A 461373-nucleotide genomic window follows, 5' to 3' on the forward strand; every position below is an offset into this window, starting at 1 on the left:
CATGACCCCTGCCAGGCACCATGGATCAGAATGACGGGATCGAAGTCAGACATGTAAGCCGGCAAAGCAGAAAAGCGCGGATAAGTGTTGAAGTTTCAACCGTAGGTCCGCCGATACATTTCCTTTAGATGGCCCTCGACTGTCGTAGGTGGATATTTCGGCGCTTCGCCGCTCGCCAAACAAGAAGGCAGACATTCCACCACCTGGTCCGGATTGCCGGAAAAGAAAAACGGTACGGAATAGCGCTCGCGGCCGGAGGCATTGACGACCCGGTGCACGGTCGAGCGGAAGCGATCATTGGTCCAGCGCGCGATCAAGTCGCCGAGGTTGACGACGAAGGCGCCTGGGATCGGGGTTGCATGAATCCAATCGCCCTCGGTCTTGCCTTGAACCTGGAGGCCGCCGACCTCATCCTGCAAGAGCAGCGTAATGCCCCCGAAATCGCTATGCGCGCCGGCGCCCTTCTCGCCGGGGGCGGCATTTGCCGGCTGCGGGGGATAATGCAGGAGTCGCAGCGTGGCATGCGCCTTGGTGCAATAGGGCACGAAATATTCCTCATCAAGGTGCAGTGCCAACGCCAATCCCCGCATCAACGTCCGGCTCAGATCAAGCATGGTGCCAAAGTAGGCCTCGGTCACCGGCCGGAAGCTTTCCATGCCAACCGGCCAAAGGTTTGGGCCGTGATTGAAACGTCGCGCCACGACCCGGGGGTCGTCGAGCGAAAGCTCCGGCCCAATATAAAAGCTCTCCTTGAGATCGGGCGGCGCGCCGGCCTCCAACCTCTGCGCGCGCATCGGTTCGAACCCGCGTTGACAAAACGATAGGCTTTTGTCGACGGCGCTCTTTACCGCGACAGGGCTATCGAAGAAGCGCCTGGTCTCATCGAACAGAGCCGCGACCAGCCGCTCCGGCACGCCGTGATTGACGACGTAGAAGAACCCATTATCGAGGCAGGCCTCCCGAAGGCGCTCGGCGACAGCTTTCCGTTCGGCTACCGATGGGGATGAAAGGCCGCCGATATCGATGATCGGCAGCGCGGAACTCGATACATGGATGGCTTCAAGTGTGGATGCCATGGCGGCCTCCAACAAAACGTATGTTTTCCAATCCCGACTGCCGACCTACCGCTTGATGTGCCGGCGTCTCGCTCCTCGATACGCCGGCACAGAAATCTCGCTTCTAGCGGTAGGCTTAGATACGGCTCATTTGGGAACGCTACCTTCGATGCCATCGACATACCAATTGAGCGAGCTGAAGGTGGCGTCCGGCATCACGCTACCTGCGGCAACCATTTCCTTACCCGTATTGTCCTTGATCGGTCCGGCGAAGGGGTTCAGCGTGCCGGCGATCAGCTTGGCCTTGGCGTCTTCGAACACCTTGACGGCGGCCGGCGGAATATCCGGATTGAGCGGCGCCATCACCACCAGTCCCTCCTTGAGACCCCAGCGCGTGTGCCGGTTTCCGGTCCATGTGCCGTCCAGCACCTTCTTGGTTTCGGCGATATAATAGCCGCTCCAGTCTTCCGTCGTGCCCGAGAGCTGCGCCTTCTTGCCGAAGCTCGACATATCCGCATCGATCGAGAATGCGTAGGTGCCCTTTTCCTGCGCCGCCTGAATCGACGCCGGCGAGTCCGTGTTCTGCGCGACGTTATCGGCGCCTTGCGCGATCAGTGTATCAGCGGCCTGACGCTCCTTGCCCGGGTCATACCAGGTGTTCACCCAGATCGCCTTGGTCTTGACCTTGGGATTTACCGCCTGCGCGCCAAGCGTCATGGAATCGATATTGCGAACGACGCTGGGGATCGGGAAAGACCCGATGAAGCCAAGCGTGTTGGACTTTGTCATCTGGCCGGCGATGGTGCCGATCAGATAAAAGCCTTCCTCAAAGCGCGGTTCGTAGACGGAGATGTTGGCCGCGGTCTTGAAGCCGTTGACGTGCTCGAATTTCACGTCCGGGAACAGCTTGGAGACCTTCTGCAGCGGCTCCATGTAGCCAAACGAGGTTGCGAAGATCAGCTTGTTGCCATCGGCGGCAAGCTGACGAAAGACGCGTTCGGAATCGGCGGTCTCGGGGACGTTTTCCACGAACGTGGTCTTGATCGCGGAGCCGAGCGCCGCTTCCAGCTTCAGGCGGGCTACATCGTGCTGTTGCGTCCAGCCGCCGTCGCCGCGCGGGCCCAAATATACAAAGGCGACCTTTAGCGGCTCGGCCGCAAAGGCCGCCGTCGTTGCTGTCACCATCAAGCCGGTTGCAATGCATAGAGGTAAAGATTTCAAAGTTTTGCTTAGCTGCATGACGCTTACCTTTTGGTTAGAGCTACTTGTGATGCGACTTAGACCGCGAAGCCCTCACGCGGCCGAATGGAAGCTGTGGCCGAGAGAGGCCGGTTGGTTGAGCAGGATCGTCTTCGGATCACGACAGATGATGACCAGGACGATGATCGTCGCCGCGTAAGGCAGCATCGACAGAAACTCGGTCGGGATCGGCAGACCGAAGCCTTGCGCGAACAGCTGAAACTGCGTGACGCCGCCAAACAGATAGGCGCCGACGACGACACGCGTCGGCTTCCACGTACCGAACACGACAAGCGCGAGCGCAATCCAGCCTTTGCCGGCTGACATGCCTTCGACCCACATCGGGGTCTGCACCAGCGAGAGATATGCGCCGGCAATGCCGGCGGTCGCGCCACCAAACATCACGGCGAGGTAACGGGTGGTCAGGACCGGCTTTCCGATGGCGTGGGCGACTCCAGGCGATTCGCCGATCGCCCGCAGCGTCAGGCCTGCGCGGGACTTTGTCAGGAACCATTGCACGCCGATGAATAGCGCGACCGAAAGATAGACCATGATGTCGTAGTGAAATAGCAGCTCGCCCAGAACGGGGATGGCGGTCAGCCCGGGAATGGTGATCGGCGCCAGCCGGTTGACCGGCAGACCGGCGAGATTGTAGCCGACGAAGGCCGACAGGCCGATCCCGAACAAGGTCAGCGCGAGACCGGTCGCTACCTGATTGGTTTGCAGGTTGAGCGTGAGAAAGCCAAACACCAAAGACAGCGCGATGCCGGCGAACGCCGCCGCGACAAACCCGAGGATGTCGCTTCCAGTTGCAAGCGTCGCGGCAAAGCCGGACACCGCGCCGATCAACATCATCCCCTCAATACCGAGGTTGAGGACGCCGGACCGTTCGACAATGGTTTCGCCAAGCGCCGCGTAGATCAACGGCGTGGCGGCTACCACGGTAGAGGCAATCATCGGAACGAGCGGATTCATGCGGCGTTCTCCAACGTGGTCACAGCCTTCGGTGCAGGGTTTTCGGCAACGCTCACTCGCTTCAGCCGGAACGCGATGAACAGATCGGCGGCCAAGAGATAGAACAGTAACAGCCCCTGGAACATTCCGGTGATCGCCGACGGCAAACCCATCCCCATCTGCGCCGCCTCACCGCCGAGATAAAGCAGTGACATCAACAATGCGCCGAACACGACACCGATCGGATGCAATCGCCCGATCCAGGCGACGATGATCGCCGCAAAACCATAGCCCGGCGAAATCTGCTGCTGTAGCCGGCCGATTGGCCCTGCGACTTCGCAGATCCCGGCAAGGCCGGCGGTCGCTCCGCACAGCATCAGCGCGATCCAGATGTTTCGCTTTTCCGAAAAGCCCGCATAGGCCGCAGCGGCGGGTGCAAGCCCCGCCACCTGCATCCGGAAACCCGCGAAGGTCTTCTGGGAGAATACCCAGGCGACCACCGCCAGCACGAGGGCGTAGACGATGCCCCAGGTCACGCGGGTTCCGTTGATCAGAACCGACATGGTTTCGGCGTCACCGAAACCCTGGGATTGCGGGTAGTTCTGTCCCTGCGGATCGCGCCAGGGGCCATGCACCAGCCAGGACAACACCAGCTGGGATATGTACACCAGCATCAGCGTCACAAGAATTTCGTTGGTGTTGAATCGGGTACGCAGGAAGGCCGGGATCGCGGCCCAGGCCATGCCGCCGAGCACGCCGGCGACCAGCATCAGCGGCATCGCGAGGCTGGAATCGCTGTCGCCGAACCACAGCGCAACGCCGCCGCCGGCGATCGCGCCCATCGTGAGCTGCCCTTCCGCGCCGATATTCCAGACATTGGCGCGAAAACCGAGCGCCAGGCCGAGTCCACAGAGCAACAGCGGCGTCGTCTTGAGCAGCAATTCGCCGATGCCATAGGCGCTCGACAATGGTTTGACAAAGAACAGATAGAACGCTTCCATCGGATCCTTGCCCAGCGCGCTGAACAGCAAGAATCCGGTCACAAGCATGCCAAGCGCCGCCAGCACCGGCGAGGCAATGCGCATCGTCGAAGATGGCGTGGCGCGCCGCTCAAGCCTGAGCATCAGCCGTCTCCAAATCCGAATTTGCGGGTACAACGCGGTCGGGCGCCTTGTCGCCGAATTTGCCGCTCATCCATGTCCCGATTTGCTCGATCGACGTCTCGGCGGGTCGAACCGACGGCGACAGCCGCCCCTCCGCCAGCACCGCAATCCGATCGCTGATCGTGAAGAGCTCATCGAGCTCTTCTGAAATCACCAACAGCGCCACGCCCTGGTCGCGCAGATCGATCAGGGCCTGCCGGATCAGCTGCGCCGCGCCGACATCCACACCCCAGGTCGGCTGGGCCACGATCATCATTTTGGGCTGCAGCATGGTCTCTCGACCAACGATGTATTTCTGCAGATTGCCGCCCGAGAGGCTCGAGGCAACCGATTGCTCGTCGCCGCATTTGACCTTGAAGCGCTCGATCACGGACTTGGAAAAGGTCCGCATCACGGCAGGATGGATCAGGCCCTTCAGCACCATGCCCTTTCGCGCTCCGGTCAAAAGGGCGTTGGAAGCAAGGCTCATCGGCGGCACCGCCCCTCGCCCCAGCCGCTCTTCCGGAACGAAGGTCAGCCCGATCGCACGGCGCTTCGCCGGGTTGAGATCGCCGACCGGCTGCCCCAACAGCTTGATCATCGAGCCCGGACTGCTCAAACGCTCGCCCGAGAGCGCCGTCATCAATTCCTTCTGGCCGTTTCCGGAAACGCCGGCGATCCCCAAAATCTCGCCGCTGCGCACCGTCAGGCTGATGTCCTTCAGCGAAGTGCCGAACGGATCAGGCGAGGCCAGCTTGAGGTGCTCGACCTCGAGCCGTACTTCCTGGGGTTCGCGCGGGGTCAGATGGCACTCTGCCAGCTCGCCGCCGATCATCATGCGAGCCAGGCTCTCATTGGTTTCGTTCTTGGGGATCGCTGTGCCGCTGACCCTCCCGCCGCGCAGCACCGTTGCGGTGTCGCAGAGCGCGCGGATTTCGTCGAGCTTGTGGCTGATGTAGAGGATGCTGCACCCTTCGGACGCCAGGCGCCGAAGGGTCTTGAACAATACCAGGACAGCTTGCGGCGTCAGCACGGATGTCGGCTCGTCCATGATCAGAAGCTTGGGCTCCTGCAGCAGACAACGCACGATCTCGACGCGCTGCCGCTCGCCCACGGACATGCTGTGAACGAGACGGTAGGGATCGATCGGAAGCCCGTATTTTTCCGACACCTCGGTAATCTGCGCCGCCAGTTGCGCGGTCGGGACGTGCTCGTCCAACGCCAACGCGATGTTTTCCCAGACGGTCAGCGTCTCGAACAACGAAAAATGCTGGAACACCATGCCGATGCCCATGCGCCGCGCCTGCGCGGGGGTGACGATGGTCTCATACTGATCGTTCCACAGGATAGTGCCGGCATCCGGTTTGGTGACGCCGTAGATGATCTTCATCAGGGTGCTTTTGCCGGCACCATTCTCGCCCAGCACTGCGTGAATTTCCCCCGGGCGGACGCTCAAGGAGACGCCATCGTTGGCCACCACGCTTGGGTAACGCTTGGTAATGCCGGTAAGCACCAACCGCGGCTTCTGATGTTCAAATCCCAATTGATCCATGGTTTCAATCAGTCCCGGCCGCCAGGCAGCGGCCTCCATCGCTTGCAAAGCACAAGCAATCTGCGCGCCAAGTCGGCAAAGCCGACCTTCGGAGCAGCAAAAATCAGCATTTTCGTTCGATTTTTCCGCGCCTCTGCGGTCATGACGGATGGAGCAAAGACCGACTTTACCGTCCGCGGCTGGCACGCCGGCCGACGGTCAATCGGTCGGCAGTCGCCGGCCTCGCGGTCCATCGGTGCAACTTGAGGCAGCGCGACCGACGGATGCACACCGGATATCAAAAACCGAACGAGCGCTTCCAAGCATCACGGGTCCGCCGCAGGAGAGCGCCCGGCGCAATTTGTTGCGGAAGCCGAAGATGCCAACTAGCATCCTGTCACGCAGATGAAATTCCTCTGGGCTTACGGAGGCCGAATGCCTTTTATCCAAGCGCCTGACCGCACCAAGCTTTATTATGAAGAGGTCGGGACTGGAAGCGCTATGGTTTTCGTGCACGAGTATGCCGGCGATTACCGCACCTGGGAACCGCAGCTCAGACATTTCGCTCGTTCGCATCGATGCATCACTTTTAGTCAGCGCGGCTATCCGCCATCGGAGGTGCCCGAAGATCCTGCGCGCTACAGCCAGGAGATTGCGCGCGACGATGTAATCGCACTCCTTGATGCGTTGGGGATCGATAAAGCGCATATCGTCGGCCACTCGATGGGCGGCTACACCGCGCTGCATGTCGGCATCCGTGTGCCGCAGCGCTGTATTTCGGTGGTGGCCGCCGGTTGCGGCTTCGGTTCATTGCCGGATGCCCAGCGCGTCGCGGCCATGAAGCAGCAGGTGGCCGAGACCGGCAAGATGTTTGCCGAAGAAGGCATCAAATCCGCGGCGGCGAAATACGCCGACGCGCCGATGCGTCAGGCGCACAAGAACAAGGATCCCCGCGGCTGGTCGGAGTTCGCGCACATGCTCAGCGAGCATTCGGCGCTGGGTCATGCGAACACCATGTTCGGCGTGCAGCTCAAGCGTCCGACGCTTTACGAAATGGAAGCCGATCTCAAGCGCTTCACCCCGCCGCTGCTCGTGATCGTCGGAGATGAAGATGAACCGTGTCTTGAAGGTAGTTTCTTTCTGAAGCGCGCGGCGCCGACCGCCGCTCTCCTGGTCATTCCTCGCACCGGTCATAACGTCACCAGCGAAGAGCCGGCCGCGTTCAATGCAGCGCTGGCCGACTTGTTTTTTGCAGCCGAGTCGGGCCGCTGGGTCGCACATAAGAAGGCGACCTGAGCGGGATCGATGAAAACCTGGATTCGCGATCCGATCGCAATGCTGGCCGATGGAGGCCCGCGCGGGCTTGTGGTGGAAGGGGGCAGGATCATCGAACTTGTCGGCCAGCAAGGGCCGACGACACCTTGTGACGAGGTGTTCGACGCCAGGCGGCACGTCATCATCCCAGGCCTCGTCAACGCACATCACCATTTCTTCCAGACGCTCACGCGCGCCCATCCGCAAGCCATCAACAAGCCGCTGTTTCCGTGGCTCAAGCAGCTTTATCCGATCTGGGGTGCGCATCTCGATCGCGATCGCTTTCGTCTCGCCGTGCGCGTCGCGCTCACCGAACTCCTGATCTCGGGCTGCACCACGGCGTCGGACCACCTGTTTGTCTTTCCCGACGATATGGCCGACGCCGTCGACATCGAAGCGGAAGAAGCCACAAAATTGGGAATGCGCATGACGCTGACACGCGGCGCCATCAATCTCGGCTTTTCCGATGGCGGTCTCGCCGACGAACGATTGATGCAGGACTATGACGCGATCATCCGGGATTGCGAACGGGTGCTGAAAAAATATCACAATTCCAGCGAGGGCTCTTTCCTGCGCGTCGCGCTGGCCCCGTGCGCCCCTTTCAACGTCACCAAGCAGCTGATGATCGATACGGCCGATCTCGCCGCAAAGCACGATTGCCTGCTTCACACGCACCTGGGAGAAACCCGCGATGAGGACGACTACTGTCTGCATCACTATGGTTGTCGACCGCTCGACTATCTGGAAGAGGTAGGTTGGCTGAACGAACGTGTTTGGCTCGCTCATGGCATTCACTTCAACGATGCGGAGGTAAAGCGGCTCGGCAAGCATGGCATGGGGATTTGCCACTGCCCGACATCGAACATGATGCTGTCCTCAGGCGTCTGCCGAACCAAGGATCTGGAAGCCGCGGGCGTGACGGTGGGACTAGGCGTCGATGGCTCCGCCTCAAACGACAGCTCGAATTTGATGGAGTCGGTCCGCCACGCTTTCCTACTGGGACGCCTCGCCTACGACGCGTCGGAGGTCACCCATCTGGACGCGTTCCGCTGGGCGACCGAAGGGTCCGCCAAGTGTCTCGGGCGAAGAGATATCGGCAAGATCGAAGTCGGACGCCAAGCGGACCTTGCGTGCTTCACCTTGGACGAATTGCGGTTTTCCGGCGCCGGCGATCCGATTGCAGCCCTCGTGCTCTGCGGGGCGCATCGGGCGGACCGGGTGATGATCGGCGGCGAATGGCGCGTTACCGAGGGCGTGCCGGTCGGAATGGACCTTGCGCGGCTGCGTCACGAGCACGGCGTCGCGGCGGCGGCATTCATGACGAGCGCCTAAGGCCAGTCGCGGAATCTCCGCGCCTCAGCCGCCATGGTATGCAATTGCCCAATTTTCGAGTGTCTTTGCTTAATCGTTGATCACGTCGGCCGATCCGGGCACAAAAACCCCTTCCGGCGGCGGTTTTGGTGCTCAATCGATCAGCTTGACCGGAAATCTTCGCCAACCCTAGTCTTGCACACAATTCCGGCTGCAATGGGTAAGTGCCTGGCGTCGGATTCCGGCACGCTTTGCGGAGTCCTCCATGGCCAGAGACGGAAACAGCTATCTTGCAAGCCTGCGCGACGGCCGTTCGATCTATATCGACGGCCGCAAAGTCACCGATGTCACCACGGACCCCTGCTTTCGCGGCGTAGTCGCCACCGCCGCCGGCCTCTATGATTTCCAGGCCGCGCCGGAAAATCTCGAACAAATGACGTTCCCGTCGCCGACCAGCGGCGAGCGCGTCAATCTGGCGTGGCTGCTGCCAAAGACCTATGGCGATCTCGTCAGGCGCCGTCAGGCCATCGAACGATGGTCGGAGCTTTCGTGCGGCATGATCGGCAGGTCACCGGATCATGTTGCCTCGACGCTGGCAGGCTTCCGGATGGGGCTCGCGGCGTTTCGCGATTACGACCGGGCCCGCGCCGCCGCTTTGGAATCCTATTTTCAGTACGCCCGGGACAACGACCTTTTCCTGTCCTACGTCATCATCAATCCACAATCGGACAAGGCGAGATCAGCAGGCAACCAACCCGATCCGCATCTGGTGGCTTCCGTCGTCGACGAGGACAGCGAGGGTATCACCATTCGCGGTGCAAAAATGCTGGCCACCAGCGGCGTCATGGCGAACGAGCTTTTGGTTTCGGGCTTTCAGGCATTGCAGGCCGGCGACGAAGCCTACGCTTTCACCGCCGTGGTCCCACTCAGCGCCAAGGGTCTGACCCTGATGTCGCGCCGCAGCTACGAGCAAAACGCGACATCCGTATTCGATTATCCGCTTTCGTCCAGATTCGACGAGAACGACGCCGTCGTCCACTTCAACGACGTCAAGATCCCCTGGGATCGCGTCTTCGTCTGCAAGGACCTGAAGATGGCGCAGGCCCAGTGGCACGACACCAGAGCCCACGTCTTACAGAACTATCAGTGCATCGTCCGGTTGATGGTAAAGTTGAAGTTCATGCTCGGACTGGCGCGCAAGATCGCCGAAACCAACAACATCATCAACTATCCCCAGGTGCGCGAAACCCTGGGCTTAATGGCCGCGAAGGTCTCAAACATCGAAGCGCTTGTGATCGCGATGGAGCTCAAGGGCGAGAATTTTGGCGAATTCTACGTTCCCGATCGAGCGATGCTTTGCGCGGCCCAGGTCATCGCGCAGACCACTTATCCCGAGATCGCGGAAGCCATTCGCTCGCTTTCCGGCGGCGGCATGATCATGGTTCCTTCGTCCTACGCCGATTTTGCGACGGCGGAAACCAACGCCATCATTCATAAGACGCAGCGGTCGACGGTTGCGACATCGGAAGAGCGCGTCAAGTTGATGAAGCTTGCATGGGACGCCGTCGGCTCCGAATTCGGCTCGCGTCATCTGCAATATGAAATGTTTTATTCAGGCGCTCCCTTCGTGACGCGCGGAAATTCCTTCCGATTCTTCGATTGGGACGGCGCCAAGGGAGCCGTCGAGCAATTCATGAGCTCCTATGGTTTGCCCGAAACCAATCTGAAGCTCCCAAATGCGGCGGAGTGATTTCGATCATGTACAGTCCCGATGAAATTAAGCGTCTCGCCTTTGTCGAGCACGGCCGGCGATCGCTAAGGCTGGTGCAGGACGGACCGCTCGCAGACCTGTCATTTGCGGCAAAAGACCTGATTGATATCGCCGGGTACAAGTCGGCCTGGGGCAACCCGGATCGGCTGCGCGAAGCCGATCCGGCCACAGCCACCGCGCCTGCCGCGCTAGTGCCGCTGATGGCAGGTGCCTATTTGGTCGGAAAGACCCAGACCGATGAGGTCGCTTGCGGGATGTTTGGAATGAATCCGCATTTCGACACGCCGATCAATCCGAAGGCTCCGAGCCGCGTTCCCGGCGGATCTTCGAGCGGCTCTGCCTCAGCGGTAGCGGCAAATTTTTGCGATTTTGCGCTCGGCACCGATACCGGCGGATCGATCCGCGTTCCCGCGAGCTTTTGCGGCCTTTATGGTTTGCGCACGACGTTCGGCCGCTTGTCGGTTGCAGGGATCATGGCGATGGCGCCAAGCTTCGACACCGTCGGCTGGCTCGCGCGCGACGCTCGTACGCTCAAGCGCGTAGGCGAACTCTACTTTGGCCCGATTGAAAATTATAAGCCGGCACGGCTGTTACTGGCACGTGACGCGTTCGATATCCCCCCGCGCCACATCGCGGAGACCCTGTTACCGGCGGCGAAATCGCTGGGACACATGACCGAGGTGACGTTGTTTGCGGAAGGCATCGAATATTGGCTGGAGACCTTCAGGCCACTGCAGCTCAGTGATCTCTGGTCGACGCTCGGCGCCTGGGGCAAGAAGCCCGGGCGAACCCTCAGCCCTGCGGTAGCGGAACGTATCGATCTGGCCTCACGCGTCGATCCGGCAAAATTCGCTGCCGCGGTTGTCCAGCGCGAATCCCTGACCGACCGGTTGGTGGCGCTGCTTGGCAACGACGGCGTGTTGGTCCTGCCGACGGCGCACGATCTTCCGCCGTTCCGCGACGCGCCGGTGTCGGCGCAGGTCGAATTCCGGGAAAAGACGCTCGCCCTCACCTGCATTGCCAGCCTTTGTAGATTGCCGCAGATCAACATCCCGGCCGTGACCGTCGATGATTGCCCCGTCGGCCTGTCCTTCATCGCCGGCCCGCGCGGAGACCAACTGCTGCTGGACCTTGCCGAGAAGATCGGAAACGCCTTGCCTGCGGCTGCGGTCGAAAAATGAAGACCAATAACGAGCGGGATTTCATCGGCTACGGCAGCAGCCCGCCGGATTCACGCTGGCCGAACGGCGCTCGCCTCGCGCTCGTTGTCGTTCTCAATGTCGAAGAGGGTGCGGAACCCTCGATCCCCGACGGCGACGATGCCACGGAGACTGCGCTGACCGACGGCATTCCGGAGGAAGTGCCCGCAGGCACTCGCGATTTCGTCGCTGAGTCACTTTTTGAATATGGTTCGCGCGTGGGCTTTTGGCGGATCGTCAACTTGATGAGGGAGCGCAACCTGCCGGTCACGGTCAACGCGTGTGCCCAGGCGTTTTCACGCAATCCTCAGATCGCGGATGCGATCAAGGAGTTCGGTCTCGACCTTTGTTGTCATGGCGACCGTTTCGTCAGGCATTTCTTGCTGACCGAAGAGCAGGAACGAGAAATCATCGCGCGCTCGGTTGCCGGCATCGAACGGGCGATCGGCCGTCGTCCGCTGGGCTGGCAAAGCCGCTACTCGCCTAGTCAAAACACCCGCGCGCTCCTCGTCGAGCACGGTAGCTTTCTCTACGATTCGGATAGCTATGCTGATGACTGGCCCTATTGGGTAAAAGTCGGCGAGAAGGCGCACCTCATTATTCCGCACAGCTTTACCAACAATGACAACCGGCTGGCGACCGCCAAACTCGGCACCGCAAACGATTTCTTCGATCATCTCTCCTCGGCGTTGCGCGTACTCTATGCGGAGGGCGTGACTCACCCGCGGATGATGACGGTCAGTCTTCACAGCCGAATTTCGGGCCAGCCCGCCCGGTTCGAGGCCGTCATGAGGTTTCTCGATCTCGCGGCGAAGCATGACGGAATCTGGTTCGCCAGCCGCGCCGACATCGCCCGGCATTGGATGCATATCCACCCTGCGGAGCGGTTTTGATGAAGGCCCGCGAAAGCCTCCTCTTCACCGGAGGGCTTGTCCTCGATTCAGAATTAGGCACGGCCGATCGCAAGGACCTTTTGATCGAGGATGGAAAGATCGCCGCGGTCGGCGCGCCCGGCACGTTGGCGGCCACAACCACCGCAAAGCGCGACGCAAGTGATCGCCTGATCATTCCCGGTCTCGTCAATGCCCACACCCATGGCCACGCCAATCTCATGAAGGGCGTGGCCGAAGCGTGGACGCTCGAGGCCTCCCTGACCAACGGACCCTGGCTCGCCGGGACGCGTGATCCCGAAATGATTTACCTGTCCACGCTGCTCGGCGCCATCGATATGCTGTCGAAGGGCTGCACGGCCTGTTTTGATCTTTTCTACGAATTTCCTCGGCCGACCAGAGAGGGTTTTGCGGCCGCTGCAAAAGCCTATGCCGACGCCGGCATGCGCGCGGTGCTTGCGCCGATGGTCGCCGATCAGAGTCTGTTTCAGTCAATTCCGGGATTGGTCGACGCATTGCCGCAGGATCTGCGCGATACGGTCGGCAATTTCGCCCTTGCAAGCGGAGACCGGATTATTGCGGCCGTCGAAGCGATCGCAGCGGCGCGAATGGAAATGCCTGACACCGTCACGCTCGCCATCGCCCCCACGATCCCGCATCACTGCTCCGAACGCTTTTTGCGGGACTGCCTGGATATCGCGGACCGTCATGAGCTTCCAATCCACATGCACATCGCGGAGTCCCGGCTGCAGGCTGTCGTCGCGCGAAAGATCTATCAACGTTCCGCGGTCCGTTATCTTGCCGACCTTGGAATGCTCCGGCCGAACTTCACCGCCGCACACTGCGTCTGGCTCGACAAGGACGATCTCGATCTGCTTGCCGAACATGGCTGCTCCGTCGCTCACATTCCGGCCAGCAATTTCAGACTTGGATCCGGCGTTGCCCATGTCAGGCCGATGCTGGAGCGCGGCATCAATGTCGGTTTGGCAACCGACGGCGCCAATTCCTCGGATTCACTGAGCATGTTGCAGGCGATGCGGCTCGCATCCTTTGGCGCACGGATGTTTACCGGCCCGCGCGAGGACTGGCTGCATGCTCACGAAGTCGCCAGGCTCGCGACGCTCGGCGGCGCAAAACTTCTGGGGCTCAAATCATGCGGCCGAATTGAGCGGGGGGCTTGTGCCGACCTCGCCCTGTTCGATCTTAACCACGTCGATTTCATCCCCGGCAATGATTCGATCAACCAACTGGTGAACTGCGCCGATTCTGCAGCGGTGACTGACGTGATGGTAGGCGGCACGTTCACGGTCCTCGATCGGAAGATCGTTTCAGTCGACACAATCGACCTGCGCAGCCGCGTCGCCGATTGCGTCGCCAGACTTACCGCAGCCACGAGCCAGGCGCGGACCCTGGCCGGTCGGCTCGAACCGCACGTCGTTGCCTTTGCCCAATCGATGTCGCACGAGCCGCTCTCGATCGAGCGACGGATCAGGCCGGAGCCGAGGTGATCTGATGATTGCGACGAAAGCGACAAATCCCGGCCTCGCCGAGCTTGAGCAGCGCGTTCGTTTCGAGCTCGACTGTCTCGGATACCCGACACGGCAATGGATGGTCCCTCGCCGCCGCAACGGCACGCTTGTGCATGATGTCGTCATTGTCGGCGGCGGCCAGAGCGGAATATCGATTGCCTTCCGGCTGATGCGCGAGCGAATAACCAATCTGCGCGTGCTCGACCGGAATCCGGAAGGTTTTGAGGGACCATGGCTGACCTTCGCCCGCATGCGTCAGCTGCGGACGCCCAAGATCGTGACAGGGCCCGATCTCGGCATCCCCGGCCTCTCGGCGCGCGCCTGGTGGCAGGCGCAGTTCGGCGAACGCTCCTGGGAAGGATTGGACAAGATCCCGCGCGAGTTGTGGCAGGCCTATCTTTTGTGGGTCCGCAAGACCGTCGGCATTGAAGTCAGCAACGAAACCGAGGTCACCGACATCGAGCCGCTGGATGACCTGCTCGTCGTCCACGCAAGACGAGGCAGCGAAACGGAGAGGCTCCTTGCACGCAAAGTCGTGCTTGCGACAGGAATGGAAGGGTCCGGGCGTTGGGTGGTGCCAGCGGCAATCGCCGAGGCGTTGCCCCGAGACCGCTATGCCCACACCTCGGATCAAATCAATTTTGCTTCGCTTGCGGGAAAGTCGGTCGCGGTGATAGGCGCCGGCGCTTCTGCGTTCGACAACGCCGCGATGGCACTCGAGAATGGCGCGGCGTCGGTCGAGCTATTTGTCCGCCGCAAGCAGCTTCCAACCGTCAATCCGAACCGATGGATGGAGTTTGCCGGCTTCCTTCGCCATTTCGGCGATCTGGACGATGCGCGAAAATGGCGGTTCATGAAACTCATTTTCGACATGAACCAGCCTCCTCCGCAAGAAACCTTTGTCAGATGCACTCGCTTCAAGAACTTCTCCATACGTCTCGGCTGTCCAATTGAACGCATCCGTTTCGACGGGGACAAGATTGCGCTCACGGCTTCGCAGGGGACGAAGGCCTTCGATTTCCTGATCGCCGGCACCGGCTTCGCCGTCGATCTCGCGGCGCGCCCTGAATTGGCGCGTTTCCATGACAAGATCGCTTGCTGGTCCGATCGCTATCATCCGCCCGACGGCGAGGAGCATCCGCTGCTTGGTGCCTACCCTTATCTCTCTCCCAATTTTCAATTCACTGAAAAGACTGAGGGAGCAGCGCCATATCTCGCCAATATTTTCAGCTACACATTCGCGGCGATGCCGAGCCTTGCCTGCTCTGCAGGCATTTCCGCGCTCAAATTCGGACTGGACCGGATCGCGACCGGAATGAGCCGCCGGCTGTTCATCGAGGACGCCGACGCTCATCTGCAATCGCTTCGCGACTATGATGAGCAGGAGCTTGACATCACCGCCGGTAGCGAGCCACAGAAATTTTCGCGGAATAATCAAACATGGTGAGCGTTGAAGATCGACCCAGGCGGCTGCTCGAATCGGCGCTCAAGATAGAGAAGCCGTTTCGGCTCGATGAGACCTTGTGCCTTTATTCCCCCCAGGACAATGTCGATTCCTTAAAACACCCGCGGATCGCCGAGTGGCTGGAGTTCATTCAAAAAGAATACGAACCCGAGCTTCCCGACGCAGAACGTCGCGTGCTGTTGTTCATGCCTTGCACCAAAACAAAACCCTATCCTTTTTCCTCCGAGCATATGGCGATCAATCAGCGGCTGTTGGACGAAGGATACCGGCCGACCCGCCGGTCCTATCTCCCCCAAGGGCTCCTGGCGCGGCTTGAACCGTGTTTTTCGCCTGATGTTTTGAACTTGTCGCCGCTCCTCGACAACAACGGGACGGTCGTGCACCGCATGGTCATTTCGGAACCCATGGCGGTCGTTCCCTACGAGCATATCGCCGAATTTCGCGGCAAGGCTTCTCCCGCGGTCGCCTATGATGATCCCGGACTGTTCGAGAACAGGGGCAATGCGGTATCGCCATGGCGACGGGACTCGACTGCGACGCGCGTGTCGGCGACGCAATGGAAATGGGGCGATGAGGAGCGCCGGCAATACGTCGTCATGCATAATGAGATGGCGCGAATATTGGCTAACGTCGTCGCGCGGATCGGACGAAGCTATGCCGACGTGATTTCCTGGGTCGCCCCAGGGCTCACCCATCGAAGCTTTGTGCTGGCGCGCGGCGAGCGCGCCCTACACCACGTGCCGGCGTCGCGAAAAGTCGGCGCCAAGCGGATCGAGCTCGTGGGCGCCAACGACCACCTCCCGGCAGAACTTCGGATCGCCTGCCTTCCTCTCCCCGACGACTGCAAGAACGCGATCGCGCGTTTGTCCCGTCGCCTCAAGGTCGACCTTCCGCGCGCAACGGCGATCTACGCACGCGGCGGCGTCAACGCGACCCCGCTCGCGCTGCCGGAGCTTCTGGATGTTCTGGTGAAGCGGCTCGTCTACAACACTCTCAGCGTCGAAGGAAAGCGAAGTCATGGCCGCGTTGTCACTGAAAATAGGCGTTAGCGACTCCGATCGGACCAGGCCGATCGCCAGTGGCGAGGTTGCGATCGAAGGCGTCGCCGCCGAGGTGACGCTGATGGGTGTACAGGCGCTGTTCAACCAGCAGCTGACCGAGCACACTTTTGACTGTTGCGAATTCCCTCTCTCCTCCTACCTGCGATCGCTGGAACGCCCGGAGCGACCATATGTGGCAGTACCGGTATTCCCCTCGCGCCACTTCCGGTTCTCGAGCGTCTTCGTCAATACCGCAAAAGGAATACAAAAGCCTGCCGACCTTGCCGGCAAGCGCATCGGAGTTCCCGTGTTCGACATGGCCGCCGCGGTCTGGCTGCGCGGCATCTTTCAAGATCATTTTGGACTATCACGCACCTCGCCGATTTATGTTGCCGGGGGGCTGGAGGCCGCGCGCACCGGCGACGAGCATCCGCAATTCTATCCCGGTCACTTCAAGCACGAGCAGAGAAACGACAAGAGCCTCGCCGTGCTGCTGGCCGAGGGCGAAATCGATGCGTTGTATACGGCGCGCGCACCCAGCACCTGGCCGTCGGCTTCGGTGACCCGTTTATTCGCGGACCCGATGCAGGTGGAGCTCGATTATTTTTCGAAGACCGGCATCTTTCCGCCCATGCACGTCGTTGCGGTCAAGCGGAAGCTTGCCGAGGCCAATCCCGGTCTGACGTTGGCCATCTTCAATGCTTTCGCGCAGGCCCAGAAAATTGCCCGAGAAAGACTGTTCGACTCGGCCGCCTTGTGCACGATGCTGCCTTGGCAGCTCGAAAGCCTTCTTCTTACCGAGCAGCGGCTTGGCAAGGATTACTGGCCGGTGGGCTTGGCGAAAAACCGCGCAACGCTTCAAGTCATTATTCGCTACATGACCGAGGATGGTCTGATCGCGAAGGTAGCTTCACCCGAGGAGTTGTTTTCTGGCGCGGACATCTTGGAGACGTAGAGAGCAGTTTCGTCGCGGGGTGCGTCTTCCCAAAAGAAATGCAGGCAGCCCGTGATGGCGAGCGAAGCCACCGTCGCGACGACCGCCGCGCCGATATTGGCTTCCACGAGTTCAAACAGGTGTTCGATCGTTCGGCGCACGGTAAATGCCTCCAGTTTTGCAAAGCTTGAGGCACAAATATTGCTTTTGGTTTAATGAGCGCCTGAGGAGAAAGACGTGAGCACCATTCCCGTGATTGACATCGCCCCGCTAGTGAAGGGCTCGCCGGAGCAGGCCCACGCCATCGCAATGGACTTGGGCCGTGCATGCCGCGAGGTCGGTTTCTTCTATATTACGGGACATGGGGTCCCAAAGGCATTGATGGATGCCGTTTTTGATAGCTCGGCCGCGTTCTTTACCGGTCCGGCTACGATCCGGGAGGCTGCAACTTTCACCGGCCCCGGCGGCAACCGTGGTTACATACGGCTCGGAGGCGAGGCGCTCGATCCGGGCAAACCCGCCGACGTCAAGGAGGCCTTCAATATCGGCCTCGAGCTTCCGCCCGACGATCCGGAACTTTTGGCGAGCGCTCCCTTTCGGGCCGCCAATTTGTGGCCGGATATGCCGGGGTTTCGCGACACCATGCTCGATTATTTTAATCGGGTCTGGCGACTGGGACGAGACCTGCATTGCGGATTTGCGCTCGACCTCGGGTTAGAGCCGGATTTCTTCGAGACCAAGCTCGACAGGCCGATCGCCACGCTACGCCTGCTTCACTATCCTCCGGTCACGAAGCCTCTTTCCGAGGGACAACTCGGCGCGGGAGTGCATACGGACTACGGCAATGTCACGTTGCTGGCGACGGACGCGGTTGGCGGCTTGATGGTGCGGGACCGCTCTGGCCGCTGGCTCGACGCGCCCGTCGTGCCCGGCGCCTTCGTCTGCAACATCGGGGATTGTCTGATGCGATGGTCGAATGATGTCTACGTTTCGACGCCGCACAAAGTGGTCAGTCCGCCGGGCAAGGATCGCTATTCGGTGGCGTTCTTCCTCGATCCCAATCCGGACGCCGTCGTTGCGTGTTTGCCGACCTGCATAACTCCCGACCGGCCGGCGAAATACTCCCCGATCACCGGGGCGGAATTCCTTCGCTCGCGGCTCGAACCAACCTATTCTTCCAAACCGACCTGACCGGGTACCAGGTCCATTTCTATAACGCTTTCGACCAATCGAGACCGCGCAGCATTCACGGTCTCAACGAATGAAGCCGCAACAGCGCGAATCGATTTTCGCGGCTGGTAGCGCAATTGTGCTCCGAACGGCCGGATTTTTCACTTATGTTCGTCGGTTCAGATTCGATTTTGGTGAGACTGTTATGACAGGGACAGCCTATCTGGCAGGGCCCGACGTGTTTCTTCCCAATGCGGTCGCGCACGCCGCAAAGAAGGTCGAGATATGCCGGCGATTAGGTTTGCGCGGTTTGCCTCCGCTCAACGAGGATGCCGGGGCAGCCCCTACGGAGCTGGAGGTCTGGCAGGCGATTTATGAAAAGGACGTCGCCATCATGGAGAAGAGCGACATTATCATTGCCAACCTCACGCCGTTCGCAGGCGCATCCGCCGATGCGGGCACGTTAATCGAGGTCGGCTGGTTTCTCGGAAAAGGCAAGCCGATCTTTGGTTATTCGAACACGCCCGAAAACTTCGAATCCCGCATGCGGAGACAGCTTGGCGCAAGGCACGCGGACCTCGGCATCGAGGGGTTCCACCTGCCCGACAATCTTATGATTGTCGGAGCGGTCCATAGCGGCGGATACCCGATCTTTCTTCCAACCGACGGCAAAGCACGCGGCCTCGATGCGCTCGACGTGTTCGAGACCTGCGTCGAGGCGGCGGCACGATATTTTGCCAAGCAGCCATGAACGCTTCAACATGGGTCCGCTAGCCGAGGTTCCGCACACGGGTCCGATGGCGAAACCATCGATGACGTACGACGACAACCCCTGATGCACACTGGATTCCCGGATCACGAATGACCGCTTTGCGCCACTAGCCGTCTTTGGTCGAACGGATGTTGCCGACACCGCTGAAGTGGACCGCATTAACGGCTCATGGAGTCATGCCAATACTGGCCCAAAACCAAAACCTCACATTGTCGCGCTCGACGATACCGGCATCGCGCTGTTTGAGTGGCAACGAGGAATTCGTCTCAAAAAGCACCGATAATGCTATCGGTCAGAAACTTCGGGACTCTACGTCACCTTTTCTTTTGGCTCTTACGCAGAACTCCGCGGGTACGCTTCAGCTTGATCGATATGTCGCGCGCCAGTTGACCGCCGAATCGCTCTCGGTTGAAAGGCACGGCGCCGGTGCCGGGGACAATTTCGATGTCCTCGAGCTGCAATGGCTTTCCCCGCGCTGACAGGGGGGGCGGAATTTCGATTTGCTGCCCGCTGGTGCGGTCCTTGAAAACCACCTGCGGCCCTGCGGGCTCCGCAAGCCAGTCATCGCCCCATTTTTTGAGTGCCAGGTAAGTCGGAAAGAAATCACGGCCCTTTTTGGTCAATACATATTCATGGCGCCCGCTGTGCTCCGGGAGGGGCGTGCGTGTCATCATGCCGAGATCAACAAATTTCTTCAAACGCGCGCTGAGAATGTTCGGTGCGACGCCAAGATAATATTGAAACTCATCGAACCGCCTGGTGCCATAATAGGCTTCCCGAAGCAGCAGGATGGACCAACGGTCGCCGACCACGTCCATGGCGCGGGCGATCGAGCATTGCTGGTTGGAAGAACGGGAACGCTTCAAATTACGTCTCGCAGCCAAATTGCCCTCGGTGATTCCAGATCGCTTATAGCAGCAGACCAACGTTCCTCGTCTACCCTTTTCGATCGCGAGATCGCTTCACCAAGAAGGCATGCGGTGAGTGGCATCGCAGTCAAGCCGCCTGGCCTTCAGCCCCCTGTGGTTTGACCTCGGTCCCGGGCTCAAGCGCACGGCGGTGGGAGACCAACACGCCGGTCTCGGAGAGCCGCTGCAGTTCCGCCTCGCTCACGCCGAGTTCGCCAAACACTTCTCTGTTGTGTTCTCCCTGAAAAGCCGGTGTGCCGATCGGCGACAGTTCGTCCCTGGAAAAGTGCCATGGGCGACCCGGCAACTTGTACTCGCCACCACTGCGATCCGGAACAAGCTGGACCGCACCCCAATAGCTGCTCCAATCTGACTTCGTCAGCTCCTTGATCGAGCGGATTTCGCCCATCGCGATCTTGGCCTCGTCGAACTGGGCGTCCAGCGTTGCCATATCGGGGAAAGTCAAAATCCAGGACTGGATGATCTGATGCAGCGCGCCGAAATTCAATCGACGCGTCGCGGCGCTCGAAAACCTGGGATCGTCCAACAAATCGACGCGTCGCATCGCGCGCAACCAGGACGGAAACGTCCGGCTGCCGACAATGCTCGTGGCCACCGTAAAATGCTTGCCCTGCGGCCCCGTGAAGAAGGAGCAATCGGTGGCGCCGAGCACCGCGGGCTCCGCGCCGAGATCGTGGTCAGTGAGATCGACGTGAGCGCGTTCGTTGACCGCCAACAACGTTGCAGCCATCGCGACGTCGATATACTGGCCCTGCCCAGTCGTCTGCCGGCTGTGGAGTGCCGCGAGGATCGCAATCACCGCCTGCAATCCGGTGTAGACATCGGCATGCGAGAGACTGTCTGTGCGCGGCTCCGTCAAGGCGTCGCCATAGTGGCGGACACTGTTTTCGGTAAAGCCGGCTTCCGCCTGCACCGTCGGCGCATAGGCCATGCGGCTGCGCCACGGACCGCCCTGGCCGTATCCGGTGATCGATGCGTAGATCAGTCGCGGATTGCGTTTTGACAACGTCTCGTAATCGAGGCCGAAGAAGCCGAGCGTGCCCGCGCGAAAATTCTCGACCACGATATCCGCAATATCGCAGAGTTTTAGCGCGAGCTCATAGGCGCCGGGAATGTTCAGATTGATGCTGACGTTACGCTTGCCCGCATTCTGCTGGGCATAATAGCCCGACATGCCGTCGGTCGAGGGAAACGCAAAGCGCGAGACATCCGGGCTTGGTGGCTCGACCTTGATGACCTCGGCGCCGAGATCCAGCAAGGTCCGCGCGCACAGGGGACCCGCTAGCACGCGGGAAAAGTCGACGATACGAATTCCGCTGAGTGGGCCAGCCATGATCAGCGCCCCGCGAATTTCGCAAGACCAGGGCCGTTCTTGCGGAACGAGGCAAGGCCGATTTTCAGATCTTCCGACGCCCAGATCGGCGCCTGCACCCTTGCCATCGCCTCGTCGGCGGCGGCGACACCGTCATTGACGGCAATGTGCGCGAGCTCCTTGGTCGCGGCGTGCGCGACCGTCGGACCTTGTGCGAATTCCTCGGCGATCGCCATGGTGGCCTTTTCCAGCTGCTCTTCCGGAACCGTCAGATTGATCAGTCCCCATTTTTCCAGGGTCGGCGCATCGTAGCGGCGCGCCAGCATCGACATTTCCTTGGCGCGCAATGCGCCGATGCGCTGCACCTGGCGCTGGATGCCGCCTAGCAATGGATGCAGCCCAAGCGTTGCCTCCACCGAGCCGATTTTGGCCGACGACGCCGCGATGATGTAGTCGCAGGACAGCGCCAATTCGAGCCCGCCGCCAAGGCAGACGCCGTGCACGCTCGCGATCAGCGGGATCGGCAACAATTCCATGAAACGCAAAAATTCGACGCCGTTCAGGCGGCGGTTTTCATTGCTTTGATCGCCACTGCCCTGCGCCACGCGCTTGTCGAAAATGTCGAGATCGGCGCCGGCCGAGAAATGCCGCAGCCCGCTGCGCAGCACGATGGCGCGGCTAGAGGCGTCGCGCGCCGCCTCGATATTTTCCACAATGGCATTGATGAGCTTCGGACCCAGCAAATTGTAGGGCCGGTACACCATGGTCAGCACAGAGATATTGCCGCGCTGCTCGCGCGTAATGAGTGCATCCTCGGACACGACGGACCTCCATGTCTCGACGCGACGCTGCGCCCGGCTTGTTTATTGCAGCCAGCCTACAACATGGCTTGCAATTTGCAAGTCAAGTTTCCGTATTAAATGATAATCGTCATTTTACCCAACGTCGCTAGAGACTTGCGACCAGCCGCAGGCCCGAACCCGAAGCGTGCGAAAGCGCTATTTCCGGAAATGCGTCAGGCGCCAGCGGACCAGATCATCGGCACCCGGGCCTTCCTGCGGCAGCAGATCCTGCGCCTTGACGCGCTGCCCGGTCTCCCGGTCGACCATGGCAAGTTTCACGATGTGTCCGGTTTTGTGGTCGACAAATCTGAGCGGCGGCCCGGCATCTCCGGAAACCGCCCATTTATCTCCGACCTGCGCCAGCGCGTGGAGCACAAGAATGATGTCCCTGCCTTTTGGGGTCAGAACATATTCGTATCGCTCGGGATTGGTCTGATAGAGGCGCCGCTCGATCAACTCATTGTCTTCAAGATGTTTTAGCCGATCGGACAAGGTCGCATTGGTCACGCCGGTTGAGCGGCGCAAATCCTCGTACCTGGCGAGCCCGAGCGACAGGTCGCGCAGGATCAGCACCGCCCAGCGGTCACCGATCGCCTCGAGCACGCCGGCGATCGAGCACGCCATCCCTTCAAAACTTTTTGACCGCATAAACGCTTGCCTCCTGGTAACTCTTATCATTAGAGTGACAAATCGTCCAGTGTCGTCGCTGCTGGAACATCTCGTGGAATGGGAAAATCAGCATGAGCGAGCTTCGTGACCTCGTGATCTCTGCACATGGTGGCATCGAGCGCTGGAATAAAGTGAATGCCATCGAGGGCGACATGTCCATCACCGGCGCACTCTGGGCACGAAAAGGCTGGCCTGATGTGCTCAAGGACATTCAGGTCACTGCCGACGCCAAAAACCAATGGATCAGCTACCAGCCCTTTATCAGTGGGAGCCTGCGCAGTTCATGCCTGCCCGACCACAGCGTGATCGAAACGCACGACGGAGAGCCGATCAAGGATCGAAAGAATCCCCGCAACTCGTTTGACGGCCACACCCTCGAAACCCCGTGGGACGATTTGAATCTCGCCTATTTCAGCGGCTACGCGATGTGGAATTACCTGACGACGCCTTTCATCTTTGCGCTGCCGGGATTCAAGACGGAAGAGATCGAGCCATGGCCCGAGGACGGCGTAAGGCGCCGGCGACTGAAGGTCGTCTTTCCCGATCACATTGCAACCCACTGCGCCGAGCAGATCTTTCACATCAATGACCAAGGCCTGATCTGCCGTATGGACTACAGCGCGATTGTCGCCGGCGGCGCACCGACCGCGCACTATTTGTACGACCACAGGGATTTTTCCGGAATCAAGATTGCCACGAAGCGGCGGGCGCTGCGCAGGAAGCCTGACGGCAGCGCCGTTCTGGATCCAGTGTTCGTGGCGATTGATATCGCTGACATCCGCTTCTCATAAGCGGAGTTTGGACATCCCGTCTCGCGCAGCCACGCTATCGGAGGAATCAATGATCGATACCGAACAAAAGCATCACGTCGTGACCATCAACGTCAATGGCGTCCGGCGGGACGCTTCGGTCGAAGCACGGAAACTGTTGGTACATTTGTTGCGGGACGATTTCGGCCTCACCGGAACCCATGTTGGCTGCGACACCTCGCAATGCGGCGCCTGCACCGTCGATATCGACGGCGAGGCCGTCAAATCCTGCACGGTTCTCGCGGTCATGGCGGATGGATCCTCGATCACGACGATCGAAGGCCTCGCGCCGGGCGATGGTGCGTTGCATCCGATTCAGGCGGCTTTCCACGAACATCACGCTCTGCAATGCGGCTTCTGCACAGCGGGGATGATCATGAGCGTGCGCCAGTTGCTCAAGAAAAACCCGAACCCGACGGAGAGTGAAATCCGTCATAACCTCACCGGCAACATTTGCCGCTGCACGGGCTACCACAACATCGTGCGCGCCGTTGAATCCTTGGCGTCGGAGGCGCATCGTCATGACTGAGATAACCGCCATCAAATATCTCGGCCAGCCGCTGCGGCGGCGCGAAGATTTCAAGTTCGTCACCGGCAAGGGACGTTATACCGACGACTTGAAGGCGCCGGGCATGCTGCATTTGGCGGTGCTGCGATCGCCGCATGCGCACGCCATCGTCAGGCAGGTCGATCTTGCCGCGGCAAAGGCAGCGCCGGGCGTTCGATTGGCTTTGTCCGGCGAAGACCTCGCCGGCAAGATCGGCTCGATCGTTCCGAACTGGATCATGCCGGGCACAAAAGTGCCGGACCGGCCGGTCGTCGCCGTCGACCGGGTTCGTTTCGTCGGCGAATGCGTCGCGCTCGTGGTCGCCGAGACGCAGGCCATGGCGCACGACGCGGTGGGACTTATCGATGTCGATTATGAAATACTTCCCGCAGTTGTCGACGAGGAAGCCGCGATCCGCGAGGACGCGCCGCAACTACACGACAACGTGCCGAACAATATCACCACGATCTACAAGGTCGGTGGCGGCGACTACAGCAAAGCCGCGCAGGAGGCCGATCATGTCATCAGTCTTCGCGTCGCCAACAATCGCCTGATCCCGACATGCATGGAAACGCGCGCCATTCTGGCTCAGCCTGACGTCGACGGCACCCTGACTGTTTACATGCAGAGCCAGGTTCCGCACATGCATCGCCGCTGGATCGCCGACACGGTCGGCATTTCAGAACATCAGTTGCGGATCGTGGCGCCGGACATTGGCGGCGGTTTCGGCGCGAAGATGCATCTCTACCCGGAGGAACTGCTCTGCCCGTATCTGGCGCGCCGGCTCGGCGTGCCCATAAAATGGTGGGAATCGCGCTCCGAAAGCCATCAGTCGACAAACCATGGCCGGGCGCATACGGAAACAATCGAAATTGCGTTCCGCAACGACGGCAAGATTCTTGGCCTCAAGGTCGAGACGCTGGGCAATGTCGGCGCTTATTTGTCGAACATGGCAACTGGCGGTCCAACCGCGAATACGATCAATTTTGGCACCGGCACCTACAAAATCGAAAACTACGAGGCGCGGTCCCGGGTGGTCGTGACCAACACGGTGCCGGTCGACGCCTATCGCGGTTACGGCCGGCCCGAGGGCGGATACATCGCCGAACGCGCGATCGACGCGGTCGCGCGTCACCTCAACCTCGATCAGGTTCATGTGCGGCAGAAAAATTTCATTCAGCGCGCTGATTTTCCCTACAAGCCATATAACGGCTCCTCCGTGATTTACGATAGCGGCAACTATGAAGGCTGCCTGGCGAAGGCGATGGATGCCTTCGATTATGCGGCGCGCAGCAGCGAACGCGACCAGATGCGGGCAAAAGGCCGTTATCGCGGCATCGGTGTTGCGGCCTATACCCATATGTGCGGCATGGCGCCGTCACGGCGGCTGGCGCTGCTGGGCTTTAACCGCGGCGGCTGGGAAAGCGCGCGCGTGAGCGTCGACTCGAGCGGTCGGGTGACGATTTTTTCCGGCTCCATGAGTCAGGGCCATGGCCACGTCACCTCGCTGGCGCAAATCGCCGCCGATGTCCTGCAAATTCCGATCGAGCATATCGACGTGGTGCAGGGTGACACGAGACAGGTCCAGGCCGGCCACGGCACGTTCAACTCCCGCTCGATGTCGGTGGGCGGCTCCAGCGTTCACGTCTCCTCCCACCGCGTCGTCGCAAAGGCCAAGAAGATTGCCGCAGGCATGCTCGAAGTGGACGAAGGGGATGTTTCCTACCGGGCCGGACAATTCAGCGTTCCCGGCACCGATATCGCGCCTCTGGCGTTCGGCACAGTGGCCCGCATGGCCTATGTCGGCCACAAGCTCCCGGACGACCTGGAGCCGGGTCTCGACGAGACGGTGTTTTACACTCCGAAGGGAATGGGGTCGCCTTCGGGCATACACATGGCCTATGTCGATGTCGATCCCGAGACCGGGATTGTCGATATTCTCGATTATGTCGCCGTGGACGACGCCGGCACCATCATCAATCCGCTGCTCGCCGCCGGACAGATTCATGGCGGCGTGGTGCAGGGCATCGCGCAGGCTCTCTATGAAGAGGTCAGCTACGACGGCGATACCGGACAATTAATGACCGGCTCGCTGCTCGACTATGCGGTGCCCCGCGCCGAACATGTTCCAAACATACGATCGCTGTTTCAGGAGACGCCCTCGCCGACCAACCCGATCGGCGTAAAAGGAATCGGCGAAAACGGGTCGATCGCGGCGCCGCCATGCATGGTTCACGCCGTGCTCGATGCGCTATCGCCGTTGGGGATCAAACATCTCGACATGCCGATGACACCGCCGCGCATCTGGTCGGCGATCCAGAACGCACGCAAGGGAGCAGGCCGATGATTCCGGCGTCATTCGATTACGTTCGCGCAACCTCGCTCGCGCACGCCATCGGCCTGCTACGAGAGGATCCCGACGGTACAAAACTCGTTGCCGGTGGCCACACGCTGATCCCGACTTTGAAATTGCGCCTCGCATCGCCAGCGCTGTTGATCGACATCGGCGATATCGAGGAATTGAAGGGAATTGAGATCGCCGACAGCATCAGGATCGGCGCGCTGACAACGCATGCCGAGTTGCTCGCGTCCGAACCGCTGCGCAAGCTGCTGCCGATCTTCCATCAAACCGGCGACCTGATTGCCGACCCGCAGGTGCGCAATCGCGGCACCATCGGCGGCTCGCTGGCCAATGCGGATCCCGCGGCGGACTGGCCGGCAGTGGTCGTCGCGCTGCGCGCGGAACTGGAGCTTGCTGGTCCGAACGGCCGCAAGCGCGTTGCCGCAAAGGACTTCTTCGTCGACATCATGACCACCGCGCTTAAGCCCGAAGAGGTGCTGGTGGCCATCCACGTTCCGCGGCCGGCAGCCGGTGCCCACTTCCGCTATCGCAAGATCCGCCATCCCGCGAGCGGCTATGCCGTGGTCGGAGTCGCGATCGCGCTGTGCCTGCAAGACAATATTGTTTCGGAAGCCGCCATCGGCATCACCGGCGCAACCGGCAGGGCCTTCGCGGCGGACGCCGCGAGTGCGCGCCTGATCGGCAAATCACTATCGAGCGAAAACATCGAAGCGGCCGCATCGCTTGCCAGCGAGCAGGCCGAATGCCTTTCAGACCATTACGCGTCCGCGGATTATCGCAAACATCTCGTCAAGACCGAGGTTTTCAGGGCGCTGGCGTCGCTGAGCGCCGTCTAGCCATGCGGTTTGCGGACGGACGTCAGCTTTGCGCCATGTCACGCGAGAACTTTGGCGTACACGTCATCTGGTCGCCGCAGATCAGCCGCCGCCAAACTTGGATGGATCATCGTAGGCAGGAGGGTCGTCGTGGTCGGTCCGCAGACCACCCGGAACGGAGTCGTCGCGATAGATCCGCACACCACCCGGAGTGGCGTAGCTTGGGATCACGGCCTGGCTGGGACGAACGATGACATATCGCGATTTGGCATGATGCCCTCTTGCGGCGGCGTTCGCAGAAGCACAGAGAGCGATCAAAAGGCATAATGCCAAGCCAGAACGCATTGCATTTTCTCCAATTAATTAGCCGCGTTCTTACGTGGTGCGCGGCCGCACCGTCGTAACCGGTAACGGCCTCTAGATTGCTAACATCGGGATGATCGTGGGGCTGCCGTGCACGATTCCGAACCTATAGCTTCACACAGGGCGCCGCGCGCGGCGTCACGCTGGGCTGAACTCCTGGGTCATCTTTTACGCCCCTGGAAGCCGCGAGTTCGAGATTCGCCAGCTATGGCTACAAGCCTGAGCGAGGGCAGGCCGCTACAGAATCCACCCGAACCAATTCTCTACCCGACATAGCAGTTCAACACGATAATCCGAATAGCCTCCATTTCTAACTCATGCTTATCGACCACGAGATGCTGTTGGGCATGAACGGCCGCTTCGCGCCAAAAGCGGCCGACTATAGAAACAAGCTTCACGCAGAGCGGCTGACGCCTATCTGGCGTACGACATCGCAGAGCGGGGACTTAAATCGTAGAAGAAGCGCTAAACGATCCTGATCGACATGTCGGGCAAACCCTGAAGTTTGCACAAGAGCACGTCACCCTTCACGACCGCGCCGACATTTTCCGGCGTGCCGGAATAGATGATGTCGCCGGCCTTAAGCTCGAACGCTTCCGACAGTTTTGCGATCTGCTCGGCGACGCTCCAGATCATCTTGTCGAGATCCGAATTCTGCCGCACCACGCCATTGACGGCGAGCGAGATCGCGCCTTTGCCGAGATGGCCGACTTTGCCGACCGGATGGAGCGGGCCGAGGACTGCGGCATGATCAAAGCTTTTGCCGATTTCCCACGGCTTCTTTTCCGCCGCCATGCCGTTCTGCAGGTCGCGCCGCGTCATGTCGAGGCCGAGCGCATAGCCGTAGACGTGATCGAGCGCCTGTTCCGGCGGGATATTGGTGCCGCCCGATTTCAGCGCCGCCACCAGCTCGACCTCGTGATGATAGTTCTTGGTCAGCAACGGATAGGGATGATCCGCGACTTCGCCGATCGCAACATTCTGGATCGCATCGGTCGGCTTCTGGAAGAAGAACGGCGGCTCCCGGTTCGGATCGGAGCCGCGCTCGATCGCATGGGCTGCGTAATTGCGGCCGATGCAATAGATGCGGCGGACCTGAAACACATCGGTCTCGCCGACGATCGGGATTGTCGTTGCCGGCACCGGGAAGATCGGTTTGGGCCCGGCTTGGGCTGTGGCCGGGCTGGCGTCGGTGATCGCGACCGCAGCGGTGGCGCCCGCGGCTGCCGCGAGCAGATCGCGCCGGGAGGTTTTTCTCATGATGTTTCTCCTGAAAGGCGCTCCGCACGCGTCCGGCGTGCGGAGCCGAATAGAATTGCAGAGATCAGTGGGCCAAGGGGTCGGGACGCATCTGCACCTTGAACACCTTGGGATACGCATCCTTGCCGCCCTCACTGTGGAAGTTCGCGCGGGTGCCTGAGGTGGTCCAGATACCGCGACCTTTCCAGCCGGTCGAGGGGTCGTCGATCCGGCCGTCGACATTCTTGGTAAAGAAGCCGAGCGGATAAGGCATCCGCAACGTGACGAATTCGCCGTTGACCAAAGCGAGCAGCGACTCGCCGCCGTTGGCGCAGGCGATCGGCACGTTGGCGCCGAGGCCGAGGATGTTGTAGCGGTCGACCCAGACGTAATAGGCATGGTTGGCGCTGCCCTTGGGATCGAGCCCCTTGAATTGCGGTCCGGGCAATCGATAGAGCTTCCAGCCCTCGGGGCACTGCTTGCCTTCCGCCGTGGTCGGCCCGTTGAGCGGTCCCTTGCACAGCTTGCGGTCGAAGCTCGCCAGGTGACCGCTGGAGAGCACCGTCCAGACCACGCCGTCCAGTCCGAGATCGATGCCGCGCGGACCAAAGGCGCCTTCCGGCGGCTGATACACTTCAGCGAGCGCCGTATTGGCCGGATCGGCGCCGGGCATCACGTGGACGATATAGCCGGGCTGATCGATCCGCGAGAAGCCGCGGTCCATCGCCTGGCCCCAGATGGAATCATCGACCGGGCTTGGCATGATGCCGTAGAAAGATGCTGCGATCCGCTTGTCCTTTGTCGGGTCGAGCGGATCTTTCGCTTCGACATAGGCATCGCGCTTGCCGTTGCCGTTGGTGTCGATGATCAGCGGCGTCCAGCCCTGCAACGCCACGCCGTCATGCGTTTCGCGGAACTGTTTCGTGTTCAGCCAGCCGACAATGCCGCCGCCAAGCCCGGGCCCGCCCGCGCTCATCCACAGCGTATCGTTGGGGTCGTGTCCGAAGTAAAGATGATGGGTGCTGAAGCAGGTGTTGATCAGATCCCATTTTCCGCTTCCCGGGTCGAAGCGCGACAATTGCCGCAGTGAGGTCGCCTGCGGCGCAACCTTCGCGGACGGATGGCTCGAGCCCTGCTTGCAGTAATCCGGATTTTCCGGCGGGCGCAGCCGCGCGGTGAACCAGACCTTGCCCTCCTCATCCATCATGAGATTGTGAATGCTGGTATGGCCATCCCAGATCGCCTCGTCTCCCCAATAGGCCGAAGGTCCCCGCGGCGCATCTTCCGACGATGGGGTTTTCGGATCCAGATAAGGCTCCTTGATCGTTGACGCGATATTCTTGACCGGGTCGAGGGTCGGAATGAGATCGGTACTTTCCTCGGGCGAGCCGTAGATCAGGCCGTTGGCGTTCAGCGTCGGGTTACGCTTGTCGGTCGAGATCGCGTCGTGCTGGTAATGCTTGGGCGAGGCCCAATCCCACATCGTGTAGACGACGTTGCGCTCGATGCCCTTCGGCCGCTCCGGCTTGTCGAACGGCAATTCGCCTTCCGCGATTCGGTCGGTCCACTTCGAGAACAGCGTATAGACTTTTTCCGGCCCCATGCTGCCGAGCGCCACCGCCATATATTCCATGGCCTGCCCGGCCTGCGTGCGCAGCGCCCATGCCGTGTGCGAGTCGTTCCCGTCCATGAACGCCTTCGGCACTTCGCGGATGCCGCGCGACCCCAGCGCATGGCACGACTGGCACATGTTCTTGACCGTATCCACCCATTGCGCCTGGCTCTTCATGGTGTCCGGCATCTTGTTGCCCTTGTCGCCGGTCCCGGGAAATTCCTCAGGCGCCGGGATATCGAGCATGGAATACCAGTACATGCCGGGATAGAGCTGAGCCGCCGCCGCGGCCGAAGCCGCGGGCGCGGCCTTGAAGTCGAGCAATTTTCCGGGGCGAGCGTCGATCTGCGCGGTGTCCTGCAGCCCATAGCCGCGAACCCAGACCTTGTAATTGGCATCCGGAAGATCGGGAATGACGAAGCGGCCCTGATCGTCGGTTACCACGACCTTGGCATATTTGGTCGGAAGCTCCTTGGTTTCGGCGATCACCCACACACCCGCTTCGGGGCCTTTGTCACCGGTCACCTGCCCGCCGATGTCGTGCGCTGATACGTCAATGCTTGCCGCAGTGGATGCGCTGGCGTGCAGCATGGCAAAAGCCCCGAGGCAGCCGGCAATGATCTGCTTCAATTTCATGTTTCCCCTTTTTATGATACGGCGTGGCTTGCACCATCTTACGCCGCTATCTTGTCAAGCAATCCAGCGCAATCGTCGATATTCGTGCTCAACCTGTCTTAAGTCCGGGATCAGGTCGTGTACAGCGCGCGCAGGGCACGCACATCGTCTACCCGTTCCAGATTGTTGATCTGATCGACCAGCTTTTTCGTCTTTTCCGCGCCAAGCACGGGCGCCATCAGGTCCGATGCCTTTGCGCCGACGGCCTCCGTGTCGAGCGGATTTTCCTTCGTCCCCGGCGGAAACTTGGTGAAATGGTCGACTTTCTTACCGTCGGTCATGGTTACCTCGACAATCGCGCCGCGCGGCGCGGCCGGATCCATCAGCGCCTCGTCCCCCGTCAAGCTGACCTTCGCGGTTTGCTCCAGGATCTTCGGATCATGCATTAGCGCGACGTCATGACTGTCGGCAAAGGAGACCGCGCCCTTGACCAGCGCAACCGCCACCAGATGCTGGCAATTGACGTCGGGCATCGCGCTCTCGCCGACAATGCCCATGGCATCGGTCGGAAGTTTTACAAGGATGCTGCGGACGTTGTCGGGGGTTAGTCCATGCTGCTTGCGCAGGGTCAGCAAAGCGTCCAGGGGCGACTGGATCGGATAACCGACGGAGAAGGTCTTGATTGCGGTCTCGGTGACGTAAAACCGGCTTCCGAGACCTTCCAGCATCGCTTCGGGATTCGGCTTGGTGGACAGCGCGATGAGGAGATTGTGGGTTCCGTCGAGCACATCGTCGACGCCGGTCAGGCCAGCCTGCACCATGCCGACCGCCGTAACTCCGTTGCGCGCGCCCATCCCTGCGAAATCGAACGCCTTTTCGATATGGTCCTTGTCCTTGACCCAGCTCCACAGCCCGGAGACCTGCTGCGCGGAATAGGAAATCGCAAAACGCATGCCCCTCTCATCGAGCCGCGCCAGCGAGGCGGCGGCACCAAGCGCGCCGAACGTCGAGGACGTACCCTCCGCGCTGCGGTGGGTGCCGCGCACCAAATCGGGCCCCAGCGCCGTCAGCAGGCGGCAGCAGAGGTCGTATCCGAGCGCCACCGCGCGAATGAATTCCTGGCCGCTGCGGCCTTCCTTCTCGGCCACCGCCAGCGCGGCCGGAACCACCGAGCAGCCGGGATGCGCTTTTGTCACCGGCTCGAAATCGTCGGTCTCGTCGGCATGCGCGCACATCGCGTTCGCGAGCGCGGCGTTGACGGTGGTGGTGCGGAAGTCCGAGCCAATCACCGAGGCTTGTTGCTCGCCGCCAAGCGAGCGAACATATTTCAGCGCCATGATGCCCGGATTCATGCGCGAGCCCGAAACCATCGCACCGAAGGTGTCGAGAATGCGGTGCTTGCATTCCACCAACACTGCGTCCGGCAACGCCTGATCCCGCGCCGCGACCATGTACCGCGCAAGCCGCGCCGTCACGCCGGCATCCGCCGCCGCGACCATGCGGGTCGGGAGTGCCGCCAGCGCGGTGACGGCGCCCGCGCATTGCAGCAAGCGGCGACGCGACGGCATTTGACGCTGAGACATGCGGCCTTTCTCGACGATGCTCAAGCCGAGACCGACATTTTCGCGATCTCGGCCGCACTCGGCAGGCTTTCGACGTTCCAGCAGGCATCCATCACCCGGCGGATCGCCGGCGCCGGGATGATGCCTTCCGCGAGGTCGGAGAACTTCGTCTCCAGCTGCTGGTCGGTCATCGGCATCTCCACGCTGCCGATGGCGTGCTCGATAGTGCGATGCAATTGACGTCCATCCTTCAGCACGATCGTCAGGTCGACCTGCGCCGGATCGATCCCGGGCGTGATCACCGGAATGACCTTGCCGCGCAACGCGACAATGGTCGGGTCGTTCACGGCGCGGTCGCTGAACTGCTTTTCGCCACCCGCACCCTCGACCAGCGCGACAGCTACAGCATGATAGATGCTGAACTTGCCCTCGAGACCCTCGCGCGGCGTCTTCTTGCCGGTGAGTTCGAGCACCAGCGGATGTACCTTGAGATCGACGCGCTCGATCTGGTCGGCGGTCAACTTGTTCTCGTTGCGCAATTGAATGGCGGCATCGATCGCCGGGTGCATCACGATCCCGCAGGCGAACGGCTTGTAGGTGTTGAGCGCGGCCTCGTAGCGTTTGCCGAGATCGCCGAGAATCTCGTTGTAATCCTGCTTGGTGCTGATGGTGTTGGCCCAGCCGCGTTTGGCTTCGATCATGCTGTCGGAGGAGGTGAAATTCTTCGATGCCAGCATCGCCGCGAAGATGCCGCTGGAGGCCGCGCGGCCCGGATTGAAACTCTTGTTCATCGAGCCAAAGGACTCGCGCAATCCCACCGGCTGCGACGCGGCAAGCCCGAGCGCCCATACCATTTGCTGCTCGTTGAGCTTCAACAGCTTGCCGATGGCGGCCGCCGACCCGAACACGCCGGCGGTACCGGTGATATGCCAGCCGACATCGTAGTGGTCAGGATAAACCGCATTTCCGATCCGGCACTCCGTCTCGACCCCGAGCACGAGCGCGTTGAGGAACTCCTTGCCCGAAACCGGCTGCATTTCCGAGAGCGCGAGGATAGCCGACGCCACGGGACCGGCGGGATGAATGATGGTCTTCAGATGGGTGTCGTCGTAATCGAAGATGTGGCTCGACACCCCGTTGATGAAAGCCGCGTTCATGATGTCGAATCGCTCGCGCCGCCCGAACAGCGAGGCTTGCGCCGGACCGGAAAACGGCGACAGCGCCGCGACCGCGATATCGACGGTTTGATGATGCGATCCGCCGATCGCAACGCCGACCCAGTTCAACAGCGTCCGCACGCCCTCCTTGCGCACATTGGATGGCAGGTCGTCATAGCTCGCGGTGACGAGATAATGCGCGAGCGTGCGCGTCACGTCCTTGGCCGGACCAGGTTTTGCGGGGGCAGCCGAGGCGCCCGGGGTCTCGGCCAAAGCCATTTTCGTGGCGGCCGCCGTGAGTGGAAGTGCGGCTGCGGTCTGAAGCAAGGTCCGGCGATCCGTGATTGGCATATGATTTTCTTCTGCGTTTGAGATCGATTTACATTGGACCAGCGGCGCCTTGGGCGCTAATGCCGTATCGTCATGAATTGAGGACAAAACGTTATCATGGACCTGATTTGGCTGGAGGATTTCCTCGCGATCGCCGAAGAAGGTGGCTTCTCGCGCGCCGCCGACCGCCGCCATGTCACCCAGCCGGCGCTGAGCCGCCGCATCCGGGCACTTGAAGAATGGCTGGGCACCGCCCTGTTCGAGCGACGCACGCATACGCTCACGCTGACGCCGGCGGGCGAGACTTTCCGCCCCGTGGCGCAGGACGTCCTGCGCCGCGTTCTTGTCGGGCGGGAGGAAGCGCTTGAGGTCACTCGACTGAAGGCCGAAACCATCGCTTTTGCTGCGACCCACGCGCTGTCGCAGACCTTCTTTCCCGACTGGATAAGAAGGGCGGAGAGCGCGCTGGCGGGCGCGGCGGTTCAACTGGTTGCCGCCAATCTTGCCGGTTCCGAAAAGCTCTTGCTCGATGCACAGGTCCACTTCCTGCTGGCGCATCACCATCCGTCGCTGGTGAGCCGACTGGATTCGGATCGCTTTCAGCGGATCGAATTGGACACCGACGTGCTGGTTCCGATCAGCGCGCCCGGCGCGGCGCCGGCCGTCCGGGGACGGCGCCGAAACCACGCCGAACCGCGCTATGCCCTGCCCGGCTCCGCCGACGCGCCACTGCCATATCTCGCCTATCACCCAGGCTCGGGCGTCGGCCGTATCGTCACTTCGTTCCTTGCCGCCAAGGATCCGGCCGCCTGGCTGATGCCGAGCTTCTCCGCACCGGTCATGCTGCTCACGGATATGGCGCGCGAGGGACGCGGCATCACCTGGGCGCCGCGCAGCCTGGTCCAGGATGATCTGGCCAGCGGACGTCTTTTACGTGCCGGCGCCGAGGACTGGGATATCGGGATCGGCATCTGCCTGTTTCGCTCGCGCGGACGCATGACGAATGCGGCGGAAACGTTTTGGAGCGCCGTGCAGAAGCGGAAATGGGGGAAGAAATCTCCATCATCGGGGTCGCGCTTGAGATGAAGGCGGGAGCTGTCGTCAACCTTTCCGTGCCTGTGCGGTGAGCGGATCGTGGAGCGGCACGCCGGCCCGCGAGCACGGCTTACGACGTGACGAGCGGAGCTCGCGCCGTCTCGGCTTCACGCCGGCCGGATCGGGTCGAGGCGTTCGCCAGCGGCAATTCGGTCGTCGATTTGATCTGTTCCATGGTGAACATCGACGACACGTCATGAAGATCGATCTTGGCGATCAATCGCTGGTAGAGATCATCATAGGCACGAATGTCGGAAACCACGGCGCGGATCAGATAATCGACATCTCCGCTGAGGCGATAAAAATCCACGACTTCTGGAAAACTGACCACAATCTTCCTAAAGCGCTGAACCCAATCCGCGTTGTGCTGGTTGGTCTTGACCGCGATGAAAACGCTGACGCCAAGGTTGAGCTTCTCGGCGTCCAGTAGCGCAACCCGGCGCTTGATGTAGCCGGAGGCTTCGAGCTTCTGAATTCGCCGCCAGCACGGCGTTGAGCTCAGCCCGACGCGGTCTGCCACCTCCTGCATGGAAAGGCTGCTGTCCACCTGCAGCGTTGCCAGGATCTTGCGGTCGAACTCGTCGAGCATCGTGGCCCCCAAATCAAGCTGGATGGAGAAAATTTCCGCCATCTGGCCCATCATTGCGCAATGCTATTGCGAGATGCAGGGTATCACGAGCACAAATAACTAGCCAGGACTGCGCAAATTCTCGGCAGACGCCGCCTGCAGGGGGCAAAAAACCAAACGGCCGGTCACCGCGGGGCGTAACCTTTTTGCGATTGGCTTGGCTGGTGAAAGGCGAGGGTTAGAGCCGTTGGCCGCCGCTGGCGTCGATCTGTTGCCCGGTGACCCATCCGCCGTCGTCGGAAACCAGGAATGCCACAACGTTGGCAATATCGGTCGGCTGACCGACGCGGCCGAGCGCGATCGTGTCGGCGACAGCGCGACTGGCGACGGGATCGCGCGCTACCTCATTCATGTCGGTCGCGGTGGCACCCGGCGCCACCGAATTCACGGTGATCTCGCGGTTGCCGAGATGGACGGCGAGCAGCCGGGTCAAGGCTTCCAGTCCCGCTTTTGTCGGCGCGTAGGCCGCCATCGCCGGATAGGCCGCGCGGGTCCCCATCGACGAAATATTCACGATCCGCCCGCCGGCGCGCAAATGCGGCAGCAACGCCTTGATCAGAAAAAACGGCGATTTCAAATTGGTCTGCAGCAGCAGTTCGAAGTCGTCCTCGGTAATATCCTCGATGGTGGCGCGCTTGCTGAGACCGGCATTGTTGACAAGAATATCGAAACCCGGAGCGGCATATCGCTCGGTCAATTCCGCGGTGAAGAGTTTTGCGAGCAACGTTGCTCCGCCGGGTACCGACAGATCGGCCTGGATCGCAAAGGCGGCGCCGCCGGCGGCCACGATTTCGGCGACGGTAGCGTTCGCTGCGTCCGCCTGCGAATGATAGTGCACGGCGACGATGGCCTCATCGCGTGCGAGCCGCCGTGCGATGGCCCGGCCGATGCCGCGGCTCGCGCCGGTCACGAGCGCAATTTTGCCGGACAGCGCGCTCATGACGACCAGCCCTGGGCCGCTTCCAGGCTGCGGGCACGATCGATCAGCGCCTTGCGATCGATCTTGTTGGTGCCGGCCCACGGCAATTCATTGACGAACTCGATGCGCCGCGGATGCTGGTAGGCCGGACCGTTGGCGATGGTGAATTTGCGGATTTCCTCGACGCTCGGCTTGGCGTCTGCGCGGGTCACGATGAAGGCTACCGGCACCTGGCTGCGTTCCTCGTCCGGCAGCGGCACCACCACCGCCTGCTGAATCTGCGGATGGCGCTCCAATAGCTTCTCCACTTCGCCTGGATAGATGTTCTCGCCGGAGCAGACGAACATGTCGTCGGCGCGGCCGACGAAATAGAAAAATCCGTTCTCGTCGCGTCTCATCACGTCGCCGCTATAGTACCAGCCATCCTTGATCGCCTTGGCGGTTTGTTGCGGCAGGTTATGGTAATGATCCATCAACGCGGGGTTGCGCATCAAGAGCACGCCTTCGTTCGCGGTGCCATTGACCAGCTTGATGTCGTCGAAGCTGATCGGATAGCCAAGCGCCAATGGCGGCGTCGGGATGCCCTTCGGGTGCGGTCCGAACACCGCCGGGCCGGCTTCGGTGGTGCCGTAGCCGATCGACATCGTGACGTTCGGCAGCGCCTGCTTGATCTTGTCCCACAGGCCCATGGTCATCGGCGCCGAGCCCAGCATCAGACGCCGAATCGAGGTGATGTCGTGTTGCTTGAGAAACTCGGTCTCTTTGACCACGCGCGCCCACATGGTCGGCACCGCCGTGGCTGCCGTCACCTTGTATCTGGCGATCGCCTCGATATAGCTGCGGGTTTCGAACGCAGGCAGCAGCACCACCGAAGCGTTGGTGGCGAAGATGGTCTTGGTCGCAAACAGCCCGTTCATGTGGAACAGCGGCTGCGCGATGATGTAGCGTTCATCTTCGTGGAGCGCGCCGCTGGTGCGGGTGGAGAGCGCCCAGAGCTGGCCATCATGCGACAGCGGCACCCCTTTCGGCCGCCCGGTCGATCCCGACGTGTAGAGCATTTGGCCGACCTCGTCGGGCGTGGCCTTAACGCTGGTGAAATCGCCGGGCACAATAGTCCGGGCAAAGCCGCCGGGCCCCGAATCGTCGAAATCGATCAGCGCAATGTCGTCCCGTACCAGGGGACGGTTCGCCGCATCGACGAAGGCGAGCGCGATTCCGGCATCGTCCATGACATAATCGATGGTGTCGCGGGGCAATTTGACATTGACCGGCACGGCGACGCAGCCGGCGCGCATGATGCCGAAATAGGTGATGATGTATTCGGCGCGGTTGAGCGAGACGATGGCGATATGAGTGCCGCGCGCGAAGCCTTTGTCCGTGAGATATTTCGCAACCCCGTCGGCAAGCCGGTCGATCTCGCGATGGGTATAAACGCGCGGGCTGGCGGCATCGACCAGATCGACGATCGCTTCCTTGTCGAGGTTACGGTCGCGATCGATGAGATCGCCAAGATTATGCCAACGCATGTGCAAGACTCCCTGTTTGTCGGGTCAACTGGCGACGCTCATTGCAGGTGGCAATGCTGCGGGCTGTTCGAGAAGGTCGTAGTGGCAGGCGACCATTCGTCCGCCCGCCACACTTCGCAGCACCGGCCGCTCCTGCCGGCAGCGCTCCCGGGCCATCGGGCAGCGGGTGTTGAAGCTGCAGCCCGGCGGAGGATTCAATGGGCTTGGCAATTCGCCCTGCAGCAGGCTCCTCGTCCTCCCGCGCAGCCGCGGGTCGGCGACCGGCGCCGCAGCTAACAGCGCGTGGGTATAGGGATGAGCCGGCTGCTGCCAGATTTCCTCGCTGCGGCCACTTTCGACGATACGGCCGAGATACATCACGATCAGCCGGTCGGAGATGTGCTCGACCACCGACAAATCGTGGGAAATGAACAGGTAGGACACGCCGGTCGCCTGCTGCAGGTCCTCGAGCAGGTTGATGACCTGCGCGCGGACCGAAACGTCGAGCGCCGACACCGGCTCGTCGCAGATGATGACTTTGGGACCAAGCGCGAGCGCACGCGCAATACCGATACGCTGGCGCTGGCCGCCGGAGAATTCGTGCGGATAGCGCCGCGCCGCCTCCGCCGGTAGGCCCACCTGCCCCAGCAGCTCAGCGACGCGGTCGCGAATGTCGCGGCGCGACCAGCCGGCGACGCTGAGAGGCTGACCGACGATGGTGCCGACATCGTGGCGCGGATTGAGCGAGCTGTAAGGATCCTGAAAGATCATTTGAATCTTCCTGCGGGCCGCCTTGAGCGCGCGGTCCGGCATCTCCGTCAGATTCTGGCCGTCGAGGATGGCGAGTCCGTCACAACTCGGCACCAGCCGCATGATGGCCTTGCCCAAGGTCGACTTTCCGCAGCCGGATTCGCCGACCAGCCCGAGCGTTTCGCCGGCGTCGAGGTCGAAACTCACGTCATCGACCGCGCGCACGGTGCCCCGCGCGCTCTGGTACTCGACGCAAAGGCTAAGTACCGACAGCAGCGACATGACGCGACGACTCCTCTTCGGCAGCGAAACAGGCGGCGGACTGGTGCGGCAACAATCGCGCAAGGACCGGACGCTCGGCGCGGCAACGATCGAAAACCTCCGCACAGCGGTTCTGGAACGCGCAGCCGACCGGCAGATCGGAGAGCGCCGGCACGCTGCCTGCGATATCAGCCAGGCGTCCGCCACGGCGGCGCACGGCGGACGGCGTGGCGCCGAGCAGGCCGCGCGTATAGGGATGCAGGGGACGTTCGAACAGCGCTTCGACGGGCGCCTCCTCGACCTTGCGCCCGGCATACATCACGACGACGCGGTCGGCGGTCTGGGCGACGACGCCGAGATCGTGCGTTATGATGATCAGCCCCATTCCCGCGCCGGTCTGCAACTCCTTCAGCAAATCCAGGATCTGCGCCTGGACCGTGACGTCGAGCGCAGTGGTCGGCTCGTCGGCGATCAAAAGCTTTGGCCCGCAGGCGATCGCCATCGCGATCATCCCGCGCTGGCTCATGCCGCCGGACATTTGATGCGGGTAGTCGTCGAGCCGGCGCTCGGCGTCGGGAATGCGGACCTGCCGCAACAGCTCCATTGCGCGGTCGCCGGCTTCCCGGCGCGAGACGTCGGTATGATGCAGGATCGCCTCGATCAGCTGATCGCCGACGGTTACTACCGGATTGAGCGAGGTCATCGGATCCTGGAAGATCATCGAGATGTCCTTGCCGCGGACCCGCTGCATCTCGCGCTCGGACAGCGCGGCGAGATCGCGGCCCATGAACCGAACCGCACCGCCGACGATCTTGGCCGGCGGCTCGGGCAGCAGGCGCATGACCGCCAGGGCCGCGAGCGACTTGCCGCATCCGGATTCGCCGACGATGGCCACGGTCTCGCCGCGCGCAACCGTCAGCGACAATCCGTCGACCGCGGGCAGCACACCGCGCCGGGTGAACAGCGAGACCTTGAGGTTATCCAGCGCCAGGATTGGCGGTTGTTCTAGAGCGTCTGCGGCCATGTCAGCGATCCCGCAGTTTCGGATTGAGCGCGTCGTTGAGGCCGTCGCCGACCAGATTGAGCGCAAGAACGGTGAGCATGATGGCGACCCCCGGCACCGCGCAGATGTACCAGGAGCTGCGGATCAGGGTGCGGCCGTCGCCGATCAGCCGTCCCCAGCTCGACACGTTGGGATCGCCGAGGCCGAGAAACGACACCGCGGACTCGAACAGCACGGCGCCGGCGATCACCAGCGAGGACAGCACGATGACCGGCGGCAGCGCGTTGGGCAGGATCTCGCCGAACATGATGCGCAGGTTCCCCATGCCCATGGAGCGGCAGGCCTGGACAAACTCGCGGTCGCGCAGCGACATGAATTCGGCGCGCGTCAATCGCGCAATCGGCGTCCAGGTCACGATGCCGACGGCAATGGTGACGTATTCGATTTTCTGCCCGAGAATCGAGACAATGGTCAGCACGAAGATCAGGTTCGGGATAGTCTGAAACAATTCGGTCATTCGCATCAAGAACTCGTCGACCCAGCCGCCGAAATAGGCCGCGATGGCGCCGACGCTGATGCCGATAAGGGTCGCGGTCAGGCTGGCGCAAAGCCCGATCAGCAGGGTTGTGCGCGCGCCATGGGCGATCATCGCGGCGATGTCGCGGCCGAGCGAGTCGGTGCCCAGCGGGTAGCGCATCGTCGTGAAAGGCCAGATCTCCGGCCGGCCGACGATCCGCAACGGGTTGCGCGGAAACATCCAGGGTGCAGCGAGCGCAATGCCGATTACCACGACCACCAGCGCGAAGCCCACCAGCGCCGCACGGTTGCGGGCAAAGCGGCGGACAAAGTCGATGGCGAGGGCGAGCATGCGTTACCTCGCCCGAATGCGCGGATCGAGCCGCATATAAAGCAGGTCAACCGTTGCGTTGCAGACCGCCACCAGCAGCGAGCCGAGCACAAGAACTCCGAGCACCATCGGGAAATTGCGGCTCATCACGCTGTCAAACAACAGGCTTCCGATGCCGGGCCAGCTGAACACGGCTTCGATGACGACGCTGCCGCCGAGCATGGTGCCGAGTTGCAGGCCGAGCAGCGTGACGATCGGCAACAGCGCGTTGCGCATCACATGGGCGAGCACGACGCGACCGCGCGACAGGCCCTTGGCGCGCGCGGTGCGAACGAAATCGAGCCGGAACACCTCCAGCATCGACGCGCGCATCACCCGCGCATAGGTGGCCGCGTAGAACAGGCCGAGCGCGGTAGCCGGGAGCACCAGATGGTCCATCACGTCGAGTGCACCCGCTAACGCGCCATGGTCGGCGCCGATCGTGCGCATGCCACCGACCGGAAACCAGCCGAGTTTTACGGCGAACAGCACCGTCATCATGATGCCGAGCCAGAAACTTGGCGCTGCGAAGAAGAACACCGCGCCAAGCGAGATCAGATTGTCCCAGAGCGTGTTGACCTTGACCGAGGCTAGTACGCCGGCGGTGACACCGACCAGAAGCGCGATGGCCGTCGCTGACAGCATCAGGATCAAGGTGGCCGGCAGTTGCTGCATAATGACGTCGAGCACCGGCGCATTCTGCCGATAGGAGAACCCAAGGTCGAGCCGCATCACCGACCAGATATACTTCGCAAGCTGCACCCAGGTCGGCTGGTCGACGCCGTAGGTATGACGCAACTGGTCCAGCATCTTGGGGTCGGTGATTTGCTGCTCCGAGGTCATGACGTCGAACAGGCTGCCCGGCGCGAGATGAATCAGAACGAAGTTGAGCACGATCACCGCGAAGATCAGCGGGATGATCTGGGCGAGGCGGCGGACGACGATGCGACGCAATTTTGTCCTCCGCTCAGCGGTCGAGCCAGATTTCGGCCCAGCTCTCGCCCATGAAGTCCGCGGTCGTGGAGTGATTGCGGACATCGGCACGCGCGATGGTCACTGGCTCGAGATCGACCATCGGCAGGATCGGCGCCTCGATGCTGGCAAGCCGATCGAAATCCTTTGCCAGCGCGACGCGTTTCGGCTCATCGGTCTCGATCGTCATCCTGGCGACGATCTCGTCGAGCTTCGGATTGGAATAGCCGGTGGCGTTGCGGAACGCGGCGCCTTTGACGATGCCGTCGGTCGTATAATACTGCGTCGTGCCCGGGATCAGCTCGATGCCGCTCGAATTATTGGAAATCGCGACATCATAGTCGTAATCGGTATAGATGCGCTTAAGTGACGTGGCCCGATCGGGCACCGAGAGGTCGACGGCAATGTCGAGATCCTCGAACGCCTGCTTGACGTATTGGCCCATCTTCACGTTCTCCTCGAACCAGCCGGCCGACACCAGGCTCAGTTTGAACCGAGCGCCGTCCTTCACCGGGTAACCCGCAGCATCGAGCATGGCGGAGGCCTTCTTGACGTCGAACGGATAGTCCTGGACGTCCTTGCTGAAGAAAATCGTGTTGGAGGTGTGAATGACGCCGATCGAGGGATGGGCCCGCCCGAAGAAGATCGTTTCCGCGATAAATTGCCGGTCGATCGCATGCATCAAGGCCCGGCGCACCTCACGCTTGTTGAAGATCTCGCGGCGCTGGTTGAACTCGACGGTCGCGACCCAGGCCGAGTTGGAATAGCCCTTGGTTTCGGCGACAAACTTGCCATCCTTGGTGAGGCGCGCAATGTCTGGGATCGGGATCGGATTGAACGTCCCGATATCGAGTTGGCCTGCCTCGAAGGCCGCCGAACGCGATGCCGGATCGCGCCACCAGCGGATCACCAGGCGATCGAGATAAGGCAGCCCGGGATTCCAGTAATTGTCGTTACGCAGATATTCCACGTGACTGCCGCGTACCCATTCCTTGACCTTGAACGGGCCGGTGCCGATTGGCGTATTGTTGATCGGATTGGTGATGATATTGCTCCCCGCATAGATATGCTTGGGGATCACCAGGCCCGCCTTGCCGGCAAGTACCGACTTGAGAAAGAACTCAGGCACCGGCGCCTTGAACTTCAGCACCGCGGTCAGCGGATCTGCCGCTTGGGCGCTTTCCAGCGCGTCCAGCGATACCCCCGCCGAGATCGGCTTCCAGTATTCCATCGCGCAGAAGGCAACGTCGTCGGCCGTGAAGGGCTTGCCGTCGTGCCAGGTGACCTTGTCGCGCAGCTTGATGGTATAGCTACGGAAGTCGGCCGCTGGCTTGATCTCCAGCGCGAGCACCGGCTCAAATTCGAGATCGACCGTCAGCCGCAGCAGGCGCTCGTGCACTCGGGTGGACGTAAAATACGGGCTCGATCCGCCGCCAGCGGGAACGAACAGCGATTGCGGTTCGAAGCCGCCCCAGGTGGCGGTCAGCGTGCCGCCGCGTTTTGGGGTCGTCGCCGCCGCCGCGGAGCCGGCAAGCCGCGTTGCCAGCGCTGCGCCCGCAGTCGTTATCAGAAAGTCACGTCTCGAAAACCTGCTCATCGCGTTTCCTTCGTTGCGAATGCATCGAACCGGTCCTCGTCGCCGCGTTTTCGTCCCTGCGATCTGTTATTTTGCATCCAGTGTCGAATAGGTGCCGCGCCCGACCGCAAGCAGCGCACCTTTTTCATCGAACACATCGACATCGGCGATACCGACGCTCTTGCCCGCACGGCGCACCCGCGACACCGCGATCAGGGCGGTGTCGACCGCGGGCCTCAGATAATCGACACGAAAGTTCACGGTCGGCAGGCCGCGACCGACCATCATGCCGACCGCAAAGTCGCCGGCGGTGTCGATCACCGAGGCGATGACGCCGCCGTGCCATTGCTTCGAACCCGGCCGCCGCTCGAATTCCGAGCGCATCGGCGACCGCATGGTGATTTCCTGCTTGACCGGATCGGCGGTCACCACGGTGAGGCCCAGAAACAGATTGAACGGCGAAACGTCCAGCATCTTTTGAATTTCAGCCGCGGTCAGCGGCGTGACGATGCCCTCGCTCATGGCGTTACCACGACTTTGCCGAACACGGCGCGATCCTCGATGATGCGCACGGCCTCACTTGCCTGCTCGAGCGGGTAGGTCTTGTCGATCAAGACCTGGAGCTTGCCGGCCTCGACGAGGTCGAACAATTTGACGATGTCGTCGCGCTCCCAGCCGTTGGAGCCGAGTATTTGCAGTTCGAACGTCCAGATAAAGCGCAGATCCTCGGTGGGTGCGTAGCCCGCGGTGGCGCCGCAGGTTAAAATCCGGCCGCCGAGCTTCAGGCAGCGCAGCGATTTCACCCAGGTGTCGCCACCGGTAAAATTGACGACGACATCGACGCCGCCGCCTTCGACAAAGCGCCGGCGATGCGGCTTGCCGTGACGCTCGTAGACGGTCTTCATGAAGTCGTTCTGGGTGTAGAGGATGATCTCGTCGGCGCCGAGTTCGGTGAGACGCTTTCCCTTCGCCTCGCTGCCGGCGCAGGCAATGACGTAGGCGCCGGCAAGCTTGGCCAGTTGCACGCAGCACACGCCGACGCCACCGCTGGCGCCGAGGATCAGCACTTTCTCGCCGGCCTTGATCTTGCCGATCGAATTCATCATGCGGATCGCGGTGCCATAGGCCACCGGCAGCGCTGCAGCCTGTTCGAAACTAACCGCGTCGGGGATCCTGACCAGCTGATGCGCCTTGGCACGACAGAATTCGGCAAGACCGCCGTCCTGGGTCTCGCCCATCAGGCCGCCCTCGACGCGGTTGACCGGGTCGATCAGAACGCGGTCGCCAATCGTCCAGCCCGAAACGCCGGCGCCGATCTCGGCGATCTCGCCAACGACATCTAATCCAATGATAACAGGCAGAGGCACCTTGATGCCGGGCATGCCGCGGCGGGTGAACACGTCGTGATAGTTGATTGACGAGGCTTTGACCCGAACGACGACATCGCCCTCGCCGGCCTTCGGCGTTGGATAATCCACGACGTATCGAAGTTTATCGTTGTCGCCATGTTCGTGAAGGACCACTGCTCGCATGTTCGTTTCGCTCCCTGGTTAAGCCCGAGCCCCGAGGGACCGGTTACTTTGGGTTAAGTCTTTCATCATGACGAGGTAAATCCAAGCGCGACATTGGCAGCGTCCGGATGCGACACAACGATGCCGCCGGCGTAAGGCCGGTATGCGATGCCGACCGCGTCGAACAGCGCGCGCGGCGTCGCGAGCGAAGCGACCTTGAACGTCAGCGCGACCATGCGATCCGAACCGTCCTCGCTGACGGGTGCGGCGCCGGCGTAGCGGTCGGCGACCACGGCCGGCTCCAGCACCAGCACGGTTGCCGCACCGGCCCGAAACGAAACGCCGCCCTGGACCGGCACCAGCAGGTCCGGGCCGAACATCTCATCGTACACCGCAGCAGTGCGGGCCGGCTCGTACGAGGCGATGACGAATTCGACGATGTCGGTGACGCCGTTCGGATGGGCCTGCCAATCCGGGCGGTACACCAGCTCGGGCGTATCGTGGTGGCAGAAGAAGGTACGACCGTTCCGCACCATGTCGGCGCCGACGCGGATCACCTTGAAACGGGCATCCTGGGCCCCCGTGGGCAGCGCCACGGGCCGCGCGAAACTCATCGGCTCCATCACCGGAACGCCGCGGCTTTTCAATGTCGCATAAACCAGGTCGGCGTCGACCGACTTGAACACCAGGCCCGTCAGCCCGGCGGGATGCGCCCACAGATCGGCGCGCATCGTCTCGCGCCCCGGCAGGTAACCAAGAAGCTCCAGATAATTCGTCCCGAAGATCGCGAGATTGTTACTTGAACCCAGGGTGTGGTGGCCGCGCTCCGTCAGCGCAAAGCCGAGGCGGGAATATTGTGCGGCGGCCTCGTCGAGCTTCCCCATCACGTTGATGACGACGTGATCGAGCACCGGTTGGATGGCAGCATCACTCATACGTCTAAGTCCTTATCGCTGCACGAGAAATAACGTTGCAAGATCGATGCCATTTCATGACGGTTTCAGGCGGCGCGTGGACGCGGCGTCGGTTTCAGCATCGAGAATTCAAGTGCAGCATCAGCATGGAGCAATGTCGAGTCGAACACCGGAAGATCGATGTGTTCGGGACCGACCAGCAAGCAGATCTCGGTGCAGCCGAGGATCACGCTGTCGGCACCTCGCGCCTTGCCGCGCGCGATCGCGTCGAGATAGAGCTGTCGCGACTCGGCGCGCACGATACCCTGGCAGAGCTCGTCGAAGATGATGTCATGGATGACGGTACGGTCGTCGGCATCGGGGATCACCGGGTCGAGCCCAAATCGCTCGCGCAGCCGCGCCACGTAAAAATCCTGTTCCATCGTGTAACGCGTCGCCAGCAGCAGCGGACGCTTCAGGCTTTCATCCCTGATGGCGGTAGCGGTGACATCGGCGATATGCAGCAGCGGGATCGAGACCGCCTGTTGAATCTCGTCGGCGAGCTTGTGCATGGTGTTGGTGCAGATCAGCACACAGCCTGCACCCCCTTGCTCCAGACCACGCGCGATATCCACCAGAATCCGACTCGCCTGGTCCCAAAGTCCCTGCTTCTGGAGGCTGACGATCGCATCGAAATCGACCGATCGCATCAGGATATCAGCGGAGTGAAGGCCGCCCAGCCGCTCGCGGGCCTGCTCATTCAATCGGCGGTAATACACGGCAGTGCTTTCCCAGCTCATTCCGCCAATCAAACCAATCGTCTGCATTGCTGCTGCCTGCTTTTCCCGACATTTCTGCCTTGGATGCAACATAGCAGCGAAATCGCGCAATCCGATTGCGGATCGGCATCAGGATAGACGGTTTGGCCGGGAATAAACTCCATAGTCGGGGCGATGCGCGGAATAGGATTTCAATATCGAACTGGCGCCGAGTTTGGCATGCTCTTCCGGGATATCGGCGCGTGGGGAGCCCTACCCGGCTCACGCGCCGCTTGCCCTCAGGGGCGTCAAACGCAAACTATCAGGTCGCAGCTACAGCGATCTCGGTCTCGATATGCGGCACGGCCTCAACCAGCTCGCGCGTGTAATCGGTTTGTGGGTTGTCGAACAGGGCCCGGCTTTCGCCCTGCTCGACGATGCGGCCGTTTCGGAGCACGATGGTGCGGTCGCACATCATGCGAACGACGTTGAGGTCGTGGCTGACGAACAGGAAGGCAAGGTCATCCTCGCGCCGCAACCGGTCGAGCAGCTGCAGCACCACCGCCTGCACCGAGACGTCGAGCGCCGCCGTCGGCTCATCCAGCACCAAGAGGCGCGGCCGGCAGGCAATGGCGCGGGCGATGCCGACGCGGGCCTTCTGCCCGCCGGAGAGCTGGTGCGGAAAGCGCGGCAGCAATTCGGCCGGAAGGCCTACCCGCTCCGCGCACTCCTCGACCCGCTGCCGCAGCGCGTCGCCCGCGCGCATGCCGCCAAGCCGCAGCAGCGGATGGGCGATACAGTCAAATGCGGTGAAGCGCGGGTTTAGGCTGTCGTTCGGATCCTGAAAGACGATCTGGATATCCTTGCGGAACGGCGAGCGGTGAAAGTCGCGCGCCGGGATATGGCCGATCGATTGTCCCTCGAACGAGATGTCCCCCTCGCTCGGGTCGATCAGCCGGCAGATCATGCGCGAGGTCGTGCTCTTGCCGGAACCGGATTCGCCGACCAGACCGACGGCCTCGCCGGCGTTGATCAGCATCGAAAAGTCCGCGACCGCGGCGGAGCCCTGATCGAAGCGTTTTGCGAGTTTTTGCACCTCGAGCAACGGCGGCGTACCCGACGCGGGCGGCGGTCTCTGCGCAATCTTGATCGCTGCGTACCGGCCCCGCTCCTCTTCCGTCACCAGATCGGCGATGCGCGAACTCGCCGTGGGCGAGGCGGCAACAAGACGTCTGGTGTAGGGATGGCGCGGGGCGCGGAACAGAACCTTCGGCTCGGCCTCCTCGACCAGGCGGCCCTGCTCCATCACCACAACGCGGCGGCAGTAACGGGCGGCCAGGCCTAGGTCATGGGTGATCAGGATGGTCGCCATGCCGCGCGCGGCCGCGATACCCGTCAAGAGATCCATCACGACCTTTTGCGTCGTGACGTCAAGCCCGGTGGTCGGCTCGTCGGCGATCAGAAGCGCCGGGTTGCAGGAAATCGCCATCGCGATCATCACCCGCTGGCACATGCCGCCGGAGAGTTCGTGCGGATAAGCCGACAAGCGTTTTTCAGGATCGCGAATTTGCACGGCGCGCAGCAGCTCGAGCGCCTGCGCGCGCGCTTCACCTCGCGAGAGGCGTTTATGGGCCGAGATGGCATCGGCGATCTGGTCGCCGACGGCGCGGATCGGATTGAGCGCCGCGCGCGGATTCTGGAAAATCATCGCAATCGCGGCGCCGTGCAGGCTCCGGAAATCGCTTCCCGATGTCTTGGTGATGTCCTGCCCGCGAAACCGTATATCGCCTGCCGTGATGCGGCCGGCCGCGTCGAGCTGCCGCGTAATTGCAAAACCGGTGACGGATTTGCCCGAGCCGCTCTCGCCAACGAGGCCGAGCATCTCGCCCTCGTCAAGCGACAGCGTGACGCCGCGCACCGCCTCGACCAGGCCGCGCCGTGTCGAGAACGTGACGTGCAGGTCGCTTAATGCCAGCAGCGCCTTGGTCATGTTCGCATGCGGGGGTCGAGAATATCGCGGACCCCGTCGCCGAGCAGGTTGAAGCACAGCACCGCCAGCATCAGCGCCAGGCCCGGAAAGGCGACCAGCCACCACTTGCCGGTCGAAATGAAGCGCGCCCCCTCCGCAACCATGATGCCCCATTCCGGCGTTGGCGGCTTGACGCCAAGGCCGATAAAGGAAAGTCCGGCGGCATTGAGGATCGCCCAGCCCAGATTGAGTGACATTTGCACCGCCATCGCCGGCAGCACGTTCGGCAGCAGGAACCGCAGCACGACCGAGATGTGGCTGTCGCCGCAGGCGCGCGCAGCTTCGACCCAGCCGAGATTGCGGCGGATATTCACCTCCGCCCGCGCAAAACGGATGTAGAACGGCAGATTGATGATGGCGGTTGCGATGACGATGTTCTCGACGCGATTACCGAGCGCCGCCACCATTGCCATCGCCAATACGAAAAGCGGAAAGGCCATCAGCACGTCGACGAAGCGGCCGACGCCGCGATCGAGCCGGCCACCGGCATAGCCGCAGATCGCGCCAATCACGGCGCCGAGCGCAAAGGAAATTCCGACCGCCGAGACGGCGATGACGAGATCGAGCCGCGCCGCGACGATCAAGCGGCTGAATACGTCGCGGCCAAGCTGATCGGTGCCGGCGATATGTGCCACGCTTGGCGGCATCAGCGCCTGCGGCACATCCGAGACGACCGGATCGTATGGCACGATCCAGGGCCCGAGGATCGCGATGAGCGTCAGCAGCAAGACCCCGGCAGCGGCAACCGCGGTCAGCGGGTTGCCGCGCAGGATCCAGCCGGCATGGCGAAGCGTCGCGCTGGTCATCCGATTGTTACCCGCGGATCGGCGATGCCATAGAGCACGTCCACCACAAGATTGACGATCACAAACACGCTCGCCATCAAAAGCACAAAACCCTGCACCGGCGCATAATCGGAGGAGAGCAGCGCGTCGAGCGCATATGAGGCGACGCCCGGCCAGGAGAACACCTTCTCCACCAGCACATTGGCGCCGAGCATGGTCGAGAACACGATGCCGGCGATGGTGATGACCGGCAGGATGGCGTTGCGCAAGGCATAAGTAATGACCACCCGCCACCAGGGCAGGCCGACGGAACGGGCGGTGCGCACGAAATCGCTGCCAAGCGAAACCAGCATCGAGGCGCGGGTGATGCGCGCCAGCGGCGCTATCACGAACAGCGCCATGCTCACCGCCGGCAGGATCAGTTGTCTGAAAGCGGCCCACCATCCCTCGAAATCGCCGGCGAGCAGGAAGTCGATCAACAAGAAACCGGTCCGCGATGGCGGCAGCGAGGCGAATATATCGACCCGGCCGGTCGGGTCAGGCGCAAGGCCGAGCAGGTAATAGAAGACATAGATCAGCAGCAGACCCGAAACGAAGGTCGGCACGCAGACGCCGAGCGCGCAGAATAACCGTACGCCATGATCAATGACCGAGCCCGGCTTTAATGCCGCCAGCACCCCGAGCGGCACCGCCGACACCAGCGCGATCAGGAGTGCCGTGAAGGTCAGTTCCAGCGAGGCCGGTAACCGCTCGCGCAGATCGGTCGTGACCAGCTGCCCGGTCATCATTGATCGGCCGAGGTTGCCGCGGCCGACATCATAGAGATAGAGCATCAACTGATCCGGGACCGGCTTGTTGAGGCCCATCTGCTTGCGGATCGCCTCGATCTCCTCCTTGCCCGCATTCGGCCCGGAGGCGAAAAACACCGCCGGATCGCCCGGCAGCACCCGCATCAATAGGAAGGTGAAGACGAGCACGCCAAACAACGCCGGAAGCGACGACAGGAAACGCCGGCCTGCCCGTATCATGGTTGCGCCAAAGGCCGCCATCCCGCTGGCCTGTTACTTACGGCTTAGATCGCGATAATCGACCTGGCGATGAAACTGATAGGTATAGCCTTCGATCGACGGCGCCATCACCGCGTCCTGGTTCGGCTGCCAGAGCGGAATCTGCGGCATTTCGCTGAAATGGATGGCGTTGAGCTTCTTGCCGTCTTCCTCGTATTTGACCTTGTCGGGCTCGAAACGGGCTTCCTGCGCGATCGCTACCAGTTCGGGGTCGTCGATCGATGAGTAGTTCCAGCGCTGATTGCCGGTGTAGAAATTACGGTAGAAATAGTCGGTCGACGGCAGCCAGGCGACGATGCCCTCGGTGAAGAAGGGCAGCTTCTTCTCGTTGATCTGCGTCGACATCTGCGCATCCGGCATCTTCTGGATATCGACCTTGATGCCGATCTTGGCGAGCGATTCCTTGACCAGCGCAGCCATCGGCTCGGCGGTCGAAGCCTGCCCGACATTGAAGCTGAACGTGGTCGAGAAGCCGTCGGGCAGACCGGCCGCCTTCAGATAGTCCTTGGCCTTGTCGAGGTCGAGCTTCACCGGCTGCGGGATCGGATAAGCGCCACTCGATGGCTTGCCGTCCGCCCAGGTCGCACCGAACAAAGGCGCTCCGCGGCCGAACAGCGCCGCCTTGAACATGTCGTCATAAGGCAGCGCATAGGCGACGGCGCGACGCACGTTGATGTTGTCGAAGGGCGGGATCTTGGTGTTCATCGAAACGAAGGTGACGGCGTTGTATTGCGGCGTCGAGATCACCTTGAGCTTGCCTTTGGCCTCGAGCGACTGCACGTCGCTTGCCTGCAGATCGACGACGATGTCGGCGTCGCCGCGCTCAACGAGATTGGCGCGTGTCGCCGGCTCTGGCACCGACTGGATGATGACCTTCTTGAAGAACGCGGGCTTGTCGGCGGAGCCACGATTCCAGGCCTCGTTGCGCGCGATGATCACCTGCTCGCCCGGCTTGAACGTTTCGATCTGATAGGCGCCGCTGCCGGCCGCGTGCTCCTTCAGCCACGACATAGCCCAGGGGTCGTCTGCCGTCGCGTGCTCCTTGGCGAGTTTGGAGTTGATGATGATCGGATAGACGGTGGCGAGATTTGGCAGCGCAAGCTTGTCCGGTTTCGGCAGCGTGACCTCGAAGGTCAAGGGATCGATCACCTTGAACTGGTCGGCCGATGTCATCGAGCCAGTGAGTAGTTGCGCCTTGCCGAGCACCGGCGCCGTGACGGCCCGGTCCAGCGACCATTTAACGTCTTCCGCGGTGACCGGCGTGCCGTCCTGGAACTTGGCGTCCTTGCGCAGGTGAAAGATGATCTTCAGCCCGTCGGAACTGACGTCATAGGATTCCGCGAGCTCTCCGGTGATCTTGTCGAGATCAAATACCCATTTGCCGTTGAGCTGCTTGCGGCCGAACGAAACCAGCCGGTCATAAGTGCTGAGACTCACCGCAAAGGATTCGCGGGTGGAACCGGGTATATTCGGGTCGAGCGTATTGACGGAGGCTCCGGTGACGTAGCGCAGCGTTTCGGCGCGCGTTTGCGCCTGCACCGATCCGGCGGCCAGTGAAAACGCGATAAAGGCAACCACCGAAAGCAGACGCCTGGATCCTGTAAAACTCATTGATCCCGTTCCTATTTTCCCAGGTTTATTTTCTGCGTGAGAACACCAAATTGAAGCAAGGGATATGCCAACCGACAAGCCGGCGATGACTAGCCGAGCAGGTATGCGCCTCCTTAAAGCATAATTCATCACGCCTCGCCCGGCGTTTGCGGTCTGACGACCGCCTGAGGCACGTCATACGCCCGAAACGACGCCCAATGCCGTTCGATATCCGCACGAAACAGGCCACGTGTCAGCCCATGTACGAGCTTCGGCACCGCTGTGGTCATCGCGTTGATCGATGAGCCGGAAGGACCGAAGCTCATCGTGGAGGCGATCGCGAAGACATGGATGTCGGCGATCCACGGCGTTGCTCCAGCGACGCGCTCCGTCAGCGCGTAGTCGTCGGCAAGATAGGGAAAGCGGCCGAGGCGCGGGCTGCGCTCGTCGATCGGGGGCTGATAGCGGTCGGCCCAGACGGCGATGTTGGCGGCACAGTTTCGCAACTCGCGCCGGCCTGCAAAATTCATGTCGATGCCGGTGCCGCAAATCACGAAATCGGCTGAGAACACGCCCCGCGGCGTCTGCAATTCGACGCCACGGGTTGTTTCGCTGGCGGCTTCGATCGGCGCGCCGTCATGCAGGTGAAAATTCTTGTGGCGCGCACAGCGATCGTAGGTCGCTTGCGGAAAACCTTCGCGCATCTCGAGAATGGCGCGCATGAAGCGCCAGCGCCAGGCATCATCCAAATCGCAGAAATGGCGAAGGAAGCCGCGGAAGGTGAGCCAGCGATAGGGCTGGATCACCTGGATCTCCGCCCTCCGGCAAAACAGATGCACCTCCGCCACCCCCGCCTCCAGTGCCGCGGCCGCATTGTCGAAGGCCGAGGCGCCGGCGCCGATCACCGCCACCTGCTTGCCGCGCAAGTCGGCGAAGTCGATCGGCTGCGCCGAATGCACGCAAAGCGACGGCGGCAGATGGCGCAGCGGCTCCGGGATGATCCAATCCCCCATCCCCTCTTGCCCCGTCGCCAGCACGATCTTGCGCGCATAAAGAATTTCGACGCCATTATCGCTCTGCACCCGAGCTGCAAGCAGTCCGCCGGCTGCGGGTGCGATCTCAACGACCTCGCAGCGATTACGCACGGGAATGCCAACGACACCCCTCAACCAGAGCAAATACTCCGCCCAAAGCTCGCGCGGAATAAGGTCGAGATTTTGCCAATGCGCCTCCCCGAATTTTGCCTCGTGCCACGACTGGTAAGTCAGGCTCGGAACATCAAGATCGGGACCCGTGTAATCCTTCGGGCTGCGCAGCGTATGCATGCGGGCATAAGTGAGCCATGGCCCTTCCCGCCCCTCCTCGGATTTGTCCAACACCAGGATGTTGCTCACCTGCGAGCGCATCAGCCCAAAAGCTGTCGCGATGCCCGATTGCCCGGCGCCTACCACAAGCACGTCGAGTGCCGGCCTGCCGTCCGGCCCGGGCTTGGACGCGAGCCAGGCAGCATGCGGATGCGCGGTCTTGGTGAGATCGGCACGAATTTGGGCTTCGAGAGCGATAAGGGGGCCGTTCATGCCGCGAGCCAGCCCCCATCCACCACCATCACTGTACCCGTGGTAAAGGAAGATGCATCGCTGGCGAGATGGAGCGCGGCCTCGGCCACTTCCTCCGCTTTGCCAAACCGCTTCATCGCGTGACGGTTGCGGGATGCTTCGCACACCGGCTCCGGGTCGGCGTGACGGGCAAAACTGCGCCGCAGCATCGGCGTGTCGACGGCGCCCGGCGCGATCGCATTGACGCGGATGCCATCGGTCGCAAAATCCAGCGCCATGGTCCGGGTCAGGCTGATGATCGCGCCTTTGGCGGCGATATAGGCGCTGTTGTTCCTGCCGCCGGCGATCGCGAGTTGCGAGGCGAGCGTGATGATCGACCCGGAGCCCTGCCGCTGCATCTCGGGCACCGCGGCGCGGACCCAAAGCCAGGTGCCGCCGACATTGGTGCGGAACACCGCGTCCCAATCGGCGGGCTCGGTCGTCACCACCGTGCCGCCGCAGGAAAAGCCGGCCGCGGTCATCAGTACATCGAGCCGGCCGCGCCGCGCCATGACATCGTCCACGGCCGTTCGCGCGAAATCGGCCAGGCTCACGTCGCCGACATGGAGGGATGCTTCACCCTTCGCGCCCTCGATCGCCGAAAGCGTTTCCTGCAAGCCCGCTTCATCGCGATCGACCAGCGCTACAAATGCGCCCTCTTTCGCGAACAAAAGCGCGCTGGCCCGGCCGATGCCGGACGCTGCTCCGGTGACGATCGCTGTCCGCCCCATCAATCTCATGTCAGGCCCTCTCGATGCCGCATCCACCAGGCGCTCAGGTCGGCCGCCGAATCGGCGCAGCCGAATCGCGCGCACCAGCCGAACTCTTGCGTCAGACGCGAGACCGACAGCGGCGCGCGATCGGCTGCACTATGCAGGTCGACCGTCGGCGCTTCATCAGGTTTGGCCAACCGGCAAACGAAGCCGGAATGCAGAGCGGCCAGCTCCTGGCCCCATTGCAGCGCCGGCCATTCCACGCCGGTCGAGATGTTATAAAGACAGTGCTTCGGCTTCGGGGCCTCGATCAGGGACGTCACGGCTTCCGCGACATCCGGCGCATAGATCCAGTCCCTGACGCCCGGACGCTCCAGAAGCGCATCGCGGCCCGCTCGCATGGCGGCAACAATCTGTGCCTGCGGGCTCAGCGTGTCACGCACTCCCGTGGCCCGCTCCCAGGGCCCGAACACGGCGCTTAGCCGCACGCTGATGATCTCGGATTGCCAGAGCGCGGCGAGCCGGGCCGCAACTTTCTCGGATGCGAATTTGGTGATGGCGTAAAGCGAAACCGGATCGCAGTTCGTCTCTTCATCGAGCGGCTCATTCCGGAAGGCGCTCGCGCCATAAGCTGCCGCGGACGACAGGTTGATGATGCGTCCGACGCCGCTAGCCCGCGCCGCGGTCAGGATCGGCAGCTGAGCCAGCAAATTCACCCGCAAAATGGTCTCAGGATCAGCCGCATCGCGCTCCGCACCCGCGGTAACCGCGGCTCCGAGAACAATCGCCTGATAACCCGCGGCCATCACCGCCTCAACGGCCTGCCGATCGGTGACGTCGCCCTGAATCGCCGTCACCCGATCCGCGTATTGGGCAAACTCTTTCTTCGCGGCGGACGGCAAGCCGGCGCGGTCGAATAGCGTCACCGCATGATCGCGCGCCAACAGGGCCGTAGCGATATTGAGCCCGACGAACCCGGTGCCACCGAAGATAAGGACCCTCATTTCTCAATCCGAACATATCGCGCCGGACAGCTCACAGCAGCCTCGCCCCGAAATTCTGCTCGGGATCCATATCCGGCATCAGACGTCCGGTTGGTTTCGCCGCCTCGCCTCCGTTGCGCGCCAGAAAGCGGCCGGAGCCGGCTTCGACCGACCGCTTGCCATCCGCGACGATGACGCGCCCGCGCGATAGCACGGCGACCGGCCAGCCGCGCAGCTTGCGACCGGCGTAAGGCGTGTATCCGGCGAGGTCGTGCATCATCTCATCGCTCAGCGTGACCTCGCGCTGCGGATCCCAGATCGCGATATCGGCATCGGCGCCGACGGCGATCGAGCCCTTGCGCGGATGCAAATTGTAGATCTTTGCCGGAGCGGTCGCGGTCAGCTCGACGAATTTTTCCAGCCCCAAGCGGCCCTTCGAAACCATGGCGTCGAACAACAGCGGCAAGCGGACTTCGAGACCCGGCAGGCCGTTCGCCACTTGCTTGAAATTGGGATTGGGGCCGGCGCGCAGCTTGCCCGTTTCGTCGAACCGATAGGGCGCGTGATCGGATGAGACGGTCTGGAGATCGCCGAGCGCGAGCGCCTGCCACAGCGCCTCCTGGTCGGCGGCGCGGCGCGGCGGCGGGCTGCACATCCATTTAGCGCCTTCGACGCCCGGTCTGTCGAGATCATCTGCAGTGAGAAACAGATATTGCGGGCAGGTCTCCGCGAACACTTTCAGGCCCTGTCCGCGCGCATCGCGGATCACCTTGGCGCCTTCCGCCGTCGACACATGAAAGATCATGATCGGCTGATCGAGCAGCGCGGCCATGCCGATCAGCCGGTTGAAGGCCTCCGCTTCCGACACCCGCGCATGGCTGATGGCGTGATATTTCGGATCGGTATAGCCGCGCGCGATCAGTCTTTTCACCATCCAGGAGATGATCCCGTGGTTCTCGGCATGGGCACATAGCATCGCCCCGCCATCGCGCGCCGCCAGCAGGATATCGAGAAGCGGCTCGTCCTCGATTTTCAGGAGATCATAGGTCATGAATATCTTGATCGAGCCATGGCCCTGCTTGATCAGCGCCGGCAGATCCGTTTCCAATGTCTCTTTGGTCGGATCGGCGATGATCATGTGAAAGGCATAGTCGATGACCGCGCCCTTCCGGGCGAGCGCATGATAATCCTCGAGCACCCGGGGCAGCTTCATGCCGACGTGCTGGGCCGCGAACGGGATCACGGTGGTGGTGCCGCCGAAGGCCGCCGAGACGGTGGCGCTCTCGAACGTATCGGCATTCACAATGCCTGCGGCCGAAAGCTGCTCGATATGGGCGTGGCTGTCGACGCCGCCCGGCAGAACCAGTTTGCCCCGCGCGTCGATCTCACGCCGCGCGCCCGGCAACCCACGGCCGATGGCGGCAATGGTCTCGCCGGAAATGGCGACATCGGCCTCGAACACATCGCTCACGGTTGCGACGCGTCCACCGCGAATGAGGAGGTCGTAGGCGGGTTCGGTCATGGCAAACTCCCATGTTCTTGACTATCTGGATGAAAGCACAGATCGTGCCGTCACACTTCATCCCGCAGGATAACACCATGTCGCGGCCACGTATTCTCGTCATAAATCCCAATTCCAACCACCTGGTAACGCAAGGGCTGGAAGAGGCCCTGAAGCCGCTTGGCTTTGCGGCCGGGCCGGAGATCGTCTGCGAGACGCTGACTGAGGGTCCCTACGGGATCGAGAGCCAGGCCGATGTCGACAGCGTCGCGATGCCGCTGCGCCGCCGCGTCGAAAGCGACAATTCTTCGGCCGCCTTCGTCATCGCCTGCTACAGCGATCCGGGCCTGCATGTCTGCCGGGAAGCTACCGACCGGCCGGTGTTCGGCATCGCTGAATGCGGCGTGCTGACCGCGCTCGCGCGCGCCGAAACTTTTGGTGTCATCGCGATCGCCCAGCGCTCGATCCGCCGCCACATCCGATATCTCAGGCAGATGGGATTGATGGATCGACTGACGAGGGAGCGGCCGCTCAACATGAGCGTGGCAGAGACCGCGTCGGGCGAAGGAACACTCGCGAAGATGATCGAGGTCGGACGCGCGCTCAAAGAGGAGGATGGCGCCGGCGCCATCGTGATGGGCTGTGCCGGTATGGCGCGTCACCGTAGACCATTGGAACAGGCCCTCGGGATTCCCGTGATCGACCCGACCCAGGCGGCCGTAACGATGGCGCTGGGCACCGTGCAGTTCTCCCATCACTGACTTTCGTTGGACGGTTCGCCGGCGCCGTTGCCGGCCTTGATGCGTGCGAGCCATTGCGCGTGGCTTTCGCGCGTCAACGCGAAGGTATCGCGCTGCGCGGCGTAGAGATTGCCGAACAAGCGCCCGATCGGCCGGTAGATTTCGAGATCGACATGCATCCTTGCTTGGTCGATCAGGCCGTCGCGGGCGTGCAGGCGCAGCACCTCACCGACCAGCAGTTCGCGCCCGGGCCCGAAGGCGAGCGCGACATGTTGCCGGCACTCGAGCGCGAACGGCGCAGCCGCGAGCCGCGGCACGGCGACATCGACCGACGGCAGCGTCGCGAGCCCCGTCGCCTCCACCTCGCTATTGCCGGAGGGAAAGTCGATCGCGCAGTCGTTCATGGCTGCCGCCAGCGCCTCGTCCACCATATGGATCACGAACTGCCCGCTGCGGTGGATGTTGCGCGTGGTGTCCTTGGGACTGAGATCGGGCTTGTGTTGCAGGCCGAGCACCACCAGCGGCGGATCCTCCGAGAAGACGTTGAAGAAGCTGAACGGCGCTGCGTTGACTTTACCGTTGTCGTCGAGCGTCGTGACCAAAGCGATCGGCCGTGGCACGACCACCCCACATAACAACTTGTACCGGTCGTGCGGATCAAGTTCGCGGAAAGAGATACCGGACATCTATATTTCCGGCGGCGGCACCGAGCCGGTACGGCTGGTGATCAGGCCATAATGCTCGATGCGGCGATGGCGGGCGAAATCGAAGATGGTTTTCTTGCCGAACACGGTAGCGTCGAGATCGCAGGGGTGAAGCAGCAGCTCGTCCTCTTCGGTCTTGGCCTCGACCACGATCTCGCCGTTGGGATCGACGATCAGGCTGCCGCCGATCAGCGGAAAGCCGTCCTCGACGCCGGCCTTGGCCACGGCAACCACCCAGGTCGAATTTTGGTAGGCGCCGGCCTGCACCGACAGGCGATTGTGGAACAACCGCTTCTCGGGCCCTTCCTTGCTGTTCTGGGAATTGACCGAGGGCGTGTTGTAGCCGATCAGCACCATCTCGACGCCTTGCAGACCCATCACGCGATAGGTCTCCGGCCAGCGCCGGTCGTTGCAGACCGCCATGCCAAAGATACCGCCGAGCGCGCGCCAGACGTTGAAACCGAGATCCCCCGGCTCGAAATAGCGCTTCTCCAGATGCTGGAAGGCGCGCTCGGTATCGAACTCCGAATGGCCGGGCAGATGAACCTTGCGGTACTTTCCGACAATCCCAGCGGATTTGTCGGTGAGGATGCAGGTATTGAAATGATGTCCGTCCGGCGTCAGTTCGGCATAGCCAAAGTTCATCGCCATCTGGTATCGGGCGGCGCGCTCGAACAGCGGCTTCGTCGCCGCGTTCGGCAACTCGCGCTCAAACCAGCCATCGACCTCTGCCTGATCCTCCATGTACCAACGCGGAAAGAATGTCGTGAGAGCCAGCTCCGGATAGACGATCAGGTCGGCGTTACCGGCCTTGGCTTCATCCATCAGCGCAAGCATGCGCTTGACGACGGCTTCGCGGCTGTCGGCTTTCTGGATCGGGCCCATCTGGGCGGCGGCGACATTGATGACGCGCATGAACAACTTTCCTGGGTTCTACTATTGAGGCCGCGCTGCATAAATATAGAGCATTAGCGGATTTTGCGTCCATTCCGCCCTAATCAGCAGTTAGAGTCTTGGCGCACTCGAAGTCAATTCCAGAGAAGGTCCGGGGCGACGCACGTCTGTTCTGCATTTCGAGCGGGCTGGTCATCCGCCACTTTCATTGTGGGCGATGATCGTCGACCCGATATAGGCGACAGATCGTGATGCGCGCCCGCACGCGTGAGCACTCGATGTCAGGGCTCGCCTTCGGCCGCGAAGGCGGTCCATCTCATGTTCGCGACCGCAGCATCCGTGCTGAAAAAGGTTAACAGTCTAGGAAGCCCAACAGTGGTAGGATTCGAATCGCCGTTGTGTTTGGTCGCGATTTGATTATAATCCCCGGCTCGGCTGCGGCCGCGCTATTAATTTCATGGTTGGTGATCAGGCCCGTCTGCTTAGGCGGGCCGTCGCCATTTCAGGGGTCCACTACGATGACTCGCTCCAATCGGGTTGATCATATTCGTATTACCTCGCACCCGGCGCCGGGTGCCAAGCTCAACTTCCCGATCCGCTGGGGCGCCGCCAGCGCGCGCGAACGCGGACCGGTGATCGGCACGGTGTCGCGCCCGCAGGACCGCAATGTCATCGGTAGCCATGGCGGCTCCTATTCGGTTTATCGCGCGCTTGCGGTGTCGTCGGGCGCGCTCGATCCGATCCGCCGTCCGGATCTCACCAACACCCATCCCGCCGCGACGATCGGACCGTTTCCGCAATGGACCGATCCGCAGCGGATCGTTTCTCTCGATCCCTGGGGACATCTCGTCGCGGAAAACTTCGCCGCCGAGATCGCTGAGGGGATCGATATCCGTCCGAGTATCGCCATCACCCGCGCGCGGCTCGACTTGCCCGAATTGCAGGCGGCGATCGAAGCCGGGCGGCTCAAGCAGGACGGCGAGGTCGTGCACAAGAATGGCAGCATCTCCGTGGTCAAGATCGCGATCGACCCGGTGTGGTATCTGCCCGGCCTGGCGCAGCGTTTTGCGACCACCGAGAACAATCTGCGCCGGCAGCTGTTCGAGCAAACGGCGGGCATGTTTCCGGAGCTGGTGACCCGGCCAGATCTGCAGGTCTTTCTGCCGCCGATCGGCGGCACGACGGCCTATCTGTTCGGCGACGTCACCAAACTGCCGGACCACCGCACCAAGATCACCTGCCGCGTGCATGACGAATGCAACGGCTCCGATGTGTTTGGCTCGGACATCTGCACCTGCCGTCCATACTTGCTGCACGGCATCGAGGAATGCGCGCGCGCCGGACAAACCGGCGGGCTCGGCATCATCATCTACAATCGCAAGGAAGGCCGTGCGCTCGGCGAGGTGACAAAGTTTCTGGTCTACAATGCGCGCAAGCGCCAGGAAGGCGGCGACGCCGCGGCGCAGTATTTCGAGCGCACCGAATGTGTCGCCGGCGTGCAGGATGCCCGTTTCCAGCAACTGATGCCGGATGTCGTGCACTGGCTCGGCTTGAAGCGCATCGACCGCTTCGTGTCCATGAGCGACATGAAGCACGATGCGCTGACCGGCCAGGGCATCGACATCGTCGAACGCGTGCCCATCCCCGACGATCTTGTGCCAGCCGACGCGCATGTGGAAATTGCGGCAAAAAAGGCTGCCGGTTACTACACCCCCGAGCCGCAGCCAGACCCGATCAAACCGGTCGGCCGCCCGCTCGAGAAATATTGAGAGGGGCATCAGTGTCCCTCGCAAATCCGGAGACGAGAGCCGCATTGTCTTTGTTGAATGCCGCCGCGGTGCGCGAGCGTGCGCATCGGATGCTCGCGATCGGCCTTGAAGACAGGCTTCCAAATTTCCGCCTCCACCTCGATCGCATGGGCTCTACCATCGACCTGGTGCTGGAGACGACGCGCAAGTCCTATCCCTCCTTCGACGTGCCATTTCATTCGCGCTGGCGGCATTTTGTTGCGAATGGCGACAATCGGTGGGCGACCATCGCCGACCAGACCGCGTGGCCCGACCGCGCAGCGCGCGCGCGGGCCGAATTCGATCTCGCCATGGTCTCGGTCTTCCTCGACGCCGGCGCCGGCCCATCGTGGCGCTACCGCGATCCGATCACGGGATCAGCGGTCGGACGTTCGGAGGGATTGGGACTGGCCAGCCTCGCCATGTTCACAGGCGGCGCATTCTCGGCTGATCCGCGCGAGCCTTTGCGGGTCGATGGCGATGTCCTTGCAAATATCGGCGTTGCCGACCTCGAGCGCGGCCTGCAGGTCACCGAGGCCAATCCACTGATCGGCATTGAAGGCCGCGCTGACCTGTTGCGCCGCCTGGGGTCGCTGGTGACATCGAGGCCCGATGTATTCGCCGGTCACGATAAACCCCGACCGGGCGGGTTGTTCGATCGGCTTGCGATGCTGGCGGAAAGCTCGGAGCTTCCGGCCCAAGCGATCCTGACGGAGCTATTGCACGAGCTCGGGCCGATCTGGCCATCGCGGCTGACGCTCGGCGGGATCGCGCTGGGCGACTGTTGGAAGCATCCAATGTTGATAACGGCGGATGCGACCAGCGGTCTGGTGCCGCTGCACAAGCTCTCGCAATGGCTGGCCTATTCGTTGATCGAACCGCTGCAAACCGCCGGCGTGCGCGTGACCGATATCGACGGCCTCACAGGGTTGGCCGAATATCGCAACGGCGGGCTGTTTATCGATAATGGCGTGCTCGCGTTTCGCGATGTGGACGCTGCGCAGCACGCGCACGAGGTGGCGTCATCGCTCGTCGTGGAATGGCGCGCGCTGACGGTGGCGCTGCTCGACCGCGTCGCCGATGGCGTGCGGCACCGGCTCGGGCTCGATGCCAATTCGCTGCCGCTCGCGAAAATCCTCGAGGGCGGAACCTGGGCCGCAGGCCGGGTGCTGGCGCGCGAGCGCCGCACCGATGCTTCGCCTCCGGTAAAAGTCATCAGCGACGGCACGGTATTTTAGAGCATGATCCGGAAAAGTGGGAACCGGTCTTCCGATGAGATCATACTCAACAAAAGATGAGATCAGCAACCATGGACGGCGTCACGATCGTTAATCACCCCTTGGTGCAGCACAAGCTGACACTATTGCGCAAGAAGGATATTTCGACCAAATCGTTTCGCGAGCTGCTCAAGGAGATTGGGATGCTCTTGTGTTACGAGGTCACCCGTGACCTGCCGCTCGCCGATGTCGATATCGAAACACCGCTGGCGCAGATGAAATCACCGAAGATCGCGGGCAAGAAGCTGGTGTTCGCCCCCGTCCTGCGGGCCGGCGTGACCTTTGCCGACGGCATGCTCGATCTGGTGCCGACCGCCCGGATCGCGCATATCGGCCTTTACCGCGAACCGGAAACCTTCGTGGCCGTGGAATATTTCTTCAAGGCGCCGAGCGATCTGCACGAGCGATTGGTGATCGTGATCTCGCCGGTGTTGGCAACGGCGAACTCCGCTGTCGCCGCGGTCGACCGGTTGAAGGAGCGCGGCGCGAACGACATTCGGCTGGTAAGCCTGATCGGCGCGCCGGAAGGTGTCGAGCGCATGCGCGGCGTTCACCCGGACGTTCCGATCTGGCTCGCAGCGATCGACCAGGGGTTGGACGAAAACGCCTACATTCTGCCGGGTCTCGGCGATGCCGGCGACCGGGCCTATGGCACCAAATAGGGAGGCTTCTAAAACTCCAGAGGCAATTTGAATTTTGGCCGGCAGTCGCCTTGCGCCTCCAGCGCGCCGTTTGCTTCGAACGAGACAATTGCAAGCGGAGCATAGTGGTGCTGGACGCCGTGGGGTTCGACGGCCTTGGGCTTGCCATGTTCGTGCGGCCACAAGACGCCGCCGGTGGCGACACGTGCGGGGATCAGCCAGTAATCGCCGGTGCGATATTTGTTCGCCGGCGTCGACTTATGGAATTGAATCCGCAGGCCATGCTCCAGCGACAGCCATCCATTGTTGCCCTCGCCTTCCCTAAGGATCGCGGCGCCGTCGCGCAACTCGAGCCCGCCTCTCTTGGGGTCGCCCACTTTGTGATCCCAGCGGCGCAAGAAAAACGGTCGGCGCGATCGATCGTCGTGCGCCGGCGTGCCGCTAAGTGTCACCTGGCGGAGATTGGAGTCGGCTTTCTGCACCTGGAACAACGGTCCGGCGACGCCGCCGCCGATATGGCCCTCGCAGAGTTCGACCCAATCGCCGGCCTGCAGACCAAATCGCGCGTCCCTGCCCATCGAGACCAGGTTAACAATGTTGTTGTCGAAGGAAGCCACCCTAAACAAAACCGAGCCGTTCTCGCGCGACACCTTGAACGTAGGTCCCCGGTCCCCGCTGCCGGCCACGCCCTCGTGATGAATTTCGACGCGATAAAGCTGGTTTTGCGGGCCTCGATAGCCTCTTCCGACAGCATGCTCGTGCTCGTGACTTGCGCCATCGGCCGCCTCCGACGTCTGGGCGCGCAAGCGCCCGCGATGTTCGGCCTGCCAAGCGTGGGTGATCGTCGTCCAATGCCTGCTTACCTTGCTGCAATCGCCATAGGCGTTTTTGTCGGGCAGTTCCCAAACCCGGACCCGCCACATCACTTTGGTGCGAATGCTGGTGTCGATCCCGTTCAGCGCGGGCTCGTAAATCTGGTCGTCTTCGAGATACGAGACGGGTCGCTCCCAGACATCAAGGTAGACCAGATACGATGCGTTTTTCTTGTGGGTTAGCGGCGTCTCCCAGGGATCTATATGGGTGGAATAAGCCAGGTACCTGGTGTTTTCGCAGAGGATGCCGTTGACGTAATAGCGCCCGGGACTGATGAGAAATTCGCCGGGCTCCTTAAGCATGCTGCGCAAATATTCCTTCTCCTTTGCCGATCGACCCTCGCTGACATCCTCCTGGTTCTTCTCGGAGACCATCCCCGCATCGATGACCTCGAATCCGCAATTGTGGCGCGGCCCACCAAATGGTCCGATCAAATCGGTCGCCAGCGTTCGCCAGTAGCGCCAGAAGATGGCGATCTGCTCGTTCAGATCGGCGTCAAGTTGCGGGCGTCCTTGCTGCATGAGAACCCGAGTGAAATTCTTCGTCGGGTCGAAGCTGTCGCGAGTGAAATCTCCGGTCATGACTACCTCTCATCAGCTGGCGAAGATGATTCCCGCATCGGTCCCCGCCGGCACATATTCGGCGAGGCGATTGCGCAGATTGGCTATACGTTGCGGCTCGTAGAGATCGTGAAACACGCCAAGCTCGGATCGGTCCTCGGCGCCGTGCGTGATCTCGTCGGCACATCCGAGCGCGAGCCGGCAATAGGCCGGCTCGCCGTAGCGTTTCGTGATGAACTGCGGTTCGACCCGCAACCATTCGACATGCCGTAACGCGCGCAACTCGGATCTCGGCAGCTGTTCAAGTTTTACCGCTTCGTCCAGCGCCTGGCCGACGAGATCAGGCTGGCAGCAATATCGCGAAGGCGTGCGCGAACCGGGCGGCACGTAACAATATCTCATGCAGCCGTGTTGGCGGCGCGCCACCCTGACATGACCGGCGAGAATGGAATTCTCGGCAAGCTCGACAGTGTGGGTATGAACACGGCCGAGAATGGTCGATCGCATCACGGTGAGTGCGATCGACGCCGCCCCGTCGTCAGGCGCGCCGATCGCGACCAGATCATTGCTGGTGGCATCCACGATGCTTTGACTGATCCGCAAGTCGAGCGGATCGGCCAGAATGTCCTCCTGCGTGGCGTGGATCGCGCCGATGATGCAGCGATCGATCCGGACGCGCGCCGATGCGTCCGTGAAAGAAAGGCTGGGTTCGGCCGGGCGATGCGGCCTGGCATCCTGATGCAGCGACCAGTCCGGCACCAAAGTGCAGTGCCGGATGATAAATGCGTCAAAAGTGCCCCGGATGTCGATACCGCGTCCGGTGACGAGGATGCCATCCAATGTCATGCGGCTTCCGACAGCACCCGTAATCGTGAGCGCGTCAGGACGACTGGCACGCCAGTCGAGGAGATCGATCACGGGGCGCACGCCGTTGACCGCGCGGATTTCGAGGCTCTGTCCCTCTCTCAGTTCGATCTGGAACGGCTCGTTATAAACGCGGTTCTCGGTCAATTCGATCACGGCGCTGGTCGGGTTGTCGCTCGCCCAGCGCTCGCAGGCCGCCCGAACCGTTGGAATATCCGTGCTGCCATTCACCCGGTAGGTCGAAATCGCCGCGTTCACCACGTGGCTGCGCTGATATTCGCCGCCGCCGATATCCATGCCGAACGCGTAATGATAGGAGACCAGAATATCGTTCTCAGGCAGTTCCGAGGGCGGAAAGGCGATGCGGCCAAGTTCCGGATCGACCGCGACATGTCCGTGTGGTGGCCGGTATCGCCATTCACTCAAATCGGCGGGAATGATCTCGTTCGCGGGGATCAATGTCCTGCCCTCGCCGCCGTCCGATCTCCAGATCGCCAGGCTGCGGCCTTCTCCGTAATATTTGTCCGAAGCCTGGCGCTGTTCAACGTCGTCGGCGAACGCCTTTCGGCGTATGGGAACAGGAAGGCTCAATTCCCCAATGGCGTCTTCCGGCGCCGGATTGGCAATCGGCAAATTGTATAGCGGCGTGTCGTTGCCGAGAATGCTGAAGGTGTAGCAGTGATCGCCCACCTCCTCGAGGCAATAAGCCGGCGTGCAGGTGGCCGAGTAAACCGGCAGCCGCCATAAATAGAGTGCGATGTTCTGGATGTTGTAGGCGCCCGGCGAGCGATCCGATTCAACGCTCCGCACATCGAGCGCATGCGCGACGGTGTCGAACGGCGTTCCGACGCGATCGAGCGCGTCGGCTGACCGCAGATCGGCGGTCCCTCCGCGCCGCGTGTGCAGATGATCGATCGACTGGGTTACCCCCACCTGACGCCCGAGTTCGACGACGCGCGAAGGCCAACCGGTCACCGCTTCCGCCAGCTGCTCCAGCAGCCGGATCGAGCCTTTTTGTCTTCGGAACCGGACGGCATTCGCTACCTCCCGGCGCGCCGACAACGTCTTGTTGATGGGCAACACGGTGGGATCGGACGGCACACCGGCGTCAGGCGGCCGATAGCCGATCAGGTCGCCGATGTAGGGCACCGCCCAATCGTCGCACGTCTCGATGAACCAGTTCTCGTAGAGCTGCGCGATGTCGCTTTCGACCACGTCCACCTGCTCGGCAATGACGCCGAGCAATCCCAGCAGCGGCCCGCCGACCTCCAGATCCCGCTGCCGGTACACCGCGGGAAGAAGATCATAGAGACGGTTACTGATGTTCGATGAACGGTTGTCCGCTATCATGTGGCGATCCTCGTGAGTATCAGCGTGTCAGGAAGATCCGCGCTCAGAAAAGCGATCTGCGCCGATCGTACAGTCAGCTCGACCGGATCGATGCTGGCTCCCTTGACCTTGATGAGCGGCGCCGGGCCGGCGTCAGAGCTGATCGCCGCCAGCTTGGCCTTCAGCGAATCGTCGAATTTGGTATCCGACGTGCTGATCGAGTCGAACGTCGTCACATCGACATAGGCGACGCCGGCGACGAGCTGGATCGCGCCGATGACTTCGCTGAGCGCGATATCCTGCCCGAGATCGCGTCGATCGTATCCAAACGCGCCGAGCAGAGCGGATCGAATGTCCGCCTCGACCTCCGCCCATTGCCGATCCCCAGTCAACCCCACGTTCGCGGCGATGATCAGCAGCACGAGCTCGCACGCGTCGACCTGCACCGGCAGACCCGGGTCGCCCGCGTCGAGAAGCGCCTGCTGAAGATTCTGGTATTGGTCGGAGTTGCCCTGGTTTGGATCCGCGGGGGCCACCGTTACATGCACCAGCTCGCGGTGCCCGTCGGACAGCAACGCCGCAATCGCCTTGGCCACTCCACCGAACGTGCGGGCGAAATCAGCATAGTCTTGCACACTGACAAGCCGGTCCATGGTGGCGGCGAGCAGCGACACGTTCGCCTTTCCCTGATCGCGGCCGTCGCGATCGACGCCGCCGGTCGCTGGCAACGGACTTTGGACAGCCTTGACACCGAACGGGCGCGTCGCCAGCTGACTGATAGCACCGGTCGGCACATTCCCGGCAGAACCCAGTCCCGTGCGATAGATGGCTTTGACGTTTTCCTTGCCCGTGGGAACGCACATGCCATTGACGCCGTCACCAAAGATGATGGTCGTCTTGTCCGCATCGTCGGTCCGCGTCACGTAACAACGATCGAACGGCCCTTCCTTGGTCAGCGCGGCAACCTCGGTCCAGGGAATGTCGTTGACGCGCACCTCCAGCGTGCTTTGCGTACCGCTGGGGTTAGCGGCCTTCACATGCGTGAGCGGCCCCTGCCGCAGCGTGAATTGCTGCATGGGCTGACCGTTCCCGCTGCCGAGAATCTCGATCCTGGTCTCGCCATGGGTGGCCGAGACGACATTGCCGTAAACGGTGACAGTATCGCGCTTGTAGGAGTAGCTGAGCGGAGCAGCGAGTTCGAGAAACGTATGCAGGCGTTCGCCTTGGCGCTTGCCCACGTTCGGGGGATCGGCAAGCTGGGTCTTCTGCTCGACGGCGGCGAGCAGGACGAGTTCTGCTCCATTTACACCGGTCGTATTGGGAATGTCGGTGCGCTCTCCCCCGACAATCAGCCAGCGGCCCGACGGCAGATCGCCATAGAGATCGCCAAGCTCGATCTCGCTGCCGCCAATTGCACTGTCGATCGGCTCCTCGGCCAGGTCGAGTAGTTCGCTTTGCGCCAGGATCGTCGCGGGCCGAACCGCCGACAGCATGAGATCGGTGGCGGCCAGCCAGTTGTCCTCCAGGGTCAGCCGCGTCACACGGCCCGACATGCCATAGTTGGTGACCGAGACCTTCTGAACATCTCTGACTCGTGTGATGAGCCGCGGCGGCTGCGGCGCGTTCGCGAAATCGATCACGACCCAACTCTGGGGAACAATTTGATCGTAGACCGAGTCGAGATCGACCACGTTGAGCGGATCAGGGGCGATCGCAGCCTCGTGCTCGATCGCAATGCCGTTGGCAGTGGATATCCGCAGCCGGCGGCCGGTCGAAGACGAAGACGACGTCGCGGTACGGCCAACGGGAACCTTGATATCATCGCCGCCGCCCGACACTTCGATCAGTGAATTTCCTCTCTCGAAAGTAATTGTGCACGACCATCCGAGATCGGTGAAATTCAGCGTGATCACCTTGGGGGACCCGGCGAACGATGCATCGACGTGCCACCTGCCAATGGCCGGAGGCGTTTGACCATCGATCAGGAACGACTGGCTCGCCTTTTCCGATCCCTGCTCGATCTGGACAAAAGCCAGCGGATGGGCGTAGTCACTGAACAACGCCTCGATGTGCGCCAGCGCAGGGTCATCTCGATCCCTCCAGCTTTCCGAGGGCGCCGACAAAACGATTTTGATCGATGTCCCGCCGACCAGCGGCCATTCCTCGGTATCGATCACGACGCCCTTTTCGTCGGTGACGGGTTTTAGCGGAGCGTTATGGCCGAACGGCGCGGCCTTGACCCGAAACGCGTGGACTCCGCTCGACACCGGCGGTGTCACCGCTTCGTTCTTCAAGGCGGTAAAAAACCCTGCGCGCATCGCGGGATTGAGCGTCCTCAGCGCGGCTGGCACGACCGCCGAATGTTGATCGAAGGTACGCGACATGTTGCGCGCCAGCTCGACGGCATTGGCCGGAAAACCGGCCGGGGCCTTGGTCAGCGGTTTGATCAGATCGACGAGACTAGTGGTCAGGGCGGCTGGTGCCACAGGCGCCGCCACCGGCGTTGGCACGGTCTGCTGGATGTCGACCTTGGTGCGGCCTTGCGGCGTCTGCACCTCGACCGCCGCGACCCTTTGCAACGCCGGCGGACTGGCGACGAACAGCAAGGGATCGTTGGGCTTGAGGTTTGCCGTCAAACCCGCGACATAAACGGTTGAAGTGTTTGGCGTTAGGATTTGCGGTCGGGTCAGGCGGGGCGCCAAATTGCTCCATGCTCCCCGAGCGGGCAGATCGTCGGAAATCTCGAACGATTGCGGCAGTTGATCCTGAGCCGGCAAGCTCTGGACGCGGCTCCCCACCGGGATGGTTGCGACGCTGTTCTGCTCCAGCGTATAGGCGATGTTGACCGATGCCGACACGCCGGGACGCAACGATGATCCGACGAGGTTCGCAAGTTCCAGCACCGAGCGGCGCTCGACGGCGGTTCGCAGATATCCTTCGTTGGCAATCCGCTCCTGATAAAAGGTCAGCACATCGGCGACGATCGCCCAGGCATCGAGCAACGCGATCGCCGGATCACTCGTCTCGCGGGTTCTCAGGCCGGCCAGACTGGACTGGGACAACTGACCCTTCATCATATCAAAGAAGGTCGCATAATTGCCGACGCGATAGGACAGCGTACTCAGCCCCGGACGATTGGTCATCGAAAGCGGGCTCGCGGATTGCTCCGCCGCGCAGGAGGAGCAGGGGGCGGTCATTGCCCACCTCGCAACGTCAGCACCAGCCTGCCGTTCTCCGGATATGCCGGATCGTTGTCGAGCCTCGCGACTTCGAGCGGGCCGATTGGCAGGACGCCCTTTTCAATCTCGCGATCCGGCCCCGCAAACCGGCGTTGCAGCCGGGTGACGGCGGCGCTCTCGACACCGGCAACGGACTGCGCGGCAGCGATCAGCTTGCTGACGTAGATGTTGTCGCCGAAGCTCAGATTGTCGGGATGAAACATGCCGCGCCGGCCGCCTGGCAACGCGCGATTGCTGAAATTATCGAATAGCGCGGCTTCGACATGAGAACGGACGTACCCCTGCCGCACTTTCACGATGATCGCAATGTCCAGCGGCACATAGTTAGGCGGAACGACGATCACATCGTGGCCGATGCGCCGATATCGAAGCAGATCGGTCTCGATCCGACGCAATAGCGCCGGATCTGCTTGCTCGGTCCCCAGCGGATCGATGGCCACATGGGCTTCATAGCGGACGCCGGTCCATCGCAGCTCGGCCGCTGCCCGCTGCACCCTGGGATCGCGCTCAGCGATCGCAGCATAATCCTCGGCACTCACCGCACGCATCAGTTCGCCCTGAAATGCCTTGGGCGCGACAAGCCTGATTTTGTCGATCGGCTCAGGATCGGTGCCCCCGACCGCAGCGAACGGATTGCGCACACTCTGCACAGCATCGTTCGGCGCGCCTGGCGCAACGACGATCTGGTTGATGGTCTCCGCGCCCACGTTCCCCGATCCACCGATCCCGGTACGATACATCGCGGCGAATACCTCTCCCGCTTCCGGCGCCCGCCCCAACTGACCGTCGCCGAAACGCAAATGCGCGCGGCCGTCGTCGTCCATTTCGGCGACAAAATGAAAATCCCCAGGACCGCTTGAAATGAGATCGCGCTGCGGACTCCATTTCCGCAAGAGCGGCTCTAATCCATCCACCAACACCTTGGTGACAGCACTCGTACCGCTTGAGGCAGCTTTCAGTTTGCCGATGATGTCTTTGCCGTTGGAAGGCAGATAGCTGCGAAGGACGCGCCAGGCGAAATCATCCGAGCTGGACAATTTGTTCGCAAACGACAGCGGGTCCTGAAGATCGGTAAATGTAAACAGCGGTTTCGATCCATCGAGCGTCGGGGGAATGCTGAATAGCTGGATTTGCGGCGCGGCGGATCGTGGATTCTGAACCAGCGCTCCGGCCGCAGCCCCTGTGCTCGTTGCCGGCTCGCAGAAAGTCAGCGGGCTCTGCTTGAGCACCGGGCGATACTTCTTCCCGGGAATCTGGTCCGGCAACACTTCGCATTGCGTCCAGTCGTTCGGGGCGGTCGTGTTCCAGCCGCCGTGATCCGCGAGAATGATGTTGCCCCGGGCGACGCTGATATCCTTGCCGTCCGCGTCACTTTCGACCCCCGGCAGATACAGTTCGAACGGCAGTGCGTCCTCCACTCCCCATTTGATTGTCAACACGGGCTGGTCGAACAGCGGATCGTAGTCGGGTTCTACGCCGGTGAGCCGCACCACGTGCCGACGCGCCGGATCCGCATCCGCCGGCAAAAGGGTGACAGGCCCGAGAACCTCCTCAAACAGGACAATGTCACCGGGCCGAAGCTGCAGTTTGCGATCTCTCGATGCCAAGGCGTCATGCACATCGGGAGGCGGCGGACTCTTCACGGTCGCCGCGCGGCTGGCGGCAGATTTGGTCGGGCGTTTGCGTCGAGGGCGGCTCTCCTCGGGCTGGTCCACCGGGGGCGGCGCGCTTGGCGCAGGCACCTGCCAGCCGTCAAACAGCGTTGCCGATGTCGCGCCTGCCTCCAGGCTGCAGCGGCGGTCGCCCCAGGTGTAGAAACTGATCCTGTTGTGGGCCTCATACAGCTGGATCGGCCCGCGCGTGATCGGCTGGAATATGTCGGCTCGAGCACCCGCCCCGACCACGAGGCCAGAGCCCGTATCCGACGCGGTCTTCCCGGCGAGAAACTGGATTTTGCTTGGATCGTCGAACGTCGTGTCCTTCGAGTCGATGAAGATCCACGCCCGCGCGCTGCAGCCCTCATGCATCGCATAGTCGATCAGGCGCACGTGCCGGCGCACCGAAATCCGCTGCCGCGCCGTATTGAGATAGGCTTCGGTCGCAACCGCGTCCTGATAGTAGCTGAGGTAGTCACCGGCATAGGCCAGGATCTCGACCAGCGCGATGCCGATGTCCGGGACATGCCGTTCCTGCCAATCCGGCATCGTCACGGCGAGCCGATCCAGAATCAGTTGCCGGAAGGATTCATAGTCCTTCGCCAGGTAATTGATTTCCGGCGCCGGCAACTCGGGCGGGGAGTAGCGGCCTGTTGGTTTGCAATCGAACTCAACCGCGCTACCGATGTTGAAACTGAAGTCGGCCTGAGCGTGGCGCGGATCGAATCCGGCCAGTGGCCGGTCGGTCGGCTGGTCGTTCTCATCCAATTCGACCAGGGATAGCGTGTATGTCGCGAGGTCACCCGGTCGGTCAATCGCCACCTCCAGGCAATTGTCGTTCTCGGAATAGTCGAGATCGCGGAGTTGAACGCTTACCACCCTGATGTCGTGGATATGAGCGCCACCGGTAATCCTGATATTGCGGGTCGAGATTGCGTTCGGCACCTTGCCAATGAAAAACACGGTCAGCGTCAACCGGTCATCGCTTACTTCGATACAGTCTATTCCGTACAGGTTGCTGGCACGGAGCTTGCGGCGCCTTTGCGGGTCTCGAGAGATTTCCGACGGAGCCGATGTCATGATCTACACTGTTCCTGTGATTTGCACGGTCTGGGTCTTGCCGGTCTGGCGCCTGACGTATTGAAGGTCGATGGTAAGCGTCGAATCCACAGCGGTGACCTGCAGGTTCTGCAGCTCGACCAGATCTCCGAGCCAGCGCTGGATCGCTGCCCGCAAGGTGAACTGCAGCGCGGCGGCAATCTCGGGACTGTTCGGAGCAAACAGCATCTGCAGCAATCCGCTGCCGAAGTCGGGACGGTTCACCCGCTCGCCCGGATTGGTGAATAACAGCTGCTCGATCATCTCGCGTATGTGCGTGTCATCGTCGGCCGACGCGGTGCGCCCACGGGTGTCGAAGCGAAGCGGGAAATTGATGTTCATGTCATCACATCCCGAACACGCAGGTTTGCGTTACCGTTATCAGCAGCGGCGTCCCGCTCGGCGCGCACAACGCCTGACTGTCCTGCAACAGCACCGGACTGCCGTACGACAGAACGCGCGTTGCCGCGGTTAGCCACATTGCCGTCAAGCAGGGTCCGTTTGCCGCGATCGGTGGCGGCAGCGTGCAGCCGACCACGCCATACGGGACGGGCATGATCGTAATCGGCTGGCCCATCACCGCGACGTTCGGAACAGTCACCATCGGCGTCGCAATCCCGCCATGGCTGCAGTTCACCGTCGCGTTAAGATGAAGCAAGAATCCCGGCACGACACATCTCCCTTTACGCTGGGGTTACGACAAGAGCCCCCAGATTGACGTTGACCGTTCCCCCGGTGACGGTGATCATTCCTCCCTTGCCGTCGCTGATGATGATGCCGGTTTGTGAGATCGTGATACTCGGCATCGTTTGCACCGGCAGGCCGCAGGACAGGATGATTCCGGTGACCGGGTCGCCGCTCATCAAAATGGTGTTCTGGCCGACGGTCTGCAGAACGATGTTGGGCATGGCAGGATCGCCCATCAAAGCCGGAATCGGCACCTCCGCCGGCGATCCCCAGAAGCAGCCGGCCCAGATCGGATAATCGGGATCGCCGTGCTCGAATTCCATCCAGACACTGGCTTCGAGTGGCGGGATCACGAAGATGCCGCTCTGCAATCCGGGATTTCCTGAAATAGGAACGCATGGTGTTGCCCATGTCGTTGGGACTACCCCCAAAACGTCCGGCACGATGGCCTGGATGCGACCCTTGAGTTCGGGATCGAGGTTGTTGAAGACCGTACCGCGATATTTCCCGTAAAATTGCTTTTTGTTTGCCTTGCCGGTCACGGGATCACCCTCGAGGTCAGCGAAATCAGACCCTCCCGCGCCAGGGAAAAATTCTGTTTGTATTCTCCCCGCTTGATGTTGTGGGTAACGCTGGTCACGTAATAGAGGCCGTCATAGGAGGTCCCGGCCCCTCTGACGCCGACCAGCTGCCGCGCCTTGAGCGGGCGTCCATACCGCAACACATCCAGCGTTCCGGAGCCGGTGATGGCATCGGGCTTGGACGATTTGGCGAGACCGAGCAAAGCGACGCGGATCGGATCGAGGTTTGCCACGTCCTCGAGCGGAGCCGAGCGCATGCCGACCGCCGGCCTGACGGCGAGCGGTGGACGCAGCAGGCTGACGTCCGGGATCGGAATGGTGATCGGAATCTTCTGGGTAATCGGATCGAGAATCGTAATCGTCAGTTGCTTGCGCGCCATGCCGTCATAGGTGAAGTTGAGCGTTTCGACATTGGTCTCGGCATCCATGTCGACGTTTAGGGCCGGCTGCGGAACGCCGATCCTGATCTCGGGTCCAAAATACGCGACGTTTGTGCCGGGCACCGGACCCGGATCGATATAGAAGACATATCCCACGTCTGCGGCCGCCTGGTTGATCCAGGCGAGATCGCTGTCGGCAGGTGTTCGGCTGAACCAGCGTTCGGTGATGACGGGAACGTCGACCTGCAGCGGAGGCACGACGGCCGGAATCAATCCGAAGGTCACGTATTTGAGCAGCAGGACTTCGATGATCGCTGCGATCGGCAAGCTTGGAAACGGCATCGGCAATTCCAGCAGCGCCCCCAGCACACCGCCATTGCCGAGCTCCATCATCACGCTGATGTCCTGTCCCGTCACCGAGAGCGTGGACTGCCCAGGCTCGTTGCTCGGCGTGACCGTGTGCTGGGTGATGATGCCGTCCATCAGCACCGTCGGCAGGCTGTTGGTCGTCACCATCAGGATGACGCGAATGCCGGGATCGAATACGCCGACTGGCAGCATCTGGGTGTTGAGCGGCGACTTCTTGCTCATCGCAAATGTCAGCTGGAAGCCGCTCGCCTGGCCGGCACTCGTCGTCACCTGAACCCCGGTCAACGCATCGATGACCGGTTGCGGCGCCGGAACGGGCACCGTCGGGCCGATCAAAAGCGTGAGGTAAAATCCTCTAAGCATAGGTTTGTGCCGGTACGCCTTGTGGCAGGGTAATGCGAAGTTGCCGTCCGATGGTCTCGGTCAATTCTTGCGGACGCATGACGTTGTTGGCGTCGCACAGCCGCCAGAATGCTTCCGCATCGCCGAGAAATTGCGCGGCGATGTTGTCCGGCCGCTCGCCCTGGATCACTGTGTGCAATTGGAGCAGCGCGAACTGACCGGCTGACGGCAGGAAACGGCGCGTCAGGTAGATAACGGTTTTGCCGTCCGCCGTGTTGAGTGTTGCGGTAGCCAGTCCAAAATAGCGACTGGTCGGCGCAAACAACGTCGCCTGTGCACTCGTCGGCGACGTCGCGGCCTGTGCTGCGGCGTTCATGGGATTCCCCTCAAGCCAAGCGCGGCGAGCGAGCCTTGCGCGCCAGTGCGCGCGAGCTGCTCCTTCTGCTGCAGATAGGCCATGAACAGGTTTCCTCCCTTATGGGCAAAGCCGAGGTCGTTGACCGTGAGCACCCGCATGCCGAGGCTGACCTTGGCGCGGATCGGATTGAGGTTGGGATCGAAGGCTTCCTCGGTGATGCTGAATTCGGTCAGCCGCATCGGAAGCACGCGCACCTGGCTCCAGACGAACAGCGACAGCGGCGCTTCCATCGGCGCGATCTCGAGCACGCCGCTGTTCGACTGGCTGTTATTGTCGCGAAGCTGCGCGCTGGTCGGATAGACCATCACTTCAAGGGCGGCGAGCTGCGGATAGATTCCGAGCTGCGCAACGGTAGCGTCGTTAAGCTCCATCTGGTCGGTGGCATCGATCTCGGCCTCGAGCTTGATGGTTTCGAGCGGCGGTGATTTCAACCGCAGCGCTTCCAGCCGGTCGCCCGGCTCCGGCCCAATGCCCTGGACCTGCAAGGTGCGGCTCAGCGTGTCCGGATTATATTGCAGCACCACGATCTGCACCGGCACGCCGCTGTCCGGATCGAGCAACACGATGCCACCCTTGAGCAGTTTCGGTGAGCCGGGGAAGGAGGTCATATGTGTCCAATATCTGTCTGAATGTCTTCACACGTACATGCTTCAACTGCCCTCTCGGAGTTACAGCCCTATTCCACCGAGAAGGCCTCCTGCTGCGATTTGCAAGCGGCATGCGCCGGATGCCTTGCTTTGAGGCGCGGGAAAGCGTTTTGCTTCAATATTGCCACCCGACTTCGCTGCATCCGTAAGAGCGTCGAGAAATGTTCCGGCGATTTCCAGCGAAGTGGGGATCACATGATCCGCAGCGCTCTTTGCAACTGAAAATGTCACGTGTTTATCCTTGACCCGTGAGGCGAGATAGTTGCACGCGAATACTTGAATTTTAGGCGCCAAGTTGGACACCAATTCATCTCGATTCGTGAGCGTGCTCGACCCCGGATCCAACTTTCCACCGTACATTGAAAGGAACGTGGCAGCGCGCCCCTTCCAAGCCGAGCCCGGCGCCGCAGGCGAGAGGTACTCCTGCAAAGCGTCAGACAATCCTTTGTCACTCGGAATGGCCGGCGCAGTAACCGAATCCTTGCTGCTTGTTGCCACAACAAAGCCCGCCACATCGCCTTCCAGATTGACGGTGCCGCCATAGTCGGATGGGGCTGCAAAGGCTTCTTTGATATTCGTCGAAGGAGCGCTTGCTCGCAAGATTGCGACCTTCGCGGCGCCTCCGCCTAAATCGCCGAGCCAAGTAACCAGCTCTGTTCCCGTACCGCCCATGTCAACATCCGTTACGACGTAGGGGTACGATATGCGGCTCGCTAATTGGGGATCGTAGCGAGCATCTAACGCGATCAGCAAATGACCAAAATCAACATGCCGAGTAGGTTCTATAACATCTTGACTCATTTTCAGTGCGTCAGACAGTCCACAATCAAGGAGCGGCCGTACATCACGCGGGATACTGTCTTCAGGCTTCAAAGAAGGCCTTGTAAAGCGCTGGAAGCCTTCGTTACGCGTTACGCTTTGTTCACCCTTGCCGGTAGGCGTTCCGGCATAGTCAAGGCTCCACGTTGTGCCGTAATAGATGCCGCGCAGCGCATGTATCTGGTCTTTTGCAGAGGAAATCCCAGCCTTCGAAAGGCGCACTTCAGCGGCACGCACCAAGTCTATAAGTTGTTGGAAGGTAGTTGCCGGGGTAAAGGGAGCGCTACAGGGGGTGGCTTCCTGATTTTTCGGCGAAGACTCCGGCTGCTTCGGCGCAAGCTTGCCATCTGGTGACTTGTTGCAATCAGGCACAAACCCCGACGGGCAATCCGCGGTAACGTCGGGACCTTCGTATCCGGTGTCACGCCTGCACTGCTGATTAAGCGCAAGTATTTCGTCGCAAGTGGGAATCCCACTCCGGTCACCGCCCGGGCAACCACCCGAATCCTTGATGCATTTCTTTTGCTTCTCCGTTGAGCTTGGTGCGCCGGCGTCTAAATCATCTGAGGCTTGCCGCTGAAGCTGCAGGTCCGGTATCCGCGAGACGTCACCACGCGTCGATGTTTCGTTGGTTTCGGACACTTGGTTGGTAACCTGGGCATGGGTTGTTGGCAGATTGGGAGATTTGTCACTTTTCTCGGCAACAAGTCCGTCACCCGAGCTCTGCTGAACAACGTGCACAAGCTCATGTGCCAGCAATCGCCGGCCGGCGTCGGAGTGCGGCGCGAAGCGGCCGTTGCCGAACACGATGTTATTTCCGACAGTGTAGGCATCAGCCCGGACCTCTCCCGCCGACTGTTCGGCCGCGGGCCCAGTGTGCACGCGCACGTGCGAAAAGTCGTAGGCGAACCTTCGTTCCATCTTCTCTCGTAATTCCGGTTGCAGCGCCATGCCCGAACCGGCCAATACGGAATCCACACTGGGAGGCGCAAAATCGCTGTCGCGGTTGGGATACGCCGCAGAGCGCTGGATGCCCGCGGACACGGAACCGGTCGGACCGGGTGACATCCCAGCCATCACCTGATCCGCGATCCGGTCTGCTTCCAATTCCAATGGACCGTTGCTCGCTCCTATGGTCAGCTTGGGTTGAAACCTCGTTTTTGTCTTTTTGCATTCCTCGCACGTTGCACCCGCCATCGTATGATTGCCACAGGCGCATTTGCGCAGCAGGATCGCGCCGCCCGGCGCGGCCAGGACCGTGCTTTGCTTTCGTGCCGTCGCCAGCGCACGCTCGCTCATCGCTTTCCAACTCCCGCGAAAACCGATTGCGCGATCTGTTTCCCGAGCTGCGCCGGAGCGACGCCGCGCGGTGCATGCACACTCGGCGCGCTTACACTCGGCAGCACGGCGCCTGCGGCAAGCTCGTGGCTGATACCCCCCTCGGAGAGCAGCCGGCCAAGTTCGGCCTCGATCGCCGCCTTGACCCGCGGCCCCTGCGCGCTCGTTACCGGCAAGCCGTCGAGAACCAGTCGTTCGATATGCAGGCGGATGTTCATGCCACCACTCCGGTTTGTTCCAGCCAGTGGAAGTCGGTCTCGTTGACCGGACGATCGAGTTTCACGAACTCGGCCTTCGCCGCGGCAAGCGCGAATGACATGGTGACCACTGAGCCGGCGTCGGCGCTCAGGAAGGCCGCATTGAGGGCTGCGTTATGAATGCTGCCGCCAGTGAGGGTGAGCCGCGCCAGGCGATGATAGTCGAGCCCGCGAAGCGGGGTTTGCGCGGGAAACGCGAGCTGCCACATGCGGCGCCGCTCGGCGATGCCGGGAAACGGGAAGTTGACGATGAAGCGCAGCCGGCGCGTGAATGCGACATCGAGCGAGCTGCGCAAATTGGTGGCGAGGATCGCGAGGCCCCGATAGGCCTCCATCCGCTGCAGCAAATAATTGATCTCGATGTTGGCGCAGCGATCATGGCTGTCCTTGACATCGCTGCGCTTGCCGAACAGAGCATCCGCCTCGTCGAAGAACAGGATGGCGCCGCCGTCCTCGGCAGCATCGAACAGCCGGCGCAGGTTCTTCTCGGTCTCGCCGATATATTTCGAAACCACGGCGGAGAGATCGATGCGGTAAAGATTCAGCCGCAACGCCTTGGCGATCACTTCCGCCGCCATGGTCTTGCCGGTGCCGCTCTCGCCGGAGAACAGCGCGCTGATGCCAAGCCCGCGATTGACCCTCTGGCCAAACCCCCATTCGCCGTAGACCTTGCCGCGTTGCCTGACCTGCGCGGCTATCTGGCGGAGCTGGTCGGTCTGTTCGGCCGGCAGCACGATATCGTCGAACGACGCCTTCGGCTCGATGCGATGTGCCAGCGCGTCGAGCATCGGCCGCACCCGCGCGCTGCAGGAGTCCCACAATCGCGCAGCAAGCGGCGCTCCGGTCGTCTCGCGTTCCGATTTCACGGCCTCGGCGATCTGATGAATATCGACAATGTTGAGATCGAACTGGCTCGCCAGCAAGGCGGGGCTATCGGCGTCCGCCCCAACCAATTTTTTCCAGGCCTGCTGCTGCTCCTCCGTCGTCGGCCTGACGACGTCGACGATGTGCGACTCCCGCGGCAGGCGCGGCCAGGCCTCGCGGACCGCGAGCGCGATGAAGCCGTTGCACCGCGCCAGAAAGCGCCGCGCCGTTGCGGCGTGGGATTCGGATCCGTCGATGTCCTGCGCATCCACGTAAAGCGCAATCGGCAGCAGCATGCTTTCGCGCTGCCAAATACGCGCCAGGACCTCCAGATCGGCCGGCTGAGTGGGCAGCGAATCCGGCGACAGACGATAGAGCCGCCGCTGCACGTCGCTGGCCGCAGACGCCGCGATCGATTGTTTTCCGGCGGAATCAGCGCCGAGCAACTGGACAATCGGAACCTGCGCATCGGCGCGCAGATTCCGCCATTGCGAGGCGACGCTGTTTTGCAGCTTTCGCTGCGAAGCCGGCATTGCCTCGGAAAATTCGGGAGGTACAGTGCTTGTTAGGTATGGAGCCAGCCGGTCGTCGAGGTAGTTCAGACCCTTGAGATAGTTGACGATGCGCTCGTCGGCGCGCAACGCGCTTATCGTCAGTGCCTGCGCTCCCGGCTGATTGATCTCGATCAGTTTCCAGTAACGCAGCGGCCGCTCCGGTGAGAGCGCATCCCAGGCCGCGTCGTCGAAAATGGACAGCGCAAGTGCGAACGTCGGATAGATACGGGTGGGGTCGCCCTGCGCACTCGCAAACAGCGCCGAAAATCCGGTATCGAATTCGGCGGCCGCGCACATTAGCAAGAGGTTGCGCTCGAAATGCGACAGGCCCAGCGTTTGCGCGAGCAGTGTCAGCGCCGGCGGCACGCTTGCATTTGCTTCAGCCTTTGCGACCGCGTCCGCTGCGGCCGCAAGTTTGGCGTGCGGTCGTTTCTCGCCTACGCCCTGTTCCAGGCACAATTTCAGCCAGCTCAGCGCGGCCCACAAATGGCGTGCATTCGCTGCTTCCCATGCGGCGCTGTCGATCATTGAATGGTGACCTTCTGTGTCGCATCGAACGTCGGTGGCGTCGTCGCATAATTGACCAATTGGCTGTCGACGCCGTCGACCCGCAGCCGGATCCAGAAATCCCCGGGCACGGCGACTGCGACGATAAAGGTCAAGTCGCCGGTCTGCGCGCTAAAACTCTCGGCCAGAATTTCGCGGCTGCCGAGCAGCAAGGCGACACGTTGTTCGGGACGCACCTCCGGCGAGCAGGTCAGATTCAGCTGCGCGTTGCCGTCCGTCGTGCGGCTTGCCGTCATCGGCAAGGCGCTGGTGATCCGCGGCGCGATCGCCAGCGGCATTTCGTTGCTGGTGCGATCGGGCCCGCCATTGCCGCTGACCACGGCCGCAACTGTGTACATTCCCGCCGGCCAGTTCGCCGGATCGTTCGGGACTTTGACGGTCATCTGGGTGTCGGTGGCTCCGGCGTCGACCGGCAGCGTGATCGGAACGGCGAGACGCGCCGTGGCGAATTGAAGGGCGACCTGCGTGCCCGCGAGATTTTTGCCGGTGAACACCAGCAAGTCGCCGAGGCCCGCGCTCGGCTGATTGTTCGGCGGGGTCACCTGGTCGATCGTCGGGAACGGCGGAACGAGGCTCGCCTGGGCGATAACCCCACTGTCCGCCGGCCCGCGCGTCAAGACCGGAAGCGGCACGGGAGTTGCGCGCGTGCTTTCAATCAGCACCACGGCGGCTTCATAGGCGACCGAAAGCCGGTATTGGGTCTGGAAGCCAGTCCACAGCTTGGCGATCTCTTCCATCGAGAATGGTTGCAGGGTGAGACGCACACGCTCGATCTGCGCCCAAAGGTCGTTTTTGGGATACGCCGCCTTGATTTCATCGGCACCCAGCAGCGGATGATCGTGCAGCGTGCTCATCGCCTGGCCCATCAAATGGTGACTAAAAGGCCGCTTCGCATCGTTTTCCTGGCCAAACGCCGTGATGAGGTAATAGAGATTGAGCCCGAGAACCGGGGCAGCGCCGACGCCGGATCGCGTCAAGCCCGGAATGCCCATGTTGCGCCAGGAACCGCTCGGCAGAACATGATAGAGAAAGATATTGAGTTGATTGGCGTTGTTGCTGTTGTCCCTGGCGCGGTCGAGCGGCAGCATCGTCACCGTCGCATCTTGCAGATCGATATCGGTGTGCAGTCCGCTGATGAGCAGATTGTGCAATGTCGCCGTGACGGCGGCGATCGCTGTACCGTTGCTCATGAGCCGCTCCGCCCCGAACGCTGACGTAAATAGTCTTCCAGACTGGTGGCCCCTGACGAAGGCCGGGGTTTTTGGCGCGGCTCGGCCACACTCGTGGCACGGACCTCGATCCTCCCGATCGTTACCTCAATGGTCGAAGGCGAGGCCTGTGAGACGCGCTGATCCCACGGCTCGCGCTGCTCTCGTTCCCGTCTTGAGGGCGTAGCGAGGGTTGCGTGCGTCGCTTCGGATGTGGACCTTTGCGCATCCGCGGGCCGGGGCTTGGTGGCGAGAACAGATAGCCGGCCGATCGCCGATCCATCCTCGGTTTCAGATGGCAGCGATCTCTCGCGCTGCCGAATCTGCCGCGCCAACTCGGGCTCTATTGGTCCCACCCGCCCGGGATCGGGCTTCGACCGCTCGCGCGGCAAAGCGAACTCGGCAGCTGTCGCCTCCAAACGCGCGGTCGGAGCGTCCTGACCGAATGGACGTCGCAAATCGGGTCGGTGCAATGCCGTTCGCAGCTGCTGCGATGCGGCGCCGTCGGTCTGTCCGGGTGCCGCGCGGGATTCAATACCGGTTTCATTGGGCTTGTCGTTGCTTCGGCCCGGTAACGCCGCACTTTCATTCCCGCCGGTCTTGAACGGACTTTCTCGACCTGGTCGTTTTCGACTCGGGCCCGGCTGTTCCGCTAAAACCGTTGGCTCACTTTGCGCGCCATTTTCATGCGAAGACATCGGGTGGGTCTCGCCGTCTTCGGAGACTGTATCCTTCGCAGCACGCGCAGCGCTCGTTGCCGCCGGGTGACGTGGAATAAGCGCAGGTCCGTCATTGTCGTCCGGGTCGGTCGCGGTGGCATCGAACGTCGCCGGAGATTGCGGCCGTCGATCCGGGGCAAGCGCAGCCGCGGCGCGCCGGGGGGTGAAGCCTTCAAATTCGACCTCGACGCTCTCGTCCAGCGGAGCCGGCGCGGACATTTCCCAACCCGGCGCACGGGTCGGAGGGTCGAACACCGAAGACAGGCGGGGTCTGACGGAAAGCTCCGGCGCCAGCGCCCGCGTTACGAGACTTGCCAGGTACTCACTCATGCGTCCAACATGTCCAGATAACATTGGCGCCGCATCGGACTGAGCGCCAGGATGTCGCCTTCCGGCCATCCATAGGCTCGCGCGAGACGATGCACATCGCGCAGAACACCGATCGCCCAGGCGTCGATTTCACTCCAGAAATAGGAGACGATATCGAACGGGGCCCGCCAGTTCGCTTCGCATTCGGCGCAATTGAGATTGAGCCGAACCTCGCCTTGCGGATCGGCACGCGACATCTGCTGGTCGAGCGCGTCTATCAGCGCTCGCGGCAACTCGGCGGCTGAAATTTCCCGATCGCCGTGCAGCGCTCGCTGCAGCACGCGTTCGATGAGATGGCGCTTGCTCTCGTCGACCGAGCCGCCTCCAGGCAGCGCAAGCAGGTCGAGACTGTTTGGAAGGCGAAATGCAATGTCGTATCCGTCGAGGCGCAGCGACAGCCCCTTAGCGCGCTCTTGCTGTTCCGTCCCGCCCGTTGGCGCAACGACGATGTCGTCGGCGTCGAATTCCATCTCAAGGTTGGCCTGGCAGGCCGGACAGCGCGTCACGGCCGCGAGCCGCGCCCCGAACATTTTCCGGCGCAACGTCAGCAGCAAATGATCGCGCGCCCCGATCGTCAGCCGCGCGATCTGGTCCGGCCGCATGTCGACGCAAGCCGCGGACAATAGCGCCAAGGCGCGGCCGGTCGGCCGCGGCGCCGCCCGCCCGTGCTCCCATGCCGCGAGCAGGTCCTGTGTCGAGGGGACTTGCATCGCATCACGCCGCCGGCACCGTGAACGTCGGCTCGGTCGGCTCGACGACGTCGGTGTCCCGTTCCCAGCCCTCGTTCTCCAGTTTGATATGCTGGATGGCCACCGCATTGGCGTTGGCGTCGAGATCGGGCAACGACTGATATTCCGACACCCAGCAGCGATAGATCTTGTAGGTGATGGCAAGCTGGCCGGCCTCGTTGTAGACCTCCAGCAGAAGGTCCTTGCGGAAATCCTTCAGCGACGTCTCGCTGCCGAGAGCTGCGCCGTAGTGCCAGATCTTGTTTGCCCATTTTTCAAATTCGGTATCGTGGGTCACGCCGCGCTCGAGGGTGATCGCCTCATATTCGGTGCGGCCGGGAGATTTGCGGCTGCTGGAGGGATCGCCGCCTTCGCGATGCTTGACCACTTCGGTGGTCCGCTTCAATCCGCCGACCTTGCTGATGCCGGCGACGTACTTGCCGTCCCATTTGACCCTGAACTTGAAGTTCTTGTAGGGGTCGAAGCGCGTTGCGTTCACACTGAACTCGGCCATAAGTTATTTCCCTCTGTCAGGTCAGGACGTTGCCGGCGATCTGCTGAATCTGAAGCACGACAAACTCGGCCGGCTTCAGCGGCGCAAACCCGACGCGAATGTTGACGATCCCGAGATCGATATCGTTCTGCGTGGTGGTTTCCTTGTCGCATTTGACGAAATACGCGGCCGCGGGCGTCTGACCCTGGAAAGCTCCCTTCACGAACAGATTGTGCATGAACGCGCCGACATTGAGCCTGATCTGCGCCCATAGCGGCTCGTCGTTCGGTTCGAACACGACCCACTGGGTGCCGCGAAACAGGCTTTCCTCGATGTAAAGCGCGAGCCGGCGCACCGGGATGTATTTGTACTCGTCCGCCATCTGGTCGGCGCCAGTCAATGTGCGCGCGCCCCAGACCACGTTGCCGTAAACTGGAAAGTTTCGCAGACAGTTGATGCCGAGCTGATTGAGCGACCCGTTCTCATCGTTGGTCAGGTTGACCGCGAGCCCGCTGATGCCGGTCAGGCTGGCATCGAGGCCGGCTGGCGCCTTCCAGACACCGCGTTGGGCGTCGGTCGCCGACATGGCGCCGGCGATGAAACCGCAGGGAACGAAGGTGTCGAACTGACCCGTCAGCAGATCGGATGCGATCACGCGGGGGAAGTACAGCGCGGCGTTTCGTGCCTTGGCGCCGGTAAGATTGAGACTGCCCAGCCCGTTCTTCGCGGTGTTGGCGGCCGTAACGGGATTGGCGCTCCACGCAGCCGGCGGATCGACAATCAGCATCGCGCGCCGCGCCTGACAATAGCCCATTGCGGCCTGCAAGACAGTCGAACTGATGTCGCCTCCCCGCGTATCCGGAGGAATGCACAGCAGGTTAAAGAGGTCGGCTGTATCAAGCGCATAGAGCCCGGTCTTGTTCGCCATGTCTCCTTCAAAGTCAGCATCGCCGAGTGGTTGACCGTCGTCGCCTCCGCTGTTCGCGGGAGGGCTGCCGGCGCCACCGCCACCGCCGGCACCACCGGCTGCGGCACTCGCTGCTCCGCCGGTGCCCGCCGGCGCGGCTGTGCCACTCGCAGTTCCACTACCGCCTCCTGCCGCTCCTCCAGTCGAGGCCGTGCCGCCGGCGGCGGGAGCCGTGGCCGTCGGAGCCGGCGGCGGCTGCGGGGTCTTTGTCGGCAAATTGGGCGTTCCATCCGCGTTCAACGGAACGCGAACAAGTTGAGAGGATTGCAGAAGCACGCGGTCGACCCGCTGCGCCCTGCCAGCCGCAACGGGTACGTCCTTGTCTTGCTTCACCGACAGATTGATAAATCGCTCCCGGCTGACGGTCTGTCCATTAGCCGTGAGGGTCACCGTCAGATTGAAGAGATCGGCTGCCTTCAAGCCATATCGGCCAGCGATCCCGTCCGTAATGTTGTTGGTATCGATGGCGGCCGCGAGCCCGCTAAACCAGCTTCCTGGACTAGCGGCATTGAGCGTCAAGCTGTCGGCGGTCACCTGCCCAATTCCGGTGCCGGAGGCTGGCGCCTTGAAAAGACGCACGATGATCGCCTGGCCTCCGCCGTTGCGGAAAAAATCCGCGACGGCATAGCTCATTGGCCGGTCGATCCCGAGACCGCCGAACTGCCGCTCAAAATCCGCAAAGCTATTGATCGTGACCGGCGTATTGATCGGACCGGAGATCGCGCGCCCGAGAAACGCCGTGATCGATGTCGCGACGCCAGCGATGGTACGGACGCCGCTTGGAATCTCTTCGACGTAAACGCCAGGATAGGTCAGCACAGCCATCGAGGTTTTCTCCTCTTGCAATATCTGTTGGCAGCGAACGATCGATAGAGCCCGAAGGTCAAAGCGAACGCCCGGCTCGATGGCCTCGCGTCAGCGTTGTGAAATGCTTCTCTCGCGTTGTTACCGACGTCCCGTCGAATGGAACGCCGCCGTCATTATTCATTGATCAAAGCCGGTCGGGTTCAGCGCGCATACCAGGGGATACCAACATCCCTTCCGTACTCCCGTTCGAGATTCCTGATCGTGGATTCAAAATCGGAGGCCCGCCTCGGCCTCGGCTTCGATTCCCTCGATTCTTGTGACTTGGTTTCCCGCGGTTTCGTCTCCTGCGGCTTCGCCTCCTGCGATCGCACGTCCTGCAATTCCTGGTTCAAGCGCGCAATCGTGTGCTCCTGCGCGTCCATCTGCTGCTTGCTCTGTTCGAGATCCGCGGCGGTTGCGGCCTGCTTTTGCTGAAGGCTCTTGATTGTCTCCTGCGCGTCCGACAACTGCCGTTGCGCGTCATAACTCGATCCTGCACCTGCAGTCGTCGGTTGCGACTTAAGTTGCTCCTGGGCTGTCTTGAAATCATGGTTGAGATTGTCATAGGCCTCGTGCAACGATCGCAACTCATCTTGCAATCCTCGGTTGCTCTGCTCCGACTGGTTCAGTCTGTCCCGTGTTTCGCTGACGAGGGCGGACTGGTCGGCTTTCGGCGCTCCGCTTTCCGTACCGTGAAAGAAATAGCCGCCCGCGCCACCAGCGCCGGCGAACAGCGCCGCGATGATGGACATCACCAGCGGACTGAACTGCCGCTTCGCCGGGGAAGATGGGGCCCCGTCCGGCTTTGACCCTCCCGGCGGGGCGACAGCCGAGTTGGCGAATTTCGCTCGCAGTATGTCGAAGTCTTTCTTAAGAACGTCGAACAGCTTGTCCTTCTGCGCGATCAATCCCTGGTGGTCGGCGGTCAGCCTTTGTATGACCCCATCGTGCTCCTGTTTCAGGACTGCAATGGCGCGCTCGGCCGCCGCCTGGCTCTCCTTGATCCGATTCTCGTGTTGCGTTGCGACGTCGGCGACCTCGGAATGCTTGGTCTCGAGTTTTTTCTCCAGTTCGGCAAGCGCTTGCGCACTTTCCGAAAGGTGCTGTTTCAGCCTTGATTCCTCGGCATTCCACGCCTCGGCTTCTCGTCGCGCCTGAGCCGTGGCCTGCGCTATTGCCGCCTCGTGATCCTGCTTTGCGGTTTCGAGATCGTGCTCCAGCTTGGCAACGTCCCGTTCACTTGCAGCGAGCAATTTTTTCAATCGCTCCAAATCTGTCGCGTCGGAATCGGAAGCTGCGGATGCCGGTGCAGGCACAGGTGCAGCCGAGACCAGGCGGGTTCCACACTCCTGGCAGAAACCCCTCCCGGCAGGGTTGTCATGCTGACACTTGTGACACCTGATGGTCGCCATGTTCGCCGGACCAAGATTCGAACGGCGTTATTTGCCGTTGTGAACTTGTACGAGCTTTATGAGCCCGACAATATGATCTGCCTCACAGAAGCGAGGCGCAGATTTCGTTGTCAGATAGCGATCGTTTTAGGTCAGCTTTATTGTCAGAGGGCGCTACCGCGCATTAATGAGTGTGGCGGCGCACGTCTATCTATTTAGTATTTCAATATCCCAAAAACTCGAATCGTCGCGACCCCAGACGGTCAACCACAAGATGAATCGCAAATAAGTTCAAAAAAGGGCCGCGGCTCTTCCGCGACCGCCGGCCGGATGTTGATCATTTGAAACTTTGAAAAAATAAAGTCTTTCCAAGCGTCTATCGAACCGACCGCACTTTCACGCATTAAATTTGTCGCGCATTGTTCGTAACAGCTGTGCTCTCCGGTCAACCAGTCATCGGCTTGAAATATGTGACTGCCACAGTGACGACGCGGTCACCGCACTAAAACATCGGGGAGAATTTTTCCATGATTATAAAGAGAATAGCCCTTGGCCTGCTGGCCGGGGTAGCCCTTGGCGCGACCGCCGAGGCAGCCGATATCGACCACGTCCTGCTGATCAGCGTGGACGGATTGCACGCGCTCGACGTGGCGAACTATGTCGAAGCGCATCCGAACTCCGCCCTGGCCGAATTGTCCGAACACGGCGTCACTTACAGCAATGCCCGCACGCCCGCGAACTCCGATTCGTTCCCCGGTCTGTTGGCATTGGTGACCGGCGGATCGCCGATCACCCACGGTCTGTTCTACGATGTCAGCTATGATCGCGCGTTGTTCGCTCCTGACAACGTGACGTGCAAGGGCCCGGCCGGCAACATGATGGTGTTCGACGAAAGCGTCGATCAGTACAACGGCAACGTTTCCCTGAACAAAATCGATCCGGCGAAGCTGCCGCGTGGACGCAACGAGTTCGGCCAGTGCGTTGCGGTATTTCCGCACAATGCGATCAGGACCAATACGATCTTCGAAGTGGTCAAGAGCAAGGGCGGCCGCACCGCGTGGGCCGACAAGCACCCGGCCTACGATCTCGTCAATGGTCCTTCCGGCAAGGGCGTGGACGATCTCTACACCCCGGAAATCACCAACGTCGGTGGCCTCGACAACACCGTCAGCGTCGATTGCACGGTTGCCAATGATCAGCTGAAAGTGGCGGGCATCATCAATGAAATCAACGGCCTCAAGCATGATGGCTCGCCCGGCGGCGGTACCCCGACGGTGTTCGGAATGAACTTCCAGGCGGTCAGCGTCGGGCAAAAGCTCGCCCACGACAACAGCAACGGCAGTTGCCTGCAGAGCACCCATACCGGCAAGGTCGGCGGCTACCTCGACGGCGCCGGGACACCGACCGAAGTGCTGGCGTTTGGACTGCAGAAGACCGATGAAGCCCTGGGCAGCATGATCCAGGCACTCAAGCAGCGCGGCATCTACAATTCCACGCTGTTTATGGTCAGCGCCAAGCACGGCCAGTCGCCGATCAACCCGGTCAAGATCAACAAGCCGGGCCATTTCGCCGACCTCGTCGCGACGCTGCCGGATGCAGCCAGCAATCCCGGCGGCATCGCCATCGCCAACGCCAACGCCTGCTCTACCGGCTCGTGCGGTTTCGTCCAGGACGACGATATCGCGCTGATCTGGCTGCAGGATCCAAGCCAGACCAAGGCCGTGACCGACTATCTGAACGCCAACGCCAAGGCCCTGTTCATCGATGAAGTCCTTAGCGGCGATGAGCTGGAGCTCAAATTCAACAGTCCGGCGCACGACAGCCGCGTGCCGGATGTCATCGTTCAGCCGATCTACGGCACCGTCTACACGGGGTCGACGGCGAAGAACGCCGAGCACGGCGGAATGAGCTTCGCCGACACCAATGTCGGGCTGGTCGTCTCCAACCCGCGCTTCCCGAGAACGGTGTTGAAAACCCCGGTGCTTACCTCGCAGGTCGCGCCGACGATCCTGCAGGCGCTCGACATCGAGCCCGAGGAGCTCAAGTCGGTGCGGGTCGAACATACTCCGGTGCTGCCCGGCATGTGGGACAACCGCTGAGTCAATTAAAGGCAAGACAAAGTTCTGGAGGGGCTCCGCATCCGCGGTGCCCCTTTTTCTTTGCATGACCATTTCAAGGACTATTTGCGACAGCGGCTTCGCTCCAGCGCTAAATTTTTCGACGCGCTCCTGGAATAATTTCAATGATGCATTGCCATGACCTTGTAGCCTCTGACTTATTTAAGCAGATGTCACAAATTTTTCGTCCGGCTGTGACCCGGCTCTGAAAAATTCCGCGCGGCACCTCTCCGGTCGCCACTCGCCACTATCGTGTCATTTCTTTAAATTCAACTCTTCCAGAAGGAGGCAATCACAATGCGTTTGCCAACAGCCCTAGGTTTGGTATCCGCTCTGGCCCTTGCGGTCGCGGGTGCAAGCGCCGTCGCCGACGATGATCACCGCCGCGATTCGGATGATTTCCATCACGTCCATACCGCAACACCGATCAAGCATGTCGTTGTGATCTTCCAGGAAAACGTCTCGTTTGATCATTATTTCGGGACCTATCCCAACGCATTGAACCTGTCGGGCGAGACACCGTTCACGGCGAAAAAGCACACGCCGAAAGTCAACAACCTCGCCAACCCGCTCGACGTGAACAATGGTTTCGTTCCGCTCACGGGCATCGACCTGCTCAACCACAATCCGAACAGCAATCCCAACGTCCCTCTCCCGCCCGACAACGCCAAGACCAACGGCGCCGGCGCCGCGAACCCGTTCCGCCTGTCGCCGTCGCAAGTGTTGACCGCGGATCAGGGCCACAATGAAAGCCCCGAAGAAAGCGCCTACGACAACGGCAAGATGGACGGCTTCCCGGCCTATGTCGGAACCCAGGGACCGCCGCCGGCCGGGATCGGCAGCAAGGGGCTGGTGATGGGGTATTTCGACGGCAATACCGTCACCGCGCTCTGGAACTACGCCCAGCATTTCGCCTTGAACGACAACAACTATACGACGCAGTTCGGCCCTTCGACGCCGGGCGCGCTCAACCTGATCTCGGGTCAGACCAACGGCATCGCCGCGACCTTGAACGTTCTGGGTACCTCCAACAAACTGCTGCATTCCACCCACGAGGCCTTCGGCGACCCCGGCCAGCTCGCCAGCAACATCACCGAAATCGGCGATGGCGATCCGCTGCTCGACGTGTGCTCTAATGGCACGATCGATCAGGTGACGATGGCCGGCAAAAACATCGGCGATCTCCTCAATGAAAAGGGCATCACCTGGGGTTCGTTCATGGGCGGATTCGATCTCGGCATCGTCAATGCGAACGGCACGAAAGGCTGCGCGCGCGAAACCGACCCGACTGCGCTGGGCACACCGGCGTTTACGTCGGTCGACTACATTCCGCATCACGCCTGGTTCCAGTATTATGCGTCGACCCGGAATCCGACCCATGCCCGTCCGAGTTCGGTCGAGGCGATCGGTCACACCCTGATCCCGCACACCAACATGCCGGATCTGGCCAATCACAACTACGACATCCATGACTTCTTCGACGCGCTCAAGGGGGGCAACCTGCCGGCCGTGAGCTTCCTGAAGGCGCCCGCGTTTCAAGACGGCCATGCCGGCTATTCTGACCCGCTCGACGAACAGCATTTCGTGGTGAGCGTCATCAACGCGTTGCAGAAGAGCCCGGAATGGTCGGAAACTGCTGTCATCATTGAATATGACGACTCCGATGGCTGGTACGACCATCAGATGCCGCCGATCGTGAATCCTTCGTTCAGCGCGGCGGTGGATACCCTCAACGGCCCCGGCGTCTGCAATACGAGCAATGGCTTCCAGCAGGGAAAAACCACGCCGGCAGCACCGCTCAACGGCACTTTCGGCCAGCCGGAATGGGGTCGCTGCGGTTACGGAACCCGCATGCCGCTCTTGGTGATTTCGCCTTTTGCGAAGCGCAACCATGTCGACCACACCCTGACCGACCAGACCTCGGTGCTCCGCTTCATCGAAGACAACTGGCTGTCGGGTGAGCGCATTCAAACGGGCGGCTCGTTCGATACCATTGCCGGCTCCCTCAACAACATGTTCGACTTCGACGATCGGGACGAAGACCACCCGCGCAAGCTGATCCTCGACGAGGCGACGGGCGTTGTGGTCTCGGCTTCCGGAGGCGGCGACGATCGGGATCACGATCACGATCGCCACTAACCCCACAGCGTTGCGGCGGGGTGGATCCCACCTCGCCGCAGCACGCTTGCGAATGATTTCAGCGCCTCTTGCGGCGGTCTGCTAAACCGGTCGGGCATTTTTGCTGAACCGGGCACCCGGCATGGTCGTCATTGTTTTCTTTGGATTGCTCTGTCTGCTGAGCGCGGTCCTTGCCTGGATCGACATTCGTCACGGAATCATTCCGGACTGGCTAAATCTGACGATTGCCGCTCTTGGATTGTCGAAGGCCGTGATCCTCGCCGGTCCATTGGCTGGTTTGGAAGCCGCCGGCGAAGGCGCGGCCATCGGCGCCATCTTCTGGCTGCTGCGACGGCTCTATTTCGCGGCCAGAAAAATCCAGGGCCTTGGGCTGGGCGATGTCAAATTCCTGGCAGCCGCCGGCATTTGGATCGGCGTCGCGGGGCTTCCGTTGCTCCTGCTGGTTGCCGCGCTGACGGCGCTTGCCTGCGCCGGCGTAATGCAATTGGCCGGGCGGCAATTGAGCGGTCGGACGTCGATGTCGTTCGGACCGTTTTTGGCGCTCGGCCTGTTGTTCGCGTCAGTTTTTCAACAATACTAGAGCGTTTTCGAGCGAAGTGGATACCGGTTCGCGTAAAGAAAACGCGTCAAAACAAAAAGCGGAGCCGATCGGTTCTGATCTAATCAGCGCCGATAGGCGACGGCCGAGCTGCGACCGACGCATCAAAACATCACCGACCGGGTTTAAGTCGCGGCTCTGATGTCACCGACAATAGCTTTCCCACGTTCGCTGACGGCATATGGGCCTCGCTGGCCGGCTGGCCGATGCCGGGCTGCGGCAATGCAAGGGTGACGGCCTGCGCATCCTTTTCCAGGGTCGCTTCCCGGCCCTGAACCGATCGCAGCTTCCAACCCTGATAATCCTCGCCGAGCTTCAGCCGCAGCGCCGCCTTGGTCGATTGATCCAGAAATATCCCGAATCCCTCTTCGCCGCTTGCGATCGTGCCCACCAAAGAGAGCGGCGGACGCTCGGGCTCCCTCGGCTTGGGCGCAGCCGCCACTTTCGGAACTATGGCGGGTGCGACCGCAGGCGCCGGCGGCCGCCGCGATGACGAGAAGATCGGCCGGTCGCGCGTGCCGGATAATGCCGTGAGGGGGATCGCCCACAATGGATTGGCACTCAGCGCCCGCTCCGGTGCTGGCGCGGGTGCTGCCGGCGCGGTCACGACTTGCGCCGGTGCCCGCGCGGCCGGTTGCTGCCAGATCGCAGATGCCGGAGGAGATCCGCTGCGCGCGTCTTCGGCGCCCGCGGTATCCAGCGGATCGAACGCAGCGACGGCAGTCGCGGCAGCGGCGCCGTGCACCGACGCCACCAGAAGCAGGATGCCAATCGAAAATTTCAGCATCATTTCGCCCCGTTCCATTGCCCGGACACCGCGAGCAGAATGCGCAGCTTTCCGCCTCCCGAACTGGACAACGTGGACGGCGCTTGAACGACGAGCTGGTCGATGAACAAAAATGGCATTCCGGCTTCGAGGTCGTAGAGCAGGTGCTGTAGTCCCACCTGATCGATCTCGCAACTGGCGAGGATGCTGATGAATCCCGCCTTGGATTGCGTACCCTTCAATTCGACCTGGGTCGACAACACGTTGCCACCGAATTTGGTCACGGCACCCGCGACACGTTGGATCAGCGCCGCTCCCGCGATGGTGACCGTCGCGCCTTCCAGAAAGGACGAGCCGGACGGCATCGATACGTCGGCGGGTTGTCCGCGCGTAGAGGCCGGCTTGCGGTCCTCAAGCTGCTCCAGCATCGCCGCCGAGGACGCTACCGCTTCCCGCTGGCCGAAAATGTCGGCAATCGAGGTGATCAGCGTAAACAGCAGTGCGAACACCAGTCCGGCGTAGGCGGCCGCCGCCGGCAACGGCGACGCCAACGTCTTTCTCAAAGTAGCGGCGGAGTTCATGTGCCCGATCCGAAATAAGGTGTGAGATGTACCTCGATGTGGAAACGTTCGCCAGGGTCGTTCTGCGCGCGCGTGGTCGGCGCAAAAAATGTGGCGCGGGAGAATTGCGGCGACTGTTCCATCAATCGGATCAGGGACGGTGCGTCCTGCGAAATGCCGACGACCTGGACCTTGTCGCCTTCAATCCGCAATTCGGTCACGTAAGTACTGTCAGGCAGCACCCGCGAGATCGCTTCAAGCACCATGACGCTGGACGGCGTCGTCTGCTTTCGCTTGGCCAACAGGCTCAGGGCCGATCCGCCGGCGGCAGTTTGGCCGAGACGCAGCGAGGCGCGGCGTTCCGCGATCTGGCGTAGCAGTTGCTGCTGTTCGGCGTCGAGCATGTTCCCGGCATAAGCCGCCAGCACCAAGGACGCCGCAGCCGCGAGACCGGTGCCCAACAAGATGATGCGCAGGAGGCGCGGCACATCCATCCTCCGCCCCACCGCGCTTTGCAGCGCGGTGTCAAAGACTTTTAATTTTGCTGGCGCGCCGTCGCCGGGCGGCGGCTCGGCAAAGGCGCTCACGGACGCCGCGCCAAGATTGCTCGCAAGCTGCAGCAGCGGCTGGATTTTGCTTTTCGACGTCGCCGCGAGGGTCAGCTGAATGCGCTCGTTTGCGATGTCGGAGGGCGGGCTCCAACCGAACACCGCCTCGTTTGCCGTCCACGGCGTCAGCCGATCGATCTGGGCGCGGATCATGCCGTCGAGAAACTCCACCGCTCGCCTGGGAAAGTCGAGCGATCGGAACAGTATGTGTTCGGGCTCGAGCAGGAGTTCGACGCTGGCGCCGCCAAATGCGGCCTCCCAGTCGGCTGTGAAAGCGGGGGTTGGCCTTCCCTCCAGCAATCGAAACGAAACATCCGGCAAGGCAGCACCTTTGTTCACCGGCGCCGTTTTGGCGGTGAAGGTGTTGTCATCCCCTTCGATGAGCGATATCTGCCGCTGTTGCATGAAACGGCCGGCGATCCAGTGAATGGCCCGCGCGACGGCAGCGATCCATTCGGCAAACAACTCTTTGAGCTCAGAGATCATCGCCGTCCTCCGCCGGTCGTGTCGGGTGGCTGGTCCGGGCCTCGACCTCGTCCTGCCAGGACAGCACGCGATAGGGATCCTCCTCGCCGGCCAGCCCGATCACCACCTCCGATGCGGTCTGACGGCCATTGCCGAATCTGACCGTGGTGAGGATGCGAAAGAAGTCGCTTTTATCAATTGCTGCATTTGCCTGCGCCGGACCGAGCGCCGTCGCAATCGCGGCCATGTCGTTCGGCAATACCGGCCGTTCCCTCAGAAACTGTTTCAGGCCCGACGGCGTCATGCCGGGCAATGCGGCGATCACCTCGGGCGCGGCGACCAGCACATTGATTTTTGGTTGTCCGCTATAAACCGTCACCAACGGCAGGGCGCGATCGACCAGCGCCGGCGGCAGGCCCTGAACCAGCGCAAGCTCGTCGACATGTGCAAACGGTGCCTGCCGCGGAGAATAGGCAAGGCCCGCGGCGCGGTAGAGCGACACTTCGTCATCAGTGGCATTGGCCTTCGGCGGCGTCCGCCAACCGATGATGCGGTCGGCATATTGTGCGGCATCCTCCGGACCGGCGCCAAGACTTGCAAACAAATTGGCCAACAAGTCTTTCGAGGCGGCGTTGAGATCGATGCGCCCAGTCTCGGACACGAACGAGACCGTGATATCGGCGTTGTCCAGTCGATAGTGAAACGAGCCTTGCATCGGACGCGCTTTTTCGCCTGCCAGCGACAATTGATACGCCGTCAGCTCGACACTGCCAGATACCAGGGCTTCGGCTTGCAGCCCGATATCGCTGACAGAAAGCGCCTGCGCCGTATTGGACAGATAGGCCGAGAAGATTATCGCCAGTGCCGACAGAGCCGCGACAATCCAGAGCACGGCGACCAGGACGAAGCCGTGTTCGGAAGCCGCAGTCGCGTGCGGAGCTTTTCGTATCATTGTGTCCCGCCCTGCCCCACCGCGGCATTTGCCGGGCTGGCATTGCCTTTGGAGCCATCTTTCGAATTTTGGTCAGCGCCACCGGTTTTGCCGTCACACCCGGGGCCCGGCTGCGCGCAGTTTCCGCCCGCCGGCGCCTCGGCGTGGATGGAAGTCACGGTCGATACCGAGAGGACGCGTTCGGTCGCAGCATCCCGAACCGTCAGCATGATCGCGGCCGGCAACCGGTCCGCGTCGCGCCAGCTGCTCTTCCAGACACGGTCGCGGCCCGCATAAGAAAACGACAGCCGGAACGGCGCGCGCAACAACACCACGGGATCACCAAGCTGGATCTGTTCGGAGAGCGAGGTCCCTTGTGGCAACGGCGCAAACGGCGCCCGCGTACGAACCGTCACGAAGTCACGGCGATCGCTGGTTTCGCCGATCCGCACCACGTCCAGCCCCGGCCGGGAATTGGGGCCGAGACTGGTCCGTACGAACGTTACCGCCAGCTCCGAGCCTTCGAACAGCGGCTGGCGCTGCTCGCGACCCGGCGGCACATATTCGGCGGCCGCAAGATCGGCGCTAATCCGCTGCAATGCCAACGCGACCGATTCGCTGCGCTGGATACGGTCCATTCCCCTGTTCCAGTTTGGCAACCATTGCGAGGTGATGTTGGCCAATGCCGAAAGCACCAGGCCCGTCAATGCCAGCGCGACCAGCGTCTCGATCAGCGTAAAGCCGCTCTCACCGTCGCGTTTGCTGATCGGAGAGACACTCATTGGCGCGGCCTGTGCATCAGACGAATGGTTTGAAGGTCGAGCGCTCCGCCGCCCGGAGATTGCACATGAATCTTCACGAGCTGGGGTATCCATCTGACGTCAGCGTCGGGCACGACCCAGCCTTCGCCCAGCGGTCCGATGTCGATCTGCCATTGATGATTGTTGAGCTCGCCGGACAATACCCCGGGACCGATTTCGTTGCGTGGCGGGATCTGCGTGATCATCGCGTTACGCGCCGCCTGCATCAGCTCGACATGTTGCTCCAATGACCGGACGCCGCGCGCGTTGGTCGACATCACCGATCCGATGGCAACGATGCAGACGGCAACGACCGCCAGCGCGATCAGCACTTCGATGATCGTGAAGCCGGATTGCGGGCCATCAATTGGTGGCAGTAGAGCGCGAGACAATTTCGATCCTTCCGGTCAGCCAATTGACACGAACCTCGTATCCGGTATCCAGCCGCGTCAGCGCGATGCTCCCGCCGCACGACATTCCGTTGGCAAAAAAGCTGATGGTCGACAGCGCCGCATGTTGGCGGCAGGTTTGCGGCAATAGCGCGTCGAATTGAACATCGTCGGGAATCCGGATCATCTCCGTGGTCGCGCCCGAACGGATCGAGCGCGTTCCGGTGTCGACCAGCGTCGTGACCTCGGCCTGATGCCGGATCGCCGCGTTGCGGTCGGCCTTCAACAGCGTTGCGGCCTGAAGCGCATAGGCCTGCAGGCGCGACCGCGACGTCTGGCGGGGAATTAACGGCAGCAACACAGCCGCGAGCATGGCGATGACCGCGAGGACACACACCATCTCAAGCAAAGTGAAGCCGCGTTGCTGTTCGTCACTCATTCTTTGCGTTGACCAGATTTTCGGTCGAAATATCGGCGGCGATGCCGGATCCGCCCTCCTGGCCGTCGGATCCGTAACTCATGATCTCGTAGGCGCCGCGTTCACCTGGCGAGCGATAGATGTAAGGGTGGTTCCAGGGATCGTTGGGTACATTGCCGCCTTTCAGATAAGGCCCGTTCCAGGCGGCGACGCCGGGGGTGCGCTGCACCAGTGCGGTCAAGCCTTCCGCCGTCGACGGAAACCTGCCGGCGTCGAGGTAGAACAGATCGAGCGCGCTGCCGAAACTCTGCAATTGGATCTTGGCGGCCTTGACCTTGGATTCGCTGAGATAGTTGAGCACTCGCGGGCCGATCAGGCCCATGATGAGGCCGATGATGGTGATCACCACCAGCATCTCGACGAGGGTAAAACCCCGCTCACTCTGCCGATCTCCGCACTGCGCGCGCAACATGGAGAACCGGCCTGCGCGTTTGCCTTGCTGGCATGTTTCGAACTTCATCATGAACCTATCCTCGCTTTAGCCGACAAGTTGAGTGACCGACAGCAGCGCGGTCATGACCGATACGATCAGTCCGCCAACGACCGCACTGATGGTGACGATGGCAAGCGGCCCGACGATGCCGACGATCCGATCCAGGCTGCGCTGCAGTTTTTGTTCGTAGAATTCGGCGACCCGGCCTGCCAGCGCAGGCAATTGCCCGGTTTCCTCGCCGAGCCGCAGCATGCGCACCGCCATCGGCGGGAGGCTGTTCGACGCGGACAGCGCGTCTGAAAGCTTGCCGCCATGACGCACGCGATCCGCCGCCGCGGTCCAGGTGCCTTCGCTGCCGGTGACCGCCATGATGTCGATCAGGATACGCAGCGTTGCGGTCAAGTTGACCCCGCTGCCGAGCAGGACGGCGAGATTGCGGCAAAACAGTGTGGTCCGGTAGAACCGGAAGATGCCGGAAATGCCCGGAATTCGCGAGACCGCATTCACCACCGCAGCGCCTGCGCCAGGCCGGCGCAACAGCCACCAGATGCCGGCGATGGAAGCAGCGCAACCAAGCAGCACACTGGTCGCGTTGGCGCGAAGAAAATCCGATAGTCTGATGAACACGCTGAGCGCGGAATCGGATTTCGCACCGAAATCCTGGAGCACCGAGGAGAACTGCGGCAGCACGAACAGAATGAAGAACAGCATGACGCAAACCGCGGCCATCAGGACGAAGGCCGGGTATTGCATTGCATCCGTGAGCTTGCGGCGCATCAGCTCGGCTCGGGTTCGCTCCGCGCCCAGCATCTCCAGCACCTGATCGAGGGTCCCCGACACTTCGCCGACGCGAACCAGTGCGATATACATCGGTGGAAACAGCGCCGGATGATCCGCCACCGCTCCGGCAAGACTTTCCCCGCTCAACAGCGCAGCGCGCAGCTTGCCGACCACGGGGCGAAGTTTTCCGACATCGGTGTCGCCGGCCAGCAATTCCAGCGCGTCGTCCAGGCGGGCGCCCGCTTTCAAGAGAAGCGCCAGATCTCTGGTGAACGTCGTCACCTCCGCCGGGCTCGGCCGGTTGAACAGTCCGAAATCGCCGCGCGAGGCAACAGCTTTGCGCGTCTCCTCGATCGTCTCAATCGGCAGCAGCTTAAGGTACTCGATACGGTGGGCGACTTCGGCCGCGGTCGGAGCGGTCAGCCGGCCATGCACGACCTCTCCGTTCTGTGTCAGCGCTCGGTAGCGGAAATTCGGCACTGTCTCACCGCACGGTTGTGACGCGGAGTATCTCTGCCGGCGAGGTCTGGCCGGCGCGGCATTTCGCAAGGCCGTCGTCGAGCATCGTCGTCATGCCGGCGCGGATTGCGGTTTGATCGATCTTCAAGCCGTCGGTCTTCTCGCCGATCAATTCGCGAAGCTCGTTGGTCAGTTCCAGAATCTCGAACACGCCCAGCCGGCCACGATAGCCGGTGCCGCCGCAGCGCTCGCAGCCGCAGGGATCGCGAAGCGTCTCCCCGGCCTCAAAGCCGAGCGCGGCGAACCGCGGATCCTCCGCGAGATCGGTTTTGGTCAGCGTCTTCGGCGATTTGCAGCGATCGCAGAGCTGGCGCACCAGCCGCTGCGCCACCACGGCCCGCAAGGTCGAGCGCAACAGATATCCTTCGACGCCGAGATCGAGCAGGCGCGGCACTGCGGCAGCCGCAGTCTCGGTGTGCAGCGTCGTCAGCACGAGATGCCCGGTAAGCGCTGCATGCACGGCAACATGCGCGGTCTCGGAATCGCGCACCTCGCCTACCATGATGACGTCGGGATCCTGACGGACGAACGAGCGCAGCGCCGCGGCAAATGTCAGCCCGATCGCCGGTTTGATCTGCGACTGGTTCACTCCGGGTATTTCATACTCGACCGGATCCTCGATCGTCAGGATCTTTCGCGACGGTTCGTTCAAGATCGACAAAACGGTCGCCAAGGTCGTGGTCTTGCCGCTTCCGGTCGGCCCGGTGATGACGATCATGCCGTGCGGCAGTGTCAGCAATCGCCGGATTTTGGCTTCGTCGGCTGAGGAAAATCCGAGCTTTTCGATTACCAGCAATCCGCGATCCTTCGGCAGGATACGAATGACGGCGGATTCCCCGTGCTGCGTCGGCATGATCGCGACACGAATGTCGATGTCCGAGCGCCCGGCCCGCAGCCGCGCCGAGCCATCCTGCGGCAGACGACGCTCGGCGATGTTGAGGCTCGCGACAATCTTGATACGGGAGATCACGGCCTGCGGCACGACACCGGCTGGCGCGGTGACCGGGCGCAGCAGGCCGTCGATGCGCATGCGGACCGCAAGTCCGGCGTGCAGGGGCTCGATGTGAATGTCGCTGGCGCGAAGTTCGACGGCTTTTTCCAGGAGATCATTGACGGCACGGACCACGGGCGCGCCGCTGGCGAGATCCCGCAAACTCTCGATGTCATCTTCGCGCGGTTGAAACGTCTCACCGCCCGGCGCCTCGGCGTCTTCACTGCCTAGACGCTGATTGAGCGCAACCGTGATATCTTCGAATGACCCCACCTTGATCGTGACGTCGCCCCCCAGCACGATTTCGGCGGCGCGCCGCGCGGCATTGTCGGCGGGATCGGCGACCGCCAGCACGGCGCCTGCCTCGACGGACCGATACGGAAACACCGTCATTTCGCGCAAAAAGCGCTGCGAGAAGGGTTCGACCACGGCGGTCGCCGACAGCATGTCCTGCAGCGAGACCCGTTCGAGATCGTAGAACCGGGCGGCCTCGTCGGCGAACTCGCTGGCCGACAAATCGGTGTGTTCCCAGAGCTTGCCGCTCACCTGGCCTTGCAAACGATCGCCGCCGCCCTGCTCGGCGAGTTCGCCGTTGCCGGTGGTCTTCGTCAAATGATTGTTTTGACGAAGATGCTCCACGAAGCGCAAGGACTCGTTACCGGTCATTGGTCTTTCCAGCGGGTCGCGCGGCATCAGCCGGCCGTCGAGCATTCGGGTGTCGTTTATTGATCCGAAATATGACACCTGTACGAAGCCGCCCGCGGCATTCGCATTTCGACGCTGAAGATCGCGTGGAACCGTCTGTGACCTGCGCCGCCAATTATTACTGTCATAATCCGTGGCTAATGATACCGCCGTGGTCGGATTGATCGTTCCGAATGAATCCGACGTGTGGGCACAAAGTAAGAACGGCGGAAACATGGAACACGTCGGCAACCCGAGCCGGTACCCGACGATTGTTCACAGCGTGTGCGCTGTCATCATGCTGTTATCCGTTAGCCTGCTCACCTCGTGCAATTCCGCAACGCTTGGAACCAGCGACACCGCCGACATCGATGTCCTCGACAAGGTCCGTTCGCTGGATATTCTTCCGCGCCAACCGCAGCAGGTGAATGCCCAACAGCCCTATACGGGATCTCGAGGCCGCGCGGCGGTCTATGAAGGCACGGAAGTAACCGACATCGCCGAGGCGCGCCCGCAACCGACCGCAAGTGGAAACGGTTTTGACCTCAATTTCGAAAACACGCCGGTCGCAACCGTCGCCAAGGTCGTGCTGGGCGATATTCTGGCCACGGGCTACACCATCGATCCGAGGGTGCAGGGAACCGTCACCCTTGTCTCGGTCAAGCCGGTTCCAAAGTCCGATATCGTCTTCGTTCTCGAAAATGCGCTGCGCCTGAGCGGCGTAGTGCTGGTCCGCGACACCGCCGGCTATCGTCTCACACCGATGGGCGACGCCGTCGGTTCAGGCCGCGTCGATGCCGTCGCTGCCAATCCCGAACCCGGCTACGGCGTATCGGTCGTGCCCTTGCAATACGTCTCGGCGCAAACCGTGCTTAAGCTGATGGACAGCTTTGCTACCAAACCGGGAATGGTCCGCGCCGATTCAACGCGGAATATCCTTTTGATTCAAGGCAGTGGTGCGGAACGGCGCACGGCCGTAGATACCGCGCTTAGTTTCGATGTCGACTGGATGCGTGGTCAATCGGTCGGAATCTATCCGATCGCCAACAGTGCACCCGAACCGATCATTACTGAGCTCGAAAAGATCATGGATTCCGGCGAGAGCGGTCTCAGCCAGAATGTCGTGAAATTTCAACCGATCAGCCGTCTCAACGCGATTCTCGTGGTGAGCAGAAAACCGGCGCTGTTGCGCACCGCAGCGAACTGGATCAAGCGCCTCGACAGTGCGGATACCGGGCGGACCAGCGTGCACGTCTACCGGGTGAAATATGGCGACGCCCGCCAGATCGCGCGGGTGCTCACCGAAATGTTCATTGGCGGCTCGTCCTCGGCCTCGCTCGATGCCGCGAGCAGCCAGATCGCGCCGGGATCGGGTTATTCCACAACATCCAGCGCCGATCGGCTATCGCTGAACGCCAACAATTCCGGCTCGTCGTCGAATAGCGGATTTGGATCGAGTAACGGATTTGGATCCCGTTCATCAACCGGAATCGGCGGCAGCGGCACGTCGGGTTTTGGCGCCACGCCGAACTCGGCCGCGAACCCCACCACCGGCGCCGCGCCTGCCGATAGCGGCAGCCGAACCACGGGCGGCGGCGGCCAGCCGGTTCTGCAGGGCGTTCGGATCACCGCGGATACCGTCAACAACACGCTGCTCATCTACGCGGATCAGGAAAATTACCGGGTCATCGAGACAACCTTGCAGCAGGTGGATCAACCGCAATTGCAGGTCGCGATCGATGCGACCATCGCGGAGGTCACCCTCAACGACGAGCTCGCCTATGGCGTTCAGTTTTATATGACGAGCCACAATCTGGGGTTAAAGCCGGACAATGGCTCGGCGCTCAACACGCAGTCGACCGCCGCGCCCGCGGCGGCAACGGCCCCGTCAACCACGACAACGGCCACCGGCGTTGCGGCGGCTGCCGGAACGGTCGCCGGCGCCTTCATCAACCGCGCCTTCCCCGGGTTTAATTTCCTGATCGGTTCGGAAGCGCAGCCGAGCGCCATTCTCGACGCGCTTCATACCGTCACCAGCGTCAAAGTCTTGTCCAACCCGTCGCTGGTCGTGATCAACAACCAAGCCGCCACGCTCCAGGTCGGCGACGTCGTGCCGGTTTCCACCGGCAGCGCCACCGTGCTGACGACCAGCAACACGGTCGTCAACACCATCGACTATCGCAACACCGGCATCATCCTGCGCGTTTCGCCGCGTATCAATGTCAATGGCAATGTCAGGCTCGATGTCGAACAGGAAATCAGCAATGTCTCGCCGCAGACGGCTGCCAGCCTGACGCCGACGGTTTCCGAACGAAAGGTCCGCAGCTCGATTTCGGTCGCGACCGGCCAGACTGTTCTGTTGGCCGGATTGATCAGCGAGCAGCAAAACAACACCCGAAACGGGATTCCCGGGCTAGATCAGATTCCGGGTCTCGGCGACGCCTTTTCCCATCAGGACTACAAGACGACGCGTACCGAGCTGATCATCTTTATCCGTCCCCAGATTATCCGCGACGGCACCGATGCCCACTATGTCGCCGAAGAACTGCGATCGAAATTGCGCGGAAACCTCGGCGCGAGCATTGCAAACGATCCACGGGTTCCAGGCCTGCATTGAGAAGGAGGTTGAGTTCCGTGTGGCGGACCGTATCTGTAATTTTATTGGCGATCTGCTTGTTCAGCGCCGGCACGACGTCTCCGGCGTATGCCGACGCAATGAGGCAGGCGGCGGCGGCTTATGCGAGGGGTGACTACATTCGCGCCGCCAACGAGTTGTCGTACCTGGCGGAGAACGGCAATCCCCGCGCGCAGGCGCTGCTCGGCTTCATGTACGAAAATGGTTTTGGCGTGCCGCAGGCCTATGACGCTGCCGCCGATCTCTATCATCGAGCGGCCATCCAGGGCGACGCCTTTGCACAGAGCCGGCTCGGCTTAATCTATGACAAGGGCCACGGCGTGCCGCAAAACGCGATTCTCTCCTACAAATGGCTCGATCTTGCCGCGGCCCGCGCCACCAAGCGCGAGCGCGATTATTACTTGAGGCTTCGCAATGCGGTGGCCTCAAAGATGTCGTCCGGCCAGATCGTTGAAGGCCAGCGGCTTGCCTTGATCTGGGCGCCGGGACGCTGGTGACAAAAATGGGCGACGCGCCATTCTGACGAAAGCTTTCGTTGGAGCACGATTCACCCACCTCTGCTCACGTCCCGTTCGATATCATGTCGCGGGTTCTTCCCGTCAGAAAATCCCTTTGTGTTGAAAACACCGCAACGATTGCGTCCCACCACGCAGGCGTCACGTCGGTGTCAATCGTCCGCAACAACTGACGATGTAATCTGCCGTCGTCGGCAACCCTATTGCGCATGTTCGAATCAATCACTTGGGCCGACCTCAAGGAGAGGGCGATGAAACGATTGAAAGATGTTATTGGCGCGTCTATTCCATTGGCGCTTGGCGTTGTGTTCCTCGGCGCCGCCTCGCAGTCCGCCGCCGCGGGCTGTCAACTGAATTCCCCGGGCGGTCAGATCAAACACGTTGTTCACATCGTGTTCGACAATGTGCATCTGCGCCGCGACAATCCCGACGTTCCATCGGACATGGAGCAGATGCCGAATCTGCTGAACTTCCTGCAGAACAATGGCACCGTCAGCGGCAACCATCACACACCGTTGATATCGCACACCGCCCACGACATCGTCACCGCGCTGACCGGCGTCTATGGCGATCGCTCCGGCATTCCGGTCGCCAACAGCTACGGCTTTTTCCGAACGGACGGCAGCGTCGGCTTTTCCAGCTCGTTCCTCTACTGGACCGCGGCCGGCGGCGACGGCAAGCCGGAGATGCTCGACGAGCAAGGCAAGATCGCGCCGGCGCCTTGGGTGCCATACACCCGTGCTGGCTGCGATGTCGGCGCGTTCTCGGTCGCCAACATCGAATTCGAGCGGGTTCCCGACGACGTCACGACATTCTATGGCCTCGGCAGCCCCACCGATTTGGCTGTGAAGGCTTTGCTGGCAACGCCGGTGGGTACGGCAACGCATCAGCAACCGACCACGGATTATTTCGGCATCGCCATTCACTGTGCGATCGGCAGCGCGCTCTGCAACAACGGCTTGGCGGCCAACGATCCGCTGCCCGATGAACCCCACGGCTATAACGGCTTCAAGGGGCTGTTCGGAAATATCAATGTGCAGCCGGTGATCTCGCCTGGTGGTCCGGTCAAGGACCTCGATGGCAACGTGATTGCCGACCCGTTCGGACGTCCGGGCTTCCCGAACGGCTTTAGCCCACTCGCGACGCAATCGCTCGGCTATGCCGCAACCATGCTCGAAGCCGGCGTGCAGGTAGTTTACCTTTATATCGCCGACGCACACGACAACCGGTTTGGTTCGGGGACATTTGGTCCCGGCGAAGCCGGCTATGTCGCGCAGCTCAAGCAATATGACACCGCGTTCGGCAAGTTCTTCGCGCGCCTGGCGGCCGACGGCATCACCAAGGACAACACGCTGTTCGTGGTGGTACCTGACGAGAACGACCATTTCGTCGGCGGCGCGCCGAGCCCGGCGCATTGCGACGGCGTCACCGTCCCCTGCACTTACGCGGCGGGCCAGGTTGGCGAGATCGATGCGACGATCAATCGCCTCTTGATCACGCAGCGCGCCAACACCACCGCGTTCTCGGTGCACAGCGACGATGCGCCGACGGTCTATATCAACGGCAATCCGTTGCCGACCGATGGCGTCACGCGCACCATGGAACACGATCTCGACGCGCTGGTCGCCGTCAACCCGATCACCGGCAACACGGACAAGCTGTCGCGGCTGCTGGCCGACCAGGCCGAAATGAAACTTTTGCATATGGTCACCGCCAGTCCGGCGCGGACCCCGACGATGACCATGTTCGGCAACGACAACTACTTCTTCTTCACCGGCGGCGGCGGTGCCTGCGTAAACCCCTCCGACTGCGTCTCCGTTGGTGCGGGCTTTGCCTGGAACCACGGCGACTTCCAGAAGGATATCACCCGGACCTGGGTTGCCATGGTCGGCCCCGGCGTACAATCGCTCGGCCGCGACGACGAGGTGTTCACAGATCACGCCGACGTACGGCCGACGATCATGGCGCTGCTCGGCCTGAAGGATGACTATGTGCATGAAGGCCGCGTCGTCGCCGAGTGGATGCACCGTCATGCGCTGCCGGATGGCATCCGGGATCGCCGTGACAACTTCACCGACCTCGCCGAAACCTACAAGCAGCTCAACGCGCCGCTCGGCCAGCTCGGCCGCGCCAGCCTGGTTTGGTCCAACCGCTCGGTCACCGGCACCGACAAGACCTATGCCCGCTACCTGAAACGGATCGACGAGATCACCGAAGAGCGCAACGAACTCGCAGGCCAGATCAAGACGGTGTTGAACAATGCCGAATTCCACAACCAGCCGGTCGACGAGGAGTCCGAGGAACTCGGCCGTCGTGCCAAAGAGCTGATCGAGCAGGTCAAGGAACTCGCGGAACGCGAAGACCGCGCCGATAGATAAGCCTTCGAAGGTTGAGAACTGCAAAACCCGCCGGTCCAGCCGGCGGGTTTTTTCTGTCCAAAATTTACGTCGCTAGCGAGCCGCTTCAAATCCGCCGAGCGCAGCCGTCAGATTAGCCCCGAGAATATCCGAGAGATATCCGCCTTCCTGGACCAGGACGGTTGGAAGCCCCAGCCGCGCGATGGCCGCGCCGATACGTCGGAATCCTTCTGATGTTACCGCGAGACCGGCAAGCGGGTCATGCTCCGACGCATCGAGGCCGAGCGCTATGACAAGCGCGCCGGGCGCGAAAGCGCGGATCGTCTTTTCCGCTACGGCGAGTGCTTGAATGTAACCGTCGTCCCTGGTGCCGATCGGGAGCGGGATGTTGAGATTGGCACCAAGCCCGGGACCCGCGCCGCGCTCATGCGCATAGCCCCAAACAAACGGGTTGAAGAAGGTTGGATCGGCATGGATCGAAACCGTCAACACATCGCCCCGTTCGTAGAAAATGCCCTGCGTGCCGTTGCCATGATGGACATCGACATCGAGGATCGCGACGCGCTCATGCTTCAGCCGCAGATGGGCAGCTGCGACCGCGCTGTTGTTGAGATAACAAAAGCCGCTGGCGAGGTCGCGATAGGCGTGATGACCGGGAGGACGACAGAGCGCGTAAGCCGCATCTTCGCCGTCCAGAACCAGTTGAGCCGCCGTCGTCGCCACATCGGTGGCGGCGCAGGCCGCCGCCCAGGTGCCGGGACCGATCGGGCACGACGTATCGATCGTGTGCCAGCCGAGACGGCCGACAATGTGGGTCGGGTAAGTCGCAGCGTTGCGCACCGGGTGGATGTTGGCGATCATCTCGGGGCCAGAGTCTCCAAGTGCGGTCCAGCCGTCCCAGGCTTCGGCGAGAAAGCTCAGATATTCCGGACTATGGACTCTTGCGCGCGGGCCCTGCCCGAAAATGGTCGGCTCAACCAGATCGTGCTTGCCCGCTTTCAGCCCTGCGAGCAGCCGATCCGCGCGTTCGGGCTGCTCGGTGGTGCGCTTGACGACGCCGCGAACCAGAAAGAATTGCGGATCATGGCTCCGATGCAGTTCGGTATAGACGGCCTTCACACCAATGCTCCTTTGATCGCAAGAAAATAGAATTTTGCGCGCCCGCAAAGCCGGTCATCGCCCAAACGCCAGCTTCATTCCTTGGCACCAGCAGCCATGGGAGGAATTTCCCGCACGAGTCTTGCGACCTCCCGCCACGCATGACCGATGTGATGATCGACATGCGCCACGATGCGCTCCGGGTGGCCTTGCTCGATCGCAGCGAGCACAGGCTCGTGGGTGCGGGCGATTTCATGCGGATCGTCGTAGAGACGGCCGATCAGGCCGATCACCATGCGCAGTTCGGATGCCAGATCGTCGAACAGGCGCAACAGCCGCCGGTTGCCGGCGATCTCGCAGATCAGGCGGTGAAACCGGTAATCTTCCTCGACCTGCCGTGCCGGATCATCGAGATCGGCGGTCTGATGAAGAACATCGATCTGGCGTCTTAACGCGTCGCGCGTCTCCGGCGTCAGATTGCGCGCCGCCAGCACGCCCGCATGACGTTCGACGCACAAGCGCAGATCGTAGATCTCGTCGATATCGTCGGCGGCGAATTTTCGCACAAAGAAGCCGCGGCGCGGAGATGCCACCAAAAGACCCTGGCTCTCCAGAAGGCGCGCGGCCTCGCGCACCGGCGCCCGGCTGACGCCGAGTTCCCTCGCGATCCCCGCCTCCACCAATTTGGAGCCTGGCGGCAACCGGCCCTCGACAACGGCTTGCGTCAGAAGACGGGCGACCTGGCCGACGAGATCGGTCTCGGCGAGGGCCGGTAATCCGACCGGCGGGGACATTGGGCGCATAAAAAGGTCCGTTTTGGCCGCTGTACAATATTTAATCGTCGATTGTCGACAGTTTGATCTTGCCATTCTATTTGCTGCGGTGCAACCATTCAATCAGATGAAAGGTGCAATATTAGCAATGACAGCGCACGTACCGCCCGCTTCCGTCAAAGACGAAACCCGACAAATCCGGATCGATCTCGCCGCCGCCTACCGGCTGATCCACCGCCTCGGTCTCGACGACAGTATCTATACCCACATTTCGGTTCGGCTCCCCGGCAGCCATGACCGTTTCTTGATCAATCCCTACGGGATGCGTTTCGAAGAGGTGACGGCGTCCAACCTCGTGGTGGTCGACCTCGACGGACATATTGTCGAGGACCCGTTGGGGCTCGGCATCAACCCGGCCGGTTTCACCATTCACAGCGCCGTGCACGCGGCACGGACGGACGCGATGTGTGTCCTGCACACCCACACCGTCGCCGGCGTCGCGGTTTCCTGTCAGCGGCACGGACTGCTGCCGCTCAATCAATGGTCGATGCAGTTCACCGACCGCCTCGCCTACCATGATTACGAGGGCATCGCGCTCGATCTCGATGAGCGCGCGCGCCTGGTCGCCGATCTCGGCGACAAGTTCGTTATGGTGCTCCGCAATCACGGCATGCTCACCTGCGGACGCTCCGTCGCCGAAGCTTTTAAGCTGATGCACAATCTGGAACGGTCCTGCCGCGCCCAGCTCGCAATCCAAGCTTCCAACGCCGAAATCGCTCCGCTCTCCGCAGCCGTCGCCCGCAAGACCGCGGGGCAATATGCAAGCTTCTACGACAAGATCGAAGTCAAGGGTGAGCCGGACAGCGAATGGGCCGCCTTCAAGCGGATGCTGGAGCGGACCGATCCGGATTTTATCAATTAGGCCGCAAGGACAAAGTCCTTTCAATGCGCCGATCAGGCGATCAAAAAGAGAGATGACATGTTGAAGCGAATCTTGGTTGGCCTCGCCATGGTCTGCAGCGTGAGCGCCGCGGCCTTGGCGGAAGAGCCGAAAACAGGCGGCGTCATCAATGCCGTGATCCAGCCCGAACCTCCGGGTCTGATGATGGGTCTGGTCCAGAATGGCCCGACCCAGATGATCGCCGGCAACATCTATGAAGGCCTGCTGCGCTATAGCCCGAAGCTCGAGCCCCTGCCGGGTCTGGCCGAGAGCTGGACGGTGAGCGAGGACGGCAAGGTCTACTCCTTCCATCTCAGGAAGGGCGTCACCTGGCATGACGGCAAGGCGTTCACCTCGGCGGACGTGCTGTTCTCGATCGAATTCCTGAAGCAGACCCATCCGCGCGCCCGCAACAATTTGGTTCAGCTCGACAAGGTGGAAGCGCCTGATGACTCGACCGTCGTGTTCACCCTGAAGCAGCCGTTCGGCCCGTTCCTCGGCATCTTCGAGGTCGGCTCCATGCCGATGATTCCGAAGCACATCTATGAGGGAACAGATTTCAAGACCAATCCGGCGAACAACACACCCATCGGCACCGGCCCCTTCATGTTCAAGGAATGGCAGAAGGGCTCGTTCATCCGGCTTGTGAAGAATCCGAACTATTACATCAAGGGCAAACCCTATATCGATGAGATCTATTGGCACGTCATTCCCGATGCAGCGGCGCGATCGGTGGCGTTCGAGACCGGCAAGGTCGACGTGCTGCCCGGCGGTTCGGTGGAAAACTTCGACGTTCCCAGGCTCAGCGCGCTCAAGAACGTCTGCGTCACCGGCAATGGCTGGGAATTCTTCAGCCCGCACTCATGGCTCTGGCTCAACAACCGCTCCGGACCGACGGCCAACAAGAAATTCCGTCAGGCGGTGATGTTCGCCATGGACCGCAATTTTGCAAAGGACGTGATCTGGAACGGCCTCGGCAAGGTCGCGACCGGCCCGTCCGCCTCCTCGATCAAGTACCACACCGACGCGGTGACGAAATACGATTACGACCCGGCCAAGGCCAAGGCCCTGCTCAAGGAGGCCGGCTACAATGGCGAGAAAGTCCGCCTGCTGCCGCTGCCTTACGGCGAAACCTGGCAGCGTTGGGCCGAGGCGGTTAAGCAGAATCTGCAGGACGTCGGCATCAATGTCGAAATGGTCGCGACCGATGTCCCGGGCTGGAATCAGAAAACCTCCGACTGGGATTACGATATCGCCTTCACTTATCTCTATCAGTATGGCGATCCCGCGCTCGGCGTCGGCCGCAACTATGTTTCCAGCCAGATCGTCAAGGGCTCGCCGTTCAACAACGTCGAGGGATATTCAAACCCGGAGATCGATCAGCTGTTCGCCGACGGCGCCGTCGCCTTCCCGGATTCCAAGCGCGAGGAAATCTACGCCGAGGCGCAAAAGATCCTGACGGACGACGTGCCGGTTGCCTGGCTGCTCGAATTGCAGTTCCCCACCATCACCCGCTGCAACATCAAGAACCTCGTCACCACCGCGATTGGCGTGAACGATGGCTTCCGCGATGCCTGGATCGATAAATAATTGGCCGCCAATCCGCGGCGGCGCTCCGGCGACCGTCGCGGAAGGATGCCTCGCTTAGAACGCAACGGAATTGACGATGCTCGCATTCATCGCCCAGAGAATTGGCAAGGCCATTATCGTTCTCTTGGCCATCGTTGTCTTGAACTTTTTCCTGATCCGGATGGCTCCGGGGGATCCCGCGATGGTCATGGCCGGCGAAGCCGGCGCGAGCGACAAGATTTTCGTCGCCCAGCTGCGCGAAAAATTCGGCCTCGATAAACCGCTTCCCGTGCAGCTCTATACCTACGTCAAGGGCATCCTCACTTTCGATCTCGGCTTTTCGTTCCGCCAGCAGATGCCGGTTTCAAAACTCATTCTCGAGCGGCTTCCGGCCACCCTGCTGCTGACGGGAACGGCGTTTGCGATTTCACTTGCGTTCGGCATCCTGTTCGGAACGCTGGCGGCGCGGTTCGCAGGCACCTGGGCAGATACCGCCATCACAATATTGGCGCTGATCTTTTATGCCACGCCGCTGTTCTGGGTGGCGCTGATGGCGATCCTGTTGTTTTCGGTCGCCATGGATTGGCTGCCGAGTTTTGGATACGAGACGGTGGGTGCGAATTATACCGGCCTCGCCCACGTGCTCGACGTCGGCGCCCATTTGATCTTGCCGGCGATGACGATCGGTCTTTTCTTCATGGCCACTTATGCTCGCATGACGCGGGCCTCGATGCTCGAGGTCAAGCGGCTCGACTTCGTCAAGACCGCCCGCGCCAAAGGCTTGCGCGATGCCGTGATCCAGCGCCGTCATGTGCTGCGCAACGCGCTGTTGCCGGTCGTGACGCTCGCGGGCCTGCAGGCGGGCACACTGGTAGGCGGTGCCGTGCTCACCGAAACCGTGTTCGCATGGCCGGGTATCGGCCGTCTGATGTATGAAGCTCTCTTGCAGCGCGACTATAACCTCTTGCTCGGCGTCTTCGTGGTGTGCTCGGCGATGGTGCTGGCTTTCAACCTCATCACCGATCTGATCTACCGCTCGGTCGATCCCCGCATCGAGTTCGCGGCATGAGGCAATTCTGGCGAATGCTGCTGCGCAATCCCGGCGGGGTGATCGGCCTCGTGATCCTGGCCATCGCGATCGCGGTCGCGGTGTTCGGCCCGATGCTGTTTCCGACCTCGCCCTGGCGCATGGTGCAGCGGCCATTTTTGCCGCCGTTCACGCTGAAAGGCGTGCCGCTCGGCACCGATGCGCTCGGCCGCGACGTTCTGGCCGGTATCATCTATGGCGCCCGCGTTTCGCTGCTGGTCGGCCTTGTCTCGACACTGGCGGCGCTCGCGGTCGGGATTCCCGTTGGAGCAATGGCCGGATATTTCGGCGGCCGCATCGGCGATGCCTTGATGCGTTTCACTGAATTTTTTCAAACCGTCCCGAGCTTCGCGCTGGCGATCGTGCTGGTTGCGGTGCTGCAACCGTCGATCGTCTCAATCGTCATTGCGATCGCCATCGTCAGCTGGCCGCCGGTGGCGCGGCTCGTGCGCGGCGAGGTCCTATCATTACGAACCCGCGAATATGTTCAGGCGGCGATCGTGACCGGGCAAACCCATAGCTGGATCATCTGGCGCGAGATTCTTCCCAACGCCCTCTCCCCCGTCATCGTGCTGGCGTCGCTGATGGTTGCTACCGCGATCCTGCTCGAATCGTCCTTGTCGTTTCTCGGCCTCGGCGATCCCAATCTGATGTCGTGGGGCTACATGGTCGGCGCCGGCCGCACCGTTATTCGTCAGGCCTGGTGGATCACGGTATTTCCCGGCATCGCCATCCTGATCTCGGTGCTGGCGCTGAATCTGATCGGCGAAGGCCTCAACGACGCGCTCAACCCGCGCCTCAACAAGGACGGGCGCTGAGCATGTCCACCGGTACAGCCGTCACCATCAAAGATCTGAAGCTGGCCCTGCCCGCCGGCGGCGACCGGCCCTACGCCGTGGACGGGGTCTCCTTCGATCTTGTGGCCGGCAAGATCCTTTGCATCGTCGGAGAATCCGGTTCCGGCAAGTCGATGTGCGCCCATGCCCTGATGGGCCTTCTGCCCGACAATGTCATCGCCGAAGCCGGCGAGATCGTCTTCGACGGACAAAACCTGCTCACGCTTGACGACGAGGCCTGGCTCGCCTTGCGCGGCCGCCGCATCGCAATGGTGTTCCAGGAGCCGATGACGGCGCTCAACCCCCTGATGCGAATTGGCGACCAGATCGCCGAAATGTTCGAGGCGCACAATTTGCTGACGCCGAAAGTGCGAAAGCAAAAGGCCGTCGGCCTGCTGCGCGAGGTTGGTCTGCCCAATCCCGAGCAGACCATACGCGCCTATCCCCATCAATTGTCCGGCGGGCAGCGTCAGCGCGCCATGATCGCCATGGCGCTGGCGCTCGAACCCGCCGTGCTGGTCGCCGACGAGCCGACCACCGCGCTCGACGTCACCACGCAGGCGCAGATTCTCAAATTGATCCGTGACCTGCAGCGCCGCCGCAATATGGCGGTGATGTTCATCACCCATGATTTCGGCGTGGTCGCCGATATTGCGGACCGCGTCGTCGTGCTTCAGCACGGCAAGGTGGTCGAGCAAGGCGCGGCCGAGGACGTCCTCACACGGCCGCAACATCCTTATACCCGCGCGCTGCTCGCGGCCGTTCCCACGATGCAGCCGCCGCAACGGGCCCCCCTGCTCAACCGGCGCAAGGCGGTCGAAGTGGTCGGCCTCGAGAAAACCTATGTCAGCGGCGGTGGCTGGTTTCGGCCGGCGCGCAGCGTTCAGGCCGCGAAGGAAGTCAGCTTTGACATTTTTCAAGGCGAGACGCTGGGTCTCGTCGGCGAATCCGGTTCGGGCAAATCTTCGGTCGCGCGCCTCGTCATGCGCCTGATCGAACCCGACCAGGGCACCGTTCGCCTCGGCGACACCGATCTCACGCGGATCAGCGGAAAAGCGCTGCGCGAGCAGCGCCGCCGCATCCAGATGGTGTTTCAGGATCCGTTCGCTTCGCTCAATCCACGCCGCAAGGTCGGCCATATCATCACCGACGGCCCGATCGCGCACGGCGTCGATCCGGTCGCCGCGCGAGCACGCGCCCATGACTTGCTCGGCCTGGTCGGCCTAAATATCGGCGCGATGGAGCGCTTTCCGCATGAATTCTCCGGCGGCCAGCGGCAGCGGATCGGGATCGCCCGGGCGCTGGCGCTCGATCCCGAAATTCTGGTCGCCGACGAAGCCGTCTCCGCGCTCGACGTCTCGGTGCAGGCGCAGGTGCTCAGCCTGCTCGAAGGCCTCAAAGCGCGGCTTGGTCTTTCCATGCTGTTCATCACCCATGATCTTCGGGTGGCCGCGCAGATCTGCGATCGCATCGCGGTGATGCAGCGCGGTGAGATCGTCGAGCTCAGGCCTGCCGCCGCGCTGTTCTCCGCGCCGGAGCATCCCTATACGCGCGAGCTTCTTGCCGCGGTGCCGGGCCAGATAGCTTCGTCCAAGGCCGCCTGAGAAATGCGTTGCGCTCTTGTCAGCGGCAGCCTCGATCTGCGCGATTACCTTGGTGCGGAATTCAAGCGCATCGCCGAGCGTATCGAAATCGTCGACCATCGCCAAAACAGACCGGATAAAGATATCCGCCTCGCCGTCGCCTGGCATCCGCCGGACGACGCCTTCGCGTATTACCCCAATTTGCAGGCCGTCTGCTCCATCGGCGCGGGCGTTGACAACATCATCGCCTGTCCGAGCCTGCGGCCCGATATCGACGTGGTTCGCGTCGTCGATCCCGCGCAAGCGCAGATGATGTCGGGTTTTGTCCTTTGGCATGTGATCTGGCATCAGCGGCGTTTTGCGGCCTATCTGGATCAGCAACGTGACGGAATCTGGCGGCGTCAGCACCAACGTGCGGCACAGGACGTGCCTGTCGCGATTCTCGGCTACGGCGAAATCGGCCAGAGGGTGGCCGCCGATCTTGCCCGGCTCGGCTTCCCGGTGATGGTATGGAGCCGAAGTGCGAAGCCGACACCTCCGTCGGTTAAGGGATTCCACGGCGCTTCGGGCCTTTCCGCCATGCTCGCCGAAACCGAAGTGCTGGTGAACCTGTTGCCGCTGACGCAGGAGACAACGGGCATTCTCAACAGCGAACTGTTCAACACAATGCGGCGCGGCGGTTATCTCATTCAGGTCGGCCGCGGCGAACACCTCGTCGACGATGATCTGCTGGCGGCGTTCGAGAGCGGCCAGCTTGCGGGTGCCGCCCTCGACGTGTTCGCGGCTGAGCCGCTGGTACAATCTCATCCGTTCTGGCGTCATCCGAAAATCGTTGTGACGCCGCACGACGCCTGCGAAGTCCGCGTCGAAGCCGTCGCTTCTACTCTGATCGCAACGGCGGATGCGATACGAACCGGCCAACGGCCGCCGCACGCGATCGACCGCCAACGCGGCTATTGAACGTGGCGATGAACCCGCTCCCAACCATCGCTGCCGCCCATCCGATCGACGGTTTGCGCGCGGCATCCGCTATCCCCGAATCGCGCGCTCAACAACTCGCGGCTGAGTATTATGGCTTGCCGGCGACGGCGCTTCGGCTCAACAGCGAGCGCGATGACAATTTCAGGCTGCGAACTCTGGATGGCCGCGAATATGTTCTCAAGATCGCCAATCCCGCAGAAGACCGCGCGGTAACCAATCTGCAGACCGAGGCCCTGCTCCACCTCGCGGTCGCGGACCGGCGATTGCCGATCCCGCGCATCTTCGCAGCGCTGAACGGCGCGTGCGAGCTTGATATAAAGTTTGACGACGGCTCGACCCGGATCGTGCGCCTCTTGTCCTTCCTGGCGGGAACGCCGATGCACTCGGTCGGAGCGTCCGCAGCACTGCGGCGCGATCTCGGCCGCTGCGCGGCAAGGCTTGCACGCGGCCTTCGCGATTTCAGGCATGCCGGTGCCAATCACAAGCTGCTCTGGGATCTTCAGCACGCCGCCGAATTGCGCGCGCTTCTCGATGCCGTCCCCGCCGACCGGCGCGGTCTGGTGCAGCATTTTCTCGACAGCTTTGAGGCTCACGCGCTTCCCGCGCTGCCACACCTGCCCGCGCAGCCGGTTCACAACGATCTCAACCCGCATAACGTCGTGGTCGATCCCGGTAACGAAAACATCACGGGCATCATCGATTTCGGCGATCTGACCTTCACCGCCCGCGTCAACGACCTCGCTATCGCGGCGGCCTACCAAGTTGCGGATAGCGATGATCCCCTCGCTCCAGCCTGCGAACTGATCGCGGCCTATCATGCGGTCTCGCCGCTCGATCCGGCCGAATTCGATATAGTGTTCGATCTGATGGCCACGCGCATGGCCATGACCGTTGTGATCTCTAGCTGGCGAGCCCACCGTTACCCGGAGAACCGGGAGTATATTCTACGCAACAATCAAGGCGCCTGGGCGCGGCTCAGCCGGATCGTAAAGCTCTCCCGGGCCGAGGCGACGCAACAGATCAAGCGCGCCGGAAATTCGGAGCAAGACAGATGTCCGTAAACGACGAGGCCGTCTCGACACGCGACATGATCGCGCGTCGCAATCGCCTGCTCGGACCGGCCTATCGGCTGTTCTACGAGCAGCCGGTGCAATTGGTTCGGGGAGAAGGGGTCTGGCTTTACGACCGCGAGAACAGGCCCTATCTCGACGCCTATAATAACGTCGCCGCCGTCGGACATTGTCACCCGCACGTCGTTCAGGCCATCGCGCGCCAGGCCGCATTGCTCAACACGCATACGCGCTACCTGCACGAAACCGTGCTCGATTACGCCGAGAAGCTTCTCGCCACCTTCCCGGCCGAGATCGGCCACGTCATGTTCACCTGCACCGGCAGCGAAGCCAACGACCTCGCGCTGCGCGTGGCTCGGACCTGTACCGGAGGCACCGGATTCATTGCCACGGAAACCGCCTATCACGGCGTGACCTGCGCGCTGACCGAGCTTTCGCCTTCGCTCGGGTTGCCCGCGGCAAAGGACAGCCACGTGCGGCTGGTGGCGGCGCCGCGGTCGGCCGGCGACGACACCGGCGAGATCTTCGCGCGCGACGTTCGCGACGCGCTGGACGACATGAAGCAAAACAACATTCGCCCGGCGGGATTGCTGGTCGACACCATCTTCTCGAGTGACGGCGTGTTCGCCGACCCGCGCGGTTTCCTGCGCCCGGCGGTCGAAGCGGTGCGAGCTGCCGGCGGCCTTTTCATTGCCGACGAAGTGCAGCCTGGCTTCGGCCGCACCGGCGAGCAGATGTGGGGTTTTGCCCGCCACGGTCTCGTTCCGGATCTGGTTACGATGGGCAAGCCGATGGGAAACGGCCATCCGGTCGCCGCCATGGCCGCGCGTCCGGATCTGTTGGCCGAGTTCGGCGCGCGGTCGCGCTACTTCAACACCTTTGGCGGCAACCCGGTATCATCAGCGGCGGGGATCGCCGTGCTCGAGGTGATCGAAGCCGAGGGCTTGATGGAAAACGCCCGACGGACCGGCGCTTATCTGGTCGAACGTCTCAGACAGTTGCAGGCTCGGCACGACTTGATCGCCGAAGTCCGCGGCGCCGGTCTGTTCATCGGCGTGGAGCTGCGGCACGGCGGCGCCACCGGGACGCCGGCCACGGCTGAAAGCGCTGCCATCGTAAACATGCTGCGCGAGCGGCGCGTGCTGATCAGCGCTGCGGGGCCGCATGCCAATGTTTTAAAAATCCGGCCACCGCTGGTGTTCCTAGCCGACCACGCCGACCTGCTCGTTGAGAGGCTGGATCAAGCGTTGCTCGCCCTGCATCAGGCCTGATCAGCCAAAGCGATTTTCGTATCTAGCCAGGGCAAGTTCAGCCGTGTCGATCTCGGGCTTGCGGCCTGACAGCAAATCCGCGAGCACGCGCGCGGACCCGCACGCCATGGTCCAGCCGAGCGTGCCGTGGCCGGTATTGAGATGGAGGTTCGCATAGCGCGTTGCCCCGATCACCGGCGGACCATCGGGCGTCATCGGTCGCAACCCGCTCCAGAACGTGGCTTTCGCGAGATCGCCGCCGCGCGGAAACATATCAGTCAGCGAGTGATCGAGCGTCGCCCGCCGCGCTTCATGGAGGCTGCTCGAATAGCCTGAAACTTCGGCGGTGCCGCCGACCCGGATGCGATCGCCGAGCCGCGTGATCGCCACCTTGTAGCTCTCATCCATCACCGTTGACACCGGCGCTGCTTCGGCATCGACGATCGGCACGGTGATCGAATAGCCCTTGACCGGATAGACGGGGATCGAAATGCCGAGCGGTCTTGTCAGACGCGGCGACCAACTGCCGAGCGCGACGACATAGGCATCGGCCTGCAGCACGCCCGCGCTTGTTGCGACGCCTGATATTTTCGAGCCGTCCGCCATCAGCCGCTCAATCGTGGTCTTGAGATGAAACTGCACGCCGAGCTTTCCGGCGCGGGCAGCGAGCGCCTGGGTGAACATGTGACAATCGCCGGTCTCATCCTGCGGCAGTAGCAAGCCGCCCGCGATCCGGTGCTTCACGGCGGCAAGCGCCGGCTCAGCCCCGACGCAGCCGTCGCGGTCGAGCACTTCATACGGCACGCCATACTGTTTCAATACCGCGATATCCTCGGCGGTGCCGTCGAGCTGGGCCGTTTTGCGGAACAATTGCAGCGTGCCGCGGCTGCGCTCGTCATAATGGATCGCTGTCTCCGCCCGCAATGCGCGCAGGCAGTCGCGGCTATATTCCGCAAGCGGAATCATGCGGCTCTTGTTGACCGCATACCGCGCCGAGGTGCAGTTGCGCAGCATCTTGATGAGCCAAAGCCACATTGCCGGATCCAGCTTCGGCCGGATCACCAGCGGACCATGCTTCATCAACAGCCACTTGATCGCCTTGATCGGCACGCCGGGGCCGGCCCAGGGCGACGAATAGCCAGGCGACACCTCGCCGGCATTGGCAAAACTGGTCTCGAGCGCGGGCTCCGCCTGACGGTCGACGACGGTAACCTCGTGCCCGCTCGTCGCAAGGTAATAGGCGGTGGTCACGCCGATGACCCCGCCGCCGAGAACCAGTACCTTCACGATCGTCTATGCTCCGTTGCGGCCGCAAGCTGTGGAGATTTCCGCAACCGACAAGCTAAGGCAAGCTTCAGGCCACGCGCTTCAGCGCGTCGCCGAGTATTCCCACGATATCGTCGATATGGCTGCGCTCGACAATCAGCGGCGGCGACATCGCGACCGTGTCGCCGGTGCTGCGCAGCACAAGGCCGCGGTTGAAGCAGTCGACCATGAGCTCGTAGGCGCGCGCACCGGCCGCATCTTTCCGCGGCGACATCTCGATGCCGGCGACAAGGCCAATGGCGCGGACATCGATCACGTTCGGCAGGCTTCGCAGCGAATGCATCGCGTCCTGCCAATATTCGGTGAGCGCGGCGCCGCGGGTGAGCAGTTTTTCTTTCTGGTAGATTTCCAGCGTCGCGAGCCCGGCGGCGCAGGCGACCGGGTGGGCGGAATAAGTATAGCCGTGGAACAGCTCGATCTGGCTTGCCGGTCCGACCATCAGTGCGTCGTGGACCTTGCGGCTTGCAAACACCGCGCCCATCGGAACCGAACCATTGGTGATGCCCTTGGCGGACGCGATGAGATCGGGCGTGACGCCGAAATAGTCGGCGGCAAAGGGCGCGCCGAGGCGGCCGAAGCCGGTGATCACTTCGTCGAAGATCAACAGGATGCCGTGCTTGTCGCACAGTGCGCGCAGGCGCTGCAGGTAACCCTTGGGCGGTATCAATACGCCGGTCGAGCCGGCAACCGGCTCGACGATGACGGCCGCGATCGTCTCCGCACCATGCAGCGCGACCAAACGCTCGACATCGTCGGCAAGCTCCGCGCCGTGCGCGGGCTGCCCCCTGGAAAAAGCGTTCCGGGCGAGATCATGGGTGTGGCCGAGGTGATCGACGCCAGGAAGGTGCGTTGCGAAGGCCCGGCGGTTGTTGACGATGCCGCCGACCGACATGCCGCCAAAACCGACCCCATGATAGCCGCGCTCGCGGCCGATCAGGCGGGTGCGGGTCGGCTGACCGGCCGAACGCTGATAAGCTAGCGCGATCTTGAGCGCGGTGTCGACCGACTCCGAGCCGGAATTGGTGAAGAAGACGCGGTCCAATCCGCGCGGTGCGATCGCCGCGAGCCTTTCGGCGAAATCGAACGCGATGGGATGCCCGATCTGGAACGACGGCGCATAATCCAGCGTCATCAACTGCCGCGAGACCGCATCCGCGATCTCGCGCCGGCCGTGGCCCGCATTCACGCACCATAGCCCCGCCGAGGCGTCGATCACCTTACGGCCGTCGACGGTCGTGTAGTACATGCCTTCGGCGGAGGCGATCAAACGAGGCTCAGCCTTGAACTGCCGGTTGGCGGTGAACGGCATCCAGAACGCGTCGAGGTTTTGCGTGTTGGGAATCTGGTGGACTGTCACGGGCTGGCTCCTTTGGCGGCTTGCGGTATCGACATCATGTTGACGAATGTACAGCAAGTCCTTTTCTTCTGTTACCTAACTCATTGATTTTGCTGTATCCGATCGATAATATTCATTCGATCCGCAACACTAGAAACAGCCTTACCAACCCCTGGGAGCGACGATGAGCATCGATGTCGGCGAACGGTTACGATTCGTCCGCAGCCGCAACAAACTATCCCAGCGCGAACTGGCCAAACGTTCCGGGGTGACCAACTCGACGATCTCGCTGATCGAAGCCAACCAGATGAATCCGTCGGTCGGCGCGCTCAAGCGCATTCTCGACGGCATCCCGATGGGCATGGCGGAGTTTTTCGCGCTCGAACCCGACCGGCCGCGCAAGGCGTTTTACCGTTTCGACGAGTTGAGCGAGATCGGCAAAGGGCCGATCTCCTATCGTCAGATCGGCGACAATTTGTTCGGCCGCGCGCTCCAGATCCTGAAAGAGCGATACGAACCGGGCGGCGACACCGGACGCGTGCCGCTGGTGCACGATGGCGAAGAAGGCGGCATCATTCTGTCCGGCCGGCTGGAGGTGACGGTGGACAGCGAACGCCGTATCCTCGGCCCCGGCGACGCCTATTATTTCGAAAGCCGCCGGCCGCATCGTTTCCGCTGCGTCGGCGCCAAACCCTGCGAATTGATCAGCGCCTGCACGCCGCCGACCTTCTGACGCCGCAACCGGAGTTCGTTTCGAGATGAGCGAAGAACTGTGCTTCCTGTCTGCCACCGAGCTTCGCGCTCGCATTCTCGCCAAGGACGTTTCTCCGGTCGAAATCACCCGCGCGGTGCTGGCGCGCGCCGAGCGGCTGCACCCCGAATTGAACTGCTTCATCACGCTTTGCGGCGATCAAGCCATGGCCGACGCCGGAAAAGCGGAGCACGCGGTCATGACCGGCGCGCCGCTCGGTCTTCTGCACGGCATTCCCTTCACGGTGAAAGATATCGTCAATACCAAGGGCGTGCGTACGACGTTTGGGGCGGTTCCGTACAAGACAAACGTGCCCGATCACGACGCAGTTTGTGTCGCCAGGCTGCGCGCGCAAGGCGCCATTCTTGTCGGCAAGACAACGACACCGGAATTCGGCTCCAAGTGCCTGACCGACTCGCCTTTGTTCGGCCGCACCCGCAATGCCTGGAGCCGCGCGCGCTCCAGCGGCGGCTCGAGCGGCGGCGCCGCGGTCGCGGTTGCGAGCGGCATCGCGCCTTTGGCGGTCGCCACCGATGGCGGCGGCTCGACGCGAATACCGGCATCCTGCAACGGCGTCGTCGGATTGAAGCAGAGCAACGGAATGATCCCCCACAGCCAGGTGCAAGACGCTTTCGGCAATCAGACCTATGTCACCCCGATGACGCGCACGGTCGCGGACACCGCCCTGATGATGCAGGCAATGACCGGGGAAGATGCTTCCGATCCATGGTCGATCGGCATTCCCACGCAGGATTTTATTGGCGGCGCGGCGGCGCACGGTGATTTGCGCGGACGCAAGATTCTGTTTTGCCTGGCGCCCTCCGGCCGATCGGTCGCGGCGGATGTCGCCAAAGCTTTCAAGGCGAGCCTTGCCAAGCTCGAGTCACTCGGCGCCGAGGTCGAAGAAATGCCCGGTGACGGATTTGATGTGGAGCCGATCTGGCGCGCCATCAATCACACCATATGGCGTACCCGGTTCGAAAAGCTTGCGGCCGATCATGGCGACCAATTGAGCGCGACATTCCTAAAGCAGCTGGCTTTGGCCGAGAAGGTCAGTGGCGTCGACTTTCAACAGGCCATGTTCGACCGCACCTCATTGTTCCGGCGCGTGCAATCGTTGCTGCAGGGTGCCGATGTGCTGGCGATGCCGACGCTTTCCCGCACCGCGCTTCCGATCGACCAGGAGCTGTTCGGCACGATCGATATCGACGGGCAAGTGTTCAACGAGGTTCGCTCAAACTGGTTTCCGTGGACCATGCCGTTCAACATGACGGGGCACCCGGCTGTCAGCCTGCCCTGCGGCTTTGCTTCCGACGGCCTGCCGATCGGAATTCAGCTGGTCGGCCGCTTTCGCGGCGACGTCGAGTTGCTGCGGGTCAGCGCGCTGTTCGAGGCGTCGCAAGATCTCCTTGGCCGCTGGCCGGACTCAACACTATAAGCCGAGACGATCGCGAATTCGGCCGTAGAGCACGACGCTCCTCACGCCTACGGGCCAGAAAGCGTGAAAGCGAATTGGCTTTGGACTTGTGATGGGCATGTCGATCCCGGCCGTCTCGCCCCCGATCAACCGCCGCGCCAATTGCGATCCCATCGCGGTCGCAAGTGCGACGCCGCGGCCGTTGCAGCCGAGATAGACTAGCGCGCCTGGTCCCGGCTCGTGGATATGCGGATAGTGATCGGCGGTCATGGCAAGCCGGCTGTTCCAGCCGTGGGTCCAGCGAACACCGCGAAGCGCCGGCCACAGCCTGCTGGCGTAGCGCATGAGATAGGCGACCGCGGATGGATCCCTGATCCATTGCATCGGACCGCGGCCGCCCATCAAGAGGCGGTTCGACGCATCGATCCGGTAGTAGACGGTGATATGGCCGCTTTCGTACAGCACCGACCGCGTCGGCATGATTTTTCGCGCGACATCCTCACGCAGCGGCTCGGTTGCTGTGATCGAACTGAACACCGGCACAATGGTGCGTCGCAGGCCGGGCCAGAGATCGTCGGTAAAACCGTTAGTGGCGATCAGCACCTTCTCGGCCCGCACCACCGCGCGCGGCGTCTCGATACGCCATCGTCCAGCTTCGCGCCGCAACGAGGTCGCCGGCGTCTGGCCATGAATCGCGGCGCCGGCAGCGAGAGCCGCCCGTGCAAGACCGCGGGCATAGCTCAGCGGCTGCAGATCGCCGCCGCGCCGATCCAGCATGGCGCGGACATATCGATCCGTTCCGGTTGCCTCCAGCACAGCGTTGCGGTCGAGCACGCTGACCGGCATGCCGCGCCGGATGCACTGTTTTGCGGTGTCCTCGACGGCAGCCGCGTTGGTTTCGTGATAGGCCGCGCGCAGCGTGCCGTTCTGTCGCGCTTCGCAGGCGATACCAAGACGGCGGATGAGATCGAGCGTGAACACGGGCGTGTTGTAGGCGAACGCGATCATGCGCGGGCCGAGGTCGGCGCCGAAATTCGCCTCGATCGTGTCGGGATCGAGTTTTAGTCCCGGATTGAGCTGGCCACCATTGTTGCCCGACGCGCCCCAGCCCGGCTCCTGCGCTTCGAGGACAATTGTATCCGTGCCCTGCTCGGCGAGATGCAGCGCCGTCGAAAGTCCGGCAAATCCGCCGCCGATGATCGCGACCGATACGTTCTTGTCGGCGTCGAGCGGAGGCGTCGGAACCGGTGCGACGGCGGTGTCCGCATAAAGGCTCGGCGGTAGTGCAAAAGATTTGTGGGTTGGCATCGTATGATCAAACTCGCGTCACAACGGATGCAGCACGCGGCGCAGGAAATCCTGCGTCCGCGGGTGCTGCGGCTGATTGAGCATGGGTTTCGCCGCGCCCTGCTCGACAATGACGCCTCCATCGATGAACAGCACCCGATCGGCAACGTCGCGGGCAAATCCCATCTCGTGCGTGACTACGACCATGGTCATGCCGTCATCGGCAAGCTTGCGCATCACCGAAAGCACGTCGCCGACCAGTTCGGGATCGAGCGCCGAGGTCGGCTCGTCGAACAGGATCGCCTTCGGCTGCATCGCCAGCGCCCGCGCAATGGCGACGCGCTGCTGCTGGCCGCCCGAAAGCTGCGCCGGATAGGCGCCGGCCTTTTCGCCAAGGCCCACTTGCGCCAACAGCGCACGGCCGCGCTCGAGTGCCTCGGCGCGCGGCTCGTTCTTCACATAGATCGGCCCTTCGACGACGTTGTCGAGTGCGGTGCGGTGCGGAAACAGATTGAAGCGCTGGAACACCATCGATACCTGGGTCCGGATCGCGACGATCGATGGAGCCTTGCTGTCGACCCGCGCGCCTTCGACAAAAATGTCGCCGGCGTCATAGCTTTCCAGGCCGTTGATGCAGCGCAGAATGGTCGACTTGCCGGAGCCCGACGGGCCGATAATGCAGACGACCTCGCTTTTCTCGACGGAAGCCGAAATGCCCTTGAGCACCTCGACCGCACCGAACCTCTTGTGGACGTCGCGCAGTTCGATCATCGGCGGCCCGCCCGCTTCTCGAGGTGCCGGACCAAAAGGATGAGCGGGATGCTCATGGTGAGATACATCAGCGCGACCAGGGTGAACACGCTGGTGTTCTTGAAGGTAGATGACGCGATCAATTTCCCCTGCAGTGCAAGTTCGGCAACCGTAATGGTCGATGCCTGCGAGGAATCCTTCAACAGCATGATCATGATGTTGCCGTACGGCGGCAGCACGATGCGGACCGCCTGCGGCAGCACCACGCGGCGCATGGTCAACCACCAGCCCATGCCGATGGTCTGCGCGGCCTCGATCTGGCCCTTGTCGATGGCCTCGATCCCGGCCCGGAAATTCTCGGCCTGATAGGCCGAATAAGCGATGCCGAGCCCGAGGATCGCCGCCTGCAGCGCGGTCAGCGTGATGCCGAAATCGGGCATCACGAAGTAAAGATAGAACAGCAGCACGATGATCGGGATGCCGCGGATCAAATTGATCAGGGCGGCGCTCAAGCCGGACAGCGCGCGCAGGCCGGAAACCCGCATCAGCGCCCATAACAATCCGAGAATGGTCGACAGGATCAACGAGCCGATGGTGACAAGGATCGTCAGCCATACGCCTTGCAGCAGGATCGGCAAGAACTCGGCCGCGTCATGCAGAAATTTCTGCATCTATACATGGGCCCTTTTCATGCGCCCTGGGCCTTCAGTCCCCATTTGTCGAGAATCTTGTCGACGGTGCCGTTTCCCTTGAGCTTGACGAGCGAAGTGTTGATCTTCGCGAGCAACTCCGTATCCCCCTTGCGGACCCCGATCGCAACGGTGCCGACGATGGTCGGCTTGTAGGAATCGACGAGGCGCGCCTCCGGAAAATTGCCCTGCTTGAGATTGTAGGCAAGGATCGGATAGTCGGCGAAACCGGCCTTGAGACGGCCGGTGTTCACGTCGCGCAGAATATCGGGAATGGTGTCGTAGGCCTTGACCTCACCGAACAATCCGGTCTTTTTCAATGCGTCGACGAAAGCTGTACCGACCTGGGCGCCGATCACCTCGCCCTTCAGATCTTCCGGCGCGACGTAGGCTTTGGTGTCGGTCTTCGGCACGATCAGGCCCTCGCCGTAGGTGTAGACGGCATCCGAAAAGTCGATCACCTCCTTGCGCGCCGCGGTCGCGAACATTGCCGCGGAGATGATGTCGATCTTGTTCGACGTCAGCGACGGGATCAGCGTGGAGAACTGCATCGGCTCGATCTGCACCTGGAAGCCGGCATCCTTGCCGATCTCGGTGACGAGATCGACCATCACGCCCTGAATGCTGTTGGTCTTGGTGTCGAGGAAGGTGAAGGGCACGCCGGTAGGTGTCGAGCCCACCTTGAGCACCTGCTGCGCGGACCCGGGCGTCGCAACAGCAAGGGCGAGAACCGCGGTCGCGGCCTGAACGAGACGTTTGAAAAGCATCGTACCCTCTCACACGGTTGGGCACCGGCCGGCGCATATTCTGTTTGCCACACAGCTATTGTGCGTTTCGCCGTCCAAGCCTATTTTCACAATCGTGAAATTATGGTCACATTGCCGGCTAGCGTGCAAGGGATTTTCATGCACATGAAGGAAGCGGTTTGACGTGAGCGGCGGCAAGCGAATGAGCAAACCGGCCAAGGCGAAGCCGGCGATGGATGTCGCGGTCGGGCAGCGGATCCGCGACTTGCGGCGTTCCCGCGCCATGTCGCTCGAGGAGGTTGCCGCCCGCACCCGTCTCTCGATCGGCTTTCTCAGCCAGATCGAGCGCGGCCTGTCCTCGCCTTCGCTGCGGGTATTGGCGACGCTCGCGGACGTGCTCGGCGTCGGCATCGCCGGATTGTTCGGCGCCAAGGAGAGCACCAAGACCGCATCCGATGCGATCGTCACCCGCGAAGCTAAACGGGCGAAATTGAACCTGTGGCGCACCGGCATCTCCAAACAGCTGCTCAGCCCGGCCGGATCGGAAGGCCGCCTCAATCTGTTTCTCGTCCATATGGAGCCCGGCGGCAGCACCGGTGACGAGCTCTATACCCATGACGGCGAAGAAGCCGGCCTCGTGCTGTCAGGCAAAATGAAGCTCACCGTCGATGCCGAAAGCTGGATGCTCAAGCAAGGCGACAGCTTCCGTTTCTCCAGCCGCCGCCCGCACCGGTTCAGCAATCCGTCGCCCGACGTCAAGGCCGTCGTGCTTTGGGTGAATTGCGTCTCGGCGGTGTCGTGAGCAACTAACAGTCGTCATACCCCGCGAAAGCGGGGTATCCAGTACGCCGCAGCCTTTCGATTCTATCACTGACGCCTCTGGAATACTGGATCACCCGCTTTCGCGGGTGATGACAACTGAGAATGCGGCACGTTCGTTGTGAAATCCGTTGTTGCGAGCCAACGGGTCGCGCGAATGGGCGTCCGATAACAGGCTCCGCGAAGCAATCCAGCTTTTGCGCGGCGAAGTAGAAAGCTGGATTGCTTCGTCGCTTCCGCCTTCGCTCGTTGAGCTTCGGCGGACAAGTCGCTCCTCGCAATGACGTCAAAACACACCTTCGCGTTCCCGCGGCGCGATGCGCCCGGGTCGTGCATGAACCGTTGGCCCTCTCAAATCAGAGGGCGCAGGGAATGCCGGGCGCCCGATGCGCCCGATAGCCGCGTGTGCAATGATAGTGGTAGAACGCACACGCGTTAGTCAGGTCACACCGGTTTCACCCAGCATTCCCCGCGCAATGGTTTACGGTTTATTTCGTGCTCTCCCCGGCGACCGGGCTTTCTTGCCACCGTCGCTAAGCGGATTGCTCCGCCAAACTTGACGCCAGCGTCGGGGCGTCAGGACCACACGTCTTCGCCGTCCGCCTCATACGCCGTTCGTCAAGAGCGCATCCGCGTCCACCGCATCCTGTCCCGCGTCCGTGACGATCTCGAGCCGCCCCTCTGTGGGACAGGACGGTAGGGGATATAGGAGTGATTTGGGTCAGGCGGCAAGTGAAAAATTCGGAAATTCAGAAATTTTTCTGTAAAGGGGACTGGGCATCGGACGATCGGAGAGCAAACTGATTTGCCCGTCGGGTCACCCTCATTCATGGTCCTGCGAGAGGCGCGTACTCATTAGGGTCAGGACTCATTGACCGAGCCAAAAGATAACAGTTGCCGCGATGCAGATAGCGCTGAAGAATGTGTGGGCGCAGCGGTCGTGGCGCATTGAGATACGCCGCCGGTCTTTTAGCTTTGCGAACATGTTCTCGACCTTGTGGCGCTGTCGATACAAAGTCTTGCAGTATGTTGCGGGCAACCGGCGCCTGGCTCGCGGTGGAATGCATGGCGAGCTATGCGGACAAACCGGACGCGGAACGGGATCGTCTTCAATCTCGGTGAGTTTGCCTTGACAGCTTGCCAGCCCCGCAGCCGATGATTTTCGCCAAGGAGGAGCCTCACGATGACCATCACCATTACCGCCTTTGAACGGTCACCCGATGGCGGCAAGGGACTGGCGCGTGATACGCGCGTTCGCTGGGCGCTTGAAGAAGTGGGCCAACCCTACGAGGTTCGTCTTGTTTCGTTCCATGCGATGAAGGAACCCGCGCATCAGGCGCTTCATCCTTTCGGCCAGATTCCGACTTATGAGGAAGGCGATCTCGCACTGTTCGAGACAGGGGCGATCGTGCTCCATATCGCCGAGCGCCATGCGGGCTTGCTGCCGGGCGATGCCAATGCCCGGGCGCGCGCGATCACATGGATGTTTGCCGCGCTCAACACGGTGGAGCCGCCGATCCTTGAACGCGAAACCGCCAGGCTCCTGGAGGGCGACAAGACCTGGTATGGGGAGCGCCTGCCTCTGGTCGAGGATCGCGTCCGCGACCGGCTGGCCAAACTTTCCGGTCGCCTGGGCGATGCGGACTGGCTCGATGGTGCGTTCAGCGCGGGCGACTTGATGATGGTGTCGGTGCTGCTCAGGTTGAAATCATCGGGCATTCTGGACGAATATCCGAACCTGGCCGCTTATGTCGCCCGCGGCGAAGCGCGGCCCGCCTACAAGCGGGCTTTCGACGCTCAATTGGCGGTTTACACCGGCAAGCCACCGACCGGCTGATTGAGGTCCATCCTGGGCTCGAAGTCGTTATCCTAGTTTTTCGTTCAGTTTATGGGTCCTGACTCTAGTTTCGTCGGCGCAAAGCCCGTCATGCGACACATTTCGGACTCAACGCGGGCATGGACGCAGTTTTTCGTCACCGCGCTGATGGAAGCTCGGTTGGCTTGGCGATCGCTACCACCTCATTCCTGGCGTGCTGATTGGCGGATAACCCGCCCGCGGCGTCGAGCACGGGATAAGCGACAGAACAGATGTGCGAGTGAATCCGCCTGAGATCACGCAGCACATCGAGATGCAGCGATGTGGTCTCGATGGTCTCAGGGCGGCCCTCGCGCAAGCGGTCCAGATGTTTTTCGGTAGCGGCAAGCTCGGTATTGCGCAGCAGCGCCTTCTCCGCGAGGAGCTTGCGGGCTTCATTGACGTCGCCCGACATGAAGACGCCGAACGCGATCCGAAGCGAGTCCATGGTTCGCTTGTGGAATGCCGACAGTTCTTCTGCGCCTTCGGCGGAAAACTGGAATCGGCGCTTGATCTTCTTTGTCGCCAACTCGCTCAAATTCTTGTCGATGATATCGCCGATATGCTCAAGATTGATGGCGAAGGAGATGATCTCCATCGCCCGCTGCCCCTCGCGCTCGTCGAGACTGCCGCGTGTCAGCTTGGTGACATAGAGCTTGATCGCCTCATCGAGACCATCGACGCTGTTGTCCATCCTGGACACCTGATCGACCAATGCGCGATCGTTGGTCATGATCGCGGCCATCACCTTGCGCAGCATGACCTCGACGTGGTCGCCCATGCGCAGCGTTTCGCGCGCGGCATCCGCCAGCGCGAGCGACGGGGTCGCCAGCGCGCTGTCGTCGAGATAGCGCGGCCGCGACGGGTCGGCTTCCTGAACCCGATTTGGAAGCAGCTTTTCCAAGAGCCGCGCCATGCCGTCGAGCAGGCCGATGAATATGATCGCCGTCGCGACGTTGAATGCGATGTGAAATTCGGCGGTCAGCTTCGCGAGGTCGGGTTGCCACGCCTGCAATGTCTCGGCGATCGGGCGCAGGAATGGCGCGACCAGGAGCACGCCGACCAGCCGATTGATGAGATTGCCGAGCGGGAGGCGATAGCTCGCAGGGTTGTCGCGGCGGGCGCCCTCGAAGACAGGGTTGATGGCGCTGCCGAGATTGGCGCCGAGCACCAGCGCCAGCGCCGCAAAAGGCGAGATGAAGTGCGCATAGGCCAGCGACATGATCAGCAATACGGAGGCGACGCTTGAATGCACGATCCAGGTGATGACCGCGCCGATCACGATGCACAGAACAGGATCGCTGGTGATGGCGTTCATGAAGACGCGCACGCCGGGAGCGTTCTCCGCGGGCGCCAGCGTATCCAGAAGGATATGCAGCGCCAGCAGCATCAGCCCGAGACCGATCGAGACGCGGCCGACGTCCTTGATGCGCGAGCGCGCTCCGCTACGAAATGCGACCAGCCCGAGAATGAAGAGAACCGGCGCGACGGCTGCGATATTAAACGACAGGATCTGGACAATCAGCGTGGTCCCGACGTTCGCGCCGAGCATGATCGCGAGTGCCGGAACAAGGCTCACCAGGCCTTCCGCCGTGAACGAGCTGGTGATCAGAGCCGTCGCGGTGCTGCTCTGCAAGAGCGCGGTGAGACCAATTCCCGCCGCGAATGCAGCGAAGCGATTTCTTAAAGCCTGGCCAAGAAGCCTGCGCAGATCGGGGCCGAACGCGCGCAGGATTCCGCTGTGGACCATATGCAGGCCCCACAGCAGCAATGCCACGCCACCCATCAGGTCGAGAAGGACCAAACTTCCCATGACTGTTCGCTTCGAAATTGGAGTCGAACGGTCAGGCTATCAGCAAAGGAGACAGGATCAATCCCATATTGCAGCGGGTAGCCACTGCGAGCGGCCGCCAGATTCCCTTGTATCGGCGAATGGGGGCCACTAGAGCATGATGACTTTTCTTCGAATCGTCATCCCGCTCTATCTTTCTGTTTGAGCATGATCTTTTCGGAAAGCCGGTACCCACTTTTCCGGATCATGCTCTAGCCCCGCTTAGGGAACAGTTTGTCGCGGATGTAACGAGAGGTAGGTGTTAACCGGATGCCCCGTGGTTTGCGCCACGTCGCCTTATCTATTTCCTTCTTGTCACCGATCGCGAGGCGACCGAAGGCTTTATTGGCGATGAAAATAGCATCGCTCATTTTCCGCCCTGATCTGGGATTCTTGGCCTTGACCTCTCTCCAGAGCTTCAAGCGGCCCAGCCTGAGCTTTGGAAGCTCCTCCCGGATTTCCCTGCGAAGGCAATCTTTTTCCGTTTCCCGCCCACGCCTGCGACCCCCCGGGAACATCCATAACCGGTCGCGCCTTCTTCTCACCAACAAGACCCGCCCGCGCTTTGCCGCAACGAGTTTTGATGACTTCGCCATTACTGTTAAGCACCGCCCAAACATCGAATCATTTGCACGATTTTATAGCGATCGGTCCTCGACGCAATTGCAGGCGCTACCTAACGGGCGGATGCTTGCCGACGGATGGAATGCGGACGTCCTGCGCGAGGTGCCGACTTACGCTCCGGGTCATTGGCTGGGCAGCTAGATCCCCCAGCGCAGCGCCGGTGTGTGCACCGGTGCGTCCCACAGACGCTTCATTTCCTCGTCCAGCACAGACACCGTCACCGAACAGCCGGCCATGTCGAGCGAGGTGACAAAATTGCCGACCAGCGACCGCGCCACGACACAGCCGGCCGCTTCGAGCGGCCTGCGGACCGCGTCATACATCAGATAAAGCTCCGAAAGCGGCGTCGCTCCAAAACCGTTGACCAGAAGAATGACCTCGCCGCGGGCGCGCTCGCCGAGATCAGTGGTGATGGCATTGACCATCTCGGCCGCGATCTCGGCCGCCGGCTTGAGTTTCACACGACGGCGGCCGGGCTCGCCGTGGATCCCCACGCCGATTTCCATCTCGTCCTCGGCGATGTCGAATGTCGGTTTGCCGGCCGCCGGAACCGTGCAGCTCGTCAGCGCGATCCCGATCGAGCGCGTGGCCGCATTGACGCGGTCGCCGAGCGCTTTGAGCGCCGCAAGGTTGCGCCCCTCTTCGGCGGCGGCGCCGACGATTTTTTCGACGATCAGCGTGCCGGCGACGCCGCGCCGCCCGGTCGAAAAGGTCGACTTTTCCACCGCGACGTCGTCATCGGTAATCACGGTCGCGATCGATCTTTCCGACATCTCGCGCGCCATGTCGAAGTTCATGACGTCACCCTCGTAGTTCTTGACAATGAACAGGACGCCGCCGCCGGTATCCGCAGCCTCGGCGGCAGCGAGAATGAGATCGGGCGTCGGCGAGGTGAAGACCTGGCCGGGAACCGCGGCATCCAGCATCCCCTGCCCGACAAATCCGCCATGCAGCGGCTCGTGTCCGGAGCCGCCGCCGGACACCAGCGCCACCTTGCCGAGCGTCAGATGCCGGCGCTGCACGAACGGCGCCTGCTCGCCGATACGCACGATATCCGAATGCGCCGAACAGAATCCGGCGAGACTTTCCTTCACCACATCCTCGACGGCGTTGATCAACTTCTTCATCCCGTCCTCCCATGATGGTCTTTAGAGCGTGATGACTTTTCTTCGAATCGTCATCCCGCTCTAACTTCTTGTTTTGAGCATGATCTTTTCGGAAAACCGGCGACCACTTTTCCGGATCATGCTCTAAGCGTCAGGTGTCCTCGATCAGCCTTGCGACTTTTTCCGCGAATTCGCTGAGTAGCGTGTCCAGCTTGTGGTTCTTCTGTTCGGTCCCAAGATCCGGCAGCATCAATGTGAGGCGCCTGGATCGTTCCCGCTCTTTCAGGAGCAATAGGCGCCGCGGGTGCGCCCGGTGATAGGCTTCGAGAAACTTGTCCCGTTCCTGGGTCGAGAAATGGCAGGTCTGGATGATGGAATGAACATGCTGGGCCGGGATCGGCGTCTGATAGGCCGGGTTTGCGATCTGCGTGATAAAACTGCGATTCTTGCCGAGCGCTTCGGCCAGACGCTGGCGCATGCCGGACGGCCGCTTGTCCAGCACGTCCCGCAGCACCGCCTTGTAGGCGGCGATCAGATCCTGCGAACCCGCAGGCGTTGGTTGCGTGCTCATGCGGCGGGGCCGGTGTAACGCGCGATCGCGGCCCGCACGGGTCCGAGCGCTCCGGGCGCGACTGAGAAAATGCGCAAGCCCTGATCGAGCAGTGCTGCGACCTGCCCGGGCTCGCCCGCGAGGTCGCCGCAGAGGCTCGTTTCGCGGCCCGCGCGATCGGCATATTCCACGACATGCCTGATCAGACTGAACACGGCGCGGGACGGACGGGCGAGATCAGCGAGTTGCGGTTCGTCGCGGCTCGCGGCCGCCACATACTGGATCAGGTCATTGCTGCCGATGGAAAAGAAGTCGGCATCAAAATCCTCGATGGTCAACGCCGCCGCCGGGACCTCGACCATCATGCCGAGTGGCGGCATTTTTGCCTCTATATCCTCGCGACGCAGCTCCTCAAGGACTTGCTCGAACAGCGCGCGGCACTGATCGAGCTCCTCCGGCGCGGTCACCATCGGAATCATGACCTTGAGATTTCCCGAAGTCGCTGCGCGGGCCAGCGCCCGCAACTGGGCGCGAAAGACGTCGAGATGCCGCAATGACAGCCGCACGCCGCGTACGCCGAGGAATGGATTGATGTCGCCTTCCTGCGTCAGCCCCGCGATCGGTTTGTCGCCTCCCGCGTCGAGCGTGCGGATGGTCACCGGCTTGCCCGCGGCCCATTCGAGCATGCGCTTGTAGGTCTGGTATTGCTCTTCCTCGGTCGGAAGTTTCTCGCGGCCCTGAAACAGAAACTCGGTCCGCATCAGGCCGATGCCGTCGACATGGGCGGGATCGAGACCTCTTAGCTCGGCCAGACCAGTGACATTGATCATGACCTGAACCGGTTCGCCGGTGGCCGTGCGCGCCGGACCAACGAACGACGCCATCGCCTGCCGGGCCTCCGACTGCTCGGCACGACGCTGATGATAGATCGCCTGCGTGTCGCTATCGGGATTGACAATCAGAAACCCGGCCTCGCCGTCGAGCAGCGCGTCGGTGCCGTTTTCGAGGCGATCGACGTCCACGCCGACGATCATCGGCACGCCGCGCGATCTCGCGAGAATGGCGACATGGCTGGAGGGACTTCCGCGCCGCAACACCAACCCGCCGTCGCGCCAGTCGGTCGCCAGAAACATCGAGGGCGGCATGTCGTCGGCGGCGACGATCACACCGGATGGCAAGGTCTGATCAGCTTCACCCGCCAGATGCCGCAGCACTCGATCGCGCAAGTCGCGCAGATCGGAGGCGCGGGCGCGGAAATAAGCATCGTCGGCGCCATCGAACGATGCGATTTGCGAGGCCAGGGCTGCGCTCCACGCGCGGTGCGCGGCCTCGCCGCCGGCAATCAGCGCAAACGCCGGCTCGCCAAGATTATCGTCTTCAAGCAGCGCGATCTGAAACGACAAAATGGCTTCCGCGTCATCGTCGCCAGCTTGCTGTGCGAGCATGCTGAGATCCGCTTTGGCAGCCAGCAGCGCCTTGACCAGCGCCCGATGTTCTTCCGCCACGGTTCGGGATTGACGCAAATCGTGCTTTGCGGGAGCCAAACGCACCAGCGGGCCCAGCGCTATTCCGGGAACAGCGGGTCTGCCTTCGATGCGTTGCGCGGCTCGCCGCGTTCTATCGTCCATCCTGAAAATCTCCGTCGACCAGCGTCACCAGCGCCTCAAGTGCAGCCTTCGCATCAAGCCCCTCCGCGCGAAAATAAATCGTCGAATCCTTCGGCGCCTTGGTCGCCATCACCTTGACGATGCTCTTGGCGTCGACCCAGGGACCATCCGGCGACAGGCCGAGGTCGATACGTGATTCGAAGGCTTTTGCGAGTTTGGTCAGCTTGACGGAAGGGCGCGCATGCAGCCCCACCTCGTGTCGCATTAGCACCGATGCCTGATGCTTGTTCATCGCATGCCCCGCATCAGACCGGCGTCAGCTCTTCGGCGGTGCGACGCACGGCCTCCAGCGTCGCTCCCGAAGCCGCTTCGGTCGCCGCCATCACCGCGCCCTCGACGACCGGCGCGTTGCAGACGACGACACGGCCGCGCCGCTCCTCGGGCAGCATTTCGATCGCCATCTCGCTGTTGGTTTCCGCGCCGCCGAGATCGACCAGAATGGCGACACCCTTTTCCGACCACGCCTGGTCGATCGCCTTCATGATTGCTTCGACGCTGGTGCCCAATCCGCCGCCGGGGTCTCCGCCGCACCAGCCCAGCGGCACCTCGCGGCCGACCATCTGCTCGACCATGAGCGCCGTGCCCCGGGCGACGTCCGCCGAGTGGGACACAATGACGATTCCGACATTCTCGCTCATGCTAGTCCTTCCATAACTTCTACGACCGCGTCGACGATCAACGCGGAGGATCGCGCGCCGGGGTCCATGTGACCGATGCTGCGATCGCCCAGAAACGACGCCCGCCCGCGGATCGCCCGCATCGGGATGGTTCTTTCGGCGGCTTCCCTTGCCGTCGCCTTCAGCCGCGTGGTGATGTCATCCCCGCCCTCGCGCAATACCCGCGCCACGGGGAGCAGCACGTCGAGCATGGTCTTTTGGCCGATGTCGGATTTTCCCCGCGCCTTGACGGCCTCGATCGCGGTCGCAAATGCCTCGGCGGCCTGCTCGCGCGTCACCTCGTCTGTCAGCGACTTGCCGAGCGACATGAACAGGGTGCCGTAGAGCGGACCCGAGGCGCCGCCAACTCTCATCACAAGCGTCGTGCCGACGCCCTTCAACGACTCGCCGAGAGTTCTGGCGGAAAGGTCATCCACGGCCGCCAGCACGGCCTCAAAACCTCGCTTCATGTTGGCCCCGTGGTCGCCATCGCCGATGGCGCGATCGAGATCGGTCAACTCATCGGCGCTGGCGATGACCCGGCGCGCGACGGTTTCGAACAGGCGTTTGCGGGCTTCGCGGTCGATCGTCATGCACGCCCCCCTGCCCCATCGAGACCAATCCGCTTGCCGACCGAATCGAAATAAAGCGGGTCGGTAAATTCGAGCGAAACCTGATCGCCTGCCTTGAGCTCCTGGACCGGGTCCGCGAGCGTCACCAGCGAATGGGTGGCGAGTTTTAGATGAACATGGTTCTGATCACCGAGATGCTCCACCCAATGGACCTGTGCCAGCGGTCCGGGACGATCCGCCGACGAAATCTTGATATGCTCGGTCCGCAAGCCCACGGTTCGCGCCTCGCGCGGCATCTTGTCAGCACCCAGAAGCTCGGCAGGGATCAGGTTGATGGCCGGCGTCCCGAGCCGGCTTGCGACATAGGCGCTGTTCGGCCGTTCGTAAATCTCGCGCGGTGCGCCGAGTTGAATCAAAACACCCTCGCTCATGACGCCGATCCGGTCCGCCATGGTCATGGCCTCGATCTGGTCGTGCGTCACATAGAGGATCGTCGTTCCCAATTCGCGCTGGATGCGCTTGAGCTCCAGGCGCAATTCGGCGCGAAGTTTGGCGTCCAGCGAGGACAACGGCTCGTCCATCAGATAAACCGCGGGCTCACGGACCAGCGCCCGGCCGATCGCGACCCGCTGCATTTCACCGCCGGAAAGCGCGGTGGCGCGATTGTCGAGCTTGAGCTGGATGTGAAGCAGTTCCGCGACCTGCAGGACGCGCCGCCGCACCAATGTCTCATTGATGCGTCGCGCCGGAGAGCGCAATGGAAAGGCCAGATTGTCGTAGACCGTCAGATGCGGATAAAGTGAATATTGCTGGAATACAAAGGCAACGTCGCGTTCGGCCGGCACTTCCGCCGTGACGTCGCGTCCCTGGATCACCACATTGCCGCGATCGGGCTGTTCCAGACCGGCGATCAACCGCAGCGTCGTCGTCTTACCGGCGCCGGTCGGGCCAAGCAGCACGACGAATTCGCCATTCGCGATCGAGAGCGACAGGTCACGCACCGCTTCGACCGCGCCAAAACTCTTGCTCACTTCGACAAGGGCGACCTCAGCCATGACGTCCCCCCGCGTAGAGCGCCGAGGACAGCGCCTGCCCACTCGAAGCGTCGAACAGCGAGAGCCGGTCCGGCCGCAACGCCAGCCCGACCTGTTCGCCAACCCGCACTGCTTTGCCCGACGGCAGCCGCGCTTTGACCTGCCCGTTGGCTGTTGTCACCGTGACGATCTGCGTCGTGCCGAGATATTCGGCGCCGATCACCCGGCCTCGAAGCTGCGAGGCATCCGCAAACGACACATTCTCGGGCCGCACCCCAAGCGCAAACTCGCCCTCGGCGCGATCTACAAAAACTTCCGGCATCTCGATCGCGGCGCCGTCGATCCTGATACTGCGATCACCGCGCTGCAGCGCGGCCTGCACTTTAAGAAAACTCATCGGCGGCGCGCCGATGAAATCGGCCACGAACATCGTATTGGGCCGATCGTAGATCTCCTGCGGCGTGCCGATCTGCTCGACACAGCCCTGATTCATGATGACGATACGGTCCGCCATCGCCATCGCCTCGAGCTGGTCGTGGGTGATGTAGACGGTGGTGGCATCGATGCGGTCGTGCAATTCGCGGAGCTCCCCGCACATCAATCTGCGAAACTCGGAATCGAGCGCGCCCAGCGGCTCATCCATCAGAAAAGCCTTGGGCCTGCGCACGATGGCGCGGCCGAGCGCGACGCGCTGCCGGTCGCCGCCCGATAGCCCGCCGACGCGGCGGTCCAGCAGGTGATCGATCCGGAGTAGTTTCGCCGTTTCCTCCACGCTTTGTTTGATCTCGGCGCGCGGGTAATTCTGGCACTTCAGCGGGAAGCCGATGTTCTGGCGCACATTCATGTGTGGATAGAGCGCAAACAACTGGAACACAAAGGCGATGTCGCGCGCCGATGCCGGCAGCGCGGTGACGTCTTCGCCGTCGAGCAGGATGCGGCCCGAGGTCGGCAGTTCGAGGCCCGCCATCATGCGCAAGGTCGTGGTCTTGCCGCAACCTGAGGGACCGAGGATGACGAAGAACGAACCCTGCTCGACCGTAAAGTCCACGCCTTTGACGGCGGTGAAGTGACCGAATGTCTTGGCGACGTGCTCGACCCTGATCTCTGCCATATCAGCTCAATCCGGAAAATGGCTGACGATCACAAAGCCGAGCGTGCCAGCCAGGATCGTGACGAAGGAATAGCCATAAAGGTTCAGGGACAGTGGTTGCATCAGCATCACGACGCCAAGCCCGATCAGCGCCATCGCCACGCCCTCGCAGGGGCCGCGACGGAGCCAGAGCGGCCATCTCGATACGGATTGCGCCAGTCTCTCGGTCATTTGCGCACCGCTCCAAAGGTGATGCCGCGCAACAGATGGCGACGCAGCAGGATGGTGAAGCACAGGATCGGGATGAAGAATAATGTCGTAGCGGCCGCGACCGCGGGCCAGTCCTGGCCGCCCTCGCCGATGATGAAGGGGATGAAAGGCGGCATCGTCTGCGCGTCGCCGCTGGTGAGCAGCACCGCGAAGGCATATTCGTTCCAGGCAAAGATCAGGCAGAAGATTGCGGTTGCCGCAATCCCGGTCGTGGCCTGCGGAAGCACCACCTTGAAGAAGGCCTGCAGCCGCGTGTAGCCGTCGACCATCGCCGCCTCTTCATATTCGCGCGGGATTTCATCCATGAATCCCTTCAACAGCCACACCGCGAGCGAAACGTTGACGGCGGTATAGAGCAGGATCATCCCGAGTTTTGTATCGGTCAGTCCGAGATTGCGGAACATCAGGTAGATCGGGATCGCGACCGCGATCGGCGGCATCATCCGTGTCGACAGGATGAAGAACAACAGATCGTCGGCGAGCGGCACCCGAAAGCGGGAAAATGCATAGGCGGCGATGGTCCCAAAGCACACCGCAAGAAAGGTCGAGCCGAATCCGATCACCATCGAGTTGACAAAGCGCGGCACCACCTTCGAGGGCCCGCCGATCACCATGTTGCGCGAGCGCACCAGGCGCTCGTACCAGGTCTGCGGCGGCGGCAAGCTCGCCAGGAACTCCGGCGTCTGCCGCGAGCGCGTCGTGAACAAATTGACGTAGCCCTCGACCGAGGGCTCGAACAGAATTTTTGGCGGATAGGCGATCGAATCCGGCGGTGTCTTGAATCCCGTGAGGAAAATCCACAGCAAGGGCAGAATGGTCACGATCGCATAGGTCGCGACGATGATCGAGGCCGTCATCTTCGACCATCGTGACGGTTCGGCGACGGAATAGGCGCTGGCGGTCATTGTCATCGCTGCTTCACCCGGTTGAGGGCCTTGACGTAGATGTTTGCGGCGCCAAAGACGGTGACGAAGAGAATGATGGCGAGCGCCGACGAATAGCCGGTGCGCCATTTCTCGAACGCCTCGCGCTTCAAGGTGATCGAGGCGACTTCCGTCGTCGATCCCGGGCCGCCGGAGGTCAGGAGATTGACCATGTCGAACATCTTGAAGTTCTCGATCGCGCGAAAAAGAATCGCGAGCATCAGGAACGGCATCACCATCGGCAGCGTGATCGACCAGAACTGCCGCCAGGGCGAGGCGCGATCGACCTCGGCTGCCTCATAGATGTAATCCGGGATCGAGCGCAAACCCGCAAGGCAGATCAGCATGACATAGGGCGTCCACATCCAGGTATCGACCATGATGATCGACCAGGGCGCGAGCTTGACGTCGCCGATCATCTGGAACGAGCTCGGGTCGACCCCGGTCAAAAGCGCGATCGCGCTGTTGAACAGCCCGATCTGCGGCTGCAGCAGAAAGGTCCAGAAATTTCCGACCACCGCGGGCGACAGCATCATCGGCAAGAGAATGATGGTGGTCCAGAAGCTGTGACCGCGGAAGCGGCGGTTGATCAGGAGCGCCAGCCCAAAGCCGAGCACCAGTTCGAGTGCGATCGACCACAGCACGAAATGGGCGGTCGCCTGCATGGCGTGCCACACCTCGGTATCGCCTAATATGTCGCGGTAATTGTCGAGGCCGATGTACTTGATCGGCGCGTTCGGACGATTGGCCCGGTAGTTGGTAAAGGAGAGCTGGATCGTCCACAGCAGCGGGAAAATGTTGATTGCGAGCAGCAGCAGCACCGATGGCGTAATGAAAAGCCAGGCAATGGCTTTGTCGGACATCTTGCCGAACCGCAATCGCAGTCGGCGTGGGGTCCGGGCAACGGCCTGCTCGGCGAGAGTGCTCATGTTGGTCCTGTCGTTCACGGATCCGGACACGCTCGAGGAGGCAGTCTCCCGATCCCCTTGGGGACCGGGAAACCTGCGGCTGATCAAGCTTAGATCTTACCGTCTTCCTTGAACACCTTTTGCCAATCCTTCACCAATAGATCGAGCGCTTCCTGCGCCGTTCCCTTGTCGGCCACGACATAGTCATGGACGCGCTTCTGCATGTCGAGCAGGAGCTCGGCATAAGAGGGCTCGGCCCAGAAGTCTTTCACCATATCCATGGACTTCAGGAAGTCGGCCGCAAACGGCGCACTTTTCGGGAAAGATGGATCCGTGAGCACCGCCTTGTGGCAGGAATAGCCGCCGAGCGCCCACCACTTCTTCTGGACGTCAGGCTGCGCGAACCATTTGATGTAGGCGAGCGCGTCGTCCCGGTGGTCGGAATAGGAGACGACCGAGATGCCCTGCCCGCCGAGCTGCGTGAACTGATACTTCTGCTTCGGATTGACGAAGAAGCCGATCTTGTCGCCACCGACATTGGGGTCCTTGTAGAGGCCGGGGAAGAACGCGAAGAAGTTCATCTGCATCGCGACCTGTCCGGACTTGAAGGCGTCGAGGCCCTCCGACATGTAGGCATTGCTCATCCCGGGCGCGGTGCAGCATTTGTAGAGCGACTTATAAAACTCCAGTCCCTTGACCGCGTCGGGTGAATTGACAAAACCTTCCATCTGATAGGGCTTCTTTGGATTTTCGTACTGGAAACCCCAATCATAGAGCACGTTGGTTACGCCCATCGTGATGCCTTCGGAGCCGCGCTCGGTATAGATGTAGGCGCCGTAGACCTTCTTGCCGTCGATCTCCCTGCCTTGAAAGAACTCGGCGATCTCCTTGAGTTGATCATAGGTTTCGGGCGGGGCGAGATCGCGGCCGAATTTCTTCTTGAACTCGGCCTGGATCTCCGGCCGGGCGAACCAGTCCTTGCGGTAGGTCCAGCCGATCGCGTCGCCCATCGCCGGCAGCGCCCAGTAGTTCGGGGTGTTCTTGGGCCATTCGGAATAGCCGACCACGGTTGCCGGCATGAAATCGTCCATCGAGATTTTCTCTTTGGCGAAGAAGTCGTTGAGTTTGACGTAGTGACCGTTTTCGGCGGCGCCGCCGATCCATTGGCTGTCACCGATAATGACGTCGCAGAGTTTTCCCTTTGAGTTGAGTTCATTGAGGAAGCGGTCGGCGTAGCTCGTCCACGGGACGAACTCGTATTTCATTTGAACTCCGGTCTTGGTGGTGAAGTCTTTCGAAAGTTCCACCAACGCGTTGGCCGGGTCCCACGCCGCCCAGCACAAGGTCAATTGTTTGGTCTGGGCCACCGCCTGACCGCCGAGACACGAGACGGCAACAACCGCAGCCGCCCCCAATGCACGCATCATTTGGATCATTACAACCTCCCTGTTGTCGCAGGCGATTGCCTGCTCGTCTTGCCAATCACGCTTCGCCATTCGGCGGTCATGCACGCAGACTGAGTCCGCCTCGCTGAAAGTGCGGGCGAGGCCATGTTTAGTATTATTGTTAAGTCGAAGCCTTTCACTAAACATATTTTCTGTCAATCGGGCGCTCCGAATCTTTTCGAAGTGAAGTAATTGCTGCAGTGCAACCGTTATCGAGCTCGCGTTCCCGTCGCCCGATCGGCATGCCGGAACCAATCTTGTTTAGTGAATTTGACGGGCAAGCTCCTCTGCGTATTCGCAGATTCGCAAAAGCCAAGGCGGGCTTGCCGCGATTGGCGACGTCAGAGCTTCTCGGGTGACTTCTCGTTTAAAGCCCAGCTACGCTGCAGGCTCATCCGGAAGCGGCGACGGCTCAGGTGCGACTGGTTGCGCTTCGCGGCTGAGAAAGATCTTTCGCAGCGCGGGTGCGACGACGAGCAGGAGCAAGGGTCCAATGAACATGCCGCCCACGACCACCGTCGCGAGCGGGCGCTGCACCTGGCTGCCGATCCCGTGCGAGAGCGCCGCCGGAAACAATCCGACGCCCGCGGACAGCGCCGTCATCAACATCGGTCGCATGCGCTGCTCGGCGCCGCGAAACACCGCTTCGGCGATATCCATGCCGGTGGCGCGCAGTTCGCGGAAATAAGTGATGTTGAGGATGCCGTCCATGACAGCGACGCCGAACAGCGAGATGAAGCCGATCGCGGCCGAGACGCTGAAATCAAGACCGGCGAGATAAAGTGCGATCAATCCGCCGCCGACCGAAAACGGGATTCCGGCAAGCGCCAGAAGACTGTCGCGCAGCGAATTGAACAGGCCGTACAGCAGAACGAGGATCAAGAGCAGCGTGATCGGAACCACGATCAGCAGGCGTTCCTTGGCGCTTTGCAGGTCCTCGAATTCGCCCGCCCAGAGGATCTGGTAGCCGTTCGGCAGCTTGATCGCGTTGGCAACCCGCGCTTGCGCTTCGGCGACGGTGCCGCCGAGGTCGCGGCCGCGGACGCTGAACTTGACCGGAATATAGCGCTGGCTGCGCTCGCGGTAGATGAAGGAAGCCCCGGTATCCAACGAGATGTCGGCGAGCTCGCTCAAGGGAATGTAGGCGTTGGTGCCCGACGGCGTGGAATAGGCGACCTTCACGGTGCGGATCGCATCGATGCTGTCGCGAAATTTCGGATCGAGCCTGACCGCCAGGCTGAAACTCCGGTCGCCTTCGAGAATATTGGTTGCATTGGTTCCGCCCAGCGCCGCCTGCACCACGGTGTTGACGTCACCGGTGTTGAGGCCGTAGCGCGCGGCCTTTTCGCGATCGACCTTGATGTTCAGATTGGGCTGGCCGAGCACGTGAAATATTCCGAGGTCGGCGACGCCCTGGACCTTGGCCATCTCCGCCATCACCTGATTTGCCAGCGATTCCAGCACCTGAAGATTCGGGCCGACGATCTTGACCGAATTGGCGCCTTTGACGCCCGACAACGCCTCTTCGACATTGTCCTGGATATATTGCGAGAAATTGAACCCGATGCCCGGCAGTTCCTCGCTGAATTCCTTTTGCAATTCTTCGGTCAGCTGTTCCTTGGTGAGGTTGGCCGGCCATTCGTCAAAGGGTTTTAGCGGCGCAAACAACTCGACATTGGAGAAGGGCGATGCGTCGCTGCCATTGTCGGGGCGGCCATGCTGCGACACCACCGTGAGCACCTCGGGATGCCGCAACAATATCTCCCGCATCTTCGCCGTCGCCTGGGTACCGGCGTCGAGCGAGATGGTGGGCGGCATCGATGCCCTGATCCAGAAATTGCCCTCTTCCAGCGCCGGGAGAAATTCGCTGCCGAGCCGCGACGCCGCGATCGCGCTCAACAACAGAAATGCGATTCCCAAAAATACCGCGATGCTGGTGCGGGAAAGCGCCCAGCGCAGCACCGGGGTATAAGCCGCGCGCAAGCCGCGCACGATCACGGTTTCGACCTCCTCGATGTGCTTGGGGAGCACCAGCGCGGCCAGGACCGGCGTGACGGTGAAGGTCGCCAGCAACGCGCCGGCGAGCGCATAGCCGTAGGTCCGCGCCATCGGCCCGAAGATCTGGCCCTCGACGCCCTGCATCGTGAACAGCGGCACGAATGCGGTCACCGTGATGGCGGCGGTGAAGAACACGGCCCTGTCGACCTGCAGCGCGCTGGCGAAGATCAATCGCAAGCGCTCCGTCCACCGCGGGCCCGATCCCCGCTCCACCCCCGTTCCGCCGGTCGGATCGGCGCCCCAATAACCCTCCGCGAGCCGGTTGAGCAGCGATTGACGGTGCTCGGGCGTCGACTGGAAATTGCGATAGATGTTTTCCATCATGATCACGGCGGAATCGACGATGATGCCGAAATCGACCGCGCCGAGCGACAGCAGGTTGGCATCCTCGCCGCGCAACACCAGAATGATGATGGCAAAGAACAGCGCGAACGGAATATTGGCGCCGACGATGATGGCGCTGCGCAGGTCTCCCAGAAAGACCCACTGGATCAGGAAAACCAAAAGGCAGCCGAACACCAAATTATGCAGCACGGTGTGGGTGGTGACGCCGACCAGCGAGCTGCGGTCATAATATGGGACGACCTTGACACCCGGCGGCAGGCTTCCGTCGGAGTTCAGTTTTTCGACAGCGGCCTGAATCCGTGGAATGATGTCGTTGGTGTGCTGGGTCCGGCCCATCACCACGATGGCGGTCACAACGTCATCGTCCCTGTCCCGGCCGGCGATGCCGAGCCGCGGGACATATCCGACCGAGACTTTCGCGACATTCTTGACCTGGATCGGAAGGCCGCCGGACTGCGTCAGGACGACATTTTCGATGTCCTGGACCTTGTAACCCTTGGTGACGTCGTCGGCGCCGCCGCTGTCGACCAGCCCGATGCCGCGGATATTGACCGATTGCTGGCCGACCGTGATCTCGCGGCCGCCGACATTGATGTTGGCATTGGCGAGTGCCGAGATCAGTTGCGGAACGGTGATGTTGTAGGCTTCGAGCTTTTCGGTATCGGCTTCGACAATGAACTGTTTTGTCGTCCCGCCCCACGAATTGATCTGCACCACGCCGGGGATGGTCAGAAGCCGGCGGGTGACGACATAGTCCTGCAGCGTCCGCAGATTGGTGAGTCCAAAATGCGGCGGGCCGACGAGTTGGTAGCGGTAGATTTCGCCGACCAGGCTCGACTGCTGGATCGTCGGCACCAGACTGCCCGGCAGGCTGACATTCTGCTGCAGGCTGATCGACGCTTGCGTCAGCGCGAAGTAATAGTCGACGCCATACGCAAAAGTCACCCGAACAAACGACAGGCCGTAGAAAGACGTCGAGCGGATGTTGACCACGCCGGGCGTCGGGTAGAGCCCAACTTCCATCGGGATCGTGTAGTATTTCTCCATCTCCTCGGCCGAAAGGCCGGCGGCTTGCGCGGTGATTTCGAGGATGACCGGCGCCGGATTTGGATAGGCCTCGATATTTAGTCTGGTGAACGCAACCAGCCCCGCCGCGCAGAACACGACGAGACCCAGCACGATGATCGCGCTGCGCGTCAAGCCAAACTCAAGGACAGACTTTATCAAGGATCTACCCGTGCTCGTCGATTGGACGCTTAAAGGGGCTTAGCCGTCGGCTCCCAGCAGCAGCTTGTTGCTGAGAAAGACCGCGCCATCGGTGACGACCAGTTCGCCGGGCTCGAGACCCTCCAGGATCTGACTGAAGCCACCCTGTTGCTGGATGCCGACCTTTACCGTTCGCTTCACAAACCGATGGCGGTCGGCGGTCACCCACACCGTCATCGTGCCGTCGCCGTCTCTGACCACGGCCTCGACCGGGACCGCGGGCGAACGGGCCGGATCGCCGATCCGGATCACAAAGCTTGCGAACATTCCCGATCGCAACAGATGCTGCGGGTCGGCGATCTCCGAGCGGACCAGCTGTCGGCGGGTGTTCGGGTCGATCATCGATCCGACGGTAGTGACGTGGCCATGGAAGATCTTATCCGGATAGGCCGGCACCCTGACCTCGACTTCCTGACCCAATCGGTAGGCGGGCGCGTCGGTCTCGATGACATTGGCGATCATCCACATCGTCGACACATCCGCGACCGTGAAAGGCGCCGGCGCACTGCCCGGCTGGGTCAGGAACCCCGGCGCCGCGTTACGCGCGACGATCTTTCCCGAGATCGGGCTCGGCACCAGCAGCGTGGAGTCGACTTTTCGTTGCCCCAGGATCCGGTCGACCTCTTCATCGGTCTTGCCGAAGATGCGAACGGCATTTCGCGCCGCTTTGAAATTACCTTCCGCGGTCTGTTGGTCGGACGTCGACTGATCGACATCCTTCTGCGAGCTGCCTCCGGATTTCAGCAGCATCGTCAACCGCGCCAATGTTCGCTTCTGCAATTCGAGGACGCCGGCGGTGGCGAGAAGGTTCGATTCCGCCTGCAGGAGATCGGGGCTGTCGATCGTAAACAGGACATCGCCCTGCTTGACTTCGTCCCCCAGGTTGAAGAACGCCTTCAATATTTTTCCCGGGTATTGCGAAAAAACCTGCACCAATAGGTGCTCGTTGAAATCGATGGTGCCGACCGCCCGTTTCAACACCTCGAAATTGCGCGATTCGACCGGGGCGATCTTGAGCGATCCGGTTTGCTTTTCGGTCAATGCGACAAATTGCGGTCCGCCGTCTCCACCTGACGCGGGCTGAACCGCCGACACCCGATCTCCCGTCGCCGCCTCGACGCCGGCGGGGCCTGCGAAATACCGGCCGGCGGCAATGCCCGCAGCGCCCATGATGAGCAACGCGAATGCGATCGTCGACAGCGTCTGTTTCGAAACGGCGCCGGGCAATTTCACGTCGATCTTCCCAGTCGGCAAAGCTGCGGACGACGCCCTGTGGCCAGGCGTTCATGGCCGCCGTTCGTCGTCTGAGGAAAAGGTTCGGCCGATCTAGACCCGGCCCACTTACGGAAGCCTTACAAAGGGTTCTTCTTTTGCCGAATTCAAGTGCAAGTGATGAGATTATTAGCAGAAGGTAACTAACCGCGACAGGTCTTGCCGGGCCTCAGCGCGATTACTCCCAAGAAGATTTTCGTTGTTTGTCGCCGGCATCGCGCGCGGCCAAATATACCAATGATCTTGGACCGATGTGGGTGCCTGTCAGCGATACCTAGCGGCAGACCGGACAAGGCAGGCTGAGGCATGGACCCGCAAACAAAGCTGGGAAGTTGCCTAAGAAATTCTCACGTCCGCCCGCGTTAACCGGGAAATATATTATCTTTATATTTTCTTGAGTCGGTAAGGCCCGTGTCAGCGCGGGATTGTAGCTTCGCGTCTGAGGGCTGCGATGGGCGACTGGCTTGTAAGAAATTTTACGGTTTTCGGCGTCCCCGGTCAGAATTGGATGCCGGTAGCGCTAGCTGTCATCCTGGTCTCGATCGCTATTTCGTGGTGGTTACAGCGGTAGGCCGCCTCAGTTAGCGGCCTCTTGGCTGCATGGAATTGCATGACCGCTTGATGGTTGGCGTCCGCATCGAACGCCTGGAATAGGATGAGGCGTGGTCGTTCGTTTGCGATAAAACAAAGGCACGTCCTGCGTCACGAGAGAAGCCCCCACGCGTCCACGATTCTCCCCCTCAGGGCAGCAAAGTAGCCGAGGACGGGAACTTGCGCAGGATGCAAGTGACCCATTTCGCGTCTGCGAGTGGCCCAATTCGGCCAACACCCATTCTTGCTCCCCGCGTAAGCATACTTACACTAACCTTACAGCGATTTCTGCGGACCAGCCTCACCTTGCGTGGTGGCCCAAATCGTCTCATGGCTAGGCACCACCGTGCTGTTAGGTAACCGAATATGCGATTGTTGGTTGTCGAGGACAACGAGCAGCTTGCCGAGCTTTTGACCAAGGGACTGCAAGCGGCAGGCTATGAAACCGATGTGCTGTCGACGCTCGAAGAAGCCAGTACGGTTCTTCGCACGACGTTCTACGCCGCCCTGATCCTGGACCTCGGCCTGCCGGATGGCGACGGCCTGGCTCTGTTGCGTGAGCTACGACACCGGGACAATCCAATTCCGGTCATCGTCCTGACCGCGCGGGGCGGCCTTCACGACCGCGTCCAGGGCCTGCGCAGCGGCGCCGACGATTATCTGGTGAAGCCGTTCGCGCTCGAGGAACTGCTGGCGCGACTGGAGGCTCAATTGCGGCGCCCGGGCCAACTGCTCGGCAGTTCGCTCCGCATCGCCAATCTCGAATTCGACACCCGCAACCGGCAAGCCTCCATCGATGACCAGCCCCAGGTGCTGTCGGCCCGCGAAACCGCGGTGCTCGAACTATTGATGCGCAGCAAGGGGCGCGTGGTTTCCAAGAAGCAGGTCGAAGATCATATCTTCGGGCATTCGGGCGAGGTCGCATCGAACGCGATCGAGGTGTACGTCCACCGTTTGCGCAAGCAGCTTTCGGAGCGCGGCGCCAAGGTCCAGGTTCATACCATCCGCGGAGTGGGATACCTGATCGCAGAGGAAAAATAGCGTGATCCGGTTCAAGTCGATCATTTCCCGCATCGTGTTCCTGCATGTCGTCGCCGTCGTCATCACCTCCATTTTGATGTCGCTCGCGCTGTCATGGCTGTTGAGCTATGCGACCAACAACATTCACAACAAGGCGATGCAGGAACAAGCGGTTTCCGTCGGTGAACACTTAAGGGCGCTGCCCGACGGCAGTCTCGAACTAAAACTTCCGCAGGACCTGCTTGGGCTCTATTCGCAGGCCTATGGGCGCTATTCCTATGCGGTGATCGATCGTCAGGGGAAAGTTTTGTTTTCCTCGCTCAGGGATCAAAGCGCCCTGTTTCCGGCCGACGCAGAATCCAGCGATGTCGAGTTCCTGCAGCAACGGCGTGGCGATGCCACCGTGTCCGGCGCCAGCATCAAGAAGACCGTCGGCGGCCAGACCGTCTGGATCCAGGCCGGCGAGGATCTCGCCAACCGCGATGTGCTGATCGACGATATCGTCGCTGATTTCTACAAGAATGTCGGATGGATTACGCTGCCCATCCTTCTCGTGCTGCTGATCGCGGATATCGCGATCTTCCGCCGCGCGCTGAAACCGCTGCGCGAGGCCTCCGAGATCGCCCGCGACATCGGACCGGCGCGTACCGGCCTTCGGCTGCCGACCGATGAGATTCCAGGCGAAGTGCGCCCGCTCGTCTCGGCCGTCAACCAGGCGCTCGACCGGCTCGAGGAAGGTTTCCGGATTCAGCGCGATTTCACCGCGGATGCCGCGCACGAGCTGCGCACCCCCCTAAGCATCCTCCGGACGCGTCTGGATATTCTGAAAGACGAGAAGATGGGCCAGGCGTTACGCCAGGATGTCGACGGCATGGCGCATATCATCAGCCAATTGCTCGAGATCGCGGAACTGGACGCGTTCGTGGTCGACCCCAGCGAAAAAGCCGATCTTCGATCGGTCGCCGCAGAGGTCGCGGAGTTCGTCGCGCCGCTGGCGCTGGCGCAGGGCAAGGATATCGCGCTATTGGGCGCGACCGAGCCGGTCTGGGTCAAAGGCAGCCCGGAGATGCTGAACCGCGCCATCCGGAATCTGGCGGAAAATGCCATCAACCATACCGCACCCGGAACGACCGTGGAATTCGTCGTCGAAGACAACGGCACGGTGAGCGTTTCCGATCACGGACCGGGGATTGCCGAAGAGGAGCGGAACCTGATTTTTCAACGCTTCTGGCGGCGCGACCGCCGCAAGCCCGGCAGCACGGGCCTTGGCCTTTCCATCGTCCAGCGCATCGCCGAATTACATCTCGCCAAGATCACCGTGGAAAATCGCTGCCCCACCGGCGCGCGCTTTTCGCTGAGATTCATGCCGTTGCGACCTTGAGAGACCGCCACAACACCATCGCGACAAGATTGCCGTCACGGAGCCCGCACACAGTCAGTGCCGATGTACAGGCGCTGGCCGTTCGCGGTGATCTCCTTGAGCGTTGGCTGGGCTGTTTCGAAATGACCAGCATGGATTGCATCGCGGACGCCAGAACAGTTCGCATTGAGGACCGCGCCCAAATAGCTCCAGGTCCCCTCGGTGAGCCCCTTCTTGAAGGCCGCGGCGACCCCGCCCGGACGATCGAAGAGCTGGACTTCCGGCTGTCCATCCCCATCAAGATCGGTCAGGATCGCGTCACACGGGGTGTCTGAGACGAGGCAGTTCGGAAGTTTCCACCGCGGCTGAAAGGCATTCCAGTCCTGCTGCACAAAACCTTCCGGCAACGTTGCGCCGATCGGGAAGATCACCGTGATGTGGAGCCCTCGCTGGGCCGGCGTCGTTGGCGGCTGCGCCGCTGCCCGTGCTAGCTCCCAAGGGCTCTTGGCGTGCAGTGCCTGATTGGCGCGCTCGGCGATGACGGAGGCTTGAGGACCTTCCGTCCGGGCTGCGAGTTGCTCGAGGGCTTGTACGCCGTAGCGCCCTGCCCGATAGCGCAGAAAGCCGAAATCGAAATGCTCCGGCTTCTCCGTCCCGGCTTGCAGCCGGCTCAACTGGTCCGCCACGGAGATTCTCGCGGGGTCGGCCACGGGTGTACTCAGCGCCAGGAGCACGCCGACGATGGCCAACGATGTGAAGATATTGGTGGGCTCGAGCCACGCCATCGACGTTGTCGAGCGCAACGCCGCGAACAAGTAGCCGAGCCCATAGCACGCGGCGACGATGACGCAGGCGAGCGCGGTGATCCGCTCCGGCGTCCAGCCATATTGGGCAATGCGCAGCATCACCCCATAGGCCGCGAGCGCAACCAGCGGCACCAGCACGAACGCGGCAAGCCGGCTCGCATACCGCAATATGGCGACGGCGCGGGTCTCGGCCCGCCCATCCTGATAGGCCGCGTTGACGAGAAAGACCAGCGCCGCGGCCGCAACGAGCAGAATGCTGGCTGCACGCCGCGTACTCCAGAGCGGAGTGAGACCGGTAAACAGCAGCGCCACGACGAAGGCCGCGCCCAACAGCGCCATCAATGGCAATAGCCATGACAACAGGATCAGGGCAAGCGTCCGAGCGCCCTGGACGATGTTGGCGCGCACATCGGTGACATGGATGGCGTAGCTGAACGCCAGCGCGGTTACGGGAATCGAAAATGTCGTCCGCTTGATCAGCTCCGCGAGAAATTCGATCTTGATCAGACGAAACAGTTCCGCCCCGAGGAACAGCAATCCCCAGAACAGGCTGACGAAGCCCACCGCCAGCACGAATTGCACGCCGTGCTTCCAGGCGATGTCGAAATGGGTCGGATAGCTGGCAATCAGCTTGCGGTCGGCTTCGCCCGATATGGTCAAAGTGTGGATGATGAACAGAATAGATGCCAGCGACCACCACATGACCCAAGACGGGAGGATAGGCATCAGACCTGTCGTTACGACGGAAATTCCCACAACAGAAACCGAATTGCGAAAGATGTCATATGTCGCAAGCCCGGCGCACAATAGCGTCGCGACCACCGCCCAGGCCGCCAAGGTGCGCAACCGAAGATGACCGAGGGCGGATATGACGATCAAGGGGACAAAGGTCGCAATAGTGGCAAGTGGCGCGAAAACAAGCCCGTCGGTGGCCGGCCATGTCTTATGCTCGGACGCCTGATAGAGCATCAGCAGCGCTACGCCCTGCAGCAAGCCAATGGCCAGACGTATCACTGGCGTCGATATCCCCACCACACTAGCCATATCCTACCTCCACCCCGGCGATCGCGCCTCACCAACCGGGCGCAAACTGCCGCCTCACATAGAGGATGAGACCGGTGTAGGCTGAAGGATTTTCTGAGGATTTATTTTTTGTTGCACGTGCAGAGCGACGAATATTGGCTCCATCTGGCCACGAAAGACGTCCTCATTTTTGGCCGCAAGTAGGCGCAGCCGCCTAAGCTGATCGGTGTCGTGCAGCCGCGTATCCGCGGCAAGATCGAGCTATCAAGACGGAGAATCGGCTTCCCTGATCTGAATTCGGTCGGCATGCAGCGACCACTCGCAGAGCGACTCGGTTTCGCAGAATTTTATCTTTGCCAGTTCGGTCGCCTGGCCCTCGTTCGAGGCGTCGACTTCCAGCGAGCGCTGGCAGATTTCGATCTCCCGGCCGTTTCCGCCGAGCACATCCTTCATGAAGCGTACGACAAACCGTGACATGACACCCTCCTCCCGCGTGCGTAACGCCAAGACAGGCCCATATAACTTTATCGCGTGGAAATTGTTTTGACCGGGATCAAAGCCGCGCCGGTGATCGCGCGGGCTGAACTTACGGCGTTTCCGCCATAATACCAATACTGATTTTTAGGCGCCGGCGGCCGGCAGGCTGGCAGCTGCGATGGCAACGATCAAAGCCAAACGGCGTCCTAAGCGGGACGGCGTGGCACGCAGCAATGAACGTAACTGTTGCATATCCTAGAGTTCCTGGCGCCGGCGGAACTTCGGTCCGCGAACGATGGCGCTAGCGGCAACATGATCCCGCCCAGGGGGCATGTCGAGATCGCCGCGAAAATAGCAACGCGGCCATTGTCCGGCCGCTCGGCGGCAGTGGTTTTGTTGCCTTTACCAGACCGGCCGCGGTCGAAATTTTCTACGCCAAAATTAACCGCGCGGCGTCCCGATCCGCTAATCCCCCGGCGCGAACCCAAAAGTCCGCTCAAAGCGCCTGGCATAAGCAGGCCAGACCTCGGGGTTGATGATGCGCGGCGGCCGCTTGCCGTCCAATGCGTCGAGCATTTGCTCGGCGGCGATCCGGCCCATATTGGCGCGTGCTTCCGTCGTGACCCCTGCGGTATGCGGGCTCGCCAGCACATTGTCGAACTGCAACAGGGGATGGTCCGGCGGCGGCGGCTCCTTGGCCCAGACGTCGAGCCCCGCGCCCGCGATGCGCTTGTCGCGCAGCGCATCGGTCAGCGCGGTCTCGTCGTGGATGAAGCCGCGCGCGGTGGTGATGAAATAGGCGTGCCTCTGCATCAGCGCGAATTCGCGCGCGCCGATCATGCCGCGGCTCTCTTTTGTCAATGGACAGGAGATCGACACGTAATCTGCGCGGCGCAACAGCTCGTCGAGCTCGACCTTCTCGCCGCCACGCGCCGCCATTTCCGCCGCCGAGAGATAAGGATCATAGGCCAGCACCTTCATGCCGAGCAGGCCGTTGCAAAGCGCGGCGATGCGGCGGCCGACATTGCCAAGCCCGACAATGCCGATGGTCTTGCCCTGCACCTCGGTGCCCATCAAGGCGTTGCGGTTGACATTCGCCTCGCGCCGCAAGGTCCGGTCGGCCTGGATGATGCGCTTCGACAGCGTGAGCAGCATCGCCAGCGCATGTTCGGCCACCGAATGCGCGTTGCCGCCGGATTGATTGACGACCAGAACGCCCGCCGCCGTGCAAGCCTCGACATCGACGGGATCGTAGCCCGCGCCATTGCTGGACACGATCAAAAGGTTGGGCGCCCGCGCCAGTAGGTCGCGATGGACATGAAAATGGCTCGCGAGCTCATCGCGCGCCGCACCGATCTGATAGGCATGAGCGGCGGCGAGGATCGGCGCCGAGACTTCCTCCGGGCTTTCATTCTCAAGCCGGTCGAGCCGCACGTCGGGCCGCGCCCGCAGGATGTCGGCATAAATCTCGTTCGCCAGATATTTGACGTAGAACACACGCTTGTTGTTGACGGACATTTTTCGATGCGACTTTCAGTTCGGGAAATCGTAGAGCTTGGCGGGATTGGCGACGAGGATGCGGTGCTGGGCCGACTGGTCCGGCGTCCAGGCCTGAAACAATTCGAACAAATGTCCGGCGTCCGGCATCTCGCCTTCGACGCGGGGATGCGGCCAGTCGCCGCCCCATACCAGCCGTTCCGGATTGGCCCGTACCAGCGCCTCATGAAACGGCCGCGCGTCGGGATAATCGGGCGCGTCGCGGCTGAGGCGATGGGCGCCGGACAATTTCGCCCAGCACCAGCCCTCGCCGACCGCACCCAGCAGGCTCTGGAAGCCTGCCGTCGCCGTGCCGGCGCGGGCGTCGGTGCGGCCCATATGGTCGATCACGACCGGCAGGCCGAGAGCTTTCAACACGGGTATCGTCTCAGGCAAATCCTTCACATCGATCCAGAGCTGAAGGTGCCAGCCGAGTTCGGCCATGACCGGCGCCAGCGTTTGCGCCGCCGTCAGCGGCACGCCGCCGCGATAATGCAATTGCCCGTGGCGGAAAAAATGATTGAAGCGCAAGCCGCGGACGCCGAGACGGTCCCATTCGCGCAAGGTCGCCGTCGCGATGTCGGCATCCGCCACCGCGACGCCGCGCAACCGGTCGGGCCGGCGCGCAAGCGCATCGAGCATGGCGGAATTGTCGCGGCCATGCGCGCTGCCTTGCACCAACACGCCGCGCGCGAATCCGATTCGATCGAGCATGCCCAGATATTTTTCGAGCGGCGCGTCGGGCGGCGTATAGCTGCGGTCGTCGGCATACGGAAATCGCGCCGCGGGGCCGAACACATGGGCGTGCGTATCGCAGGCATTCGGCGACGGCGGAACTTTGGGCCGTGTTACGTCGCGGGGAGGCAGACAAGCGGGGATCATCGTCTCATTCCGCCTTCATGCCGGCGGCCTTGATGATCGGGCCCCATTTTTCGTAATCGGCGTGAATCTTCTGGTCGAATTGCTGCGGTGTGCTGCCGATCGGCGACGCCCCGAGTTTTGTCAGCCGCGCCTTCATCTGGTCTGTATTCAAGGCCGCGACAAAATCATGCGCGAGTTTTTCGACGAGGTCGGCCGGCATGCCGGCCGGTCCGAGCAAGCCCCACCACACTTCGGTGTCATAGCCCGGCACGGTCTCTGCCATGCTCGGCACGTCGGGCAAAAACGACGCGCGCGAGGCGGTGGTGACGGCGAGCGCGCGGACGGCGCCGGCTTGAAGCTGCCCGACCGATTCCGGCCCGTTGTTGAACGACATCGGAATTTGCCCGCCCAGGAGGTCATTGATCGCCGGCACGCCGCCCTTGTAGGGGATGGCATTGATGTCGATTTTCGCCAGACCCTTCAGGAGCTCGCCGGCCAGATGCGTCGATGTTCCGTTGCCGGCATGGCCGAAGGCGAGGCTCCCCGGCTTGGCGCGCGCCTGCGCGATCATGTCGGCCAGCGTCTTGAACGGAGAATCGGCCTTCACCAGGAGGATATTGGGAGACGAGGCCAAAAGCGTAATCGGGGTGAAATCCTTGAACGTGTCGTAGGGCAGTTTCTCATACAGGAACGGATTGGTGGCGTGGCCGCTGGCGACGACGATCAGGGTATGGCCGTCGGGCGCTGAACCCGCGAGCGCCTGCGACGCCACCACCCCACCCGCGCCCGGCCGGTTCTCGATGACGACGCCCTGGCCCCATTGTTTGGAGACCACCTCGCCCAGCGTGCGCGCCAGGATGTCGACGGCGCCGCCGGCGGAATAGGGCACGTAAATATGCACAGGCTTTGACGGAAATCCGCTCTGCGCTGACGCCGCGCCTGAGGTCAGCACCGCAGCCGCGACAACCGCACACATCCCCAACCATTTGCCCATCATCCCACTCCCTTACAGTTTTTTTGCCGTCTATATCTTGATCTTGTCCCGGTTCGCGAACCGCATTCCCGGAGTCTCCGCCCCTCATCCCATTCCTGCATTCAACGCGATCGCCTGTTTCAGCGCTGCAATCACGCCGTCCATGTGCCGCAGCATCGCGGCTTCGGCGGCCGTCTCGTCACCAGCACAGATCGCTGCAACGATTGCTGCATGCTCCTGCACCGACGCCTTGGCCCTGCCGGGCAGCAGGATGGCACGGTATTGCTGTCGAACGATCTGCGATTTCAACGTCTCCAGCAATCTCGCCACCGTCTTATTGCCGGCGATGCGTTGAATCTCCGCATGAAGCTGTCCGTTCAGCCGCGACACCTGGATGAAGTCTGATGCGGCATAAGCCTTCCGCATGCTGGTAACGATCTTGCGCAGACTAATGGCATCCGCTTTGCCGGCACACGCGGCAGCCTGCCGTGCGACGACGCCTTCGAGCGCACGTCGCGCGTCGGCGATTTCCATCGCTTCGATATCGGAGACCAGGCGGACACGCGCGCCGCGATTGCGCTCGCGAATGACGAGGCCTTCCTGGTCCAGCATCGCCAGCGCGATCCGGACGTTGGCGCGGTTGGTTTGCAGCACTGTCGCAAGGTCCACCTCGACCAAACGCTCGTTGGGCACGAACCGTCCGGTCGCAATGAACTCACGCAGGCGCACCGCCACATCGCCCTGGTCATTCTGCTTGGGTACGTGCGCCTCCATCAACCACCGCTTACGAAATTGTCAGCCTTGACGCCCCGCGGCGCCCGACATTTAATGTCCAATATTGTTAACAATCTTGTTGATCAGGTCAAGTCTGACTGCTACGGATACAACCGTCAGCAATGACGCGCTGCGACGCCGAACGCCTATCAAAGGGAGCGACTAATGACGGCTGCCGGGGAACAAACCTCGACCCGAAGCTGGCACGAGGTGGTGCTGCAAACGCTGAAGCGCAACGACATCCGCCTCGTGCCCTATGTTCCCGATCGTGTGCTGACCGCGCTGATCAAGAACATTCACGCCGATCCGTTCTTCACGACCTTCCCCACCGCGCGCGAAGAAGAAGCGGTCGGCATCGTCTCCGGCGCCTGGATGGGCGGGTTGAAGGGCGCCGTCCTGATGCAGACCTCCGGCTTCGCCACGCTCGCCAACGTGCTGGCCTCGCTCGCGATCCCCTATCAGATCCCGCTGATCATGTTCGTGTCCGAACGCGGCACGCTCGGCGAATTCAACTACGGGCAGTCGCTGGTTTGCCGCACCATGCGGCCGGTGCTCGATTCGCTCGCCATGGAACATCACACCATCACCCGGCTTGACGAGTTCGAGTTCATCGTCGATCGATCGATCAAGCAGGCTATCACCACGCAGGCGCCGGTGGCGCTGATCCTGTCGCCGCTTTTGACCGGCGGCAAAGTGTTTGACAAGTGAGCGCCCCAATGAGCACGGCAACCAACACCCCCGCCCGCAACACCAAGGTGATGAACCGCTTCGATCTCACCTCACGGCTGATTGCAAAACTGAAGAACGAGGAGGCCGTGGTCGGCGGCATCGGCAATACCAATTTCGATCTTTGGGCGGCCGGCCATCGCCCGCAGAATTTTTACATGCTGGGCAGCATGGGGCTTGCCTTCCCGATTGCGCTCGGCGTCGCACTAGCCCAGCCCAAGCGCCGCGTTTTCGCGCTTGAGGGCGATGGCTCGCTTTTGATGCAGATGGGGTGCCTGTCGACGATCGCGGCGCTCAAGCCGCAAAACCTCACCATGATCGTGATGGATAACGGCGTTTACCAAATCACCGGCGCGCAGCCGACGCCGGCCGCTTCCGTCTCGGACCTCGTCGCGATTGCGATTGGCTGCGGACTTGCCAACAGCGCCTGGGCGGCCGACGAAGAGGACTTCGAGCGCCTGGTCGACCAATCCATGTCCGCGTCCGCGCCGACGCTGATCGGGGTGCGCATCGACGACAAGCCGGGCGTCGGAACCACCCGTCGGGATCCCGTGCAGATCAGGGAGCGCTTTATGGTTGGTCTTGGCGCGCGGCAGGCGCTGTGACGGGGATTCGTTAACGGCGCGCGGTATCGCGCGTTAACTACACCAACAACGCACGGCCGCGTGAGCGGTTATCGAGCGGTGAACCGTGCTATCCCGGCCCGATGACCACCCTTGTTAGATTGTTCGCCTGGCTCCTGGCCTTAGCCGTCACCTTCGCAACCCTGGGACCGCCACGCTTCCGGCCGCACTCCGACCTCGGTCAGGATGGCGAGCATGCGCTCGCCTTCGTGCTGATCGGTCTCGCATTCGGCTTGGCCTATGCGCGAAATCGGCTGCTCACCTCGGTGGTGTCGATCGCAGCCATCGGCATCCTTGAAATCCTGCAGCTCTGGGTGCCGGGACGGCATGCGCGGTTCGAAGATTTTGTCGTCGACGCGCTGGCGGCCTGTGCCGGCTTCACGCTTGCGGCTGCGCTTGACTGGATCATTCAACGCTCGCGCCGATCCAGCGCCAATGCCGTCTAGCCTTAAAAAATCCCCGCGGGAAACAAATCCCGCGAGGATTTTGGCAAGTCGGCCGCTCGGTTAGTCGATGATCTTGATGATCTTGCGCGTCCGCGGCTCGACGATCACCCGCCGGTCATTGACGAGCGCGTAGCGATACTCCGTGTAGTTGGGGACCGGCCGCAATTCGACGGTTGGCGGCAACGGTTCGCCCACCACAACACGCTCACGTACCGTCACCGAGGGTGCACGCTCGCCCTGAATGGATGTGATGACGGCGCTCGGGATTTCCAGACCGGCGCCGACAGCCGCACCGACCGTACCGCCGACGATCTCGCCGACCGGTCCACCGACTTCGCCGCCGGCACGGGCGCCGTTCGCAGCACCTGTCGCCGTGGTGGATTGAGCGAACGCCGCGCCCGATGCAAACAGCGACGCTGCAATCAATGAGACAGCAATGTGCTTCTTCATAGTTCCTCCAGTCAATTTTGTTGACATCCCGTCAACAGCGGGACCGGAGAGACGTTCCACGCGACTGAGGGGGGTTCCATCGCGAACCCTGTCGTCATCGCGGCGAATGAAGTTCCGAAAAATTGGAACATGGAGAATCCAAAAATTCGTCATTCCGGGTCGACGCGACGACGCGTGTCCCGGAATGACGAACTCTTTACAACAACCCCGCGCCGCGCGCCCATTTGTATTTCGCGCCCAGCACGGCGACCGGGATTTCGGTCGAGTAGGCGTAGGCGACGATGCCGTTCTGGTAGAGATAGTCGGCGGCCTCCTCGACCTCGATATCGCCGGCGAGCGAAGCCACCATCGGCTTTTCGATGCCCTTGGCCTTCATCTCCTTCTTCACTTCCACCATGTTCCGCGCAAACACCATCGGCGGCGTCACGATGGTGTGCCAGTAGCCCAGGATCAGCGCATGGATGCGCGGGTCTTCGAGCCCGAGCTTTACCGTATTGACGTATGTGATCGGCGGCTCGCCGCCGGTGATGTCGACGGGATTGCCGGCAGCGCCGAACGGCGGGATGAATTTGCGGAACGCCGCGTCGAGATCAGGCGGGATCGTCATCAGCGACAATTTGTTGTCGATACAGGCGTCCGACAGCAGCACGCCCGAGCCGCCGGCGCCGGTGATGATGACGACGTTTTCCCCTTTCGGCGTCGGCAGCACCGGGACGCCGCGGGCGAATTCCAGCATGTCGCGCAGCGACCGCGCGCGGATCACGCCGGACTGGTTGAACACATCCTCATAGATCTTGTCGTTGCCCGCGAGCGCGCCGGTGTGCGAGCTTGCGGCCTTGGCGCCGGCCGAAGTGCGTCCGGCTTTGAGCACCACGATCGGCTTCTTCTTCGACACCCGCTTTGCGACTTCGGCAAACGCCCGGCCGTCCTTCAAATCCTCGCAATGCTGCGCGATGATTTGGGTATTGTCGTCCTGCTCGAAGAACGTCAACAGATCGTCCTCGTCGATATCGGACTTGTTGCCGAGGCCGACGATCGCCGAGACGCCCATTTTCGCCGAGCGCGAAAAGCCGATGATCGCCATGCCGATGCCGCCGGATTGCGATGACAGCGCGGCCTGGCCCTTGACGTCGTAGGCGGTGCAGAACGTCGCGCACAGATTGGCGTGGGTATAATAGAAGCCGTAGATGTTCGGCCCCATCAGGCGGATGCCGTATTTCTGTCCGATCGCCTGGATTTCTTCCTGGCCCTTCACATTGCCGGTCTCGGCATAGCCGGAGGGAATGAGAATAGCGCCGACGACCTTCTTTTCCCCGCATTCGATCAGCGCACCGGCGACGAGACTTGCCGGGATCGCAAACACCGCGATATCGACCTCGCCCGGGATATCCTTGACCGACTTGTAGACCTTCTTGCCCAGGATCTCCTCGGCCTTGGGATGGATCGGATAGATCTCGCCCTTGTAGCCGCCGTTGATGAGATTCTTCATCACGGAGTTGCCGATCTTGCCGTTCTCGCTGGAAGCGCCGATCACCGCGACCGCTTTCGGCTTCATGATCCGGTTCATCTGGCGCACGATGTCGTCGTGGTTCGGCCGCGGGCGCGGCGGCTTTGGCGCGAAGTCGACGACAATGCGCACGTCGGCGGCGACAGCGGCATCTTTGGTCGCGAATACCGGGTTCAAATCCATTTCGGCGATCTCAGGGAAATCGGTAACCAGCTTCGAGACGTTGATAATGATGTCGGCGATCGCCTCGCGGTTGGCGGGGTCGCTGCCGCGCACGCCCTTGAGCATCTCATGGGCCTGGATGCCGTCCAGCATCGAGAGCGCGTCCTGCTTCGTCGCCGGCGCGAGGCGGAAGGTGATGTCTTTCAACACCTCGACCAATACCCCGCCGAGGCCGAACGCCACCAGCTTTCCGAACGAGCCGTCGGTCACCGCGCCGACGATGACCTCCTGTCCGCCCGTCAGCATCTGCTGAATCTGTACGCCCTCGATCTTGGCGTCGGATTTGTATTTCTTCGCATTCGCCAAGATCGTCGCGTAGTTGGTTTCGACTTCCGCAGCAGTCTTGACGCCGACCATCACGCCGCCGGCTTCGGTCTTGTGCAGGATGTCCGGCGAGACGATTTTCATCACGACCGGAAAACCCATGTCGGTCGCGATCCCGGCCGCCTCGGTTGCGGATTTGGCCACGCCCTCTTTCGGGACGGGAATGCCATAGGCGTCGCAGACCAGTTTGCCTTCCGGCGCCGTCAGGCTGGTGCGTTTGTCCGCCTTGACTGAATCGAGTATTTTGCGGACCGCATCCTTGGAATTCGACATTGGCTTCCTCCCCGAGGTCATTTTTTTCGTTCGTCGGCACGATCTCGTTGTGTCAGAACAGTGCTGGCATGCGCGCGATCGGTTTTCCGGTGATCGCAAACGCGGCATCCGCGTGTGCGGCGGCTTGCTCCGGCCGCTGGGATCGTAGGCTGATTATGGCATTTGGTATGCCAGAAGCGAGGTTGTCAAGGCGCGATGCCTCGTGAAAACGCCGAAAATAGGCGCAGCTTGACATTCTGGCATTTGGTATGCCAAAAATCTAATCGATATTTTTCTGATAGAGGACGTCTCCGGCTGGAGCAGATCCGTCATGCCCACGCGCAAACAACCCAAGGCGTCGCCCACCATGGCTGAGCCAGACATCGCAATCGTCCGCATCGTCCCCGAGACCAGCTTCAAGAACAAGGCCTATGAGGCGTTGAAGGAAGCAATCCTCAAGATGGACATCTATGCGACGCCCGAGCCCGTCATGCTCGACGAGCGCGCACTGTCGGAACGCCTCGGCGTCAGCCGCACCCCGATCCGAGAGGCGATCGCAATGCTGGAGCAGGACGGTTTTGTGAAGACCGTGCCGCGCCGTGGCATTGTCGTGGTGCGCCGGACCAAGACCGAGATCGTCGACATGATCCGCGCCTGGGCCGCGCTCGAGAGCATGGCCGCGCGGCTGATCACGACTACCGCGCGCAAGAAAGACATTTCGGCGCTGCGCGACTTCTTCAAGGATTTTAACAGCGATCGCTTGCCGCAGGATCATGTCGAGGAATATTCCAGGGCCAACATCGCCTTCCACCAGGCGCTGATCTCGCTCAGCGAGTCGCCGGTTTTGGTCGACATGACCAACGACATCCTCTTGCACGTGCGGGGCTACCGCCAATTGACGATCGGACGCAAGGATCGCACCGCGACGTCGCTGCCCGAGCACATGTCGATCATCGAAGCGCTGGAAGCGCGCGACACCGAACTCGCCGAGAAGCGCGCCCGCGATCATACGCTCGGCCTTGCCGCCTATGTGGAAGCCCACGGGCAAGAGCTGTTTTAACAAAGCCACTGACTTGGGCGGTCACTGTGCAGACGAAAACCTCGTCGCAACAAGAAACGATCAGGGAGACCCGGCCGATGCTGAACACCGCGAGCAAGACCGAGGCGAGCGACGCCCATGACGAACTGACCGACGGCTTTCATCTCGTCATCGACGCCCTCAAGCTCAATGGCATCACCACGATCTACGGCGTGCCCGGCATCCCGATCACGGATTTGGGACGCATGGCGCAGGCCGCGGGCATCCGTGTCATCTCGTTCCGCCACGAGCAGAATGCCGGTAACGCCGCGGCGATCGCCGGTTACCTGACCAAACAGCCCGGTGTCTGCCTCACGGTGTCGGCGCCCGGCTTTCTCAACGGCCTCACCGCGCTCGCCAACGCCACCACCAACTGCTTCCCGATGATTTTGATCAGTGGCTCATCGGAGCGCGAGATCGTCGACCTGCAGCAGGGCGACTATGAAGAGATGGATCAGCTCGCGATCGCAAAACCGCTGTGCAAGGCGGCGTTCCGCGTGCTGCACGCCGCCGACATCGGCATTGGTCTGGCGCGCGCGATCCGCGCCGCCGTGTCGGGGCGGCCGGGCGGCGTCTATCTCGACCTGCCCGCAAAACTCTTTTCGCAGGTCATGAAGGCGGATGCCGGCGCCAAATCGCTGGTCCGGGTGATCGACGCGGCACCGGCCCAGATCCCGGCACCATCAGCGGTCAAGCGCGCGCTCGATGTTCTCAAGAGCGCAAAACGTCCGCTGATCATTCTCGGCAAGGGCGCGGCCTACGCGCAGGCGGATGATTCGATCCGCACCCTGGTCGAGAAGAGCGGCGTTCCCTTCCTGCCGATGAGCATGGCCAAGGGCCTGTTGCCCGACACTCATCCGCAATGCGCGGGCGCCGCGCGCTCGACGGTATTGAAGGACGCCGACGTGGTGATGCTGATCGGCGCGCGCCTCAACTGGCTGTTGTCGCATGGCAAGGGCAAGAGTTGGGGCGAAGCGCCGAAAAAATTCATCCAGATCGACATCGAGCCCAAGGAGATGGACTCCAATGTCGAGATCGCAGCCCCCGTGGTCGGCGATATCGGCTCCTGCGTCGCCGCACTTCTTGAATCCATGGGCAGCAACTGGCCGGCCGCGCCGGCCGACTGGGTCGGTACCGTCAATGCGAAGCGGGAGGAAAACATCGCAAAAATGGCGCCGCGGCTGATGAACAACAAATCGCCGATGGACTATCACGGTGCGCTCGGGGCGCTGCGCAGCATCATCAAGGAGCGGCCGGACGCCATCCTCGTCAACGAAGGCGCCAACACGCTCGATCTCGCCCGCGGCGTCATCGACATGTACAAACCGCGCAAACGCCTGGATGTCGGCACCTGGGGCGTGATGGGCATCGGCATGGGCTTTGCCATTGGTGCCGCGATCGAAACCGGCAAGCCCGTGCTCGCGGTCGAAGGCGACAGCGCCTTTGGTTTCTCCGGCATGGAGGTCGAGACCATCTGCCGCTACAATTTGCCGGTCTGCGTCGTCATCTTCAACAATGACGGCATCTATCGCGGCACCGACGTCAATCCGACCGGCGGTCCCGATGTTGCGACCACCGTCTTCGTCAAGGGCTCGCGCTACGACAAGATGATGGAGGCGTTCGGCGGCACAGGCGTCAATGCGACGACGCCCGACGAGTTGAAGCGCGCCGTCAACGCGGCGATGGATTCCGGCAAGCCTACCCTGATCAACGCCGTGATCGATCCCGCGGCCGGCTCCGAGAGCGGCCGCATCGGCAACCTCAACCCGCAAAGCGTGCTGAAGAAGAAATGAACGGGCCTAACCATCAACGTCATCCCCCGCCACCGGGTCTCGGCTTCGGCGAGCCCGATGACAGGCTCCGGCGGGGGATCCAGTACCCACCGAACTATCGTGACATGAGAGCTGTGCCCAATTTAACCGACGGTGAGTACTGGATGCCCGCCTTCGCGGGCATGACGGCGTCACACTTATGGAGAGAGTAAGATGACAAAGGCGCTCGAGGGCGTTCGCATTCTCGATTTCACCCACGTCCAGTCGGGCCCGACCTGCACGCAATTGCTGGCCTGGTTCGGCGCCGACGTGATCAAGGTCGAGCGCCCCGGGGTCGGCGACATCACCCGCGGTCAATTGCAGGACATCCCCAAGGTCGACAGCCTGTATTTCACCATGCTCAACCACAACAAGCGCTCGATCACGCTCGACACCAAGAACCCGAAGGGCAAGGAAGTCCTGACCGCGCTGATCAAGCAATGCGACGTGCTGGTGGAAAATTTCGGCCCCGGCGTGCTCGACCGCATGGGATTTCCGTGGGAGAAGATCCAAAGCATCAATCCGAAGATGATCGTGGCCTCGATCAAGGGTTTCGGGCCCGGGCCTTACGAAGACTGCAAGGTCTATGAGAACGTCGCGCAATGCACCGGCGGCGCGGCATCGACCACCGGCTTTCGCGACGGCCTGCCGCTGGTCACCGGCGCGCAGATCGGCGACAGCGGCACCGGGCTGCATTTGGCGCTCGGCATCGTCACCGCGCTCTATCAGCGCACCGTCACGGGCAAGGGACAAAAGGTCACCGCCGCGATGCAGGACGGCGTGCTCAATCTCGCGCGCGTAAAACTGCGCGATCAGCAGCGCCTCGCTTATGGTCCGCTCAAGGAATACAGCCAGTTCGGCGAAGGCATTCCGTTTGGCGACGCGGTGCCGCGCGCAGGCAACGATTCCGGCGGCGGCCAGCCCGGCCGCATCCTGAAGTGCAAGGGCTGGGAGACCGATCCCAACGCCTACATCTACTTCATCACGCAAGCGCCGGTCTGGGAGAAGATTTGCGACGTCATCGGCGAGCCCGGCTGGAAGACCCATCCCGATTACGCCAAGCCCCCTGCCCGGCTGTCACGCCTCAACGAGATCTTTTCGCGCATCGAGCAATGGACGATGACCAAGACCAAGTTCGAGGCGATGGAGATCCTCAACAAGGACGACATCCCCTGCGGCCCGATCCTGTCGATGAAGGAACTCGCCGAAGACCAATCGCTGCGTGCCACCGGCACCGTGGTCGAGGTCGATCATCCCGAGCGCGGCAAGTATTTGTCGGTCGGCAATCCCATCAAGATGTCGGACAGCCCGACCGAGGTGAAGCGCTCGCCGCTGCTCGGCGAACACACCGACGAGATTTTGCGGCAGGTGCTCGGCTTGACCGATCACCAGGTGGCGGAGATCCACGATTCCGGCGCGCTCGATCCGCCGCGCAAGCTCGCCGCCGAATAGGCAGGCTGGACCTTCCCTAACTCATCATCGCTTGTCCACTGCGATAGAGGACGTAGCCGGCCACGACGAAGATCAGGGCCGCGAAGATGCGCGTCAGCGTATCTTTGCCGTGCGACAGCCGATTGGCCAGCATCATGCCGGCGAGCCCACCCACGATGCCGCCGGCGATGAACTCGCCGGCGAGCCGCCAATCGACCAGACCGGACAGCGAGTAGTTGATCGCCGTGGCGAGCCCGAAGCTGCCCACCGCCAGCAGCGAGGAGCCTACTGCCTTGATCATCGGCATGCGGGTAGCCAGCATCAGGCCCGGCACGATCAGGAATCCGCCGCCGATGCCGAAGAATCCCGACGCCATACCGGCGAGGAACGCGACTGCCGCCGTCAGCAGGCAGGTTGCGAGATTGGCCTCCCGCTCGGCCGCACCATTTTCACGGCGCGGCCGCAGCATCATCGCACCAACGGCGACCATGATGAGCCCGAACAGAAACAGCAGCCGATTGCCGTCGACGAGCTTGCCGAGGCTCGATCCGGCGAAGGCGCCGAGCGTGCCGACGACGGCGAAGATGACGGCACATCGCCAGCGGACGTTTCCGGCGCGGGCATGGCCGGCGAGATTGGCGAAAGCATTCACCGAAACCGCAAGTGCGCCGGTGCCGATCGCGACATGGGGCTGAGCCACGCCCACGACGTAGAGCAACAGCGGCGTTGCGAGGATGGAGCCGCCGCCTCCGACCAGTCCGAGCGAAAACCCGACCAGCGCTCCAGAACTCAGCGCGGCGCTGATCATCGCGGTCATAGTGCGCTCCTGCCACCCGGCTCGACGCGGGCGAACATGGCAGCTTCAGTGAACTTCCTGCGAGCTGGCGTGGCCTGTGGCGCCGGGACGGCAGACGTGAGATCCGGCATCTCTCCACAAAAAATCTGGTGCAGGGTCGCAAGCAGGGCGACCGCTCGCTGATCCGAAATCCGGTAGAAGACCTGCTTGGCCTCGCGACGCGCCTCGACGATGCCGCTCTCACGCAGCTCGGCGAGCTGTTGCGACAGGCTTGGCTGGCGAAGACCGAGATCGGTTTCCAGATCGCCCACGGAGCGTTCGCCGTCGAGCAGCGCGCAGGCGATCATGAGCCGGTTTGGATTGGCGAGGCTCTTCATGAACGAGCTGGCAGCCTCCGCCTTCTCGCGCGTGACCGTAGAGTCGCGTTTCTGTGGCTTGCGCATGATCATTCCCAGGCCGCGCCCGGAAGCGCATCGAGCGGAAATTTGAGATAGCGTCTGCCGTTGTCCTCGGACTCGGGAAGACGCCCGCCACGAACGTTCACCTGCAGGGCATGCAGGATCAGCTTCGGCATCGGGAGCGTCCGGTCGCGGGCCTCGCGCAGAGCGATGAACTCCGCCTCGCTCTTGCCGACCAGATGCGGGTTCAGGCGCTTCTGGTCGCCGACCGTGCTTTGCCAGCGCGGCTCTCGCCCGCCCGGTTGATAATCGTGACCAGTAAAGACCCGGGTCTCATCGGGAAGCGCGAGAATGTCCTGGATCGACGCCCACAGCGTCTTGGCGCTGCCGCCGGGAAAATCGGCGCGCGCCGTGCCGCTATCCGGCATGAACAGCGTGTCGTGGACGAAGGCGGCGTCGCCGATCACATAGGTGATCGAGGCGAGCGTGTGTCCGGGCGAGAACAGCACATGCGCGTTGAGCGAGCCGACCTTGAAGCGGTCGCCATGCTGGAAGAGACAGTTCCATTGCGAACCGTCGGATGGCAGCGACGGCAAGTTGTAGATGCCCTTCCAAAGGCGTTGCACGTCGACGACACGCTCGCCGATCGCCGTCGGCGCACCCGTCTTCTCGTGCAGATAATGCGCGGCCGAGAAGTGGTCGGCGTGCGGATGGGTGTCGAGAATCCATGCGACCGTCAGGTCATTCTCGGCGACATAGGCGAGGATGGCGTCCGCGTTGACGGTCCCGGTCGCGCCCGACTTCTCGTCGAAGTCGAGCACGGGATCGATGATGGCGCAGGCCCTGGTGGCCGGATCGCCGACGACGTACTGGATGCTCGAAGTGCGCGGGTCGAAAAAGCCTTTGACGTCGGGTTTGACGCGCGTGATCTGGTTCATCATCCGCCTCATAGTTTTCTCAGGCGGTAATACCAGTCCAGCGTGTCGCCGGACGCGCCTGATTCATTGAGGGCATCGACGGTGATCGGCGCCGGCTCGATCACGGCATCGCCGTGCCGCCAGCCTTCCGGCGTTGACACGGCTTCCCGGTCGGTGGTCTGCAGCGCTTCGACGAGACGGAGAATTTCCTCGACAGAACGGCCGGTCGACATCGGATACCAGACCATCGCGCGGATCAGGCCGTCAGGATCGATGACAAAGGTCGCCCGCACGGTGGAGCTGTCGGCCGCGTCCGGATGAATCATGCCGTAGGCGGCGGCGATCGCCATCGACGGATCCTCGGTGATCGGGAACGGCACCGTCACATCGAAGCGTTCGTGGATCGAGCGCACCCAGGCGATATGCGAGTACAGGCTGTCGACGGAGAGCGCCAGGAGATCGCAGCCCAGCGCCTGGAAGCGGTCGTAGGCTTTCGAGAAGGCGACGAACTCGCTGGTGCAGACCGGCGTGAAATCCGCTGGATGCGAGAAGAACACCAGCCAGCGGCCGCGATAATCGTCCAGCGATCGCTTGCCCATGGTGGTGCGGGTTGAGAAGCGAGGCGCGGGGCTGCCGATCAGCAGCGGCCGGGTAACGACGGCCGGCGCCGGTCGTTCAAGGATGGGCTCGGTCATTTGTGATCTCCTGCAGAACCGTTGCGGTGGGCGGCAAGCCAGGCCCGGGCCGCGTTCGTGTCGACGCCGAGCTCTCTCGCCTTGGCAAGCAGTTCCTCGTCAGAAAGCGAATCGAGATCACCCGAGAGAACCCAAAGGTAGAAGGAGCGTGCGCCGCTCCTGCAGTGCGCGACGACAGGACCGGGCGCCTGCTCGATCGTCTCCTTGAGAAGCCGAGCGTCCTGTTCGGTCATGCCCATGGTCGTCACGGGAATGTGGACATAGCCGAGCCCAGCTGCGCGAGCGGCTTCCGCTTCCACGGCTGAGCCGAGCTGGGTGGGATCTTCGCCGTCGGGCCGGTTGTTGACCACGGTCGTAAAACCAGACCGTCTAAACTCTTGAAAGTCCGAAAGTTTCGGCTGCGGCGCGACCGCGAGCTTGGCTGTGACTGCAATAGGTTTCATCGGGACCTCCTTGACGCCGGTCGATATCATTATATAATTAACTATAGTGAGATATGAAAAAATGCAAGTGAAAAAGATCTAACAAGAGCGAAGGAGGCGTCCATGGACGCAATCGTGCAAGAAGCAGCGGCAGGCATCGCAGAGGTGAAACATGCCATCGTGATCGTCGGGGGCGGCGCCGCCGGCATCACCGTCGCGGCGGAGTTGAAGCGCCATGACCCGGGCCTCGACATCGCCATTGTCGAGCCATCGGAGCTTCACTGGTACCAGCCGGGCTGGACGCTGGTTGGCGCCGGCGTCTTTAGCCGCAAGCAGACCGAACGGCGCGAGGAGAAGTTGATCCCGAAAGGCGTGACGTGGATCAGGGCCGCGGTGGCAAGCTTTGATCCGGACGAGAACGCGGTCCGGCTCTCGGACGGCCGGCAGGTCCGCTACGACTTCCTCATCGCCTGCCCCGGGCTCAAGATCGATTGGGACGCCATTGAGGGCCTGACCGACGCGCTGGGACGCAACGGCGTCTGCAGCAATTATCGGCCCGATACCGCCGAATACACATGGCAGCTGATCAAGAGCTTTCGCGGCGGCACCGCCCTGTTCACGCAGCCGGCCATGCCGATCAAATGCGCCGGCGCGCCGCAGAAGATCATGTATCTGATGGCCGACCACCTGCGGCGCAATCGCGAGCTCTCGGCCGCCTCGCTCGAATTCAACCTGGCGGGCGAGGCGCTGTTCGGCGTGCCATTCTTCGTTCCGCCGCTGCAGAAAGCGGTCGACGGCTACGGCATCAAGGTTGCTTACAAGCACAATCTCAAGGCGATCGATGGATCTACGAAGACTGCGCTGTTTTCCGTCACTGGCGCGGATGGCAAGGTCTCCGAGGTCGAAAAGCGCTTCGACATGATCCATGTCGTGCCGCCGCAGACCGGCCTCGACGTCGTCCGTGCAAGTCCGCTCGCGAACGCCGCCGGTTGGATCGAGGTCGATCCCGCCAACCTGCGTCATGTTCGCTATCCGAATATCTTTGCCCTCGGAGATGCGGCTTCCACGACCAACGCCAAGACCGCAGCGGCCGTGCGCATACAGGCGCCCATCGTGGTCGCCAATCTGCTGGCCGCCATGAAAGGCGAGCCGCTGACGAGAGCCTATGACGGCTACGGGTCGTGCCCCCTCACCGTTGCCTACGGCAAGATCGTGCTCGCCGAGTTCGCCTATGGCGGCAAGGTGACGCCGAGCTTCCCGCTCGACCCGCGCGTTCCCCGCCGCAGCATGTGGCTCCTGAAGACGAAGTTGCTTCCCTGGCTCTACTGGTCTCACATGTTCAAGGGCGGCGAGTTCGACATTCCTCACCGCGCGAGAGGCTGGTGACCTGCCGAGGGGCGTCCGGGCATTCTCCTGCCGTCGCGACCGAGTCGCTCGGCATGCCGATTCCAGATGATTGGGCCCTTTGGCTCGGGCCGGACAATGCTACCGCTTGCGGAACCAATTATGTTGCATTGCAAGAGCCAATATGCTGCTATGCAGGCGAATGCGTGGCGCTGGCATCTGGCATGCCTAGCTCATGTCTCGCTATCGCAACAAGGGAACAAAATGTCCAAGTCTGCCTCTATCGGCCTCGCACGCCCGGCCACATTTTTCGGCCGCGTGATGGCCGCGATCGATCGCCTGCTGATGGCGAACGCCAATATCGCTGTTCGTAACGGCGACCTCCCCTATTTCGGCCTCTGAGCGCTGCAAAAGCGCGGCGTTGCAGCAAGCCTGCACTATCGCGGACCAGACCCTGCAATCCGCTTCCCAGCCCCCGGTTTACCGGGGTCTTTTTTTGCCCTGCGTTCCGCGCCCGGAACCGCGGAGGCCGACAGCAAGCGACTGCGACATTTTGGACGCGACAACGCTGCAAAGGAAGTATGACTTGCGCTCTGGCATATCACATACCAAAATGGCTTCCGGGTAACGCTCGTCCAACAGAAGCGTGCCCTTGGGGAGAAACCATGACCGCCACCACTCGAGGGCCGGCGTCGCCGGTCTCTGAACGCACCTACTTCCGCTGGTTACAACTTGCGATGGGCGTCGTCTGCATGGCGATGATCGCGAATCTGCAATATGGCTGGACGCTGTTCGTCGACCCCATCGACGCCAAATATCACTGGGGCCGCGCCGCGATCCAATTGGCCTTTACGCTGTTCGTGGTGACGGAGACCTGGCTGGTTCCGATCGAAGCGTGGTTCGTCGACAAATACGGTCCACGTGCGGTGATCATGTTCGGCGGGGTGATGATCGCGATCGCCTGGGTGATGAACTCCTACGCCAATTCGCTGGTGCTGCTTTATGTCGCCGCGATCGTCGGCGGCATCGGCGCCGGCTCGGTATACGGCACCTGCGTCGGCAATGCGCTAAAATGGTTTCCCGACCGCCGTGGCCTGGCGGCGGGCGCGACCGCCGCGGGTTTTGGCGCCGGTGCTGCGATCACGGTGGTGCCGATTGCGAACATGATTGCGGCGAGCGGCTACCAGGCCGCTTTTCTTACATTTGGCATCGGCCAGGGCTTGATCGTCTTCATCCTCGCCTTTTTCCTGCGCAAGCCGGCGCGGGCGATGCCGATCAAGAAGAAGCAGCTCAATCTGCCCCAGACCAAGATCGACTTCACGCCGCCGCAGGTGCTGCGCAGCCCGATCTTCTGGGTGATGTATCTGACATTCGTGATGGTCGCCGCGGGCGGTCTGATGGCGGCGGCGCAAATCGCGCCGATCGCCCACGACTTCAAGATCGCCAATGAGCCCGTCGGTCTTCTCGGCTTCCAGATGGCGGCGCTGACCTTTGCGATATCGCTCGACCGGATCTTCGACGGCTTCGGCCGTCCGTTCTTCGGCTGGGTTTCCGACCATATCGGCCGCGAACACACGATGTTTATCGCGTTCGCGATCGGCGCCTTGATGCTGCTGACGCTATCGACCTACGGCCAAATCCCCATCGTCTTCGTGCTGGCGACCGCGGTTTATTTCGGCGTGTTCGGTGAAATCTACAGCCTGTTCCCGGCGACATCAGGCGATACGTTCGGAGCAAAATATGCCACCACCAACAACGGCATGCTGTACACGGCGAAGGGAACCGCCGCCCTGCTGGTGCCGCTCGCAAGCCTCGTCGCCTCCAAATATGGCTGGCAGGCGGTGTTCGTGATCGCCGTTGCGCTCAACGCGACCGCCGCGCTCACGGCGCTGTTCGTGATCAAGCCAATGCGACGCACTTTCATCCTGGGCAGTGAAGCGAGGTCGGATACTCGCGCCGGCGACGCCAGGGCCGCCTGATAACCCTTGCATTCAATGAAAAGAGGCGCACCGTGTGCGCCTCTTTTTTGCGCGGCTCAACGGAACGTAAAATGTGATAGCATGTTTGGTCTGCTTTCAACCTGAACGGGCGAGGCCCGAGGTGCGAGATCCAGGTCGTCCAAACGTCAAGATCACTGCCGTTTTTTTAAAGTTCGCGAGTGGCTGACGGCGTTAAAGCGAAATTTAATTGACGGTTGGCATAATGTATACCAATCTTTTCCACACGAAGAGGGTCCTGCGGCTCATCTAGGGAGGTTGCGATGCAAGTCGGAGACATCCTGTGTAAGAAAACTGCCCGCGTTGTGACGGTTCGAATGAACGAAACCGTCGCCATTGCCGCTCAATTGATGCGCGCCAGCAATATCAGCGCGCTGGTGGTCAAAGACGTGGTCCGGACCGAGGGCAACACCGCGGTCGGCATGTTCACCGAGCGCGACGTCGTCCGCGCCATTGCCGAGCATGGTGCTGCCGGCGTCAACCTGAAGGTCTCGCAACTGATTTCCGTGCAGCATCTCGTCTCCTGCAGTTCGACCGATACGCTCGAACAGGTCCGTTATCTCATGCACCGGCACCACATCCGCCATCTGCCTGTGATCGACAATTACTCCCTGATCGGCGTCATCAGCATGCGCGACATCGCTACCGCGCTCGATGAAGTGGCAGCGGTGCCAACCGTCTCGGCTGCCTGACAAGAGCTCCGCGTCGGCTGCGACCTCCCCGGCTTTGAGTTACCGCTCAAAGCCTGCAAGGAGTCGGTGCTGAAATTTCCACCAACTGCGCTGGAAAGTTTTCATGAAAATCTGCATCTATGGCGCCGGCGCGATCGGCGGATATCTGGGAGTGCAACTGCTGCGCGCTGGCGCCGACGTCAGCCTGGTTGCGCGCGGAGCGCATCTTGCCTCGATGCGCGAGAGCGGATTGAAACTGCTGATCGGTGATGAAGAACGCGTGGTGCAGCCACGCTGCACCGACAATCCTTCCGAGCTCGGACCGCAAGATTTCGTGATCGTCTGCCTGAAGGCACATTCCATCACCGGCGCGATCGAAGCGATGCAGCCGCTGCTCGGGCCACGAACGCGGATCGTCACCGCGGTCAATGGAATTCCCTATTGGTATTTTTACAAGCACGGCGGCCGCTTCGAGGGTTCGACGCTGGACAGCATCGATCCCGGCGGACGGCAATGGCGCGAGCTTACGCCAGAGCGGGCGATCGGATGCATCGTCTATCCCGCAACCGAGATCGAGGCGCCAGGCGTGATCCGCCATGTCTACGGCGATCGCTTCCCGATCGGAGAGCCGTCGGGCGAAATCAGTTCGGACGTTGAGCGGCTTTCCGCGCTATTCGTCGCGGCTGGAATGCAGGCCCCCGCGCTCGAGCGCATCCGCGACGAAATCTGGCTCAAGTTGTGGGGTAATGTCTGCCTCAATCCGATCTCGGCGCTGACCCATGCAACGCTCGATGTGATCTGCTCCGATCCGACCACGCGCGCGCTGTCGAAAGCGATTATGCTGGAAACCCAGGCGATCGCCGAAAGTTTTGGGGTCAAATTCCGCGTCGACGTCGAACGGCGGATCGAGGGCGCACGCAAGGTCGGCGCTCACAAGACATCAATGCTGCAGGATCTTGAACGCGGCCGCCCGATGGAGATCGATCCGCTGGTGACCGTGGTGCAGGAAATGGGGCGTTTAACGCAGATACCGACGCCAGCGCTGGATGCGGTGCTGGCGCTGGTTGCCCAGCGCGCCAAAATCGCCGGCCTATATGACGGAATTGTCCGCCCCACGGAAACAAAGGCCCTCGCCTTTGCATGATCGGACTGCCTGAGCCGCTTTCGCGCCCGGTAGACTTTTGCCGGGCATGACGCCATCCTGTCCTCCGAAATCTCGCAAAACACACACACACAGGCGCGCGATCAGCAGCGTCCGGGGAAACATCAGGGGTCAGGGATGATAAGAACTCGCTTTACCGAACTCGTCGGCGTCGAGCACCCGATCGTGCAGGGCGGCATGCAATGGGTGGGACGCGCGGAGCTGGTCGCAGCCGTTGCCAACGCCGGCGCGCTCGGCTTCATCACCGCGCTGACGCAGCCGACGCCCGAGGATCTGACCAAGGAAATCGTGCGCTGTCGCTCGCTGACCGACAAGCCGTTCGGCGTCAACCTCACCATTCTTCCCTCGATCAAGCCGCCGCCTTATGCGGAATATCGCCAGGCCATTATCGAGAGCGGCATCAAGATCGTCGAGACCGCCGGCAACAAGCCGCAGGAGCACGTCACCGAATTCAAGAAGCACGGCATCGTGGTCGTGCACAAATGCACCAGCGTCCGTCACGCACTGTCGGCGGAGCGCATGGGCGTCGATGCGATCTCGATCGACGGTTTTGAATGCGCCGGCCATCCCGGCGAGGACGACACGCCCGGCCTGATTTTGATCCCGGTCGCCGCCGACAAGGTCAAGATCCCGATGATCGCCTCGGGCGGGTTTGGCGACGGCCGCGGGCTCGTGGCGGCGCTGGCGCTCGGCGCCGAGGGCATCAATATGGGCACGCGCTTCATGTGCACCAAGGAGAGCCCGATCCATCAACTGGTGAAGGAACGCATCGTCGCCAATGACGAGCGCGAGACCGAGCTGATCTTCCGCACCATGCGCAACACCTCGCGGGTCGCCAAGAATGCAATCTCCACCAAGGTCGTCGCGATGGAGAAGGAAGGCGCAAAATTCGAGGACGTGCGCGAGCTCGTCGCCGGCGCCCGCGGCAAGATGGTCTACGCGTCAGGTGATGCCGATGAGGGCATCTGGTCGGCCGGTCAGGTGCAGGGCCTGATCCACGACATCCCCTCCTGCGCCGAATTGGTGTCGCGCATCATGCGTGACGCCGAAGCCATCATTCAGAGCCGGCTCGAAGGCATGATGTCCGGCGCCCAGCGCGTGGCGGCTGAATAAAGCCCTTCGCCTTAACAAAAAAGAGAAGAGCCATGAAAGCCTATGTCTACGGCGCCAACGGCCCCGCCATCACCGAGGTTGCGAAACCTGCGCCGAAAGGCACCCAAGTGTTGGTTCGCGTGCGCGCCTGCGGTCTCAATCGCGCCGATCTCGGCATGACCAAGGGCCATGCGCACGGCAGCGCCGGCGGCGTCGGCGCGGTACTGGGGATGGAATGGGCCGGCGAAGTTGCCGAACTTGGCCCGGATGCCAAAGGCGTCAAGGTCGGCGACCGGGTGATGGGCTCCGGCGGTGCTGCGTTCGCCGAATATACGCTCGCCGATCACGGCCGGGTGTTTAAAAACCCCTCGAACATGAATTTCGAGGAAGCCGCCACCCTGCCCGTCGCACTCGCCACCATGCACAATGCGGTCGTGACCAACGGCGCGCTGCAGCCGGGCCAGTCGGTCTTGATTCAAGGCGCGAGCTCCGGCGTCGGCCTGATGGCGATGCAGATCGCAAAACTCAAAGGCGCGAGCCTCGTGATCGGCTCTTCGACGGATCCGATGCGGCGTTCCCGGCTGAAGGAGTTCGGCGCCGATCTCGCGGTCGATTCCAGCGATCCCGGCTGGGTCGATCAGGTGCTGAAAGCGACCAGCGGCGAAGGCGTCGACCTGATCGTCGATCAGGTCTCGGGCAAGGTCGCAAGCCAGAATCTCGCCGCCACGAAAATAAAAGGCCGTATCGTCAATGTCGGCCGGCTCGGCGGCACCCGCGCCGAATTCAATTTTGATTTACACGCCGCGCGGCGCATTCATTATATCGGCGTCACCTTCCGCACCCGGACGATCGAGGAAATCCGCGAGATTTTTGACGAAGTCCGCAAAGATATCTGGCCCGCGGTTGAATCGCGAAAATTGCAATTGCCGATCGACAAGGTTTTTTCATTCGACGATATCGCCAAAGCGTTCGAGCACATGGAAGCCAACAGGCATCTCGGCAAGATCGTCGTGACGCTGTAAGCGCAATTACGATGCTAACTCGCGTACTCGACGGGGGTCGCTATTTCGAGGGGCCACGCTGGCATGGCGGCCGCCTCTGGTTTGTCGATTGCATGGATCGGACACTTCTGAGTCTCGATCCCGCCGGCAAATGCGAACAGCACGCGAAATTTGCGGACGACACTCCCTGCGGGCTCGGCATCTTGCCGGGAGGAAAACTCATCGTGTTGACGATGTTCCGCAAGCGTCTGATGAGCTACGCCGACGGCGAGCTTTCGCTCTACGCCGACCTGTCGGGAATAGCGACCGGTACGATCGACGACATGATCGTCGATGGATTGGGACGGGCTTATGTCGGCGATCTCGGCTTCGATTTGCCGCCGCCGCCGGATCGAGGCGCCGTCGGGCGCATCATTCTGGTGATGCCTGACGGCGCGAGGCGAGTTGTGGCCGATGGATTGCGGTTTCCCAACGGCATTGCGGTCTCCGCTGATAACAGCCGGCTGGTCGTCGCTGAAATGGATGGCGATTGCCTCGCCGAGTACGACATTGAGGCCGACGGTGGCCTGAACTTTCGCGCCCGATTTGGGCGTGTGAAATCTCCCGACGGCATCTGCCTTGGTCGTGACGGCGCCGTGTGGGTCGCATCCTTCGATGAGGACGCGTTCATTCGCCTGGACCGCGACGGGCGCGAGTTGCAGCGAATAAACGTGCCCGGCCGCCGCGCCATTGCCTGTGTTCTCGGCGGAGCGGAGCGGCGGACGCTGTTCTGCCTGAGTGCTGCGACGTCGCCCGAAGAGCTGCGGCAGCGTAAATCGTCTGCCCGCATCGATGTCGTGGATGTGGAAATTCCCGGGGCTGGCTATCCGTGAACGCTATGCGCTCCCTCTTTAAAATCGGAACAATTCGCAACAATCACTGCTGCAATTGATTGGCAACTAACGCATTCGATCGCGTCTTTAATCTTGCATGACGCCCTGCTACACCCCGGCCCATGAGCCATCCCGATCATATCGTAAAATCCCGCGTCGCGGCGATTTCCGTGTTCGCCAGCGCCGGCATGGCCGCGGCGAAATTCGTCGTCGGCATTGCGATCGGTTCGCTCGCGCTGGTCTCGGAAGCCCTGCACTCGTCGGTCGACGTGGTCGCGACCATCATCACCTGGATGGTGGTGCGGGTTTCCGACCGCCCCGCCGACAAGGAGCATCATTACGGCCATGGCAAGCTCGAGAGCATCTCCGCGCTTGGCATTATCGCGATGCTGTACGTGCTCTCCGGCGGCATTCTCGTCGAATCCTGGAGCCGGCTGCGCGAAGGCGCGCCGCCGCCGACGATCTCGGCCATCCCGTTCATCGTGCTGGTGGTCGATATCGCGGTGAACGTCTGGCGTGCGCGGGCGCTGCACCGGGCGGCGCACGACACCAAGAGCCAGGCGCTGGCGGCCGACGCGCTGCATTTTGCATCCGACGTGCTCGGCTCGGTCGCCGTCATCATTGGGCTTGCGCTTTCCGCGAAGGGCTACGCCTGGGGTGATGCCGCGGCCGCGGTCGCGGTCGCAATCATGATCGCGCTACTCGGATTGCGGTTGGCGCGCTCCACCGTCGAAACCCTGCTCGACCGCGCGCCCGAAGGCGCCGCCGAGCGCGCCACCGCCGCAATCCGGACCGTGCCCGGCGTGGTCGGTGTCGAACGTTTGCGGATGCGGATGGTCGGCTCGACGCATTTCATCGACGCCATTGTGCAGGTGCCGCGCACCTATCCGATCGACCGGGTCGAGGAGATCAAGCGCCGCGCGCAGGACGCCGTGACAAAGGCGCTCAAGGACGCCGATCTGACCTTCACCGCGGTGCCGGTCGCGCGCAACAATGAGAGCGTGCGCGAGCGCATCATGGTGATCGCCCGCAATTCCGGCCTCGCCGTCCACCATGTCACCGTGCATGATCTCGGCGGCAAATTGACGGTGAGCATCGATCTCGAGGTCGACGGCGAGATGGCGCTCAACGACGCCCACGCCATCGCCCACGAACTCGAGCGCCACATCCGCGACGAATTCGGCGAGGACGTCGAGGTCGACACCCATATCGAGCCGCTGGAGCCGGAACTGCCGCACGGCACCGACGCCGCGCCCGACCGCGTCGAAACCATCAAGACCGCATTGTCGCGCTTTGCCGCCGACACCGCGATCCATGACATCCATAATGTGCGGGTGCGCAACACCGACGCCGGCGAAATCGTCAATTTCCATTGCCGCGCCGCACCCTCGATGAGCGTGATCAGGGTTCACGAGAACGTCGATGCGATCGAGCGCGCGCTGCGCCGCGCGTTCCCGACCGTCAAGCGCGTCATCAGTCACGCCGAGCCGCCGAACGCGTAAAAGCATTTTTCCGCTCAATTCACCCAATACTCTTCGTCATGGCCGGGCATAGCCGTCTGAAGGACGGCGTCGCTTCCGCTCGCCTATGTCCCGGCCATCCACGTCTTTGTTGCGGCGATACTGGAAAGACGTGGATGCCCGGGACAAGCCCGCGCATGACGAACTCTGAAAACTGCGTTCTCGTTTCGGACTCGCTTCGCAAGTATTTTGCGGGGATTTCGGAACGCCGATTCCGTGTTGGACAAGATTTATTTTCATTAAGGAATTGTTGACTCTCGACAGCCCGCGAAAACTGGATTCAAATCGCCTTGATTCGGAAAGGGACTGGGGCTCTTCCGAACCGGTGCGAAACGGTTTTCGAGGGGGCTATAGGCATGGCGCGCGCACACGCGGCGAGCGCGTGCGTCCAATCCGATTCGATCAAGGGATTGGCGCAGTCGATCGCGAAACCGGCCTACCACAGGCTGTTGATAGCGGAGCCTGCGCTGCGCCGTGCCGTGCCCACCCTGATCATCGCCTTCCTGATCACCATTTGCCTCGGCGCGTTCGTGCAGGTGGTCGACCAGCACCGGCAGAAGCGTACGTCCATCAAACGCGACCTCACCGCAGTGGCCGATTTTCTCGCCGAGCGCATCGACCGCATCGCCGCGAACAGGCAGGATCGCGGCACGGCGTTCGATCGCCTGCAGCTGGTGCTGCCCGGCCTCATTCCGTCATGGGCCGTCGCATCCGGCCGGCACGTCATCGTCATCGGCGCCGACCAGCGCGTGCTGGCGCGGGTTCCGGTCGAAGCGGCGCTCGGCGACACCAGTCAACTGCTCGACATCATCAGCGCGGCGCTGCCGCTGTCGGGGCCGGGACAGCAGACCGGCGTCACCGACATCACGCTGCCGAACGGCAGCGGCGCGATGACGGTGCGGCGCGTGGTCAAGGCGCTGCCCGGCCAGGTCGTCATCATCCAGGAAAATGTCGATTCGCTGTGGCGCTCGGACGCGGCGCTGTCGGTGACGCTGTCGGCCACGACCGGCTTTGTCGTATTGATCCTGGGCTTTGCATTCCACTGGCAATCGACCCGCGCCCGCGAGGGCGATCTGATCAACGACGCGGTGCGCGGACGGATCGATACCGCGCTCAACCGCGGCCGCTGCGGCCTGTGGGACTGGGACCTGTCGCGCGGCAGGATCTTCTGGTCGCAATCGATGTTCACCATGCTCGGGCTCGACACCCGCAGCGATCTTTTGACCTTCGGCGAGGTCAATGCGCTGGTAAAATCCGACGACATCGACCTGTTCGCGATCGCCGACCAATTGATCTCCTCAAAAATCGACCATATCGACCAGACCTTCCGGATGCAGCACACCGATGGCCACTGGATCTGGCTGCGGGTCCGCTGCGAGCTCAGCCAGGGCGCGGCCGATGCCGGCCTGCATTTGATCGGCATCGCCGTCGACATCACCGAGCAGAAGAGCCTCGCCGAGAAGACCGTGGAGGCTGACCTTCGGCTGCGCGACGCGATCGAGACCATCCCGGAAGCCTTCGTGCTGTGGGATGCCGGCGATCGCCTGGTGCTGTGCAATTCGCATTTCCAGCGGCTGCACAAATTGCCGGACTCCGCGGTGACGCCCGGCACCTCCTATGAAACCGTGATCGAAGTCGGCAGCATGCCGGAGGTCCGCACCCGCCTGCCAGAGACCGGCCACCAGACGCCGGGCGCGCGCACCTTCGAGGCGCAGCTCGACGACGGCAGCTGGCTGCATATCAGCGAGCGCCGCACCAAGGACGGCGGCTACGTCTCAGTCGGAACCGACATCACCCGCATCAAGGAGCACGAACAAAAGCTGGTCGACAACGACCTTCGGCTACGCGCCACCGTGAGCGATCTGAAACGTTCGCAGGCCGCGCTGGAACGGCAGGCCATCGAACTCGTCGACCTCGCCGAAAAATATTCCAAGGAAAAAAACCGCGCCGAGGAAGCCAATCAGACCAAATCCAAATTCCTCGCCAATATGAGCCACGAGCTGCGCACGCCGCTCAACGCCATCATCGGCTTCTCGGAGATCATGGAAAGCGGCATGTTCGGCACGCTGGGATCGGAAAAATATCAGGAATATTGCCACGACATCCTGACCAGCGGCCATTATCTCCTGGAGGTGATCAACGACATCCTGGATATGTCGAAGATCGAGGCCGGCCGTATGAAACTCGACATGGAGCCGCTCGATTTGTCGAAGACATTGGCGGAATCGCTGCGCGTGGTATCGGGGCGCGCCGAGGACAAGCATCTCGTGCTCGCGACCGATATCGAGGGCACCATTCCCGTGGTGGCGGATCGCCGCGCCATCAAGCAGGTCATCGTCAATCTGTTGTCCAACGCGGTGAAGTTCACGCCCGACAGCGGCAAGGTCGTGGTCCGCACCCGCGTGCTCTCTGATTCCATCCTGTTGATGATCGCCGACACCGGCATCGGCATCGCCCCGCAATCGCTGGCGCGGCTCGGTAGACCCTTCGAGCAGGTCGAGAGCCAGCTGACCAAAACCTATCACGGCTCGGGGCTGGGATTGGCGATTGCGCGCTCGCTGACCAATCTGCACGGCGGATCGATGCGGCTGCGCTCAAAACTCGGCGCCGGCACCGTCGTCTGCATCTCGCTGCCGCGCGACGGCCGCAAGACGCGAGCGAAATTGCCGGTGGCGGCTTAGAGCCTGATCGGCTCGCATTGAATCAGAAGCCGTTTTCCGGTCGCGGACTTCTCATGTGTAATCTTGCGCGACGCATTTTATGGACTCTGTTAAGCTATTTCCCTTCCTGGCATCGTTACAGTGCCAATACCGGGCCTGCTCGTGCATCCTAGGTGGTCGCCGCCCCGCGTTTGCCGAAATCCGGCGAAGCTGCTTAAATCGAGTCTCTAACTGAGAAGTGCAAGCAAAGAGCTTGCGGACGCGCCTTGCTTGATGTCGCTTGGGCCCCAAATGACGATCCGCAAGAAAATCTTTCTTCTTGCCGGCATCTTGCTGGCGCTGTTTGGCGTCGTGGTCGGCGTCCTTGCCATTGTTCAAAAGCTGGACAGCGATCAAATCGGCAACATTGCCGAATACGAGCTGCCGCTGACGCGGCTGGTTGCAGAGCTCGATGTCGATACCGACAGGTACGAACTCGGTATTTTGCGTGCGCTGCGGCTTGATCCCCTGAATCCGCCGGAACTGGCGGCGGCAATTGCCGCCAAGAACGACGTCGGCAACGAATTGCGCGCCGATGTCGACACGGCAACGACATTGCTCGCCAAGGCGATCCAGGACCCGGGCTACCGGGCCTCGGAGCGCGTCGAACTGGCGCGCATCGAAGGATCGTTCAAGTACCTGACCCGCAGCCTCGAAGGGTTTCTCGCCACCGGCGAGCAGACCATGGCGGACCTTGCCGAGGGCCGGCGCGAGGATGCCCGGACGGCCTCGCTTGGCTTCGCCAAATATGCCCAGGCTTTTGGGCCGGATCTATCCGAGATCCGCCGCAACCTCGCCGGTCTCACCGATCGCGCCACCCGCAACGTGCTCGCGAGACAACGGCTCAATAGCTATTTGAGCTTTGGCTTGTTCCTGGCCGCCTGCGGTCTCGGCCTCGGCATCAGCGCCGTGGGATCGGCGCGTGTCGTCGGTGCGCTGCGCCAACTGGTGGTCCGCACCCGCGCCATCGAGGCCGGCACGGATTCGGAGCCGCTGTCGATTCGCACGCGCGACGAGGTTGGCGAACTCGCGCTGTCGTTCAATCGCATGGTCGAGGAGCTTCGCACGCGGGAACGCATCAAGGATACGTTCGGCAAGTTTGTCGACCCGCGCATCGTCACCCGTTTGATCGGCAGCGGCGCCGAACAGGCCGAGCGCCGCACGCTGACGATCTTCTTTTCCGACATCAAGGGTTTTAGCGGCATCAGCGAGCAACTGACCGCCAGCGCCGTCGTCAACCTGCTGAACAGCTATTTCGGAACGGTCGCCGAAATCATTCACGCCCATCGCGGCTTCATCGACAAATATATCGGTGACGCCGTCATGGCATTTTGGGTCTCACCGTTCTCTGCCGGCGACGATCACGCCAGCGACGCCTGCCTCGCGGCGCTTGCACAACAGGAAGCGATGATCCTGCTTCGCGCCCAATTGCCCGAGATCACGGGAATGCGACGCAATCCCCCGGAGCTTGCTATCCGCATGGGGATAGCCACCGGCGAAGCCGTGGTCGGGACCATCGGCTCGGATTCGTCGCGGACTTATACCGTGATCGGCGACACGGTGAACCTCGCCTCGCGTCTCGAGAGTATCAACAAACTCTATGGCACCTCGCTCATCCTCAGCGAGGAGACCTATCGAACGGCGCAACATGTCATCGAGGCACGCGAGCTCGATCTTGTCACCGTCGCCGGCAAGACCGAGCCGGTTCGTATCTATGAGGCCATGGGCCGCGTCGGCGAGATCGCGCCGGAGCGGATTGCGCTTCGCGAGATGTTTGCCAACGGTCTTGATGCCTATCGCCGTCAGGACTGGGATGAGGCGCAGCGATGCTTCGAAAGCTGCCAGCTCAGCGACGCCGAAGATGGACCTTCGCGCCTGTTTGTCGGCCGCGTCAGCCTATTGCGCAACACTCCGCCGCCAGCCGATTGGGACGGCGTCTGGCATTTTAAAGAGAAATGACAACGTTCAGTGCAATTCATCGGCGGTCGAGAGCAGATCACCTGGGACGTGAAGTCCAAGCGTTTTCGCTGAGGTAGCGATTAATTCGCACTGTCCTGCGCCGCGAGCGCTGTCACAATGGCGCGCGCAGTTGCGTTGAGCGATCCGAGGTAGCGATCGGCCGCTTGTTCATGCGTCATCACGGATCTGGGAAAACGCATCACGAGGCAGGCGAGCACCTGGCGGCCCTGCCTCACGGGAACCGCGAGCCCGAGCACCTTGTAGGGGCGCGGCGATAGCGTCACGGCGTAGCCACGGCGCCGAACTACGGCGAGATGCGTCTCGAGCGCTTGGGTGTCTCGCATACCTAAAACGCCGAGCTCGTTATCGGGAAGCAACTCCCGGATCAAACGCCGCCGCTCGTCCGCCGGACAGAAGGCCAGATAGGCCTGCCCGAGCGCGCTGGGGATGAGCGGATAGGTCCGATTGTATCCAGCTCGCTCGAACGACAGCGGGCTTTGCGGAGCGGTGCTGTGGAGAAGCGCCACAACGCCATCCCGGAGCTTGGCGAGCCCGATCGGCCAATTGTGTTCCCGGGTAAATTGGCTCATCGCAGGCATTGCGGCATCAACGATGCGGTCGATGAAGCGAAGGCCGATGGAGAGTGCCAGCACATTCTCGGTGATCCGGTAGCCGGCTTCGCTCGAAATGCGGGCGCCATATCCCGCGGCGATCAGAGTGTCCAGGAGGCGGATCAGCGTTGGCTTGGGCAGACCCGTGGCAGCGCGCAGATCGCCGAGACTGCTCGCGGATTTGCGATTAAGCGCCTCGAGCAACTTCAGGGCTCGCACCACTGGTTCTACTGGTTTGCTAGCACCCATGCCGAAAATGCCTTTCCCGCCGGTATTCCGTAATACGGAATCTGCTCAGAATCAGCAAGCTGATTTGCTTTTATTCCGGCAAAGAACGCCAAGACGCGCGAACAGACCAGCGTCGATATGGAGGAAATGCAATGGCATATCAGTCAATCGAAGTGCGAAAGCTGACCCCGACAATCGGCGCGGAGATCTTCGGCGTCGATCTCGGCAAGCAAGTCGGTAACCAGCAATTCCAGGAGGTGCATGACGCGCTGATGGAGAACCTGGTGATATTCTTCCGGGATCAAAAGCTGACGCCGGAGCAACAAAAGGATTTCGGCCGCCGGTTCGGCAAGCTGCATGTGCACCCAAACGCACCACAGCTGATCGAAGGCCATCCCGAAATCCTGGTGATTAAGGCTGACGAAAAGTCGAAACGGGTGGCTGGAGAAGAATGGCACTCCGACGTGTCCTGTGACGGGGAGCCGCCTATGGGCTCGATCCTCTACATGCATGAGACACCTGCTAACGGCGGCGGCGACACCATGTTCGCAAATATGTATGCCGCCTACGATGCCCTGTCGGAACCGATCCGGCATTTGCTTGAGGGCTGCACGGCGATCCATGACAGCAACAAGGCGCATCCCTACCGCCACAAGGCGACCGATCGCGCCGACATGCAATTTCCGAAATCGGAACATCCGGTGATCCGCACCCATCCGGTGACCGGACGGAAAGCGCTCTACGTCAACCGGGGCTTCACCACACATATTCCGCAGTTAAAGAAGCCGGAGAGCGCAGCGCTGCTCGAGATGTTGCACCGGCATGTTGAGACGCCGGCATTCATGTGCCGCTTCAAATGGCAGCCCGGCTCGATTGCCTTCTGGGACAATCGCAGCACGCAGCATCATGCGCTGTGGGATTATTTCCCGGAGCGACGCTACGGTCATCGCGTGACCATTTGTGGCGACAAGCCATTTTTTCGCGGCTGAAACGGTTCTTTCGGACAGCGAGCGGCGGCGATACCGGCGCTCGCGACAGACACGGGCGAACAAAGCGCCGCGGAAAGACCACGCAAACTAACCGCACGCCATGTCGCTGCCGATGAAAGAGCGCGCAGCGCGACGTCGCGATCAATCAACCGGAGGAAAAAAGCGGCTATGCCGAAGGTCACCTATATCGGATACACCGGAACCGAGCACGAAATCGAGTTGCAATCAGGTCTTTCGGTGATGCAGGGCGCGATCAACAACTGCATCGTCGGCATTGACGCCGACTGCGGCGGCGAATGCGCCTGCGCGACCTGTCATGTGTATGTCGATCCTCGCTGGCTCGAAAAGGTCGGGCCTCAGGGATCACAGGAGGCCGCGCTGCTCGACTTCGCCGCGCTCGCAAAACCCAATTCGCGTCTGTCATGCCAAATCAAGATGACCGATGAGTTGGACGGCCTCGTCGTCAACTTGCCTGAGGCTCAGCACTGACCGCGAGCTCGTCGACCGCGCTTTTGGAATCAGTCCTCGCTATTGGCAGACATTTGGAGAATTCCGCATGACCACGCAAACCGTTCAATCTGCGAAAGCCAATGCGGCCGATATCCCACTCGATCAGATCGACGTCAGCGATCCGCAACTGTTTCAGGACGGAACCATCTGGCCGTATTTCGAGCGATTGCGCCGCGAGGATCCCGTTCACTATTGCGGGAAAAGCGCGTTCGGACCCTATTGGTCGATCACCAAGTATAAAGACATCATGCAGGTCGACACCAATCACGCCGTGTTTTCCTCGGAAGGCGGCATATCCATCCTGGATCGACCCGAAGAGTTTCGAACACCCAATTTCATTTCGATGGATCCGCCGAAGCATGACGAGCAGCGCAAGACGGTGAGCCCGATCGTCGCGCCCGGTAACCTGGCCAAGCTTGAGCACCTCATTCGCACCCGAGCTTGCGCCATTCTCGACTCTCTGCCCGTTAACGAGACGTTCGACTGGGTGGACCGCGTGTCCATCGAACTGACCACCCAGATGTTGGCGACGCTGTTCGATTTTCCGTTGCGAGATCGACGCTTACTTACCTACTGGTCCGACGCGGCGACAGCTCCTATTGGCCCCGGGGGAATGTTCAACTCCGAAGAGGCCCGCTTGGCCGAGTTGAAGAACTGCCTGGAGTATTTTACCAAGCTTTGGAACGAGCGGATAAACGCTGAGCCAAGAAGCGATCTTATTTCAATGCTGGCGCACTCGCCCGCGACCAGAAACATGGGACCGAAGGAGTTTCTCGGGAATCTAATTCTCCTGATCGTGGGCGGCAACGACACCACGCGAAATTCCATTACCGGTGGCGTGCTGTTCCTGAACGAAAACCCGGATCAGTACCAAAGGCTGCGCGACGACCCCGGCCTCATCAGCAACATGGTGTCGGAAATCATCCGCTATCAGACGCCGCTTGCGCACATGCGGCGCACGGCTCTTGCCGATACGGAAATTGGAGGCAAGCAGATCAAGAAAGGGGCGAAGGTCGTCATGTGGTACATTTCCGGGAACCGCGACGACGAGGTGATCGACAACCCGAACAAGTTCATGATCGATCGTCCGCGCGCGCGACAGCATCTGTCGTTCGGCTTCGGGATTCATCGGTGCGTGGGAAATAGACTCGCGGAATTGCAGTTGAAAATCCTGTGGGAAGAAGCCCTGAAGCGCTATCCTACGATCGAGGTCGTCGGCGAGCCCGAACGTGTCTATTCCAGCTTCGTCCACGGATACCGGTCTCTCCCAGTACGCATCCCGGCCTGACGAGACCCCCGATGCGCCGTACATCCATGACGCGACTTCGGCAACGTTAGCAATCACGAAGCGGGGAGCAAATACATGAGCAGGCAGAGACCGTCAAAGTACGCCTGGGTGATCGTGCTGCTTCTATTTCTGTTTATGCTGATCAACTTCGCGGACAAGGCGGTGATCGGGCTTGCCGCGGAACCTATCATGAAGGAATTGGAATTGACGCCGAGCCAATTCGGCCTCGTCGGTTCCAGTTTCTTCTTTCTGTATGCGGTGTCCGGGGTCATCACAGGCTTCGTCGTCAATCGTATTCAGACCCGCTGGGCGCTGCTTGCGATGGGACTGATCTGGGCGCTTACCCAATTTCCCATGGTCGGCTCGGTCGGCTTCACAACGTTGATTGCCTGCCGTGTGCTGCTCGGCGCCGGTGAAGGGCCGGCATATCCTGTGGCGCTGCACTCGGCCTACAAGTGGTTTCCCAACGAACTGCGCACCTTGCCTACCGCCATGGTCTCCCAGGGCGCGAGCATCGGGGTGGTCCTGGCGCTGCCCGCGCTCAACTATCTCATTGTGCGTTATTCCTGGCACTGGGCTTTCGCAGCGCTGGGGTTGACCGGCCTGGTCTGGGCGCTGGCATGGCTGGCGCTCGGACGCGAAGGCACCCTCAATGAAACGCCAACGCCGACCGAGGGACGATCGTTCGGACGGATTCCCTACCGACGCCTTTTGCTCAATCCCACCGTATTCGCGGCATGCGCATCGGGCTTCGGCGCCTATTGGGGTCTGTCGCTCATGATCGCGTGGTTACCGCACTATTTGATTAGAGGTCTCGGATATACCCAACAACAGACCGGGTGGCTCAGCACCCTGCCATGGGTATGCAATGTTTTTATCGTCATCGGAGCTGGCTGGCTTTCGCAAAACCTGCTCGCACGGAATTATTCAAGCCTCGTCGCTCGCAGTTTGATTGGCGGCGGCGCGGTCGCCTTGGGAGGGATTGCCTTGATTGCCATGCCGCACGTCGAAGCGCCCATGCTGAACCTGGCACTCCTTGTGTTCGGGATTTCAGTCCCTTCGGTGATTTATGTCCTCAGTCCGGCGATTGTCAGCGAGTTCACGCCGGTGTCACAGCGTGGCGCGATGTTGACGATCATCACCGCGGTGTCGACATCAGCGGGTCTGCTGGCACCCTATGTCATGGGAAGAATTATCGAGAATGGCGCCACTGCTTCCGAGGGCTTCCATCGCGGCTTCCTGATCTGCGGCTTCGTAAGCCTTATTGGAGGCCTGATCGGCATGGCATTTCTGCGCCCCGAGGCTGAGGCCGCACGGTTTGCCGCCGCCGACGCGGCTGCAGCAGCAACGCGAAATCGCCTGATCAACGCCGAATTAGCCTTGTGAGGGGACGGAGCAGCCAAAGCCTGCATCGACTCCCGTGATTGGCAGATATAGTCTGTCAATATTCCAGCCGCACCCGGGCAGCGACCGATAACGCGGGATCACAAAGAAGCAAGAACTGTACAGGGAGGCCGCAATGCGAACCGCAATTTGCACGGTATTCATCGTTTGCGGATTTGTGGCCCCGGCTGCTGCACAACAGGCCCCACCCGCCACTATTCCGGTCGGCGTCGTCAAGGCCGAGCACAAGTCCATCGAGAAGACACTCGATTTTGTCGGGCGCGTCGAAGCGGTCAACCGCGTCGAGATCAGGGCGCGCGTCCAGGGCTTCCTGGAAGCAGTGCTGTTCAAGGAAGGTGACCCGATCAAGGAGGGCGACGCTCTCTATCGCATCGAGAAAGGATTGTTCCAGGCGGCGGTCGAGCAGGCCGAAGGCGCCTTGGTACGCAGCAAGGCTTCGAAAACGCTGACCGAGGCGCAGCTCGCGCGGGCGGAGGACTTGCTGGCAAAGAACGCGGGAACGACCGTTGCACGGGATCAGGCGTTTGCCGCGGACGAGCAGGCAAAAGGCCAAATCCTCAGCGACGAAGCCAGCCTGCAGACCGCCAAAATCAATCTTGGCTACACCGACATCGTCGCGCCGGTTTCCGGACGGATCGGCCGCACCAACATCACCAAGGGCAATGTTGTCGGCCCCGACAGCGGCCCACTCACTGTCGTCGTGAGCCAGGAGCCGATGTATGTGACATTTCCGGTGAGCCAGCGCGATTTTCTGCGCTCGCGGGAGGAGGCTCACCAGATCGACCTCAAGGCGATCAAGGCCAAGCTTCGCTTTGCCGACGGCAAGACCTACGACCAAACCGGCCAGATCAATTTTGTCGACGTCACGGTCGATCGCGCCACCGATACCGTGCTGGTGCGCGCCACTTTCCCTAATCCGGCCGGCGGACTGATCGACGGCCAGCTCGTGCGTGTGACGCTGGAAAGCGGCACCCCTCAGGAAATGGTGGTCGTCCCACAATCGGCCCTGATCGCCGACCAGGAAGGCGTCTATGTCTTCGTGGTCGAGGACGGCAAGGCCGTCGTGAAACGGATCAAGCCCGGCGGTGAGAGCGGAACCGATGCTGTCGTGCAGGAAGGTCTGTCCGGAAACGAGCAGGTCATCGTCGAAGGATTGCAGGGGGTACGCCCGGGAATACCGGTCAAGGCCAGCCCGCTGACGACGCTCAAAAGGAGCTGATCCGATGTTCTCCGCCATCTTCGTCGATCGGCCGCGGCTCGCCATCGTGATTGCCATCGTGACGACCATCGCCGGATTCCTGGCACTGTTTTCGATCCCGATTGCGCAATATCCCGACATCGTCCCACCCCAGGTCTCGGTCACGACCTTCTATCCGGGAGCCAACTCCGCCGTTGTCGATGCGACCGTCGCACAACCGATCGAGGCGCAAGTCGTCGGCGTCGACAAGATGATTTACATGAAGAGCGTGAGCGGCGATGACGGCAGCTACACGCTGACCTGCTCGTTCGAGCTCGGCACCGACCCTGACATCAACGCCGTCAACGTCAACAACCGCGTCCAGGTCGCCTTGTCCAAGCTGCCACAAGATGTCCAGCGCCAGGGGGTCACGGTCAAGAAGAAGTCTTCGGCGCTGCTCGGCGTGATCGCGGTGTACTCGCCGAAGCATACGCACGACCCGTTGTTCATCTCGAACTACGTCACCATCAACCTGCTCGACCCCGTCAAGAACACGGCGGGCGTTGGCGACGCGTATTTATGGGGCCCGCAGGATTACGCGATGCGGGCCTGGGTGCGGACCGACCGGCTGACCGGGCTCAACCTGACGACCGGCGACATCATCAATGCGATCCAGTCGCAGAACATCCAGGCCGCCGTCGGGCGTATCGGCGCGCGGCCGATTTCGGACGATCAGCAGCTACAGCTCAACATTCAGACCAAGGGCCGCCTGGACTCGCCCGAGGAATTCGCCAACATCGTCGTGCGCACCAATCCCGACGGCTCCGTGCTGCGCCTGAGCGACGTCGCGAGGCTGGAACTGGGCGCCGCCAACCTCGACCGGGAGACGAGGTTCAACGGCGGACCCGCGGCAGTGGTGGCAGTTTTCCAGTCGCCGGGCGCCAATGCCATCGCAACCCTCAAGGCAGTGCGCGAGCGCTTTACCGAGCTGGAAACGCGATTTCCCGACGATCTCGCCTGGAAGGTCACCTACGATCCGACAACCTTCGTCACCGATACCATACACGAGGTTCAGAAGACGCTGCTCGAGGCATTCGTCCTTGTCGTCATCGTGGTCTTTCTGTTCCTGGGGAGCGTGCGGGCCACCTTGATCCCGATGTTTGCGGTGCCGGTCAGCCTGGTCGGCACCTTCATCGTGCTCAAGGCGATCGGCTATTCCGCCAATACGGTCTCACTTCTCGCGATCGTGCTGGCCATCGGCATCGTCGTCGACGATGCCATCGTGGTGGTCGAGAATGTCGAACGGGTGATGGAGGAGCATCCGGAGCTTTCCCCCGGCGATGCGACCAAGCTGGCAATGGGGGAGATCATTGCTCCCATCATCGCGATCACGCTGGTGCTGCTTTCGGTGTTCGTGCCGGTGGCATTCATCCCCGGCATATCCGGCGAGCTTTTCCGGCAGTTCGCGGTCACGGTCGCGGTCTCGATGTTTCTCTCCGCGATCAACGCGCTCACTCTGTCTCCCGCGCTGTGCGGGGTGTTGCTGCGTCCGCATCACGGACCACGTCGCGGCGTGATGGGATCGGTGATGCGCTCCATCGACCGCGTGCGCGACGCCTACGGGACCGCGGTTGCCCGCATCGTCCGGATATCGGTTATCGGATTGGCCGTTGTCGCGGTTTGCGGTTTCGGCGTCGTGGGCCTGGCGAAAATCACCCCGACGGGCTTCTTGCCTGAAGATGATCAGGGCGCGCTGTTTGTCGTCGCGCAATTGCCGGGCGGCGCGTCGGTCGAACGGACTTCGGAGGTGATCCGCCAGGCTGAAGCCATCGTGAAAGACGAGCCGGCTGTCGCCGACTATACGTCAGCGATCGGATTGAACTTCATCGACAATTACTCGCAGTCGAACGCCGCGTTCATGGTGTTGTCGTTCAAGCCCTTCGACGAGCGCAAGGACGCTTCGCTCGGGGCGCAAGAGGTCATCAAGCGACTTGGTGCCAAGTTCCGCCAGATCCAGGGCGGAACCGTCGTACCCCTCGCGCCGCCGCCGATCGTCGGTCTTGGCACGGGGGGTGGATTCACTTATGTGCTGCAAGATCTCCGCGGCGGCGACCCGAAGGCGCTCGCGCAGGTCGTCCGCGGGCTCATGGTTGCCGCCAACCAGGATCCGCGACTGAACCGCGTGTTCAGCACGTTCTCGGCAACGAACCCGTCGATTTACCTCGACATCGATCGCGACAAGGCACAGATCCTTGGCGTGCCCTTGAGTGCCGTCTTCCAGGCGCTGCAAGCGTCGCTTGGAGGATATTTCGTCAACAACATGAACCTGTACGGCCGTACCTGGCAGGTGCAGGTCCAGGCCGAGGCGGCCGACCGGACCAGTATCGACGACATCTATCGGATCAACGTCCGCAACAGCAAAGAACAGATGATCCCGCTCCGGAGTCTGGTGGAAGTTCGCGTCGTTGTCGGTCCGCCGTCGCTGATCCGTTACAACAATCTCCGCGCCGTGACCGTTCAGGGAGCCCCCGCGCCCGGCGTCTCGTCCGGGCAGGCGCTCAAGGCCATGGAAGAGGTGGCCGCGCGCACCCTTCCCCCGGGCTTCGCGGGCGAATGGACCGACACTGCGTTCCAGGAAAAACGTGCCGAGGGCAAGACCGGCACGATCCTCGGATTTGCGGTGCTGTTTGCATATCTCTTTCTGGTTGGACTGTATGAAAGCTGGACCATTCCGGTGCCAGTGCTGCTCTCGGTCTCGGTTGGCATTCTCGGATCGTTCGTCGCGATCGTCCTCGGCCATTTGACACTCGATCTCTATGGGCAAATCGGCATCATCGTGCTGATCGGGCTTGCCGCCAAGAACGGCATTCTGATCGTCGAATTTGCGAAGGAGAAGCGTGAGCACGGGGTACCGTTGCTCGAGGCCGCAACTGAAGGAGCGAGGCAGCGCTTCCGTCCCGTGATGATGACGTCTTTCGCCTTCATCCTTGGTCTTCTTCCTCTGGTAGTTGCAGTCGGCGCCTCCCAGCTCGCCCGACGCAACGTCGGAACCCCAGTGTTCGGCGGCATGATCTTCGCCTCGTTCATCGGCGTCTTCGTCATCCCGCCGCTTTACGTCGTCTTCCAGATGGTTCGCGAACGGATCAGACCGTCGATCCGTCCTGAAAAAGCGGCTGAGCCCAGCGCTGGCGCGGCGGAATAATGCACGTACCGCGCCACGATCTTGAGGATCGAGCCTTTTTAGTCGGTCCTTTCCGACGAACCGGCGATCGAAGCGCTACTCCCGCCCCTCGATCAAATTGCGAAACACCCGCCGCACTTCGCCCTGCGTCTCCTTGACCCGCGCCTCGAGCGAGGAAAAGTCCGGCGCGTCGCCGGCACGCGCCATCACCCGCAGCAGGTCTTCGCCGGCCGTTTCCGGCTTGAACCTGTCGATCACGCAGAGCCGCAAGATCTGGGTGAGATCATGATAGAGATGCGCCGCCGCGCGCAATATTTCGGCTGATGCTTGCGGCAGCACGCCGAGCCGCGCGGCGTTGTCGAGCACGTGCAGCGTCGAGACGTCGAGGATATCCGGCTTCTCGGCGGCGTGGACGAGCTGCAGATATTGCGCGATGAAATCGATATCGACCACGCCGCCGGCGGCATATTTCAGGTCCCAGATTTCCTTGTCGCCCTTCTCCAGCGCGACCGCGCGGCGCATCTCTTTGACGTCCTTGGCAACCGCGGCGGCGGAGCGCGGCCGCGTCAGCACCTTGCGGATGATGTTCTCGATTTTGGCGCGAAACTCGGGCGAGGATGAAATCACCCGCGCCCGCGTCAGCGCCATATGCTCCCAGGTCCAGGCCTCCCGTTCCTGATACTCGGCAAACGACGTGACATGCGAGGCGACAGGTCCCGCCCGCCCGGAGGGGCGCAGCCGCATGTCGACTTCGTAGAGCACGCCGTAATTGGTCCGCGTCGTGAACGCGCTGATCAGCCGCTGCGTGAAGCGCGCGAAATAATGCGCGCCGTGCAGCGGCCGCGCGCCGTCGGAGTCTGGCCGCTCAGGATCGAAATCATAGAGCAGGATCAGATCGAGATCGGAGGACGCCGTCATCTCGCGGCTGCCGAGCCGGCCCATCGCCAGGATCGCGGTCTCCTGGCCCTTGATCTCGCCATGCTGGGCCGCGAAGCGTTCCGTCACCAGGGCATGCACGGTATGGACGATGCCCTCGGCGACGTCGGCGAAGGCGGTCGAGGCCTGCTGGGCCGAAACAGTGCCGGACAGGATGCGCGTGCCGATCAAAAACAGGCTCTCCTGACCGAATAGTCGCAGCCGGTCGAGGAATTCCTCGTAGGAATACGCATCCGCGAGAGTCGCGGCGAGCCGGGTGGACAATTCGCGCCGGTCCGGCATCGCGCCGAAGAAACGCGGATCGATCAGGCCGTCCATGATCTGTGGCTGACGAGCCAGCATATCGCCGAGCCGAGGTGCGGAGCCGAGAATGAGGGCGACCAGCGCGACCAGTTCGCGGTTCTGGCTGAGCAGCGAGATCAGCCGGCCTCCGCGCTGCAGCGCCCCGAGGAAACGGTCGAACGCCGCCACCGCATTGTCGGGGTCTTCGGCGTCCGCAAGCCCCGCGATCAACGCCGGCACGAACTCGACAAAGGCGTTGCGCGTCGTCTCCATCCGGAACACGCGATAGTCGCCGGTGAGCCATTGCCGCACGGTCTCCGCCACCATGATCGGCTTCTTGAAGCCGAGGCTGGCGAGATGTTCGAGCAGCCGCGGATCGTCGGGACCTGCGCCGTAATCGGCCAGCGGCAATTGCGCGGTGCCGGTCGGATCGCCTTCGAACAGTTTTGCGTAATGGCCCTGCACGATGTTGAGATGGCCGAGCAGATCGTGAGCGAAGGCGGCGCGGTTCTCGTAACCGAGAAAGTGGGCAAAACGCTCTACCGCCTCCATTTCCTCGGGCAGCGTATGGGTCTGCTCGTCGGCGACCATCTGCAGCCGGTGCTCGAGGCGCCGCAGGAATAAATAGGCCGCCGTCAGCTCGTCGCGCGCGGCAAAGGTGATCCAGTTGCTCGACGCCAGCACGTTCAACGCTTCCAGCGTCGGCCGCACCCGCAATTCCGGATGCCGGCCGCCGGCGATCAATTGCTGAGTTTGGGCAAAAAATTCGATCTCGCGGATGCCGCCGCGGCCGACCTTGACATTGTGGCCCTCGACCGCGGTCTCGCTCTGGCCGCGAAAGGTCTGCATCTGCCGCTTCATGTCGTGAACGTCGGCCAGCGCCGCGAAATCCAGATGCTTGCGCCAGACAAAGGGCGCGATGTCGGAAACCAGCTTTTCGCCGGCATCGGCGTCGCCGGCACAGGGCCGCGCCTTGATCATGGCCGCGCGTTCCCAGGTCCGCCCTTCCCGCTCGTAATAATGCAGCGCCGCCTCGGTCGAGATCGCGACCTGCGTCGAGGACGGATCGGGCCGCAGTCGCAGATCGACGCGAAACACGTAACCGTCGCCGGTGCGCTGCTGCAGCAACCGCGCCAGGGTTTGCGTGACGCGGACGAAGAACGGCTGCGGCTCGATATCGGGTGCGAGCGTCGGCGCCCTCGAATCGAAGAATACGATGAGATCGATGTCGCTGGAAAAATTCAATTCGCCGGCGCCCATCTTGCCCATGGCGAGCACGACGAGGCCGCTATTGTCCTCGGGCGCGTCCGGGTTCGGCGGCGACAGCCGTCCGCGCGCGACTTCCTGCCGTAAGGCGAAACGCAGCGCCGCCTGCACCGCGGCGACCGCGAGTTCCGTCAGCTTAGCCGTCACGGCCATCACCGGCCAGACGCCGCCGATGTCGCACAGCGCAATCAACAGCGCCGCCTCGGATTTCATGCGGCGAAGCAGTTGCATCGCGTCGGCTTCGCTCGATGCAGCGGCTACGACGCGGCCTGTGTTCTCGATCAGTTGCGCCAGATAAGGCTCGGGATCGCATTGCAGCAACCGGGGCGCGCGCGCGGCATCGGCACGGATGAGATCGGACAGATAGGGCGAGGCTTCCACGATGCCCAACAGAATGCGCTTGGCACGGGGAAAGCTGTCGCAGACATCGCCGATCGCGGCCGCCTGCTCCGATCCGAGATCGGTCAGCCAGTCCTTGAGGTGCTGCTCGGCTTTGTCGGGCGCGGACACATGCGGGCCGTCCACGAACCGCGCGGCCAGACATTGTCGGTCCGCGCCGCCCTTCGCGGATGAGATCATGCGGCCTTCTGTGGCACATCCGACGTTTGAGCCGCAAGCCTGTCACCGGCGCCCGCCAGCGCCGGAATGACCAGTGTGGCGGCAAGGCCTGGGTTTGCATCGCCGAGCCGCAGCTCGCCGCCATGCAGGGTCGCCACCGCCGAGGCCAGGCTCAATCCAAGCCCGGAACCCGGCTGGGTACGGCTCGCCTCGAGCCGCACGAACCGCTCCACCGCGTGTTTGCGGTCGGCTTGCGGAATGCCCGGCCCGTGGTCGGTGACGCTGAGCAATACGGAATCGCCCTCGCGCCGGGCCTCGATCAGGATTTCCTTGGCACCAGCGACCGCATCGGCGCCGAGCGGCTGCGCCACTGGGGCCGGCTTGCCGTATTTGATGGCGTTCTCGACCAGGTTGGCGAGCGCCTGGCTGATCAATTCGCGGTTGCCGCGCAGCCGTGTCGGCACGGTCTTGACGTGCAAGGTCATGCCGTCGTCTTCCGCCAGCGGCTCGTAGAGTTCATAAATGCCGTTGGCGACGTCGGCGGCGTCGAAATCGTCCATGTTGCCGCGCGCCTGCCCGGACTCGGCGCGCGCGATCATCAACAGCGCATTGAAGGTGCGAATCAGGCCATCGGATTCCTCTATTGTCCGTTCCAGCGCCGAACGGTACTCGGCCTCGCTGCCGGATCTCGCCAGCGCCTCCTCGGCGCGGTTGCGCAGTCGCGTCAGCGGCGTCTTGAGATCATGGGCGATGTTGTCGGAAACCTCCTTCAGGCCCATCATCAGGGCTTCGATCCGCTCCAGCATGGCGTTGAGATTTTCCGCCAGACGATCGAGTTCGTCGCCGCTGCGCCCGACCGGCAGCCGCCCGGAGAGATCGCCGGCCATGATGCGCTGGGTGGTGCCGGTCATGGCGTCGATCCGGCGCAACACCCGCCGCGCCACGAAGACGCCACCGCCAAGGCCGAGCACGACGACGATCAAGATCGACCATTGCGCCGCCTTCGCGACAATACCGAACAGCCGCCGCCGCTCCTCCAGGTCGCGCCCGATCAAGAGGCGAAAACCGCCGCTCAATTCGCTGACCCGCACCAGCGCACGATGGTCGGCCGCGTCCTGCTCGTCGAGCCGCCGGTAGGCGGTCTCCGACCAGCCGGTGGTCGCCATCACGCCCGGCGCCAGCGAACCGACATTGCCGGCGATGGCCTGCCCGTTCGGCGCGGTCACGAGGTAAAGATTGGCGCCGGGCCGCAACGCCCGGTTCTCGATCGTCAAAACCAGGCCGTGCAGTCCGCGGCGGCCGAAAATATCCGAGACCTCGCCGGTTTCAGCGTTCACCGTGGTGGCGATTTGCTCGGTGATCAGCCGGCGCGTGTTCCAGGCGAAATAGCCCAGCAGCGAAGCGGCAAACAACGCAAACAAAAACAGATAGACCAGCGTCAACCGGAACGCGGTGGTTCGGATCAGCTTACCGAATGCCGTCACGGATCATGTATCCATTTTGGACGCATCACCGGCTATCGTCCGCTGCCGTCGGTTAGTGAAAATCATCTTATTTCCCATAGTATTAGCTGCATTACCTGTCGTCTAACGTCACCCGCTATCGTCTGTACGCGGGCTGGAACTGGTAGAAAACTGGTAGTTGGACGGCGTCTTCCTTTCCAAATGATCCGTGACGGTAATAAACCCACAAATGTCCGGGGCCTTCAACCACCCCGGCATGCATGTGGGAGACTTTAAAGTGCCACTCAACAGCACCCAAGTTAAAACGAAGCAACCCGGAACCCACGCCGATGGCGGAGGTCTGTACCTTGTTGTCCGGGAGAGCGGCGAACGGGTCTGGGCCTTTCGCTTCACTGCACCGGACGGCAAGCGGGCCACGATGGAGTTCGCCGGGGTCGGCGACAAGGAAGGCCAGCTCGGCTTGACCGAGGCGCGCGACCAGGCGCGCGCATATCGCCTCGCACTCAAAAAGAATGGCATCGACCCGCGGCACAAGAAGAAGATCGACGCTAAGGGCGGCAAGAGCTTCAAGGAATACTGGGGCGAAAAAGCCCCTGGCTGGTGCGTTGGAAAACACCGCGACGAGCTGAAGTCATGGGAACGGTCCCTTCGTGACATTCCGATCTTGCACGATCTCAAGCTCCACGAGATCGACACGCCGCAAGTGATCGAGGCGCTGAAAGGTATCTGGTGGGAGAAGCCGATCACGGCTAACCGGACGCGCGAGCGTATCGAGAAGGTCCTCGATGCGGCCAAGGTCGAGAAGTATCGCGCAGGAGAAAATCCGGCTGCGTGGCGCGGCAATCTAAAACTCGTCCTCCCCTCCGCTCGGAAGCTAAACAAGAAGCGCGGCCATGCGTCCGTCCCCTACGCCAAGGCACCGGCGCTGATGGTCGAGCTGCACAATGACCCCGGCCGAGTCGCGCGCTGCGTTGAGGTCGGCATCCTGACGGTGACGCGCAGCCAGGAAATCCGCCTGATGGAATGGGACGAGATCAACTTCGACAAAAAGACGTGGCTGATCCCGGCCGACAAGATGAAAATAAAAGGGGATGGAGAGGAGAAGCCCAAGGACCACCTGGTCCCGCTGACAGATCAGGCCATTGCGATCATCAAGTCGATGCCGCGGCTTGGGCGTTATGTGTTCCCCTCAGACCATGCCATCGAGCATCAGCCCTTCTTTCCGAACGCACTGACCAACTGCATCAAGCGTGCGGGATTTGCTTTCACGATGCACGGCATGCGGACCACGTTCCGCAATTGGGGCGCCGACAGCAAGGAGCACAATTTCCGCCGCGAAGTGCTGGAGTTCTGTCTCTCACATCGTGTCGGCGATGAAGCCGAGCTCTCTTACTGGGACAGCGACATGATCGACAGGCGCCGCGTCGTGATGGAGGCGTGGTCGAGATTCATGAAGCCGAATGTAAAACTGAAATCTACCCGCACCGGTCGTGTCGTGCCCGTCCCCGACGGGCGGCGACCGCGCGCCCGACTACGATAAAGCCGAGTTTACCCGCGAGCTTTAACTAAGGACCAAAGCAAAACCCCACCGTCTGCGAAACGGCGGGGCTGCCTTAAAAAATAGAGCCGGATCATCACTCCGAGCTCGCCACCAAAGTCAGACGGCATGGAGGTGCCGCAAGACATGACCAACAATATACAGCCGCCGGCGCTACCGCGCAAGAGTCGCTACCCCATCACGTCATTCCGAGATCGCGTCGTCAGGGTCGATCCGAACGATCCCATCGCGGTCTCAAAGGCACGGTCCGCGATTGCCGATCGGTACGCTGCAATGAGTCGGCGTCGGTATGGGGCTCGGCCTACATCGTCCGGTATCCACTGGATGGCCGCCAAGCGCATCAACGAACTCGAGCGCTACCTCTCTCATCGATACGGTCACCACCTGCCGGACGATGACGCCGGCCGCGAGGATCTCGTGATCCTGGCAAATCATGTTGCCCAGAACCGCCATGATCCCCGCGCGAAAATCCTTGGCTTCATTCGCAGATGGGCGCCCTGGATGGTGGCGACTGAGGCCGAGGCGCTCGCCGACAAGGTCCTGAAGAAGCCCCGTAGATACAGGGCCAAGACGCTCGGAGGCCTGCTGCGCCTTGCAGAGGACGAACGAATCAACCTCAACATCGAAACAATTCGCCCCTTCGGTAGGACCGATGCGGACATGGTTGAGGACAAGAAGCGCAAGGACCGGGAGCGGAAGGCAGCCGGCCGGGCGGCAAATAGGTCTGGTCGCCCCCGTGGGCGACCGAAATCGGAGGGGGGCTCCAAGCCGTGGGAGACCTCTGGCATGTTGGCGACACTCGACTGCGCGACCTCAAACCCGAGCTTGAGCAGCTCACCGTGAATGCGCGGCGCTCCCCAAAGCGGATTTTCAACGCTCATCCGCCGGATCAGCGCGCGCAATTCTATCTCGATTCGCGGGCGCCCTCCCCGCGAGTTCGATTTCCAACGCCAATAGCGACGAAAGCCGGCCCGATGCCACCGCACCAGCGTTTCAGGTTGGACAATCGTAACGACCTTCAGGATCGATGGAAACCATCGATACATCTGGACGAGGAACCAGCGGTCGTTGTTGGTAAGCTGAGCTCGACCCCTCACCCTACGCCGCAAGACGATCAGCTGATGTCGGAGCACCGCATTCTCCGCCTCAAGCCTGCTCTTCGACTTGAACGGCGAGACCAGCACGGCCAGAAGAAACCAAATCAGCGCGATCATCGCGCCAATTTAGCCGATTCTGTTACCTGATAAATCAGGATAAGGTTTTCGGTACACACAGGGGCAATTGCTTGGCAATTATTGGATGCACCACGGAGCATTTGACATGCCCGCATATTTGGTCCGCACGATTGACAGCATGACCTGGTCGGAGTTTTCGCCGCAACAAGCATTGTCGACTTAGTCGTTTTAGTCGACGAGGCTGTCGATGCTGACAAATGCGAATATCAACGGTTGGCATCCGGGGATATTATGTGGACCGGCCCAGCCGTCGCTATACCAATTGAAGGCGCGGGCGGAGACGACGAAGAAATCAGCGAAGCTAAAATCTCTTGGGAAGGCGCCCGCTTCACGGAAAGCTGGAGTAATGTTGTGCACGGCTTCGCAACTGTTTGCAACTTTGCTCCGAACTTCACGACGCGGTCACGTTCTGCTCACCTCTCAACTTTGTGAACTTGCAGCCGTGTGAACGTACCCACATCCATCCAGAGCTGGGTGCGTGTGGAGGCGATATGGTTAGCAAAGAATATTTGGAAACCGCGCGGACCTTGCTCCGTGCTGCCCAAAACATGACTGACCCAAAGATTGCGGGTCAGCTTAAGGCGCTTGCCGACGACTACGAGCGTCGAGCTGAGCAAGCCTCGCACGCTGATATGGCCAAGGCATTGGCTCGGTCGGCCGCCCATGCTGAACATGAACGCGAGGGAATTGATCGTTTATTGTGACGGAGGTCAAATGTGGCTTTGTTGCACTCGTCCAATCAAGCGGCTCATCCCGCTGGCGACGACAGTATCGATGATCTTGGCGACTCCCATTGCCTTGGCACAGGACCAAACAACACAGCGCCGCGTCGCCCCTGCCCCCATCGACAGCAGCGAGCAGCACTTCATAATCGAACACGACCTTGCCATAAGCAAAATGAGCCTGAGTATGTTGGTCGGTCCAACAGGCGACGTCGATCACGATTTCGTTGCGGCAATGATGCCCCACCATCAGGGCGCGATCGATATAGCTCGCGCCGAGCTCAAATACGGCCACAATGACGAGCTTCGGCGTTTGGCTCAGAACATCATCGCGCAACGAGAGCGCGAGATATCGGCAATGCGTGGCGCTGTTGGAGAGGCGCGGCCCCTGCAGACCAGTGATACGGCGGCACCGGAATCCAAACAGCGTCCGTAGCCCGCGCAAAGTTATGGGCACGGAAACCGCACTTGAGCGCAACCTGAATAACTGAGGTGTCCTCGGAAGATTGCTCTAGCATTCGACGATGAGAGAGGACCTTCTTCCCTATCTACGATGAGAGAGGACCAACCATGATGACGACCAGACTGGCGATTGCCGTGCTCGTGACTGTGGCGTTGGCGGGTGCGCCCTTTGCTGCGGAAGGGAGGAAATACAAGCACATCAGGCACTATATCTCGACAATGCAATCCGATACTTATGGGACGTCCGGAATGTCGACAACGCGATCCGGAACTTATGGGACATCCGGAACTTCTGTTGGAACTGTCACCGCTCCGTCAGTGGGGTCGTACTACTGGCCTTCGGTAGGCGTGACAAACGCAGTCCCCACCTGGAGCAACACTACTCCTCCCGTTCGCAGGTAAAGGGAAATGCCAACACGCCTCGCGGGATCCCTCGGATGGGTGGCAACCGGTGGCCCATCCATAGTCGGCGGATTGGAAGCCCGACCGGGACACGCCCAATCCATCGCATAGCCATGCCACCGGCCAGATGGTCCGGTGCTTCGCGATGAAGACGAACTTCATGTCGCTTCCTTCGCGGAGAAGGCTGTGGCCTTTTTTAGGATATCCCGCATGACCCACCTCCAGCTTCATGAAACACCTAAACTCGGTGTCCATCAAACCGGCAGCAGCTCACCCCTCTTGGTTTTATCGGAGCTGTTCGTCGATCATCCTTTTCACTGTCGCACTTGATGAGCCTGTGCGCTCTTCCGAGGGATGCAACCTAGGACAATCGAGATCAACCGCTCAATTGAACGTAGGTAAATGTCGGGCATTAAAAGGGGGCACGGAACTATACGAAGGTCTGCCCTTAACCGGCTTCGCCCGGACCGCGCTCAAATGCCTTAGATGCCGAACGAAGGCGGATATCTGAGGAATTGCAGAGTGCCCCCTGCTCCGGAGGCAGTCGCGTTGCATATCGGAGTGTACACGTCGACGCTCGTCAGGTTTCACGCTTAAGATCCGAAGGAAGCTTACTCCAAGCCGCTTGAATCGCCTGTCTTGGACCGACCTCGCGATCTCAACGCAACGCGCAGCAGTAAGCGACACGGCAGCAATCATTGAGGCAAACTCGTTATTCATTCTTTGCGTCAGTTCAAGTAGTTGTTCTCCAAAGTTGCGAATGGCCGCTTTGCGCCAAAACCGGCCGTCCCCACAAGGATGCGATTGACCCCTAACGGGCATCAGGCCCTTTCAAAAAGTGACGAGCCGTTTGCGCATTGCCTGGATGGTCGTGGGTACACAAGAACACGCGAGCCAATTCGATGCTGTTCGTCAATCAAATCTCGTTTGGCGTAGCTTTTCGACGCATTCATCGACGAAGGCATGCATCCTGTTCGATAGAAGAGTCGAGTGGGTGTAGACGACATGCACAGGAATTGGCTCCGGCTCGAATTGTTCCAGGACATATTTGAGTCGGCCGCTTTTTCGGAGGGGCGCGACTTGGTAGGAAAGAAACATGCCGAGACCCAACCCATCGATGCAGGCGCTCAATGAGCTGTCGATCTCGTTGCAGCTGACCCTGCTGATAATTGGAATCGAGACATTGCGCCGCCCAACTCTGAAATGCCATTCGCTTCGCGGAGCCAAACCCGTGTGTCTAACGCAGCGGTGTTTCCTGATATCGTCTGGCACTTTTGGAATGCCATTCGAGCGCAGATATTGCTGAGTTGCGCAAATGACACGACGTACCTGGCCGACGGGGATAGCGACGAGGGAAGAGTCCTTGAGATGCGCGATCCGAACCGCGACATCCACATGCTCCTCGTCCAGATTTAAGACACGATCGCCAAATCGCAGATCGATGTTCACTTTTGGATGACGACGCAGAAAATCATTAACGACCGGGGCCACATAGCGTCGGCCAAACAAGACGGAAGCGCCTACAGTCAGATTTCCCCGCAGTTCCGCTTCGCGCGAGATCAGAGTTTCTTCAGCCTCGTGCGTGGCAGACAGAATGACGCGACAACGGTCGAGATATAGCGCGCCCTCCTCGGTGAGGCGGATCCGACGCGTGGTGCGATGGAGCAACTTCACGCCGAGATGGCGCTCCAGCGACGCGAGGATCCGAACCACGGTCGGCAAGGAGGTGTCGAGGGCGCTCGCGGCCCCGGTCAGGCTGCCCTTCTCGACGATCCGCACAAACGTTTCCATCGCATCGAACTTGTCCATGAGGACATTATTACTTCATTTTTTGGAGTAGTCGATTGCATCGAGCACTATTTATTCAGGCAGAGGAAGTTGCGATAGTGGCTGCCAACCGCCGGCCGACGGCTGTATCCAACAGAGGGTCCGCATGAGCTGCGGCCCCCTGCGGCATTATGCCTAGACAGGGAACCCGATCATGATCAGGACGCGTCTGACAACAATCGCCGTCGTCGCTATGGCAGCGGCGTTTGCGCAATCAGCCTTGGCGGCGGCCCCGGAAGCTCTGGGCAAGGTCCACTTCCAGACTTCGTGCAAACCCGATGCGCAGCAGGATTTCGACCAGGCGATGCTGTACCAGCACTCGTTCTGGTATCGGGCTTCGCAGAAGTCCTTCGAGGACGCGCTCAAGGCCGATCCCGAATGTGCCATCGCCTATTGGGGCATCGCGCTGAGCCTATTGTACAATCCGCATGTCGCGCCGCCCGTCAAAAACCTCGCGGAGGGCGCTGCTGCGCTTGAAAAGGGCAAAGCCCTGGGTGCGAAGACGCAGCGCGAGCGCGACTATATCGATGCGCTCGGCGCCATGTACGCCGACTACGACAAGGTCGACCATCGCACACGCGTCTTGGCCTACCTCAAGGCCATGGAACAACTGGCGCAGCGCTACCCCGATGATGACGAAGCGCAGATCTATTACGCGCTCGCCCTCAATGTCGCCGCTTCACCCGCCGACAAAACCTATACCAATCAACTCAAGGGGGCGGCAATCTTGGAAAAAATCTGGACGCGTCAGCCGGAGCATCCGGGAATAGCCCATTATCTGATACACCTTTACGATACGCCGGCGCTCGCCGAGAAGGGGCTCGCGGCGGCGCGCCGCTACGCCAAGGTGGCGCCGGCCGCGGCGCACGCGCAGCACATGCCGTCGCACATTTTCACCCGGCTCGGCTACTGGCAGGAGTCGATTGCTTCCAACATCGAATCGGGGCGCGTTGCGAAGGAAGCTGGAGATTTCCACGATCAGCTGCATTCGATGGACTATCTGGTCTATGCCTATCTGCAGCTCGGGCAGGATGGGAAAGCTAAGGCCGTCATCGACGACATGACGAAGGTCACCGGCTTTACCGAGACTTTCCTTCCCGCGCCATATGCGCTGGCTGTTTCGCCGGCCCGCTACGCAATGGAGCGCGGCGACTGGAAGGCCGCAGCGGAGCTGCAGGTCCGCCCCAGCCCGCTCGCGAATGTGCAAGCGATCACGTATTTCGCGCGCGCGCTCGGCGCGGCCCGTTCCGGCAATCCCGAGGCCGCCAAGATCGACATCGCCAAGCTCGCCGAGCTGCGGGACAAGCTCCGTGATGGAAAAGACGGCTATTGGTCGGAACAGGTTGATATTCAACGGCAGGTCGCGACCGCCTGGGTCCTTTACGCCGAGGGCAAGCGCGACGACGCGCTGAACGCGATGAGCGCCGCTGCCGATGCCGAAGACAAGACCGAGAAGCATCCGGTGACACCGGGCGTGCCCAGGCCGGCCCGCGAACTCTACGGCGTCATGCTGCTTGACAGCGGCAATGCCAAGGAAGCGCTCATCGCCTTCGAAGCGACACTCAAGAAGGAGCCGAACCGGTTGGGCGCCTATGCGGGAGCAGCGACATCGGCCGAAAAGGCGGGAGACAAGGCCAAGGCCAGGGAGTATTACGAGAAGATTGTCGCGATTGCCGATGGCGCGGATGGTAGCCGAACCGAAATTTCCGACGCACGCGCCTATCTGAATAAACTCTAAGTGGCGCGCGACGGAAGATGAGGGAGCCATCAGTGAGAGCGCTTCTTCTGTCGATCGGGTTGGTCGCAATTTTTGCGCCGGCGCACGCCCAATCGCTCGAAATCGTCGGATACTCAGGTTATCTTGGCGAGTGGGAGTTGACGGCCACCGTTACGGAAACTGCTCCCGGCCGAAAAGGATATTCCGGTCCATTGACAATGAAGCATGTCGGTCTGTGCACTCAGGATGGCCCCGAGGAGAGGACCGGTGAAATGCATCTCGAGTTATCGGCTTCATCGTCCAGATTGGACGCAACATTGTCGGTTGCCGGGGTCGAATGCAGTTACAGCGGACGATTGTCGGATTTTTACACCGGCACTTTGGCCTGCCCCGATCGAGAAGCGGTTCCGCTGAAACTGTGGGTTAAATAGTCATGCCGACACGTAGCGCCGCGTCGCGGTCTCGCAGCGAAGCAGCCGGAGAAACCAGGCGCCTCGGGATCTGAATTGTTGCCGGCCATCGTCGCTGCAATTTGGAAACTCTACTTGCTTCGCCGACGTTCGCGCTCAACGTGTACTTACATAATCATTTGCGCGTGCCGGCAAGGCCGCTGTTGCTGCGATGTATGTGTTTGCTTGTGGGGCACTTTTCGGACCTCGCCGTCTTGGCGTATGTCCGCTTCGCGCCAATAGCGGTCGTCCCGACAAGGACGCCATTGACCCTGGCTGCGTGAAAACGAGCTGTCTGCTATGATTCGCTTGGCGATTTGCCGGGGGCAATTCATGAAGCGCTTCGTTGAGGGTGCCGATCGCGGACAAACGACGCTGGTGTGAATAAGCACCGAAGTGGGACCCCGGGCTACGTGAGGGCCAGCCCATTGATCTAGTTAGTGAACTTGGCGGACAACCGGGGTCCCGATCGGCGCCGATGCGGACCCCACCCCGAACGAATTTCCTCGTGCTACATCAAAGCATTGCGGTCATCTGAGTTGGGGTCCCGCTTCGGTGCTTATTCACAGCTGGTGCCGGAATGCCTTGATGAATGGGTCGAGGAGAGCAATTCCGTTCGTGTGGTGGATTCCTTTGTCGACGCGCTCGATCTGGCGGATCTCGGCTTCGAAGGCATCGAGCCCGCAGCGACAGGCCGGCCTGCCTACCACCCGTCGGTTCTTCTGAAGCTTTTCGGCGCGAAGGGATTCGTGAGTGTCGCTATTGCGCGAAGATGGATTGGTCGGGCACGTCTTCCAGCAGATGGACGAACAAATCACCGAATGGTCCGTAACTATCGACGAAGATTGAGGCGACGTCAAAAAATGCGAAGCGCACCAAGTATGCCTCGCCCTGGCACTGTGCTTTGAATTTTTTCAAACCACAGGTCGAGCGTGAAGTGCGGGTAGATGTTACTCAGCACAGCGATATTGGGCCGCCTTGTGGCGTACCCTCCTCGGTCGAGATGAGTGCCCCATCGACCAGCCGATCGCGAAGATGGCACCGCAGAGCAGCACCAAGGTCGTAAACCGTATGGACGCTCTCCGCACATCCGACTGCGGAATGGCTCCTGCCGGCACAGGCAGCTCAGGCCCGTCCACTCGCGCGTCCTTGCTTAAGCAGCGACGGCCTCGATCAGCGAGAAGGGCGTGGCGGACGGCGTAATGCTAGTGAACCGGAAGTCCGCCGTCTCAAGCAGGATCTTGTACTCCTCCAGCGTGCGCTCCCGGGATCCCAGCACTGCCAGCATCGTCAGATCAACCTGGGTGGCATAGGGCGGCGGGTCGACGTCGGGCAAGACCATCTCGATCAGCACCACCCGACCACTCGGCTTGATAGCGCCCCGGCAGTTGCGCAGGATCGAAACGCACTCGTCATCTTTCCAGTCGTGTAGGATGTGCTTGAGAAGGTATAGGTCCGCCGCTGGCACCTTGGCGAAGAAGTCCCCGCCGATGATCGATAGCCGCTCTTGCAGACCGAGCGCCTCCGCCGCCTTGGTGGCTTCCGCCGCGTTCTCCGGCAGGTCCAGTACCCCGCCGCGCAGCACAGGATTTTGTTTCATAAGGGCGTGGATCAAGGCTCCACTTGCGCCGCCGACATCCACGGCGAAGCGGAATTGGACGAGACACGCCTACGTGAAACGCGTAGGCGTCTTAGTCACGAAGTCGATCGAAAATGTAGGAAAACGAGAACCTTTTATTTTCGTCCGTAACGTTCAATTTTCAGGTTCTGAATCATGATATCTCGATAGACGGAAGAACTGGTTTACTTCTGCTGAACGGCGCTTTGCCAAGAACGCCGATTTCGGCGAAGCGATGGGAGGCAGTCGAAGCTCAACTCAACGGCCAAGAGGTAAAACTCATCATTTTTTGACTAGGCTCAATCGCGCAAAGTGCTGTCAACTCGGTTGATTGCTACGACTGCAACAAAAAAGAATGTGATTGAGACACTTTTGTAATTTTTTCAACCCATAAAATGACGCCGCATCGAATAGTTGTGAGCTGTGTTCACGTAAGTACACTTGTTTGGAGCAATCGTGTCGCCGATCAAAGAGTCAGATGATAAGCTGGCAGATGTCGGTGCCTCCGCCGCCATGGCCGAGCTTCAAGACATACGCGACAGTATCGACAATATAGATGCCTCAATCATCCACATGTTGGCGGAGCGCTTCCGGTGTACCCAGAAGGTTGGAGTCTTGAAGGCTCGGCACCACTTGCCGCCGTCTGACCCCGGCAGAGAGGACAAGCAAGTCACCCGTCTCCGCCAACTTGCGTCTGCTGCTAAACTTGATCCAGAGTTTGCGGAAAAGTTTCTTGCCTTTGTCATTCGTGAAGTCATTCGGCATCATGAAGCTGCCAGGCGCTGACGCATTGAACGCTCGATTATTCACTTGTTCTCGGCCAGAGATCCCGCGGACTGTCGGCGCTGACGAACTTGCACTGATGAAACCTGCGGCATGGTTTGGTCACGTCGCGTGGTCCCATCGTCGACGACAGCTGTGTGTACCGAAAACTTTATCTGAGTTGATGACCTGATGGAATCGCCTATGCTGGCGGTGTGATCGGGCTGCTCTGTTTCGTTCCGGCCGTGCTGGCCTCGCCATTCAAGTGGAAGTTGCGACTTGACGCTGAGAACGCCGTGCGTCGAGATTTGCCTTCCAGTAGGGGCCGAGGTGCCCTCCGCGTGCTAGGTTATTGGGGAACAGCATGACCGGTAACGCAGCGTATGTTCACTGTCCTGTGCTGTTGGCGCTTGCCGGCGCGCATGGTCATGAACCCATTCATTCAGCGCTCGAGGTAACATTCAATCAATCTGGACGGATTGCCTGGAAAGGGGCCAACGCCAATGGTTACCAAATCCGATCGATGGTCGGGGAAGTGGACGTGATGATCACTTCGACCATACTGTATTTCATATGGAACTCGGGCTACATCGAAGCCGAGGCACAGTCCGGCCGTAAGGTCATCGCCATCGAAGACAGGCCCACATTTGCCTACGTTCTTCCGCCTGGCACTCACGTCGGATTTCGGCTGAAAGAGGTCGGTCAAAATCGACAATTGTCTGTCGAGTTGGAGCGGGACTTTCTTTTGGGCGCCGCAGGTTTTGAACATCCTGCGAGCTTCGACATCGGCGAAACCTGGGACTACAAGGATCCGCTGAGCTGGCAGCTGGCTGGTGTGATCTATGACGAGTGCATCAGCCGTGCGCCGCAAGGCACTCTTTACACCGAGACCGCGGCCACGCTCTTGGCCATGCATCTCGTCCGCAATCTCTCGACTGCCACTCGCCTGAAGGAGATCCGTCGCGGGGGGCTTCCGCCGTCGCTGCTTCGTCGTGCGTGTGACTATATGATGAGCCGCTTAGGGGACGATATCTCGCTGCAGGAAGTGGCGGCGAGCGTACAGCTCTCGACAGGCCATTTCTCAACTGCATTCAAACAGTCATTGGATGTAGCGCCACATGCGTGGTTGCGCCGTCAGCGGATCGAGCGGGCAAAGACACTATTTCATGATCCCGATTTGGATCTGGCCCAGATCGCGATGATCTTGGGCTATGCCAACCAGAGTTCATTCGGTGTCGCGTTCAAGAGAGAAACCGGCCTCACGCCAATGCAATGGCGAGTGCGCGAAGCCATCTGACGATTTCCGTAAACTCGGACACTCATCGTCCGCAAGTCGCTCGCTCCCTTCCGCTGTTCTTCTTCGATCTTGTTCGCGCGCGTTCACGAGCGAACTGATCGGGACTATCATTTCATCGACGTCCCTGACGAAATTCCGAAGTTTCTGACGAGACCGCGAACATCGGCGATCTGTATATCATGGACGCCGCCAGCGTTAGCGCGGCGGCGACTTAGGTGCAACGCAACTATGGACGACTGCGATCAACAACGCCGGCGTCCTTCTCAGCCGCCCGGTGTTAGAAGTCACGGAGGCCGAAATGCGCGCAACCTCCAACGTCTTCGGCACAACCGTTGAGTCCGGCTAACGCGGACCTTCGCTTGCCCTGAGCTGCAGACACTCTTCACTGACATCAAGGACACCACCATGGCAACCGATCTTGAAACTAACAAGGCTACTGTGCGCCAGTTCTTTGGCGCGGTTGAACGCCGCGATTTTAAGGAATTCGACCAGATCGTCGTCGAAAACTACGCTCATAACATCCAGGACATGCCCATAGGGCGTGAGAGTTTGAAGGGCTACTTCTCGGCCTTATGCGGGGCGATCCCGGATCTGACGATGCCGATCCTGGATCTCATTTCCGAAGGCGACACCGTCATGGTGAGGAACCGGGTCCGAGGCACGCACCAAGGCGACTTCGGTCCACTGAAGGCGACTGGAAAGACATTCGATATCGCTGCATTCCACCTCTACCGCCTGAAGGGGGGCCGATTGGCCGAGCACTTTGAGGTGGTGGATATGGCGGCGCTGCAAGCGCATCTGCGCAGCTGAAACCGATGGTCGTACACATCGATTTTGCACTGGCGCCGTGCAGACGGAGCGCGGTAGCCGTCTGGCTGCGATCGCTAAAGTGGGTGAATCAAAGGCAACCGAACGTCAGTTATCGCCTTCACCGCTCGGCGAAGAACCTATGGTGAGCGGATTTCCTTCCCGGATGGCGTTCGACAAAGTGAAGCACTTTAGGAAAGAGGAGCGAAGGTTATGGTGACGAAATCGACTACACACCACCGATGTGTGGCGAACGGCATCAAGTTCCACTATGCCGAGGCTGGTGAGGGGCCGCCGGTTGTCCTCCTGCATGGTTTTCCTGAGACTTCCTATGCTTGGCGGTATCAGATCGAGGCCTTGAAAACGCGCTACCGGCTGATCGTGCCGGACCTGCGTGGATACGGCGCGACGGACAAGGCGCCTACCGGCTACGACAAGCGTACCATGGCGAACGACATTCGCGCCCTGATGGCGAACCTCGGCATCGAGCGGGCGGCGATCGTCGCCCACGATCGCGGAGCGCGGGTTGGTCTGCGGCTCGCCAAGGATCATCCCGATGCCGTCGCCCGCTTCGCGGCGCTGGATAACATTCCCACGCGCTTTCTCTTTGGGAGCATGAACGCCCGGGTTGCGCAGGCGAGTTGGTTTTTCTTTTTTCAGGGCGTCCGGGATTTGCCCGAAGCGCTCATCCAGGGTCGGGAGGAGCTCTGGCTCCGCTATATCCTGACCAGTTGGACCTATGACCCGGGAGCCCTCAGCGACGCCGACATCGCCACCTACGTCCACGCCTATGCGCAACCGGGCGGGCTGCGCGGCGCATTCGAGGACTATCGGGCCTGGCGAGAAGACATTGCGCAGGATGAAGAGGATAAGGACGTCAAACTTCGCTGCCCTACCCTCGCTTTGTGGGGAAGCGAGTTCGTGGCGGCGAAGATGGTCGACATGCTCGAACTCTGGCGCGGCTTCGCGGAGGACCTCACCACGGTGCCGATTGCTCAGGCTGGACACCTCCCGCACGAAGAGCGGCCGGCAGAGGTTAACGCGGCGCTCGCGGCCTTCCTCGCGCCGTGGCAGGGCTGACGGCGGGCGCGGAATCCACACGAGCGACGCTCCTTTAAGGACAGTCATGCCCGAGACCGGAACACGGCGCGCACCCCTGGCGCCCGGTACATCAAACATCTGATGGAGAGCACAGTATAACCGAGACGGCTGCACATTTATTGCTGCGACGCTGGAGCAGGCATCTACGGCGTCGTCAGCGATTCGCTCAACGGCTTCACCGACGCGCTACGTGTGCGCGGCAAAATCGAATGGGTGCATGTCCGGCACGAGGAGACAGCGGCATTCGCAGCGGACGCGGACTGACATCTCGGACCTTGTAGGCGAACTGGCCCCAAAGCTATTGGCACTTGGCTTGACTCTACCGCCTTCATTGCTCGCCCGCACCGACGAGGTGATCGAATGACTAGTCATCTGGAACTCAAGTTCGTCGCATTATAAAGTAGCGCTCGAAACCTTGGAGGAGAGCGCTTGTGGCGAATGCAGGTGTGAGAGGCCGGCCGATCGAGCCGTTGGTGCTGAGTGCGCAGGAGCGGGCGTACTTGGAGAGACAGGTTCGTCGTCACCGTGTTGCCCGGTCGCTATCTGAGCGGTGCCGCGCGATCCTGCGATGTGCGGACGGCTTGCCAAGCAAATCTGTGGCTGCCGAACTCGGCATCCACGAACACACCGTTGGCAAGTGGCGCCGCCGGTTTTTGAAAGATCGCTGTGATGGCCTGCTCGACGAGGCCCGCCCTGGCCGCCCTCGAACCATCAACGACGATCAGGTTGCTGCCGTGATTGAGCGGACGTTGCGCACGACGCCGGTCGACGCGACGCACTGGTCGATCCGCTCGATGGCTGCGGAAACTGGCTTTTCCCACACCACGATCCGTCGAATGTGGGCGGCGTTCGGCTTGCAGCCACACCGTAGCCAGACATTCAAGTTGTCGAGCGATCCGCTGTTCGTCGACAAGGTACGCGATATCGTCGGCCTCTACCTGTCCCCAGCAACTGGGTGATTGATGCGAGGGCTGTACGCAATGGCGACTGCCAGTTCGATGACATCTGCGCAGTTACCTGTCCCGGAGGCGCGATATGCACGTAGCGGAGATTTCAGCATCACCTATCAGGTGATGGGCGAAGGCCCGATCGAGGCATATGTCTGCCGGTCAGCTACCGATACTTTCGATGGAGACGCTCGCGGCCTACCTCGCCTTCGTCCAACAGTGAACCGGCGGTCTCGTGTCAGCGAGCAGCAGCCTTGCGCTGCGCGTTCAGGGATGGCGGGTTCAGGATCTCAGCGCTGCACAGCTGGGTGAACCGGTCGACGAAACGCTGCTCATCGGGTTCCGCGTAGATCGAAACCCACTCATCGGGCGTTGCGCGCGCCCGCGCCACAGCCAGCACATCCGCATCGTCTCCCACCAGCACGTGGAGAGGCCCCTCCTCGGTGGCCGCGCGGTAGATCGCTTCGGCCACGACGTCGGGCGACGTCCCGCCTTCCATCTGCGCCAAAAACAAGCGTGACGTCCGCGCCAGTCCCTGGCCGTAATCGGACACCTCGGGCACGGCCGGCTCGCGCTTACCCCAGATCGGAGTGAGGATCACGCCAGGTTGGATATTCGCGACACGGATGCCGAATGGCCTCACTTCCATGGCCAGCGTCTCGCTGAGGGTTGCGACGGCGGACTTCGTGGCGGCGTAGTAGCCGTGGCACGGGACCGTGATGCGCCCCGCTATCGATGTGACGTTGACGATCGCCCCAGCACGACGTTCGCGCAGGGAAGGCAGCACGGCCTGCATCATGCGCACGGCGCCGAAGACGTTGGTCTCGAACAGGGCGCGGATCTCCTCCATGGGCATCAGCTCCACCGCGGCGGACGAGGCGATGCCCGCGTTGTTCACCAGCACGTCCACGGGCCCCACCTGCGCCACGGCCTGCCGGACGGACTCGTCACGGTCCACATCGAGCGCGATCGGCGTGAGGGACAGTCCGTCGGCGACGGCGCGCTGCAACCCCTCGGACGCGGCGGGGTTACGCGCACCAGCGTAGACACGGAATCCACGTCGTGCGAACAGCAGCGCGGTTTCGAGCCCGATGCCCGTGCTCGTACCGGTAATCAATGCAGAAAGCATGTCCTTCCTTCCATGTGTGTTGCGGCATCGGATACTTCCGACCGATTGGCCAGCTCGCGGCTTTCCTCATTCGCCTGTCATTTGGCGAGAAATGCCCCCAGGCGACCAACGGCCTTGGGTGCCTCGAAGAACAGCAAATGCCCCGCCCCTTCGAATGTCTCGATCTCGCTCGTCGAAATAAGCGACGTCCAGACCTTTGCTTGTTCGACTGGTGTGACGCGATCCTTGGTCCCCCACAGGATCAGAGTCGGCACCCTAATCCACTTCAGCCACCGGCTAAGCTTCGGATCGTACTCTTTGTCCCAAATGATACGCGCGAGCGATGTCAATGCTTACGGAGCGCGCAAAAATATGCGTGTTCGGCACCCCTATAGCTCTCACATATCCGCATCGGTTGGCGGAAGAATATGCGATGCTCGATGTCATGTCGGGCGGTCGGCTTGAATGCGCGTTTCCGCTCGGGACCGGCATGGAATATTGGGTCAATCCGGTCAATCCGAGCTTTTCGCGTGAGCGGTTTCGCGAAGGCATGGATATCCTGATGCAGGCGTGGACCCAGCCCGGCCCCAGTCGCTACGACGGGGAGTTTTATCAATATAAATATCTCAACCCATTCCCGCTTCCGTACCAAAAGCCGCATCCGAAGATTTATGTCGTCGGTTCTGGAACAGAGGAAACAGTCAACTACGCCGCCGAGAAGGGCTACGGATACTCCCAGGTGGCGCAGGCATCGGCCGTTAGCAATGGTAAAGGCCAGATATAATGAGCAGTGCCAGGTTTGAATCTGATCCCGAGCAGAACGCTCACACGGCAGGATTTGCCGAACGGGTACGTGCCGACCAACAAAAACTCACGGCTGAACTAAAGCCGCACTATGACTTCATCGTCTGCGGATCTGGCTCATCTGGTTCGGTGGTAGCGCGCCGATTGGCCGAGAACGCAGACGTCAGCGTTCTCCTGCTGGAGGCCGGCGGCAGCGACGATATGCCAAGCGTCATAGAGGCAGGCCAATGGCCTCTGAACCTTGGCAGCGAACGTGACTGGGCTTTTAGGGCCCAGCCCAATCCACACCTTAACGGACGCTCCATTCCGCTGAATATGGGCAAGGTGCTTGGCGGTGGATCCAGCATCAACGTCATGGCCTGGGCGCGCGGGCACAAGAATGACTGGGATTTCTTCGCGGCTGAGGCTCGGGACGCCGCATGGAGCTACCAATCGGTACTGAACATCTATCGCCGCATCGAGGATTGGCATGGCGCGCCGGACCCAAAATATCGCGGGACGGGAGGACCGGTTTTTGTTCAGCCCGCGCCAGACCCCAATCCGGTGGCCCCTGCCATGGTCGAAGGCGCACGCTCGGTTGGCATTCCAACCTTCCAAAACCAGAACGGGCTGATGATGGAAGGTGATGGCGGTGCCTCCATCATGGACTTGCGAGTCCGCGACGGAATGCGGCAATCCGTATTCCGTTCCTATGTTTTCCCCTATATGGGCCGGCCCAACCTGACGGTGCTCTCTCACGCACTGGTCACCCGGATTGTCATGAGCGGTAAGCAAGCCAGCGGCGTGGAGATCGTCCATGACGGAAAGGTTCAACGCATCGCCGCCGAAGCGGAGGTCGTGCTATCGTTGGGCGCGATCCACACGCCAAAGGTGCTGATGCTGTCCGGAATTGGTGACCAAACCGAACTGCAACGACTGGGAATAGCTGTCGTGCAACACCTTCAAGGCGTCGGGGAAAACTTCCAGGACCATGTCGGCTTTGGGTGTGTTTGGGAGTATCCGGAGCCACTCGCTCCGCGCAACAACATGGCTGAAGCGACGTTCTTCTGGAAGAGCGATCCTAACCTCGATACCCCGGATCTGCACACCTGCCAGGGTGAAATGCCGATGTCCACTGCAGAGACGGCCACGCAATTCAGCCCACCGGCAGGTTCGTGGACATTGTTTGCAGGCCTCGCGCGGCCGAAGAGCCGAGGCCGCATCCGCCTGACGGGAGCCAATCCTGGTGACCCGATCGAGATCGAGGCCAGTACATTGGCGCACCCGGATGATATGAAGGCCGCGATAGCGTGCGTGGAGCTTTGCCGCGAAATCGGCAACTCAGGTCCACTGAGCCCTTTCGTGAAGCGGGAGGTGATGCCAGGCAATCTCAAAGGCGCTGCGCTCGAGAACTTCATCCGAGACGCCGCAAGCAGCTATTGGCATCAGACATGTACCGCCAAGATGGGACACGACGCGATGGCGGTGGTGGACGGCTCTCTCAAGGTCCATGGGATCGATAATCTTCGTATCGCTGACGGTTCGATCATGCCGCGCATCACAACGGGCAATACGATGGCGCCATGCGTCGTCATCGGCGAGCGTGCCGCAGAGATACTGAAGATTGCCCACGGCGCTTGAGTGTGAATCGGCGTGGCCTTTGACCCCCAATCGGCGCCCAAGGCTGCCCCCACCCCACGTGTCATAAGCGCAGCAACTCATTCCAGATTCTGGCGCCGCACGAGGGTCAATGTTGGACGCCGAAAGGGGTCAATATTCGGAGCCGAAACACAGCCACGCATAGCCAGAGTGATCTCAGCGCCGGACCTAATCTCATGAGCGATGCTCCGAAGCTGCCGAGACCGTTCGATAGACCGGACCGGGCAAAGAGCGACGAAAGTCGCGACCCTGGGTGCATCCTGGTTGTCGACGACGATCCCATGCTGAGGCAGATGGTCGTCAACTATCTCAATGAGAACAACATGCGCGCCGTCTCGGCCGCTGGGCGTCAGGAGATGGCGCGTCACTTCGCCGAAAGTGAGCCGAATCTGGTGATTCTCGATCTTCGTCTCGGCGAGGAGGACGGGCTCGACCTGCTGCGCGAGATCCGCTCGCACTCCGACGTCCCCGTAATCATCGCGACCGGTCAACGCTCCGACGAAATTGATCGGATCGTGGGCCTCGAGCTGGGTGCGGACTACTACATCGTAAAACCATTCAGTCTCAGAGAATTGTTTGCACGCATCCGCGCCGTATTGCGGCGACAGGAAATGGGGCGAGCTGTACGCGCTTGTGATCCGGAGCGCGGCGGATACAGATTCGATGGCTGGCGGCTTGATCGTCGCGGCCGAAGACTCGTAGACCGCAATGAGGCGCCGGTCCGGCTGAGCAAAGGTGAGTATGCCTTGTTGCTCGCCTTTCTCGAAGCACCGCAGCGGCCTCTCACGCGCGAGCACCTGTTGCAGGCGACGCGAATTCACGAAGATATCTTCGACCGAAGCATCGACGTCCAGGTCTTGCGGCTGCGGCGTAAACTGGAGATCGATCCGAGTTCGCCACGCGCAATCCAGACGGAGCGCGGCGTCGGCTACGTCTTCGCGCTGCCGGTCGAACCGTTTTGAACGAGCGGACTATCAATGATGAAAATATGGCGCCGCAACTGCAGTCGTAACTGAATTGTTCGAGGCAGAGATAATCCCGTAACCGATAGTCATCAGATTGGTCTCGTCACCAGTCTGGGAGAATCTCATGTTGTCGAAAAAGAAATCGTCGGTCTACCAGAACAAAAGCAGCAGCCAGCACTGCGCTCTGAGGGGTAGCGACGCGAACTTCGAGCTAATCGACAACAACCTCGCCGCGGATCAGAAATTCGCGCGGACTGGTCAACGTGTGTTCGGTTTCGGAAAGCTCGCTGCCGTGGCGAGGGACACAGTCATTTCCGAAATCCTCCGCAACGTCGCGACGCGGCTTGCATCCTATAAGGACCCTGAGGGTCTCAGGGTACTCGACGAATTGCCGCGCGACGCGCTGAGCAAGATCGGCACTTAGCAGACCTCGGTGTTTCGGCGTATGTCCGCTTCGCGCCAATAGCGGCCGTACGATCAGTTTTCCAGGCTAGGCGATAGCTTCACGTGCCCGCCCGAGGAATGAATACCCTAATAGTCCCCAGGCCGCTCGCCAGCGCCGCCTCGACCGTGCCCATGTCCCGCCCGCGGTAGAGTGCTTCGCCGGATGTCAATCGGCTTTCAAATTTTGGACGCCGATCCCCCGGCTCAGGGGGTCAAATATTGCAGGCCGAATGACATCCCGTGTTTCGTGCGCTTTCCTTGTGTACATGCCGCCGCCACTACCCCAGCGCAGCGTCTGAACGTATCGTTTCGCTCATTTCATCCAGACGTATCAGTCTTTCCCGATAGGGTTGTTGAGTCGACCTGCGCATTGTCCTTTTCGAGGCTTGCTCGGCGTTCACTCGCGTTACGGCCTGCACACTCGCGCTGTCACCAATTCGTGACACGCTAACCGAAGGCTTCAGCTATTTCGTCACCTCCATAGCTGCTCCGGCTGCTTCCGGCTGGAGCGTTTGCCGGGTGGGACTTGCACCCACTGGAAAGCGCCGCCTTGTCACGGCGCACACCCGAAGCCGACATTTGCATCATGCACAGATGGCGAAAGCAGAGCTGCTCTCGCCATTTGCTGTTGCGGTGTGTGCGAATTATGGTGTGCCGCCGTACATTTCCCTAAGTCGGCTGTGCGCGAAGGCAAGGGCCGGTGGCATGTCCATTTTGCCGCCGATGATCTCGATATACGCCCCGGTTTTGCTGGCGCGTGCAGCCTTCATCGCGTCATCGAGATCCCCGAGCGTGGTCACACGCGCCGTATACCAATCTGCGCATCCGAGCGCCTTGGGCAATTCGGCGTAGTTCCACGGCGCGAGGTCATTGTAAGTCCAGTCCGGGTTTTCTTCCAGCGCGCGCTCAATCAGATAACCGCCGTTGTTGAGTACGAATACGATGACGTTTGCTCCGAACCGCCCCATGGCGCCGATATCGTTCGCGGTCAGTTGATGAGATCCTTCGCCGGTAATCAGAACGGTACGCCTGCCGGGATCAGCAAGCGCGATACCGAACGCGGCAGGCGTCGCCCAGCCGATCGATCCCCACAGAACTTGTGCTTCTACCCTGAGGCCGTCCGGAAGTGTCGTTGGTGTCATGCCGAGGCTCGTGCTGCCGGTCTCGAGAACGACCGTGTCTCCCGCGCGCAGGAACGCTGCGTAACGGGGATACAGCGCGACCATTGTGATCTTGTCGGATGGGTTCCCCGTCACCGGCGCAAGTTCTTGCCGCGCTCCCCGGTATGGTGCCGATGACGGTTTGAGCTTGGCCAGCTCAGACAGAACGTCCGCAAGCCGGACACCGGCGATGACTTCGTCTCCGATCCTGACATCGCCGAGGCCGACGGTAATAAACCGGGACAGATCGAGCTGGGCGGAATAGGCCGCCGTGGTGATGTCATTAAAATTGACACCGCCCAGATCGAGGACGAGATCGGCGCCTTCGACGATTTGGCGCGTTTTCGGATCTGACACGGCGCCGGCATACATGCCGGCAAACTGCGGATGGCCCTCGTCGAGGACGCATTTTTCCATCAGCGTTGTGGCGAAAGGACAGCCCAGCGCTTCGATAGTTTTCTGTGCCTGCTTCTGCAAGCCGAGCCGCAAAATTGTGAAGGCCGGAAATGCGACGACGGATTTTGCTTTGTTGATGCGCTCTTCGATGATTGCCATCGCCTTCCGCAACGCCACCTCGTTTGATCGAGGCACGATTGGCTTCACGTCAGCCGACATGACTGGGGACAGAGCATAGTCTGACGGCACGGCGATATAGGCCGGCTGATTGTTGCGGCGCGCCTCCCCGATGACGCGTTCCATTTCGACAACGCAGTTCTCTGGATTGATGATGGCATGACAGCACGCGGCATCGGCGGACAGGTCGACGAAATTGCCGAAGACGCCGTCGCCGAGGGTGTGATGGGCAATCTTGTGTAAGCGCTGATGCTGATAGGAGGGCATTCCCACGATGTGAAAGACCAGTGATCGTTCGGCCTTGGCGCCCATCACGCCGTTCAAGGCCGATAGCTCGCCGACGCCATAGGTCGTCACCAACATCGCCGCGCCCCGGACACGCGCATAGCCGTCCGCCGCGTAAGACGCATTCAACTCGTTGGCACAGCCGATCCACTTCACCTTCGCGCTGCTATCGACCGCATCGCAGATCGGAAACACATAATCGCCGGCAACACCAAAGCAGTGGTTGATTCCCTCTGCCGAAAGGCGCTCGACGATATAATCGGCGACGCTGACCGCCTTCACCATTCCCGACCTTTCGGCCTGTCGAACTTGGTTAGTCATGGCATTCTCCTTTTCACCATTGTGCACCACAGCGTGAGATTCGATCCTTATATCCCTTCGTTTAGTGAGCCACGCCGCGTCGATGGACGAGCTAATCCGGAAAAGGTGTCGCCGAACCGTGAAAACTCCGACTAGCAGGTTTGGGCCCACGAGCGAGGCACCTGGGTGGGTGCTCAGACGAACGCGCTCAGCCCGGTGATGGCCTTGCCAACGATCAAGGTGTTCATCTCTCGTGTACCCTCATACGAGTAGATCGCTTCCGCATCGGCAACGAAGCGCCCGATATGATTCTCGAGCAAGATGCCGTTGCCGCCCAGCAGTTCCCGTGCATAGCCGACGGTCTCGCGGCACTTGACCGTACAGAACGCCTTTGCGAGCGAGGCGTGCTCGTCCTTCATCAACCCTTCGTCCTGCAACTGCGCTAGGCGCAGCATCATCGCCTGTGTGGCGGTGACATTGCCGAGCATCCGCACCAACAGATCCTGCACGAGCTGGAATCCTCCGATCGGCTTGCCGAATTGGAGTCGCTCGGTCGCGTAGCGCAGCGCGTGCTCATAGGCACCCATTTGACAGCCAACGGCAAACCACGCGACCCCGGTGCGGGTCATCCTGAGGACCTTTGCGGTATCCTTGAACGTATTGGCGTTCTGCAGCCGCTCGGTCTCGGGCACGCAGCAGTCCTTCAGCGTGATCAGCCCGTTTTGCACCACCCGCAATGCCATTTTGGTTCTGATCTTTTCGACCGAAAAGCCGGGACTGTCCTTGCCGACCACGAAGCCCTTCACCTGGTTAGTGGCCTCCTCCCGCGCCCAGATCACGTTGATGTCGGCAAAGGTAGAGTTGCCGATCCATTTCTTCTGGCCGTTGAGAACCCACGCGTCGCCCTCGCGCCGGCAGGTCGTCATCATTCCGCCTGATGTCGCCGAGCCTACCAGGGGTTCGGTCAGCCCGAACGAGCCGATCTTCTCGAAGCGCATCATGGCAGGCAGCCAACGCTGTTTCTGCTCCTCGTCGCCGCACAGGTAGATCGAGCCTGCCGAAAGTCCTGTATGCACGCCCCAGAAAGTCGCGACCGACGAATCGACGCGCGCCAGCTCCATCGCGACAAAACCGTTCAACAGCCAGCTGCCTCCGGCCGCGCCGTATCCTCCGTAGCCTACCCCGCCAATGCCAACCTCAGCCATTTTCGGGATGATCTCGAAGGGAAATTCATCGCGTGCCCAATATTCTTCGATGACCGGCGCCACCACGCCTTCCGTGAATGCACGCACGCGTGTGATCAGCGCCCGCTCCCTCTCATCAAGAACATTGGCGATCCTGTAGAAATCACCATCGATTGGCGGCGGCGAGTAAGCCGGCTTCTCGGCCAGCGCTGTTTGCAGGCTTGCCATCTGTTCCTCCCTTTTGACGCGCGCGTGGCTCCGTTTCTTCTTCGGCTCGGGCGCCGCATTACCGGCCCCGGCTCAGTGATGTGGGCCGCTTGATGCCGGAAGAAAACGCGTCCGCCGGCCGACCGCCCGCGAAAGCAGACAGGATCCTTGGCGGGGGTTCGTTTTCCTGGTTCGCCAGGAACTCTTCAATGAAGCGCGCGGTTTCCGCCGGCCGCGTCACCATGAAGAGGTGGCCGTCATCAATCATCCGAAGCTGCGCGTTCGGAATAAGACGCGCCAGGATACGGCCGTTGATCGGAGGAACCAGCGGGTCATCGCTTCCCATCAGGATGAGCGTCGGTTGCGGCAGCGACCAGAGCCACGGCAGGCTCGTCCATCCGGTCATGGCGAGAAGCTGATAAAAATACCCGAGATTGCGTGCACCCCGCATCGCGCTCGCGTGCGCACCGATCAATGAGGGATTTTTGCGAAAATCGCCGCCGTAGATTTCCGGAGCAACTTTGTTCATGTAGTTCTTGTCCGTGTAGCGCCGTGGCGTCGCCATTTTCCACAGCACCGAAGGACCCGCGGGCACCATGATCGCACCCGGCGAGGTCGCTGCCAGTACCAGCCGTCGGCACAATTTCGGATATTGATGCGCGAATTGCTGCGCGACGCCGCCGCCCCAGGAGACGCCGGCCACATCGATCTCGCTGTGTCCGAGCGCGGCAACCAGACCAGCGGCAAGCCGCGCCAGCGTCGATGGCCGGTATGGAAGGGACGGCACGGGAGAGCCACCGACCCCGGGCGCGTCGAAGATGATCGCCGTCGTATCGGTGAGCGCTTCAAGGAAGGGTTTTGCCAGCTCCCAATTCGCGCCAATTCCGTTGAACAGGAGCAGCGGAGGCCGATTGCCAGCACCATGCCTGATCGCGACCTGGAGCGATTGACCGCCGATCAGAATTTGCCGCGCCTCGATGTCGCCTGGCTTCATGGCTGCCGCAACCGCTTCTCGGGGACCGGTTGATCCCTCATTCGTTCCACTGGTGGGGCTTTCAGTCAAAGACGTAAGTCCCCGGGGCTTCCGCAAGAACGGGATGGCGTTCGCTACCAAGCGATGCAGGCGCGTCGACCTCTTCACCGGAGCGCGCCTGGAGCCAGTCGCGCCAATCGAGCCACCAGCTTCCCTTCCGCTTCTCGGCGGCGGCGAGGAAAGCATCGGGCCCCGCCGGATTGACGGGTCCGATCACGAAGGACGCTTTCGGATTGGCCGGTGGATTGAGCAGGCTCTGCAGATGGCCGCTGTTCGACAGCACGAAGGTGGTACCTTCGCCCAGGATCTGAGCCGTCTTGTGAACACCCTTCCACGGCGTGATGTGGTCGGTCACCCCGGCGATGACATAGCTGTCCGCGGCGACCTTGCTCATGTCGACGGGTTTTTCGTTCAGCGTGAGCTTGCGGGGATTGACGAACGGATTGGTGAAATAGAGATCGAGGTAGTCGCCGTGCAGGCGAGCCGGAAGGCGGGTGGTATCGGCGTTCCAGTAAAGAATATCGAATGCCGGCGGCTGGTTGCCGAGCAGATAGTTGTTGACCCAATAATTCCAGATCAGGTCATTGGGCCGCATCCAGGCAAACATCCGTGCCAGATCGTGGCCATCGACAATCCCACGCAGACGGGATGACTCCTTGGCCGCGCGCATCGTCTCAGGCGTGATCAGGCAGCCGAAGGCACTCTCGTCAGCCGTATTGGGATCGAGCAGGCATACCGCCAGCACCATGTTCTTGATCTTCCCCGCCACGCCGCCAAGCGTGGAAAAATATGCCGTCGACGTGATGCCGCCGGAACAGGAGCCCATCATGGAGATATCGTCGCTGCCGGTGATTTCGCGTGCGACGTCGACGGCTCCGTCGAGCGCAGCCACGTAGCTGTCCAGGCCCCAATCGCGATCCGCCGCAGTCGGGTTGCGCCAGCTTACGCAGAAGGCTTGAATTCCGCTCTCGAGCAGGAAGCGGACCATGCTTTTGTCGGGGGAAAGGTCGAGGGCGTAATATTTGTTGATCTGCGGCGGCGTGACGACCAACGGCCGTTTCCAGACCTTGGCCGTCGTCGGCGCATAATGGATAAGCTCAAGCAGTTCGTTGCGGAACACGACCGCGCCCGGCGTGGTCGCGAGGTTCTCGCCGACCTTGAAGGCGCTGGCGTCCACCATCGACGGCATGCCGCGATTCTTGATGAGATCATCGAAATAGTTCTTTAGCCCCAGCCACAGGCTTTGGCCGCCAGTATCGACGAACTTGCGCACCGCCGCCGGATTGGTGAGTAGCGCATTGGTCGGCGCCACCGCATCGATCAGGATTTCCGTGATCAGATGCGCGCGCGCCTTGTCGACGTCGCTGAGGCTCGTCTTGTCGACGAGGCCGCTGACCGCCTCACCCCAGGCAAGGTAAGCCTTGAGCAATCCGCTGTGCAGCCCGCTCTCCTTCCATGTCGGATCGGAAAACCGCCTGTCGCCGGCCTTCGGTGCGCGCTCGGACTTGCCGCCGACGATGGCTCCTAGTTCGCCCAGGAATGACAGCCACTGCTCGGCCGCGACCTTCGGCTCGTTGATCATCGCCTTGACGAGGACGCCTGCGCTGTCGGCCAGATCCTGGCCCGTGATGCCGACAAGGGGGTTGAGCGCCAGCGTATTCCTGGAGGCTTGCTCCGATATGCCATCCGATGACGGAACCTCGATGCGACCTTCTGTGCCGGTCATGTTTTTGCTCCCGCCGCGGGAATCAGGAGCGCAAGCGTTTCGGCAATCAAAGCAGGTTTTTCCGATCCCTCGACTTCCAGCGTGTTGAGGGTCTTCATGACGACCTGCCCACCCTCCCTGAGTTCGACGCCGGCCAGCGCAACGCGCAGCCGAACGCGTGCACCGGCGGGCACCGGGGCAAGAAAACGAACCTTGTCGATTCCGTAATTCAGGCCTGCGGCGGCATCCTTGGGGATGACGCCGATCTGCATGGCAAGCGGCGCGACCATGGCAAGCGTCAGGTAGCCGTGCGCGATCGGGCCGCGAAAAGGGCTCTCCCGCTTCGCGCGCTCAACATCGACGTGGATCCACTGATGATCGCCTGTGCAGGACGCAAATGTATCGATGCGTGCCTGGTCGATGGCTACCCAGTCGGAGACACCAAGCTCCTGCCCGATCCGTCCGTCCAAGCCGGCAAGTGTAAGTTCACTCACGTTGTGCCTCCTGAAACTCGCCCGCAAGATCGTCGAACGGCTACATGCCGCCGTATTTTTTGCGCAGTTCCATCTTGTTGATCTTGCCGACGCTGGTTTTGGGCAACTTGTCTATGAACAGGATCGTTTCCGGGATGGCGTATCTGGAGATGATGCCCTTGTCGGCAAACACTTTGAGATGCGCCTTGACGATTGTGTCGTCAGGGGCGTTGGAGTTCGTGGAATCCTTGACCACCAGCGCGAGGGGACGCTCGCCCCATCTGTCATCCTTTACGCCAATGACTGCAGCTTCCACCACGCCGGTGCACTGCGTGATCAAATCCTCGATTTGCAGCGAAGACACCCATTCACCGCCGGTCTTGATGACGTCCTTGAGGCGGTCGGTGATGTGGACATAGCCGTCGGGCGTCACGACGGCGACGTCGCTGGTGTGCAGATAACCTCCGGCCCAGAGCTGCTCCGAACTCTCCGGATCGTCAAAATAACCTTGGGTGAGCCACGGCGAACGCAACACGATCTCGCCGGCAGACTTGCCGTCATGTGGCACGTCCTTCATATCCACATCCACGATGCGCAGATCGACCAGCGGCGCCGCCCTCCCGGCCTTGGTGCGGACTTCTACTTGCTCGTCCGGATTACCGCTGAGGTCCTTCGATTCGACATGAGCAACGGCTGCGATCGGACCGGTCTCCGACATGCCGTAGCCCGCGAAGATGTCGATACCGGCAGCCAGCGCCTGTTTGGCGAGTGTCTTGGGCAAGGCCGAGCCGCCGATGACCATCTTCAGTCCGGCGAGATCCGTCTTGGCCGCAGCCGCCGCGTTGAGCAGTATCTGCAGGATCGTCGGCACGCCGTGCGTGAACGTGACTTTTTCGGTCTTGATCAGTTTAAGCAGCATCGCCGGATCGTATCGGCCGGGATAGACTTGCTTGACACCGGCAAGCGTGGCTGCCCAGGGAAAGCCCCAGGCGTGGACATGAAACATCGGCGTGATCGGCATGTAGACGTCATCGCGCGAGAACCGCCCCTGCTGGCTCGCTCCGCCAAAGAACGCCAGTTCGCACAACGTATGCAGCACGAGCTGCCGATGGCTGTAATAGACTCCCTTGGGCAGGCCGGTCGTACCGGTCGTGTAAAAGGTAGTCGCCTGCGTATTCTCGTCGAAATCGGGAAAAGCATAGTCGGGCGAGGCCGCCGCGAGCAGGCTCTCGTATTCGCCGACAAAAGACAAACTCCCCGCCTGTGGTGAAGGCTGGTCCGACATCACGACCAATGTCCTGACCTTCGTCAATTGCGGCTTGATGCCTTCGAGCAATCCGACGAACTCGTCGTTGACGAGAAGCGTCGAGGCGCCGGCGTGATTGATGGTGTAAGCGACTTGTTCGGGCGAAAGCCGGACATTCACGGTCTGCAGCACCGCACCCATCATCGGGATCGCAAAAAAGGCCTCAAGAAATCGGTTGCTGTCCCAGTCGAGAACGCCAACGGTCTCCCCAGGACGCACCCCGACCTTGTCGAGGGCCGATGCAAGGCGACCGATGCGTTCCTCAATCTGCCGATATGTGAAACGCTTTAGATCGCGATAGACAATCTCCTGATCCGCCGCATGCAAGAGCGGTGTGTGCCACAATTGCTTGAAGAGCAGCGGATATTGATAGGCGGATTTGGCGACCTGAATCAGCCTTCCGACCATGGCGGCCTCCCTCCACTTCCTGCACCCTCTAGCTTTGTTGCCCCCGCCATTCTGAACGAGCGGATTGCCTGGGCTGCCGTCCTGCCGCCGCGTAGCCCCAGCGGGTCGGATATTAGCTCCAAGCCTTGCTTGTGGCTCGAAATTTGTGAAGGTTCGAAACGGTCATGGACCGGGTCGATTGGGCCAAATTCGGCGAGGCGCTAACGGTCCATGCTGCTTTGCAACCAGAAAACGCTGGTCCGATCGGTTTTGGGGTATCCGCAAAATCTGTTTATCGTGTGGTGGGGATGAAATCGCAGTCTAGCTCTGAAGACCCTCATTCCGTTTCGTCTTTGCGAATAACGTGAGCTCGAACGCGTCGATTCCGTCCCGCGAAACACGAAAGGCACGATCCCGTGCAAAGATCGAGAGAGGTCCACAAATCCTTCGCCAGGCGAACTCAGCCGGAGGCTGTAAGCGGTATCTCCAACGTAGGCATCGGGGAGAAGGTTTACGAATCAACCAAGCTCGCCGCCGCATACGACACGCTGGTCAATCAGGGCGGTTCGGCCGAAGACATCCTGCGCGGCGTAAATATCCGGTCCGAAGAAGTGCACTCCCCGAAAACGCGAATTTCGCTAGGCCAACTCATGAGGGCCTATCAAAACGCGATTGAACTATCGGCCGACCGGCACCTGCCGTATCGCATCGGAACAACCATCCATGTTTCGACTTACGGAATGTACGGCTACGCTATCCTGTGCTGTCCTGACTTCCGCAAGGCGATGGATTTCGCAACAAGCTATCACGCGCTTGCTGCGCCGCTCGCCACCATCGAATTCAGGGAAGAAGGAGAACGTGCGACCTGGAGCATCGAGCCCATCCTGCATTCGGTTGCCGACCGACGGCTCTACCGGTTTATCGCCGAGTTGCAGATTGGCATCCACATATCGCTGATGCGCGATATCATGGGCCCGGCGTTCGCACCGCAAGAGATTTGCCTGTCTTATCCGCAAGCGGATGACTTTGGTCTCACTGCGGAACTGGTCGGCTGCAGCGTCCTTTTCGTGCAGCCCACCAATCAAATTGTGTTCAAATCTCGCTGGCTGGATCAAGCCGCGAGCCTCGGCAACAAGACGACGTATCCCACGATCCTCGCCATGTGCGACGATCTGCTCGAGGACCTGAACTTGCGTATCGGCGCCGCTGGCAAGATCCGCGCTATCCTGCTGCGCGATATCGCAAATCCGCCGACCTTTGATGCCGCAGCCAAGCTTCTGGACGTCAACGCCAGATCGTTGCGGCGCCAGCTTCAGCAGCAAGGCATTTCCTTCCGCGGACTGCGCGATGAACTGAGAGCTCAACTCGCGCTCAAATACCTTCGCAGCACAAATCTGGCGAACGAGGATATCGCTCTTGCGCTGGGGTTCAGCGACGCCGCGAATTTCAGGCGTGCATTCCATCGCTGGACGAATAAATCACCCAGCGAGGTCAGGGGCGAATAAATCCGGGCTCGATGCGCATCCGCGCGAAACGGCTGAAGCGTTTTCAAGCCAGAGGCGTTACAGGAGCAGCGCTTCGCTGGCAAATCAGTGGGGTTCGCCGCTGGATATCTGTTTTGAGCTGACGCCAGCGAAAGATTAGTGTGTTGCGCTGACCAGTTGAACCCGCCGCCAGAGACGGTCATTCCCAGATGGTCCGAGACATCGGGCCTGATCAGGTCTGAGCGTCTGAGGCCGATTGGATGTCATTTCTTACTCGCGATCGCCCCTCATGACGGGCGCGGAGTCTACCGGGCGAAATCCCGTAACGTTTCCGAAACGCGCGCGCGAATGCGCTCTCGGAGTCGTAGCCGACGGCTGCCGCCACCTGCGCCAGGGTTCCAGTTGTCGAGCCGAGGCGATGGCGTGCCAGACCAAGCCGCAACTCGCTCAGCAAGCCGAGCGGCGGAATATCCCCCTCCCTGCGGAAGATCCGAACCAGGGTCGCGCGCGAAACATGCGCTTCGGCCGCAAGCTCGTCCAGCGTCCAGGGATGCGCGGGAGCTCTCAACATAGCGGTGACGGCTCTGGCCGAAGACGACGATGCGAGCAGCCGCAATATGCCGCTCGACGACGCGGACTGTTCGAAATGCAGGCGAAGCATCATCACGAAGAGAGCGGTGGCAAGCTCGGTGGCAATCGTCGCTGCGCCCGGACGCGCGGCCTGCAGTTCCTCATCGATCGCCTGCACCAGCATGCGCATCCGGTCGAACAGCGCCCCTCTGCCGATGCTGAGCACGATCGCCTTTGGCAACGCGGCAGTGACGAGGCTATACATGGCCCCCTCCAACCGCAGCCGGCCGCAGATCATCTCGGTGTCGCTCGCGCCGCAGGTGTTGGTCTTGATCCTGATCGCGTTGTTGTATTCGGTTCTGATCGGCGCTCCGGAGCTTCCGCCACGGCTCGCCGATCGCACGACGTGGGAGTCGCCCTGCGGGAGCAGGAGGATGCTGCCGGCTTCCAGCTTGAACGTTTCGCCGGAATACCGCTCCAGCAGGCAATTTCCATTGGTCACGATGTGAAATTGGGCAAAGCCCGCCGGCTCCGCTTCGTGCACGACCTCCCATTGCAAGGCAAATCGGCACACATCCTGAATTTCCGGGCGCGCCCGGAACAGGGGAGCAATCGCACTGAGCGGGTCGAGAGTAACCGGCTCAGTCGCGTCGTCTGGATGTTTGATCCGGCCGGCATAGGTTTTGCGCCGCGAGAGCATCGCCAATTCCCCGTTCGCCCCAATTTCTCAAAGCATCGAATGAATGAGGAGAATGTAATGCGCATGCCTGGCAGTTCAGAAGCGCAACGATCACGAATACGCGATGAAGAAAACATTCATGAGCGGCGCCCTTGCTGGTCCTGGCTTATCCCGTTCACGGCTGCACCGCGATCGCTGCATCACGGTGCATACCGCAGCGACCCCGACGCATTCGACGGCGCCGCCGAAATCAATCCCAACGCCCAAGGAGAAACTCATGATCGGCTATCTTCGTCTGCCGCTTTCCTGGATCGCTCATTCCGATCGGGTCGGCATCCCGCTGATGCGCGTCACCATCGCGATCGTCTTCCTGTGGATCGGCGCGCTCAAATTCGCGCCCTATGAAGCCGACAGCATCACGCCCTTCGTCGCTAACAGCCCGTTTATGTCGTTCTTCTACGAGCATCCGACCGAGTACAAGGCGCACCTCACGCGCGAGGGTGAGTTGAAGCCGGCCGAGCGGGCCTGGCAGACCGCGAATAATACCTATGGCTTTTCCGACGGCCTCGGAACCGTGGAGATAACGATCGGCCTGCTGACGCTGTTGGGCGTATTTTCGCGCCGATGGGGCATCGTGGGCGCGACGCTCTCGTTCCTGACGGCGTTCGTCACGTTGTCTTTCCTGATCACGACGCCAGACGCGTGGGTCTCTGCGCTTGGCGATGCGCAGCACGGCTTCCCTTATCTGTCAGGCGGCGGGCGGCTCGTGCTGAAGGACATCATGCTGCTGGCCGGCGGCCTGCTGATCATGGCTGACAGCGCCCGCGCCTTCCTTGAGGCGCGCCCTTACGCCAAACTTCAGACGATGACGGTCAGCGAGACCTCCATTGCCCCGGCCGAGTGAGCGCAGCCGGTTGCCACCGGAACCTGCAGCGCGGAAACAGTCTGGAACAGTATCTGCCAATAGGCGACATGGTCCGCCTGCTTGAAAATGAAAGAGGCTGCCGACCGGGCGGCCTCTTGTGTGGGCGGCCCGCCGCGGACCGAAGGGCCACGCCATCTGGTGTAGTCGCTTTTGGACGTTGATCGCCGACGCAAGTTGCGCCGATAGGACAAGAGATTGAGCCGCTCGAAGCGGGCATCCGCCAACGTCTGGACTTCTTAAGCCTCGCGAGCGGGATGTTGAGTAGCGGCTCACTACGCGAATTGAGCCCTCGCAGCACGAGCACGGCCTCGCCAATTCCTGGCTCGCCGAACGAGATCACGGCCTCTCGAAACCTCGGCCGCCGTTGACACTGGAAGCGCGTTCAGTTCAGCGTCGCTCAAGTTGGTTGTCTCTAGATTTTCTTTGATCGCTCGGTGCACACATCGTGCACACGCCGCCTTCTATCTAATTGAACAATTATTGGCCTCTCGCTCCAATCCATCATGGTCAAGTTTGAGCGAGCTCCAGCCAGAAACCACTAACAAAGGGTCACATAGGAATCGTGCGACAGAAAGAATCGCCCGCAGGAGTGGCTTTGGCGGAGACCTTGGACCAGAGGACGGAGATTACTGGGTTCCAGGCGGACCATGTCCGGTGGTAGGCCCAAATCAAGGACGCGCAACTGCCGAAACCGATATTCGCTGATGGCGGCTATTTAAAGAGCGACCGCAGCGTCCGATGGCGCTGAAGGAGAGTTTTTCTGGAGTCGTCCGCCGCAGAACGTTTATTGCTGCCTCAATGTCCAAATCTCCGCCTCAAGCGCTGCCCGCGACCGAAGCAGCCGGCGCAGGTCTGGATCTTTCTCGTCGACCCGACGATCGGTGGGCGGTCGCGGACCGTCTGTTCAGGTTACGGACGTTCGAACCTTAGCCGGGGTGTTTGTTGGGGCGGCGTGACGCGCTTCAACGTCTCGCAAGCGCGACGCTGAAGCGCTTTTCGCTCCCTGGACCTTAAGCGCCTCGACCACCATTTCGCCGAGCGCCAGGAAATCGGCTTTGCGCGGCGAAGTCGATCGCCAGGCGAGGCCGATGCTGCGCTTGGGCTGCGGCTCGACGAACCGCAGCAGCTTCACCCGGTCATCACGCACTTCGGCGTCGATCGCGACCTCGGGCAGCAGCGTCACACCATAGCCGCTCGCCACCATCTGGATGATCGTCGTAAGGCTAGTAGCACCGAGGTTGGAATCGGCATCGCTGCGGCGCGCACAATAGATGAGCGCCTGCTCGCGCAGACAATGCCCTTCTTCGAGCAAAATCAATTTACGCGCATTGACGTCACGCGTCGTCACGCGACTACGCTCAGGCAAAGGATCGCCGGCAGGCACCGCCAGCAGGAACCGGTCGTCGAACAGGGTGAGTGTCTCGAGCTCCAACTTGTCGATCGGCAGTGCCAGCAGAACCACGTCGAGCAACCCATGTGCAAGCCGCGTTAGAAGCGCATTGGTCTGCGTTTCGAGCAAGTCGAGGCGCAGATCTGGATGCTGCCGATGCAGCTCGGGCAGCACGCGCGGCAACACGTAGGGTGCGAGCGTCGGGATCACGCCAAGCCGCAAGCTTCCGCTGAGCAAGCGGCCGCCGCTACACGCGCAATCGGTGAGATCGCGGGTGGCCCTCATGATCGCGCCGGCGCGCTGGGCAACCTCAGCGCCGATTTCAGTGAGCACCGTGGCGCCCTGGCAGTGCTCCACCAGCACGGCGCCGAGCACTCTCTCCAGCTCGTGAATCTGCATCGATAATGCGGGCTGGCTCACCGCGCATTCCTGCGCTGCCCGACCGAAATGCCCGTGTCGGGCGAGTGCATCCAGGTACTGAAGCTGGCGTAGGGTCAGCATGTTGGAAGGATATACACCGCTGAGAGTCTAAGAGCCAAGATAAGAGTCTAGGAGCCAAGACGGATATCAAGAATTCTTATCTGCCTCATCAGGCTGCTGCAAAGCAGCATCGACCTTTTGATGGCGGGCGCGCAAGCACAGAAGCAATGATGAGCATCGCTTCCACCTATTCAGTCGCCGATGACCATTCTCAATCCGAGTTCAGGTATCATTCTTGGCCCCTGCCCAACCAAATCGGTGAACGCCAAGGCCGTGGCGAGCGTTCTCTGTCTCGGTGCTCGACCGCCGCCCCGGAACCGGCGTGCGGACCGGATCGGGCATCCGTTCTAGGCGGAGTGAATTCAGCACCACCAGAACGCTTGAGCCGGCCATCACCGCCGCGGCAAGGACTGGCTGCAGAAGGCCGAGCGCGGCAAGGGTCAGCGCAATCAGGTTGTATCCGAACGCCCATAGCAGGTTGGTGAGGATCGTCATACGAACCGCGCGGGCCACATCGACGACCCATGGCAGCATCCACAACCCATCCCGAGGCAAGACCAACGCGGCAGTTTCGCGGGCGAGGTCGGTCGCGGAACCCACGGCGATACCGACGTCCGCGTCGGCGAGCACCGGCCCGTCATTGAGGCCATCACCGACCATCGCCACTACTCCGTACCGTTGGCGCTGCCGATCCAGGGCAGCCCGCTTTGCCTCCGGCGACAGGCCAGCCTGTACGTCAACGATCCCCACCGCGACCGCGACTCGTTGCGCCGCATGCGCGACATCGCCGGTCAGCAGTATCGGGTGTAGTCCGCGGCTGCGGAGCGCGGCGATCGTCGATCGCGCCTCGGGAAGCAGCGAATCGTCGAGTGACAGCACGGCGCGAACCCGATCACCCCAACCGACGTAGATCACCGAATAGCCGCTCGCTTCCAACGACCGCGCACGCTCGCCCAGGGCCGGCGCAAGTGACCAACCCAGTTCGCTTATCAAAGCGCTGTTCCCAGCCACCACAGCTTTCCCGTCTGCATTCCCTCGGATGCCGCGGCCAGGCAGGATCCGGACGTCACCTGTAACCACCGGCTCGAGGCCGCGTGTCGCGGCCGCCATGGTGATGGCGCGGGCCAGACCATGTTCGGAATAGCGCTCCAACCCGGCAGCCCGTGCGAGCACCTCGTCAGCCCCGGCGCCATCGCTCTCGATTCCAACAACATGTGCACTGCCCGACGTGAGCGTGCCGGTCTTGTCGAACGCGAGCAATCGCGTGCGCGCGAGGGCCTCGAGCACGCCGGGGTCGCGGACCAGGCAGCCGCAGCGTGCCAACCGCCCGATGCCGAGCGAGGTCGCAAGCGGCGCGGCGAGTCCCACCGCGCAAGGGCAAGCAACCACCAGCACCGCAAGACCAAACAGCAATGCCCGCTCGAGAGGCAGCCGCTGCGCCCAATAAAGCATCGTCAGCCCGCCGAGGGCCAGAACGACAGGCACGGAGGCGCCGACCACGCGGTCGGCAATGCGCTGGGTCGGGCTGCGCCGAACCAGCGCGTCCCGAACTGATCGGCAAATCTGTGCCCAACGGGTTGCGGTTCCCGCGCCACTGCTTTGGATCAGGAGCGGACCATCGAGATTGATGCTGCCGGCGATCACGGGCGAACCGACGCTTTTTGCAACTTGCCGGCTTTCTCCGGTGATCACGGCTTCATCGGTGTGGGATTCCCCCTCGGTCACCACGCCGTCGACCGGAATGCGCTCCCCCGGCCGGACCCGAACCAGCATGCGGGCGTCCACCTCCCGCACCGGGCGGCGGGTCTCCGCCCCGCCATTGACCACGGTGGCGCACTCGCTTTCCGCCGCCAAAAGAGGTTCGAGGTCGCGCGCCGCCCTGGCGCGGCCAGCCGCCTCCAGATAACGGCCTACGGTGAACAGCATCAACACCATGGTGGCTGTATCGAAGTAGACATGCGTGCCGCGCTCGATGACGGCAAAAGCCGAATAAATGTAGGCGGCACTGACGCCGACAACGATGAGCGCCGAGGACCTCAAGCGCCCCTGAACGCCATCGAGCCAGGTCTCGCGAAGGAATGGTCCGCCGAGGATGACAAAAGCTGGCGTCGCGAAGATCCAGAGCAGGAGGTGAACCCAAGGAAGCAGCCTCGCATCGACACCTGTGAAGGCACCTGTATACAGCAGGAGGCTGAACAACATGATGTTCATGGAGAGAAAGCCGCCCACGCCGAGACGGATCAAGAGCCAGGCCGCCTCCCACTCTTCACTCTTCCCGCTCCTCACCTGAAAGGCGATACAGCAGCCATAGCAGCAGAACGCACAATTCTCGCCGTTCACAGTGCGCCGCATCGCGCGCGGCCCGATGGTCAGCAAGCAATGGCGGCACAAGCGATCGTCTGTCATGCGGGATGTCCTCCCGGCCAACCATGTGCAATATGCGCGGCGATCGGCAGGATGCCACGGCCGATGGTGATAAGGCCGAGCAGCAGAATACAGCTGCCAGCCAACCACACGCCCCGTTGCCGCCACGCCGGCGCAAGAACATGGCCAACACCGCCCATCATCAACATGGCGGGGAAGGTCCCCAATCCAAACGACGCCATGGTGAGAAAGCCGGGAAGCGCTCCGGCAGCGCTCGCCGCCTGGGCAACGAAGGCATAGACCAAGGGACACGGCAAGAAGCCGTTGAACACCCCAAAGGCCAGCGGCGCGGCGCGGCCACGTGCCGTCAGCAGGCTGCGCAGAGATATGGCGAGCGTGCTGCTGCCGAAGCCACTCGCAAGGCGATGAAAGCCTTGCAACAGGCCGAAGAACTGCAGCGCCATGCCGATCATGAGCAGCCCCGCGACAATCGCGAGGATTCGCTGGGCGGAGTCGAGGGAGCCGCCTACGAGCGAGACCGTCATTCCCTGTGGCGTGCATATCACCTGGCCCAGCGCGCCCGCGAGCCCGCCCAGAAAGCAATAGGTCGTCAATCGGCCTATGTTGTAGAGCAGATGGCGCAGGACGGTCGCAGCGTGCCCATGCGGGTCGCGGCCGAGCGCGCAGGCAAAGCCGCCGCACATGCCGATACAATGAAAGCTACCGGCAAAGCCCGCGGCGAAGAGCATAAGATAGTAGGCCATGGCAGATTATCCTGCCAAACCGCCCGAGCTGATTGTGCCGGGTGGCGCTGCTCCGTTATCGCTACTTCATTCGCACGAGGTAAGCCACCCAGACGAAGAAGCCGATCGTGAATATCGCGAAGCCGAAGAAAGCGATGGCTTGCTCCGGGCTCGCATTGGCGAGCGAGAAAACCGCATTCGGCAGCATGCTCTCTCCTGTTCAGCCGAAGTAAACCCGGACCACGTTCATGGTGAGTTCGGAGATCAAGAAGATCAGGTTTAAGGCTGCGACCGCTAAAATGATGATGGCGATCAGCACTCCTGGCACGTTCTTCGTCAGCCGCATCGCCTCCTCCTGCTCATCCCGGCCTTCCCGGCCCTAGCCCACCCCAATAGTTCAAGAGGTAATAGAGCGCCCAGATGAAAAGCACCGCGTAGACGACCAACAGCCACGCCGGTATATGCCCGTGCCACGCCTTGATGTAGCCACCTGCATATTCCTCCAGCTCGTGGGACGAGCTCTCACTCGTCGGCTTGCTCGATGTGCTTGTGCTCGATGGGCGCGTCGATTCGGTCATTTTCCACCTCCATGCGATAGAATCTGATGGCCGCCTCATCCGTGCCGCTGAAGGCGCCCGAGAGTACGCCCCACACGAAAATGCACAGCGCACCGATGCTCATCAGCAAGGCGACCACGTAGGGTCCGATCACCTCAAAATCGGTCATGACTCACTCTTCTTTCTGCGGGGGTGGCAGCCAGCGTCGCGCCGGATGTCGCGGCGCGATGCGTCGCACCCCCACCCGGAACATAGGCGTCGTCCGGGGAGCCCGCCTCCAGCTTGGGATCGTCGAGCGCCGCACGATCCGCGGCCGAGATCGGCAGCGGCTCTCCAGTGAGTGGGTCCTTGAAGGCGGAGAGCGAGAGGACGTAGTAGGCAAGAGCCCAGCGGTCCTGCTCCGGCAACGAGTCCCTGTAAGTCGGCATTGGCGTTCCGCTCAATCCGGTGCTCATGGTCCTGAAGATGTCCCCCACCGCCGGACCTGACTTAAACTGGCCGCTGGTGAGGTCGGCGGGCCGGCTCGGGAAGCCGAAATCGTCCTTCAGCCCCGCAGCCTTCTCGCCGTCGCCCTTGCCCGTGTTGCCATGGCACTCCCAGCACTTCGCACTTTGCCACACCTCCTTGCCGTGAGCGACGACGTCCTGAGAGGAAGCCGGGGGCCGTCCGATGTACAAGGGCGCGCCGGGAGGCTCCTCGTTGAAATAAGCATAAGGCTTCGCCGGTTCGGTGCGGTCGACTGCCAGCTCATACTTGATGTACTGGATGACGGCGAGACGATCCGTCAGGGGCAGCTCATACCAGGCCGGCATCGCCGTGCCGCGCACGCCACGGGTGATCGTCCGGAGCAGGTCGCCATCGGTGGGCACCGGCTTTTGGGTCAACCTGAACTTGAACACGCCCAAGGTGAAGTTCCGCGGGCGCTGATTGAAGATGAAGGTCGCGGCAGGCCCATTGCCGTCGCCTTTGGCCCCGTGGCAGCCCAGGCACCGTCGCTCGTATACCTCCTTGCCGTAGGCTATCCATTCGTTCGAACGCGGTAGGGTGGCGTCCGTAACCTCGAGCTCCTGCGGCTCGAACAGGTCGCGCCATTTTCCACGATTCATACCAAGCTTCTGGACATAACCGATCAGTCCTTGGAGCTCTTCCGTTTCGGCGGCGATCTTGACCGTGTCGCCGGTGTATTCCTTGTTCGGTGTCAGGACGACCGGGAACTTGCCGCGCGCCTGCATCGGGACGAACAGCAGTCCGTCGGCGTTTGGTGTGAGCTTGGCCTGCTCCTTGGCCGCGAAGTCGAAAAGCCTTTGGGTAACCGGCGTTTTTTCCAAGGCACGATTGCCGGATCCATCATCGACGATCTTGACTGGCTCCTCGGGCGCCTCGAACAGCCCCCGATAGGGCGACATGATCGAATCCGGGGAGAGCTGCCGCGGATTCCAGAAATGGGCGAGATGCCACTCGTCGCTGTATTTAAGCCCGACCCGCGTCAAATCCGGTCCGATACGCCGGGTGCCGAACAGGTGCGGCACGTCGTAGGCGTATTCGCCGGCCTCGCTCACCGGACCCCAGCGGCGCGTCTCGCCGGTTACCGGCCGTACATACTGGGAATGGCAATACCAGCAACCCTCGCGCAGATACACGCGGCGGCCGAGCTCCTGCAGCGGCGTATAATCTGTGGCCTCGGTCAACATCCATTTGAGCTGGCCCAAATCGGTGCGGACGACCGCGGTCACCCGGTTGGTGCGCGCTGATGGTTCGACGAAGGGTAGAATGCCTTGAGTGGCGACGGCGAGGAAGAAGAAGAAGACACCAGCCACGAGGGCGACAAAACGCGCGTTCATTCGGCCGGCCCTCCGGCGCGAACCGGGGCCGCCCCGGGTCTCGGCATCGGTTCCCTCGCCTCGCCCGGCCTGGTCAGCGCTGTCATCATCAGATTGATGACAAGCAGGGACATCCCGATGTCCATGCTGATGCCAGAGAGAGTCCGAACTAGCCAATAGGCCTTCATCCGCACCACGGTGTCGACCCACTCGGTGCCATTCATCCACTCGAAGCCTTGCTGGAGACCGGCGGCGGTCAGCACCAGGCCCATGGTGGAAATGCCGACGGTGATCAGCCAGAATGACCAGTTACCGAGCGTGAATGACCACAGCTCGCGTCCCCATAGCCGCGGCCAAAGATAAATCAGACCACCCATTGCCCAGATCACGAACGTCCCGAACACCGTGAGGTGGGAATGCGAGATGACGAAATCCGAGAAATGGGTCGGCTGCTGGATCGAGCGCAAGGCCTCGACCGAGCCCTGGAAGCACCCCAACAGATACATGAGCGAGCCCGTGATCAGGAACTTCGCCGGGAGATTCTTCCCGAAACCGTCCCACCGGCCCTTCACGGTGCCGAAGAAGTTCACGAGCACCGTCCACACCGGAATGATCAACAGCATGGAGGTGACGATCGCCAGCGTCTCGGCCCAATCGGCGATTGGGCTGTAGAGATAATGATGGATGCCGACGAAGGGATAGAACAGCGCGAGGGACCAGAAGCCGACCAGCGAGAGCTTATGGGCGTAGAGCGGATTCTGCACGCTGAGCGGGAGGAAGTAATAGATCAGCACATAGCCTGCCGGCGTGATCCACAGGCCGACGATGTAGTGAATGTAGAGACCGTGGAAGGCCGCGCTGTTGATGCCTGAAATCGTGTAGGGCAGGATGAAGCTGCCCAGAATGAAATTCATCGTCGTCCATATAAAGGCGGCGATGAGGTACCAGAGCGCGACATACAGCGCTGGCTCGAGGCGCTGCGCGATGGTTGCGATGAATTGCGCAGTTGCCGCGGCTACTACGAGCATTAACGGGATTTCGGCGAACAGCGGGAGCTCGCCAGCTTCGAGCCCGTGATTGTAGCCGAAAGGCAGCGAGATGAGCCCAGCTATGAGGGCGAGGCTCCACACCCATGCCAGCGCTACGCCCCACTCTCCCCAGACCACCCGAACGCCGCATAGGCGCGGCACCAAGTAATAGCATTCGCCAATGAACAGGGTCGAAAAAGCGCCGAAGATGACGCCGTTGACGTGGACCGGTCGGAGGCGGCCGAACGTCAGCCCTAGATTATTAGTGCCGAGGTAATCGGGATAATTGAAGAGGCCGGACAGCGCTACGCCGACCGAGGGGGTGACTATGAGCCAGAACATCCCCCAATAAAGCCACGTCAACACGACCCGCCGATCGACCAGCTCATCCAGGTCGATGCCGGTAAACCTGCCATGCAACGTTTCTGCCATTGCACGCCCTCTCCGCCGTCGACGCGGCCTCAAGCACCACTGCTGAAATCGATAGGACCTCTATTTCATCAAGGATCATCGCGCGGGCGGGCCTCGAGCGGCCCCGTCCGCGAAAGCTGGTACTGGGACCTATCGCTCCGTGTCGCACAGGAACAGAACTAATACTTGCCCGGGACCAACACCGAGCCGGTGTTCGACCAATAGATGTATGCTTCCAGGGCCTTCATCGCGTCCGAGTCAGAATCGATCTTCTCGCCCTGGTTGGGTTTCTCGATACACCAGTTGATCATGTCGCGAAGCGTCGCGAACTTGTTCATGCTGACCTGAAACTTCGGGAACGCGTGCGGATGCGTGTCGGAGGCAAAGGGATGGCACATCGCGCAGGCCATCCCCGTGTTGGAGAGTATCACGTTCATCTGTTTCGCGGTCGTGGCATCGCCGTGGAACAAGAGGTCGCCCTTTTTGACCTGCTCCATGAAGGCTTCCTCGTAAGCTTGCAACTGTTGGGGTGTTACCGGGTCCTTATTCGCATTGGCAGGGCCGACGAGAACCGCAATCGCAGCCAGCAGGCCAACGAGCGAAGCGATGCAAAGAGCGAACAGGAATGTCGTTCTGGTTGTCATGGCCATCCTCCCTAGTACGGCCCGATCTGGTCGGCGACCCGCGGCCGCAGGATCTCAGGCTGACTCAGCGAGGAGTCCGGCGCCGACTGAACGAAGACCTGCTTACGGCCCCACATGATGTACTCGTTCTCGATCCGATCATTGTTCATGCTGATCTCGCTCCGGCCGACGCCGTCGTAGAAATCGCCGGGGTCGGCGCGGATCATCGGCTTGGTGAGCTTGGGCACTCCTTCCGGGGCATAGGGCCAAGGCCAGGAGGTCGCCAGCATGCCGATCGAGCGCATGGTCCCGATCTCGTTATAGAGCACCTGATGGACGTGACCATGGATGTTGGTGACCTTGGTATAAGGCTTCAGCACGTCATTGACTTCGCGCCAGTCACGCACCCAGAAGTTCCAAGGCGGGTAGTACTCGTAGAGCGGATTATGGCTGAAGATAACGACCGGCCTGGATTTATCCCAATCGGCGAGGATCTTCTGCAGCCAGTCGAGTTGGTCGCGGCCCACGCCGGCCCACGGGCCGGCGACGCTGCCGTCGAGGGTCGCCATGTGGCCCATGCGCTCCTCGGGAGTCATCTTCCTCACCGTCCAGTAGTCCGGGCCGCGACTGACCGTGTCGAGCCCGACAAAGCGCACACCCTTGTGATCGAACGTCCAGTTGGGCTGGCCGAAGAGCTCCCCCCACTTCTTTCCCATGTCCAAATACCAGTCGTGCTCGCCCGGGATGAAGACCTTCCGAATCTTTATCTCTTTGAGGAGCTCATTGCCGAGCACGAGTTCCTCGATTTTTCCGAGCTGGGCCAAGTCGCCGCCGAAGATCATGAAGTCGGCAGGCGGGCTCATGGCCTGGACCTCGTTTGCTGCGCGCACCACCTTTTCGACGAAGCGCGTGTTGAGAGACCTCGGATAGAGATGGGTGTCGGAAACCCAGGCAAACTTGAACGGCTGCTCGGCAGCGTGGGCGACGTCGATGGTGTTGAGCAGCGGCCACCAGGCGAAAGTCTGAGCGACTGTAGCCGCACCCGTCAAACATGATTTGTGGATGAAAGTGCGCCGAGTAATCCGGAGCGAGGGGTCGGGACGAACCCCGGGCCGTTGGAGCACCGCGACCATCTCACGTCGTTCACGATCAAGCTCAGACATGGGGCATCTCCTCTCGACGGATCGCTTGCTTTTTATGGATCTCTCTACCGCTTTATGGGACCTCGCAGATTTCTCGGACGTTGCATAAGAAGGCGACCTGCCGGCTTGGCCAAGTCGCCTATTGCTTCTTCAATTCGATGGTCAGATTCGTGGGCTTGCCTGCCGTAACAGTTACGGGTTGCTGAATGGGGCCGGTGAAGGATTGGATCGCTACCAGGGTGAAGTTCCCGGGCGGCACGTCGGTGATGCTGAACTTGCCATCGGCGCCGGTGATCGCGTAGTAGGGGTTGTCGACGACATAAATCCAACCTTCCATCCAGCCGTGCGCGTCGCAGTCGATACGCACAATGCCTGCTCGCGTCAGCTCCGTGGGAATTCGCTGCCCCTGGTTCGGCAACGCCATGTTGAAGGCGGTGCGCTTCCCGTAATAGCCGTGGGTGTTGTGCAGTATCGGGTCGTCGTTGACGACGTCCAGGGGACCCGCGCGGATCACCTGAACCTCAGGCTCGAAACGGCATTTGCGATTGTCGAGTTCGGGCGTCTTACCAGCTGCCGGCCATGCTTTTCCCTTGGCCACCTCGACCAGGTACACGACCGCGTTCTTGACGCTCTTGTCGGGCCCAACCTCGATCAGCGGCTCCTCGCGGATGCCGCCACACACCTCGACATCCTTGTTCGGGATGACCTTCCGCGTCGGCACCACGTCGTTAAAGACGACTTTGCCGACGATCGTTCCGCCGCCCGTGACCGGGCCCGCTTCGTAGGCGCGCGCGGGTACAGCAATTGTCGCCGCGAAGACGAACGCGAACAACCCGCTGATGATCATTTTAAAGATTTTCATCAACGGCACCCCCCTTCGAAAATTTCATGGCGAGAATCCGATGCTGGGTAATTCGAACACGAATTTGACGGAAACAAAAATCAGCAATTCTTAAGTGAGCAATAAGAGCAACAGCGCTTCTTAACCTGCCGATAAGCAAACATAATAGCGCCGCGGTGCCAAACTCGCTAAGTTAGCAGGCGAAATGGTGCGGAGATTGCTCAGTTGCGGACCCTTTCCAGCATCGTTCTCTCGGCAGCACTGATCATGTGCCAACTGTCGGCAACGCAGGCTGCCACGCCGTCCGTGACGGTCGGCGGCAGTTTCGTGCTCACGGCACCCGACGGCACAGCGGTCACCGATCAGACCTACCGTGGCAAGTGGCTGTTGGTCTATTTCGGGTACACCTCCTGTCCCAACACCTGCCCGACGGCTCTTCTCGAAATCGCCAAAGCCCTCGAGACGCTCGGCCCCGGCGCCGCCGAATTACAACCAATCTTCATCACCGTCGATCCGCAGCGTGACACGCTCGAAGTGATCGCGGAATACACCCAATCTTTCGATCCACGGATCATCGGTCTCGTCGGCAATTCGCAGCAGACCGCCGCGGTCGCCAAGGAATACGGAGCCTATTACGTCCGCCACAACACGGGACCTGGCGCCGAGGACTACGTCATCGACCACAGTTCCTATCTCTACCTGATGGACCCCAGCGGGCAATTCGTGCGCGCCTTCGATGCCGACACGCCAGGTGAAAGCATTGGCGATGCGCTGCGCCAACTCATGGCGCGATCTCGCGAACGAGAAAGCCATTCGGGTCTCGCGGGGCAGATGAGGAGATAACGACGAGTCGTAACAAAGGTCGTTGCGGGGACTATTCGACAGCGGCCACGGCCCCGGAGGAGGCCGAGGCATGAACTACGATGGCTTTTTTTCCGACGCGATTTCGCGGCTGTGGGATGAGCGGCGCTACCGTGTTTTTGCGGACCTCGAGCGCGTTGCGGGCCGATTTCCCCGAGCGATCTGGCACTCCCCGCAGGGTCCGCGTGATATCGTGATCTGGTGCTCCAACGACTACCTCGGCATGGGCCAGCATCCGAATGTCATCGACGCCATGGTCGAGACCGCGACCAGAACGGGTACGGGTGCCGGCGGGACGCGAAACATTTCCGGCACGAATCATCCGTTGGTCGAACTCGAGCGGGAGCTCGCGGATCTACACGCCAAGGAGGCGGCGCTGGTCTTCACGTCGGGCTACGTCTCGAACGACACCGGCATCTCGACCATCGCAAGGCTGATCCCGAACTGCCTGATCCTATCGGACGCCATGAACCACAACTCGATGATCGAGGGCATCCGGCATGCGGGAAGCGAGAGGAAAATCTGGCGGCACAACGATGTCGATCATCTCGAGACATTGTTGCAGGCCGTCCGGCCGGACCGGCCGAAGTTGATCATTTTCGAGAGCCTTTATTCGATGGACGGTGACGTGGCCCCGATCCGTCGCATCTGCGACCTTTCCGAGCGATACGGCGCCATGACCTATCTCGATGAGGTCCATGCGGTCGGGATGTACGGCCCGCGGGGCGCCGGAATCGCTGCGCGCGACGGCGTCATGGACCGGATCGACGTGATCGAAGGCACCCTCGCCAAGGCCTTCGGGTGCCTCGGGGGCTACATCGCCGGAAGCGCGCCGCTCATCGATGCTGTTCGCTCGTACGCCCCGGGCTTTATCTTCACCACGGCGTTGCCACCGGCGATCTGCGCCGCCGCCACTGCGGCAATCCGCCACCTCAAGTCCTCGCAGTGGGAGCGCGAACGACATCAGCACCGTGCTGCCCGGGTGAAGAGCGTGCTGAGCGCGGCGTCGCTTCCGATCATGCCGAGCGATACTCACATTGTACCGGTGGTCGTCGGCGATCCGAAGAGATGCAAGGCCGCGAGCGACCTTTTGCTCAGCGAGCATCGCATCTATATCCAGCCGATCAATTATCCGACCGTGCCAAAAGGAACGGAGCGCCTGCGCATCACGCCGACGCCCTGCCACGACGACGTCATGATCGATCAGCTCGCCGAGGCGCTCCTCGACGTTTGGGACCGGCTCGAGCTGACGCTCAAGGACGGAGCAATCGCGGGAGAATGACGGCTGTCCCCCGCACCGAAGGGGGACTGCGAGCCGGCGGCTCAATTCAATCGTCCTTGCGCTTGAGCCGCGCCGCGCGCTCGTCTGAGCCAGAGATCATCAGCCGAACACATCCTTGGTGAATGCGGCATACCAGCCGTCCGCCTCGCGCACCAAGCGTCGGCGAGTCTCGGCGTCCTCACCCACTTTGCTCAGGAAGAAGTCGCTGATCTTGATCGCACCGGTTGCGGCCTGATAGCCGATGGCGCTGCTCATTGCATCATCGGGGGCGACGATCGTGAAGCATGCGTTGAACAAGTGAGGCGGAAAGCGCTCCGATCCGGTGAGTGAAGCAGCGATGGCGAAGGCGCATACCTTGGCCTGACTATTGGACGCAAAGGCCGATTTTGACATCTCGCCGGCGCTGGCCGCATCGCCTACGACGTGGATCCCCGGCTGCAGCTTCGACTCGAACGTCATTGGATCGATCGGACACCAACCCGACTGATCCGCGAGGCCCGCGTCCTGCGCCAGTTGGCCGGCCATTTGTGGCGGGATGACATTCGCAACGGCGGCTCTGAAAGTGTCACCCGCCGTTTTGACCGATCGGCCCTTCACGTCGACTGCCTTGATCCCGCCGGTGAATTGGGCCGGTAGCCACTCGATCATTCCCGGATAGTGGCGGCTCCACGCGTCCTGGAAGAGTTCCTGTCCGAAGAAATTGTCCTTCGCGTCGAGGATCAGGATTTTCGCCCGCGGCTTGTATTGCTTGAAATAATAAGCGACCAACGAAGCGCGTTCGTAGGGGCCGGGCGGACAGCGGAACGGGTTGGGTGGAGCAACGAGCACAAAAACACCACCATCCTCCATGCTTTCCAGTTGCTGTCGCAGCAGCATGGTCTGCGGCCCGGCCGTCCAGGCGTGCGGGAGGGTTTGCGTTGCGGCCTCGTCGTACCCCTCGATCGCGCCGTATTTGAAGGCGATGCCTGGAGCGACGACGAGGCGGTCGTATGGCAGCCTGGCGCCGCTTTCAAGTCCGACAGTCTTTGCCACCGGATCGATAATCGCCGCCGAATCATGGACGATGCTGATGCCATATCGCTGCGCGAGCCCCTCATAGCCATGAATGAGCGACTCGAACGAGCGAAGTCCAGCGAGATAAAGGCTGCTGAAGAAGCAGGTCGTATAATGCTGTTTGGGCTCAATTAGTGTCACGTCGACCGTTGCGGTGCTCATGGCCAAGTACTTGGCAACCGTCGCACCGCCGACGCCGCCGCCGATCACGACGATTCGCGCCTTGGCCTGGCCGGTCACGGCGCGCGGGGTAAGCGCCGTGAGGCAGGTCGCCCCCGCAATGCAGCCGAATTCGCGACGCGTCCAGCAGTTCATGGTCGCTCGGTTTCCTTTCGTTGCGCGGCGAGATAGTGGACCACGGTCGCAATCTCCTCGCTACTGAGCGAAAGGGCGACGGTGTGCATGATCGAACGCTCGCCCGACTTGAAGGCCTGCAATGCGCCAGCAAGTTTCCCCTCGTCCAGCCCAATGATCGACGGAATCCCAATGTCACGGCCGTCAAGGCGATGGCATGCGGCGCAAGTCGCGGCGAGCTGGGCGCCTCGATTGTTGTCTGCCGCCAAGCTCTCATGGGCGATGAGAAAGACCGGGGTTGCGCAAATACAAATCTGGAGCGCAATGAACGCGCGCGCACCCGGCGCGTTTCCGTCGCAACGACATTTTGCACTCATGCGGCCTGCCTCTCGGCATCAAAAGGAGCAGCAGAAATCACAGGCGGCGCCGGCATCAACTGACCACAAGATTGTGCGCCAACCAATATCCGGCGCCGCCGTCTTCTTCCCATATGAATTCGAGCCGACCGCTCTCCGTCGCCCGCAAGTAAAATTCGACATAGGGGTTGGCGGCGACCGCTTCGTGGAAATCGACCTTGAACACCACGACGTCGTTGTAGCGGCAGGCGAACTTATTGATGATCTTGCGCGGGATGACGTTGCCTTGGTCATCATGCCGCAGGCCAGTCTCCATCTGGTGGCTTATCAGGGCTTTGACCTGAAGGATTTCACCCTTCGCCGCAGCGCTTGGCACTTGCACACGCGGTACCGGAGTAAACATTCTCCGCCTCCTGCCAGGATGTCAGATGCAGCCGTTGGTGGCGACCTCAACCCACGCCTTGGCCGTCAGCAGCGCGCCGTCGTTCATTTCGGCTACTGCCACGATATATTGCGGTTCGGCGATGCGAATGCGCGTCGACACGCGGGGTTCACTGCGCCGAGGGGGGAAATAAAAGGTCGCGACGTCGATGATCGGGTTCCGCGGCGCCAGCACGCGGACATACCTCACGTAGTCGGTTTCAGTCATTGGGCTGTCGATGTCGAGCGCCAAGGGCACGCTATAGCCATTCGGAAACACCGGCGGCATCGCCAGGTGAACGCGATCCGATTCTGTGGGAATTTTTCCCGTCAACTGCTGGATCAGCTTCACGCCATCGTCGATCGCGAGCGCGCTCGGCAGCGAGACGAGGCTGGCACCCCCCACACAGGTGGCCGTCAACAAGGCACGGCGCGTCAAACTTATCGTCGCGGTGTTTTCAACCATGCAAACCTTCCTGCGGTCCGGCGACGCATGGGCGGCAGTAAATTATCTCCCGGCGGATGTGCCACGAGGGCACATCAATCCGGCAGCTCCCCGGTAACGGTCTTCCGTACGGCTACCACTCAGACGACCAAAGAAGCGTCCTTGGAACCGTTGCGCACTCTTTCAGAACCCGGCAGATGCCGACCGTTTGTAGATTGTAAATTTATACGCTGGCGCCGGCCGCGTAAAGAATTGGCCGGCATATCCATGCGCGCCGTCGGGTTGTTCCTTATGGCGGCGATAAGAGAGCTTGATGTCGAGGCTTTCCTTCGAACGCGGCTCCGCACTATCGTCGCGGGACCAGAGCGCGTCGTATGGTCAGGGCTTCCACGATTAGGTCAGGGTCTCGCGGGAGCCTGAAAGCAAAGACTTGCTTGAGGAGGAACAAATGAGTGTCAAGGAAGTCAAATTCTCGGTCGAAGCCCGCGACAAGATGCTGCGCGGCGTCGACGTGCTCGCCAATGCGGTGAGGGTGACGCTTGGGCCGAAGGGACGCAACGTGGTGCTCGACAAATCCTTTGGCGCCCCTCGCATCACCAAGGACGGCGTCACCGTCGCGAAGGAAATCGAACTCGACGACAAGTTCGAGAACATGGGCGCGCAGATGGTGCGGGAAGTTGCGTCCAGGACCTCGTACCAGGTGGGAGATGGCACGACTACCGCAACCGTGCTCGCCCAAGCGATCCTCAAGGAGGGAGCCAAGGCGGTGGCCGCCGGGATGAACCCGATGGACCTCAAGCGCGGCGTGGATCTTGCCGTGGAATCCATTGTCGCGGACCTGAAGAAGAATTCAAAACCAGTGACATCGAACGAGGAGATCGCCCAAATTGGCAGGATCTCCGCCAACGGTGACGCCGAAATCGGATGGTTCATTGCCAACGCGATGAAGAAGGTCGGCAACGACGGCGTGATCACGGTCGAGGAGGCGAGATCGCTCGAGACCGAGCTCGAAGTGGTCGAAGGCATGCAGTTCGACCGCGGCTACATATCGCCATATTTCGTAACCAATGCCGACAGGATGCGCGTCGAGATGGAAGACCCTTACCTGCTGATCTGCGAAAAGAAGCTATCCGCGCTGCAGGAATTGTTGCCGTTGCTCGAAGCGGTGGTGAAGACGGCAAAGCCGTTGCTCATTGTCGCCGACGACGTCGAAGGCGAAGTGCTGGCGACACTCGTCGTCAATAAGCTGCGCGGCGGACTGAAGGTCGCGGCGGTGAAGGCGCCGGGCTTCGGTGATCGCCGCAAGGCGATGCTGCAGGATCTCGCCGTTCTCACCGGCGGCACGGTGATCTCTGAAGATCTCGGCATCAAGCTGGAAAACGTGACGATCAACACGCTCGGCCGCGCCAAGAAGGTGATAATCGAGAAGGAGAACACCACGATCGTCAAGGGCGCCGGCAGGAAGGCCGGCATCGAGGCACGGATTGCCGAGATCAAGGCACAGATCGAGGAGACGACCTCGGACTATGATCGGGAGAAGTTGCAGGAGCGGCTCGCCAAGCTCGCGGGCGGCGTTGCGGTGATCCGGGTCGGCGGCGCCACCGAGGTTGAGGTGAGGGAGCGTAAGGACCGCTTCGACGACGCACTTCATGCGACGCGCGCCGCGGTCGAGGAAGGCATCCTGCCCGGCGGCGGCGTCGCCTTGCTTCGCTCGATCAAGAGCATCGAAGGTATCAAGCGCGAAAATGAGGAGCAGCGGTACGGCGTCGAGATCATCAAGAAGGCGATTAGCGCACCGGCGCGACAGATCGCCACCAATGCCGGCGCCGACGACTCGGTCGTGGTCGGAAAGATCCTCGAGAAGTCGACCTATACCTACGGCTATGATGCACAATCGGGCGAGTACGGCGACCTAGTGCAGAAGGGGATTATCGATCCGACCAAGGTAGTGCGCGCAGCGCTGCAGGGGGCTGCTTCGATCGCCGGCCTCATGATCACCACCGAGGCCATGGTCGCGGAGTCGCCGAAGCGGGAGGCGACCCCGGCTCACCCGCACGACCACCACCCGCACCCAGGCGACATGGATTTCTGAGCTGCTCACACGTCCACAAGCGGTGTCGCCCGAAGAGCGGTCACGCCTGTCCAGCGTGTAGCGAAAACCTAACCCCGGACGTCTGCGAGATTTGTCGCCTCTCAATCTCATCGCCCAGCCTGCCGAGCGGCGCTGGTCCTGGTGGACCGAGTCGATGCCGAAATTGGGACCGGGCACAAAACGCCGTGCTTCGGTTATGCGTGCGCCGCCATGGTCGGCTGTTTTGTGGGCAGCACCTTCGCGAGCTGGTCCGAGGCATAGCCGAACAGGGCTCCGATCACCATCGAGACAATGAGCAAGACCAGCGGGTTGGCGAACGAGGGCGAGACCAGGTTCTGCAATGGGCCGGTGGCCGGCGCGGCGGATGGCTGGTGCAGCGAGTACGCCACAAGCGCAGCGTAACCGTAGACGTTGGCCGGTACCACGGACAGCAGATCGATCGAGGCGACGATGACCAGGAAGAAAACAGTGACGCCGACGACGATCGCTGGCCAGACCGCTCCCAAACTTGGGACCGGGACATTGACGATGATCAACAGAGCGACCCATGCGACCAGCGCACCATAGGCATTGCCGATGATCGTCTTAACGAGTGCATTGGTGTTGGCGCCGCTGTGGAAGAAGCACCGCCCAAATATAGCACAATCCCGGTGAGTCGTTCGGGAGATACTGTAAATCGGCGTCCAATCGTGACCTTGGGAGTCGGCGGCGCGGGTCGCTGATTTACACCAGTTTCTGCCGATATGGACTCTCCGAGGACCACATCGCGACCACGCCGCATGACATCAACCGGTTCCGGATCGCCGCCCTCAGTCTGGACGACTACGCCGCCGGGCTCGCTTACATGGCCGAGTTCGCTCATGACGCTGGGCAATCAGCCTACGATCTGTTCAAGGACTACCCGCAGTCCCCGGCCTGAAGAAAGTGACCGCCGACGCCTCCGGCTTCATCGCGCTGACGCCAGAAGGCATGGCCGGGGCTTCGCAGGACCTGCCGGCGGCCAAAGCTGCTGCTGCCGGTGTGCTTCCGTGCTCCTCAGCTTTTTTGGTGCGCCCCGATATCTGATGGACAACTGGCAATTGCAGCACAGTCGCTCGCTGGCCTTCGGCGAGCAGCGTCACCAGGACATTGCTTCCATCGGGAAATTCGATCGCGTCGTGATGGCGATGCGGCACATTTGGTTCGACCACAGCAAACTTGGCAACGCGGAAGCTGGTTGTTCTCGTCCAGATCCATCCCTGGTCGTACTTAACGTCTTGCTCGAAGGCTAACTCGGTTCCGGGAAGCAGGCAGACCGCCACACCGGGTTCGCCTTCGGCAGCAAAGCCACGGGTCGAGGTCCTGGGGAACGTTGTGGTGACGAGCGTCTCTCCAACCTTGGCGGGACGCGATGCCATGGCATGCAGACTATAGTCACACATCAGATTTGCTCCTCTTTCGAGATAGCGCACCCGCACCCGCGGTGGCGCGGGCGTCTATCATTGTGGTCCAGTGGTGAATATTACCCAGCTTGCGGGCAATTCTACGGCCCTCCTACAAAATCCGCCGGTTCACGCCGGCGCGCCTTACCTGGGTGAGTGCAAATCGCCTTGAAGCCAGCGTCCAAGACCCTTGGACTTCATAGGGTCTTCGTACGCGGCAAGGGTCTTGTGTACGCGATTGCAGATAGCGCATTCAAACGTATGCAAGTCGACGCCCGGGCGTGCCAGCTCGATACTGACGAGCATCATCGGGGCCTTGCACTTCGGACAAGCGGGGCGCTCAATTGCAACGAATGGAATGACGGACGACAGGCGTTGAGACTGGGGCATGATGCTTCCCTCGAATAGGCGGGAGCGCAACACTCTGTGTCACCGGTAATGCCTAGGAGGCGGAGCGGTGATTGTCTGAGTATGCGCCTCCAGGGTCTCAAACGCGAGTTAATTCGCGGATACTTGGAAGGAAGGTAGGCACCAGCCCATACTCCGGGCCCGCCTGCTCACCCCGGCGGGTTTTGCTTGCCTTCCAGATCGGCACAAGGTTGTCTCTAGGTCCTATCGGATATGGGAGACGACCGAGGTGGCGACTGGAACGGTGAAGTGGTTCAACGCGACAAAGGGCTATGAATTCATTCAGCCCGATAACGGCAGCGCGGATGTGTTCGTGCACATCTCCGCGGTCGAAAAAGCTGGGGCTCAGCGCACTCAATGAGGGTGCAAAGGTGAGCTATGAGGAAGTGCCCAACGAGGGGAAGACTTCGGCGGAGAATTTGAGGGTCGCGGGGGATTCGCCTTTACCATCGTGGAAACGGCACCGCGTCAGTGGTATATCAGGGCATGGCAAATGGTCAGGTCGTCCTCGTAACAACTGAACCGTTAGCAGGCGGTTCGCCTGTTCGCTCGGTCTACTATGTGGCTGAACAGGATCCGGCAAAGGCAAAGGCAATTGTCGGTGCAATGATGGCCCCGAATGAAAGGGTCGAAGCTTGGGGACCGCTTCCGGAAGTAGCTGTCAAAGCTCTCGGATTGAAGCCCGGCGACTTCACGCACGGATAACTGGCATCAAGTAAGACCAGCATCTGGCAGCCGATCCAGGCTAAAACTGCTTTCTAGCAAAGTTGCTTATGTGCGGCGCCGCCAGCTCCGCACATTTTTTCTAAAGTCTCGTCCCCAATTTTCTAAAGTCTCGTCCCAAAGCGGCGGTTCGATACCGCGATCCTGCCGCATCGATGGTCAGGAGATTTGGGACGTCGACGAGTTGCGTGCAGGTTCAACGGGTCAGTGAAGAGGAATTGCAGCTGGCGGATGGAAGGCCTATGTTGGCCTTATAATGACGCAACCGCCCATCGTACGGCGAGATGTGCAGGAAGACATCACGGTGGACGGTTTGCGTATTGCAACGGAGGTCACGTCATGTCCATTGCACCCACGCTCCAAAAATATCTAGCCGCCGAAAACATCCAATACGAGGAGATCCGGCACGAACTCAGCATGACGTCCGCTCGCACGGCTGAGGCGTCCCACATCTCGGGCGATCGCCTCGCCAAGGGCATCGTGTTGCGGCGCGACGGCGAATATATGCTGGCCGTCATGCCCGCATCGCATCACCTCCGCCTGTCGGAACTGAGGACGCAACTCGGTGACGATGTCGACATGGCCAATGAAGCCGAGATCAATCAGCTGTTCCGCGACTGCGCGCACGGTGCAGTTCCTGCCGTTGGCAAATGCTACGGACTGGATATCATCGTCGACTATAGCATCGAGGCACAGCCAGAGATCTATATGGAAGCCGGCGATCACGAGACGCTGCTTCATCTAAGTCATGCGCAGTTTGCGCGCCTGACGGCCAACGCGCCTCATGGGCACTTTAGCGCGCACGACTGAGGATATTCGGTCGTCTCTGCCGCGCTGGGGCATATTGGTCGGACAATCCGCGGCAACCGTCGCGCGGTCCCGAACGGGGAGATCATATTGCTGCTTGACTGTTCATGCGGCGGTGCGACGCCTCCTTACGTCTCATGCCCTCCATCGAAATCGTCTTCGAAACGCAAATGCTTAACGCTGCGGTTTGTCGGCCGAGCCGGATGTTGATAGGACAAGTTCCAGTGCCATCCGGCGAGAGATTTCTGATTGGATCGGAGCCACGCCGGTCCATTGTCTCGTTGTCAACATACCCCATCCGTGGGATAATTATTGTTAGCTAATGTCAGCGGGAGTTCGTCTCAACCGTCTTGACCGGCACACAACCTCCCGCTGAACGATCAGACAATGGGAGGTAAACATGTCATCCCATGCATCTCGTCGCTACGGCATGTCGCGCCGCGACGCCATCAAGACCGCTGTGGGTGCAGCCGCGGCCGCCGGACCATTCTTTCATGTTATGCCGGCTCGCGCAGCCAAGACACTGAAGATCCTGCAATGGAGTCACTTCGTCCCCGGCTACGACAAGTGGTTCAACAACACTTATACCAAGGAATGGGGCGCCAAGAACGGCACCGAGGTGATCGTCGACAACATCAACCTCGGCCTGATCCCTTCGCGCGCAGCGGCGGAGGTATCGGCGCAGAAGGGCCACGACCTCGTGATGTTCCTCGCGCCACCTTCGGTCTACGAAGAACAGGTCGTCGACATGAAGGATGTCTATGCCGCCTGCGAGAAGACGCACGGCAAGCCGATCGATCTTGCGGTCAAGAGTACCTATAATCCCAAGACCCAGAAATACTTCGCCTTCTCCGACAGCTTCGTGCCCGATCCGGTCAATTACCGCTCGGATCTCTGGGGCGACATCGGCATGAAGCCTGACAGCTGGGACAACGTCCGCATCGGCGGCAAGAAGATCAAGGACAAGACCGGCATTCCGGTCGGCATCGGCCTCTCCGCCGAACTCGATACGGCCATGGCCATGCGCGCGATCATGTATTCGTTCGGCGCGCACGAGCAGGACGCCGATGGAAATCTCGCCATCAATTCCAAGGAAACCCTCGAAGCACTGAAGTTCGTCAAAGCGCTGTTCCAGGAAACCGAGACGCCAGAAGTGTTCGCCTGGGATCCATCCTCGAACAATCGGCAGATGCTCGCCGGCAGGTCGTCCCTCGTGCTCAACGCGATTTCAATCACGCGCGCGGGCGAAAACGACAAGATGCCGATCCACGAAAAGATCGCGCTCGCCAAGCCGCCGAAAGGTCCGGTTCGGCAGATCGGTCTCGAGCATGTGATGGATTGCTACCTGATCTGGAAATTCTCCGAAAACATCGACGGCGCGAAGACCTTCCTGGTCGACTACATCGACAACTTCAAACAGGGCTTCATGGCCAGCGAGTTTTACAACTTCCCCTGCTTCTCAAAGACGGTCCCCGACCTGACTCAGCTCATCGCCAAGGATTCCAAGGCCGTGCCGCCGGATAAGTACGCGGTCCTTTCGGATGTGCTCGATTGGGCGACTAACGTCGGCTATCCCGGCAACTCCAATGCCGCGATCGACGAGACTTTCAATACCTGGGTGATCAACACGATGTTCGCCGAAGCTGCCGCAGGCGCGGAAACTCCGGAGGACGCTCTCAAGCGCGCAGAGGCCAAGATGAAGGCGATCTGGGCGAAATGGAAAGACCGAAAGATGATCTGATCGTCTCGCCGCGCATTGCCGTTGGGGCACAGGAGTTCTGAGCCCATCGGACCATGCCTGGCACCGAAGCTGTTCCGGTGAACGGCTTCGCAGATTGAGGCAATCGGAGCTCGCGCATGGCCATTGTAGAAACACGGCGCATCACCAAGCTTTTCGACGACGTGCGTGCCGTCGACGGCATCGATCTCATCGCGAAGGAAGGAGAATTCCTGGTTCTGCTCGGCCCATCGGGCTGCGGCAAGACGACGTTGATGCGCATGATCGCGGGGCTCGAGCGGCCAACCTCCGGCGATATCGTGATTGACGACAACATCGTCAACGACCTGCCACCGCGCGCGCGCAATGTCGCCATGGTGTTTCAAAGCTACGCGCTCTATCCGCACCTCACCGTCGAGAAGAATATCTCGTTTCCGCTGCGTGCAGTCGGCATGCCGAAGGACGATATCCGCAAGAGAGTCGATTGGGCAGCGCAGATGTTCGGCATTCAACGCTTCCTCGACCGCAAGCCGCGTCAATTATCCGGCGGTGAGCGACAGCGCGTGGCGCTTGCGCGCGCGGTGGTGCGGGAGCCGGTGGCCTTTCTTCTCGACGAGCCTCTGTCGAATCTCGACGCCAAGCTGCGCAACTCCGCACGTGACGAACTGAAGCAGTTTCAGCGCAGCCTCGGCACCACCACCATCTACGTCACCCACGATCAGGCCGAGGCGATGGGCTTAGGCGACCGCATCGCTGTCCTTAATCAGGGCCGCGTCCACCAGATCGGAACGCCGCACGAGATCTACGGCTCGCCGGCGGACGTCTTCGCCGCCACTTTCATCGGTTCGCCGCCGATGAACCTGATCGAGGACGCCAAGATCTGGATCGGGTTCCGGCCGGAAGCGTTTCTGCCAAAGGAGGTTGAACCCGATGGCGACAACGTCGATTTTCCGTTCCGCGTCACCCGCATCGAGTATCTCGGCGCTGACCGCCTGGTCTACGGGCTGATCGACGGCCGTACGCCTGAAACGCGTTTGATCTCGAAGATCCCGACGAACATTCGTACGCACATTGACGCCGGCCGGGTCTACGATTTCATCGTGCGGCGGCAGGATATCGCGCGTTTTGACCGTGAGGGTGGCCGACGCCTGGACGGAGGCGCGGCATGACGTCAGCGATCACAGGGACAGCCGGCAAGATCCGCGGAAAGGATCGCCTCCTGTCGCGTTTTGCCGACAACGATCGCTGGCTGTGGCGCGCTATGCTTGCGCCGGCGATCCTCTACATCGGCCTCCTGGTCGGCTTTCCCTTCCTGCTCTCGCTCTATTACAGTGTGTCGAGCGTGACAGTCGCCAGCCAGGACGTGCATTTTGTCGGGCTGGAAAATTTCCGGCGCATCGTGGAGAGCGGCACGTTCTGGCTTTCGCTGCAGAATACGATTGTCATCACGGTCGTTTCCCAGTTCTTCGTCCTCGTGTTCGCCAACATTCTGGCGACGGCGCTTGTTGTGGATTTCCGCGGCAGATGGCTGGTTCGGCTGTTGATCCTGCTGCCGTGGGTAGCGCCGATCTCGCTTGGCAGCATCGGTTGGCTCTGGATCTTCGATTCGATTTACAGTGTCATCAACTGGACCGCGCGCGCGGTCGGCCTGCTCGGGCCCAACGAATGGCCGATCTGGCTTGGTCAACCAACTCTGGCAAGGGCATCGATCATCATCGTCAATGTATGGCGCATCCTGCCGCTGGCGACCGTCATTGTCCTCGCCGGGCTGTCGTCGATCCCGCAGGATATTCATGATGCGGCGGAGGTGGATGGCGCCGGGTTCTGGCGCCACCATTTCCAGATCACGACGCCGCTGATTCTTCCGATCACGCTGGTGGCGCTGTTGTTTGGCATCATTTTCACGTTCACCGACATGATTGTGGTGTTCGTGCTAACGCGCGGCGGTCCCTACGACACCACACAGGTTATCGCCAGTTGGGCCTATTTTACGGGAATTCAGGGTGGCGATCTGGCGGGAGGAGCCGCCATCTCGCTGTTCCTCTTTCCCGTCCTTGCTGGCGTTGCAGTCCTGTTCTTGTGGTTAGCCCGGCACACCGAGGTCACGTGACATGACCCGTGGATCCGCCCGCGCACGACATATTGCCGGCAAGGCCGTCCACGCCGCCGTCCTCGTCTTCTTCGTGACGTTCCTCGCCTTTCCTTTTTACTGGATGATGATCACCGCTTTCAAAGCCAACCAGGACTTGTACAACGTACAAAACAATCCTTATGTGTTTAACAGCCCCCCGACGTTGCGGCACCTTTCGGTGCTGTTTCAGGACACTCAATACCTGCAATGGCTGTTGAATACCGGCTTCGTCGGAGTCGCCGTCGTCATCATCACGCTCTTGCTCACCGTCCCGGCAGGCTACGCGCTCGCGCGCATGACCGGCGCATGGGCGCAAACCTTGGGCGTGACGATATTCCTCACCTATCTGGTGCCGCCGACGATCCTGTTTATCCCGTTCTCGCGCATCATCGCGATACTGGGATTGCAGGATTCGGTGTGGTCGCTCATCCTCGTCTATCCGAGCTTCACCGTGCCGTTTTGCACCTGGCTTCTGATGGGCTTCTTCAAGGCGATCCCGCGCGATCTCGAGGACGCAGCCATGATCGACGGGCTGAGCCGGTTTGGCGCATTCATCAAGGTGGTGATGCCGATTTCGGTTGCCGGGATACTTACGGCGGTGATCTTCACCTTCACTTTGGTAACGCAAGAGTTTGTCTACGGCGTGACGTTTATCACCGCGTCGTCGAGCTATACGGTGAGCGTCGGCGTGCCGACCTTTCTTGTGCGGGGCGATGTCTATTTCTGGGGCTCGATGATGGCGGCCTGCCTGATTGCAAGCGTCCCAATCGCTATTATCTATAATTTCTTCGTCGCTCGCTTTGTAGCCGGCTTTACCATGGGCGCCATTAAGTAATGCCCATGAAACCAAACGCTCTTCAATTGTCGGCACGCGGGTAGATTGCCATCCCCGCGCTAACTTCGGACTTTCACTGCATCTTTGCCATGCGCTTTGCGACGGTCGCCAGAAACTCTCGCGAAGCAAGCGCTCAGGAACCAACGCAACGAGATCAATCGTGCGCGCGGCGTCAAGGAGGCATAAAAACTCGGCAGAGAGACCGCGAAATTACGTGTGAGATTCTGCTTGCTCTGAGCGTAACGGAATCCCGTCGCGAGAGTCGACGAGTTATGCGAAGCAAGCGGCGAGCTGGTGTCCGTCCATCCCGGATCATGTCCTGAACAGGCTTTCGCCGGAACATGCTAGATGTCGTAATAGAGATGGAACTCGTGAGGATGAGGGCCCAGCCGGATGGCATCGACCTCCCTTTTTCGCTTGTAGTCGAGCCAGGTTTCGGTCAGACGTTGAGACGAGGCCGAGCGATACCTCTATCATGCAACGATCGCACGGGGCGAAAGGCTGGGGCGCGGAAGTGCCCTACTTTGCCCAAGGGCGCCCGAGGAGGCGAGCGCCAGGCGCTCCCTCTCAATGCTACGAGAACAGCTGAAACCTCACAGTGGAGGTGTATTTCTGGGATTGAATGGCATTGTTATCAAGAGCCACGGAGGCTCCGACGCCGAGGCAAACGCCATCAATCTCGGTTAAGATAGTGGCGCTCCAAGAGTTGCGCTTCAAAATCAAGCAGACGATAGCGTCTGCTGTCAGGCGGCGCGGCAAACGGAGGACGTTATGGCGTGGCGTGACGACAAGGCTCGGGCAACCCTGATCCGCGAGGCTGCGGGAAGCATGCAGCCGGGCAAGACGCCCCGGGCCTTTGCCGAGCTTTTGTTCGACCACACCAATATCGAGGACCTCGCCAACTACGATGCGGCCTCCCTGGCCTTCCTGGCTGAACAGGCCTGGGAACATGTGCAGCGACGCACAACGGGCAGTGCCGATATCCGCGTCATCAATCCGATGATGCCGGACGGGCGCGAGATTTCCGTGCTCGAAGTTCTCAACGACAACATGCCCTTCCTGTTCGATTCCACCATGGCGGAGCTCGCCGAGCAGGGCATCGAAGTCACGCTGGTTGCCCATCCGATCATCGCCGTGGAGCGTGATGAGCAAGGCAAGCTCCTGCGTTTCTACGGCGAAACGCTGACAGAAGGGGCAAAGGGCGAGCGCGAAAGCCTGATCCATATCCACATCGCCCGTCTCGACGCCGATGCCGACCGCCAGAAGCTGATCGACGGCCTTACCAAGACGTTCAACGACGTGCGCGCCTGCGTCGCCGACTGGCAAGCTATGCGCGCCCGCGTCGAACAGGCGATCAAGACCTTCCGCTCCAACCCACCGCCGCTGCCGATCGACGAGGTCGCCGAAGCCAACCAGTTCCTGCAGTGGCTGTGCGCCGACAATTTCACCTTCCTGGGCCTGCGCGAATATCGCTTCTCGTTCGACAGCGATGCGTCGGACGAAATCAGCACGGGCGAAGGCCTCGGCATCCTGCGCGATCCCGATGTGAAGGTCCTGCGCCGCGGCACCGAAATGGTGGTGATGACGTCGGAAATCCGCGAATTCATGCGCGAGCCGACCGTCCTCATCGTCATCAAGGCCAATGTAAGCAGCCGCGTTCATCGCCGCATCCGCATGGATTATGTCGGCATCAAGCTCTATACGCCCGACGGCCGGCTCGAGGGAGAATTGCGCCTCGTCGGCCTGTTCACCTCGGGCGCCTATACCCGCTCGACGCGGCAGATCCCCTATGTACGCCACAAGGTGGCGCAGGTGCTCGGGCGCGCCGGCTTCGACCCGGACAGCCACTCAGGCAAGGCCGTCCAGCATATCCTCGAAGAATATCCGCGCGACGAACTCTTCCAGGTCGATGCCGAGACGCTCTACAATTTCGTTATGGAAATCCTGATACTTTATGAGCGCCCCCGCGTGCGGGCGCTGGCACGGGCCGACAAATTCGACCGCTTCGTCTCCATCCTCGTCTTCATTCCGCGCGAGAAATATGACACCGATGTGCGTACGCGCGTCGCGGCCTTCCTGGCGCAGGTCTATAAAGGGAGTCTGGCAGCGTCCTACGCCTCCTTCCCCGAAGGGTCGCTTGCCCGCGTCCACTACATCATCGGGCGCTATGAAGGCGAAACGCCTGTCATCGCGCGAGCCACGCTGGAAGCCGAGATCAGCGCCATCGCCGCGACCTGGGGCGACAAGCTGAAAGCCGCGCTCGCCACCTCTACCGACGGCATGCGGGCCCGCATGCTCGCCAACCGTTATGCCCAGGCCTTCACCGGCGGCTATACAGAAACCTTCGGCACCTCACAGGCGATTGCCGATATCGCCACCATCGAGAAGCTCACTCCGGCTCGTCCGGTGGCGATTTCGGTTCACCGCATCGAGGGCGAGGCCGATCCGACGCGCTTCGGCCTCAGGGTCTTCTCGCGTGGCGCGCCCTTGTCGCTGTCCTACCGGGTGCCAGTGATCGAACATCACGGCCTGCGCGTGGTCAACGAACGCACCTATCAGATCGTGCCCAGCGCGACGCCGGCACCCGCGCCGGTATGGCTGCACGATATGACGATCGAGGCCAATGACGGCAAGCCGATCGTTATCGGCACGGAATTCAACCATCGCCTGGAAGCCTCGATCATGGCGGTGGTGGGCGATCGCGCCGAATCCGACGGGTACAACGCCCTGATCCTGCGGACAGTCTTGAGCTGGCGCGAAATTTCGGCCATCCGGGCCCTCTCCCGCTACCTGCGCCAGATCCGCGCGCCGTTCAGCCAGGACTATATGTGGGAGACTTTGCGCAAGAATACCGCGATCACCACCAGCATTGTCGCTCTGTTCCGGGCCCGCTTCGACCCGTACCTCGTCGCCACCGGCGCCGAGCGCTCGGCACGCGAGACGGCCATCCTCGCCGAGATCGAGGAGCAGCTCAAATCCGTCGCCTCGCTCGACGAAGACCGCATCCTGCACCGTTTCACCAATCTGGTGCAGGCAACCATCCGCACCAATCTGTGGCAGATCGGCCAGGACGGGCATCCGCGTCCGGTGATCTCCTTCAAATTCGAAGCGCGCAAGATCGAGGACCTGCCGGCGCCGCGGCCGCTTTACGAGATTTTCGTCTATTCACCGCGTGTCGAAGGCATTCATCTGCGCTTCGGCAAAGTGGCGCGCGGCGGCCTCCGCTGGTCCGACCGGCCGCAGGATTTCCGTACCGAGATCCTCGGCCTGGTCAAGGCACAGCAGGTCAAGAACGCCGTGATCGTGCCGGTCGGCGCCAAAGGCGGCTTCGTGCCCAAACGCCTGCCGCCGCCCTCCAATCGCGATGCCTGGATAGCGGAAGGCACCGAAACCTATCGCATCTTCATTCGCTCGTTGCTCGAACTCACCGATAATCTCGCTGGCGACGCGATCGTGCCGCCCGATAACACCGTGCGGCACGATGGCGATGACCCCTATCTCGTCGTCGCCGCCGACAAGGGCACCGCCACATTCTCCGACACCGCCAACGCTATCTCGGCCGAGAAGGGCCATTGGCTTGGGGATGCTTTCGCCTCCGGCGGCAGCCAGGGCTATGACCACAAGAAGATGGGCATCACCGCGCGCGGTGCGTGGGAAGCCGTCAAACGCCATTTCCGCGAGCTCGGCACCGATATCCAGACCATGCCCTTCACCGCTGCCGGTGTGGGCGACATGTCCGGCGACGTCTTTGGCAATGGCATGCTGCTCTCGCCGGCGACGAGGCTCGTCGCGGCTTTCGATCACCGCGACATCTTCATCGATCCCTCGCCCGACCCGGCCATCAGCCGTGCCGAGCGCCTGCGCATGTTCAACCTGCCGCGGTCGAGCTGGCAGGATTACAACAAGTCGCTGATCTCGCAAGGCGGCGGCGTGTTCTCGCGTTCGCTCAAGGCAATCCCGCTCGCGCCGGAAGTGCGGACCTTGCTCGATGTCGATAAGCCGCAAGCCACGCCTTTCGAGGTGATGACGGCGATCCTAAAGGCACGCGTCGACCTCCTCTGGTTTGGCGGCATTGGCACCTATATCCGCGCTTCGGTGGAAAGCGACGATCAGGTCGGCGATCGCGCCAATGATCCGATCCGTGTCACGGGCGCGGATATCCGCGCCCGGGTGATTGGCGAAGGCGCCAATCTCGGCGCGACCCAGCGCGGCCGCGTCGAAGCGGCGCAGAAAGGCATCAAACTCAACACCGACGCAATCGACAATTCGGCCGGGGTCAACACCTCCGACGTCGAGGTCAATCTCAAAATCGCGCTGGCGCGCCCCGAACGCGATGGACGCCTCAGCCAGAACGATCGCAACAGCCTGCTTGCCGCGATGACCGACGAGGTCGGCACGCTGGTGCTACGCAATAATTATCTGCAGACGCTGGCGCTTTCGCTAACCGAACGCAAGGGCGTAGCCGAGACCGGCTTCCTCACCCGCCTGATGCAATCACTCGAGCAGCGCGGCCTCCTTGACCGCGCCGTGGAGTTCCTGCCAGACGATATGGCGATCACCGAGCGCACCCGGCGTGGCCAGCCCTTTACCCGGCCGGAACTTGCCGTGCTGCTCGCTTACGCCAAGCTGACGCTTTACGATGATCTGCTCGTCACCAGCGTGCCGGACGATCCTTATCTCGCCCGCGAATTGTCCCAATACTTCCCGCACGAGGTTCAGGACAAATTCCCCAATTCGGTGCAATTCCATCGCCTTCGGCGGGAGGTCATCTCGACTAATCTCGCCAATGCCGTGATCAATCGCGGCGGTCCGGCTTGCGTCGTACGCCTGATCGACGAGACGGATGCCGACGTGTCCACCATCGCCATGGCCTTCGTGGCGGTGGATGAAACCTACGACCTCAAGCGGCTAAACGACGCGATTGATAAGCTCGACACCAATATCGAGGGTCAATTGCAGCTTGGCCTCTACGCCTCGGTTCAGGATCTCCTGCTCTCCCGCGTGGTCTGGTATGTGCGCAATGTCGATTTCAGCGTCGGTCTGGAAGCGGTGATCTCGCGCTTCGGCTCCGGCATCCGTGAGATCGCCGCCGGGCTCGACAATACCCTCCCGCAGGATATCCAGGCCGGGCGCAGCAAGCGCCGGCAAGACCTGACCGATGGTGGCGTCCCGGCTGAACTTGCCGGCGAACTTGCCGATCTCGACGCCGTGGTCTCCGCACCCGATATCGTGACGGTCGCAGAGCGCACCAACCGCGCCATCGGCGATACGGCCACGACCTTCTTCGCCGCCGAGGCCAATTTCCGTCTCGACCGCATCATCGCCGCCGCACGCGGCGTGCCGGCGAACGATTTTTTCGAACGTCTCGCCGTCGACCGCGCCGTTGACCAGATCGCAGCCGCCGAAAGAAGACTGGTCGCCGATATGCTGGCAACCGGCCAGTCCGGCCTGCAGGCCGCCGAGAACTGGCTCGCGGCCCATCCTGAAGCTACGCGCATCCGCCGTTTGGTCGAAGAGATCGCTGCCAGTGGACTGACGCTCGCCAAGCTGACGGTGGCGGCGAACTTGCTGGGGGATTTGGTGAGGGGCTGAGAAGGCACGCCTCATAACCGTAGATCAGCTGGTTGCGGGGACACGCAACTCCCGATTCTTGCGAGCGCTCGAGAAACCCATTCCGAGGTTGGCTGCGTAGTAACAATGGAGTGTCCCTCCGAAGGCATCACCGGAGTTTTGGTTGGTAAGATCTCTATTGAAAGGGCAACGGCGTCGCCGACGCCGGCTTCGGGTCTACGGCGAGGCCAGATGTCACGCCTGCATTCCATAACCGCTCAATCTGCGAATGTCCGCTTCGCGCCAAAAGCTGCCTTTGAGTATCTCTGAAAGCCGCGCCGTCCAGGGACTGCACGCCCCATGAACGAGTTCGGTCAGAAGGGCGTCGTCCCGCTTGCGGAGCGGCTGTCGCTGTCGCCGGAAGAGGCCAGCGCCCTCACCGGCATCGGGTTGACATCCATTCGTCAGGCGGCAGCGAGCGGCGCGCTGAAAGCGCGCAAGCACGGGACGCGGACCATTATCCTCCGGGATGATCTGGAGGACTGGCTGCAGACTATGCCGATGATTGGTAGGAAGATGGTAGGATAAATGCGGCCATGATCTCCGAACCCTTATTTTTAAAAGGGATTCAGCGAATGCCGTCACGGATCATGTATCCAGCGCCGCGTATGGTATGAAGCAGCGGCCGCTCGAAACCCTTGTCGATCTTGGAACGTAGCCGTGAGATATGCACGTCGATGACGTTGGTCTGCGGATCGAAATGATAATCCCACACGTTTTCGAGCAGCATGGTTCGCGTCACCACCTGGCCGGCATGCTTCATCAGGTATTCCAGCAGGCGGAACTCGCGCGGCTGCAGGGTCAATTCGTCCTTGCCGCGCGCCACCCGATGCGACAGGCGGTCGAGCTCGAGATCGCCGACCCGATAGGTGGTCTCCTCGGTCGGACCGACATTGCGGCGCGACAGCACTTCGACCCGCGCCAATAGTTCGGCGAACGAATAGGGCTTTGGCAAATAATCGTCGCCGCCGGCGCGCAAGCCCTTGATACGGTCGTCGACCTGCCCGAGCGCCGAGAGAATCAAAACCGGCGTGCGGTTGCCCTTCTCGCGGAGCGCGCCGATCAGCGACAGGCCATCGCGCTTCGGCAGCATGCGGTCGACCACCAGCACGTCATAATCGCCGGAATCGGCGATCGCGAGGCCCTCCTCGCCATCGGCGGCGAGGTCGGCGACATAACCGACTTCGCGGAACGCCTTCACCAGATAGTCGGCGGACTCGCGGTCGTCTTCGATGATCAACAGGCGCATCTGGGGGTCGGTTGCGGTCAAGTGGGCCAGCCTTCTATCACCATGGCGCGGTCGGCATCTTCATGCAAGACGACGGGATACCTTGCCGATTGAGCGAGAAAAGTGGGCGGTGAAGCTGGGGGGACCTCACCGCCCTTTAGACCTTCCGACGGAGGGGGGCGCAATTCCACCGGAAGGCAACCGAAGGGAGCGGGCTTCTTGACCCGCCCCCCGGAAAGAGCCGTCGGCGGGGGCGACTAATGCCGGCGACACCCTCCATCTCTTCAGGTCCGGACCCGATCGATTTGAAGGGATCAGGACCGCATCTCCTTGTTTGAGCATGACCCGCTCGGAAATCCGGTTCCGGATCATGCTCGCAAGCACTGACTTAGCCCTTGGCGAGGGGCACCGCCACGAAGCGCGACGATCCGCCGCTCTTCACGCGCATCAGAACGCTGTTCTTGTTGTCGGTGCGCGCGGCATCGATCGCCTGGCGCACGTCTCCGGCATTGGTGACGCTCTTTCCCGCAACTTCGAGAATCACGTCGCCTTCCTTGAAACCACGCTCGGCCGCCGCGCTCTGCGGATCGACCTCGGTCACCACGACGCCATCCTTGCCGGCGCCAGCAACCGAGTTGGCCGGCGCGAGCGTCAGACCGAGCTTCGGCACATTGGTGCCACGGTTCACGCTGCCCTTGTCACCGTTGTCGTTGTCGGTGTCGGCCTTGGCTTCGACAGAGTTCGGCAACTGGCCGAGCGTGAGGTCCACGACCTTGTCCTGGCCCTTGTGCAGCACGTTGAGCTTCACCGCATTGCCGGGCGGCAGGCCGCCGATGGTGCGCGCGAGTTCACGGGCATCCTTGACCGTCTCGCCATTCACCGCGGTGATGACGTCGCCGGATTCGATACCGGCCTTGGCCGCCGGACCGTTGGCCTGGGGTTCCGCAACCAGCGCGCCTTCCGCCTTCTTCAGCCCGAGGCTGTCGGCGATATCAGCCGTGACCGGCTGAATCTGGACGCCGATCCAGCCGCGGCTGACCGTGCCCTTGTCCTTGAGCTGGGCGATCACGTTCTTCACGGTCGAGGCCGGAATCGAGAACGCGATGCCGACGCTGCCGCCGGACGGCGAATAGATCGCGGTGTTGACGCCCATCACCTCGCCTTCGGTGTTGAAGGCCGGACCGCCGGAATTGCCCTTGTTCACGGGCGCGTCGATCTGGATGAAATCGTCGTAGGGGCCGTTGCCGATGTCGCGGCCGCGGGCCGAGACGATGCCGGCCGTGACGGTGCCGCCGAGGCCGAACGGATTGCCGACCGCGAGCACCCAGTCACCGATCCGGGGCTTGCCGTCCGAAAGCTTGGCGAACGGGAAGTCCGAGCCGCCCTCGACCTTGATCAAAGCGAGGTCGGTGCGCGCATCGGTGCCGATCACCTTGGCCTTGTAGACCTTGCCGTCGTCGGTCGTCACTTCGACCTTGTCGGCGCCGTCGACCACGTGGTTGTTGGTCACGGCATAGCCGTCGGCCGAAATGAAGAAGCCCGAACCCTGACCGGTCACCGCATGGCCGCCGCGGGGTGCACCGCGCATGCCCGGGGGCAGACCGTCGGGTCCGCCGAAGCGGCGGAAGAAGCGCTCCATCGGCGAGCCCGGCTGGAACGGCGAATCTTCGTTGGAGTTGTCGTCCTTGGAAGCGACCTTCTCGTTGATATTGACCTTCACCGAAATCACCGACGGCTTTACGCGCTCGACGATGTCGGCAAAGCCGGCAGGCTTCTCGACCTTGCGGACCTCGTTGTTGACCTGCGCATGCGCGGGGGTGGTGAAAATATCCGTCGGGCCGTGCGACGGGCCAAAGCCGTAAGCGGCGACGCCGAGGCCGGCGACGACCGAAGCCATCAACGCGAATTTGCGCGCAGAAAACAGCGAACGTCGTGATGCCTGGTACGAGGGGAAGGACGAAAGATCGTTGGGGCGTTCGGTCATTCAGTAATCTCCAGAGCCTGAAATAAAATGGTGCCGGAACCAGCACCTTTCACGTCGGAAGATGGGCATTTTCGCCTTACCGCGCGCTGGCGGGGGAATTAAACTTTTGTAATAAAGGCTCAAAGCAATGCGGCAGTTTATCGCAGGGCGAAAACAGTCAATCGGAGGGTGAAAACGAGCTGTTTTCAGGCCAAAAAAGCGGCCCTGTCACAAAGCTATGCCGGCTGGTCAGGCGAGCGGCGTGGCGCCATCAGCCGCTCCAGCCTGGCCTCTTCCTCGGCGCTCAATTTGAACGGCGATTGATCTTCCACTGCTGCAAATTTCGAGCGCCGCCGCCAGCTGAGCCACAACGCTAGCCCGCCTCCGGCAAGCGCTAACGGCGGCAACAACCAGAGCAACAGCGTCTGGCGCTCGAGGCGTGGCTTCAGCAGCACGAATTCGCCGTAGCGCGCCACCAGGAAATCGATCACCTGCGCATCGCTGTCGCCGGCCGAGATCCGCTCGCGGACGAGTATCCGCAAATCGCGCGCCAGCGGCGCTTCGGAATCGTCGATCGACTGGTTCTGGCACACCATGCAACGCAGTTCGCGCGACAAATCGCGGGCGCGGGCCTCCTTGGCCGGATCGGACATGATCTCGTCGGGCTGCACCGCGTGAGCGGCCGGGCATCCGGTCAGCACAGCTAGCGCAAGCAAGAAGGCAAGGATGGGTTTCAAGGGATCACTCCGCCGCCTGCAATCCGCCCAGCGCCTTCGCCGGCTTCGGCGCGCCGACCCGCAGCCTGCGATCCGACAGTGACAGCAGCCCGCCGAACGCCATCAGCACCGGGCCGAGCCAGATCAAGAGCACCATCGGCTTGTGGTAGATCCGCACCGCGATCGCGCCGTCGGCTGCGGTCTCGCCAAGCGAGACATAGATCTGGCTAAAGCCGCGCGTCAGCAATGCCGCTTCAGTGGTGGTCGATCCCCGCGTGGTGAAATTGCGTTTCGAGGGCGTCATGGTGGCGAGCCGCTCGCCATCCAGGCTCACCGTGAAATGCGCCAGCATTTCCCGATAATTCGGCCCTTGCCGCTGCGTCGCGCCGTCGAGCCTCAACTGATAGCGGGCGATGATCGCGACGTCATCGGGCTTCATCGAGCCGATATATTCGCTGTTCCACGTGGTCTCGCAGACGATCCCGATCAGGGCTATGCCGACGCCGGCATGCGCGAACACCGTTCCCCAGCTCGAGCGCGGCAATCCGCGCGCCCGCCGGAACGAGACTGAAAGCGGCAGCCGAAACAACCCGGTGCGTTCCGCAAGATCGGTCAGTGCGCCGGCAATGACGAAGATCGCGAGGCCGATGGCGAGCGGCGCGAAGGTGCTGCCGCCGCCGGTCCACGCCCATAGCACCGCGACCCCAATCAACGCCGCGATGCCGGCCGCCATCAGCCGCTGCGCCGCGCCCAGAAGATCGCCGCGCTTCCACGCCAGCAATGGCCCGAACGGCACCGCTAACATCAGAGGGAGGAACAACGGCGCGAAAGTGAGATTGAAGAACGGCGCGCCCACCGAAATCTTCTCCCCGGTCACAACTTCCAGCGCCAGCGGATACAGCGTTCCGATGAAGACGGTGGCACAGGCCGTGGTAAGGAACAGATTGTTGAGCACCAGCGCGCCTTCGCGCGAGATCGGCGCGAACAGCCCACCCTGCTTCAGCGCCGAGGCGCGCCAGGCGTAAAGCGAGAGACTCCCGCCGATGAAGATGCACAGGATCAGGAGGATGAACACGCCGCGCGTCGGATCGGTCGCGAACGCGTGAACCGAGGTCAGCACGCCCGAGCGCACCAGGAAGGTGCCGAGTAGGGATAGCGAGAACGCCAGGATCGAAAGCAGGATGGTCCAGACCTTCAACGCGTTGCGCTTTTCCATCACCACCAGCGAATGCAACAGCGCGGTGCCGGCAAGCCACGGCATCAGCGAAGCGTTCTCGACCGGATCCCAGAACCACCAGCCGCCCCAGCCGAGTTCGTAATAGGCCCAATAGGAACCCATCGCGATGCCGAGCGTGAGGAAGATCCACGCCACCAGCGTCCAGGGCCGCACCCAGCGCGCCCAGGCCGCGTCGATCCGCCCCTCGATCAGGGCCGCGACCGCAAAGGAAAATGAAATCGAGAAGCCGACATAGCCGAGATAGAGCATCGGCGGATGCACCGCGAGGCCAATATCCTGCAGCACCGGATTGAGGTCGCGGCCCTCGATCGGCGGATTGACGATGCGCAGGAACGGGTTCGAGGTGATCAGGATGAACAGATAGAAGGCGCTGGCGATCCAGGCCTGCACCGCCAGCACATGCGCCCGCAGCGACAGCGGCAGGTTGTTGCCGAAGGCTGCGACCATGCCGCCGAACAGCGCCAGGATCGACACCCATAACAGCATCGAGCCTTCGTGATTGCCCCAGACGCCGGTGATCTTGTAGATCAGCGGTTTCAGCGAATGCGAGTTCTCGAACACGTTGACGACGGAAAAATCCGAGGTGACGTGCAACATGACCAGCGCCGCGAACGAGGCCGCGACGAACAGCAATTGCGCAAGCGCTGCGGAGCGCGCGACATTCATCAGGGCCGGATCGCGCCAGCGCGCGCCGACGAGCGGCACGGTGGACTGGATCAGCGCCAGCGCCAGCGCCAGCACCAGCGCGTAATGTCCGGCTTCCGCGATCATCGCGACGCTCCCTGGGTGCCCGCTTGCTTTGCGTTAGTGTCCGGCGTGGCGCCGTAATCGTCTTTCCAGTGCCCCTGTTTCTTCAGCGCGTCGGCGACCTCCTTCGGCATATAGGTCTCGTCGTGCTTGGCGAGCACGGCATCGGCGTTGAATACGCCGGATGGGTCGAGCACGCCTTCGGCGACCACGCCCTGCCCTTCGCGAAACAGATCAGGCAAAATTCCCTTGTAGGCGACCGGCAATTTCGCGCTGCCGTCGGCGACCAGAAAGGTGACCGCGAGGTTATCGCCGTGCACCAGCGACCCCGGCTGCACCAGGCCGCCGAGCCGGAAGCGCCGGCCGGGCGCAATATGTTTCTCGGCCACCATCGAGGGCGTCGAGAAGAACACGATCGAATCGCGCATCGCGTTCAGCACCAGCGCGGCGGCGACCGCAAGCACCGCGAACGAACCGCCGATGATCGTCAACCGCCGCTGCCTGCGCGTCATGCCTGGTCTCTATTCCTTCGCATGATGTGATCCGAAAACCGCTGCACACTTTTCGGCATCATGCGATGTGATCCCTGCGCTGCGTCACACTTCTCTCGCTCATCCGTCGAGCCCGAGATTCTTCAGGCCCTCGTTCAATTGCCGCAGCCGCTCGGAATCGTTGGCGACCGCCTGACGGGCGTCGGTGAGCGCGTTTTTCACCTTGTCGCGATCGCCCATCACCATATAGGCACGAACCAGCCGCAACCATCCCTCGACGTCGTCGCCGTTTTGCTTCAATCGGCCGGCGAGGCGCTCGACCATGCCTTTGATCATCGCGCCGCGGTCGGCCTCGCTCATGTCTTTTGCCGCGGCCATGGTGTCGTCGGACAACGCCGGCACCGCGGGACCGCCGACCCGGGCTAAAGCGGCCGCCACCAGCGGGCGCCAGGGCGCCGCCGGCGGCGCCTTTGCCAGCATCACGCGCCAGATCGAAGCGGCGTCCGCGGCGCGGCCGTCCTGCTCGGCGGCAAGGCCGAGGAAGTAGCTTGCCTTGGCGTCGTCCGCATCGAGCGCGAGCGCGTGCTCGAATTCGGCCTTGGCCTCCGATGTGATGACGCCGCCGGCAGCGCCGGCGATGGCCTCGCCGAGATCGGCCCGCCGCCCGGCGGTCTCACCGTTGTAATTGATCGAATTGCGATAGGCGCGGACCGCGTCATCGTAGCGGCCCAACCGCACCAGCACCGGCGCCAGCACGTTCCAGCCACGGCCATCGGTCGGGTTTTTCTCGAGATGCGCTTCGACCTGCGCGACCAGATTGTCGAGCGACTGGTTGGCGCCGGGCGCGAAGCTGCGTTCCGCCAACGGAAAATCGCCAAGCCGCGGCGAGCCGAGCGGCAGATAAAGCGCAACCGCGACGATGGGAAGTCCGACCATGGCGATGACCGCCGCCGTGCGGCGCAAGCGCGTGTTCGAGGCAACCGGCGGCTCGCGGGGACTGTCCACGGCTGCCAGCAGGCGGCGGCTGATTTCGACGCGCGCGGCGGCTGCCTCGGCTGAGCCGATCAGCCCCGCGGCGAGATCGCGATCGATCTCGGCGAGTTGATCCTGGTAGACATTGCTCTCGCTGCCGTCGTTTTGCGGCCGGCCGCGGCGACCCAGCGGCCAGAGCACGGCGAAGATCGCCGCGGCCGTCATCAGCGCGAACACAAACCACAGCGTCATCAAGCAGGGTTCCGATTGAGCGGCGCAAACACGGGTCGCGCCGCTACGCCGCTTTACACTACGGGCGGCAAGCGCGGCAATTGACAATTACCGATTCGCTTTTGTGGTAGATAAGGTACGAAAATCCAGTCAAAATATGGTGTTAATTGACCCTGAACATCACGCGAGCCCGACGTTGATCCGAGCCTGACGCTAACCGAACCTGACGTCAATTAACCTGGAATTCGGCGCTTTGCGCGGCATCCTCGCCGTGCCCGTTCAGCGCCTTCAGAAAGTACGCGCCCGGCTTGACGGTGTCGGGCAGCCTGATCCGCAGCGAGCCGCTCGGGACCGGAGAGGCAATGGTGGTGACCGGCTCCGGCAACGGCTCGCCGCTGCTCTTGTCGACGACCACGACCTTCGCCCGGACCATCAGATTTCGGTAGATCGCCGAAATTACGCGGTTCTCGAGTTCAATGAATTTGATGACGGGATTCATGCCCGAACGGTACGTTGCCACCTCGATCTCGTCAACTGCAAATTGCAGAGTGGAATTAATACTATTTTCTTAACGCGTTTTTTGCAAATTCGCAAAAATCGTGGCGGCATTGCGCGAAAAATAAGCGCACTCCTTTCGACTCTTTCATTCGCATCAATGGGCTAGCCGGCGCGCGACGGCTTGCGTTCGCCGGTCATCGCGTTTTCGGCCGCCCGGCTCATCAGCGACGCATAATCGTGGCCGAACAGCACCTCGCAGAAACGGATCGCGGCTGCGACCTGCATCTGCCGATAGGCGCGCACCCTGGCGTCACCGCCGCGCAGCGATTGCACCAGCGCTTCGGTGGCCTGCTCGACATATTGCTGCAGGTCCGAATAAGTGCGCAGCGTAACCTCGTTGATCGCGAGTTCGCTGGCATAGGTGCGGCAGATCGCGACGAAATCGATCAACGCCGCGGTTTCGTCGACTTCGGTGGCATCGACCCCGGAGCTCGCCGAAATATCCTTGTCGGGGCGCTGGCGCAGCAAGCGCCGCACCCGGCCGGGCACGCTGTCGATTTCCGATTGCAGGGTATTGGAAATATCGGCCCGGATCGAGGCCAGCTGCCTGCCCCACGTGGAATCGTTGCGTAGATCGAGTTCGGTGCGCAAGCCACGCACGCCGTCGTGAAGCGCCTTGAGCTGCTCGGCGACGTTTTCAAAATGGCCACGCTTGATGTCGGTGCGCAGCCCGGCCGCGAGGAAGGACAGATCGTGCAGCGCAATGGTGACCGCGATGCCGTAGGGCGTCGCGGCAACGCGGACTTCGTCGTCGGATGCGGCCATCTTGACGGCAAGGCGGATGATTTGCCACGGCGCGGTCAGCCGCTGCATGACCAGCGACAGCACGAACGGCAGAAGCTGCGGCGTCTGCAGCGTGGGAACGTTGATCGCGCTCGAGACCTGGGAGATCTGCGGATCCCCGAACACCCGCAAGAAGCCGGGAATCCGGCTGCCGAGCCCGTCGAGCGCCTCGCGGGCCTGCAACACCGAGCCGATCGGCAGCAAATCCTCGATCACATTGGGGGCACCGACGCGGGCCAGCGCGCGCTGCTTGTCGCCGCCATGCCCGGGCATGGCGATCTTGACGATCGCATCTGCCGCGGCGAGCTGGAATTTGCGGACCGCCGGCTCGAGCTCGGATGCCGTTCCGCTTTGCCGCGCCCTGGCCAGCGCCGCCTCGAACTCGCGCGCTTTTTCCGGCGCACCGTCACGGCTCAGCCACTGCCACACCGGCGTGAGCGAGGCGCGGCGGACCTGTCCGGCCCGCACCGCTGAATTGCCTTCGACCAGGAACGGCTCGAGCGGACGGAACAACAGCCGCGCCGGATCGTCGGTGCGCGGCAGCGCCTCCTCATCCGCGCCGCGCACGACCTTGCGCAATTGTTCGAGCACGAGCGTTGCGACCGCGGTGTCTTCGCCGCGCTCGACGGCGCGCTCGAACTCCCGCATCAGCAACGCCTGCGACTGCGGCGGAAGCTGCACGAGATAGTCCTTCAGCCGCTCGATCGGTGTCTGGCTCATGCTCCGGTATGCACGCTGGTATCGCGCGGACGGCAAAGTGCGTCCACCGGTCATCATACGAGCCCCGGCGTTAAGAAGTCGTTTAGGAACAGTGCCGGGAGATGCCGGTCGCGGCCTCGATCCAGCGCAGCCGGTGGCTGCGAGCTTTGCGCCGATCGAGATCGACAACGGATTAAATTGTAGATACAATATAAATAATGAAGATCGTTTGGGACGAACCAAAGCGCATGGCCAATCTTGCAAGTCATGGGATGGATTTTGCGGATTTGGACGAAGGGTTCTTTGAGGGCTCGGTTGTCGTCCCGGCGAAGTAGGGCCGGCAGATTGCGAAGGGCTCAGCGTCATCAGCATGCGACCGGCTAGTCGAAAGGAGCGGAGATTGATCGATGGGTAAGCGCCAGAAACCGTTCAAGCCGGGCCATGGCTATACCAAGAAGGATTGGGACAACGTTCAAAGTCCCGAGCTGACGGCCTCGCAAATTGCGAGGGCAAAGCCCTTTGCAGAAGCATTTCCCGAACTTGCGGCTTCGATCCGAAGAGGGCGTGGCCCGAACAAGGCACCGACCAAAAAGCTTGTTTCGCTGCGGCTGTCCGGGGAGGTGCTCGAAGCCTACAAGGCCAAGGGGCCGGGCTGGCAATCACGGATCGATGCGGATTTGCGCCGCATCAACAAGATCAAGTGACCCCTGTTGACGGCGCGGCGATTCAGCTTCCCGGCAGCACCAGTTCGGCCCGCAAGCCGCCGATCGGCGCGTTGCCGAGGGTGAGGCCGCCGCCATAGAGCGCGGCAAGGTCGACCACGATCGACAACCCGAGCCCGGAACCCGGCTTGGATTCGTCGAGCCGCTGGCCGCGGCGCGACACCTGCGCGCGCTCGGCCGCCGATAGTCCCCGCCCGTCGTCGTCGACGATGATCCGCAGCCTCGGGCTGGCGCCGGGCTCGGCCGGCCGCTCGACCAGCACCTCGATGAAGACATGCGAGGTCGCCCATTTGCAGGCATTGTCGACGAGGTTGCCGGCCATCTCCTCGAGGTCCTGCCGCTCGCCGCGGAATTTCGCCTGCGGGTCGGCATCGACGGCGATGGCGATGCCGCGATCGCGATGGATCTTCTCCATGGTCCGGCGCAGCGCCTCGATCACGGGCGCGACCTCGGTGACCGTGCCGACAATGGTGAGACGCGCGGCGATCCGCGCGCGCTCCAGATGATGCGCCACCTGGTCGCGCATCACATCGGCCTGCTCCAGAATCTTGGTCGCGAAGGGATCGCTGACATGGGCGGTGGCTTCGTTAACGATCACCGACAGCGGCGTCTTGATGGCGTGCGCGAGATTGCCGACATGGGTGCGCGCGCGCTCGACGATTTCCCGGTTGGCCTCGATCAGCGCATTGGTCTCGCGCGCCAAGGGCGCGATCTCGACGGGAAATTCGCCCTCGAGCCGCTCGGCGCGGCCGGAGCGGATATCGGCGATCGCTTCCGAGATGCGTTTCAGCGGCGCCAGACCGAAACGGACCTGGAAAATCGTGGTCAACAGCAGCACGATGCCGAGCGCTGTAAAGGTGCCGCCGAGGTAATAGTCAAAGCTGCGGATTTCATCGAAAATCTCGGTGGCGTCGCCGGCGACGGAGACCAGGAACTTGCCGTCGGCGCCGAGATCGACCGGCCGTTCCACCATGCGGAGATTCTGGCCCTCGGGACCGTCGACATAACCGAGCCGGATGCCGGCCGCGGTCAGATCGACGGCGTGATCCTCGAGCTTGGGCAGGTTCTTGTCCCACAGCGATCGCGACCGCCGCACCTCCGCCTTGTCGGTGTCGGTCCGGGTGATCTGCCAGTACCAGCCCGACAGCGGCAGCTCGAACAACGGTTCGCCGAGCGACTGGAACTGGCGGTCGGGGGGCTCGTCGGGGGTTGCGACCTCGGCGATCAGGGTCCGCAGATAGAGGTTGAGGCGGCGATCGAAGGCGCGCTCGGTGGCGCTGCGGTAGACCGATGACAGCACGATCCCGGTGATCGCCAGGATCACCACCAGCCAGGCGGTCGCGGATAGAAACAGCCGCGTGGCGAGCGAACTGCCGCGCATCAGCGCACGATGTCGGAATGCATGTCCCCGGGCCGGGGCCCGGGGGACGGATGCCGGTATTCGGACAAGATCATGCTCGGACAAAAGAGTAAGATCGGCGCCGGATCAACACCCTTGATGAGGTAATCCTCGATCAGGCAACCTTAATCAGGTACCCGGCGATGGCGGCGTCAAGAGATAGCCCAGCCCCCGCACGGTCTGGATGATATCGACGTCGAGCTTCTTGCGGATGCGGCCGACGAATACTTCGATAGTGTTGGAGTCGCGGTCGAAATCCTGGTCGTAGAGATGCTCCACCAGTTCGGTGCGCGACACGACGCGTCCGCTGTGGTGCATGAGATAGGCGAGCAGCCGGTACTCGTGCGAGGTCATCTTGATCGGATTGCCCGCCACGCTGACGCGGCCGGTCCTGGTATCGAGCGAGACCGGTCCGCAGGTCAGTTCCGACTGGGCGTGGCCGGTGGAGCGGCGCAGCAGCGCGCGGATCCGGGCCAGCACCTCCTCGAGATGAAACGGCTTTGCGACATAGTCGTCGGCGCCGGCGTCAAAGCCCTGCACCTTGTCGCTCCAGCGGTCTCGCGCGGTGAGGATCAGCACCGGCATCGCGCGGCCGTTGCGGCGCCACGCCTCGAGCACCGAGATGCCGTCCATTTTCGGCAGGCCGATGTCGAGCACGACGGCGTCATAGGGCTCGCTGTCGCCGAGGAAATGCCCTTCCTCGCCATCGAAAGCGCGATCGACGACATAGCCGGCGTCGGACAGCGCCGTGGTAAGCTGGCGATTTAGATCGGGGTCGTCTTCAACAACGAGCAGGCGCACGCTGGTCTCCAAAATAAGAGTTGCACGACATCCGCCATCAAGATGACCTCCGCCGGCGTGAACCGTTTATGAACAGAGCCAACCCCGCAACGTTACTTTTTATCCATAACCGGCTTTGCCGCATTTTGATGCGGCGCCCGGTCCGATCTAAACGCTGAACGCGCCGAGTCGGAAAGCCCCAAATGCTGCTGCGCCGCACGGGTTGCGGCTAGCCTTCGGCCGGCGGTCCCCTGATTTCGATAAAGTCAACCGGACCGCCCGGCCTGTCGTCATCGAACACCCCGACCATCAGCCGTCCGGTCCGCCAGGCCTGCGTGTCCAGATTGCTGCGGCCCTCATGCAGCAACGGGCCGTCCGGATAATTGTCATGGCCGTGCACCACATGGAGCGTGCCGAAACCCCCGGAAAATCCCTTCGGGTAGCGCTTCCACAACAACGTCGCTTGGCTCTGCCGATCGAGCGGAATTTCCGGATCGACGCCGGCGTGAACGTAGAGGCGATAGGTGTCGACATGCATCAGAAGAAGCTGGTCGAGCCAGGCAATATGGGCCCGCGGCACGTCGCCGGGATCGCCGCCATAGGAGGCGAGCGCCGTATCGCCGCCCTTCTCCAGCCACGCCGCCATCTTCGCGGGATCGCGCAAAGCCTCCACCATCATGGCGTCGTGGTTGCCCTTCAGCGTCACCAGGCGCCAGGGCGCGCCGACGCCTAAGCGCAAGCGGTCGATGACCTCCCGGCTTTGCGGGCCTTTGTCGACATAGTCGCCGATCGTGACGATGCAGCCGGCTTCGCCTCCCGAACGCGCCGTGATGCCTGAGAGCGCATCGCTGAGCAGATCGTAGCGGCCGTGAATATCCGGAATGACGTAGGTCAGGCGCATACGGCGTGTTCGCATTTCCGGACGGGCATCACGGGCCTCACGGTCCTATTGCAACCGGCCGCGCTCGGCAACCGGCGTGTAACCGGCCGCTTCTCGCTTTCGGTTTGGCGTCAGGGAGACGAGCGCGCGGCGTTCGGCCCGCTCAGGTGCGGAAGAGAACGAACCACGCCAGCCCGAGGATCAGCATCGCAAGCCCGGTCGAGACGATCAGGAGGGCAAGTACCGACGGCCCGGGCTCGCCCTGGCGCGCTTCGGTCGGGGTTTCGATGATCTGGCGATCTTGTCTCGTTGCCATGATGCCCTCGATTTTCTGATGGCTGGAACGTTGTGCGGCGCGAGGTTTTGGAAGCAACGCATGATTCCCTATGATGTTCCGGGCTTTAGGGGCTTGGGCGAGCGCGGACGGGCGCACATCGCCCCTGCGCCCGGTATCTAATTCCGGAATGCGCCGGGACCCGCCCGGGCACGGTTAACGCCGTTGCGAGATTCCCCCGCCACGCTTCTTTGAAACCCGGTCCCTCGGTGTTATCCTTGGGGTTTGTCGGTTGCGTATTCGGAGTTTGCCATGGCCCCCCGCGCCAACTGGAAAGGCTTTTTGCGGCTGTCGCTCGTGACCTGCCCGGTCGCGCTGTATCCGGCCACCTCAGACACCGAAAAGGTCTCGTTCAACCAGATCAACCGCAAGACCGGCCATCGCATCAAATATGCCAAGGTCGATGCCGACACCGGCGAGGAAGTCGCCAACGAAGACATCATGAAGGGCTACAAGGTCGACACCGATACCTATATCGAGGTGTCGAAGGAGGAACTCGACGAGATCGCGCTGGACTCGACGCGCACCATCGAGATCGACGAGTTCGTGCCCAAATCCGACATCGACAACCGCTATCTGATCCGCCCCTATTATCTCGTGCCCGACGGCAAGGTCGGCCACGACGCCTTCGCGGTGATCCGCGAAACCATCCGCAGCATGAACAAGGTCGCGATCGGCCGCGTGGTGCTGACCAACCGCGAGCACATCATTGCGCTCGAACCGCTCGACAAGGGCCTGATGGGCACGCTGTTGCGGTACCCTTACGAGGTGCGCAGCGAGAGGGAATATTTCGACGACATCCAGGACGTCAAAATCACCAAGGACATGCTCGATCTCGCCAAGCACATCGTCGAGCAGAAATCCGGATCGTTCGAACCCGAAGAGTTCGAGGACCGCTACGAATCCGCGCTGATCGACCTCATCAACAAGAAGCGCAGCGGTGTGCTCACGACCGCCAAGGCCGCGCCGAAATCGAGCGGCAATGTCATCAATCTGATGGACGCGTTAAAGCGCAGCCTCGCCAGCGAGAAAGAGGCCGCTCCCGTAGCCAAGGCCGGGGGCAAGAAGCCGCGCAAGGCCGCCTCGGGCCAGCGCGAGATGCTGTTGCCGATCAGCGGCAAGCGCGCCGCCAAGGAAGAGGCAAAGGTGCCGGCGCCGAAGAAGGCCGAGAAGCCGGTGCGGGCAGCAACACGATCGAAAAAAGCGGGTTAGCGCAACGCCCGGCCCGAGATGCCGTGGTCGACGCCCTTCGATGAGCCGATACGCTTGCGCGGCGGGGCTACGATCACCACGCTCCAGCACGCCGCAGATTACATCATGAAGCTGCCGGAACACGAGCAACAGCTCGAGCGCTGGCAGACCGCGGTCGAGAACCTGATCAATGCCGCGGAGACCGGCGGCGGTTGGTTGATGTTCGCGCGGATCGGGATGATGCGGGCACTGAACGGCGATGGCAGCGAGCGCTGAGCGCGCGGCTCGATCGCCGGCAGCTCAAATCATTTTCGGGCAAATGACTTCAGCAAAGTGACTTCAGCAAAATCATTTCAGCGACGTGCTCACCGTGTTGAACGGGACCTTCAGCGCGGTGCCGATGCCGTTGACAGCCGTGACGATCACGATGCTGATGCCGACGGCGATAATGCTGTATTCGATCGCGGTAGCGCCGGTCTCGTCGCCGAGAAATCTTGAAAATAGCTGCCGCATCGAACCTCCTGTCGGCGTTCGCCGCCGGATCCTCACGCAGGGTCGGGCAAATCTAGGTCCGATTGGTTGCCGGCTCGTTCACGAACACTCTGAACGATCGGTTAAGACGATGGTCGATTTTTCACCGCAACCATTTTGGCGCCCTCCCCGCAAACGGCGGTGCCGGAAATTTACCTCCGGTTTCGCCCTCATCCCGCGAAGTGAGCACGAGGCCAGCCAACCGCGGAGCGCCTGAGCGGGAACTGCGAAGGAACCATATCGGGACCGTCAGCGACCAACATCGATGAGCAACGCGCCGTTGAAACGCTGCAGAAGTCCCAACAACCATGCCCGAATGGCGCAGGCCGTCCTGTGTTCGCTGCGGGGTGCGCTACTGAGATGCAAAACGAGATAGCTGAGCTTCGTCCAAAACGCTGAGTACGCGCTTTACCGATCGGCAAATTCCTGTTCCAACTACCGCACAGGCCGAGCTCGACATCGGCCGTTTTGGGGAGGGATTGCCATGAAGCTCGGCACCGCCATTGCGGAAATCATGAAGCGCGAGGGAATTGAGATCCTCTGCGGCTATCCAGTGAACCATCTCATCGAGCACGCGGCCAACGCCGATATCCGCCCCATCATGGTGCGGCAGGAGCGCATCGGGCTGCACATGGCGGACGCGATCTCGCGCGTCACCTCCGGGCGCAGCATCGGCGCCTTCTGCATGCAGCACGGCCCCGGCGCGGAAAACGCCATGGGCGGCGTGGCGCAATGCTTTGGCGAATCCGTCCCCGTCCTGGTGCTGCCGATGGGTTATGCGCGAAGGCTCGCCAATATCGAGCCGAACTTCAATTCCAGCCAGGCGATGAAGGCCTTTGCAAAATCATCCGAGCCGATCAACCTCGCCGCTGAAGTAGGCAACATTTTTCGACGCGCCTTTACAAAATTGAAAAACGGCCGCGGCGGACCGGTGATCGTCGAAATCCCGGCCGACATGTGGAACGAGGAAGTGCCGGAGCCCTTGAACTACACGCCGGTGTTGCGCACCCGCTACGGCGCCGATCCCGTGCATGTGAAGGAAGCCGCCGCACTGTTGATCGGTGCCAAACGGCCGGTAATCTATGCCGGCCAGGGCGTGCATTACGCAAGAGCCTGGCCGCAGTTGAGACGGCTCGCCGAGCGGCTCGCTATCCCCGTCACCACCAGCCTCGGCGGCAAATCGTCGTTCCCCGAGACGCATCCGCTGTCGCTCGGCTCCGGCGGCCTCGCAGTGCCGCGCGCAGTGCCAAAATTCCTGGCCGAGGCCGATGTGATTTTCGGGATTGGCTGCTCGTTCACGGAAACCTCCTTCGGCATCGCCATGCCCAAGGGCAAGACCATCATCCATTCGACGCTGGACCCCGCGCATCTCAACAAGGATGTCGAGGCCAAAATCGGGTTGGTCGGCGATGCCGGATTGGTGCTCGACGCGCTACTCGAAGAGATCGGCAAGAGTGTCACCTCGGATCGCGACGCCAAAACCGTCGCCGCCGAGATCGCGGCCTTGCACGAAGAGTGGCTCGCCAAATGGATGCCGAAGCTGAAGAGCAATGACGCGCCACTAAATCCCTACCGCGTGCTCTGGGATCTGCAGCACACCGTCGACATCCACAACACCATCATCACCCATGACGCCGGCAGCCCGCGCGACCAGCTGTCGCCGTTCTGGAAGCCGGTCGAACCTCTGTCCTATATCGGCTGGGGCAAGACCACGCAGCTCGGTTACGGGCTAGGGCTCGCGATGGGCGCCAAGCTCGCAAAACCGGAAAAGCTCTGCATCAATGTCTGGGGCGACGCCGCGATCGGCTTTACGGGGATGGATTTCGAGACCGCGGTGCGCGAGCGCATCCCGATCATGTCGATTCTGTTGAATAATTTTTCGATGGCGATCGAATTGAAGGTGATGCCGATTTCGACGGAGAAATATCGTTCGACCGATATTTCCGGCGACTATGCTGCCATGGCGCGGGCTTTTGGGGGTTATGGCGAGCGGGTGACGAAGCCGGAGGACATCATCCCGGCGATCAAGCGCGGCATTGCGAAGACAAAAGAAGGCATTCCGGTGCTGCTGGAATTCATTACCAGCAAAGAGACCGAGGTTTCGCGGCCGGGGACCTGACATAGCCGCAAGAACGGCCTTCCCGCGCCCGGGATTAACGCAGCCGCTGGAAAATTGTCCGGGAACCGCTGGCCCTGACCGTTCCAGGATGAAATAATCGGGCTCCCTTACGGGTTTTTTGAGCCTGGCGCCGCGTGGCCCCGGGTGAAATGGATTTGAGTGGATGACCGCGCTTCCAAAGGATGGGGTGGTCGATCTCAGGCGCAGGATTGCCGAGCTCGAACAGCAGCTCCAGGCGACCGCCGCCGAGCGCGACGAAGCGATCGCGCAGCAGGCCGCGACCGCCGAGATATTGCAGGTGATCAATTCGTCGCCCGCTGATCTCTCCCCCGTATTCGAGGCGATCCTGGATAAGGCGTTGCGACCGTGCGAGGCGCAGGTCGGCGTATTTTGGACCTATGACGGTGAGTTGATGCGCGCGTCGGCGATCCGCGGTGCGTCACCAGCCTATGTCGAGTTCCTCCAGCGGGGGCCACATCACCCGAGCCATGTGCAGTTGCGCCTGCTCGGCGGGACCGAGAGTTTTGTCCAGGTCGCCGATCTCATCAACTCGGAGGGATATCGCAACGGCGATCCCCTGCCCCGCGCGGCCGCCGATCTCGGCGGCATCCGCACGCTCCTCGTCGTGCCACTGCGCAGGCATGGTGCCATACTTGGGACATTCGGCATCTATCGCCAGGAGGTAAAGCCGTTCTCGGACCGGCAGATCGCGATGGTGGAAAGCTTTGCCGCGCAGGCCGTGATCGCGATGGAGAACGCGCGGCTGTTCAACGAGACCAGGGAGGCGCTGGAGCGGCAGAACGCCAGCGCCGAAATCCTGAGTGCCATCGCCAGCTCGCCCAGCGATGCCGAGCGGTCGTTGCAGCAGATTGTCGAGATCACCGCGCGCCTGTTCGGCGCTTCGAGCGTCACGCTCAATATCGCTGGCGCCGACGAATGGGCCCGGATGATCCGCGTCGGCCCCAGTTCACAACGTGTCGGCTCGGAGGTTTCGGCGGCGCAGCTCGGGATCGGCGCGCGCAATCTTCCCAGCACGGTCTTTCGCGAAAATCGGCAGATCCACATTCCCGATGTGGACCATCCCGACCCTGCGATCGCCGACTGGCCCACTCTGCCACATGCGCGCGCCGCGGGAGCCCGCGCGTTGGCCGGCACGCCGCTTCGGCGCGAGGGCAAGGCGATCGGTGCTCTGGTCGTGCATCGCGACCGCCCCGAACCTTTTACGGCCGAGGAGCTCGCGCTGCTGCAGAGTTTTGCCGACCAGGCCGTGATCGCCATCGAGAACGCGCGGCTGTTCAACGAGACCAAAGAGGCGCTGGAGCGGCAGACGGCGACCGCCGACATCCTGAAGGTCATCGCCTCTTCACCGTCGGATGTGCAGCCGGTGTTCAACGCCATTGCGGCCAGCGCCAACAGGCTGCTCGGTGGGTTTTCTACCGCCGTATTTCGCGCTGTCGACGGCTTCGCCCACCTCGCAGCATTCACGCCGACCAATCCGGCAGCGGATGAAATGTTGAAGAATACGTTCCCCCGGCCGATACCGAACTTTGCGGCAATCCAGCTCGTGCAAACCGGCGAAGTGACTCAAATTTCCGACACGGAAAACATGCCGGAGGCAGACTTCAAGCAACTCGCGCGAATGCGTGGTTTCCGCAGCGTGTTGTTCTCACCGTTGATGAGCAACGGCGCGCCGATCGGCCTCATCAGCGTGACGCGGGTCGAGACCGGTTCGTTCGCCGACCATCATGTTCAGTTGCTGCGGACCTTCGCCGACCAGGCGGTGATCGCGATCGAGAACGCGCGATTGTTCGATGAGGTGCAGGCAAAGACGCGCGACCTCAGCGAATCCCTGCAGCAGCAGACGGCGGTCGGCGACGTGCTCAAGACCATTAGCCGCTCGACCTTCGATTTGCAGCCGGTGCTCGACACACTGGTCCAGACCGCCGCGCGGTTATGCGATACCGAGATGGCCTTCATCATGCGCCGGGAAGGCGATGTGTATCGAGCCGGCGCGGCCGTCGGCTTCACCGAAGCTTACGTCGAATTCCTCAAAAACCACCCGCTCAGGGTGGACAGGGGCACCATCACCGGCCGCGCTGTGCTCGAGCGGCGCACGGTGCAGATCCTCGACGTCGCGACCGATCCCGAATACACGCTGCGCGAATCCACTTCACTCGCCGGCCAGCACACCGCTCTCTGCGTGCCACTGCTGCGCGAGAATGAACCGATCGGGACCATCGTTCTCGCGCGACAGCGGGTCGAACCGTTTACGCAAAAGCAGATCGATCTCGTCACCACCTTTGCCGATCAAGCCGTCATCGCGATCGAGAACGTCCGCCTGTTCGACCAGCTTCGACAACGCACCGATGATTTGAGCGAATCCCTGCAGCAGCAGACCGCAACCGCCGACGTGCTCAAGGTGATCAGCCGCTCGGCGTTCGATTTGCAGACCGTGCTCGACACGCTGGTCGAATCGGCGGCGCGCCTGTGCGACGCCGACGAGGGCACGATCTTTCAGCCACGGGACGGCGCTTATCGCCTCGCCGCGAACTGCGGACTCACCGTTGCGAAGAAAGAATTTCTTGAGAACTATTTGTTCTTGCCGGGGAAAGAAACCACGGTTGGACGCGTTTTGCTCGAAGGCAAAGCAATTCATATTCATGACATCGAAACAGACCCGAATTATGTGCTGATGTCGGGCGACCCGTATCCGGTACGCACGCGGTTGGGCGTTCCTTTGCTGCGAGAGGGAGCGCCGATCGGCGTATTTGTGCTGACACGGCGAGAGGCTCGGCCATTTAGCGAGAAGCAGATCGAACTCGTTCAAACCTTCGCCGATCAGGCCGTGATCGCAATCGAAAATGTCCGCCTGTTCGATGAGGTGCAAGCAAAGACCCGCGAACTCACGGAGGCACTGACCTACCAGACCGGGAGCAGCAACATCCTCAGTGTGATCGCCTCCTCGCCGACCGATGTCGGGCCGGTTCTCAAGGCCATTGTGGAGAGCGCCTGCGAGCTTTGCGAGGCCTACGATGCCGTTGTGCGCCTGAGGGACGGCGACGATCTACGTTTGAGCGCGCATAACGGCCCGATACCGACAAGTGTCGATAGATTGCCAATCAACCGCAACGTGACCGCGGGACGCGCGTTCCTCGACAAGAAGCCGGTTCATGTACACGACCTGCTATCCGCTGAAGGCGATCAATTCCCAAAAGCAAAGGAGATGTCGCGTCTCGAGGGAGGCCATCGCACGGTTTTAAGCGTACCGCTGCTGCGAGAGGGTGAGAGCATTGGAGCGATTGTGCTTCGGCGTATCGAAGTGCATCCCTTCAGTGACAAGCAGATTGGCTTGCTGCAGACTTTCGCCGATCAGGCCGTGATCGCCATCGGCAACGTTCACCTGTTCGAGGAGGTGCAGGCCCGGACCGAAGACTTGCGCGAATCGCTGGAGTTCCAGACCGCGACATCCGATGTGCTGAAAGTCATCTCGAGTTCGCCGGATTCGCTGCAACCGGTGCTCGACGTGATCGTCGGTACAGCCCGGCATTTGTGCGGCACCGAAACCTCGACCATTTTCCTGCTCAAAGACGGACGGTTCCACATCGCGGCGGCCTCGGGCGCGATGCCGGAATATCTGGAGTTTTTGCGAAACAATCCGATCGCGCTCGATCAAGCTGGCTCGTCGACCTCACGGGCGGCGCGCGAGAAGCGCACGGTGCATATTCCTGATATCGGCGCCGACCCCGAATTCGGTCAGGGTCCGATGGCGGTGGGGCAGCGCCGCGCGCTGCTCTCGGTTCCCTTGATGCGCGAAGGCACCGCGATCGGCGTGATTACCATGCGCCAATCCCACCTGACACCTTTTACCGAGCGACAAATCGAGGTTGTGCAGACCTTCGCCGACCAAGCCGTCATTGCCATCTCGAACGTGCGGCTTTTCGAGGAGGTGCAGGCGCGCACCCGGGAATTGTCAAAATCGCTCGACGACTTGCGCGCCGCGCAGGACCGCCTGATCCAGACCGAGAAGCTCGCCTCGCTCGGTCAGCTCACCGCCGGCATCGCGCATGAGATCAAGAACCCCCTGAATTTCGTCAACAATTTTGCCGCGCTCTCGGCGGAATTGACCGACGAATTGAACGAGGTGCTGGCACCCGCAGCGCTCGACGGCAAGACCCGCGAGGAAGTCGGCGACATCACCCGCACGCTGAAGGACAATCTTTCAAAAGTGGTTCAGCACGGCAAGCGCGCCGATTCCATCGTCAAGAACATGCTGCTGCATTCGCGCGAAGGTTCCGGCGAACATCGCCCCTCCGACATCAATGCGCTATTGGATGAGAGCCTCAATCTCGCCTATCATGGCGCCCGCGCCGAAAGGCGTGAATTCAATGTGACCCTGCAGCGCGACTTCGACGCGACGGCGGGTAGTGTCGAAGTGTTTCCACAGGAGATCACCCGCGTGCTCCTGAATCTGATCGCGAACGGATTCTACGCCGTCACCAAACGCAAGGCGGAGCATGGCGGCTCGGGCTTTGATCCGGTCGTCCGGGCAACCACCAAAAATCTCGGCGATGCCGTCGAAATCCGCATTCGCGACAATGGCACGGGAATTCCGGCCGAGGTGAAGGAAAAGATGTTCAATCCGTTCTTCACGACCAAGCCGGCCGGCGAAGGGACCGGGCTTGGGCTGTCGATGAGCCACGACATCATTGTGAAACAACACGGTGGCACGATCGAGGTTGATACCGAACCTGGTGAATTTACCGAGTTCAAGATCATATTGCCGCGAACCAGCAATCTTTCAAATAAAACCAGAGGTTAGACGTGAGTGTTTTAGTTCTTGTTGTAGATGATGAACCAGATGTAGAGGCGCTGTTCCGCCAGCAATTCCGCCGCGATTTGCGCGCCCAGCGCTTCGTGATGGATTTTGCGATGTCGGCGGCGGACGCGCTGGCGCGCATCGCCAACACGATTGAGCAAACCCTGATCCTGATCCTCTCCGACATCAACATGCCCGGCATGACCGGCCTTGAGATGCTGCCCAAGGTCAAGGAGATACGGCCCGACGTTCCCGTCATCATGATCACCGCCTATGGCGACCCCGATACCAAGCGCAAGGCGATCGAAGGCGGCGCTATCGGGCTTCTGACCAAGCCGATCGATTTTACCCTGTTGCGCGAAGAGATCGACACCCGGCTGGAACGGGCGAACTGAGGCGGGGCCTCGTGGTTCGAGACGCGCGGCCCAGCCGCGCTCCTCACCATGAGGGTCTAAGACCTCATCCTGAGAGGCTGTGCAAATATCTCCGACCTCATCCTGAGGAGCGCGCACTTGCGCGCGTCTCGAAGGATGAAGCCACGGAGCTCTAACCTCACGGTTTGAAAAACGCGGGATCGTTCAGCGCCTTGATCATGACGTCGACCATGTCGGCGGCGCCGTGGTCCTCGCGCTCCTCCAGAAGCTCCCACAACTTGCGCAGGTTGGCGCGCATCGGCGCCTTCAGCGACGGATCGCGTTCGATCAGGGTCCGCGCGATGCAGAAGGCGATGCCTTCGCAGCCCATCCGTATCTGCTCGATCGAGGGTTTGCTCATGGCCGGCTCCTTGCCGATTCGATGGTGATTTGCTGGCGCCGCTGTTAGATCAAATCGCGGCCCAAGCATAGCCAAGGGGCGCGCCGGCGACGCCAAAAGCGCGTCCTACTCCGCCATCTCCACCGGCTTGGCCGGGCCGGCCAGCGGCTTTTCCTCCATCACCACCATGCAAAGCGCTGCGGCGGCGAGCATGGCGGTGGCGGCCGCGAACACATAGCGGAATGCCGCGATCATGTCGGCAGGGGCGATCGAGTTCACCGGTCCCCGATGCTCTCCGGAGAGCGAAATGTCCGCGCCCAGCGCCATCAGCAGGATGGCGCTGAACGCCGCCACCGTGAAGGATGCCATCAGCGCGCGGAAGAAATTCAAAGCGCCGGTGATGGTGCCGACCTGCGAGCGCGCCACCGCGTTCTGGATCGATACCACGCTGACCGGAAACACGGTGCCGAGCCCGACCGCAAACAGCGAGAGCAGTACCAACAGCGCCCAGAGCGGCGGCATGGTCGCCGCCGTCAGCGCGCAGCCCATCAGGGTCGCGAACGACGTGCCGATGATCGCAACGCGCTTGTAATGCTTGGCATGCATCAGGGTCCGGCCGGCGATCGCCGCGCCCCCGGTCGAAATCGCCGCCAGCGGAATCAGCGCCAGCCCCGCTTCGCTGGCCGTGAGATGATAGACCACCTCGTAATAGAGCGGCAGATGCACTGTCAGCCCGATCATCGCGCCGAGCCCGAAGCCGCCGGCGGCCATCGCATAGGGCACCACCGTTCCGCCGAGCAGCGAGGTCGGCAGAAATGGCTCTTCGGCCCGTCCGGCTTGCCACACGAAAGCCAGCGCCAGCGCGACCGACGCGCCGAGCATCGCCATGATCGTCGGCGACAGCCAGAGATAGCGGTTGCCGCCCCAGGTCAGCACCAGCATGAACACCACCGCAGACGCCATCAGCAGCACGCCGCCGAGCCAGTCGATCTTGCGCCGGCGGTGAAAGGTCGGGATCTTTGCCATCTTCGGCAGCAGCATCGCAAGCGAGACGAGCCCGAGCGGCACGTTGATCCAGAAGATCATCGACCAGTGCAGATGTTCGGCGAACAGGCCGCCGAGCACCGGCCCGCCGATACCGGCCGCCATCCAGACGCCGCTGAAATAGGCCTGATACTGGCCGCGCTCGCGCGGGCTGACCACGTCGGAAATCACGGTCTGCACCACCGGCATGATGCCGCCGCCGCCGAGCCCCTGCAGGCCCCGCGCCAGAATCAGGATCGGCATGTTCGGCGCCAGCGCGCACAGGATCGAGCCCGCGATGAACAGCGCCAGCGAGGCGATGATCATGACGCGGCGGCCATAGATGTCGCTGAGCGTGCCGAATACGGGCGCCACCGCGGTCGAGGCCAGAAGATAGGCCGTGATCACCCATGACAGGCTGGAGACATCCTGGAATTGCCGGCCGATGGTCGGCAGCGCGGTCGCGACGATGGTCTGGTCGAGGGCGGCCAGGAACATTGTCAGCAACAGGCTCATCAGGATGGTGCGGACCTCGCTCGGCGTCAGCGGCGCCTTCGGGGTGATCGGCGGCGCATCGGAGAGTTCGATCACTTCCGTAGGCAACCGCGAAATCTCGCTGGCGAGCGGTTCGGGCAATGTCTGTTGGCCGGCAGGGTGACGGCTCTGCCGTTCATACTTGTTCATGTCGTGCGTATTTTTACCGCGCGGCGCAATGCCGTGATGGAATCGTTCTATCGATCAGTATCTAGAGGGGAAATCCGTTCTGCGGCAGCGGGTTGCGCGCATGGGTGCGTCCCGCCAACGGACATTCGCAATCGCGTGATCGAAATTCAGGATTGCGGCCGCTTTTTCAGCCGCGCCCGCTTCGGCAACAGCGCCGGCCATTGCACGATGTGATCTTCGAGGTCGGCATCGGCGATCTCGTTCTCGGTGCCCTGCACCCGCCCGCGGACGGAGACGCCGGCTTCATGCACGGTATTGGGATCGCCCGAAATCAGCGGATGCCACCAATAGAGGTCGCGGCCCTCGGCCACCAGCCGGTAGCCGCAACTCGGCGGCAGCCAGTTCAGGGTGCGGACGTTTTCCGGCGTCAACCTGACGCAGTCCGGAACCTTGTCGGAGCGGTTCGCATAGTCCTTGCAGGCGCACAGCCCTGAATCCAGCAATTTGCAGGAGACATGGGTGAAATAGATCTTGCCGGTATCCTCGTCTTCGAGCTTTTCCAGGCAGCAGCGCGCGCAGCCGTCGCACAGGCTTTCCCATTCGACGTTGGACATCTCTTCCAACGTCTTGGTTTTCCAGAAGAATCCCTCCTGGGCGGAGGGCGGTTTGGGCGGTGCGGTCATGGGTTCCGGCGATTCGGACGGCGATCAGTGAATTCGATCTAGGGGTTAGCACGGTAACGCCGCAAGTGGGGTGGTTCGCGGTTGCAAAAAAGCCCGTGGGCAGCATTAGCCCTGTCGATCAAAATCGCAGCGCGACCATTGGTTTATCGCGCCCGCTCGGATAGAACAAAAGCGAGTCCCCTAAGGCCGCAACAAGCGCCTTGGGTTTGCCGCAACATTCCCGCAAGACGTCTCGACCGCGCCCTCGAAGGGTGCTCGAACGCTTTCGAACCGACCAAGGGTCAAGGTCCCGGTGCGCAAGATCATCCCAGACCAATGGAAAAGACGGCTCAATAATTTCCGTCTCGATCTGGACGCGCGCTTCGACTCGGCGCTGTTCTCCTCGCTGCGGGGCACCCGTGAGCTCTATGAGCGTTACTCGACCTTCATGGACCGCTTCTATGTCGGGCGCTGGAAACGCTGGGTCTTCATCGAGCCGTTGTCGGAAGCCGCTACCATCGGGCTCGGCGGGCTGATCCTGATGCTGGCGCTCGCCGTGCCGGCCTTTCGCGAAACCGCCGACGAGGACTGGCTGAAAAAATCCGACCTCGCGGTGAGCTTCCTCGATCGCTACGGCAACCCGATCGGCAGCCGCGGCATCAAGCACAATGATTCGATTCCGCTGGAGGATTTTCCGGACAATCTGATCAAGGCGACGCTTGCGACCGAAGACCGGCGCTTCTACGAGCATTTCGGCATCGACATCGCCGGCACCGCACGCGCGCTGGTGACCAACGCGCAGGCCGGCGGCGTCCGGCAAGGCGGCTCCTCGATCACCCAGCAGCTCGCCAAGAACCTGTTCCTCAACAACGAGCGCACCATCGAGCGCAAGGTCAAGGAAGCCTTCCTCGCGATCTGGCTGGAGACGCGGCTTTCCAAGAACGAGATTCTCAAACTCTATCTCGACCGCGCCTATATGGGCGGCGGCACCTTCGGCGTCGACGGCGCGGCGCATTTCTATTTCAACAAGTCGGTGCGCGACGTCAATCTGGCGGAAGCCGCGATGCTGGCGGGCCTGTTCAAGGCACCGACCAAATTCGCGCCCCATATCAACCTGCCCGCCGCGCGCGCCCGCGCCAACGTGGTGCTCGACAATCTGGTCGACGCCGGCTTCATGACCGAGGGCCAGGTGTTCGGCGCGCGGCGCAATCCGGCGACCGCGGTCGATCGCCGCGACGAGAATTCGCCGAACTATTATCTCGACTGGGCGTTCGACGAGATGCGCAAGCTGGTCGACACATTTCCAAGGTCCTACAATGAGCGCGTGTTCGTGGTCCGCACCGCGATCGACATGAACGTGCAGCGCGCCGCCGAAGAAGCCATCGAAAACCAGCTGCGCCAATTCGGCCGCGATTATCATGCGACGCAAGCCGCAACCGTGGTGGCCGATCTCGACGGCGGGGTCCGCGCCATGGTCGGCGGGCGCGACTATGGCGCCAGCCAGTTCAACCGCGCCGTGGACGCCTACCGGCAGCCCGGTTCCTCGTTCAAGCCCTATGTCTACTCGACCGCGCTGATGAACGGCTTCAAGCCGACCTCGATCGTGGTCGACGGTCCGGTGTGCATCGGCAATTGGTGTCCGCAGAATTACGGCCACTCCTATTCGGGCGCGGTGACGCTGACGCAGGCGATCACCCGGTCGATCAACGTCGTTCCCGTCAAACTGTCGATTGCAATCGGCGGCAAGGGCGGGCCGAAGGCCGGCCGCGCCAAGATCGTGGAAGTGGCGCGCCGCTTCGGCATCAAGGCGCCGCTGCCGGATACGCCCTCGCTGCCGATCGGCGCCGACGAAGTCACCGTGATCGAACACGCGGTCGCCTATGCGACGTTCCCCAACAAGGGCAGATCGGTCACCCCGCATGCCGTGCTGGAAGTCCGCACCGGCGCCGGGGATCTGGTCTGGCGTTTTGATCGCGACGGCAAGAAGCCGCTGCAGGCCATTCCAGCGTCGGTCGCCTCCGACATGGTGGGCATGATGAGCCACGTCGTCAGCGAAGGTACCGCGCGGCGCGCGGCGATGGACGGCATCCCGACCGCCGGCAAGACCGGCACCACCAACGCCTATCGCGACGCCTGGTTCGTCGGATATACCGGCAACTTCACCTGCGCGGTGTGGTACGGCAACGACGATTACTCGCCGACCAACCGCATGACCGGCGGCTCGCTGCCGGCGCAGACCTGGCACGACATCATGGTCGCGGCGCATCAGGGCGTCGAGATCAAGGATATCCCCGGTTATCCCGCCGCGGGCCCCCAGCCGCCGAAGCCGGTCGCCTCCGCAGCGGCGGCCCCCGGTGTACCAAAGCCGCCTGAAATCAAGCCGGGACCGCCGCCGGTCCTGACCAAGCGCGGCGCCGATATCCTGGTGCAGGTCGAAAAGATGCTCGACGATGCCGCCAAGACCGCGGGCGATCCGGCAAAACCTGCAAAGCCGGTGTCGTCGAGCACCATTGCATTCCCGGACAGTTTTGCCGCTGCAGCGCCGGTTGATCCGGCTGCGCCGGTCGCGCGCAAGAACTAATCGTGCGGCTGATCTTCGTCACCTTGCTGGCGCTGATGCTGGCCACCGTGGTCGGGTTAGGCGCGACCTGGATGACCGCGACCCGCGGCACCGATCTCGGCACGCTCACGATCGGCGCCTGGACCGCCCGGCCCAAGACCGGCACCGCCGACGTCGATCCCTATTCGCGCGCCTCGATCGCGCGCAGCGGCGAGCTTCCGGTCGGCACCGGCGACGGCGTCGCCTTCTCGGCGACATCGGACGACCGCAAGAAGCCGCTCGACGGCCGCTGCGACGTCGTCGTCTCCGGCGTTACGCCGGCGGCGCGGTTCTGGACCTTGACGCTGTACGACCAGAAGGGACGGCTGATTGCCAATTCGCTGCAACGCTATGGTTTTACCAGCCAGGAGATCATCCGCGGCTCCGACGGTGCGTTTGAGATACGCGTTGCGTCGCGCTCGCGCGCCGGAAACTGGCTCCCGACCGGCGGCATCGAGCGCTACGCGCTGATGCTGCGGCTTTACGATACACCGGTTGGCGTTGCGACGCGCGCGCCGCGCGATGCGCCGATGCCTTCCATTGCGACGGTGGGGTGCCCGTGATCCGCTTGTTGTTCACGATTATCGCGGGCGTGCTGCTGGGCGGCATCGTGCACCTCGTCAGCGTGCTGGCGCTGCCGCGGATCGCGACTCAGGACGCCTATTCGCGGCTGACGCCGATGACCAAACTCAACGCGGTGACGCCGCTGCCGCTCGCCGATCCCAACAATGCGCCGATGCCGTTCATGGATCCGGCCTTCGCGGTCGCGATCTGCCGCTACGACCTCTCCGGCGGCTCGATCAAGCTCACGGTCCCCGTCAGCCAGGCCTATACGTCGGTGTCGTTCTATACCCGCAACGAGGTCGCCTATTACGCCATCAACGACCGCTCCGCGGGGCGCAAGGTGATCGAGCTCGATCTGATGACCGACGCCCAGCACGCCGATTTGCCGGAGGACGAGGACGTCACCGCCGCCGACCGGCTGATCATCGATTCCCCGACCCCGACCGGACTGATCGTGATGAAGGCGCTCGCGCCCGAGCCCGGCCTGATGCCGCAAGCGCAAGCCTCGCTTGCCGCCGCAAGCTGCAAGGTGCAGAGCGAGCCGCCGCCGGCGAAACAGGCCGAAGCGCCGCCGGCGCCACCGCCGCCTGCCAAGCGGTAACGGCCTCGCGCGGCTCTTCTCCCTCGCCCCGCTCTTCGCGGGGAGAGGGTTGGGGTGAGGGGCTGGCTCCGCGAATGCCGAAGCACATCGTATGCGGAGACTCCCCCTCACCCGGATTCGCGCGATTGCGCGAATCCGACCTCTCCCCGCAAGCGGGGCGAGGCGATCATCGCGCGGCGCGTTCAATGTCCGCCGCAGCGGCAATTCTCGTAATCGACGGGATCGTGGCTGTTGAAGATCGTCACTTCGTTGCCGTGATTTGCCTTCAGCGTCCGCAAGCGCTCCTGATTGGCCATTCGCGCCGCGCGATCCATGTCGACCCTGCGTTGGAAGTAACCCAGCACCAGCGGCATCCGGACCTTCGCCTGTAACTGGCCGTGGAAGAAATAGCTGTCGCCGGCATGAAGCAGCCATTTGTCCTTGCCGCGCACGGCAATGCCGCAATGGCCGAGCGTGTGGCCGGGCAGCGGAATCATCAGGATATCCGGTTCGCGATCGCCGAGCGCGCGCACGCCCTTAAAACCGAACCAGTCGTCGCCGCCCTCGTCGTAGAATTTCCAATCCGGCCCGTGCTTCCACTGCTCGGCGATGTAGCGGCCCTTTGGCGCGGCGATCTGGTGCGACACCGCCATCGCATGCTCGTCGCGGTGAACATGCACTTTTGCTTTGGGGAAGTCCGGCACTCCGCCGGCATGATCGCGGTCGAGATGCGTCAGCAACAGATGCCGCACATCATCAGGTGAATAACCCAACGACTTGATTTGCAAAACCGCCGTCTCGGCCGGATCCAGCCGGGGTGCCGTCTGCCGCACCCATCTGTGGCCAAGCCGTTGCGGTTGCGCGATGTCGTCGAGCCCGATGCCGGTATCGACCAGCGCAAGTCCGTCATCGGTCTCGATCAAGAGACAGTGACACACCATCCGCGCGCGCTGGAAGAAGCCGCCGGTGCCGTTCACGAAACGCCGTCCGATCGGGCACATGGTGCCGGTGTTGAGGTGGTGGATGCGCATGACGGCTCCTTGTTCTTGATCTCGGTGTTTTGCTTGCCATGCGCTGCGTCATAGGTAAAATATTGATATCTGATATTATCAATAGGAATAGACTATGGATATCCGGGAGCTTCGATATTTCGCGGCCGTGTTCAGCGAGCGTAATTTGACCGCGGCGGCCAGGCGCTGCTTCATCTCGCAGCCATCGATCTCCGCAGCCATCACCAACCTCGAAGCCGAACTCGGCACGACCTTGTTCATCCGGCACAAGAAGGGCGTCGCACCGACGGAAGCGGCCGAAAAACTGCATTCGCTCGCCCGTCGCATCATCGACGACACAGACGCGGCGCGAAACCTGTTCAAGAAACCTTCCGCACGGCAAACGTTGACACTCGGGCTGATGCGCACGCTCGATTTGCCGAGAACCATCGCCTTGCTAAAGCCGCTGACCGAAGCATCCGACGTGGCGCTGCGCCTGGTCGGCGCGAACGAGGCTGCGGACGCGCGGATCATTTCCAAGAGCATGAGCCGTGCCGACGAGCATTTTGTGCCGCTCTGGAGCGAGCGCTATGTCGCGGCACTGCCGCCATCGCATCCTCTCACCTTGAAGGACCGGCTGCGTGTGTCGGATTTTGCTGATGTCGCGATGATCGATCGCTGCCATTGCGAGCAGAGCGAATTCTTCACCGCTGCCGCATCACGCCACACCGCGGCGATCGCGGAGTCGGAAGATTGGGCCATGGCGCTGGTCGCCGCCGGCGTCGGCATTGCCATCGTCCCGGAAGGCGTCGCGCGGGCCTGTCCCGACGTCGCCGTGCGCGAGATAGAGGTCAAGGTCAAACGCCAGGTCGGACTGGCCTATAGCTCGAAGCGGTCTCCCTCGGAGGCGTTGCAGAATTTTATCGCGAGAATTCGAAAGCAGCGGCCAAAGGCAGGCCGCCTCAAAACTGCGATTAGGCCTCAGCGATAACTCTCTGCTTCGTCATGGCCGGGCTCGTCCCACCACTGTCCGGTTCATTGGAAGTATAGTCCAAGTTTCAACTGATCGGGGTTTATCGGGATCGGCTGTAGGGGTTCGAGCAAATGGTTGATCGGGCGTCTGTGCATGAGGTTGGTGCGGACGAGGCGGGCAAATTCGAGAGGGCTGTGCACCGCTTTTTGAGCCAGCTGGGCCATGCGCAAGATGAGAAAGGCGATCAGGGCGATGGCGATCTGAATGCGGACGGCATTCTCGGAGACACCGATGAAGTGCCTGATTCGAAGCGTCTGCTTGACCCAGCGAAAGAACAATTCGATCTGCCAGCGCTGTTTGTAAAGCTCTGCGATCTCTTCTGCCGGCGCGTCGAGATCATTGGTCACGATGCGCAACAGCTTACCGGTGTCGATGATCACGGTGATCTCTCGGACCGGAACTTGCAGCGGATTTTTGCGGCTGTTGGCGAGCCGGGCCGGCAAATGACCGACGCGGTCGCGCAGAATATTGCTGTTTTTGGGGACGCGGTTCTCCTTTACCACGCTGAACGGGGTATTCTTCTTCAGTCGCGTCACGAAGCGGCAGCCGGCGTCATCGAGCCGCGCCCACCAGCCATAATCGTAATAACCGAGGTCGTAGACGTAGGTTGCGCCCGGCTCGATCGGCATCGCCTTGGCGGCTGTGATGTCGTTGACGTTAGCGGGCGTCACCGCAAAGTAAACCGGCCGATCGGCATTCGGATCGTAGACGATATGCGCCTTGGCGCCGAACACATCGGCCGAAAATGTCGCCCAGCCTTCGCTCAGGCTGGAGAGCCGAACACTGGTGGAATCAATGAGCCGGACCGCGTCTGCCGTCGCGCGCCGCAGCCCACGATGCGCTTGCGGCAGCATCTGCGCGAACAGCTCGCTGAACACTTGCCAAGGCCGCGTCGAATTGGCGTCCGACATCGTCGAACGCTTCACCGGTGCCGCCCCCACGTGATAAAGCCGCGTCTCGTGGCTCGCCATCCCGGTCACGACCTCCCGCAGGCTCGTCGAGCCGCTCAATTGCCCGTACAGCAATGCGATGAACTGACGCTTCGTCGTCAATTTCCGCACCAGCCGGTCGGCCCCGTACTTCTCCACGATCTGTTCGAACTTAGACCAAGGAACGTGCTTTGTTAGACTGTGAAATACGCTATTCTGATGCCGCATGGCGTGGACCTCCTTCGGTGTCTCGAACGTGTGCGAAGCGCTCAAAACACAGAAGAATCCTCGTCATGCACCCTGTCTACAAAAATCGAACCGGACAGTGGTGGGCTCGTCCCGGCCATCCACGTCTTTCTTACCTGGGTAGAGAGTCAAGACGTGGATGCCCGGCACAAGGCCGGGCATGACGAGCTTGGCCTACCCCCGCACGCTCACGGCATGTCCGATCACCGGCTGCGCCTGAACCGGCGGGTTGGCGGTCTGCGCTGCGAGTTCGCCGATCAGCCGATCGGCGTCGGCCGCCATGCCGTCGGGGGCCTGGATCACCAGCCGCTCCAGTGCCCAGCGGTAGGAGGAAATCCGCCGCTCCAGGCATTGCTGCACCCACTGCACGATCAGGCTGTTCTCCTGCATGCGGGCGATCGCATCGGTGCGTTCGCGCGGCGACAATTCCGAAACATGGGCGAGCGCGGCGTTGCGCTTGCGGTCGAGATCGATCACCCGCGTGGCCGCGGCGAAGAACGGCTCGAAGCGCGTGATGTCGTCGCGCACGTCTTCAATCAGCTGTGCATAGCGCGAGGAATGCGAGCGGTGCGGCTCGTCGATCAGGGTGCGGCCATAGGCGGTGCGATCGAACACGACCTGTTGCCGCCACGGCGAAGGCAGCGGCTGGTAATCGCCGAACACGCTCCTCCAGGCCGGCCGCGAATGCGGCGGCTCGATCAGGGGATACGCGAGATCGCGGAGCTGCCGCTCGCCATCGGTGAGCTGGAATTGCGAGGCCGGCAGGCCGACGCTTCCCGTCACCTCACCGCCGAGCCAGCGATGCATGTCGTCGTTGAGGAAATCCTGACGCGTGCGGCCGAAATCGCCGCCGCTGCAGCCGGCGAGCGTCGCGCCGAACAGAATGAGCGCCAGCGCCGATCGCCCCGTCGATTGTCTGGCCCGGATCGGAAAGCACGTCTCCGGCATTTGAAATGTCCTGATGTCAGCGCCGGCGGCGACGACGGCCTGGTGCCGCACCTTGTTCCGGTCCGCGGCCACCGTCGGTCTCGTCGGTTTCGCGTTCGATCCGGACGACGGGAAGGATCAGCAGGGTTCCCATGTCTTCGCGCGGGGCGCCATCCATGGTTATGCCCAGCCGCCGCGACGCCGCATCCGCCGGAAATTCAATGATGGTGCCCATGTCCAACTCATCTCTCTCGTTGCCGCTCCAGCATGATCCGGCTGGCGGCCACAATCATTAAGATCAGGACGTGGTTAACGGCATCTTAATTTGGTTTTCGCCCGGCACGATTTGACGAGGGCCGCACCCGCCCCGTTGCGGCACAAAAAGCGACAAATGGGAGCAGCCTCTTCACCGATTGTTTTCCTTAACGAGCTGTTAAAGCAAACCGCGATAATTTGCCTAAAGAGAATTACTCAGTTGCGTACCGCTGACATGGCCACATCTCCACTTTTTCCAGGTTTTGACGGGTTGATGTCGCTCTCCCGTCGCGAGGGCGTCGATATCCGCCCCACTCTGCTGCGCGTCTTGACCGACCTCTATGTTCAGGCCGACGCGCATTCCGCCGACGAAGCGCGGCAGTTCGTCGAACTGAGCTCCCGCCTGATCGACGAGGTCGACGATGCGACGCGTGCCGCCGTTCGCGCCCGCCTCGCCGTCTATCCCGCAACCCCCGCCGCGGTCTTAAGAAAACTCGGGCTGAAAGCTCAAAACCCCGATCAGCGCCTGCCGCTCGCGCGCGAGATTGACGCAAGCCCGCCCGTGCCGCCGCCGGTCAAGCCGCCGCCGAGCGAGGCGCAATTGCGGATGCAATCGAACTTGTCGATGCAGCCCAAGGACGCCGCCGAAATCAACGACATGTTTCGCCGCGCCAGCGCCCGCGAGCGCGCGCTGATCCTGCACGATCTGAAAGACACCCCGCTCCGGGCTTCGGCGCGAATTCCCACCGCCCGCGCGGCCCGCGCCATCGAGACGCTCGAAATGGCGGCGTTCGCGGCCGACGTCGAAAACTTCGCGCTTGAGCTCGGCGAGGCGCTGATCCTGCCGTCGCGAATCGCAACCGAGGTGGTCAACGATCCCGGCGGCGAGCCGCTGGCCTGCGCCATGAAGGCCGTGGACATGCCGAGCCCGGTGTTTCAGCGGGTGCTGCTGTTCCTCAAGCCCGAATTCGGCCATTCAGTGGCGACGGTCTACCGGCTGTCGCGGCTCTACGACCGCTTGAGCGAGCGCTCCGCGCTGATCATGCTGGCGGCATGGCGCGGCTCGACGATGGCGGTCACCCGCGCCAAATACCGGGCGACGCTTTACGACGACGAACGCCATCGCGCCCGCACAACACCCGCGCAGACCCGGCCGGCGGCGCAACCGCCCGGCACCGGGGTCGTCCCCCGCGAGGGTTCGCAGGGCTAAGTCTTCGCCAGCTCCAAGAAATGCCGGCCGGCTTTGTCCTCGGTCTCCACGATCCAGGCATCCGGATCAAACCGGATCTCCTTGACGAGGCGCTCTTCCACGGAGGCTTCCGCCACCGGCGCCTTCGACGTCGGCATGAAAATCCGCTCGATCGGGCGGCTGTCGTCATAGACGGTCTGCGGCGCCGGCACATAGAGCATGGCATTGCCGTCGAGCAGCCCGACCTTGACGAACACCGCGCCGGCCTCTTCGGCGCCGCGCCGGCGCACCGCGCCAAAAATTCCCTCGGTCTGGCAGCGGCGCAGATAGGCGGCGACCCAGATACTTGATTTCAATCGCATGGGGCGGACGATACGTGAGTGGATGAATTGGCGCCAGTGTCCTCAAACGCGGCTCCGACTTCCGGATAACCCTGCCTGCTGCTATCGTCCGTCAAATAAGAAAAAATATTGCAGGGAGGACTTCCGAATGACGTCGCCGATCGTTCGCGCCACCAGCCGCCGCCGTTTCTTGCAATACCTCGCCGCAAGTCCGCTGTTCACATCCGGCGCGCTGTCTGCCTACGGCAACGAAGCGCCCTCCAAATTGCCCGACCCGATGATCTGGGCGCCGGCCGGCGGCGAACTGATCGACAAGCCAAAGGACGCCATCAACGTGTTCGACTTCGAGCCGGTGGCGCGCAAGAACGTGCCGCCGGCGCATTTCGGCTACATGGCGTCCGGCCTCGACGACGAGGTCACGCTGCGCGCCAACCGCGAGGGGTTTTTGAAATTCCAGTTGCTGCCGCGCCGCCTCAACGATGTGTCCAAGATCGACACCAGCGTGGAGCTGTTCGGCACCAAATATGACTCGCCGATCTTCGTGTCCCCGACCGGCGGCAACCAGTTCTTTCACCCCGACGGCGAGGTTGCGGTCGCAAAAGCTGCGCGCGCGGGCAATCATCTGCAGATGCTCTCGACATCGTCGAACTATTCCGTCGACGAAGTGACAAAAGCGCGCGGCGCGCCGATCTGGTTCCAACTCTATGCGTCGCCGCAATGGGAGGTGGCGCAGGCGCTGATCAAGCGCGCCGACGCTGCCGGCTGTCCGGTGCTGGTGGTGACGACAGATCGCGTCGCCGGCCGCAACCAGGAAACCCTGTTCCGCCTGATGCGCACCGATACGCGCGAATGCTCGGCGTGCCATGATCGCAGCAGTTTCGCGGCGCGCTCGGTGCGCCGGCACAATTACGACGGCATTGATCTCAGCGGCGTCACCGGAAGCGGCGAATCCTCCAATTTGTCCTGGGATACCGTGAAGCGAATGCGCGATGTGACGCGCATGAAGATCGTACTCAAGGGCATCATCACGCCCATGGATGCTGAATTGGCGGTTCAAAACGGGATCGACGGCATCCTCGTCTCCAACCATGGCGGACGCGGCGAGGACAACGGCCGCTCGACCATCGACGCGCTGCCGGAGATCATCGCCGCGGTGAAGGGCCGCATTCCCGTGATTGTCGACAGCGGCTTCCGCCGCGGCACCGACGCTGTCAAGGCGCTCGCGATCGGCGCGCAGGCGGTCGGCATCGGCCGGCCCTATCTTTGGGGGCTCGGCGCCTTCGGCGAGGCCGGCGTCGAGCGCGTGCTCGAGATCGTTCGCACCGAAACGCGCGCGGCCATGCAGCAATGCGGCGTGCGATCGGTGAAGGAGCTCAATCCGGGCTTTGTGCGGCGGACGGCGTGAGCCCCTGAGTCTTCAATCATCGGCTACGGGTGATCGACCTCACGAGGCGGCAAGAGCTCTTTGCAGGCGCGCGATCGCGCCGGGCAGGCCGCGCACTTTCATGATCCGGCCGGTGCTGTCGTAGTCCTCGGAGAGCACGCGTGCATTCTCATACACCTCGTTGAGCAACCCCTGCTTCGCGTACGGCAACACCAATTGGTCCTCCACCATCGCAGCTTCGAAAAACGCGATGATGGTCTCGCGCAGCGCAGTCACGTCCTCAGGTGACTTTGCGGAGAGGAGAATCGCGTTGGGGTGCTTGGCGCGGAGCGCGGCGCGATCCGCTTCGCTCACGCGATCGATCTTGTTGAGCAGCAGGCGCGAAGGGACGGCGTCCGCGCCGATCTCGCGCAGCACATTGCGGCTCACCTCGAGCTGCGATTCATAGGTCGGATCGGAGGCGTCAACGACGAACAGCAGCAGCGACGCCTCGAGCGCTTCGGCGAGCGTAGACCGAAATGACGCGACCAGATCGTGCGGCAGCTTCTTGATAAACCCGACTGTGTCCGAGACCAGCACGCGCGGCTTCGCCTCGGGCTGCAGGGAGCGCACGGTCGTATCGAGCGTCGCAAACAGCTTGTCCGCGACCAGCACCTCGCTACCCGTGAGCGCTCGCATCAGCGACGACTTGCCGGCATTGGTATAGCCGACCAATGCGACCCGGAGCTGATCGCGGCGCGCGGATCGGCGCTGGTCGTTGTCCCGCTGGATATCCTCCAGCTGTTCTTTCAGCTCCGCGAGGCGATCGCGGATCTTGCGGCGATCGAGCTCGAGATCGGACTCGCCCGCGCCGACGCCTTGCTGGCGTCCGCCGCCCGACGATTCCCGCAGACGCGGCGAGACGTATTTCAACCGCGCCATCTCGACCTGCAGCTTCGCCTCGCGACTGTGCGCATGGCGATGGAAAATCTCGACGATCACCCCGGTCCGATCGAGTACCTGCGCACCGGTTGCGCGTTCAAGGTTGCGCGCCTGGCTTGGTGAGATGTCATGGTCGACGATCACGAATTCCGGTTTCGGCGCCGCCGCCGGATCGGGCTCTGTCTGCCTGGCATTCGGCTGCTTCTCGTCTGCGTCTTCAAACCGCTCGCGGGCCTTCGACTTCCGGGGGGTCGCCATCGATCCGACGACACCGGTCCCGCCGGTAATCGCCGCGAGCTCCTCAAGCCGTCCCTTGCCGAGTACCGTCCCGCCGCCGATCTCGTCACGCTTCTGCGATATCGTGCCGACGACTTCGTAGCCGAGCGTTTTCACCAGACGGCCCAACTCCTCGATGCTGGCGGCATGCGCGACGTCGTCGACTCCGGGGATCTGAATGCCGACGAGGATCGCACGTGGAACGGGCGGCCTGGTTTCCATGATACATCGCTCGCCTGCTGCGCGGCAGGCCGTTAGGCGGCCTTGCGGACCGGATTCATTTCGCGTCGCCGCGCCGAAACGGCGCAACCGCATTCATGGACCGTTCCGGCCTCAATGACAAATCCGCGCCTTTCCAGCGAGAGGCGAAGGGTTTCATTGGCCGCGGCCTTTTGCGGGTCAACCCAGACCACCAGCACACCGCCGGGACTCAAGAAATCCACCAGCCAGTCAAGCGCGACCTCAAGGGTTTTGAACGTGCGCCGCCGCCAATCGACCAACGCTACGTCGTATTGGCCGGCCGGATGGCCGCAGTTTGCCGTGGCTGCCGTGCGAATATAGCCGCGGCGCTGCAGCTCCAGCATCAGCTCGACGCCCTTGGAACCGGCGACCACGATTCGGTGCTGCTTCGAGCAGCCTGCCAGCGCGATCATTGGTTCAATGATGCGATCGCCTGCGGGAGTGGCATGAGAGGGAGTCATGATGGTCACCATTTCGGTCTAACTGTTATTTGAAACCGACGCGGCGATAGGACGGCTGGCCAACCAGGCGTCCCGCGCAAGCCGAGCCTCGGTTTTGAACGTGGAGCGGTCGCTGTCGCGACGCCTTTCCACCCATGTTGAACTTAAAAGTACCGGCGGCCGATCACTGCCTGCATTGGCTATTCTGCGCGCCGGATTTGCGACAGTGTCCGCTAGATAGGTGAAATGACATAAAGAAACGAGACGAACGAAACGGCCGCGATATAATAATCGCATGCTGGCCGCCGAAGTTCTCTTGTCGGACGGCAGCAGACGCGAAGCTGACTACGGAATCACTGCGCTAGTCGATCGAATGACCGATCACCGTGGTGAGTTCGCGGACCAGGCGTTCGGACACCTGCCCGGTCACCGGCAGCTTGCGCTCGCGCTCGAATTTTGCGATCGCGGCTTGCGTGTCGGTGCCGACAGTGCCGGTCGGCTTCAACTGGCCATAGCCATATTCGGTGAGCGCGCGCTGCACCGCCGCGACGCGGCGGGTGGCCGGATTGGCAAGCGGGATCGGCGCCGGCGGCCGCGGGATGCTCGACGTCGCAGCCGGCGGCATGGCCGCCGTTGTCTTGACCAGATTGCCCAGCGGGTCGGCCGCTTTCGGCTCGGCGGGCTTGGGCTCTGCGACAGGCTTGGGCTCCGGAGGCGGCTTTGATTCCTGCGCAGCCCTGGGCTCAGGCGCAGGCTTCGTTTCCAAAACAGGCTTCGGTTCCGACGGCGTCGCATCGGCTTCGACCGGGCGCGGACGCGGCAAGGGGCTAGGCGCCAACGCCACAGGCTGAGGCATCACGATCACCGAGCCGAACATCGGCGCGGGATGGTGCCCGGTTTGCAGGAACAGCGCGTTGACGATGATGGCCACAACCGCCGCAAAGGCCAACGCGCCGGCAAAGGTGTCCTTCGGACTATGCAGCAGAACGCGCAATAGCAGGCCGCGCTCGGCGTCGGCTTCGATGGCAACCGCGCGCGCGCCGCGGCGTCGACGCGGCATGTCGTCATCCCCGGAAATTTTCTTAGGCACTTTTCTTCACCTGGGTTTTGTCTTCGACGTGAGCTTGGACGTGAGCTTGGACGTGATCTTGGACTTGATCTTGGGTCGGCGATCGCGACGAAGGCGTCAACGTCGCGACGTTGCTTGACGGCATCATCTCGGCTTGCGTGAACGCCAGCGGCAACGCGACGGTCACGGTGGTGCCCTCGTCGATCTTGCTCTGCAAGGTCATTTCGCCGGCATGGAGCGCGACCAGGCTTTTCACGATCGACAATCCAAGGCCGGTGCCTTCGTGGCGCCGCTGATAGGTCTTGCCGGCCTGGAAGAAGGGATCGCCGATCCGCTTGAGATCGTCGGCCGCGATGCCGACGCCGGTATCGGTGACGCGCAGCACGAGCCGCGCGCCCTCGACACTGGCTGATACCGTCACCATGCCGCCGCGCTCGGTGAATTTGATCGCATTGGAGACCAGATTGAGCACGATCTGCTTGAACGCGCGCGGGTCGCCGTTCATGACCGGCAGATCCTCGAGCACGCGGGTCACGAGGTCGATGCCGTTTTCCCGCGCCTTCAGCGCCAGCAGGTTGCAGCAATTGATCACGGCTGCGCGCGGCGCGAACGGCTCCGGCGAGATTTCGAAATTGCCGGTTTCCATCTTGGACATGTCGAGAATGCCGTTGACCACGCTCAAAAGATGCTGGCCGGAATCGTGGATCAGCTGGGCATACTCCCTGCGGTGCGCCGCATCCAGCATCAACGCCTGTTCCTGGACGAGCATCTCGGAGAAGCCGATGATGGCGTTGAGCGGCGTGCGCAATTCATGGCTCATGGTGGCGAGGAAACGGGTTTTCGACGCATCCGCATGTTCGGCGGCGGCGCGCGCCAGTTCGAGCGCCTGTTCCTGCATCTTCCGATCGGTGACGTCGCGCATCACGGCGACCACCTCGGCCTCGCGTGTGGCTCCGGTTCCCGGCGCGGAATCGAGCGGCCGGCAGCGCATTTCGATCCAGATGAACTCCGCGCCGCCGCGCGGGCCATCCCGCCGCAGACGGAATTCAACGCTGCCCGCCTCGCCGCCGCGCGTGGCGTCCGAAAGTGCCGTGAGATAGGCCGGTCGATCGGCGACGTGGACGCGGTCGAACAGGCCATGGCCGAGCAGGCGCGCCACCTGGGTGCCCAGCATCGTCTCCGCCGCGGGCGAGATGAATTGCACCGCGCCGTTGCGGCGATGGCGCGAGATCACGTCGCTCATGTTGCGCGCCAACAGGCGATAGCGGTCTTCCTCGAGGTTGAGCAGTGCGACACTGGTGCGCGCCAGCGACTCGGCGCCGAAGGCAAGCCCCGCGGCATAGACCGTCGCCGACATGACGCCGCACGCCATGAAGAGGCCGCGCGAAAAGGGAGTGACATCGGCCGCCGGCAGCAGGTCGAAATGCCCGAACGCGATCAACAGGGCGGTGCAGGCGAGCGCCAGCGCGGAGGCGAACGCGACCACGCGGCGCGAGGCCGAAAGGGCGGCTTCGAGCGGAACCACCACGAGCCAGATCGCGGCAAACGACAATATGCCGCCGGTGGTCATCGCCACCATCATGACGAGACCCGCCAGCGCCAGCGACGAGAGCACATGCGCGCCCTCGTAGCGGCCGGTGCGGGACAGGAACCACGACAACAGGATCGGCGCGATCAGCCAGGCGAACGCTACGACTTCGAGCGCGGTCGGCGCGCCGCGCATCGCCAGATAGACCGGAAATGCCGCAAATGCCGCAAGGCTTCCGATCAGCCTCGGCGCCATGAAGGCGCGATGACGCGCGCGCGTCAGCGCATCATATCGCGCCGAAGGGTGCAGCAGCGCATCGAGACAATCGCGGATGATACTCAATACTCTCACGTGCTCTCGCGCTTCGGCGTGTTCGTCGTCAAGACGCGCCGGAACGCCCCCTTTATCTTTGGCCCAACCTGTCAGAGCGAAATTAAGCGAACGCTAAGGCACGCCGGCCGCCCGGCAAAGACCCTCTCCCGGCGCGGTTTTTCGCGTTCTCCCTCCGCCTCATTCGACGCGGATGGTGAACGACAGGTTTCCGCCGACCGTCCGGTATGGTTTCGAAATGGTGGACGCGCCGGATGCCTCGAAACACGGCAAAATCTCTCATCAATCGAAAATTTACAGCGAATCAATTTCGTAGGTTTTTTTGCGAATTTTCGAGAGTTTAAATTCAATGCAAACACTTGCGATTTATCCACGGCTGTTAGTCAGGAACCGATTGCGAGATCAATCGCAACGCTTGCGCGGTCCATCGCAGCCTTCTGCGATGGTTCGCAACGGAATGAAAAAGAGACGACCGGGGTCGCGAGATGTTTTTTCTGCTGCGCATGGCGTTCTGGCTCGGGCTCGTGCTCGTGCTGCTGCCGAGGGATAAGTCGCCCGAACAGGACAAACTGCCGCAAGTCGGCGCGTCGCAGGCGGTGTCGGCGGCAACCGCTGCGGTGTCGGACATGAGCCAGTTCTGCAAGCGCCAGCCGCAGGCCTGCGAAGTCGGCGGCCAGGCCGCGACCGTGATCGGACACCGCGCCCAGGAAGGCGCGCGCAAACTCTATCAGATCATCACCGACAAGAAGGCGCCGGACCATACCGGGTCGATCGGTGGCGGTGAGAATGCCGCGGAAGCCGCAACCCGTGACACCTTGACGCCGGACGATCTGGTGGCGGAATGGCGCGGCCCGCCGGCGCCGTGAGCGCAAATTAACCCCGGAACTACGTCATTTTCGCGTACGTTCGTATCGCCTTCGCCGGCGCGAGACCCTATATATGGCCTTGGGTTCGAGCGCAGGGCGCCATATGACGATCGACGAAATCAGGGACAATTTTGCGGTGCTGGAGGATTGGGACGACCGCTACCGGTACGTCATCGAGCTCGGCCGGATGCTTAAGCCGATGCCGGAAGCCGAGCATTCGGCGGCCAACAAAGTGCAGGGCTGCGCCAGTCAGGTCTGGCTCGCCAGGCATATCGATCGCGCGAGCGGCAACGAGCCGCATCTGAACTATCTCGGCGACAGCGACGCGCATATCGTGCGCGGCCTGATCGCGATCCTGCTGACGCTTTATTCCGGCCGCACGCCGCGGGAAATTCTCGCAACCGACGCGATTTCGGTGTTCGACGAATTCGGCTTTCGCGAGCATCTGACGCCACAGCGTTCCAATGGCTTGCGCGCCATGGCCGAGCGCATCCGCGCCGACGCCCGCGAAGCGCTTGCCGCCGCCTCCTGAAAGCCCGACAAGCCGATTGGGTTGTCCGTTCACGCCGCCGTGATCGACAGCCGTTTCGGCTCTGTTAACCCAGCCACGCCAGGGTCGCCTCGGTCTTTAAACGATTTAAAATGATTTGCAGGATCATCCGCCAACAACTGAAAGTTGACGGATGGCTCAGTTTCCGAACCTCTGGCGCTTCATGCGGTCGCGATCGGGTCGCGGCTTCCTGCTGCATTTGAGCCTGTGCGCGGCGCTGTCCGTGACCGTCGGCTACGGCTTCTATTACTTCAGCCTGAACTGGTTTGAGGAGCACAAGAGCCGCGAAAAGATCATCGCGCTGCAATTGGTCGATGCCTTCGTCACCAATTATTCGGCGGTCCGCTCGCAATTCGGCAAGGACGCGCCGGTTCCGGCGACATTCCGGGCGCACGCGATCGAGGCGTTCAACAAGCAGAACAGCGACAACTCCGATTTCCGCCTGGCTTCTGTCGGCCGCCCCGGACGCGAGATCCTGACGCCGCCGACGGATGCAAGGATGGCAGAGACCATCGAGGCTTTCGCGGCGATGCCGAACCCGAAACCGGTATCGGAACTGCTCGACGTCAACGGCGAGAGGATTTTCCGCACCGTCTATCCGACGATCGCGCGCGAAGAGAGCTGCGTCAGCTGTCACAACGCATTGCAGCCCGTCCAGACGCCATGGCATCTCAACGACGTGATGGGCGCGTTCGTGATCGACGTGCCGATCTCGCCGTTTTTGCACACCGTGATCTGGCAGAGCGCCGGCATCGGCATCGGCCTGTTCCTGGCGCTGGCGCTCGCCGGCCTGACCATTTCGCTGATGCATTTCCGCCAGCTCGAAGCGCTCGACGCCTCGGCCGCAAAGCTCGGCCGCACCCAGAACTTCCTCGACAGCATCATCGAGAACATGCCGGTGTCGGTCGCCGTCAAGGACGCCCGCGACCGCTGCTATGTCCTGATCAACCGCACCGCCGAGGCCATTTTCGGCATCGCGCGCGGCGAATTGATCGGCCGGCCCGCCGATGTTTCGCAGAACAAGGAAGCCGCCAACGACCTGTTCCCGCTCGCCGGCGAGGCGCTGCGCACACAAGAGCTGCAAACCATCGGCGAGCATCTGGTTCATACCCCTCACAACGGCACGCGCATCCTGACCACCAGGAACCTCTCGATCCCCGACGAGAACGGCGAACCGCGCTATTTGCTCAGCCTCGCGGAGGACATTACCGAGCGCAAGCAGGCGGAGGCCCGCATCCAGCATTTGGCGCATTACGATGCGCTGACCGATTTGCCCAATCGGGCCGCCTTCGTGGACGATCTCGCGCGCGCCATCGATGCCGCCAAGCTCAACAAGGAATCCTTCGCCGTGCTGAGCATCGACCTCGACGGCTTCAAGGAGGTCAACGATGTGTTTGGCCACGCGGTCGGCGACGACGTGCTGCGCCAGATGGCAGAGCAGCTGCGCGCGTTCGCGCCCGACGCCTATCTGGCGCGGCTCGGCGGCGACGAATTTACCCTGATCACGCCGAACGGCGATCATCCGGTGCTGGCCGAAATCCTCGCAAGGCGTCTTCATGCCGCCGTCGCCATCGATCTGGAACGCGACGGCCAGCATCTGCGCGTCGGCATCTCGATCGGCGTCGCCATCTTTCCGGCCGACGGCACCGACGCCACCACGCTGCTTAACAACGCCGATGCCGCGCTTTACCGCGCCAAGGGCGCCGGCCGCGGCAAGACGCGCTTCTTCGAGATCGAGATGGACAACCGCTTGCGCGAGCGGCGCGCCATTTCGAACGAGCTTTCTTCTGCCATCGCGCGCAACGAGCTCTGTCTGCACTATCAGCCGCTGGCCAAGATCGACGGCGAGGTGATCGGGTTCGAGGCCTTGCTGCGCTGGCAGCATCCCCAGCGCGGCATGGTTTCACCCGCGACCTTCATTCCGGTGGCCGAGGAAAGCGGGCTGATCATGCAGATCGGCGAATGGGCGCTGCGCGAGGCCTGCCGCGAGGCGGCGTCGTGGTCGCAGCCCCTGCAAATCGCGGTCAATCTGTCGCCGATCCAGTTCCGCCACGGCGACCTCGCGGGATTGGTGCATTCACTGCTGCTCGAAACGGGGCTGGCGCCGACGCGGCTGGAGCTCGAAATCACCGAGGGCGTGCTGGTCGAGGATTTTGATCGCGGCCTTTCGATCCTGCGCCGCCTGAAGGCGCTTGGCGTGCGCATCGCGATGGACGATTTCGGCACCGGATATTCGTCGCTGTCCTACATGCAGTCGTTCCCGTTCGACAAGATCAAGATCGACAAGTCGTTCATCTCGAACGTGAAGAGCAATCCGCAGTCGGCCGCGATCGTGCGCGCGGTCATCGGGCTCGCCCATGGGCTCAATCTGCCGGTGCTGGCGGAGGGCGTCGAGACCAGGCCGCAGCTCGATTTTCTCGCCGGCGAGGCTTGCGATGAAGTGCAGGGTTACCTGATGGGACGGCCGCAGCCGATCGCGCAATATGCTGACCTCATCGGCCAGGACGGCGCGACACGGGCCAAGCTGCTCAGCGCCTGACATCCCCGCCTTCCCCGTCATCCCCGGATGAGCGCAATTGCGCTCACTCGGGAGGTGCGCGCCCTTGCGCGCCTCGAAGGATGACAGCCCGTGGCCCATCCTTCGAGGCTCGCCCAGCGGTGCAAGTGCACCGCAAGGCTCGCACCTCAGGATGACGGTTGAGATCCCGGCTTACTTCCGCCGCCGCCGCTGCTGGCCGAGCCCCATTTTCTTGGCGAGCTGCGAACGCGCCACCGCGTAGTTCGGCGCCACCATCGGATAGTCGGCCGGCAGGCCCCATTTGTCGCGGTATTGCTCCGGCGTCATGTTGTATTGCGAGCGCAAATGCCGCTTCAGCGATTTGAAGCGCTTGCCGTCTTCCAGGCACACCAGGTAATCGGGCGTCATCGATTTCTTCACCGACACCGCGGGCTTGGCCGGCTCCAGCGGCGTTTCGATCCGCCCGGTCGAGACCCGCAGCAAGGCGGCGTGAATCTGGCTGATCAGGTTCGGGATTTCGGACGCCGGTGTCGGATTGTTGCTCAGATACGCCGAGACGATATTCGCGGTCAGGTCGATGAAATTCTTGGACGCAGAATCGGTCATGGCCTGGACCTCTCGGAGACGTATTCGCACAGGTGCTCAAGGGATCGGACAGTATCCGGAAAGCGGCAATACGCTTTCGGGCTCTTCCACTACTTGCTGAATATGAGCTGATTACTCGCAACGTGACAAGAACGACGGCGCTTTATTTTTCGGACGCAATATCGATCGAAGTACAGCTGGCTCAGGAGCGCTGGTCGAGATGCGCGCGCAGTTCGTCGATCGAGGCAAACCGCATCATGCCTTCCGGCATTTGCGCCTCGATCGAGCCGTCGGAATACAACGAATAGGCCATGCCATCGACGACGCCGGACTTGAGAACCGTCACCGGCGGCTGTTCCTCGCTTCGCGCGGCCGGCGGGTAGCGATCCGCCGCAGGCGCGCCGGGGCTTGGCTCGGTCGGCGTTGACGGCGTCCGGCTGGTTCGCCGCGGCGGCGCATCGGCACCTCTGGCGCGCTCCGATTTGGGCCAGGCATCGTCAAACGTTGCCGGCGCCGCCTCGCTTGGTTCGAACGGCGGCGGCACGGCAGGCGGTCCCGGACGAAGATCGGGCGGGGGTAATTCGGTGGTTCGCGCCTGCGCGCGCTCGCGTTCCTTCCGCGAGGTCGACGAGAACAACAGGTTGCGCCGCTGTTTTGCGGCTGGCGCGCCCTCGGCCGGCTCCGGCGCGGGGGGCGGCACTTCGCCGCGGCCGCGATCGCGCGATGCCGCTTCCTCGTACCATGGCGGCGGCGCGGCCGCTGGCGCGTCGGCGGATGCCGGCGCCGGCTGGTCGCGGCTGAACAGGAAGCCGCCGTCCTCTTGAGCGGGATTGCCCAGCCCCGCGCCGCCGGCGGCCGGCTGCAGGGCGGCCGCGATGCGCGATTCGGTCGCAACTCCGCCGAGCCGCTGCGCGATGTTCCTCAGCTCCCGGACGACGGTCCACAGGCCGATCATTACCATCCCGGTGCATATCGAAATCGCGCCGACCAGGATCAACGTATTGCCGAAGCTGAACTCCTTGACCGGGAGCCCGAACAGGATCGCCAGAAGGCCAGCCAGCAACAGGCCTACACCGGCGACCAGCACCACAACCATCATCGAACTCACCCCCGGGCCGCGCTGGAAATATGCGCGAGCCGCCAGCGCCACGATACTGTCATATTGTCCACATCGCCAACCGGCAATTCCGGTCGCGGTTCCCCCGAAAAACCCAAGCCTTCAAAGTCTTGAAGACCCAGCTCTTCAAAACCCAAGCCCCGAAAACCCCACCCCGCTGACAGGATACGATCCGGACCTTAATTTTCGCTCCCGTCCGTCATCCGGGTTTTTACGGTGACGATTGTTGCGTTGCATCAGGGAATTTACGCCACAATTGCCAATTACTTGGAAAGGGAACTGGGCTATATGGATGCCGGGGATTAGAGGCCCAAAAGCGCCATCTGGGCCAAGGGGATACCGGGTTACCAATAGCCATGTCATCCATAACGACTTCGGCCATCGACCTGCCCGCGCGGCGCTCGGTGGAGCGGATTTGCGACGACCTTGCCCTCCTGGTCCTGGTCGCGGTCGCTTTGATCGCAAGCCTCACCTTTCGTGATTACGGATTAGGCTGGGACGACTACACCCACGCCGAATACGCCGATCTGCTGCTACGCATGTACGGTTCCGGCTTCAAGGACACCGGCGCGCTGTCGTTCGCCAATCTTTATATGTATGGCGGCGGCTTCGACATGGCGGCCGCGCTGTTACACAAGGTCATCCCGCTCGAATTGTTTGAAACGAGACGCCTGCTCGGCGCCGTTGTCGGCGTCATCGGGCTTGCGGTGACATGGCGGCTCGGCCGCCGCGTCGGCGGCCCGCTCGCAGGCCTCGCAGCGCTGCTTCTGCTCGCGCTCTGCCCGACCTTCTACGGGCACATGTTCATGAATCCGAAGGATGCGCCATTTGCGGTCGCGATGGTGATCCTGATGCTCGGCCTCGTTCGCCTCGCCGAGGAATATCCAAACCCGTCACCGCGGACCGTCCTGATCGTGGGTCTTGGCGCCGGCCTATCGATCGGCTGCCGTATCCTCGGCGGGCTGGCGCTGGTCTATGCGCTCGTGGGCTTTGTGCCGCTATTGCTCGAGGAGGCCAGGACCCACAGCGCCCGCGAAGCCTTCCATCGCTTCGTCCATGTCGTCTATGTCCTGCTGCCCGGACTGATCCTCGGCTACCTCGTGATGGGGCTGATCTGGCCGTGGTCGATCATGGAGCCAAACAATCCCTTCCACGCCCTGACCTACTTCTCGAGTTTCTTCGAGAAGCCGTGGAAGGAGATGTTCGACGGCGCACTGGTGTCGGTGCCGGACATGCCCTGGTCGTATCTGCCGACGCTGTTCGCGCTACAGCTTCCCGAGGTGCTGCTCGGTCTGTTGAGCGCCGGCGTGGTCGGCAGCTTAATGTCGCTGTCGCGCGGCAATATATCCGGCCGCCGCAAGACCATTTTCCTGATGCTGACGCTGGCGGCGACGCTGCCGCTTCTGATCGCGATGGTGAAGCGCCCGGCGCTCTACAACGGCATCCGGCATTTTGTCTTTGTGATCCCGCCGATGACGGTGCTCGCAGGCGCAGCCTTTGCGTGGGGCATGAGCTGGCTCGGGGAGAACCGCCGCAGCTGGCAACCCGCCGCGGTCGCCGTCTTCTCATTCGGCCTGCTGCTGCCGCTCGCCGAGATGATCCGGCTGCACCCCTATCAATACACCCACTTCAACTATATCGCCGGCACGGTTCGCTCCGCCGATAGTCTGTTCATGCTGGATTACTGGGGGCTCGCGTTCAAGCAGGCCTCCGATGGCCTGCGCGACCAGCTCGACGAGCGCCAGGAAGTGCCTCCGCATGGCCGCAAGTGGAAGGTCGCCGTCTGCGGCCCGCAGCGCCCGGCGCAGGTCGCGCTCGGTCCCGATTTCACCATCGGCTGGGACAGCCACGCCGCCGACTTCGCCATGACGCTCGGCGAATTCTACTGCAAGGGCCTGACCGCGCCTGTGCTGGTCGAGATCAAGCGCGACGACGTCGTGTTCGCGCGCGTCTACGACATCCGCGGCCGTAGTATATCCAGCCTGCTGGCGATTCCGGCGCCGTAACGCGGCCCGTCAACAATCAGCATAACTGGCTCCCCCTCTACAAGCGTTCATTAACCTAACATGTCTACCTAAGGTCGCAGCGCACGCGGAGACCTTGTCTTGGAACGCCTCCTTCGATCGGGATTTTTCATCTTACTCTTTTATGGCGTCGTCGCTGCCGCCGTATGTGGATTGCAACTCGTCCCCTACTTAGGGTGGGTTGTGCTTGCCGCGGGCGGCCCGCTCTGGGTCGGTTATCTCGTCCACCTCATGATGTTGAATCTCGCTGGTGGTGGCATTCTCGGGATGATTTCGCGGGCATGGCTCGTCTTCCCCCTCGCCTATTACGGTGGTGGCTTCGCACTACACTCTGTGTCGCTAAATCGCGCATGTGGAGGCCGAGGCAATCGAGCAAGCCGCGCAGCAAGCAACCATCAAAGTCGATCAGCCGTTCTCATTTCTTAACGTCGCGAGCGGAGGTTTCGAGTTGCTAAAGCATTACCGGATCGATCGCACGTTCCTAAGACAGGGCGATGGGCGCATCACAACCCAATATTTTGCTCGCGGGGAGGCATGCAACGACGCCATAAGAACTCGACAGGACGCCATAAGAAATCGAGCGCCTGACCCACGCGATCAACCCTCTTTGATGGTCGATCTGTTTGGAGGATATCACGATAACGACAAAACGCGCCAATGCATCCTCTCGCAGAACGACTTACCTGCGAGCTGGCGCTATCGCATTGAAAGCCAGTACCTTCCTGAGGGCGAGGGCGACTTTATCAACGCGCGCTTTGGCTCGCGTTATTCTGTAATCGATGAAACAACCAGCGCGACACTTCTCACAGTTGAAACTGGCGCAATTGGTACTCTGCCGCCGATTCAGACAATCACGGCAATTTGCTCGCTCTATAGCGAACCCCTGAAGTGTCGCGTTGGTCTATTGCCATCCTCGACGCTTGTTCCCATAGGCTACAAGCTTCCGCCAAGCGGGACACCGAACTTCGTTGAGCTGGAAGACCCTGATACTTGGGGGATCGGCATTCTGGCACGGGCGCTTTCGCTTCAGCCGCGAACGCGCGCGGACTAAGTCCAGCCGCTGCTCGGACCGATGGCGGACACACCCCAAATCGACTAGGTCCAATCGTTCGCGCGCGTCTACGACATCCGCGGCCGCAGCATTTCAGCCTGCTGGCAATTCCGGCGCCCTAGGACTGGATGCTTGCCCATGCTCCTTGCTAGCGAGCAAGCTCCCTGATCCAGTCCGCATCCTATCCACGACCCGCGAGCAACATCGTTTGCGGAAGCAATGCGCTGAGAGAAACCGAACACAGCCGGTTGGGTCGGCATCTCAGCATGAGCGGCAAGTTGGTCGCTTGAAAATTTCCGAATAGCCCACGAAGCCTATGATCTGGCCACACGTCGATGAACGCAAACTAAATTTCCCGTTCTGGTGTCATTCAACTAACGGCCGCTAAGGTTTCGATGCTGTGTCCCACAAGGAAAATTCCTCGTGGGCACGCGAACTGGAGGAGACGCCAATGAAAACTAAGTTAGTTGCTGCAGCAGTTTTGGTTGCGTCGTTCGCTGCTCCCGCTTTCGCAGCCGACGAGTTCTATGTCGTACAGGACGTCAAGACCAAGAAATGCACCATCGTCGACAAGAAACCGACCGAGTCGTCGATGACCATCGTTAGCCCGTCCGGCACTATCTACAAGAGTCGTACCGAAGCGGAAGCTGGAATGAAGAGCGTCAAGGTCTGTTCCTCGCAATAAGAAAGATCAGCCAGGCATGTACCTGATGGGTCATCTGCACTGACATTTGGGAGCCCGCCAATCTCGGCGGGCTCTCTGTCCGCCTAAGCGAAACGGCTCCAGCGTCGGATCAAGAGTCGTGCGGATGCCTGACCCGCGGCCGGGCATGACTGCCACGCCACTCCCGTGCCTTGCTGCGAAGCAAGTGCAGGGCTAATCTCGTGCTGAATCCAACAATCATATGGAGAAACCGGTCATGTCGCCAGCCGAAGCTCGCCTGAAGGAAGTGCCGTCGGATATGACCGAGGCCGAATGGACCCAAAGGGTCAATCTCGCCGCCTGCTACCGCCTGGTCGCGCATTATGGCTGGGACGACCTGGTCGATACCCACATCTCCGCCCGCGTGCCGGGACCGGACCATCATTTCCTGATCAACCCCTACGGCTTGATGTTCGACGAAATCACCGCGTCCAGCTTGGTGAAGGTCGACCTCCACGGCAATCAGCTGACCAAGAGCGACTACAGCATCAACCCGGCCGGCTTCACCATCCACTCCGCGATCCACGAGGTGCGCGAGGACGCCGGCTGCGTGCTCCATCTGCATACGCCCGACGGCACCGCGGTGGCGAGCTGCATGGAAGGCCTGCTGCCGATGAACCAGACCGCGCATTTCGTCACCCACGACCTCGCCTATCACGACTACGAGGGGGTCGCGCTTGATCATGACGAGCGTCCGCGCCTGCAGAACGACCTCGGCAACAAGAACCACATGCTGTTGCGCAATCACGGCACGCTGACGGTCGGCCGCTCGGTCGCCTCCGCCTTCGAGCGCATGTACCATCTGGAACGTGCCTGCACCATGCAGGTCCGCACCCGCATGCTGGGCCCGACCGCCTATCCGATCGAGAAGATGGTGATCGAGAAGAACGAAACCCTGTTTTCAAATCCCGATCGCGCCGAATTGCGCTCGACCATGCTGGTATGGCCGCCGCTATTACGAAAACTCGACCGGATCGATCCGAGCTACCGGAATTAACGCCCGGAGCGCGCGAAGAGCACGAAGGTTATCGTGGCGTGACAGTTCTGGTGACCGGCAGTTCCGGCCATCTCGGCGAGGCGCTGGTCCGTACCCTGCAGGCGCAGCGTCGCGAGGCGATCGGAATCGACATTCTCCCCGGTGCGTTTACGCATCTTGTGGGGTCGATCACCGACCGTGACTTCGTACGCCGCTGCATGACGGGCGTCGGCGCCGTGCTGCACGCCGCCACGCTGCACAAGCCGCACGTGGCGACCCACAACCGCCAGGATTTCGTCGACGTCAACATCACGGGCACGCTCAATCTGCTCGAGGAAGCGGTCGCGGCCGGTGTCACCGCGTTTGTCTACACCAGCACGACCAGTGTCTTCGGCGACGCGCTGGTGCCGCCGTCAGGCGAACCGGCGGCCTGGGTAACGGAAGACGTCACCCCCGTGCCAAAAAACATCTACGGCGTCACCAAGGCGGCTGCGGAGGACCTGTGCCAGCTATTCGCGCGCAACCATTCGCTGCGGACCATCGTGCTGCGCACCTCGCGCTTCTTTCCCGAAGTGGACGATGATCGCGCGGTCCGCGAGACATATGCCGACGCCAACGCCAAGGCCAACGAGTTTCTCTATCGCCGCGTCGACATCGAAGACGTCGTCAGCGCGCATCTTTTGGCGACCCATCGCGCCCCATCGGCCGCTTTCGCCAAATACATCATCAGCGCCACCACGCCATTTTCGCGCGACGATGTTGCCGACTTGCGCGGCGGCGCGCCCGAGGTGGTCCGCCGTTACGTGCCGGAATATCCTGCGGAATATGCACGGCGCGGCTGGACAATGATTCCCGGCATCGATCGGGTTTACGTCAATGACAAGGCACGCGCCGAGCTCGGCTGGCAAGCGCGGCACGATTTTCGCGCGCTGATGGCGCGGCTGAAGGCTGACGATGACATCCTTAGCCCGCTCGCGCGCGAAATCGGCAGCAAGGGGTATCACGATCGCGCCTTTGGCGATGGGCCTTATCCGGTGGCGTGAGGCTGACGCGGGGTGGACGAATCCACGCAAACGCGCTAAATATCGCTCACACACCCTCTACACGTTCAGATCAAAACCAGATCAAAACGCCGTCCAATCCCGGGCGGCGTTTTTGCTTTCGTCATTGCGAGCCAACGGGTCGGCGCGAAGCGCCGCCCGATGACAGGCTCCGCGACTTGTCCGCCGTAGCTCGAAGAGCGAAGGCGGAAGCAATCCAGCTTTAGCGCCGCGACGTAGAAAGCTGGATTGCTTCGTCGCTTGCGCTCCTCGCAATGACGGGAAGAGAGCGAAGAAGCCGACTGATTTGCCCGTCGGGCAAAAACCTGTCTAGCCCTCGTTGCAAAAATATTCTGATTTTCCGAAACCCCAAATCACTGCTATATTCCCACCGTCTCGTCCCACTCGAGGGGCGCTTCGCGGTCGTCACGAACGCGGGATGGGATGCGGTGGACGCTGATAGTGCCATTGACGAACGGCACGAAGGCGGACGGCGAAGTCGTGTGGTCCTGACACCCCGACGCTGGTGTCAAGTTGGCGGAGATATCCGCTGGCGACGGTGGCAAAAGAGCCCGGTCACCGGGGAGAGCACGAAATAAGCCGTAAAACCATTGCGTGCGGGAATGCCGGGTTGTTCCGGTGGACCTGTGGTGACTAACGCGCGTGCTTACTACATTACACGCGCGGCTGCGGGTGCATCGGCGCCCGGCATTCCCCACGCCCTCTGAGGGGCGGAAAGTTCATCAACGACTCGGGCGCATCGCGCCGCGGGATCGCGAAGTTTTGTCTTGCCGTCATTGCGAGGCGCAAAGCGACGAAGCAATCCAGCTTCCTGTTGCTCGGCACCAAAGCTGGATTGCTTCGCTTCGCTCGCAATGACGGGAAAAGCGGGCAGCTACCGCGGCGCCTCCGCGAACGCCGCCAGAATCCGCGCCCACGAACGAATGCCCTTGTGAAAACTCTTCAGGTCGTATTTTTCGTTCGGCGAGTGGATGTTGTCGTCGTCCAGGCCAAACCCCACCAGCACCGTATCGAGACCGAGCGTGCGCTTGAAATCGGCGACGATCGGGATCGAGGCGCCCGAGCCCATCAGGATCGCTTCCTTGCCCCACTCCTCGGTCAAGGCGCGCCTGGCGGCGGCGAGCGGCTTCATGTTCCAGTCGAGCGCGATCGCCGGCGCGCTCGAATGGTCGCCGAACTCGGCCTTGCAATCGCCGGGCAGCCGCGCGGTGACGTAATCGCGGAACGCCTTTCGGATTTTGGCGGGGTCTTGCCCTTCGACCAGACGGAACGAGACCTTGGCGGAGGCTTCCGCCGGGATCACCGTCTTCGAGCCTTCGCCGGTATAGCCGCCGATGATGCCATTGACGTCGCAGGTCGGACGCGAGGAGATCTGCTCGATCAACAAGCGGTCCTTTTCACCGGCGGGGATCGAAAGTCCGATCGGCTTCAGGAACGATTCCGGCGTCAGGTTCAATTTCTTCCATTGCGCCAGCACGTCCGGCGGCAAATCCTTCACGCCGTCGTAGAAGCCGGGAATGGTGATGTGGCCGTTGTCGTCGAACAGGCCGCCGAGGATGCGGGTCAGCACCCGGATCGGATTTTGCGCGCCGCCGCCGAACACGCCGGAATGCAGGTCGCGGTTGGCGGCCTTGATCCTGACCTCCTCGTAAACCAGTCCGCGCAAGGAGGTGGTGATCGCCGGTGTATTCGGATCCCACATGCCGGTGTCGCAGACCAGCGCGAAGTCGGCCTTCAGTTCGTCCTTGTTCTTCTTGAGAAACGGGACGAAATTCTTCGATCCGATTTCTTCCTCACCCTCGATCACGATGGTGATGTCGACCGGCAAGCTCCCGGTGACAGACTTCCAGGCCCGGCAGGCCTCGACGAAAGTCATCAACTGGCCTTTGTCGTCCTCGGCGCCGCGCGCGACGATGATCTTTCGCCCGTCGGCGTGATCGGTCACGACCGGCTCGAAGGGCGGGCGGTGCCAGAGATTGAGCGGATCGACCGGCTGGACGTCATAGTGACCGTAGAACAGCACGTGCGGCCGCACCCCGCCGCCGCCGTTACGCTTGCCATTACTTTTGGCGATGATGGCGGGATGACCGGCGGTCGGCCGGACCTCCGTCTCAAAGCCGAGCGTCGCGATGTCTTTGGCGAGATGATCGGCGGCGAGCTTGCAATCCCCGGCAAAGGCCGGATCGGCCGAAATCGATTTGATCCGCAGCAGCGCAAACAGCCGCTGCAGGCTGTTGTCGAAATCGGCATCGATGCGGTCGAGGACCGGCTGAACTTGCGGCGCGTTGGACATTTTTGTTGTTTCCTTCGGGCTAGCGGGGATTGCTCTGCATGTTCAGTTGTAGCTCGCCCGCCGGCGGAGACAAGACGCGGACGGCCACTTGCGATGGCGGATTGAGGATATGCCAGACCAGTCCCCCCGCAAGCACCGCGGTCGCAACCAGATTGTTCCCGAACGCCTGCAGATCAGTCGGGAAAAGGGGAAGCGACAGCAGCATCAACAGTCCCGCGACCGCGAGCGTGATCCAGGAGCCGATCCGCGCCGCGGGACGCGGGTCATAGGCTGCGCGGTGGATCAGGATCGTCATCGGAAAGAACAGCCACATGAAATAATACTGCCGGGCCAAAGGAGAGGCCACCGTCATCAGACAGAAGAGGATACCGAGCTCCTCGGCGTCCGACAGCGGCGTCGTTTTCGCGCGCGCCGGCATCACCGCAATGTACCCAAGCCCGATCGCGAGCGATATCGCGAGCACGAGCCAATTCGCGGTCTTGAAGTCGAGATCGACGAGGTTCATGTATTCCGGCGGCTTGGCCGGATTGTCCTGGTTGTAGTTGACCGGGCGCGTCAATCGATGCGTCACGGCGATGATGGATTGATTGACCCACGACCAGTTCTGCTCGCCGCGCTGGCCAAAGCCCTGCTCCGAGCTCGATCCGACCATGCCCTGGTACCAGCTCTTCAATTCGGAAACATTGTGCTGGTAGCCGCGTATCGGCGCGGGCACGACGAACAGAAAGACGACGAGGAAGACCAGCATGCTGGCCGCCGACGCCCACCGCCTTCGCCATACGAGATAGGGCAGCACCGCGACCGGAAAAACCTTGATCGCGGTCGCCAGCGCAAACATGACGCCCGCCATCCAGGGCCGCTCATGCTGCAGCAGCCAGAAGCCGAACAACATCATCGCCAGCAGGATGAGGTTGGGCTGGCCGAGATCGAACATGTCGAACACAAACGTAACCGTGACAAAGCCGGGGAGCGCGAACAGCCAGGGGCCGGGTGTCTTGCCCGATCCCGTCATCGCGTTGGAGAATTGCGCGGTCATCCACCATGCCACCACATTGAGCGCCGACAGGCAGGCATAGAGCGGGATCTTGCCGAAATACGCGGGTATCGCGAGCAGGACCGCAGGCAGCGGCGGATAGATGAATTCGAAATAGGCCTTGGGATCGCTGGGATAGAGGTCCCTGCCCTGCAGCACCTGCTGCCCGGCCCAGAACCACAACGGATAGTCCTTGGTCTTTCCGTTGCCCCAGAGTTCGGGAACCAGAACGTCGGCCGTCAGCGCGATGCAGCAGACCAGAAACAGAAGATCGAGCGGCGCTCGCAACGACGGATATCTCAGCACACGCACCTTTCCGAACAAAAATCAGAGCAAAAACCAGAGCGAGATCACGCCGCAGCCGATGATCTATTTCTACCGCCGCAGCAAGCCGCCGAGCGCGCCGCGCACCAGGGCGCGACCGACCGAACCGCCCACCGAGCCGCCGACCGATTTGCCGAGATCGGCGACGACCCCGCCGACCACCTTGTCGGTGACCGAGCGCGTGACGTTTCGCGCGATGAGCTGGCCGGTCGACAATCTGCCGCGCGGCACGTTGGTGCCGAAAATCGTCCCGACGATGGCGCCGATTTGCCCGAGGATTCCGCCACCGCCGGCAGCGGCACCCGCCGCCGTTCCGGCGACGCGCTTCTGCAATACCTCATAGGCGGATTCGGAATCGATCGCGGTGTCATATTTGCCCTTTACCGGGCTGGCATCCATGATCGCCTTGCGTTCCTCCGGCGTGATCGGCCCGATCCGCGCCGTTGGCGGGCGGACCATGACGCGCTCGACCATCGCCGGGACACCGTTGCCTTCCAGGAACGACACCAGCGCCTCGCCCTTGCCCAATTCCATGATGACCTGCGCCGTATCGAGCTTCGGGTTGGGCCGGAACGTCTGCGCCGCGGCCGCCACCGCCTTCTGGTCGCGCGGGGTAAATGCCCGGAGCGCGTGCTGCACGCGGTTGCCCAATTGGGCGAGCACCTTGTCCGGCACGTCGATCGGGTTCTGCGTGACGAAATAGACGCCGACGCCCTTGGAGCGTATCAGCCGCACCACCTGTTCGATCTTGTCCATCAGCGCCTTCGGCGCGTCGTTGAACAACAGATGCGCCTCGTCGAAAAAGAACACGAGTTTCGGCTTCGGCGGGTCGCCGGCCTCCGGCAGTTGTTCGAACAATTCCGACAGCATCCACAACAGGAAAGTCGCGTAGAGCTGGGGGCTCTGCATCAGCCTGTCGGCGACCAGGATGTTGACCATGCCCCGGCCGTCGCGGTCGGTGCGCATGAAATCCTTCAGCGCGAGCGCCGGTTCGCCGAAAAACTTGGCGCCGCCCTGATTTTCCAGCACCAGAAGCTGGCGCTGGATGGTTCCGACGGTCTGCTTCGAGACGTTGCCGTATTGCGTGGTCAGCTCGCCCGCGTGTTCGGCGATGTAGGACAGGATTGCCCGCAGGTCCTTCATGTCGAGCAGCAGCAACCCCTGCTCGTCGGCCACCCTGAAGGCGATGTTGAGCACGCCCTCCTGGACGTCGTTCAGATCCATCATGCGGGAGAGCAAGAGCGGGCCCATTTCCGAGACGGTGGCGCGCACCGGATGCCCCTGCTCGCCGAACACGTCCCAAAAGATCGTCGAGAACTGGTCGCCCTGGAAGGTCAGGCCCATGTCGCCGGCCCGCTTGACGATGAAATCCTTGGCCTCGCCGACTTCGGAGATCCCCGACAGGTCTCCCTTGATGTCGGCCGCGAATACCGGAACCCCGGCACGCGCAAAGCCTTCAGCCATCACCTGCAGCGAGACGGTCTTGCCGGTTCCGGTCGCGCCGGTAACGAGGCCATGGCGATTTGCAAGCGCGAGCGTCAGCCAGGCCGGCTGTTCGCCCTTGCCGATGAAAATCTTCTCTGCGGTATCGGCCATCTTGTTATCGGAGGTAGACATTTTATAGCCTCTAGAAAGCCTCTGTCGCGCGTATCGGAGATGTCCGCCGCCGGACACAAGCATCATACCGCATCTTGCGAGCCGATTGAAACCGTTCCACGCCCCGCCAAGGCGGTTGGAATCCGCCTTGGTCGACACGAGATCCACCCGCATCGTGCGCGCTTGCGTCAAAAGTCGGAACGAATGTGCCGTGCCGCGACAATTTTTTGCGAATCTCGTGCCCGCTCTTGCATTGCTGCAACACTTGCGAGGCGATCGAAGGTGAAAAGTACTTACCCCCGCGCGGATCGCTTGTATTTCGTATCGCAGAAGATCAAGATAAATTCGATATACAAGGAGCCGGCGCGTAACCGGTTGAGGGCGGGGCAATATGGACGAACTGATAGGGCGGCTGGCCGTAAAGGCCGGCATTGATAATGCTTTGGCCGAAGAAACCATCGGCATCATTCTGGGCTTCCTTCGCAACGAGGGTCCTACCGACAAAGTTCAGGCCTTGATCGACGCGATCCCCGGCGCGGAAGCCGCGATCGCGGCCGCCAGCAACAATGGCGGTCTCGGAAGGCTGATGGGCGGCGGCCTGATGGCGCTCGGCACCAGACTGATGGGGCTCGGTTTGGGAATAGCCGAGATAAAGAACGTCGCCCGTGAACTTTTCACCTTCGGCCGCGACAAAGTTGGAGCGGATCAGATGGGCAAGATCATCGCAGGGACACCCGGCCTCAGCCAGTTCGCCTAAAGCACCTTTTTCATATCGAGTACCATGACATACCCAATCACCGAGATTGATGGCCTGAGCGCCTTTTGCGCCTCGAAACTGAAATCGCTGGGCATACGGACCACCGACAAGCTGCTGGAGGCCGCTCGCACCGTGAAGGGCCGCAAGGCGCTGGCCGCGAAGACCGGCATCAGCGAGCAGCAACTGCTGGAATGGGCCAACGTCTCCGACTACATGCGGATTCCCGGCATGGGCAAGGCCAAGGTCGGGCTGGTGCGCGCCGCCGGCGTAACCACGGTGCGCGAACTCGCGCTGCGCAATCCGGCGCGGCTGGCCGAGAGCATCAAAGAGGTCAACACCAGGCGCAAACTCGTCCGCGTCCTGCCTTCGGAAAAGTCGGTCGAGCAGCTGATCGAGCAGGCCCGCAAGCTGCAGCCAAAAATCACGTACTGACCGAGACGGCCCGGCCGGGGAGCGCGGCTTGACTCCCATGCGCGGACCGCGCAAAGCGACCGCATGATCGCGACCACGTCCCGACCCGCGCCCTCCATCCCGGCCCATCATCCGGTGCTGCGGGCCCTGTTGTCCGCCCCCTATCCGGCCGTGATGGGCGTGCTGAACGTGACCCCGGATTCGTTTTCCGATGGCGGACAATTTGTCACACCGGAGCGCGCGCTGGCGCAGGCCCGCCGCATGGTCGATGAGGGCGCCGACATCATCGACATCGGCGCGGAATCGACCCGGCCCTATGGCGATGCGGAGCCGGTCCCGGCCGAGGAAGAGCTGAAACGTTTGCGGCCGGTATTGGCGGAGGTCGTCTCGCTTGGGATACCGGTATCGATCGACAGCATGAAATCACAGGTGGTCGCCTGGGCGCTCGAGGCGGGCGCCGTCATCGCCAACGACGTCTGGGGCCTGCAGCGCGATCCCGGCATGGCAGCCTTGCTCGCGGCGCACAATTCGCCGGTCATCGTCATGCATAATCGCGACCGCGCCGACGCTGGCATCGACATCATGAAGGACATCGCCGCCTTCTTCAGCCGCTCGCTCGAGATCGCGGCGAAGGCCGGTATTCCCGCAGGCAATATCGTGCTCGACCCCGGCATCGGCTTCGGCAAGACCCAGGAGCAGAGCATCACGGCGCTGGCCCGGCTGGATGAACTCCTCGTGTTCGGCCTGCCGCTATTGGTCGGCGCCTCGCGCAAGAGTTTTATCAACTCAGTGGTGCCGTCGGAGCCGCATCAACGTCTGGGCGGCTCGATTGCGGCACATGTCATTGCGGCAAAAGCCGGGGCGAGGATCATCCGCACCCATGATGTGTTGGAAACCGTGCAGGCGCTGCGGGTAGCGGGTGCGATCCGGGACAGGCAATGACCGATACGATCTTCATCACAGGCGTCGTCATCCATGCCCGTCACGGGGTGATGGAGCACGAGACCGAGGTCGGCCAGCGCTTTGTCATCGATCTCGAGCTCTCGACCGACCTGTCGGAATCCTCGCGCACCGATCGCCTCGCCGATACCGTGTCCTATTCCAACGTGGTCGCAACCGCGACAGCGGCCTTCAAGGATGTCAATTACAAGCTCTTGGAACGCGCGGCCGGCGCGGTCGCCGACGCCGTCCTGGCGGCGTTTCCCCGCGTCAGCGCGATAAAGGTCACCGTGCACAAGCCGCACGCGCCGATCGCGGCCATTTTTGACGATGTCGGCGTGGTGCTGACCCGCACACGGCAAGCTGCCTCGCATGGCTGACGTTCTGATCGGGCTCGGCGGCAATGTCGGCGACGTCCGCGCGACATTTCAGAAGGCGATCGCTAACATCTGCGGAATGACGCAAGCCGCCCTCGTGGCACGCTCGTCAGACTATGTCACCCCGCCCTTGGGCAACGAGGAGCAGGATCCCTTCATCAACGCCTGCATTGAAATCGAAACCAGCCTCGATCCCCACGCGCTGTTGTTTACGCTACACAAGATCGAACACAAGTTCGGGCGCGACCGGACGCGAGAAAGACGCTGGGGCCCGCGCACGCTTGACCTCGACCTGATCGCCTATGACGACGTTTCCATCCAAAAGCCGGAACTGACGCTGCCGCACCCGCGCCTGTTCGATCGCGCCTTCGTGCTGGTGCCGCTGGTGGAGATCGCCCCCGACCGCCTGATTACGGGACGCAGCGTCTCAGCGGCGCTGGCGGAGCTGTCCACCGCCGGGATCGAGCGGTTGCCCGACCTGGCCTGACCAAAAGGGACCCAAAACACCGTTTGGCTTGGCGGTCGGCACGTGGCAATTTCCGCCCCAACAGCGATAACGGCGCCCCCGGGAGCGACCTGCCGAATGACATCTGCGACTGACGAATTGCGGCTGGCGGCGGATTTTGCGCCGGCGAGCTATGATGACTGGCGGAAGCTCGTCGATGGCGTCCTGAAGGGCGCACCATTCGAGAAGCTGGTCGGCAAGACCTCGGACGGCATAGAGATCGAGCCGATCTATCCGCGCGCGCGGGGCGCCTCGCCGGTCGCAGGCCGCGCCGCCGCCGCGCCCTGGCAGATCATGCAGCGGATCGATCATCCGGATGCTGCGCAGGCGAACGCGCAGGCGCTGCTCGACCTGGAAAACGGTGCGACCGGGCTGACACTGGTTTTCGTGGGCGCCAATGGCGCCCATGGCTTCGGAATGGAACCATCAGTCGAAGCGATCGAGAAGGTTCTCGACGGTATTTTTGTCGATGCCGGTATTTCAATCGAACTTCAAATCGGCCCGCCGTCGCGGATGGCCGCGATCCACATCGCCGAATATGTCAAGCGCAGGGGCCTTGACCCCGCGGCCTGCGATATCCGCTTCGGTCTCGATCCGATCGGCGCCTGCGCGGTCCGGGGGGCCAGTCCTTACGGCTGGTCGGTGATCGAGCCTGCGATCACGGGCGCGATCAAAGGCCTCGCTGCGATGGGATTCAAGGGCCCGTTTGCCGTCGCCGACGGACGGGTGATCCATGATGCCGGCGGATCGGAAGTGCAGGAATTGGCGTTCGTGCTGGCGACCGCCCTCGCCTATTTGCGCACGCTGGAGGGGGCCGGCGTGACGCTTGAGAATGCCCGGAGCATGGTCTATGCGCGGCTTTCCGCCGACGCCGATCAATTCTTGACGCTGGCAAAGTTCCGCGCGTTGCGTTTGCTGTGGGCACGCATCGAACAGGCCTGCGAGCTGACGCCGAAACCGATCTTCATCACGGCGCAAACCGCCTGGCGGATGCTGACGAAGCGCGACCCTTACGTGAACATGCTGCGCGCGACGATCGCAACATTTTCAGCCGGCCTCGGCGGCGCCAACGCGGTCACCGTGCTGCCGCATACGCTGGCTCTGGGATTGCCCGATCCGTTCGCGCGGCGCGTGGCGCGCAACACGCAACTGGTGCTGCTCGAAGAATCCAATCTCGCAAAAGTGTCGGATCCCGCCGCTGGCTCCGGCGGCATCGAAGCCCTGACGCGGGAGCTTTGCGACGCTGCATGGTCGTTGTTTCAGGAGACCGAGAAGGCCGGCGGCGTGTTCGCTTCCCTCGAACAGAACCTGATCCAGCGCAAGGTCGCCGCGACGCGGACGGTGCGCGAGCAAAACATCGCCAAACGCAAGGAAGTGCTCACGGGCGCCACCGAGTTTCCCAATCTGCATGAAGCAGACGTCGCGGTACTCGACGCAAAGCCGGTCGTGCTCGCGCCCTATGGCGAAGCAAAATTCAAATTCGACCCGCTGCCGCCGATGCGGCTGGCAGCGCCGTTCGAAGTTTTGCGCGACCGCTCGGATCAAATCCTGAAAGACCGCGGCGCACGGCCAAAAGTCTTTCTTGCTAACCTCGGGACAGCCGCCGACTTCACAGCGCGCGCGACGTTTGCGAAGAGCTTTTTCGAGACTGGCGGGATCGAGGCGCTCGATAGCGAGGGGTTTGTCGATCCGGCGGCGCTGGCTGCCGCATTCAAGGCTTCCGGCGCGGCGCTGGCGTGCCTGTGCTCGTCGGACAAGGTTTATGCCGGGCACGCTGCGGCTGCCGCGAAAGCTCTTCAAGACGCCGGAGCAAAGCATATCTATCTGGCGGGCCGCGCGAGCGAGCAGGAAGCCGCGCTCCGGGCCGCCGGCGTTAAGGATTTTGTCTTTGCCGGCGGCGATGCGCTGGTGACGTTGCAGGAAGCCTATCGGCTGATGGAGCGAACATGACCACGGCGACAAAACCTGTTCTGACCGGCGGCTGCCAATGCGGCGCCATTCGCTTTGCATTGTCGGCGCCACCGGTAAAAATCAGCATCTGCCATTGCCGGATGTGCCAAAAAGCCTCCGGCGCGCCGTTCGCCTCCTTTGCCGACATCGACCGCGCCGATTTTAGCTGGACCCGCGGCACACCGGCCGCATTCCGCTCCTCCTCGATCGCCGAGCGCGATTATTGCAGGGATTGCGGCACACCGCTGAGCTTTCACCGCATCGACGGCCCCAGGATCGAGATCATGACCGGCGCCTTCGACCGCCCGGACCGGGTGGTGCCGACCCAGCAATTCGGCACCGAATCCCGGCTCGGCTGGGTGGTCTCGATCGCCAACATGCCGAGCCAGACCACGCTGCAGAATTACGGGGCGGATAAAGTTAACGGCATCGTCAGCCACCAGCATCCGGACCATGATTGAGGGGTGGCGACCTCCGGGGGGCGCCTATGCTATGATGGGTACCATGAGCCGCATACCGAACTTTGCGAATATCGCATTTGAAAAGACGGCCCCAGCCGAACCGGCCGGCGGCGCCGAACCCTGGCTCACGCCCGAAGGCATCCCGGTAAAGCCCGGCTATAGCGAGACCGATCTCGACGGCATCGATTTCCTCGAGACCTGGCCCGGGATTGCGCCTTATCTGCGCGGCCCCTACCCCACGATGTATGTCAACCAGCCATGGACGGTCAGGCAATATGCCGGCTTCTCCACAGCGGAAGATTCCAACGCGTTTTACCGCCGCAACCTCGCCGCGGGGCAAAAGGGCCTGTCGGTCGCGTTCGATCTCGCCACCCATCGCGGCTACGATTCGGATCACCCCCGCGTCACCGGCGACGTCGGCATGGCCGGCGTGGCGATCGATTCGATTTACGACATGCGCACGCTGTTCTCAGGCATCCCGCTCGACCGGATGAGCGTGTCGATGACCATGAATGGCGCGGTGCTGCCGATCCTCGCGCTGTTCGTCGCGGCCGCCGAAGAACAGGGCGTGCCGCCGGAGAAACTTTCAGGAACGATCCAGAACGACATCCTGAAAGAGTTCATGGTACGCAACACGTATATCTATCCGCCGGCGCCCTCGATGCGGATCATCTCCGACATCTTTGCGTATACCTCGCAGAAGATGCCGAAATACAATTCGATCTCCATCTCCGGCTATCATATGCAGGAGGCCGGCGCGACGCAGGACCTAGAGCTTGCCTATACGCTCGCCGACGGCGTCGAATATCTCCGCGCCGGGCTTGCCGCCGGCCTCGATGTCGACCGCTTTGCACCAAGACTGTCGTTCTTCTGGGCGATCGGCATGAACTTCTTCATGGAAGTCGCAAAGATGCGCGCGGCGCGGCTATTGTGGGCCAAGCTCTTGAAGCCATTCAACCCGAAGGATCCGCGCTCGCTGTCGCTGCGCACGCACTGCCAGACCTCGGGCTGGTCGCTGACCGCGCAGGACGTCTACAACAATGTGATGCGCACCACGATCGAGGCGATGGCGGCAACCCAGGGCCATACCCAGTCGCTGCACACCAATGCGCTCGACGAGGCCCTGGCGCTGCCGACCGACTTCTCGGCCCGCATCGCGCGCAACACGCAATTGTTCCTGCAGCAGGAAAGCGGCACCAACCGCATCATCGATCCCTGGGGCGGCTCCTATTATGTCGAGCGCCTCACCCACGATCTCGCCATCAAAGCCTGGGGTCACATCCAGGAGGTCGAGGCGCTCGGCGGCATGGCGAAAGCGATCGAGGCCGGCGTCCCAAAACTGCGGATCGAGGAAGCCTCCGCCAAGACCCAAGCCCGGATCGATGCCGGCAAGCAGGCGGTGATCGGTGTCAATAAATACCGGCCCGTCAACGAGGCGCCGATCGACGTGCTGAAGGTGGAAAACTCCACCGTGCGGCGATTGCAGATCGACAAGCTCAAGCGGCTCAGGAAAGAGCGCAACCAGAAGGACGTCGACGATGCGCTGGCGGCGCTGACACGCAGCGCCGGCGACGGCAACGGCAATTTGCTGGCGCTGGCGATCGATGCCGCGCGCGCCAAGGCAACCGTCGGCGAAATCTCCGATGCGATGGAGAAGGTGTTCGGGCGGCATCGCGCCGAAATAAAATCCATCACCGGCGTCTACAAGCGGGAGGCATCCACCATGTCCAACCGGGTCGAGAAAGTGCAGGCGCTGATCGACGCATTCGAGGATGCGGAAGGGCGTCGCCCGCGAATTCTAGTGGCAAAAATCGGCCAGGACGGCCACGACCGCGGCCAGAAGGTAATCGCGTCGGCCTTTGCCGATGTCGGCTTCGACGTCGATATCGGGCCGTTGTTCGCCACCGCCGACGAAGCGGCGCGGCAGGCGGTCGAGAACGACGTCCATATTCTCGGGCTGTCATCGCTGGCGGCGGCGCATCTCACCGCAGTGCCGGAAGTAAAGGCCGCGCTGAAAAAGCAGGGCCGCGACGACATCATGATCATCATCGGCGGCGTGGTGCCGCCGCAGGATTACGACGCGCTGTACAAGGCCGGCGCCGAGGCGATATTTCCGCCGGGCACGGTAATTGCGGATGCCGCTGAGGAACTGATCCACAAGCTCAACGCGCGGCTCGGGCATAGCGAGGCGGCGGAGTAATTTCGCTGCGACAATATTTTTATCATAAGGACTTTCCGTGCGCCCCGCCGCTCTCAGGTTTGCCCGCAGCTTAAGTTTCGTTGGTTCGGTCGCATGGTTCGCAGCGGCCGCAGCTTTTGCAGCCGAGGCGAAGCCCGACGCCTCGATCAAGGCACGAAATGTCGAAGCTAGCGTCTCGCTCGACGACAAGATCAAGGCTGATCCAGCGCTTTCGGTGGATTGTCTTGCCGAGGGCAGAAAGTGGCTCGACAAGCAAGCTGCGGACGCGGCTGCCTCGCGCAAACAGGACCCGCAACTGTTTCGCGACGGCGGCTGGACTTTCGAGCGCAATTACGCCGTCCGCTCCGTGGTCGACGGGCACTATGTCAGCATTGTCAGGTCCGACTATATGGACACCCACGGCGCCCATCCGAATTCGGATGTCGACACTATCCTGTGGGACGCAACAGCGAAAAAGCGCATCAGCATCCGCCCGTTCTTCACCGAGACTGCCGACAACGGCCCAACCATGACGGCAATGCGCAAGGCCGTGATCGCATCTTTGAATATCGAAAAGAAAAAGCGAGATTCGAGCGAGACCGCGACCGCCGAATGGTACATGGGCCTTGAGCCAAAACTGCTCAAGATCGGCGCGGTGACACTGGCGCCGTCTACCGTAACGGGCAAAAGCTCCGGCCTGACCTTTCATTATCCGCCCTACGCAGTCGGTCCTTATGTCGAGGGACAGTATGTCGCGTTCGTGCCGTGGGAGACCCTGAAGCCATATCTCACGCCGGAGGGCATGACCATTTTCGGCGGCGCGCGGCCCAAGGACGACGATGACGGCACGCGATGACCGGCCGGGCAGATTTTCCCACCCGGCATTGATGTGCTATTATGCAGCCATGAGCGACGTTAGAGACATCACACTGGAAGAAATTATTGCCAAGCTGCGCGACATTGCACCAGCGATTCAGGCGGAGGGCGTAACCAAGCTCGCCGTCTTTGGATCACGGGCGCGCGGCGACGCAAGACCAGACAGCGATCTCGATGTGCTCATCGACAGGACTGCGCGCGGCGCATCACCGCCCTTTGATCCGTTCAAGGTCCAGCATTTGATCGAGGATGCGACGGGACTCCAGGCGCAGATATCGATGCGGGACCTGCTGAAGCCACGTATCGCCGAACGGATCGCCGAAGACTTGATCGAGGTGTTCTGAATGCCGCCGACCGTCGAAGACCGGCTGCGGGACATTCTGGAAGCCATTGCCGAGATCGAAGATATGCTCGCTGGCTGCAGCCTCGATCTCTTCTCCGCTGATAAAATGCGCCGCATGGCGACCGAGCGATACCTCGAAGTGGTTTGCGAGGCGGCGCGAAGGCTCACTGATGAAGTGAAACGGGACGCGCCTGACATCGAGTGGCAGAAAATGGTCGATTTCGGCAATCGGCTGCGCCATGCATATCACGCGACCGACGTCGATATTGTCTGGAACATAATCCAGGATCACCTGCCCCCCTTTGAAATCTTTCGTCGAGCGCCGCATTCGCGCGTTAGACAATTGACGGTCACGCGCGGCCAAAAGCGATGATGACCAGCAACAAAGTCGTCGATATCAAAGCGTTGGCACAAGACCTGCGCGCAGGCCACCGCGCGGCGCTGGCGCGGGCGATCACGCTGATCGAAAGCCGGCGCGGCGATCACCAGGCGGCGGCGCGCGATCTGGTGCAGGCGCTGCTGCCGGACACCGGCAAGGCGGTTCGCGTCGGCATTACCGGCTCGCCCGGCGTCGGCAAATCCACCACCATCGACGGGCTCGGGATGTTCCTGGTCGAGCGCGGGCATAAGGTCGCGGTGCTGGCGGTCGACCCCTCCTCGGCACGCACCGGCGGCTCGATCCTCGGCGACAAGACCCGGATGGCGCGGCTCGCCGCGTCCGAGCGCGCCTATATCCGGCCGTCGCCCGCCTCCGGCACGCTCGGCGGGGTCGCCGCAAAAACCCGCGAGGCGATGCTGTTATGCGAGGCCGCAGGGTTCGATGTGGTGTTGGTGGAGACCGTCGGCATCGGGCAGTCCGAGACCGCGGTCTGCGACATGACCGATTTCTTCCTGGCGCTGATGCTGCCGGGCGCCGGTGACGAGCTTCAAGGCATCAAGAAGGGCCTGGTTGAACTCGCCGACATGATCGCCGTCAACAAGGCCGACGGCGACAACATCAAGCGCGCCAACATCGCCGCCGCCGAATATCGCGGCGCGCTGCATATTCTAACCCCGCGCTCCGAGCATTGGCATCCGCCGGTCGTGACCTATTCGGCATTGACTGGCACCGGCATCGATGTGCTGTGGCGGAAGATTTTGGATCACCGCACCGCGATGAACGCCTCGGGCGAATTCGCGTCGCGGCGGCGGCAGCAACAGATAAAATGGATGTGGTCGATGCTGGAGCAGCGGATGATGGCGCGGCTGCGCGCCGATGCTTCCGTGCGCGCCAAGGTGAAAAAGATCGAAGCCGAGGTGGCAGACGGCCGCGTCACGCCTTCGCTCGGCGCCGAGCAGATCGCGGAGATGCTGAGGTGAGGACGGAAAGGCATATGAGACTGTCATCGTCCGCCAGCGGGTCGGCGCAACGCGCCGCCCGACGACAGGCTCCAGCGGACGATCCAGTATCCCAGAGGAGCCACTGGGAATCACAGGCCCGTCGGCGTTTACTGGATGCCCGCTTTTGCGGGCATGACGATGGGGAGCCTTGGTGAAATGAGCGATAAACTTCGCGTCCTGATCACCGGGTTCGGCCCGTTTCCGGGTGCGCCTTATAACCCGACGATGCCACTGGTGAAGCGGCTGACGCAGTTGCGTCGCCCGGCGCTCGCCGATGTCGAGCTGATCGGCCACATTTTTCATGTCACCTACTCCACCGTCGATCGGGAGCTGCCCGAACTGATCGCCCGGCATCGCCCGCAAGCGGTGCTGAGTTTCGGCCTCGCCGATCGCACCGCGCATCTCCGGGTCGAAACCCGCGCGCGCAACGCCGTCACCACGACGTTCCCCGACGCCGATCGCAACCGGGCGCGGAAGGGATCGATCGCGGCCGGCGCGGGTGCCCTGATGTTCGGCCCGCATACGGCCAACCTTCTGCGCGCGGCGCGCCGCACCGGCATCGATGCCCGCGCCTCGCGCGATGCCGGAAGTTATCTCTGCAACTACCTGAGCTGGCGCGCCATCGAAGCGGTTCGTAACGACACCGGCCCACGCCTCGCCGCCTTCATCCATATCCCGCTGCTCGCGCGCGACTGCACGCCTCCGCGCAAGGAGAGGGCCAACCGGATCACGCTGGAAGAGCTGGTCGACGCCGGCGAGGCCATGCTGCTCGAAATGGTGAAGCTTACGAGCCGGGCTATGCGCGAGCGCCCTGCTGTCCTTGCTCTCCCCGAGCATGCAAGGCGAGAGAGAGCTAATGCCGGCTCAAAATGATTTTGCGATCGAAATACGGTTATGCTTGAAAACTAAACTTTGGATTGTATGAGACGCTGTCGCAGCTTGAACTTCGCAGTCATGACCCGGACAATTCACGTTATCCTGTTGTTATTGTCGACGTTGCTGGCAGGCTGCGTCACCGATCAGTCGATGCCATCGGCAGTTGCAATAGGTCCCGGGCAGGCCGCCATCGCGATCACTCGGCCGAGCGCCTGGTACGGCGCGGCGCTGGCGGTCGACATCGATGCGAACGGCTCCAAAATTGCGAGCCTCGAGTCCGGCGGCAGCTACACCGGCCCTTTGCCTCCAGGTCCCGTGGTCCTAACGGTCACCAGCTGGTCGAGCCCGGGACGTTACGTCATCCGCTTCAATGCGCAGGCCGGTAAGCGCTACGCGTTTGTGGTATCACCACGGAACGAGCAAATGGCTGCTACTGCGATCGGCGGGGTCATCGGGCTCGCTGCGGACACCGCGGCCAACGGCGAAACTTCTGGCGCTTTCCAGATTACGGCCGTGCCAAGCAGCTAATCCCTGGGTGCCCTATTCCAGGTCGGGCCGGCCGCCCTTAGCGGCTCCGTGTTCTGAACATTAACCCTACCCGCAACAATGCTGCATTCCGCGCTCGCCCTCACCGCGCGGCGCCGCATTTCCGGAGTACTTGAGGATATCGCATGCGTTCGCGGGAATTGCTGGTCATGAACGTCAATCGCCGCCATCTTTTGGGTGCATCGGCTGCCGGCATGGCCGGCACACTTGCCGTGTCGCCCGACGCCGCGCGGGCGGCGCCGCTTACCTCCGTGCTCGGGCGCGACGCGACGCAATATGGCATCCACCCCGGCAGTCCCGACGACCAGACCAAGCCGCTGCAGCGCGCGATCGACGACGCCGCCCGCGCGCAGGTTCCGCTGGTGCTGCCGCCGGGCGTCTATCGCACCGGGATGCTCCGCCTGCAGAACGGCACGCAACTGATCGGCGTGCGCGGCGCCACAAAACTCATCTTCAACGGCGGCGCGTCGATGCTTTCCAGCGAAGGCGCCGGCAGGATCGGCCTCGCCAATATCACGCTCGACGGCGGCGGCATTCCGCTGCCGTCGCGGCGCGGCCTGGTGCACTGTATCAGTGGCCGCGACATCCGCATCACTGACTGCGAAACATCAGGCAGCGGCGGCAACGGCATCTGGTTCGAGAAGGTCTCCGGCGACATCAGCGGCAACATCATTGCCAAGACGGCCGCCACCGCGATCGTCTCCTTCGACGCGCAGGGTCTCATCGTTTCGCGCAACACGATTTTGGGCACCAACGACAACGGCATCGAAATCCTGCGCACCGCGATCGGCGATGACGGCACGCTCGTCGCCGACAACCGCATCGAGGATATCAAGGCCGGCCCCGGCGGCTCCGGACAATACGGCAACGCCATCAATGCGTTTCGCGCCGGCAATGTGATCGTGCGGGGCAACCGCATCCGCAATTGCGACTACTCTGCCGTGCGCGGCAATTCGGCGTCCAACATCCAGATATCAGGCAACAGCGTCAGCGACGTCCGCGAGGTCGCGCTGTATTCAGAATTTTCGTTCGAAGGCGCCGTCATCGCCAACAACACGGTCGACGGCGCGGCTTTCGGCGTATCAGTCTGCAATTTCAACGAGGGCGGACGCCTGGCGGTGGTGCAAGGCAACATCATCCGCAATCTGCTGCCGAAGCGGCCGATCGGCACCGCGCCTGACGACGATGCCGGCATCGGCATCTATGTCGAGGCCGATACTTCGGTCACGGGCAACGTGATCGAGAACGCGCCGTCATTCGGGATCGTCGCCGGCTGGGGCAAATATCTGCGCGACGTCGTGATCTCGGGCAATGTGATCCGCAACGCCTTTGCCGGCGTCGGTGTGTCGGTGGCGCCGGGCGCGGGAACCGCGCTCGTCAACAACAACATGATCTCGGAAACCCCGCGCGGCGCCGTGGTCGGGCTCGATCACGCGCGTCCGGTCACGGCTGATCTGTCCGCTGACGGCGCGCAACGTTTCGCCCAGGTGGTGATGGGGACCAACGCGGTCAGGCGGTGAGCCTTAGGATGACGTCCTCTGCGGGACGCGTGCCTACAGCGCGTTGCGCAGCAGCGGATAGCGCTCCGTTATCGCGGCCGGCGTCAGCTTCATGGCGTCCCTCGCCGGCACGGAAGTCGTCTCCCCCGTATCCACGATCTCTACCGGCTGCGGTGGCAGCGGATGAACCTGATCGCGCGACATTCGGCTGCGCGGCAAGGTTGCCCGGCCGCGGCCGAGCCAAGACATGTCGATGGAGGAATTGTCGCGCGAGGCCTCGCGCAACGACAGGTCGCGCCAGATTTCAACGGCGGATTTGGCTTCCTGGATGTTCTCGAGAAAGGCGAGTTCGCTATGATAACGGCGCCAGCGGCCGGATTCGAAGAGTTCGGTGAGGTGCTCCAGCCGTGCTTCAGCAAGAGCACACCAGCGCGCGACAATGTCGCGGCCCCGTGCCACGTCTACACGATGTGTCATTGTCATGAACCAGCCCGTTTGAGTGAGAAGAACGGACGCGGACGCAACAGGGACGAATCACCGAGACGTGACAGATATATTTTGTGGAAAACCCTACCGAAGTCTAGCGGGTGACCCTATCAGGCGCGGGAGATCAGCAGAAAGCCGTACAAATGCGGGATTTTCCTCTCTATCCACAGTCAAGCCGCATACCGGCATGCCCGAGCTGCGAACTGCGGAACGTGCGGCGCGGGTCGTGGTGGCCGATTTCGTCTGAGCGGAAATGCGCGAAATAGCTGCCAAAAACGAAAGACCCGTCCGGGGGGACAACCGGACGGGTCAAGCCATATGGGCGCTTGGGGTGGATGGGCGCTCGCGCCGAATATAGCCTCGTTGGGGAGGGATAACCGCTCCCACTTTTATTGGTCGCGGGAGGGTGGCGACACGTTCAAAAGGGGTTGCGATTTTTTTAACTTTTTTCCGGGGCGTTTTTGGCCGGAGAGTTATGGCGCGGCGGCGCGATTGGCCGCGCCCGCGGAACTTTCGGACGCCATGGCGGGAGCCGGTGGGCTCAACGCCCGGGTCGTCGGAACCTCATGCCGCTCCGGAACATTTTCGCCCGCAGGCCGGCCCGAAACCGTGGCTACCGCTGGCGCGGCGGCGACGGCGGAAACCGCCGCAAACGCGTCGGCTTCTCCAGCACCGAACAGATCGTCGCGGCCGGGGGAACCGAGATCGCGCGCGGTTTTCGTCAAGATCGCGCGCACCTCGTCCGGCTTCAACGCAGGATTGCGCTCCAACAGAAGCGCTGCGAGGCCCGAAACATAGGCGGCGGAAAACGAGGTGCCGGACGTCATCTGATATTTTTCGTCCGGTGCGGGGAGGAAGATATCGACGCCGGGCGCGGCGACGGCAACATAGCTGCCGCGGTTCGATGCCGCGAACAGCTTGTCCTCCGCGTCGGTGGCGCTGACCGCGATCACATTCGCGTTGGCGGCCGGATAGAGCGGCGGCGATTTCGGTCCGGCATTGCCGGCGGCGGCGACCATCACGATGCCCTTCGCGGCGACCGCGGCGATGCCGCGCTCGATCAGCGGATCCTTCGGACCCGCAAAACTCATATTGATGATCTGCGCGCCATGGGCGGCGGCGTAGTCGAGCGCCTTGAGGACCACGAACGAGGTGCTTTCCGCGCCGTTCGACGCCACGACGAAAGCGCGGATCCCAATAATCCTCGCCGCCGGCGCGCTGCCCATCAGCCGGGCGTGTGCCACGATCGCGCCGGCGATGCCGGTGCCGTGGACATGCGGACCTTCCTTGCTGCCGAGCGCATCAAAACTGTCCGAAATGGCGTTGGCGAGTTCCGGATGTTTGGCGTCGATACCGGAATCGATCACGGCAATGGTGACGTTGGCGCCATGGGCCAGCGTATGCGCCTCCGGCAATCGAAGCTTTGCGAGCGCGTATTGTGCGGGGTCGCCCTCGGTCAACGCCGTTTTCTGGTCCTGCAAAAAGTAGCGGAAATTTGGCTGTGCACGCACGCCGTCGGCGGCGAGTTCGCGGCTGACGGTGTCGACCGTCCGGCGGTCGGTGATGCGGAACAGGCCGATGGTGCCGCCAAACAGCGGAAAGTTCTGGGATGTGAGACGCACCAGGCGATGGCGCCGAGCCCACTCGTCGACCTGCGACCCGTTGATCTCGGCCACGATTTCATTCGCGATCGCGCGCGCGCCGAGCGCCGCCACCTGCAGCTGGTCGCGGCGTGGGCCGTTGTTCTTGGCCTTGCCGGATCCGCCGCCATTGCCGCTACCGTTGGCCGAGGTGATCGGCTGACCCGTGCATTCGCCGTCGCTGTCGCGATTGGCGTAGCTGCAGGCCTGATAGGTGCGCAAATTCGGTGTCGTTCTGCCCAATCCCGTCACCGCCCTGCCGGCGATGCTCGGATCGATATGGGGCGTTACCACCGGATCGATACGGGGCGTTATCGCCGGAGCGATGTGCGGCGTAATCCGCGGACCGATGTCCGTGCTCGAAATGTGCGGCCCGACATTGAGGTTGGGCGTGCGCATGATGCTTTGCGCCCGAACCGCCGGACCATCGAGATAGGCCAATGTCAGGCACGCTGCCGTCGCCGCCAACGCCGCAAGCCGCATCTTCCTCCGCCAATTGGCACGATCGTGGATCATGGGACCTCGGGTCGATGCGGCATCGCTTGAGAAGCGCGCGCGGGCTTAAGGTGTCGCTACCGCGAGATTGACAATCCGCTCGCTCGAAAGCTTGCTCATCAGCGCGGCGATTTCATCCTTGGTCATCGCGCTGCTGCCGAATTGCAGCCGGAACATGCCGCCCTTGGCGCCGTCGATGATCGAAGCCTGATAATTGTCGAGCAGCGCGGTGATCTCGGAGATGCGCGCTTCCGGCGCGAACCGCACCAGTGCGCGCGGCGGCGCATCCGGACCGAGCGCGCGGGTGATGGGCTCGTTCGTGCTCAACGACGCCGTCTGGTAGGAGGCGGTCTGGTTCTTCACCAGCACCGCGCCGATAATGCCTGCCTGCAACAGCAGCGCCAGCGCGCCGAGGCTCGCCGACCACGCCAGCGTCCGCGGCGACAGCCTGGCAAAGAAGCTTGCGATCCGCGCAGAGATGTTGAGCGAGGCCTGCGGCTTGCGCGCCGGCTCGCCGTCGATCGCCGCGAACAGCTTCGCCATGGCGCGCGCCGACGGCGCACCGAGGCTTTCGTTGAGATCGATGGTCTCAGTGTACTCTTCCCGGATCACCGCATATTGCCTGGCGAGTTCGGGATCGCGGGCGAGCGCCTCGTCGACACGGCGCGCATCGCGCGCGTTCAGCGTGCCGGCCGCATGCCAGGGCAACAGCATCTCGATCTCACTGGGCTCTTGGTCCAGCATTTTTTTGCTCGCTGCCATCATGGCCAACCTCGCTCGATGCCGGCTGCCTTCAGCAACGCGGCTAGTTTCTTGCGCGCATAAAACAAGCGCGTCTTGACGGTGTTTTCCGGAATGCCGACGATTTCAGCCACCTCTTCCACGGATTTCTCGTGGTAGTAGACGAGATCGACGATCTCCCGATGTTCCGGCGTAAGTGCGGTCAAGCACTTGCGCAACGCTTCACTGGTATCCTTCTTCTGGACCGCCACTTCCGGATCGTCGGAACTGTCCTCGATCGCGTTGGCGGCCTCATCGTCCAGTTCAACATCCTTCCTGCGCCTTAGCGCAGAGAGGGCCTTGAATCGCGTAATAGCCAGGAGCCAGGTGGAAACGGCGGATCGGCCTTCGAACTTGCCAGCCTGGCGCCACACATCGAGGAAAACCTCACTGATGAGATCTTCCGCGACCTGCTCATCCCGCACGAGCCGAAGCCCGAACCGAAACACCCTGACATGGTGCCGTCCGTACAGCACCTGCATGGCGAGGCGGTCGCCTTGGGCGATCCGAGCGATCAGGACGTCGTCCGAAGCCGCTTGTGTCGCACTCAATGGCCGTCTCGCAAGGTTGGTCGGATTGGGTTGGCGGGTGGTTCGATGGCAAAGGCAAGATTCTTCAAATTATCGCAAGCGTTGAGTGCTCTGTGTGATCTATCGCACAGAAGTCGATTTTCCGTTCGCCCTTGCCGGGGCCGGAAGCAACAGAACGCAACAGCCGGTACCATAATACAGAAGAACTTTCTTCGTGCGCCCCACGCCGATCCCCGCGGGACCATATCAAGGCTTGAGCGACAAGACAGCCCTGCGTCAACCGCGTGCCGCCTCGCCGCCGCAGGCCTCGGCCAATCCCACCCGCATTACCCGGATACGGCGAATCTCCATTGCCGAACAAGGGATAATGCGGGCTTCGGACGGAGGGGATTCGGTTCGAAAGATACCAAACCTAAAGGCTTTGCTCCCTAAAGTTCCACGTGGTGCTTTGCTTCTACGGCGGGACATGAACAGCGCGGCCTCATTGCTTCAAGAGCAGACCTCCGAGAGTGCGCTCGCGCGCGCTGATCGGCTGCCCTCGAACGTGCTGAAGCGCCGGGCCGGCCAACGCCGCCAGATGCTCGCCGTGCAGGCCGTGAGTTACTCGCTCGGCACGATGGCCCTGCTGGTTTATTGTTACGCCGGCACCATCTCGGTCGTCATTCCCGCGGCCTATTTCGTGTCCGGCATCACGCTGGTCGGTTGCTTTGTCGTGCTATCGGAAAGCCACGTCAACGACCGCTTTGAGGACCACTACCTCACACTGTTCCAGGTTGCCGGCCATGTCGCGCTACAGCTCGGCTTTCTGCTGGCGGCGCCCGAGATCGGCTACGCGTTTCTCAGCATTCTGTTCCTGATCTTCGGATTCGGCGCGCTGCGCATGACCTCCCGCCAGGCGACGGTTGCCTGGACCCTCCTGGTGACGGGTTTGGCCCCGATATTTCTGCTCACCACGACCCCGATCGGCATGCTGCTCGCGACGCCCGTCGAGCGTCTCGCCGCGATGCTTTGCTATGTCTTGACGATTGGACAGTGCGCCTTTGTCGGATTGTACGGCAGTTCAATGCGCAAGGCGCTCTACCACCGCAGCTTTGAACTCAAGGCTGCCTACAAGCGCATCGAGGAACTCGCCGAGCTCGACGAATTGACCGGCTCGTTCAACCGCCGCTGCATCATGCGGATGCTGGATGACGAGATCAGCCGCGCCCATCGCATCAACACCCCCTGCTCGATCGCGCTGATCGATCTCGACTGGTTCAAGCGCATCAACGATGCCTACGGCCACCCCACCGGCGACGAAGTGCTCAGGACATTCGCCATCACCGTGTTCGCCAACATCCGCAACATCGACAGGTTTGGCCGCTACGGCGGCGAGGAATTCCTGCTGGTGCTTCCCGAGACGGAAATTGACGCCGCCACACGCATGCTGGACCGGCTGCGCGCCATCATTGCCGAACTCGACTGGAGCGCGTTCTCGCCCGGCATGCAGGTAACGATTTCCGCAGGCGTCGCGACGCTACGCCCGAACGAGACCGACGATACATTTCTAGCCCGCGCCGACAGCGCGCTTTACGCAGCCAAGGCGCGAGGACGCAACCGCATCGCCAAGGTCTGAACCGATTACTTCCGTTTCCGGAGACGGAGAAACCGTCCCAGATTTAATGCCCGAACGCTCCAGGATAGAGTTCATGAGTTCGAAATCCGCGGCCACTTCCGAAAGTCTGCTCGACGAATTGCAGACCACGCTTGCGCATGGCACGGTCGCGCGCCGGGTCGAAACCCTGCGCCGCGTCACCGACCTCTTCATCAACGGCGCGGTGGACTATTCGGACCAGCAGATCGGGCTGTTCGACGACGTGTTCCAGTGCCTGATCGTCCACATCGAGACCTCCGCCAAGGCGCTGCTCGCCAAGCGCCTCGCCCCGATCAACACCGCGCCGCCGCTGACGATACGTGCGCTGGCGTTCGACGATCTGATCGAAGTCGCCGCTCCCGTGCTGTCCCAGTCGGAACGCCTAGATGACGAGGCGCTGATCGAGGCCGCGCGCGACAAGAGCCAGGCCCATCTGATGGCGATTTCGACCCGAAGGGTGCTGAGCGGCGCGGTCACCGACGTGCTGGTGATGCGCGGCAACGACGCGGTGATCCAGAGCACCGTCAACAATCCCGGCGCCGAATTTTCCGAGAACGGCTTCACCCGACTGGTCGACCGCGCCGAGGGGCACGACGATCTCGCGACCTGCATCGGCATGCGTCCGACGATTCCGCGGCATCTCTATCTGAAGCTGCTCGCCAAGGCCTCCGCGACGGTGCGGGAGCGGCTCGAGGCCGCCCATCCGCAGCGGGCGGAAGAAGTGCCGACGGCGGTCCAGGAGGCAACGCGGCGGGCGCGCTCCGCGCCCTCGGCCATCACCAAGGAGACCGCGATCGCCCACGCGCTCGTCAAATCATTGTACGAGGACGGCAGGCTCGACGAGCATCAGGTGGCGGCGTTTGCCGAAGCGGGAAAATTCGACGAAGCCAATGCCGCGATCGCAGCCCTCGCCAGTGTGCCGGTGTCGATCGCCGAGAACATGATGGTGGAGACCCGCGCCGAGGGCGTGATGATCCTGTGCAAAGTCTCGGCGATGTCGTGGTCGACGGTGCGATCGATCATCAACATGCGCGACGCGCTCTCTGGTCTGGAGCCGTCCGATCCCGCCGCCTGCAAGGCCACCTATGAACGGCTGCGGCCCTCGACCGCGCAACAGGTGCTGCGCTTCCACCGCATGCAGCAGACCGCAACGCCCGCGCCGGCGGCGTGAACCTAAAACCTCAGCATCCTCGACCCGGCCAATGCGCCGATCGCGGTCACGAGCGCGGTGGCGATCGAGTACCACGTCGCCACGAACAGCGGTGAATCGTCGGTGCAGTGCGACGCGTAGAGCGTCGCCGCCAGACCCGCCGACAACAGACCGGCGATCGCGCCGGCGACCGCCGGGCGTGCCGGCGCGCCGTGGCGCAGGCCGATCAGCGCCGCCGCCAGCAGCGGCAGCGACATCAGCGGAATCGCAGTGAGGCAAATCCGCGAATTGCTGCCGACCATTCGCGTCATCATCGGCAGCCGCTGCGGCAGCATCATCTCGCCCGAGATTCCGGCGGCAAGAATTCCGGCCGGGATCAATAATAGCCAGGCCCAGCCCGCAAGCGAGGCTTCCGGCCGCGACAGGTGCAGGCTGACCGCGATGGCGGAGATCGCCAGCGCCAGTGTCACCGCGAATTTCAGATCGAAAAACGGGTTATGCATCGCGGTCATGACGTCGGGACGGACGCCGAGGCCGGCGAAGAAGATCGCAAGCGAGACCGGCGCCGCCGACAACAGCGCCAGCGCCAGCACGAAGCCGACCGGCCGCGCGCGGTGCGCGTTATCGGCCGCCAGCGTTCGAATGAGCTGATCGGTCTCCATTCTCATTGTTCCCGTAGCTTGGCGGTGAGGCTGGCAAGCCCGCGGTGCAGCGCCACCCGCACCGCGCCCTCGCTCATCGAAAATCTCGCCGCGGTATCCTTGATCGATGCGCTTTCGACGGCGATCGACCGCAGCACGTCGCGCTGACGCGCCGGCAGCTGTTCGAGCTGAGCCGCGACCTCACCGGCAGGAACGCTCTGCGCCGCGGGCTCGCTTGGAATCGTTTCGGCGAAATCGTCGATGTTGACGAAAACCCGGCGGCCGCGGCGGCGGAGTGCATCGATCAACTTGTTGCGGGCAATCGCGAACAGCCACGGCGCGAACGGCGCGTTCGCGTCCCAGGTATGCCGCTTCAGATGCACCGCCAACAATATGTCCTGCACGATGTCCTCGGACTGATCGAGTGGTTGTCCTGCCCGCGCCAGGCCGCGGCGCGCCGCGGCGCGAAGCACCGGCGTTACCGCCTTGAGCAGGCGATGATACGCCACGCTGTCCCCTGAAATGGCCGACCGCATCAGGCCGGTCCACTCGTCTTCACGTTCGCGCACACACGCTCCCACAGTGCATTTCGGTCGATCTTTCAATTTGTTACGCCAGGGCGCATTGATCACGAAGTCGTGATCAAAGCGCTCCCGCGGCATTGGGATCATCGCGCCCACTTCCGGAATCGCGACGACAAATCCGGCCGTGGGCAGGCTCATAACATCGATCCGTGCCGCTGGGCACCCGCCGTTGATTCCAAGAAGATTTTCAGGGCCGCGATGGTGCCAACGCTCGCGCGGCACCATGCCGCTGCCCCGCTTTTGCCCGCTGTAGCCCGAAGATTCCCTTTTTCTGCCCCGCTGCGGACACGCCGTGGGGTCTCATTTCGGCACCGGGGGCTGGCAAAAATGGGGAGATTGCCAATGACGATCAAAGCCAACGGGCGCTCGGCATTGATACTTGCAGCAGGGCTTTTGGTGGGTTTGGCGGGGCCATCGCAGGCGGAGCCGGCGAGCACGGACGATTCTGCCGCGAGCACAACATCGGAAAATGCCGCGGGCGCGCCGATGGCGCTGAACAAATACACCAAGCACAGCTCCCACCCGGGCAAGAGTTTCGCGCACAAATCCAGCAAGACGGCGCAGAAACCCGCGGCCGACCAGAAAGCCGACGCCGCGGCCAGTGCTGACGGCGACAATTCGTCGGCCTCCGCGGCGATGCCGCCATCGGTCGCCAACGCCAATGCCAGCCTGGCGTCCGCTGACACGGCGACCGCCAGCAACGCCAAGGCGATGTCGGCGCGGGCCAACGATATCGTGCAGAGCGCCCCGGACAACGGCCGGCCGGCCGCCGAGACCCAAATCGTTGCCGCCGATCAGCTCAACGACGTCGATCGCGCGCTGCAGGCCCCGGCACCGGCGACGGCCTCTGCTGAGCCGACCGCCGCGGCGCAGCCTCCCGCGGCGCAGCCTCCCGCGGCGGCGCCTGCCGCGCCCGTGATGGCCAGCAGCAGTGAGAGCTCCACCTGGGACCAGACCTCGCTGATCGGAAAGATCTTCATCGGCTTCGGCGCGCTTTTGACCATGGCCTCCGCCGCGCGGATGTTCATGGCGTAACGACGCCCGTGCCCCGGACGCTCGTCCGGGACACTCTGCCCACTTGAAGCCCATCCCGCCAGCGGGCACATTGCTCCGCGACATCAAGGCGCGAGGTGGAGCATGAGCACGTTCGAACACATCATCGTCGATAGCAAAGGCGCTGTCGGCATCATCACGCTGAACCGCCCAAAAATGCTCAACGCGCTGTCCTTCGGCGTGTTTCGCGAGATCGCCGCGGCGGTCGACGATCTCGAAGCCGATGACGCGATCGGATGCATCCTGTTGGCCGGCGGCGAAAAGGCGTTCGCCGCGGGCGCCGACATCAAGGAAATGCAGCCGAAAACCTTCATCGACATGTTTTCCAGCGATTTCACCGCGATCGGCGGCGACCGCGTCGCCAACTGCCGCAAGCCGACAATCGCTGCCGTCAGCGGCTACGCGCTCGGCGGCGGCTGCGAACTCGCCATGATGTGCGACATCATCATTGCCGCCGACACCGCGAAATTCGGCCAGCCGGAGATCACGCTCGGCACCATTCCCGGGATCGGCGGAACCCAGCGGCTGACGCGCGCAGTCGGCAAATCCAAGGCGATGGATTTGTGCCTCACCGGGCGAATGATGGACGCGGCGGAAGCGGAGCGCTCGGGGCTGGTCAGCCGGGTCGTGCCGGCGGACAAGTTGATGGAGGAAGCGCTTGCGATGGCGGAGAAGATCGCCTCGATGTCGCGGCCCGCGGCCGCGATGGCCAAGGAAGCCATCAATCGCGCCTTCGAGACCCCGCTGTCGGAAGGAATCAACGTCGAGCGCAATCTGTTTCATTCCACCTTCGCGCTGGAAGACCGCGCCGAAGGCATGGTGGCCTTCATCGAGAAGCGCAAGCCGGTGAACAAGAACAGGTGACTCTCCTCCCGTCATTGCGAGGAGCGAAGCGACGAAGCAATCCAGCTTTCCTTCCGCGGATGAAAAGCTGGATTGCTTCGCTTCGCTCGCAATGACGGGGTTGGATCTCAGGCCTCGCGGCTCCGCACCAGCGCTGCGCTCACCAGCGCGCGATAGGCTCGTTCGGACCATGTCTTCGCATTGTCGAGCCCGAGCCGCGTCAGGCATTCCCTGTCCGCGGCATCGGGCTCGTGGAAAAACCCCTGCCACAACAATCCCGGCAACCGCGGCAGTGAACGCTGCGCGTCCTGCAGGATTTGCAAGGCCGGAATCAGCCGCTGCTCGGTCACGGTAAAGTCGCTGCCGAACGGGAAAGATGGCAGCCATCCCGCCTCGCGCGCGGGTCTTAGCGCGCTTGCAATCCGCTCGGGAAAATTCTCGCGGTGGGCAGCGGGAATTTCAAAATTCTTCGGCAGTTTGCCGGCATCCTTGGCCTGGCGCGCAAGTTCGGTCTGGAAGCGCGAATCCGTAACCGCAAGCATCGCCGCGATTACATCGGCGTCGGATTTTCCCTTAAGGTCGGCGGTGCCATATTCGGTGACGATGACGTCGCGCAAATGCCGCGGAATGGTCTCGTGGCCATAGCTCCAGCGGATGTTGGATTGGGCTTTGGCGCCGGCCTGCCGCGTCGCCTCGACCGTCAGGATCGAGCGTGCGCCGGCAAGCGCGAACGCCTGCGCCACGAAATTGTATTGGCCGCCGACGCCGCTCACGACCTGGCCGTCCTCGAGCCCGTCGGAGACCACGGCTCCCATCAAAGTCGCCATCATCGCGTTGTTCACGAAACGGGCGTCGACACGGGCGCGGCGCTTTACGTCCTCCTCGCCATAGAGCTCGTTGGTGAAGGACACCGGCATCATCTGGATTCTTGCGATCTCGTCAGGCGTCATCTCGCGCAATGCGCGATAGAAGGATTTCGGCCCGAGAAAGAACGCGCCGTGCAGCACCACGCCGTCGACCTCGCGCTTCAAAATGCCGGCATCGATCAGGCCCAAAAACGCCTCGAACAGCATTTCGCTGACGCCATAGAGACCCTTTTCAAACGAACCGGTCTCCAGCGCCGCGAGTTGTTCGGTACCTGGCGCGAGCCGCTTGATGATGCCGTGAAACTGCGCATTGTCGCGATGGCGAACGATCAGCCCCTGCGCCAGCGCGTCGCCGACCTGCCCGATGCCGATCTGCAACGTGCCGCCGTCACGCACCAGACCCGCCGCATGCAGGCCAATGGCGTATTTGGTATCGGTGATCGGCTCGGAGGGCGGCGCGAACAGCGGAAAATCGGTATCGGGACTATCGAGCACCGCGGAAAATTCGCCGGCTGGCAGCTCGCCTGCGCCCGGCATGAACGGCAGTTCGGAATTGACCTGGCCGACCAGCGTGAAGGCTGCGCGGCCCTCGTTGCGGGCGCGCAAGATATCCAGCGTGGTGTCGGTGTTGCAGCTCAGGCTGTAGCGCGTAACCCCGTCGACGACGCGTTTTGCCACCAGCTGCGTCACGACATTGAGCCCGCGCGCCAAAAGATAGGCCGAGGCATGGGTATAATTCGCGGATATATAATGCTGCTGCGCGAACGGCACGTGCAGCCATCTCCCCGCCAGAAAGAAGAACTCGATCACCCTGATATTCGGCGGCAACGCGCCCGCATGCAGCGCATCGGCATAGGCGAGATCGGGATAGCCGCCGAACAGCCGGTCGATCACCGGCGCGATGAAGCGCCGCTCCAGCAAATTCGAAGGTTTGGGTTTTTCCAGCGTCAGCGCGGAAAAGAAGGTCAGGTTGATCGAACGGTCGGCGCTGGCGCGCGCATAGAGCGCGTTGACGATGTGATTGGCCTTGCCGAGCCCGAGCGGCAATCCGACCACGAGATCGGTCCCGACATCGCGGATGATATCCTCCGCGATGGCCTCGGGGTCGGTGAACAGCTTTGGCATCCAATGCAAGCCCAGGTGGGACAGCCGACGGTCCTAGAATCGGACGCAAGCGCCAGCCTCTATAGCGCATTTGCAGCTGATATTCGTCTGTGACGAAGGCGCAACAGCGAAGCGCTCAATGCTTGGCTGCTGCGGGATCAGATGATTGAGAGTAGCATCATTCCAATTATTTGATTCTGATCCATTTGCGAGGCCGTGTGTTCTCCAAAATACTGCGCTGGTCGGCCAAGGCCTTGCTTGCCATTTTGTTGTTGGCTGTCGCAGCGATCGCCGCATTTCGGGTCGCGGCGGCGATGCGCGAGACCGGGACGCGCGCCGAGCTTGCGCCGCCAAACGGCCACCTGGTGCCGACAAGCTCCGGCGGAGTGTTCGTACAGCAGAAGGGTCCGGCGCAAGGCGTTCCCGTCGTTCTGTTCCACGGCACGGCGGCCTGGAGCGAATTGTGGCGGCGCACCATCGATGCGCTTGCCGCCGCCGGCTTTCACGTGATCGCGCTCGACCTGCCTCCTTTCGGGTTTTCCGATCGGCCGGGAAGTTATACCCGGCAGGACCAGGCCGCGCGCGTGAAGGAGGTGCTCGACCAGTTGCGTTCGGCTCCGGCCATTATTGTCGGCCATTCGTTCGGCGCTGGCGCTGCGACCGAATTTGCGATGCGCTACCCGGAGCGCGCGCGGGGGCTGGTGCTGGTCGATGCGGCGCTCGGGCTAACCGCGCCGCCATCCGATCCGCCGGCGCTGCTTCGGCCGAAATGGATTCGTGAAATCCTGGTATCGCTGACCATCACCAATCCCCTTGCAACCCGGCCGCTGCTGCAAACGCTGATCGAGAAGAAAGAGCGCGCCCTGCCGGAATATGTCGAGATCCTGCAAAGACCGACGACGCTGCAAAACAGCACCTCTGACATCGCCGACTGGCTGTATTATTTCGCCGGCGCCGACCGAGGTGCCGCCAGCGCCGACCGCGGCTCCTATGCGCGCCTGAAACTTCCCGTGACGATGCTGTGGGGCGAGAAGGATTCGGTCACGCCGGTTGCGCAAGCGCTCGATCTGCGGACGCTGGTGCCGCAGGCACAACTGACGCCGTTGCCCGGGCTTGGCCATATCCCGCAAATCGAGGATCCGGGTCTGTTCAACGATGCCCTGCTCAAGGCGCTCGGAAAACTCTAAGCTCAAGGATAGATTCGAGGAGACCGGGAGACATCATGGATATCATCAGATTGTGCGCTTGGGGCTACGCCGTGCTGCTCGGCTTTGTCATTCTGACCGGATACATCCCCGCCTTCATCGACCAGAACGACATGATCTTCGGCCTGTTCCGCCGCACCTGGTATGCCGATGGGCTGCATCTGGTATCCGCGCTATGGGCGGCGACCGCGGCGCTGACGTCGCGGCGCGCCTCGGAATTGTTCTTCCAGCTGTTTGGCGCCTTCTACTTCGCCGACGGCGTGCTCGGCCTCCTCACCGGAAGCGGCTATCTCGACTTCGGCATCCTGATCAACGGCGTCCGCGACCTGCCGCTGATGACGCGGATTTTCGCCAACGCCCCGCATCTGGGCCTCGGCGGCGTTGCGATCCTGATCGGCTATTTGCTGGCGCCGCGGACGCGAGCCGCCGTCCATGCGTAGATGCTTGCGGCGCATCTTTACCGCCATCGCGATCCTGATCGTGCTGGCTGTGCTCGTGCCGCTCGCCTATATCGAGGGCACTTGCCGCCCGACTTCATCCGCCTCGGCATCCGCAGCACCGATAGCCGCCCTGCCCGCCATCGATGAGGCGGGCTATCGCCGCAAGCAGGACAACACCTTCTTCACCTTTCCCGAGTGGTACATCGTCTATTCCTTTGAGGATTTCGGCCGCTTTCTCGAGCATTCCAGCGAAAGCCATTTCAACTATCTCGGGCATATCCTCGGATTCTGGCAGAGCTTTTGCACCATCAACCGCGCGGTGCCGGAGACCGGCGAATCCCGTTTCGACGTCAAGACGATGATCTATGTGATCGGCGTCAGCTATTCGACCGAATATGCGATCAAGGGATTTTACGAGAACACCATCGGCCGCGTCTTCGAATGGATCAGAGGCCCGGCGCGTACTCCGCAGGACGATTACGCCCGCGCTGTGCTGCAGGATTATGCCGCGTTCCTCTATACCATCCCCTGGTTCAAATATCCGTTTCGCGAGAAGCTCGATGGCCTGATGGCGATTTCGGCGCCGACACCGAGCCAGGCGCGCACATCGGAACGCGATTTCGCGCTCGGCACCGAATATTTTCTCAAGATCGGCTATGCCTGGCTGATCCAGAAGGCGCTCGATGCCAGCGATGACGATGAGCCGCGCGATATCATGTTCGTGGTTGCGACGCTGCCGCAGGAGGTGCTGGCAAAGGAACCGCGCATAAAACCGATCCGCGTGCTCACGCCGCAATGGCAATTGGTGCAGGCGCCGCGCTATAAGGCGCTCACCGAAATCCTGCAGAGCCTGCTCGACCGGGGTATTGGCCTTGCCGAAATCGCCGGCAACCACGAAATCCTGATCACCGTGATCGCGCCGGACCCCGCCAAGCTGGATGTCAACGATACCACGGAACTGTTTTCACTGGACCTCGACGCCAGGCCCGGCTTCCGCAGGGCCGGCTTAAAGGCTAGCATTGAGCGGCTGGTCGATATCAACCGCGACCTCAAGGCCAGGGGCGCGAAGATCGAGCATTTTTATGACTATTGAGGACAAGCCGTTTCGGCCGTGGCTGCGGCGATCGGGCAGGATCGCCGGAGCGATCGCCCTCGTCGCTTGCGGCTGGCTCGCGATCGTCGTCGGCCTGACGTTCGTGTCAGGGCCGGGCAAGTCGATGGCGATCGTCGGCCCGCCGGAAATGGCCCTGGCCGCGATCGTCAAGGCCAACGGCCGCATTCTGGCTTCGAACGCCTATGTCACGATCGCGCGTTCCGACGATGCCGGTTTTGTCGCGCGGCTCTACGCAGCCGGCGCGCTCTTGGTGCTCGATGCCGAGCAAGCCGGCGGCTGCAGCGGCTTGCCGCCGAATAGATTCACGGCGGCGCTCTGAACTCTCTTACCTCTCCCCGCTTGCGGGGAGAGGTCGGATCGCCTCCGCGATGCCAACGGGTCGCGCGAATGCGCGCCCGATGACAGGCTCCGCATCGTCCGGCGCGATCCGGGTGAGGGGGACTCTCCGCGAGTCTGAATCTGCGGATAGAGCCCCTCACCCCAACCCTCTCGCCGCGAAGAGCGGGGCGAGGGAGCCTCGCAGCTTACGACGCGTATTTCTGGTAGAACGTGTTGGTGAAGAGCTCAGACGGATCGTATTTGCGTTTCGCGGCGAAGAAGTCGTTGATCTGCGGATAGGAACGCTGCAACTGGTCGCGCGAATAATAGAGCTGGTAGGGCAGGAAGAACCGGCCCTTGTGCGCGATGGTGAGATCGATCAGTTCCTCGGTCGCCTTCTTCATCCGACGATTGCCCTCCTCGTCGGTGGTCTGGTTGATGTAAAGCACCAATGAGAACGCCGGCTCCGGCGAATAGGTCAGGAAATTGTCTTCCTGATGCACGATGCGCACCGACGCGTTGAGCAAATTGGTCTTGTTGTCGGTCAAGACCTTGCGCATGCCGTCGACAAACGACGCAAACTCGCGGCGCGGAATAAAGTATTCGTGCAGGATGTCGGTATCGTCAGGCAACGAGTTGCGCAAGTAGAGCACCGAATCGTGCATCGGGTCGTTGCGGCTGACGAGGCAGGCTTCGGCTGAGCCGATCGCTTGCGCGCGCGTGACCGTGCAGGCCTCCATCCGATGCTCGACGTGCTTCTCCGACAGCCATTTCAGTTCCTGAAACAGCGGACCCTGCTTGGAAAGATTAACGGTCAACCGCCGCAATTTGGTTCCACTGGGCTCATCCAGCGGCGCGCGCTTGAAATCCGTGCCGTCGACCTTGGTGTAGGTGTAGAGCAGCATTTCCTTAAGGAACGTGCTCGGCGCCGTCGAGAGATGACCGTACATCAGGCCGATATTCGGGTCCTTCTCGATTTCGTTCGCGAACAGCGCGGGAAATTCCCTGTAGTCCATGACGCGCCGCCCGGTCTGGTAGACCAGATTGTCCGCGATATCGAGCTCGGCCTCGACGATGACGCCAAACAGGCCATAGCCGCCGACCACCAGATTGAACAGGTCCTTGTTCTCGGTCGAGGATACGTTACGCAATGAGCCGTCCGCCAGCATCACCCGCATCGACTTGATCGATTTGGCGAGCGCGCCGGCCTGATGGTCCATGCCGTGCGCGTTGACCGAGATCGAGCCGCCGACACTGAAGATATCGGTCGATTGCATGGCGCGGACCGCGAAGCGCGGATGCAACACGTTCTGGATGTCGTGCCAGGTCGCCCCCGGCTGCACGGTGACCGACCGTGTGTTCTCGTTCAGCACGATGCGGTTGAACCCGCGCATGTCGAGCACGATGCCGCCCTTGCGGAACGCCTGTCCGCCCATGCTGTGGCGCACGCCAGCCGCCGTCACCGAAAGCTTGTTGTCGCGCGCGAACGCCAACGTCCTTGCGATGTCATCGACGCTGTGCACTTCGACCACGCCATAGATTTCGGTCTTGTCGAGGCAACTGGCGTCATTGATGCTGCCGCCGAGCTGCGACCATTTTACGCCCGGAAGCGGCGCAATCGCCTTGATCCGCTCCAGATCGATCTTGCCCTGCTCGGCGCGGCCCACCGCAGGCCCGCAATCCTTTTCGCCGGTGGGATCGGCCGCCAGGGCCTGAAGTTTCCGGAAGCCGTAGACGCCAACCAGTGCGACCACAACGGCGGCGACAGACACGCCGGTTTTGAATTTTTGCGAGAATTTCTTCATGAAATGATTCCAGATGGAGGTCGATATTCCGGGCGCGGCGATGATTAGTCAAATCCGCAACGCTTGCGGTTCGAACAGTCCACATGAATGCGATGGAAGCAGCGAGCCGCGCCATCAGATGAAAGACCGCCGCATTCGCGTCATGGGCTCCGCGCGGCGTTGCATAGCTCACATGAGCTATCCTATGATGCAGTGAAAGCAAAAAAGTGAGGAAACAAGGAGTGAAACAATGCTCACCAGACGCGGTATTCTGCTTGCCGCCATTGCGGGGGAGTGACCATGCCAACCAGAACGCACACGCAAAAGCCTCGCAGCCGGCGACGCCGGTGAATTTCGACATTCCCCCGGGCGCCTGCGATTGCCACACCCATATTCACGCCGACCCCGAAAAATTTCCGTTCTTCACAGGCCGCGTCTATACGCCGGAGCTCGCTTCACCTGAGGAGATGTCGGCGCTGCACAAGGCGCTGCATATCGAGCGCGTGGTGATCGTGACGCCGAGCGTCTATGGCACCGACAATTCGGCCACGCTGTTCGGGATGAAAGCGCGCGGCGCGACCGCCCGCGGCGTCGCCGTGATCGACGAGAAGACGCCGGAAGCCGACCTCGACAGCATGAGCCAGGCGGGCATCCGCGGCATCCGGCTCAATCTCGCAACCGGCGGCGTCAACGATCCCAACGTGGGGCGACCGCGCTTTCAGGCGGCGCTCGAGCGGGTCAAGAACCGCAACTGGCATGTCCAGTTGTTCACCAGCCTCTGGATGATCTCCGCCATCAAGGATCTGGTCGCGGCGTCGCCGGTGCCGGTCGTGTTCGATCATTTCGGCGGTGCACAGGCCGAGCTCGGCGTCGATCAGCCCGGCTTTTCGGACCTGCTGGCGCTGGTGAAATCGGGCAAGGCCTATGTGAAAATCTCGGGCGCCTATCGGGCCTCAAAACTCGCGCCCGATTTTCCCGATGCAGCGCCGCTGGCCCGCGCGCTGATCGCGGCGAACGCCGAGCGCGTCGTCTGGGGCACGGATTGGCCGCACCCGAATTCGGTGACGCCGCCCGGCAACAAGCCGACCGACCTGACGCCACTGTTCCAGATCGACGACGGCCGCCTGTTAAATCAGCTTCCGGTATGGGCGCCGGATGCGGCGATCCGCAAAACCATCCTCGTCGACAATCCGGCGCGGCTTTACGGGTTTTGAGGGCTCGCGCAGGTAGCAGCGTTCGCCATTTGCCGGAGCGTTTCCTGAGGGAAGCCGCGCGCCCATTCGGCGGCCTTGCGCAGTCCGCCGAATGGAAACAGGTGGAATCCTGCAATCGGCGCGGTCGCGGCTTGCGGCACCGATAACAGACCGTGCATGATTTCGTCAGGCCCGGTATCGGTCAAAAGCCGGCCGAAACGCCCGATCTGGCCGCGCAGCGCCCGCATCGAATTGCCGATGCCGCAACGGAGCGCGAACTTTGTTAGCGTCGCCGGGCTCGCGGGACCCGCGAGACCGACGATCACGGGAAGTGTGATGCCGCGCGCATGAAGCTCGACGATCCATTGGAGGATCGGCGCACTTTCAAAACAGAATTGGGTCACGACATCGACGCGGATTTTTGTCTGAAGTCCCCAGTGGCGCCATGCCGCGAGCACCGCGAAGGTATTTTCGGGCTTAAGATAGGGATGCCCTTCGGGATGACCGGCCACGCTTAGCCGCGCAAAACCGTGCGCCTCGATCAATCCGCTGGCGCCGATATCGAGGCTTGACTTGAACGGGCCCTTCGCGGCCACGACGTCGCCCGCGACCAGAACGATGCGCGTGACATCCGCCTCGCCTCGCAGCCGCGCCAGAAAATCGTCGAGCGCCTCGCGCGAGACCATTTCGCGCGCGGCAATATGCGGGACGGGATGGTAGCCGGCGCGGCGAAGTGCTGCAGCCGTATCGATGTTGTGGCGATAATTATCGCCGGGCAGGAAGGTGATCGTGACGTCGGTGCCGGGCCGAAAATAATCGCGCAGCTCCGGCAATTGACGCCCGCTCGACGAGACCTCGACGGAGGCCGATGACAGAAGTGCGGTGAGTTCACGGGACGAGGCGAGATCGGGTGCGGACACAGCTCACTCCCGGTTAAGCGCGGCGGCGCGAAATCACATAGGTTTCGTCGTTAAACCAGAGACCGCCATGCTTCTTCAGCACCTGATCGGTCGCCTCCAGATAGCGGCCGTCGCGGACCACTTCCGACAGGCGGACGTCCTCGATTTGCGCGACATAGATCGCGGCATTCCAGGCGGCGAACAGCGTCGAGGTCCCGATCGGGCCGCTTACCTCGTCCGGCAGCGTATGCATGTGATAACGGAAGATCGAGCGGGCATCTGAGGATGCGTTGAAATTGTAGTGCCGCGCCTCCCCTCCAAGCTCGTGCTTGACCTGCCGCAGGATGGCGTAGCGATCGGTCTTGAACGGATCATCTCCCGGCCAGACCTGATCGATGATCTCGATGCCGGGATCGTTGCCGCGCGAATGGATGCCGATCAACCGGCCGCCGGGCCGCAGCGATCTTGCCAGCGGCGTCAGTACCTTCGATGCCTTGAATTCGAGGCTGGCCCGCGCCCGATAGGGCTGCGAGGCAATCACCAGATCGTAGTCGGCCATCACGCGGCCCGGCCGCGGCATGATCGGATCGAGCAGGAACGAGTGATCCTCCCGCCGCAGCGTCAGGATGACGGGACGCGTATAGACGGGATTGCCGGTGGTTTTGCTGATGCCGGCGCGCCAGTTCTCGGCCAAGAACCCCTCGAGCTGTCCGATCTGTTCGGCAAAGCCGTGCGCGGTATTGCCTGACAGCGCAAGGTCCTTCCAGATCAGGCTTTGCGCCGACGTCGCCGAGCGCGGCGTCAGCCACGGCGCCTCGGCATAATAGAGATTGGTGATGACCAAAACGGTCGCCGGATGCTCGAACAGGCGGTCCGCCATCTTCTCCAGCATCAGCCGCACGTCCTCGTAGCTGATCTCCTTGGCGACGACATAGAGCGGCATGGTGGGAAAACGAGCATGCAGCGCCCGCATCACGCGCGACAGCACGGTACCGTCACCGACGCCGGCGTCGAAAATCCGCAGCGCCGGCGGCGTCGGCTGCAAATTGCCGAGTTCGAGCGAAATCCGGTTGGCGATCTCGGTCTTCTCGCTGCAGGTCGAGACGAACAGGAGATATTTTTGCCGGTTGTCGAAAAACCTAAAACCCGCGGGCGCCACGTTGGCGATCGCGGCGGCACCGTTCATGGGCTTTACCATCGCAGAAGGCGCGGTTTGTGACGACGAGGGCGCTGCGCCATGCTCGGACAGATAGGCGCGGACCTTGTCGAGGGTGCCGGTCGTGATCTTGGCGCCGTCGCGCAATCGCGAGACCAGCTTGCCGTCGTTGACGACGAGCCGTCCGAAGGTGGACTCGGCCGTCTGCGTCGCCCGACAATAATCCCGGATCTCGCCGAGAATCTGATCAGAAGTCCTGGCGGCGGTTTGACCTTGGTGTTCCTCGGTCCGCATGGTTTCTCCCCGCGGTTTTGATTGCTTGGCTTGCAATCAAGGGGCAACCACCTGGAGGCGTCAACCACAAACAGAGTGGGCAGGAATTATGGGCATGTGCCCACACTTTCCACGGCCGGCGCGAAAAGATTGAGATCAGCGCCTGCGGCGTTACGAGAATGTGGAGCTAGCGACTTTCCCCGCCGGCCATTAGATCAAGGGCCATGCGCAAGCCAACGATTTTTGCGGTTGCCGCGACACTGCTGTCTCTGACATCGGCGCCGGTGTTCGCGCAGGGCACCGATATGCAGGGCATCAATATATTGGGACCAGGGAGAGGCTGGAAGCTTCAGTCGCAGCGCGGCCCGGACGGTCAAAACGTCTACGGCTACAACTGCGCTGCGGATTTCCGGCAAATCTCCCGCCATCGTGTCGGGTATGCGACGCGGCACACGCGACGGACCGGACGATAGCAACGGCCGGCAGCGATCGGTCAATCCAACGCCGGCCATTGCGGCTTGTGGCTGCCGAGCGGCATCGCCGGGCGCGCCCAGAACGCGGGTGTTTTCGACAGCACGGCCGAAGGCCGCACCGACTGCAGCGGTCCGAAGCCCGATGGCAGATCTTCGATGAAGGGGCCGACCGCATCGCCGCGCAGATCTTCGGTTTTGAGGCCATCGGCGACGCGGCCGAGATTCCATAGCCATCGCCCGGTCTGCGCCAGTGAGACCCGGACATGCCAGCTGCCGCCTTCGCGCGACTGCCGCGCCTTCGCCATCATGGCGCCGAACGCCATCAGATAGCCGGTGGCATGATCGAGCATCTGCGCCGGCAATTCCTTCGGCCCGTCGACGCCGGCGGCCTGTCCTTCGGCGTGATTAAAACCGGACGCGGTCTGCACCAGCGAGTCAAAACCGCGCCGCTCCGCCCACGGCCCGGCGTGGCCATAAGCCGACAGCGAGACATACACAATGCCGGGATTGATCTTAGCCGCATCCTCCGGCGAGAAGCCGAGTGAAGCGATGGCGCGCGGACGATAGCCTTGCGAGAAGATATCGGCCTGCGCCAAGAGATCGCGCAACACTCCCCGGCCCTCTTCGCTCTTGAGTTCGACAAAACTCGTCAGCTTGCCGCGGCCGTTATCGATGGTGAGCCAGGGGATCGCCGGCAGGTCGGGACCGGAAATCAACATTACGTCGGCGCCATGGGCAGCGAGCGTGCGGCCCGCGACGGGACCTGCGATCACCCGCGACAGATCGAGCACGCGCACGCCCGCGAGCGGACGATTCCCCGCGGGCCACGGCTTTGGCGCCGCCTCGCCGATTTTTTCGATACTGATCACCGGCAATGCCGCCAGCGCTTTGGCGTGCGGCAATTCCGACCATTCCTCGTGCGAGCGCATCATGGCGACCACACAGCCGCCGGCATAGGCCGCGGTTTCGAATGCCTCACCATCCCACCCCATCAGTGCGGCCTGGACGTCGTCACGCTCCGGCCTGCAATTGAGGACCTTGCAGACGGCGTCGCGGTGATGCCTGAAATTGGTATGCAGGCGCACGAAGCGCTGGTCGCGGGTCTTGTAAATTCCGGCAATCGCATCCCACGTCGGCGGCGGCAGCTTGCCGTCGACGCGCAAATAGCGCTCGCTGCGGCATTCGACGACGGCATGGCGCATGTCGACCGCGACATCCTGGCTTTGGCCGCTGCGCAATTTCCAAATCTGCGCGGCGGAAAGGCCTGCCGCGGCAATGCTTACCTGAGCCGCGGCGGCGACGCGAAACGACGACGGCAATTGCGGTTCTTTCCCGGTCAGCGCGACGGCGTCGAGCGCAGCAGGCTCGCCGCCGGCCGAGGTCCAGATGTCGGATAGGATTTCAATGGGACTTTGCATGACCGTCACTCTTCCCTAAGAGTCCAAAGCTCTGCCTTACCACGGAAGGAGTTGCAATGGCTGCCATCGATCCCTTGACCGCCGGAGGCGTTGTGCTGGCGACCGCCGCTACCGACGCGGTCTATGTCATGTTCACCTCGGCCGTGGTGGCGCGCAAGCGCGTGCCGGCGGCGACCTGGAGCAGCATATGGTATTTGCTCTCTTCCTATGCGGTGATCAGCTATACCGAAAACTGGGTCTATGTCGCCTTTGCCGCGCTCGGCTCGTGGATCGGCGCGTTCGCGTCGATCACCTTCCTGCACCGGCCGCCCGGCGGCCCGCCGATCGGCGCCGCGCCGGAATAGGTTCACCGTCATTGCGAGGAGCCCTTGCGACGAAGCAATCCACACTTGCTTTGCCGCGCGATGGATTGCTTCGCTTCGCTCGCAATGACGGCTAATGAAAATCCCGCGAGGGCGGCAGGATGCGTACGTTGCGTGGATGACGGATTTTCTGCGCCGGATTGTGTGGATGGTCGCGGCGGTCGTCGTTGAGCGGCTCGACCAAGGCAGGTCCGGCCGGCACGGGGGGTTTTCGGCTGAGTGCATCATTCGCTAGCCCCACCAGATCGCGGGAACGGTCGAACAGCCGCTGCGCGACCAGATGCGTCACCTGTTCCGGACTGCTCTGGATATAGCCCTCGACCAGAATGAGCCGCGCCCCCATCACCTCCTTGCGGAAGCGTTCCATCACCTTCGGCCACACCACGATATTGGCGATGCCACTTTCGTCCTCCAGTGTCATGAAGACGACGCCCTTGGCGCTGCCCGGACGCTGCCGCACCAGCACCACGCCGGCGCAGCGGACATGTTGCCGGTCGCGGTCATGGCAGACGGCCTGGCAGGGAATGACATCTTCGCGCGAAAACTTCAGTCGCAGAAATTCCATCGGGTGGCCTTTGAGCGACAGCCGGATGGTCTGGTAATCGGCGACCACCTGTTCCGGCAGCGGCATCAGCGGCAACGGCCGCGTATGCTCATCCGGCTGCTCACGCGCGACGGCGATTTCGAACAGCGGCAGCGGCACGTCATCGGGCAGACGCCGCACCGCCCAAAGGGCTGCGCGGCGGTCGAGCCCGATGGAGCGAAACGCATCGGCATCCGCCAGCAGGATCAGCGCGCGCTTGGGCAGGCCGGTGTCGCGGGCGAAATCCTCCAGCGAGGTGAAAGGGCGGCGTTGTCGCGCGGCGACGATGCGTTCGGCCCAATCTTCTACCTCTCCACCGTCATTCCGGGGCGTCGCGGCAGCGACGCCCCGGAATGACGATTGAATTTGTTTCAGCCGCTCCTCGTCCGGATCATTCCATCTAAATCCGTCGATCTGCCGGAAACCGAGTCGCACGGCGTGATATCTGCCGCTTTTCTCCTCCAGCGTATTCTGCGCGTGACTGAACGACACATCGATCTCGCGCACCTCGACGCCGTTCTTGCGGGCATCGCCGACGATCTGCGCCGGAGCATAAAAACCCATCGGTTGCGAATTCAATAGCCCGCAGCAAAACGCATCGGGATGGTAATGCTTCAGCCATGACGAGACATAGACGAGCTGCGCAAAACTCGCAGCGTGGCTTTCCGGAAAGCCGTAGCTGCCGAATCCCTTGATCTGATCAAAACAGCTTTTCGCGAATTCGGGCGTGTAACCGCGCGCGATCATGTTGTTGACCATCTTGTCTTCGAATTTTCCGATGGTGCCGACATTGCGGAACGTCGCCATCGCGCGGCGCAACCCGTTGGCCTCTTCGGAGGTGAATTTCGCGGCTTCGATAGCAATCCGCATCGCCTGCTCCTGGAACAGCGGCACGCCGAGCGTTTTGTGCAAAACTTTATATAGCTCGTCCTTTTCGCCGTGTGTCGGCGACGGCGACGGGTAGCTCACCTTCTCCTGGCCATTGCGGCGGCGAAGATAGGGATGCACCATGTCGCCCTGGATCGGGCCCGGCCGCACGATCGCGACCTCGATGACGAGATCGTAAAACTTTCTCGGTTTTAAGCGCGGCAGCATGTTCATCTGCGCGCGGCTTTCGACCTGGAACACGCCGAGCGATTCACCCCGGCACAGCATGTCGTAGACCGCCTTTTCATCCTGAGGGATCGTGGCGAGCTCGTAGCGTTCGCCCTTGTGATCCGCGATCAGGTCGAAACATTTGCGGATGCAGGTCAGCATGCCCAGCGCCAGCACATCGACCTTCATCATGTTCAAGGCATCGACGTCGTCCTTGTCCCATTCGATGAAAGTGCGATCCTCCATCGCCGCATTGCCGATCGGCACGTAAGTGTCGAGCCGGTCCTGGGTCAGCACATAGCCGCCGACATGCTGCGACAGATGCCGCGGGAATTCGATCAATTCAGACGCAAGCTCGACGGCAAGCTCGACCATCGAATTTTTGGGATCGAACCCGGCCTGCTTGACCTGCATTTCATTGAGCCCCTTGCCCCAGCTTCCCCACACCGTATCGGCCAGCGCCGCGGTGACATCTTCCGTCAGCCCGAGCGCTTTGCCGACATCGCGGATCGCGCTGCGCGGCCGGTAATGAATGACGGTCGCTATGATCGCTGCGCGATGCCGGCCATATCTGCGGTAGACATATTGCATCACCTCTTCGCGCCGCGAATGCTCGAAATCAACGTCGATATCGGGCGGCTCCAGCCGTTCCTTGGAGATAAAACGCTCGAACAAGAGATCGACCTTGGTCGGATCGACGGACGTAACGCCGAGCACATAGCACACGGCTGAATTTGCCGCCGATCCCCGGCCCTGGCAGAGGATTTTTTGCTCTCGCGCATAACGGACGATGTCGTGCACGGTCAGGAAATAGTGCGCGTATTTGAGTTTTCGGATCAGGCGCAATTCCTTGTGCAAGACCTTTTTGGTCTTGGGCGAAATCCGCACCGGAAATCGTTGGTGCGCGCCCTGCCAGGTCAGATCTTCCAAATGACGCTGCGCGGTCTTGCCCGGCGGCACCGGCTCGTCGGGATACTGATATCTGAGCTGATCGAGCGAAAAATCGATGCGCCCGGCAAACAGCATGGTTTCCTTGATCGCCTCCGGCACATCGCGAAACAGCCTCGCCATTTCATCCGCAGATTTGAGATAGCGCTCCGCATTGGCTTCGAGACGCTTGCCGATGGCGTCGATGGTCGTCTTTTCGCGAATGCAGGTGAGGACGTCCTGCAGGGGACGGCGTACGGGATGATGATACAGCACCTCGTTGGTCGCGAGCAGCGGCACGTGGGAGGTTGCGGCGATGGCCTGAAGCCGCGCAAGACGACGCTTGTCGTCACCACGGTACAAAAGGCTTGCCGCAAGCCAAACCCCATCGGCGCGGCTGTGCCGCAACTGATCGAGAACGTGAAGCGCTTTTGTCATCTCGAAGCGATGCGGCAGCATCACGGCGAGCAGCTGCCCTTGCGCAAATTCCAGCAGGTCATCGAACTTCAGATGACATTCGCCCTTCTCGGTATCGTCTCCACGCTTGCCGAGGGTAAGCAATTGACATAGCCGGCCGTAAGCTCCGCGGTCGCTGGGATAGACCAGAATGTCCGGCGTGCCATCCATAAAGACGATGCGCGAACCGATCAGAAGCTTTGGCTTGTATTTAACGTTGGGATTTTCGAGCTCCTTGTAGGCTCGCACCACGCCTGCCAGCGTATTGTGGTCGGCAATGCCGATCACGGGAAGACGCAGATCGCTGGCCTCATGCACGTAATCCTGCGGATGCGATCCGCCGCGCAGGAATGAAAAATTCGTCGTGATTCCGATTTCGGCATAGCGAGGAGTATTCATGCGAACAGCCCATGCACGAACCAGTTGGCAGGAACCGGCTTGCCCTCCTTGTTGACGAGTTCGCTGCCGTAAAGGCCGTCCCGGTAAATCCAGAAGCGCAATCCGGCCTCGTCCTCGACGCGGAAATAATCCCGCGTCAAGGTCGCGCCATCGTGCTTCCACCATTCCATGGCGACGCGTTCAGGGCCCTCCACCCGCACCACCACATGGGTTGCGCGCCGCCACGTAAAATGGTGCGGCGGCCCGTCGGGTACCGTTGCAAACGGCACTTTAATGGGCTCGGGCTTTTCAAACAGTCGCAATGGCCGTAGCGGCGGCTCGCCCTCGGCGCGTGTCGGCCAGACCGCGTGCGCAGCGGCGGCCAGATGATGCTGCGCCGGCGCCGCCAGCACCGCGCGTTCCGGGACGTGCGTATCCTGCGGCAAATGCACGACCACGCGCCGGCCGCCGATGCGCGCGGCGATACGATCGATCAAGGCGGCCAACTCGTCATTATCGTGCACATTGGCATCGAGATCGCGCTGCTGCTGCACCACAATTTCGGTACGGCTTGCGGCGAGGCGGATGAGATCGAAACCAAAGCCGGGATCGAGCGGATCGTTTAAAGCGCCGAGCCGCTCGCGAAACAGGCGGTCGATCATGTCAGCCCTGGTCACGGGCTGTCCGGTGTCGAGTTCGATCGCGCGAACCGCGCCGTCGGTGCGGAAGAAATTCGCCTCCAGCCGCCGCGCGCCCTTGCCTTGCCGCGCCATCGCCGCGACCAGCATCCCGGCGAGAGCGGATAATGTCGCCGATATCACGCCTTCGGTGGCGATCGGTTCGGCAAATCGTTTCTCCACAATGTAATCCGGCAACGGTTTTCGAGGGCTGATCGGGGCATCGCCCTGCCCCAGCGCGTGTTCCAGCAGTGTCGTGAAGCCGACGCCGAACCTTGCGGTAATTTCGTGCCGCTCGCGGGAAGCGACATCGCCGATGGTTTTTAAGCCGGCGCGACGCAGGCCGCGGGTGATGGCATCGTCCGTCCCGAGCGCGGACACCGGCAGCGGCTGGACCGCATCGGCTTCCTCGCCGTCGCCGACGATGCGGCCATGGACATGACGCGTCATCGTGCGCGCGCAGATCGATGTACTCGCGATTCCGGCACTGACGGCAAAACCGTGCCGCGTCAGGGCGCCGCACACCATTCGCATCAGCGCGGCCTCGCCGCCGAACAGATGGGCGCAGCCGGTGATGTCGAGAAACAGGCCGTGCGGGGGATCGAGCGCCACCAATGGGGTGAAGCGGTCGCACCAGTCGGCGAGGTCATTCAGCGTCTTGGCATCAGTCACTTCATCGGCATCGAACACCGTTAATTGCGGACAGATGGCGCGGGCATTGGCGAGCGGCAGGCCAACATCAAGGCCGAAACGCGCGGCCGCGTCGTCCACGGCAAAAATCTGCAGCGCGTTGTTTTGCTTGGCAACGACGACGCAGGGATCGTTGTCAGCCGGCGAAGCGCTCTCGCGCGCGAGCTGGCGTTTGATACGGTCGATGGGCAGGCGCGGCAGCCACAGGCTGAGGATACGCCGCCGGTTGACTGAAAAGGCACTCATCACATTTCCATTCCATGATCCACCGGCCAACAGGGCCATGCCGGTTGCGGACAAGCTGTGCATCGAACAATGGCGCGCCCCACGCCGCAGGCATTAACGACGCCGCAGGCGGCGAATGCGCCGCGCGCACAATCCATCTGGTCTCGGCCGTTGAGGGCTGTGGCTGCGCTGCCAGCCGCAGCAGCAAGGCCGTAACGCCCGATGCCTGGACAGCCAGCGTCAGCTTGCGGCTGGCGACGAGGTCGAACTGGCGCGCTTGGCCCCAGACTTCCAGCACGATAGCGCCCAGCGCATCGCAGGCCAGCGCGTCGGCGGCGGTCCGCAGCGCGGCGTCCACGTCGGCCGCGCGCACCGTCACGATGAGCCGTGGATCGAGACCCAATTCGGCCCATCCGCCCATCGACAATGCGCCCGTTTCAATTTCGGTAAAATCCTGACGTATCCACACCAGCGGCCGCCGTGCCGCTACCCGCCCCGCAAAGCCCGCGACAAAACCCGTCGCCGCGGCGCTCTGCCGTCCTTCGGCGAATATTTCGTGCACCGCAGCCAAGGCGAGGCCGCCCTGCAGCGTCGCGTCGGCGTCGGCATGTCCGAGCGTCACGCGCGCCGGCGCAATGCCGTCGGCATGCGCTTCGATGCGCTCGATGCTGTCGCGCAAGGTCGCAAGCGTGCTCGTGCGTGCGGCGCATGATCCGCCAAAGTGTGAGCGGTTTGGCGACAAGATCATGCGCTTTCTCAATAAAAAGAGAGCGCGATCGGACGCAAAACCGGCTTCCACTTTTGCTGATCGCGCTCTTGCATGCGCCGCTCCTTGAATTTGGGTCGTCGCAGGCTCGATTAAGTGAACCTGCTTCTGGCTCATTTGTTCATGATATGTTCTAATATAAAGCTAACATGGGCTGAAGAGTCAATCGGGATTGTGCTCCCGTGATTCACGAGTGGAATCAATGGGATTCAAGGGCGGAGTAGACAACGCAAGCCGGAAATCCGGTGAGAGGTCGCTAAATACCGCGGAGTATGGCGAATGCATTTCATAACCCTCGACAGCGAGACCGATTTCGAAGGCTGGCGGAAGGCCGCTCGCGGACTGGTGCTGCATCATGTGCCGCCATCCGAGGTGAAATGGTCGGTGCAAGGCAACGCGCCCGAATTGTTCGAGCGATCGGCGACAACATCGCCGCTCGAAGCTCCGCAAGGCCGTTTCAACGTCCCGGCCAAATTCATCCAACTGGCGCAGTCGGCCATCCTGCACCGCGACGGCGAACGCTTTGCGATGCTCTATCGCCTGTTGTGGCGGCTACGGAGCAATGATGAGCTGCTGGGTGTCGCAACCGATCCCGATGTGTCACGCGCGCAGGCGATGGCGAAAGCCGTGCAGCGCGAGCAGCACAGGATGCAAGCCTCCGTTCGCTTTCGCGAAATCGGCCGCGAGCAGAAAGCACACTTCGTTGCCTGGTTCGAGCCGGAGCATCACATCGTCGAAGCCACAGCGCCATTCTTCGCGCGGCGTTTTGCCGATATGCCGTGGTCGATCCTGACCCCTGAAGTCTGTGCGCATTGGGACGGCCATGTCGTCTCTTTCACGCCCGGTATCAGCACGGCCGACGCTCCTTCCGAAGACCGGCTGGAGGAAACCTGGCTGCGTTACCGTGCCAGCATCCTCGATCCGGCCCGGCTGAAGGTAGACGCCGCACCGCGGAACCTGCCGGAGGCGTCGACGATTAAGCCTTATGCCGCGATCGAACCAGAGCAACCGCAGAAACGTCCGGAACCAGCGATGAAACGCAAACAGGCGCTCGCCGACAGTCTGGAGGCCCTGCGCGAAGAGGCCAGCCACTGCCGCGCCTGTCACCTCTGGAAAGACGCCACACAGACCGTGTTCGGCGAAGGCCCGCCGGATGCGCAAATCATGCTGGTCGGCGAGCAGCCTGGCGACAAGGAAGACCTGGCCGGTAAGCCGTTCGTCGGCCCGGCCGGACAGATGCTCGACCGCGCGCTGGAACACGCCGGTATCGACCGCAACAAAACTTACGTCACCAATGCGGTAAAGCATTTCAAATTCGTGCGGCGCGGAAAAATCCGCCTGCACCAGAAGCCGAGTACGGCCGAGATCAAAGCCTGCCGTCCATGGTACGAACGCGAACTGGCCGTGATCAAACCGGACCTCGTGGTAGCGATGGGTGCAACCGCCGCGCAATGCGTGTTCGGAAAAATCACGCCGATCAACAAAAACCGCGGACGCCTGATCGATCTCAATGAGGGTGCCAAGGCGCTGGTGACGGTGCATCCGTCCTATCTATTGCGGCTGCCGGATGAGGAAACCAAGGCGCAGGAATACGAGCGTTTTGTAAGCGATCTGAAAATTGCCGCGGCGTTTTTGAGAAAATCGGCGCGGGCCGCTTAGCGGCTTACCACTCCCGGCAAATCTAATCGTCATGCCCGGGCTTGTCCCGGGCATCCACGTCCTTGGGGTTGCGGCAAGTGGATGGCCGGGACAAGCCCGGCCATGACGATCACACCCAACCGATTACGCCGCCGCGGCGAGGTTCAAGGTAGCTTCCGCAAGCGAGGTCAGGGTCTCGTCGGTCTTCTTCTCCTCCTGCAGCGTCGCATCCAGCAGAGGAACCGCGTCCTTCATGCCGAGTTGCTGCGCCCACTCTTTTAGCGCGCCGTAGCGGGCGATTTCGTAGTGCTCGACCGCTTGCGCCGCCGCGACCATGCCGGCATCGAGCGTCTCGGAACCCTTGAAGTCGTCCATAACCTCCTTGCCCTCCTCCAGGATGCCCTGAATCCCATAGCAGGTCTTGCCGCGCGCCGGCTTGTCGATCAACTCGAAAATCTGTTCCAGACGCTCGACCTGACCCTCGGTCTCGTCATGATGCTTTTCGAACGCCGCGCGCAGCTGGTCGGAGTGGGCGGCCTTCGCCATCTTCGGCAGCGCTTTCAGAATCTGCTTTTCGGCGTAGTAGATGTCCTTCAGTGTATCGAGAAAGAGGTCGTTGAGGTGTTTGTCTTTTGTCTGCATGGCGCACTCCTTGATCAGACGTCGGTGGGTTGATCGGACGTCGGTGAGGTTCGGCATTCCCCTGCGCCTCAACGCCACCTAACAGGCAATGTTCCAAGGATTTCAAAAAGCAAGCCGGCTCGACGCGCCGCCCGGTCCCGACCTTCACCCCCCAGTCGCTTCACTCTCCTGTCACACGCACCAAGCTAAAATCCGCTCATTGGGAAAGTGGGAGATTTTCACATGAGCGATGTTGCCTTACCCGGTTCGATCGAACCCGCATTGCGCAGGGGGCCCGACCTTGATCGCGGCTTTCATCCGTTGACCGGCATCATTTATTTGGGGGTGGTTGGTGCCGCGCTGTTGTTCGTCGCCTATAGCATCTATGCCGACGTCGACGCGACCGGCACCAGGGTAACGAGCTATCTGCCCTTCCTCATGCTCTTTGTCGCGCTCCTGATCGCGCTCGGCTTCGAATTCGTCAATGGCTTTCACGACACGGCGAATGCGGTTGCAACCGTCATCTATACGCGCTCCCTGCCGGCCCATATCGCAGTCGTGTGGTCGGGCATGTTCAACCTGTTCGGCGTCCTGCTGTCGAGCGGCGCGGTCGCCTTCGGCATCGTGTCGCTGTTGCCCGTCGAGTTGATCCTTCAGGTCGGCAGCAGTGCGGGCTTTGCCATGGTATTCGCCCTGTTGATCGCGGCCATCATCTGGAATGTCGGCACCTGGTATTTCGGTCTGCCCGCCTCCAGCTCGCACACCTTGATCGGATCGATCATGGGCGTCGGCATCGCCAATGCGCTGCTGCGCGGCCGCGACGGCACCTCCGGCGTGGACTGGACGCAGGCCACCACTATCGGCAAGGCGCTGCTGCTGTCGCCGCTGTTCGGCTTCGCGCTCGCCGCGGTCCTGCTGTTTGCCCTCAAGACAGTGCTGCAGCACGCAACACCCGCGCTGTTCGCCGAGCCGAAGGGCGACCAGCCGCCGCCGTGGTGGATCCGCGGTATCCTGATCATCACCTGCACGCTCGTCAGCTTCTTTCATGGCTCCAACGACGGGCAAAAGGGCATGGGCCTGATCATGCTCATTCTGATCGGCACAGTGCCTACCGCCTATGCGCTCAACCGCGCTTTGCCCGAGAGCCAGCTGAAGCAGTTCATCGTCAATTCGACGGCCGCGAGCAATGTCATTGAAAAGAAGGGCGCCGGCCATAACGTGATCGGCAATCCGCGGCCGGCGGTGACGAACTACGTCGCGCAACGTCAGATCAACGAGGGCACCTACCCATCATTGGCGGTGCTGGTGCGCGATATCAGCAATCAGGTGACCCAGTACGGATCGCTGGCGAAGTTCCCGGCCGATGCCGTCGGCAACACCCGTAACGACATGTATCTGGTTTCCGAGGCGATCCGGTTCCTGATGAAGGACAAGGAAAGCGAACTCTCCGGCGATGAGGTCGCAATCCTCAACGCTTACAAAGGCTCGCTCGACAGCGCGACCAAATTCATTCCGACCTGGGTGAAGATCGCGGTTGCCATCGCGCTCGGCCTCGGCACCATGATCGGCTGGAAACGCATCGTCGTCACGGTCGGCGAGAAGATCGGCAAGACCCATCTGACCTATGCGCAGGGCGCCTGCGCCGAAATCACCGCGGCTGCGACGATCGCGGCGGCCGACGGATACGGGCTGCCGGTGTCGACCACGCATGTGCTCTCTTCCGGAATCGCCGGCACCATGGCGGCCAGCGGATCGGGGCTGCAATGGTCGACGATCCGCAACATCGCGCTTGCCTGGGTACTGACCTTGCCGGCGGCGATGATCATCTCGGGCACGCTGTATCTGGTGTTCTCCAGAGTGCTGTAGGCGCTGTTCGCCGTCCTCCAAATCAAAAGGCCGCGCCATAAGCGCGGGCTTTTTCCTTTTGCGTCCGTTGCGAAGCCCGTGCCCGGTCTCACGCGGCCAGCGTGTTCTCGACCAGCTTGATCCAGTACGAGGTGCCGTAGAGGATTGCCTCGTCGTTGAAATTATAGGCGGGATGATGCAGGCCGGCGCTGTCGCCGTTGCCGCAGAAGATGAACGCGCCCGGCCGCGCTTCCAGCATGTAGGAGAAATCCTCCGCGCCCATCAGCGGCGGCGTCTCGTGAACGTTGGCCTCGCCGGCCACTTCCTTCGCTACTTGCGTTGCGAGATCGGTCTGCGAGGCATGGTTGACCGTCACCGGATAGCCGCGCTCGTAGGTGAGATCGATCTTGGCGCCCGTGATCTGCGCCACGCCCGCGACCACCTCGCGCACGCGTTTCTCGATCAATTCCCGCACCTCCGGCGTCAGCGTGCGCACCGTGCCCTTGAGCTCGGCGGTTTGCGGGATCACGTTGCGGGCATGGCCGGCATGGAATTCGCACATCGAAATGACGGCGGAGTCCAGCGGATCGACCGTGCGCGCCACGATCGACTGCAGCGCCGTGATCAGCTGCGCGCCGACCAGCACCGAATCGATGCATTTATGCGGACGGGCGGCGTGACCGCCGAGCCCCTCGATCTTGATATCGATCGAGTCGGTCGCGGCCATAATGGGCCCGGAGCGGATCGCGAACGAGCCGATGGGGATGCCCGGGCCATTGTGCATCCCATAGACCTGATCAATCGCAAAACGGTCCATCAGCCCGTCCTTGATCATCGCGGCGGCTCCCGCGCCACCCTCTTCCGCGGGCTGAAAGATCACGACCGCGTCGCCGGCGAAATTCCGCGTCTCCGCCAGATAGCGGGCGGCGCCGAGCAGCATCGCGGTATGGCCGTCATGGCCGCAGGCGTGCATCAGGCCCGGTGTTTTGGAGGCGTAAGGCAGTTCGGTCGCCTCCTCGATCGGCAGCGCGTCCATGTCGGCGCGCAGCCCGATCACTTTGAGGCTGCCCTTGGCGGCAGGCTTGCGGCCCTTGATGACGCCGACGACGCCGGTACGGCCGAGGCCGGTCGCGACCTCGTCACAGCCGAATTCCCGCAACCGGTCCGCCACGAACGCCGCGGTGCGGTGCACATCGTACAGCAACTCCGGGTGTTGGTGGATATCGCGGCGCCAGGCCTGGATATCGGGTTGCAGATCGGCGACGCGGTTGACGATGGGCATGGTTATTCTCGGTCCTTGTTTGGCTACTATTTGACCTGTCTAGCACGCAAGCGGCGATCCGCCCAACTGCCCCTGGCGAGGGTCAGACGCCGGCTGTACAGCGGGCGGCGGCGACGCTATGGCCTTGCTGCTCAAAGGACGGGCTATCCGGTGATGACTTATGAAGCGGCTTGAAGGTGATTTTGACTATATCGTCGTCGGCGCGGGCACCGCCGGCTGCATCGTCGCCAACCGGCTTTCGGCCGACCCCAAAAACCGCGTGCTGATCCTGGAGGCCGGCGGCAACGACAACTGGATCTGGTTTCACATCCCGGTCGGCTATCTCTTCGCGATCGGCAATCCGCGTTCGGACTGGATGTTTCGGACCGAACCCGAAGCCGGCCTCAACGGCCGCTCGCTCGCCTATCCCCGCGGCAAGGTGATCGGCGGCTCTTCCGCCATCAACGCCATGATTTCGATGCGCGGCCAGGCCGCCGATTACGACCATTGGCGCCAGCTCGGCCTTACGGGCTGGGGTTACGACGATGTGCTGCCCGCGTTCCGACGGCTGGAGGATCATTTTCTGGGCGAAAGCGAGCATCACGGCAGCGGCGGCGGCTGGCGGATCGAGGCGCCAAGATTGTCCTGGACCATTCTGGATGCGGTCGGCGACGCGGCGCAAGAAATGGGAATCCGCAAGATCGCGGATTTCAACACCGGCGACAATGAAGGCGTCGGCTATTTCCATGTCAACCAGAAGCGCGGACGCCGCTGGTCGTCGGCGCGGGGTTTTTTGAAGCCCGTGCTGAAGCGGCCCAATCTGCGGCTCGAGAAGAACGTGCTGGTCGATCGCCTGATCGTCGAAGGCGGGCGCGCCGTCGGCGTGCGTTTCATGCAAGGGGCCGACATCGTCGAGGCCCGCGCCAAAGGCGAGGTGATCCTGTGCGCCGGCGCGATCGGATCGATCCAGGTGTTGCATCGCACAGGCATTGGGCCCGCGGACTGGCTCAAGCCGCTCGGCATCGAGAGCGTGCTCGACCGGCAAGGAGTTGGCCGCAACCTGCAGGACCATCTGCAGCAGCGCGCGATCTATAAGGTCGAGGGCGTCCGCACGCTCAACGAGACCTATTATTCGCTTATGGGGCGCGGCCTGATGGGCCTCGATTATGCTTTCCGCCGGCGTGGGCCGCTGACCATGGCGCCGTCGCAGCTCGGCATTTTCACCCGCTCCGATCCGCGCCGCGAGCGCGCCAATATCCAGTTCCATGTCCAGCCGCTGTCGCTCGACAAGTTCGGCGATCCCCTGCACTCTTTTCCCGCGATCACGGTGAGCGCGTGCAATCTCCAGCCGACCTCGCGCGGCACGGTGCGCATTCGCTCGTCGGAGCCAGCGCAGGCTCCTGCGATCGCGCCGAATTACCTTTCGACCGGCGAGGACCGCGAGGTCGCCGCCGACGCCATCCGCACCACGCGGCGGCTGATGAAGCAGCAGGCACTGGCGCGCTATCGCCCGGAAGAATTTCTGCCGGGCCCATCGGTCGGCGACGACGACGCTTCGCTGGCCAAGGCCGCCGGCGATATCGGCACCACGATCTTTCACCCCGTCGGCACCGCGAAGATGGGGACGGAAAGCGACCCGATGGCCGTGGTCGGTGAACGCCTGCGTTTTCACGGCCTCGCCGGACTTCGCGTCGCCGATGCCTCCGTGATGCCGACGATCACGTCCGGGAATACCAACACCCCGACCGCGATGATTGCCGAGAAAGGCGCCGCGATGATCCTGGAAGATTCGCGATAAGATCACGGAAACGTCATCGCTCCTGCGGCCCGCTGGCCCGCCCCGGCGCGGAAAATCCGGGAATAAACCGCCCCCTCGCCCGATCAAGTCCACGGAACCCAATCAGGGGTCCCTATGGAGATTTGGCGATGAGCTTCGATCACAACCATAATGATGAAAACAACCCCGGCGTCAGCCGCCGCCGCGTCCTGGAATGCATGACCTGGGCTGGAACCGGCGTGCTCTGGACCATTTCGGGCGGCGTGCCCCGTTCGCTCGGACTTGTCGGTTCCGCGCAGGCCGCAGAGCCCGCGGGCCTGACCTTCCTGCAGATCAGCGACAGCCATGTCGGCTTCGACAAGCCGGCCAATCCGAACGCGCTCGGCACGCTGGAGGAGGCGATCGCCAAGGTCAAGTCGATCCCAGTCAAACCGTCGTTCATGATTCATACCGGCGACATCAGCCATCTGTCGAAGGCCAACGAGTTCGACGATGCCGACCGCATCATCTCGCAGGCCAAGCTCGACGTGCATTACGTGCCGGGCGAGCACGATTTCCTCGACGAAGAGGTCAAATTCTACAAGGAGCGGTACGGCAAGGGCTCCAAAGGCGCCGGCTGGTACTCCTTCGACGCCAACGGCGTCCACTTCATCGGCCTCGTCAACGTGGTCGACCTCAAGGCCGGCGGCCTCGGCAATCTCGGGGCCGAGCAGCTTGAGTGGCTGGAGGACGACCTCAAGGGGAAATCCAAATCCACCCCCATCGTCGTGTTCGCCCATATCCCGCTGTGGACGGTCTATCCGACCTGGGGCTGGGGCACCGAGGACGGTGGCCGCGCGCTGGATTACCTTAAAGGTTTTGGCTCGGTGACCGTGCTCAACGGCCACATCCACCAGGTGATGCAGAAGGTCGAGGGCAACGTCACCTTCCACACCGCCCGCTCGACCGCGTTCCCGCAGCCGGCGCCGGGCACCGCGCCCTCGCCCGGCCCGATGAAGGTCGCCGACGACAAGCTTCGCGGCTTGCTCGGCGTCGCCAGCATCAACTTCAAGCCAGGCGATAAGAGCCTTGCGATCATCGACACCCCGCTACAGGGCTAAAAGGAAATTCGAAGATGATGTCAGCAACTCTCCGCAGCCTTGGCTTGGCCCTGGCTACGGCCATCGCCCTACACCTCGGCGCCGCCCGCGCCGAGGACGCGGCCAACAACGTGACGATCGACAACTTTACCTTCACGCCGGCGGAGCTGAAGGTGAACGTCGGCGACACCGTGACCTTTACAAACCACGATGACATTCCCCACACCATAGTTTCCGCCGGCAAGTTCCGATCCAAGACACTCGATACCGACAACAGCTTCTCGTTCACTTTCACGGCGGCCGGCGATTACAAGTATTTTTGTTCGCTGCACCCGCACATGACCGGAATGATCAAGGTTGAGTAGCGAGCCAAACCAAGGCATCACAGCGATGCCCGGCCGGTGGATCCAGGCCGGCCGGGCACCACCGCTTTCCATAAAAGCCGGGCAACAGGCGATGCCGCTCAAAGCTGCGAATGACGACCCGGAGAAGGCACGCCGGTTTCGCGAGGCCGCGCTGCCCTATCTCGACGACGCCTACACGCTGGCGCGCTATTTGCTCCGCGACGCCAGCGATGCCGAGGACGCGGTGCAGGAATGCTATCTGCGCGCGTTCAAGCATTTCGACAGTTACCGGGGGCCGGCGATGAAGCCCTGGCTGTTCGCGATTCTGCGCAATGTCTGCCGCGCCGAATTCGCGCGCCGTGCCAGTTCGCCGACCAGCCCGATCGAGGATGCGCCGGAAAGCGCCGAACAAACGCCGCTGTGGCATGAGGCGCAGGAAACGCCGGAAACCCAGATGCTGCGGCGCTGGGATGCCGACACGATAAGGCGGCTCGTGACATCGCTCGCCGAACCCTTCCGGGAGACTTTTGTGCTGCGTGAAATCAACAATCTTTCGTACCGCGAGATCGCCGATGTCGCGGAAGTGCCGGTCGGCACCGTAATGTCGCGCCTGGCGCGCGCCCGCGCCATGCTGCGCTCGGCATGGATGGCGGAAGAGGAGCAACGGAAATGACTTGCGACGAGGCTGAAATTCTTCTTCACGCGCTGATCGACGGCGAGCTCGACGCCGGCCACGCGCGCGAGGTCGAAGACCATATCGCAGGCTGCCCGGCTTGCGCCGCAGCGCTTGCCGACTATCGCGAGATGAGCAAGGCTGTCGCCGGCGCCGATCTGCGCTACACCGCGCCGCCTTTGCTGCGCAAGCGGATCGAGGCCGCATTGCCGCAAGCGCAGGCGCAAATGCCGAACCGGCGCGCGGTGCTGCGGGGCTTTGCGATGGGATCGGCGGTCTCGGCGATCGCGGCCACCGGTCTTGTCGCCATCGTGTTGCGCAACGATGACGCGCAGCGCATCGAATCCGAGGTGGTGTCGGCGCATCTGCGCTCGTTGCAGGCCGGACATCTCACCGACGTGATTTCCACCGACAAGCACACGGTCAAACCGTGGTTCAACGGCAAACTGGACGTGGCGCCGCCGGTCGTCGACCTCACCGCGCAGGGTTTTACCCTGATCGGCGGCCGGCTCGATTATGTCGACGCCCGCCCCATCGGGGCTATCGTCTACCGCCGCCGCGCGCATGTGATCAATCTGTTCGTCGCCCAGACTTCCTCGACCGAACGCCGCCCGGCCAAAATCGAGACCATCCAGGGATTCAACATCCGAAGCTGGGGCGATCGCGGCTTGAACTACTGGGCGGTCAGCGACATCGCCGCCGACGAGCTCGCCGATTTCGGCGACAAGTTCGAGGCCGCGATGAAGAGCAGCGCGACGGGCTGAGAGGCCTTGGAATCGATACGCGGCTGATGACAGGTTGAGCCCACATAGCATCGTCATACCCCGCGCAGGCCGGGTATCCAGTACGCCGCAGCGTCTCGGTTGAATCACAACTGCTGGGGAGTACTGGATCGTCCGCCGGAGCCTGTCATCGGGCGGCGCCTTGCGCCGACCCGGTGGCGGACGATGACAGCTGTGTGCTGCAGATTCAATTTTCAAGCAACATGACACTTGTAGACAGACTCTCGCGATCTCGCCGCGCATTGCGCCCGAGTTTTGCTCTTGATTCCCGCCCTCTGGAATCAGAGGGCGCAGGGAATGCCGGGCGCCCGATGCGCCCGCAGCCGCGCGTGTAGTGTAGGTAACACGCGCGTTAGTCACCACGGTCACACCGGAAACACCCGGCATTCCCCGCGCAATGGTTTTACGGCTTATATCGTGCTCTCCCCGGTGACCGGGCTTTCTTGCCACCGTCATCGGCGAAATTGCTTCCGCCAACTTGACACCAGCGTCGGGGTGTCAGGACCACACGACTTCGCCGTCCGCGTCAGTGCTGTTCGTCAAAAGCGCCACCGCGTCCACCGCATCCCATTCCCTACGTTCGTGACGATCGCGAAACGCCCCTCGTTAGGAACAAGACGGCGATGGATATACGAGTGATTTGGGCAAATCACGAAGCGGATTATTTTTACAAGAGGGACTGGACGACCCAAATCACGTTGATTTGGTTCAGCAAATTCGTCTTTGCGCGAAAAACCGTATGTGCCAATTGGCCCGCTGTTCCGGGTCGGTCGGAGCATCCCTTTCACCGAGCCTTGATCTCTTCAAATTTCGAAAGCGCTTGTTCGAATTTCTTGTTGAAGAGCCACATCGCATCGAGAATGTCGCGGAAGGCGCTTGAATCACGTCCAACCCGATGCCTTCAATCGGCAAAGCCGGACAACCGGCATTTCCGAGATTGCCCCCCTAACCGGACATGCTGCGGACATACCAAAATCGACGCGAATGACCCACAGCGGACATCGGTTGTCCCGCGCGCCCTATCCTTCTAGATTGCCCGAGGCTGGAGGGGCCTGCATGAGACGGCGCGATTTGATCTCGTATCTCGGTGGCATAGTGCTCGCGTGGCCGTTCGCCGCCCTCGCGCAGCAGCCCCATCGCACCCCGAACATCGATGCGCTCCAGAAGGCCAAGCGCGCTTACGAGAAAATTTCTCATCCCAACGAAGCGGCTCGGTCGAATTACGTCACCCTCCTTCTTCGAATGCGCGAGAAGGCCGTTCGCCTGAACACGAACGAATGGCAGGCGATCGATACCGAGATCAAACAGCATCCCGCGCCGAAAGATTCCGACAGCAAAGCCTTCTCCAGTCTTCGCGTCGGTGAATGGAAATCTCCCCGTCACGATTATCTCTACCGGGTCGATGGCACCTGGACGATGTTGCCGGCCGAAGAAGGTGTCACACATGGAACTTGGCGCATTGAAGGTAATCAATACTTTGACACCGCTGCCATAGAGCCAACTCAAACGAGCCCATATACGATCATTTTGATCACCAAAAAAGATTTCGTGTTTGCGGACCAAACAGACGTCTTTTACGAGACGCGGCAGTAGAGAAGTCTGCTTGTGGCAGATTTTGTTGCAAAAGTATTTTTGGGGTGATGGACCGAAATTTTAAGAGCCGCTGATGCGTCCCGTGCCTTGCGACGTGAGGGACCCCATATCGTTTCACGCAAAGACGACCACGGACCTTCGTATCGGCGCCAAGGAGCCTTGCGGCGATAGAGATGCCTAAAAATCGACTTTCGCGAGATTTTTGGCGTCGTTCAATTTTCGACTTTTGCAACAAAATCGGCACTTTTCGGACAGGCCGGGACGGACTGAGGATGTCCGTTCTTGGGGGGAACAGCGGACCTCCGAAAATGACCCATGAATAGACATCGAGAGGCAACTCGCCCCCCAGCACGGGCCTCGAACCTGCTCAGCGGGCTCCAGTTAAGGCAGTTGAACCCCGGCGGAGACGGGTGCGACTAATCCCAAAAGTGGGCAGCTTAAACAGATGGCCAATATTATCGGAGAGCTTCTGTTCGCAATGATCAGCGCCTTCATTAAGGGCTGGGCGAACTCGTTTTTAAACCAGATTGTACTGAAGGTAGGGGCTTGGCTGGATACGAAGGTCCACGGACGCACGAAGATTGTCGTAGGACTCTTCCTCGGGGTCACCGCCTATTTTTTCATCCCGATAATAGTCGGGCTGTTGGCTTATTGAAAAACCTTCGGCAGCACCGCAACGACGTCGATTTCCTGCATTAAAATCCGACTGGCGATATCCGCGATGAGGAGAGCGAAGTCGCCCTCAATCTCCGCGGCTGAGCGTGCCGAGTGATGACCGTTGTTGGCACTTTTCGGACCTCCAGCGACGTCCGCAGTTCTGTCGCTATCGGGGGAAAAGCGGAAGTCCGACTTAGGGGGCCGTCGGGGCAGCTAAACATCAGAACAGCCGCTAGACCCATGACCGCTGCGCTGATCCAGCTGAGGATCGCGATTAGGGCGATTCTTTTACATTTCCTCGGCAAATATCCGCATCATAGAATCCAAATGTCGCAATATGATCAGGGTGATCTTCAAAGACTCGCACGTTAAACACACATTTTGACTTTTGCTCTGTCATCGCGCCAACAGGTTGTTTCACCGCCTTCATTTTCTTTAGAAATATCCTAACTTTCGGTGAGTCGAAGACGAGTCCGATCGCACGGTTCTCGTCAGTTGCGTCATCCGCCCAGGACCGACTACCGAGGCTCAACCCCGTTGACGATACGATAAATAAAGAAAGAACAATACGGACAGTTTTCGCCAAAGCAGTTTCCACGTGTAGCAACTTGCGCATGAGTCCATCTCAAAGGCTGAGTTGACGATCGTGTGTCGAGTTAACTTGCTTTAGGGTTCGATGCGACACTACTGTTGCTGTTGCTTAATTCCGCAGGGATGATGGCGTTCGGCAGTTGCACTTGTGAAGCGCTCCCCTGGATTACGGATTGAACTCATCGTGCATTATCAGCGACGAATGGCTTGTTCGCCGGCGTGAAACTAGACCGCGATCACCCGATTTGCGGCGATGCGAAAATGGCATTTCATATTTGGAGGAAGAAGGATGCGGCGAGCCTTGGTACCTTTTTGCGTTTTCGGGCTGTTTGCCAGCCTGATTGCGACGACGCCTGCCGGGGCAACGATCGAAAAAATCATGAACCAATGCAACGGCAAGCTGTGTCCATTCTTCCGGGCCTCGATCGTGATTCCCGACGGCTGGGTTGAAGACAGGGATGCGACCCATCATTTTAATTCGCAGTTCCTGTTACCCCAGGGCGCCGGTTTCGAGAAAGCGGCTGCAAAAATCTATGTTGCCGTAATATACAATCGCAAGAAGCAGCCGATTTCTGACTTCATGTCCGAAAACATCGCGGACTGGCACAGTCGCGCCAAAGACGCCAAAATTACCGACCTTGACGACCTTCCCCGCGGCGATGGCAAGGTCGCATTCGTGCGACACCAGTTCGAGGCCGGAAGCCTTCGTGAACAAGGCTACGAATTACAGGCGGTAACCACAGACAACGACAATGACGGCAATGAGTTTTTGGTAACCATCACCTTGTCCGCCAACTCGCGGAAGGCCCTGAAAGCCGCCGAACCGGCCTACCTAGCGATCCTGGGTAAGTACTGAGCTAAGACGAGATTTCTGGAAGAGGTCTGTGTCGGGAACATCGAACATGCTTGTGATGCGCTGTTTTTCGGTCGCTCTTGTCGCATTATTTGTTCGGCGTCACCGGATGCCGGTCGCGCCGCCGAAAGCGTCCGCACCGATCAATCTCGATAAATGCCATCATACCGCAGGTTCAAACTACATAAGGGGATCTCTGGTGCGATCCCGCGCGTTGAGATTGATAATATGTACGGCTTTTTCGGCTCTTTCTGCAGTCGCAGGCGCACAAGCGCACAGGGCGCGATCAATAGCCATAAGATGATCGCTCCGAAATTGTGACTGATTGCGCGAAGCGGGCTTCGGATCACGTTTCTCCCATAAGGGGTTTCCATCCCGCTCTATGATGGCACACCAAACCCTGTTTTCAACTGAAACCACGACGGCTCGTGTCGCCGGATTTACGCCTTTGCCCCTTGTGGCCTTGATTGAATTATGGCTGCCCGACGAGACCGTGATCGTCGATTAGGTGATCGAATGAAGTCAGCGACTTCCGTTCCTGGCACTTTTCGGACGTAGCCGGTCTAGCCGACGATGTCCGTTCTCGGGGGCAAAACAGACTCGCGGTCGTGCGCGTCGAGGTCCGAGTCTGACCCATCTGAGACATCAACCATTTCCAAGCAAGCGGTGCTCTAAGCCAGTTCTGGCCCCTATCAAAATACTCATTTGAGCTTATGACCCGAATGACGGCCGCTTGGTTCGCCAAGAGCAAGGAACGATCGGAGGCTTGGCAGGCTGTCTATGAAGCGATTGCCGGCAAGGATGGAGCTATGGGACAAATCGTTGCTTGAGCGCCCTTGCAACATGAAGGTGATATAAAAGGAGAGGTAAAGGAGGGATAACTCGATCACCATCGCGCTCGGTGCGATCACCGCGCGCGCGGACGATTGCTGGAGCACTGAGGCTCTGTGAGATGTGAACAGCTTGGCGGCTTCTGTCGCGCTGAAGACGGTCTGGAACAAAAAAATCATGAGACGGTTTGGAACACAAACAATCATGGTGGGTTGGTCCGACTAACTAAAATCAAGGGAGAACGACCATGAAACTTGCGACAATAGCATTGGCTTCTGCGTTCGCACTCTCAAGCACGTTCGCACTTGCATACACAAGTCATCATAAGTACAGGTCGGGCGTTAGGACCCACCAAGGTACGGTCGGCATGGGGCGTTCGATGAGCGGGACCAACCAAGGTACGGTCGGCATGGGGCGTTCGATGAACGGCCCTGCAGGCGGCCCGAATAGCAGAGGCGGCTTGGTTGGCGGCTCGGACCCAGGTACCTACAAGCCCTAAGAGTAAGCGCCGCGTTTCTGCGGGGCTTTTTTATGCGCTCTTCGACCGAAGTAGCGCGGCGCCTTACGGTCCAGACTGAAAAGAAATTGAATGACGGGGACAACCCGTTTTCGACATAGCTACGCCATGCAGAGGGCGCGGGAGGCGCGGCGGTCATCGAGAAAAGTGTAGCCGATGGGGGGAATGCGGGCCAACCGCAACTCCCCGCAGAGTCGGCCGACGCGAGCGTCGTTGGGTTCTTTCGCGAAACATCTCGTTAGTGATGGCGGAACTCGCTAAGTGAGAGCTACGAGTGGCTTGCTCGGAAGTTACGTACAGACTGAGTCGTTTAGTGGGCTTGCCGGAATGACCGTTGTTGGCACGAACCGGACCAACCGGGCCGGTCTGATGATGTCCGTTGATCGGGGTAGACCGGAAGTGGCTGGCTGATCGTCAAACCGACGCTTTTGACCCATTTGAGACATCCCGACCACCCTTTGTATTGCTGGCCAGCAGCTAACGCAGGTATGCCTCGGGCAGTCATACAGTGGGCTAGAATAACTGGGATTCCATATTCCGCGCGCCTTAGCGAGAAAACGGCTAATCATCGCAGCAGGCAATTAGCGTCGAACCCCAAGTTCCGATCGGTAAACTGCACGGGCGCCGCATGACAAAAAACTTTAGGACCATCAAGTTTAGGATCGTTCCGCTCACGCCCAAGCTGTGGCCTGCGCTTGAGGATCTGTTCGGCAAGTGGGGTGCCAGCAATGGCTGCTGGTGCATGTATTGGCGGATCGGCGGCGCCTATCGCGGGAGGTGCGGCGAAAACAGGGAGACGTTGCGAAAGATCGTCAAGCGCGGTTCGCCGCCCGGCTTGCTCGCCTTCGACGGCGACTTAGCAGTGGGCTGGTGCCAGCTCACGCCGCGCGATGCGCTAGTGTGGCTTGATCGCATGTGGTGGTTCCAGCGTGTGGACGATGTGCCAGTCTGGTCGATATCGTGTTTCTTCGTGCGCAGAGCGTATCGTCGGCAAGGGGTCATGTCTCAGCTTATCGCTGCGGCTTTGAAGACTGCAAAACGCGCGAAGGCACCTGCGCTCGAGGCTTACCCGGTCAATACGACCGCGCCGAAGAGCACGTCGAACATCTTCACCGGAACGGTTTCTGCGTTCGCACACGCGGGCTTCAAGGAGGTCGCTCGCCGCGCAGCGGCTCGCCCGATCATGCGCCACGATCTGAAGGCAATCGCGCGCTGAAGCTCTTCGACGCGCCTAGCTAGAACCGCTAACTCGGCTTCGAGGATCTGGAAATCCGGTCCTTGCTTGACATGGCAGCTTTTTGGCACGTTTGCGACATGCCAACTGTATCGAGAGCGATGTCCGCTTTGAGGGAAGACCGGAAGTGGCCGGACCGCGGTCAAAACGACGCGAACGACCCACATGCGACATCGGCCGCAACCGACAGGCCGGGTGTTCTGTTTTGAACAGCGCCTAAGTGGGCATTGCCCTAGGGTGAACTTTGGCATCTAAGGCCGTCCGCATGTCCACACGCGCAATGTATCTGCTTGACCAAGCCGACAAATGCCGGTGGCACGCTGACCGCATGAGCGACGCCCAAACGCAAGCTGAACTGCGGAAACTAGCCGCCGAGTATGTTGAGCGCGCGGCTGAGATCGTAGGCGCGGAGATCGAAAGCAAAGAGTGAGGCCGCCTGTCGGCGCGCCACTCCCGCGTTGGAGTGTGCCGCTCTCGCTGCAGGCAGGTCAGCTCCGACAGCAATCCTGCCCCGCGCAGTTTCGTGTTGACCCTTATCAGTCTGAAAACAAAATTGTACGGTCCGGGATGGCATTTGCTGTCCTTGGAATTTGGAAGGAGATAGCCATGAAAGCATCGTCACTCTTCGTTGCGGGTCTAGCTGTCGCGGCCATGTCGATTGCACCCGCTAATGCCGCACCCGCGAATCCCGCTGGCGGTTGCGTCGGTGGTTGCCCATCGAGCTTTAGGTCAGGCAACTCCCCTTGGGTCGGATGCTCCGGGTCTGGTTGGCCAGCGTTGTCGTCAACGTGCAGAAACGTTGGCAACTGGAAAACCTACGCCGCGTGCATGGAAGACGGACTGAAAGTCGGTTGGAAAAGTTCTGAAAACACATGGTATTGCAGCAGTCTGGGGTTAAAGTAACAAAAAATCGCGTCAAGAATTGAAGCGGCCGCCCCAGTTGGCGGCCTCTTTCGTTTAAAGGTATGAGGTAGTCTATTTCGCCTATTGGCACGTTTGCGACATGCCAACCGTATCGAGCGATGTCCGCTTTGAGGGGTAACCCGGAAGACATTTGCTCAGAATGAGTTCTTCCGACTTTGACCCACGACCGACATCGCGAAGGCGCGCGAGATGCGGCGGGGCTACCAGCGTTGTCTCTGCGGCGATTTGCTCATCGACGTTGCTCTCGATTTTCGAGCTCCGGGGCACGAGTCCCGTCAGCGGACCGTTCTGGTCCATGGCAGGCAACAGATTTCAGGCGCGGTTCTGTTGTTCCAAGGCTAGTTGCAAATGTTGCGATACGCCGTCGCCGCCACTGAGTCCGCGGTGCCGTCGACGACGTATGCATCATCCTCCTCCACGAGATATAGAAACGGCCTGTCTCCGGTATCTTCGCCCGACGCTTTTTTTCCTCTGACGCGGCCGCAAATGGAGTCGACGGACTCCCCCCGTAAATTTTTTCGCATGGCGCGTTTCATTTCGCCAAACGCGGCAGACGCCGGGTTCTCCAACTTCGCGGCGATCGTGGTTTTTGCCTTGATAAGGACTGGATCGGGCGTTTCAGCGGCCTGACCAGATGTCGGAGGCTCGACTTTCGCGGCGATCACGGTGGACTTCGCCGTTTTCACGGCTTGATGGGCCCTATCACGGGTGTCAGCAGACGACGACTTTTCGGTCTTCGCCGCAATGGTGGGCTTAACTTTTATTATTGCAGAATGGGCCTTGAATGACGAAGGCTCTGGTTCAATCGGCTGACTGGCCGGCGTCCAGAAACAGAATCCGTTCGCGTCCGGACATGCTTCCAGACTCGCTTGCCGCTGCAAAGGGCAGCTACAGCCGACCAAGGTTGCGGCCAACGCGACAATGACAAGCGCTTTCATGCAATCCTCCTGAGAGGCTGAGTTCCACTCGCAATTCTTGCTGCGTCATAAATGTTTGTGCTGATTGTTTAAATCTTGCGCACAAATGTTAAGCGCTAATTAAGCGTCCGGCCTTCGCCGCGAGAAGCTCCCGCATGGTTAATAATCAGCGCAACGCAGTTTCGCGGCTGGTGACTGGCTTTTGCCGAAGATCGAAGCGTTTCCGCGATGCTCACGAACGACGATGCACGGCTGGTGACGGCGAAACGCGCATCATAGGCGTTGGTGAAATTATCCTGATCGAGGACGTGCACGGCAAAGGACATCTTTCAAGCGGTAGGGCAAATGAGACGGTCCGTATTGATCCCCATAGATTAGAAAAACGTGGGACCATTCCCATTAGCACGCCAAGCGTTTCGGTATTTCGGGCCAAAAATCCGAGTTTCCGGAATTTCTGCTTGTGGCACTTATCGGACGTAGCCGGTCTAGCCGACGATGTCCGTTCTCGGGGGGTGGTCTCAACCGGTTGACGCAACACTTTATCTTAAAGGAGAGATGGAGTGTGGTTTGATGGCTCACAAATTTCATAGAGGGTTTACTGCGGCAGAGAAAACGGAGTTATGGGATCGCTGGAAGCGCGGGGAGTCGCTAAAGGCGATCGGACGCGCTTTTGGTAAGCAGTCATCGTCGATCTATTTTTTGGTGGCTCCGCATGGTGGGATTCGTCCTGCCGAGCGGCGTCGCTCCAGGCTGGCATTGACGCTCGCGGAACGCGAGGTGATTTCCAGAGGTGTTACGGCACATCGATCGGCCCGATCGATCGCCAAGTTGCTTGGCCGCTCACCCTCGACGGTGAGCCGGGAAATGAACCGTAATGGCGGCTATGACCGCTACCGAGCGGCACTTGCAGATGAGAATGCCTGGGCGCGAGCTCGTCGTCCAAAATGCTGTAAATTGGCGAGCAGTCCGCGGCTACGGCGAGCTGTCGCGGGGAAGCTCAGATTGGATTGGTCACCCGAGCAGATAGCCGGCTGGCTGAAGAGAACGCATCCTGAAGACGAGTGTAATCAGGTGTCACACGAGACGATCTACCGCAGCTTATTTGTACAAACCCGTGGCGTGCTCAAGAAAGAGCTGCTTAGTCATCTTCGATCGAAGCGCTCGATGCGTCGCTCCAAGCCGGTCGATCCGGATGGCGATAGACGGGGGCATATCAAGGATATCGTCTCAATCCGCCAGCGACCGGCGGCGGTTGAAGATCGAGCGGTGCCTGGCCATTGGGAAGGCGATCTGCTGTCCGGGCCGAACAACAGCTACATCGCGACCTTGGTCGAGCGTCATACGCGCTACGTGATGTTGGCCAAGGTGGCCGGTAAGGACACCCGAACGGTGGTCACCGCGCTCATCAAGCAGGCGAAGAAGCTACCAAAGGAGCTGTATAAGTCGCTGACCTGGGACCGGGGAAAGGAACTTACGGATCATCGCCGCTTTACGTTGGCGACCAAAATCGACGTCTATTTTTGCGATCCGCAAAGCCCGTGGCAGCGCGGGTCGAACGAGAACACCAATGGCCTGCTGAGACAGTACTTTCCGAAGGGCACCGACTTGTCGGTGCACTCACAAGCCTACCTGAACAAAGTGGCTCGTCAGCTAAACGAACGACCACGTGAGACCTTGCAATTTGAAACCCCAGCAGAGAGATTTAGCGCCTGTGTTGCGTCGACCGGTTGAGCCGGCAGGGGCAAAACAGACCTCCCGGTCGTGCGAGGTCCGAGTCTGACCCGCCACAACCTCAGTTCTATTGAACTGGTGGTTCAGGCAGCGGTGAGCCCTCACCAGCGGCCCTGAAGGCGAAGGCTCTCGGCAAGATCGCCGCGGAAATTGTGCTGCCCGAGGTGCATCAGCTTGCATTGCAGGTCGACCCAGATCTTGCCGCCGATGTCGCGCCAGCGGCGGCAGAACGCGTAATCCTCCGACAAATAGCGGCCGGAATCGGGATCGACCATGCAGTCGAAGAACAACCAGTGCAGATGCGCCTGCGGGTTCGGCGGGCCGTCCGGAACGTAATTCAGCTTGGGGTATTTCTCCATCATCTGCCTGAACACATCCCGCTTGATGCACATGAAGCCGGTCGGTGCCTCCGCGACCTCGACGAAACCGTCGGCGTCGGCATAGGTGCTGACCCGCTCGCTGCCATGGCCGATCGGATTGAACGGGTATTCGGTATAACGATCCTCGAATTGCCGCCGGGTCGTTCCCGCCGGCAGGCCAGCTGAAGGCCAGTTGAAGTCCTTTATCGGGTAGACCCCGGCGGTGACGTCGCGATCAATCAGCAGCAGGCGGCAGACAGACTGCGGCGTGAAGGTGATATCGGAGTCGATCCAGAACAGATGGGTCAGCGTTTCGTCGGACAGGAACTTGAGCACCATCTTGTTGCGCGAGCGGGTGATCAGGCTTTCCGAATGCATATGCAGGATGCATTGCAGTCCGAACCGCGCGCTGTGCAGCGTGAGTTCGAAGATGCTGGTGACGTAGTGCATGCTGACGGCCGAGATGTAGCACGGCGTCGCGAACATCACCTTCATCGATTTCAATGCTTCGTCGGGTAACATTTTCCGGCCTATTTGGGCTGGTCGTCGGCTGGCTTGTTCGCCGGTGGCGCGAGCTTGATCGCGGGCGCGGACTTTGCCCCCGCAGGCTGCTTGGCGCCATTTGGAGCAGGCTGCTTTTGCGCAACTGGCGGCTCGGGTGGCGTCGGCGCGGCGGGCGCGCTCTGTCCGATCGACACCGAGATGCCGAACAGCCGCCACTGCCCGTTCACTGGGGCAAACGACAGATCGAAATTGACCTGGGTCGGCACCGAGGGAAAGAAGCCGGCCATATGCATCAGGCCGTTGGCTTCGATTTGCGGCAGCAAATTGAGCTGCGGATCGATCACGGCGACGCCGGAGAGATCGAGGTTGTCGCCCCGCAGCTTGGCGAAGATCTCGCCGAGCCGCGCCGCTGTGTTGCTCTGGAAGCCGGGCGCGCCGATGTCGCGCAGCACGGTGTAATTGCCGGTCTTGTTGGCCTGGTCGAGTGCCAGCAAACTAGATCGGATCAGGATCAGCACGCCATTGCGATCGATCTGCGCAGGTTTCGGCGCTTGCGCGGGCGCCTGCTGCGCATGGCCGGCAGGAACGATCGCAGCCATGACGGCCACAAACATTGCAATCCGCCAGCCGCGCCGCTTGTCAGTCACCACGTTGCCATCACCATGCGACGGTTGCTCCGGCCCGTCCGCCGACGGCACCTTGTGCAAATCCGGCGGCGACGCCGCCATTCAGGACCACATATTTTGCCCGCGCAACATGGGCGCAACACATCTTGGTCATCACCACTGCAACCCAACCGCGGTGCGTACGCCGACCACATTCCTTTCCAGTCCAACGCCCGCGCCGGCATTGAAGACCACCGCGTAGCTCTTGGTGTCATACAAAAGGGCCGTCGCGCCCACGCCGAAGGCGTTGCTGCCCTGGAAGTTGCCGTAGCTTGCCGATATGCCAAACCGGCGCCCCGCCTGCAGTGCCGGCGTCGCACCGACCGCGAGCGCCACCGCGGTACCCGTACGCGCCTCGAGCCGGTTGTCGATGACCTGCGACTGCAGCGAGGAAACTTGCGACTGCAGCGAGGTGAGGTTTTGCGGGTTGAAGCTGCTTGTTGCCAGATTGCCATTGGCGTCGCTGGTGACGAACGAGGTCGGGCCGGACTGCGCGGCAAGGCTTGCCGCCGAGGCGATGCCCGGCATCCGGTAGGTGTTCGACGCTGTGCCGAACGCCATCTGATTGGCCGCGGTCGCGGTCGCACCGGCGCCGAAGGCGGCTGAATTGGCGAAAGCCGCCGAGGCACCCGTGCCGATGGCTGTCGCGTTGGTCCCGCTCGCAATGCTGGACTGGCCCACCGCCGTCGCGCCGGTCGCATTCGCCGTGCTGGACTGGCCGATAGCTGTCGTGGCGTCGCTATTGGCCAAGCTGCCCTGGCCGAATGCGCTCGCGGTGGCGCCGTTCGCGAAGCTGCGTTGGCCGGTAGCAGTCGCGAAGTTGCCGTTCGCCGTGCTGAGCACGCCCATTGCGGTCGCGGAGACGCCGTTCGCCGTGCTGCCCTCGCCCGTCGCGGTTGCGGAGTCGCCGTTTGCCGTGCTGCCTTGGCCGGTCGCAGTTGCGAAGGCGCCGTTGGCGGTACTGTTTTGGCCCGTCGCGGTCGCACCGAAGCCGTTCGCGGTGGAACCCGAGCCCGTCGCAGTAGCGGCGCCGCCAACCGCATTCGCTGAACTGCCGAACGCGCTCGCGAAGTTGCCGGTCGTTTGGGCGCCCGAGCCAACCGCCGTCGCGAAGCCGCTGGGCGCGTTGTTGACGCCGCCCCCCGCCGCGTAATCGGCGGCCGAGGCAAGGCCGATGCCAAGCGACACGCTCGCCGCGACGGCAGCGGCCAATGCCAGCCCCCGCAGCGTTCCGCTCGAAATGGCGCTGCTGGCAAGCAGCCGCGTGCGGCAGTTGCACTGACGCAAAGCATCGCCCGAACCCGCCGACGCCGGGTGGCCGATAGAACGGACTTCCGCAAGCACAGCGCCGGCGAGCACAATCTTCTGCATTCCAACCCCCTAAAGCAAATCGCTGATGAACACGCTAGCCACAGGAGGGGGGCGTGTGCTTGGTCTGTGAGGTACATGGGCTCGGACTGAGAGGCCCTGAAGTGCCGATTTGAACGTAGTGTTGCAATCCGGTGTCTAATGACGGCGAATGGCGGACGGGCGCAAAGAGAACAGGATGGCGCGATGACTTCGACGGTTGATAGTTTCGCGCCCCTCCGGTTCTCGACCGACGATCTGCCCGAGCGCGACAGAATGGCGATCTGCCGCGAGGTGTTCGGGCGCTATGTCGTCAACCTCCAGCTTGAAGGGATTCCCGATGTTCGTTTTTTGCAAACCGCGACCTTGCGCAGCTTGCCCGGAATTTCGCTGATGTTCGGCAACAGTAGTGGGCTTCGCGCAGAACGAACCCGGATGCTGATCCCCGACGGCAACGACGATCTTGTTCTCAATGTCGCGACCGAAGGCGTGTCCCATGTTTCTCAGATTGGCCGCGAGGCGACGGTCGCGCCTTGCGAGGGCGTCCTGCTGTCGAACGCGGAAGCGGGCGCGCTGACATACCCGGTCGGGGCGCGCTACGTTACGATCACCGTACCGCGAAAAACGATCGCCGCAATGGTGAACGATCCGGAGGCGGCCATCGTGCGGCCGATACCGAAGGAGACGGAAGCGCTACGACTGTTGATCAGCTACGTGACGGCGGCCGACGACAGTTACGCCTTTGCGACGCCTGAGCTGCGGCATGCTTTCGCCACGCACGTGCAGGACCTTGTGGCGCTTGTAATCGGCGCGACACCTGAGGCCACGGATCGGGCCCGGAGCCGCGGCGCGCGTGCCGCGCGGCTCTCGGCGATCAAGACCTATATTCGCGCCGGCATGGGTCAAACCAATCTCTCCCTGGAAGCTATCGCACGGCATCAGGGAATTACGCCGAGGTATGTCCGCAAGCTGTTCGATCTGGAGGGCACCACATTCACCGAGTTTGTCCTCGATCAGCGGCTTGCTCGCGCGCATAGCATGCTGATCGATCGACAATTCGCGGACCGCGCCATCAGCGCTATCGCCTTCACGGTCGGCTTCGGCGATCTGTCCTATTTCAACCGAGCATTCCGCCGGCTCTACGGCGCGACGCCATCGGATGTGCGTGCGGCGGCGCAGCGCGAGCGGGAATAAGCGGACAGGTCCGTCAGAAGGCGCTTTGAGCATTTTCCCGGAAAAGTGGACACCGGCTTTCCGAGAGACAATGCGACAACATAAGCGTTGGTGACGCAACACCATTGTGACTGCCGGCACTGCCGGCGTAAGGCGGAGTGCCGCATAGTGATGTCGGCTGTTGGCACCTCTGAGACATGTAGAAATGGCCCGCCCGTCGGGGCGTCTCAACGTTGAATGATTTCTGGTGGAAATGGCCGAATAGGGCGGCCTGCGCAGACATTGTCGCGCGCACTTACTGCCTCGCGGTGATATTTCTCGAACTCGCTCAGCGAATGGATAGAAATGTCACACAACTCCCGATGGTCATTCGCGTATTGGACCATTACACCCCATGCCATAGAAGAACGAATGTACGCTTCGCAGCGGTCCGATATTAGGCCGCCCCTCGTCTGTTTTGAGGCCTCTGCAGCCTCGCTGCGCAGCCGGGTCAACTCGGAGCATTGCGCCTGCGCGTTGGCCTGAGTGCAAAATCCGATTAGCGCTATCATCGCAAGGGCTGGCATAAGCGTCCGCATCGAAGGATTTTCCTCGCACCGATTGCCACGCCCGCACGCGATAATATCGTCACATTGCAAGCCGTCAAGGACAGCTGATTTGCGGCTTCGCGACAGCAAGGCACTGATTTGATGGAAGAGCGTGAAGCTGCTTTTGAATGTCCGGAACCGGCAGATAGTGTTGCAAAAGTCCCAAAACGCCGTGCGACTAAATTTCCGCTAAATGACAAAACAAGCGGCAACCGTCGATCGATGTAGCCTCAAACGCGCCACCAATCGTCAATGAGGACCGATCCGCCCCGCCGTTGATTGAGGTGCACAAGACCGACTGTGCCGTATTTCTGGTCGTTCGAGAGCTGAAACACGCGATGAAAAGAATCATCGATCGCGACTTGACGGCCAGCAGAGGGCCCGTAGTTGGTCGTACTCTTGTAAGTTCCTGGCGTTGGGACAGTTGTAAAGGAGTTATTCGCGACAGGGGTGTGAGTAAAGGAGTACGAGAAGGTACCCGCAGCCACGGTAGCTTTGGCGGTCGGAAGCGGAGGCATGGCCACGAATGTTCCAGATGCAGTGCCCGTTCCGTCGCCATTGAAAGTCAAGCGAGCCTGGAAATTTTGTATCACTACAGAGCTATCGGGGCCATTCGCAATCGTCGGACTTCCCTTGTTATCGTTTGCAAATCCAGACGGGGCCACTAGACATGCCAAAGTGCCAGCGACGGCATAGGTGCCTTTCAGTTTGTCGTCAGCAAGAGCCGCCCCAGTCGAGATGGACGGTAGCGGCATTCGCCTGATCTCGACTTGCTTTCAAATCCATCAGGGAGGGTGATTGGACCGAGGAGTCGGACGGTGCCCGAATGAACCCGTGCGCGCTTGTGCCGACGAGGAGATTGAATGACCGGCTTCTGGCACTTTTCGGACCTCACGCGATGTCGGACTTGAGTCCGGAATGCGCACCAAAGCGGACGTCCGCCGACCGCTCCGAATTCATGGGTTCACGCCCCAGTCGTTGTGATGCATTTAGCATCATCTGTAATTCGCAGCTTCAGACTATCAATGACATCGTCGGGAATTCCCAAAGCAGTGAAAGATCGCGCTTCGGTTTTCAAACGTGAAAACACGTTGGTGTCGCGAAAAATTGCGATCGAAGACTTCTTTGAGATCAGCACAGCAAGCGCCATCTCACCGAGCCTTGATCTCTTCAAATTTCGAAAGCGCTTGTTCGAATTTCTTGTTGAAGAGCCACATCGCATCGAGAATTTCCCTGAAGGTTGCAGATGTTCTTGCCCTGTCGGCGTGTCCAAAGGCGAAGATGCTGTTGTTTCGCAGATATCCCATGATCGTCGGGTCGGAAATCCTGTAGTCGACCAGGTTGCCCGACTTGAGTGCGGATCGTGTCGGCGAAGGAATAATCTGGATGAGCTCAAAGAACTTCATTTGGTCGATCGGGTTCGGAAGCGTTTTCACGATCGCCGGTAGTTGCGGGAAAAGCTCTGCGTGGGCGTTCATCAGGCCATCTCGCACCGCGGTCCAGTGGTTGTACCGATGATCCAGATCACCGGCCCGCGCCTCTTCCTTGTCATCGCGAGCGCTCAATTGGGGATCAAGGGCTGTGATCGACTTTTTTATCGCTTGCCACTTCTTTCGACCATTTTGATCTTCAGATGGTCCGGTTTGAAAACTGCCCTTGTAGGTATTCGAGCGCGCATTCCCGATATTTTGATTGCCATTGGTCTCAGCAAAAAACAATCCCAGGCTGATACGCCCTGCCGCTTCGGCATGGGCCGCATCAAGGCCCTTGGCCCGCGCAATGGCAATGCCCAGGTCGGCAACGTCCTTGAATGGCGTAGCCGAATTTTGCGCGTTGGCAGGCGGTGCCTCCAGGAGGTCGAACAGCTTCCTGTATTCATCGAGCAGCGGTTCATTGTCCGCGTCAAAATACTCCGGAGGAATTCCGAATTTATTGGGCCTTCCGATTCTGGACGGAACGGCATCCATGAGATCCTTGTAGGCACTCATGATGTTGATGCGGGCACGGTAGAGTTCTTGTCCCGGCAAGTTCGGAAGCCGTTGACCAGAACTGATCTGGCGGCGCCGCTCGGCCAGGATCGACTTAAAATGGCTCAACGCGTCATTGTAGGTATCGAGTGCATCCGAGTTTTTTTTCGCGAGCGCGATCGGCTGCCCCATTGCAGCGGACGTGAAGCCGAGATTGCCCGGCGGCGTCAGCAGGATTCCGAGCACAAAAGCTGCCTTGGTCGCGGCGGTATGACTTCTTATCCCCATGGCGGTTTCCGGTGCTTCAGCTGCAACGTAGATGATAATAACAAAAGCGCAGATTCGCGAGCGCGAGCCTCACATCGGCTTCAATGTCGGCTTTTGGCATTTTTCTCGAACGGCCAGCTTTCGTCCCGAAGCGGCGCTCGCGTTTAACAGCTCATCTGATTGGTTTTACGAACGAAGATGCGCATGCTGCCCGTTCCCCCGGCTCCAAGGCCAAGCGCTCAATCATCGAAGTCGTCGTGTTCGACCCGTGTGCCCTTGGTGGTCGTGCGCTGCAGGAATTGCGGCGTGATGACGCGGCTCGCGGGATCCTGCTATTGGGTGGGGATCGCTTCTGTCCGCGCACCGCGAGTGCCGCATCAACATCGTCGCGCCAGTCGCCATACTCAGAACATCGGCGATAAGGCCAGGAAAAGAGCCGACGATCAGATCATGGACTGCCCAAAACGGTGTTGCGGCCAGCAGTAAAGCACGCAAGATCACGTCGTTGGTCTGCATGCGGCCAATCGTCGACAGCGTCGTCGCAGCGGCCGCGAGGAACGACGGCACGCCCTGCCAGGTGACTACACTGGCGAGTGCCAACACCGGCATCAGCGCATAGTACGCAAAGCGCAATCTCGGCTGGCGGACGAGCATGATCGCCACGACGGTCTGCACGCTCATGAGGCCGTTCATCGCCACCGCGGTCCAGTGGCCCAGCAGCGCGTAATGCAGGGCAAAGCAGAGATTGTTGCCGATGTAGGCGACGAGCATCATCCACCGCGCCTGAAAGAGGGGCCAAGCGATGAAACACACCATCGCGACGAGTCCGGCGCCGTCGGCCGCCGGATTGGCGGCAAGGACGGCCAACATCCGTTGCATGAGACGCCTATCGAGGCTGGGCGGGGACTGAGCGTGTCGCGAGTGCCGCCGCCTGGAGCACGTTGTGCGCGTGACGGCGAAAGATGTGCAGCAGACTAGGCGCCGCGGTTGTTCCGCGAGGCTCGTCGAAGCCGAGCCGGCGCGCGACGTCTGGTTGGAGCGCCGAGCTGAGGCGGTCCTCGGCGCGACCGACGAGAAGATGCAGATGACACCGCACGAGCCACAGGAAGCGGTGCGCCTCGATGAGCGCCGGCTGCGCGAGCGCTGCGGGTCGGCCTGAGGCGAGCGTGTTGACCGAGAGCGCACGCTGCAGATCGCGCAGGCCGCCGGGGCCTCGCTTCACGTCCGGCTCGTTGTCCGGCGTCTGCGCGCTGTTGAGCGCGTCGCCACGGGTGCTCGCCATGGCTGAGCCAACGGCGCCCCTCCAGCGCGCGGCAAGCGGTCCTGAGAAGAGGCCCGCGAGATCGGCATCCAGCGCGGCGAACAGGCCGAAGCCGCCCCACAGGAAGCGCCGGTCGAGCAGGTTCGCCAGGACGGCAGGCTCTTCGCGCGCGAGGTCGAGGCATTCCCGGGGCGAGCGCGCGGCATGATCAAGCACGAACCCGAGGTCCCACAGCCCAGCAATGACCGCCTTGATGCAGGTTTCCGTCGCAGCCGCCACGGCTCCTGCGCGGGACTGATTGCTTTCGGGTAGCAGAAAGAGCAGGTCGAGATCGGAGCCGGGAGCCAACTCGCTTCGCCCGTAGCCGCCGACCGCAACCGCTGCGAGCGGAGCGACCATATTGCTGCCGCGCATCCGGGTGGATACCGAGGCAATGTGGAGCAACCCGATCACCGCGCTGTCCGCTAGACGCGTCCTGCCGCGCAGATAAGCCTCGACTGAACCGCCCGCCTCAAGGCGCTCGCGCAAGACCTCGTGCGCCTGCGCTACGAGCGGGCGCACGAGCTTCACTCCACGCAGCCCCGTCAGCGGTCCGGTTTCGCTGGCAAGAGCGCGCAGCGCGTGCCGGATCTCCGCGGTCGGCACTCTATCCGACGTGGCATCATCCAACGTGGCATCGCTGACGGCTGCGCTTGGAATGCCGCAAATAGGGCCAATTCTTTGCCACCCTTCAGTGGATCCTGAGGGGGGCGCCGTGAGAAGTCTCTTCATCTTGGCCGCTCCTCGTTGCTCGTAGGGGCACAGCTTTGCTATTGGCCCGACTGCCGAGGTTGAGGTAGCGCGGCTACACGACGATTTCAGAGCCACGGAAGTCGATTACATCTGAAACCACTCAAGCCCCCGAAAAGCCTTGCTATCGCGACAGACGGAACCTGCTTCGATCGTCACCAGCGGCTTCTCGGCCCTCGATGGAATGCCAAACTTCAGAAGGGGGATACGATTGGCCGCGAAAATCCCGCCTCAGGGGGTGACTATCGCGGGCGATCTCACAGCCCTGGCGTAGCGCCGGGCGAGCGCGGCGCAGGCCATGAGCTGGATCTGATAGAACACCATCAATGGCAGGACGATGAGGCCCAAGGCGTGGCCGGCAAACAGCAAATTCGCCATCGGGATCCCGGTGACGAGGCTCTTTTTCGAGCCGCAGAACACGATCGCGATTTGATCCTCTCGCGAGAAGCCGAGACCGCGTGCGGCAAGCGCGGTGATCGCCAGCATCAGCGCGAGCAAACTGCCGGCCGCGGCAAACAGCGCCATCAGCGGTCCCAAGGCGAGCTGGTGCCAGATCCCGCTCAAAGTGGCTGCGCTGAACACGGTGTAGACCACCAGCAGCACCGAGCCGCGATCGACGCCGCTTAAGGCGCGCCGCCGTGCCTGCACCCAGCTCCCGATCCAGGGCTGCAACAGCTGGCCGGCGACAAACGGAAGGAGCATCTCCAGCCCGATCGATCTCAGCGCATTGAGCGAAAACGCGCCGTGCGCGTCCAGTACGAGACCCGTCAACAGCGGCGTCAGGAAGATACCGAAAATGCTCGAAGCCGAAGCGCTGCACAGCGCCGCCGCGACATTCCCGCCGGCGATCGAGGTGAAGGCGACCGAGTCCTGTACCGTCGACGGCAAGGTGCAAAGAAACAGGAGGCCGAGATAGAGCGGCGGCGTCAGCAGGGTCCCGGACAGCGGCCGCAAAGCGAGTCCGACGACCGGAAACAGCACAAAGGTGGCGGCAAAAATGACCAAATGCAGCCGCCAATGCAACGCCCCCGCAACGATCGCCGCGCGCGACAGCCGTGCGCCTTGAAGAAAGAACAGGAGGCCAATTGCAGCTGCGGCCAGATCGCCGAAAATCCCGGCGCTCGTGCCCCGGCAAGGCAGCAGGAAGGCCAACATCACCGTCGCCAGCATGGCAGTCGTGAACTCGTCGGGGCGGACGCGAGACAGCGCGCTCATCGGGCCGGCTCCGCTGGTCGGGGTTGCGCCGGCCTTAAAATGTCGGCCTTGCTGGAATTGTGAACCCAGATCGCCGGTGCCCGCCAATCGGCTGCGGCAGCAATGTCCCCGCGCAGCACAAGGCCGCGGCATGCGGCGAGCGTTGACGGGCCGATCCGCCCGCTGAGACATGTCTTAGGTTTCGGCAAAGTTACTGCAGCCATCGGCCGCCTCCCTCAGACCGAAAAGTACATGTCGAACTCAAGTGGATGCGGCGTCGTTTCGAGACGCACGACTTCCTGCGACTTCAACTCGATAAAGGAGTTGATCTGATCGTCGTCGAACACATCACCCGCGTTCAAAAAGGCACGATCCTTGTCGAGGCTTTCAAGCGCTTCCCGCAAGCTGGTACAGACGGTCGGTATCGACCGCAGCTCTTCCGGTGGCAGGTCGTAAAGATCCTTATCCATCGGCTCGCCCGGATGGACCTTGTTCCTGATGCCGTCGAGCCCGGCCATCAGCATCGCAGCGAAGCCAAGATAAGGATTGGCGGACGGATCGGGGAAGCGGACCTCGACGCGCTTCGCTTTCGGGTCTGCGGCGAAAGGAATTCGGCACGAGGCTGAGCGGTTGCACGCGGAGTAGGCGAGCAACACGGGCGCTTCGTATCCCGGGACCAGACGCTTGTAGGAATTCGTCGATGGGTTGGTGAAGGCGTTGATCGCCTTGGCATGCCGGATGATGCCACCGATGTAGTGGAGGCAGATCTCGGACAGGCCGGCATAGTGGTTGCCCGCGAACGCCGGCCGGCCATTCTTCCAGATCGATTGATGCACGTGCATGCCCGAGCCGTTGTCGCCATGGACCGGTTTCGGCATGAAGGTCGCAGCCTTGCCAGCGGCATTGGCGACCTGATGTACGGCATATTTGTAGAGTTGCATCTTATCGGCATTGCGGACGAGCGTGTCGAACCTAATACCAAGCTCATGTTGTCCGGCGGCGACCTCGTGGTGGTGCTTCTCCACTGCGACACCCATGCCGGCAAGCGCCTTCAACATTTGCGACCGCAAACCTTGGCAGGAGTCAACCGGCGGAACCGGAAAGTAGCCGCCCTTCACGCGAGGACGGTGACCGAGATTACCACCGTCCATGATGCGATCGTCGTTGGACGGCAATTCCGATGAGTCGAGCTTAAAGCCGGTGTTGTAGGGGTCGGCCTTGTAGCGAACGTCCTCGAAGATGAAGAATTCCGCCTCCGGGCCGAAATAGGCGATGTCGCCGGCGCCGGTCGATTTGAGATAGGTCTCCGCCTTTCTGGCGGTGCCACGCGGATCACGATTGTAGGGCTGGGTAGTGACGGGATCGTGGACGTCGCAGAGAACCACCAGGGTCGGTTCGGCGAAGAATGGGTCCCGATGCAACGTCGTCGGATCAGGCAACAACACCATGTCCGACTCGTTGATCGCCTTCCATCCGGCGATCGACGAGCCGTCGAACATCACGCCTTCAGTGAACACGGTTTCGTCAACGACAGAGCCATCCAGCGTCACGTGCTGGAGCTTGCCTTTAAGATCGGTAAAGCGCAGGTCAACAAAGTCGATTCCATCGTCCTTGATCGCCTTTAGAACGTCGTTTGCAGTCGTCATTGCCGTTTTGCCTTTCCGATCAAGCAGATCCCCCCCGCGAGCGTACGGAGACTCTGATGACCGCCAGTTACGGAATCATCACCGGCGTGGGCAATACGGTTACGGCTGTAGTCGCGCGGCGCCGCCTTTTTGTCATCTTCAGAACGGAGCGACTGCCTTCAAATGTCGGTGGACGACGATGAGACCACTGGCGGTGTTACGGAGAGCCGGTCGCGCCAGCCACCAGCCATGAGAACAAACAATCGTGCTCGGTAAGCGACTGTCAAACTCTAGCTAGGCAACTGGAATGTTGACGATGTCCATTTCCAGGGAAAGACCCGAAGTAGTTGGCCAACCGCCAAAATGGCGAGATTGACCCTCAGCAGACCAACGTAGGCCGGACGTCAATATCGCCTTGGCATCGCCTTCGGACCGATTGGCGCGACAACGGCGTTCGGCTATCGCTCCATTGACCCAATAGGGGTGGAGGCTCCCGCATGTGTCATATCTGCCGCACTGTAGACCTATTCCTCGAACGGGTCCGATCTGCCGCACTGTAGACGTATTCCGACGTTCATGCTCCCGGCGGGTCTGAGGGGAACGCGCAGCAGGTTACTGCCTTGTTTCTTCTAACCTAGTGGAGAAGTACCGTGGTGAAAATTGTGATTATAGCGGGTGCAACGCTTGCCCTGGTGACCGCCGCTGGCGCGGCCGACTTCCCGCACCGACAGCCCGTCTATCAGCAGGCTCCAGTCGGCAAGATGCCGATTGGCAAGACCCCAGTCGGGAAGGCCCCAATCGGCAAGGCACCCGTCGTGACGCGGGGCTACTAATCCGCGGTATTGACTCAGGTCTCGTTGATCTGACCTTTATCGTCGATAGTTGAAGGGCGACGCGTGGCAAATAGACCGAAGAGATTAGGACTATGCTTGTTTGCGGGATTCGCACTCGCCGTTTTGCTCCCGTGCAAAATCCAATCAGCTGCTGCAAACGAGATTGACATTCGCGCCGGTTCGGAACGCTTCATTTCCCAGAGACGGGAGGTCCACAAGCGCACCGCCGACGCGAACGCGCTTGTTTCCAGTGAGGCGCCCATTGAATCGAAACCGGCGCCACGGTCTGTTCGAAAGCCGGGGTCGGTATCAGCAAAGGGCCCGTACTATGTTGATTTCCGAGCCAGAACGGCGGCGAGCTGGGGACACGCTTTCGTCTGGTTTGGGAAGACAAGCGAGCGAGAAGTTGAAGTCGCGGGCCTTACCCCTGCGGGCGACACCCTAGCCTATGTAGTTGGTTATTTGACGTGGGTGCCGTCCGAGACCGGGGCAAGCTATGGCGATCTTGATCCGCAGTACTTGACCGCTAGTTACCGAGTTTACTTGAATGAGCCGGACGCAAAGAGGGTTTTCGCATACATCAAGCAATTACAGGCGAGTTCACCGGTCTGGAACGCCGAAACATCCAATTGCACTGCGTTTATCGGTAGCATCGCAGATTTTATGGGATTGAAAGTTCCCCTCCGCTGGGAGCGTCCTGAGGAGTATGTCAACAGCCTCAAGGCGATGAATGGCGGGCGCCAGATAGTCCACCTGTCGTCAGAACAATAGCTCGCGTTCGTCGTTGGGGCCCTATTCATCGTTAGCCCCTAAAGGATGAGCCTTCGCGTCACCCGTCTAAGATCAAGATCAGTATCCGTTTCCGGAAAGGCTGCGTCGCTCGGGTTTTGCACGACGGTGATGCCCTGCTCTGCTTGAGTGCCGACAGGCCGTAGCCGCGAGGATGGCGCCGATTGCTCTGGGACCACAGCAGAGGCCCGTAGATGGAATAGCGGATCGAGGACCGGCGTTGTTTTCACGCGCCCCGAGGCGCTTGGGCTTATACTCTGGTCAAGAGGGCGTCCATTCCAGTTCGCGGCGCTTGTTCTGGATTGTCCAAGCCGGCAAGTGCCGGTGATGCCAGTAGTCGGCGACGCCGATGTAGATATGGGCCTGGACCATGTGGCCAGTCTCGTAGACGTCAGTCACCTTGCGGTCATAGGACCGGCCCTTGCGTTCGAGACGGTCAAGCTGCTCCAGGGTGGCATCATCGACGTGGTAAATCTCGCCGGCAATGGCAAGCGGTGGGAGCCCGAAGTCAGCGGGGACTGCATCCAGGACGATTGGGAAAACGCCGGTCGTGATCATCCAATAGGTTCTCAGCGTTGCGGCTTCACCTATGAACTTGCTCATTTCGAGTAGAGAGTGATTGTGATGGCCGCGCCGCAGCGTGCCGTAGACAAAGACGCGGTGGGTCTGTGGGGTCGTCATGAACGACTTGCTGAGCTGACTGTCCGCCATGCGTTGCCCGCCGTATACCAATTTCGCCGGTTCGTCGCTGCGGAAGGCTTGATGGGCTACGGCAGCAGTGAAACTGAGTACTACCATCTCATGGAACCTATGCCGGAAAAATTCTCAGAGGTGACAAGCCGGCCGATCTGCCGGTCCAACAGTCGGCCAGCGCGAACGGAATCGACGCCCCTAACTCTCTCCTAAGTATCGCGCTCTAAAGTCACGACCTTGAGGCGGGAGGAACAACTGACCTTCGTTCCTGGCCATGAGACCGCGATGTGGGTTGTGAGGTACGACTCTTTTTTTTGCGCAGTGAGCACGGCAACGATGTACGGCGAACCGATCGGGTGACGGGCTTGAACCGTTTCGTCATTCAGGGCTCAGAACCAGGCAATCCTGCATACCAGCAATTTCATGGTAATTGCGGTCCAGACGACGGGCTCAATACGGCCATATCTCTTTTATACGCGAGTGTGCCATGCTACCCCCGTTCCCCACAGGCTCCATCTCGTCGGCAAGAAGTGTTGCCTTGCGTGAAACGGTCAATGCCGAACATACTCATAACTGGCCTCCCAACGCGCTCGGCCATTGAAGAACTAGCCACGATCGGTGGCCTGGAGCTGAAGTGCGTCGCTCAGCCCTGATCATAGCCCTGCTTGTTATTGGAGCAGCCGCTGTTTTAGCCGACACTCGCTGGTGGGGATCGTCGATCTCGCAATCGGTCGCGCGGGGTAGCGGGCCAGCCATCCCGGTCGTGACCGACAAGGCGAGGCGCGCGGATGTGCCTATTTACCTGACCGGTCTGGGGACGGTGCAGGCGTTTAACAGCGTGCTCATCAGGTCGAGGGTTGACGGTCAAATCGTCAAAATCAGGTTCGAAGAGGGCAGCGATATCCACGCCGGGGATGTATTGATCGAGATTGACCAAGCGCCATTTGAAGCGGCGCTGGCTCAGGCGAAAGCCAATGAGCTCAAGGATCAAGCTCAGCTCAACAACGCCCGGCGCGATCTGGGCCGATATTCCAGTCTCGCGAAAACCGGTGCAGGCAGCGCTCAGCAGTTCGACACAACGCAAGCCTTGGTCGAGCAACTGGAGGCAAGTATCAAGGCTGATCAGGCGTTGGTTGACACGGCGCAGGTCCAACTAAACTACACCCGCATCCGTTCGCCGATAGACGGGCGCGTCGGAACGCGCCTCGTCGATCTAGGCAACATCGTGCGGGCAAGTGATACGACGGGCATCGTCACCATCAACCAAATCCACCCTATCTTCGTAAGCTTCGCGCTTCCCGCCGACTCGCTGGGGCAACTTCGTGCCGGGTCGAAGGATGGTGATGTCATTGTTGTGGCGCTCAATCGCGACGGGCAAACTCTCGCCACAGGCGTGCTCGCCGTCATCGACAATCAGATCAATCCAGCCACGGGCACGATCAACTATAAGGCGAAATTCGACAACGCCGATGACGTCTTGTGGCCCGGACAGTTTGTCAACCTTCGTATCCAGCTTGCGACCCGCCGCAATGTGATCGCAGTACCGGTGACGGCGGTGCAACAGGGGCCCGACGGATCTTACGCCTTTGTCGTCGGCGACGACCGCACCGTGCAGAAACGGGCACTCAAGGTCGGCGCGCGCAACAAGACCACCGCGATCATCGACGACGGGCTGCAGCCGGGCGAGCAGATCGTCACCGACGGTCAATATCGGATTCAGGCCGGGAGCAAAGTGCAAACCGAATCGCCTGTTGACGCCGGTCCCGCGAATTCACCATGAACGTCTCAGCTCCTTTTATCGTACGGCCGACCGCGACGACGCTCTTGGTCATCGGCCTCAGCCTGCTCGGTTTGGTTGCTTATTTCCTGCTGCCCATCGCCGGAGTGCCGCAAGTCGATATCCCTACCGTCCAAATATCGGCAAAGTTGCCTGGGGCGAATGCAGAGACCATGGCTTCATCGGTGGCGGCGCCGCTCGAACGGCAATTGTCGCTGATTTCGGGGGTAACCTCGATGAGCTCCGCGAGCTCGCTCGGACAGACTTCGATCCAGGTGGAGTTCGACCTCGGCCGCAGTCTTGACGGAGCCACACAAGACGTCCAGTCGGCGATCAACGCGGCCGGCGGGCAACTGCCTAAGAATCTGCCTAATCCTCCGACCTATGAAAAAGTCAATCCAGCCGACGCGCTGCTGATGTCCATCGCGGTCACCTCGCCCGACCTGCCGATCGCGAAGGTCGACGATTATGTCGAAAATTACCTCGCTCCCCAGATTTCCCGCATTAGCGGCGTGGGTATGGTTGATTTTCACGGCCAGCAAAAACCGGCCGTGCGCGTGCAGATCGACCCGAGCGTGGCATCGGCGATGGGGCTCAGTCTTGAGGATGTCCGGGCGGCCATTGGGACCGCAACCGTCAATGCTCCGAAGGGCACCCTGGATGGCCGCAGGCAATCCTTGACGCTGGATACCACAGACCAGATCTTCGACGCGTCGGCTTTCAATTCGGTGATCGTGGCCTATCGCAACGGAGCGCCGGTCCGGATCAGCGACCTCGGCAAGGCCGTCAACGGCGTCGAAGATGTTCGTGAGGCCGCATGGTTGAATGGCGAGCGGGCTGTCATTATCGACGTGCACAAGCAGCCCGGCTTCAACGTCAATCAAACAGTGCAGTTGGTGAAGGATGCGCTGCCCGGGCTTAAGCGCACCCTGCCGCCTTCGATCGTGGTGCGGGTTCTCGGCGACCGCACCCAGACGATCCGGGCCTCGGTCGGCGACGTGCAATTCACGATGGCCATCAGCATCGGCCTCGTGGTGCTGGTCATGTTCCTGTTCCTGCGCAATTCGCGCGCAACGCTGATTCCGAGCGTCACCATCCCGGTCTCACTGCTGGCGACCTGCGCGGTGATGTACCTGGTCGGCTACACCATCGACAACGTATCGTTGATGGCGCTCACCATCGCGGTCGGCTTCATCATCGACGACGCCGTGGTGATGGTGGAGAACATCATTCGCCATATCGAAGCCGGCGAGCGCCCGCTGCAGGCGGCCCTGATCGGATCGCGAGAGATCGGCTTCACCATTGTATCGATGACCTTTTCGTTGATAGCGGTGTTTCTGCCGTTGTTGTTGATGGGCGGGCTGATCGGACGATTGTTCCGCGAATTCGCCGTCACCGTGAGTGTGGCGATCGTCATCTCGGGAATTGTCGCCCTGACGCTTACGCCGATGATGTGCGGTTGGCTGCTGCGGGCGGATGACAATCACGCCCACCCAAAAGCAGCCGGACGGATCGAGACTTTGCTCGATGCCGCTTTCACGCGGTCGCTGGACGCCTACGCGGCTTGCCTCCGCTGGACGCTGCGTCACCGGCTTACGATGATGGCCGTGATGACTGTAACGCTGGCCGCCACTGCATTGCTCTACATCGCGATTCCGAAAGGCTTCTTTCCGCAGCAGGACAACGGCACCATCCAGGGAACCGCCGAAGCTGCCCAGGACATTTCCTACGCGGCCATGGTGGAACGGGTGCATGAACTGGCCAAGGTCGTGATGGCCGATCCGGATGTGCAGACGGTCTATTACTGGGTCGGCGCCAATCCGACCGTGAACAGCGCCCGCCTGATGATCGACCTTAAGCCGCTAAGCCAGCGCAAGGCGAGCGCGACAGATGTTGTCAACCGGCTGCGCCAAGCGACCACCCGGGTGCCGGCGATTGCGTTCTTCGCCCAAGCCCGTCAGGACGTGCAGATCGGTGCGCGGGTCAGCAAGACGCAATATCAATATACCCTGCAGGATCCCGACGTTGCCGAGCTCTTCAAATGGGCGCCGATCGTGCTGGCGAAACTCTCCTCGCTGCCGGAACTGCAGGACGTGACGGGCGATTTGCAGGCGACCGCGCCGCGCATGATGCTCAAGATCGATCGCGATATCATCGGCCGATTGGGAATTTCCCCACAGGCGATCGACGATACGCTTTACGACGCATTCGGACAGCGGCAGGTGGCGACCATTTTTGGTCAACTCGACCAGCACCGCGTCATCCTCGAAGCCACGCCCGCTTCCCAAGAAGACGCGTCTTCGCTGGAGACGCTATACGTGCCGTCGCCGGCAGGACAGATGGTGCCGCTGTCGGTGCTGACAAAATCGGAGATGTCGGTCTCTCCACTCACGATCAACCATCAGGATATGTTTCCGTCGGTGACGCTGTCGTTCAATCTTGCGCCAGGACACTCGCTGGGCGAAGCCATTGCCGCGATCGAGAATGCGGAACAGACGCTCGCCAAGCCCGCCTCCCTCACCGCCCTCTACCAGGGATCCGCGAAGGTTTTCGAAACGTCCTTGGCAAGCCAGCCTTACCTGATCGCGGCGGCGATCATCGCCGTCTATATCGTTCTCGGGATTCTGTATGAAAGTTTCATCCATCCCATCACGATCCTTTCGACCCTGCCTTCGGCGGGCGTGGGAGCCTTCTTGGCCCTGATCGCTCTCGGATACGATTTCTCGCTGATCGCCTTGATCGGCGTTATTCTTCTGGTGGGAATTGTGAAGAAGAACGCGATCATGATGATCGACTTTGCCCTGGTCGGGGAACGCCAGCGAAATTTGACGCCGGAGCAATCGATCTACGAAGCTTGCCTGATGCGGTTTCGTCCCATCATGATGACGACCATGGCGGCGTTGCTTGGAAGTCTCCCCTTGGCTTTGGGATCTGGAGCCGGTTCGGAGTTGCGCCGTCCGCTCGGCATCGCCATCGTCGGCGGCCTGCTGCTGTCACAGTTCCTTACGCTGTTCACAACCCCGGTCATCTATATCTATCTAAGCAAGCTCACGCGCCGGCCGCATCACGATCAGCGGCCCCGAATTCATTCGAAGGCTGAGGAGCAAGCTGACGTGGTTACGATTCGGGCGGCAGAATAGGAAGTATGTCGCGAAGGATCGATGAACTGAGCTTGGTTTATTCCTCGTGGTCCCCAATCCTGTAGCGACGTTGCATCGCAACTCGATCATTGCGAGGGCAGCGCAGCATCGTCTGCCCGCTATCTATCCGTATCGCTTCTTCGTTACGAGTGCCCCATGGCGGTTTGCGAATCCCTGCGCTTTCGGCGGCAACGTGAATGGTAAACCACAAAATCGCTGCTTCGCGCGCGCGAACCTCAAATCCGGTTCGATGGCCGCTCCTGGCGCAGGGAATGGAAGCGACAAAACGTATTGACTACCCGAACACTGCAGCCCTTAGTTTCGCTAAAACGTCACAAGCTTACAGGGGAGCCGCAATGGTGAACACGATAGAATCCGGATCGCGCGAGGATCACCGCTGCTGTAGCTGTTGTGGCCCATCGTCGTCACGACGCGATTTCCTCGCGGGGCTAAGCGCACTCGGTGCAGCCTCGGTTCTCCCGACCTTCGCTGCGCGTGCACAGACAACGCCGGCGCTGATCGATACCCACCTTCATTTCTATCCGCCCGAGTATCAGAAGCTCTGGCTCGATTACGAAGATGCGCGCAAGCAGCCGCACTTCCCCGGTCAGGTCGCCTGGACCCGCAGCAAGCTCATCGAAGACATGGACCGCAATGGCGTACGTGCGGGCATCCTGTCGATCGCCTCCACTCCCGGCGTGTGGTTCCACGCCGGGCCGGCTGAAGCGGGCCGGCTCGCCCGCGCGTGCAATGAATACGCGGCCGAAATGATGCGCGACCATCCAGGCCGCTTCGGCCTGTTCGCAACCCTGTCGATGCTGGATGTCGATGCCACTCTCAAGGAGATCGAATATGCCTTCGACACCCTAAAAGCCGACGGGATCGGCTTGCAGAGCAGTTATGGGGACAAATGGCTCGGAAATCCGGCTTACAAGCCGGTGCTCGAGGAACTAAACCGGCGCAACGCCGTCGTGTACGTGCATCCGCTGGTCGCAAGTTGCTGCAGCGCGCTTAGCGTCGGCACCTTTCCGGCGGTCATCGAAGTCCCGCACGACACGACGCGGACGGTTACCAGCCTGCTGCTGAGCGGCTCGTTTGCCCGCTACCGCGACATACGATGGCTGTTCTCGCATGCCGGCGGCACGATTCCGATGATGGCCGGGCGGATCAACGCGTTTTACGGCGCGCGGCCGAACCTGAAGGAATTCGCGCCAGAGGGAATCGAAGGTGAACTTCGACGGCTTCATTACGACACCGCCAACGCGACCTTCGCACCGTCAATGGCCGCCCTGATGAAGCTCGTGCCGGTCTCTCAGATCACCTACGGTACCGACTACCCGTATTTTGGTTTGGGCCAGATCGCCGACCTAACGAAGCTGGGATTGTCGGCCGGCGATCTCGATGCCATCGGCCATGAGAATGCGACCCGCTTGATTCCCCGGTTGCGCGCTTAGCTCCCACGCGGAAGCCGATGCGCTCGGAGGGCGGCGACATGAGGGACCACATGTTTCATACAAAAACGACCACCGGCCTTCGTATTGGCGGCAAAGAACTTTGCCGCAGCAGCCGAGGGCATGCTGGACAAATTTCAAGCCGGCCGCCCAAGCGTATGACAAATTCCGCGTTCGAATTGTCGATAGGCCTTGAGAGCTTGTCGGTCTGCGAAGGGGAGGATCTGCATCATGATCACGCCGGCGATCCGCATCGTCGGGTCGATCCAGTAATATGTATTGAACAGACCGGCCCATGTGAGGCTGCCTGCCTTGCGGCCATCGGAGACGGGATCGATATTGATCATGTGTCCAAGCCCCCATCGCAGCTGAACGCCCGGAAAAAAATCCACGTCGTTCGATAGCGCCAGGTTTGTCGTCTTGAGGATTCCCGCTTCGAGGTCGCCGATCTGGTTTGCGGACATCAAGGCAACGGTCTCCGGCCGAAGGATACTTGTCTCGCGGAGGCTGCCGCCATTCAACAGCGCCTGCAGCAGGGTCAGATAATCCGCCGCTGTGGAATAGATGCCGCCTCCGCCGGAAAACACTTTCGGAACATTTAGCTTTTCCAGGGGCTGCGGAAGAAGTTTTCCATTCGCGTCCCTCACATGCAGCCTCGCCTGACGCGCGCGCTGTTTCACCGTAAGCGAGAAGCCGGTGTCGTTCATGCCCAGCGGTCCGGTGATGTGATCGCTGAAATAGCGATCCAGGCTCTGCCCGCCGGCGATTTCCACCATCCGGCCGACCCGGTCCAGACTGCCGCCATAGGCCCACCTGGAACCAGGCTCGAACATCAGCGGCATGCGCGGCAAGGATGGATTGCTGCCGGCAACCTTGAGATAGCGAACGACATTCGGATCCCAAAGCAGATAGCTGAACCCGGACGTGTGCGTCAAAAGGTTGCGCAGCGTTATGGGTTTTTGCGCCGGGCGCAGTTGCGGAACCCCTTTCGCATCGAAACCGGTGAGAACCTGCGCCGAGGCGAGCGTCGGATCGATATTGCTGGCCGGCTCGTCCAGCTCGAGCTTGCCGCGCTCCACGAGTTGCAGCGCGGCGACCGACGTCAGCAGTTTGACCATCGAGGCGATGCGGAAGACCGTGTCGGTCGACATGCGTGACGCGGCGGCCATGTCGCGGAAGCCGAACGCGCCTTCATAGACCACTGATTGTTCGTTCGCGGCCATCGCGACAACGCCGGGTATTTCCCTGGCGCTGACCCTTGCCTGCAATGCTCTGTCGATTTCCTCACTGTGGGCCGGCTTGTTGAGAGACGCGGCGATGCCGGTCAAAGGTGCGGCCGTAATCATGCTTGCGGATGCAAGAGCCGCGGTCCGCAACAGTGCATCGCGTCGGGTGATTGGCCCTGTCATTTGCGTCTTGAAGAAGATGAGGCCGCTTGCGCTCGCGAGGGGATCCGGCGAGCGCCCATGGAAAACACCTGTAAAACCAGCACAAATCGGCTTACCAGCAGCACGAATGTTACCACTAGAAGCTACAACCGATCAACCGCACAACGGCTGTCGAACGTTCGGGTCCTTCCATTGCATGCCCGATAGTCGGGATAGGTGGGAACTGCTGCTCTCGCTCTTTTTGGCGGTTTAGGGCACCGAAGTTCCGCGGCAGTTCCATTGGGACACTCGTTTGCCGCGCAGCGGCCACGACTTGCGCACCTTTCGAAGGCAAACACCGACTGCTCAAACAGCGACCCCAGGTTACCCATGCCAAAAGTGAAAATCCGTGCGTCCACGATCCTCGGCGAGTTCGAGCAAGCCCAGAGTGAGCTTGTCGGCAAGGCCGTGATCCTCACCGATGGAAAGGCCGGTACTGTGGAGGGCGTCTGGCTGGACGAAATGCACGGCCTGCGAATCTCTATCAAAGGCCACGACGGGAAATGGCCCATTTCCACCATCAAATTCGCGCAGCAGAGCTAAGGCCCGCTTTACCGGTCGCCGAATGACGCGCTGCGTCACCGTGATCGGCGGCAAATCAACGAAAGGCTGCCGGGAAAAAGGAGGCTAGACATAAGGATGTCCGATAAAGCTGCTCAAATCAATTTCCATGCCCCCGCGACTCTCAGGAAATGGCCATCGGTCAATAGTGAACGGGTTAGCGCCTCGCTCGGTGCAAGCCCTTACTTGATCATTGAGGGCACTCTCGATGAGTGCGTCCAGAAGTTTATGTCGCAACCCAAATCTCAGCACCATTTGTATGAAATCCACACTGCTCCGCAGTCCGATCTCGTTAGCGCTATTTTGGCGGCGGAGCAGATCGTTGAAATCGCACGGCTAAGGGATTTTCTCTAAAGCCAGGTCTTGTCGTTTTGGGCAGGATTGCTCAGGGTGTGACTGCTTTTGGCGCAGCTAAGGGGCTCCTGCATTCGAGCCCTTTAGCGTCTTCGTCGGGTAGACTTACTCAATGTATCCGCACGATGTGGGGCGTCGGGATTGTACGCACGGGCACCGTGTTCGCCGGGCGGTAGCCGAAGTACGTCACGTTGCCGTATTGGCCGCTATGCGACGGATAGGTGTACGGCCTCACGCCGCCGAGGAACGTAACGTTGCCGTATTGGCCGTTATGGCTCGGCAGGGTCGTTGGCGGCGCACCGAAGAATACCACGTTGCCGTATTGGCCGCTGTGGCTCTGGAACGTGTATGCCCGAACGCCGCCCAAATACGTCACGCCGCCGTAGGAATAGTTGGCCGCCGCGGCGGGCGACGAAGTGGTCAGTATGGCAGCCGTCGAACCGCAGAGGATCGTGGCGGCGAACATCGTGGAGGTCAGAACTTTGCGCAGGATTGACATGGTATTTCTCCGTCTGGCTTGGCCCGGAACCATTCCGGCCTGTAAGCCTAAGGACGGACAGGCCTGCTTTTTTTCCGCGCCCTCCTGATTAATTTCTTGATGGCTTCCGGCCGCCTCCAAAGGGTACAGGGATTACAAGCCTCAAACCGATTTGACCTCGCCGCCATCCATCCGCAGCGTCGAGCCCGTCATCCAGCGGGCAAGGAGGCGATATCAAAAAGCGGCAACCGCGCGAAACAGGCGACTCATCGATATCGCCTCGAGATGCAGCCATAGAATTGGCGCCTCGGACCGCGCACGTCCGAAACGTGCCATGCGCGAACATCAATAAAGGGCTGATTTGCAGCCACTGGACGCTGCCGACCTCTTTGCTAGAGTGGAGGCAACGGTAAGCCGGTCAAAGAGCCGGTTCCATGCCGGGAGGTGAACCATGTTCGTGACCAAAGCGCTTGCGCGGTTGACGATGTTTGCCGGCTTGATGGCGCTCCCAATCGCAATCCCCACCACAGTTGATGCGCAGCAGCCCGTAACCGTCGGCCCGACCGATATCGGGGGCACCGTCACCAGCGCGGCAGGCCCGGAAGCCGGGGTCTGGGTGATCGCCGAAACCACCGATTTGCCGACCAAGTTCGCCCGCATCGTGGTCACCGACGATCAGGGCCGCTACCTCGTGCCCGATCTGCCCTCGGCGAATTACAGCGTCTGGGTGCGCGGCTATGGTCTCGTCGATTCCGCAAAGCTCACCGCAAAGCCGGGCCAGCTTCTCAATCACACCGCGGTGCCGGCGCCGAACGAAGCTGCGGCGGCGCATTATTATCCGGCGATCTACTGGTACGCGATGATGAAAATCCCGCCCGCCGGCGATTTCGGCGGCAAGAGCGACATTCCCGAAAAGCTCACGCAGATTGACTGGCTGAAGCTGATGAAGAACCAGGCCTGCATCGGTTGTCATCAGCTCGGCCAGGAAGCCACCCGCACGATCCCCGAAGCTTTCGGCAAGTTCGATTCCGGCGCAGCCGCCTGGATGCGGCGCGTTCAATCGGGGCAGTCCGGCGAGGCGATGACCAACTATCTTGCCGGGATTTTGGGCGGCGCCCCCTTCAAATATCTCGGCGACTGGACCGACCGCGTCGCCAAGGGCGAACTGCCCAAGGCCAAGCCGCCACGTCCGCAAGGCGTCGAGCGCAATATCGTGATCACGTCATGGGAGTGGTCGACGCCCGATAAATATTTGCACGATCTGATTTCGTCGGACCGGCGCAATCCGACGGTCAATGCCTACGGCCCGCTTTACGGCTCGCCGGAATATTCGACCGATAACATGCCGATCCTGGATCCGAAGACGAATAAAGTGTCGTTCTTCAAGATGCCGGTCGCCGATCCCGAGATGCCGGAATCGCTGGGTCCCGGACATGCCGCCAGCGTCAAGCCGCTGGAGCCGTCGGCCTATTGGGGTGAGCAAAAGCTCTGGGATACGCGTGCGAACAACCACAACTCCATGTTCGACGAGAAAGGCCGGCTCTGGCTTTCGGCCACCGTGCGCGGCATGGATAACCCGGCGTTCTGCAAACAGGGTTCCGACCATCCGTCGGCCAAGGTGTTCCCACTGGAGAAGTCGGCGCGCCAGGTGGCGATGCTCGATCCCAAGACGATGAAGTACAGCTTCATCAACACCTGCTTTGCCACCCATCACCTGCAGTTCGGCTACGACGCCAATGACACGTTGTGGCTCAGCGGCACCGGCCCGGTTGCCGGCTGGGTCAACACCAGGATGTTTGACGAAACCGGCGACGCGGCGAAGTCGCAAGGCTGGTCGCCGTTCGTGCTCGACACCAACGGCAACGGCAAGCGCGACGACTATGTCGAGCCCAACGCCCCGCTCGATCCGGGCAAGGACAAGCGGATCGTGCCGGGCTCGGGACCTTACGCGGTGATGCCGTCACCGGTCGACGGCTCGATCTGGTACACCGTCGGCATCTTCGGCGGCACGCCGGCGTTCCTGCGATTTGATCCGGCGACCGGACTGTCGGAAGTGTTCAATGTTCCGGCGCCGGCGTTCGGAATCCGCGGCGGCGATATCGACAAGAACGGCGTGGTCTGGGCGTCGTTATCGAGCGGTCACCTCGGCAGCTTTGACCGCCGCAAGTGCAAAGGCCCGCTCAACGGGCCGAACGCCACCGGCAATCATTGTCCGGAAGGCTGGGCGGTCTATCAGTATCCCGGCCCCGGCTTCGACGGTATCGGCGAGAACAGCGCCGAGTCGAGCTACTACACCTGGGTCGACCAGCACAACACGTTCGGGCTTGGTGAGAACATTCCGATGTCCACCGCCAATCTCAATGACGGCTTCGTGGCGTTGAAAGACGGCAAGATGATCATGATCCGGATTCCCTATCCGCTCAGCTTCTATGCCAAGGGCTTCGATGGGCGGATCGACGATCCGAACGCCGGCTGGAAAGGCCGCGGATTGTGGAGCACGAATGGCGACCGCACGCCCTGGCTCAAGGAAGGCGGCAAGGGCTCAATGCCGCGCGCGGTGCACATCCAGTTGCGGCCCGATCCGCTGGCGAACTGAGGTTCGCTGCGACAATTTGAACGCGCCGTGGCCCATGGCTGCGGTGCGTTGATGCTATTGCCCCAACACCCTTCGCAGCCAACGCGTAGGGCGGATGAGCGACCCGTCCGCCGTAGCTCAACGAGCGACCTGTCCGCCGTAGCTCGAAGAGCGAAGGCGGAAGGCGGAAGGCGGAAGCGCAATCCGCCGTTCCGAACCGCGCATCGTTGGATGTGAGCGCATTGTCTCCCCGCCGATGTGCGCGGTGTGGCCGATTACGCATTGTTCACGACGATGAATGCGTCATTCGGCGCCAGTTCAGATTGACTCCGCCATTCTCTCTCGCATCGCGCGCTCTGCCGCTCGACGGCATGGTGACGCGGCTTGAACGACGAGAACGAATGAAAGGAGCAACGTCATGTCAAAGAATTGGATAGCCGCCGGCGCCTTGGGTTTGATGGCCCTAGGTTTGATGGCCGGGATGCCGACTGCCCAGGCCATGCCGATCGGCGACGCCGGCAGCGGCGACGCGCACGTGATTCTGGTTTACGGCGGCTGTGGTCCGTATGGGCACCGCGGTCCGTTCGGCGGATGCCAGCCGGGCGGACAATGGGGAGGCGGCGGCATCAGGCGGTTTTATGGTCCCTACGGCGGAGCTTATTGCCCGCCTGGTTACCACCTCGGCCCGTATCGGCATGCGTGCTGGCCGGGCGTTTGAGACGCGTTCAGCGCGTGGAGCGGGTTACGCGCAGCCGTAACCCGCCAATTCAGCGGCTGTAACGGCGGATTACAATCCGCCCTACGCGTTGCGGCGCGTTTACGCCGACTTCCGCACCGCGTTGTCGACCAGCGTCTTGCCGAGCGACCAGATCGCGCCGGGGACCTTGTGGCTGGAGGCGATGACGTTGTCGAACGCGGTCTCGATCCAGTTGCAGTCTTCTTCGGTGATGGTCAAAGGCGGCAACAATTTAATGGTGTGGCTGCCGTGGCCGGAAACTTGCGTGAGGATCTTGTGATCCTTGAACAGCGGCACCGTGATCAATTGGCAGAAAAGGCCCCTGTTGGCGGTCTCGAGCACGTTCCAGGACGCCTTCAGCCGCAGCGATTTCGGCGGGCCGAATTCGATGCCGATCATCAGGCCCTTGCCGCGAACCTCTTTCATCAACTCGTAGCCGGGCACCATCCGCGTCAGCGCCAGCCGCAGTTCGGCGCCGCGCTTGGCGGCGGCCTCGATCAGTTTTTCCGACTCCAGCACCTCGAGCGTCGCGATGCCGGCCGCCATCGCCAGATCGTTCTTGGCGAAGGTCGATCCGTGCACGACCGCCCGATCCATTTGATTGAAGATCTTGTCGAAGATGCTCTTGCGCGTCAAAAGCGCGCCGACCGGCACGTGGCCGCCGGACAACGCCTTGGCGATCAGCACCATGTCGGGTTCGACGTTCCAGTGCTCGACGGCCAGGAAGCGTCCGGTCCGCCCCATTCCGGTCTGAATTTCGTCGGCGACCATCAGCGTGCCGTACTTGCGGCACAAAGCGGCCGCTCCCGGCAGAAATTCGTCGGTGGGCATGTTGACGCCCTTGCCCTGGATCGGCTCGAAGATAAAGGCGGCAACCTGGCGCGACGACAGCGCCCGCTCGAGCGCTGCGAGATCGTTAAAAGGGATCGGCGTGCATCCCGGCAATAGCGGCTCGAAACCGCTCCGGAAGTTGGGATCATCGGTCAGCGACAGCGCGCCATAGGACAATCCGTGGAAGGCATGGGCGCAGTACACGATGCCGGGCCGGCCAGTGGCGCCGCGCGCGAATTTGATCGCGGCTTCGACACATTCCGCCCCGGAATTCGCGAAAAACACCTTGTCCAGATAGGGCACGTAATCAAGCAGGCGCTCGGCCAGAACGCCGGCAAGGGTCGACACGTCGAGTTGCACGAGATTGGGCAGGTCGCTGTCGAGGACGCTCTTTAAGGCCTTGCGCAGCGCCGGGTGGTTGCGGCCGATCGCAAAAACGCCAAAACCGCTCAGTAGATCGAGGTAACGTACATCGTCCCGATCGAACAGATATTGGCCTTGACCCTTCTGAAAGCCGACATCGTAACCAATGGTCTTGAGGACCCGTACCAGTTGCTCATTTAAGTGGCGCGAGTGCATGGAACTGCGCTGCGACTGGCGGTCCACAAACATCTCGGAAACGTCTAGATTTGAATATAGCATCAGCTACATACTTCGGTTGATAGCCATTTCGTCAACTGAAAACGTTCAATGCGGCGTTTTGCCCTTGTTCGGGTCATCACATTAAGCACAGGTTTAGACCATGTTGCACTGCCCACGTAAGACCGCGCGTACATTAGTATATTCCGGAATATTTTTGGCGACAGGCCTTGCGCAGGCCTTTGCGCTGGACCCGACGGGCGATTGGCGCGTGGCCGACGGCGTCGCCAACATCCGGGTGGCCGAATGCAATGGCAGCATGTGGGGCGCAGTCGCCTGGGAGAAACAGCCGGGCGGCCGCGATACGCATAATCCGGATGTCTCGAAACAGAACAGGCCGACGCTCGGGATGCCGATCCTGATCGACATGAGGAAAAAGCCCGGCGTCGACCAATGGGAAGGCCAAGTCTACAACGCCAAGGACGGGCAGTTCTACAGTTCGACGATCAAGCCGCTCAGCCCCGACCAAATGGAGATTCAAGGCTGCGTGCTGGGCTTTCTGTGCGGCGGCGAGACCTGGACCCGGGTCGCCGGCCCAATTCCCTCAAGTCCCGCCAACAGCATGGCCAAGGGCCCGCCGAAGAGCCCGGGCGCGCCGCCCCACACCGCCGGGATGACCGCGCCCAAGACCACAGGCTCCGTCGGCCCCAAAACGCCGGGTCAGAAATTGGCGACCGCCGCGCATCCGGCCGATCCGGTCGGCGATATCTGTCTACTCCCCGACATCGCGGGGTTTGCCCATTAGCGCCGGCTGAAACAGCAAGACCGCGGCAAGCGTGGTGACGAGGGAGAGCGCCAGCAGCTTGCCCATGCTCGACGTACCGGGATGACTGGACAGCCACAGGCTGCCAAATGCGGTCGCCGTCGTCATCGCGCTGAAAAATATCGCTCGCGTCAGGCTCGACTGCAGCAGATTGGTTCTGCCCGACCGCCACGCCGTCACATAGTAGATCTTGAAAGCCACGCCGACCCCGAGCAATAGCGGCAGCGCGACGATATTGGCGAAGTTGAGCGGCATTCCGATCAGCACGCAGATTTCCAGCGTCACCGCGCCGGCCACCAACAGCGGGACCAGCGTCAGCAAGACGTCGGTCATTCGCCGCAAGGCGAGCCAGAGCAGAAGGCCGATCACGACCAGCGCGCAGATCCCGGCCTGAATGAAGGCCCTCACCACGAGATCGCCCGACTTGAGGATCGATACCGGCCCGCCGATCGCGGTCGGCTCGGCGGCCAGAACCGCGGCGGCAAACTTGCGCAGCGTGTCATTGTCGTTCGGGTCGCCGCGCGGCAGCGCCTCGACGCGCTGCAGACCATCCTTGGTTTTCCAGGAATTCAATAGTTCGGGCGGCAGGGTCTTGAGGCTGACCGGCTGCGCCTGCAACGATTTCTTCAGTTGCTCGAGCGTGATGTTCAACGGGTTGACGAAGATGGCCTGGGTCTTGTCCCGGGTGGCTTGATTGGTGTCGGCAAGCTTCGACAGCGCGTCCGCAAGCCGGCGCGAGGCGACCGCACCCGGAGCCTTGGCCTCGCCGGCGGTCTTGCGCAGGCTTTCAGCCGACCCCTTCAGGGACTCGACATTCTCCTGGTCGGACGGGGCGGGATCGATCTGGTCCGGGGTGAGCGCGGGATTGAGGACCTTGGCGACTTGGGCGATCAGCTTCAGTTTCGCCGGCTGGTCTTCGGGTATGAAACTCTCCAGCCACCTCACGCTGAGCACTTCCGGCACCTTTTCAAGCCGCTCGGCAATCTTCTTCGCCTCGGCGTCCGAATTCGTCATCACGTTGATGGCGTTGGCGCCGGTGTTGGGGTCCTTGCGCAAATCGAGAAAGGTTGCGATCGACTCGACCTTGGGACTTCGCAGATTGATCGGGTTGAAGTCGAAGCGCAGGAAATAAAGCAGCGGCAGACCGGCCACCGCAATCAGCAGCGTGCCGACGATGATGATGACGCGATGGTCTTCGAGGAAACGATCGACCGGCGCCAGGAATGCATAGCCGACCGGCTCACTTTCGCCGGGCGGGTTGAGCAGGTTCAGCATCGCCGGCAGCACGGTGATGCTGGACGTAAAGGCGACCAGCATGCCGACACCGGCGATCTCGCCGAGCTCCGAGATGCCCTTGTAGTCGGTCGGCAGGAACGACAGGAATCCCGCCGCCGTCGCCATCGCGGCCAGCGACAGCGGCACCGCGGAACGTTCGGCCGCCTTCTCGAGCGCGGCCTTGAGATCGTCGCTCTTGAAGCGCTCCGAGCGGTAGCGGACGCTGTACTGGATGCCGAAGTCCACGCCGAGGCCAACGAACAGCACCGCGAACGCGACCGAAAGCAGGTTCAGCGAACCCACCATCCACAATCCAACGGCGGTGGTGATGGAAAGCCCGATGAAGAGGTTCACGAACACCGAGAAAATGATCTTTGGTGAATGCAGCGCCATCCACAGAATGAACAGCACCACCAGCACGGTGCCGATGCCGTTGACGATGGCGCCGTCCTGCACGGTCGCGAATTCCTCGTTGGCGATCGGAACCGGTCCGGTCAGCCGGACCCGCGCGCCATATTCACCTGCCAGATTGAGATCGCGGGCCGCCTGGCGGATGGCATCGGTGGCTTCCTTGCCGGGCTCCAGCGCGTTGAAATCGAGGACCGGCTTGAACTCGATGAAGGCGCGGCGATCGGCATCCGTCAACGGCTTGTCGCTGACCAATTCGCGCCAGGAGAAGGTCCCCGAGCCGGTGCTCAGCACGTTCTCGATGGTCTGGGCGATCAGGTTGAACGGCCGCTCGGTGCTGTCCAGCTTGATTTGCCCGCGCCTGACGCCGGCAAGGCCTGTTTCCAGCGCGCCGGTCAGTCCCCTGATAGAGGGGTCGCCGGCCATGATTTCGATCAGGGGCGCGGCGGATTCGAGCTGCCCGGTCAGCCGGCCGACATCGGCCACAGGCAGGAACAACAGCCCGTTCTTCTCAAAGAATTCTCCGGATCCGAGCGGCTGGACCGACTCGAAATGCTTGCTGTCGCCGGACAGTTTTTGCGCGAGCGCCGCACTCGCCGCGCCGGTCAGTTCCGGCGTCGGGGCATCGACCACGGCGAGAATGGTCCGCTCCCGGTCGAAGGCCTGCTCGAACTTATTGTCGCGCTGGCGCCAATCGAGCTTCTGCGAAATCAGCGTATTGATGTCGGTGTTGATGGAGAAATGCCGGGCCGTGTAGTAGCCGGCCGCTACCGCAAGGATGAGCGCGATCAGGACAGTGGGAAGGGCAAACCGCGTACAGAACCTCACAATCGAAACAACAATACTTGTCAGCACATTTTTTCTTTCTAATGTTAACATCTCGCCTGAAACGCCCGCTCTCTAGCGGAGTTCCAGCAACCGACCTATTGTTGTTTTTGGGCGCTTTTTCAAGGCACGGAGAGGCAGCGCAAAACATGCCAAAACCGTGCTGGCAGGCTGGTATAGCGGGGATGGGCCTGCGGTAAAGTGACGAACAGGTGAGCCTTCGGGGACTTCTTTCGGGACGATTTGGGGATTACTGTAATATATTACCGCCGGGCTTTGGCCGGTCGCCTTGCGATCCGCCTTTTCTAGCCGATCGTTTTTTGACACAAGACCCCGCGCCTCCGTGGGCTTGGGGAAGCGAGGGGGTTGGGGAACCGGTGGTGGTGCGGATATTGCAGACATCCAGGCCGCGCGGAGAGGCTGAAATGAGTTTGGTGCAACTTGCGTAACGGGCGTCCCATGGAAGTGTATCTTGCGCAGCCGCGCGGATTTTGTGCGGGGGTGGTGCGCGCCATCGAGATCGTCGAGCGCGCGCTCGAGAAATACGGCCCGCCGGTCTATGTGCGGCACGAGATCGTACATAACAAATACGTGGTCGAAAGCCTGAAGAACAAGGGCGCCATCTTCGTCGAGGATTTGTCGGAAGTCCCGCCGCAGGCGGTCACCGTGTTCTCTGCCCATGGCGTGGCGCGGAGCGTGGAGGAAGAGGCCGCCGCCCGCGGCCTGCCCGTGCTTAATGCCACCTGCCCGCTGGTGACCAAGGTCCATAATCAAGGCAAGCGCTATATGTCGAAAGGCCGGGCGCTGATCCTGATCGGCCATGCCGGCCACCCCGAGGTCGAGGGAACGATGGGCCAGGTTCCCGGCCCCGTGCTCCTGGTCCAGAATGTCGAGGACGTGGCGGCTCTGACGCTGCCCCGGGACACCCCGGTGGCCTACATTACCCAGACCACGCTGAGCGTGGACGACACCAAGGACATCATTGCGGCCCTCCAGGCCCGTTTTACAGATATTCAAGGCCCGGACATCCGGGATATCTGCTATGCCACACAGAACCGCCAATCTGCGGTAAGGGACCTTAGCAAGCTCGTGGATGTCATTTTGGTGGTGGGGGCCACCAATAGTTCCAACTCAAACAGGCTGCGCGAAATCGGCACCGAGGTCGGGGTCGCGAGTTATCTCATTGCCGATGGCAGCGAGCTGAACCCGGATTGGCTGAAGGGCGCCAAGGCGGTCGGGATCACCGCCGGTGCCTCGGCACCGGAGGTCCTTGTCGACGACGTGATCGAGGCGCTGCGGCGGATCGGGCCGGTCGCGGTGTCGGTGCTTCCCGGGCGGGAAGAAAATATCGAATTCCGGCTTCCGGCCGAACTAACTGTGGGCTGATCAACTTCTCTCTACATTACGTCCAGAAAGAAACTTGTAATGGCAATACCCTTCTTCAAGGAACTGAGTATCGGCGGCTATCTGATCAAGCAGAAATTGCTTGGCCGAAAGCGCTATCCGCTGGTCCTGATGCTTGAGCCGCTGTTTCGCTGCAACCTCGCCTGCGTCGGCTGCGGCAAGATCGACTATCCCGACGCGATCCTCAACCGCCGCATGTCGGCGCAGGAATGCTGGGATGCCGCCGACGAATGCGGCGCGCCGATGGTGGCGATCCCCGGCGGCGAGCCGTTGATCCACAAGGAGATCGGCGAGATCGTTCGCGGCCTCGTGGCGCGCAAGAAGTTCGTCTCGCTGTGCACCAATGCGCTGCTCTTGGAAAAGAAGCTGCATCTGTTCGAACCCTCGCCCTATCTGTTCTTCTCGGTGCATCTCGACGGTCTGAAGGACCATCATGACAAGGCGGTGTCGCAGGCCGGCGTGTTCGATCGCGCGGTCTCCGCGATCAAGGCCGCCAAGGCCAAGGGATTTACCGTCAACGTCAACGCCACGATCTTCGACGGACACGCCGCCGAGGACATCGCCAAATTCCTCGACTTCACCACCGAGATGGGCGTCGGCGTTTCGATGTCGCCGGGCTATGCCTATGAGCGCGCGCCCGACCAGGAGCACTTCCTCAACCGCACCAAGACCAAGAAGCTGTTCCGCGACGTGTTCGCGCTCGGCAAGGGCAAGAAGTGGAATTTCATGCATTCCGGCCTGTTCCTGGACTTCCTGGCGGGCAATCAGGATTACGAATGCACCCCGTGGGGAATGCCGGCCCGCAACATTTTCGGCTGGCAGAAGCCCTGCTATCTGCTCGGCGAAGGCTATACCAAGACCTTCAAGGAGCTGATGGAGACCACCGACTGGGACACCTACGGCACCGGCAAGTACGAGAAGTGCGCCGACTGCATGGCGCATTGCGGCTACGAGCCGACCGCGGCGAAAGCAGCGCTGGACAATCCCTTGAAGGCGATGTGGGTGGCGCTGCGCGGCGTGCGGACAACGGGGCCGATGGCGCCCGAGATCGATCTCAGCAAGCAGCGCCCGGCGCAGTACATCTTCTCTGCGGAGGTGCAGAAGCGCCTGTCAGAGATCCGCCGCGACGAGGCCCTCGCCGCCCAGCAGAAAGCCTCGACAGCCGCGTAGGCTTTTGAGCGCGCGATTGAAATCGATCCCGGTCGAGACCAGCGCGCGCAGCGTCGTCGGATTGCGCGCGACGCCGCGCAGGATCTTGCGCAAGTCGATATCGCCATTCGGCTTGATCGCGTTTCTCGCCAGCGCCGGCAACGCGCGGCTGGCGGGATCGCTGATGACCCGGAGCGCCGCGAACGGAAGGCCCGCCTTGGCCGCATAGGCGGCTGCGATATGGCTCTCCATGTCGACGGCCGCCGCCCCCGTCGCCGAACGCAGCGCGGCCTTCAGGGCCTGGGCTGCGACCATCTGCTCGACGCCGGCAAGGCCGCCCCGCACCACGCGCCGGCGCCCGAGAGCTACGCTTGCGATCATTTCTTCATTCAAGGGCAGACCGGCGAGCCAGCGGGTATCGCCGGCCAGCACCTCGGTCGCCACCACGACATCGCCTGATTTCAACGAGGGATCGAGCCCGCCGGCGACGCCGAAACTGATGACGCCCCGGATCGTCCTGGGGTCGAACACGGTGAGAAGCGCCCGCAATTGCTGGGGATCGCTACTGCTGCAGACGACGGTCATCCCGGGCCCGGCCGCGATCCGGGCTTCCTGCACGAGACCAGTCACAATTAGAACCGGCCGCGGATCAATCCGATTACCCGCGAACACAGCGTCCCCCGCCCCCAAACTCACATCCCGACCCCTACCACCCTGCTGTTAGTGTTCTTCAGATTCCGGTACCGCGCCAACGCCCAGAGCGGAAAGAACTTCGGATATCCATGATAACGCAGATAAAATACCCGTGGGAAGCCTGTAGCCGTGTAGCGCTGCTCGTCCCACAGTCCTTTTTCGTTCTGTGTGGCTATTAGGTACTCCACGCCGCGCGCGACCGCCGGATGCCCAACCTCGCCCGCTGCCATCAGCCCAAGCAAGGCCCATGCCGTTTGCGAGGCGGTGGTGGGGGCACCCTCGAATCCCCGGTAGTCGAGCCGGTAGCTTTTGGCATCCTCGCCCCAGCCGCCGTCCGCGTTCTGGATCGACAACAGCCAGTCCACGGCCTTGCGGATTGCCGGATCCTGGTGCCCGACACCGGCGGCATTGAGCGCGCACAAAACCGACCAGGTGCCGTAGATGTAGTTGAGGCCCCAGCGGCCGTACCACGACCCTTCCTTGAGCTGGGTACGGCGCAAATAGGCGACGCCGTCCGCGACCGCCTTGCTGTTTTGCGCGGTTTCGCCGAGCTGGGCCAACATCGAGACGCAGCGCGCGGTGACGTCCTCGGTCGGTGGATCGAGCAGCGCGCCGTGGTCGGAGAACGGAATGTTGTTGAGATAATATTCGAGGTTGTTGACGTCGAAGGCGGCCCAGCCGCCGTCGCGGCTCTGCATGCCCTCGATCCATTCGCGGCCGCGAGCGATCGCCGTATCGTATTCAGTGCTGGCGGTCGCGCGCCGCGTCCGGTCCATCGCCATCACCACGACGGCGGTGTCGTCGAGATCGGGATAATAATCGTTGTTGTATTGGAAGGCCCAGCCGCCGGGGCGAACCTCCGGCCGCTTGGCGGCCCAATCCCCCTTGAGGTCGAGCACCTGCTTCGGCGCCAGCCAATCGAGCCCCTGTTTGGCGGACGGCAATGCCAACTCGTTGCCGGCTTCGATCATGGCATGACAGGTCAGCGCGGTGTCCCACACCGGCGAGACGCAGGGCTGGCAATAGGCCTCATGCTCGCCGATCACCAGTAGCCGGTCGAGCGCATTTCGGGTAATGGCGCGGGGCGGATAATCGGCGCCCTTGCCGAGCGCCTCATACATCATCACGGCGTTGGCCATCGGCGGATAGATCGCGCCCAGGCCATCTTCGCCGTTCAGCCGTTCCTCGATGAAGGCAACCGCGCTCTCGATCGCGCGAGCCCGCAGCTTTTTGGGAAACAGCGGCTCGATCACCCGCAACACGCTGTCCAGGGCGCGGAACAGAAGAAACCAGCCCCAGCTTTGATGCGGCGCTTTCGCCGTCATTCCGATCGAACGCGGCGGCTGCAGGAACAATTCGTCGATGTCGACCCCGCTGACATTCTTCGCCTTCGGCTTGAGCGCCGCCAGAACCAGCAGCGGCACGATCGTGGTCCGCGCCCAGTAGGAAATCTTGTTGAGATGAAACGGCGACCACATCGGCAGCAGCATGATCTCGACCGGCAGCACCGGTACGCTGCGCCACGTCGTTATCCCGAACATCGCCAGCATGAAGCGGGTGAAGACGTTGCTGTGGATGGCGCCGCCGCGCGCGTGGATCGCCTCGCGCGCCCGCGTCATGTGCGGCGCATCGGACGGATCGCCGATCATCTTCAGCGCGAAATAGGCCTTGACGCTGGCGCTCATGTCGAAATCGCCGTCGTGCACCAATGGCCAGCCGCCATGGGCGCCCTGGACCCGGCGCAGATAGTTGGCGATCTTGGCCTCCAGCACGGCGTCGACCTCTTCGCCGAGGTAATGACGAAGCAGCACATATTCCGCCGGGATGGTGGAGTCGGCTTCCAGTTCGAATACCCAGTGTCCGTCCGGCTGCCGGTAGTCGAGCAGCCCGCGCGTCGCCTGTGCGATGCCCGCCTCCAGCGCGCCACTGGCCTCAATTCCAACGCTGTTGATGCCGGAATGCATTTCGCTCGCGATCCTCCCGTTCAACCCTGCCCGGTTAACCCTGCCCGTTCATATCGAAACCGCCTGTGATCTCGATCACGCCCGGCGCATTGCCAGCACCAGGTCGGCGGCGCGGTTTCCCGACCGCACCGACCCTTCGATGGTCGCCGGCAACCCCGTATCAGTCCAGTCGCCCGCGAGAAACAGGTTTTTCCAGTTGGTTAACGGGCCCGGCCGCAGCGCGTTCTGCTCAGGCGTCGCCTCGAAGGTGGCGCGGCGCTCGCGCACGATCTGCCAGGGCGGCAATTCGCCCGCAACGCCTGCGGCCTTGCAGATGTCCCGCCAGATCGCCTGCGCGAGTTCTTCGCGCGGCATATCCACCAGCCGGTCGCCATTGCTGATGGTGATCGACAGCCGCTGCGGGAAGGCGAACAGCCACTCGACCAGCCCGCCCACCACGCCCATGATCGGCGGCAGGTCGCGGGGCGGATCGAAGCGAAAATGCGCGTTCACGATCGCCCGGAATTTCGATGGCGTCTTGAGCCCCGGCAGCAGTGCTGCGGCCGGGCGCGGCGGCACCGCCATTATCACGGCGTCGTCGAGCCCGACCAGGACGGTGTCGCTGCCGAATTTCAATTCACCGACTTGACCCGCGGACATCGCGAATTCGCGCAACTCATGTCCGAACTGGACGCTGGCGCCTTTCGCCTGCAACAGCTTGATGGCGGGCTCGACCAGCACCGCGCTCAGACCCTCGCGCGCGATCAGCGGCCGGCAGGCCTGGCCGCCCGCCAATAGCGTTTCGCGCACCACGGCGCCCGCAAGGCCGGCCGACCCCTCGGGCGGATCGACGTTGAGCGCCGCCAATAGCAGCGGCTGCACCAGCCGCTCATACAGCGTTCCCTTGCAGGGGATGGCATCGCCGACCAGTTTGCTCTTCGCCGCCCAGATCAGCGGCATCAATGCGAGATAATCGAGCAAGCCCGTATCAGGCACCCGGCGGGCCTCATCGAATATCCACAGCGGCAGCCTGCCGTCACCGAGGTCGAGTTGCCAGCGCTGACCGGTCGAGAGATCGACGAACGGGAATTGCGCGCGCGGCGGCCCGACCAGCCCCGCCTCGGAGCCGATCGCGCGCGCATAGGCCACGGCGTGACGGTTGCCGGAAAGCAGCAGATGATTGCCATTGTCGATCATCAGGTTGGTCGCCGCGTCGAAATACGAGCGGCAGCGGCCGCCGGCCTGCTGGGTTGCTTCATGGACATGGACTTTGAAATTCTCGTTCGCCAGCCGAACGGCTGCCGAGAGGCCCGAGATTCCAGCGCCGATGATGTGGACGGTGTTTGGCATCAGATGAAGGCGTAGCGAAGAACGATGGCGAGGCGCGCGATCTTGTTGAGGCGAACCGGCCGGCGCGGCGCGGCAAACCCTCTCTCGACCAGCAACTGAAGTATCGCGCGATAATATTTCGACATGATTCGCGGCGCGCGCACCACGCGCCGCGAATTGCGGCCCATGACCTCGTCGGCCTTTTGAAAATGCATCCGCGCCCGTTCGACCAGCGGCGCGCATACCTTCGGCAAGCCCGGGTCGGCGACGACCTTGGGCGGATCGAACTTGGTGATGCCCGCGTGCAATAGCCCCTCGAGCGGCAAATACAGCCGGCCGATTGCGGCGTCTTCATCGATATCGCGCAGGATATTGGTCAATTGCAGGGCGCGGCCCAGATGATGCGCGAGCAGGATGCCGTCGTCCTGCGGCAGGCCAAACACCCGCACCGACAATCGTCCGACCGCGCTCGCCACGCGATCGCAATAAAGATCCAGCGTTGCGAGGTCCGGGGCGCGAATGTCCTGCGGCACATCCATCTCCATGCCATCGATGATGGCCAGGAAATCTTCGCGCTTTAAGTCAAACCGCCGGACCGAGGCGACGTAGTCGGCGAGCCGCGGCGGCGGATCGCCGCGATACAGCGCGTCGATATCGTCGCGCCATTGTTGAAGCGCGGCGAGCCGCTCGGGCCGCGGACCATCGGAATCGGCGATGTCGTCGACCTGCCGGCAAAAACTGTAGATCTGGAACATCGCCTCGCGCTGTTCGCGCGGCAGGATGCGCATCGCGGCGTAGAACGAACTGCCGGACGCGGATGTCCCGTAACTGGGATTGGCTGCCGCCGCCTCAAGCGTCATGCGCCGGCCGCCGGTTTGGACACGGGTCGCCGTCCGATCGCGCGGCGGGTGATCTCGCTCGCTACGCCACTGAGACTATGCGCGAGCAGTTCGATCGGGCCGAGATGCACTCTCTCGCTTAAGGGATCGCGCACTTTCAAGAGCCGAACGATCTTGTCGGCAAAGGCCTGGATCACCGAGATCTCGAGCCCGAGCCGGAAATCCTTCACTTCGGTGCTGAGCGATTTGCTTTCACCGAGCAGCGCCTCGGTTCGCACCGCGAGCGAATGCAGGCATTGCAACAGCGCCGGCGATGCCCTGCCCTCGCCGAGCGCTTCCACGGCGGCGCCGCCGGCCGCGAGCGCATCGCGCGGCAGATAGACGCGATTGAGGTCTCGAAAATCCTTGCCGCAATCCTGCAGATGATTGTTGATCTGCAGGCCGGCGCACAATGCATCCGATGCCGCCCAGGTCGAGGTGCTCTCGCCATGGACGTCGAGCATGAAGCGACCGACCGGCATCGCCGAATAGCGGCAATAGTGAATCACTTCATCCCAGTTCTCGTAGCGAAGTTTTGTCACATCCATCCGGAACGCAACGAGGACATCGAGCGCATGGCGCGGCGGCATCGAACGTTCCGAGAGCGCACGCCGCAGATTGACGGCCTCTTGCTGGCTGTCGCCGTTGCCCAGCAGTTCCGCTGCAAGCAGGTCGAGATAGCGGAGCTTGTCTTCTCCGCTCAGCGTCGCATGGTCGGCGATATCGTCGGCGGTCCGGACGAAATTATAGAACGCGAGAATCAGCGCCCGGTGGCGCGGATGAATGATCCACGACGCGACCGGAAAGTTCTCGTCGCGGTGAGTCTTGCCGGATCGCAATTCGCTCGCGCTGGTCATTTAACAACTGGCTGCATTCGCTGAAAATCGTGACGTCGCATGTTCCGGGTAATACCCGCGCATGCGAAGGGATCGCAGACCCCATATAGGGGAATACGAGATGAAACAGAAGAACGAAAAACCTCAACAATTCAATGAATTTGAACAAGCCGCCTCGTCAGTTCGGGACGGTTCGGACGTGAACGGGGCGCGAACAGGCTCGAAAAGTGACGCAGGATTGACACAGCCCTGTTCGCTGAAAGTTCTGGCCAGCCACCTCGCCCGCTTGCGCCCCGGCCATCCTGCCGGCCCGCACATTTCGAACCTGATCAACCAACTCGGCAACTATGAACGCAACCCGGTTTTGCTTCGACCGATGATCCTGATGTCGATGCAGCGAATCGAAGAGGCGCGACCGGGCCCGATGAATGCAGAACACCACTCACCCAACGGAGATCAAAATGATGCCGACGCCTAACCTGCGATCAGAAGCATTCCTGACGGCCACAGAAAAGGCCGTCGATAACGCGAGGGCCAAGGCCGAGATCGCAATCGAGAAAATATTGCTGGGCCTTGAACATGATACGCTACTTCGCATTGATCAGGTCCAAGTCGATACTAGGAACTTTGCTAATTGTAACGTCGAGATTTTCTTTGTCGAAAAGCCGCCGCCCAGCAATCAGAGCTAACCGCCCCAAAGAGGAACGAGGATAGACGATAATGAGCGATAGTAAAACCCGAGATTGGCTTGAGGCTCATCGGGACTACGCGCACGAGGATCGGTGCCTGATCTGGCCTTTCACTCGCGATAGACGCGACGGGCGCGGCCGCACAAGCTTGGACGGGGAACGCCGGGCGCACCCTATCATGTGCAAGATGGTCAACGGTCCACCACCGGCCGATAAGCCCCAGGCGGCCCATAGCTGCGGCAACGGGCACCTAGGATGCGTTAATCCTCGCCACCTATCTTGGGCCAACAATTCCGAGAACCAGCATCAGCGGTACGCCCATGGGCGCGCCAATTCACACACGCAAGGAAGCCGCTCTCAATTCACCCCGGAGCAGATCGAAACCATCCGGTCACAATGGGGCGAGTTCACCCAAGAGAGGCTTGCGGAGATGTACGGCGTTTCGATATCCACAATTCAATATTATTTGAATGATCGCGAGAAACGAGGCCATGACGGAGTAAAGCATTGGTCGTCTGACGATGATGACCAGCTTAGGCAGGGCGTTGCCGAGGGCCTTAGTCTCAATCAGCTCGCCGCCTTAGTTGGAAGGTCGCGCAAGGCCACAGAACATCGCGTCTACCGAATTGGACTTACATCTGGACAGCGGCCGACTCCGAAAAAAGAACGCGGCCTATCCGAGGAAGCGGGAGGGCGGACGTGAGCGAGACCCTAGCCGAACTTGTCAAGGAAACCCTTGTGGAAAAGAACCGCCGGCTAAGGCAAGCGAAGTGCCGCCATGAGGAAGTCTATTCTTCGACGGTCGCGGGACCAACCGGGACATTTACAAATTCGCTTTGCCTCGACTGCGGGAAGTCTTGGCATACAGGTGATCAGTAGACCTCACCTATAGCAACGATGCTGACCTAACAATTGTCGAATGGGGAGCGCGGGGCCGCGACATGATTGAGCGAAAGCGTCTAAGGCAGATGGGCGTCCCCGAGGACATGACCGCCGACGATGTGAAGGCGCTATTCAGCCTGCCGGACGATGACAGGATGCACCAGCAATGCCCCGTAGGGGCTGGATGGAGCCTTTGGAATCCCTGTCCGGTTTGCGGGGCCCTTGGGCCGTGGTTTGAAAATGGTGAGTGTGTCGATGGTGAGCGCACCTGACCGAGGATCATTGACCCCAACATGCAGACAACAGACCCCCGAATACCTACTGGCTATAATTGGCTCATGCAGCAGGTTGAGCATAGCGGCGACGAATGTTTAATTTGGCCGTTCGCTTGTTGCACGCCAGGATATGGCCTTTTCCAGTACCAGAAGAAACGGCACTTGGCGCATCGCTTCATGTGCGAATACAAGAACGGACCCCCGCCAGAGGGGCATCTTGCCGCCCATTCTTGCGGGAACCGACGTTGCGTCAATCCAAATCATCTCTCTTGGAAAACTCACGCCGGCAATCAGTTGGATCGCCGCACACAAGGAACGGCCAGCAGGCGTCAAGCAAAACTTACACTCGTGCAGGCCAGACAAATTAGGGCGCTCAAAGGCATGGAGACGGCACCAGAAACCGCAGCAAAATACAGCATTACGGAATCCAACGTGCGCCTGATCCAGGACGGCAAGACTTGGAAGGAAGAGCGCAAAATTCCAATGGCCCTTACGAGGGAGCAGGTTTTGGAGATCCGACGGATTGGCTACACCAAATCCTTGCGGGAAATATCCGACCTGCTCGGGGTCGGCACGGGCGCCGTTGATAGCGTCCGGAACGGCCGATGCCACAAGGCTGTGGTATAGGGATGGGTCACCAGAGGTGAGCAGAGACCAATGGTCTACTTCCGCAGCATAGTCAGAAGTCGAGCAAAGAAGCGCCCGAAAGTGACAGACGCCGAACAACAGTTATTCGCGACTGGAGCGACCGAGATCGCCCCCAAGTCGCCTAGGCAGTCCTGCACATATTGCAGCCGAGAAATGATCCGGCGCCGGGCAGCATTCGGCCGACATCACATCGGCCTCGCCAAGACGAAGGATCACGTTTTCCCTCAGTCGCGAGGGGGCCGCAAGACAGTCCCATCGTGCTATGCGTGTAATCACGCAAAAAGTGACATGCCGCCAGAGATTTGGGAATTGTTTATGGCGGACAACCCGTCATGGTGGCTGCTGGAGAAGAAGGATCTGAGGAGGGCGCGCAAGAAAGCCATCCTGGCAACCGCTGAATTTAAGCGGGTGGCATCAACTATCCCGCCGCCACTGACGGAGGACTACAGTGCAATGAGAGAGCATTGGGTTTTTGTCGTGCGCTGCATGCGGCAGTCCGCCGCCATGCCCCAGTCCTAAGCGAACACGGAGGCACCATGGATTATCTAGTATTTGAAGGCGAATGCCGGACGATCATAGGGGGTGCGGAGGCTTGCTGGCGCAAGAACGATCCGTCGTATTCGTGGCACGTTCTAGACTGGCTTTGCTACCGGCAGCGCCTAAAGTATCCGCTAGTACGGAGCTGCGATCAGATCATAGATATGTCTGGCACCGTGCCATAACCAGTGTTGGGCAAGATGTGCGCAATCCCTAATCTGCCAATAGCCAAAGACCGACGTTAGAAAAGGCATAGCCCGCATAGACGATGGCCTGCGGACTTTTTCTCATTGCCATTTCAAACGCGATATAGGCGTAGATCAGGCCAACGAGGATAATGAGGGGGCGGGACATCAATAAAACGCCTTCGGATCAAACCCGTGATACTTGCAGACCTGCGCGGCGAATTTTCGGAATGCGGCGTTGTGGAATTTTGGACCACTGCGCTTGCTCTCCATATTGTTGGCCCAGAGGTGCAAATGCACCATTTCATGTGAGAGAACGTTGATTAGCGTGCCGGTATATCCCACCGCCTTCGAAGAAACCGTGATCGTATGACGAGCCCCGTCCCATTGATAATGAGCGAAGCAATCCAGAGCCCCGCCAACAATGAATTTAACATCTTCGCCATGTGGCAAATTCCAATCGCTGAATGGTTTTGTTTCTCGCAGAAACTCGTAGCACGCCTCAAGCATCTCTGCAGTTAAGGGAAGCGTCATGCCCGCCACCTATCGCCCTGCATTGTGATGATGCTTCGCTTGGAATTTAGATACGTCACAATATGCGATTTCGAATGCGACGATGGACCTTTTTGCAAATTCGGGTCCGTAGCACAGACGCCAGCCGAATAGACGCCATCGTGAACCGTGGCCTGATGGTCGTGGCCCTTGTTGATCTTAATCGCGACCCGAGTCAGGTTTTGCGTCGATCCAATTGAGCCGTTGGTTCCGACGTGGCCATGAAGACCGCACTCAATGCCGCCGCGGTCCTTGCAGATTTCGAATGATGATCCGATCGGGATGAAATTGACGCCCTCCATTCCGGAAGGGTCGGCCTCGTGGAGGACGTGGCGGAAAATAGAGAAGTTTTCAGCGCCCTGCTCTATCGCCTGGTGGACCGCCAGATTCCATCGATGGAACGCCGTTGCGTTCGTCAGATCCTTTCGGATGTCGGTATTTTGTAGCCAGCGCGCGATCCAGTAGTCGTGATTAGATTCAACGACATCCGATCGGCACCAATCCCGCTTTGTGGCCCGAAGGAATGCCGCGCAGGCCTTAACCTCCCGGTCGACGTCCAGCCGATTTTTGACGTGCAATACGTACCGCTCATGCGGCTTATCGGCCTGCCAATGATTGATGGCCTCCCCGTGGAATAGGTCATGGAAGAACTGATCGAACGGCCGCAAGGCGTCCAGCATCGATTCTTCTGACGATGGCGCCAACGTATCCGCGTCAACGCCCCACGCACCCAGCGCCACGGCTGGGTCAAGGATAGCCCGATGAATGTCACCCCAGTTTATTGCCGCAATACGGTGCCCGGACGTGACTGAGCCCGATTTGACGACGGAGTCCAAGTCCTGAAACGAGCCGTCCTCAACCGCATTGATCTGTCGGCAGAAGTGACGGCCCTGACGGTCGATTTCGACGAGCGTCGCGCCTATCACATGATGGAAAGCTGCCTTCAAACCCGCCTTTTTTGGAATGTAATTTTCAACGGTGCAACACCCCGTCGTCATAATGATCGGCGGGTCTTTGCCGGGCATCGCCGGCACAGTCTCGAGCGCGACCTTGGCGTGAGGAAAGACACCCCATTGCCCGCGGGTGTAGGTCTGAAGCCCGGATAGCGGCCGGTTGGCGGTAGGGAGCGTGTTCATCTCGGCGCAGAACAGGACGCTTCCGCATTCCTGCCGATCGAATCGAAGGAACGGCCTCACCTGTTCCGCAAAGACGTTGTTGCGCGTCGTGTGGTCGGTGAAGGTGCCGAGCTGATAGGTGAACGGCCCTACCAGGATCTCGGCGCCGATGTGCTCGGCATAGGCCGTGAGGTTGCGCCAGAAGCCCGCATGTACGGGCGTGTCGTTCTGGGAGGCCGTGAGCAGCCATCGACGGGCCGCGGCTACCACCGGCTTTCCTTTCGTCACCGCCGCACGATTCCAGAGAGACCAGTCCGGAGAAAAGCTCTCCTTGCCCTCCGCCTCGTTTTTCCGCTGGCGATAGACCCAAGATGTCAGCCGCCTTTGATTGACGGGAATGTCCTTGGCGGCAATCTGGACTGCCGAACCTTTGCCGCCGGCGACGCCCATCGGGGAATAACCGTCCCGTAGTCGCTTCTCGATGGCCGTCTTGAATTTTAGAGATATTTCCGGCGCGATCGCTGGAGTGGGCATTCTAGATGCCAGTCGCCTGCACGTAGCACCACGTATAACCGGAGGTGCTTACGAATAGAACGCCGTGACCGGTCGGATTGCCCTTATCATATTTGAGCTTTTCGGGAGGGACTTCGAATTCTGTCCCGCTCGGAACGTGCGGGCGTCCAAGAGGACCATCGGGCCTGTCGTCCGTCACGACGGCATAGGTCTTGCCGTCGCGGACGTGAACCTCGTCAGCCCAATAGCTGTCAGCTTCCGTGCAACAAATCGAGCCTGGCGCATCGGGACGTTCTAAGGTTCGGTACCATTCATGGATGGCCGGATCGGAGTTTTGCCATTGCCCAACGTCGCGGGCATTTGCACCGCGCACCGATCCCAGCAGCATCCCGAAAACAAGCCCGAGTAAAATCCCGAGCGCAACGCTCTTGAAATACGATTTCATTTCGCGCGGCCTTCCCAAAATGTTTGAATTGCCCACACGACCAAAACGATCAGCATGACGACTCCAGTTGCAATAAGGTCGCGTTTGAATTCGCCGCTAAACACGGCAGCGTCTTTTATGATTGCGAGTGCATTTCCGATCATCGCCGACGTCTCCGATGATGGCGCGTGTGACGCGCATGACCGCCCCAACCGCCGACCTGAAAATGCCCGCTATCCGCCCATCGCCATTGCGCGCCAGAAATTGCCCCGCATGAATTTGCGATAGCGATTTCGTTTGATGGCATGCGCGGGATTGTTCGGTTGCGCGCGATTTGATTAACGTCCAGAGCAAGCCCCGCGGGATGCAGCGATCCCTTCACGCTTCCGCGCCTGCGGTATCCGCCCATGAACCTGACGGGATAGCCGGCAGATTCGAGGCCGCGAACCACACATTGAAGCGCCGAAGCCGCGCTATCTGCGACGGATGCCGACGCGCCAGAACGCGAATGAATCAAGGCGGCATTTGCCGTCGACGCCACGCATAGGAATGCGAGCGCCGCAGCCATGAAGGCGCGAAGCATTTAGAACCTCAGATGTGATGGAAGGTTACTTACCGAGCAGGGTCTTGAAGCCGAGCCACACGGCACCGACAAAGCCGGAAACGAGCGCCGTTATGACGACCTTGAATGTCAAGCCCTGCGCCGCCTCTACGCTCTTGCGCCATCTCCGTAGATGCCGGAAGTCGGCGCGGATTTCTTTTTTCTCGTCATCCTCAATACCGAACGCCGTTAAAATAGATGCCACGGCCTTGATAACGGCATCGTCCAAAAGTTGACCGTGCTGCTCTCTCTCTTCATCGAGAGTGGCCTTAACTATGGCGCGGATTTCATGCTCTTGCATCATTTACCGCCATAGGTTTTGCGGACGCCGGGAGCGACGATGGTTCTGATCTCCTGGCGGTCCATCACGCGACCCTCGCAAATTCGCCGTGGAGGTCAGCCGCTGCCGCGCAATATGCAGCGTAGGCATCATATGGTGTATCGAACTGGCCAAGGTGCCTCTTGGCGCCCGCAATACATATTTCAGCCCGCCATTTCTTCCCACTCTTGGAAACACCTTTGAGGCCACTTGCGCTATTTTTCTGCGCGCCCCTATTGCGGGCATTTTCCGACGGGCTGCACGGCCGCAGATTGACACGTCGGTTATTCAACCCATCGCCGTCATGGTGATCGATGGGGACCGCCGGATCGCCGACACTGAGAATAGCCCGGTGCATCATTACATTGCACTTCTTGCCCGCGATCCACTGTTTGCGATAGGCGTATTTGGTACCCCAACTTAGCTGAACGCACCAATTCCAGCGTTCAACCAGATGAACATCTGCGGCGTCGATGATAGCCGTGAAGCCTTGCGTCAAGGGCACGTAAGCCACATCGCCATCAATGATGATTTTACGCTTCACGGCCGAGCCCCTATTCTATAACTCTCTCTCATTGCGCCATACCAGCCCGCAGAGGCCGACAGGCGCGCGTTAGCTTCGATCAATGCCGTTCCAGTGAGACGCAACGCGGCGCGCGCATCCTGCCCCTTGTAGAGCACCGGAACCGGCACGGGATGCATAAGTCTACCGGGCGCCGGGGGGAGACTTCGTGAAACGGGGCCGGGATTTGTGGTTTGGCATCCGGCCAAGATCGACGTCATCAAGAGCGCAGGAAGGGCGAGCCTCCAGCGTTGCGATATAGGCGGCATCTTTCGATCGCTGATCATTTGCAGTTGCCTCAATGGTGGTTGCGCGTGCGGCTTCGTCGGCCGCGGATTTTTTGGCGTTGTCGAGATCGGCCTGTTGTGCGGCGAGTTTCGCGGCCAATTCACCGGCTCGGCATTTCGCGCTTTCGACGCGGGCGCCGTAGATCGCGCCGATGAACAGCGCCGCGACGATGGACAGCGCGAACAGGCACGGCTTGCAGCCGAGAATGAACCGCATCACGGCCTGCAAAACCGGGATGGCCACTCCCGGCACCAAAATGACGGCAGCTATCGTGCCGGCGACGCCAAGGACGCCAACGGCCCCGAATATCCACATCAGCATCGCTATTGCTCCATCACGCCAGCGTGCGTGCCGCTCTGGTGGTCGGCTAGACGGGCCGCCCTGATCTGGTGCGCGTATCGGATGACGAAATAGCCGCCGATCACGACCGCGATGGCGATGACGATAACGACGGGATGGCCGATAATCGGCTGGATCAGGTCGTGAACCGATGCCCAGAGGGTTTTGACCTGCGTTGCCTTGTCGGCCGCGTCTTGGGCGTTGTTGAGGGCCGTTCCCGCTTGTTCGATCACCGCCCCCGCCCCTACCGTGCCGCCAACGATAACTTTCCCCTTCCCGATCGCGTCGACCGTGTCGGCGCGCGCGATCGTGGTCGACCCGGCCTCCCTGAGATCGTCCAGCGTGGCGCCCTCCCGTTCAGGGGAAACAGGGCGCGCGTCAGCTTCCGCCAGGGCCTCACGGGTTGCCTGATCGTAATGCCCCGTCACCGGGAGGCCTTCGTGCGCCTGGAACGCGGATAGCGCTCCTATTGTCTTGGTGCCCCATTTCCCATCGGGCAGTCCGGCTTCGGGATATTTGAGCTCGCGAAGCTTGATCTGGATTTGCTCGATTTCCTCGCGGGAAAGGTGTTCTTCCGGCCAGTCCTGCACCGGCACAGCCTCGAGCGTCGGTAACTTGCGCGTCCATTTCCGATTCGCCGCGGCGAGTCGGGTGTCGTATTGATTCTGCCGATAGCCCTCCCCGTTATACCGCAGCGCGACATAGGCCCAATCGCCGCGCTCGATCGCCGAAATCAACTTGCGGCTTTTGAGGAACCGAATCATCAGTTCGATATGCCCGGCAACACCCTGCGTCGTCAGGTATTCGACCATCTGGGTTGCGGAGGCGAAGCCGACTTCCCGGCACTCGTTGCCCATGATCTGAGGCAAGCCCCATGAGCATGATCGGAGCGCGCAATCCTCGTCGACCGCCTTGGCCCTGGCGAGAAGCGCCAGGCGCTGGGCTGAATTGCGCTCGTCGCGGTATTGCGTGGCTTTGTCCCATTTCGGGATGGCGAGGCCGAACCGTTCGGCTTTGGCGACCTTTGCCGGCTGACGCGCCGCCAGTTCACGCCGGAAAATGTGCCGCTCGAACAGGAAAACCGGCGTCCGGCCGTCTGCTTCTGTCGGCGCGCCGGCGGTTTCGACCTCCACAATGGCCAGCATTCCTGCCTTCGGAATTCCGGCTTTTTCGGCTGCGTCGGCGATCTGGAGTGCAAGTTTGTCGCTAAACATGGACATAGTTTTCCCTCGCCAAAAGACGGTGAAGTCCGGCAATCTCTGGTGGTTTTGGGGGCTGTTCTAGGTGGGGTTGCGATGATAGGCTCCCTCGACTGAGGGGCGACGCAAATGATGAATCTGCTACGCGCTATCCGCGACTTTTTCAGAAGCGCTTGGAAAGAGGCCGATTGGGATGGAAGGCAATGGTGATTAAACGAACGCGGATTGAAACGCGGTCGCCAGCTTGACGTGTCCGCTATTAAGCGGGTGATACGCGCCGTCCATGTCCACGCCCAAGTTCAGGACATTCACGTTTACGGCGGTGATATTAAGGCCATCGGCTACAAGCTCGGCGATCAATGAAGTAATCGCGGCGTTGTAGGAATCTACGTTGGCAGAAGAACCACCAGCGGTATAAGCCTGAGCATAGATCACGTTGCTGACGTAGACCCGAGGCTTGACAGTCTGCGCGTTGCCAGCAACCCAATCGATATAGACTGTGTTTCCTGCGCCGGTCGCTGATGTGACGACGATCTGGACCGAGTGAACGCCCGCACTCAATCCGGGGAAACGCAGGAGCATTGCACCGTAGGTGACGCCGTTTATTGTTGGGCCTAGACCTGTCGTTTGAGTGGCGTAAGAACCAACGGTAACACCGTCGATCAGAACGTTGAATGTACCAGGAGCGCTGTCTTGTTGGATCATTCCAAGATAGACGGTCGTTCCATTTACTGAGAACGTCGCAGTCGAGCCGTTGGTCGTCGAGCTTTTGCCTAGACCATAGACCCCAGTGTTAACCCACGTTCCCGTGTAGACGCCGCTCGAAACTCCGAACTGCTTGATCCCCAAACCAAGGTAAGCGGCGAGGCATTGAAGACCCCTGCGATAATATCCAAGCGTCGTTGCGTTGACGCCATAGATGCGCTCGTCGTTCACACCGAGCATGATAGTGGAGATGTCACCATAGGCAGGATTGATGCCGTAGATCTTGACGGTTTGGTCCGGAACCATGTCGCCGTTGGTTCCGTAATTGGTGATCGGCCGACAGAGCGCGGTCGACAGCAGATACACATACCCGTTGGTTATCGGGCTTGCGGCTGTCCCTAGAGTGACGCTGTCACCAAAGGCGCGGAAAATGCCCGGAGGCGATCCTGCGAAATGCCTCACAGGTTCTCCACGTACCCGAACGTATATAGATTGAGAGTTGTCGACGCCGCACCCGACCTAGCTCTTACCTGTTGAGACGTATTGGTGCGAATAGACACGCTAGATGTCCCGTACCCTCCTGCTGATGGGACTTGAAAGTTTGACCCTGAAAGCGGCGAGGTATCAGCGACATCAGGACTTGAAACAAGAATCTGGTTAACAGCGGCATGGTTGACGAAACCAGATAGAAGAACATTGGTCTTCACGCTTGGTGGTGTGGTGACGGTGAACAGTGTTGCCGTGGTGCCAAGGACAGCAGTGTTGATGTCATTGACCGGCGTAGTCCAAAGGAATTCATTCCCGTTCTGAGTGAACGCAATCAAGTGGAATGACCCATCGGTTTTCATCGCCCCGATGCGGCGGAACAGCGTGTAAGGTGAAGGCAGCGTCGGAGCCGTGGCGCTCAGCGATATAAGCACATCAACAGCGCCGGTATCCGTCCTCTTGATTACGAAGACATGATACCAACCTGTCGTAGCGCTAGGTGCGGCGCCCGCGCCGTCGAACGAGCCGTTACCCGACCCAGCCGCCCACGCGAAGTAGGTTTTCGTAAACGTGCCGGACGTGATCTTGAGAATGCCACCGCCAGCGATATCAACGGCAACGCCGGGGGCAATAGCGAATGTGCCGCCTGCGCCTGGTGTGGAAAGCGTGAGGCCGCTGATGAACCCCAAATAATCGGTAAAGTCTGCCGTGAGAACGTTGGCTGAATTAATAAGGCCGTCGCCCAATGTGAATGCGCCGGTATTTCCGGCGATTGAGGATACGCCTCCTGCACCGACTGGGTAAATGCGCCAGGCCCCATTTCCATCGGAGCGGGCGATCACCAGGTTGCCCGCAGAGGCCGCAAAGTCCACCCCATTAGGGCATACCAGCTTCGCTGAATTCTTGAACGTTGGCGCTCCGGTTATTGAAAGGAACACCGTGATGCCGGACGACAGCGATGGCAAAGATAAAACCGTACCGTTGCCGTCGACCGTATAGTCATTGCCGAGCGCATGGATCGGCAACTCGCCGAGCGCGGTGATTCTCCCGCCGTGACGATGCAGTGGCCCGACTGGCGGCGCCGCGGGAAACGATGATGCCTTGTTCGTCATTACAGATTCCCGCCATATGCGAACGCATTAAATGTCTCGGCATTGTTGGTCGCCACCAAAACTGACCAGCTCGCGCTCGGCAGCACGAGGCCGTCTCCGAATGTCAGGTCATATGCCCAGCCCTCAACCGTCGCGCTCGGGGTTGTGGCCTGCACCGCAACTTCGCGAAGCAGGAACTTGCTCGTTCCGTTGTTGAGGAATACACGCACCATTCCACCGGTCACCGTGCCGACGCCGACAAATCGAATTTTGTCGATCCGCGTTCCCGGCGCCGCAGCGCCAGTAACGAGCGTAGTAGTAGTGCCAGTGCCGTCTCGTGCCGTATTGGCCGTTGACATGCTGCCCGCCCATACTTGAGGCGTGCCAACGTATTGGGCCGATGAAGCCATGATCTATTTCCTTTGTGATGAGGGCGCAGAAAACCGTCCTCAAAAATGAGGACGACAAAAACCAATTGCGTTGATGGATTTAGATCAGGAGCAGAACAGCCATTGCGTGAAGTTCGCTTGGCCGCCGGATGTCAGCGCCCCGATCGCCGCAGTGACATCCGCGATCATCGCAACGTTTTTTCCGCCGAGCGTCGTGCCATCCATCAGGACAAGGCGCTGGTTCGTGGTGTCCACCACAAGTTCCCGCGCCGTAAGAGCGGTCGCCGCGATTTCAGCGGCGGTGCCCCATTCGAGGTTGACTTGAGAGCGGTTTGCCATTGTTTTTCCTTAGACGATGTGACCGAAGTCAAACGTTTGAACGATGCTGTCTGTGATGTGTCCGAGATCGCCGACCGGGAAATTTCCGCCGATGAAAGTCGGGCCAGCCCAATCGCCCGTGGTGTTCGACGCCTTGATATAGAGGCGAAACGGCGAAACGTCGGTTTCTAAAAACTTGTATCCGGTCGTTTGCCCGTCATAGGTCGCGCGTTGCGTGATCGTGCCCGATGCATCCGGCTGGAGCCCGACACCCTGCAGCCCCTGCGTGCCCTGAATGCCTTGCGGGCCTTGCGGGATACCGAATGCGAAACTGGCCGCAGATGAGGTGCCCAGATTGGTAACGGTGGCCGAACTGCCCGCAGGCAATGTACTGACAGAATTGACCGCGATAGTTGCGGCCGTTCCGGTGGCACCAGTAGCGCCCGTGTTCCCGGTATCGCCCTTCGCGGCCAGCACGTCCCAACTTGTCGGGCTGGATTCTGGCGGCGCGTTTGTGTTCGTGCCCTTCGAAATATATGCCGAGCCGAGCCGCGTGGTGACATCGTTCGCGGCGTAAGCGGTGGCGCTATTCCAGGCGCCGCGATAATTGGTTCCTACGGGCGATCCTTGATCAACCCAAACGCCGCCGGTCTTGAGCCACAGCCTCCAAATGCCTGTATTCGTTTTCAGCGCGTACTGACCGTCGCTTCCGATGGAAGGATCGGGTGCCGCCCCCGGCACGGCGTAAATTGTCCCCATGCCGTTGAGGAGTGCGACTAACGATGAAACGTCCGTCATCGCCTGACCGCCGACAAATCGCAGTGGCGATGTCTGATAGATCGTATAGGCGACCGCTGAAACCGTTGTTCCCGCATATGGCGGGATGACGAGATGCGTCGGATCGGTGACATCGGAAATAAATGAAAGCACCGCACCGATCTGCAACATATCGCCGGGGCGCGCGTTGACGCCGGACCAAATCGATCCGACGCCCGTCACAGTCGTGCCGTTTGCCGGAACGGAGACCGTTCCGGTTGAGTAGCTTGCAAATGGCATTGATGATTCCTAGATCGCGTCGAGTTCCGCGGGCGTCCGCGCTTGGTCGATGCGCTTCATGATCGTTTGACGCTGCATCTCGCGAGCCGCAGCCGCATCGGGCTTGGACAGAATGAACGCCGACAACTCAACAACAGTAATTCCGCGCAATTCAGCCTCAGGCGCGAGGCGCTGATCATTCGTCGCAGCCCACAGCCGCTTTTGCGCGTGAGCCTGATCGCGGTGCAGACTTTCGGCCGCGACCGTATTGAAGCTACGATTGACTGCATCGACCTTCGCCTGACGCAGCGCGGGCATCGGGTCGATGGCGTCCAGAACCACCCTCATGCTATCGCCTCAATTTCGATCGTGCAGTCTTTGAATGGCCATAGAGTGATCACCGCCGTGTATTTGCAGGGCACGGAGGCCACCGGAAATTCCAGTTCATCGCCGTCCAATTTCGGTACGGAGCGAATTACCGCGCCGACTGCCAAGATCGTCACATCCGCGCCATGCGGAATGTTGAGCAGAAGCGCATTCGTCCCGGCCTTGATAATGTTCGCATAGGCGGTTGCCCGCATCACCGGACGCTCGCAAATCTCTTTCGCTTTGACATCTACCATCCAGTGTTCGGGAGGCAGTAGCGCGGGCGCGTTGGCCTTGACGTAGGCGTGACCGAGATCGTTCAGGAGATCATCGTAACGTTTTGTATCGGCATCATAGAGCTTATTCGCCTGATGAATGCGCCCGTCCTCTTGATGCAGCGCGTAGAGCATCGCGACTCCTATTGGTAATTCTTGAACACGCAGTAATTGACGTAATTGAATGGTGGACGGCTATCAGGAGCACCAGGCGCGCCAGTGTTAAAGCAGGTGGCTATGAATTGGTTGGAGCAGATTGCACCGCCGCCGCCGCCCTGGCCGCCATTCGCCGAACCTTGGAAAGAGGGCGTGTAGACTCGCCCGAAGGGGTCACCGCTTTTTCGCCACATCGTCATGAACACCGGCGACGTTCCTGCTGGAGTCACAACCACAGGAATGCCGGACGCCTCCCGGATGTTCTGGCCGCCAAGATGTTCGTTCCAACTCATGCCTTCGACGGTGGTGTAACCAGTTCCCCATAAACGCAGCGGCGGTTGGTTACCATCAAAAATAAGCGCGTTAAATGCCGCCGTGGCAGCGTCAACGCCCGCGACGGAGATTCGCAACGGAGACGCCGCGGTACTGTCCATGATCACGCGTCTGGTCACGTAAACGCCTGACTATAGACCTGGTAGGTCGTCGGATAAGCCACGCTAAGCGTCATCGATGCGCCGTTGCTGTTTATCGTCGCACTCGAATGCGTTCCAAAGGGCGGGGGCGACGGTCGGAACGGTCCCGGACCTGCGGTATGACCGGTGACGCCGCTAAAGTCGAATTGGCTTGTGATGAAGACATAGGGCGATCGAGAAAGACCGAGCGGGATAGTTTGCGAAGATGTGATCCTGCCCATCAAGAGAAGCTGGGAAACTTTCGATGTGACATTCAGGGTCAGCAGCGAGTCGGGATATGTCATCGCGTCCCCGCCGGGCGGCGCAATGAACAAACCAACGTCACCATTGCCGCGCGGCCCAACGACAATGCGCCTGCTCATCCTGACGGCACCGGGATTTGATAGACGACGAACAGAAGTGATGAGCCCGGCATGTTGCCGAACAGGCTCAGCGTATTCGGTGTTGCATCCCTTATCTCCGCGTAGCTTCCGCTCGGAAACGTCGCGCTGAGATAATCGTCGTAGATGACATTCGATTGAAGCAAGCGCGCCTCAACAAACGGCTTGTAGCCCAACGCCGGCCACGTCACCTGAAATCCGGGAAGCGTAAGACCGTTCACTGTTATGCTGGTATTCGCAGCAACTCCGACCATGTAGATTTTTGCAATGTCGGTCCATGCCGAATTGAATGTCAGATTGTGACCGTCGTCGACGGCCGTAAGCGCGTCGACGCCCGGCGCTGAGACGCGAAGCCCCATGCTGCCGTCATTTTGCTGCCCTAATACAACGCGGCGGCTCACGTATTATCCGAAATGGTCAGGCGCCGATTGGTGAGATCGACCACGAAATGCCCATCGGGACTCTGCATTAGTCCGGCCGTGATCGTTCCCATGTTGGCCGAGATGGCACTGAGAGACCCAACATTAAGAACCCGCGCCGTGATCGCGCCGTCGAGATACATATTACCGCTGATGCCAACCGATGGAACGCCGCTGATAACCCCGGTCGTGAAGAATGGCTTCGGCGCGTTGCCGTTGTAGCCCGGCAATTGAATTTGGAATTTGTCGGCCACGATCGTGAACGTCGAAACGCCAGCGCCGCCGTTGACCAGATTGAATCCCGTCGCGTAGCCGTTGACGTTCAGCGTCACGGCGTATTGTGCCGCGGCATATCCATTGAGCGTTGCGACAGCACTAGAAACGGTGTTGACCGACGAAAAACTTGGACCGAATGTCGCGGAGACCGTCGTTTGAAAAGTGGCAAACGCCAGTTCATCGTTAACCTGCGTCTGCTGAACAGACGTTATCGATGCATTTGCAGCGCCAAATACGGAAGAAAGCTGGCTTCTGACTTCCTTTTTGTCCAGCCAGTTTCGCGTGTCCTGGTTAGAGACGATCGACGCGATCTGCTGCGTAACCTTGTCGATCTTGTCGTTTAGCAAATCCTGAAGCGTTGTGACCTGATATTTCAGGCCCGCAATCAGCGAGTTCAACGCAACAGTTTGCGACGAAATTACAATCGACGGCGCAGCTAGGTCAACGGTTGAATACGGACCATGTAGCCCGCTCGCAAGCACTGCCTGAACGCGCAATCTCAGCGCAGCGAGCGTGACGACCGCCGTGAATTTATTATCCTGTCCCTGATAGACCTGTTGCCACGAAGCGCCGGAATCATAGCTTGCATCAGCGACATAATAGACCGCGCCGGCCGTTGGAAACCAACTCGCCGATAATTGGGGCTCGGCCGTGCCCTGCCCGAATAATGCGTTGAGTCCGACGATGAGGGGCAGCGATGGGTTTGATGGAAATTGCCCAACCGGAAGAATCGGCGGATTGCCGAGCGAAGTTGCGTGAACGCGAATGTCGTCGACGACAAGATTCAGCGTGCATAGATTTCCGTTTGGAACACCGTTGAGGACGACGCAAAGTTTCGACTCGCTATTCGCCGTACCGAATTCGAATGAGGGATCTTCGCCCCCCGCCTCTCGCAACAGAACCGCCGCTAGAGTCGTACTTTGCGCAGTCTGCGCAGCCGCAAGGCTCGTCGGGTCCAGGTTAGCTATTGCCGCATTCGCGCCTTGCGTTGCGAGGATCGGCCCGAAATACTTTCCGTTTGGCTGGCGCAGCCGGATATAAAACGGCCCGACATCCCATGTCGGTGCCGGATCGAGCGTTAGCGCATTGCCGGAAACTCCAACCACCGCCCCGGCATAGCCATAGGCCATGGGCAATTCAGACTGGAGCCGCAGCACCGAGCCGAAAGTGATCGCCCTTCCCTCATACTCTGTCCCGATCTGGACATTCTCGCGTCGATAGATCGATTGCAAATAGTAGAACGCGCATTCGCGGAATGCCTGGTTGCGGTCTACGATTCCGTCAATGCGCTTCACTTCGGCATGGCTTGCCGTGAAGAATTGATCGTTAGGCGGATACTGTACCTGAGCCGGAAGCCAGGTGTTGTCATCGATATATTCTATGATCACGGCGTCGGGGTCTTCGTCGCCCAGCATCGTCCACGTTACTTGCGTGGAATCTCTGACGATCTCGCGATCAGTCAACATCATGCTCGGCACATCGCGCCATTCGTCGCGAACGACCGAAACGGTATCCCCTAGCCAGAAATGCCGCGAGCGCGTCGCCGTCAATATCTTGTCGAAGGCAGCAGGCACCGCGACTGCGGCGGAGAAAACATAATCGAAGGTATCGCCGCGTGAAGTGGCACCAGCCGCAAGATTAACAACGGCATTGAAATCCGTTTTTGAGATCGGAAGTCCGGAGCCGTATTGAGAATTCGTCACCGCATCATAGAAAGCCCATGCCGGATTTCGCGTCGCCTGAGTGACGAACGCGCTTCCGTTCCAGACCGGAAGTTTCCGCGTAGCCAGTACGCCGAATTTGTAAGAACCCTGCGTCGACTGCGATGCCAGCAGCCGGATAGCAACGGTCGAGACATCGGGAAAGGAATTTGCGCCCTGAAGAAATGAGCGGAGGCCCGCCCATATAACGGTGTTTGTGCCAGAGATTCCGGTCGCATTTGCGCCAAGGCGGCTAAGCCGCACAAGATAGCGCCCCGGCGACACGTCCGTCTTGATCGAATCTCGAATTGGCGACGTGCTGGCAAATTGCCGCGTAACTTGAAACAGCGTAAAAAACGAACCGGTCGGTGCGCCGGCGCCATCGCATGGGGCGGCCTCAGCGAGCAGCGTTACGTTCGCGTAACCAATTTGGTTAGTATTATTGTCGATCGTGAAGCAACCGCCCGGAAACACAAAATCGATCGCGATCGATTGAGCCAATGTTCCGGACGGGTTGGCCACGAAAGGCCCCAGCGGCGCGCCGAAGGACGTCGGAAACTGACCAGGGTAATATCGCCCGGCCTCAACGCCTCCGCCATCAGGAAGTTGCTGCCCGCTAACCTCTATCGAAGAATCGACGTTGGTCGGAAAAAGCGTAACGGTCGCGCCGGGTTCGTAGAATGCGACCTGCGCGCCAGGGAACGACGCGGAAACGCCATTGATCGGATCCCAAAGAATGGTGTTGTCGATATATAGATTCTCGTAAGAGAACGATCCCATCCCAACGGATAAGAGCACGTTGAGATATTGATTGTTGCCGACGAACTCGCCCCATGGCGTCGCGGCAAAATCTGGAAACGTCTTCAGTCGGCCGTACCAGACGGGAAGCGGCTGGCCGAGTTTCGCCGTGTTGCCCTGTGCCGCGACCGAATAGATTTGGTCTTGCGTCGCGTTCGGCGCATTTGTGGCGCCAGCCTTCGGCCCGACGAGCGCGTTGATGAGCAGCGACCCGCCGATTCCGATCGCCGCGGTTGTAGCGAACGCGCCAATCGTGCCCGCACCGAACAGCGCGGGTCCAGCCCACAGTGCAAACGCGGAAACTGCAATCAGGGCAACCAGCCCGATGATCTGTTTCGTTCCATTCGATCCGCCGCCCATCGGGAAGCTGACGAACCGAACATTATCGTTCGCCGCGATCCGCGTGGTGCGCCAGTTCTTCCGGAGAACGCTTTCGCCATTGACCTCGAGAACGGTCGGGAGGCCCTTTTTGAACTGCCAGCCGTAAACCTTGTCTTTGGTCGCCCAGCCGGTGCGCCGCAGGAACGCGGCAATCGTCTCCCGTGGCTTGATTTCCGCGCGCGCTACTTCCATGCCCGGCATGACGACGTGCACCACGGGCTTGCGCGCGGCGTCTGAGCGCCGTTCCCGGCGCGATCGGGAGCGTTGCGGCGACGGCAGAGCCGGCAGCTTTGGGACGGGAGCGTGCATCAGGTCTATTTCGGTTCGTAAAACGTCATCTTGCGCCAGCCCATCTGCTTCAAGGCCAGCACGGTTTCGCAGCAAACACCATGTTGTTCACTGCAATGGATCACACGCGCTTCTGGCTGCAGCCAGACGCCGATATGCGCCGGCATTCGAAGATGAGCCATCAGCACCAAGGCGCCATCACTGGCCCTCACGAGACCTTGCGGTCCCTGCGCTACTTCCTGCCACAACGCGCGCTCTGGATGAGCGTCGATCGCTTCAAGCACCCATCGCTTGCTTAGATCGCCCGGGACCACGACTTGCGGCAGCGTGCGGCCGAACAATTCCCGCTGCACATGAGCCGCGAAGTCCCAGCAATTCTGCGATTGCCACGACCAAGGCGAGCCGATCAGCGGAGCGAGAAATTCGGAGCGCGTCACGGCAACAGACTCGGAAACTGAATGTAATCGTAATTCTTGGTCAGCCGCGGGAAACGTTTGTGCTGCAGATTCTTCACGACCGCCGTTCCCGTCAGCGAGACGCCCACCATCTGCACATTCGCTAATTGAAATTCGATCGGGCCATAAGCCGGCTGCGTTAGATCGCTTCCCAAATATTCCCTATACAAAATATCGATGTATTGCCGGACGCCGAGCGCAGCGCGTATCTGCGGCACGAGCTCGCGATTGACGTTATCGATCTTGATCTTGGTCGATGGCGGCTGGCCTTCGCGTTGCTCGGGGTATTCCGCCGAGAATGGACACGCGATGAAAAGCACTGTCTGCCCTGGATTTCGCGGCGCGGTCGCTTCAATTCCGAAATACATATCATCGCCGACATTCGCGACGACGCGGGCCGGCGATGCGAAACTGGCTTGCCAGATTTCCAGAGTAAAATAAACGCGCGCGCTCGGCGGGCATGAGGCATAGGCTTCAAGCAATGCTTCGTTTTGAACCGGCATTGCTTTGACTTAGAACCCGAGAAAATAAAAGGTGGAAGATACAGACGCGCCAGAATTCATGCCGTAGACGCGAAGCGTCATCGTCACCGCGACGACGTCAGTCGAGATGTAAGCATAAGTCAGATTAGTTCCGGGCTTGATGAACTGACACGTCTTGACGATGAACGAGGAGCCCATCCAGACATTCATCGTGAAGCGCGCGGTGCCGTTGTTCAGCGTCGACAGCACCCACGCCACGAACGTGTCGTGTTCCGCCAGCGTCATCCATATCGTTTGCGTTAACGACCCGACATTATCGCCAGGACGCGGACGCTCGCGCGTGTTGCCACCTTCGAAGTCGGTCGAGATCGGATCGAGCGACCGTTGGATCGGCTTGAATGAACCCTGTTGCGGCGCATAAGTTGCGATCGGCCACACCGGCAGCGTCATGGCTTATCGCCCCGCGAATTGCTTGACACCATACTGGCTATCGAGCACGCGCATTCCCGTTCCGCTCGAGATCGAATCTCCGACCATGCCGTCGACCATCTTTTTCAAGGTGATCGTGACGTCGCCATTTGAATTCGTGGAAACTTGCGGCTGCGCCTCGGTGTGATTGTTGATGATGATATTCGGAGATCGCGCGCCGTTATCATTGGCCGATTTGCCGCCGTTCGGAATGACTTGGGCACCAGGCGAAAGGTTCACGATCTCCGGCCCCTTCTCGCCCACGATCGACCAACCGCCAGGCGCGCTGTCAGTACCGTCCGCGAACATTGGGAAAGATAGGCCGCCTGTTCCGGCCCCAAGACCCGTTGCGTTCGCGGCTTGACCGTAATTTCCAACTCCACCGCCGCCGAAATTCAATCCGGGAATTCCCAATCCACCAGCCGCCATCTGCAGCGAGCGCATCAGTGGCTCTACGACCGCGATTTTAATGATCATCTGCTCAATCGCCTTGACGATCGCAGCGGACATATCGGTGAAACCTTGGGACGCGGACTTCGTACCACTGACGATATCGGTTAGGCCGGTCGTCAGATTAGTATCGATCGCTGATCCGACGCCCTTAAACGCGGTGTTGACGCGGATCGCGCTGGCATAGGTGCTATCCAGCGCAGCGGGGATATTGTCGCCGTACATCCCCTTGAGTTGGGACGCGATTGCGACATCTTCGGCGGACAGAAGCGCCGTCTGCTGACCGACACTGATCGATGACGCCACCTTGGCTTTTGCCAAAGCATCGGCGGCATCAGACGCAGCCTGCCTCAACGTCGCGAATTTCTCAGCCTGCGCCTCGGTTTCCTTGCCGCCATTCGCCTGCACGGCAGCAGTTTCAGCCGCGGTGGCGCGAAATGACGCCAGCGCACCATCGCCCAAACCAACAGCAAGCGTATCCGCCTTTTGTGTTTCGATGTGTTTCTGCAGCGAATTGATGGCGCGATCTACGGGATCGTTCGCACTATTGCCGGATGGCGGTAGCACGGTCGATCCATTCCCGGACGGCGTTACAATTAACCTTGTCGGCTCCTTGTCATATAGCCCATTCAACTTGTCCAACAGCGCCACGGCTTGAGCCATGCTCGAGCCCTCTGGCAATCCAAGAAGGCCCTGAAGGTTATTTATCCTCAGTTTTTGAAAGCCCTCAGCCGCATCGCCGGCCCTTGTCATCAGATCGATCAGGCGTAAGACGTCATCTTGCTGAGCGGCTAACTGTTGCTTGGATTTGTCCTCATCAGGCGTCATCCAGCGCGAAACATTCGAACTGACGGAGCCGACGCCATCAATGATCTTGCTTGCCAACGACGCCATTTGAACGAGCAGCGGGAGAATGCTGGTCAGTGACGCCTTGAATTGAAGATCCCACGTCGCGATGGCGGCGTGCCATTGATTATTGAATTCCTTTGCCTTCTGGATCGTAGCGTCGTCAATGATAACGCCAAGATCGGCAGCGGCCTTTTTCTGTTCTTCAATGCCGTCGACGCCTTGCCGAAGGAAGGGAATCCAATCTTTCGAGAGGCCGACGATGGATGCCACAGCATTCGCGATCTGCGGAGTCGGGGCGTTCTTGATCAGGTTTGATATGTCGCCGAGCGCGGCCTCGGTCGTCTTCAATTGTCCGTTGGCGTCCTTGATCGAAATATTATTCGCTTCGAACAGCTTCCCGAAATCCGTCGCGCCACGGCTCGCTGCCGTAAGGTCTGAACCGATCTTGTCCAGCCCGGAAATGAAATCCTTGTCAGTGAGCCCGGATGACTTCGCGGCGAAGAGCGTTTCCTGAAAACTCTTCGTCGTCATGCCGGCGTTTGCGGCATTGGTCGCCAAATCGATCAATTCTTTATTGGTGTTGCCGACGTAATCGATGAACCCGCGAAGCGCTGCGAGCGCGCCGACAAACCCAACGCCTACGCCGGCGACGGCAAGCGTGAGGCCCGTAACGGAGCCAACGCCCTGTTTTGCGGAGTTACCCGCCCTATCCATTGCTTGGGAAAATTGGTCGGCGCCGGCGGAAGCGCCTGCGGAATCGATGACCAATTCTGTGACGACTTGCTGGGCCATTGAAAATTTAATCTCTCGGCTTGCTGTGTTCCTGGCGGAACAGGTCGTCTAGTTCTTCGATGATCCGAATTTCCCATGGCGCAAGGGCCATTTTTGAATTCCGGACATACGCGTCGATATCCGGCCACGAGATCGGATTGATCGAAAACCCGTTTGAGCCGCGCCTTGCGCTTAATCGGCAGAAGGCGTGCCACACATGCTGCAAGGCCAAAGGGAACGGGGGACATTCCAGATCGGCTTCGTATTCCGCAAGACGCTCCGGCCTGCGCGTTCGCGTGATCAGACCTTCAAGCATCTCGCGGTAGGTGACGCCGTCCTTGTCGACAGCGTTTAATTCGAAGGTCTTTTTTGCGAATGCCCTCAGCTCTTCGCTGAGGGATGTATAAAATTCTCGTCCTCTTTGAGGAACTCCATCACTTGCGCGAAGAGCCAACCCTTCTTGCGATCAAGTAGAAGTTTTATTGCGGCCTCGGGACTGAACGAGATCGTTTCGCCAGATATTTTCACGGGAGTGAATGTCTTGGTTCGCGCAACGATGCTGGCGACGTTATCTGCGCGTAGATGGTCGATCGATTGCTCTTCTTCCTTCCACTTTTTTCCGTTCACGCGCGCCTGTTTTTGGGCAGCCAGATCGCGAAGAGCATCACGCGAAACGCGGTTTGCAAGTTCAATCGTCTTGGGATGTCCAGGACCATAGAACGTCCATACCCAGGTTGTTATTTCGCCGGTCGACGGATGCTTGATCGCCAATTCAGCTTCGTCGCGCGCATCGAGATCGCCGAGATCAAAATCGGTATCGGTAGGAAGAGGCATACGGATTCCTTGTCTAGAGGTATTTCGCGCCGCGATTGCCGCGCTTTAACCACATATCAACGCAATTGCGCTTTTTGCCGAATGCATCTGCAGCATCTTCGATGCACTCAAACCGTCGCCCCTCCACCTCGATCGCTCTTGCTCGAGGATGTTTCGCACGAGCAAAAGCAAGCTTTTTGATCGGATCTTTCATCCAGTGATCTGGCATCTTCTTGCCCAGCTTAGAGGCAGAAATTTTAGCTCCAACGCCGGGCCGCTTAGAAACGGGATCGGCCCTTAGCCGGTCGGATCGGGCGGCGCGCATTTCCGCGGTCATCCACGCACTGCCGCGCACGGCGAATTTACGTTTTACGCCCTTTTTTGCGGCCGTGGCTTTCGCCTTCATCTCGGGCGTCCAGAGGTGGGCGAGGATGGATCTATCTCTCCCGACCCACCGCGCCTTTAGAACGGCACTACGACGCAGCAACTCTTCTGGTGACGGATTATGCGCGCCCTCGCCTCCATCGGTATTGTTGGCAAGCGGCCCCTGATTAAGGTCGGCGCGGCCAATCCTAGATATCAGTTCACGTTCTCTAGCCTCAACCGTCGATCTTTCGTCGGAATGACACTCAACGTCGAACGTCAGATCATTACCCGATGACAAAATCTTTCTGATTATGGAAAGCTTGTGCGATTTCAGATGATCTTTTTTCGCGTAATACTTGTGATCCAAAAGCCTTCGGCCGGTTCCAATTCCAACGTAGAACGGCGTACCGTTTGGCTTTTTAAGAACGTAGACGTAAAACCGTTTGCCGCTGGCGCGAATTTGCGCCAATGCTTCATCAGCGTTCATCACTGGTTCCTCAGTGTTGGGCGTTAGGCTCGGCGCGGTGCTTCGAACACCACGTCGGGCCGCTTCAAATCACGTTAAATTTGATATTTGAATCGTGCAAGCCGAATCATCCCACGCCACGCCACTGGGGTCGTGTCCGATAAGTCCAGCCGGAACCGCAATCGTAACCGTTCTGGCACCTCCGGCAGTGCTCATCGGCGAAACATCAGCGCCGCCGAGCGTGAAGTTCGGCACGTTAATATTGATGAAGTTCTTCGGCTCCGCCATGTTGTCCACGCACTTGAGGCTGAGCGAATAGCCGGTCTCATTCAGGAAACCTGAGATATACGACATATCCTTTTGCAGGATCGTCAGGTTCATCGTGACCTGATTGAGGCCCGGCAGAACAGTCGGTGAGATCTTGCTGCCGACGACTTGCGGGGCCACCGCGCCATTATCGACCGTCAGATCGAACGCAGTGATATCCGCAACGTCGACGCCACCAAGGCGCAACGTTGCGTCAAGCGCCGCCATCGGCGGATTTGCGATCAGCGTTGGCGTTGTCAGGACCGCCGCGCCCGTCGTGGCAGTGAATGAACCGGTTCCAACCCATGACGGCTCGAACATGATGAGGCCATTCGGCGCCATCGTGAACTTCATCGATTTCCAGAAGCAGTCGTTAAACAACCGGCTTCCGGTGATGTCGGTCTCATATTCCTCGATCGTGAAATAGCGGTTCACCAAAGAGCCTGCCGCGGGCATGATGACCTTACGACCACGGCGCTTGATCGTGGCCGTCGTGTCCGCCGTGCCGCTAATCGTCAGCGTCTCGGCAACAGTAATCGTCGTCGCGGAGACGGCAGTTATCCGAAAGTTCTTATTTTGGTTGGTGGCGGTGGCTGTAATGGGCAGCATGATAACGTCGTTGACCCGGAATCCCTTCGTGATCGGATTTCCAGAGGCCCAGATGATGGTATTTGCGCCGAAAGTGATGGACGTAAAGTCGGCAGATGTCGCCGTGATTTCGGTGTCCCACGTCCCGCGCAAAACGGCCTGCATGATTTGGTCGGCGGATTGGATCGACAATTCCGTGGTGTACGGCCCACCAACAGCAGTCTGCATGCCGTGCCGACCCTTGACGGGCTGAGCGTCCTGGCGAATTTCTTTGGATTGAATGGCGGCCTTCGACAATTTGCCGGGCGTGCCGCCGGTCTGGCGGATGATCGTTCCGCCCGCGCCAACCGCCGGCGTTCCGAGCGCCGACTGGAGTAACATCGCCGAATATCCGTAAAAATTTGACTGATAGGTCAAGGACTTAGCTCCTTATTCGGCGCTTAGGCGCGATGGAAGTATTTCCAGGGGATGGATGTCGTGACGCGGAACGTATTTCCGGCCTGCACGCCTTCGATGTTCGCGGCGCTTCCGCCGTCCGGAGGATTTGGCGCCATCGTTCTGATGTACGAACCATTGGGGTCGACATAGAACGTCGCGGCGCGGAATATCTCGCCGGCATTGACGGCCAACTGCTGCGCTCGAGCGTCGCCCTCATCGATCGGAACGAGGACATGCAGCAAGATCAAGCCGTCATAGACGAAGAACCGATTTCCAGAATTTCCGAATGTGTAAGGATCGCTCTTCGTGCCGGCGACTTCGCAAACCAAAAACGGCGCCGGGTTTCCCGTGTTCGGATCAATCGGCGGGAACGGAGGATCGGGTTGCTTATTGACGTAGACGATCAGCGTGAGTGGATTGCTCGAGCCGTCGACCCATTGAGAAACGAGCCGCGCTTTGATCGCGGCAACTGCGCCGGCATAATCTGGCATTTTGCTACCGGCTCGTGATCTGAATCGCTGGTTGTCGAATCAACCAATCGCGCAAGGCTTTCTGACTTCCGCCGCGGCGCGCGCCGGCGGCTTGCCCAGCGAGTGATCCCGCATAGGCTTGAACCGAACCAAATCGCACGGGCATGTAGACGAACTGCACGTTCGCCGAATTACCGTAGCGCGCCGCGATGATCGGCGCGGACTCTTCGTAAACGTGCAGCGGGGCGCGTAGCTTTCCGTTCCCGAGCTCGATTATTCGGCTGTACGGAACAGGATTGCTGATATCGATCTGTTGCCCCGGTTGCCAATTCTTGGCGTCCGGGACGTTGTGCCCGTCGATGAAAAGCATGTGGCTGTCGCGATAGAGACCCGGATGCGGATCGCCGCTAGAGCCTACCGGAGATCGATCGCGAAGCGTCTGTAGCGCGAACTTGCAAACATCATCCATATAGACGTAGCTATAAACGATGCGGCTCACAGCTTGATTGCATCATCCGGCGCGTCGTCTACGCCATCGACAGAGCGCGCAACCGCGCTCGGATTGAAGCCGGCGATAATCGTCTGATTTTCCGCATGCGTAGCGTTCACCAGGCGTGACCGCGCGGCATCCAGGGCATTGACGCGCGCCTTCATGAACCCGTTCTCGTCATACTTCCAACGCGCGTTGGCGAAGCCGTTTTCGTCGTATGTGTTTCGGTCGAGGGCCTGCCCGAAACTGTCGACCGGTCTATAATTTACCATCAGCCTGACACCCGAACATCGAGCCGAACCAACTCGCCATTGATCACCTTCGCATCAACGAACGTGATGGACCGCAGCACGTTTCGGACGATCATCTTGTCGGCGCCACCGACGCGCGGTATGCGCTGATCGACGTCAAACGGCGGTTGCAACGGAATATGACCGCCGGGCCACTGCGCGTTATTGATCTGGGTCGGCGACAAGATCACGTTCATTTCGGTCGCGGGGATCGCGGCAACAAGCTGCTGCACCGTCGCTGCGTTGACGCGCGCCCTGCACTTCACGTCGATATTGACTTGGTTCGGCGCCGTTCCTATCACCCGCCGAAGGATGATATCTTCGCCCGCTTGCGCCAGCGCGTCGTCTAGCGCAGCGATAAGATAGGACACCTTACGCCTGCGAAACGCCGTGAACGGTCAATTGTTCAGGCTGCGACTGAGCGGATGTAGTCGACGAGTCGTCCAAAGGGTCGCCGCCGTTCGACCCCTCGAGGGCGGCGACGTAGCTCTCAATCTCGCCGACAATGGCGGCCTTCCCATCCACCTTCTGGTGGCCCTTGGTGATGGCAGCAACGCCGCGGGCGCCAACCGCTTCGATCTTCGTGAGCAATCTGCCAGCACCGTCTTCAAGATCGTGCTCGAGCATCGCCATCGCTTTTGCTAGGCTCTGAAGTTTCGGTGTGGTTGTCATGTCGATTCCCTCGATTAGTTCGGGATGGCAGCTTAGATACTCAAGCCGCAATTTAAGATGCGAGATCGCGACGAAGGCCGTTAGGCGGTCCATTTCATCGCACTGAGGCGCGGAGACTTGCCGTCGTGTTCACATAGGCTCCGGTACTCACGAGGAACGCCGCGATCTGGTCGCCGAGCATTTGGTCATTGACTCCTTCGGCCGCCAGATCGGCGTAAGCCGCGACCGCCTTAGATGTCAGCGCCTGAAGGTTGACGATCTTGACGGCCGACGCGGTCGTGAAATCGAACCGCGCGCAATGACGCCAGGTCGTACCCTGATCGAAACTCGTCGCACAAATCAATGAGCACGTCGCGCCGCCGGAACCATATTGAAAATTTGCCTCGAGATTGCAGGCCGACATTCCCTGCAGACCGGTTGTCGGCGTGAGCAGTTTTAGAGACATCGCCGCGCTTATTTGCAGTGCAGCTAGGGTGAACGTGCCGGCGTTGATCATGTCATATCCTCAGACGGAGACCGGCACGCGGTAGGAATTCAAAACGTCGGCGATGTCGTTGGCGAAATTGCCGGATTCGGTGCCGGTGGAAATCCAAAATTGCTGTTCGATCACGCCTGGAATCGACTGTTGTTTCAAATTCGGATCGCGACCCTTAGAGGCATATCGGCGTGTGACCATGCGAATGATCGCGTCTTCAATATCTTCCGGAATATCGGCAAAGCCGCCGACAAATTTCGCGACGATCGGCCAAGCCGCCCATTTTCGCGGGTAGAAGTTCAGGCTATCGAGCCTGATCAGAGTGCCGGTATCGTAATTGACGCGGAAATCTGTGTTCTCGACAAGCGCGATTCCATTTTCCACGACGGAAATAATCGGAGCAATCACCGGCCAGCGCGATAACTGAAGGACGTCAACACCACCGGGCAACGTATATTGGAACGGTTCGCGATCCGGCCAGAATTCATCCTGCAACTGCTCGGCCTGGAATTTTCTGTTGCAGTATTGCGAAGCTGCGGCGGATGCGCTGGTGATATAGCGCTTCAGCGTGGCGTCCTTCGAATTGTCTAAAATCGAAAGCTCGTCTTTCACCTCGTCGATCGTCGTCAGATCATAATTCTGAAGCGCCGTCGAAAGCAGCGTGGTTATTACCTTGATGCCCATCGGATATTATCAGTCGAACGCGATGGCGAGCGCGCCGGTGGCGGTGCCAAACTTCGCGACAATTCCAGCGAGACATGGCCAATCGATGTTGTAGACGGTGCCGATCGCCGTGGCGGTCGGGATAGTCAGGATGGCGTTGGCTGCCGCCGCGGCGCCGGTCGTTGCCACGTCATTGATGGTGATGGGCGCGACCGCAGTCACGGTATTGACGATGATCCGGATGGCGCGGCCGGGCGTACCCTTGATGACCGTATCGGCGGTGACGTTAAGGCTCGAGGAATTGCCGCCGGAGCGGACGTCCGCGGCGCCGGAAGATCCGCGCGCGCGGCCAAGCGCAAATAGCGGTCGCTTGGGATCGGTCGCGTTTGGATCGTTGAGCCAAACCAGCGTATCCTCGGTGCCGAGCGGCGAGGCGCCAGCGGTCGGAACATTGAGCCCGAAGGCATCGTAGGTCGCGAACAGCGAGGCGTTGTTGACGATCGGATTGACCAGGTTGACCGTGACCGGCCCGGCGCCCACGGCTGGCGTGTTGTTCTTCGAAACGATTACTTCTTCGATTGCGGCGCCGGATGCGGTCGCGCTCAGGATCAGCGGCTGGCCAATCACCAGCCCATTAATCCACGGATTGTTCGTAAACTGAATAGTGGCAGCGCCAGCGACCGTCGAGGTGACGGCCATCTGCTGATTGTTCTTTCCCTGAATATTGCGGTCTGCATCGAGCGTCCAATTCGAGGCGAGGCCAGTGGATAGGGGCGGACCCCCGCTGTTCGATGCGAATTCGGACGCGATAGCGGCACCGATGCCCTGCGCCATCGGACCTTCGCCGGAGAAATCCCGCTCCTGGTTGAAAAGAAATGTTTGCACCGCATAGGGCTGCGTGTGCGTGAAAAGCGCGCCGCCTGTGGCAAACGCCACGGCCACGCTCGTATTGAGAACGACGGCCGTGATGCGCGCGGGCTCATAGTTCGCAGTGCCGGGTTCGAAATTGAGCGTGCCGCCAACCTTGAACCCTGAGGTATTGGCAATGGCCAGAGTCGCGGTAGCCGCGGCGGCTGCGACTGTGGTGGTGGATGTCGCGATGAATTCCTGCGCGAATTGCGCCGCTCCGGTCACAACGCCTTGACCGGGGATCTGATCGGCACCGGTAGCGCGCTGCCGGTCGAGATTTCCCCTGACGTTGACCAGTTGCGCAACGCCGCCCTGCAGCACGCCGTTCGCCGTTCCGGGCAACGCCTGATCGTCAGCGTTGTGAAACTGCGCCACCGTAGCCATCGCACCGGTCACGCCATCCTTGGTCGGAGATCCGACCGCAATCAGATTGTCGATGGTGCTCGCCGTAGAGGCGCCGGCGGGGCCAGTGGGGACGCCATTGGTAAGATTTACGGTCGTGATGTTTGTCATGAGATCAGATCATCCGCTTTGTAACGAGCGTCAGAACGCGATCGGCGGTCTGGGCAACGGGCGCCGCCGCCGTACCGGATCGAACCTTGATCATATTGATGCCGCGCCAGATGGCAGGATCCAGCGCGATATATTGCCCAAGCGCCGCAGTCACGGAAACGACCGCGGAAATGCTCTGCATTTCACCCCAAGTCGCACCACCATCAGCACTTACTTGAAACGATAGGCCCGCAGCATCCCATGCTGCCGGCATGGCGATGCCCGTCAAAACGCTGTCGCCGAGTGGCGCTGCCGCCGAGAGCGACGTCCCGTTGGCAATCGTAACCGATACCGGAGTGATGCCGATCGCGCCCATTCGGATTTTCCTTGATTTGAATTCGGGGAATGACGCGGCCCGAAGGCCGCATCATCCGATCAACCAGTGACCGCATCAGCGGTTCGACCAGAGATCCACCTTGTCGACGAGAAGCGTTGCGAGGCCCGTGCTAATCGTTTTGTAAACGGCGATATACGGTTGCAGGATCGCGTTGGCTCCGGTGGCGGCGAAGGCGATCGAACCTGTCGGATTGACGCGATTGCCATCGAAATAGAAGCCGATGTCTGTCACATCGGCGCAATTGAAGCGGAAGATGTGGAAGTTTGTATCGAGCGTAATTGCCGATCCGGCATTGGATGCGGCGATCGAATTCTGCGTAACGCCGTCCTGCGAGCGAAGAAGCAGGTTATTATTGGCCGTACAGCCAAACTCCAGGTACTTCACATTGTTGTCGGGGCCATTGATCCAGGCTGCGGCAAGTCCCATCACCATTTGAACGCCAGCGGCGCTCGGTGGCACCGAAAGGGCGGCGCGAGCCTCCCAAACCGTACCCTTGGTGACGTCGATCGCGAGATTGTCGTTCCAGTACAGAACAGCGTCCTGTTGTTCGCTGGTCGCGGTAAGAGCCAATTGAACTTGGCCGCCGCTCGCATTGGGCGCGAGCGCAACGGTCGGAAGGCCGGCACCAACGATTTTCTTGACCCAAGGATAACCGGCCGAGGGCGTGCCGGCGGCGGGAATGCCAGCGGTGTGGCCCGCGCCGATGAATTCCTCTGCGAACATCAGCGGCGACATCGGCATGACGGTTTCAAAGGTGTTTTTCTCGAAGAAAGTCTCGATGCCATTACGAAATTGCGAACCGGTGCTCATGGTATTCTCCTAACCGACCGCTCGATGACGGCCGCCAATGGTTGACGATTTGGAGGGTGAAACGGAGCGGCCCGAAGACCGCTCCGGAATTCATCAGTTGGAATAGGTGCTCGGAGGCGTTGCGGCCTGGTAGGAGCCGAGAACCAGAAGTTCAGCGCGCGTGACGTTCGCGGCGTTCGACGCTCCGGTTGAAATCGCGATCGAACGGAAGCCGTTCGCAACGTCCATGCAGGCTTCCGGCGTGATTTCGAACACGACGAGCTTGTCTTTCAGCGTCGCGTCCGTGGTGAACGAAGCTGCGGCAACCTGCGCGATCAGCGCGTCGGAAACGGAGGTATCGTTGACCAACCAAGTCGGTACAGCGGTGATCGCCTTCGAACCGGTGCCAGAAACGTCCTTGGCCTGCAGGATCGAGAACTGAACGGTCGCGGCGTTGCCCTGGTTGACCTCGGCGACGATGTACGCCTTGAGAGCGTTCTTCAGGCTGCGATAAGAGCTCGTGCGGCCAGCGGCGTCGGCCGCGGCGGCGAGAAGAGAAACGGGCGGCAACTGAGCCGCAAGTGAAAACTGGCGTGCCATGGTGAGTGGTCCTTTGCGATAAGGGGGCTACACCAGCAACCCCACTTTGAAAAAATATCGTCTGGTGACGAAGGCTAAGCGTTTGCCGCCAGGGAAGCGGACGAGCGTCCGTTTGCCGAGAGGCAAGAACCTCCCGGCCGAAGCCGGGAGGGAGTGTTCGAAAAATGAAGAGAAGGACTCAGCGAGCCGCGATCACAACGAACGGAGATTCGGTATTGCCACCCTTGAAACGGGTCCGGGCAGCAGTCCACATGGGCTTTCCATCGACGCGGTAGGTGATGCGGAAGACCATTTCGTCGGTATTGAACGAAACGTGCATCGAAGTAGCCATCTGCACGCCGCCCTTGTCGACCAGCATGTACTGGCTGAGATCGACCAGCGCGATGTCGCCGGGAACGCCGAGTGCGGGATTGTATTCGGTCGTCACGATCGGACGGCCCTTCAAAGTCGCGAACGGCGCGGCAGAGATGCCACCGGGCGGCATATAGACCAATGCACCGCCGGTTCCGACTGCGCCATTCAGCGCCGCCAACTGAGGCTCCATGTCCTGATTGATGAGCCACACGGCATTGCTGCGCGAACGCGAATTGCAGCGCGTCCACATCTTATCGATGTTCTCCTTGACGACCGTCCCGGCCTGCTGCCCCTGTTCTTTGGCGACAGATACGAGCGCCGGCGCATTGAGGAAGCCGAGCGGCTGACCGGCACCGGTGCCTTCGACGATCGCGTCTTCCGTCATGAACATGACTTCTTCCGAGAATGCCTGCGCAGCGATCGACGTCAACGCCGTCGAGTCCTGAAGGAGCTCGTCGGTCACGGTCATCTTCGAAATGAGTTTCTTCAGATCGAATTCGACCATGCGGAACTTCGGGCGGGACTCTGTACCGGTCACGCCCTCAGCCGCCCAGTTGGAGGCGACACCGCCCCAACGTGAACCGGTGGCGCGGCTGGTTTCGTCGACGCCGGGGATCTTCAGACCGTTCGCATTGGCGCTGATTGGCGTCTTGCTAACGCGGCTGATGATCTCGCCCATGTCGTGGGCAAGCATGAAGATCGAAGCGGCGAAGTCCACCTGAACGAGGAAGCCGCCACCAGTGGGATCAACTTCGCCGGCGCCGGTTGGCGCGCGAACGAGGCGGGAGTCGGTGCTCGATCCCTTGCTGGCGTAATAATTGAAGATCGACTGAAGCTGCTCTCCGAAAGAGCCGAAGTTCTTGGTCTTGTCGGGCGTAATGCCGAGGCCCTTGCGCGCGATGCTCAGGCAGTCGTCATATACAGCCTTGCGACCTTCGCGGGAACCGTAGTTGCGCGCTTCCGCAACCAGGCTCGAGAGAGTGCGCTCGGAGGTAACGGGCTCATGGCGGCCATTGTCGCCGCCTTCGCTGCCATCAAGAGGACGGGCCAGCGCCGCCGACGCCGACTGCGCGCGTTCGGCGCGCTCGATCTTACCCTTGATCACAAGGATCTCGGCCTCTTTCGCGGCGAACGCCGCCTCGTCGTCGACCAAACCGGCCAGTTCGTCACTTGCCGCGGCGTGCGCCCGGCGGAGTTCCTTAAGCATGTAGAGTCTCCATAGGAAAATGCTGCGCCAAACGCGCAGCGGTTAAACATCCGCCGGGACAGCGAATGAATTCAGTGAATTGAATTTCGAGATTTAGACCGCTTCGGCCTGTGCTTTGCGCGCGCGCGCGATACGTTCGCGGCGTTCACGCGCCGCCTTCTGATCGTCCAAAACGATCACATCGGGCTTTCCACTATCATCGGCGTCGGTCTCGGTTACATCCGCCGAGTCCGCAACGCCCTTCACGATGTCACAAGCCGCAGACAATTGCGTGTGCGCATCGCGAAGTTTCTTTTGATTTTCGGCCGATAGGACGCGACCAGCCTTTTCGATCTTGCCGGTTGCGAGATATTTCGCCCTCATCCGCGCCGCCCGGAAGCACCGCGCCGGAGCGCTCTTGCCTTCGGCGACATAGGCAAGTTCGACATCATCGAACCCTGTGGTGTCCGGCTCGTCATTGAAGTCGGCCAAGAATTCGGCGAGTTCTTCATTCGCCATTGCGGTGAACGCATCGGCGAGATCAAAAAGGATGTCGACCAGCATATTCGGGACGTTGCTGCCATCGCCTTCGATTTCGGCTTCCCATTCCGACCAGCTTGTCAGCATTCCAAGATCGGAAAGAATACTGATGAGGAAACCGAGATCGTAAAGGCCCTTTGTCTTGCGACCCAGAACCTTCCGGACCAATAGCGCGGAGCGGCGTTTGACCTTATCGGCCGGCGGCTCGATTACTTCGTCGACCAACCCGAGCCGATCGACGTCGATGCCCGCGGCGCGCGCCTGCACTAATGCCGTAGGCAGAGCGGGAACCGGAACCACCGAGATTTCCAGTAACTCCTGCTTCTTAAAATTTATGCCCTGCGGCCGACTCTTGTCCTTCGACAAATCCCATTCGATCGGCTGGAATCCAACCGACACCGCATTGAGGTAGCCGCCCTTGAGCATCTGATAGACGGCTTCAGCCTTCGGATTGACGGAAGCTTCCATGAACTCGATTTCGCCGACCAGGCGAGTTCCTTCGACGCGAACGTTGCGCGCTTTGCCGATCACGTTCTCGATCGTGTTCGCGTCGTGGCCGAACAGCGCCACGGGATTCGCATTGAAGGAATCCAATACCCAACCGCGGGCGTCGATCGTGTCGCCGTAACGATCGACCGAACCGTCACTGAAAACGAACTTCATCACCCGTTCGTCGCCAACCATTTGAAGATCGGCTGACGGCGCAAGGCGCAGCAACACGCCAGGCGCACTGCCCGACACTAGCTTCGATCGGAATTCAGCAATATCGACCACGGTCTTTTTCATCGTCGTTCCTTAGAAGCCGGGATCCGGCGAAGTACCTTCATCTGGGCGGCCGGCACCATCTGCCGGCGTGCCCGTAACATCTGAACCGTTGGCCGCAGAGTTCGCCGGCGTGAGCAGTACGTCACCGCCGGGAAGCGGCGGGTCGCCCTCGAGCGCGCGGCACTCGTTCTGCGTCTTGAGCCCGGAGATGACTTGCGTCCGGTAGGTGTTGACCCGCGTCGATTCTGCAGCCCTGAGAAGGCGCCGCTCGTCGAAGTCCGCAGTCAAATCCTCGTCGTCCAGATCGAACTTCTGAACGAATTTCTGCTCCCACATATCTAGATCGGGCATGATCGTGGTGTTGACGTAAGACTGATCCGCATCATCGAGCTTGATGCGTGAGCTTTCGCCGGCGACACCGAGTTTGTGCAGCGGCACGCCAACGGCTCGCGCCATCTCTTCAACGGAAAACTTCAGTTGATCTATGAATTGCAGATCGACCGAATTTAACTGCATCGGCTTCCATTCGAGGCCTTCCTCGAGGATCGCCGTCTTTCCTATATTCTGCAGTCCGGAGCGAAGCGTGTTCCACTGATCGCGCAGGCGATTCGCCGCGTCGACCGAAAGAGTTTTCGGCGTTTGCAGCACACCGCTAGGGCGCGCACCGTTCGCCATGAAACGGGCCTGCTGTTGCGTCAAGCCCATCGCGACGCCGATACTGTCTCGAGCAATTCCGATCGTCGAAAGGCCCGTCAGCATATTAAAGGTGACGTCACGTAGATGAAAGATATCGTCTGATGGTATCGTCAGGGGTAGACCCTGAAGCATCGCCATCTGAAACAGGCCATAGCGAGCCACGTTGTAGAAGATCGAACCGTCCGGTGCCTCGAGCAAGAGAACCGCGTCAGGGTTTACGGGTATCAGCGCGATCGGATCGCCGCGCATGTTCCGCAAAATTACCGCATATGCGTTCCCGCGGAGCAGGAACGACGTATGCATTTGAAGCGCAAACTCGAACCACGTCTGAATTACGTTTGGCCGCTTGAAAAGCTTCGCGACCGGATGGTTGGTGATCGGCTTTTCGCTTCGCGCACCGCCGACCGGCAAGAGCCTAGGAAGGCAGCGCGCCACATCCTTACTACGAATTGAAACACCGGCCTTGAACGTCAAAACGCCCATGGCCGATAGTTGATTGATGGACAATCCCGTCGCGGACGGGACGCTCCCTAATATCGGCAGAAATCCTGCATCGTCGCTGCTATAGCCCGACCGCTGCACAGCCGAGCGCGACATCCTCGAAAGTCCACCCATTATCGGACACCGAAGATGGCAACGCCCGCGAGTACCGCGCCAGGTATGGCCAGAGCCGCCGGCGGATATACCGGCCAGATGCCAACACCGATCAAGACGCAACCACCGAACAACAACACTTCCTGGAAGCCGATCGGCGCCGCGGCGGCCTGCAGTCCGGATTTGATGGCAGACCAGAACCGCGACATTCGCATTTCCTCAAACAACGAGCAGCGCGCGCTCTTCGTAAATCGAAGGGCCTCCCGACGCCGTAGGGTTCATCGCCATTCGATCAACAGCGCAGAACAGCGCCATCAGAGGATCGATCTTTCCGTAACCAGACGCATCGCGGACGATCCGCATTCCAGTTGGCGTTGGCTGCGTGATCGCATTGCCGGCACACCATGCCATCATGGCTTGGCCGCCGTGCTTAAAGGATCCATCGGCAAGCTTGCGCTCAATCGACTTAATGGCGCCCATCAGGCCGAAACCCTGGCGGACGCCTATCAGGTTTTCATTTTCTTCCGAAACGCCAATCTCGGCGAGCGCATCAACGATGAGACCGAGGCCAGCGGGGTCGGCGCCAACTTCGGCTAATCGTCCAGACGCCCTAACCTTCTCAATGACAGCCACCAACCCAGCGACATCTTCCGGCAAATGATCGACATACGTCAGGTCACCAGCGCCCTTAAAATCTTCATAGAGCGGACGATTGGCCTTGCGGCGCTCCAGCCCCTCTGGCGAGATGAACCCGTGCGTCCAAGCAAGCCATCTCTTCGTAACCCGCTCGCGGCCGACAACCGCAAGGCCCAAAATATCATCGAGCCCGCCACCATCGAACCCGACAGTTAGAACTTCCGATCGATCGATCACCGCATCAAGCGTGAGCCCAGGCTCAATGCCACGATGCCATAGCGGCGCTCCAGCCCAACCATTGCTGCGTAGTCCAATCCCGATCTGAACGTTGAGGTGCTGAGATGCCCAGCGCCTAAACTCCTCCTCACCGGTATCCTTCGCAGTCTGGAATTCCTGGTTCAGCCGATCGACCGTGATGCTGCGGCCGTTGTTTGGTGTGACCATCCACCAGTTGGTTGGATCGCCCCAACGCTCCTCATCCTTCGCGATTTCGTCCGGAAACTCATAGAGCACTGGCAGCATCGCGCCTTCGCGAAGGCCGTCGCGGATATCGCGGGCTTTATCGAGTTCGGACTTGAACACTCCCGCCGGCGGGCGTTCCGACTGCGTCGTGATGAAGACGAGAAAGCCTTCCTTCTGTGAGATCAGGCCGCCACGAAGCTGGCCGATAACCCGGTCCGCGTTCGCGTTGCCTGAAACGACGTGGAGCTCGTCGACCAGAATGCCGGCCGGTTTGACGCCGGTCAGAACCTTCGGGTCGAACGATTTAACCTGGAGCGTCGCGCCAGTCGGAAGATATGTGATCTTCTTTAGGTGAAACTGAATATGGATGCGCTTCGGATCGCGGAGCTTTGGATCCGCCTCGATCATACCCGCGACTTGGTCGAAGGCTATCTCGGTGATCGGCTGCGTTGGCGCTATCAGAAGGAACTCAGCGTTTGGCCTCTTGTTGATCAAGAGCGACGTCAGCATGAGCGCCGCGCCATTGGTGGTCTTGGAATTCTTCTTTGGCACCAATAGGAAGACTTCACGAACGTTCCGTTCGCCCGTCACCCCATCGATAGATCCGTGCAGCGCCCGCACGATGTCCCGGAACCAATCGCCCGCGGCATCCGCCAGCAACGGCTGGCCCGCCACGTCCGGAAGCCTCAGCTTATCGAATATCGTGACCGCGCGCCGTGCTGCCGCCTCATCAAGAGGGAGATTTGGCACCAACGACCGGGACTTGCTCTGTATCCTTTGCTGCCAATCCGGACACGCCAGGGAAATAGTCACTGAAGCAGATGATCCCAATCGTCGCCTGATTTGCCGGCCGCGGTGCCAGCGGTAGCGTCCGGCTGTTCCGGATCAGGAGACTTGTTGTCGGCCCGATCGGCATCAATGAACGCCTTCACGGCAAGACCCAGTGTCTTGAGTGTGTTCGCGCGCGCCGGGAGGTCCACCGCCCGCAACATGCCCGTCCGGCGCCGGGCATCGCGGTCGCCAGCACATTCCGAAATGATCATGTCCTCGAGCTCGTCGACCTGGGTCGTGGTTGCCATGAGCTCGCTCAGCATCCGCACGGCCAGATTCTTACCCTCGCGCGTAATGGTCTTTGCGTCTTCCGGCTTCCTGATCGCGGGAACGAAATCGAGCTTCTTGAACGTGCCGGTGTCTGCGGCGTCGGCGCGGATCATGCGCGACCAGTTGTTTGCCTTGGCCCGTTTCCGGATGGCGCCTTCGGAGACGCCGTACCACTCAGCGATTTGTCGGATAGAGGTTTTACCGGCCCGATAGTCCTTCTCTATCCCCTTCCAATCAATAACCTTTTTCTTTTTCTTCTTCATCGTCAGTACGCGCTAGTACGCACCCTCTAAAACCTCAAAATGCTCGAAAATCCGGCGATGAGTATGACTGCGGTGCTAGGGTGCTCGGGCTTCAAAACAATTAAACCGGCGGGGGTGCCGCCATCCGCCGGGCGCGCGCGCGCATCGTCTTTGCCGTGTGATGACCTCCGCACAACGCCTGCCCATTGGCCAGGTCTAGCGCGGAACCACCGTCCTTGATCTCCACGATATGGTCGGCGAATAGCCTGACACCCGACCGTCCGCAGCCTGGCCACTGACACTGCCCGCCCGCTCGCTCTACGACTGCGGTGCGCCACGCCCTATGCTCTGGCGTGGAGTAGTGGTCTGCCGCCTGCTTAGGTGGCGGACGTATTCGTCTAGTGTCTGCCGTACCCAGGCGCGGCCGGCTCATACTGAGCTTGCTCACTGCTTGGGCTAGGCCACCCGCGAGTAGGTCGAGCCAGCAAGCAAGCGCTGCACTTGCGGCTTGTTCCGGGCGCCTATCTCGGTAACAATGTCATCGGTCGACTTGCCAAGTGAAGCCAGGAACCTGGCATTGCGTATCTGATCAGGTTTCAGCCGATCGTCACCAGCGCAGATGACCTTCTCGGCATATGACGGGTCGCACCAATTCGCTGCAGCCAACGGGTTCGGTAACCCACGGCGCGATGCAGACTCAAAGAACCGGTTGACGATTTCTTGTTTGTCGTCCGGTGTGACGCGCTCATTAGCACCAGCGGCGCCGATCTGGCGCAGATACTTCAGGCCGGCATATCCGCCGGGGATCATGTTCAGACCCTTGGGATACAACGTCTCGAGGCTAACCATCTGCTCTTCAAGAGCCATAGCCTCAGATTCAGTCTGTCCGCAGGCGACAATCGTGTGATGAACGGTCAGGGCACGATCGGCCCAATGTCTAATAGCTTGATGGAAGCGATATCTCGAACCACGCTCTGCTGCGCGGACGTGTTCAGCCCATCTTGTGCGCCAACCGCGGCGCGTTACGCCAATATAGGAAAACGCATTTTCCGGAAGGCTTTTGCCGTTCTCATCGTGAACGTAAGTATGTGAGTATGTTTGATATTTCAATGAAATATCGGACGCAGTGCGAACTATCGACATTAGCGGCGCAGTGATCAAAACTCGCCGATCGCCACGCTTCAGAACGAACGTGGCGACCAAAGGCAATTGCCGGTCGCCGTATCTCTCGTTTCCTTGAGCTATTGCGGCAGCGTATCGCTCACCTTCAAATGGCTGGAAATGATAACTGAAATCGCCCGTTTCTTGATCGAGCTGAACGAGCATATCGCCGCAAGGAAGGTTTACAACCTCACCGGCTGGCGATGAAATAGCGCGCATCAGCTTGGATATTTCTCCACCAAACTCCTTGTCGAATATCGCATAGATGTCGTTGACGGCGTGGGCGAATTGCTTATCGAGACCAGTCAAAAACCGGAAATTATCCCAATTCACATATTGCAGCTTCATCAACCACCAAGTCTTGATTCGCGATCAAGCTACATTCTAAGCCGGATCCCATGCCGGCGCGACGTACTCGCTCGGCATGTAGTCCATTGGATCTGCATGATCCATCGTCAGATCATCTGCGTTCCTGGTTATCGATTCTGATAACCCAAGGCGGAACTTGAGGTTGTCGCGCCTGCGATAGTGACGCGCCTTACCGCCGTCCGTTTGCTTTCGATTGAAGCTGGTTTGGATGACGTCGCCCATCAGCTTACTTGCCGAAAAACATAATCAGGATAGTTGCACAGACTATCGCAGTGCAGATCACCCAAGCGTTAGCCGTGTTCATTTTGGAATCTCCGAGAGGTCCGCCGCTTCCCGCGTCCGGGACCGCGCGATTAGATCGCGGTTGCGGCGGTTTTTGTTGCGGAATCGTGATAGCGTTGCCCTCACAAATGGAGGGCATGCGCCATGAAGAAGCCGAAGAAACTCACCCCAGAACAAGAAATGATCGTCGCTTTTATGCTGGCGACACAAGGCGCATTCCAAGCCCTGCAAGAAGTTCTCATAAACGAGGGTATCAACCCTGGCATTTTCCCAGCCGCGTTAGACGCGATAGCCAGTCTTTACGAGGATAAAGGGCGAGATTTGCCGGCAAAAATGATCTTAGAGATACGAAGTTCATTGACAGACGCGCCGCGACAGAAACGAGCCGAGGCAAACAATTGAATCTGACTGTCTCGAATTGAAGCCCGGCCATGTAGAAGCGCGGGCAGTGACGGCGAAAACCCTTGAGATAGGCGCTTTGCCTGATGATTTGTGGTTTGCCGTCTGTTGGAATTTCCATAAACGAAAGTACCCAGCGGAAAGGCTGGGCTTTGTGGTCGGGGCATATTAATGCTGCCGACTTGGTTTCCAGCGCGACCTAAACTTTCGTAAACGGCCGGGGCGTCAGAGCCCTCGAAGCGTCGCGGGTCCACCAAATTGCACGTTACCGCGCAACCATACGAATCAACACCTAGATGATTTTCAAAACGCGCGCAACTATTTCTTGGGATTGTTCACAGCCACAATCAGAGCGCGCCCGATAAGCCAACCCGCGGGAAACGCCAACAACAGCGCGATGGCAATCATGCCGCCACCCGTTTTTGACCAATCACCCGGATCGGCACGTCCAACATTTTCACTTCGCCCCCAAGCAGATATTTCTTGATCGTTTCAATGTCTTGCTGAGGGTTTGCGCATCCTCGGATATGGAGCGCAACCTTGTTCACGTCGGCCGGCCTGATCTTGAGTTCGGTCGCGCCCGCCTTCGCTTCCATAATCATTCGATTGACGAGCGTCATGCCGCCACCACCATATCAGCCGGCAAACTCGTCCGGATCATCCCCAACAATACCTCAATTCGGCCCTTGCTGTCGATCTTGTCGATTGTCGCAATAAGGCCCGCATAGGCGCCGCCGTCGTCATCGACGCGCACCCTGTCGCCGCGTTTCCATGCCGAGCCGCGACGGCCGCCGTTCTCCTGAATCCATTTCTGCTGCTCTTCCATCTGTTTCCGGAAGACCGCAAGTACAGCCGCATGAGGCAGTTTCACTGGATTTCCGGCGATGTCGCGCATGAAGCCGCTTACACCTCGCACTTCCTCAATTGTGCGATGGTCGCCGATTCCAGTCGTCCGCAAGAAGCCGTAACCCGGAAACATCGGCTTTGCGATCACGCGCGTGACCTTGTGGCCGTTTTTGCCGATGCGTCCGGTTTTGACGCGACGACGCAATACCGGAACGAACATCTCGAGCCCGAGCTCGTGCAGACGCCAAACCGTCGTCAGATCCTGTTGCGGTTCGGTCTGTACGACATACCATTCCGCAGGTTCATTGGATGGCGCGACGGGAGCTATCGGCGGATCGATATCCACGAACCCGACGAAATCACCGATCTTCAGTTCTTTCAAATCGACTGCCTGCACGTCCGTATCCCTCATTTTAACTTCTGGTGGTGTATGTGCGGCCTGGATACGCAAGGCCGAAACTTCAGTTGAGCGTCTTTTGCAAAAACGTGAATGCCGGCGCGGCATGTATAGCCGCTAGCATGGCGAATGCCATCTTGAGGCAAAGGTTGAAAAGATCGTCCCTCTTCCAGATAACAAACAGCGCTAGGAAAAGTATGCAATCGAATGTCCAAACAATTCCTGTCGTCATTTTCTCTTCTCCCGTGGTGCGCCGGATGTGGTGGCGCGGGTTATTCACATTCCAGAATGACGCGTTTGGCTTGCTCTAAAGGCATAATAAATTCGACGCATTCGGGGTCGAGAAACGGATCGAACGCAATACGCGCCTGTGCCTTTGCGGCAAGGCAAACTGATTGACCATTCGGCCCCATGTCGTCGAGTAATTGGTCCATCGCCTCAACCAAGGCTGCAACCTGCGCCTCCGAAGGTTTCTCGCTCACGCTGCATCCTCCGCTGCTGTTGGGGCGAACTCCCCGCACCAATCGAGCGGGCGCGTTTTGGGCCATCCCTGACCGTGCGCACCCGATGTTCCAGACGCGATCGGGTAACGTCGGCATACGCCCTCAAGCGCGACCTTGTTGTCGCGACCGCACCAAAACAGACATCGATTGCATGAGCCGATATCAACGTTTGTAGTGCTCATACCGCAGCCTCATCCGACATAGGGGCGGCGGAACGCGCTTCGATTTCAGCGGCGGTGAGGATTGCGAGGTCGGCGCCATTCTCTAGGACCAAACACTTGTGTCCACCTGTGACGGCGCGCAACGTTTTGCGGAAACTGTCGACTGCGTCGCGCGGGATGCGGTCCTTCAACTTCAGCACCAGAATATCTCCCGGTCGCAAATCGAGCCGCGCGATTTTGAATTTGATATCATCGATTGCGCTCATGTGTTTTCCTTTGCTGCCGAATGCTATGGGCCAGAGCCGTGCTTCGGCACTGGCCTGCCCGGATCGAACTGCTGATATTTTTCGCGGATTGCCGGCAATACCCAATCCGGGGCCCGAAGATTTTTCCACATGGTCTCACTGAGCAGAGTATCTCGGCGCGTGCCGTCTGACCGACATGCGTCAATGGCTCTCAGAACCCACCATAGCAGGTGCTTGTCGTTGAACTGGTCGGTCATGGAGATGTCCTCTCGAGGCGCACCGTCACTTCGCCTTTGACGATTTCAGTTTGAGCGATTCCATAGTGAAAGACCGGCGATCCG

417 protein-coding genes and 13 pseudogenes (2 of these 430 only partly in view) are annotated in these 461373 nt (G+C 61.3%); 171 read left to right on the forward strand and 259 right to left on the reverse strand.

Features of this window, described 5'->3' with window-relative positions:
• From B5526_RS04110 to B5526_RS04135, 6 genes are all read right to left on the reverse strand, one after another.
• A protein-coding gene (locus B5526_RS04110; RefSeq protein WP_079537049.1) for an alpha/beta fold hydrolase crosses the window boundary here: on the reverse strand, window positions 1-53 show its beginning. It extends 700 nt beyond the left edge of the window; 53 of the gene's 753 nt are visible here — the first part of the coding sequence; the start codon lies at window positions 51-53; its stop codon lies beyond the left edge, outside the window.
• Window positions 54-95: 42 nt separating this feature from the next.
• Window positions 96-1076, reverse strand: a complete 981-nt coding sequence (locus B5526_RS04115; protein ID WP_079537050.1) for an isopenicillin N synthase family dioxygenase — start codon at window positions 1074-1076, stop codon at window positions 96-98.
• Between the two features lie 126 nt (window positions 1077-1202).
• Complete coding sequence (locus B5526_RS04120) at window positions 1203-2255, reverse strand: BMP family ABC transporter substrate-binding protein (RefSeq protein ID WP_433994638.1); 1053 nt, start codon at window positions 2253-2255, stop codon at window positions 1203-1205.
• Between the two features lie 93 nt (window positions 2256-2348).
• Window positions 2349-3269, reverse strand: coding sequence for an ABC transporter permease (locus B5526_RS04125; protein ID WP_079537052.1), 921 nt, complete (start codon window positions 3267-3269; stop codon window positions 2349-2351).
• Complete coding sequence (locus B5526_RS04130) at window positions 3266-4375, reverse strand: ABC transporter permease (protein ID WP_197688448.1); 1110 nt, start codon at window positions 4373-4375, stop codon at window positions 3266-3268. The genes B5526_RS04125 and B5526_RS04130 overlap by 4 nt, the downstream gene beginning before the upstream one ends.
• A complete protein-coding gene (locus B5526_RS04135; protein WP_154071119.1) occupies window positions 4359-5942 on the reverse strand; it encodes an ABC transporter ATP-binding protein in 1584 nt (527 codons plus the stop codon). The genes B5526_RS04130 and B5526_RS04135 overlap by 17 nt, the downstream gene beginning before the upstream one ends.
• Window positions 5943-6356: 414 nt before the next feature.
• Here B5526_RS04135 and B5526_RS04145 point away from each other — a divergent pair, with 414 nt between their 5' ends.
• The 11 genes from B5526_RS04145 (at window position 6357) to B5526_RS04195 (ending at window position 19295) form a co-directional block, all read left to right on the forward strand.
• Window positions 6357-7217, forward strand: coding sequence for an alpha/beta fold hydrolase (locus B5526_RS04145; protein ID WP_079537056.1), 861 nt, complete (start codon window positions 6357-6359; stop codon window positions 7215-7217).
• A gap of 9 nt (window positions 7218-7226) precedes the next feature.
• Window positions 7227-8567: an 8-oxoguanine deaminase gene (locus tag B5526_RS04150; RefSeq protein ID WP_079537057.1), complete on the forward strand. Its 1341-nt coding sequence runs from the start codon at window positions 7227-7229 to the stop codon at window positions 8565-8567.
• Between the two features lie 244 nt (window positions 8568-8811).
• Complete coding sequence (locus B5526_RS04155) at window positions 8812-10296, forward strand: 4-hydroxyphenylacetate 3-hydroxylase family protein (RefSeq protein ID WP_079537058.1); 1485 nt, start codon at window positions 8812-8814, stop codon at window positions 10294-10296.
• Between the two features lie 8 nt (window positions 10297-10304).
• Window positions 10305-11498, forward strand: a complete 1194-nt coding sequence (locus B5526_RS04160; RefSeq protein ID WP_079537059.1) for an amidase — start codon at window positions 10305-10307, stop codon at window positions 11496-11498.
• The gene (locus tag B5526_RS04165) at window positions 11495-12409 is read left to right on the forward strand and encodes a polysaccharide deacetylase family protein (RefSeq protein ID WP_079537060.1); all 915 of its coding nucleotides are present in this window, start codon (window positions 11495-11497) and stop codon (window positions 12407-12409) included. Before B5526_RS04160 ends, B5526_RS04165 begins: the two co-directional genes overlap by 4 nt.
• Entirely contained in the window at window positions 12409-13914 is a 1506-nt protein-coding gene (locus B5526_RS04170) for an amidohydrolase family protein (RefSeq protein ID WP_079537061.1), read from the forward strand. Before B5526_RS04165 ends, B5526_RS04170 begins: the two co-directional genes overlap by 1 nt.
• A 4-nt stretch (window positions 13915-13918) precedes the next feature.
• The gene (locus B5526_RS04175) at window positions 13919-15382 is read left to right on the forward strand and encodes an NAD(P)-binding domain-containing protein (RefSeq protein WP_079537062.1); all 1464 of its coding nucleotides are present in this window, start codon (window positions 13919-13921) and stop codon (window positions 15380-15382) included.
• Window positions 15376-16449 (forward strand): hypothetical protein, encoded by a 1074-nt coding sequence (locus B5526_RS04180; protein WP_079537063.1) that lies wholly within the window; start codon window positions 15376-15378, stop codon window positions 16447-16449. Before B5526_RS04175 ends, B5526_RS04180 begins: the two co-directional genes overlap by 7 nt.
• Window positions 16418-17395, forward strand: coding sequence for a hypothetical protein (locus B5526_RS04185; protein ID WP_079537064.1), 978 nt, complete (start codon window positions 16418-16420; stop codon window positions 17393-17395). The genes B5526_RS04180 and B5526_RS04185 overlap by 32 nt, the downstream gene beginning before the upstream one ends.
• A gap of 216 nt (window positions 17396-17611) precedes the next feature.
• Window positions 17612-18565, forward strand: coding sequence for an isopenicillin N synthase family dioxygenase (locus tag B5526_RS04190; RefSeq protein WP_154071120.1), 954 nt, complete (start codon window positions 17612-17614; stop codon window positions 18563-18565).
• Window positions 18566-18635: 70 nt separating this feature from the next.
• Window positions 18636-19295: a nucleoside 2-deoxyribosyltransferase gene (locus tag B5526_RS04195; RefSeq protein ID WP_197688412.1), complete on the forward strand. Its 660-nt coding sequence runs from the start codon at window positions 18636-18638 to the stop codon at window positions 19293-19295.
• Window positions 19296-19630: 335 nt separating this feature from the next.
• On the opposite strand, the gene B5526_RS04200 is transcribed toward B5526_RS04195, so the two are convergent.
• From B5526_RS04200 to B5526_RS04215, 4 genes are all read right to left on the reverse strand, one after another.
• Entirely contained in the window at window positions 19631-20134 is a 504-nt protein-coding gene (locus B5526_RS04200) for a winged helix-turn-helix transcriptional regulator (protein WP_172841966.1), read from the reverse strand.
• A gap of 178 nt (window positions 20135-20312) precedes the next feature.
• Complete coding sequence (locus tag B5526_RS04205) at window positions 20313-21578, reverse strand: CaiB/BaiF CoA transferase family protein (RefSeq protein ID WP_079537065.1); 1266 nt, start codon at window positions 21576-21578, stop codon at window positions 20313-20315.
• A gap of 2 nt (window positions 21579-21580) precedes the next feature.
• Window positions 21581-22378 (reverse strand): enoyl-CoA hydratase/isomerase family protein, encoded by a 798-nt coding sequence (locus tag B5526_RS04210; RefSeq protein WP_079537066.1) that lies wholly within the window; start codon window positions 22376-22378, stop codon window positions 21581-21583.
• 177 nt (window positions 22379-22555) lie between these two features.
• Window positions 22556-23047, reverse strand: coding sequence for a winged helix-turn-helix transcriptional regulator (locus B5526_RS04215; RefSeq protein ID WP_079537067.1), 492 nt, complete (start codon window positions 23045-23047; stop codon window positions 22556-22558).
• Between the two features lie 92 nt (window positions 23048-23139).
• Here B5526_RS04215 and B5526_RS04220 point away from each other — a divergent pair, with 92 nt between their 5' ends.
• Genes B5526_RS04220 through B5526_RS04235 form a run of 4 tightly spaced genes read left to right on the forward strand, consistent with a single transcriptional unit; the run spans window position 23140 to window position 27622 of the window.
• Window positions 23140-23859, forward strand: coding sequence for a hypothetical protein (locus B5526_RS04220; protein ID WP_079537068.1), 720 nt, complete (start codon window positions 23140-23142; stop codon window positions 23857-23859).
• A 49-nt stretch (window positions 23860-23908) separates the two neighbouring features.
• Window positions 23909-24406 (forward strand): (2Fe-2S)-binding protein, encoded by a 498-nt coding sequence (locus B5526_RS04225; RefSeq protein ID WP_079537069.1) that lies wholly within the window; start codon window positions 23909-23911, stop codon window positions 24404-24406.
• The gene (locus B5526_RS04230; RefSeq protein ID WP_079537070.1) at window positions 24399-26771 is read left to right on the forward strand and encodes a xanthine dehydrogenase family protein molybdopterin-binding subunit; all 2373 of its coding nucleotides are present in this window, start codon (window positions 24399-24401) and stop codon (window positions 26769-26771) included. Before B5526_RS04225 ends, B5526_RS04230 begins: the two co-directional genes overlap by 8 nt.
• Complete coding sequence (locus B5526_RS04235) at window positions 26768-27622, forward strand: FAD binding domain-containing protein (protein WP_079537071.1); 855 nt, start codon at window positions 26768-26770, stop codon at window positions 27620-27622. Before B5526_RS04230 ends, B5526_RS04235 begins: the two co-directional genes overlap by 4 nt.
• An 807-nt stretch (window positions 27623-28429) precedes the next feature.
• Here the strand turns inward: B5526_RS04235 and B5526_RS04245 are convergent.
• From B5526_RS04245 to B5526_RS04260, 4 genes are all read right to left on the reverse strand, one after another.
• Window positions 28430-29224 carry a fumarylacetoacetate hydrolase family protein gene (locus B5526_RS04245; protein WP_079537073.1) on the reverse strand — a complete coding sequence of 265 codons (795 nt, stop codon included), beginning with the start codon at window positions 29222-29224 and terminating at the stop codon, window positions 28430-28432.
• A 64-nt stretch (window positions 29225-29288) separates the two neighbouring features.
• Entirely contained in the window at window positions 29289-31451 is a 2163-nt protein-coding gene (locus B5526_RS04250; RefSeq protein WP_079537074.1) for a carboxypeptidase-like regulatory domain-containing protein, read from the reverse strand.
• Window positions 31452-31561: 110 nt separating this feature from the next.
• On the reverse strand, window positions 31562-33013 hold the full coding sequence (locus B5526_RS04255) for an MmgE/PrpD family protein (RefSeq protein WP_079544684.1): 1452 nt from the start codon (window positions 33011-33013) through the stop codon (window positions 31562-31564).
• Window positions 33014-33033: 20 nt separating this feature from the next.
• On the reverse strand, window positions 33034-34500 hold the full coding sequence (locus B5526_RS04260; protein WP_079537075.1) for an MmgE/PrpD family protein: 1467 nt from the start codon (window positions 34498-34500) through the stop codon (window positions 33034-33036).
• A gap of 96 nt (window positions 34501-34596) precedes the next feature.
• Here B5526_RS04260 and B5526_RS04265 point away from each other — a divergent pair, with 96 nt between their 5' ends.
• Window positions 34597-35565: a LysR family transcriptional regulator gene (locus B5526_RS04265; RefSeq protein WP_079537076.1), complete on the forward strand. Its 969-nt coding sequence runs from the start codon at window positions 34597-34599 to the stop codon at window positions 35563-35565.
• Between the two features lie 79 nt (window positions 35566-35644).
• Here the strand turns inward: B5526_RS04265 and B5526_RS04270 are convergent, their stop codons facing one another.
• The 20 genes from B5526_RS04270 to hydA all read right to left on the reverse strand — a co-directional run bounded on the left by B5526_RS04270 (window position 35645) and on the right by hydA (window position 57520).
• Complete coding sequence (locus tag B5526_RS04270) at window positions 35645-36163, reverse strand: Lrp/AsnC family transcriptional regulator (RefSeq protein ID WP_079544685.1); 519 nt, start codon at window positions 36161-36163, stop codon at window positions 35645-35647.
• 217 nt (window positions 36164-36380) lie between these two features.
• Window positions 36381-37142: an SDR family oxidoreductase gene (locus B5526_RS04275; protein WP_079537077.1), complete on the reverse strand. Its 762-nt coding sequence runs from the start codon at window positions 37140-37142 to the stop codon at window positions 36381-36383.
• Entirely contained in the window at window positions 37139-38647 is a 1509-nt protein-coding gene (locus tag B5526_RS04280) for a class I adenylate-forming enzyme family protein (RefSeq protein ID WP_079537078.1), read from the reverse strand. Before B5526_RS04280 ends, B5526_RS04275 begins: the two co-directional genes overlap by 4 nt.
• Window positions 38648-38671: 24 nt before the next feature.
• The gene (locus B5526_RS04285) at window positions 38672-39658 is read right to left on the reverse strand and encodes an ABC transporter ATP-binding protein (RefSeq protein ID WP_079537079.1); all 987 of its coding nucleotides are present in this window, start codon (window positions 39656-39658) and stop codon (window positions 38672-38674) included.
• Window positions 39636-40661, reverse strand: coding sequence for an ABC transporter ATP-binding protein (locus B5526_RS04290; protein WP_079537080.1), 1026 nt, complete (start codon window positions 40659-40661; stop codon window positions 39636-39638). The genes B5526_RS04285 and B5526_RS04290 overlap by 23 nt, the downstream gene beginning before the upstream one ends.
• A 1-nt stretch (window position 40662) precedes the next feature.
• A complete protein-coding gene (locus B5526_RS04295; protein WP_079537081.1) occupies window positions 40663-41508 on the reverse strand; it encodes an ABC transporter permease in 846 nt (281 codons plus the stop codon).
• Window positions 41509-41511: 3 nt separating this feature from the next.
• Window positions 41512-42480 carry an ABC transporter permease gene (locus B5526_RS04300; RefSeq protein WP_079537082.1) on the reverse strand — a complete coding sequence of 323 codons (969 nt, stop codon included), beginning with the start codon at window positions 42478-42480 and terminating at the stop codon, window positions 41512-41514.
• Window positions 42481-42493: 13 nt separating this feature from the next.
• Window positions 42494-44095 carry an ABC transporter substrate-binding protein gene (locus tag B5526_RS04305; RefSeq protein ID WP_079537083.1) on the reverse strand — a complete coding sequence of 534 codons (1602 nt, stop codon included), beginning with the start codon at window positions 44093-44095 and terminating at the stop codon, window positions 42494-42496.
• A gap of 66 nt (window positions 44096-44161) precedes the next feature.
• The gene (locus tag B5526_RS04310; RefSeq protein ID WP_079537084.1) at window positions 44162-44596 is read right to left on the reverse strand and encodes a PaaI family thioesterase; all 435 of its coding nucleotides are present in this window, start codon (window positions 44594-44596) and stop codon (window positions 44162-44164) included.
• On the reverse strand, window positions 44593-45606 hold the full coding sequence (locus B5526_RS04315) for a quinone oxidoreductase family protein (RefSeq protein WP_079537085.1): 1014 nt from the start codon (window positions 45604-45606) through the stop codon (window positions 44593-44595). The genes B5526_RS04310 and B5526_RS04315 overlap by 4 nt, the downstream gene beginning before the upstream one ends.
• A gap of 65 nt (window positions 45607-45671) precedes the next feature.
• Window positions 45672-46520, reverse strand: coding sequence for a VOC family protein (locus B5526_RS04320; RefSeq protein WP_079537086.1), 849 nt, complete (start codon window positions 46518-46520; stop codon window positions 45672-45674).
• A 65-nt stretch (window positions 46521-46585) separates the two neighbouring features.
• On the reverse strand, window positions 46586-47305 hold the full coding sequence (locus B5526_RS04325) for an aspartate/glutamate racemase family protein (protein ID WP_079537087.1): 720 nt from the start codon (window positions 47303-47305) through the stop codon (window positions 46586-46588).
• A gap of 253 nt (window positions 47306-47558) precedes the next feature.
• Entirely contained in the window at window positions 47559-49226 is a 1668-nt protein-coding gene (nikE, locus tag B5526_RS04330; RefSeq protein ID WP_079537088.1) for a nickel ABC transporter ATP-binding protein NikE, read from the reverse strand.
• Window positions 49223-50071, reverse strand: coding sequence for an ABC transporter permease (locus B5526_RS04335; RefSeq protein WP_079537089.1), 849 nt, complete (start codon window positions 50069-50071; stop codon window positions 49223-49225). Before B5526_RS04335 ends, nikE begins: the two co-directional genes overlap by 4 nt.
• On the reverse strand, window positions 50068-51099 hold the full coding sequence (locus B5526_RS04340) for an ABC transporter permease (protein WP_079537090.1): 1032 nt from the start codon (window positions 51097-51099) through the stop codon (window positions 50068-50070). Before B5526_RS04340 ends, B5526_RS04335 begins: the two co-directional genes overlap by 4 nt.
• Before the next feature lie 12 nt (window positions 51100-51111).
• Window positions 51112-52728: an ABC transporter substrate-binding protein gene (locus B5526_RS04345; protein ID WP_079537091.1), complete on the reverse strand. Its 1617-nt coding sequence runs from the start codon at window positions 52726-52728 to the stop codon at window positions 51112-51114.
• Window positions 52729-52856: 128 nt separating this feature from the next.
• Window positions 52857-54284, reverse strand: a complete 1428-nt coding sequence (locus B5526_RS04350; protein WP_079537092.1) for an NAD(P)-binding domain-containing protein — start codon at window positions 54282-54284, stop codon at window positions 52857-52859.
• Window positions 54281-55042 carry an SDR family oxidoreductase gene (locus B5526_RS04355; RefSeq protein ID WP_079537093.1) on the reverse strand — a complete coding sequence of 254 codons (762 nt, stop codon included), beginning with the start codon at window positions 55040-55042 and terminating at the stop codon, window positions 54281-54283. The genes B5526_RS04350 and B5526_RS04355 overlap by 4 nt, the downstream gene beginning before the upstream one ends.
• Window positions 55039-56019, reverse strand: coding sequence for an NAD-dependent epimerase/dehydratase family protein (locus tag B5526_RS04360; protein ID WP_079537094.1), 981 nt, complete (start codon window positions 56017-56019; stop codon window positions 55039-55041). The genes B5526_RS04355 and B5526_RS04360 overlap by 4 nt, the downstream gene beginning before the upstream one ends.
• 31 nt (window positions 56020-56050) lie before the next feature.
• Window positions 56051-57520 carry a dihydropyrimidinase gene (gene hydA / locus B5526_RS04365; protein ID WP_079537095.1) on the reverse strand — a complete coding sequence of 490 codons (1470 nt, stop codon included), beginning with the start codon at window positions 57518-57520 and terminating at the stop codon, window positions 56051-56053.
• Between the two features lie 77 nt (window positions 57521-57597).
• On the opposite strand from hydA, the gene B5526_RS04370 reads away from it, so the two are divergent.
• Window positions 57598-58260, forward strand: a complete 663-nt coding sequence (locus B5526_RS04370) for an aspartate/glutamate racemase family protein (protein WP_079544686.1) — start codon at window positions 57598-57600, stop codon at window positions 58258-58260.
• Here B5526_RS04370 and B5526_RS04375 read toward each other — a convergent pair.
• Together B5526_RS04375 and B5526_RS04380 are read right to left on the reverse strand one after the other, a co-directional pair.
• Window positions 58254-58925 (reverse strand): flavin reductase family protein, encoded by a 672-nt coding sequence (locus tag B5526_RS04375; RefSeq protein WP_079537096.1) that lies wholly within the window; start codon window positions 58923-58925, stop codon window positions 58254-58256. The two genes, B5526_RS04370 and B5526_RS04375, sit on opposite strands and share 7 nt — an antisense overlap.
• The gene (locus B5526_RS04380; protein WP_079544687.1) at window positions 58926-59858 is read right to left on the reverse strand and encodes an N-carbamoyl-D-amino-acid hydrolase; all 933 of its coding nucleotides are present in this window, start codon (window positions 59856-59858) and stop codon (window positions 58926-58928) included.
• Between the two features lie 497 nt (window positions 59859-60355).
• On the opposite strand from B5526_RS04380, the gene B5526_RS04385 reads away from it, so the two are divergent.
• The 3 genes from B5526_RS04385 to upp all read left to right on the forward strand — a co-directional run bounded on the left by B5526_RS04385 (window position 60356) and on the right by upp (window position 63563).
• Window positions 60356-61606 (forward strand): GTP cyclohydrolase II, encoded by a 1251-nt coding sequence (locus B5526_RS04385; protein ID WP_079537097.1) that lies wholly within the window; start codon window positions 60356-60358, stop codon window positions 61604-61606.
• 44 nt (window positions 61607-61650) lie between these two features.
• A complete protein-coding gene (locus B5526_RS04390) occupies window positions 61651-62862 on the forward strand; it encodes a URC4/urg3 family protein (protein ID WP_283807600.1) in 1212 nt (403 codons plus the stop codon).
• Between the two features lie 71 nt (window positions 62863-62933).
• Entirely contained in the window at window positions 62934-63563 is a 630-nt protein-coding gene (gene upp, locus B5526_RS04395; RefSeq protein WP_079537098.1) for a uracil phosphoribosyltransferase, read from the forward strand.
• An 8-nt stretch (window positions 63564-63571) separates the two neighbouring features.
• Here upp and B5526_RS04400 read toward each other — a convergent pair whose 3' ends face one another.
• The 18 genes from B5526_RS04400 to B5526_RS04485 form a co-directional block, all read right to left on the reverse strand.
• On the reverse strand, window positions 63572-64996 hold the full coding sequence (locus B5526_RS04400; RefSeq protein WP_154071121.1) for a DUF6519 domain-containing protein: 1425 nt from the start codon (window positions 64994-64996) through the stop codon (window positions 63572-63574).
• A 12-nt stretch (window positions 64997-65008) separates the two neighbouring features.
• Complete coding sequence (locus tag B5526_RS04405; RefSeq protein ID WP_079537100.1) at window positions 65009-67189, reverse strand: hypothetical protein; 2181 nt, start codon at window positions 67187-67189, stop codon at window positions 65009-65011.
• Window positions 67186-70311, reverse strand: a complete 3126-nt coding sequence (locus B5526_RS04410) for a putative baseplate assembly protein (protein ID WP_172841967.1) — start codon at window positions 70309-70311, stop codon at window positions 67186-67188. Before B5526_RS04410 ends, B5526_RS04405 begins: the two co-directional genes overlap by 4 nt.
• A gap of 50 nt (window positions 70312-70361) precedes the next feature.
• Entirely contained in the window at window positions 70362-73142 is a 2781-nt protein-coding gene (locus B5526_RS04415) for a putative baseplate assembly protein (RefSeq protein WP_079537102.1), read from the reverse strand.
• A gap of 3 nt (window positions 73143-73145) precedes the next feature.
• Window positions 73146-73502 carry a GPW/gp25 family protein gene (locus tag B5526_RS04420; protein ID WP_079537103.1) on the reverse strand — a complete coding sequence of 119 codons (357 nt, stop codon included), beginning with the start codon at window positions 73500-73502 and terminating at the stop codon, window positions 73146-73148.
• Between the two features lie 4 nt (window positions 73503-73506).
• Complete coding sequence (locus B5526_RS04425; protein ID WP_079537104.1) at window positions 73507-73830, reverse strand: hypothetical protein; 324 nt, start codon at window positions 73828-73830, stop codon at window positions 73507-73509.
• Window positions 73831-73843: 13 nt separating this feature from the next.
• On the reverse strand, window positions 73844-74389 hold the full coding sequence (locus B5526_RS04430; RefSeq protein ID WP_079537105.1) for a phage baseplate assembly protein V: 546 nt from the start codon (window positions 74387-74389) through the stop codon (window positions 73844-73846).
• Window positions 74386-75540 carry a hypothetical protein gene (locus tag B5526_RS04435; RefSeq protein WP_079537106.1) on the reverse strand — a complete coding sequence of 385 codons (1155 nt, stop codon included), beginning with the start codon at window positions 75538-75540 and terminating at the stop codon, window positions 74386-74388. Before B5526_RS04435 ends, B5526_RS04430 begins: the two co-directional genes overlap by 4 nt.
• Window positions 75533-75895 (reverse strand): hypothetical protein, encoded by a 363-nt coding sequence (locus B5526_RS04440; RefSeq protein ID WP_079537107.1) that lies wholly within the window; start codon window positions 75893-75895, stop codon window positions 75533-75535. Before B5526_RS04440 ends, B5526_RS04435 begins: the two co-directional genes overlap by 8 nt.
• Window positions 75892-76545 (reverse strand): hypothetical protein, encoded by a 654-nt coding sequence (locus B5526_RS04445; RefSeq protein ID WP_079537108.1) that lies wholly within the window; start codon window positions 76543-76545, stop codon window positions 75892-75894. The genes B5526_RS04440 and B5526_RS04445 overlap by 4 nt, the downstream gene beginning before the upstream one ends.
• Window positions 76546-76605: 60 nt before the next feature.
• Entirely contained in the window at window positions 76606-78702 is a 2097-nt protein-coding gene (locus tag B5526_RS04450; protein WP_079537109.1) for an eCIS core domain-containing protein, read from the reverse strand.
• The gene (locus tag B5526_RS04455) at window positions 78699-78959 is read right to left on the reverse strand and encodes a hypothetical protein (RefSeq protein WP_079537110.1); all 261 of its coding nucleotides are present in this window, start codon (window positions 78957-78959) and stop codon (window positions 78699-78701) included. Before B5526_RS04455 ends, B5526_RS04450 begins: the two co-directional genes overlap by 4 nt.
• Entirely contained in the window at window positions 78956-80944 is a 1989-nt protein-coding gene (locus tag B5526_RS04460) for an ATP-binding protein (RefSeq protein WP_079537111.1), read from the reverse strand. Before B5526_RS04460 ends, B5526_RS04455 begins: the two co-directional genes overlap by 4 nt.
• Window positions 80941-82173, reverse strand: a complete 1233-nt coding sequence (locus tag B5526_RS04465; protein ID WP_079537112.1) for a DUF4255 domain-containing protein — start codon at window positions 82171-82173, stop codon at window positions 80941-80943. The genes B5526_RS04460 and B5526_RS04465 overlap by 4 nt, the downstream gene beginning before the upstream one ends.
• Window positions 82174-83236: 1063 nt before the next feature.
• Window positions 83237-83989 carry a hypothetical protein gene (locus B5526_RS04470; protein ID WP_079537113.1) on the reverse strand — a complete coding sequence of 251 codons (753 nt, stop codon included), beginning with the start codon at window positions 83987-83989 and terminating at the stop codon, window positions 83237-83239.
• Window positions 83990-83993: 4 nt separating this feature from the next.
• Window positions 83994-84521: a phage tail protein gene (locus B5526_RS04475; protein ID WP_079537114.1), complete on the reverse strand. Its 528-nt coding sequence runs from the start codon at window positions 84519-84521 to the stop codon at window positions 83994-83996.
• Between the two features lie 16 nt (window positions 84522-84537).
• On the reverse strand, window positions 84538-86292 hold the full coding sequence (locus tag B5526_RS04480) for a phage tail sheath family protein (RefSeq protein WP_079537115.1): 1755 nt from the start codon (window positions 86290-86292) through the stop codon (window positions 84538-84540).
• 182 nt (window positions 86293-86474) lie between these two features.
• Complete coding sequence (locus B5526_RS04485) at window positions 86475-87725, reverse strand: hypothetical protein (RefSeq protein WP_154071122.1); 1251 nt, start codon at window positions 87723-87725, stop codon at window positions 86475-86477.
• A gap of 506 nt (window positions 87726-88231) precedes the next feature.
• On the opposite strand from B5526_RS04485, the gene B5526_RS04490 reads away from it, so the two are divergent.
• From B5526_RS04490 to B5526_RS04500, 3 genes are all read left to right on the forward strand, one after another.
• Window positions 88232-89803, forward strand: a complete 1572-nt coding sequence (locus tag B5526_RS04490) for an alkaline phosphatase family protein (protein WP_079537117.1) — start codon at window positions 88232-88234, stop codon at window positions 89801-89803.
• 315 nt (window positions 89804-90118) lie between these two features.
• Entirely contained in the window at window positions 90119-91960 is a 1842-nt protein-coding gene (locus B5526_RS04495; RefSeq protein WP_079537118.1) for a phospholipase C, read from the forward strand.
• Window positions 91961-92081: 121 nt separating this feature from the next.
• The gene (locus tag B5526_RS04500; RefSeq protein WP_079537119.1) at window positions 92082-92540 is read left to right on the forward strand and encodes a prepilin peptidase; all 459 of its coding nucleotides are present in this window, start codon (window positions 92082-92084) and stop codon (window positions 92538-92540) included.
• 130 nt (window positions 92541-92670) lie between these two features.
• On the opposite strand, the gene B5526_RS04505 is transcribed toward B5526_RS04500, so the two are convergent.
• The 10 genes from B5526_RS04505 to B5526_RS04550 form a co-directional block, all read right to left on the reverse strand.
• Window positions 92671-93348: a hypothetical protein gene (locus B5526_RS04505; RefSeq protein WP_154071123.1), complete on the reverse strand. Its 678-nt coding sequence runs from the start codon at window positions 93346-93348 to the stop codon at window positions 92671-92673.
• Window positions 93345-93905, reverse strand: a complete 561-nt coding sequence (gene gspM / locus B5526_RS04510; protein ID WP_079537121.1) for a type II secretion system protein GspM — start codon at window positions 93903-93905, stop codon at window positions 93345-93347. The genes B5526_RS04505 and gspM overlap by 4 nt, the downstream gene beginning before the upstream one ends.
• Window positions 93902-94978 carry a PilN domain-containing protein gene (locus B5526_RS04515; RefSeq protein ID WP_079537122.1) on the reverse strand — a complete coding sequence of 359 codons (1077 nt, stop codon included), beginning with the start codon at window positions 94976-94978 and terminating at the stop codon, window positions 93902-93904. Before B5526_RS04515 ends, gspM begins: the two co-directional genes overlap by 4 nt.
• On the reverse strand, window positions 94968-95909 hold the full coding sequence (locus B5526_RS04520; RefSeq protein WP_079537123.1) for a general secretion pathway protein GspK: 942 nt from the start codon (window positions 95907-95909) through the stop codon (window positions 94968-94970). Before B5526_RS04520 ends, B5526_RS04515 begins: the two co-directional genes overlap by 11 nt.
• Entirely contained in the window at window positions 95906-96670 is a 765-nt protein-coding gene (locus B5526_RS04525) for a PulJ/GspJ family protein (RefSeq protein ID WP_079537124.1), read from the reverse strand. Before B5526_RS04525 ends, B5526_RS04520 begins: the two co-directional genes overlap by 4 nt.
• A complete protein-coding gene (locus tag B5526_RS04530; RefSeq protein WP_079537125.1) occupies window positions 96667-97080 on the reverse strand; it encodes a PulJ/GspJ family protein in 414 nt (137 codons plus the stop codon). The genes B5526_RS04525 and B5526_RS04530 overlap by 4 nt, the downstream gene beginning before the upstream one ends.
• Complete coding sequence (locus tag B5526_RS04535; RefSeq protein ID WP_079537126.1) at window positions 97052-97516, reverse strand: prepilin-type N-terminal cleavage/methylation domain-containing protein; 465 nt, start codon at window positions 97514-97516, stop codon at window positions 97052-97054. The genes B5526_RS04530 and B5526_RS04535 overlap by 29 nt, the downstream gene beginning before the upstream one ends.
• Entirely contained in the window at window positions 97509-97967 is a 459-nt protein-coding gene (gene gspG, locus B5526_RS04540; RefSeq protein ID WP_244562337.1) for a type II secretion system major pseudopilin GspG, read from the reverse strand. Before gspG ends, B5526_RS04535 begins: the two co-directional genes overlap by 8 nt.
• A 66-nt stretch (window positions 97968-98033) precedes the next feature.
• Window positions 98034-99248, reverse strand: coding sequence for a type II secretion system F family protein (locus tag B5526_RS04545; protein WP_079537128.1), 1215 nt, complete (start codon window positions 99246-99248; stop codon window positions 98034-98036).
• 4 nt (window positions 99249-99252) lie between these two features.
• Window positions 99253-100944 (reverse strand): GspE/PulE family protein, encoded by a 1692-nt coding sequence (locus tag B5526_RS04550; RefSeq protein WP_079544689.1) that lies wholly within the window; start codon window positions 100942-100944, stop codon window positions 99253-99255.
• Between the two features lie 253 nt (window positions 100945-101197).
• Between B5526_RS04550 and gspD the strand changes: the two genes are divergently transcribed.
• The 3 genes from gspD (at window position 101198) to B5526_RS04565 (ending at window position 106490) form a co-directional block, all read left to right on the forward strand.
• Window positions 101198-103579: a type II secretion system secretin GspD gene (gspD, locus tag B5526_RS04555; protein ID WP_079544690.1), complete on the forward strand. Its 2382-nt coding sequence runs from the start codon at window positions 101198-101200 to the stop codon at window positions 103577-103579.
• 56 nt (window positions 103580-103635) lie between these two features.
• Window positions 103636-104094, forward strand: coding sequence for a tetratricopeptide repeat protein (locus tag B5526_RS04560; protein ID WP_433994618.1), 459 nt, complete (start codon window positions 103636-103638; stop codon window positions 104092-104094).
• A 269-nt stretch (window positions 104095-104363) separates the two neighbouring features.
• Window positions 104364-106490: a hypothetical protein gene (locus tag B5526_RS04565; RefSeq protein ID WP_079544692.1), complete on the forward strand. Its 2127-nt coding sequence runs from the start codon at window positions 104364-104366 to the stop codon at window positions 106488-106490.
• A 72-nt stretch (window positions 106491-106562) separates the two neighbouring features.
• Here the strand turns inward: B5526_RS04565 and B5526_RS04570 are convergent, their stop codons facing one another.
• Both B5526_RS04570 and B5526_RS04575 read right to left on the reverse strand, forming a co-directional pair.
• Window positions 106563-107588: a histone deacetylase family protein gene (locus B5526_RS04570; protein WP_079537129.1), complete on the reverse strand. Its 1026-nt coding sequence runs from the start codon at window positions 107586-107588 to the stop codon at window positions 106563-106565.
• Between the two features lie 74 nt (window positions 107589-107662).
• Window positions 107663-108370 (reverse strand): GntR family transcriptional regulator, encoded by a 708-nt coding sequence (locus B5526_RS04575; RefSeq protein WP_079537130.1) that lies wholly within the window; start codon window positions 108368-108370, stop codon window positions 107663-107665.
• Between the two features lie 118 nt (window positions 108371-108488).
• Here B5526_RS04575 and B5526_RS04580 point away from each other — a divergent pair, with 118 nt between their 5' ends.
• From B5526_RS04580 to B5526_RS04615, 8 genes are all read left to right on the forward strand, one after another.
• Window positions 108489-109262 (forward strand): class II aldolase/adducin family protein, encoded by a 774-nt coding sequence (locus B5526_RS04580; RefSeq protein WP_079537131.1) that lies wholly within the window; start codon window positions 108489-108491, stop codon window positions 109260-109262.
• 57 nt (window positions 109263-109319) lie between these two features.
• Window positions 109320-110870 (forward strand): ABC transporter substrate-binding protein, encoded by a 1551-nt coding sequence (locus tag B5526_RS04585; protein WP_079537132.1) that lies wholly within the window; start codon window positions 109320-109322, stop codon window positions 110868-110870.
• A gap of 76 nt (window positions 110871-110946) precedes the next feature.
• Window positions 110947-111918, forward strand: a complete 972-nt coding sequence (locus tag B5526_RS04590) for an ABC transporter permease (RefSeq protein ID WP_079537133.1) — start codon at window positions 110947-110949, stop codon at window positions 111916-111918.
• On the forward strand, window positions 111915-112754 hold the full coding sequence (locus B5526_RS04595) for an ABC transporter permease (RefSeq protein ID WP_079537134.1): 840 nt from the start codon (window positions 111915-111917) through the stop codon (window positions 112752-112754). The genes B5526_RS04590 and B5526_RS04595 overlap by 4 nt, the downstream gene beginning before the upstream one ends.
• Window positions 112755-112756: 2 nt before the next feature.
• The gene (locus tag B5526_RS04600) at window positions 112757-114376 is read left to right on the forward strand and encodes an ABC transporter ATP-binding protein (protein WP_079537135.1); all 1620 of its coding nucleotides are present in this window, start codon (window positions 112757-112759) and stop codon (window positions 114374-114376) included.
• 3 nt (window positions 114377-114379) lie between these two features.
• On the forward strand, window positions 114380-115315 hold the full coding sequence (locus B5526_RS04605; protein WP_079537136.1) for a 2-hydroxyacid dehydrogenase: 936 nt from the start codon (window positions 114380-114382) through the stop codon (window positions 115313-115315).
• Window positions 115316-115323: 8 nt separating this feature from the next.
• Window positions 115324-116397, forward strand: a complete 1074-nt coding sequence (locus B5526_RS04610; protein WP_154071126.1) for a phosphotransferase — start codon at window positions 115324-115326, stop codon at window positions 116395-116397.
• Entirely contained in the window at window positions 116388-117677 is a 1290-nt protein-coding gene (locus B5526_RS04615; RefSeq protein ID WP_079537138.1) for an aspartate aminotransferase family protein, read from the forward strand. The genes B5526_RS04610 and B5526_RS04615 overlap by 10 nt, the downstream gene beginning before the upstream one ends.
• On the opposite strand, the gene B5526_RS04620 is transcribed toward B5526_RS04615, so the two are convergent.
• Both B5526_RS04620 and B5526_RS04625 read right to left on the reverse strand, forming a co-directional pair.
• Window positions 117678-118943, reverse strand: coding sequence for a D-amino acid dehydrogenase (locus B5526_RS04620; RefSeq protein WP_079537139.1), 1266 nt, complete (start codon window positions 118941-118943; stop codon window positions 117678-117680).
• 67 nt (window positions 118944-119010) lie between these two features.
• Window positions 119011-120291, reverse strand: a complete 1281-nt coding sequence (locus tag B5526_RS04625; protein WP_154071661.1) for an aspartate aminotransferase family protein — start codon at window positions 120289-120291, stop codon at window positions 119011-119013.
• A gap of 211 nt (window positions 120292-120502) precedes the next feature.
• Between B5526_RS04625 and B5526_RS04630 the strand changes: the two genes are divergently transcribed.
• Entirely contained in the window at window positions 120503-121051 is a 549-nt protein-coding gene (locus B5526_RS04630) for a cupin domain-containing protein (protein ID WP_079537140.1), read from the forward strand.
• A gap of 25 nt (window positions 121052-121076) precedes the next feature.
• Complete coding sequence (locus B5526_RS04635) at window positions 121077-122507, forward strand: amidase (RefSeq protein ID WP_079537141.1); 1431 nt, start codon at window positions 121077-121079, stop codon at window positions 122505-122507.
• Here B5526_RS04635 and B5526_RS04640 read toward each other — a convergent pair.
• From B5526_RS04640 to B5526_RS04655, 4 genes are read right to left on the reverse strand one after another with little or no spacing between them, the layout of a single operon-like run.
• Window positions 122502-123794 (reverse strand): NAD(P)/FAD-dependent oxidoreductase, encoded by a 1293-nt coding sequence (locus B5526_RS04640; RefSeq protein ID WP_079537142.1) that lies wholly within the window; start codon window positions 123792-123794, stop codon window positions 122502-122504. The two genes, B5526_RS04635 and B5526_RS04640, sit on opposite strands and share 6 nt — an antisense overlap.
• Window positions 123795-123812: 18 nt before the next feature.
• Complete coding sequence (locus B5526_RS04645) at window positions 123813-124544, reverse strand: amino acid ABC transporter ATP-binding protein (protein ID WP_079537143.1); 732 nt, start codon at window positions 124542-124544, stop codon at window positions 123813-123815.
• Window positions 124541-125194 (reverse strand): amino acid ABC transporter permease, encoded by a 654-nt coding sequence (locus B5526_RS04650; protein WP_079537144.1) that lies wholly within the window; start codon window positions 125192-125194, stop codon window positions 124541-124543. The genes B5526_RS04645 and B5526_RS04650 overlap by 4 nt, the downstream gene beginning before the upstream one ends.
• 17 nt (window positions 125195-125211) lie before the next feature.
• Window positions 125212-125979 carry an ABC transporter substrate-binding protein gene (locus tag B5526_RS04655; protein WP_079537145.1) on the reverse strand — a complete coding sequence of 256 codons (768 nt, stop codon included), beginning with the start codon at window positions 125977-125979 and terminating at the stop codon, window positions 125212-125214.
• Between the two features lie 181 nt (window positions 125980-126160).
• On the opposite strand from B5526_RS04655, the gene B5526_RS04660 reads away from it, so the two are divergent.
• Window positions 126161-126760 (forward strand): cupin domain-containing protein, encoded by a 600-nt coding sequence (locus tag B5526_RS04660; protein ID WP_079544694.1) that lies wholly within the window; start codon window positions 126161-126163, stop codon window positions 126758-126760.
• An 885-nt stretch (window positions 126761-127645) separates the two neighbouring features.
• Here the strand turns inward: B5526_RS04660 and B5526_RS38360 are convergent.
• Window positions 127646-127843: pseudogene (locus B5526_RS38360) on the reverse strand (transposase); the annotation flags it as partial.
• Between the two features lie 117 nt (window positions 127844-127960).
• Between B5526_RS38360 and B5526_RS04670 the strand changes: the two are divergent.
• Entirely contained in the window at window positions 127961-128614 is a 654-nt protein-coding gene (locus B5526_RS04670; protein WP_079537147.1) for a glutathione S-transferase family protein, read from the forward strand.
• A gap of 136 nt (window positions 128615-128750) precedes the next feature.
• Here the strand turns inward: B5526_RS04670 and B5526_RS04675 are convergent, their stop codons facing one another.
• The 16 genes from B5526_RS04675 to B5526_RS04750 form a co-directional block, all read right to left on the reverse strand.
• Window positions 128751-130445 carry a Na/Pi cotransporter family protein gene (locus B5526_RS04675; protein WP_079537148.1) on the reverse strand — a complete coding sequence of 565 codons (1695 nt, stop codon included), beginning with the start codon at window positions 130443-130445 and terminating at the stop codon, window positions 128751-128753.
• 230 nt (window positions 130446-130675) lie between these two features.
• Complete coding sequence (locus B5526_RS04680) at window positions 130676-131059, reverse strand: NUDIX hydrolase (RefSeq protein ID WP_079537149.1); 384 nt, start codon at window positions 131057-131059, stop codon at window positions 130676-130678.
• A gap of 165 nt (window positions 131060-131224) precedes the next feature.
• On the reverse strand, window positions 131225-132214 hold the full coding sequence (gene dhaK / locus B5526_RS04685) for a dihydroxyacetone kinase subunit DhaK (RefSeq protein ID WP_079537150.1): 990 nt from the start codon (window positions 132212-132214) through the stop codon (window positions 131225-131227).
• 130 nt (window positions 132215-132344) lie between these two features.
• Window positions 132345-132764: a hypothetical protein gene (locus tag B5526_RS04690; RefSeq protein WP_079537151.1), complete on the reverse strand. Its 420-nt coding sequence runs from the start codon at window positions 132762-132764 to the stop codon at window positions 132345-132347.
• A complete protein-coding gene (gene ptsP, locus B5526_RS04695; protein ID WP_079537152.1) occupies window positions 132761-134371 on the reverse strand; it encodes a phosphoenolpyruvate--protein phosphotransferase in 1611 nt (536 codons plus the stop codon). Before ptsP ends, B5526_RS04690 begins: the two co-directional genes overlap by 4 nt.
• A complete protein-coding gene (locus tag B5526_RS04700; RefSeq protein WP_079537153.1) occupies window positions 134361-134642 on the reverse strand; it encodes an HPr family phosphocarrier protein in 282 nt (93 codons plus the stop codon). Before B5526_RS04700 ends, ptsP begins: the two co-directional genes overlap by 11 nt.
• Window positions 134643-134655: 13 nt before the next feature.
• The gene (dhaM, locus tag B5526_RS04705; protein ID WP_079537154.1) at window positions 134656-135048 is read right to left on the reverse strand and encodes a dihydroxyacetone kinase phosphoryl donor subunit DhaM; all 393 of its coding nucleotides are present in this window, start codon (window positions 135046-135048) and stop codon (window positions 134656-134658) included.
• Window positions 135045-135659, reverse strand: a complete 615-nt coding sequence (dhaL, locus tag B5526_RS04710) for a dihydroxyacetone kinase subunit DhaL (protein WP_154071129.1) — start codon at window positions 135657-135659, stop codon at window positions 135045-135047. Before dhaL ends, dhaM begins: the two co-directional genes overlap by 4 nt.
• Entirely contained in the window at window positions 135656-136693 is a 1038-nt protein-coding gene (locus tag B5526_RS04715; protein WP_079537155.1) for an ABC transporter ATP-binding protein, read from the reverse strand. Before B5526_RS04715 ends, dhaL begins: the two co-directional genes overlap by 4 nt.
• A complete protein-coding gene (locus B5526_RS04720) occupies window positions 136686-137783 on the reverse strand; it encodes an ABC transporter ATP-binding protein (RefSeq protein ID WP_079537156.1) in 1098 nt (365 codons plus the stop codon). Before B5526_RS04720 ends, B5526_RS04715 begins: the two co-directional genes overlap by 8 nt.
• Window positions 137784-137789: 6 nt before the next feature.
• The gene (locus B5526_RS04725; RefSeq protein ID WP_079537157.1) at window positions 137790-137993 is read right to left on the reverse strand and encodes a hypothetical protein; all 204 of its coding nucleotides are present in this window, start codon (window positions 137991-137993) and stop codon (window positions 137790-137792) included.
• The gene (locus B5526_RS04730) at window positions 137990-138943 is read right to left on the reverse strand and encodes a carbohydrate ABC transporter permease (protein WP_079537158.1); all 954 of its coding nucleotides are present in this window, start codon (window positions 138941-138943) and stop codon (window positions 137990-137992) included. The genes B5526_RS04725 and B5526_RS04730 overlap by 4 nt, the downstream gene beginning before the upstream one ends.
• Window positions 138940-139884 carry a carbohydrate ABC transporter permease gene (locus tag B5526_RS04735; protein ID WP_079544696.1) on the reverse strand — a complete coding sequence of 315 codons (945 nt, stop codon included), beginning with the start codon at window positions 139882-139884 and terminating at the stop codon, window positions 138940-138942. The genes B5526_RS04730 and B5526_RS04735 overlap by 4 nt, the downstream gene beginning before the upstream one ends.
• Window positions 139885-139973: 89 nt before the next feature.
• Window positions 139974-141290: an ABC transporter substrate-binding protein gene (locus B5526_RS04740; RefSeq protein WP_244562339.1), complete on the reverse strand. Its 1317-nt coding sequence runs from the start codon at window positions 141288-141290 to the stop codon at window positions 139974-139976.
• Between the two features lie 396 nt (window positions 141291-141686).
• Complete coding sequence (locus B5526_RS04745) at window positions 141687-144938, reverse strand: efflux RND transporter permease subunit (protein WP_079537159.1); 3252 nt, start codon at window positions 144936-144938, stop codon at window positions 141687-141689.
• A 39-nt stretch (window positions 144939-144977) separates the two neighbouring features.
• Window positions 144978-146210 (reverse strand): efflux RND transporter periplasmic adaptor subunit, encoded by a 1233-nt coding sequence (locus B5526_RS04750; RefSeq protein ID WP_244562195.1) that lies wholly within the window; start codon window positions 146208-146210, stop codon window positions 144978-144980.
• Between the two features lie 996 nt (window positions 146211-147206).
• On the opposite strand from B5526_RS04750, the gene B5526_RS04755 reads away from it, so the two are divergent.
• The gene (locus B5526_RS04755; RefSeq protein WP_079537161.1) at window positions 147207-147881 is read left to right on the forward strand and encodes a response regulator transcription factor; all 675 of its coding nucleotides are present in this window, start codon (window positions 147207-147209) and stop codon (window positions 147879-147881) included.
• A gap of 1 nt (window position 147882) precedes the next feature.
• Window positions 147883-149241 (forward strand): sensor histidine kinase, encoded by a 1359-nt coding sequence (locus tag B5526_RS04760; protein ID WP_079537162.1) that lies wholly within the window; start codon window positions 147883-147885, stop codon window positions 149239-149241.
• A 35-nt stretch (window positions 149242-149276) separates the two neighbouring features.
• On the opposite strand, the gene B5526_RS04765 is transcribed toward B5526_RS04760, so the two are convergent.
• The 6 genes from B5526_RS04765 to B5526_RS04790 form a co-directional block, all read right to left on the reverse strand.
• Window positions 149277-151070 (reverse strand): DUF4153 domain-containing protein, encoded by a 1794-nt coding sequence (locus tag B5526_RS04765; RefSeq protein WP_079537163.1) that lies wholly within the window; start codon window positions 151068-151070, stop codon window positions 149277-149279.
• A gap of 243 nt (window positions 151071-151313) precedes the next feature.
• Window positions 151314-151526 carry a hypothetical protein gene (locus B5526_RS04770; RefSeq protein WP_079544698.1) on the reverse strand — a complete coding sequence of 71 codons (213 nt, stop codon included), beginning with the start codon at window positions 151524-151526 and terminating at the stop codon, window positions 151314-151316.
• A gap of 465 nt (window positions 151527-151991) precedes the next feature.
• Window positions 151992-153044, reverse strand: coding sequence for a hydroxyacid dehydrogenase (locus B5526_RS04775; protein ID WP_079537164.1), 1053 nt, complete (start codon window positions 153042-153044; stop codon window positions 151992-151994).
• 15 nt (window positions 153045-153059) lie between these two features.
• Entirely contained in the window at window positions 153060-153944 is an 885-nt protein-coding gene (locus B5526_RS04780; RefSeq protein ID WP_079537165.1) for an amidohydrolase family protein, read from the reverse strand.
• Window positions 153945-153948: 4 nt separating this feature from the next.
• On the reverse strand, window positions 153949-154917 hold the full coding sequence (locus tag B5526_RS04785) for a Bug family tripartite tricarboxylate transporter substrate binding protein (protein ID WP_154071130.1): 969 nt from the start codon (window positions 154915-154917) through the stop codon (window positions 153949-153951).
• A gap of 84 nt (window positions 154918-155001) precedes the next feature.
• The gene (locus B5526_RS04790) at window positions 155002-155670 is read right to left on the reverse strand and encodes a GntR family transcriptional regulator (protein WP_079537167.1); all 669 of its coding nucleotides are present in this window, start codon (window positions 155668-155670) and stop codon (window positions 155002-155004) included.
• Window positions 155671-155835: 165 nt separating this feature from the next.
• Here B5526_RS04790 and B5526_RS04795 point away from each other — a divergent pair, with 165 nt between their 5' ends.
• The 3 genes from B5526_RS04795 (at window position 155836) to B5526_RS04805 (ending at window position 157465) form a co-directional block, all read left to right on the forward strand.
• Window positions 155836-156378 (forward strand): thiamine pyrophosphate-binding protein, encoded by a 543-nt coding sequence (locus B5526_RS04795; protein WP_079537168.1) that lies wholly within the window; start codon window positions 155836-155838, stop codon window positions 156376-156378.
• Between the two features lie 8 nt (window positions 156379-156386).
• Complete coding sequence (locus B5526_RS04800) at window positions 156387-157001, forward strand: thiamine pyrophosphate-dependent enzyme (RefSeq protein ID WP_079537169.1); 615 nt, start codon at window positions 156387-156389, stop codon at window positions 156999-157001.
• Window positions 157002-157102: 101 nt separating this feature from the next.
• A complete protein-coding gene (locus tag B5526_RS04805) occupies window positions 157103-157465 on the forward strand; it encodes a VanZ family protein (protein ID WP_079537170.1) in 363 nt (120 codons plus the stop codon).
• Between the two features lie 60 nt (window positions 157466-157525).
• On the opposite strand, the gene B5526_RS04810 is transcribed toward B5526_RS04805, so the two are convergent.
• Window positions 157526-157915: a DUF1236 domain-containing protein gene (locus B5526_RS04810; RefSeq protein WP_079537171.1), complete on the reverse strand. Its 390-nt coding sequence runs from the start codon at window positions 157913-157915 to the stop codon at window positions 157526-157528.
• A 196-nt stretch (window positions 157916-158111) separates the two neighbouring features.
• On the reverse strand, window positions 158112-160241 hold the full coding sequence (locus tag B5526_RS04815) for an acetate--CoA ligase family protein (protein ID WP_079537172.1): 2130 nt from the start codon (window positions 160239-160241) through the stop codon (window positions 158112-158114).
• Between the two features lie 310 nt (window positions 160242-160551).
• On the opposite strand from B5526_RS04815, the gene B5526_RS04820 reads away from it, so the two are divergent.
• The 3 genes from B5526_RS04820 to frc all read left to right on the forward strand — a co-directional run bounded on the left by B5526_RS04820 (window position 160552) and on the right by frc (window position 164561).
• Window positions 160552-161280 (forward strand): GntR family transcriptional regulator, encoded by a 729-nt coding sequence (locus B5526_RS04820; RefSeq protein ID WP_079537173.1) that lies wholly within the window; start codon window positions 160552-160554, stop codon window positions 161278-161280.
• Between the two features lie 77 nt (window positions 161281-161357).
• Window positions 161358-163091, forward strand: coding sequence for an oxalyl-CoA decarboxylase (oxc, locus tag B5526_RS04825; protein WP_079544699.1), 1734 nt, complete (start codon window positions 161358-161360; stop codon window positions 163089-163091).
• 192 nt (window positions 163092-163283) lie between these two features.
• The gene (frc, locus tag B5526_RS04830; RefSeq protein ID WP_079537174.1) at window positions 163284-164561 is read left to right on the forward strand and encodes a formyl-CoA transferase; all 1278 of its coding nucleotides are present in this window, start codon (window positions 163284-163286) and stop codon (window positions 164559-164561) included.
• 16 nt (window positions 164562-164577) lie between these two features.
• On the opposite strand, the gene B5526_RS04835 is transcribed toward frc, so the two are convergent.
• From B5526_RS04835 to B5526_RS04855, 5 genes and pseudogenes are all read right to left on the reverse strand, one after another.
• Window positions 164578-165357: a sulfite exporter TauE/SafE family protein gene (locus tag B5526_RS04835; protein WP_079537175.1), complete on the reverse strand. Its 780-nt coding sequence runs from the start codon at window positions 165355-165357 to the stop codon at window positions 164578-164580.
• Between the two features lie 116 nt (window positions 165358-165473).
• A pseudogene (locus B5526_RS04840) lies at window positions 165474-165785 on the reverse strand (metalloregulator ArsR/SmtB family transcription factor); the annotation flags it as partial.
• Window positions 165782-166651 (reverse strand): annotated as a pseudogene (locus B5526_RS04845) (MBL fold metallo-hydrolase); the annotation flags it as partial. The pseudogenes B5526_RS04840 and B5526_RS04845, both read right to left, overlap by 4 nt.
• 29 nt (window positions 166652-166680) lie before the next feature.
• Entirely contained in the window at window positions 166681-167346 is a 666-nt protein-coding gene (locus B5526_RS04850; protein WP_079537176.1) for a peroxiredoxin, read from the reverse strand.
• Window positions 167343-167789: a TIGR01244 family sulfur transferase gene (locus B5526_RS04855; RefSeq protein WP_154071132.1), complete on the reverse strand. Its 447-nt coding sequence runs from the start codon at window positions 167787-167789 to the stop codon at window positions 167343-167345. The genes B5526_RS04850 and B5526_RS04855 overlap by 4 nt, the downstream gene beginning before the upstream one ends.
• A 102-nt stretch (window positions 167790-167891) precedes the next feature.
• On the opposite strand from B5526_RS04855, the gene B5526_RS04860 reads away from it, so the two are divergent.
• The 11 genes from B5526_RS04860 to B5526_RS04910 all read left to right on the forward strand — a co-directional run bounded on the left by B5526_RS04860 (window position 167892) and on the right by B5526_RS04910 (window position 182085).
• Window positions 167892-169154, forward strand: coding sequence for an NAD(P)/FAD-dependent oxidoreductase (locus tag B5526_RS04860; RefSeq protein WP_079537178.1), 1263 nt, complete (start codon window positions 167892-167894; stop codon window positions 169152-169154).
• A 222-nt stretch (window positions 169155-169376) separates the two neighbouring features.
• On the forward strand, window positions 169377-169514 hold the full coding sequence (locus B5526_RS38365) for a hypothetical protein (protein WP_172841970.1): 138 nt from the start codon (window positions 169377-169379) through the stop codon (window positions 169512-169514).
• A 263-nt stretch (window positions 169515-169777) separates the two neighbouring features.
• The gene (oxlT, locus tag B5526_RS04870) at window positions 169778-171091 is read left to right on the forward strand and encodes an oxalate/formate MFS antiporter (protein WP_079537180.1); all 1314 of its coding nucleotides are present in this window, start codon (window positions 169778-169780) and stop codon (window positions 171089-171091) included.
• 281 nt (window positions 171092-171372) lie between these two features.
• Window positions 171373-171801, forward strand: coding sequence for a CBS domain-containing protein (locus tag B5526_RS04875; protein ID WP_079537181.1), 429 nt, complete (start codon window positions 171373-171375; stop codon window positions 171799-171801).
• A gap of 103 nt (window positions 171802-171904) precedes the next feature.
• A complete protein-coding gene (locus B5526_RS04880) occupies window positions 171905-172924 on the forward strand; it encodes a 2-dehydropantoate 2-reductase (protein WP_079537182.1) in 1020 nt (339 codons plus the stop codon).
• A 135-nt stretch (window positions 172925-173059) separates the two neighbouring features.
• Window positions 173060-174055 (forward strand): NAD(P)H-dependent flavin oxidoreductase, encoded by a 996-nt coding sequence (locus B5526_RS04885; RefSeq protein WP_079537183.1) that lies wholly within the window; start codon window positions 173060-173062, stop codon window positions 174053-174055.
• A 32-nt stretch (window positions 174056-174087) separates the two neighbouring features.
• On the forward strand, window positions 174088-175056 hold the full coding sequence (locus B5526_RS04890) for a zinc-binding dehydrogenase (RefSeq protein ID WP_079537184.1): 969 nt from the start codon (window positions 174088-174090) through the stop codon (window positions 175054-175056).
• 11 nt (window positions 175057-175067) lie between these two features.
• Complete coding sequence (locus B5526_RS04895) at window positions 175068-175907, forward strand: SMP-30/gluconolactonase/LRE family protein (protein WP_079537185.1); 840 nt, start codon at window positions 175068-175070, stop codon at window positions 175905-175907.
• Between the two features lie 122 nt (window positions 175908-176029).
• On the forward strand, window positions 176030-177409 hold the full coding sequence (locus B5526_RS04900) for a cation diffusion facilitator family transporter (RefSeq protein ID WP_079537186.1): 1380 nt from the start codon (window positions 176030-176032) through the stop codon (window positions 177407-177409).
• 374 nt (window positions 177410-177783) lie between these two features.
• A complete protein-coding gene (locus B5526_RS04905) occupies window positions 177784-180108 on the forward strand; it encodes a PAS domain-containing sensor histidine kinase (RefSeq protein ID WP_079537187.1) in 2325 nt (774 codons plus the stop codon).
• Window positions 180109-180378: 270 nt separating this feature from the next.
• Window positions 180379-182085: an adenylate/guanylate cyclase domain-containing protein gene (locus B5526_RS04910; protein WP_172841971.1), complete on the forward strand. Its 1707-nt coding sequence runs from the start codon at window positions 180379-180381 to the stop codon at window positions 182083-182085.
• A gap of 80 nt (window positions 182086-182165) precedes the next feature.
• Here B5526_RS04910 and B5526_RS04915 read toward each other — a convergent pair whose 3' ends face one another.
• The gene (locus B5526_RS04915; RefSeq protein WP_079537189.1) at window positions 182166-182945 is read right to left on the reverse strand and encodes an IclR family transcriptional regulator domain-containing protein; all 780 of its coding nucleotides are present in this window, start codon (window positions 182943-182945) and stop codon (window positions 182166-182168) included.
• 131 nt (window positions 182946-183076) lie between these two features.
• On the opposite strand from B5526_RS04915, the gene B5526_RS04920 reads away from it, so the two are divergent.
• The 6 genes from B5526_RS04920 to B5526_RS04945 all read left to right on the forward strand — a co-directional run bounded on the left by B5526_RS04920 (window position 183077) and on the right by B5526_RS04945 (window position 191494).
• Window positions 183077-183913, forward strand: coding sequence for a TauD/TfdA dioxygenase family protein (locus tag B5526_RS04920; protein WP_079537190.1), 837 nt, complete (start codon window positions 183077-183079; stop codon window positions 183911-183913).
• 168 nt (window positions 183914-184081) lie between these two features.
• Window positions 184082-184402, forward strand: a complete 321-nt coding sequence (locus tag B5526_RS04925; protein WP_079537191.1) for a 2Fe-2S iron-sulfur cluster-binding protein — start codon at window positions 184082-184084, stop codon at window positions 184400-184402.
• 67 nt (window positions 184403-184469) lie between these two features.
• Window positions 184470-185711 carry a cytochrome P450 gene (locus B5526_RS04930; RefSeq protein ID WP_079537192.1) on the forward strand — a complete coding sequence of 414 codons (1242 nt, stop codon included), beginning with the start codon at window positions 184470-184472 and terminating at the stop codon, window positions 185709-185711.
• Between the two features lie 108 nt (window positions 185712-185819).
• On the forward strand, window positions 185820-187097 hold the full coding sequence (locus tag B5526_RS04935) for an MFS transporter (RefSeq protein ID WP_244562197.1): 1278 nt from the start codon (window positions 185820-185822) through the stop codon (window positions 187095-187097).
• A gap of 133 nt (window positions 187098-187230) precedes the next feature.
• Window positions 187231-188334 carry an efflux RND transporter periplasmic adaptor subunit gene (locus B5526_RS04940; RefSeq protein WP_079537194.1) on the forward strand — a complete coding sequence of 368 codons (1104 nt, stop codon included), beginning with the start codon at window positions 187231-187233 and terminating at the stop codon, window positions 188332-188334.
• Between the two features lie 4 nt (window positions 188335-188338).
• A complete protein-coding gene (locus B5526_RS04945; protein WP_079537195.1) occupies window positions 188339-191494 on the forward strand; it encodes an efflux RND transporter permease subunit in 3156 nt (1051 codons plus the stop codon).
• A 75-nt stretch (window positions 191495-191569) separates the two neighbouring features.
• On the opposite strand, the gene B5526_RS04950 is transcribed toward B5526_RS04945, so the two are convergent.
• Window positions 191570-194536, reverse strand: a complete 2967-nt coding sequence (locus tag B5526_RS04950; protein ID WP_079537196.1) for a bifunctional [glutamine synthetase] adenylyltransferase/[glutamine synthetase]-adenylyl-L-tyrosine phosphorylase — start codon at window positions 194534-194536, stop codon at window positions 191570-191572.
• On the reverse strand, window positions 194533-195999 hold the full coding sequence (locus tag B5526_RS04955) for a sensor histidine kinase (protein ID WP_079537197.1): 1467 nt from the start codon (window positions 195997-195999) through the stop codon (window positions 194533-194535). The genes B5526_RS04950 and B5526_RS04955 overlap by 4 nt, the downstream gene beginning before the upstream one ends.
• Window positions 196000-196255: 256 nt before the next feature.
• On the opposite strand from B5526_RS04955, the gene B5526_RS04960 reads away from it, so the two are divergent.
• The 5 genes from B5526_RS04960 (at window position 196256) to B5526_RS39695 (ending at window position 200357) form a co-directional block, all read left to right on the forward strand.
• Window positions 196256-197518, forward strand: coding sequence for a tyrosine-type recombinase/integrase (locus B5526_RS04960; RefSeq protein WP_172841972.1), 1263 nt, complete (start codon window positions 196256-196258; stop codon window positions 197516-197518).
• A 342-nt stretch (window positions 197519-197860) separates the two neighbouring features.
• Window positions 197861-198379 (forward strand): hypothetical protein, encoded by a 519-nt coding sequence (locus tag B5526_RS04965; RefSeq protein WP_154071133.1) that lies wholly within the window; start codon window positions 197861-197863, stop codon window positions 198377-198379.
• An 883-nt stretch (window positions 198380-199262) separates the two neighbouring features.
• Window positions 199263-199475 carry a hypothetical protein gene (locus B5526_RS04970; RefSeq protein WP_079537200.1) on the forward strand — a complete coding sequence of 71 codons (213 nt, stop codon included), beginning with the start codon at window positions 199263-199265 and terminating at the stop codon, window positions 199473-199475.
• Window positions 199435-199929 carry a DUF305 domain-containing protein gene (locus B5526_RS04975; protein WP_197688414.1) on the forward strand — a complete coding sequence of 165 codons (495 nt, stop codon included), beginning with the start codon at window positions 199435-199437 and terminating at the stop codon, window positions 199927-199929. Before B5526_RS04970 ends, B5526_RS04975 begins: the two co-directional genes overlap by 41 nt.
• 134 nt (window positions 199930-200063) lie before the next feature.
• On the forward strand, window positions 200064-200357 hold the full coding sequence (locus B5526_RS39695) for a hypothetical protein (protein ID WP_079537201.1): 294 nt from the start codon (window positions 200064-200066) through the stop codon (window positions 200355-200357).
• 69 nt (window positions 200358-200426) lie between these two features.
• Here the strand turns inward: B5526_RS39695 and B5526_RS04985 are convergent.
• Window positions 200427-200555: pseudogene (locus B5526_RS04985) on the reverse strand (IS3 family transposase); the annotation flags it as partial.
• A gap of 714 nt (window positions 200556-201269) precedes the next feature.
• Complete coding sequence (locus B5526_RS04990; protein ID WP_079537202.1) at window positions 201270-202166, reverse strand: LysR family transcriptional regulator; 897 nt, start codon at window positions 202164-202166, stop codon at window positions 201270-201272.
• 172 nt (window positions 202167-202338) lie between these two features.
• On the opposite strand from B5526_RS04990, the gene B5526_RS04995 reads away from it, so the two are divergent.
• From B5526_RS04995 to B5526_RS38615, 3 genes and pseudogenes are all read left to right on the forward strand, one after another.
• A complete protein-coding gene (locus B5526_RS04995; protein ID WP_079537203.1) occupies window positions 202339-203922 on the forward strand; it encodes a tetratricopeptide repeat protein in 1584 nt (527 codons plus the stop codon).
• A gap of 32 nt (window positions 203923-203954) precedes the next feature.
• Window positions 203955-204332: a hypothetical protein gene (locus B5526_RS37385; protein WP_154071134.1), complete on the forward strand. Its 378-nt coding sequence runs from the start codon at window positions 203955-203957 to the stop codon at window positions 204330-204332.
• A gap of 557 nt (window positions 204333-204889) precedes the next feature.
• Window positions 204890-205084: pseudogene (locus B5526_RS38615) on the forward strand (IS5/IS1182 family transposase); the annotation flags it as partial.
• A 419-nt stretch (window positions 205085-205503) separates the two neighbouring features.
• On the opposite strand, the pseudogene B5526_RS05005 reads toward B5526_RS38615, so the two are convergent.
• Window positions 205504-206001: pseudogene (locus B5526_RS05005) on the reverse strand (methyltransferase); the annotation flags it as partial.
• A gap of 480 nt (window positions 206002-206481) precedes the next feature.
• Between B5526_RS05005 and B5526_RS05010 the strand changes: the two are divergent.
• The 6 genes and pseudogenes from B5526_RS05010 to B5526_RS05035 all read left to right on the forward strand — a co-directional run.
• On the forward strand, window positions 206482-206754 hold the full coding sequence (locus B5526_RS05010; RefSeq protein WP_079544703.1) for a chorismate mutase: 273 nt from the start codon (window positions 206482-206484) through the stop codon (window positions 206752-206754).
• Window positions 206755-207094: 340 nt separating this feature from the next.
• Window positions 207095-208027 (forward strand): helix-turn-helix domain-containing protein, encoded by a 933-nt coding sequence (locus B5526_RS05015; protein ID WP_079537205.1) that lies wholly within the window; start codon window positions 207095-207097, stop codon window positions 208025-208027.
• 405 nt (window positions 208028-208432) lie between these two features.
• On the forward strand, window positions 208433-208837 hold the full coding sequence (locus tag B5526_RS05020; protein WP_079537206.1) for an ester cyclase: 405 nt from the start codon (window positions 208433-208435) through the stop codon (window positions 208835-208837).
• A 210-nt stretch (window positions 208838-209047) separates the two neighbouring features.
• Window positions 209048-209914, forward strand: coding sequence for an alpha/beta fold hydrolase (locus tag B5526_RS05025; RefSeq protein WP_079537207.1), 867 nt, complete (start codon window positions 209048-209050; stop codon window positions 209912-209914).
• Window positions 209915-210043: 129 nt separating this feature from the next.
• Window positions 210044-210187 (forward strand): annotated as a pseudogene (locus B5526_RS05030) (thiamine pyrophosphate-binding protein); the annotation flags it as partial.
• Window positions 210188-210366: 179 nt separating this feature from the next.
• Window positions 210367-210882, forward strand: a pseudogene (locus B5526_RS05035) (IS630 family transposase); the annotation flags it as partial.
• Window positions 210883-211120: 238 nt separating this feature from the next.
• On the opposite strand, the gene B5526_RS05040 reads toward B5526_RS05035, so the two are convergent.
• On the reverse strand, window positions 211121-212011 hold the full coding sequence (locus tag B5526_RS05040; protein WP_079537208.1) for an SDR family oxidoreductase: 891 nt from the start codon (window positions 212009-212011) through the stop codon (window positions 211121-211123).
• Window positions 212012-212088: 77 nt separating this feature from the next.
• On the reverse strand, window positions 212089-212340 hold the full coding sequence (locus B5526_RS05045; RefSeq protein ID WP_079544704.1) for an alpha/beta fold hydrolase: 252 nt from the start codon (window positions 212338-212340) through the stop codon (window positions 212089-212091).
• Between B5526_RS05045 and B5526_RS05050 the strand changes: the two genes are divergently transcribed.
• From B5526_RS05050 to B5526_RS05065, 4 genes are all read left to right on the forward strand, one after another.
• Window positions 212340-212774 (forward strand): LLM class flavin-dependent oxidoreductase, encoded by a 435-nt coding sequence (locus B5526_RS05050; RefSeq protein ID WP_172841974.1) that lies wholly within the window; start codon window positions 212340-212342, stop codon window positions 212772-212774. The two genes, B5526_RS05045 and B5526_RS05050, sit on opposite strands and share 1 nt — an antisense overlap.
• A complete protein-coding gene (locus B5526_RS05055; RefSeq protein ID WP_079537210.1) occupies window positions 212774-214414 on the forward strand; it encodes a GMC family oxidoreductase in 1641 nt (546 codons plus the stop codon). The genes B5526_RS05050 and B5526_RS05055 overlap by 1 nt, the downstream gene beginning before the upstream one ends.
• A gap of 194 nt (window positions 214415-214608) precedes the next feature.
• Window positions 214609-215394: a response regulator gene (locus tag B5526_RS05060; protein WP_079537211.1), complete on the forward strand. Its 786-nt coding sequence runs from the start codon at window positions 214609-214611 to the stop codon at window positions 215392-215394.
• A gap of 127 nt (window positions 215395-215521) precedes the next feature.
• Entirely contained in the window at window positions 215522-215821 is a 300-nt protein-coding gene (locus B5526_RS05065) for a hypothetical protein (RefSeq protein WP_079537212.1), read from the forward strand.
• 664 nt (window positions 215822-216485) lie between these two features.
• Here B5526_RS05065 and B5526_RS05070 read toward each other — a convergent pair.
• From B5526_RS05070 to B5526_RS05095, 6 genes are all read right to left on the reverse strand, one after another.
• Complete coding sequence (locus tag B5526_RS05070) at window positions 216486-218144, reverse strand: alpha-keto acid decarboxylase family protein (RefSeq protein WP_079537213.1); 1659 nt, start codon at window positions 218142-218144, stop codon at window positions 216486-216488.
• Window positions 218145-218353: 209 nt separating this feature from the next.
• The gene (locus B5526_RS05075; protein WP_079537214.1) at window positions 218354-219571 is read right to left on the reverse strand and encodes an acyl-CoA dehydrogenase family protein; all 1218 of its coding nucleotides are present in this window, start codon (window positions 219569-219571) and stop codon (window positions 218354-218356) included.
• Between the two features lie 58 nt (window positions 219572-219629).
• On the reverse strand, window positions 219630-220544 hold the full coding sequence (phaZ, locus tag B5526_RS05080; protein WP_079537215.1) for a poly(3-hydroxyalkanoate) depolymerase: 915 nt from the start codon (window positions 220542-220544) through the stop codon (window positions 219630-219632).
• A 61-nt stretch (window positions 220545-220605) separates the two neighbouring features.
• Window positions 220606-222309, reverse strand: a complete 1704-nt coding sequence (locus B5526_RS05085; protein ID WP_079537216.1) for an alpha/beta fold hydrolase — start codon at window positions 222307-222309, stop codon at window positions 220606-220608.
• Window positions 222306-222758 (reverse strand): MaoC family dehydratase, encoded by a 453-nt coding sequence (locus B5526_RS05090; protein ID WP_283807601.1) that lies wholly within the window; start codon window positions 222756-222758, stop codon window positions 222306-222308. Before B5526_RS05090 ends, B5526_RS05085 begins: the two co-directional genes overlap by 4 nt.
• Window positions 222759-222822: 64 nt before the next feature.
• The gene (locus tag B5526_RS05095) at window positions 222823-224475 is read right to left on the reverse strand and encodes a fatty acid--CoA ligase (RefSeq protein WP_079537218.1); all 1653 of its coding nucleotides are present in this window, start codon (window positions 224473-224475) and stop codon (window positions 222823-222825) included.
• Window positions 224476-224870: 395 nt separating this feature from the next.
• Here B5526_RS05095 and B5526_RS05100 point away from each other — a divergent pair, with 395 nt between their 5' ends.
• Window positions 224871-225959, forward strand: coding sequence for an AraC family transcriptional regulator (locus tag B5526_RS05100; protein WP_079537219.1), 1089 nt, complete (start codon window positions 224871-224873; stop codon window positions 225957-225959).
• 211 nt (window positions 225960-226170) lie between these two features.
• Here the strand turns inward: B5526_RS05100 and B5526_RS05105 are convergent, their stop codons facing one another.
• The gene (locus B5526_RS05105) at window positions 226171-227208 is read right to left on the reverse strand and encodes a cupin domain-containing protein (RefSeq protein WP_079537220.1); all 1038 of its coding nucleotides are present in this window, start codon (window positions 227206-227208) and stop codon (window positions 226171-226173) included.
• Window positions 227209-227464: 256 nt separating this feature from the next.
• On the opposite strand from B5526_RS05105, the gene rclC reads away from it, so the two are divergent.
• Window positions 227465-228091 carry a reactive chlorine resistance membrane protein RclC gene (rclC, locus tag B5526_RS05110; protein ID WP_079544705.1) on the forward strand — a complete coding sequence of 209 codons (627 nt, stop codon included), beginning with the start codon at window positions 227465-227467 and terminating at the stop codon, window positions 228089-228091.
• A 925-nt stretch (window positions 228092-229016) separates the two neighbouring features.
• Here the strand turns inward: rclC and B5526_RS05120 are convergent.
• The 12 genes from B5526_RS05120 to B5526_RS05165 form a co-directional block, all read right to left on the reverse strand.
• Complete coding sequence (locus B5526_RS05120; protein ID WP_079537222.1) at window positions 229017-230003, reverse strand: hydrogen peroxide-inducible genes activator; 987 nt, start codon at window positions 230001-230003, stop codon at window positions 229017-229019.
• Between the two features lie 201 nt (window positions 230004-230204).
• On the reverse strand, window positions 230205-232388 hold the full coding sequence (locus tag B5526_RS05125) for a heavy metal translocating P-type ATPase (RefSeq protein WP_244562199.1): 2184 nt from the start codon (window positions 232386-232388) through the stop codon (window positions 230205-230207).
• Window positions 232385-233110: a sulfite exporter TauE/SafE family protein gene (locus tag B5526_RS05130; protein WP_079537223.1), complete on the reverse strand. Its 726-nt coding sequence runs from the start codon at window positions 233108-233110 to the stop codon at window positions 232385-232387. Before B5526_RS05130 ends, B5526_RS05125 begins: the two co-directional genes overlap by 4 nt.
• Window positions 233111-233171: 61 nt before the next feature.
• On the reverse strand, window positions 233172-233297 hold the full coding sequence (locus B5526_RS39380; protein ID WP_283807602.1) for a hypothetical protein: 126 nt from the start codon (window positions 233295-233297) through the stop codon (window positions 233172-233174).
• 12 nt (window positions 233298-233309) lie between these two features.
• Complete coding sequence (locus B5526_RS39385) at window positions 233310-233435, reverse strand: hypothetical protein (RefSeq protein ID WP_283807603.1); 126 nt, start codon at window positions 233433-233435, stop codon at window positions 233310-233312.
• A 13-nt stretch (window positions 233436-233448) separates the two neighbouring features.
• Window positions 233449-233667: a hypothetical protein gene (locus tag B5526_RS38370; protein ID WP_079537224.1), complete on the reverse strand. Its 219-nt coding sequence runs from the start codon at window positions 233665-233667 to the stop codon at window positions 233449-233451.
• A complete protein-coding gene (locus tag B5526_RS05140; RefSeq protein ID WP_154071135.1) occupies window positions 233612-233815 on the reverse strand; it encodes a hypothetical protein in 204 nt (67 codons plus the stop codon). Before B5526_RS05140 ends, B5526_RS38370 begins: the two co-directional genes overlap by 56 nt.
• Window positions 233802-235487, reverse strand: a complete 1686-nt coding sequence (locus tag B5526_RS05145; protein WP_079537226.1) for a cbb3-type cytochrome c oxidase subunit II — start codon at window positions 235485-235487, stop codon at window positions 233802-233804. Before B5526_RS05145 ends, B5526_RS05140 begins: the two co-directional genes overlap by 14 nt.
• Window positions 235484-236926: a cbb3-type cytochrome c oxidase subunit I gene (locus B5526_RS05150; RefSeq protein WP_079537227.1), complete on the reverse strand. Its 1443-nt coding sequence runs from the start codon at window positions 236924-236926 to the stop codon at window positions 235484-235486. The genes B5526_RS05145 and B5526_RS05150 overlap by 4 nt, the downstream gene beginning before the upstream one ends.
• Window positions 236927-237084: 158 nt before the next feature.
• On the reverse strand, window positions 237085-237549 hold the full coding sequence (locus B5526_RS05155) for a c-type cytochrome (RefSeq protein ID WP_079544707.1): 465 nt from the start codon (window positions 237547-237549) through the stop codon (window positions 237085-237087).
• An 11-nt stretch (window positions 237550-237560) separates the two neighbouring features.
• A complete protein-coding gene (locus B5526_RS05160; RefSeq protein WP_079537228.1) occupies window positions 237561-238691 on the reverse strand; it encodes a metallophosphoesterase family protein in 1131 nt (376 codons plus the stop codon).
• A gap of 118 nt (window positions 238692-238809) precedes the next feature.
• Window positions 238810-239514 carry a carboxypeptidase regulatory-like domain-containing protein gene (locus B5526_RS05165; protein WP_433994639.1) on the reverse strand — a complete coding sequence of 235 codons (705 nt, stop codon included), beginning with the start codon at window positions 239512-239514 and terminating at the stop codon, window positions 238810-238812.
• 222 nt (window positions 239515-239736) lie between these two features.
• Here B5526_RS05165 and B5526_RS05170 point away from each other — a divergent pair, with 222 nt between their 5' ends.
• Both B5526_RS05170 and hemA read left to right on the forward strand, forming a co-directional pair.
• The gene (locus B5526_RS05170; protein WP_244562201.1) at window positions 239737-240354 is read left to right on the forward strand and encodes an SCO family protein; all 618 of its coding nucleotides are present in this window, start codon (window positions 239737-239739) and stop codon (window positions 240352-240354) included.
• Between the two features lie 70 nt (window positions 240355-240424).
• Window positions 240425-241654: a 5-aminolevulinate synthase gene (hemA, locus tag B5526_RS05175; protein WP_079537229.1), complete on the forward strand. Its 1230-nt coding sequence runs from the start codon at window positions 240425-240427 to the stop codon at window positions 241652-241654.
• A 99-nt stretch (window positions 241655-241753) separates the two neighbouring features.
• Here hemA and B5526_RS05180 read toward each other — a convergent pair whose 3' ends face one another.
• The 4 genes from B5526_RS05180 to B5526_RS05195 all read right to left on the reverse strand — a co-directional run bounded on the left by B5526_RS05180 (window position 241754) and on the right by B5526_RS05195 (window position 244243).
• The gene (locus tag B5526_RS05180; RefSeq protein ID WP_079537230.1) at window positions 241754-243022 is read right to left on the reverse strand and encodes an FAD-dependent oxidoreductase; all 1269 of its coding nucleotides are present in this window, start codon (window positions 243020-243022) and stop codon (window positions 241754-241756) included.
• Window positions 243019-243270 carry a c-type cytochrome gene (locus B5526_RS05185; RefSeq protein ID WP_079544710.1) on the reverse strand — a complete coding sequence of 84 codons (252 nt, stop codon included), beginning with the start codon at window positions 243268-243270 and terminating at the stop codon, window positions 243019-243021. Before B5526_RS05185 ends, B5526_RS05180 begins: the two co-directional genes overlap by 4 nt.
• Window positions 243271-243433: 163 nt before the next feature.
• Window positions 243434-243760: a thiosulfate oxidation carrier complex protein SoxZ gene (gene soxZ, locus B5526_RS05190; RefSeq protein ID WP_079537231.1), complete on the reverse strand. Its 327-nt coding sequence runs from the start codon at window positions 243758-243760 to the stop codon at window positions 243434-243436.
• A 21-nt stretch (window positions 243761-243781) separates the two neighbouring features.
• Window positions 243782-244243, reverse strand: a complete 462-nt coding sequence (locus B5526_RS05195) for a thiosulfate oxidation carrier protein SoxY (protein ID WP_244562203.1) — start codon at window positions 244241-244243, stop codon at window positions 243782-243784.
• A 427-nt stretch (window positions 244244-244670) separates the two neighbouring features.
• Between B5526_RS05195 and groL the strand changes: the two genes are divergently transcribed.
• Window positions 244671-246314, forward strand: coding sequence for a chaperonin GroEL (gene groL, locus B5526_RS05200; protein ID WP_079537232.1), 1644 nt, complete (start codon window positions 244671-244673; stop codon window positions 246312-246314).
• A gap of 194 nt (window positions 246315-246508) precedes the next feature.
• Here the strand turns inward: groL and B5526_RS05205 are convergent, their stop codons facing one another.
• Together B5526_RS05205 and B5526_RS05210 are read right to left on the reverse strand one after the other, a co-directional pair.
• Window positions 246509-247057, reverse strand: coding sequence for a DUF1097 domain-containing protein (locus B5526_RS05205; protein ID WP_079537233.1), 549 nt, complete (start codon window positions 247055-247057; stop codon window positions 246509-246511).
• A 318-nt stretch (window positions 247058-247375) separates the two neighbouring features.
• A pseudogene (locus tag B5526_RS05210) lies at window positions 247376-247735 on the reverse strand (hypothetical protein); the annotation flags it as partial.
• A gap of 637 nt (window positions 247736-248372) precedes the next feature.
• On the opposite strand from B5526_RS05210, the pseudogene B5526_RS37390 reads away from it, so the two are divergent.
• The 9 genes and pseudogenes from B5526_RS37390 to B5526_RS05255 form a co-directional block, all read left to right on the forward strand.
• Window positions 248373-248571 (forward strand): annotated as a pseudogene (locus tag B5526_RS37390) (cold-shock protein); the annotation flags it as partial.
• Between the two features lie 634 nt (window positions 248572-249205).
• Complete coding sequence (locus tag B5526_RS05225; protein WP_079537235.1) at window positions 249206-249676, forward strand: aminoacyl-tRNA deacylase; 471 nt, start codon at window positions 249206-249208, stop codon at window positions 249674-249676.
• A gap of 397 nt (window positions 249677-250073) precedes the next feature.
• Window positions 250074-251414, forward strand: a complete 1341-nt coding sequence (locus B5526_RS05230; RefSeq protein ID WP_079537236.1) for an extracellular solute-binding protein — start codon at window positions 250074-250076, stop codon at window positions 251412-251414.
• Between the two features lie 116 nt (window positions 251415-251530).
• Window positions 251531-252559 carry an ABC transporter ATP-binding protein gene (locus B5526_RS05235; RefSeq protein WP_079537237.1) on the forward strand — a complete coding sequence of 343 codons (1029 nt, stop codon included), beginning with the start codon at window positions 251531-251533 and terminating at the stop codon, window positions 252557-252559.
• Window positions 252556-253500: a carbohydrate ABC transporter permease gene (locus tag B5526_RS05240; protein WP_079537238.1), complete on the forward strand. Its 945-nt coding sequence runs from the start codon at window positions 252556-252558 to the stop codon at window positions 253498-253500. Before B5526_RS05235 ends, B5526_RS05240 begins: the two co-directional genes overlap by 4 nt.
• Before the next feature lies 1 nt (window position 253501).
• A complete protein-coding gene (locus tag B5526_RS05245; protein WP_079537239.1) occupies window positions 253502-254356 on the forward strand; it encodes a carbohydrate ABC transporter permease in 855 nt (284 codons plus the stop codon).
• Window positions 254357-254923: 567 nt separating this feature from the next.
• A pseudogene (locus B5526_RS38835) lies at window positions 254924-255040 on the forward strand (phosphate acyltransferase PlsX); the annotation flags it as partial.
• Between the two features lie 87 nt (window positions 255041-255127).
• Complete coding sequence (locus B5526_RS05250; RefSeq protein ID WP_079537240.1) at window positions 255128-259948, forward strand: NAD-glutamate dehydrogenase; 4821 nt, start codon at window positions 255128-255130, stop codon at window positions 259946-259948.
• Window positions 259949-260266: 318 nt separating this feature from the next.
• Entirely contained in the window at window positions 260267-260494 is a 228-nt protein-coding gene (locus tag B5526_RS05255) for a helix-turn-helix domain-containing protein (RefSeq protein ID WP_079537241.1), read from the forward strand.
• A gap of 40 nt (window positions 260495-260534) precedes the next feature.
• Here the strand turns inward: B5526_RS05255 and B5526_RS05260 are convergent, their stop codons facing one another.
• The 8 genes from B5526_RS05260 to B5526_RS05295 all read right to left on the reverse strand — a co-directional run bounded on the left by B5526_RS05260 (window position 260535) and on the right by B5526_RS05295 (window position 269612).
• Window positions 260535-261215: a response regulator transcription factor gene (locus B5526_RS05260; RefSeq protein ID WP_079537242.1), complete on the reverse strand. Its 681-nt coding sequence runs from the start codon at window positions 261213-261215 to the stop codon at window positions 260535-260537.
• 367 nt (window positions 261216-261582) lie between these two features.
• Window positions 261583-263178, reverse strand: a complete 1596-nt coding sequence (locus B5526_RS05265; protein WP_079537243.1) for a Do family serine endopeptidase — start codon at window positions 263176-263178, stop codon at window positions 261583-261585.
• 215 nt (window positions 263179-263393) lie between these two features.
• A complete protein-coding gene (locus B5526_RS05270) occupies window positions 263394-263894 on the reverse strand; it encodes a cytochrome c-type biogenesis protein (protein ID WP_079537244.1) in 501 nt (166 codons plus the stop codon).
• A gap of 4 nt (window positions 263895-263898) precedes the next feature.
• Window positions 263899-265881: a heme lyase CcmF/NrfE family subunit gene (locus B5526_RS05275; protein WP_079537245.1), complete on the reverse strand. Its 1983-nt coding sequence runs from the start codon at window positions 265879-265881 to the stop codon at window positions 263899-263901.
• Window positions 265878-266369: a cytochrome c maturation protein CcmE gene (ccmE, locus tag B5526_RS05280; RefSeq protein ID WP_079537246.1), complete on the reverse strand. Its 492-nt coding sequence runs from the start codon at window positions 266367-266369 to the stop codon at window positions 265878-265880. The genes B5526_RS05275 and ccmE overlap by 4 nt, the downstream gene beginning before the upstream one ends.
• A gap of 99 nt (window positions 266370-266468) precedes the next feature.
• Window positions 266469-267572 (reverse strand): c-type cytochrome biogenesis protein CcmI, encoded by a 1104-nt coding sequence (gene ccmI, locus B5526_RS05285; RefSeq protein ID WP_079537247.1) that lies wholly within the window; start codon window positions 267570-267572, stop codon window positions 266469-266471.
• 208 nt (window positions 267573-267780) lie between these two features.
• Window positions 267781-268050, reverse strand: coding sequence for a hypothetical protein (locus B5526_RS05290; protein WP_079537248.1), 270 nt, complete (start codon window positions 268048-268050; stop codon window positions 267781-267783).
• 161 nt (window positions 268051-268211) lie between these two features.
• The gene (locus B5526_RS05295; protein WP_079537249.1) at window positions 268212-269612 is read right to left on the reverse strand and encodes a hypothetical protein; all 1401 of its coding nucleotides are present in this window, start codon (window positions 269610-269612) and stop codon (window positions 268212-268214) included.
• A 386-nt stretch (window positions 269613-269998) separates the two neighbouring features.
• On the opposite strand from B5526_RS05295, the gene B5526_RS05305 reads away from it, so the two are divergent.
• Window positions 269999-270295, forward strand: a complete 297-nt coding sequence (locus tag B5526_RS05305) for a BrnA antitoxin family protein (protein ID WP_079537250.1) — start codon at window positions 269999-270001, stop codon at window positions 270293-270295.
• A 22-nt stretch (window positions 270296-270317) separates the two neighbouring features.
• On the opposite strand, the gene B5526_RS05310 is transcribed toward B5526_RS05305, so the two are convergent.
• The 4 genes from B5526_RS05310 to B5526_RS38375 all read right to left on the reverse strand — a co-directional run bounded on the left by B5526_RS05310 (window position 270318) and on the right by B5526_RS38375 (window position 273688).
• Window positions 270318-271694 (reverse strand): sensor histidine kinase, encoded by a 1377-nt coding sequence (locus tag B5526_RS05310; RefSeq protein ID WP_079537251.1) that lies wholly within the window; start codon window positions 271692-271694, stop codon window positions 270318-270320.
• Window positions 271695-271841: 147 nt separating this feature from the next.
• Complete coding sequence (locus B5526_RS05315) at window positions 271842-272513, reverse strand: response regulator transcription factor (protein ID WP_079544712.1); 672 nt, start codon at window positions 272511-272513, stop codon at window positions 271842-271844.
• Window positions 272514-272721: 208 nt separating this feature from the next.
• Window positions 272722-273393, reverse strand: coding sequence for a metallophosphoesterase (locus tag B5526_RS05320; RefSeq protein ID WP_079537252.1), 672 nt, complete (start codon window positions 273391-273393; stop codon window positions 272722-272724).
• A 142-nt stretch (window positions 273394-273535) separates the two neighbouring features.
• Entirely contained in the window at window positions 273536-273688 is a 153-nt protein-coding gene (locus B5526_RS38375) for a hypothetical protein (RefSeq protein WP_172841975.1), read from the reverse strand.
• Between the two features lie 270 nt (window positions 273689-273958).
• On the opposite strand from B5526_RS38375, the gene B5526_RS05325 reads away from it, so the two are divergent.
• Together B5526_RS05325 and B5526_RS05330 are read left to right on the forward strand one after the other, a co-directional pair.
• Complete coding sequence (locus B5526_RS05325; RefSeq protein WP_079537253.1) at window positions 273959-274918, forward strand: Ku protein; 960 nt, start codon at window positions 273959-273961, stop codon at window positions 274916-274918.
• 18 nt (window positions 274919-274936) lie between these two features.
• A complete protein-coding gene (locus B5526_RS05330; RefSeq protein WP_079537254.1) occupies window positions 274937-275173 on the forward strand; it encodes a hypothetical protein in 237 nt (78 codons plus the stop codon).
• Window positions 275174-275245: 72 nt separating this feature from the next.
• Here B5526_RS05330 and B5526_RS05335 read toward each other — a convergent pair whose 3' ends face one another.
• Complete coding sequence (locus tag B5526_RS05335; RefSeq protein ID WP_079537255.1) at window positions 275246-275410, reverse strand: Flp family type IVb pilin; 165 nt, start codon at window positions 275408-275410, stop codon at window positions 275246-275248.
• Window positions 275411-275912: 502 nt separating this feature from the next.
• Here B5526_RS05335 and B5526_RS05340 point away from each other — a divergent pair.
• From B5526_RS05340 to B5526_RS05350, 3 genes are all read left to right on the forward strand, one after another.
• Complete coding sequence (locus tag B5526_RS05340) at window positions 275913-277547, forward strand: thiamine pyrophosphate-requiring protein (RefSeq protein WP_079537256.1); 1635 nt, start codon at window positions 275913-275915, stop codon at window positions 277545-277547.
• Between the two features lie 163 nt (window positions 277548-277710).
• On the forward strand, window positions 277711-282366 hold the full coding sequence (locus tag B5526_RS05345) for a GAF domain-containing protein (protein ID WP_079537257.1): 4656 nt from the start codon (window positions 277711-277713) through the stop codon (window positions 282364-282366).
• Between the two features lie 2 nt (window positions 282367-282368).
• Window positions 282369-282758, forward strand: coding sequence for a response regulator (locus tag B5526_RS05350; RefSeq protein ID WP_079537258.1), 390 nt, complete (start codon window positions 282369-282371; stop codon window positions 282756-282758).
• A 157-nt stretch (window positions 282759-282915) separates the two neighbouring features.
• Here the strand turns inward: B5526_RS05350 and B5526_RS05355 are convergent, their stop codons facing one another.
• The 3 genes from B5526_RS05355 to B5526_RS05365 form a co-directional block, all read right to left on the reverse strand.
• Window positions 282916-283137, reverse strand: coding sequence for a hypothetical protein (locus B5526_RS05355; protein WP_154071137.1), 222 nt, complete (start codon window positions 283135-283137; stop codon window positions 282916-282918).
• Window positions 283138-283242: 105 nt separating this feature from the next.
• Window positions 283243-284823, reverse strand: coding sequence for an MDR family MFS transporter (locus tag B5526_RS05360; RefSeq protein ID WP_079537260.1), 1581 nt, complete (start codon window positions 284821-284823; stop codon window positions 283243-283245).
• Between the two features lie 146 nt (window positions 284824-284969).
• Window positions 284970-285485 carry a YcgN family cysteine cluster protein gene (locus tag B5526_RS05365; protein WP_079537261.1) on the reverse strand — a complete coding sequence of 172 codons (516 nt, stop codon included), beginning with the start codon at window positions 285483-285485 and terminating at the stop codon, window positions 284970-284972.
• Window positions 285486-285777: 292 nt separating this feature from the next.
• On the opposite strand from B5526_RS05365, the gene B5526_RS05370 reads away from it, so the two are divergent.
• Genes B5526_RS05370 through B5526_RS05380 form a run of 3 tightly spaced genes read left to right on the forward strand, consistent with a single transcriptional unit; the run spans window position 285778 to window position 289228 of the window.
• On the forward strand, window positions 285778-288045 hold the full coding sequence (locus B5526_RS05370; protein ID WP_079537262.1) for a transglycosylase domain-containing protein: 2268 nt from the start codon (window positions 285778-285780) through the stop codon (window positions 288043-288045).
• Between the two features lie 2 nt (window positions 288046-288047).
• A complete protein-coding gene (locus tag B5526_RS05375) occupies window positions 288048-288626 on the forward strand; it encodes a DUF1214 domain-containing protein (protein ID WP_079537263.1) in 579 nt (192 codons plus the stop codon).
• Window positions 288623-289228, forward strand: coding sequence for a DUF1254 domain-containing protein (locus B5526_RS05380; RefSeq protein WP_079537264.1), 606 nt, complete (start codon window positions 288623-288625; stop codon window positions 289226-289228). Before B5526_RS05375 ends, B5526_RS05380 begins: the two co-directional genes overlap by 4 nt.
• 182 nt (window positions 289229-289410) lie before the next feature.
• On the opposite strand, the gene B5526_RS05385 is transcribed toward B5526_RS05380, so the two are convergent.
• Entirely contained in the window at window positions 289411-290238 is an 828-nt protein-coding gene (locus tag B5526_RS05385; RefSeq protein ID WP_079537265.1) for an MBL fold metallo-hydrolase, read from the reverse strand.
• Window positions 290239-290332: 94 nt separating this feature from the next.
• On the opposite strand from B5526_RS05385, the gene B5526_RS05390 reads away from it, so the two are divergent.
• Window positions 290333-291187, forward strand: coding sequence for a LysR family transcriptional regulator (locus B5526_RS05390; RefSeq protein ID WP_079537266.1), 855 nt, complete (start codon window positions 290333-290335; stop codon window positions 291185-291187).
• A 44-nt stretch (window positions 291188-291231) separates the two neighbouring features.
• On the opposite strand, the gene B5526_RS05395 is transcribed toward B5526_RS05390, so the two are convergent.
• The 3 genes from B5526_RS05395 to B5526_RS05405 form a co-directional block, all read right to left on the reverse strand.
• Window positions 291232-292386, reverse strand: a complete 1155-nt coding sequence (locus B5526_RS05395; protein WP_079544713.1) for an IS4 family transposase — start codon at window positions 292384-292386, stop codon at window positions 291232-291234.
• Between the two features lie 192 nt (window positions 292387-292578).
• On the reverse strand, window positions 292579-293352 hold the full coding sequence (locus tag B5526_RS05400) for a hypothetical protein (RefSeq protein WP_079537267.1): 774 nt from the start codon (window positions 293350-293352) through the stop codon (window positions 292579-292581).
• 16 nt (window positions 293353-293368) lie between these two features.
• On the reverse strand, window positions 293369-293566 hold the full coding sequence (locus B5526_RS05405; protein WP_079537268.1) for a hypothetical protein: 198 nt from the start codon (window positions 293564-293566) through the stop codon (window positions 293369-293371).
• A gap of 294 nt (window positions 293567-293860) precedes the next feature.
• Between B5526_RS05405 and B5526_RS05410 the strand changes: the two genes are divergently transcribed.
• Complete coding sequence (locus B5526_RS05410; protein WP_154071138.1) at window positions 293861-294796, forward strand: DUF2336 domain-containing protein; 936 nt, start codon at window positions 293861-293863, stop codon at window positions 294794-294796.
• Here B5526_RS05410 and B5526_RS05415 read toward each other — a convergent pair.
• A complete protein-coding gene (locus tag B5526_RS05415) occupies window positions 294793-295137 on the reverse strand; it encodes a DUF1491 family protein (protein WP_079537270.1) in 345 nt (114 codons plus the stop codon). The two genes, B5526_RS05410 and B5526_RS05415, sit on opposite strands and share 4 nt — an antisense overlap.
• Before the next feature lie 127 nt (window positions 295138-295264).
• Between B5526_RS05415 and B5526_RS05420 the strand changes: the two genes are divergently transcribed.
• The gene (locus tag B5526_RS05420) at window positions 295265-296521 is read left to right on the forward strand and encodes an alpha-hydroxy acid oxidase (RefSeq protein ID WP_079537271.1); all 1257 of its coding nucleotides are present in this window, start codon (window positions 295265-295267) and stop codon (window positions 296519-296521) included.
• A 39-nt stretch (window positions 296522-296560) separates the two neighbouring features.
• Here B5526_RS05420 and hflX read toward each other — a convergent pair whose 3' ends face one another.
• The 4 genes from hflX to B5526_RS05440 form a co-directional block, all read right to left on the reverse strand.
• Window positions 296561-297919 (reverse strand): GTPase HflX, encoded by a 1359-nt coding sequence (gene hflX / locus B5526_RS05425; RefSeq protein ID WP_079537272.1) that lies wholly within the window; start codon window positions 297917-297919, stop codon window positions 296561-296563.
• 32 nt (window positions 297920-297951) lie between these two features.
• A complete protein-coding gene (locus B5526_RS05430; RefSeq protein WP_154071140.1) occupies window positions 297952-298410 on the reverse strand; it encodes a hypothetical protein in 459 nt (152 codons plus the stop codon).
• Window positions 298411-298738: 328 nt separating this feature from the next.
• The gene (locus B5526_RS05435; protein WP_433994619.1) at window positions 298739-299437 is read right to left on the reverse strand and encodes a peptidoglycan-binding protein; all 699 of its coding nucleotides are present in this window, start codon (window positions 299435-299437) and stop codon (window positions 298739-298741) included.
• Between the two features lie 22 nt (window positions 299438-299459).
• Window positions 299460-301325, reverse strand: a complete 1866-nt coding sequence (locus B5526_RS05440) for a sensor histidine kinase (protein WP_079537275.1) — start codon at window positions 301323-301325, stop codon at window positions 299460-299462.
• A 464-nt stretch (window positions 301326-301789) separates the two neighbouring features.
• On the opposite strand from B5526_RS05440, the gene B5526_RS05445 reads away from it, so the two are divergent.
• The 3 genes from B5526_RS05445 (at window position 301790) to B5526_RS05455 (ending at window position 305259) form a co-directional block, all read left to right on the forward strand.
• Window positions 301790-302170, forward strand: a complete 381-nt coding sequence (locus B5526_RS05445) for a DUF5330 domain-containing protein (RefSeq protein WP_079537276.1) — start codon at window positions 301790-301792, stop codon at window positions 302168-302170.
• 103 nt (window positions 302171-302273) lie between these two features.
• Entirely contained in the window at window positions 302274-302702 is a 429-nt protein-coding gene (locus B5526_RS05450; RefSeq protein ID WP_079537277.1) for a SufE family protein, read from the forward strand.
• A gap of 151 nt (window positions 302703-302853) precedes the next feature.
• Window positions 302854-305259 (forward strand): EAL domain-containing protein, encoded by a 2406-nt coding sequence (locus tag B5526_RS05455; RefSeq protein ID WP_079537278.1) that lies wholly within the window; start codon window positions 302854-302856, stop codon window positions 305257-305259.
• Window positions 305260-305430: 171 nt separating this feature from the next.
• On the opposite strand, the gene B5526_RS05460 is transcribed toward B5526_RS05455, so the two are convergent.
• Both B5526_RS05460 and B5526_RS05465 read right to left on the reverse strand, forming a co-directional pair.
• The gene (locus tag B5526_RS05460) at window positions 305431-305844 is read right to left on the reverse strand and encodes a MucR family transcriptional regulator (RefSeq protein ID WP_079537279.1); all 414 of its coding nucleotides are present in this window, start codon (window positions 305842-305844) and stop codon (window positions 305431-305433) included.
• A gap of 181 nt (window positions 305845-306025) precedes the next feature.
• Window positions 306026-306922, reverse strand: coding sequence for a hypothetical protein (locus B5526_RS05465; RefSeq protein ID WP_079544714.1), 897 nt, complete (start codon window positions 306920-306922; stop codon window positions 306026-306028).
• A gap of 374 nt (window positions 306923-307296) precedes the next feature.
• On the opposite strand from B5526_RS05465, the gene B5526_RS05470 reads away from it, so the two are divergent.
• The 5 genes from B5526_RS05470 (at window position 307297) to B5526_RS05490 (ending at window position 312737) form a co-directional block, all read left to right on the forward strand.
• A complete protein-coding gene (locus tag B5526_RS05470) occupies window positions 307297-308946 on the forward strand; it encodes a glycosyltransferase family 39 protein (RefSeq protein ID WP_079537280.1) in 1650 nt (549 codons plus the stop codon).
• Between the two features lie 370 nt (window positions 308947-309316).
• Complete coding sequence (locus tag B5526_RS05475) at window positions 309317-310015, forward strand: hypothetical protein (RefSeq protein ID WP_079537281.1); 699 nt, start codon at window positions 309317-309319, stop codon at window positions 310013-310015.
• Window positions 310016-310466: 451 nt separating this feature from the next.
• Window positions 310467-310700: a hypothetical protein gene (locus tag B5526_RS05480; RefSeq protein ID WP_079537282.1), complete on the forward strand. Its 234-nt coding sequence runs from the start codon at window positions 310467-310469 to the stop codon at window positions 310698-310700.
• A 235-nt stretch (window positions 310701-310935) separates the two neighbouring features.
• Window positions 310936-311715 carry a class II aldolase/adducin family protein gene (locus B5526_RS05485; protein ID WP_079544715.1) on the forward strand — a complete coding sequence of 260 codons (780 nt, stop codon included), beginning with the start codon at window positions 310936-310938 and terminating at the stop codon, window positions 311713-311715.
• Between the two features lie 38 nt (window positions 311716-311753).
• Complete coding sequence (locus tag B5526_RS05490) at window positions 311754-312737, forward strand: NAD-dependent epimerase/dehydratase family protein (RefSeq protein WP_079537283.1); 984 nt, start codon at window positions 311754-311756, stop codon at window positions 312735-312737.
• An 892-nt stretch (window positions 312738-313629) separates the two neighbouring features.
• Here B5526_RS05490 and B5526_RS05495 read toward each other — a convergent pair.
• From B5526_RS05495 to B5526_RS05505, 3 genes are all read right to left on the reverse strand, one after another.
• The gene (locus B5526_RS05495) at window positions 313630-315048 is read right to left on the reverse strand and encodes a M20/M25/M40 family metallo-hydrolase (protein WP_079537284.1); all 1419 of its coding nucleotides are present in this window, start codon (window positions 315046-315048) and stop codon (window positions 313630-313632) included.
• A 19-nt stretch (window positions 315049-315067) separates the two neighbouring features.
• Window positions 315068-316387 carry a glycosyltransferase family 87 protein gene (locus tag B5526_RS05500; RefSeq protein ID WP_244562204.1) on the reverse strand — a complete coding sequence of 440 codons (1320 nt, stop codon included), beginning with the start codon at window positions 316385-316387 and terminating at the stop codon, window positions 315068-315070.
• Window positions 316388-316456: 69 nt separating this feature from the next.
• Window positions 316457-318022 carry a helicase HerA-like domain-containing protein gene (locus B5526_RS05505; protein WP_079544717.1) on the reverse strand — a complete coding sequence of 522 codons (1566 nt, stop codon included), beginning with the start codon at window positions 318020-318022 and terminating at the stop codon, window positions 316457-316459.
• Between the two features lie 370 nt (window positions 318023-318392).
• Here B5526_RS05505 and B5526_RS05510 point away from each other — a divergent pair, with 370 nt between their 5' ends.
• The 15 genes from B5526_RS05510 (at window position 318393) to B5526_RS05580 (ending at window position 331121) form a co-directional block, all read left to right on the forward strand.
• Window positions 318393-318758: a hypothetical protein gene (locus tag B5526_RS05510; RefSeq protein ID WP_079537285.1), complete on the forward strand. Its 366-nt coding sequence runs from the start codon at window positions 318393-318395 to the stop codon at window positions 318756-318758.
• A 24-nt stretch (window positions 318759-318782) separates the two neighbouring features.
• Window positions 318783-319190: a DUF4332 domain-containing protein gene (locus B5526_RS05515; protein ID WP_079537286.1), complete on the forward strand. Its 408-nt coding sequence runs from the start codon at window positions 318783-318785 to the stop codon at window positions 319188-319190.
• 63 nt (window positions 319191-319253) lie between these two features.
• Window positions 319254-320111: a dihydropteroate synthase gene (gene folP, locus B5526_RS05520; RefSeq protein ID WP_079537287.1), complete on the forward strand. Its 858-nt coding sequence runs from the start codon at window positions 319254-319256 to the stop codon at window positions 320109-320111.
• Window positions 320108-320488 carry a dihydroneopterin aldolase gene (gene folB, locus B5526_RS05525; protein ID WP_079537288.1) on the forward strand — a complete coding sequence of 127 codons (381 nt, stop codon included), beginning with the start codon at window positions 320108-320110 and terminating at the stop codon, window positions 320486-320488. The genes folP and folB overlap by 4 nt, the downstream gene beginning before the upstream one ends.
• A complete protein-coding gene (gene folK, locus B5526_RS05530; protein WP_079537289.1) occupies window positions 320481-320972 on the forward strand; it encodes a 2-amino-4-hydroxy-6-hydroxymethyldihydropteridine diphosphokinase in 492 nt (163 codons plus the stop codon). The genes folB and folK overlap by 8 nt, the downstream gene beginning before the upstream one ends.
• A gap of 96 nt (window positions 320973-321068) precedes the next feature.
• On the forward strand, window positions 321069-322940 hold the full coding sequence (locus B5526_RS05535) for a methylmalonyl-CoA mutase subunit beta (RefSeq protein WP_079537290.1): 1872 nt from the start codon (window positions 321069-321071) through the stop codon (window positions 322938-322940).
• Entirely contained in the window at window positions 322937-323401 is a 465-nt protein-coding gene (locus B5526_RS05540) for a GFA family protein (RefSeq protein ID WP_079537291.1), read from the forward strand. The genes B5526_RS05535 and B5526_RS05540 overlap by 4 nt, the downstream gene beginning before the upstream one ends.
• Window positions 323402-323444: 43 nt before the next feature.
• Window positions 323445-325601, forward strand: coding sequence for a methylmalonyl-CoA mutase (gene scpA / locus B5526_RS05545; RefSeq protein WP_079544718.1), 2157 nt, complete (start codon window positions 323445-323447; stop codon window positions 325599-325601).
• Window positions 325602-325638: 37 nt separating this feature from the next.
• Window positions 325639-326436, forward strand: coding sequence for an RsiV family protein (locus B5526_RS05550; protein WP_079537292.1), 798 nt, complete (start codon window positions 325639-325641; stop codon window positions 326434-326436).
• 49 nt (window positions 326437-326485) lie between these two features.
• The gene (locus B5526_RS05555) at window positions 326486-326800 is read left to right on the forward strand and encodes a nucleotidyltransferase family protein (protein ID WP_079544719.1); all 315 of its coding nucleotides are present in this window, start codon (window positions 326486-326488) and stop codon (window positions 326798-326800) included.
• Complete coding sequence (locus tag B5526_RS05560) at window positions 326801-327172, forward strand: HepT-like ribonuclease domain-containing protein (RefSeq protein ID WP_079537293.1); 372 nt, start codon at window positions 326801-326803, stop codon at window positions 327170-327172. It abuts the gene before it with no gap.
• Complete coding sequence (gene meaB / locus B5526_RS05565; RefSeq protein WP_154071663.1) at window positions 327172-328158, forward strand: methylmalonyl Co-A mutase-associated GTPase MeaB; 987 nt, start codon at window positions 327172-327174, stop codon at window positions 328156-328158. Before B5526_RS05560 ends, meaB begins: the two co-directional genes overlap by 1 nt.
• 177 nt (window positions 328159-328335) lie before the next feature.
• On the forward strand, window positions 328336-329052 hold the full coding sequence (locus B5526_RS05570; RefSeq protein ID WP_079537295.1) for a pyroglutamyl-peptidase I: 717 nt from the start codon (window positions 328336-328338) through the stop codon (window positions 329050-329052).
• An 81-nt stretch (window positions 329053-329133) separates the two neighbouring features.
• The gene (locus B5526_RS05575) at window positions 329134-329583 is read left to right on the forward strand and encodes a hypothetical protein (RefSeq protein WP_079537296.1); all 450 of its coding nucleotides are present in this window, start codon (window positions 329134-329136) and stop codon (window positions 329581-329583) included.
• Between the two features lie 167 nt (window positions 329584-329750).
• Entirely contained in the window at window positions 329751-331121 is a 1371-nt protein-coding gene (locus tag B5526_RS05580) for a TIGR03808 family TAT-translocated repetitive protein (RefSeq protein WP_079544720.1), read from the forward strand.
• Window positions 331122-331154: 33 nt separating this feature from the next.
• On the opposite strand, the gene B5526_RS05585 is transcribed toward B5526_RS05580, so the two are convergent.
• The 4 genes from B5526_RS05585 to B5526_RS05600 all read right to left on the reverse strand — a co-directional run bounded on the left by B5526_RS05585 (window position 331155) and on the right by B5526_RS05600 (window position 335052).
• Window positions 331155-331577: a TIGR03809 family protein gene (locus B5526_RS05585; RefSeq protein ID WP_079537297.1), complete on the reverse strand. Its 423-nt coding sequence runs from the start codon at window positions 331575-331577 to the stop codon at window positions 331155-331157.
• 482 nt (window positions 331578-332059) lie between these two features.
• Entirely contained in the window at window positions 332060-333742 is a 1683-nt protein-coding gene (locus B5526_RS05590) for a S8 family serine peptidase (RefSeq protein ID WP_079537298.1), read from the reverse strand.
• A 45-nt stretch (window positions 333743-333787) separates the two neighbouring features.
• Window positions 333788-334486, reverse strand: coding sequence for a hypothetical protein (locus B5526_RS05595; protein WP_079537299.1), 699 nt, complete (start codon window positions 334484-334486; stop codon window positions 333788-333790).
• On the reverse strand, window positions 334483-335052 hold the full coding sequence (locus B5526_RS05600) for a sigma-70 family RNA polymerase sigma factor (protein WP_079537300.1): 570 nt from the start codon (window positions 335050-335052) through the stop codon (window positions 334483-334485). Before B5526_RS05600 ends, B5526_RS05595 begins: the two co-directional genes overlap by 4 nt.
• 445 nt (window positions 335053-335497) lie before the next feature.
• Here B5526_RS05600 and B5526_RS05605 point away from each other — a divergent pair, with 445 nt between their 5' ends.
• Complete coding sequence (locus B5526_RS05605; RefSeq protein ID WP_079537301.1) at window positions 335498-336646, forward strand: GGDEF domain-containing protein; 1149 nt, start codon at window positions 335498-335500, stop codon at window positions 336644-336646.
• A gap of 73 nt (window positions 336647-336719) precedes the next feature.
• Window positions 336720-337835, forward strand: a complete 1116-nt coding sequence (locus B5526_RS05610) for a DUF2336 domain-containing protein (RefSeq protein ID WP_079537302.1) — start codon at window positions 336720-336722, stop codon at window positions 337833-337835.
• 2 nt (window positions 337836-337837) lie between these two features.
• Here the strand turns inward: B5526_RS05610 and B5526_RS05615 are convergent, their stop codons facing one another.
• Together B5526_RS05615 and B5526_RS05620 are read right to left on the reverse strand one after the other, a co-directional pair.
• The gene (locus tag B5526_RS05615; RefSeq protein ID WP_079537303.1) at window positions 337838-338476 is read right to left on the reverse strand and encodes an NrsF family protein; all 639 of its coding nucleotides are present in this window, start codon (window positions 338474-338476) and stop codon (window positions 337838-337840) included.
• A gap of 2 nt (window positions 338477-338478) precedes the next feature.
• Entirely contained in the window at window positions 338479-339024 is a 546-nt protein-coding gene (locus B5526_RS05620) for a sigma-70 family RNA polymerase sigma factor (protein ID WP_079544721.1), read from the reverse strand.
• A gap of 357 nt (window positions 339025-339381) precedes the next feature.
• Between B5526_RS05620 and B5526_RS05625 the strand changes: the two genes are divergently transcribed.
• Together B5526_RS05625 and B5526_RS05630 are read left to right on the forward strand one after the other, a co-directional pair.
• A complete protein-coding gene (locus tag B5526_RS05625) occupies window positions 339382-340074 on the forward strand; it encodes a hypothetical protein (RefSeq protein WP_079537304.1) in 693 nt (230 codons plus the stop codon).
• Window positions 340075-340176: 102 nt separating this feature from the next.
• The gene (locus tag B5526_RS05630; protein WP_079537305.1) at window positions 340177-340956 is read left to right on the forward strand and encodes an enoyl-CoA hydratase; all 780 of its coding nucleotides are present in this window, start codon (window positions 340177-340179) and stop codon (window positions 340954-340956) included.
• Window positions 340957-341486: 530 nt separating this feature from the next.
• On the opposite strand, the pseudogene B5526_RS05635 reads toward B5526_RS05630, so the two are convergent.
• Window positions 341487-342926: pseudogene (locus B5526_RS05635) on the reverse strand (acetyl-CoA hydrolase/transferase C-terminal domain-containing protein); the annotation flags it as partial.
• Window positions 342927-343123: 197 nt separating this feature from the next.
• Between B5526_RS05635 and B5526_RS05640 the strand changes: the two are divergent.
• Genes B5526_RS05640 through B5526_RS05655 form a run of 4 tightly spaced genes read left to right on the forward strand, consistent with a single transcriptional unit; the run spans window position 343124 to window position 345983 of the window.
• Window positions 343124-344092 (forward strand): alpha/beta fold hydrolase, encoded by a 969-nt coding sequence (locus B5526_RS05640; protein WP_154071141.1) that lies wholly within the window; start codon window positions 343124-343126, stop codon window positions 344090-344092.
• A 35-nt stretch (window positions 344093-344127) separates the two neighbouring features.
• The gene (locus B5526_RS05645; RefSeq protein WP_079537308.1) at window positions 344128-344550 is read left to right on the forward strand and encodes a hypothetical protein; all 423 of its coding nucleotides are present in this window, start codon (window positions 344128-344130) and stop codon (window positions 344548-344550) included.
• The gene (locus B5526_RS05650; protein ID WP_079537309.1) at window positions 344543-345643 is read left to right on the forward strand and encodes a hypothetical protein; all 1101 of its coding nucleotides are present in this window, start codon (window positions 344543-344545) and stop codon (window positions 345641-345643) included. The genes B5526_RS05645 and B5526_RS05650 overlap by 8 nt, the downstream gene beginning before the upstream one ends.
• Window positions 345633-345983 carry a hypothetical protein gene (locus B5526_RS05655; protein WP_079537310.1) on the forward strand — a complete coding sequence of 117 codons (351 nt, stop codon included), beginning with the start codon at window positions 345633-345635 and terminating at the stop codon, window positions 345981-345983. Before B5526_RS05650 ends, B5526_RS05655 begins: the two co-directional genes overlap by 11 nt.
• A 205-nt stretch (window positions 345984-346188) precedes the next feature.
• On the opposite strand, the gene B5526_RS05660 is transcribed toward B5526_RS05655, so the two are convergent.
• Window positions 346189-347787 (reverse strand): FAD-binding oxidoreductase, encoded by a 1599-nt coding sequence (locus B5526_RS05660; RefSeq protein ID WP_079537311.1) that lies wholly within the window; start codon window positions 347785-347787, stop codon window positions 346189-346191.
• Window positions 347788-348016: 229 nt separating this feature from the next.
• Here B5526_RS05660 and B5526_RS05670 point away from each other — a divergent pair.
• Window positions 348017-348980, forward strand: a pseudogene (locus B5526_RS05670) (amidohydrolase family protein).
• Here the strand turns inward: B5526_RS05670 and B5526_RS05675 are convergent.
• Window positions 348968-349879 carry a hypothetical protein gene (locus B5526_RS05675; protein WP_079537313.1) on the reverse strand — a complete coding sequence of 304 codons (912 nt, stop codon included), beginning with the start codon at window positions 349877-349879 and terminating at the stop codon, window positions 348968-348970. The pseudogene B5526_RS05670 and the gene B5526_RS05675 sit on opposite strands and share 13 nt — an antisense overlap.
• 13 nt (window positions 349880-349892) lie before the next feature.
• Window positions 349893-351308 (reverse strand): hypothetical protein, encoded by a 1416-nt coding sequence (locus B5526_RS05680; protein ID WP_079537314.1) that lies wholly within the window; start codon window positions 351306-351308, stop codon window positions 349893-349895.
• Between the two features lie 203 nt (window positions 351309-351511).
• On the opposite strand from B5526_RS05680, the gene B5526_RS05685 reads away from it, so the two are divergent.
• Window positions 351512-351760, forward strand: a complete 249-nt coding sequence (locus B5526_RS05685; RefSeq protein WP_079537315.1) for a hypothetical protein — start codon at window positions 351512-351514, stop codon at window positions 351758-351760.
• 20 nt (window positions 351761-351780) lie between these two features.
• Here B5526_RS05685 and B5526_RS05690 read toward each other — a convergent pair whose 3' ends face one another.
• Window positions 351781-353178 (reverse strand): CoA transferase, encoded by a 1398-nt coding sequence (locus tag B5526_RS05690; protein WP_079537316.1) that lies wholly within the window; start codon window positions 353176-353178, stop codon window positions 351781-351783.
• A gap of 56 nt (window positions 353179-353234) precedes the next feature.
• Between B5526_RS05690 and B5526_RS05695 the strand changes: the two genes are divergently transcribed.
• On the forward strand, window positions 353235-353522 hold the full coding sequence (locus B5526_RS05695; protein ID WP_079537317.1) for a hypothetical protein: 288 nt from the start codon (window positions 353235-353237) through the stop codon (window positions 353520-353522).
• Window positions 353523-353613: 91 nt separating this feature from the next.
• Here B5526_RS05695 and B5526_RS05700 read toward each other — a convergent pair whose 3' ends face one another.
• The 3 genes from B5526_RS05700 to B5526_RS05710 are packed head-to-tail and all read right to left on the reverse strand — an operon-like array spanning window position 353614 to window position 359319.
• Window positions 353614-357000 carry an error-prone DNA polymerase gene (locus tag B5526_RS05700; RefSeq protein ID WP_079537318.1) on the reverse strand — a complete coding sequence of 1129 codons (3387 nt, stop codon included), beginning with the start codon at window positions 356998-357000 and terminating at the stop codon, window positions 353614-353616.
• Window positions 356997-358592 carry a Y-family DNA polymerase gene (locus B5526_RS05705; RefSeq protein WP_079537319.1) on the reverse strand — a complete coding sequence of 532 codons (1596 nt, stop codon included), beginning with the start codon at window positions 358590-358592 and terminating at the stop codon, window positions 356997-356999. Before B5526_RS05705 ends, B5526_RS05700 begins: the two co-directional genes overlap by 4 nt.
• Complete coding sequence (locus B5526_RS05710; protein ID WP_079544722.1) at window positions 358483-359319, reverse strand: ImuA family protein; 837 nt, start codon at window positions 359317-359319, stop codon at window positions 358483-358485. Before B5526_RS05710 ends, B5526_RS05705 begins: the two co-directional genes overlap by 110 nt.
• A 297-nt stretch (window positions 359320-359616) precedes the next feature.
• Here B5526_RS05710 and B5526_RS05715 point away from each other — a divergent pair, with 297 nt between their 5' ends.
• Window positions 359617-360996, forward strand: coding sequence for a UdgX family uracil-DNA binding protein (locus B5526_RS05715; RefSeq protein ID WP_079537320.1), 1380 nt, complete (start codon window positions 359617-359619; stop codon window positions 360994-360996).
• Window positions 360997-361119: 123 nt separating this feature from the next.
• Here the strand turns inward: B5526_RS05715 and B5526_RS05720 are convergent, their stop codons facing one another.
• Complete coding sequence (locus B5526_RS05720; protein ID WP_079544723.1) at window positions 361120-361617, reverse strand: ferritin-like domain-containing protein; 498 nt, start codon at window positions 361615-361617, stop codon at window positions 361120-361122.
• Window positions 361618-361839: 222 nt separating this feature from the next.
• Between B5526_RS05720 and B5526_RS05725 the strand changes: the two genes are divergently transcribed.
• Window positions 361840-363462 carry an inorganic phosphate transporter gene (locus tag B5526_RS05725; protein WP_079537321.1) on the forward strand — a complete coding sequence of 541 codons (1623 nt, stop codon included), beginning with the start codon at window positions 361840-361842 and terminating at the stop codon, window positions 363460-363462.
• Window positions 363463-363550: 88 nt separating this feature from the next.
• Here B5526_RS05725 and B5526_RS05730 read toward each other — a convergent pair whose 3' ends face one another.
• Window positions 363551-364723 (reverse strand): M20 aminoacylase family protein, encoded by a 1173-nt coding sequence (locus tag B5526_RS05730; RefSeq protein ID WP_079537322.1) that lies wholly within the window; start codon window positions 364721-364723, stop codon window positions 363551-363553.
• A 160-nt stretch (window positions 364724-364883) separates the two neighbouring features.
• Between B5526_RS05730 and B5526_RS05735 the strand changes: the two genes are divergently transcribed.
• From B5526_RS05735 to B5526_RS05770, 7 genes are all read left to right on the forward strand, one after another.
• On the forward strand, window positions 364884-366500 hold the full coding sequence (locus tag B5526_RS05735; RefSeq protein ID WP_079537323.1) for a GMC family oxidoreductase: 1617 nt from the start codon (window positions 364884-364886) through the stop codon (window positions 366498-366500).
• A gap of 128 nt (window positions 366501-366628) precedes the next feature.
• Complete coding sequence (locus B5526_RS05740; RefSeq protein WP_079537324.1) at window positions 366629-367579, forward strand: metallophosphoesterase family protein; 951 nt, start codon at window positions 366629-366631, stop codon at window positions 367577-367579.
• Window positions 367580-367593: 14 nt separating this feature from the next.
• Window positions 367594-367923 carry a cupredoxin domain-containing protein gene (locus tag B5526_RS05745; protein ID WP_079537325.1) on the forward strand — a complete coding sequence of 110 codons (330 nt, stop codon included), beginning with the start codon at window positions 367594-367596 and terminating at the stop codon, window positions 367921-367923.
• A gap of 91 nt (window positions 367924-368014) precedes the next feature.
• Window positions 368015-368575 (forward strand): sigma-70 family RNA polymerase sigma factor, encoded by a 561-nt coding sequence (locus tag B5526_RS05750; RefSeq protein ID WP_079537326.1) that lies wholly within the window; start codon window positions 368015-368017, stop codon window positions 368573-368575.
• A complete protein-coding gene (locus tag B5526_RS05755; protein ID WP_079537327.1) occupies window positions 368572-369339 on the forward strand; it encodes an anti-sigma factor family protein in 768 nt (255 codons plus the stop codon). Before B5526_RS05750 ends, B5526_RS05755 begins: the two co-directional genes overlap by 4 nt.
• Window positions 369340-370413: 1074 nt before the next feature.
• On the forward strand, window positions 370414-370950 hold the full coding sequence (locus tag B5526_RS05765) for a hypothetical protein (RefSeq protein WP_079537329.1): 537 nt from the start codon (window positions 370414-370416) through the stop codon (window positions 370948-370950).
• 445 nt (window positions 370951-371395) lie between these two features.
• Window positions 371396-371605, forward strand: coding sequence for a hypothetical protein (locus B5526_RS05770; RefSeq protein ID WP_079537330.1), 210 nt, complete (start codon window positions 371396-371398; stop codon window positions 371603-371605).
• 276 nt (window positions 371606-371881) lie between these two features.
• Here B5526_RS05770 and B5526_RS37395 read toward each other — a convergent pair whose 3' ends face one another.
• Window positions 371882-372223 (reverse strand): hypothetical protein, encoded by a 342-nt coding sequence (locus B5526_RS37395; RefSeq protein ID WP_154071143.1) that lies wholly within the window; start codon window positions 372221-372223, stop codon window positions 371882-371884.
• A gap of 264 nt (window positions 372224-372487) precedes the next feature.
• Here B5526_RS37395 and B5526_RS05780 point away from each other — a divergent pair, with 264 nt between their 5' ends.
• Window positions 372488-373054 carry a hypothetical protein gene (locus B5526_RS05780; protein WP_154071144.1) on the forward strand — a complete coding sequence of 189 codons (567 nt, stop codon included), beginning with the start codon at window positions 372488-372490 and terminating at the stop codon, window positions 373052-373054.
• A 698-nt stretch (window positions 373055-373752) separates the two neighbouring features.
• Here the strand turns inward: B5526_RS05780 and B5526_RS05785 are convergent.
• A complete protein-coding gene (locus B5526_RS05785) occupies window positions 373753-374088 on the reverse strand; it encodes a hypothetical protein (protein WP_154071145.1) in 336 nt (111 codons plus the stop codon).
• A gap of 1053 nt (window positions 374089-375141) precedes the next feature.
• On the opposite strand from B5526_RS05785, the gene B5526_RS05790 reads away from it, so the two are divergent.
• Window positions 375142-375615 carry a GNAT family N-acetyltransferase gene (locus B5526_RS05790; RefSeq protein ID WP_079544724.1) on the forward strand — a complete coding sequence of 158 codons (474 nt, stop codon included), beginning with the start codon at window positions 375142-375144 and terminating at the stop codon, window positions 375613-375615.
• A gap of 1280 nt (window positions 375616-376895) precedes the next feature.
• On the opposite strand, the gene B5526_RS38845 is transcribed toward B5526_RS05790, so the two are convergent.
• Both B5526_RS38845 and B5526_RS05805 read right to left on the reverse strand, forming a co-directional pair.
• Window positions 376896-377495 (reverse strand): hypothetical protein, encoded by a 600-nt coding sequence (locus B5526_RS38845; protein WP_244562205.1) that lies wholly within the window; start codon window positions 377493-377495, stop codon window positions 376896-376898.
• 95 nt (window positions 377496-377590) lie between these two features.
• Entirely contained in the window at window positions 377591-377800 is a 210-nt protein-coding gene (locus B5526_RS05805) for a hypothetical protein (RefSeq protein ID WP_079537335.1), read from the reverse strand.
• A gap of 244 nt (window positions 377801-378044) precedes the next feature.
• Between B5526_RS05805 and B5526_RS05810 the strand changes: the two genes are divergently transcribed.
• Window positions 378045-379205, forward strand: a complete 1161-nt coding sequence (locus tag B5526_RS05810) for an IS30 family transposase (protein WP_079544668.1) — start codon at window positions 378045-378047, stop codon at window positions 379203-379205.
• 101 nt (window positions 379206-379306) lie between these two features.
• Here the strand turns inward: B5526_RS05810 and B5526_RS05815 are convergent, their stop codons facing one another.
• The 3 genes from B5526_RS05815 to B5526_RS05825 all read right to left on the reverse strand — a co-directional run bounded on the left by B5526_RS05815 (window position 379307) and on the right by B5526_RS05825 (window position 382104).
• Entirely contained in the window at window positions 379307-380086 is a 780-nt protein-coding gene (locus B5526_RS05815; RefSeq protein ID WP_079537336.1) for a hypothetical protein, read from the reverse strand.
• Window positions 380087-380094: 8 nt separating this feature from the next.
• Window positions 380095-380682: a hypothetical protein gene (locus B5526_RS05820; protein ID WP_433994640.1), complete on the reverse strand. Its 588-nt coding sequence runs from the start codon at window positions 380680-380682 to the stop codon at window positions 380095-380097.
• 165 nt (window positions 380683-380847) lie between these two features.
• Entirely contained in the window at window positions 380848-382104 is a 1257-nt protein-coding gene (locus B5526_RS05825) for a hypothetical protein (RefSeq protein ID WP_079537337.1), read from the reverse strand.
• Window positions 382105-382287: 183 nt separating this feature from the next.
• On the opposite strand from B5526_RS05825, the gene B5526_RS05830 reads away from it, so the two are divergent.
• Window positions 382288-383274, forward strand: a complete 987-nt coding sequence (locus B5526_RS05830; RefSeq protein ID WP_172841976.1) for an AraC family transcriptional regulator — start codon at window positions 382288-382290, stop codon at window positions 383272-383274.
• Window positions 383275-384804: 1530 nt separating this feature from the next.
• Here B5526_RS05830 and B5526_RS05835 read toward each other — a convergent pair.
• The 6 genes from B5526_RS05835 to glnA form a co-directional block, all read right to left on the reverse strand.
• Window positions 384805-384990, reverse strand: a complete 186-nt coding sequence (locus B5526_RS05835) for a hypothetical protein (RefSeq protein WP_079537340.1) — start codon at window positions 384988-384990, stop codon at window positions 384805-384807.
• Window position 384991: 1 nt separating this feature from the next.
• Window positions 384992-386095, reverse strand: coding sequence for a hypothetical protein (locus B5526_RS05840; RefSeq protein ID WP_079537342.1), 1104 nt, complete (start codon window positions 386093-386095; stop codon window positions 384992-384994).
• Between the two features lie 222 nt (window positions 386096-386317).
• A complete protein-coding gene (locus B5526_RS05845; protein ID WP_079537343.1) occupies window positions 386318-386953 on the reverse strand; it encodes a YgjV family protein in 636 nt (211 codons plus the stop codon).
• A 7-nt stretch (window positions 386954-386960) separates the two neighbouring features.
• Window positions 386961-388004 carry a DUF294 nucleotidyltransferase-like domain-containing protein gene (locus B5526_RS05850; RefSeq protein ID WP_172841977.1) on the reverse strand — a complete coding sequence of 348 codons (1044 nt, stop codon included), beginning with the start codon at window positions 388002-388004 and terminating at the stop codon, window positions 386961-386963.
• A 351-nt stretch (window positions 388005-388355) separates the two neighbouring features.
• The gene (locus tag B5526_RS05855; protein ID WP_197688452.1) at window positions 388356-389330 is read right to left on the reverse strand and encodes a bile acid:sodium symporter family protein; all 975 of its coding nucleotides are present in this window, start codon (window positions 389328-389330) and stop codon (window positions 388356-388358) included.
• A 224-nt stretch (window positions 389331-389554) separates the two neighbouring features.
• Window positions 389555-390964, reverse strand: a complete 1410-nt coding sequence (gene glnA, locus B5526_RS05860; RefSeq protein ID WP_079537345.1) for a type I glutamate--ammonia ligase — start codon at window positions 390962-390964, stop codon at window positions 389555-389557.
• A gap of 629 nt (window positions 390965-391593) precedes the next feature.
• Here glnA and B5526_RS38850 point away from each other — a divergent pair.
• Both B5526_RS38850 and B5526_RS05870 read left to right on the forward strand, forming a co-directional pair.
• Window positions 391594-391776, forward strand: a complete 183-nt coding sequence (locus B5526_RS38850; RefSeq protein WP_079537346.1) for a hypothetical protein — start codon at window positions 391594-391596, stop codon at window positions 391774-391776.
• A 63-nt stretch (window positions 391777-391839) separates the two neighbouring features.
• The gene (locus B5526_RS05870; protein WP_079537347.1) at window positions 391840-392547 is read left to right on the forward strand and encodes a hypothetical protein; all 708 of its coding nucleotides are present in this window, start codon (window positions 391840-391842) and stop codon (window positions 392545-392547) included.
• 279 nt (window positions 392548-392826) lie between these two features.
• Here B5526_RS05870 and B5526_RS05875 read toward each other — a convergent pair whose 3' ends face one another.
• The gene (locus B5526_RS05875) at window positions 392827-393363 is read right to left on the reverse strand and encodes a gamma-glutamylcyclotransferase family protein (RefSeq protein ID WP_079537348.1); all 537 of its coding nucleotides are present in this window, start codon (window positions 393361-393363) and stop codon (window positions 392827-392829) included.
• A 529-nt stretch (window positions 393364-393892) separates the two neighbouring features.
• Between B5526_RS05875 and B5526_RS05880 the strand changes: the two genes are divergently transcribed.
• From B5526_RS05880 to B5526_RS05890, 3 genes are all read left to right on the forward strand, one after another.
• Window positions 393893-395038: an efflux RND transporter periplasmic adaptor subunit gene (locus B5526_RS05880; RefSeq protein ID WP_079537349.1), complete on the forward strand. Its 1146-nt coding sequence runs from the start codon at window positions 393893-393895 to the stop codon at window positions 395036-395038.
• Window positions 395035-398175, forward strand: coding sequence for an efflux RND transporter permease subunit (locus B5526_RS05885; protein WP_079537350.1), 3141 nt, complete (start codon window positions 395035-395037; stop codon window positions 398173-398175). The genes B5526_RS05880 and B5526_RS05885 overlap by 4 nt, the downstream gene beginning before the upstream one ends.
• A gap of 356 nt (window positions 398176-398531) precedes the next feature.
• A complete protein-coding gene (locus B5526_RS05890) occupies window positions 398532-399629 on the forward strand; it encodes an amidohydrolase family protein (protein WP_079537352.1) in 1098 nt (365 codons plus the stop codon).
• Between the two features lie 134 nt (window positions 399630-399763).
• Here B5526_RS05890 and B5526_RS05895 read toward each other — a convergent pair whose 3' ends face one another.
• Entirely contained in the window at window positions 399764-400972 is a 1209-nt protein-coding gene (locus tag B5526_RS05895) for a serine hydrolase domain-containing protein (RefSeq protein ID WP_079537354.1), read from the reverse strand.
• 411 nt (window positions 400973-401383) lie between these two features.
• Here B5526_RS05895 and B5526_RS05900 point away from each other — a divergent pair, with 411 nt between their 5' ends.
• On the forward strand, window positions 401384-401596 hold the full coding sequence (locus tag B5526_RS05900) for a PRC-barrel domain-containing protein (protein WP_079537355.1): 213 nt from the start codon (window positions 401384-401386) through the stop codon (window positions 401594-401596).
• 96 nt (window positions 401597-401692) lie between these two features.
• Window positions 401693-401968 (forward strand): hypothetical protein, encoded by a 276-nt coding sequence (locus tag B5526_RS05905; RefSeq protein WP_079537356.1) that lies wholly within the window; start codon window positions 401693-401695, stop codon window positions 401966-401968.
• 109 nt (window positions 401969-402077) lie between these two features.
• Here the strand turns inward: B5526_RS05905 and B5526_RS05910 are convergent, their stop codons facing one another.
• Window positions 402078-402467, reverse strand: coding sequence for a hypothetical protein (locus B5526_RS05910; protein ID WP_079537358.1), 390 nt, complete (start codon window positions 402465-402467; stop codon window positions 402078-402080).
• Between the two features lie 430 nt (window positions 402468-402897).
• On the opposite strand from B5526_RS05910, the gene B5526_RS05915 reads away from it, so the two are divergent.
• Window positions 402898-405042: a carboxypeptidase-like regulatory domain-containing protein gene (locus B5526_RS05915; RefSeq protein ID WP_079537360.1), complete on the forward strand. Its 2145-nt coding sequence runs from the start codon at window positions 402898-402900 to the stop codon at window positions 405040-405042.
• A gap of 397 nt (window positions 405043-405439) precedes the next feature.
• Window positions 405440-405739 carry a GCG_CRPN prefix-to-repeats domain-containing protein gene (locus B5526_RS05920; protein ID WP_079537361.1) on the forward strand — a complete coding sequence of 100 codons (300 nt, stop codon included), beginning with the start codon at window positions 405440-405442 and terminating at the stop codon, window positions 405737-405739.
• 99 nt (window positions 405740-405838) lie between these two features.
• On the opposite strand, the gene hpnO is transcribed toward B5526_RS05920, so the two are convergent.
• Complete coding sequence (hpnO, locus tag B5526_RS05925; RefSeq protein WP_079537363.1) at window positions 405839-407230, reverse strand: aminobacteriohopanetriol synthase HpnO; 1392 nt, start codon at window positions 407228-407230, stop codon at window positions 405839-405841.
• 100 nt (window positions 407231-407330) lie between these two features.
• On the opposite strand from hpnO, the gene B5526_RS05930 reads away from it, so the two are divergent.
• Window positions 407331-407972, forward strand: coding sequence for a DUF2147 domain-containing protein (locus B5526_RS05930; protein ID WP_079537365.1), 642 nt, complete (start codon window positions 407331-407333; stop codon window positions 407970-407972).
• Here the strand turns inward: B5526_RS05930 and B5526_RS05935 are convergent.
• Window positions 407940-410528, reverse strand: a complete 2589-nt coding sequence (locus tag B5526_RS05935; RefSeq protein WP_079537366.1) for an MMPL family transporter — start codon at window positions 410526-410528, stop codon at window positions 407940-407942. The genes B5526_RS05930 and B5526_RS05935 overlap by 33 nt on opposite strands.
• A gap of 429 nt (window positions 410529-410957) precedes the next feature.
• Here B5526_RS05935 and ispH point away from each other — a divergent pair, with 429 nt between their 5' ends.
• Together ispH and hpnH are read left to right on the forward strand one after the other, a co-directional pair.
• A complete protein-coding gene (gene ispH, locus B5526_RS05940) occupies window positions 410958-411884 on the forward strand; it encodes a 4-hydroxy-3-methylbut-2-enyl diphosphate reductase (protein ID WP_079537368.1) in 927 nt (308 codons plus the stop codon).
• A gap of 39 nt (window positions 411885-411923) precedes the next feature.
• Complete coding sequence (gene hpnH, locus B5526_RS05945) at window positions 411924-413072, forward strand: adenosyl-hopene transferase HpnH (RefSeq protein WP_079537369.1); 1149 nt, start codon at window positions 411924-411926, stop codon at window positions 413070-413072.
• On the opposite strand, the gene B5526_RS05950 is transcribed toward hpnH, so the two are convergent.
• The 5 genes from B5526_RS05950 to hpnC form a co-directional block, all read right to left on the reverse strand.
• Window positions 413013-413747, reverse strand: a complete 735-nt coding sequence (locus B5526_RS05950; protein ID WP_079537371.1) for a phosphorylase — start codon at window positions 413745-413747, stop codon at window positions 413013-413015. The two genes, hpnH and B5526_RS05950, sit on opposite strands and share 60 nt — an antisense overlap.
• Window positions 413744-415708 (reverse strand): squalene--hopene cyclase, encoded by a 1965-nt coding sequence (shc, locus tag B5526_RS05955; protein WP_079537373.1) that lies wholly within the window; start codon window positions 415706-415708, stop codon window positions 413744-413746. Before shc ends, B5526_RS05950 begins: the two co-directional genes overlap by 4 nt.
• Window positions 415709-415783: 75 nt before the next feature.
• Window positions 415784-417037 (reverse strand): hydroxysqualene dehydroxylase HpnE, encoded by a 1254-nt coding sequence (hpnE, locus tag B5526_RS05960; protein ID WP_079537375.1) that lies wholly within the window; start codon window positions 417035-417037, stop codon window positions 415784-415786.
• Window positions 417037-417876 (reverse strand): presqualene diphosphate synthase HpnD, encoded by an 840-nt coding sequence (gene hpnD, locus B5526_RS05965; RefSeq protein WP_079537377.1) that lies wholly within the window; start codon window positions 417874-417876, stop codon window positions 417037-417039. The genes hpnE and hpnD overlap by 1 nt, the downstream gene beginning before the upstream one ends.
• Window positions 417873-418751 carry a squalene synthase HpnC gene (gene hpnC / locus B5526_RS05970; protein WP_079537378.1) on the reverse strand — a complete coding sequence of 293 codons (879 nt, stop codon included), beginning with the start codon at window positions 418749-418751 and terminating at the stop codon, window positions 417873-417875. Before hpnC ends, hpnD begins: the two co-directional genes overlap by 4 nt.
• A gap of 100 nt (window positions 418752-418851) precedes the next feature.
• On the opposite strand from hpnC, the gene B5526_RS05975 reads away from it, so the two are divergent.
• The 4 genes from B5526_RS05975 to B5526_RS05995 all read left to right on the forward strand — a co-directional run bounded on the left by B5526_RS05975 (window position 418852) and on the right by B5526_RS05995 (window position 421743).
• Window positions 418852-419208, forward strand: coding sequence for a hypothetical protein (locus B5526_RS05975; RefSeq protein ID WP_079537380.1), 357 nt, complete (start codon window positions 418852-418854; stop codon window positions 419206-419208).
• Window positions 419192-419419 (forward strand): hypothetical protein, encoded by a 228-nt coding sequence (locus B5526_RS05980; RefSeq protein ID WP_079537381.1) that lies wholly within the window; start codon window positions 419192-419194, stop codon window positions 419417-419419. The genes B5526_RS05975 and B5526_RS05980 overlap by 17 nt, the downstream gene beginning before the upstream one ends.
• Window positions 419420-420639: 1220 nt before the next feature.
• Window positions 420640-421203, forward strand: a complete 564-nt coding sequence (locus B5526_RS05990; RefSeq protein ID WP_172841978.1) for an HNH endonuclease signature motif containing protein — start codon at window positions 420640-420642, stop codon at window positions 421201-421203.
• A gap of 309 nt (window positions 421204-421512) precedes the next feature.
• Window positions 421513-421743, forward strand: a complete 231-nt coding sequence (locus tag B5526_RS05995) for a hypothetical protein (RefSeq protein WP_079537385.1) — start codon at window positions 421513-421515, stop codon at window positions 421741-421743.
• A 231-nt stretch (window positions 421744-421974) separates the two neighbouring features.
• Here B5526_RS05995 and B5526_RS37400 read toward each other — a convergent pair whose 3' ends face one another.
• The 48 genes from B5526_RS37400 to B5526_RS06215 form a co-directional block, all read right to left on the reverse strand.
• The gene (locus B5526_RS37400; RefSeq protein WP_154071146.1) at window positions 421975-422115 is read right to left on the reverse strand and encodes a hypothetical protein; all 141 of its coding nucleotides are present in this window, start codon (window positions 422113-422115) and stop codon (window positions 421975-421977) included.
• Window positions 422115-422480 (reverse strand): SprT-like domain-containing protein, encoded by a 366-nt coding sequence (locus B5526_RS06000; protein WP_154071147.1) that lies wholly within the window; start codon window positions 422478-422480, stop codon window positions 422115-422117. Before B5526_RS06000 ends, B5526_RS37400 begins: the two co-directional genes overlap by 1 nt.
• Window positions 422477-424147, reverse strand: coding sequence for a hypothetical protein (locus B5526_RS06005; protein WP_079537387.1), 1671 nt, complete (start codon window positions 424145-424147; stop codon window positions 422477-422479). The genes B5526_RS06000 and B5526_RS06005 overlap by 4 nt, the downstream gene beginning before the upstream one ends.
• A gap of 1 nt (window position 424148) precedes the next feature.
• Window positions 424149-424571, reverse strand: a complete 423-nt coding sequence (locus B5526_RS06010) for a hypothetical protein (RefSeq protein WP_244562206.1) — start codon at window positions 424569-424571, stop codon at window positions 424149-424151.
• Complete coding sequence (locus B5526_RS37405; protein ID WP_154071148.1) at window positions 424568-424714, reverse strand: hypothetical protein; 147 nt, start codon at window positions 424712-424714, stop codon at window positions 424568-424570. The genes B5526_RS06010 and B5526_RS37405 overlap by 4 nt, the downstream gene beginning before the upstream one ends.
• Window positions 424715-425158: 444 nt before the next feature.
• Window positions 425159-425452, reverse strand: coding sequence for a hypothetical protein (locus B5526_RS06015; protein WP_079544729.1), 294 nt, complete (start codon window positions 425450-425452; stop codon window positions 425159-425161).
• A 64-nt stretch (window positions 425453-425516) separates the two neighbouring features.
• On the reverse strand, window positions 425517-426014 hold the full coding sequence (locus B5526_RS38620) for an HNH endonuclease (protein WP_197688415.1): 498 nt from the start codon (window positions 426012-426014) through the stop codon (window positions 425517-425519).
• Window positions 426015-426176: 162 nt separating this feature from the next.
• Complete coding sequence (locus B5526_RS06025; protein ID WP_154071149.1) at window positions 426177-426536, reverse strand: hypothetical protein; 360 nt, start codon at window positions 426534-426536, stop codon at window positions 426177-426179.
• A gap of 107 nt (window positions 426537-426643) precedes the next feature.
• Window positions 426644-427873, reverse strand: a complete 1230-nt coding sequence (locus B5526_RS06030) for an N-acetylmuramidase domain-containing protein (protein WP_172841979.1) — start codon at window positions 427871-427873, stop codon at window positions 426644-426646.
• A gap of 195 nt (window positions 427874-428068) precedes the next feature.
• Window positions 428069-429025 (reverse strand): SGNH/GDSL hydrolase family protein, encoded by a 957-nt coding sequence (locus B5526_RS06035; protein ID WP_154071150.1) that lies wholly within the window; start codon window positions 429023-429025, stop codon window positions 428069-428071.
• A complete protein-coding gene (locus tag B5526_RS06040; RefSeq protein WP_079537391.1) occupies window positions 429022-430161 on the reverse strand; it encodes a hypothetical protein in 1140 nt (379 codons plus the stop codon). The genes B5526_RS06035 and B5526_RS06040 overlap by 4 nt, the downstream gene beginning before the upstream one ends.
• Window positions 430161-430550, reverse strand: a complete 390-nt coding sequence (locus tag B5526_RS37410; RefSeq protein ID WP_154071151.1) for a hypothetical protein — start codon at window positions 430548-430550, stop codon at window positions 430161-430163. Before B5526_RS37410 ends, B5526_RS06040 begins: the two co-directional genes overlap by 1 nt.
• A gap of 84 nt (window positions 430551-430634) precedes the next feature.
• Entirely contained in the window at window positions 430635-430868 is a 234-nt protein-coding gene (locus B5526_RS06050) for a hypothetical protein (RefSeq protein ID WP_079537393.1), read from the reverse strand.
• Between the two features lie 9 nt (window positions 430869-430877).
• Window positions 430878-431903, reverse strand: coding sequence for a hypothetical protein (locus B5526_RS06055; protein WP_079537394.1), 1026 nt, complete (start codon window positions 431901-431903; stop codon window positions 430878-430880).
• A 9-nt stretch (window positions 431904-431912) separates the two neighbouring features.
• Window positions 431913-432230 (reverse strand): hypothetical protein, encoded by a 318-nt coding sequence (locus tag B5526_RS06060; protein ID WP_154071152.1) that lies wholly within the window; start codon window positions 432228-432230, stop codon window positions 431913-431915.
• Window positions 432227-432658: a hypothetical protein gene (locus B5526_RS06065; RefSeq protein WP_079537396.1), complete on the reverse strand. Its 432-nt coding sequence runs from the start codon at window positions 432656-432658 to the stop codon at window positions 432227-432229. Before B5526_RS06065 ends, B5526_RS06060 begins: the two co-directional genes overlap by 4 nt.
• An 8-nt stretch (window positions 432659-432666) precedes the next feature.
• On the reverse strand, window positions 432667-433113 hold the full coding sequence (locus B5526_RS37415; RefSeq protein ID WP_154071153.1) for a hypothetical protein: 447 nt from the start codon (window positions 433111-433113) through the stop codon (window positions 432667-432669).
• Between the two features lie 14 nt (window positions 433114-433127).
• Window positions 433128-433436 (reverse strand): hypothetical protein, encoded by a 309-nt coding sequence (locus B5526_RS06070; protein WP_154071154.1) that lies wholly within the window; start codon window positions 433434-433436, stop codon window positions 433128-433130.
• Between the two features lie 74 nt (window positions 433437-433510).
• Window positions 433511-433933, reverse strand: coding sequence for a hypothetical protein (locus B5526_RS06075; RefSeq protein ID WP_154071155.1), 423 nt, complete (start codon window positions 433931-433933; stop codon window positions 433511-433513).
• Window positions 433930-437415 carry a host specificity factor TipJ family phage tail protein gene (locus B5526_RS06080; protein ID WP_079537399.1) on the reverse strand — a complete coding sequence of 1162 codons (3486 nt, stop codon included), beginning with the start codon at window positions 437413-437415 and terminating at the stop codon, window positions 433930-433932. The genes B5526_RS06075 and B5526_RS06080 overlap by 4 nt, the downstream gene beginning before the upstream one ends.
• Window positions 437416-437420: 5 nt before the next feature.
• Window positions 437421-437831 carry a hypothetical protein gene (locus B5526_RS06085; protein ID WP_079537400.1) on the reverse strand — a complete coding sequence of 137 codons (411 nt, stop codon included), beginning with the start codon at window positions 437829-437831 and terminating at the stop codon, window positions 437421-437423.
• Window positions 437828-438352, reverse strand: coding sequence for a DUF1833 family protein (locus tag B5526_RS06090; RefSeq protein WP_079537401.1), 525 nt, complete (start codon window positions 438350-438352; stop codon window positions 437828-437830). The genes B5526_RS06085 and B5526_RS06090 overlap by 4 nt, the downstream gene beginning before the upstream one ends.
• A 9-nt stretch (window positions 438353-438361) precedes the next feature.
• Window positions 438362-438781, reverse strand: coding sequence for a hypothetical protein (locus B5526_RS06095; RefSeq protein WP_079537402.1), 420 nt, complete (start codon window positions 438779-438781; stop codon window positions 438362-438364).
• Window positions 438782-438784: 3 nt separating this feature from the next.
• Window positions 438785-440890 carry a hypothetical protein gene (locus B5526_RS06100; RefSeq protein ID WP_079537403.1) on the reverse strand — a complete coding sequence of 702 codons (2106 nt, stop codon included), beginning with the start codon at window positions 440888-440890 and terminating at the stop codon, window positions 438785-438787.
• A 7-nt stretch (window positions 440891-440897) separates the two neighbouring features.
• Complete coding sequence (locus B5526_RS39700; RefSeq protein ID WP_079537404.1) at window positions 440898-441185, reverse strand: phage tail assembly chaperone; 288 nt, start codon at window positions 441183-441185, stop codon at window positions 440898-440900.
• Between the two features lie 65 nt (window positions 441186-441250).
• Window positions 441251-441703 carry a branched-chain amino acid ABC transporter gene (locus tag B5526_RS06110; RefSeq protein WP_079537405.1) on the reverse strand — a complete coding sequence of 151 codons (453 nt, stop codon included), beginning with the start codon at window positions 441701-441703 and terminating at the stop codon, window positions 441251-441253.
• Between the two features lie 13 nt (window positions 441704-441716).
• Window positions 441717-442535, reverse strand: coding sequence for a GIY-YIG nuclease family protein (locus tag B5526_RS06115; RefSeq protein ID WP_079537406.1), 819 nt, complete (start codon window positions 442533-442535; stop codon window positions 441717-441719).
• A 69-nt stretch (window positions 442536-442604) separates the two neighbouring features.
• On the reverse strand, window positions 442605-443825 hold the full coding sequence (locus B5526_RS06120; RefSeq protein ID WP_079537407.1) for a phage tail tube protein: 1221 nt from the start codon (window positions 443823-443825) through the stop codon (window positions 442605-442607).
• A gap of 23 nt (window positions 443826-443848) precedes the next feature.
• A complete protein-coding gene (locus tag B5526_RS06125; protein WP_079537408.1) occupies window positions 443849-444337 on the reverse strand; it encodes a hypothetical protein in 489 nt (162 codons plus the stop codon).
• Window positions 444338-444341: 4 nt separating this feature from the next.
• Window positions 444342-444815, reverse strand: coding sequence for a hypothetical protein (locus tag B5526_RS06130; RefSeq protein ID WP_244562207.1), 474 nt, complete (start codon window positions 444813-444815; stop codon window positions 444342-444344).
• Window positions 444812-444970, reverse strand: a complete 159-nt coding sequence (locus B5526_RS37420) for a hypothetical protein (RefSeq protein WP_154071156.1) — start codon at window positions 444968-444970, stop codon at window positions 444812-444814. Before B5526_RS37420 ends, B5526_RS06130 begins: the two co-directional genes overlap by 4 nt.
• A 107-nt stretch (window positions 444971-445077) precedes the next feature.
• A complete protein-coding gene (locus B5526_RS06140; RefSeq protein ID WP_079537410.1) occupies window positions 445078-445467 on the reverse strand; it encodes a hypothetical protein in 390 nt (129 codons plus the stop codon).
• Between the two features lies 1 nt (window position 445468).
• Window positions 445469-445768: a hypothetical protein gene (locus B5526_RS06145; protein ID WP_154071157.1), complete on the reverse strand. Its 300-nt coding sequence runs from the start codon at window positions 445766-445768 to the stop codon at window positions 445469-445471.
• Window positions 445769-445862: 94 nt separating this feature from the next.
• A complete protein-coding gene (locus B5526_RS06150; protein ID WP_079537412.1) occupies window positions 445863-446264 on the reverse strand; it encodes a hypothetical protein in 402 nt (133 codons plus the stop codon).
• 9 nt (window positions 446265-446273) lie between these two features.
• Window positions 446274-446927, reverse strand: coding sequence for a phage head-tail connector protein (locus B5526_RS06155; protein ID WP_079537413.1), 654 nt, complete (start codon window positions 446925-446927; stop codon window positions 446274-446276).
• A gap of 9 nt (window positions 446928-446936) precedes the next feature.
• A complete protein-coding gene (locus B5526_RS38625) occupies window positions 446937-448328 on the reverse strand; it encodes a hypothetical protein (RefSeq protein WP_197688416.1) in 1392 nt (463 codons plus the stop codon).
• A 4-nt stretch (window positions 448329-448332) separates the two neighbouring features.
• Window positions 448333-448683 (reverse strand): hypothetical protein, encoded by a 351-nt coding sequence (locus B5526_RS37425; RefSeq protein WP_154071158.1) that lies wholly within the window; start codon window positions 448681-448683, stop codon window positions 448333-448335.
• 75 nt (window positions 448684-448758) lie between these two features.
• A complete protein-coding gene (locus B5526_RS06165) occupies window positions 448759-449514 on the reverse strand; it encodes a hypothetical protein (RefSeq protein WP_079537414.1) in 756 nt (251 codons plus the stop codon).
• A 93-nt stretch (window positions 449515-449607) separates the two neighbouring features.
• A complete protein-coding gene (locus B5526_RS06170; protein WP_154071159.1) occupies window positions 449608-450093 on the reverse strand; it encodes a hypothetical protein in 486 nt (161 codons plus the stop codon).
• A gap of 178 nt (window positions 450094-450271) precedes the next feature.
• The gene (locus B5526_RS06175; protein WP_079537416.1) at window positions 450272-451654 is read right to left on the reverse strand and encodes a phage major capsid protein; all 1383 of its coding nucleotides are present in this window, start codon (window positions 451652-451654) and stop codon (window positions 450272-450274) included.
• A gap of 93 nt (window positions 451655-451747) precedes the next feature.
• A complete protein-coding gene (locus B5526_RS06180; RefSeq protein ID WP_079537417.1) occupies window positions 451748-452959 on the reverse strand; it encodes an HK97 family phage prohead protease in 1212 nt (403 codons plus the stop codon).
• A 9-nt stretch (window positions 452960-452968) separates the two neighbouring features.
• Complete coding sequence (locus B5526_RS06185) at window positions 452969-454141, reverse strand: phage portal protein (RefSeq protein WP_172841980.1); 1173 nt, start codon at window positions 454139-454141, stop codon at window positions 452969-452971.
• 107 nt (window positions 454142-454248) lie between these two features.
• Complete coding sequence (locus B5526_RS06190) at window positions 454249-454437, reverse strand: hypothetical protein (RefSeq protein WP_154071160.1); 189 nt, start codon at window positions 454435-454437, stop codon at window positions 454249-454251.
• A 10-nt stretch (window positions 454438-454447) separates the two neighbouring features.
• Entirely contained in the window at window positions 454448-456139 is a 1692-nt protein-coding gene (locus B5526_RS06195; RefSeq protein WP_197688417.1) for a terminase large subunit, read from the reverse strand.
• Window positions 456136-456690, reverse strand: coding sequence for a hypothetical protein (locus B5526_RS06200; protein WP_079537420.1), 555 nt, complete (start codon window positions 456688-456690; stop codon window positions 456136-456138). The genes B5526_RS06195 and B5526_RS06200 overlap by 4 nt, the downstream gene beginning before the upstream one ends.
• A 100-nt stretch (window positions 456691-456790) precedes the next feature.
• Entirely contained in the window at window positions 456791-457102 is a 312-nt protein-coding gene (locus B5526_RS06205) for an HNH endonuclease (protein WP_154071668.1), read from the reverse strand.
• A 23-nt stretch (window positions 457103-457125) separates the two neighbouring features.
• Window positions 457126-458178 carry a hypothetical protein gene (locus B5526_RS06210; protein ID WP_079537422.1) on the reverse strand — a complete coding sequence of 351 codons (1053 nt, stop codon included), beginning with the start codon at window positions 458176-458178 and terminating at the stop codon, window positions 457126-457128.
• Window positions 458179-458214: 36 nt separating this feature from the next.
• The gene (locus tag B5526_RS06215; RefSeq protein ID WP_079537423.1) at window positions 458215-458421 is read right to left on the reverse strand and encodes a hypothetical protein; all 207 of its coding nucleotides are present in this window, start codon (window positions 458419-458421) and stop codon (window positions 458215-458217) included.
• Between the two features lie 204 nt (window positions 458422-458625).
• On the opposite strand from B5526_RS06215, the gene B5526_RS06220 reads away from it, so the two are divergent.
• A complete protein-coding gene (locus B5526_RS06220) occupies window positions 458626-458883 on the forward strand; it encodes a hypothetical protein (protein ID WP_079537424.1) in 258 nt (85 codons plus the stop codon).
• 401 nt (window positions 458884-459284) lie between these two features.
• Here B5526_RS06220 and B5526_RS06225 read toward each other — a convergent pair whose 3' ends face one another.
• From B5526_RS06225 to B5526_RS06245, 7 genes are all read right to left on the reverse strand, one after another.
• Window positions 459285-459500 carry a hypothetical protein gene (locus B5526_RS06225; RefSeq protein ID WP_079537425.1) on the reverse strand — a complete coding sequence of 72 codons (216 nt, stop codon included), beginning with the start codon at window positions 459498-459500 and terminating at the stop codon, window positions 459285-459287.
• On the reverse strand, window positions 459497-460177 hold the full coding sequence (nusG, locus tag B5526_RS06230; protein ID WP_172841981.1) for a transcription termination/antitermination protein NusG: 681 nt from the start codon (window positions 460175-460177) through the stop codon (window positions 459497-459499). The genes B5526_RS06225 and nusG overlap by 4 nt, the downstream gene beginning before the upstream one ends.
• 10 nt (window positions 460178-460187) lie before the next feature.
• Window positions 460188-460355 carry a hypothetical protein gene (locus B5526_RS38380; RefSeq protein WP_172841982.1) on the reverse strand — a complete coding sequence of 56 codons (168 nt, stop codon included), beginning with the start codon at window positions 460353-460355 and terminating at the stop codon, window positions 460188-460190.
• A 40-nt stretch (window positions 460356-460395) separates the two neighbouring features.
• Entirely contained in the window at window positions 460396-460605 is a 210-nt protein-coding gene (locus B5526_RS06235; protein WP_154071162.1) for a hypothetical protein, read from the reverse strand.
• Window positions 460606-460804: 199 nt separating this feature from the next.
• Complete coding sequence (locus B5526_RS06240) at window positions 460805-461053, reverse strand: hypothetical protein (protein WP_079537428.1); 249 nt, start codon at window positions 461051-461053, stop codon at window positions 460805-460807.
• Between the two features lie 23 nt (window positions 461054-461076).
• Complete coding sequence (locus tag B5526_RS37430; protein ID WP_154071163.1) at window positions 461077-461289, reverse strand: hypothetical protein; 213 nt, start codon at window positions 461287-461289, stop codon at window positions 461077-461079.
• Window positions 461286-461373 carry the 3' end of a hypothetical protein gene (locus B5526_RS06245; RefSeq protein ID WP_079537429.1) on the reverse strand. It continues 209 nt past the right edge of the window, so only the last 88 of its 297 coding nucleotides appear in the window; its start codon lies beyond the right edge, outside the window; the stop codon is at window positions 461286-461288. Before B5526_RS06245 ends, B5526_RS37430 begins: the two co-directional genes overlap by 4 nt.

Origin of the sequence: Bradyrhizobium lablabi (assembly GCF_900141755.1) — a bacterium.
Classification (GTDB): domain Bacteria; phylum Pseudomonadota; class Alphaproteobacteria; order Rhizobiales; family Xanthobacteraceae; genus Bradyrhizobium; species Bradyrhizobium lablabi_A.

Excerpts from the sequence above, each read along its gene's own strand:
- B5526_RS04115 (WP_079537050.1), bottom strand. The coding sequence starts at position 1,076 with ATGGCATCCACACTTGAAGCCATCCATGTATCGAGTTCCGCGCTGCCG.
- B5526_RS04125 (WP_079537052.1), bottom strand. The coding sequence starts at position 3,269 with ATGAATCCGCTCGTTCCGATGATTGCCTCTACCGTGGTAGCCGCCACG.
- B5526_RS04135 (WP_154071119.1), bottom strand. The coding sequence starts at position 5,942 with ATGGATCAATTGGGATTTGAACATCAGAAGCCGCGGTTGGTGCTTACC.
- B5526_RS04145 (WP_079537056.1), top strand. The coding sequence starts at position 6,357 with ATGCCTTTTATCCAAGCGCCTGACCGCACCAAGCTTTATTATGAAGAG.
- B5526_RS04150 (WP_079537057.1), top strand. The coding sequence starts at position 7,227 with ATGAAAACCTGGATTCGCGATCCGATCGCAATGCTGGCCGATGGAGGC.
- B5526_RS04155 (WP_079537058.1), top strand. The coding sequence starts at position 8,812 with ATGGCCAGAGACGGAAACAGCTATCTTGCAAGCCTGCGCGACGGCCGT.
- B5526_RS04160 (WP_079537059.1), top strand. The coding sequence starts at position 10,305 with ATGTACAGTCCCGATGAAATTAAGCGTCTCGCCTTTGTCGAGCACGGC.
- B5526_RS04165 (WP_079537060.1), top strand. The coding sequence starts at position 11,495 with ATGAAGACCAATAACGAGCGGGATTTCATCGGCTACGGCAGCAGCCCG.
- B5526_RS04170 (WP_079537061.1), top strand. The coding sequence starts at position 12,409 with ATGAAGGCCCGCGAAAGCCTCCTCTTCACCGGAGGGCTTGTCCTCGAT.
- B5526_RS04175 (WP_079537062.1), top strand. The coding sequence starts at position 13,919 with ATGATTGCGACGAAAGCGACAAATCCCGGCCTCGCCGAGCTTGAGCAG.
- B5526_RS04180 (WP_079537063.1), top strand. The coding sequence starts at position 15,376 with ATGGTGAGCGTTGAAGATCGACCCAGGCGGCTGCTCGAATCGGCGCTC.
- B5526_RS04185 (WP_079537064.1), top strand. The coding sequence starts at position 16,418 with ATGGCCGCGTTGTCACTGAAAATAGGCGTTAGCGACTCCGATCGGACC.
- B5526_RS04195 (WP_197688412.1), top strand. The coding sequence starts at position 18,636 with ATGAAGCCGCAACAGCGCGAATCGATTTTCGCGGCTGGTAGCGCAATT.
- B5526_RS04200 (WP_172841966.1), bottom strand. The coding sequence starts at position 20,134 with ATGGACGTGGTCGGCGACCGTTGGTCCATCCTGCTGCTTCGGGAAGCC.
- B5526_RS04205 (WP_079537065.1), bottom strand. The coding sequence starts at position 21,578 with ATGGCTGGCCCACTCAGCGGAATTCGTATCGTCGACTTTTCCCGCGTG.
- B5526_RS04215 (WP_079537067.1), bottom strand. The coding sequence starts at position 23,047 with ATGCGGTCAAAAAGTTTTGAAGGGATGGCGTGCTCGATCGCCGGCGTG.
- B5526_RS04220 (WP_079537068.1), top strand. The coding sequence starts at position 23,140 with ATGAGCGAGCTTCGTGACCTCGTGATCTCTGCACATGGTGGCATCGAG.
- B5526_RS04225 (WP_079537069.1), top strand. The coding sequence starts at position 23,909 with ATGATCGATACCGAACAAAAGCATCACGTCGTGACCATCAACGTCAAT.
- B5526_RS04230 (WP_079537070.1), top strand. The coding sequence starts at position 24,399 with ATGACTGAGATAACCGCCATCAAATATCTCGGCCAGCCGCTGCGGCGG.
- B5526_RS04235 (WP_079537071.1), top strand. The coding sequence starts at position 26,768 with ATGATTCCGGCGTCATTCGATTACGTTCGCGCAACCTCGCTCGCGCAC.
- B5526_RS04245 (WP_079537073.1), bottom strand. The coding sequence starts at position 29,224 with ATGAGAAAAACCTCCCGGCGCGATCTGCTCGCGGCAGCCGCGGGCGCC.
- B5526_RS04250 (WP_079537074.1), bottom strand. The coding sequence starts at position 31,451 with ATGAAATTGAAGCAGATCATTGCCGGCTGCCTCGGGGCTTTTGCCATG.
- B5526_RS04255 (WP_079544684.1), bottom strand. The coding sequence starts at position 33,013 with ATGTCTCAGCGTCAAATGCCGTCGCGTCGCCGCTTGCTGCAATGCGCG.
- B5526_RS04260 (WP_079537075.1), bottom strand. The coding sequence starts at position 34,500 with ATGCCAATCACGGATCGCCGGACCTTGCTTCAGACCGCAGCCGCACTT.
- B5526_RS04265 (WP_079537076.1), top strand. The coding sequence starts at position 34,597 with ATGGACCTGATTTGGCTGGAGGATTTCCTCGCGATCGCCGAAGAAGGT.
- B5526_RS04270 (WP_079544685.1), bottom strand. The coding sequence starts at position 36,163 with ATGCTCGACGAGTTCGACCGCAAGATCCTGGCAACGCTGCAGGTGGAC.
- B5526_RS04275 (WP_079537077.1), bottom strand. The coding sequence starts at position 37,142 with ATGAGCGCGCTGTCCGGCAAAATTGCGCTCGTGACCGGCGCGAGCCGC.
- B5526_RS04280 (WP_079537078.1), bottom strand. The coding sequence starts at position 38,647 with ATGCGTTGGCATAATCTTGGCGATCTCATCGATCGCGACCGTAACCTC.
- B5526_RS04285 (WP_079537079.1), bottom strand. The coding sequence starts at position 39,658 with ATGTCGCTGCTGTCGGTACTTAGCCTTTGCGTCGAGTACCAGAGCGCG.
- B5526_RS04290 (WP_079537080.1), bottom strand. The coding sequence starts at position 40,661 with ATGGCCGCAGACGCTCTAGAACAACCGCCAATCCTGGCGCTGGATAAC.
- B5526_RS04295 (WP_079537081.1), bottom strand. The coding sequence starts at position 41,508 with ATGCTCGCCCTCGCCATCGACTTTGTCCGCCGCTTTGCCCGCAACCGT.
- B5526_RS04305 (WP_079537083.1), bottom strand. The coding sequence starts at position 44,095 with ATGAGCAGGTTTTCGAGACGTGACTTTCTGATAACGACTGCGGGCGCA.
- B5526_RS04310 (WP_079537084.1), bottom strand. The coding sequence starts at position 44,596 with ATGAGCGAGGGCATCGTCACGCCGCTGACCGCGGCTGAAATTCAAAAG.
- B5526_RS04315 (WP_079537085.1), bottom strand. The coding sequence starts at position 45,606 with ATGCGAGCAGTGGTCCTTCACGAACATGGCGACAACGATAAACTTCGA.
- B5526_RS04320 (WP_079537086.1), bottom strand. The coding sequence starts at position 46,520 with ATGAGTGATGCTGCCATCCAACCGGTGCTCGATCACGTCGTCATCAAC.
- B5526_RS04325 (WP_079537087.1), bottom strand. The coding sequence starts at position 47,305 with ATGCAGACGATTGGTTTGATTGGCGGAATGAGCTGGGAAAGCACTGCC.
- nikE (WP_079537088.1), bottom strand. The coding sequence starts at position 49,226 with ATGACCAAGGCGCTGCTGGCATTAAGCGACCTGCACGTCACGTTCTCG.
- B5526_RS04335 (WP_079537089.1), bottom strand. The coding sequence starts at position 50,071 with ATGACCAGCGCGACGCTTCGCCATGCCGGCTGGATCCTGCGCGGCAAC.
- B5526_RS04340 (WP_079537090.1), bottom strand. The coding sequence starts at position 51,099 with ATGGCGGCCTTTGGCGCAACCATGATACGGGCAGGCCGGCGTTTCCTG.
- B5526_RS04345 (WP_079537091.1), bottom strand. The coding sequence starts at position 52,728 with ATGAGTTTTACAGGATCCAGGCGTCTGCTTTCGGTGGTTGCCTTTATC.
- B5526_RS04350 (WP_079537092.1), bottom strand. The coding sequence starts at position 54,284 with ATGAACGGCCCCCTTATCGCTCTCGAAGCCCAAATTCGTGCCGATCTC.
- B5526_RS04355 (WP_079537093.1), bottom strand. The coding sequence starts at position 55,042 with ATGAGATTGATGGGGCGGACAGCGATCGTCACCGGAGCAGCGTCCGGC.
- B5526_RS04360 (WP_079537094.1), bottom strand. The coding sequence starts at position 56,019 with ATGAGGGTCCTTATCTTCGGTGGCACCGGGTTCGTCGGGCTCAATATC.
- hydA (WP_079537095.1), bottom strand. The coding sequence starts at position 57,520 with ATGACCGAACCCGCCTACGACCTCCTCATTCGCGGTGGACGCGTCGCA.
- B5526_RS04370 (WP_079544686.1), top strand. The coding sequence starts at position 57,598 with ATGTCGCGGCCACGTATTCTCGTCATAAATCCCAATTCCAACCACCTG.
- B5526_RS04375 (WP_079537096.1), bottom strand. The coding sequence starts at position 58,925 with ATGTCCGGTATCTCTTTCCGCGAACTTGATCCGCACGACCGGTACAAG.
- B5526_RS04380 (WP_079544687.1), bottom strand. The coding sequence starts at position 59,858 with ATGCGCGTCATCAATGTCGCCGCCGCCCAGATGGGCCCGATCCAGAAA.
- B5526_RS04385 (WP_079537097.1), top strand. The coding sequence starts at position 60,356 with ATGACTCGCTCCAATCGGGTTGATCATATTCGTATTACCTCGCACCCG.
- upp (WP_079537098.1), top strand. The coding sequence starts at position 62,934 with ATGGACGGCGTCACGATCGTTAATCACCCCTTGGTGCAGCACAAGCTG.
- B5526_RS04400 (WP_154071121.1), bottom strand. The coding sequence starts at position 64,996 with ATGACCGGAGATTTCACTCGCGACAGCTTCGACCCGACGAAGAATTTC.
- B5526_RS04405 (WP_079537100.1), bottom strand. The coding sequence starts at position 67,189 with ATGATAGCGGACAACCGTTCATCGAACATCAGTAACCGTCTCTATGAT.
- B5526_RS04410 (WP_172841967.1), bottom strand. The coding sequence starts at position 70,311 with ATGACCAATCGTCCGGGGCTGAGTACGCTGTCCTATCGCGTCGGCAAT.
- B5526_RS04415 (WP_079537102.1), bottom strand. The coding sequence starts at position 73,142 with ATGACATCGGCTCCGTCGGAAATCTCTCGAGACCCGCAAAGGCGCCGC.
- B5526_RS04420 (WP_079537103.1), bottom strand. The coding sequence starts at position 73,502 with ATGAACATCAATTTCCCGCTTCGCTTCGACACCCGTGGGCGCACCGCG.
- B5526_RS04435 (WP_079537106.1), bottom strand. The coding sequence starts at position 75,540 with ATGCTTAGAGGATTTTACCTCACGCTTTTGATCGGCCCGACGGTGCCC.
- B5526_RS04440 (WP_079537107.1), bottom strand. The coding sequence starts at position 75,895 with ATGAACGCCGCAGCACAGGCCGCGACGTCGCCGACGAGTGCACAGGCG.
- B5526_RS04445 (WP_079537108.1), bottom strand. The coding sequence starts at position 76,545 with ATGACCTCCTTCCCCGGCTCACCGAAACTGCTCAAGGGTGGCATCGTG.
- B5526_RS04450 (WP_079537109.1), bottom strand. The coding sequence starts at position 78,702 with ATGAGCGAGCGTGCGCTGGCGACGGCACGAAAGCAAAGCACGGTCCTG.
- B5526_RS04455 (WP_079537110.1), bottom strand. The coding sequence starts at position 78,959 with ATGAACATCCGCCTGCATATCGAACGACTGGTTCTCGACGGCTTGCCG.
- B5526_RS04460 (WP_079537111.1), bottom strand. The coding sequence starts at position 80,944 with ATGATCGACAGCGCCGCATGGGAAGCAGCGAATGCACGCCATTTGTGG.
- B5526_RS04465 (WP_079537112.1), bottom strand. The coding sequence starts at position 82,173 with ATGAGCAACGGTACAGCGATCGCCGCCGTCACGGCGACATTGCACAAT.
- B5526_RS04470 (WP_079537113.1), bottom strand. The coding sequence starts at position 83,989 with ATGCAAGTCCCCTCGACACAGGACCTGCTCGCGGCATGGGAGCACGGG.
- B5526_RS04475 (WP_079537114.1), bottom strand. The coding sequence starts at position 84,521 with ATGGCCGAGTTCAGTGTGAACGCAACGCGCTTCGACCCCTACAAGAAC.
- B5526_RS04480 (WP_079537115.1), bottom strand. The coding sequence starts at position 86,292 with ATGGCTGTGCTGACCTATCCTGGCGTTTACGTCGAAGAGATTCCAAGC.
- B5526_RS04485 (WP_154071122.1), bottom strand. The coding sequence starts at position 87,725 with ATGGCGACCATCAGGTGTCACAAGTGTCAGCATGACAACCCTGCCGGG.
- B5526_RS04490 (WP_079537117.1), top strand. The coding sequence starts at position 88,232 with ATGATTATAAAGAGAATAGCCCTTGGCCTGCTGGCCGGGGTAGCCCTT.
- B5526_RS04495 (WP_079537118.1), top strand. The coding sequence starts at position 90,119 with ATGCGTTTGCCAACAGCCCTAGGTTTGGTATCCGCTCTGGCCCTTGCG.
- B5526_RS04500 (WP_079537119.1), top strand. The coding sequence starts at position 92,082 with ATGGTCGTCATTGTTTTCTTTGGATTGCTCTGTCTGCTGAGCGCGGTC.
- B5526_RS04505 (WP_154071123.1), bottom strand. The coding sequence starts at position 93,348 with ATGATGCTGAAATTTTCGATTGGCATCCTGCTTCTGGTGGCGTCGGTG.
- gspM (WP_079537121.1), bottom strand. The coding sequence starts at position 93,905 with ATGAACTCCGCCGCTACTTTGAGAAAGACGTTGGCGTCGCCGTTGCCG.
- B5526_RS04515 (WP_079537122.1), bottom strand. The coding sequence starts at position 94,978 with ATGATCTCTGAGCTCAAAGAGTTGTTTGCCGAATGGATCGCTGCCGTC.
- B5526_RS04520 (WP_079537123.1), bottom strand. The coding sequence starts at position 95,909 with ATGATACGAAAAGCTCCGCACGCGACTGCGGCTTCCGAACACGGCTTC.
- B5526_RS04525 (WP_079537124.1), bottom strand. The coding sequence starts at position 96,670 with ATGAGTGTCTCTCCGATCAGCAAACGCGACGGTGAGAGCGGCTTTACG.
- B5526_RS04535 (WP_079537126.1), bottom strand. The coding sequence starts at position 97,516 with ATGAGTGACGAACAGCAACGCGGCTTCACTTTGCTTGAGATGGTGTGT.
- gspG (WP_244562337.1), bottom strand. The coding sequence starts at position 97,967 with ATGTTGCGCGCGCAGTGCGGAGATCGGCAGAGTGAGCGGGGTTTTACC.
- B5526_RS04550 (WP_079544689.1), bottom strand. The coding sequence starts at position 100,944 with ATGACCGGTAACGAGTCCTTGCGCTTCGTGGAGCATCTTCGTCAAAAC.
- gspD (WP_079544690.1), top strand. The coding sequence starts at position 101,198 with ATGGAACACGTCGGCAACCCGAGCCGGTACCCGACGATTGTTCACAGC.
- B5526_RS04565 (WP_079544692.1), top strand. The coding sequence starts at position 104,364 with ATGAAACGATTGAAAGATGTTATTGGCGCGTCTATTCCATTGGCGCTT.
- B5526_RS04575 (WP_079537130.1), bottom strand. The coding sequence starts at position 108,370 with ATGCGCCCAATGTCCCCGCCGGTCGGATTACCGGCCCTCGCCGAGACC.
- B5526_RS04580 (WP_079537131.1), top strand. The coding sequence starts at position 108,489 with ATGACAGCGCACGTACCGCCCGCTTCCGTCAAAGACGAAACCCGACAA.
- B5526_RS04585 (WP_079537132.1), top strand. The coding sequence starts at position 109,320 with ATGTTGAAGCGAATCTTGGTTGGCCTCGCCATGGTCTGCAGCGTGAGC.
- B5526_RS04590 (WP_079537133.1), top strand. The coding sequence starts at position 110,947 with ATGCTCGCATTCATCGCCCAGAGAATTGGCAAGGCCATTATCGTTCTC.
- B5526_RS04595 (WP_079537134.1), top strand. The coding sequence starts at position 111,915 with ATGAGGCAATTCTGGCGAATGCTGCTGCGCAATCCCGGCGGGGTGATC.
- B5526_RS04600 (WP_079537135.1), top strand. The coding sequence starts at position 112,757 with ATGTCCACCGGTACAGCCGTCACCATCAAAGATCTGAAGCTGGCCCTG.
- B5526_RS04605 (WP_079537136.1), top strand. The coding sequence starts at position 114,380 with ATGCGTTGCGCTCTTGTCAGCGGCAGCCTCGATCTGCGCGATTACCTT.
- B5526_RS04610 (WP_154071126.1), top strand. The coding sequence starts at position 115,324 with ATGAACCCGCTCCCAACCATCGCTGCCGCCCATCCGATCGACGGTTTG.
- B5526_RS04615 (WP_079537138.1), top strand. The coding sequence starts at position 116,388 with ATGTCCGTAAACGACGAGGCCGTCTCGACACGCGACATGATCGCGCGT.
- B5526_RS04625 (WP_154071661.1), bottom strand. The coding sequence starts at position 120,291 with ATGCCGTTCACCGCCAACCGGCAGTTCAAGGCTGAGCCTCGTTTGATC.
- B5526_RS04630 (WP_079537140.1), top strand. The coding sequence starts at position 120,503 with ATGAGCATCGATGTCGGCGAACGGTTACGATTCGTCCGCAGCCGCAAC.
- B5526_RS04635 (WP_079537141.1), top strand. The coding sequence starts at position 121,077 with ATGAGCGAAGAACTGTGCTTCCTGTCTGCCACCGAGCTTCGCGCTCGC.
- B5526_RS04640 (WP_079537142.1), bottom strand. The coding sequence starts at position 123,794 with ATGCCAACCCACAAATCTTTTGCACTACCGCCGAGCCTTTATGCGGAC.
- B5526_RS04645 (WP_079537143.1), bottom strand. The coding sequence starts at position 124,544 with ATGATCGAACTGCGCGACGTCCACAAGAGGTTCGGTGCGGTCGAGGTG.
- B5526_RS04650 (WP_079537144.1), bottom strand. The coding sequence starts at position 125,194 with ATGCAGAAATTTCTGCATGACGCGGCCGAGTTCTTGCCGATCCTGCTG.
- B5526_RS04655 (WP_079537145.1), bottom strand. The coding sequence starts at position 125,979 with ATGCTTTTCAAACGTCTCGTTCAGGCCGCGACCGCGGTTCTCGCCCTT.
- B5526_RS04660 (WP_079544694.1), top strand. The coding sequence starts at position 126,161 with ATGAGCAAACCGGCCAAGGCGAAGCCGGCGATGGATGTCGCGGTCGGG.
- B5526_RS04670 (WP_079537147.1), top strand. The coding sequence starts at position 127,961 with ATGACCATCACCATTACCGCCTTTGAACGGTCACCCGATGGCGGCAAG.
- B5526_RS04675 (WP_079537148.1), bottom strand. The coding sequence starts at position 130,445 with ATGGGAAGTTTGGTCCTTCTCGACCTGATGGGTGGCGTGGCATTGCTG.
- B5526_RS04680 (WP_079537149.1), bottom strand. The coding sequence starts at position 131,059 with ATGGCGAAGTCATCAAAACTCGTTGCGGCAAAGCGCGGGCGGGTCTTG.
- dhaK (WP_079537150.1), bottom strand. The coding sequence starts at position 132,214 with ATGAAGAAGTTGATCAACGCCGTCGAGGATGTGGTGAAGGAAAGTCTC.
- B5526_RS04690 (WP_079537151.1), bottom strand. The coding sequence starts at position 132,764 with ATGAGCACGCAACCAACGCCTGCGGGTTCGCAGGATCTGATCGCCGCC.
- ptsP (WP_079537152.1), bottom strand. The coding sequence starts at position 134,371 with ATGGACGATAGAACGCGGCGAGCCGCGCAACGCATCGAAGGCAGACCC.
- B5526_RS04700 (WP_079537153.1), bottom strand. The coding sequence starts at position 134,642 with ATGAACAAGCATCAGGCATCGGTGCTAATGCGACACGAGGTGGGGCTG.
- dhaM (WP_079537154.1), bottom strand. The coding sequence starts at position 135,048 with ATGAGCGAGAATGTCGGAATCGTCATTGTGTCCCACTCGGCGGACGTC.
- dhaL (WP_154071129.1), bottom strand. The coding sequence starts at position 135,659 with ATGACGATCGACCGCGAAGCCCGCAAACGCCTGTTCGAAACCGTCGCG.
- B5526_RS04715 (WP_079537155.1), bottom strand. The coding sequence starts at position 136,693 with ATGGCTGAGGTCGCCCTTGTCGAAGTGAGCAAGAGTTTTGGCGCGGTC.
- B5526_RS04720 (WP_079537156.1), bottom strand. The coding sequence starts at position 137,783 with ATGGCAGAGATCAGGGTCGAGCACGTCGCCAAGACATTCGGTCACTTC.
- B5526_RS04725 (WP_079537157.1), bottom strand. The coding sequence starts at position 137,993 with ATGACCGAGAGACTGGCGCAATCCGTATCGAGATGGCCGCTCTGGCTC.
- B5526_RS04730 (WP_079537158.1), bottom strand. The coding sequence starts at position 138,943 with ATGACAATGACCGCCAGCGCCTATTCCGTCGCCGAACCGTCACGATGG.
- B5526_RS04735 (WP_079544696.1), bottom strand. The coding sequence starts at position 139,884 with ATGAGCACTCTCGCCGAGCAGGCCGTTGCCCGGACCCCACGCCGACTG.
- B5526_RS04740 (WP_244562339.1), bottom strand. The coding sequence starts at position 141,290 with ATGATGCGTGCATTGGGGGCGGCTGCGGTTGTTGCCGTCTCGTGTCTC.
- B5526_RS04755 (WP_079537161.1), top strand. The coding sequence starts at position 147,207 with ATGCGATTGTTGGTTGTCGAGGACAACGAGCAGCTTGCCGAGCTTTTG.
- B5526_RS04765 (WP_079537163.1), bottom strand. The coding sequence starts at position 151,070 with ATGGCTAGTGTGGTGGGGATATCGACGCCAGTGATACGTCTGGCCATT.
- B5526_RS04770 (WP_079544698.1), bottom strand. The coding sequence starts at position 151,526 with ATGTCACGGTTTGTCGTACGCTTCATGAAGGATGTGCTCGGCGGAAAC.
- B5526_RS04775 (WP_079537164.1), bottom strand. The coding sequence starts at position 153,044 with ATGTCCGTCAACAACAAGCGTGTGTTCTACGTCAAATATCTGGCGAAC.
- B5526_RS04780 (WP_079537165.1), bottom strand. The coding sequence starts at position 153,944 with ATGATCCCCGCTTGTCTGCCTCCCCGCGACGTAACACGGCCCAAAGTT.
- B5526_RS04785 (WP_154071130.1), bottom strand. The coding sequence starts at position 154,917 with ATGGGCAAATGGTTGGGGATGTGTGCGGTTGTCGCGGCTGCGGTGCTG.
- B5526_RS04790 (WP_079537167.1), bottom strand. The coding sequence starts at position 155,670 with ATGGAGGCGCACGTACCCAAGCAGAATGACCAGGGCGATGTGGCGGTG.
- B5526_RS04795 (WP_079537168.1), top strand. The coding sequence starts at position 155,836 with ATGACGGCTGCCGGGGAACAAACCTCGACCCGAAGCTGGCACGAGGTG.
- B5526_RS04800 (WP_079537169.1), top strand. The coding sequence starts at position 156,387 with ATGAGCACGGCAACCAACACCCCCGCCCGCAACACCAAGGTGATGAAC.
- B5526_RS04805 (WP_079537170.1), top strand. The coding sequence starts at position 157,103 with ATGACCACCCTTGTTAGATTGTTCGCCTGGCTCCTGGCCTTAGCCGTC.
- B5526_RS04810 (WP_079537171.1), bottom strand. The coding sequence starts at position 157,915 with ATGAAGAAGCACATTGCTGTCTCATTGATTGCAGCGTCGCTGTTTGCA.
- B5526_RS04815 (WP_079537172.1), bottom strand. The coding sequence starts at position 160,241 with ATGTCGAATTCCAAGGATGCGGTCCGCAAAATACTCGATTCAGTCAAG.
- B5526_RS04820 (WP_079537173.1), top strand. The coding sequence starts at position 160,552 with ATGCCCACGCGCAAACAACCCAAGGCGTCGCCCACCATGGCTGAGCCA.
- oxc (WP_079544699.1), top strand. The coding sequence starts at position 161,358 with ATGCTGAACACCGCGAGCAAGACCGAGGCGAGCGACGCCCATGACGAA.
- frc (WP_079537174.1), top strand. The coding sequence starts at position 163,284 with ATGACAAAGGCGCTCGAGGGCGTTCGCATTCTCGATTTCACCCACGTC.
- B5526_RS04835 (WP_079537175.1), bottom strand. The coding sequence starts at position 165,357 with ATGACCGCGATGATCAGCGCCGCGCTGAGTTCTGGAGCGCTGGTCGGG.
- B5526_RS04850 (WP_079537176.1), bottom strand. The coding sequence starts at position 167,346 with ATGACCGAGCCCATCCTTGAACGACCGGCGCCGGCCGTCGTTACCCGG.
- B5526_RS04855 (WP_154071132.1), bottom strand. The coding sequence starts at position 167,789 with ATGAAACCTATTGCAGTCACAGCCAAGCTCGCGGTCGCGCCGCAGCCG.
- B5526_RS04860 (WP_079537178.1), top strand. The coding sequence starts at position 167,892 with ATGGACGCAATCGTGCAAGAAGCAGCGGCAGGCATCGCAGAGGTGAAA.
- B5526_RS38365 (WP_172841970.1), top strand. The coding sequence starts at position 169,377 with ATGTCCAAGTCTGCCTCTATCGGCCTCGCACGCCCGGCCACATTTTTC.
- oxlT (WP_079537180.1), top strand. The coding sequence starts at position 169,778 with ATGACCGCCACCACTCGAGGGCCGGCGTCGCCGGTCTCTGAACGCACC.
- B5526_RS04875 (WP_079537181.1), top strand. The coding sequence starts at position 171,373 with ATGCAAGTCGGAGACATCCTGTGTAAGAAAACTGCCCGCGTTGTGACG.
- B5526_RS04880 (WP_079537182.1), top strand. The coding sequence starts at position 171,905 with ATGAAAATCTGCATCTATGGCGCCGGCGCGATCGGCGGATATCTGGGA.
- B5526_RS04885 (WP_079537183.1), top strand. The coding sequence starts at position 173,060 with ATGATAAGAACTCGCTTTACCGAACTCGTCGGCGTCGAGCACCCGATC.
- B5526_RS04890 (WP_079537184.1), top strand. The coding sequence starts at position 174,088 with ATGAAAGCCTATGTCTACGGCGCCAACGGCCCCGCCATCACCGAGGTT.
- B5526_RS04895 (WP_079537185.1), top strand. The coding sequence starts at position 175,068 with ATGCTAACTCGCGTACTCGACGGGGGTCGCTATTTCGAGGGGCCACGC.
- B5526_RS04900 (WP_079537186.1), top strand. The coding sequence starts at position 176,030 with ATGAGCCATCCCGATCATATCGTAAAATCCCGCGTCGCGGCGATTTCC.
- B5526_RS04905 (WP_079537187.1), top strand. The coding sequence starts at position 177,784 with ATGGCGCGCGCACACGCGGCGAGCGCGTGCGTCCAATCCGATTCGATC.
- B5526_RS04910 (WP_172841971.1), top strand. The coding sequence starts at position 180,379 with ATGACGATCCGCAAGAAAATCTTTCTTCTTGCCGGCATCTTGCTGGCG.
- B5526_RS04915 (WP_079537189.1), bottom strand. The coding sequence starts at position 182,945 with ATGGGTGCTAGCAAACCAGTAGAACCAGTGGTGCGAGCCCTGAAGTTG.
- B5526_RS04920 (WP_079537190.1), top strand. The coding sequence starts at position 183,077 with ATGGCATATCAGTCAATCGAAGTGCGAAAGCTGACCCCGACAATCGGC.
- B5526_RS04925 (WP_079537191.1), top strand. The coding sequence starts at position 184,082 with ATGCCGAAGGTCACCTATATCGGATACACCGGAACCGAGCACGAAATC.
- B5526_RS04930 (WP_079537192.1), top strand. The coding sequence starts at position 184,470 with ATGACCACGCAAACCGTTCAATCTGCGAAAGCCAATGCGGCCGATATC.
- B5526_RS04940 (WP_079537194.1), top strand. The coding sequence starts at position 187,231 with ATGCGAACCGCAATTTGCACGGTATTCATCGTTTGCGGATTTGTGGCC.
- B5526_RS04945 (WP_079537195.1), top strand. The coding sequence starts at position 188,339 with ATGTTCTCCGCCATCTTCGTCGATCGGCCGCGGCTCGCCATCGTGATT.
- B5526_RS04950 (WP_079537196.1), bottom strand. The coding sequence starts at position 194,536 with ATGATCTCATCCGCGAAGGGCGGCGCGGACCGACAATGTCTGGCCGCG.
- B5526_RS04965 (WP_154071133.1), top strand. The coding sequence starts at position 197,861 with ATGGCCGCCAAGCGCATCAACGAACTCGAGCGCTACCTCTCTCATCGA.
- B5526_RS04970 (WP_079537200.1), top strand. The coding sequence starts at position 199,263 with ATGGTTAGCAAAGAATATTTGGAAACCGCGCGGACCTTGCTCCGTGCT.
- B5526_RS04975 (WP_197688414.1), top strand. The coding sequence starts at position 199,435 with ATGCTGAACATGAACGCGAGGGAATTGATCGTTTATTGTGACGGAGGT.
- B5526_RS39695 (WP_079537201.1), top strand. The coding sequence starts at position 200,064 with ATGATGACGACCAGACTGGCGATTGCCGTGCTCGTGACTGTGGCGTTG.
- B5526_RS04990 (WP_079537202.1), bottom strand. The coding sequence starts at position 202,166 with ATGGACAAGTTCGATGCGATGGAAACGTTTGTGCGGATCGTCGAGAAG.
- B5526_RS04995 (WP_079537203.1), top strand. The coding sequence starts at position 202,339 with ATGATCAGGACGCGTCTGACAACAATCGCCGTCGTCGCTATGGCAGCG.
- B5526_RS05010 (WP_079544703.1), top strand. The coding sequence starts at position 206,482 with ATGGCCGAGCTTCAAGACATACGCGACAGTATCGACAATATAGATGCC.
- B5526_RS05015 (WP_079537205.1), top strand. The coding sequence starts at position 207,095 with ATGACCGGTAACGCAGCGTATGTTCACTGTCCTGTGCTGTTGGCGCTT.
- B5526_RS05020 (WP_079537206.1), top strand. The coding sequence starts at position 208,433 with ATGGCAACCGATCTTGAAACTAACAAGGCTACTGTGCGCCAGTTCTTT.
- B5526_RS05025 (WP_079537207.1), top strand. The coding sequence starts at position 209,048 with ATGGTGACGAAATCGACTACACACCACCGATGTGTGGCGAACGGCATC.
- B5526_RS05040 (WP_079537208.1), bottom strand. The coding sequence starts at position 212,011 with ATGCTTTCTGCATTGATTACCGGTACGAGCACGGGCATCGGGCTCGAA.
- B5526_RS05050 (WP_172841974.1), top strand. The coding sequence starts at position 212,340 with ATGCTTACGGAGCGCGCAAAAATATGCGTGTTCGGCACCCCTATAGCT.
- B5526_RS05055 (WP_079537210.1), top strand. The coding sequence starts at position 212,774 with ATGAGCAGTGCCAGGTTTGAATCTGATCCCGAGCAGAACGCTCACACG.
- B5526_RS05060 (WP_079537211.1), top strand. The coding sequence starts at position 214,609 with ATGAGCGATGCTCCGAAGCTGCCGAGACCGTTCGATAGACCGGACCGG.
- B5526_RS05065 (WP_079537212.1), top strand. The coding sequence starts at position 215,522 with ATGTTGTCGAAAAAGAAATCGTCGGTCTACCAGAACAAAAGCAGCAGC.
- B5526_RS05070 (WP_079537213.1), bottom strand. The coding sequence starts at position 218,144 with ATGGTGAAGGCGGTCAGCGTCGCCGATTATATCGTCGAGCGCCTTTCG.
- B5526_RS05075 (WP_079537214.1), bottom strand. The coding sequence starts at position 219,571 with ATGGCAAGCCTGCAAACAGCGCTGGCCGAGAAGCCGGCTTACTCGCCG.
- phaZ (WP_079537215.1), bottom strand. The coding sequence starts at position 220,544 with ATGAAGCCAGGCGACATCGAGGCGCGGCAAATTCTGATCGGCGGTCAA.
- B5526_RS05085 (WP_079537216.1), bottom strand. The coding sequence starts at position 222,309 with ATGACCGGCACAGAAGGTCGCATCGAGGTTCCGTCATCGGATGGCATA.
- B5526_RS05095 (WP_079537218.1), bottom strand. The coding sequence starts at position 224,475 with ATGGTCGGAAGGCTGATTCAGGTCGCCAAATCCGCCTATCAATATCCG.
- B5526_RS05105 (WP_079537220.1), bottom strand. The coding sequence starts at position 227,208 with ATGCTCTCGCGGCGCAAAACCTATGCCGGCCGGATCAAACATCCAGAC.
- rclC (WP_079544705.1), top strand. The coding sequence starts at position 227,465 with ATGATCGGCTATCTTCGTCTGCCGCTTTCCTGGATCGCTCATTCCGAT.
- B5526_RS05120 (WP_079537222.1), bottom strand. The coding sequence starts at position 230,003 with ATGCTGACCCTACGCCAGCTTCAGTACCTGGATGCACTCGCCCGACAC.
- B5526_RS05125 (WP_244562199.1), bottom strand. The coding sequence starts at position 232,388 with ATGACAGACGATCGCTTGTGCCGCCATTGCTTGCTGACCATCGGGCCG.
- B5526_RS05130 (WP_079537223.1), bottom strand. The coding sequence starts at position 233,110 with ATGGCCTACTATCTTATGCTCTTCGCCGCGGGCTTTGCCGGTAGCTTT.
- B5526_RS39380 (WP_283807602.1), bottom strand. The coding sequence starts at position 233,297 with ATGCTGCCGAATGCGGTTTTCTCGCTCGCCAATGCGAGCCCGGAGCAA.
- B5526_RS39385 (WP_283807603.1), bottom strand. The coding sequence starts at position 233,435 with ATGCGGCTGACGAAGAACGTGCCAGGAGTGCTGATCGCCATCATCATT.
- B5526_RS38370 (WP_079537224.1), bottom strand. The coding sequence starts at position 233,667 with ATGACCGAATCGACGCGCCCATCGAGCACAAGCACATCGAGCAAGCCG.
- B5526_RS05140 (WP_154071135.1), bottom strand. The coding sequence starts at position 233,815 with ATGACCGATTTTGAGGTGATCGGACCCTACGTGGTCGCCTTGCTGATG.
- B5526_RS05145 (WP_079537226.1), bottom strand. The coding sequence starts at position 235,487 with ATGAACGCGCGTTTTGTCGCCCTCGTGGCTGGTGTCTTCTTCTTCTTC.
- B5526_RS05150 (WP_079537227.1), bottom strand. The coding sequence starts at position 236,926 with ATGGCAGAAACGTTGCATGGCAGGTTTACCGGCATCGACCTGGATGAG.
- B5526_RS05155 (WP_079544707.1), bottom strand. The coding sequence starts at position 237,549 with ATGACAACCAGAACGACATTCCTGTTCGCTCTTTGCATCGCTTCGCTC.
- B5526_RS05160 (WP_079537228.1), bottom strand. The coding sequence starts at position 238,691 with ATGTCTGAGCTTGATCGTGAACGACGTGAGATGGTCGCGGTGCTCCAA.
- hemA (WP_079537229.1), top strand. The coding sequence starts at position 240,425 with ATGAACTACGATGGCTTTTTTTCCGACGCGATTTCGCGGCTGTGGGAT.
- B5526_RS05180 (WP_079537230.1), bottom strand. The coding sequence starts at position 243,022 with ATGAACTGCTGGACGCGTCGCGAATTCGGCTGCATTGCGGGGGCGACC.
- soxZ (WP_079537231.1), bottom strand. The coding sequence starts at position 243,760 with ATGTTTACTCCGGTACCGCGTGTGCAAGTGCCAAGCGCTGCGGCGAAG.
- B5526_RS05195 (WP_244562203.1), bottom strand. The coding sequence starts at position 244,243 with ATGGTTGAAAACACCGCGACGATAAGTTTGACGCGCCGTGCCTTGTTG.
- groL (WP_079537232.1), top strand. The coding sequence starts at position 244,671 with ATGAGTGTCAAGGAAGTCAAATTCTCGGTCGAAGCCCGCGACAAGATG.
- B5526_RS05225 (WP_079537235.1), top strand. The coding sequence starts at position 249,206 with ATGTCCATTGCACCCACGCTCCAAAAATATCTAGCCGCCGAAAACATC.
- B5526_RS05230 (WP_079537236.1), top strand. The coding sequence starts at position 250,074 with ATGTCATCCCATGCATCTCGTCGCTACGGCATGTCGCGCCGCGACGCC.
- B5526_RS05235 (WP_079537237.1), top strand. The coding sequence starts at position 251,531 with ATGGCCATTGTAGAAACACGGCGCATCACCAAGCTTTTCGACGACGTG.
- B5526_RS05240 (WP_079537238.1), top strand. The coding sequence starts at position 252,556 with ATGACGTCAGCGATCACAGGGACAGCCGGCAAGATCCGCGGAAAGGAT.
- B5526_RS05245 (WP_079537239.1), top strand. The coding sequence starts at position 253,502 with ATGACCCGTGGATCCGCCCGCGCACGACATATTGCCGGCAAGGCCGTC.
- B5526_RS05250 (WP_079537240.1), top strand. The coding sequence starts at position 255,128 with ATGGCGTGGCGTGACGACAAGGCTCGGGCAACCCTGATCCGCGAGGCT.
- B5526_RS05255 (WP_079537241.1), top strand. The coding sequence starts at position 260,267 with ATGAACGAGTTCGGTCAGAAGGGCGTCGTCCCGCTTGCGGAGCGGCTG.
- B5526_RS05260 (WP_079537242.1), bottom strand. The coding sequence starts at position 261,215 with ATGCGCCTGTTGATCATCGAAGACGACCGCGAGTCCGCCGACTATCTG.
- B5526_RS05265 (WP_079537243.1), bottom strand. The coding sequence starts at position 263,178 with ATGACCGAACGCCCCAACGATCTTTCGTCCTTCCCCTCGTACCAGGCA.
- B5526_RS05275 (WP_079537245.1), bottom strand. The coding sequence starts at position 265,881 with ATGATCGCGGAAGCCGGACATTACGCGCTGGTGCTGGCGCTGGCGCTG.
- ccmE (WP_079537246.1), bottom strand. The coding sequence starts at position 266,369 with ATGACGCGCAGGCAGCGGCGGTTGACGATCATCGGCGGTTCGTTCGCG.
- ccmI (WP_079537247.1), bottom strand. The coding sequence starts at position 267,572 with ATGACGCTGTGGTTTGTGTTCGCGCTGATGACGGCCGCGGCGATCTTC.
- B5526_RS05290 (WP_079537248.1), bottom strand. The coding sequence starts at position 268,050 with ATGAATCCCGTCATCAAATTCATTGAACTCGAGAACCGCGTAATTTCG.
- B5526_RS05295 (WP_079537249.1), bottom strand. The coding sequence starts at position 269,612 with ATGAGCCAGACACCGATCGAGCGGCTGAAGGACTATCTCGTGCAGCTT.
- B5526_RS05305 (WP_079537250.1), top strand. The coding sequence starts at position 269,999 with ATGGGTAAGCGCCAGAAACCGTTCAAGCCGGGCCATGGCTATACCAAG.
- B5526_RS05310 (WP_079537251.1), bottom strand. The coding sequence starts at position 271,694 with ATGCGCGGCAGTTCGCTCGCCACGCGGCTGTTTCTATCCGCGACCGCC.
- B5526_RS05320 (WP_079537252.1), bottom strand. The coding sequence starts at position 273,393 with ATGCGCCTGACCTACGTCATTCCGGATATTCACGGCCGCTACGATCTG.
- B5526_RS38375 (WP_172841975.1), bottom strand. The coding sequence starts at position 273,688 with ATGGCAACGAGACAAGATCGCCAGATCATCGAAACCCCGACCGAAGCG.
- B5526_RS05325 (WP_079537253.1), top strand. The coding sequence starts at position 273,959 with ATGGCCCCCCGCGCCAACTGGAAAGGCTTTTTGCGGCTGTCGCTCGTG.
- B5526_RS05330 (WP_079537254.1), top strand. The coding sequence starts at position 274,937 with ATGCCGTGGTCGACGCCCTTCGATGAGCCGATACGCTTGCGCGGCGGG.
- B5526_RS05335 (WP_079537255.1), bottom strand. The coding sequence starts at position 275,410 with ATGCGGCAGCTATTTTCAAGATTTCTCGGCGACGAGACCGGCGCTACC.
- B5526_RS05340 (WP_079537256.1), top strand. The coding sequence starts at position 275,913 with ATGAAGCTCGGCACCGCCATTGCGGAAATCATGAAGCGCGAGGGAATT.
- B5526_RS05345 (WP_079537257.1), top strand. The coding sequence starts at position 277,711 with ATGACCGCGCTTCCAAAGGATGGGGTGGTCGATCTCAGGCGCAGGATT.
- B5526_RS05355 (WP_154071137.1), bottom strand. The coding sequence starts at position 283,137 with ATGAGCAAACCCTCGATCGAGCAGATACGGATGGGCTGCGAAGGCATC.
- B5526_RS05360 (WP_079537260.1), bottom strand. The coding sequence starts at position 284,823 with ATGAACAAGTATGAACGGCAGAGCCGTCACCCTGCCGGCCAACAGACA.
- B5526_RS05365 (WP_079537261.1), bottom strand. The coding sequence starts at position 285,485 with ATGACCGCACCGCCCAAACCGCCCTCCGCCCAGGAGGGATTCTTCTGG.
- B5526_RS05385 (WP_079537265.1), bottom strand. The coding sequence starts at position 290,238 with ATGCGCATCCACCACCTCAACACCGGCACCATGTGCCCGATCGGACGG.
- B5526_RS05390 (WP_079537266.1), top strand. The coding sequence starts at position 290,333 with ATGGATATCCGGGAGCTTCGATATTTCGCGGCCGTGTTCAGCGAGCGT.
- B5526_RS05395 (WP_079544713.1), bottom strand. The coding sequence starts at position 292,386 with ATGCGGCATCAGAATAGCGTATTTCACAGTCTAACAAAGCACGTTCCT.
- B5526_RS05400 (WP_079537267.1), bottom strand. The coding sequence starts at position 293,352 with ATGCCGGAGACGTGCTTTCCGATCCGGGCCAGACAATCGACGGGGCGA.
- B5526_RS05405 (WP_079537268.1), bottom strand. The coding sequence starts at position 293,566 with ATGGGCACCATCATTGAATTTCCGGCGGATGCGGCGTCGCGGCGGCTG.
- B5526_RS05410 (WP_154071138.1), top strand. The coding sequence starts at position 293,861 with ATGTCGCTCTCCCGTCGCGAGGGCGTCGATATCCGCCCCACTCTGCTG.
- B5526_RS05415 (WP_079537270.1), bottom strand. The coding sequence starts at position 295,137 with ATGCGATTGAAATCAAGTATCTGGGTCGCCGCCTATCTGCGCCGCTGC.
- B5526_RS05420 (WP_079537271.1), top strand. The coding sequence starts at position 295,265 with ATGACGTCGCCGATCGTTCGCGCCACCAGCCGCCGCCGTTTCTTGCAA.
- hflX (WP_079537272.1), bottom strand. The coding sequence starts at position 297,919 with ATGGAAACCAGGCCGCCCGTTCCACGTGCGATCCTCGTCGGCATTCAG.
- B5526_RS05430 (WP_154071140.1), bottom strand. The coding sequence starts at position 298,410 with ATGGTGACCATCATGACTCCCTCTCATGCCACTCCCGCAGGCGATCGC.
- B5526_RS05435 (WP_433994619.1), bottom strand. The coding sequence starts at position 299,437 with ATGCCGCGTCGACGCCGCGGCGCGCGCGCGGTTGCCATCGAAGCCGAC.
- B5526_RS05445 (WP_079537276.1), top strand. The coding sequence starts at position 301,790 with ATGTTTTTTCTGCTGCGCATGGCGTTCTGGCTCGGGCTCGTGCTCGTG.
- B5526_RS05450 (WP_079537277.1), top strand. The coding sequence starts at position 302,274 with ATGACGATCGACGAAATCAGGGACAATTTTGCGGTGCTGGAGGATTGG.
- B5526_RS05455 (WP_079537278.1), top strand. The coding sequence starts at position 302,854 with ATGGCTCAGTTTCCGAACCTCTGGCGCTTCATGCGGTCGCGATCGGGT.
- B5526_RS05460 (WP_079537279.1), bottom strand. The coding sequence starts at position 305,844 with ATGACCGATTCTGCGTCCAAGAATTTCATCGACCTGACCGCGAATATC.
- B5526_RS05465 (WP_079544714.1), bottom strand. The coding sequence starts at position 306,922 with ATGATGGTTGTGGTGCTGGTCGCCGGTGTAGGCCTGTTGCTGGCTGGC.
- B5526_RS05470 (WP_079537280.1), top strand. The coding sequence starts at position 307,297 with ATGTCATCCATAACGACTTCGGCCATCGACCTGCCCGCGCGGCGCTCG.
- B5526_RS05480 (WP_079537282.1), top strand. The coding sequence starts at position 310,467 with ATGAAAACTAAGTTAGTTGCTGCAGCAGTTTTGGTTGCGTCGTTCGCT.
- B5526_RS05485 (WP_079544715.1), top strand. The coding sequence starts at position 310,936 with ATGTCGCCAGCCGAAGCTCGCCTGAAGGAAGTGCCGTCGGATATGACC.
- B5526_RS05495 (WP_079537284.1), bottom strand. The coding sequence starts at position 315,048 with ATGTCCAACGCGCCGCAAGTTCAGCCGGTCCTCGACCGCATCGATGCC.
- B5526_RS05505 (WP_079544717.1), bottom strand. The coding sequence starts at position 318,022 with ATGTCTACCTCCGATAACAAGATGGCCGATACCGCAGAGAAGATTTTC.
- B5526_RS05510 (WP_079537285.1), top strand. The coding sequence starts at position 318,393 with ATGGACGAACTGATAGGGCGGCTGGCCGTAAAGGCCGGCATTGATAAT.
- B5526_RS05515 (WP_079537286.1), top strand. The coding sequence starts at position 318,783 with ATGACATACCCAATCACCGAGATTGATGGCCTGAGCGCCTTTTGCGCC.
- folP (WP_079537287.1), top strand. The coding sequence starts at position 319,254 with ATGATCGCGACCACGTCCCGACCCGCGCCCTCCATCCCGGCCCATCAT.
- folB (WP_079537288.1), top strand. The coding sequence starts at position 320,108 with ATGACCGATACGATCTTCATCACAGGCGTCGTCATCCATGCCCGTCAC.
- folK (WP_079537289.1), top strand. The coding sequence starts at position 320,481 with ATGGCTGACGTTCTGATCGGGCTCGGCGGCAATGTCGGCGACGTCCGC.
- B5526_RS05535 (WP_079537290.1), top strand. The coding sequence starts at position 321,069 with ATGACATCTGCGACTGACGAATTGCGGCTGGCGGCGGATTTTGCGCCG.
- B5526_RS05540 (WP_079537291.1), top strand. The coding sequence starts at position 322,937 with ATGACCACGGCGACAAAACCTGTTCTGACCGGCGGCTGCCAATGCGGC.
- scpA (WP_079544718.1), top strand. The coding sequence starts at position 323,445 with ATGAGCCGCATACCGAACTTTGCGAATATCGCATTTGAAAAGACGGCC.
- B5526_RS05555 (WP_079544719.1), top strand. The coding sequence starts at position 326,486 with ATGAGCGACGTTAGAGACATCACACTGGAAGAAATTATTGCCAAGCTG.
- B5526_RS05560 (WP_079537293.1), top strand. The coding sequence starts at position 326,801 with ATGCCGCCGACCGTCGAAGACCGGCTGCGGGACATTCTGGAAGCCATT.
- meaB (WP_154071663.1), top strand. The coding sequence starts at position 327,172 with ATGACCAGCAACAAAGTCGTCGATATCAAAGCGTTGGCACAAGACCTG.
- B5526_RS05570 (WP_079537295.1), top strand. The coding sequence starts at position 328,336 with ATGAGCGATAAACTTCGCGTCCTGATCACCGGGTTCGGCCCGTTTCCG.
- B5526_RS05575 (WP_079537296.1), top strand. The coding sequence starts at position 329,134 with ATGACCCGGACAATTCACGTTATCCTGTTGTTATTGTCGACGTTGCTG.
- B5526_RS05580 (WP_079544720.1), top strand. The coding sequence starts at position 329,751 with ATGAACGTCAATCGCCGCCATCTTTTGGGTGCATCGGCTGCCGGCATG.
- B5526_RS05585 (WP_079537297.1), bottom strand. The coding sequence starts at position 331,577 with ATGACACATCGTGTAGACGTGGCACGGGGCCGCGACATTGTCGCGCGC.
- B5526_RS05590 (WP_079537298.1), bottom strand. The coding sequence starts at position 333,742 with ATGATCCACGATCGTGCCAATTGGCGGAGGAAGATGCGGCTTGCGGCG.
- B5526_RS05595 (WP_079537299.1), bottom strand. The coding sequence starts at position 334,486 with ATGATGGCAGCGAGCAAAAAAATGCTGGACCAAGAGCCCAGTGAGATC.
- B5526_RS05605 (WP_079537301.1), top strand. The coding sequence starts at position 335,498 with ATGAACAGCGCGGCCTCATTGCTTCAAGAGCAGACCTCCGAGAGTGCG.
- B5526_RS05610 (WP_079537302.1), top strand. The coding sequence starts at position 336,720 with ATGAGTTCGAAATCCGCGGCCACTTCCGAAAGTCTGCTCGACGAATTG.
- B5526_RS05615 (WP_079537303.1), bottom strand. The coding sequence starts at position 338,476 with ATGGAGACCGATCAGCTCATTCGAACGCTGGCGGCCGATAACGCGCAC.
- B5526_RS05625 (WP_079537304.1), top strand. The coding sequence starts at position 339,382 with ATGACGATCAAAGCCAACGGGCGCTCGGCATTGATACTTGCAGCAGGG.
- B5526_RS05630 (WP_079537305.1), top strand. The coding sequence starts at position 340,177 with ATGAGCACGTTCGAACACATCATCGTCGATAGCAAAGGCGCTGTCGGC.
- B5526_RS05645 (WP_079537308.1), top strand. The coding sequence starts at position 344,128 with ATGGATATCATCAGATTGTGCGCTTGGGGCTACGCCGTGCTGCTCGGC.
- B5526_RS05650 (WP_079537309.1), top strand. The coding sequence starts at position 344,543 with ATGCGTAGATGCTTGCGGCGCATCTTTACCGCCATCGCGATCCTGATC.
- B5526_RS05655 (WP_079537310.1), top strand. The coding sequence starts at position 345,633 with ATGACTATTGAGGACAAGCCGTTTCGGCCGTGGCTGCGGCGATCGGGC.
- B5526_RS05660 (WP_079537311.1), bottom strand. The coding sequence starts at position 347,787 with ATGAAGAAATTCTCGCAAAAATTCAAAACCGGCGTGTCTGTCGCCGCC.
- B5526_RS05680 (WP_079537314.1), bottom strand. The coding sequence starts at position 351,308 with ATGCGGACCGAGGAACACCAAGGTCAAACCGCCGCCAGGACTTCTGAT.
- B5526_RS05685 (WP_079537315.1), top strand. The coding sequence starts at position 351,512 with ATGCGCAAGCCAACGATTTTTGCGGTTGCCGCGACACTGCTGTCTCTG.
- B5526_RS05690 (WP_079537316.1), bottom strand. The coding sequence starts at position 353,178 with ATGCAAAGTCCCATTGAAATCCTATCCGACATCTGGACCTCGGCCGGC.
- B5526_RS05695 (WP_079537317.1), top strand. The coding sequence starts at position 353,235 with ATGGCTGCCATCGATCCCTTGACCGCCGGAGGCGTTGTGCTGGCGACC.
- B5526_RS05700 (WP_079537318.1), bottom strand. The coding sequence starts at position 357,000 with ATGAATACTCCTCGCTATGCCGAAATCGGAATCACGACGAATTTTTCA.
- B5526_RS05705 (WP_079537319.1), bottom strand. The coding sequence starts at position 358,592 with ATGAGTGCCTTTTCAGTCAACCGGCGGCGTATCCTCAGCCTGTGGCTG.
- B5526_RS05710 (WP_079544722.1), bottom strand. The coding sequence starts at position 359,319 with ATGATCTTGTCGCCAAACCGCTCACACTTTGGCGGATCATGCGCCGCA.
- B5526_RS05715 (WP_079537320.1), top strand. The coding sequence starts at position 359,617 with ATGCATTTCATAACCCTCGACAGCGAGACCGATTTCGAAGGCTGGCGG.
- B5526_RS05720 (WP_079544723.1), bottom strand. The coding sequence starts at position 361,617 with ATGCAGACAAAAGACAAACACCTCAACGACCTCTTTCTCGATACACTG.
- B5526_RS05725 (WP_079537321.1), top strand. The coding sequence starts at position 361,840 with ATGAGCGATGTTGCCTTACCCGGTTCGATCGAACCCGCATTGCGCAGG.
- B5526_RS05730 (WP_079537322.1), bottom strand. The coding sequence starts at position 364,723 with ATGCCCATCGTCAACCGCGTCGCCGATCTGCAACCCGATATCCAGGCC.
- B5526_RS05735 (WP_079537323.1), top strand. The coding sequence starts at position 364,884 with ATGAAGCGGCTTGAAGGTGATTTTGACTATATCGTCGTCGGCGCGGGC.
- B5526_RS05740 (WP_079537324.1), top strand. The coding sequence starts at position 366,629 with ATGAGCTTCGATCACAACCATAATGATGAAAACAACCCCGGCGTCAGC.
- B5526_RS05745 (WP_079537325.1), top strand. The coding sequence starts at position 367,594 with ATGATGTCAGCAACTCTCCGCAGCCTTGGCTTGGCCCTGGCTACGGCC.
- B5526_RS05750 (WP_079537326.1), top strand. The coding sequence starts at position 368,015 with ATGCCGCTCAAAGCTGCGAATGACGACCCGGAGAAGGCACGCCGGTTT.
- B5526_RS05755 (WP_079537327.1), top strand. The coding sequence starts at position 368,572 with ATGACTTGCGACGAGGCTGAAATTCTTCTTCACGCGCTGATCGACGGC.
- B5526_RS05765 (WP_079537329.1), top strand. The coding sequence starts at position 370,414 with ATGAGACGGCGCGATTTGATCTCGTATCTCGGTGGCATAGTGCTCGCG.
- B5526_RS05770 (WP_079537330.1), top strand. The coding sequence starts at position 371,396 with ATGGCCAATATTATCGGAGAGCTTCTGTTCGCAATGATCAGCGCCTTC.
- B5526_RS37395 (WP_154071143.1), bottom strand. The coding sequence starts at position 372,223 with ATGCGCAAGTTGCTACACGTGGAAACTGCTTTGGCGAAAACTGTCCGT.
- B5526_RS05780 (WP_154071144.1), top strand. The coding sequence starts at position 372,488 with ATGCGGCGAGCCTTGGTACCTTTTTGCGTTTTCGGGCTGTTTGCCAGC.
- B5526_RS05785 (WP_154071145.1), bottom strand. The coding sequence starts at position 374,088 with ATGATTGTTTGTGTTCCAAACCGTCTCATGATTTTTTTGTTCCAGACC.
- B5526_RS05790 (WP_079544724.1), top strand. The coding sequence starts at position 375,142 with ATGTATTGGCGGATCGGCGGCGCCTATCGCGGGAGGTGCGGCGAAAAC.
- B5526_RS38845 (WP_244562205.1), bottom strand. The coding sequence starts at position 377,495 with ATGAAAGCGCTTGTCATTGTCGCGTTGGCCGCAACCTTGGTCGGCTGT.
- B5526_RS05805 (WP_079537335.1), bottom strand. The coding sequence starts at position 377,800 with ATGTCCTTTGCCGTGCACGTCCTCGATCAGGATAATTTCACCAACGCC.
- B5526_RS05810 (WP_079544668.1), top strand. The coding sequence starts at position 378,045 with ATGGCTCACAAATTTCATAGAGGGTTTACTGCGGCAGAGAAAACGGAG.
- B5526_RS05815 (WP_079537336.1), bottom strand. The coding sequence starts at position 380,086 with ATGTTACCCGACGAAGCATTGAAATCGATGAAGGTGATGTTCGCGACG.
- B5526_RS05820 (WP_433994640.1), bottom strand. The coding sequence starts at position 380,682 with ATGTTTGTGGCCGTCATGGCTGCGATCGTTCCTGCCGGCCATGCGCAG.
- B5526_RS05825 (WP_079537337.1), bottom strand. The coding sequence starts at position 382,104 with ATGCAGAAGATTGTGCTCGCCGGCGCTGTGCTTGCGGAAGTCCGTTCT.
- B5526_RS05830 (WP_172841976.1), top strand. The coding sequence starts at position 382,288 with ATGACTTCGACGGTTGATAGTTTCGCGCCCCTCCGGTTCTCGACCGAC.
- B5526_RS05835 (WP_079537340.1), bottom strand. The coding sequence starts at position 384,990 with ATGGCGCTTGCTGTGCTGATCTCAAAGAAGTCTTCGATCGCAATTTTT.
- B5526_RS05840 (WP_079537342.1), bottom strand. The coding sequence starts at position 386,095 with ATGGGGATAAGAAGTCATACCGCCGCGACCAAGGCAGCTTTTGTGCTC.
- B5526_RS05845 (WP_079537343.1), bottom strand. The coding sequence starts at position 386,953 with ATGCAACGGATGTTGGCCGTCCTTGCCGCCAATCCGGCGGCCGACGGC.
- glnA (WP_079537345.1), bottom strand. The coding sequence starts at position 390,964 with ATGACGACTGCAAACGACGTTCTAAAGGCGATCAAGGACGATGGAATC.
- B5526_RS05875 (WP_079537348.1), bottom strand. The coding sequence starts at position 393,363 with ATGGTAGTACTCAGTTTCACTGCTGCCGTAGCCCATCAAGCCTTCCGC.
- B5526_RS05885 (WP_079537350.1), top strand. The coding sequence starts at position 395,035 with ATGAACGTCTCAGCTCCTTTTATCGTACGGCCGACCGCGACGACGCTC.
- B5526_RS05890 (WP_079537352.1), top strand. The coding sequence starts at position 398,532 with ATGGTGAACACGATAGAATCCGGATCGCGCGAGGATCACCGCTGCTGT.
- B5526_RS05895 (WP_079537354.1), bottom strand. The coding sequence starts at position 400,972 with ATGATTACGGCCGCACCTTTGACCGGCATCGCCGCGTCTCTCAACAAG.
- B5526_RS05900 (WP_079537355.1), top strand. The coding sequence starts at position 401,384 with ATGCCAAAAGTGAAAATCCGTGCGTCCACGATCCTCGGCGAGTTCGAG.
- B5526_RS05905 (WP_079537356.1), top strand. The coding sequence starts at position 401,693 with ATGTCCGATAAAGCTGCTCAAATCAATTTCCATGCCCCCGCGACTCTC.
- B5526_RS05910 (WP_079537358.1), bottom strand. The coding sequence starts at position 402,467 with ATGTCAATCCTGCGCAAAGTTCTGACCTCCACGATGTTCGCCGCCACG.
- B5526_RS05915 (WP_079537360.1), top strand. The coding sequence starts at position 402,898 with ATGTTCGTGACCAAAGCGCTTGCGCGGTTGACGATGTTTGCCGGCTTG.
- B5526_RS05920 (WP_079537361.1), top strand. The coding sequence starts at position 405,440 with ATGTCAAAGAATTGGATAGCCGCCGGCGCCTTGGGTTTGATGGCCCTA.
- hpnO (WP_079537363.1), bottom strand. The coding sequence starts at position 407,230 with ATGCTATATTCAAATCTAGACGTTTCCGAGATGTTTGTGGACCGCCAG.
- B5526_RS05930 (WP_079537365.1), top strand. The coding sequence starts at position 407,331 with ATGTTGCACTGCCCACGTAAGACCGCGCGTACATTAGTATATTCCGGA.
- ispH (WP_079537368.1), top strand. The coding sequence starts at position 410,958 with ATGGAAGTGTATCTTGCGCAGCCGCGCGGATTTTGTGCGGGGGTGGTG.
- hpnH (WP_079537369.1), top strand. The coding sequence starts at position 411,924 with ATGGCAATACCCTTCTTCAAGGAACTGAGTATCGGCGGCTATCTGATC.
- shc (WP_079537373.1), bottom strand. The coding sequence starts at position 415,708 with ATGCATTCCGGCATCAACAGCGTTGGAATTGAGGCCAGTGGCGCGCTG.
- hpnE (WP_079537375.1), bottom strand. The coding sequence starts at position 417,037 with ATGCCAAACACCGTCCACATCATCGGCGCTGGAATCTCGGGCCTCTCG.
- hpnD (WP_079537377.1), bottom strand. The coding sequence starts at position 417,876 with ATGACGCTTGAGGCGGCGGCAGCCAATCCCAGTTACGGGACATCCGCG.
- hpnC (WP_079537378.1), bottom strand. The coding sequence starts at position 418,751 with ATGACCAGCGCGAGCGAATTGCGATCCGGCAAGACTCACCGCGACGAG.
- B5526_RS05975 (WP_079537380.1), top strand. The coding sequence starts at position 418,852 with ATGAAACAGAAGAACGAAAAACCTCAACAATTCAATGAATTTGAACAA.
- B5526_RS05980 (WP_079537381.1), top strand. The coding sequence starts at position 419,192 with ATGATGCCGACGCCTAACCTGCGATCAGAAGCATTCCTGACGGCCACA.
- B5526_RS05990 (WP_172841978.1), top strand. The coding sequence starts at position 420,640 with ATGCAGCAGGTTGAGCATAGCGGCGACGAATGTTTAATTTGGCCGTTC.
- B5526_RS05995 (WP_079537385.1), top strand. The coding sequence starts at position 421,513 with ATGCCGCCAGAGATTTGGGAATTGTTTATGGCGGACAACCCGTCATGG.
- B5526_RS37400 (WP_154071146.1), bottom strand. The coding sequence starts at position 422,115 with ATGTCCCGCCCCCTCATTATCCTCGTTGGCCTGATCTACGCCTATATC.
- B5526_RS06000 (WP_154071147.1), bottom strand. The coding sequence starts at position 422,480 with ATGACGCTTCCCTTAACTGCAGAGATGCTTGAGGCGTGCTACGAGTTT.
- B5526_RS06005 (WP_079537387.1), bottom strand. The coding sequence starts at position 424,147 with ATGCCCACTCCAGCGATCGCGCCGGAAATATCTCTAAAATTCAAGACG.
- B5526_RS06010 (WP_244562206.1), bottom strand. The coding sequence starts at position 424,571 with ATGAAATCGTATTTCAAGAGCGTTGCGCTCGGGATTTTACTCGGGCTT.
- B5526_RS37405 (WP_154071148.1), bottom strand. The coding sequence starts at position 424,714 with ATGATCGGAAATGCACTCGCAATCATAAAAGACGCTGCCGTGTTTAGC.
- B5526_RS06015 (WP_079544729.1), bottom strand. The coding sequence starts at position 425,452 with ATGCAAGAGCATGAAATCCGCGCCATAGTTAAGGCCACTCTCGATGAA.
- B5526_RS06025 (WP_154071149.1), bottom strand. The coding sequence starts at position 426,536 with ATGCGGTTCATTCTCGGCTGCAAGCCGTGCCTGTTCGCGCTGTCCATC.
- B5526_RS06030 (WP_172841979.1), bottom strand. The coding sequence starts at position 427,873 with ATGTTTAGCGACAAACTTGCACTCCAGATCGCCGACGCAGCCGAAAAA.
- B5526_RS06040 (WP_079537391.1), bottom strand. The coding sequence starts at position 430,161 with ATGACGAACAAGGCATCATCGTTTCCCGCGGCGCCGCCAGTCGGGCCA.
- B5526_RS37410 (WP_154071151.1), bottom strand. The coding sequence starts at position 430,550 with ATGGCTTCATCGGCCCAATACGTTGGCACGCCTCAAGTATGGGCGGGC.
- B5526_RS06050 (WP_079537393.1), bottom strand. The coding sequence starts at position 430,868 with ATGGCAAACCGCTCTCAAGTCAACCTCGAATGGGGCACCGCCGCTGAA.
- B5526_RS06055 (WP_079537394.1), bottom strand. The coding sequence starts at position 431,903 with ATGCCATTTGCAAGCTACTCAACCGGAACGGTCTCCGTTCCGGCAAAC.
- B5526_RS06060 (WP_154071152.1), bottom strand. The coding sequence starts at position 432,230 with ATGAGGGTGGTTCTGGACGCCATCGACCCGATGCCCGCGCTGCGTCAG.
- B5526_RS06065 (WP_079537396.1), bottom strand. The coding sequence starts at position 432,658 with ATGCTCTACGCGCTGCATCAAGAGGACGGGCGCATTCATCAGGCGAAT.
- B5526_RS37415 (WP_154071153.1), bottom strand. The coding sequence starts at position 433,113 with ATGGACAGTACCGCGGCGTCTCCGTTGCGAATCTCCGTCGCGGGCGTT.
- B5526_RS06070 (WP_154071154.1), bottom strand. The coding sequence starts at position 433,436 with ATGACATATCCCGACTCGCTGCTGACCCTGAATGTCACATCGAAAGTT.
- B5526_RS06080 (WP_079537399.1), bottom strand. The coding sequence starts at position 437,415 with ATGCACGCTCCCGTCCCAAAGCTGCCGGCTCTGCCGTCGCCGCAACGC.
- B5526_RS06090 (WP_079537401.1), bottom strand. The coding sequence starts at position 438,352 with ATGCCGGTTCAAAACGAAGCATTGCTTGAAGCCTATGCCTCATGCCCG.
- B5526_RS06095 (WP_079537402.1), bottom strand. The coding sequence starts at position 438,781 with ATGACGCTGCCGGTGTGGCCGATCGCAACTTATGCGCCGCAACAGGGT.
- B5526_RS06100 (WP_079537403.1), bottom strand. The coding sequence starts at position 440,890 with ATGGCCCAGCAAGTCGTCACAGAATTGGTCATCGATTCCGCAGGCGCT.
- B5526_RS39700 (WP_079537404.1), bottom strand. The coding sequence starts at position 441,185 with ATGCTTGAAGGTCTGATCACGCGAACGCGCAGGCCGGAGCGTCTTGCG.
- B5526_RS06110 (WP_079537405.1), bottom strand. The coding sequence starts at position 441,703 with ATGCCTCTTCCTACCGATACCGATTTTGATCTCGGCGATCTCGATGCG.
- B5526_RS06115 (WP_079537406.1), bottom strand. The coding sequence starts at position 442,535 with ATGAACGCTGATGAAGCATTGGCGCAAATTCGCGCCAGCGGCAAACGG.
- B5526_RS06125 (WP_079537408.1), bottom strand. The coding sequence starts at position 444,337 with ATGCCAGATTATGCCGGCGCAGTTGCCGCGATCAAAGCGCGGCTCGTT.
- B5526_RS37420 (WP_154071156.1), bottom strand. The coding sequence starts at position 444,970 with ATGAAGGCGCGCGTCAATGCCCTGGATGCCGCGCGGTCACGCCTGGTG.
- B5526_RS06145 (WP_154071157.1), bottom strand. The coding sequence starts at position 445,768 with ATGACAACCACACCGAAACTTCAGAGCCTAGCAAAAGCGATGGCGATG.
- B5526_RS06150 (WP_079537412.1), bottom strand. The coding sequence starts at position 446,264 with ATGATCAACGCCGGCACGTTCACCCTAGCTGCACTGCAAATAAGCGCG.
- B5526_RS06155 (WP_079537413.1), bottom strand. The coding sequence starts at position 446,927 with ATGGGCATCAAGGTAATAACCACGCTGCTTTCGACGGCGCTTCAGAAT.
- B5526_RS38625 (WP_197688416.1), bottom strand. The coding sequence starts at position 448,328 with ATGACAAACATCACGACCGTAAATCTTACCAATGGCGTCCCCACTGGC.
- B5526_RS37425 (WP_154071158.1), bottom strand. The coding sequence starts at position 448,683 with ATGGGCGCGATCGGCATCACTCCGGTATCGGTTACGATTGCCAACGGG.
- B5526_RS06165 (WP_079537414.1), bottom strand. The coding sequence starts at position 449,514 with ATGAGCACCGGTTCGCAATTTCGTAATGGCATCGAGACTTTCTTCGAG.
- B5526_RS06170 (WP_154071159.1), bottom strand. The coding sequence starts at position 450,093 with ATGGCACGCCAGTTTTCACTTGCGGCTCAGTTGCCGCCCGTTTCTCTT.
- B5526_RS06175 (WP_079537416.1), bottom strand. The coding sequence starts at position 451,654 with ATGCTTAAGGAACTCCGCCGGGCGCACGCCGCGGCAAGTGACGAACTG.
- B5526_RS06180 (WP_079537417.1), bottom strand. The coding sequence starts at position 452,959 with ATGAAAAAGACCGTGGTCGATATTGCTGAATTCCGATCGAAGCTAGTG.
- B5526_RS06190 (WP_154071160.1), bottom strand. The coding sequence starts at position 454,437 with ATGTCGCGGTTCTGGTCTGCCATCAAATCCGGACTGCAGGCCGCCGCG.
- B5526_RS06200 (WP_079537420.1), bottom strand. The coding sequence starts at position 456,690 with ATGAAGAAGAAAAAGAAAAAGGTTATTGATTGGAAGGGGATAGAGAAG.
- B5526_RS06205 (WP_154071668.1), bottom strand. The coding sequence starts at position 457,102 with ATGAGCCGGCCGCGCCTGGGTACGGCAGACACTAGACGAATACGTCCG.
- B5526_RS06210 (WP_079537422.1), bottom strand. The coding sequence starts at position 458,178 with ATGAAGCTGCAATATGTGAATTGGGATAATTTCCGGTTTTTGACTGGT.
- B5526_RS06215 (WP_079537423.1), bottom strand. The coding sequence starts at position 458,421 with ATGGGCGACGTCATCCAAACCAGCTTCAATCGAAAGCAAACGGACGGC.
- B5526_RS06220 (WP_079537424.1), top strand. The coding sequence starts at position 458,626 with ATGAAGAAGCCGAAGAAACTCACCCCAGAACAAGAAATGATCGTCGCT.
- B5526_RS06225 (WP_079537425.1), bottom strand. The coding sequence starts at position 459,500 with ATGACGCTCGTCAATCGAATGATTATGGAAGCGAAGGCGGGCGCGACC.
- B5526_RS38380 (WP_172841982.1), bottom strand. The coding sequence starts at position 460,355 with ATGACGACAGGAATTGTTTGGACATTCGATTGCATACTTTTCCTAGCG.
- B5526_RS06240 (WP_079537428.1), bottom strand. The coding sequence starts at position 461,053 with ATGAGCGCAATCGATGATATCAAATTCAAAATCGCGCGGCTCGATTTG.
- B5526_RS37430 (WP_154071163.1), bottom strand. The coding sequence starts at position 461,289 with ATGACCGACCAGTTCAACGACAAGCACCTGCTATGGTGGGTTCTGAGA.